The 461,373-nt window shown below is 58.5% G+C and carries 398 protein-coding genes, 5 tRNA genes, 4 rRNA genes and 12 pseudogenes (2 of these 419 cut by a window edge); 196 read left to right on the top strand and 223 right to left on the bottom strand.

Annotation, left to right across the window (positions count from 1 at the left end; translation table 11 throughout):
* The 7 genes from aroB to ABH909_RS01535 all read right to left on the bottom strand — a co-directional run.
* A protein-coding gene (gene aroB / locus ABH909_RS01505) for a 3-dehydroquinate synthase (RefSeq protein ID WP_429429967.1) crosses the window boundary here: on the bottom strand, positions 1–568 show its 5' portion. Its footprint begins 533 nt before the window's first position; 568 of the gene's 1,101 nt are visible here — the first part of the coding sequence; its start codon is at positions 566–568; its stop codon lies beyond the left edge, outside the window.
* A 150-nt stretch (positions 569–718) separates the two neighbouring features.
* Complete coding sequence (gene aroK / locus ABH909_RS01510; protein ID WP_032830073.1) at positions 719–1,237, bottom strand: shikimate kinase AroK; 519 nt, start codon at positions 1,235–1,237, stop codon at positions 719–721.
* A gap of 4 nt (positions 1,238–1,241) precedes the next feature.
* A complete protein-coding gene (gene pilQ / locus ABH909_RS01515) occupies positions 1,242–3,317 on the bottom strand; it encodes a type IV pilus secretin PilQ (RefSeq protein ID WP_429429969.1) in 2,076 nt (691 codons plus the stop codon).
* A 13-nt stretch (positions 3,318–3,330) separates the two neighbouring features.
* A complete protein-coding gene (locus tag ABH909_RS01520; protein WP_429429971.1) occupies positions 3,331–3,858 on the bottom strand; it encodes a pilus assembly protein PilP in 528 nt (175 codons plus the stop codon).
* Entirely contained in the window at positions 3,855–4,478 is a 624-nt protein-coding gene (gene pilO, locus ABH909_RS01525) for a type 4a pilus biogenesis protein PilO (RefSeq protein WP_429429973.1), read from the bottom strand. The genes ABH909_RS01520 and pilO overlap by 4 nt, the downstream gene beginning before the upstream one ends.
* Positions 4,475–5,041: a PilN domain-containing protein gene (locus ABH909_RS01530; protein ID WP_429429975.1), complete on the bottom strand. Its 567-nt coding sequence runs from the start codon at positions 5,039–5,041 to the stop codon at positions 4,475–4,477. The genes pilO and ABH909_RS01530 overlap by 4 nt, the downstream gene beginning before the upstream one ends.
* Positions 5,041–6,105 (bottom strand): pilus assembly protein PilM, encoded by a 1,065-nt coding sequence (locus tag ABH909_RS01535; protein WP_429429977.1) that lies wholly within the window; start codon positions 6,103–6,105, stop codon positions 5,041–5,043. The genes ABH909_RS01530 and ABH909_RS01535 overlap by 1 nt, the downstream gene beginning before the upstream one ends.
* A gap of 220 nt (positions 6,106–6,325) precedes the next feature.
* On the opposite strand from ABH909_RS01535, the gene ABH909_RS01540 reads away from it, so the two are divergent.
* Positions 6,326–8,770: a penicillin-binding protein 1A gene (locus ABH909_RS01540; RefSeq protein ID WP_429439715.1), complete on the top strand. Its 2,445-nt coding sequence runs from the start codon at positions 6,326–6,328 to the stop codon at positions 8,768–8,770.
* 147 nt (positions 8,771–8,917) lie between these two features.
* Here the strand turns inward: ABH909_RS01540 and ABH909_RS01545 are convergent, their stop codons facing one another.
* From ABH909_RS01545 to rpmE, 3 genes are all read right to left on the bottom strand, one after another.
* Entirely contained in the window at positions 8,918–10,186 is a 1,269-nt protein-coding gene (locus ABH909_RS01545) for a malic enzyme-like NAD(P)-binding protein (RefSeq protein ID WP_007899225.1), read from the bottom strand.
* A 183-nt stretch (positions 10,187–10,369) separates the two neighbouring features.
* The gene (locus ABH909_RS01550; protein WP_429439718.1) at positions 10,370–11,158 is read right to left on the bottom strand and encodes a thermonuclease family protein; all 789 of its coding nucleotides are present in this window, start codon (positions 11,156–11,158) and stop codon (positions 10,370–10,372) included.
* 25 nt (positions 11,159–11,183) lie between these two features.
* On the bottom strand, positions 11,184–11,414 hold the full coding sequence (rpmE, locus tag ABH909_RS01555; RefSeq protein ID WP_007899231.1) for a 50S ribosomal protein L31: 231 nt from the start codon (positions 11,412–11,414) through the stop codon (positions 11,184–11,186).
* A 302-nt stretch (positions 11,415–11,716) separates the two neighbouring features.
* Between rpmE and ABH909_RS01560 the strand changes: the two genes are divergently transcribed.
* The 10 genes from ABH909_RS01560 (at position 11,717) to ABH909_RS01605 (ending at position 24,770) form a co-directional block, all read left to right on the top strand.
* The gene (locus ABH909_RS01560) at positions 11,717–13,936 is read left to right on the top strand and encodes a primosomal protein N' (protein WP_429429979.1); all 2,220 of its coding nucleotides are present in this window, start codon (positions 11,717–11,719) and stop codon (positions 13,934–13,936) included.
* 222 nt (positions 13,937–14,158) lie between these two features.
* Positions 14,159–15,895, top strand: coding sequence for an arginine--tRNA ligase (gene argS, locus ABH909_RS01565; RefSeq protein ID WP_429429981.1), 1,737 nt, complete (start codon positions 14,159–14,161; stop codon positions 15,893–15,895).
* Position 15,896: 1 nt separating this feature from the next.
* The gene (locus ABH909_RS01570; protein ID WP_095633467.1) at positions 15,897–16,604 is read left to right on the top strand and encodes an SPOR domain-containing protein; all 708 of its coding nucleotides are present in this window, start codon (positions 15,897–15,899) and stop codon (positions 16,602–16,604) included.
* A 253-nt stretch (positions 16,605–16,857) separates the two neighbouring features.
* On the top strand, positions 16,858–17,388 hold the full coding sequence (gene hslV, locus ABH909_RS01575; RefSeq protein WP_007899242.1) for an ATP-dependent protease subunit HslV: 531 nt from the start codon (positions 16,858–16,860) through the stop codon (positions 17,386–17,388).
* 55 nt (positions 17,389–17,443) lie between these two features.
* Complete coding sequence (hslU, locus tag ABH909_RS01580; RefSeq protein ID WP_429429983.1) at positions 17,444–18,784, top strand: ATP-dependent protease ATPase subunit HslU; 1,341 nt, start codon at positions 17,444–17,446, stop codon at positions 18,782–18,784.
* Positions 18,785–18,989: 205 nt separating this feature from the next.
* Positions 18,990–19,370: a gamma-butyrobetaine hydroxylase-like domain-containing protein gene (locus ABH909_RS01585; protein WP_007899253.1), complete on the top strand. Its 381-nt coding sequence runs from the start codon at positions 18,990–18,992 to the stop codon at positions 19,368–19,370.
* Positions 19,371–19,612: 242 nt separating this feature from the next.
* Positions 19,613–21,292: a class II poly(R)-hydroxyalkanoic acid synthase gene (phaC, locus tag ABH909_RS01590; RefSeq protein WP_429429986.1), complete on the top strand. Its 1,680-nt coding sequence runs from the start codon at positions 19,613–19,615 to the stop codon at positions 21,290–21,292.
* Between the two features lie 134 nt (positions 21,293–21,426).
* Positions 21,427–22,281, top strand: a complete 855-nt coding sequence (gene phaZ, locus ABH909_RS01595; protein ID WP_429429988.1) for a poly(3-hydroxyalkanoate) depolymerase — start codon at positions 21,427–21,429, stop codon at positions 22,279–22,281.
* 129 nt (positions 22,282–22,410) lie between these two features.
* Entirely contained in the window at positions 22,411–24,093 is a 1,683-nt protein-coding gene (gene phaC / locus ABH909_RS01600) for a class II poly(R)-hydroxyalkanoic acid synthase (RefSeq protein WP_429429990.1), read from the top strand.
* 59 nt (positions 24,094–24,152) lie between these two features.
* Entirely contained in the window at positions 24,153–24,770 is a 618-nt protein-coding gene (locus ABH909_RS01605; protein ID WP_429429992.1) for a TetR/AcrR family transcriptional regulator, read from the top strand.
* Between the two features lie 160 nt (positions 24,771–24,930).
* On the opposite strand, the gene ABH909_RS01610 is transcribed toward ABH909_RS01605, so the two are convergent.
* From ABH909_RS01610 to ABH909_RS01620, 3 genes are all read right to left on the bottom strand, one after another.
* On the bottom strand, positions 24,931–25,707 hold the full coding sequence (locus tag ABH909_RS01610) for a phasin family protein (RefSeq protein ID WP_429429994.1): 777 nt from the start codon (positions 25,705–25,707) through the stop codon (positions 24,931–24,933).
* A gap of 10 nt (positions 25,708–25,717) precedes the next feature.
* On the bottom strand, positions 25,718–26,140 hold the full coding sequence (locus ABH909_RS01615) for a phasin family protein (protein ID WP_429429996.1): 423 nt from the start codon (positions 26,138–26,140) through the stop codon (positions 25,718–25,720).
* Positions 26,141–26,363: 223 nt separating this feature from the next.
* A complete protein-coding gene (locus ABH909_RS01620) occupies positions 26,364–26,639 on the bottom strand; it encodes a polyhydroxyalkanoic acid system family protein (protein WP_429429998.1) in 276 nt (91 codons plus the stop codon).
* A 155-nt stretch (positions 26,640–26,794) separates the two neighbouring features.
* Between ABH909_RS01620 and ubiE the strand changes: the two genes are divergently transcribed.
* The 11 genes from ubiE to ABH909_RS01675 all read left to right on the top strand — a co-directional run bounded on the left by ubiE (position 26,795) and on the right by ABH909_RS01675 (position 37,782).
* Positions 26,795–27,565, top strand: a complete 771-nt coding sequence (gene ubiE, locus ABH909_RS01625) for a bifunctional demethylmenaquinone methyltransferase/2-methoxy-6-polyprenyl-1,4-benzoquinol methylase UbiE (RefSeq protein ID WP_008005057.1) — start codon at positions 26,795–26,797, stop codon at positions 27,563–27,565.
* Positions 27,565–28,188: a ubiquinone biosynthesis accessory factor UbiJ gene (locus ABH909_RS01630; RefSeq protein WP_429430000.1), complete on the top strand. Its 624-nt coding sequence runs from the start codon at positions 27,565–27,567 to the stop codon at positions 28,186–28,188. Before ubiE ends, ABH909_RS01630 begins: the two co-directional genes overlap by 1 nt.
* Positions 28,185–29,789 carry a ubiquinone biosynthesis regulatory protein kinase UbiB gene (ubiB, locus tag ABH909_RS01635; RefSeq protein ID WP_429430002.1) on the top strand — a complete coding sequence of 535 codons (1,605 nt, stop codon included), beginning with the start codon at positions 28,185–28,187 and terminating at the stop codon, positions 29,787–29,789. The genes ABH909_RS01630 and ubiB overlap by 4 nt, the downstream gene beginning before the upstream one ends.
* Positions 29,790–29,879: 90 nt before the next feature.
* Positions 29,880–30,281, top strand: a complete 402-nt coding sequence (gene hisI / locus ABH909_RS01640) for a phosphoribosyl-AMP cyclohydrolase (protein WP_123470722.1) — start codon at positions 29,880–29,882, stop codon at positions 30,279–30,281.
* Positions 30,274–30,606 (top strand): phosphoribosyl-ATP diphosphatase, encoded by a 333-nt coding sequence (locus ABH909_RS01645; protein WP_007899279.1) that lies wholly within the window; start codon positions 30,274–30,276, stop codon positions 30,604–30,606. Before hisI ends, ABH909_RS01645 begins: the two co-directional genes overlap by 8 nt.
* A gap of 24 nt (positions 30,607–30,630) precedes the next feature.
* Positions 30,631–30,909, top strand: coding sequence for a twin-arginine translocase TatA/TatE family subunit (locus ABH909_RS01650; protein WP_429430005.1), 279 nt, complete (start codon positions 30,631–30,633; stop codon positions 30,907–30,909).
* Between the two features lie 10 nt (positions 30,910–30,919).
* On the top strand, positions 30,920–31,339 hold the full coding sequence (tatB, locus tag ABH909_RS01655) for a Sec-independent protein translocase protein TatB (RefSeq protein WP_429430007.1): 420 nt from the start codon (positions 30,920–30,922) through the stop codon (positions 31,337–31,339).
* Positions 31,336–32,130, top strand: a complete 795-nt coding sequence (gene tatC / locus ABH909_RS01660; RefSeq protein ID WP_429430008.1) for a twin-arginine translocase subunit TatC — start codon at positions 31,336–31,338, stop codon at positions 32,128–32,130. The genes tatB and tatC overlap by 4 nt, the downstream gene beginning before the upstream one ends.
* A complete protein-coding gene (locus ABH909_RS01665) occupies positions 32,127–32,834 on the top strand; it encodes a 16S rRNA (uracil(1498)-N(3))-methyltransferase (RefSeq protein WP_429430010.1) in 708 nt (235 codons plus the stop codon). The genes tatC and ABH909_RS01665 overlap by 4 nt, the downstream gene beginning before the upstream one ends.
* A gap of 219 nt (positions 32,835–33,053) precedes the next feature.
* Entirely contained in the window at positions 33,054–34,970 is a 1,917-nt protein-coding gene (locus tag ABH909_RS01670) for a methyl-accepting chemotaxis protein (RefSeq protein WP_429430012.1), read from the top strand.
* 223 nt (positions 34,971–35,193) lie between these two features.
* Complete coding sequence (locus ABH909_RS01675) at positions 35,194–37,782, top strand: fibronectin type III domain-containing protein (RefSeq protein ID WP_429430013.1); 2,589 nt, start codon at positions 35,194–35,196, stop codon at positions 37,780–37,782.
* A 61-nt stretch (positions 37,783–37,843) separates the two neighbouring features.
* On the opposite strand, the gene ABH909_RS01680 is transcribed toward ABH909_RS01675, so the two are convergent.
* The 3 genes and pseudogenes from ABH909_RS01680 to ABH909_RS01690 all read right to left on the bottom strand — a co-directional run.
* Complete coding sequence (locus tag ABH909_RS01680; RefSeq protein WP_429430014.1) at positions 37,844–38,569, bottom strand: amino acid ABC transporter ATP-binding protein; 726 nt, start codon at positions 38,567–38,569, stop codon at positions 37,844–37,846.
* Positions 38,562–38,967: pseudogene (locus ABH909_RS01685) on the bottom strand (amino acid ABC transporter permease); the annotation flags it as partial. The gene ABH909_RS01680 and the pseudogene ABH909_RS01685, both read right to left, overlap by 8 nt.
* Positions 38,968–39,030: 63 nt before the next feature.
* Positions 39,031–39,465, bottom strand: a pseudogene (locus ABH909_RS01690) (transporter substrate-binding domain-containing protein); the annotation flags it as partial.
* A gap of 2 nt (positions 39,466–39,467) precedes the next feature.
* Between ABH909_RS01690 and ABH909_RS01695 the strand changes: the two are divergent.
* The 5 genes and pseudogenes from ABH909_RS01695 to ABH909_RS01715 form a co-directional block, all read left to right on the top strand.
* Positions 39,468–39,706, top strand: a pseudogene (locus ABH909_RS01695) (RsmE family RNA methyltransferase); the annotation flags it as partial.
* Positions 39,707–39,897: 191 nt separating this feature from the next.
* A complete protein-coding gene (locus ABH909_RS01700) occupies positions 39,898–40,035 on the top strand; it encodes a hypothetical protein (RefSeq protein ID WP_429430016.1) in 138 nt (45 codons plus the stop codon).
* Positions 40,007–40,378, top strand: a pseudogene (locus ABH909_RS01705) (methyl-accepting chemotaxis protein); the annotation flags it as partial. The gene ABH909_RS01700 and the pseudogene ABH909_RS01705, both read left to right, overlap by 29 nt.
* Positions 40,379–40,451: 73 nt before the next feature.
* Positions 40,452–40,916 carry a HAMP domain-containing protein gene (locus ABH909_RS01710; protein ID WP_429430018.1) on the top strand — a complete coding sequence of 155 codons (465 nt, stop codon included), beginning with the start codon at positions 40,452–40,454 and terminating at the stop codon, positions 40,914–40,916.
* 77 nt (positions 40,917–40,993) lie between these two features.
* Positions 40,994–41,602: a methyl-accepting chemotaxis protein gene (locus ABH909_RS01715; RefSeq protein ID WP_429430020.1), complete on the top strand. Its 609-nt coding sequence runs from the start codon at positions 40,994–40,996 to the stop codon at positions 41,600–41,602.
* A gap of 221 nt (positions 41,603–41,823) precedes the next feature.
* Here ABH909_RS01715 and ABH909_RS01720 read toward each other — a convergent pair whose 3' ends face one another.
* The gene (locus ABH909_RS01720) at positions 41,824–42,261 is read right to left on the bottom strand and encodes a bleomycin resistance protein (protein ID WP_429430022.1); all 438 of its coding nucleotides are present in this window, start codon (positions 42,259–42,261) and stop codon (positions 41,824–41,826) included.
* A gap of 559 nt (positions 42,262–42,820) precedes the next feature.
* On the opposite strand from ABH909_RS01720, the gene ABH909_RS01725 reads away from it, so the two are divergent.
* The 5 genes from ABH909_RS01725 (at position 42,821) to ABH909_RS01745 (ending at position 48,354) form a co-directional block, all read left to right on the top strand.
* Entirely contained in the window at positions 42,821–44,233 is a 1,413-nt protein-coding gene (locus ABH909_RS01725) for a phenylacetate--CoA ligase family protein (RefSeq protein WP_429430023.1), read from the top strand.
* Positions 44,234–44,235: 2 nt separating this feature from the next.
* The gene (locus ABH909_RS01730; RefSeq protein ID WP_429430025.1) at positions 44,236–45,699 is read left to right on the top strand and encodes an ABC-F family ATP-binding cassette domain-containing protein; all 1,464 of its coding nucleotides are present in this window, start codon (positions 44,236–44,238) and stop codon (positions 45,697–45,699) included.
* An 80-nt stretch (positions 45,700–45,779) separates the two neighbouring features.
* Entirely contained in the window at positions 45,780–46,790 is a 1,011-nt protein-coding gene (locus ABH909_RS01735; RefSeq protein ID WP_429430027.1) for an ABC transporter ATP-binding protein, read from the top strand.
* 70 nt (positions 46,791–46,860) lie between these two features.
* A complete protein-coding gene (locus ABH909_RS01740; RefSeq protein ID WP_429430029.1) occupies positions 46,861–47,583 on the top strand; it encodes an ABC-2 family transporter protein in 723 nt (240 codons plus the stop codon).
* A complete protein-coding gene (locus tag ABH909_RS01745) occupies positions 47,584–48,354 on the top strand; it encodes an ABC-2 family transporter protein (protein WP_429430030.1) in 771 nt (256 codons plus the stop codon).
* A gap of 288 nt (positions 48,355–48,642) precedes the next feature.
* Here the strand turns inward: ABH909_RS01745 and ABH909_RS01750 are convergent, their stop codons facing one another.
* Complete coding sequence (locus ABH909_RS01750; RefSeq protein ID WP_429430032.1) at positions 48,643–49,587, bottom strand: NAD(P)-dependent oxidoreductase; 945 nt, start codon at positions 49,585–49,587, stop codon at positions 48,643–48,645.
* Positions 49,584–50,813 carry an aminotransferase class I/II-fold pyridoxal phosphate-dependent enzyme gene (locus tag ABH909_RS01755; RefSeq protein WP_429430034.1) on the bottom strand — a complete coding sequence of 410 codons (1,230 nt, stop codon included), beginning with the start codon at positions 50,811–50,813 and terminating at the stop codon, positions 49,584–49,586. Before ABH909_RS01755 ends, ABH909_RS01750 begins: the two co-directional genes overlap by 4 nt.
* A 472-nt stretch (positions 50,814–51,285) precedes the next feature.
* Here ABH909_RS01755 and ABH909_RS01760 point away from each other — a divergent pair, with 472 nt between their 5' ends.
* Positions 51,286–52,290: an RHS repeat-associated core domain-containing protein gene (locus ABH909_RS01760; protein ID WP_429430036.1), complete on the top strand. Its 1,005-nt coding sequence runs from the start codon at positions 51,286–51,288 to the stop codon at positions 52,288–52,290.
* Between the two features lie 50 nt (positions 52,291–52,340).
* Here ABH909_RS01760 and mdoH read toward each other — a convergent pair whose 3' ends face one another.
* From mdoH to hutC, 18 genes are all read right to left on the bottom strand, one after another.
* Positions 52,341–54,911 carry a glucans biosynthesis glucosyltransferase MdoH gene (mdoH, locus tag ABH909_RS01765; protein WP_429430038.1) on the bottom strand — a complete coding sequence of 857 codons (2,571 nt, stop codon included), beginning with the start codon at positions 54,909–54,911 and terminating at the stop codon, positions 52,341–52,343.
* The gene (locus ABH909_RS01770; RefSeq protein WP_429430039.1) at positions 54,904–56,709 is read right to left on the bottom strand and encodes a glucan biosynthesis protein G; all 1,806 of its coding nucleotides are present in this window, start codon (positions 56,707–56,709) and stop codon (positions 54,904–54,906) included. Before ABH909_RS01770 ends, mdoH begins: the two co-directional genes overlap by 8 nt.
* Positions 56,710–57,029: 320 nt before the next feature.
* On the bottom strand, positions 57,030–57,467 hold the full coding sequence (gene dtd / locus ABH909_RS01775; protein WP_429430041.1) for a D-aminoacyl-tRNA deacylase: 438 nt from the start codon (positions 57,465–57,467) through the stop codon (positions 57,030–57,032).
* Positions 57,464–58,435, bottom strand: coding sequence for a prolyl aminopeptidase (gene pip / locus ABH909_RS01780; RefSeq protein WP_429430043.1), 972 nt, complete (start codon positions 58,433–58,435; stop codon positions 57,464–57,466). The genes dtd and pip overlap by 4 nt, the downstream gene beginning before the upstream one ends.
* A 105-nt stretch (positions 58,436–58,540) precedes the next feature.
* Positions 58,541–59,470, bottom strand: coding sequence for an alpha/beta hydrolase (locus ABH909_RS01785; protein ID WP_429430045.1), 930 nt, complete (start codon positions 59,468–59,470; stop codon positions 58,541–58,543).
* 202 nt (positions 59,471–59,672) lie between these two features.
* Positions 59,673–60,620, bottom strand: coding sequence for a choline ABC transporter substrate-binding protein (locus ABH909_RS01790; RefSeq protein WP_429430047.1), 948 nt, complete (start codon positions 60,618–60,620; stop codon positions 59,673–59,675).
* Positions 60,621–60,933: 313 nt separating this feature from the next.
* A complete protein-coding gene (gene hutG, locus ABH909_RS01795) occupies positions 60,934–61,737 on the bottom strand; it encodes an N-formylglutamate deformylase (protein ID WP_429430049.1) in 804 nt (267 codons plus the stop codon).
* 10 nt (positions 61,738–61,747) lie between these two features.
* Positions 61,748–62,953, bottom strand: coding sequence for an imidazolonepropionase (gene hutI / locus ABH909_RS01800; protein WP_429430051.1), 1,206 nt, complete (start codon positions 62,951–62,953; stop codon positions 61,748–61,750).
* Positions 62,954–62,969: 16 nt separating this feature from the next.
* Positions 62,970–64,379 (bottom strand): amino acid permease, encoded by a 1,410-nt coding sequence (locus ABH909_RS01805; protein WP_429430052.1) that lies wholly within the window; start codon positions 64,377–64,379, stop codon positions 62,970–62,972.
* 137 nt (positions 64,380–64,516) lie between these two features.
* Positions 64,517–66,049, bottom strand: a complete 1,533-nt coding sequence (gene hutH, locus ABH909_RS01810) for a histidine ammonia-lyase (protein ID WP_429430054.1) — start codon at positions 66,047–66,049, stop codon at positions 64,517–64,519.
* Between the two features lie 117 nt (positions 66,050–66,166).
* The gene (gene hutH, locus ABH909_RS01815) at positions 66,167–67,690 is read right to left on the bottom strand and encodes a histidine ammonia-lyase (RefSeq protein ID WP_429430056.1); all 1,524 of its coding nucleotides are present in this window, start codon (positions 67,688–67,690) and stop codon (positions 66,167–66,169) included.
* 157 nt (positions 67,691–67,847) lie between these two features.
* Positions 67,848–68,678, bottom strand: coding sequence for a quaternary amine ABC transporter ATP-binding protein (locus ABH909_RS01820; protein WP_007907824.1), 831 nt, complete (start codon positions 68,676–68,678; stop codon positions 67,848–67,850).
* Positions 68,675–69,526: an ABC transporter permease gene (locus ABH909_RS01825; protein WP_030129253.1), complete on the bottom strand. Its 852-nt coding sequence runs from the start codon at positions 69,524–69,526 to the stop codon at positions 68,675–68,677. Before ABH909_RS01825 ends, ABH909_RS01820 begins: the two co-directional genes overlap by 4 nt.
* 190 nt (positions 69,527–69,716) lie before the next feature.
* Entirely contained in the window at positions 69,717–70,685 is a 969-nt protein-coding gene (locus ABH909_RS01830) for an ABC transporter substrate-binding protein (RefSeq protein WP_048396062.1), read from the bottom strand.
* Between the two features lie 68 nt (positions 70,686–70,753).
* Positions 70,754–72,226 (bottom strand): purine-cytosine permease family protein, encoded by a 1,473-nt coding sequence (locus ABH909_RS01835; protein ID WP_429430058.1) that lies wholly within the window; start codon positions 72,224–72,226, stop codon positions 70,754–70,756.
* Between the two features lie 169 nt (positions 72,227–72,395).
* Complete coding sequence (gene hutU / locus ABH909_RS01840; RefSeq protein WP_429430060.1) at positions 72,396–74,084, bottom strand: urocanate hydratase; 1,689 nt, start codon at positions 74,082–74,084, stop codon at positions 72,396–72,398.
* A gap of 472 nt (positions 74,085–74,556) precedes the next feature.
* Positions 74,557–75,126 (bottom strand): HutD/Ves family protein, encoded by a 570-nt coding sequence (locus tag ABH909_RS01845; protein WP_429430062.1) that lies wholly within the window; start codon positions 75,124–75,126, stop codon positions 74,557–74,559.
* 10 nt (positions 75,127–75,136) lie between these two features.
* Complete coding sequence (hutC, locus tag ABH909_RS01850) at positions 75,137–75,805, bottom strand: histidine utilization repressor (protein WP_232252242.1); 669 nt, start codon at positions 75,803–75,805, stop codon at positions 75,137–75,139.
* 200 nt (positions 75,806–76,005) lie between these two features.
* Between hutC and ABH909_RS01855 the strand changes: the two genes are divergently transcribed.
* Positions 76,006–77,370, top strand: coding sequence for a formimidoylglutamate deiminase (locus ABH909_RS01855; protein WP_429430064.1), 1,365 nt, complete (start codon positions 76,006–76,008; stop codon positions 77,368–77,370).
* 123 nt (positions 77,371–77,493) lie between these two features.
* On the opposite strand, the gene ABH909_RS01860 is transcribed toward ABH909_RS01855, so the two are convergent.
* Both ABH909_RS01860 and ABH909_RS01865 read right to left on the bottom strand, forming a co-directional pair.
* Positions 77,494–78,063, bottom strand: a complete 570-nt coding sequence (locus ABH909_RS01860; protein WP_429430066.1) for a lipocalin family protein — start codon at positions 78,061–78,063, stop codon at positions 77,494–77,496.
* A 34-nt stretch (positions 78,064–78,097) separates the two neighbouring features.
* Complete coding sequence (locus ABH909_RS01865; RefSeq protein WP_007907841.1) at positions 78,098–78,352, bottom strand: hypothetical protein; 255 nt, start codon at positions 78,350–78,352, stop codon at positions 78,098–78,100.
* Between the two features lie 293 nt (positions 78,353–78,645).
* On the opposite strand from ABH909_RS01865, the pseudogene ABH909_RS01870 reads away from it, so the two are divergent.
* Positions 78,646–79,668 (top strand): annotated as a pseudogene (locus ABH909_RS01870) (HAMP domain-containing protein); the annotation flags it as partial.
* Between the two features lie 93 nt (positions 79,669–79,761).
* Positions 79,762–80,526, top strand: coding sequence for a methyl-accepting chemotaxis protein (locus ABH909_RS01875; protein WP_429439721.1), 765 nt, complete (start codon positions 79,762–79,764; stop codon positions 80,524–80,526).
* A 133-nt stretch (positions 80,527–80,659) separates the two neighbouring features.
* Here the strand turns inward: ABH909_RS01875 and ABH909_RS01880 are convergent, their stop codons facing one another.
* The 5 genes from ABH909_RS01880 to ABH909_RS01900 form a co-directional block, all read right to left on the bottom strand.
* On the bottom strand, positions 80,660–81,262 hold the full coding sequence (locus ABH909_RS01880; protein ID WP_429430068.1) for a DUF924 family protein: 603 nt from the start codon (positions 81,260–81,262) through the stop codon (positions 80,660–80,662).
* Between the two features lie 3 nt (positions 81,263–81,265).
* On the bottom strand, positions 81,266–82,276 hold the full coding sequence (locus tag ABH909_RS01885) for a class 1 fructose-bisphosphatase (RefSeq protein WP_429430070.1): 1,011 nt from the start codon (positions 82,274–82,276) through the stop codon (positions 81,266–81,268).
* Positions 82,277–82,579: 303 nt separating this feature from the next.
* Entirely contained in the window at positions 82,580–83,947 is a 1,368-nt protein-coding gene (locus ABH909_RS01890; protein WP_429430072.1) for a DUF3999 domain-containing protein, read from the bottom strand.
* Positions 83,944–87,528 (bottom strand): DUF2339 domain-containing protein, encoded by a 3,585-nt coding sequence (locus ABH909_RS01895; RefSeq protein ID WP_429430074.1) that lies wholly within the window; start codon positions 87,526–87,528, stop codon positions 83,944–83,946. The genes ABH909_RS01890 and ABH909_RS01895 overlap by 4 nt, the downstream gene beginning before the upstream one ends.
* Before the next feature lie 171 nt (positions 87,529–87,699).
* Positions 87,700–90,150, bottom strand: a complete 2,451-nt coding sequence (locus tag ABH909_RS01900) for a glycogen/starch/alpha-glucan phosphorylase (RefSeq protein ID WP_429430076.1) — start codon at positions 90,148–90,150, stop codon at positions 87,700–87,702.
* Between the two features lie 256 nt (positions 90,151–90,406).
* Between ABH909_RS01900 and ABH909_RS01905 the strand changes: the two genes are divergently transcribed.
* Positions 90,407–90,844, top strand: coding sequence for a YkgJ family cysteine cluster protein (locus ABH909_RS01905; RefSeq protein ID WP_429430078.1), 438 nt, complete (start codon positions 90,407–90,409; stop codon positions 90,842–90,844).
* A gap of 220 nt (positions 90,845–91,064) precedes the next feature.
* On the opposite strand, the gene typA is transcribed toward ABH909_RS01905, so the two are convergent.
* A complete protein-coding gene (typA, locus tag ABH909_RS01910; RefSeq protein WP_007907857.1) occupies positions 91,065–92,885 on the bottom strand; it encodes a translational GTPase TypA in 1,821 nt (606 codons plus the stop codon).
* 139 nt (positions 92,886–93,024) lie between these two features.
* Positions 93,025–94,479, bottom strand: coding sequence for a tRNA uracil 4-sulfurtransferase ThiI (gene thiI, locus ABH909_RS01915; RefSeq protein ID WP_429430080.1), 1,455 nt, complete (start codon positions 94,477–94,479; stop codon positions 93,025–93,027).
* 330 nt (positions 94,480–94,809) lie between these two features.
* Between thiI and glnA the strand changes: the two genes are divergently transcribed.
* The 6 genes from glnA to ntrC all read left to right on the top strand — a co-directional run bounded on the left by glnA (position 94,810) and on the right by ntrC (position 100,888).
* A complete protein-coding gene (glnA, locus tag ABH909_RS01920) occupies positions 94,810–96,216 on the top strand; it encodes a glutamate--ammonia ligase (protein WP_007907861.1) in 1,407 nt (468 codons plus the stop codon).
* Positions 96,217–96,392: 176 nt separating this feature from the next.
* Positions 96,393–96,818 carry a cupin domain-containing protein gene (locus ABH909_RS01925; RefSeq protein WP_429430081.1) on the top strand — a complete coding sequence of 142 codons (426 nt, stop codon included), beginning with the start codon at positions 96,393–96,395 and terminating at the stop codon, positions 96,816–96,818.
* A gap of 25 nt (positions 96,819–96,843) precedes the next feature.
* Complete coding sequence (locus ABH909_RS01930) at positions 96,844–97,359, top strand: DUF4124 domain-containing protein (RefSeq protein ID WP_429430083.1); 516 nt, start codon at positions 96,844–96,846, stop codon at positions 97,357–97,359.
* The gene (locus ABH909_RS01935; protein ID WP_429430085.1) at positions 97,356–97,955 is read left to right on the top strand and encodes a DUF4124 domain-containing protein; all 600 of its coding nucleotides are present in this window, start codon (positions 97,356–97,358) and stop codon (positions 97,953–97,955) included. Before ABH909_RS01930 ends, ABH909_RS01935 begins: the two co-directional genes overlap by 4 nt.
* A gap of 414 nt (positions 97,956–98,369) precedes the next feature.
* Entirely contained in the window at positions 98,370–99,455 is a 1,086-nt protein-coding gene (gene glnL, locus ABH909_RS01940; RefSeq protein ID WP_429430087.1) for a nitrogen regulation protein NR(II), read from the top strand.
* Entirely contained in the window at positions 99,452–100,888 is a 1,437-nt protein-coding gene (gene ntrC / locus ABH909_RS01945; protein WP_429430088.1) for a nitrogen regulation protein NR(I), read from the top strand. Before glnL ends, ntrC begins: the two co-directional genes overlap by 4 nt.
* Before the next feature lie 690 nt (positions 100,889–101,578).
* Here the strand turns inward: ntrC and ABH909_RS01950 are convergent.
* Positions 101,579–102,019, bottom strand: a complete 441-nt coding sequence (locus ABH909_RS01950; protein ID WP_429430090.1) for a hypothetical protein — start codon at positions 102,017–102,019, stop codon at positions 101,579–101,581.
* Between ABH909_RS01950 and ABH909_RS01955 the strand changes: the two genes are divergently transcribed.
* Positions 102,018–102,473 (top strand): tRNA (cytidine(34)-2'-O)-methyltransferase, encoded by a 456-nt coding sequence (locus tag ABH909_RS01955; RefSeq protein ID WP_007949025.1) that lies wholly within the window; start codon positions 102,018–102,020, stop codon positions 102,471–102,473. The two genes, ABH909_RS01950 and ABH909_RS01955, sit on opposite strands and share 2 nt — an antisense overlap.
* A gap of 171 nt (positions 102,474–102,644) precedes the next feature.
* On the opposite strand, the gene secB is transcribed toward ABH909_RS01955, so the two are convergent.
* The 3 genes from secB to ABH909_RS01970 are packed head-to-tail and all read right to left on the bottom strand — an operon-like array spanning position 102,645 to position 103,855.
* Positions 102,645–103,130: a protein-export chaperone SecB gene (gene secB, locus ABH909_RS01960; protein ID WP_007897410.1), complete on the bottom strand. Its 486-nt coding sequence runs from the start codon at positions 103,128–103,130 to the stop codon at positions 102,645–102,647.
* A 55-nt stretch (positions 103,131–103,185) separates the two neighbouring features.
* Positions 103,186–103,440 (bottom strand): glutaredoxin 3, encoded by a 255-nt coding sequence (grxC, locus tag ABH909_RS01965; protein ID WP_007897411.1) that lies wholly within the window; start codon positions 103,438–103,440, stop codon positions 103,186–103,188.
* 1 nt (position 103,441) lies between these two features.
* Complete coding sequence (locus ABH909_RS01970) at positions 103,442–103,855, bottom strand: rhodanese-like domain-containing protein (RefSeq protein ID WP_095634209.1); 414 nt, start codon at positions 103,853–103,855, stop codon at positions 103,442–103,444.
* 153 nt (positions 103,856–104,008) lie between these two features.
* Between ABH909_RS01970 and gpmI the strand changes: the two genes are divergently transcribed.
* The 4 genes from gpmI to ABH909_RS01990 all read left to right on the top strand — a co-directional run bounded on the left by gpmI (position 104,009) and on the right by ABH909_RS01990 (position 109,200).
* The gene (gpmI, locus tag ABH909_RS01975; protein ID WP_429430093.1) at positions 104,009–105,538 is read left to right on the top strand and encodes a 2,3-bisphosphoglycerate-independent phosphoglycerate mutase; all 1,530 of its coding nucleotides are present in this window, start codon (positions 104,009–104,011) and stop codon (positions 105,536–105,538) included.
* Between the two features lie 231 nt (positions 105,539–105,769).
* Positions 105,770–107,062: a peptidoglycan DD-metalloendopeptidase family protein gene (locus tag ABH909_RS01980; protein ID WP_429430095.1), complete on the top strand. Its 1,293-nt coding sequence runs from the start codon at positions 105,770–105,772 to the stop codon at positions 107,060–107,062.
* Positions 107,063–107,096: 34 nt separating this feature from the next.
* Positions 107,097–108,416: a S41 family peptidase gene (locus ABH909_RS01985; RefSeq protein ID WP_123500034.1), complete on the top strand. Its 1,320-nt coding sequence runs from the start codon at positions 107,097–107,099 to the stop codon at positions 108,414–108,416.
* Position 108,417: 1 nt separating this feature from the next.
* Entirely contained in the window at positions 108,418–109,200 is a 783-nt protein-coding gene (locus ABH909_RS01990; RefSeq protein WP_429430097.1) for a divergent polysaccharide deacetylase family protein, read from the top strand.
* Between the two features lie 84 nt (positions 109,201–109,284).
* Here the strand turns inward: ABH909_RS01990 and ABH909_RS01995 are convergent, their stop codons facing one another.
* The 7 genes from ABH909_RS01995 to ABH909_RS02025 form a co-directional block, all read right to left on the bottom strand.
* Positions 109,285–110,040, bottom strand: coding sequence for a substrate-binding periplasmic protein (locus ABH909_RS01995; protein ID WP_429430099.1), 756 nt, complete (start codon positions 110,038–110,040; stop codon positions 109,285–109,287).
* 68 nt (positions 110,041–110,108) lie between these two features.
* Positions 110,109–110,879 (bottom strand): imidazole glycerol phosphate synthase subunit HisF, encoded by a 771-nt coding sequence (gene hisF / locus ABH909_RS02000; RefSeq protein WP_007897430.1) that lies wholly within the window; start codon positions 110,877–110,879, stop codon positions 110,109–110,111.
* Between the two features lie 92 nt (positions 110,880–110,971).
* A complete protein-coding gene (gene hisA, locus ABH909_RS02005; RefSeq protein WP_429430101.1) occupies positions 110,972–111,721 on the bottom strand; it encodes a 1-(5-phosphoribosyl)-5-[(5-phosphoribosylamino)methylideneamino]imidazole-4-carboxamide isomerase in 750 nt (249 codons plus the stop codon).
* Positions 111,722–111,820: 99 nt separating this feature from the next.
* Positions 111,821–112,081, bottom strand: coding sequence for a DUF2164 domain-containing protein (locus ABH909_RS02010; protein ID WP_429430103.1), 261 nt, complete (start codon positions 112,079–112,081; stop codon positions 111,821–111,823).
* Positions 112,082–112,720, bottom strand: a complete 639-nt coding sequence (gene hisH / locus ABH909_RS02015; RefSeq protein WP_123500044.1) for an imidazole glycerol phosphate synthase subunit HisH — start codon at positions 112,718–112,720, stop codon at positions 112,082–112,084.
* Positions 112,720–113,313: an imidazoleglycerol-phosphate dehydratase HisB gene (gene hisB, locus ABH909_RS02020; RefSeq protein WP_007939452.1), complete on the bottom strand. Its 594-nt coding sequence runs from the start codon at positions 113,311–113,313 to the stop codon at positions 112,720–112,722. The genes hisH and hisB overlap by 1 nt, the downstream gene beginning before the upstream one ends.
* 267 nt (positions 113,314–113,580) lie before the next feature.
* Entirely contained in the window at positions 113,581–115,245 is a 1,665-nt protein-coding gene (locus ABH909_RS02025; RefSeq protein WP_429430105.1) for an OFA family MFS transporter, read from the bottom strand.
* Positions 115,246–115,595: 350 nt separating this feature from the next.
* Between ABH909_RS02025 and ABH909_RS02030 the strand changes: the two genes are divergently transcribed.
* The 6 genes from ABH909_RS02030 to ABH909_RS02055 all read left to right on the top strand — a co-directional run bounded on the left by ABH909_RS02030 (position 115,596) and on the right by ABH909_RS02055 (position 120,460).
* Positions 115,596–116,000, top strand: coding sequence for an acetyl-CoA sensor PanZ family protein (locus ABH909_RS02030; RefSeq protein ID WP_429430107.1), 405 nt, complete (start codon positions 115,596–115,598; stop codon positions 115,998–116,000).
* A 77-nt stretch (positions 116,001–116,077) separates the two neighbouring features.
* A complete protein-coding gene (locus tag ABH909_RS02035) occupies positions 116,078–118,312 on the top strand; it encodes an AsmA family protein (protein WP_429430109.1) in 2,235 nt (744 codons plus the stop codon).
* Positions 118,309–119,376, top strand: a complete 1,068-nt coding sequence (mutY, locus tag ABH909_RS02040; RefSeq protein WP_429430111.1) for an A/G-specific adenine glycosylase — start codon at positions 118,309–118,311, stop codon at positions 119,374–119,376. The genes ABH909_RS02035 and mutY overlap by 4 nt, the downstream gene beginning before the upstream one ends.
* Positions 119,373–119,645, top strand: coding sequence for an oxidative damage protection protein (locus ABH909_RS02045; RefSeq protein WP_007897448.1), 273 nt, complete (start codon positions 119,373–119,375; stop codon positions 119,643–119,645). The genes mutY and ABH909_RS02045 overlap by 4 nt, the downstream gene beginning before the upstream one ends.
* Positions 119,646–119,748: 103 nt before the next feature.
* Positions 119,749–119,824 (top strand) — tRNA-Phe (locus ABH909_RS02050).
* Positions 119,825–119,995: 171 nt separating this feature from the next.
* A complete protein-coding gene (locus tag ABH909_RS02055) occupies positions 119,996–120,460 on the top strand; it encodes a hypothetical protein (protein ID WP_429430113.1) in 465 nt (154 codons plus the stop codon).
* A 288-nt stretch (positions 120,461–120,748) separates the two neighbouring features.
* Here ABH909_RS02055 and ABH909_RS02060 read toward each other — a convergent pair whose 3' ends face one another.
* On the bottom strand, positions 120,749–121,198 hold the full coding sequence (locus ABH909_RS02060) for a carboxypeptidase regulatory-like domain-containing protein (protein WP_429430115.1): 450 nt from the start codon (positions 121,196–121,198) through the stop codon (positions 120,749–120,751).
* A gap of 263 nt (positions 121,199–121,461) precedes the next feature.
* Here ABH909_RS02060 and ABH909_RS02065 point away from each other — a divergent pair, with 263 nt between their 5' ends.
* The 4 genes and pseudogenes from ABH909_RS02065 (at position 121,462) to ABH909_RS02080 (ending at position 123,728) form a co-directional block, all read left to right on the top strand.
* Positions 121,462–122,520 (top strand): PDDEXK nuclease domain-containing protein, encoded by a 1,059-nt coding sequence (locus ABH909_RS02065; RefSeq protein ID WP_429430117.1) that lies wholly within the window; start codon positions 121,462–121,464, stop codon positions 122,518–122,520.
* A 46-nt stretch (positions 122,521–122,566) separates the two neighbouring features.
* Positions 122,567–122,815, top strand: a pseudogene (locus tag ABH909_RS02070) (alpha/beta hydrolase); the annotation flags it as partial.
* A 37-nt stretch (positions 122,816–122,852) separates the two neighbouring features.
* Positions 122,853–123,269, top strand: coding sequence for a hypothetical protein (locus ABH909_RS02075; protein WP_429430119.1), 417 nt, complete (start codon positions 122,853–122,855; stop codon positions 123,267–123,269).
* A gap of 6 nt (positions 123,270–123,275) precedes the next feature.
* Positions 123,276–123,728, top strand: a complete 453-nt coding sequence (locus tag ABH909_RS02080) for a hypothetical protein (protein ID WP_429430121.1) — start codon at positions 123,276–123,278, stop codon at positions 123,726–123,728.
* Positions 123,729–123,841: 113 nt separating this feature from the next.
* Here the strand turns inward: ABH909_RS02080 and gabP are convergent, their stop codons facing one another.
* Positions 123,842–125,236 carry a GABA permease gene (gene gabP, locus ABH909_RS02085; RefSeq protein WP_429430122.1) on the bottom strand — a complete coding sequence of 465 codons (1,395 nt, stop codon included), beginning with the start codon at positions 125,234–125,236 and terminating at the stop codon, positions 123,842–123,844.
* Between the two features lie 543 nt (positions 125,237–125,779).
* On the opposite strand from gabP, the gene ABH909_RS02090 reads away from it, so the two are divergent.
* The 7 genes from ABH909_RS02090 (at position 125,780) to ABH909_RS02120 (ending at position 131,305) form a co-directional block, all read left to right on the top strand.
* A complete protein-coding gene (locus ABH909_RS02090) occupies positions 125,780–126,553 on the top strand; it encodes an ABC transporter ATP-binding protein (protein ID WP_007897462.1) in 774 nt (257 codons plus the stop codon).
* A 13-nt stretch (positions 126,554–126,566) separates the two neighbouring features.
* Positions 126,567–127,313: an ABC transporter substrate-binding protein gene (locus ABH909_RS02095; RefSeq protein WP_429430124.1), complete on the top strand. Its 747-nt coding sequence runs from the start codon at positions 126,567–126,569 to the stop codon at positions 127,311–127,313.
* Positions 127,314–127,391: 78 nt separating this feature from the next.
* Positions 127,392–128,087 (top strand): ABC transporter permease, encoded by a 696-nt coding sequence (locus tag ABH909_RS02100; RefSeq protein ID WP_008068748.1) that lies wholly within the window; start codon positions 127,392–127,394, stop codon positions 128,085–128,087.
* Positions 128,084–128,773 carry an ABC transporter permease gene (locus ABH909_RS02105; protein WP_123498398.1) on the top strand — a complete coding sequence of 230 codons (690 nt, stop codon included), beginning with the start codon at positions 128,084–128,086 and terminating at the stop codon, positions 128,771–128,773. Before ABH909_RS02100 ends, ABH909_RS02105 begins: the two co-directional genes overlap by 4 nt.
* A complete protein-coding gene (locus ABH909_RS02110; RefSeq protein WP_429430126.1) occupies positions 128,754–129,983 on the top strand; it encodes a methyltransferase in 1,230 nt (409 codons plus the stop codon). The genes ABH909_RS02105 and ABH909_RS02110 overlap by 20 nt, the downstream gene beginning before the upstream one ends.
* A 343-nt stretch (positions 129,984–130,326) precedes the next feature.
* Complete coding sequence (locus tag ABH909_RS02115) at positions 130,327–131,151, top strand: FkbM family methyltransferase (RefSeq protein WP_429430128.1); 825 nt, start codon at positions 130,327–130,329, stop codon at positions 131,149–131,151.
* A gap of 78 nt (positions 131,152–131,229) precedes the next feature.
* A tRNA-Thr gene (locus tag ABH909_RS02120) sits at positions 131,230–131,305 on the top strand.
* Positions 131,306–131,480: 175 nt separating this feature from the next.
* Here the strand turns inward: ABH909_RS02120 and ABH909_RS02125 are convergent.
* A complete protein-coding gene (locus tag ABH909_RS02125) occupies positions 131,481–132,122 on the bottom strand; it encodes a BRCT domain-containing protein (protein ID WP_429430129.1) in 642 nt (213 codons plus the stop codon).
* 181 nt (positions 132,123–132,303) lie between these two features.
* The gene (locus ABH909_RS02130) at positions 132,304–133,863 is read right to left on the bottom strand and encodes an MFS transporter (RefSeq protein WP_429430131.1); all 1,560 of its coding nucleotides are present in this window, start codon (positions 133,861–133,863) and stop codon (positions 132,304–132,306) included.
* 158 nt (positions 133,864–134,021) lie between these two features.
* Here ABH909_RS02130 and ABH909_RS02135 point away from each other — a divergent pair, with 158 nt between their 5' ends.
* Complete coding sequence (locus tag ABH909_RS02135) at positions 134,022–134,921, top strand: LysR family transcriptional regulator (protein WP_429430133.1); 900 nt, start codon at positions 134,022–134,024, stop codon at positions 134,919–134,921.
* A gap of 325 nt (positions 134,922–135,246) precedes the next feature.
* Here ABH909_RS02135 and ABH909_RS02140 read toward each other — a convergent pair whose 3' ends face one another.
* The gene (locus tag ABH909_RS02140; RefSeq protein WP_429430135.1) at positions 135,247–135,996 is read right to left on the bottom strand and encodes a hydroxypyruvate isomerase family protein; all 750 of its coding nucleotides are present in this window, start codon (positions 135,994–135,996) and stop codon (positions 135,247–135,249) included.
* A 296-nt stretch (positions 135,997–136,292) separates the two neighbouring features.
* Between ABH909_RS02140 and ABH909_RS02145 the strand changes: the two genes are divergently transcribed.
* Positions 136,293–136,616, top strand: a complete 324-nt coding sequence (locus ABH909_RS02145; protein ID WP_429430137.1) for a hypothetical protein — start codon at positions 136,293–136,295, stop codon at positions 136,614–136,616.
* Between the two features lie 66 nt (positions 136,617–136,682).
* On the opposite strand, the gene ABH909_RS02150 is transcribed toward ABH909_RS02145, so the two are convergent.
* Positions 136,683–137,393 carry an SDR family NAD(P)-dependent oxidoreductase gene (locus ABH909_RS02150; RefSeq protein WP_429430139.1) on the bottom strand — a complete coding sequence of 237 codons (711 nt, stop codon included), beginning with the start codon at positions 137,391–137,393 and terminating at the stop codon, positions 136,683–136,685.
* A 42-nt stretch (positions 137,394–137,435) separates the two neighbouring features.
* Complete coding sequence (locus ABH909_RS02155; RefSeq protein WP_007897514.1) at positions 137,436–137,657, bottom strand: tautomerase family protein; 222 nt, start codon at positions 137,655–137,657, stop codon at positions 137,436–137,438.
* A gap of 270 nt (positions 137,658–137,927) precedes the next feature.
* Here ABH909_RS02155 and ABH909_RS02160 point away from each other — a divergent pair, with 270 nt between their 5' ends.
* Entirely contained in the window at positions 137,928–139,085 is a 1,158-nt protein-coding gene (locus ABH909_RS02160) for an AAA family ATPase (protein ID WP_429430141.1), read from the top strand.
* Between the two features lie 580 nt (positions 139,086–139,665).
* Positions 139,666–140,592, top strand: coding sequence for a LysR family transcriptional regulator (locus ABH909_RS02165; protein WP_429430143.1), 927 nt, complete (start codon positions 139,666–139,668; stop codon positions 140,590–140,592).
* Here ABH909_RS02165 and ABH909_RS02170 read toward each other — a convergent pair.
* The 5 genes from ABH909_RS02170 to ABH909_RS02190 form a co-directional block, all read right to left on the bottom strand.
* Positions 140,509–140,826 carry an AzlD domain-containing protein gene (locus tag ABH909_RS02170; protein WP_008068739.1) on the bottom strand — a complete coding sequence of 106 codons (318 nt, stop codon included), beginning with the start codon at positions 140,824–140,826 and terminating at the stop codon, positions 140,509–140,511. The genes ABH909_RS02165 and ABH909_RS02170 overlap by 84 nt on opposite strands.
* Positions 140,805–141,521 carry an AzlC family ABC transporter permease gene (locus tag ABH909_RS02175; protein WP_429430145.1) on the bottom strand — a complete coding sequence of 239 codons (717 nt, stop codon included), beginning with the start codon at positions 141,519–141,521 and terminating at the stop codon, positions 140,805–140,807. Before ABH909_RS02175 ends, ABH909_RS02170 begins: the two co-directional genes overlap by 22 nt.
* Positions 141,518–141,931, bottom strand: coding sequence for a GNAT family N-acetyltransferase (locus ABH909_RS02180; RefSeq protein WP_429439723.1), 414 nt, complete (start codon positions 141,929–141,931; stop codon positions 141,518–141,520). The genes ABH909_RS02175 and ABH909_RS02180 overlap by 4 nt, the downstream gene beginning before the upstream one ends.
* A 46-nt stretch (positions 141,932–141,977) precedes the next feature.
* Positions 141,978–142,724: a 2OG-Fe dioxygenase family protein gene (locus tag ABH909_RS02185; protein WP_429430147.1), complete on the bottom strand. Its 747-nt coding sequence runs from the start codon at positions 142,722–142,724 to the stop codon at positions 141,978–141,980.
* Between the two features lie 113 nt (positions 142,725–142,837).
* A complete protein-coding gene (locus ABH909_RS02190; protein ID WP_429430149.1) occupies positions 142,838–143,533 on the bottom strand; it encodes a DsbA family protein in 696 nt (231 codons plus the stop codon).
* Between the two features lie 255 nt (positions 143,534–143,788).
* Between ABH909_RS02190 and ABH909_RS02195 the strand changes: the two genes are divergently transcribed.
* Positions 143,789–145,876, top strand: coding sequence for a TonB-dependent receptor (locus ABH909_RS02195; RefSeq protein WP_429430151.1), 2,088 nt, complete (start codon positions 143,789–143,791; stop codon positions 145,874–145,876).
* A gap of 227 nt (positions 145,877–146,103) precedes the next feature.
* Here the strand turns inward: ABH909_RS02195 and ABH909_RS02200 are convergent, their stop codons facing one another.
* From ABH909_RS02200 to ABH909_RS02215, 4 genes are all read right to left on the bottom strand, one after another.
* Positions 146,104–146,316, bottom strand: coding sequence for a hypothetical protein (locus tag ABH909_RS02200; RefSeq protein WP_008068732.1), 213 nt, complete (start codon positions 146,314–146,316; stop codon positions 146,104–146,106).
* Between the two features lie 245 nt (positions 146,317–146,561).
* Positions 146,562–147,668, bottom strand: coding sequence for an agmatine deiminase (gene aguA, locus ABH909_RS02205; protein WP_429430153.1), 1,107 nt, complete (start codon positions 147,666–147,668; stop codon positions 146,562–146,564).
* Positions 147,669–147,671: 3 nt separating this feature from the next.
* A complete protein-coding gene (aguB, locus tag ABH909_RS02210; protein ID WP_429430155.1) occupies positions 147,672–148,550 on the bottom strand; it encodes an N-carbamoylputrescine amidase in 879 nt (292 codons plus the stop codon).
* 311 nt (positions 148,551–148,861) lie between these two features.
* Entirely contained in the window at positions 148,862–151,774 is a 2,913-nt protein-coding gene (locus tag ABH909_RS02215) for an aminotransferase (protein ID WP_429430157.1), read from the bottom strand.
* Between the two features lie 220 nt (positions 151,775–151,994).
* On the opposite strand from ABH909_RS02215, the gene ABH909_RS02220 reads away from it, so the two are divergent.
* The 5 genes from ABH909_RS02220 to ABH909_RS02240 all read left to right on the top strand — a co-directional run bounded on the left by ABH909_RS02220 (position 151,995) and on the right by ABH909_RS02240 (position 156,990).
* Complete coding sequence (locus ABH909_RS02220; RefSeq protein ID WP_429430159.1) at positions 151,995–152,519, top strand: DUF3916 domain-containing protein; 525 nt, start codon at positions 151,995–151,997, stop codon at positions 152,517–152,519.
* 119 nt (positions 152,520–152,638) lie between these two features.
* The gene (rfbC, locus tag ABH909_RS02225; RefSeq protein WP_429430161.1) at positions 152,639–153,184 is read left to right on the top strand and encodes a dTDP-4-dehydrorhamnose 3,5-epimerase; all 546 of its coding nucleotides are present in this window, start codon (positions 152,639–152,641) and stop codon (positions 153,182–153,184) included.
* Positions 153,185–153,290: 106 nt separating this feature from the next.
* Positions 153,291–155,099, top strand: a complete 1,809-nt coding sequence (locus tag ABH909_RS02230; protein ID WP_429430163.1) for a sensor histidine kinase — start codon at positions 153,291–153,293, stop codon at positions 155,097–155,099.
* On the top strand, positions 155,096–156,490 hold the full coding sequence (locus ABH909_RS02235; protein WP_429430165.1) for a sigma-54-dependent transcriptional regulator: 1,395 nt from the start codon (positions 155,096–155,098) through the stop codon (positions 156,488–156,490). The genes ABH909_RS02230 and ABH909_RS02235 overlap by 4 nt, the downstream gene beginning before the upstream one ends.
* A 41-nt stretch (positions 156,491–156,531) precedes the next feature.
* Positions 156,532–156,990 (top strand): thioesterase domain-containing protein, encoded by a 459-nt coding sequence (locus tag ABH909_RS02240; protein WP_429430167.1) that lies wholly within the window; start codon positions 156,532–156,534, stop codon positions 156,988–156,990.
* 106 nt (positions 156,991–157,096) lie between these two features.
* Here the strand turns inward: ABH909_RS02240 and cysQ are convergent, their stop codons facing one another.
* Positions 157,097–157,930, bottom strand: coding sequence for a 3'(2'),5'-bisphosphate nucleotidase CysQ (gene cysQ, locus ABH909_RS02245; protein WP_429430169.1), 834 nt, complete (start codon positions 157,928–157,930; stop codon positions 157,097–157,099).
* The gene (gene nudE / locus ABH909_RS02250) at positions 157,927–158,493 is read right to left on the bottom strand and encodes an ADP compounds hydrolase NudE (RefSeq protein ID WP_429430171.1); all 567 of its coding nucleotides are present in this window, start codon (positions 158,491–158,493) and stop codon (positions 157,927–157,929) included. The genes cysQ and nudE overlap by 4 nt, the downstream gene beginning before the upstream one ends.
* A gap of 247 nt (positions 158,494–158,740) precedes the next feature.
* On the opposite strand from nudE, the gene yrfG reads away from it, so the two are divergent.
* Positions 158,741–159,403, top strand: coding sequence for a GMP/IMP nucleotidase (gene yrfG, locus ABH909_RS02255; protein WP_429430173.1), 663 nt, complete (start codon positions 158,741–158,743; stop codon positions 159,401–159,403).
* Between the two features lie 110 nt (positions 159,404–159,513).
* On the opposite strand, the gene lysM is transcribed toward yrfG, so the two are convergent.
* Positions 159,514–159,954 (bottom strand): peptidoglycan-binding protein LysM, encoded by a 441-nt coding sequence (gene lysM / locus ABH909_RS02260; RefSeq protein ID WP_429430175.1) that lies wholly within the window; start codon positions 159,952–159,954, stop codon positions 159,514–159,516.
* Positions 159,955–160,091: 137 nt separating this feature from the next.
* Between lysM and ABH909_RS02265 the strand changes: the two genes are divergently transcribed.
* The 4 genes from ABH909_RS02265 to ABH909_RS02280 all read left to right on the top strand — a co-directional run bounded on the left by ABH909_RS02265 (position 160,092) and on the right by ABH909_RS02280 (position 165,161).
* A complete protein-coding gene (locus ABH909_RS02265) occupies positions 160,092–160,979 on the top strand; it encodes a LysR family transcriptional regulator (RefSeq protein ID WP_429430177.1) in 888 nt (295 codons plus the stop codon).
* A 153-nt stretch (positions 160,980–161,132) separates the two neighbouring features.
* Positions 161,133–161,972 (top strand): formate dehydrogenase accessory sulfurtransferase FdhD, encoded by an 840-nt coding sequence (gene fdhD / locus ABH909_RS02270; RefSeq protein WP_429430179.1) that lies wholly within the window; start codon positions 161,133–161,135, stop codon positions 161,970–161,972.
* Entirely contained in the window at positions 161,969–164,317 is a 2,349-nt protein-coding gene (locus tag ABH909_RS02275) for an FdhF/YdeP family oxidoreductase (RefSeq protein ID WP_429430181.1), read from the top strand. The genes fdhD and ABH909_RS02275 overlap by 4 nt, the downstream gene beginning before the upstream one ends.
* Before the next feature lie 355 nt (positions 164,318–164,672).
* On the top strand, positions 164,673–165,161 hold the full coding sequence (locus ABH909_RS02280) for a glycine zipper domain-containing protein (RefSeq protein WP_429430183.1): 489 nt from the start codon (positions 164,673–164,675) through the stop codon (positions 165,159–165,161).
* A 69-nt stretch (positions 165,162–165,230) separates the two neighbouring features.
* Here ABH909_RS02280 and ABH909_RS02285 read toward each other — a convergent pair whose 3' ends face one another.
* The 3 genes from ABH909_RS02285 to ABH909_RS02295 form a co-directional block, all read right to left on the bottom strand.
* Positions 165,231–165,662 (bottom strand): acyl-CoA thioesterase, encoded by a 432-nt coding sequence (locus tag ABH909_RS02285; protein WP_429430185.1) that lies wholly within the window; start codon positions 165,660–165,662, stop codon positions 165,231–165,233.
* 175 nt (positions 165,663–165,837) lie between these two features.
* Positions 165,838–167,064 (bottom strand): 3-hydroxyacyl-CoA dehydrogenase NAD-binding domain-containing protein, encoded by a 1,227-nt coding sequence (locus ABH909_RS02290; RefSeq protein ID WP_429430187.1) that lies wholly within the window; start codon positions 167,062–167,064, stop codon positions 165,838–165,840.
* 243 nt (positions 167,065–167,307) lie between these two features.
* Positions 167,308–169,236, bottom strand: a complete 1,929-nt coding sequence (locus ABH909_RS02295; RefSeq protein WP_429430189.1) for a RecQ family ATP-dependent DNA helicase — start codon at positions 169,234–169,236, stop codon at positions 167,308–167,310.
* A 265-nt stretch (positions 169,237–169,501) separates the two neighbouring features.
* Here ABH909_RS02295 and ABH909_RS02300 point away from each other — a divergent pair, with 265 nt between their 5' ends.
* A complete protein-coding gene (locus tag ABH909_RS02300; protein ID WP_429430191.1) occupies positions 169,502–170,533 on the top strand; it encodes a S8 family peptidase in 1,032 nt (343 codons plus the stop codon).
* Positions 170,534–170,606: 73 nt separating this feature from the next.
* Here the strand turns inward: ABH909_RS02300 and ABH909_RS02305 are convergent, their stop codons facing one another.
* A complete protein-coding gene (locus ABH909_RS02305) occupies positions 170,607–171,101 on the bottom strand; it encodes a polysaccharide deacetylase (RefSeq protein ID WP_429430193.1) in 495 nt (164 codons plus the stop codon).
* 312 nt (positions 171,102–171,413) lie between these two features.
* Here ABH909_RS02305 and ABH909_RS02310 point away from each other — a divergent pair, with 312 nt between their 5' ends.
* The 6 genes from ABH909_RS02310 to ABH909_RS02335 all read left to right on the top strand — a co-directional run bounded on the left by ABH909_RS02310 (position 171,414) and on the right by ABH909_RS02335 (position 173,939).
* Complete coding sequence (locus ABH909_RS02310) at positions 171,414–171,689, top strand: hypothetical protein (RefSeq protein WP_429430195.1); 276 nt, start codon at positions 171,414–171,416, stop codon at positions 171,687–171,689.
* A 57-nt stretch (positions 171,690–171,746) separates the two neighbouring features.
* Positions 171,747–171,938 carry a hypothetical protein gene (locus ABH909_RS02315; RefSeq protein WP_429430197.1) on the top strand — a complete coding sequence of 64 codons (192 nt, stop codon included), beginning with the start codon at positions 171,747–171,749 and terminating at the stop codon, positions 171,936–171,938.
* A gap of 334 nt (positions 171,939–172,272) precedes the next feature.
* Positions 172,273–172,572: a hypothetical protein gene (locus ABH909_RS02320; protein ID WP_429430199.1), complete on the top strand. Its 300-nt coding sequence runs from the start codon at positions 172,273–172,275 to the stop codon at positions 172,570–172,572.
* A 92-nt stretch (positions 172,573–172,664) separates the two neighbouring features.
* Positions 172,665–173,168 carry a hypothetical protein gene (locus ABH909_RS02325; protein ID WP_429430201.1) on the top strand — a complete coding sequence of 168 codons (504 nt, stop codon included), beginning with the start codon at positions 172,665–172,667 and terminating at the stop codon, positions 173,166–173,168.
* A complete protein-coding gene (locus tag ABH909_RS02330) occupies positions 173,168–173,440 on the top strand; it encodes a type II toxin-antitoxin system RelE/ParE family toxin (RefSeq protein ID WP_429430203.1) in 273 nt (90 codons plus the stop codon). Before ABH909_RS02325 ends, ABH909_RS02330 begins: the two co-directional genes overlap by 1 nt.
* Before the next feature lie 133 nt (positions 173,441–173,573).
* Positions 173,574–173,939: a DUF1493 family protein gene (locus ABH909_RS02335; protein WP_429430205.1), complete on the top strand. Its 366-nt coding sequence runs from the start codon at positions 173,574–173,576 to the stop codon at positions 173,937–173,939.
* A 129-nt stretch (positions 173,940–174,068) separates the two neighbouring features.
* On the opposite strand, the gene ABH909_RS02340 is transcribed toward ABH909_RS02335, so the two are convergent.
* From ABH909_RS02340 to ABH909_RS02350, 3 genes are all read right to left on the bottom strand, one after another.
* A complete protein-coding gene (locus tag ABH909_RS02340) occupies positions 174,069–175,610 on the bottom strand; it encodes a phosphoenolpyruvate carboxykinase (RefSeq protein WP_429430207.1) in 1,542 nt (513 codons plus the stop codon).
* Positions 175,611–175,789: 179 nt separating this feature from the next.
* The gene (gene hslO / locus ABH909_RS02345) at positions 175,790–176,692 is read right to left on the bottom strand and encodes an Hsp33 family molecular chaperone HslO (protein ID WP_429430209.1); all 903 of its coding nucleotides are present in this window, start codon (positions 176,690–176,692) and stop codon (positions 175,790–175,792) included.
* A 225-nt stretch (positions 176,693–176,917) separates the two neighbouring features.
* Entirely contained in the window at positions 176,918–177,325 is a 408-nt protein-coding gene (locus tag ABH909_RS02350) for an RNA-binding S4 domain-containing protein (RefSeq protein WP_429430211.1), read from the bottom strand.
* A 232-nt stretch (positions 177,326–177,557) separates the two neighbouring features.
* Here ABH909_RS02350 and ABH909_RS02355 point away from each other — a divergent pair, with 232 nt between their 5' ends.
* Together ABH909_RS02355 and rimK are read left to right on the top strand one after the other, a co-directional pair.
* On the top strand, positions 177,558–178,019 hold the full coding sequence (locus ABH909_RS02355; protein WP_173667533.1) for an ATP-dependent zinc protease family protein: 462 nt from the start codon (positions 177,558–177,560) through the stop codon (positions 178,017–178,019).
* Entirely contained in the window at positions 178,016–178,921 is a 906-nt protein-coding gene (gene rimK, locus ABH909_RS02360) for a 30S ribosomal protein S6--L-glutamate ligase (protein WP_429430213.1), read from the top strand. Before ABH909_RS02355 ends, rimK begins: the two co-directional genes overlap by 4 nt.
* A gap of 168 nt (positions 178,922–179,089) precedes the next feature.
* On the opposite strand, the gene ABH909_RS02365 is transcribed toward rimK, so the two are convergent.
* Both ABH909_RS02365 and ompR read right to left on the bottom strand, forming a co-directional pair.
* Positions 179,090–180,403: an ATP-binding protein gene (locus tag ABH909_RS02365; RefSeq protein ID WP_095634148.1), complete on the bottom strand. Its 1,314-nt coding sequence runs from the start codon at positions 180,401–180,403 to the stop codon at positions 179,090–179,092.
* A 114-nt stretch (positions 180,404–180,517) separates the two neighbouring features.
* On the bottom strand, positions 180,518–181,258 hold the full coding sequence (gene ompR, locus ABH909_RS02370) for a two-component system response regulator OmpR (RefSeq protein ID WP_007903084.1): 741 nt from the start codon (positions 181,256–181,258) through the stop codon (positions 180,518–180,520).
* A gap of 360 nt (positions 181,259–181,618) precedes the next feature.
* Between ompR and ABH909_RS02375 the strand changes: the two genes are divergently transcribed.
* The 7 genes from ABH909_RS02375 to tauD all read left to right on the top strand — a co-directional run bounded on the left by ABH909_RS02375 (position 181,619) and on the right by tauD (position 190,168).
* Positions 181,619–183,943, top strand: a complete 2,325-nt coding sequence (locus tag ABH909_RS02375) for a Tex family protein (protein ID WP_429375744.1) — start codon at positions 181,619–181,621, stop codon at positions 183,941–183,943.
* Entirely contained in the window at positions 183,943–184,326 is a 384-nt protein-coding gene (locus ABH909_RS02380; RefSeq protein WP_429430215.1) for a PaaI family thioesterase, read from the top strand. Before ABH909_RS02375 ends, ABH909_RS02380 begins: the two co-directional genes overlap by 1 nt.
* A 318-nt stretch (positions 184,327–184,644) precedes the next feature.
* On the top strand, positions 184,645–186,228 hold the full coding sequence (gene gshA / locus ABH909_RS02385; RefSeq protein ID WP_429430217.1) for a glutamate--cysteine ligase: 1,584 nt from the start codon (positions 184,645–184,647) through the stop codon (positions 186,226–186,228).
* A 278-nt stretch (positions 186,229–186,506) separates the two neighbouring features.
* Positions 186,507–187,484, top strand: coding sequence for a taurine ABC transporter substrate-binding protein (gene tauA / locus ABH909_RS02390; protein ID WP_429430219.1), 978 nt, complete (start codon positions 186,507–186,509; stop codon positions 187,482–187,484).
* Positions 187,485–187,501: 17 nt separating this feature from the next.
* A complete protein-coding gene (gene tauB / locus ABH909_RS02395; protein ID WP_429430221.1) occupies positions 187,502–188,299 on the top strand; it encodes a taurine ABC transporter ATP-binding subunit in 798 nt (265 codons plus the stop codon).
* Positions 188,296–189,138, top strand: coding sequence for a taurine ABC transporter permease TauC (gene tauC, locus ABH909_RS02400; protein ID WP_429430223.1), 843 nt, complete (start codon positions 188,296–188,298; stop codon positions 189,136–189,138). Before tauB ends, tauC begins: the two co-directional genes overlap by 4 nt.
* A 193-nt stretch (positions 189,139–189,331) precedes the next feature.
* Entirely contained in the window at positions 189,332–190,168 is an 837-nt protein-coding gene (gene tauD / locus ABH909_RS02405) for a taurine dioxygenase (protein WP_429430225.1), read from the top strand.
* A 115-nt stretch (positions 190,169–190,283) separates the two neighbouring features.
* Here tauD and mgrA read toward each other — a convergent pair whose 3' ends face one another.
* The 4 genes from mgrA to ABH909_RS02425 form a co-directional block, all read right to left on the bottom strand.
* Complete coding sequence (gene mgrA / locus ABH909_RS02410) at positions 190,284–191,321, bottom strand: L-glyceraldehyde 3-phosphate reductase (RefSeq protein ID WP_429430227.1); 1,038 nt, start codon at positions 191,319–191,321, stop codon at positions 190,284–190,286.
* Between the two features lie 165 nt (positions 191,322–191,486).
* On the bottom strand, positions 191,487–191,951 hold the full coding sequence (locus tag ABH909_RS02415) for a type II toxin-antitoxin system HicB family antitoxin (protein WP_192346554.1): 465 nt from the start codon (positions 191,949–191,951) through the stop codon (positions 191,487–191,489).
* A complete protein-coding gene (locus ABH909_RS02420; RefSeq protein ID WP_008005171.1) occupies positions 191,948–192,130 on the bottom strand; it encodes a type II toxin-antitoxin system HicA family toxin in 183 nt (60 codons plus the stop codon). Before ABH909_RS02420 ends, ABH909_RS02415 begins: the two co-directional genes overlap by 4 nt.
* A 127-nt stretch (positions 192,131–192,257) precedes the next feature.
* The gene (locus ABH909_RS02425; RefSeq protein WP_429430230.1) at positions 192,258–193,148 is read right to left on the bottom strand and encodes a LysR family transcriptional regulator; all 891 of its coding nucleotides are present in this window, start codon (positions 193,146–193,148) and stop codon (positions 192,258–192,260) included.
* Positions 193,149–193,271: 123 nt separating this feature from the next.
* On the opposite strand from ABH909_RS02425, the gene ABH909_RS02430 reads away from it, so the two are divergent.
* Positions 193,272–194,012: an SDR family oxidoreductase gene (locus ABH909_RS02430; protein WP_429430232.1), complete on the top strand. Its 741-nt coding sequence runs from the start codon at positions 193,272–193,274 to the stop codon at positions 194,010–194,012.
* Between the two features lie 151 nt (positions 194,013–194,163).
* Positions 194,164–194,424: a hypothetical protein gene (locus ABH909_RS02435; RefSeq protein WP_427624218.1), complete on the top strand. Its 261-nt coding sequence runs from the start codon at positions 194,164–194,166 to the stop codon at positions 194,422–194,424.
* Between the two features lie 21 nt (positions 194,425–194,445).
* On the opposite strand, the gene betT is transcribed toward ABH909_RS02435, so the two are convergent.
* Complete coding sequence (betT, locus tag ABH909_RS02440; RefSeq protein ID WP_185022179.1) at positions 194,446–196,401, bottom strand: choline transporter BetT; 1,956 nt, start codon at positions 196,399–196,401, stop codon at positions 194,446–194,448.
* Between the two features lie 367 nt (positions 196,402–196,768).
* Entirely contained in the window at positions 196,769–197,695 is a 927-nt protein-coding gene (epsC, locus tag ABH909_RS02445) for a serine O-acetyltransferase EpsC (protein WP_429430234.1), read from the bottom strand.
* Between the two features lie 190 nt (positions 197,696–197,885).
* Between epsC and ABH909_RS02450 the strand changes: the two genes are divergently transcribed.
* The 13 genes and pseudogenes from ABH909_RS02450 (at position 197,886) to ABH909_RS02510 (ending at position 211,103) form a co-directional block, all read left to right on the top strand.
* Positions 197,886–198,878: a D-cysteine desulfhydrase gene (locus ABH909_RS02450; RefSeq protein ID WP_429430236.1), complete on the top strand. Its 993-nt coding sequence runs from the start codon at positions 197,886–197,888 to the stop codon at positions 198,876–198,878.
* Between the two features lie 313 nt (positions 198,879–199,191).
* Positions 199,192–199,986: a cystine ABC transporter substrate-binding protein gene (gene tcyJ, locus ABH909_RS02455; RefSeq protein ID WP_429430238.1), complete on the top strand. Its 795-nt coding sequence runs from the start codon at positions 199,192–199,194 to the stop codon at positions 199,984–199,986.
* The gene (gene tcyL / locus ABH909_RS02460) at positions 199,986–200,651 is read left to right on the top strand and encodes a cystine ABC transporter permease (RefSeq protein ID WP_007903115.1); all 666 of its coding nucleotides are present in this window, start codon (positions 199,986–199,988) and stop codon (positions 200,649–200,651) included. The genes tcyJ and tcyL overlap by 1 nt, the downstream gene beginning before the upstream one ends.
* A 4-nt stretch (positions 200,652–200,655) precedes the next feature.
* On the top strand, positions 200,656–201,405 hold the full coding sequence (gene tcyN, locus ABH909_RS02465) for an L-cystine ABC transporter ATP-binding protein TcyN (RefSeq protein WP_007903118.1): 750 nt from the start codon (positions 200,656–200,658) through the stop codon (positions 201,403–201,405).
* 506 nt (positions 201,406–201,911) lie between these two features.
* Positions 201,912–202,670 carry a hypothetical protein gene (locus ABH909_RS02470; protein ID WP_429430240.1) on the top strand — a complete coding sequence of 253 codons (759 nt, stop codon included), beginning with the start codon at positions 201,912–201,914 and terminating at the stop codon, positions 202,668–202,670.
* Positions 202,671–202,986: 316 nt separating this feature from the next.
* Positions 202,987–204,228: an SfnB family sulfur acquisition oxidoreductase gene (locus ABH909_RS02475; protein ID WP_429430242.1), complete on the top strand. Its 1,242-nt coding sequence runs from the start codon at positions 202,987–202,989 to the stop codon at positions 204,226–204,228.
* A 38-nt stretch (positions 204,229–204,266) separates the two neighbouring features.
* The gene (locus ABH909_RS02480; protein ID WP_429430244.1) at positions 204,267–205,460 is read left to right on the top strand and encodes an SfnB family sulfur acquisition oxidoreductase; all 1,194 of its coding nucleotides are present in this window, start codon (positions 204,267–204,269) and stop codon (positions 205,458–205,460) included.
* The gene (locus ABH909_RS02485) at positions 205,460–206,818 is read left to right on the top strand and encodes an LLM class flavin-dependent oxidoreductase (protein ID WP_429430245.1); all 1,359 of its coding nucleotides are present in this window, start codon (positions 205,460–205,462) and stop codon (positions 206,816–206,818) included. Before ABH909_RS02480 ends, ABH909_RS02485 begins: the two co-directional genes overlap by 1 nt.
* A gap of 145 nt (positions 206,819–206,963) precedes the next feature.
* The gene (locus tag ABH909_RS02490; protein WP_429430247.1) at positions 206,964–207,773 is read left to right on the top strand and encodes a MetQ/NlpA family ABC transporter substrate-binding protein; all 810 of its coding nucleotides are present in this window, start codon (positions 206,964–206,966) and stop codon (positions 207,771–207,773) included.
* A 2-nt stretch (positions 207,774–207,775) separates the two neighbouring features.
* Entirely contained in the window at positions 207,776–208,897 is a 1,122-nt protein-coding gene (locus ABH909_RS02495; RefSeq protein WP_429430249.1) for a methionine ABC transporter ATP-binding protein, read from the top strand.
* The gene (locus ABH909_RS02500; protein WP_429430251.1) at positions 208,887–209,531 is read left to right on the top strand and encodes a methionine ABC transporter permease; all 645 of its coding nucleotides are present in this window, start codon (positions 208,887–208,889) and stop codon (positions 209,529–209,531) included. The genes ABH909_RS02495 and ABH909_RS02500 overlap by 11 nt, the downstream gene beginning before the upstream one ends.
* Before the next feature lie 397 nt (positions 209,532–209,928).
* Positions 209,929–210,279 (top strand): annotated as a pseudogene (locus ABH909_RS02505) (DUF6124 family protein); the annotation flags it as partial.
* A 197-nt stretch (positions 210,280–210,476) separates the two neighbouring features.
* Entirely contained in the window at positions 210,477–211,103 is a 627-nt protein-coding gene (locus tag ABH909_RS02510; RefSeq protein ID WP_429430253.1) for a class I SAM-dependent methyltransferase, read from the top strand.
* A gap of 133 nt (positions 211,104–211,236) precedes the next feature.
* On the opposite strand, the gene ABH909_RS02515 is transcribed toward ABH909_RS02510, so the two are convergent.
* The 3 genes from ABH909_RS02515 to ABH909_RS02525 are packed head-to-tail and all read right to left on the bottom strand — an operon-like array spanning position 211,237 to position 216,451.
* Entirely contained in the window at positions 211,237–214,287 is a 3,051-nt protein-coding gene (locus ABH909_RS02515; protein ID WP_429430255.1) for an efflux RND transporter permease subunit, read from the bottom strand.
* On the bottom strand, positions 214,284–215,351 hold the full coding sequence (locus tag ABH909_RS02520; protein WP_429430257.1) for an efflux RND transporter periplasmic adaptor subunit: 1,068 nt from the start codon (positions 215,349–215,351) through the stop codon (positions 214,284–214,286). Before ABH909_RS02520 ends, ABH909_RS02515 begins: the two co-directional genes overlap by 4 nt.
* Positions 215,348–216,451, bottom strand: coding sequence for an efflux RND transporter periplasmic adaptor subunit (locus ABH909_RS02525; protein WP_429430259.1), 1,104 nt, complete (start codon positions 216,449–216,451; stop codon positions 215,348–215,350). The genes ABH909_RS02520 and ABH909_RS02525 overlap by 4 nt, the downstream gene beginning before the upstream one ends.
* 308 nt (positions 216,452–216,759) lie before the next feature.
* Between ABH909_RS02525 and ABH909_RS02530 the strand changes: the two genes are divergently transcribed.
* Positions 216,760–217,920 carry an AAA family ATPase gene (locus tag ABH909_RS02530; RefSeq protein ID WP_429430261.1) on the top strand — a complete coding sequence of 387 codons (1,161 nt, stop codon included), beginning with the start codon at positions 216,760–216,762 and terminating at the stop codon, positions 217,918–217,920.
* A gap of 425 nt (positions 217,921–218,345) precedes the next feature.
* On the opposite strand, the gene ABH909_RS02535 is transcribed toward ABH909_RS02530, so the two are convergent.
* The 4 genes from ABH909_RS02535 to ABH909_RS02550 all read right to left on the bottom strand — a co-directional run bounded on the left by ABH909_RS02535 (position 218,346) and on the right by ABH909_RS02550 (position 222,502).
* Positions 218,346–219,128 (bottom strand): MetQ/NlpA family ABC transporter substrate-binding protein, encoded by a 783-nt coding sequence (locus tag ABH909_RS02535; RefSeq protein WP_429430263.1) that lies wholly within the window; start codon positions 219,126–219,128, stop codon positions 218,346–218,348.
* 263 nt (positions 219,129–219,391) lie between these two features.
* Complete coding sequence (locus ABH909_RS02540) at positions 219,392–220,324, bottom strand: sigma 54-interacting transcriptional regulator (RefSeq protein ID WP_429430265.1); 933 nt, start codon at positions 220,322–220,324, stop codon at positions 219,392–219,394.
* Positions 220,325–220,383: 59 nt separating this feature from the next.
* The gene (locus ABH909_RS02545) at positions 220,384–220,965 is read right to left on the bottom strand and encodes an alpha/beta hydrolase (RefSeq protein WP_429430267.1); all 582 of its coding nucleotides are present in this window, start codon (positions 220,963–220,965) and stop codon (positions 220,384–220,386) included.
* 463 nt (positions 220,966–221,428) lie between these two features.
* Entirely contained in the window at positions 221,429–222,502 is a 1,074-nt protein-coding gene (locus tag ABH909_RS02550) for a fatty acid desaturase (RefSeq protein WP_429430269.1), read from the bottom strand.
* Positions 222,503–222,602: 100 nt separating this feature from the next.
* Here ABH909_RS02550 and ABH909_RS02555 point away from each other — a divergent pair, with 100 nt between their 5' ends.
* On the top strand, positions 222,603–223,607 hold the full coding sequence (locus ABH909_RS02555; protein ID WP_429430270.1) for an AraC family transcriptional regulator: 1,005 nt from the start codon (positions 222,603–222,605) through the stop codon (positions 223,605–223,607).
* 151 nt (positions 223,608–223,758) lie between these two features.
* On the opposite strand, the gene ABH909_RS02560 is transcribed toward ABH909_RS02555, so the two are convergent.
* On the bottom strand, positions 223,759–224,124 hold the full coding sequence (locus ABH909_RS02560; RefSeq protein WP_429430272.1) for a response regulator: 366 nt from the start codon (positions 224,122–224,124) through the stop codon (positions 223,759–223,761).
* A 75-nt stretch (positions 224,125–224,199) separates the two neighbouring features.
* A complete protein-coding gene (locus tag ABH909_RS02565; RefSeq protein ID WP_429430274.1) occupies positions 224,200–224,886 on the bottom strand; it encodes a Crp/Fnr family transcriptional regulator in 687 nt (228 codons plus the stop codon).
* A gap of 85 nt (positions 224,887–224,971) precedes the next feature.
* Between ABH909_RS02565 and ABH909_RS02570 the strand changes: the two genes are divergently transcribed.
* Positions 224,972–225,490, top strand: coding sequence for a DUF962 domain-containing protein (locus ABH909_RS02570; protein WP_429430276.1), 519 nt, complete (start codon positions 224,972–224,974; stop codon positions 225,488–225,490).
* A gap of 985 nt (positions 225,491–226,475) precedes the next feature.
* Here the strand turns inward: ABH909_RS02570 and ABH909_RS02575 are convergent.
* Positions 226,476–226,994, bottom strand: a complete 519-nt coding sequence (locus tag ABH909_RS02575) for a toxin-activating lysine-acyltransferase (RefSeq protein ID WP_429430278.1) — start codon at positions 226,992–226,994, stop codon at positions 226,476–226,478.
* Positions 226,995–227,127: 133 nt separating this feature from the next.
* Here ABH909_RS02575 and ABH909_RS02580 point away from each other — a divergent pair.
* Positions 227,128–227,322: pseudogene (locus ABH909_RS02580) on the top strand (hypothetical protein); the annotation flags it as partial.
* 90 nt (positions 227,323–227,412) lie between these two features.
* Here the strand turns inward: ABH909_RS02580 and ABH909_RS02585 are convergent.
* From ABH909_RS02585 to dibA, 6 genes are all read right to left on the bottom strand, one after another.
* Positions 227,413–228,402, bottom strand: a complete 990-nt coding sequence (locus ABH909_RS02585; RefSeq protein WP_007899637.1) for a sulfate/molybdate ABC transporter ATP-binding protein — start codon at positions 228,400–228,402, stop codon at positions 227,413–227,415.
* A 3-nt stretch (positions 228,403–228,405) separates the two neighbouring features.
* Positions 228,406–229,275 carry a sulfate ABC transporter permease subunit CysW gene (gene cysW / locus ABH909_RS02590; protein WP_007899636.1) on the bottom strand — a complete coding sequence of 290 codons (870 nt, stop codon included), beginning with the start codon at positions 229,273–229,275 and terminating at the stop codon, positions 228,406–228,408.
* A 12-nt stretch (positions 229,276–229,287) separates the two neighbouring features.
* Positions 229,288–230,106, bottom strand: a complete 819-nt coding sequence (gene cysT, locus ABH909_RS02595; protein ID WP_007899634.1) for a sulfate ABC transporter permease subunit CysT — start codon at positions 230,104–230,106, stop codon at positions 229,288–229,290.
* A gap of 204 nt (positions 230,107–230,310) precedes the next feature.
* A complete protein-coding gene (locus ABH909_RS02600) occupies positions 230,311–231,324 on the bottom strand; it encodes a sulfate ABC transporter substrate-binding protein (RefSeq protein ID WP_429430281.1) in 1,014 nt (337 codons plus the stop codon).
* A gap of 167 nt (positions 231,325–231,491) precedes the next feature.
* Positions 231,492–231,674, bottom strand: coding sequence for a sulfur starvation response protein OscA (gene oscA, locus ABH909_RS02605; RefSeq protein WP_007941032.1), 183 nt, complete (start codon positions 231,672–231,674; stop codon positions 231,492–231,494).
* Between the two features lie 277 nt (positions 231,675–231,951).
* Positions 231,952–233,871, bottom strand: coding sequence for a phosphodiesterase DibA (gene dibA, locus ABH909_RS02610; protein ID WP_429430284.1), 1,920 nt, complete (start codon positions 233,869–233,871; stop codon positions 231,952–231,954).
* Positions 233,872–234,018: 147 nt separating this feature from the next.
* Here dibA and desA point away from each other — a divergent pair, with 147 nt between their 5' ends.
* Positions 234,019–235,203 (top strand): delta-9 fatty acid desaturase DesA, encoded by a 1,185-nt coding sequence (gene desA / locus ABH909_RS02615; RefSeq protein WP_429430286.1) that lies wholly within the window; start codon positions 234,019–234,021, stop codon positions 235,201–235,203.
* A gap of 270 nt (positions 235,204–235,473) precedes the next feature.
* Positions 235,474–236,463 carry a GGDEF domain-containing protein gene (locus tag ABH909_RS02620; RefSeq protein WP_429430288.1) on the top strand — a complete coding sequence of 330 codons (990 nt, stop codon included), beginning with the start codon at positions 235,474–235,476 and terminating at the stop codon, positions 236,461–236,463.
* Positions 236,464–236,588: 125 nt separating this feature from the next.
* Here ABH909_RS02620 and ABH909_RS02625 read toward each other — a convergent pair whose 3' ends face one another.
* The 3 genes from ABH909_RS02625 to gabD form a co-directional block, all read right to left on the bottom strand.
* Positions 236,589–237,803, bottom strand: a complete 1,215-nt coding sequence (locus tag ABH909_RS02625) for an HDOD domain-containing protein (protein WP_429430290.1) — start codon at positions 237,801–237,803, stop codon at positions 236,589–236,591.
* Between the two features lie 135 nt (positions 237,804–237,938).
* On the bottom strand, positions 237,939–239,216 hold the full coding sequence (gene gabT, locus ABH909_RS02630; protein WP_429430292.1) for a 4-aminobutyrate--2-oxoglutarate transaminase: 1,278 nt from the start codon (positions 239,214–239,216) through the stop codon (positions 237,939–237,941).
* Between the two features lie 179 nt (positions 239,217–239,395).
* The gene (gene gabD / locus ABH909_RS02635) at positions 239,396–240,838 is read right to left on the bottom strand and encodes an NADP-dependent succinate-semialdehyde dehydrogenase (protein ID WP_192346491.1); all 1,443 of its coding nucleotides are present in this window, start codon (positions 240,836–240,838) and stop codon (positions 239,396–239,398) included.
* Positions 240,839–241,185: 347 nt separating this feature from the next.
* Here gabD and ABH909_RS02640 point away from each other — a divergent pair.
* Positions 241,186–241,262, top strand: a tRNA-Arg gene (locus ABH909_RS02640).
* Between the two features lie 84 nt (positions 241,263–241,346).
* Here the strand turns inward: ABH909_RS02640 and ABH909_RS02645 are convergent.
* Complete coding sequence (locus ABH909_RS02645; RefSeq protein WP_429430294.1) at positions 241,347–242,231, bottom strand: LysR substrate-binding domain-containing protein; 885 nt, start codon at positions 242,229–242,231, stop codon at positions 241,347–241,349.
* Between the two features lie 104 nt (positions 242,232–242,335).
* Between ABH909_RS02645 and ABH909_RS02650 the strand changes: the two genes are divergently transcribed.
* Positions 242,336–243,580: an MFS transporter gene (locus ABH909_RS02650; protein ID WP_429430295.1), complete on the top strand. Its 1,245-nt coding sequence runs from the start codon at positions 242,336–242,338 to the stop codon at positions 243,578–243,580.
* Positions 243,581–243,761: 181 nt separating this feature from the next.
* On the opposite strand, the gene ABH909_RS02655 is transcribed toward ABH909_RS02650, so the two are convergent.
* From ABH909_RS02655 to ABH909_RS02685, 7 genes are all read right to left on the bottom strand, one after another.
* A complete protein-coding gene (locus ABH909_RS02655) occupies positions 243,762–244,076 on the bottom strand; it encodes a type II toxin-antitoxin system RelE/ParE family toxin (protein ID WP_429430297.1) in 315 nt (104 codons plus the stop codon).
* Entirely contained in the window at positions 244,073–244,372 is a 300-nt protein-coding gene (locus ABH909_RS02660; RefSeq protein ID WP_429430299.1) for a type II toxin-antitoxin system Phd/YefM family antitoxin, read from the bottom strand. Before ABH909_RS02660 ends, ABH909_RS02655 begins: the two co-directional genes overlap by 4 nt.
* Positions 244,373–244,488: 116 nt before the next feature.
* A complete protein-coding gene (locus ABH909_RS02665) occupies positions 244,489–244,758 on the bottom strand; it encodes a hypothetical protein (RefSeq protein WP_429430301.1) in 270 nt (89 codons plus the stop codon).
* Positions 244,759–244,779: 21 nt separating this feature from the next.
* Positions 244,780–245,400, bottom strand: a complete 621-nt coding sequence (locus ABH909_RS02670; protein WP_429430303.1) for a hypothetical protein — start codon at positions 245,398–245,400, stop codon at positions 244,780–244,782.
* Entirely contained in the window at positions 245,397–245,978 is a 582-nt protein-coding gene (locus ABH909_RS02675; RefSeq protein ID WP_429430305.1) for an RNA polymerase sigma factor, read from the bottom strand. Before ABH909_RS02675 ends, ABH909_RS02670 begins: the two co-directional genes overlap by 4 nt.
* 17 nt (positions 245,979–245,995) lie before the next feature.
* The gene (locus ABH909_RS02680) at positions 245,996–247,729 is read right to left on the bottom strand and encodes a YfbK domain-containing protein (RefSeq protein ID WP_429430307.1); all 1,734 of its coding nucleotides are present in this window, start codon (positions 247,727–247,729) and stop codon (positions 245,996–245,998) included.
* Between the two features lie 86 nt (positions 247,730–247,815).
* A complete protein-coding gene (locus tag ABH909_RS02685) occupies positions 247,816–248,376 on the bottom strand; it encodes a YbhB/YbcL family Raf kinase inhibitor-like protein (protein ID WP_429430309.1) in 561 nt (186 codons plus the stop codon).
* Positions 248,377–248,514: 138 nt separating this feature from the next.
* On the opposite strand from ABH909_RS02685, the gene ABH909_RS02690 reads away from it, so the two are divergent.
* Positions 248,515–250,044 (top strand): FAD-dependent oxidoreductase, encoded by a 1,530-nt coding sequence (locus ABH909_RS02690; protein WP_429430310.1) that lies wholly within the window; start codon positions 248,515–248,517, stop codon positions 250,042–250,044.
* A gap of 163 nt (positions 250,045–250,207) precedes the next feature.
* Here ABH909_RS02690 and pgaD read toward each other — a convergent pair whose 3' ends face one another.
* The 10 genes from pgaD to ABH909_RS02740 all read right to left on the bottom strand — a co-directional run bounded on the left by pgaD (position 250,208) and on the right by ABH909_RS02740 (position 261,157).
* Positions 250,208–250,735: a poly-beta-1,6-N-acetyl-D-glucosamine biosynthesis protein PgaD gene (gene pgaD / locus ABH909_RS02695; protein WP_429430312.1), complete on the bottom strand. Its 528-nt coding sequence runs from the start codon at positions 250,733–250,735 to the stop codon at positions 250,208–250,210.
* Positions 250,732–252,087: a poly-beta-1,6-N-acetyl-D-glucosamine synthase gene (gene pgaC, locus ABH909_RS02700; protein ID WP_429430314.1), complete on the bottom strand. Its 1,356-nt coding sequence runs from the start codon at positions 252,085–252,087 to the stop codon at positions 250,732–250,734. The genes pgaD and pgaC overlap by 4 nt, the downstream gene beginning before the upstream one ends.
* 1 nt (position 252,088) lies before the next feature.
* A complete protein-coding gene (pgaB, locus tag ABH909_RS02705; RefSeq protein WP_429430316.1) occupies positions 252,089–254,086 on the bottom strand; it encodes a poly-beta-1,6-N-acetyl-D-glucosamine N-deacetylase PgaB in 1,998 nt (665 codons plus the stop codon).
* 12 nt (positions 254,087–254,098) lie between these two features.
* Entirely contained in the window at positions 254,099–256,579 is a 2,481-nt protein-coding gene (gene pgaA / locus ABH909_RS02710; protein ID WP_429430318.1) for a poly-beta-1,6 N-acetyl-D-glucosamine export porin PgaA, read from the bottom strand.
* A gap of 414 nt (positions 256,580–256,993) precedes the next feature.
* The gene (locus ABH909_RS02715) at positions 256,994–258,505 is read right to left on the bottom strand and encodes a YdgA family protein (RefSeq protein WP_429430320.1); all 1,512 of its coding nucleotides are present in this window, start codon (positions 258,503–258,505) and stop codon (positions 256,994–256,996) included.
* Between the two features lie 297 nt (positions 258,506–258,802).
* On the bottom strand, positions 258,803–259,438 hold the full coding sequence (locus ABH909_RS02720; protein WP_095633583.1) for an NADH:ubiquinone oxidoreductase subunit N: 636 nt from the start codon (positions 259,436–259,438) through the stop codon (positions 258,803–258,805).
* 252 nt (positions 259,439–259,690) lie between these two features.
* On the bottom strand, positions 259,691–259,972 hold the full coding sequence (locus tag ABH909_RS02725) for a type II toxin-antitoxin system RelE family toxin (protein WP_007899567.1): 282 nt from the start codon (positions 259,970–259,972) through the stop codon (positions 259,691–259,693).
* Positions 259,962–260,207 (bottom strand): type II toxin-antitoxin system Phd/YefM family antitoxin, encoded by a 246-nt coding sequence (locus ABH909_RS02730; protein ID WP_007899564.1) that lies wholly within the window; start codon positions 260,205–260,207, stop codon positions 259,962–259,964. The genes ABH909_RS02725 and ABH909_RS02730 overlap by 11 nt, the downstream gene beginning before the upstream one ends.
* A 100-nt stretch (positions 260,208–260,307) precedes the next feature.
* Positions 260,308–260,553: a DUF2789 domain-containing protein gene (locus tag ABH909_RS02735; protein WP_030128603.1), complete on the bottom strand. Its 246-nt coding sequence runs from the start codon at positions 260,551–260,553 to the stop codon at positions 260,308–260,310.
* A gap of 136 nt (positions 260,554–260,689) precedes the next feature.
* Complete coding sequence (locus ABH909_RS02740) at positions 260,690–261,157, bottom strand: aminoacyl-tRNA deacylase (protein ID WP_183683329.1); 468 nt, start codon at positions 261,155–261,157, stop codon at positions 260,690–260,692.
* 203 nt (positions 261,158–261,360) lie between these two features.
* Here ABH909_RS02740 and ABH909_RS02745 point away from each other — a divergent pair, with 203 nt between their 5' ends.
* On the top strand, positions 261,361–261,909 hold the full coding sequence (locus ABH909_RS02745) for an NfeD family protein (protein WP_429430322.1): 549 nt from the start codon (positions 261,361–261,363) through the stop codon (positions 261,907–261,909).
* Between the two features lie 2 nt (positions 261,910–261,911).
* On the top strand, positions 261,912–262,670 hold the full coding sequence (locus ABH909_RS02750) for a slipin family protein (protein ID WP_429430324.1): 759 nt from the start codon (positions 261,912–261,914) through the stop codon (positions 262,668–262,670).
* Between the two features lie 85 nt (positions 262,671–262,755).
* Here ABH909_RS02750 and cysC read toward each other — a convergent pair whose 3' ends face one another.
* From cysC to ABH909_RS02775, 5 genes and pseudogenes are all read right to left on the bottom strand, one after another.
* On the bottom strand, positions 262,756–263,361 hold the full coding sequence (gene cysC / locus ABH909_RS02755) for an adenylyl-sulfate kinase (RefSeq protein ID WP_429430326.1): 606 nt from the start codon (positions 263,359–263,361) through the stop codon (positions 262,756–262,758).
* A complete protein-coding gene (locus tag ABH909_RS02760) occupies positions 263,345–264,859 on the bottom strand; it encodes a TolC family protein (protein ID WP_429430328.1) in 1,515 nt (504 codons plus the stop codon). The genes cysC and ABH909_RS02760 overlap by 17 nt, the downstream gene beginning before the upstream one ends.
* Before the next feature lie 39 nt (positions 264,860–264,898).
* Positions 264,899–273,037: an Ig-like domain-containing protein gene (locus tag ABH909_RS02765; RefSeq protein ID WP_429439726.1), complete on the bottom strand. Its 8,139-nt coding sequence runs from the start codon at positions 273,035–273,037 to the stop codon at positions 264,899–264,901.
* Between the two features lie 110 nt (positions 273,038–273,147).
* Positions 273,148–273,984 (bottom strand): sulfotransferase family protein, encoded by an 837-nt coding sequence (locus tag ABH909_RS02770; RefSeq protein ID WP_183683322.1) that lies wholly within the window; start codon positions 273,982–273,984, stop codon positions 273,148–273,150.
* A gap of 187 nt (positions 273,985–274,171) precedes the next feature.
* Positions 274,172–275,437, bottom strand: a pseudogene (locus ABH909_RS02775) (glycosyltransferase family 39 protein); the annotation flags it as partial.
* 247 nt (positions 275,438–275,684) lie between these two features.
* Here ABH909_RS02775 and ABH909_RS02780 point away from each other — a divergent pair.
* Complete coding sequence (locus ABH909_RS02780) at positions 275,685–276,272, top strand: phage tail protein (RefSeq protein ID WP_429430331.1); 588 nt, start codon at positions 275,685–275,687, stop codon at positions 276,270–276,272.
* Between the two features lie 53 nt (positions 276,273–276,325).
* The gene (locus tag ABH909_RS02785; protein WP_429430333.1) at positions 276,326–276,637 is read left to right on the top strand and encodes a DUF6916 family protein; all 312 of its coding nucleotides are present in this window, start codon (positions 276,326–276,328) and stop codon (positions 276,635–276,637) included.
* Between the two features lie 117 nt (positions 276,638–276,754).
* Here ABH909_RS02785 and ABH909_RS02790 read toward each other — a convergent pair whose 3' ends face one another.
* From ABH909_RS02790 to ABH909_RS02840, 11 genes are all read right to left on the bottom strand, one after another.
* Positions 276,755–277,252 carry a GNAT family N-acetyltransferase gene (locus ABH909_RS02790; protein WP_429430335.1) on the bottom strand — a complete coding sequence of 166 codons (498 nt, stop codon included), beginning with the start codon at positions 277,250–277,252 and terminating at the stop codon, positions 276,755–276,757.
* A 12-nt stretch (positions 277,253–277,264) separates the two neighbouring features.
* Positions 277,265–279,361: a biotin/lipoyl-binding protein gene (locus ABH909_RS02795; protein WP_429430337.1), complete on the bottom strand. Its 2,097-nt coding sequence runs from the start codon at positions 279,359–279,361 to the stop codon at positions 277,265–277,267.
* Complete coding sequence (locus ABH909_RS02800) at positions 279,362–280,681, bottom strand: efflux RND transporter periplasmic adaptor subunit (protein ID WP_429430339.1); 1,320 nt, start codon at positions 280,679–280,681, stop codon at positions 279,362–279,364.
* Positions 280,678–281,460, bottom strand: a complete 783-nt coding sequence (locus ABH909_RS02805; protein WP_429430341.1) for an efflux RND transporter periplasmic adaptor subunit — start codon at positions 281,458–281,460, stop codon at positions 280,678–280,680. Before ABH909_RS02805 ends, ABH909_RS02800 begins: the two co-directional genes overlap by 4 nt.
* A gap of 158 nt (positions 281,461–281,618) precedes the next feature.
* The gene (locus tag ABH909_RS02810; RefSeq protein ID WP_429430343.1) at positions 281,619–282,485 is read right to left on the bottom strand and encodes an ABC transporter permease; all 867 of its coding nucleotides are present in this window, start codon (positions 282,483–282,485) and stop codon (positions 281,619–281,621) included.
* Between the two features lie 19 nt (positions 282,486–282,504).
* Positions 282,505–283,365 carry an ABC transporter ATP-binding protein gene (locus ABH909_RS02815; protein ID WP_429430345.1) on the bottom strand — a complete coding sequence of 287 codons (861 nt, stop codon included), beginning with the start codon at positions 283,363–283,365 and terminating at the stop codon, positions 282,505–282,507.
* 5 nt (positions 283,366–283,370) lie between these two features.
* On the bottom strand, positions 283,371–284,396 hold the full coding sequence (locus ABH909_RS02820; protein WP_429430347.1) for an ABC transporter substrate-binding protein: 1,026 nt from the start codon (positions 284,394–284,396) through the stop codon (positions 283,371–283,373).
* 15 nt (positions 284,397–284,411) lie between these two features.
* Complete coding sequence (locus ABH909_RS02825; protein WP_008074870.1) at positions 284,412–285,323, bottom strand: TauD/TfdA dioxygenase family protein; 912 nt, start codon at positions 285,321–285,323, stop codon at positions 284,412–284,414.
* A gap of 276 nt (positions 285,324–285,599) precedes the next feature.
* Positions 285,600–286,967, bottom strand: coding sequence for an HlyD family type I secretion periplasmic adaptor subunit (locus ABH909_RS02830; RefSeq protein WP_429430350.1), 1,368 nt, complete (start codon positions 286,965–286,967; stop codon positions 285,600–285,602).
* Positions 286,957–289,113 carry a type I secretion system permease/ATPase gene (locus ABH909_RS02835; protein WP_429430352.1) on the bottom strand — a complete coding sequence of 719 codons (2,157 nt, stop codon included), beginning with the start codon at positions 289,111–289,113 and terminating at the stop codon, positions 286,957–286,959. The genes ABH909_RS02830 and ABH909_RS02835 overlap by 11 nt, the downstream gene beginning before the upstream one ends.
* A 40-nt stretch (positions 289,114–289,153) precedes the next feature.
* Positions 289,154–290,506: a TolC family outer membrane protein gene (locus ABH909_RS02840; protein WP_429430354.1), complete on the bottom strand. Its 1,353-nt coding sequence runs from the start codon at positions 290,504–290,506 to the stop codon at positions 289,154–289,156.
* 358 nt (positions 290,507–290,864) lie between these two features.
* On the opposite strand from ABH909_RS02840, the gene ABH909_RS02845 reads away from it, so the two are divergent.
* Positions 290,865–302,300, top strand: a complete 11,436-nt coding sequence (locus ABH909_RS02845) for a retention module-containing protein (RefSeq protein ID WP_429430356.1) — start codon at positions 290,865–290,867, stop codon at positions 302,298–302,300.
* Positions 302,301–302,447: 147 nt separating this feature from the next.
* A complete protein-coding gene (locus tag ABH909_RS02850; protein ID WP_018930300.1) occupies positions 302,448–302,786 on the top strand; it encodes a hypothetical protein in 339 nt (112 codons plus the stop codon).
* A gap of 155 nt (positions 302,787–302,941) precedes the next feature.
* Here ABH909_RS02850 and ABH909_RS02855 read toward each other — a convergent pair whose 3' ends face one another.
* The 3 genes from ABH909_RS02855 to lapG form a co-directional block, all read right to left on the bottom strand.
* Positions 302,942–303,214 carry a DUF6124 family protein gene (locus ABH909_RS02855; protein ID WP_427624153.1) on the bottom strand — a complete coding sequence of 91 codons (273 nt, stop codon included), beginning with the start codon at positions 303,212–303,214 and terminating at the stop codon, positions 302,942–302,944.
* Between the two features lie 480 nt (positions 303,215–303,694).
* A complete protein-coding gene (lapD, locus tag ABH909_RS02860; RefSeq protein WP_429430358.1) occupies positions 303,695–305,641 on the bottom strand; it encodes a cyclic di-GMP receptor LapD in 1,947 nt (648 codons plus the stop codon).
* A 14-nt stretch (positions 305,642–305,655) separates the two neighbouring features.
* Complete coding sequence (gene lapG / locus ABH909_RS02865) at positions 305,656–306,348, bottom strand: cysteine protease LapG (protein WP_429430360.1); 693 nt, start codon at positions 306,346–306,348, stop codon at positions 305,656–305,658.
* Between the two features lie 199 nt (positions 306,349–306,547).
* On the opposite strand from lapG, the gene ABH909_RS02870 reads away from it, so the two are divergent.
* The 5 genes from ABH909_RS02870 (at position 306,548) to ABH909_RS02890 (ending at position 313,575) form a co-directional block, all read left to right on the top strand.
* Positions 306,548–307,237 carry a GntR family transcriptional regulator gene (locus ABH909_RS02870; RefSeq protein WP_429430362.1) on the top strand — a complete coding sequence of 230 codons (690 nt, stop codon included), beginning with the start codon at positions 306,548–306,550 and terminating at the stop codon, positions 307,235–307,237.
* 687 nt (positions 307,238–307,924) lie between these two features.
* Positions 307,925–308,701, top strand: a complete 777-nt coding sequence (locus ABH909_RS02875) for a DUF3050 domain-containing protein (protein WP_429430364.1) — start codon at positions 307,925–307,927, stop codon at positions 308,699–308,701.
* Positions 308,698–309,630, top strand: coding sequence for a diiron oxygenase (locus ABH909_RS02880; RefSeq protein ID WP_429430366.1), 933 nt, complete (start codon positions 308,698–308,700; stop codon positions 309,628–309,630). The genes ABH909_RS02875 and ABH909_RS02880 overlap by 4 nt, the downstream gene beginning before the upstream one ends.
* A gap of 10 nt (positions 309,631–309,640) precedes the next feature.
* Positions 309,641–313,075, top strand: coding sequence for a non-ribosomal peptide synthetase (locus ABH909_RS02885; protein ID WP_429430367.1), 3,435 nt, complete (start codon positions 309,641–309,643; stop codon positions 313,073–313,075).
* A gap of 29 nt (positions 313,076–313,104) precedes the next feature.
* Positions 313,105–313,575: an SRPBCC family protein gene (locus ABH909_RS02890; protein WP_429430369.1), complete on the top strand. Its 471-nt coding sequence runs from the start codon at positions 313,105–313,107 to the stop codon at positions 313,573–313,575.
* Between the two features lie 145 nt (positions 313,576–313,720).
* On the opposite strand, the gene ABH909_RS02895 is transcribed toward ABH909_RS02890, so the two are convergent.
* Positions 313,721–315,601 carry a methyl-accepting chemotaxis protein gene (locus ABH909_RS02895; RefSeq protein WP_429430371.1) on the bottom strand — a complete coding sequence of 627 codons (1,881 nt, stop codon included), beginning with the start codon at positions 315,599–315,601 and terminating at the stop codon, positions 313,721–313,723.
* A gap of 299 nt (positions 315,602–315,900) precedes the next feature.
* Between ABH909_RS02895 and ABH909_RS02900 the strand changes: the two genes are divergently transcribed.
* From ABH909_RS02900 to ABH909_RS02915, 4 genes are all read left to right on the top strand, one after another.
* Positions 315,901–316,401 (top strand): sigma-70 family RNA polymerase sigma factor, encoded by a 501-nt coding sequence (locus ABH909_RS02900; protein ID WP_429430373.1) that lies wholly within the window; start codon positions 315,901–315,903, stop codon positions 316,399–316,401.
* Positions 316,401–317,414: a FecR domain-containing protein gene (locus tag ABH909_RS02905; protein ID WP_429430375.1), complete on the top strand. Its 1,014-nt coding sequence runs from the start codon at positions 316,401–316,403 to the stop codon at positions 317,412–317,414. The genes ABH909_RS02900 and ABH909_RS02905 overlap by 1 nt, the downstream gene beginning before the upstream one ends.
* Before the next feature lie 88 nt (positions 317,415–317,502).
* Entirely contained in the window at positions 317,503–320,004 is a 2,502-nt protein-coding gene (locus ABH909_RS02910; RefSeq protein ID WP_429430377.1) for a TonB-dependent siderophore receptor, read from the top strand.
* 71 nt (positions 320,005–320,075) lie between these two features.
* On the top strand, positions 320,076–321,272 hold the full coding sequence (locus ABH909_RS02915; RefSeq protein ID WP_429430379.1) for a PepSY-associated TM helix domain-containing protein: 1,197 nt from the start codon (positions 320,076–320,078) through the stop codon (positions 321,270–321,272).
* A 65-nt stretch (positions 321,273–321,337) separates the two neighbouring features.
* On the opposite strand, the gene rrf (ABH909_RS02920) is transcribed toward ABH909_RS02915, so the two are convergent.
* The 8 genes from rrf (ABH909_RS02920) to ABH909_RS02955 all read right to left on the bottom strand — a co-directional run bounded on the left by rrf (ABH909_RS02920) (position 321,338) and on the right by ABH909_RS02955 (position 329,857).
* Positions 321,338–321,453, bottom strand: a 5S ribosomal RNA gene (gene rrf, locus ABH909_RS02920).
* Between the two features lie 107 nt (positions 321,454–321,560).
* Positions 321,561–321,676: ribosomal RNA gene (rrf, locus tag ABH909_RS02925) — 5S ribosomal RNA — on the bottom strand.
* 154 nt (positions 321,677–321,830) lie between these two features.
* A 23S ribosomal RNA gene (locus ABH909_RS02930) occupies positions 321,831–324,722 on the bottom strand.
* A gap of 243 nt (positions 324,723–324,965) precedes the next feature.
* A tRNA-Ala gene (locus ABH909_RS02935) sits at positions 324,966–325,041 on the bottom strand.
* Between the two features lie 10 nt (positions 325,042–325,051).
* Positions 325,052–325,128, bottom strand: a tRNA-Ile gene (locus ABH909_RS02940).
* A 123-nt stretch (positions 325,129–325,251) separates the two neighbouring features.
* Positions 325,252–326,788: ribosomal RNA gene (locus ABH909_RS02945) — 16S ribosomal RNA — on the bottom strand.
* The 16S, 23S and 5S rRNA genes sit together here with 2 tRNA genes alongside, the layout of an rRNA operon.
* Positions 326,789–327,441: 653 nt before the next feature.
* Positions 327,442–328,662, bottom strand: a complete 1,221-nt coding sequence (locus tag ABH909_RS02950) for a CaiB/BaiF CoA transferase family protein (RefSeq protein ID WP_429430381.1) — start codon at positions 328,660–328,662, stop codon at positions 327,442–327,444.
* 13 nt (positions 328,663–328,675) lie between these two features.
* Entirely contained in the window at positions 328,676–329,857 is a 1,182-nt protein-coding gene (locus ABH909_RS02955; protein WP_007897013.1) for an acyl-CoA dehydrogenase, read from the bottom strand.
* A gap of 158 nt (positions 329,858–330,015) precedes the next feature.
* Between ABH909_RS02955 and ABH909_RS02960 the strand changes: the two genes are divergently transcribed.
* From ABH909_RS02960 to ABH909_RS03005, 10 genes are all read left to right on the top strand, one after another.
* On the top strand, positions 330,016–330,915 hold the full coding sequence (locus tag ABH909_RS02960; RefSeq protein ID WP_429430383.1) for a LysR family transcriptional regulator: 900 nt from the start codon (positions 330,016–330,018) through the stop codon (positions 330,913–330,915).
* Positions 330,916–331,350: 435 nt separating this feature from the next.
* Positions 331,351–332,472, top strand: a complete 1,122-nt coding sequence (locus ABH909_RS02965) for a Re/Si-specific NAD(P)(+) transhydrogenase subunit alpha (RefSeq protein WP_123358427.1) — start codon at positions 331,351–331,353, stop codon at positions 332,470–332,472.
* Between the two features lie 15 nt (positions 332,473–332,487).
* Positions 332,488–332,811, top strand: a complete 324-nt coding sequence (locus tag ABH909_RS02970; protein ID WP_007902743.1) for an NAD(P) transhydrogenase subunit alpha — start codon at positions 332,488–332,490, stop codon at positions 332,809–332,811.
* Positions 332,811–334,259 carry an NAD(P)(+) transhydrogenase (Re/Si-specific) subunit beta gene (locus tag ABH909_RS02975; protein ID WP_429430385.1) on the top strand — a complete coding sequence of 483 codons (1,449 nt, stop codon included), beginning with the start codon at positions 332,811–332,813 and terminating at the stop codon, positions 334,257–334,259. The genes ABH909_RS02970 and ABH909_RS02975 overlap by 1 nt, the downstream gene beginning before the upstream one ends.
* Before the next feature lie 189 nt (positions 334,260–334,448).
* A complete protein-coding gene (locus ABH909_RS02980) occupies positions 334,449–335,942 on the top strand; it encodes an acetyl-CoA hydrolase/transferase family protein (RefSeq protein ID WP_429430387.1) in 1,494 nt (497 codons plus the stop codon).
* 319 nt (positions 335,943–336,261) lie between these two features.
* Complete coding sequence (locus ABH909_RS02985; protein WP_007902752.1) at positions 336,262–336,477, top strand: DUF1127 domain-containing protein; 216 nt, start codon at positions 336,262–336,264, stop codon at positions 336,475–336,477.
* 345 nt (positions 336,478–336,822) lie between these two features.
* A complete protein-coding gene (locus ABH909_RS02990; RefSeq protein WP_429430388.1) occupies positions 336,823–337,140 on the top strand; it encodes a DUF2388 domain-containing protein in 318 nt (105 codons plus the stop codon).
* Between the two features lie 107 nt (positions 337,141–337,247).
* Positions 337,248–337,565, top strand: a complete 318-nt coding sequence (locus ABH909_RS02995; protein WP_429430390.1) for a DUF2388 domain-containing protein — start codon at positions 337,248–337,250, stop codon at positions 337,563–337,565.
* 28 nt (positions 337,566–337,593) lie between these two features.
* Positions 337,594–337,914 (top strand): DUF2388 domain-containing protein, encoded by a 321-nt coding sequence (locus tag ABH909_RS03000; protein ID WP_429430392.1) that lies wholly within the window; start codon positions 337,594–337,596, stop codon positions 337,912–337,914.
* Complete coding sequence (locus ABH909_RS03005) at positions 337,911–339,872, top strand: DUF4105 domain-containing protein (RefSeq protein WP_429430394.1); 1,962 nt, start codon at positions 337,911–337,913, stop codon at positions 339,870–339,872. Before ABH909_RS03000 ends, ABH909_RS03005 begins: the two co-directional genes overlap by 4 nt.
* A gap of 181 nt (positions 339,873–340,053) precedes the next feature.
* Here ABH909_RS03005 and trpA read toward each other — a convergent pair whose 3' ends face one another.
* Together trpA and trpB are read right to left on the bottom strand one after the other, a co-directional pair.
* Positions 340,054–340,866: a tryptophan synthase subunit alpha gene (trpA, locus tag ABH909_RS03010; RefSeq protein ID WP_429430395.1), complete on the bottom strand. Its 813-nt coding sequence runs from the start codon at positions 340,864–340,866 to the stop codon at positions 340,054–340,056.
* Positions 340,866–342,101, bottom strand: a complete 1,236-nt coding sequence (gene trpB / locus ABH909_RS03015; protein WP_095632677.1) for a tryptophan synthase subunit beta — start codon at positions 342,099–342,101, stop codon at positions 340,866–340,868. The genes trpA and trpB overlap by 1 nt, the downstream gene beginning before the upstream one ends.
* Positions 342,102–342,213: 112 nt before the next feature.
* Here trpB and ABH909_RS03020 point away from each other — a divergent pair, with 112 nt between their 5' ends.
* Entirely contained in the window at positions 342,214–343,107 is an 894-nt protein-coding gene (locus tag ABH909_RS03020) for a LysR family transcriptional regulator (protein ID WP_429430398.1), read from the top strand.
* Here ABH909_RS03020 and ABH909_RS03025 read toward each other — a convergent pair.
* Positions 343,104–343,430 carry a DUF883 family protein gene (locus ABH909_RS03025; protein ID WP_007902771.1) on the bottom strand — a complete coding sequence of 109 codons (327 nt, stop codon included), beginning with the start codon at positions 343,428–343,430 and terminating at the stop codon, positions 343,104–343,106. The genes ABH909_RS03020 and ABH909_RS03025 overlap by 4 nt on opposite strands.
* Before the next feature lie 154 nt (positions 343,431–343,584).
* Between ABH909_RS03025 and ABH909_RS03030 the strand changes: the two genes are divergently transcribed.
* The gene (locus ABH909_RS03030; protein ID WP_007902773.1) at positions 343,585–343,800 is read left to right on the top strand and encodes a dodecin; all 216 of its coding nucleotides are present in this window, start codon (positions 343,585–343,587) and stop codon (positions 343,798–343,800) included.
* 129 nt (positions 343,801–343,929) lie between these two features.
* Entirely contained in the window at positions 343,930–344,154 is a 225-nt protein-coding gene (locus tag ABH909_RS03035) for a DUF1161 domain-containing protein (RefSeq protein WP_429430400.1), read from the top strand.
* A 67-nt stretch (positions 344,155–344,221) separates the two neighbouring features.
* Here the strand turns inward: ABH909_RS03035 and ABH909_RS03040 are convergent, their stop codons facing one another.
* Positions 344,222–345,223: an LLM class flavin-dependent oxidoreductase gene (locus ABH909_RS03040; RefSeq protein WP_429430402.1), complete on the bottom strand. Its 1,002-nt coding sequence runs from the start codon at positions 345,221–345,223 to the stop codon at positions 344,222–344,224.
* A gap of 234 nt (positions 345,224–345,457) precedes the next feature.
* Here ABH909_RS03040 and ABH909_RS03045 point away from each other — a divergent pair, with 234 nt between their 5' ends.
* Both ABH909_RS03045 and ABH909_RS03050 read left to right on the top strand, forming a co-directional pair.
* Positions 345,458–345,889 carry an OsmC family protein gene (locus ABH909_RS03045; protein WP_007902777.1) on the top strand — a complete coding sequence of 144 codons (432 nt, stop codon included), beginning with the start codon at positions 345,458–345,460 and terminating at the stop codon, positions 345,887–345,889.
* A 171-nt stretch (positions 345,890–346,060) separates the two neighbouring features.
* Complete coding sequence (locus ABH909_RS03050) at positions 346,061–346,294, top strand: DUF1161 domain-containing protein (RefSeq protein WP_048397315.1); 234 nt, start codon at positions 346,061–346,063, stop codon at positions 346,292–346,294.
* Between the two features lie 6 nt (positions 346,295–346,300).
* Here the strand turns inward: ABH909_RS03050 and ABH909_RS03055 are convergent, their stop codons facing one another.
* Together ABH909_RS03055 and ABH909_RS03060 are read right to left on the bottom strand one after the other, a co-directional pair.
* Complete coding sequence (locus ABH909_RS03055) at positions 346,301–346,720, bottom strand: hypothetical protein (protein WP_429430404.1); 420 nt, start codon at positions 346,718–346,720, stop codon at positions 346,301–346,303.
* Positions 346,721–346,760: 40 nt separating this feature from the next.
* Complete coding sequence (locus ABH909_RS03060) at positions 346,761–347,177, bottom strand: hypothetical protein (RefSeq protein WP_429430406.1); 417 nt, start codon at positions 347,175–347,177, stop codon at positions 346,761–346,763.
* Positions 347,178–347,235: 58 nt separating this feature from the next.
* On the opposite strand from ABH909_RS03060, the gene ABH909_RS03065 reads away from it, so the two are divergent.
* Positions 347,236–348,327 carry an aminopeptidase gene (locus tag ABH909_RS03065; RefSeq protein ID WP_429430408.1) on the top strand — a complete coding sequence of 364 codons (1,092 nt, stop codon included), beginning with the start codon at positions 347,236–347,238 and terminating at the stop codon, positions 348,325–348,327.
* Positions 348,328–348,633: 306 nt separating this feature from the next.
* Here ABH909_RS03065 and ABH909_RS03070 read toward each other — a convergent pair whose 3' ends face one another.
* The gene (locus ABH909_RS03070) at positions 348,634–349,284 is read right to left on the bottom strand and encodes an HAD family hydrolase (protein ID WP_429430409.1); all 651 of its coding nucleotides are present in this window, start codon (positions 349,282–349,284) and stop codon (positions 348,634–348,636) included.
* Between the two features lie 45 nt (positions 349,285–349,329).
* Entirely contained in the window at positions 349,330–349,875 is a 546-nt protein-coding gene (locus ABH909_RS03075) for a gamma carbonic anhydrase family protein (RefSeq protein ID WP_429430411.1), read from the bottom strand.
* A 62-nt stretch (positions 349,876–349,937) separates the two neighbouring features.
* On the opposite strand from ABH909_RS03075, the gene prlC reads away from it, so the two are divergent.
* Positions 349,938–352,028 (top strand): oligopeptidase A, encoded by a 2,091-nt coding sequence (gene prlC / locus ABH909_RS03080; RefSeq protein WP_429430413.1) that lies wholly within the window; start codon positions 349,938–349,940, stop codon positions 352,026–352,028.
* Entirely contained in the window at positions 352,025–352,312 is a 288-nt protein-coding gene (locus ABH909_RS03085) for a YheV family putative zinc ribbon protein (protein WP_429430415.1), read from the top strand. The genes prlC and ABH909_RS03085 overlap by 4 nt, the downstream gene beginning before the upstream one ends.
* 355 nt (positions 352,313–352,667) lie before the next feature.
* Here ABH909_RS03085 and ABH909_RS03090 read toward each other — a convergent pair whose 3' ends face one another.
* Positions 352,668–352,973: a hypothetical protein gene (locus tag ABH909_RS03090; protein ID WP_429430417.1), complete on the bottom strand. Its 306-nt coding sequence runs from the start codon at positions 352,971–352,973 to the stop codon at positions 352,668–352,670.
* 208 nt (positions 352,974–353,181) lie between these two features.
* Here ABH909_RS03090 and ABH909_RS03095 point away from each other — a divergent pair, with 208 nt between their 5' ends.
* The 3 genes from ABH909_RS03095 to ABH909_RS03105 all read left to right on the top strand — a co-directional run bounded on the left by ABH909_RS03095 (position 353,182) and on the right by ABH909_RS03105 (position 356,827).
* A complete protein-coding gene (locus ABH909_RS03095) occupies positions 353,182–354,240 on the top strand; it encodes a PA0069 family radical SAM protein (protein ID WP_429430419.1) in 1,059 nt (352 codons plus the stop codon).
* Between the two features lie 244 nt (positions 354,241–354,484).
* Positions 354,485–355,216 (top strand): carbonic anhydrase, encoded by a 732-nt coding sequence (locus ABH909_RS03100; protein ID WP_429430420.1) that lies wholly within the window; start codon positions 354,485–354,487, stop codon positions 355,214–355,216.
* A gap of 84 nt (positions 355,217–355,300) precedes the next feature.
* Positions 355,301–356,827, top strand: coding sequence for a SulP family inorganic anion transporter (locus ABH909_RS03105; RefSeq protein ID WP_429430422.1), 1,527 nt, complete (start codon positions 355,301–355,303; stop codon positions 356,825–356,827).
* Between the two features lie 155 nt (positions 356,828–356,982).
* On the opposite strand, the gene ABH909_RS03110 is transcribed toward ABH909_RS03105, so the two are convergent.
* Positions 356,983–357,633, bottom strand: coding sequence for a hypothetical protein (locus ABH909_RS03110; RefSeq protein ID WP_429430424.1), 651 nt, complete (start codon positions 357,631–357,633; stop codon positions 356,983–356,985).
* 370 nt (positions 357,634–358,003) lie between these two features.
* On the opposite strand from ABH909_RS03110, the gene coxB reads away from it, so the two are divergent.
* The 4 genes from coxB (at position 358,004) to ABH909_RS03130 (ending at position 362,450) form a co-directional block, all read left to right on the top strand.
* Positions 358,004–359,131, top strand: a complete 1,128-nt coding sequence (gene coxB, locus ABH909_RS03115) for a cytochrome c oxidase subunit II (RefSeq protein WP_429430426.1) — start codon at positions 358,004–358,006, stop codon at positions 359,129–359,131.
* An 82-nt stretch (positions 359,132–359,213) separates the two neighbouring features.
* Positions 359,214–360,806 (top strand): cytochrome c oxidase subunit I, encoded by a 1,593-nt coding sequence (gene ctaD / locus ABH909_RS03120; RefSeq protein ID WP_429430428.1) that lies wholly within the window; start codon positions 359,214–359,216, stop codon positions 360,804–360,806.
* Positions 360,807–360,971: 165 nt separating this feature from the next.
* Positions 360,972–361,529, top strand: a complete 558-nt coding sequence (locus ABH909_RS03125; protein WP_183680517.1) for a cytochrome c oxidase assembly protein — start codon at positions 360,972–360,974, stop codon at positions 361,527–361,529.
* Positions 361,530–361,562: 33 nt separating this feature from the next.
* Positions 361,563–362,450 (top strand): cytochrome c oxidase subunit 3, encoded by an 888-nt coding sequence (locus ABH909_RS03130; protein WP_429430430.1) that lies wholly within the window; start codon positions 361,563–361,565, stop codon positions 362,448–362,450.
* A 16-nt stretch (positions 362,451–362,466) separates the two neighbouring features.
* Here ABH909_RS03130 and ABH909_RS03135 read toward each other — a convergent pair whose 3' ends face one another.
* Positions 362,467–362,670: a twin transmembrane helix small protein gene (locus ABH909_RS03135; RefSeq protein ID WP_429430432.1), complete on the bottom strand. Its 204-nt coding sequence runs from the start codon at positions 362,668–362,670 to the stop codon at positions 362,467–362,469.
* Positions 362,671–362,740: 70 nt separating this feature from the next.
* Between ABH909_RS03135 and ABH909_RS03140 the strand changes: the two genes are divergently transcribed.
* From ABH909_RS03140 to ABH909_RS03160, 5 genes are read left to right on the top strand one after another with little or no spacing between them, the layout of a single operon-like run.
* Positions 362,741–363,481, top strand: coding sequence for an SURF1 family protein (locus ABH909_RS03140; protein ID WP_429430434.1), 741 nt, complete (start codon positions 362,741–362,743; stop codon positions 363,479–363,481).
* Positions 363,447–364,040 carry a hypothetical protein gene (locus ABH909_RS03145; protein WP_429430436.1) on the top strand — a complete coding sequence of 198 codons (594 nt, stop codon included), beginning with the start codon at positions 363,447–363,449 and terminating at the stop codon, positions 364,038–364,040. Before ABH909_RS03140 ends, ABH909_RS03145 begins: the two co-directional genes overlap by 35 nt.
* Before the next feature lie 10 nt (positions 364,041–364,050).
* A complete protein-coding gene (locus ABH909_RS03150; protein ID WP_429430438.1) occupies positions 364,051–365,130 on the top strand; it encodes a COX15/CtaA family protein in 1,080 nt (359 codons plus the stop codon).
* On the top strand, positions 365,118–366,017 hold the full coding sequence (cyoE, locus tag ABH909_RS03155; RefSeq protein WP_429430440.1) for a heme o synthase: 900 nt from the start codon (positions 365,118–365,120) through the stop codon (positions 366,015–366,017). Before ABH909_RS03150 ends, cyoE begins: the two co-directional genes overlap by 13 nt.
* Positions 366,014–366,649: an SCO family protein gene (locus ABH909_RS03160; RefSeq protein WP_429430442.1), complete on the top strand. Its 636-nt coding sequence runs from the start codon at positions 366,014–366,016 to the stop codon at positions 366,647–366,649. Before cyoE ends, ABH909_RS03160 begins: the two co-directional genes overlap by 4 nt.
* Positions 366,650–366,827: 178 nt before the next feature.
* On the opposite strand, the gene ABH909_RS03165 is transcribed toward ABH909_RS03160, so the two are convergent.
* From ABH909_RS03165 to ABH909_RS03175, 3 genes are all read right to left on the bottom strand, one after another.
* Positions 366,828–367,601, bottom strand: coding sequence for a MetQ/NlpA family ABC transporter substrate-binding protein (locus ABH909_RS03165; protein ID WP_429430444.1), 774 nt, complete (start codon positions 367,599–367,601; stop codon positions 366,828–366,830).
* Between the two features lie 75 nt (positions 367,602–367,676).
* Entirely contained in the window at positions 367,677–368,351 is a 675-nt protein-coding gene (locus ABH909_RS03170; protein ID WP_095632709.1) for a methionine ABC transporter permease, read from the bottom strand.
* Positions 368,351–369,358, bottom strand: a complete 1,008-nt coding sequence (locus ABH909_RS03175; RefSeq protein ID WP_429430446.1) for a methionine ABC transporter ATP-binding protein — start codon at positions 369,356–369,358, stop codon at positions 368,351–368,353. The genes ABH909_RS03170 and ABH909_RS03175 overlap by 1 nt, the downstream gene beginning before the upstream one ends.
* A gap of 265 nt (positions 369,359–369,623) precedes the next feature.
* Between ABH909_RS03175 and katE the strand changes: the two genes are divergently transcribed.
* Positions 369,624–371,762, top strand: a complete 2,139-nt coding sequence (katE, locus tag ABH909_RS03180) for a catalase HPII (RefSeq protein WP_429430448.1) — start codon at positions 369,624–369,626, stop codon at positions 371,760–371,762.
* Positions 371,763–371,850: 88 nt separating this feature from the next.
* Here katE and ABH909_RS03185 read toward each other — a convergent pair whose 3' ends face one another.
* The 4 genes from ABH909_RS03185 to zur are packed head-to-tail and all read right to left on the bottom strand — an operon-like array spanning position 371,851 to position 374,647.
* On the bottom strand, positions 371,851–372,567 hold the full coding sequence (locus ABH909_RS03185; protein ID WP_429430450.1) for a PA5502 family lipoprotein: 717 nt from the start codon (positions 372,565–372,567) through the stop codon (positions 371,851–371,853).
* Positions 372,568–372,604: 37 nt separating this feature from the next.
* The gene (znuB, locus tag ABH909_RS03190) at positions 372,605–373,393 is read right to left on the bottom strand and encodes a zinc ABC transporter permease subunit ZnuB (protein ID WP_429430452.1); all 789 of its coding nucleotides are present in this window, start codon (positions 373,391–373,393) and stop codon (positions 372,605–372,607) included.
* Positions 373,386–374,165: a zinc ABC transporter ATP-binding protein ZnuC gene (znuC, locus tag ABH909_RS03195; RefSeq protein WP_095632714.1), complete on the bottom strand. Its 780-nt coding sequence runs from the start codon at positions 374,163–374,165 to the stop codon at positions 373,386–373,388. The genes znuB and znuC overlap by 8 nt, the downstream gene beginning before the upstream one ends.
* Positions 374,165–374,647 carry a zinc uptake transcriptional repressor Zur gene (gene zur / locus ABH909_RS03200; protein ID WP_008076248.1) on the bottom strand — a complete coding sequence of 161 codons (483 nt, stop codon included), beginning with the start codon at positions 374,645–374,647 and terminating at the stop codon, positions 374,165–374,167. The genes znuC and zur overlap by 1 nt, the downstream gene beginning before the upstream one ends.
* A gap of 66 nt (positions 374,648–374,713) precedes the next feature.
* Between zur and ABH909_RS03205 the strand changes: the two genes are divergently transcribed.
* Positions 374,714–375,631, top strand: a complete 918-nt coding sequence (locus ABH909_RS03205; RefSeq protein WP_429430455.1) for a zinc ABC transporter substrate-binding protein — start codon at positions 374,714–374,716, stop codon at positions 375,629–375,631.
* An 85-nt stretch (positions 375,632–375,716) separates the two neighbouring features.
* Here ABH909_RS03205 and ABH909_RS03210 read toward each other — a convergent pair whose 3' ends face one another.
* Entirely contained in the window at positions 375,717–376,616 is a 900-nt protein-coding gene (locus tag ABH909_RS03210; protein ID WP_429439728.1) for a homocysteine S-methyltransferase family protein, read from the bottom strand.
* A 112-nt stretch (positions 376,617–376,728) separates the two neighbouring features.
* On the opposite strand from ABH909_RS03210, the gene ABH909_RS03215 reads away from it, so the two are divergent.
* From ABH909_RS03215 to ABH909_RS03225, 3 genes are all read left to right on the top strand, one after another.
* Entirely contained in the window at positions 376,729–377,550 is an 822-nt protein-coding gene (locus ABH909_RS03215; RefSeq protein WP_429430457.1) for an ABC transporter substrate-binding protein, read from the top strand.
* Positions 377,547–378,389: an amino acid ABC transporter permease gene (locus ABH909_RS03220; RefSeq protein ID WP_429430459.1), complete on the top strand. Its 843-nt coding sequence runs from the start codon at positions 377,547–377,549 to the stop codon at positions 378,387–378,389. Before ABH909_RS03215 ends, ABH909_RS03220 begins: the two co-directional genes overlap by 4 nt.
* 297 nt (positions 378,390–378,686) lie before the next feature.
* Positions 378,687–380,834, top strand: coding sequence for an autotransporter outer membrane beta-barrel domain-containing protein (locus ABH909_RS03225; protein WP_429430461.1), 2,148 nt, complete (start codon positions 378,687–378,689; stop codon positions 380,832–380,834).
* A 218-nt stretch (positions 380,835–381,052) separates the two neighbouring features.
* Here the strand turns inward: ABH909_RS03225 and oadA are convergent, their stop codons facing one another.
* Both oadA and ABH909_RS03235 read right to left on the bottom strand, forming a co-directional pair.
* The gene (gene oadA / locus ABH909_RS03230; protein WP_429430463.1) at positions 381,053–382,861 is read right to left on the bottom strand and encodes a sodium-extruding oxaloacetate decarboxylase subunit alpha; all 1,809 of its coding nucleotides are present in this window, start codon (positions 382,859–382,861) and stop codon (positions 381,053–381,055) included.
* 11 nt (positions 382,862–382,872) lie between these two features.
* Positions 382,873–384,288 (bottom strand): acetyl-CoA carboxylase biotin carboxylase subunit, encoded by a 1,416-nt coding sequence (locus ABH909_RS03235; RefSeq protein ID WP_007896523.1) that lies wholly within the window; start codon positions 384,286–384,288, stop codon positions 382,873–382,875.
* A 190-nt stretch (positions 384,289–384,478) separates the two neighbouring features.
* On the opposite strand from ABH909_RS03235, the gene ABH909_RS03240 reads away from it, so the two are divergent.
* Positions 384,479–385,441 carry a LysR family transcriptional regulator gene (locus ABH909_RS03240; RefSeq protein WP_192345136.1) on the top strand — a complete coding sequence of 321 codons (963 nt, stop codon included), beginning with the start codon at positions 384,479–384,481 and terminating at the stop codon, positions 385,439–385,441.
* Here ABH909_RS03240 and ABH909_RS03245 read toward each other — a convergent pair.
* From ABH909_RS03245 to ABH909_RS03255, 3 genes are all read right to left on the bottom strand, one after another.
* The gene (locus ABH909_RS03245; RefSeq protein WP_429430466.1) at positions 385,383–385,595 is read right to left on the bottom strand and encodes a PA3496 family putative envelope integrity protein; all 213 of its coding nucleotides are present in this window, start codon (positions 385,593–385,595) and stop codon (positions 385,383–385,385) included. The genes ABH909_RS03240 and ABH909_RS03245 overlap by 59 nt on opposite strands.
* Positions 385,596–385,857: 262 nt before the next feature.
* Entirely contained in the window at positions 385,858–386,724 is an 867-nt protein-coding gene (gene hexR / locus ABH909_RS03250; protein WP_007896526.1) for a transcriptional regulator HexR, read from the bottom strand.
* A gap of 169 nt (positions 386,725–386,893) precedes the next feature.
* Complete coding sequence (locus ABH909_RS03255; protein WP_429430468.1) at positions 386,894–389,767, bottom strand: EAL domain-containing protein; 2,874 nt, start codon at positions 389,765–389,767, stop codon at positions 386,894–386,896.
* Between the two features lie 257 nt (positions 389,768–390,024).
* On the opposite strand from ABH909_RS03255, the gene uvrD reads away from it, so the two are divergent.
* From uvrD to ABH909_RS03270, 3 genes are all read left to right on the top strand, one after another.
* A complete protein-coding gene (gene uvrD / locus ABH909_RS03260; protein ID WP_095632828.1) occupies positions 390,025–392,208 on the top strand; it encodes a DNA helicase II in 2,184 nt (727 codons plus the stop codon).
* 306 nt (positions 392,209–392,514) lie between these two features.
* On the top strand, positions 392,515–393,390 hold the full coding sequence (locus tag ABH909_RS03265; RefSeq protein WP_429430470.1) for a Tim44 domain-containing protein: 876 nt from the start codon (positions 392,515–392,517) through the stop codon (positions 393,388–393,390).
* A 137-nt stretch (positions 393,391–393,527) separates the two neighbouring features.
* Positions 393,528–393,935 carry an SMI1/KNR4 family protein gene (locus ABH909_RS03270; RefSeq protein WP_007896531.1) on the top strand — a complete coding sequence of 136 codons (408 nt, stop codon included), beginning with the start codon at positions 393,528–393,530 and terminating at the stop codon, positions 393,933–393,935.
* A 19-nt stretch (positions 393,936–393,954) separates the two neighbouring features.
* On the opposite strand, the gene ABH909_RS03275 is transcribed toward ABH909_RS03270, so the two are convergent.
* Complete coding sequence (locus ABH909_RS03275) at positions 393,955–395,718, bottom strand: cation:proton antiporter (protein ID WP_429430472.1); 1,764 nt, start codon at positions 395,716–395,718, stop codon at positions 393,955–393,957.
* A gap of 198 nt (positions 395,719–395,916) precedes the next feature.
* Here ABH909_RS03275 and ABH909_RS03280 point away from each other — a divergent pair, with 198 nt between their 5' ends.
* Positions 395,917–396,399 (top strand): acyl-CoA thioesterase, encoded by a 483-nt coding sequence (locus ABH909_RS03280; RefSeq protein ID WP_007896533.1) that lies wholly within the window; start codon positions 395,917–395,919, stop codon positions 396,397–396,399.
* Between the two features lie 147 nt (positions 396,400–396,546).
* Here the strand turns inward: ABH909_RS03280 and pdxY are convergent, their stop codons facing one another.
* The gene (gene pdxY, locus ABH909_RS03285) at positions 396,547–397,419 is read right to left on the bottom strand and encodes a pyridoxal kinase PdxY (protein WP_429430474.1); all 873 of its coding nucleotides are present in this window, start codon (positions 397,417–397,419) and stop codon (positions 396,547–396,549) included.
* Between the two features lie 120 nt (positions 397,420–397,539).
* Here pdxY and ABH909_RS03290 point away from each other — a divergent pair, with 120 nt between their 5' ends.
* A complete protein-coding gene (locus tag ABH909_RS03290; RefSeq protein WP_429430476.1) occupies positions 397,540–397,953 on the top strand; it encodes a DUF3301 domain-containing protein in 414 nt (137 codons plus the stop codon).
* A gap of 87 nt (positions 397,954–398,040) precedes the next feature.
* Here ABH909_RS03290 and ABH909_RS03295 read toward each other — a convergent pair whose 3' ends face one another.
* Complete coding sequence (locus tag ABH909_RS03295) at positions 398,041–399,006, bottom strand: CobW family GTP-binding protein (protein WP_429430478.1); 966 nt, start codon at positions 399,004–399,006, stop codon at positions 398,041–398,043.
* A 26-nt stretch (positions 399,007–399,032) separates the two neighbouring features.
* Between ABH909_RS03295 and ABH909_RS03300 the strand changes: the two genes are divergently transcribed.
* A complete protein-coding gene (locus ABH909_RS03300) occupies positions 399,033–399,389 on the top strand; it encodes an NADH:ubiquinone oxidoreductase (protein WP_429430479.1) in 357 nt (118 codons plus the stop codon).
* Positions 399,390–399,393: 4 nt separating this feature from the next.
* On the opposite strand, the gene ABH909_RS03305 is transcribed toward ABH909_RS03300, so the two are convergent.
* From ABH909_RS03305 to dksA, 3 genes are read right to left on the bottom strand one after another with little or no spacing between them, the layout of a single operon-like run.
* Positions 399,394–400,044, bottom strand: coding sequence for a DUF1826 domain-containing protein (locus tag ABH909_RS03305; protein WP_429430481.1), 651 nt, complete (start codon positions 400,042–400,044; stop codon positions 399,394–399,396).
* Positions 400,044–401,252, bottom strand: a complete 1,209-nt coding sequence (gene zigA / locus ABH909_RS03310; RefSeq protein ID WP_429430483.1) for a zinc metallochaperone GTPase ZigA — start codon at positions 401,250–401,252, stop codon at positions 400,044–400,046. The genes ABH909_RS03305 and zigA overlap by 1 nt, the downstream gene beginning before the upstream one ends.
* 13 nt (positions 401,253–401,265) lie before the next feature.
* The gene (gene dksA / locus ABH909_RS03315) at positions 401,266–401,685 is read right to left on the bottom strand and encodes an RNA polymerase-binding protein DksA (protein ID WP_429430485.1); all 420 of its coding nucleotides are present in this window, start codon (positions 401,683–401,685) and stop codon (positions 401,266–401,268) included.
* A gap of 127 nt (positions 401,686–401,812) precedes the next feature.
* On the opposite strand from dksA, the gene ABH909_RS03320 reads away from it, so the two are divergent.
* The 8 genes and pseudogenes from ABH909_RS03320 to ABH909_RS03355 all read left to right on the top strand — a co-directional run bounded on the left by ABH909_RS03320 (position 401,813) and on the right by ABH909_RS03355 (position 407,307).
* Positions 401,813–402,190 carry a glutamine synthetase gene (locus ABH909_RS03320; protein WP_429430487.1) on the top strand — a complete coding sequence of 126 codons (378 nt, stop codon included), beginning with the start codon at positions 401,813–401,815 and terminating at the stop codon, positions 402,188–402,190.
* A 149-nt stretch (positions 402,191–402,339) separates the two neighbouring features.
* A complete protein-coding gene (gene folE2 / locus ABH909_RS03325) occupies positions 402,340–403,236 on the top strand; it encodes a GTP cyclohydrolase FolE2 (RefSeq protein WP_429430489.1) in 897 nt (298 codons plus the stop codon).
* On the top strand, positions 403,233–403,901 hold the full coding sequence (locus tag ABH909_RS03330; RefSeq protein ID WP_429430491.1) for a metal ABC transporter ATP-binding protein: 669 nt from the start codon (positions 403,233–403,235) through the stop codon (positions 403,899–403,901). Before folE2 ends, ABH909_RS03330 begins: the two co-directional genes overlap by 4 nt.
* Positions 403,901–404,767 (top strand): metal ABC transporter permease, encoded by an 867-nt coding sequence (locus ABH909_RS03335; protein ID WP_429430493.1) that lies wholly within the window; start codon positions 403,901–403,903, stop codon positions 404,765–404,767. The genes ABH909_RS03330 and ABH909_RS03335 overlap by 1 nt, the downstream gene beginning before the upstream one ends.
* An 11-nt stretch (positions 404,768–404,778) precedes the next feature.
* Positions 404,779–405,654 (top strand): metal ABC transporter substrate-binding protein, encoded by an 876-nt coding sequence (locus ABH909_RS03340; protein ID WP_429430495.1) that lies wholly within the window; start codon positions 404,779–404,781, stop codon positions 405,652–405,654.
* Positions 405,651–406,211: a carbonate dehydratase gene (locus ABH909_RS03345; protein ID WP_429430497.1), complete on the top strand. Its 561-nt coding sequence runs from the start codon at positions 405,651–405,653 to the stop codon at positions 406,209–406,211. Before ABH909_RS03340 ends, ABH909_RS03345 begins: the two co-directional genes overlap by 4 nt.
* 2 nt (positions 406,212–406,213) lie before the next feature.
* Positions 406,214–406,348, top strand: a pseudogene (locus ABH909_RS03350) (dihydroorotase); the annotation flags it as partial.
* Positions 406,349–406,404: 56 nt separating this feature from the next.
* The gene (locus tag ABH909_RS03355; RefSeq protein WP_429430499.1) at positions 406,405–407,307 is read left to right on the top strand and encodes a His/Gly/Thr/Pro-type tRNA ligase C-terminal domain-containing protein; all 903 of its coding nucleotides are present in this window, start codon (positions 406,405–406,407) and stop codon (positions 407,305–407,307) included.
* A gap of 78 nt (positions 407,308–407,385) precedes the next feature.
* On the opposite strand, the gene ABH909_RS03360 is transcribed toward ABH909_RS03355, so the two are convergent.
* Positions 407,386–407,907 (bottom strand): DUF3617 domain-containing protein, encoded by a 522-nt coding sequence (locus ABH909_RS03360; protein ID WP_429430501.1) that lies wholly within the window; start codon positions 407,905–407,907, stop codon positions 407,386–407,388.
* Positions 407,908–408,038: 131 nt separating this feature from the next.
* On the opposite strand from ABH909_RS03360, the gene cls reads away from it, so the two are divergent.
* Entirely contained in the window at positions 408,039–409,478 is a 1,440-nt protein-coding gene (gene cls / locus ABH909_RS03365) for a cardiolipin synthase (RefSeq protein ID WP_429430503.1), read from the top strand.
* On the opposite strand, the gene cfaB is transcribed toward cls, so the two are convergent.
* From cfaB to hflK (ABH909_RS03390), 5 genes are all read right to left on the bottom strand, one after another.
* Positions 409,475–410,662 carry a C17 cyclopropane fatty acid synthase CfaB gene (cfaB, locus tag ABH909_RS03370; RefSeq protein WP_429430505.1) on the bottom strand — a complete coding sequence of 396 codons (1,188 nt, stop codon included), beginning with the start codon at positions 410,660–410,662 and terminating at the stop codon, positions 409,475–409,477. The two genes, cls and cfaB, sit on opposite strands and share 4 nt — an antisense overlap.
* Positions 410,663–410,861: 199 nt before the next feature.
* Positions 410,862–412,772 (bottom strand): heavy metal translocating P-type ATPase, encoded by a 1,911-nt coding sequence (locus ABH909_RS03375; protein ID WP_429430507.1) that lies wholly within the window; start codon positions 412,770–412,772, stop codon positions 410,862–410,864.
* Positions 412,769–413,830 (bottom strand): protease modulator HflK, encoded by a 1,062-nt coding sequence (gene hflK / locus ABH909_RS03380; protein WP_429430509.1) that lies wholly within the window; start codon positions 413,828–413,830, stop codon positions 412,769–412,771. Before hflK (ABH909_RS03380) ends, ABH909_RS03375 begins: the two co-directional genes overlap by 4 nt.
* The gene (hflC, locus tag ABH909_RS03385; RefSeq protein ID WP_429430511.1) at positions 413,827–414,876 is read right to left on the bottom strand and encodes a protease modulator HflC; all 1,050 of its coding nucleotides are present in this window, start codon (positions 414,874–414,876) and stop codon (positions 413,827–413,829) included. Before hflC ends, hflK (ABH909_RS03380) begins: the two co-directional genes overlap by 4 nt.
* Positions 414,873–416,837, bottom strand: coding sequence for a protease modulator HflK (gene hflK / locus ABH909_RS03390; RefSeq protein ID WP_429430513.1), 1,965 nt, complete (start codon positions 416,835–416,837; stop codon positions 414,873–414,875). The genes hflC and hflK (ABH909_RS03390) overlap by 4 nt, the downstream gene beginning before the upstream one ends.
* Positions 416,838–417,044: 207 nt before the next feature.
* Between hflK (ABH909_RS03390) and lpdA the strand changes: the two genes are divergently transcribed.
* Positions 417,045–418,445, top strand: a complete 1,401-nt coding sequence (gene lpdA, locus ABH909_RS03395) for a dihydrolipoyl dehydrogenase (protein WP_429430515.1) — start codon at positions 417,045–417,047, stop codon at positions 418,443–418,445.
* Positions 418,446–418,562: 117 nt separating this feature from the next.
* Here lpdA and ABH909_RS03400 read toward each other — a convergent pair whose 3' ends face one another.
* On the bottom strand, positions 418,563–419,036 hold the full coding sequence (locus ABH909_RS03400; RefSeq protein ID WP_090326856.1) for an Lrp/AsnC family transcriptional regulator: 474 nt from the start codon (positions 419,034–419,036) through the stop codon (positions 418,563–418,565).
* A gap of 145 nt (positions 419,037–419,181) precedes the next feature.
* Here ABH909_RS03400 and ABH909_RS03405 point away from each other — a divergent pair, with 145 nt between their 5' ends.
* A complete protein-coding gene (locus ABH909_RS03405) occupies positions 419,182–419,811 on the top strand; it encodes a LysE family translocator (RefSeq protein WP_429430518.1) in 630 nt (209 codons plus the stop codon).
* A 10-nt stretch (positions 419,812–419,821) separates the two neighbouring features.
* Here ABH909_RS03405 and ABH909_RS03410 read toward each other — a convergent pair whose 3' ends face one another.
* The 7 genes from ABH909_RS03410 to ABH909_RS03440 form a co-directional block, all read right to left on the bottom strand.
* Complete coding sequence (locus tag ABH909_RS03410; RefSeq protein ID WP_429430520.1) at positions 419,822–421,954, bottom strand: hypothetical protein; 2,133 nt, start codon at positions 421,952–421,954, stop codon at positions 419,822–419,824.
* Positions 421,941–423,137, bottom strand: coding sequence for a DUF3142 domain-containing protein (locus ABH909_RS03415; protein WP_429439731.1), 1,197 nt, complete (start codon positions 423,135–423,137; stop codon positions 421,941–421,943). Before ABH909_RS03415 ends, ABH909_RS03410 begins: the two co-directional genes overlap by 14 nt.
* 208 nt (positions 423,138–423,345) lie before the next feature.
* Complete coding sequence (locus ABH909_RS03420; protein WP_429430522.1) at positions 423,346–424,185, bottom strand: class I SAM-dependent methyltransferase; 840 nt, start codon at positions 424,183–424,185, stop codon at positions 423,346–423,348.
* Positions 424,179–425,333: an acyltransferase family protein gene (locus tag ABH909_RS03425; RefSeq protein ID WP_429430524.1), complete on the bottom strand. Its 1,155-nt coding sequence runs from the start codon at positions 425,331–425,333 to the stop codon at positions 424,179–424,181. The genes ABH909_RS03420 and ABH909_RS03425 overlap by 7 nt, the downstream gene beginning before the upstream one ends.
* Entirely contained in the window at positions 425,330–426,223 is an 894-nt protein-coding gene (locus ABH909_RS03430; RefSeq protein WP_429430525.1) for a class I SAM-dependent methyltransferase, read from the bottom strand. Before ABH909_RS03430 ends, ABH909_RS03425 begins: the two co-directional genes overlap by 4 nt.
* Positions 426,220–427,524 carry a glycosyltransferase gene (locus ABH909_RS03435; protein WP_429430527.1) on the bottom strand — a complete coding sequence of 435 codons (1,305 nt, stop codon included), beginning with the start codon at positions 427,522–427,524 and terminating at the stop codon, positions 426,220–426,222. Before ABH909_RS03435 ends, ABH909_RS03430 begins: the two co-directional genes overlap by 4 nt.
* The gene (locus ABH909_RS03440) at positions 427,518–429,083 is read right to left on the bottom strand and encodes a glycosyltransferase (RefSeq protein WP_429430529.1); all 1,566 of its coding nucleotides are present in this window, start codon (positions 429,081–429,083) and stop codon (positions 427,518–427,520) included. Before ABH909_RS03440 ends, ABH909_RS03435 begins: the two co-directional genes overlap by 7 nt.
* 425 nt (positions 429,084–429,508) lie before the next feature.
* Here ABH909_RS03440 and ABH909_RS03445 point away from each other — a divergent pair, with 425 nt between their 5' ends.
* The 8 genes from ABH909_RS03445 to ABH909_RS03480 are packed head-to-tail and all read left to right on the top strand — an operon-like array spanning position 429,509 to position 438,497.
* The gene (locus ABH909_RS03445; RefSeq protein WP_429430531.1) at positions 429,509–430,423 is read left to right on the top strand and encodes a GDP-mannose 4,6-dehydratase; all 915 of its coding nucleotides are present in this window, start codon (positions 429,509–429,511) and stop codon (positions 430,421–430,423) included.
* Complete coding sequence (gmd, locus tag ABH909_RS03450) at positions 430,420–431,391, top strand: GDP-mannose 4,6-dehydratase (RefSeq protein ID WP_429430533.1); 972 nt, start codon at positions 430,420–430,422, stop codon at positions 431,389–431,391. The genes ABH909_RS03445 and gmd overlap by 4 nt, the downstream gene beginning before the upstream one ends.
* Before the next feature lie 3 nt (positions 431,392–431,394).
* Positions 431,395–432,837: a mannose-1-phosphate guanylyltransferase/mannose-6-phosphate isomerase gene (locus ABH909_RS03455; protein ID WP_429430535.1), complete on the top strand. Its 1,443-nt coding sequence runs from the start codon at positions 431,395–431,397 to the stop codon at positions 432,835–432,837.
* The gene (locus ABH909_RS03460) at positions 432,838–433,635 is read left to right on the top strand and encodes an ABC transporter permease (protein WP_429430537.1); all 798 of its coding nucleotides are present in this window, start codon (positions 432,838–432,840) and stop codon (positions 433,633–433,635) included.
* Positions 433,635–434,888 carry an ABC transporter ATP-binding protein gene (locus ABH909_RS03465; RefSeq protein WP_429430538.1) on the top strand — a complete coding sequence of 418 codons (1,254 nt, stop codon included), beginning with the start codon at positions 433,635–433,637 and terminating at the stop codon, positions 434,886–434,888. The genes ABH909_RS03460 and ABH909_RS03465 overlap by 1 nt, the downstream gene beginning before the upstream one ends.
* Positions 434,885–436,252: a glycosyltransferase family 4 protein gene (locus ABH909_RS03470; RefSeq protein ID WP_429430540.1), complete on the top strand. Its 1,368-nt coding sequence runs from the start codon at positions 434,885–434,887 to the stop codon at positions 436,250–436,252. The genes ABH909_RS03465 and ABH909_RS03470 overlap by 4 nt, the downstream gene beginning before the upstream one ends.
* Entirely contained in the window at positions 436,236–437,366 is a 1,131-nt protein-coding gene (locus tag ABH909_RS03475; RefSeq protein WP_429430542.1) for a glycosyltransferase family 4 protein, read from the top strand. The genes ABH909_RS03470 and ABH909_RS03475 overlap by 17 nt, the downstream gene beginning before the upstream one ends.
* Positions 437,367–438,497, top strand: a complete 1,131-nt coding sequence (locus ABH909_RS03480; RefSeq protein ID WP_429430544.1) for a glycosyltransferase family 4 protein — start codon at positions 437,367–437,369, stop codon at positions 438,495–438,497.
* A 146-nt stretch (positions 438,498–438,643) separates the two neighbouring features.
* Here ABH909_RS03480 and ABH909_RS03485 read toward each other — a convergent pair.
* The 23 genes and pseudogenes from ABH909_RS03485 to yidC form a co-directional block, all read right to left on the bottom strand.
* Positions 438,644–438,784, bottom strand: a pseudogene (locus tag ABH909_RS03485) (DUF6124 family protein); the annotation flags it as partial.
* 484 nt (positions 438,785–439,268) lie between these two features.
* Positions 439,269–439,646 (bottom strand): DUF6124 family protein, encoded by a 378-nt coding sequence (locus ABH909_RS03490; protein WP_429430546.1) that lies wholly within the window; start codon positions 439,644–439,646, stop codon positions 439,269–439,271.
* 441 nt (positions 439,647–440,087) lie between these two features.
* Positions 440,088–441,038, bottom strand: a pseudogene (locus ABH909_RS03495) (pyridoxamine 5'-phosphate oxidase family protein); the annotation flags it as partial.
* A gap of 63 nt (positions 441,039–441,101) precedes the next feature.
* A complete protein-coding gene (locus tag ABH909_RS03500) occupies positions 441,102–441,728 on the bottom strand; it encodes a glutathione S-transferase family protein (RefSeq protein ID WP_429430548.1) in 627 nt (208 codons plus the stop codon).
* 130 nt (positions 441,729–441,858) lie between these two features.
* Entirely contained in the window at positions 441,859–442,761 is a 903-nt protein-coding gene (locus ABH909_RS03505; protein WP_429430550.1) for a LysR family transcriptional regulator, read from the bottom strand.
* A gap of 80 nt (positions 442,762–442,841) precedes the next feature.
* Positions 442,842–444,674, bottom strand: coding sequence for a glutamine--fructose-6-phosphate transaminase (isomerizing) (glmS, locus tag ABH909_RS03510; protein ID WP_429430551.1), 1,833 nt, complete (start codon positions 444,672–444,674; stop codon positions 442,842–442,844).
* Position 444,675: 1 nt separating this feature from the next.
* Positions 444,676–445,452: a DeoR/GlpR family DNA-binding transcription regulator gene (locus tag ABH909_RS03515; protein WP_429430553.1), complete on the bottom strand. Its 777-nt coding sequence runs from the start codon at positions 445,450–445,452 to the stop codon at positions 444,676–444,678.
* Between the two features lie 199 nt (positions 445,453–445,651).
* Positions 445,652–447,019, bottom strand: coding sequence for a bifunctional UDP-N-acetylglucosamine diphosphorylase/glucosamine-1-phosphate N-acetyltransferase GlmU (glmU, locus tag ABH909_RS03520; RefSeq protein ID WP_429430555.1), 1,368 nt, complete (start codon positions 447,017–447,019; stop codon positions 445,652–445,654).
* 116 nt (positions 447,020–447,135) lie between these two features.
* Positions 447,136–447,561, bottom strand: coding sequence for a F0F1 ATP synthase subunit epsilon (locus tag ABH909_RS03525; protein WP_429430557.1), 426 nt, complete (start codon positions 447,559–447,561; stop codon positions 447,136–447,138).
* Positions 447,562–447,606: 45 nt separating this feature from the next.
* Positions 447,607–448,986: a F0F1 ATP synthase subunit beta gene (gene atpD / locus ABH909_RS03530; protein ID WP_007903035.1), complete on the bottom strand. Its 1,380-nt coding sequence runs from the start codon at positions 448,984–448,986 to the stop codon at positions 447,607–447,609.
* A gap of 27 nt (positions 448,987–449,013) precedes the next feature.
* Positions 449,014–449,874 (bottom strand): F0F1 ATP synthase subunit gamma, encoded by an 861-nt coding sequence (gene atpG / locus ABH909_RS03535; protein ID WP_305503981.1) that lies wholly within the window; start codon positions 449,872–449,874, stop codon positions 449,014–449,016.
* Positions 449,875–449,924: 50 nt separating this feature from the next.
* The gene (gene atpA, locus ABH909_RS03540; protein WP_008007884.1) at positions 449,925–451,469 is read right to left on the bottom strand and encodes a F0F1 ATP synthase subunit alpha; all 1,545 of its coding nucleotides are present in this window, start codon (positions 451,467–451,469) and stop codon (positions 449,925–449,927) included.
* A 21-nt stretch (positions 451,470–451,490) separates the two neighbouring features.
* Entirely contained in the window at positions 451,491–452,027 is a 537-nt protein-coding gene (locus tag ABH909_RS03545; RefSeq protein ID WP_007903030.1) for a F0F1 ATP synthase subunit delta, read from the bottom strand.
* Between the two features lie 12 nt (positions 452,028–452,039).
* Positions 452,040–452,510 carry a F0F1 ATP synthase subunit B gene (locus tag ABH909_RS03550; RefSeq protein ID WP_007903028.1) on the bottom strand — a complete coding sequence of 157 codons (471 nt, stop codon included), beginning with the start codon at positions 452,508–452,510 and terminating at the stop codon, positions 452,040–452,042.
* 56 nt (positions 452,511–452,566) lie between these two features.
* Positions 452,567–452,824 carry a F0F1 ATP synthase subunit C gene (gene atpE, locus ABH909_RS03555; protein ID WP_002555987.1) on the bottom strand — a complete coding sequence of 86 codons (258 nt, stop codon included), beginning with the start codon at positions 452,822–452,824 and terminating at the stop codon, positions 452,567–452,569.
* A 133-nt stretch (positions 452,825–452,957) separates the two neighbouring features.
* The gene (gene atpB / locus ABH909_RS03560; RefSeq protein ID WP_007903023.1) at positions 452,958–453,827 is read right to left on the bottom strand and encodes a F0F1 ATP synthase subunit A; all 870 of its coding nucleotides are present in this window, start codon (positions 453,825–453,827) and stop codon (positions 452,958–452,960) included.
* A gap of 16 nt (positions 453,828–453,843) precedes the next feature.
* Positions 453,844–454,251, bottom strand: coding sequence for a F0F1 ATP synthase subunit I (locus ABH909_RS03565; protein WP_429430561.1), 408 nt, complete (start codon positions 454,249–454,251; stop codon positions 453,844–453,846).
* Positions 454,252–454,399: 148 nt separating this feature from the next.
* The gene (locus ABH909_RS03570) at positions 454,400–455,272 is read right to left on the bottom strand and encodes a ParB/RepB/Spo0J family partition protein (RefSeq protein ID WP_305424387.1); all 873 of its coding nucleotides are present in this window, start codon (positions 455,270–455,272) and stop codon (positions 454,400–454,402) included.
* A gap of 9 nt (positions 455,273–455,281) precedes the next feature.
* A complete protein-coding gene (locus ABH909_RS03575) occupies positions 455,282–456,079 on the bottom strand; it encodes a ParA family protein (RefSeq protein WP_052966014.1) in 798 nt (265 codons plus the stop codon).
* 18 nt (positions 456,080–456,097) lie between these two features.
* The gene (gene rsmG / locus ABH909_RS03580) at positions 456,098–456,742 is read right to left on the bottom strand and encodes a 16S rRNA (guanine(527)-N(7))-methyltransferase RsmG (RefSeq protein WP_429430564.1); all 645 of its coding nucleotides are present in this window, start codon (positions 456,740–456,742) and stop codon (positions 456,098–456,100) included.
* The gene (gene mnmG, locus ABH909_RS03585) at positions 456,739–458,637 is read right to left on the bottom strand and encodes a tRNA uridine-5-carboxymethylaminomethyl(34) synthesis enzyme MnmG (RefSeq protein WP_429430566.1); all 1,899 of its coding nucleotides are present in this window, start codon (positions 458,635–458,637) and stop codon (positions 456,739–456,741) included. The genes rsmG and mnmG overlap by 4 nt, the downstream gene beginning before the upstream one ends.
* Before the next feature lie 553 nt (positions 458,638–459,190).
* Positions 459,191–460,561 carry a tRNA uridine-5-carboxymethylaminomethyl(34) synthesis GTPase MnmE gene (mnmE, locus tag ABH909_RS03590; RefSeq protein WP_123495590.1) on the bottom strand — a complete coding sequence of 457 codons (1,371 nt, stop codon included), beginning with the start codon at positions 460,559–460,561 and terminating at the stop codon, positions 459,191–459,193.
* Between the two features lie 79 nt (positions 460,562–460,640).
* Positions 460,641–461,373 carry the 3' portion of a membrane protein insertase YidC gene (yidC, locus tag ABH909_RS03595; RefSeq protein WP_429430568.1) on the bottom strand. Its footprint extends 956 nt past the window's final position, so only the last 733 of its 1,689 coding nucleotides appear in the window; the start codon falls outside the window, past its right edge; the stop codon is at positions 460,641–460,643.

Consider the following 461,373-nt stretch of genomic DNA (forward strand, 5'->3'; position numbering starts at 1 on the left):
AGATCAACCCGTATTTGATGACTTCCGCCAATCCGGCAGACAGTTCGCGGGGCGGCAAAGTATTGAGCGTGGCGGTATCGATCAGCACCACGTTGGGCTGATAGAAGGCGCCGACCATGTTCTTGCCCAGCGGGTGATTGATCCCTGTCTTGCCGCCTACCGAAGAGTCGACTTGCGACAACAACGTAGTCGGTATCTGGATGAAATCGACGCCTCGCTGGTAGCAGGCGGCCGCGAAACCGGCCATGTCGCCGATCACGCCGCCCCCCAGGGCGATTACCGTGGTACGACGATCGTGCCGTGCGGTCAGTAGGCCGTCGAAGATCAGTTGCAGAGTTTCCCAGGTCTTGAAGGCTTCGCCGTCGGGCAGCACCACGGAAATCACCGAGAATTGCGCGAGGCTGCGGGTCAGACGCTCGAGGTAGAGCGGCGCCACGGTCTCGTTGGAGATGATCGCCACCTGCCGCCCGCGGATATGCGGGGCCAGCAGCTCAGGCTGATCCAACAAACCTTCGCCAATATGAATCGGGTAGCTGCGCTCGCCTAGATCGACCTTGAGTGTCTGCATGTGTCCCCACAGTGAAGATGGAATCAGGCATCCTGCCTTGAGTTTACGAATTCCATGGCGTCTGCCGGTGTGACGCCGCTCGGTAGCCAGCCGCCACAACCTTGAGCGGCTGCGACAGGACGTCGAGGATAGCGCATTTCGCGCCGCGCATTAACGGGGCGGTAGCTGCTGCAAGCGTTCGAGGATGTCGAGCACCACCATCCGCGGTGGCCGCTCATCGGTCTCAACCACCAGGTCGGCGATTTCCCGATACAGCGGATCACGGATCGCCAGCAAATCCCGCAGGGTTTTCGCCGGGTCGGCGGTGCGCAGCAATGGCCGATTGCGGTCGCGAGCCGTTCGGCCGACCTGCTGCTCGACCGATGCATGCAAATAGACCACCCGACCACCGGCATGCAACGCCCGGCGATTGGCTTCGCGCATCACTGCGCCGCCACCGGTCGCCAATACCACACCGTCGCACGCGCACAGCTCGGCGATCATCGCCTGCTCGCGGTCACGAAAGCCCGGTTCGCCTTCCTTATCGAAAATCCACGGGATATTGGCGCCCGTGCGCAATTCAATTTCCTTATCGGAATCTTTGAATGGCAGGCGCAGCTCTTTGGCCAGCAACCGGCCGATGGTGCTTTTTCCAGCCCCCATCGGTCCAACAAGAATCAAATTTCGCACAGAATCAATGACTCACAGCAATCGCCTGATTGTTCATGATACGCGGAGTGAGAAATACCAGCAGCTCGGATTTTTTCTCCGAAACCACGTCACGCCGGAAAAGGCGGCCAAGATACGGCACATCACCGAGAAATGGCACCTTATCTACAACCTTGCTCTGAGTATTTGAGAAAACCCCACCGATGACGATAGTCTCGCCGTCGTTAACCAACACCTTGGCGTTAACCTCGTTTTTCTTGATCGGCGGTACATCCTGCACTTTGTTCAGGTAATCCGGTTCGTCCTTGGTGACCTTGACCTCCATGATGATTCGGTTGTCCGGCGTGATCTGCGGGGTCACTTCCAAGGACAGCGAAGCCTCCTTGAATGACACCGAGGTGGCGCCGCTGGAACTGGCTTCCTGATAGGGAATCTCGGTGCCCTTGAGGATTTTCGCCGTTTCCTTGTCGGACGTGACCACCTTGGGCTGCGAGACGATTTCCCCATTGCCGGTTTTCTCCATGGCCGAAAGCTCAAGGTCCAGCAGCACATTGTCGGTAATGAAGGCGATGCCGATCCCCGAGGTATTTGCAGAGGCTCCCAGATCGACGAACGGCGAATTGGTACTGGTGCTGCCCGGCGTACCGATTGTGGTCGAAGAGCCATTGACCCCCGAAGTGTTCCAGTTACCTTTCTGCACCGAACCGCCCCAGCGCACGCCAAGGCTTTTGTCGTAATCGACATTGGCCTCGACGATACGCGCCTCGATCATCACCTGACGCACCGGAATATCCAGTTGCGCAACGATTCGACGCAGTTCGTCGAGTCGATCCTGGGTCTGGTAAGCAATGATGTTGTTGGTTCGCTCATCGACAGTGATTGACCCTCGCTCGTCGATTTTCGCCTCGGCGCTGGTCACCGACTGGAACAGCTTGGCGATATCGGCGGCTTTGGCGTAGTTGACCTGTAATAGCTCGCGACGTAGAGGCGCCAGTTCGGAGATCTGCTTCTGTGATTCCAGTTCCTGACGCTCTCGGGCAGCGATCTCATCAGCCGGCGCCACCAGCAGCACGTTACCAATCTTGCGCTTATCCAGACCTTTGGTTTTTAGCACCAGGTCCAGCGCCTGATCCCATGGCACGTTCTGCAGGCGCAACGTGATGCCGCCCTGCACCGTGTCGCTGGCCACCAGATTGAGGTTGGTGAAATCGGCGATCAGTTGCAGCACCGATCGCACATCGATGTCCTGAAAATTCAGCGAGAGTTTTTCGCCGGTGTAGGCAAAACGTTCTACGTTGCGCTTTTGCAGATCATCGACAGTCATCGGCCGGATGCTGACGGTCAGCTTATTATCGGTCTGGTAGGTCGAATAATCGAAAGCACCGCTGGGCTCGATACTGATGATGGCCCGATCACCCGTGGCGCTGGCGTTGACGAACTGCACCGGCGTGGCGAAATCCTTGACGTCGAGACGTACTCGCAACCGTTCAGGCAGTTGGGTCTTGGTGAAGGCGACGATGATTTTGCCATCGCGTTCCTGGATGTCCGGGGCGATGGATGGATCCGACAGATCGATGACCACGTTGCCCTCACCCTGGGTGCCGCGCTGGAAATCCACGCCCCGGATCGCTTTGCCCACGGGCGCATTGACCCTGGCGGGCGCCGGCGTTGCAGTGGCTGCGCGCGGTGCACTGGCGGTCGGTTTGGGCGCCTTGCCAGCGGCCCCTTGCCCGACGACCACGAACACATTGTTGCCTTCGACGCGAGTGTTGTATGGCGTCAATTGAGTCAGGCTGATGATCAGCCGCGTACGGTCCTTGGCCTCGACGACCGTGGCGCTGCGGGCATTGCCGCCGCCCAGATCCCGGTTCTTGTTCGCCAGCTGACTGGTGACCCCCGGCAGGTCCAGCGCAATCCGCGCAGGCTGCTCTGTCGTGTAACCATGGGGCTGCGGTGGCGGCCCATCGAACGACAACTTCAACTCGACACGGTCACCGGGCAGCGCGGCGACATCCAGCGCTTTGAGGTTGGCCGCCATTACCATCGGCGACAGAAACGCTATCCATAGCGAAATACCGAAGGTTGAGAAAATCCTGTTCATTATTCGAGTTCCACTATGAGTGCTCTTTCAAAGGGATGGTCCGCGGCCGTTCCAGCCAGGCACCTTCGCCGTCAGGAACGATTTCGACCACGTCGACTTGCGAACCGCTGATGGCGACAATCCGCCCATCGTTACGCCCCAGGTAATCGCCGACTTTCAGCCGATGCACGCCGCCTGCTCCGCGCAACAGCGCAAAGGAGCCGGTTGCATTGGAGAGGGTGCCGACCATTTCAAACTGTTCAATGTTGAAACCTTCGAGGTACTGCTTGACCCGGTCAGGGTCGGGTTTGACGTTACGCGAGCCGTGCTTCTGACCGGCCAGATCGACTCTGACCTGCCTGGAGAACGGGCTACGCAGGTTGGCAGCGTTGTAGGTGAATGTCGGGTAAGACCGGAATGTCGGCGTTGGTTCGATTTTGCCGGGGGCACGCAGGCGCACTTCATTCAGGTAGGCGTCCAGGTCGCTGAAATCATTGTCGCCGCCACAACCGGCCAGGATGACCAGGCACATAACCATCGACAGGCAACGAATCGGGCTCATTTCTGCAACCCCTTGTCGTTGTAGCGATAGGTCTTGGCCAGGATGCTCATGCGCAACTTCGGACCGCCATCGGGATTGGCCGGTGCCAGGTCGAAGTCATGCAGGGTGACGATCCGTGGCAGCCCGGCCACGCCACTGACAAAAGTGGCCAGGTCGTGATAAGCGCCGGTGACGGTGATCTGGATCGGGAGTTCGATGTAGAACTGCTGGGTGACCTCCGGGAGCAGCTTGATTTCTTCGAAGTCCAGGCCACTGCCCAGGCCGGTGCGGGTGATATCCTCCAGCAGGCCGGGCACTTCGGTGTCGCTGGGCAGTTGCCGCAAAAGCATGCCGAAGGAGTTTTCCATTTCCTTCATCTGCTGGGTATACAGCTCCAGATTCGCCGCCATATGAGCTTTGGTCGCAAATTGCTCCCTGAGCGTCGACTCTTCCTCGCGCCTGAGTTCCAGGTGATTTTGCAGGTCACTGATCAAGAAGCTGTAGCCCAGCGTCAGCACCAGGACCATCAGCAGGACACTCGCCAGGACCTTGATCGCCGGTGGCCAGGACCCCATGTTGTTGGTGTCCAGATCGTTGATGTCGATCTGGCGTAACCCTTCTAACCATTCGGATGGTTTCATTTGGCGCCCCCCACAATCGCGGGCTGGGTCTGACGGACGGTCAACTGAAAAACATTGGCCTGATCCAGCTGACCGGCGGTGGTCGCTTTGACTTCCGTGAGGTTGGGCGCGTCGAACCAATCGGAGGCATCGAGATTGCGCATCAGATCCGAAACCCGGTTGTTGGATTCCGCCGCGCCAGTGATGGACACGGTTTTGCCGACCATTTTCACTTCGGTGAAATAAACCCCGTCCGGCAAGGTACGCGCCAATTGATCGAAAATCCTCCCGCTGATCGGCCGGTTGCCTTGCAGGTCCTGAATAATGCGCATGCGCTCGACGAGTTGCTGTCGGCGGGCCTTCAGATCGCTGATCTGTTTGATCCGCTCGTCGACCACGGCAATCTGCTTGCCGATGTAATCGTTACGGGCGACTTGCCGGTTAATGGCGCTGTTGATGACCTGATCCGCAATCAGCAGCGCTGCCACCGAGCCCAACAGCACACTGACCAACGCCAGTAAAAAGCGTTTGCGACGCCCTTCGCGCAACTCTTCACGCCAGGGTAAAAGATTGATCCGCGCCATCAGTCGAAACTCCTGAGGGCCAACCCGCAAGCGATCATCAGTGCCGGAGCATCGCTCGCCAGGGCACCGGCGTTAACCTTGCTGCTCAGGGTCATGTTGGAGAAGGGGTTGGCGACCTGGGTCGGCGTGCTTAGTCGCTGCTCGATCAATCGCTCCAGCCCGGGGACCGAGGCGGTACCGCCAGCCAGGAGGATGTGATCGACCGAGTTGTACTGGCCAGAGGCAAAGAAAAACTGCAATGAACGCGACACCTGTTGCACCAACGCATCACGAAACGGCTGCAAGACCTCGCTGACGTAATCGTCCGGCAAACCGCCCTGCTTCTTTGCCAACCCCGCCTGTTCGACCGTCAGGCCATAACGGCGCTGGATCTCTTCTGTCAGTTGACGCCCGCCGAACAATTGCTCGCGGGTGTAGATGATCCGCCCGTTGTGCAACACGCTCAGGGTGGTCATGGTGGCCCCGATATCGACCACCGCCACGGTCAGGTGCTCCTGAGAGGCGGCCAACTGGGTTGCCAGCAGGCCGAACGATCGCTCCAGGGCATAGGCTTCGACGTCGACCACGCGCGCGGTCAGCCCGGCCAGAGCCAGGGCCGCTTCACGGACCTCGACGTTTTCCTTGCGACACGCCGCCAGCAGCACATTGACCCGCTCGGGGTTGCGCGCCGACACGCCTTGCACTTCGAAATCGATCGCCACTTCATCCAAAGGATAAGGGATGTACTGATCGGCCTCGATCTTCAGCTGGTTTTCCATCTCGTCGTCGGAAAGACCGGCGTCCATCTCGATGGTCTTGGTGATGACCGCTGAACCGGCCACAGCGACGGCCACGTTCCTGAGGCTGGTCTTGGCCTTGGATAGCACCCGCGCAAGCGCCTGCCCCACCCCTTCGAGCTCGGCGATATTTTTCTCGACCACGGCGCTGGCAGGCAGCGGCTCGACCGCATAGGCCTCGACCCGATACCGGTCGCCTTGACGACTGAGCTCCAGTAGCTTCACCGACGTAGAGCTGATGTCGATCCCCAGAAGCGTATTGGCTTTTTTATTGAAGAGTCCTAGCACTACCAATTCCCTATGACTATCCGTGAGTTACGGACTCTGTAATATCCATTGCGTTCAATACCCTCCGTCTTGACAGAAGCGCAAATGACGCTCCCCGACGGAAAAATGCTTATAATGCTGAGCGTTTTTTCCGCTTTCACTGCAAGCGCGGGTCATTCTGTGTATAGCCTGAACCCCTGATGCCTAATTCATTCTTTACCCTGGATATCCAAAAGCCTTGATTCGTCTGCTGAAATTTTTCGGTTGGTCCATCGTCGCCGTTTTCTGCGGACTGCTCCTGGGTCTGAGCGGCGCTTTTCTTTACCTTAGCCCTGGATTGCCATCCGTGGAGGCGCTGAGAAGCATTCAGTTGCAGATTCCTTTGCGGGTGTACAGCAGCGACAACAAGTTGATCGCAGAATTTGGCGAAATGCGCCGCACGCCAATCCGTTTCGCCGACATTCCCCCCAATTTCATTAATGCGTTACTAAGTGCTGAAGACGACAATTTCGCCAACCACTACGGCGTCGATCCCAGCAGCCTGATGCGTGCCGCCACCCAGTTGGTAAAGAGCGGACATATTCAGTCCGGCGGCAGCACCATCACCATGCAGGTAGCGAAGAACTTCTTCCTGACCAGCGAACGCAGCTTCTCGCGCAAAACCACCGAAATCCTCCTGGCCCTGCAGATCGAACGACAGTTGACCAAGGACGAGATCCTCGAGCTGTACGTCAACAAGATCTACCTGGGCAACCGCGCCTACGGCATCGAAGCCGCGGCGCAGGTTTATTACGGCAAGTCGATTCGTGACGTGAGCCTGGCGCAGATGGCGATGATCGCCGGCCTGCCAAAAGCTCCGTCGCGCTTCAACCCGTTGGCCAACCCAACCCGCAGCAAAGAACGTCGCGACTGGATCCTGGGGCGCATGTACAAGCTCGGCAAAATTACCGAAGCCGACTACACCACTGCGATCAATGAGCCGCTGAACGCCAGCTACCATGTGCCGACCCCGGAAGTGAACGCGCCATACGTCGCCGAAATGGCCCGGGCCGAAATGGTCGGCCGTTATGGCAGCGATGCGTATACCGAAGGTTTCCGTGTTACCACCACGGTGCCGAGCAATTTGCAGGAGATGGCCAATACCGCGGTTCACGAAGGCTTGATGACCTATGACCAGCGACACGGTTATCGCGGCCCCGAATCACGCCTGCCGGGTAAAACCCGAGAGGCCTGGGCTCAGGAGTTGACCAAACAGCGAATCATCAGCGGCCTGGAACCGGCAATCGTGACCCAGGTCGACAAGAACGGCGTGCAGGTGTTGACCCGCACGGGTACCGGCGAAGAGCACGTCGCCTGGGACACCATGAAGTGGGCTCGTCCGTTCCTGAACACCAACAGCATGGGCGCCAATCCGAAGCAACCGTCGGATGTCGCACAGGTCGGTGATCTGATTCGCGTGCAGCGTCAGCCAGACGGTTCGCTCAAATTCAGCCAGATTCCGCAGGCTCAAGGCGCGCTGGTTTCCCTCGACCCGCAGAACGGTGCCATTCGTTCGCTGGTCGGCGGTTTCGCCTTCGAGCAGAGCAATTACAACCGCGCCATGCAGGCCAAGCGTCAGCCGGGGTCGAGCTTCAAGCCGTTCGTCTACAGCGCCGCCCTGGACAACGGCTATACCGCCGCCAGCCTGGTGAACGACGCACCGATCGTGTTCGTCGACGAGTACCTGGACAAAGTCTGGCGGCCGAAGAACGACACCAACACCTTCCTCGGCCCGATCCGCATGCGTGAAGCGCTCTACAAGTCGCGCAACCTGGTATCGATCCGCCTGCTGCAAGCGCTGGGTGTCGACCGCACCATCGACTACATCAGCAAGTTCGGCTTCAACAAACAGGACCTGCCGCGCAACCTGTCCCTGGCTTTGGGTACCGCGACCCTGACGCCAATGGAAATCGCCACTGGTTGGGCCACCTTCGCCAATGGTGGCTACAAGATCACCCCGTACATCATCGAAAAGATCGAAAGCCGCAACGGCGACACGCTATTCGTTGCCAACCCGCCGAGCGTTCCGAAAGGCGTCGTAGCCAGCGATGGCATCGCCATGCCGGCCTCTGACACCTTCACGGTCAACGCTACACCAGGCGAAGCACCGAGCGCCCAGCCAATGCCACAAACGCCGGCCGTGGCCGAGCGCATCATCGACGGGCGCACTACTTACATCCTCAACAGCATGCTTGAGGATGTGATCAAACTCGGCACCGGCCGCCGTGCGCTGGCGTTGGGTCGCAGCGACATCGCGGGCAAGACCGGTACCACCAACGAATCCAAGGACGCCTGGTTCTCCGGCTACAACGCCGATTACGTGACCACCGTCTGGACCGGCTTCGACCAACCGGAAAGCCTGGGCAAACGCGAGTTCGGCGGCACCGTTGCCTTGCCGATCTGGATGAACTACATGGCCGCAGCCCTCAAAGACAAACCGCCCCACACCCAAGCGGAACCCGAAGGCATTCTCAGCCTGCGCGTCGATCCGATCAGCGGCCGCGCGGCCACGCCAAGTACGCCAGGCGCCTATTTCGAACTGTTCAAGGCCGAAGACACGCCACCGTCGGTTAACGAGCTGAGCAACGGCATTGTGCCGGGCAGCCCGCTGCCAGCCGATGAGGCAGCGCCGATCGATTTGTTCTAGAGAAGCAGCTGCGAGCTTCAAGCTGCAAGCCACAAGAAGAAGCAAAAGCAGAACACCCTTCGCTTTTAACTTGCAGCTTGTAGCTTGCCGCTTGAGCCCCATAAAAAAACCCAGCACTTGGCTGGGTTTTTTTATGGGCGGCTGCTTTTATCCGTTGAACACGTCATCCACGCTTTTCAGCGGGTAGTTCTTCGGATACGGCAGGGTCGCCACACCGGTCTCGATCGCGGCTTTGGCCACGGCATCGGAGATCAGGGTGATCAGACGGGCATCCATTGGTTTCGGAATGATGTACTCACGACCGAATTCCAGTTTGATGCCGCCGTAGGCGTCGCACACTTCCTGAGGCACTGGCAACTTGGCCAGTTCACGCAGGGCGTTGGCGGCAGCCACTTTCATTTCTTCGTTGATGCGCTTGGCGCGAACGTCCAGGGCACCACGGAAGATGAACGGGAAGCCCAGTACGTTGTTGACCTGGTTCGGGTAGTCCGAACGGCCGGTGGCCATGATCACGTCGTTACGGGTGGCGTGAGCCAGTTCCGGGGAGATTTCCGGATCCGGGTTCGAGCACGCGAACACGATCGGGTTGGCCGCCATGGATTTCAGGCCTTCAGCGCTCAGCAGGTTCGGGCCGGACAAGCCAACGAACACGTCAGCGCCTTCCAGCGCATCAGCCAGGGTGCGCTTTTCAGTCGCGTGAGCGAACACAGCCTTGTACTGGTTCAGGTCGTCACGGCCGGAGTGGATCACGCCGGTACGGTCAACCATGTAGATGTTTTCGATGTTGGCGCCCATGCTTACCAGCAATTTCATGCAGGAGATGGCGGCAGCACCGGCACCCAGGCAGACGATCTTGGCGTCAGCCAGGGTTTTGCCAGCGATTTCCAGGGCGTTGATCATGCCGGCCGCAGTCACGATTGCGGTGCCGTGCTGGTCATCGTGGAATACCGGAATGTCGCACTGCTCGATCAGAGCGCGTTCAATCTCAAAGCACTCAGGTGCCTTGATATCTTCCAGGTTGATGCCACCGAAGGTAATGGAGATGCGCTTGACGGTGTCGATGAAGGCTTGCGGGCTTTCGGAGTCGACTTCGATGTCGAACACGTCGATGCCGGCGAAGCGCTTGAACAGTACGCCTTTACCTTCCATAACAGGCTTGGAAGCCAATGGGCCAAGGTTACCCAGGCCGAGAATCGCGGTGCCATCGGAAATGACTGCAACCAGGTTGCCCTTGCCGGTGTATTTGTAGGCCAGTTCAGGATCGCGGGCGATTTCGCGTACTGGTTCGGCTACGCCGGGGCTGTAGGCCAGCGACAGATCGCGGGCGGTAGCGGTGGCCTTGGTGAGCTCGACACTCAGCTTCCCTGGACGGGGATGGGCGTGATATTCGAGAGCGGCAGTTTTCAGATCAGACATAAGGGCATTCCGCTTTTTACTGTTGGACAGACGGACCGCCGAGGATACTCGCCTCGCAAAGTCCTCACAAGACTGACCAGTCACCCCTGTCAAGCGCCCGGCCCTACGACTTTGGGCCAAGAGCCACGGAACACAAGGGATAGACTGTTCACAATCAACCTTTAAAATGTCTACAATTTTTTCTTAGGGTGCAGCCTGCAACATCGCCCGATCGGTCAGCGGCAGAAGCCAGCGCGCCTGCCCCGGTTGCAACCCACCACGGCGCGAACGATCCACCACCCAGCCACGAGCCTCGATTTGCTTGCCTTTGAGCTTTTCAAGCGATGCGACATCGAATTGGTCCAGTAGATTGGGTGCAACCCGCAATACAACCGAATCCTGCAACTCAATCCAAACCCCGCCGCGATTGCGCTGAACTTTGCTCACACGACCACTGAACATGGCGAAACCGGACGCGCTGATCTGCTCCGCTTTCAGTACAGGTGATTGTCGCCACAGCCCGAGACCGGCCCGACGAGCACTGCGTTCAGCCGCTTGCTGGCAGGCAACCAAATCGACGTTCGGTGCCACCGCTACCTGAAAACCGAGACCCTCGGCGAGCATCTGCGCTTCGAGGTTGGCCCCATCGACATTGTAGACATGAGCCAGGGTGCGGCCGTAATGGTCCTTGCTTTCCTTACCCGGCAACAAACCGACCCGCCCGTCGCTGGCGGCCACCAGAGCCTCAAGGCGTTTGCGCGCGGCCACGGCAAACGGTTCGTCGGAGCGACCCTGCTTGCCCAGTTCCGGCGTATTCAATCCGATCATGCGCACACTGCGGCCATCGCTCAGACGCAAGGTGTCGCCATCCACCACCCGTTGCACCGCGACCGGCGTCAGCCCGCTCGGCGCCGGGCAAAAGGCCTGGGCACCGGAAAGCCAAATCGCGGACACAAAAAAGGCGCCCGCGAGGGACGCCTTTTTCATCAGCAAGGAAAAGCCCACGGGGCTTTCGACCTTACTCTGCAGCAGCAGGAGCTTTCTTGCCGAAAGCGCCGAAACGGTCTGCGAAGCGCTGTACACGACCGCCAGTATCCAGAGTCTTCTGCTTACCGGTGTAGAACGGGTGGCACTCGTTGCATACGTCGATCGCCAGAGGCTTGGCCAGGTTCGAACGAGTTTCGAACTTGTTGCCACAGCTGCAGGTAACTGCGGTGATTTCGTATGTTGGATGGATATCGGCTTTCATGGTGTATTCCTCAGGCTAGCGTGCCGCCACTCAACACCATTGTTGAATACCGCACGTAATTAGGCCGCGGATTCTACCAGACCTTTGCAATCACGCAAGCTGTCCCTTACACCGACCGTCTGCTAGGCTCGCGCCCCAAATGCTGATCATCTGCACGCAAACCTGTGGGAGCGGGCTTGCCCGCGAAAGCGTCCTGACAGCCAATGAAGATGCCGACTGCATAGGCCTCTTCGCGGGCAAGCCCGCTCCCACAGGAATTGCGCTCAGCCTTTCTTACTGCCCGCCCAGAGAGATCCCCCCGCGTGCCCAACGCTATTCTGCGCCTCGCCCTGCCTTCTCCCCTGCGTCGCCTGTTCGACTACCGCGCGCCGGCCGGAGTCCTGCGCGCCCAGCTGCACCCGGGCATGCGCTTGCGGGTGCCGTTCGGTCGGCGCGAGATGATCGGGATTCTGGTGGAGGTCACCGACACCAGCGAAGTGCCGGCAGACAAACTCAAGCCGGCCCTGGCGCTGCTCGATACCATTCCGCCGCTGCCGCCCGCGCTGTTCAAGCTGTGCCTGTGGACTTCTCAGTATTACCAGCACAGCCTCGGCGACACATTGAGCTGGGCACTGCCAGTACTGTTGCGACAAGGCGAACTGGCCGAAGCACGCCAGGAACGCTTCTGGTCTGCCGCACCCGGCGCCAGCCTCGATGATCCGCGCATCGCCCGCGCGCCCCGCCAGCGTGAAGCCCTGGCAACCCTGGCCCAGCATCCCCATGGCGTCGCTCATCAGTTGCTGAGCAAACTGATGCTGAGCAAGGACAGCCTCGATCTGTTGCTGGCCAAGGATCTGGTGCAAGTCGAAATCCGCAAGCACGCCCCCGGCGCCCGCCACGAACACTGGCTGGCACAACCGGAATTGCCGCTCAACCCCGAGCAGCGCGCCGCATATGAAGCGATTCGCGCCGGGTTCGACAGCTATCACGCATTCCTGCTGGCCGGCGTCACCGGCAGCGGCAAGACCGAAGTCTATTTGCAACTGATCCGCGAAACCCTTGAGGCCGGCAAGCAAGCCCTGGTGCTGATCCCGGAGATCAACCTCGGCCCGCAAACCCTGGCGCGTTTCGAGCAGCGCTTCAATGCGCGCATTGCGCTGATCCACTCCGCAGTCAATGACCGCGAACGCCTGGAAGCCTGGCTGGCGGCGCGCGATGGCGAGGCCGACATTATTATCGGTACCCGTTCGGCGCTGTTCACGCCGATGAAGAACCCCGGCCTGATCATCATTGATGAAGAGCACGACGGCTCTTATAAACAGCAGGAAGGCCTGCGCTACCACGCCCGAGACCTGGCACTGGTCCGCGCCCGGCAGGAAAACATCCCGATTGTCCTCGGATCCGCTACACCCTCGCTGGAAAGCCTGCAAAACGCCTACACCGGTCGTTACGGCCTCCTACGCCTGAATGAGCGGGCCGGTGGCGCCAAGCAACCGCGCTTTCTGCGCCTGGACGTGAAAAGTCGTCCGCTGGACAGCGGCATTTCCGGGCCGATGCAGCAAGCCATCGGTCAAACCCTGGCCGCCGGCCAGCAGGTGCTGGTGTTCCTCAACCGCCGAGGGTTCGCCCCGACGCTGCTCTGCCACGACTGCGGCTGGATGTCTGAATGCCAGCGCTGCGACGCGCGAATGACCGTACACCAGCGTTCCGGCGAACTGCGTTGCCACCATTGTGGCTACGTCGAACGGGTGCCCCGTCATTGCCCGAAGTGCGGCAAGGTCGATTTGCGGCCTGTGGGTGCCGGTACCGAGCGCGCCGAAGAACGCCTGGGGATTCTGTTTCCCGACGTCCCGGTGCTGCGGGTCGACCGCGACAGCACTTCACGCAAAGACGCGATGAATCAACTGTTCGCCACCATCCAAAAAGGCCAGCCGTGCATTCTGGTCGGCACACAGATGCTTGCCAAAGGGCACCATTTTCCACGGGTGACCCTGGTGTCGATTCTGGACGCCGACGGCGGACTGTTCTCCGGCGATTTCCGCGCCAGCGAACGCATGGCGCAGTTGATCGTCCAGGTCGCCGGGCGCGCGGGGCGGGCCGAGGAGCCGGGCAAAGTGATCATTCAGACGCACCTGGCAGACCATCCACTGCTGGTGCAACTGACCGAACAGGGCTATTTCGCCTTTGCCGAACAGGCATTGAGCGAACGCCGCTGCGCAGGGCTTCCGCCGTTTGCGCATCTCGCGCTGCTGCGGGCCGAAGCACATAAACCGGGGCAGGCCGAAGGCTTCCTCGATGAGGCGTGCAGCGAGGCCGAGCGCTTGCTGGTCGAGCAGAATCTGACCGGGATCGAGTTGCTGGGGCCGGTGCCGGCGCCGATGGAGCGCCGGGCCGGGCGATACCGTGCACAGTTGTTGCTGCAAGCCACGGCCCGGGCGCCGCTGCATCGATTGCTGAGCAGTTGGTTGCTGGTGTTGGAGCAGATGCCGAGTGGGCGGGCGGTGCGCTGGTCCTTGGATGTCGATCCTGTGGATTTGTATTGATTTTAGAGATCGTCTTCGCGAGCAAGCCCGCTCCCACAGGGGATTTGCGGCGTACACAAATCAAATGTGGGAGCGGGCTTGCTCGCGAAGAGGCTCTAATAGCCACCACATATCCATAACCTGCCCGCTATAGTTGGCAAGCCCGTCTTCGCAACGGATAATGCCCAGTTTTTCCACCAGCGCATCGAAGCGCCGCCGCGCTAGCGGTCGAAAGAGAAGACCATGAAAGACACCATTCGCCAGCTGATCCAACAAGCCATCACCCAACTCGTCAACGAAGGTGTGTTGCCTGAAGGCCTGTCGCCGGCGATCCAGGTGGAAAACTCCCGCGACAAGAAAAATGGCGACTTCGCCAGTAACATCGCCATGATGCTGGCCAAGCCTGCGGGCATGAAGCCCCGTGACCTGGCCGAGAAAATCATCGCCGCGCTGCCGGCTGACGAGAACGTCTCCAAGACCGAAATCGCCGGCCCTGGCTTCCTGAACTTCTTCCAGAACACTCAAGCCCTGGCGACCCGCCTGGACGCGGCGCTCGCCGACGACCACATCGGCGTACGCAAGGCCGGCCCGGTGCAGCGCACTGTGGTCGACCTGTCGGCCCCAAACCTGGCCAAAGAGATGCACGTCGGCCACTTGCGCTCGACCATCATCGGCGACGGCGTGGCCCGGGTTCTGGAATTCCTCGGCGACGAAGTGATTCGCCAGAACCACGTTGGCGACTGGGGTACCCAGTTCGGCATGCTGATGGCGTACTTGCAAGAAAACCCGATCACCAGCGACGAGCTGTCGGACCTGGAAAATTTCTACCGCGCCGCCAAGCAACGCTTCGACGAATCCGAAGAATTCGCCGATCGCGCCCGCGGCCTGGTGGTCAAGCTGCAAGCCGGCGACCCGGACTGCCTGGCGCTGTGGACCAAATTCAAGGACATCTCGCTGTCGCATTGCCAGAAAATCTACGAACTGCTGAACGTCAAACTGACCATGGCCGACGTGATGGGCGAAAGCGCCTACAACGACGACCTGATCAACGTGGTCAACGACCTCAAGGCCGCTGGCCTGCTGGTCGAGAGCAACGGCGCTCAATGCGTGTTCCTCGACGAGTTCAAGAACGCCGACGGCGACCCGCTGCCGGTGATCATCGTCAAGGCTGACGGCGGTTACCTTTACGCCACAACCGACCTGGCGGCCGTACGTTATCGCAGCGGCGTGCTGAAGGCCGATCGCGCGCTGTACTTCGTCGACCAGCGCCAAGCCCTGCACTTCCAGCAAGTGTTCCAGGTCGCGCGTCTGGCCGGCTTCGTGACGCACCCGATGGAAATGGAGCACATGGGCTTCGGCACCATGAACGGCGCCGACGGCCGTCCGTTCAAGACCCGCGATGGCGGCACCGTGAAGCTGATCGACCTGCTGACCGAAGCCCAAGAACGCGCCTACACGCTGGTAAAAGAAAAGAATCCGACACTTGCCGAAGACGAGTTGCGCAATATCGCCAGGGTGGTGGGCATTGGCGCCGTGAAATACGCCGACCTGTCCAAACACCGCACCAGCGACTACAGCTTCAACTTCGACCTGATGCTGAACTTCGAAGGCAACACCGCACCCTACCTGCTCTACGCCTACACCCGGGTGTCCGGCGTGTTCCGCAAACTTGGCAAGGACTTCAGCGAAGTCGAAGGGCAGATCGTCCTTGAAGCGCCGCATGAACTTGAACTGGCCGCAAAACTGGCGCAGTTCGGCGAAATACTGAACAACGTGTCCGACAAAGGCACGCCGCACATTCTCTGCACCTACCTGTACGATGTCGCCGGCCTGTTCTCCAGCTTCTATGAGAACTGCCCGATCCTCGGCGCCGACACCCCGGCGCAAATGCAGAGCCGCCTGCGCCTCGCCGCACTGACTGGCCGCACTCTCAAGCAAGGCCTGGAACTCTTGGGTCTGGAAACTCTGGAGCGTATGTAAGTTGGCTGCCAAGAAAAAACCTGCACCCAAACGTGGCGCCAGCCGTTATCAAGCTCCTGCAAAGCAACCGGTCCCGGGCTGGCTGTGGATGGCCATCGGCCTGACGGTCGGCGCGTTCATTGTGTTCCTGATGAAGCTGGAGCCGGGCAAGGGCAGCGATACCGTCAAGCGCGAGAAGATCGAGCAGCAGAAAGCCAGCAAGATCGCCGAGGCCAACAAGACCCCGCCGAGCCCGACGCAACCGGTGAAGCCGAAGTACGACTTCTACACCTTGCTGCCGGAATCGGAAGTGATTGTGCCGCCGGACGCCGTACCGGAGAAAACCCTGCCGACGCCACAAGTGCCGGCCATTCCGACCACGCCGGTGACGCCAGAGCAAGCGGCGAAGATCGACACGGCCCGGGCCCAAGCGGCATTGGCCGGCATCACCCCGCCGCCAGCGCCGCCCGTGGCAAAAGCTGCGCCGGTGACCAAGTTTTTCCTGCAGGCCGGTTCGTTCCGCAAGGAAGCCGATGCCGACAAGGTTCGTGCGCAGATCATTCTGCTGGGTCAGGCCGTGGCGGTTGAATCCGGCACCGTGAAAGACGAGACCTGGTATCGGGTGCTGGTCGGCCCGTTCAGCAACCGCGAACAGTTGACTACCGCCCAGAAGCAACTGGCCGGCAGCGGCTTCAGCAACCTGTTGTTACAACAACGCCAAAGCCGCTAACCCTCTGCCACCGCAGCTCCCGCAGGAGACACGAATCCTGTAGGAGCTGCCGCAGGCTGCGATCTTTTCAAGGTTTGCAGGGTGTTCCGTCTTACCCATCATCAAGAACAAGATCAAAAGATCGCAGCCTTCGGCAGCTCCTACGCGCCTGGCACCGCTCGTCCCCCGCCGCGTCCTACAGTTGAAAAACGCTCCACCACCCCCATATGAGTTGGCATAAGGCATTTTCGCCCCGCTGCGTGGAGACTCTCCCTTGACCACCATCGTTTCAGTTCGCCGCCACGGCAAAGTCGTCATGGGCGGCGACGGCCAGGTTTCGCTCGGTAATACCGTGATGAAAGGCAACGCGAAGAAAGTTCGCCGCCTCTACCACGGCCAGGTTATCGCCGGTTTTGCCGGGGCCACCGCTGACGCCTTCACCCTCTTCGAGCGTTTCGAAGGCCAGCTGGAGAAACATCAGGGCCACCTGGTTCGCGCCGCCGTCGAACTCGCCAAAGAATGGCGCACCGACCGCTCCCTGAGCCGCCTCGAAGCCATGCTCGCGGTCGCCAACAAAGATGCCTCCCTGATCATCACCGGCAACGGTGACGTGGTTGAGCCCGAAGAAGGCCTGATCGCCATGGGTTCGGGCGGCGGTTACGCCCAGGCCGCCGCGAGCGCCCTGCTGAAGAAAACCGATTTGTCGGCCCGGGAAATCGTCGAAACCGCCTTGGGCATCGCCGGCGACATCTGCGTATTCACCAACCACACCTTCACCATCGAGGAGCAGGATCTCGCTGAGTAAGCCTGTGCAGGCCATTGCGCCACGGCTCACTTTTGCTTGAGGACCGCCAATTATTATGCCCATGACCCCCCGTGAAATCGTCCACGAACTCAATCGCCATATCATCGGCCAGGACGATGCCAAACGCGCCGTCGCCATCGCCTTGCGCAACCGCTGGCGCCGGATGCAGCTGCCCGAAGAGCTGCGCGTCGAAGTCACCCCCAAGAACATCCTGATGATCGGCCCCACCGGTGTCGGTAAAACCGAGATCGCCCGTCGCCTGGCCAAGCTCGCCAACGCGCCGTTCATCAAAGTCGAAGCGACCAAGTTCACCGAAGTGGGCTACGTTGGCCGCGACGTCGAATCGATCATTCGTGATCTGGCCGACGCTGCGATCAAGCTGCTGCGCGAACAGGAAATGACCAAGGTTCGCCACCGCGCCGAAGACGCCGCCGAAGAACGCATCCTCGACGCCCTGCTGCCACCGGCACGCATGGGTTTCGGCCACGAGGACGCCGCACCGGCGCAGGATTCCAACACCCGTCAGCTGTTCCGCAAGCGTCTGCGTGAAGGTCAGCTGGATGACAAGGAGATCGAAATCGAAGTGGCCGAAGTGTCCGGCATCGATATCTCCGCGCCACCGGGCATGGAAGAAATGACCAACCAGTTGCAGAGCCTGTTCGCCAACATGGGCAAGGGCAAGCGCAAAAACCGCAAGATCAAGGTCAAGGAAGCGCTGAAACTGGTGCGCGATGAAGAAGCCGGTCGCCTGGTCAACGAAGAAGAATTGAAGGCCAAGGCCCTGGAAGCCGTGGAGCAGCACGGCATCGTGTTTATCGACGAAATCGACAAGGTCGCCAAACGCGGCAATTCCGGTGGCGTCGACGTGTCCCGCGAGGGCGTACAGCGCGACTTGCTGCCACTGATCGAAGGCTGCACCGTCAACACCAAACTGGGCATGGTCAAGACTGACCACATCCTGTTCATCGCCTCCGGTGCGTTCCACCTGAGCAAGCCGAGCGATCTGGTGCCGGAGCTGCAAGGTCGCCTGCCGATTCGGGTTGAACTCAAAGCCCTGAGCCCGGAAGATTTCGAGCGCATCCTCAGCGAGCCGCATGCATCGCTCACCGAGCAATATTGTGCACTGCTGAAAACCGAAGGCCTGCTCATCGAATTCCTGCCGGACGGCATCAAGCGTCTCGCCGAGATCGCCTGGCAGGTCAACGAGAAAACCGAAAACATCGGTGCCCGTCGCCTGCACACCCTGCTCGAGCGCCTGCTCGAAGAGGTGTCGTTCAGCGCCGGCGATCTGGCCAGCACCCACGAGGACAAGCCGATCCTGATCGATGCCGATTACGTCAACAGCCACTTGGGCGAATTGGCGCAGAACGAAGATCTGTCTCGTTATATCCTGTAAGTCTCAATCTGTGTGAGCGGGCTTCTGTGGCGAGGGAGCTTGCTCCCGCTGGGTCGCGAAGCGGCCCCAAAATCGTCGGATGCGGTTCATCAGCAAGATCCCATTTGCCGGATTTACGACTGCTTCGCAGCCGAGCGGGAGCAAGCTCCCTCGCCACAGGTCACCCGTCGACACAGGGCCTCCATACAAACGGACGACCGGCCCCATGACGACCCAACTCCCCACCGACATCAAACTGCACAAAGCCTCGAAAACCCTGTCGCTCAAATACGCGTCCGGCGAGGAATATCACCTGCCTGCCGAGTTTCTTCGCGTGCATTCTCCTTCCGCCGAAGTCCAGGGCCATGGCAAACCTATCCTGCAATTTGGCAAGATCGGCGTAGGCCTGAGCAAGGTCGAGCCGGCCGGTCAGTACGCACTGAAATTGACCTTCGACGACGGCCACGACAGCGGCCTGTTCACTTGGGAATATCTGTACCAGCTGGCAGTGCGCCAAGAAGATCTCTGGAACGATTATCTTGCTGAACTCAAAGCAGCTGGAAAGACCCGTGACCCGAATGAGTCGGTCGTCAAGCTGATGCTCTAATACAGGCCTCTGGCTGTTTAGAGGGCATTTTCTAATTCCATCTGTTTGAATGCTCCGCTGCGGTGTCAACGATTGGCCCGCTTGCGAAAAAAATTAAACTCGGGTAACCAATGGAGCTGGCAAGTTCCGTGCATTTGTAGCTATTCGCAATTAACGGTCACCCGAGCAGTAGTACCTGGCGTTTGCTGTGTGACTACACAGCTGAGCTCAGGTACTCGTCTCAGGACAATGGAGCGTCGTAGATGAGTAACAAGCTTAACGATGACTTGAAATTTCAGGCTTCGGAAAATACCTTGGGGCTGAATCCTGTTGTTGGACTACGTAGAAAGGATCTCTTGGGCTCTGCCCGAATGGTGCTGACCCAGGCCATCAGACAACCCATTCACAGTGCCAGGCATGTCGCTCATTTCGGCATCGAACTGAAGAACGTACTGTTTGGAAAATCCGAGCTTCAACCGCAAAGTGATGACCGTCGCTTCCTTGATCCGGCCTGGAGTCAGAACCCGCTCTACAAACGTTATTTGCAAACTTACCTGGCGTGGCGCAAGGAGCTTCACGCGTGGATCGATGACAGCAATCTTTCCCCCAAGGACGTCGCTCGCGGGCATTTCGTAATCAACCTGATGACCGAGGCCATGGCCCCGACCAACACGGCGGCCAACCCGGCGGCGGTCAAACGCTTTTTCGAAACCGGCGGCAAAAGCCTGCTCGACGGCCTCTCCCATCTGGCCAAGGACCTGATACACAACGGCGGCATGCCGAGCCAGGTCAACATGGGCGCGTTCGAAGTCGGCAAGAGTCTGGGCGTGACCGAAGGCGCAGTGGTGTTTCGCAACGACGTGCTGGAGCTGATCCAGTACAAGCCAATCACCGAGCAGGTGCACGAACGCCCGCTGCTGGTGGTGCCGCCACAGATCAACAAGTTTTATGTTTTCGACCTGAGCCCGGACAAGAGTCTGGCGCGCTTCTGCCTGCGCAACAATGTGCAGACGTTCATCGTCAGCTGGCGTAATCCGACCAAGGAGCAGCGCGAGTGGGGTCTGTCGACCTACATCGAAGCGCTCAAGGAAGCGGTCGACGTGGTCACCGCAATCACCGGCAGCAAAGACGTGAACATGCTGGGCGCCTGCTCTGGCGGCATCACCTGCACCGCCCTGCTGGGCCACTACGCGGCGATCGGCGAGAAGAAGGTCAACGCCCTGACGCTGATGGTCAGCGTGCTGGACACCACCCTCGATAGCGATGTCGCGCTGTTCGTCGATGAGCAGACCCTTGAAGCCGCCAAGCGCCATTCTTACCAGGCCGGCGTGCTGGAAGGCCGTGACATGGCGAAAGTCTTCGCCTGGATGCGCCCCAACGATCTGATCTGGAATTACTGGGTCAACAACTACCTGCTGGGCAACGAGCCACCTGTTTTCGATATTCTGTTCTGGAACAACGACACCACTCGCTTGCCGGCCGCGTTCCACGGCGACCTGATCGAGATGTTCAAAAACAACCCATTGATCCGCTCCAACGCACTGGAAGTGTGCGGCACACCGATCGACCTGAAGCAGGTCACTGCCGACATCTTTTCCCTGGCCGGCACCAACGACCACATCACCCCGTGGAAGTCCTGCTACAAGTCGGCCCAGCTGTTCGGTGGCAAGGTCGAGTTCGTGCTGTCCAGCAGCGGGCATATCCAGAGCATTCTGAACCCGCCGGGCAATCCGAAAGCGCGCTATATGACCAGCACCGACATGCCGGTCAAAGCCGAGGAGTGGCTGGAAAACTCCACCAAGCACACCGACTCTTGGTGGTTGCATTGGCAGGCATGGCAGGCCGAGCGTTCGGGCAAGCTGAAAAAATCCCCCGCCAACCTTGGCAACAAGGCCTATCCAGCGGGTGAAGCGGCGCCAGGCACTTATGTACACGAGCGTTGAGTTTCAGGTAGCACGCAGTCCGCGGCACTGGGAGGTGCCGCGATCTCTATCAATCACTCTCGAGGCCAGCCTCGAACATTCTGCGACGGCCCGGGACGGCCCGATCAGCGTTTAGAACCTACAGGGCTTCGTGCATGCCGCAACCGTTCGTATTCCGTACCGTCAACCTGGATGGCCAGACCCTCCGCACAGCGGTACGCCCCGGCAAGCCTCACTTGACGCCCTTGCTGATTTTCAACGGCATCGGCGCCAACCTGGAGCTGATATTCCCGTTCGTCCAGGCTCTGGATCCGGACCTGGAAGTCATTGCCTTCGACGTGCCCGGTGTCGGCGGCTCATCGACTCCCAATGTACCCTATCGCTTCTCGGGCCTGGCAAAACTCACGGCGCGGATGCTCGACTATCTCGATTACGGGCAAGTCAACGTGATCGGCGTGTCGTGGGGGGGTGCGCTGGCACAGCAATTCGCCCATGACTATCCCGAGCGCTGCAAGAAATTGGTGCTGGCGGCCACGGCGGCTGGCACCGTGATGGTTCCGGGCAAGCCTAAAGTGCTGATGATGATGGCCAGCCCGCGACGCTACATTCAGCCTTCCCATGTGATCCGCATTGCACCGATGATCTACGGCGGCTCGTTCCGTCGCGATCCGACCCTGGCAGCCAGTCATGCCTCCAGGGTTCGCTCGGCAGGCAAGCTCGGTTACTACTGGCAGCTGTTCGCCGGTCTCGGCTGGACCAGCATTCACTGGCTGCACAAAATCCATCAACCGACACTGGTGCTGGCTGGCGACGACGACCCACTGATCCCGCTGATCAACATGCGCATGCTGGCTTGGCGAATTCCCAATGCCCAATTGCACATCATCGACGACGGCCATCTGTTCTTGATTACCCGGGCCGAAGCGGTGGCACCGATCATCATGAAGTTCCTTGAGGAGGAACGTCAGCGCGCAGTAATGCATCCGCACCCGGCGCCATCGGGCGGTTGACCGACTCCGGCTTTCATTCATGAAAAGGAGTCGGCAGGACGCCGTGCCGCGCAACAACCCGTAACAACGACTATGGTGTTTTGTTCGGGTGTGTTTGTTTTTGGCCTGATGACGAAGGAGTGTTAACTCATGCGCGACAAACCAGCGAAGGGCTCTTTGCCCACTCCCGCTGCATTCATCAATGCTCAGAGTGCGGTTACCGGTCTGCGCGGCCGGGACCTGCTTTCGACCTTGCGCAGCCTGGCCACCCACGGCCTGCGCAACCCGGTGTATACGGCCCGGCACGCGTTGAAGCTGGGCGGCCAGTTGGGCCGCGTATTATTGGGTGAAACCCTGCACCCGACCAACCCGCAGGACAGTCGCTTTGCCGACCCGACGTGGAGCCTCAATCCTTTTTATCGCCGCAGCTTGCAGGCCTATCTGAGCTGGCAGAAAGAAGTCAAAAGCTGGATTGACGAAAGCAACATGAGCCCGGACGATCGTGCCCGCGCCCATTTCGCCTTTGCCTTGATCAATGACGCCGTGGCGCCGTCCAACACCCTGCTCAATCCGCTGGCGATCAAAGAGTTTTTCAACTCCGGTGGCAGCAGTCTGGTGCGGGGTATCGGCCATCTGGTCGACGACGTCCTGCACAACAATGGCCTGCCAAGACAAGTCACCAAACAGGCATTCGAGGTGGGCAAAACGGTCGCCACCACTATCGGCTCGGTGGTGTTTCGCAATGAGCTGCTGGAGCTGATCCAGTACAAGCCGATGAGCGAAAAGCAATACTCCAAGCCATTGCTGATCGTGCCGCCGCAGATCAACAAGTATTACATTTTCGATTTGAGCCCCAACAACAGCTTCGTTCAGTTCGCCCTTAAAAACGGTTTGCAGACCTTCGTTATCAGCTGGGGCAATCCCGATGTGCGTCATCGCGAATGGGGGTTGTCGTCTTACGTCGAAGCCACTGAAGAAGCGATGAATGTGTGCCGGGCAATCACCGGCGCGCGCGAGGTCAACCTGATGGGGGCCTGTGCCGGAGGGCTGACCATTGCCGCATTGCAAGGGCATTTGCAGGCCAAGCGACAGCTACGACGGGTGTCCAGCGCGACCTATCTGGTCAGCATGCTCGATAGCCAGATAGACAGCCCCGCTACCCTCTTCGCCGATGAACAGACGCTGGAAGCGGCCAAGCGCCGCTCGTATCAGAAGGGCGTTCTGGAAGGCAGTGACATGGCCAGGGTGTTTGCCTGGATGCGTCCCAACGACCTGATCTGGAATTACTTCGTCAATAACTACCTGATGGGCAAGGAGCCGCCGGCGTTCGACATCCTCTATTGGAATAATGACAACACGCGTCTGCCCGCAGCGTTTCATGGCGACCTGCTGGATTTTTTCAAGCACAACCCGCTGAGCCATCCGGGCGGGCTCGAAGTATGCGGCACGCCGATCGATCTGCAGAAAGTGACCGTCGACAGCTTCAGCGTGGCAGGCATGAATGATCACATCACACCGTGGGATGCGGTGTATCGCTCGACATTGCTGCTAGGGGGTGAGCGGCGCTTCGTGCTGTCCAACAGCGGTCATGTACAGAGCATTCTCAACCCGCCGAACAATCCGAAAGCCAACTACATCGAAAATCCGAAACTGAGCAGCGACCCGCGGGCCTGGTATTACGACGCCAAGCGCGTCGACGGTAGTTGGTGGACGCCATGGCTGGACTGGATTCAGGAACGCTCCGGCGCACAGCATGAAACCCAAATGGCCCTCGGCAACCAGAACTATCCACCGATGGAAGCGGCACCCGGTACTTATGTGCGCGTGCGCTGACGTTTAACGAACCACGGCCGCCAATGGCCGTGGCATGACTCGACCATTAAGAAGACTGGATGAAAACCCGCGACCGGATTCTCGAATGTGCCCTGCAGTTGTTCAATCAGAAGGGCGAACCGAATGTGTCCACCATGGAAGTGGCCAACGAAATGGGCATCAGCCCGGGTAACCTCTACTACCATTTTCACGGCAAGGAACCGCTGATCCTCGGTCTGTTCGAGCGCTTCCAGGCCGAGCTGATGCCCTTGCTCGACCCACCGTCCGATGTGGAATTGGAGCCCGAGGATTACTGGCTGTTCCTGCACCTGATCATCGAACGCCTGGCCCATTACCGGTTTCTGTTCCAGGACCTGTCCAACCTTGCCGGCCGCCTGCCGAAACTGGCCAAGGGGATACGCAACCTGCTCAATGCGCTGAAGCGCACACTGGCTTCATTGCTCGCGCAATTGAAAGCTCAAGGTCGGTTGGTCAGTGATACCCAGGCGTTGGGGCAACTGGTGGAGCAAATCACCATGACGTTGCTGTTCTCGCTGGACTATCAGCGAATTCTCGACCGTGAAGGTGAAGTGCGACTGGTGGTGTATCAGATCATGATGCTGGTGGCGCCGCACTTGCTGCCGCCGATCAAGGTTGCGACCGAGCGATTGGCGTTGCAGTACCTCGAAGAGCATTAAGATCAAAAGATCGCAGCCTTCGGCAGCTCCTACAGGGAATTGCATACACCGGTAGGAGCTGCCGAAGGCTGCGATCTTTTTTCGACAGACGAGCCAAATCCTGAATCTTCAAAACAAAAACGCCCGACCTTCGCAGGCCGGGCGTTTTTTAGTCCTGAAATCAGGACTGACTGGTTGGCGTCGATGGAGCCGGCGCGGCAGTCTGGGTTACAGCAGGGGTCGGCGCAGCGGCGGAGTTCGCCGTGCTCACCGGAGTCGCCGGTTTGGCGACAGCAGCTGCTGGTTTCGGTGCAGCCGCTTTCGGGGCTGCCGGTTTTTTCACTGCGGGTTTCCTGACTGCTGGCTTCTTCGCTGCGGCGGGTTTGGCCGCTGCGGTTTTAGCTGCAGGTTTTGCGGCCGCTTTGACCGCAGGTTTCGCCGCGGCAGTTTTGGTTGCCGGTTTAGCGGTAGCCTTGGCCAATGGTTTGGCTACGCTTTTGGCTGCCGGTTTGGCCGCCGCGGTTTTCGCCGCAACAGGCGCAACCTTGGCACCGGTGAGTTTTTCGATTTGCTTGGTCAGGGTATCGACCTTGCTATGCAGTGCCTTGACCTCATTGCGGCTCGGGACACCCAGGCGCGAAATGGCGCTGTTCAGACGCTTGTCGAAAGCCCCTTCCAGCTCATCCCATTTGCCCAATGCGCGATCCTTCACACCGCTGATGCGCGATTTGGCCGACGAAGCAGAGTCCTTGGCGGCATCGACTTTCTTGCCGACAGCACTCTTGGTCAGCTTCTCGGCTTTCTCGCCGTCCTTAACCAGTGCATCGAAGAGCTTGCTGCCGTCAGTGTCGATCTTCGAGTACACGCCTAAACCAGCCAGCCAGATCTTGCGGGAGTAGTCTTCGACCTTCCCGATCCACGAGCTGCCTTCTTTTTCAGTATTCTTTTTACCAGCCATCCCGTTCTCCTTAAGATTTACGCGCGACACGTTCGAGCAATGCCGTCAGCTCATCGAGCTTAGCAGAGAGTGTCTCAACGTCATGTTTAGACGGAATGCCGATACGATTCAAGGCACTTGCGATACGCGTATCGAAAGCCCTTTCGACTTTGTCGAGTTGAAGTTCGACTTTGCCTTTGAAAGTGCTCACTTCACTCTTGGCTTCGTCGATCTCGGCATTGGCCGCTTCAAGCTTTTCAGTGACTACTTTTTTGCCTTTCTTTTCAACAGCTTGACCAGCCTTGATCAGCTCCTGAACGTACTCGCTGCCCTCTTGGCCGACCTTGGTGTAAGCCCCAAGACCGGCGAGCCAGATCTTGCGGGCATACGATTTGACGTCGCCCAGGGCGTTTGTCTCAACGTCGACTTTTTTCTTCGAAATAACTTTGGCCATGGTGCACCTCACGCGCAGAAGGGTCGAGGAACTGCCCGCAGAGAGTCGGGCTCAGGCACAAAGTAGTGAGAATAATTAGAAACGGCACCCTAACAACTGACATGAATCGGTGGTGTCTTTTGGAAAGGGTCGCAGCCTCGTTTCACTCGACAGCTCCCACGGAGGATGGCGGTGCTCACCTGTAGGAGCTGTCGAGTGAAACGAGGCTGCGATCTTTTGGGCATCACACCAAGGCTTTATCGAGGGCCCTTTCGATTTCCGATTTGATCGTGCCACTCATGGCGGACATCAACAGACCCAGTTCGACATCGACCTTGATCGAGTCCTCGCCCACATACACCGCCCCTTTGACACCCGTGCGCCTGAGATTCAGGGTGTCGCCGGACCACTGCGGCTCCAGGCCATATTGTTCGGACAGTTTCTGCGCCAACTTGTCGGCCTTCTCGCGGGCCGCTTCCTTACCCAGGCCGTGGGCACGTTCAACACTAATTCGGGCCATCGCATGACTCCTGCTTTATCGTGACTTGCTTAAGACATCTTGACCCTGCATGCGTCAAAACGTCCCGGTAGTTGCCTATCTTACCTTCAGCCTTGCCAAGACAAAGCAGGCCACCAGGATTAGAATGTCCCGCATTCTCTTTTGGTGACAGCGATATGACTGATCAGCGCAAAGGCAGCGATGCCGAACCCACCACTCACTTCGGCTTCAAAAACGTTCCGGAAAGCCAGAAAGCGGAAAAAGTCGCTGAGGTTTTCCACTCGGTAGCCGCCAAGTATGACCTGATGAACGACCTCCTGTCGGGCGGCATGCACCGCCTGTGGAAGCGCTTCGCGATCGAGCTGTCGGGCGTGCGCACCGGTAACCGCGTGCTGGACATCGCCGGTGGCACGGGCGACCTGACCCGCAAGTTCTCGCATCTTGTGGGACCGACCGGGCAAGTAGTGCTGGCCGACATCAACGAATCCATGCTCAAGGTCGGCCGTGATCGCCTGCTGGACCTGGGTGTATCGGGCAATGTCGAATTCGTCCAGGCCGACGCTGAAAAGCTGCCGTTCCCGGACAACCATTTCGATTGCGTGACCATCGCCTTCGGCCTGCGCAACGTGACGCATAAAGAAGACGCCCTGCGCTCGATGCTGCGCGTGCTGAAACCGGGTGGCCGTCTGTTGGTGCTGGAGTTCTCCAAACCGACCAACGCGCTGATGTCCAAAGCCTACGACGCCTATTCGTTCGCCTTCATGCCGTTGATGGGCAAGCTGATCACCAATGATTCGGAAAGCTATCGCTACCTGGCCGAATCGATCCGCATGCACCCCAATCAGGAAACCCTGAAGTCGATGATGGTCGAGGCCGGTTTCGACCGCGTGACCTATCACAACATGACCGCAGGCATCGTCGCCCTGCACCGCGGCATCAAGCCCTGATGCTGCTGGCCGGCCTGCTTGCCAGCGTTGAGCTCGGCCTGAACCGGGTGCTGCGTCTCGACAGCACGGCGCTGCCGCGGCTGGCGCATTTGAGTGGCAAGGTGATTGCCGTCGACTGCCGCAGCCCGGCGCTGCAACTGTTCATCCTGCCCAGCGATGAAGGCCTGATGCTCGCCTCCCAGTGGGAAACCGGTGCCGACTGCACCTTGCGCGCACCGGCCTCAAGCCTGCTGAAACTGGCGACGAGCAAGGACAAGACTTCGGTTCTCCATGCCCCTGAAGTCGAACTCGACGGCGACAGCGGCGTGCTGCTGGAACTGGCGGCGATCCTTCAGGACCTCGAGCTGGACTGGGAGTACGAGCTCTCGCGCTGGCTGGGACCTGTGGCCACGCAATTGGTCGGCGGTCATCTGCGCAGTCGCGCACGCTGGTATCAGCAAGGCTTCGCCAGCCTGAACCAGAACCTGGGCGAATACCTGGCCGAAGAATCGCGCGCCCTCGTCGGTCAGCGCGAAGCTGACGCCCGTTTTAATGAACTGGACCAGATCAAGCTCGATCTGGAACGTCTCGAGGCGCGTTTCCAGCGCCTTTCCCGATCCCTCGACCCAAGCGATAACGCATGAAGCTGCTTGCCGTCCGCCGTTTGTTGCGCATCCAGCGCGTTGTGATTCGCTACCGCCTCGATGACCTGCTGTTCGCCCTGCCACTGCCCTGGTTTTTGCTGGCGCTGCGTTATGCCTTGCCGTGGCGCTGGTTTCCGCGCAAGACCCTGGACCTGAGCCGTGGCGCGCGACTGCGTCTGGCGTTGCAGGACCTGGGGCCGATTTTCATCAAGTTCGGCCAGATTCTTTCGACGCGCCGTGACCTGCTGCCCGAAGACATCGCCGATGAACTGATGAAGCTGCAGGACCGTGTGCCACCGTTCGACTCGCAAGTGTCGATCCGGCTGATCGAAGAGCAGCTCGGCAAAAAAATCAGTGAAGTCTTCAGCCGTTTCGACGTTGAACCGCTGGCCTCGGCCTCGGTGGCGCAAGTGCACGCCGCGCAGCTGAAAACCGGTGAAGAAGTCGTCGTCAAAGTGATCCGCCCGGGGCTGAAACCGATCATTGCCCAAGACCTGGCATGGCTGTTCATCCTCGCCCGCGCCGCAGAAAAACTCTCCGCCGACGCTCGCCTGCTGCACCCGGTGGACGTGGTCAGCGACTACGAAAAAACCATCTACGACGAACTCGACCTGCTGCGCGAGGCGGCTAACGCCAGCCAGCTGAAGCGCAATTTCGAAGGCTCGCCACTGCTCTATGTGCCGCAAGTCTATTGGGACTGGTGCCGGCCGAAAGTGCTGGTGATGGAGCGCATCTACGGGATTCAGGTTACCGACCTCGCGACCCTGGCCGACCAGCGCACCGACATGAAAATGCTCGCCGAGCGTGGCGTGGAGATCTTCTTCACCCAAGTGTTCCGCGACAGCTTCTTTCACGCCGACATGCACCCCGGCAACATCTTCGTCAGCACCGTGCAACCGTGGAGCCCGCAGTACATTGCGATCGACTGCGGCATCGTCGGCAGCCTGACCCCGGAAGACCAGGACTATCTGGCGCGCAACCTGTTCGCGTTCTTCAAGCGTGATTACCGGCGTGTCGCGCAGTTGCACATCGATTCGGGCTGGGTGCCGGCGGAAACCAAGCTCAATGAGTTCGAAGCAGCGATCCGTACCGTGTGCGAGCCGATCTTCGAAAAACCGTTAAAAGATATTTCCTTCGGCCAGGTGCTGATGCGCCTGTTCCAGACCGCTCGACGTTTCAACATGGAAGTGCAGCCGCAGTTGGTCTTGCTGCAAAAAACCCTGTTGAACATCGAAGGCCTGGGCCGTCAGCTGTACCCGGACCTCGATCTGTGGAATACCGCCCAGCCGTTCCTCGAACGCTGGATGCGCGAGCGCGTCAGCCCCAAAGCCTTGTTAGGCAACGTGCAGAGCCAGTTCGAGCAGATCCCGCACCTGGCCAACATGGCCCGCGACCTGCTCGAGCGCATGTCCCAGCCCCATGCCAGCGACCCGCCGCCCCCTTGGCACAAGCGCAAGGACGACTGGTTCCTGCGGTTGCTCGGCACCGCTCATCTGGCGGGTGGCACGATACTCGCCGCCGGTGGCCCGTTGAACGAACTGGGGCACTGGCCCGCCGGAATCATGGTGGCGGTCGGCTTGTATCTGGTCGTTCGCCGATAGCCAGTTGGATGATCGGCTGGCACACTGTTTGAACGCTGAATTTGAACATTGGCCTCAACTATTGAAGTAGAGCCCGCGTCGGAGTCGAAGATGAAAAACTGGCTGGACGAGATCAAGTGGGACGCCGATGGCCTGGTGCCGGCGATTGCCCAGGATCACAAGACCGGACGCGTCCTGATGATGGCCTGGATGAACCGCGAAGCACTGGAATTGACCGCTGCCGAGAACCGTGCCATTTACTGGTCACGTTCCCGTGGCAAGCTGTGGCGCAAGGGCGAAGAGTCCGGCCACGTGCAAACCCTGCATGAGATGCGCCTGGACTGCGACGCTGACGTGATCATCCTGATGGTCGAGCAGATCGGCGACATCGCCTGCCACACAGGCCGTCAGAGCTGCTTCTATCGCGTCTTCGAAAACGGCGACTGGAAAACCGTCGATCCGGTGCTGAAAGACCCACACGCTATCTACTGCGCAGGACACAAACATGAGTGACACGTTGACCCGTCTGGCTCAAGTACTGGAAGAGCGCAAAGGCGCCGCCGCCGACAGCTCGTATGTTGCCAGCCTGTACCACAAGGGCTTGAACAAGATTCTGGAAAAAGTCGGCGAAGAATCGGTCGAAACCATCATTGCCGCCAAGGATGCCGCCATCAGCGGTGACTGCAGCGATGTGATCTACGAAACCGCCGATCTGTGGTTCCACAGCATGGTCATGCTCGCCCAGCTGGGGCAGCATCCACAGGCTGTGCTCGATGAACTGGACCGTCGCTTCGGTCTGTCCGGACACGCCGAGAAAGCCTCTCGCCCGTCCGCCTGAACAACTATTAGAGAGGAACGCAGCATGGGCATTTTTGACTGGAAACACTGGGTCGTCATCCTGGTTGTCGTGGTGCTGGTATTCGGCACCAAGAAGCTGAAAAACCTCGGCACTGACGTGGGCGAGTCGATCAAGGGCTTTCGTAAAGCCATGAACGACGACGAGAAACCGGCCGACCCGACAGCGACCCCGCAACAACCGGTTCCGCCTGTCCAGCCACAGACCACACAGTCCGTGAACCCGCCGCACACCATCGACGTGCAGGCGCAAAAAGTTGAAGAGCCGATCCGCAAAGACGTGTGAGCACTGACTAATGTTTGGTATCAGCTTCTCTGAACTGCTGCTCGTCGGCCTCGTCGCCCTGCTGGTGCTGGGTCCCGAGCGCCTGCCGGGCGCTGCGCGTACCGCCGGCCTGTGGGTCGGGCGGCTAAAGCGCAGCTTCAACGCGATCAAACAGGAAGTTGAACGTGAAATCGGTGCCGACGAGATTCGTCGGCAACTGCACAACGAGCACATTCTGTCGCTGGAGCAGGAGGCGCGGAAGATTTTCACGCCGACTCAACAAGAGCCGACGCCGGCGGAACCTGTAGCGACGCAGACGATTCATGCACCTGCGCCTGAGGCTACGCCGGTAGTTGCAGCCGCTGCACCTTCAGTAGAACCTGTTGCTCCTGCCCCCGCGCCGACAACACCGGCGCCTCACGACACCACTTTGCCGCCGCGAGCCCCATGAGCGATCTCCCCGAAAACGACCAGCATATGCCTCTGGTTTCGCACCTCACCGAGTTGCGCACTCGCCTGCTGCGTTGTGTCGTGGCGGTGTTCATCATTTTTGCCGGGCTGTTTGCCTTTACCCAGCAGATCTACACCTTCGTCTCCACGCCCTTGCGCCAGTACCTGCCGGCGGGCGCGACGATGATCGCCACTGACGTGTCGTCGCCGTTCCTGACACCGCTGAAACTGACCATGATGGTCTCGCTGTTCCTGGCGATCCCGGTGATCCTGCACCAGATCTGGGGCTTTATCGCGCCGGGCCTGTACAAGCATGAGAAGCGCATCGCGGTGCCGTTGCTGGTGTCCAGCATTCTGCTGTTCTACACCGGCATGGCCTTCGCCTATTTCCTGGTGTTCCCGTTGATCTTCAAGTTCTTCGCCGCCGCCACCCCGGCCGGCGTGGAAATGATGACCGACATTACCAGCTACCTCGATTTCGTCATGACGCTGTTCTTCGCCTTCGGCGTGGCGTTCGAGATTCCGGTGGCTGTGGTGCTGCTGGTGTGGATCGGCGTGGTCAACGTCGCCTACCTGAAGAAAATCCGCCCGTACGTGATCATCGGCTGCTTCGTGGTCGGCATGATTCTGACGCCACCGGACATCTTCTCGCAGACGCTGCTGGCTGTACCGATGTGGTTGCTGTTCGAGATCGGCATCCTGTTCGGCAGCTTGATCAGCAAGCGTGGCGATCATCCGGACGATCAACCGGCTGACGATCACAACGACCAGCCGCCAGCGACTCAAGCGTGAACCTGCTGCTCCTCGAAGAGGCCGATTTCATTGCGGCCGACCGGGTGATCCTGCGTGATCGCCGGCTGACGCACATGCAGGAAGTCCACCGCTGCGAAGCCGGTGACAGCATGCGCGTCGGGCGGATCGGCGGGCTGATGGGTTCGGCCGAAGTGCTGCGCCTGGACGCCGACGAAGCAGAATTGCGCGTCACCCTCGACCAGCCGCCACCGGCCAAGCTGCCGCTGACCCTGGTACTGGCCCTGCCGCGGCCCAAAATGCTGCGCAGGGTGTTTCAGACTGTGGCGGCCATGGGTGTGCCGCGCATCGTGCTGGTCAACAGCTATCGCGTCGAGAAGAGCTTCTGGCAAACCCCGTTCCTGGAACCCGAGGCGATTCGCGAGCAATTGATCCTGGGTCTTGAACAGGCCCGGGATAGCGTGCTGCCGGAAATCGTCATCGAGAAACGCTTCAAGCCCTTTGTCGAAGACCGTCTGCCGGCCATTACCGAAGGTACCCTCGGCTTGGTCGGTCATCCCGGTAACTACCCACCCTGCCCTCGCGGCCTGGACGAGCCGGTGACTTTGGCCATCGGCCCCGAAGGCGGCTGGATTCCTTACGAAATCGATTTGCTGGGCAAGGCCGGCCTGCAACCGGTGCAACTGGGCGACCGCATACTGCGGGTCGAAACTGCCGTCACCGCGCTGCTTTCGCGCCTGTTCTAACGTCAAACACCCTACTTGTGGCGAGGGAGCTTGCTCCCGCTCGGCTGCGAAGCAGTCGTAAAACCGGTGAATGCGGTCTTGCTGGTAAAAAGCGCTGGCCGCTTCGCGCCCAAGCGGGAGCAAGCTCCCTCGCCACAGGTGTTTACTCTCCTACAGATCCCTGCCAGCCGGCCGATACAGTCCCCATAAAACCAATTAATGGTCCGAGGGAGTAGCAGCATGTACCGATGGCTAGCCGAGCAACTGGGAAACGTAAGCGTCAATCGCAAACTGGGTGTCGGCTTCGGTCTGGTGCTGCTTCTGACCTGGTTGATCACCTTTACCGGCTGGACCGGTCTGAGCGGTGTGATCAGCCGTGGCGATACGCTTGGGTTTATTTCCAGCCTCAATGAGCTGACCAAAGACTTGCGCCTGGCCCGTCTGGATTACGACATGCGCCGTGGCGAACAAGGCCCGGGCGCCGTCAACGAGCTGATTGGTCAACTCGACACCGGCCTGAAAGCCGCCCGCACGCTGATCGAACAGCCTGCCGACGTGGCCATGATCGACCAGCAATTGGCCGCCATCAGCGAGTACAAACGCGCCTTCGCTGATATGACTCAGGCCACCGCCGCCCGCGAAGATGCTCGCAGCAAATTGGGCGCCACCGCCGACAACGCTGTCGCCCGGGTCGCTGAAGTCGAAAAATCCATGCTGCAAGGGGACAGTGTCGCCCAGTTCAACAGCGTGATCGACCTGAGCAAGCTGATCCAGCAAGCGCGTTTCCAGGTACGCGGCTACACCTACAGCGGCAAGCCCGAAGCCGAGCAGCCGGCGCTGGACGCCATCGGCAATGCTCTGAAAAACCTCGAAAGCCTGCCCTCTCAACTGCCAGAACAACACATCGCCAACCTGCAACAGGCGACCGACTCGCTCAAAGCCTATCGCGCGGCCGTCAGCCAATTCCGCGACTCCCAAGTCGCCAGCGCTGCCGCCCTCAAACGCATGAACGCGCAAGGCGACATTTTGTTCGACGTCAGCAAAAAGCTCACTGTCTCGCAAACCCTCGTGCGTGACACCGATGCGGCACATGCCAAAAACCTGCTGCTGTTGGCCACTGTCCTGGCGTCAGCCTTTGGTTTGTTCGCGGCCTGGGCCATCACTCGCCAGATCGTCATCCCCCTGAGCCAGACCCTCAAAGTGGCCGAGCGTGTCGCCGCCGGCGACCTGACTCACAACCTGACCTCCGAACGTCAGGACGAATTGGGTCAGCTGCAGCGCACCATGCAGAGCATGACCCTGGGCCTGCGGGAACTGATCGGTGGCATCAGCGACGGCGTGACCCAGATCGCCAGCGCCGCTGAAGAGCTGTCCGCCGTTACCGAACAAACCAGCGCCGGGGTCAACAGCCAGAAAGTCGAGACCGATCAAGTGGCCACCGCCATGCACGAAATGACCGCCACTGTGCAGGAAGTCGCGCGCAACGCCGAGGAAGCGTCCGAAGCTGCCGTCGCCGCCGACCAGCAGGCCCGCGAGGGTGACAAGGTGGTGGGCGAAGCCATCGCCCAGATCGAGCGCCTGGCCGTCGAAGTCGGCAACTCCACCGCCGCCATGGGCGATCTGAAACGCGAAAGCGACAAGATCGGCAGCGTGCTCGATGTGATCAAGTCCGTGGCCCAGCAAACCAACCTGCTGGCGCTCAATGCCGCCATCGAAGCCGCCCGCGCCGGTGAAGCGGGACGCGGTTTTGCGGTGGTCGCCGACGAGGTCCGTAGCCTGGCCCAGCGCACGCAGAAGTCCACCGAAGAGATCGAAGAACTGATCGTCGGTCTGCAAAACGGCACCCAGCAAGTGGCGACCATCATGGACAACAGCCGCAGCCTGACCGACAGCAGCGTCGAACTGACCCGCCGCGCCGGTGGTTCACTGGAAAGCATCACTCGCACCGTCTCGGCGATTCAAGCGATGAACCAGCAGATCGCCGCTGCCGCCGAGCAACAAAGCGCCGTGGCCGAAGAGATCAACCGCAGCGTGCTGAACGTGCGTGATGTGTCCGAGCAGACCTCGGCCGCCAGCGAAGAGACCGCGGCCTCCAGCGTTGAGTTGGCGCGGTTGGGGACGCATCTGCAGATGTTGGTGGGGCGGTTCAAGGTTTGAGATGTGGTGCGACCCCCTTGCAGATGGAACGAAATGGCCGGCGAGCCACGCGCCGGCAGCCTCCAGAGGTGTCTGGAACTGAACCCTTCAGCTCACCCAATTTAATGACCTAACCTTAAACAATTAGCAGAACAATCGGCCCGTTCAACTAACAGTTATGCTAGTTATGCCGTTTTCGAAAGCAGCGCATGCTGTAGCTCCTTATTTTTTCAGGAGCACAATCATGAATAACGATTCAGTAGACACTACTGACAACTTAGAGGGTGTTTCGGACGATACTGCATCCGACACCAATTACAGTCGCTGGATGACCGACATGGTCGGCATCGAGGAAATGAAGCTCTATCAACTGGCAATTCCTGGCGCACATAATTCCGGCGTTGACCAGCAAGGAACATGGGGACTTGAAGAGCGAATGGCAGCATGCCAACTCAATTCATTTATAGGCCAATTGATGGCCGGAACGCGATACCTTGACTTGCGCCTTGAAGATAAAAGCTATTGGAAGATGGTTGGAAATTTCGCCCCACAACGCGTACTTGTAGAGTCATTCGAGTTTACGCACGGAAACGATAGCTTCTGGTATTCAAATGTAAGCGCCGGGCGAACATTAGAAGATTTAATTTTTAGGACTCTAGCATTTTCAAGCATGAATCCGGGCGAAATCATTATTCTTAATATAAGAAAATTCAAGAAACCGATGATAGACAGTCTCGAGCGCGTCTTTCCATATCTAACACCCATAAAAAATCTGTTAATACCAAAGTCAGCTAGAAATTTGACAATTGGCGAAATTCGCCTGAATTATCCTGGACGTAACATCATTTTATCTTTTGATCATGGAAGTCCAAAAAACTGGAAATCGGAATGGGTACAAAAAGATGATCTTTGGCCAGCATTCAGTTATCTATGGAGCCCTGATGATAGCGAGAAAAATATCGAGAAACTTGTCATAGAAACGATGCTGTCACCGCCGCGGGACAATTATTGGGTATTGAGCGCAGCCTGCCGTAACACATTGGGTCCATTGCACTTACCGGTGGATCACCCTGTTCGAACAGAGGTATTCAAACCTGGCCACCAAAACGCCTGCATCGTTATGGTCGACTTTATTGAAAAACAAGAAACCATAACCAGTGTCGTAGACCCATGCATCGCACTCAGCAAACAGAGAATTAGCAATCTACCGCCGCCCAGCCCTCCAACAAATTTCACCGCCAAACAACTAAATGGAGAGAATCAGCAAAATACTGTGGAATTCAACTGGGAGCGCGGAACAGATGGTATTGGAGTGAGAACATATGAAATATATGAAGGCGACAACCTCCTGATTACTACCAACGACGTCCCCCACAGAGAAAAAAACCTTCCTCGAAAAAACTACACATTAAAAATCAGAGCAGTGAATGCAACAGGAAAATATTCAGAATTCTCACGGCCCTTTACATTGGTTCAGGATGTAACCCCACCCACTGCCCCTGAAAATTTCCGTTTTACCAAAGCAGGGCTCAGACTCGCAGAACTTGCATGGGACCCATGCTTCGATGAAGCGGGCATTGCACACTACGAAATCAGTGTTGACGGACGGGCACCAACAACTACCATCGAAACAGCCCATAAAGCCAGTGATCTAATAGCGAGTAGAACCCACACGTTTAGAGTTCGAGCCAAGGATATTAATGGATTTTATTCTGAATATACAGATTTGGTGCTTCACCCAAGACCAGAAAAACTCGAAAATCCAAAATTTGAAATAGAAAATATAATACCAGGGCTACCGGCTTACATTATCAGCATTAAATGGGATCTGGTCGAAAACGCTCAAGATCGTATGTCCTACCATACAACCGTCAACAGCATAGACTTTAAAGAGCAAGTACATGAAGACGGAGTTCTACCTAATCGCACTCTGTTGGCCATTCCAGGAATACCCACAAAAGTTGAAAGCAACATCCTGTTCGCTACCGCAGAGCGCACCGATAACAGTACCTTTCAGTTCATTTTTGAACCTGAACCACCCCTGCCAATCAGAAATCTAACTGTGCAATCGCGCACACCAGCGGCGACATTGATTTCTTGGACCTATTCATCCAGTCCCAACATACTAAACTACGCCATTTCTATAAACAAAGAGCCGCCGATACTAGTTTCTAAATCGACGAGCACCTATACATTCGAAGAAATGCCAGTAGACGAACAGTTCCTGATCGAAATATGGGCTATTAAAGATTTCGATATCTGCTCGACTGTTGAATCGCTGACAATTGAGCCTATCGATATAACCCCACCCAGCAAGCCCGGCATACCTGTCATTACAGACATCACAAGTACAACTGCAGCGGCTCAATGGACAACAGCTTCTGACAACATCGCTGTAGCTGGTTACAAAATCACTTTAAACAATAACGCCCCCTTCACCGTAACGGACAATAAACACGTTTTCGCACAATTAACAGAAGCCACCTTATACACGATAGAGATAAGAGCTATTGATACCGCTGGAAACTTGTCCGACCCCGCCACATCAAGTTTCAGAACAAAAGAACCACTCATGGCGAATCAACCTCGCGATTTACGAGTGACTAGCAACGCCAACAAAACTGTTGCGATTGCCTGGGATGCACCCCTTGAAGGCAATGGCCTCATTGGCTATACAGTCGACATCCTTGGAAAGACAACAAATGTCGGTGGCATGACGCACACGATGTTCAACTTACTTCCTTACCTCCCTTTGAGAATTGGTGTCTTGGCCAGATATGAGAACAACGTCAACTCAGATTTGGTTTACATAACAGTGGTACCCAACCCATAAATGCCACCATCGCGAGCCGCGCCCGCGATGGTGGCCCAATAGAAAGCTGAACCTATAGAACCTACCTTAAAAACGCCTGAGCCCGCGGATCCTTCGGTGCATCGAAGAATTCCGCCGGCGAGGCATCTTCCAGCAACTTGCCGTGATCAAAGAACAGCACCCGATCTGCTACTTCCCGTGCAAACCCCATTTCGTGGGTGACGCAAACCATCGTCATGCCTTCAACGGCCAGGTTTTTCATCACGTCCAGCACTTCGCCGACCATTTCCGGGTCGAGTGCCGAGGTCGGCTCATCGAACAGCATGACCTTCGGCTCCATCGCCAGCGCCCGGGCAATTGCCACGCGCTGCTGCTGGCCGCCGGACAGGCGCGACGGAAACTCGTGGGCTTTTTGCGCGATGCCGACTTTTTCCAGCAACGCCATGGCTTTGGCTTCGCGCTCTTTCTTGCCGCGTTTGCGCACGACTTTCTGCGCCAGGCAGAGGTTTTCCAGCACGGTCATGTGCGGGAACAGGTTGAAATGCTGGAACACCATGCCGACTTCGCGGCGATAGGCATTCACATCGGTTTTCGGGTCGGCCAGTTGCAGGCCGTCGATGCTCACCGAGCCGGAATCGAAGGTTTCCAGGCCATTGAGGCAGCGCAGAAAGGTCGACTTGCCGGAGCCGGACGGACCGATCACCACTAGCACTTCACCCTTGGCGACCGTTGTGCTGACGTTGTCCACCGCGCGCACCACCTGGCCACGGGTGTCGGAGACTTTTACCAGATCGCGGACTTCAATCACTTTGCGCGAGCCTCCGCTCAAGCCGGCCGGCGATTTTCGACAGCGGCAGGTTGATCAACAAATACAGCCCCGCAACGCAGAACAGGATTTCGAATGGTGAAAACGAGGTAGTGATGACTTCACGACCGCTTTTCAGCAGCTCGGTAATCGCAATCACCGACACCAGCGAGGTGTCCTTCACCAGGCTGATGAACTGCCCGGCCAGCGGTGGCAGCACGCGCTTGAAAGCTTGCGGCAGCACTACATGACGCATTGACTGACCGGCGCTCAAACCCAGGGACCGTGCGGCTTCGTTCTGGCCACGGTCGATGGACTGCGCCGGTGCGGATGATTTCCGCCACATAGGCGCCAGTGAACAGCGACAGCGCGGCAATCCCGGCAAATTCCCGGGACAGGTTCCTACGTGCCACGGCCATTGGGCTATTTTCTGTTTCATTGGGATTTGCAGGTTCCGGATTCTGTATTGCCTGGGAGGCCGTGTTCAGGTCTTTATAGGACTGGGGCGCCTTCCAACTCCTTGCAGATCAGCAGCGTCTGGCCGACCACGATGAACGGTTCGCTGAAGTTCAGGCGCAGGTTGCGTTCCTGGGTCAGGGTCATGCCGCTGCCAATCATGTCGAACTTGTCGGTCAGCAGGGCCGGGATGATGCCGTCGTAGCCGGTGGACACCAGCTCCAGCTTGACACCCATGGCCTTGGACATGGCTTTGAGAATGTCGACTTCGAAACCGATGATCTCGCCACGCTTGTTGGTCATTTCGAACGGCATGTAGGTCGGGTCCATGCCGACTTTCAACGTGCCCGCTTGACCGCGTCATCGATGGCACCGGCCTGCGCTGCGTTGACTGCAACCAGTGCCGTGACGCCGACCAGCAGCATCGACAGATACTTCTTCATCCGTCGAAGACCGCCTGCCTGCCATTCGCAAAGGCACCCTCGGCCTGGTTGGCCATCCGGGCAACTACCCGCCCCGCCCCCGCGCACTGAGCCGGTGACCCTGGCCATTGGCCCCGAGGGCGGCTGGATTCCCTACGAAATCGACCTGTTGGGCAAATCCGGCCTGCAACCGGTACAACTGGGCGAGCGCATCCTACGCGTCGAGACCGCGGTGACGGCCCTGCTGGCCCGCCTCTTCTAACGTCCAACACATTCCCCTGTGGGATTGTGCCTACCCGCATGTCGGATGCAGCCTACAGAACCCTGCTCCATTTCCGATATACCTCCCATAAAACCAACGTATGGTCCAAGGGAGCGGCGACAAGCTTGGGTTCATTTCCGAGATCAACGGACTGACCAAGGACCTGCGCATCGCCCGCCTGGAACTACGAAATGCGTCGCGGCGAAGAAGGCCCCGGTGCCGTCAATGACCTGCTTGGCAAGCTCGACTCCGCCCTGCAAGCCGCTCGCCAGATAATCGAACAACCCGCCGACGTCGCACATGATCGACCAGCAACTGGCCGCCGTTGATCTCTACAAGCAAGCCTTCGCCACCATGACCCAGGCAGGCACCAACCGCGAAGATGCCCGCAGCAAACTCGGCGCCACCGCCGACAACGCCGTGGCCAGGGTCGCTGAAGTCGAGAAATCCATGCTGCAGGGCGACAGCGTGGCGGCGTTCAACAGCGTGATCGACCTGAGCAAACTGATCCAGCAGGCGCGCTTCCAGGTACGCGGCTACACCTACAGCGGCAAAAGCGAGGCCGAACGACCTGCCCTCGACGCGATCGACAATGCCCTGAAGAACCTCGAAAGCCTGCCGGCCAAACTGCCTGAAGAACACCTTGCGAACCTGCAACAAGCTACAGACTCGCTCAAGGCTTACCGTGCGGCGGTCAGTCAGTACCGCGATTCCCAGGTCGCCAGCGTCGACGCGCTGAACCGCAATGGCGGCTCAAGGAGAGATCCTGCTGCAGGTGAGCAACAAACTGACCGTTTCGCAAACGCTGGTGCGCGATACCGACGTGGCGCATGCCAAGAACATGCTGTTGCTGGCCACGGTTCTGGCGCTGGCCTTCGGACTGTTTGCCGCCTGGGCCATCACCCGGCAAATCGTGATTCCACTGAACCAGACCCTGAAAGTGGCCGAGCGCATTGCCGCCGGTGACCTGACCCACAATTTGGTTTCCATCCGCCAGGACGAACTGGGCCAACTGCAGCGCGCCATCCAGAGCATGACCCAGGGCCTGCGGGAACTGATCGGAGGCATCAGCGATGGCGTCACGCAGATCGCCAGCGCCGCCGAAGAGCTGTCGGCAGTTACCGAGCAGACCAGCGCCGGGGTCAATAGCCAGAAGGTTGAAACCGACCAGGTGGCCACTGCCATGAACGAAATGACCGCTACGGTTTAGGAAGTCGCACGCAACGCCGAAGAAGCTCCGAGGCTGCCGTTGCCGCCGACCAGCAGGCCCGCGAAGGTGACAAAGTCGTGGGCGAAGCCATCGCCCAGATCGAGCGCCTGGCCACGGAAGTGGGCAACTCCACCGAAGCCATGGGCGAGCTCAAGCGCGAAAGCGACAAGATCGGCAGCGTGCTCGACGTGATCAAGTCTGTGGCCCAGCAAACCAACCTGTTGGCGCTCAACGCGGCCATCGAAGCCGCCCGCGCCGGTGAAGCCGGGCGCGGATTTGCCGTGGTCGCCGACGAAGTGCGCAGCCTGGCCCAGCGCACCCAGAAATCCACCGAAGAGATCGAAGAACTCATTGTCGGGCTGCAAAACGGCACTCAGCAGGTCGCGACCATTATGGACAGCAGCCGTCTTCTGACCGACAGCAGTGTCGAACTGACGCGTCGCGCCGGCGGTTCACTGGAAAGCATTACCCGCACGGTGTCGGCGATCCAGGCGATGAACCAACAGATTACCGCCGCGGCTGAACAGCAGAGCGCCGTGGCTGAGGAGAACAACCGTAGCGTGCTGAACGTACGGGATGTTTCGGACCAGACTTCAGCGGCGAGTGAAGAGACGGCTGCTTCCAGCGTTGAGCTGGCGCGGTTGGGAACGCATCTTCAGATGATGGTAGGTAAGTTCAGGATCTGAAGACCAACCCTCCATCAACCGATCCTCTGAAACCGCATAACTCTTGCCCACCGACCTCAGACGCAATCAACGTATGAGGCCGGTGAAAGCGGTTACGCAGCAACTGTGCAATTGAGCAGATGGTGATCACTGCGTTGCAGAAAACGGGGCTGAAGCTCTTGGCAAACGCAGAAATCGACCGATATTCCAGCCCTTTCTCGAAGCGATGCTCGCCCAGAATTTCAAAGCTCTATGCGATCCAAAGGCTTACATCCTAAATCCTGAGCAAAGCGAAGCAAGTAACCATCCGGATCCTGCACAAGGAAATTGCTCTCGCCTTGGAGCTGTTTATCTTCCCTGTACCAAAATTCCTCGATGGGCTTTCGCAGCGAATATCCAGACATCTGCAGATTTCTCGCCAAGGCGCTGACATCAGGGCATTCGATCGAAAGGTTCATCCCGCGACCATAAGGTTGCTCAAGCGGTTCGACGCGCCAGGTTGACGTCTCGAACCGGTCCTGTTCCAGCATCAATTGGCTACCGTGATAAGAGATGAATGCGAAGCCATCTTCCAGCCTTTCGTATTCAACCTGGAACCCAATCACCTTACAGTAAAATTTCAGGCTTGATTTGATATCAGAGACGATGATCTCTGGCAGGAGCGTATTGAACTGAACCATAAAAATTCCTTCTTCCTTGAAGATATACAATTAGTTTCACTTGAAACAAAATCAGTATTGGTCACCTTTAGAAAAAAAACAAATCCATTTTTTCGATGAAGATTATTTCAGATGCGCTAGATGTTACGTTTTGTGTAGTGGCAGAACCTTAATCATGTCAAAAAAAAAAAAAAAAAATAAATCATTTCAGAATCCATCAAGTTGTAACAACAAAAAACAGTCGATGACGCGCGGATGAAATCTAATTTAATAAAAAACCGGAAAGAAAATCGCTAACCTCAACTGAAACATCTCTTATATTTTTTAAACTTTACACTTCTATTCTGCTTTTGTAGATTCAGTGCGGTTGGGAGAGAGTCATCCCCGCCCAATAAAAACTCTTGAGTTGATTAGCTTTAGACAGTAGACCCGCGCTTATCGTCGGATAGCTTGCCGAAAGCTCCGCTGACGCACTGGTGCGCCCGATGCAATAGTTGATTCGAATCAATTAATGCTACCCATAAAGCTCAACTCACCAATTTGCCATACATCGCGTACTCCACACACAGGTAACCATGAAATGGGCCACGTTGAACTTGCAGAAAAAATTTATGACTCAAAGCGGGAAAACGGCAATTTAGCAGAAATCAGAAAATTGGCGGATGAGGCTTACGTACGAAAAACCGACACCCATAAGTTGCAAGGTCAAGCGTTGGAAATTTGGTTGAAGAACGCAAGGAAAATGGATGAATTCCTGCGTAAGCCGGCGGAAGAAATAAAGGAATATCAATTATCGAAAATAAGAGACCTGGTCGATAACGCTTTCAAATATGTGCCTTTTTATCGTGAACTCTATACATCATGTGGATATGAATTGGGAGGAATTGAGAGCTTCGCAGATTTCGAAAGACTACCTATTGTGAACAAACAAATTCTGAATGCATTCGACGCAAGTAAAATCGTCAACGACCCAGCATGTCTTGCGGCGGCGAATACCTCTCGCACATCGGGATCCAGCGGCACCCCTTTCACGGTTTATAGCGATGATGCCGATATCATTCTTGATCACTTGCAAGTACTTCGATTCTACAACTCTTGCTTGAAAACCCCGCTTCAGGAAAATGACTGGGTATATATGCTTCATCATGCAGGATTAGCGTTCTCGTCTCTTCAAGGAAAATTTAGAACTTTTCAATTACCCGACTTGTTGCCTGACACTCCGTTGGGCGAACACTTATTGTTCCTGCGACCCAGGCTACTTGTAACATTGCCAAGCTATCTACCACTTATACTTCGACACAAGGATAAACTAAGAGCCAGCGGTGTAGAAGCGATTTTGACAAATTCCGAATCGAGCACGCAGTTGGAACGTGACTATTATTCAAATACGTTGGGTCTACCTGTCTTCGACGAATACAGTTCTGAGGAAATAGGCATGATTGCAACACAGTGTACTCATGGAAATTATCACGTTATTGAAGATGGCGTGTATCTGGAAATCGTCAATACCGACACTGGTGGATTTGGCAATGTAGTTTGTACTGATCTCAATAATGAGATGATGCCATTGATCCGCTTCGATCATGGTGACGTTGCGAAGAGAAGTATATCGAACAGTCGCTGCGACTGCGGAAGCCCATACGCGTCGCTTGAGGAAATAAACGGCAGGCGAGACGACGCTTTCCGTACTCGAGCGTTTGAGGTGGTGCCGAGCGCCTCACTCTTGGCCGCGATCGATGATGTATTGATCACACCTGATAAAACCTTGAAAAACTTTCGTTTGGTTCAAAAAGGCTCAGAAACCATAGAGTTGATTACACAATATGGAGATAAGCCACACCAAGACATGGCAAATATATTGTTGCAGTTGCAAAATCGCATTTCTTCTTTGTTCGGTTACCCGATAACTCTATTACATCAAAACGTCGACATGATGCCGAAACAGAAATCCTATAAACGTAGAAGTATTGTTCGTGAGTGGGAAATGAGTTAAGCATGTCTCTAATAAAACTGGAAAATGTTTCTTTAACCCGAAACGAAACTACACTCTTTTCAGAGCTTAACCTGAATATAACCAGTGGCGACCGTTTAGGGATCGTAGGGGATAATGGCGCCGGAAAGAGTTCACTGCTGCGCAGTATCGCAAAACTGCTGGACGAGCATGAAGGCACCATAACCCACGCGAGGGGACTGCGATGTGTTTACGTTGAGCAAGGCTTCGCGGATCAATGGAACGACACAACCGCACTCGATATTCTAATAAAGTGTTTACCTGACCCTACGGCGGAAAGGTGGAAGGCCGACTACACACTTGAGCTATTTAATTTTCCAACAGATTATCGATCACTGTCGTATGCAGAATTAAGTGGCGGCTGGAAAAAAATACTGATGATTGCCAGAGCGATGCTCTCAGAACCTGACGTACTGCTATTGGACGAACCCACAAACCATCTGGATCAATCACATATAGAGAATCTCGCGCGTTTTCTCAATGAAGGCCATACCATATCTACGTTTGCGGTGGTCAGCCATAACCGTGATTTTCTGGACTCAACCACCAAGAGCACTCTGTTCCTTCATAACCGACGTGCATCCCACTTCAAAAGAAGTTTTACAGAAGCGAGAACCATGCTTCTGGAACAAGAACAGGCGCTTTCCGAATCGAGATCCATTGTTCTACATGAAGTTCAACGTTTGAAAAAAAGCGCACAGTTCCAACGACAATTGGGTGTAAACAATTACAGCGATAACGCACTTCAGAAGGCAAAGAAACTAGAGAAGCGAGTTGAGAACCTGCAAGCAACCATACCCAAACAACCGAGCGTACGTAAAAACAATATCACACTCGCCGTCGATGAGTTCAGCGCTAAAAAAATTCTTCTAATAGAGGATCTCAGATTAACTTCGTCCGACGGAAAAGAACTTTTATATATTCAGTCACTTACCATCAACAAAGGTGACCGCATCATCGTTACCGGCGCGAACGGCTGTGGAAAAAGCACTCTATTAAAAACAATTATCTCAAATACGGATCCTCACAGCAGGCTTGGGCCATCCGTTAAAATAGGTATCCTTGACCAAGAAATATCGGTATTGCCGAAAGAATCGACAGCATCGGATTTTTTTTCGAAAAATTTTGAAATGGAGCACCAGCAAGCCATCAACACCCTCGCCTCTGCCGGTTTTTCCTATCTAGATGCCCAGAAGAAATTTTCCCAGTTAAGTTATGGGGAGCGCAGTCGACTTGCAATATTGGCAATGCGTTTGATCAATCCAAATTTCTTGATCCTGGATGAACCTACCAATCATCTTGACATTACCTCCCAGGAAATGCTGGAGAACGAAATTCAACGCCTTAACCCAGCTGCAATAATCGTATCTCATGATACAAAGTTTATAAGAAATGTCGGCAATCGGTTTTTTGATATTTCCAATGGAATTTGCAAGGAACGCTATTAGAACATTGAGACAAAGTCACCACGATAGTCGCACTTGAAATATCCTACCTCACTCATAATCGTACAAGACCTATACTGACCATGGATAGCTTGATTAGCTTGAAATCCGTTTGCAAAAAATATTATCTGGCCAAAGAAACCGATGGAGTAATAGCGTGGTGTAAACAGTTGATAAAGCCAAAATACACTTCGTTTGATGCTTTAAACTCAATTGACTTCAATATTGAACAAGGCGCTGCCGTCGGATTTATTGGGCCTAATGGCGCGGGCAAATCCAGTCTGATAAAAATACTGTGTGGAATTCAAAAGCCTACCTCCGGAAACATTAGCGTGCTCGGGCATGACCCAAGTCTCCGTGAAAAAAAATTCCTGAACCAGATAGGTGTGGTCTTTGGCCATAAAACATCCCTATGGTGGGACTTGCCGGTAAAGACAAGCCTTGACACTTACAGAGAAATTTATGGCATAACGGATAATGACTACCATAGACGTTTGTCCGAACTTTCCGACGCTTTGAATTTGACTAATGTTTTACATAAGCCTGTACGAAACTTAAGTCTTGGAGAGCGCGTCAAGTGCGAGCTTACCCTGAACCTGCTGCATTCACCGAAGCTAATTTTTTTGGACGAGCCGACCGTTGGCCTGGATGTCACCTCGAAACACGAGATACGCAAATATCTTAATCATGAAAGAAAAAAAAATAATCTGTCTATTTTTCTCACCAGCCATGATTTAGGCGATATAGAGTCGTGTTGTGATGATGCAATTATCATTGATAAAGGCAGAATTCGTTTTGATGGCTCCATGAGCGAACTGAGCAAAAACTTTAAGGCAAACGTCAAACTCACTGTGGGCACACAGAATAGTACTGAACGTAGCGATGCTCTCTCCATATTCAAGACGGAAATTCTTAATTTACCGGATATTAGTATTCTCAATGATGGATCCACTCAAACGTCGTACATCGTGCCTAAATCGTCTATAGGCATAGTGTTCAGTTTGTTCGAGGCAGGCCTTTACGACCTGGAAGTGACATCACTGGATTTTGAAAATAACGTAGTCAATCTTTTCAAAACCTGGTCCGGTGAGTAACTTAATGAATTCTGCAGCTTATTTTAAACTTATTCAAACAGGACTGGCGTCAGTTTACAGGGACAGGTCCATGTTGATAGCGGACCTGATCATCGCCACAGGCGTACCGTTTTTCATACAGTTCGCAATATGGACTTTTGTCTATGAGGGAGCTAACGATGAGGCATTACCACAATACACATTGGAAGAAACCTACCTTTACTACGTTGCGGTGCTGGCTCTCAATCGCTTGAATAATACATACGATCTTATCTTCCGAGTTTCTACACATGTTCACGAGGGACAACTGGAGGGAATCTTCATAAAACCAATAAGCTATTTCCAATATAACTTCTTTATCTTTCTCGGCGAAAGCATTCTATATTATGTTCCCATAGTGATAATCGCTGTCTTTGTAGTCCTTTCGGGGTCTGGATGGGCAGGAGTCGCCGGGTTTGTAATGTTGAGCCTGGTGAATGTGTTCTTTTGTTTCTTACTGGGATACCTGATGTCATTATCGACGTTCTGGTTGACACGCCCTGACATGACTCTAAGTTTCCAGGCAATCCTCGCTAGTGTTATTGGCGGCACCTTATTACCTATCTCTTATTGGCCAGATTATCTACAACCACTCATGAGGTATAACCCATTCAGATTGATAATCAGCGGCCCGGCGGAATTTTTGTTGCGCCCGAGCAGCGCATTGCTAATAGAACTTTTGAGCCTATATATCGTATGGCTTTCAACCATGTTTGTTGCCTGCAGATATATTTTTAAATTCGCCAGCAATAGATACTCGGGAGCAGGAGGTTAAATGCACACTTTCAAGCTTATAAAAAATGCAGCAAAAGAAGAAACCAGATACAAAACCAACTTACTAGGAAGCATTCTTGCCCTCGTAACCCTTTATAGCCTGCAGTTCATTTTCTTTGATGTCATCAGCGCTTTCGTTGTTACCGACGCAATCAATACCAATTGGCTTTTGATATTCTTTATGTCCTATGCGTTAGGAGGCTTGATCGTGAACTTCATGAGTTCCGCAATTGCAGGTTTTTTCCGCCAACTCACCCAAGGCAGGATTGACCCCCTGTTGGTGCGGCCTGTTAACCTGCTCGTTTTGATTTTATTCCGTTGGTGCCAGGTACACTATCTGTGGAGTGCACTGGTGCTGATGATTATTTGCGGCACTTCGAACAAAATAGATTTCTCACCGTTTCTGGAGAATGTATTCAACGCAGGTTTATATATATTTGTAATGCTGATTGGAGTGATGGCAAGCATTACTTTCCTTTTGGCGCTAAACTCCTTTTCATTTATTACGCAACGTGATTTGCCCGTCGATTACATTCACTCAAGTATTTTCACATTCGCCTTATTGCCCTCAGCCTTCTACTCAAAAATATTGTTATATTTTCTAGTTGTTGCTTTGCCTATGCTGGTATTTGCCTCTGCCGCACTGGATGCGCTGTTCAATGGAATAACGATGTTCGTTGGAGTATTCGTTGCCGTGGTGATTTACACCTGCTTAATTACAGTCAGGAGAGTCTATAATCTTTTCAAGCGGTACGACAGCATCGGAGGATGAGATAACGAATAAAGAACTAGCATTCATACTCAAACCCGTAGTGCATTAGTCTACGGGTTTTCTCTTATCTGGCGCGGATATAACGCGGCTCGGGTCTTGAAATTTATTTCGGATCGAAGATAAAACCAAAAACTCAGGGCGCTAAATAAAACTAACACCCTGAAAACTGTTTTTTAGAGGTTTAGGAGGGAATGGACTTGATTATATATCCATTTTCATCGTACTAGTACATTGCGACAGACTTAATAATTACCTGCCAGGCAGAAAAACTACATGCTCAGCCAATTCTCATGCCTTCGCAGGAAAATCAAGAATACGCTCAACTGCCTTGGCAAAAATGTTATTAATAGCTCCTTGTTCTTGCGCTGCCAAATGGGACGTTACTACCAAGTTTTTCGACGGAAGGGACAGAAGGCCATATCGATCATCCGATTGTCCTTTATTGTCTACCCATTCATGGTAGTAGCCATCAATAATGCAACATGCCTCCGGATGACTTACTAGATGGTTTTTAAGTGCCACGGGGCAAATGATTCGTGGACTGGACATATTGAAAATCATTAAATTGGGATTCGCTTTCTCAAGTATCCTCTCATCGATCAGGGAATGGGTTTCAGCGCTACCCGCAAGATGAATGCTAAGCACATCAACTGTGCCTACGATCTCTATCAGCGATCCATAAATCAGGTTCAAGGATGATTCAAGTTGAGGCTTTCGGGTTCGAGACCAGTACTTGATGCTTGAACACCCTCTCAGATGGAGCTGATGTGCCATTTCGGTACCGATGGCTCCCATTCCTACGATTCCGATGCTCAAGCCTGAGATAGAAGGTCTGGGTGTCTGGATCCAGCGGCTACCTTCTTTTACGCCCTCAATACTTTCCAGCACTTTAGCCTGGCAGACGGTCATCATGGCCAGCGTAAATTCTGTCACGGCCTGGACATTCATGTGAGGTGTGTTGGAAATACGAATACCTTTTTTGGTCGCGTATTCAACGTCCATGAAACTTGCAGTTCCCGTACCCATGACCACTACGTTTTTCAGACCAGGGGCACAATCAATTATACGCGCAGACAAATATTCAGGACCACCTAAAATATAGTCATGTACATCAGACAAGGCGTCTATGATTTGCTCTTCATCAACCGGGCATCGAATGTGAATGATTTCGATGCCCGATGGAAATACGGCATTTTCGACATCAAAATCTCCTGTCACCAATACTCGTCTCATACCACAGCTTCCTTAACTTGATTAGCGTTGAAGACCTTGGTCGACTCAAGCTCCAGGAGAGCCTGTCTCAAGCATGATATCGAGAAACTGAACTGGTCATCCGGCTTCATGATGGCGATCCTGATGCGATCGTGCCCTGCAGCCTCATGGCTATTCCAAAAGAAATAACGTCCCGGTAGAACTGCTACATCGTAGGTAGCAAGATAATTTGTCAATTCCAAATCCGAAAGCCCGGTTCGCTCTATATTTAGCCATATAACCGCCATTCTCGATTCAAGATGTGGACACTCAACGTCAACCAGTGTCCCTGCGAGTTGAGACTTAGCGATCTGGACATTAGTTTCGATAATTGAGTGAACATACGGCAGCCCCCCTTTCTTCAGGGTCGCGCCAATAAACGCAATGATCACTCGTAACGAAAAATTTGAACAACACAGGTAAATTTCTTCGTAGATCGCCCTGATTTCCCGCGCCAGATTCTCGCTGTATGAAAGCAGACTGGCCTTGGTGTCCAAGGTTGGCCATTGCTTACCCGTGTCCTCCAATATGATAAAAGACGCCCCACTTGCGATGAGGAGTTCATATTCGTCGATATGGGTTTTGTGACAGAATCGAAACGAGGTATCAAGCATCAGAATAACGTTGAGTCTTTCGCAGAGACCGATGATGCCTTTCATCATGACTGCGTCAATAACAAAACCTGTGGGATTATTTGGATTAACCATGAAAACGGCGCCGAGGTCTTTTTCCTTAATCACCTCTTCCAGTAAGTCCAAGTTGGAAAATACGTTCTCAGGTAGCGCCTCGAGCATAACCTCCCTGCGCCTTAGCAGTTGGGCGAGGTTATCGAATGTCGGTTCGACCAGTCCGATTTTTATATTTCTGGATCGCGCCCAAGCGCCCACTATATCGATACTGTTAGACGCAGTGGGGCATACGGAGAAATGTTCGTGTTGCTTCAATCCGGGTAATGCAAAATAATCTGCAAATATATCTTTGAAAATCCTCTCCATCTGTGGAATAGGCGTTTCGACCGCGGAATCCCATAACTCCGGCAAGTTTCTCAATACGGGGCCGAAATGCTTCTTCGCAGAGATATAACTATGACCATCTGCAAGATTGTACTTAACAGACAAGCCGAAAACCTCATGCTCAGTCAAGCTTTGGTTTTGATAATCAGGAAATATTTTCATCAGGGCTGTTGATTCCGACCAGTTAATTAGCAATTACAAGTCACCATAGTTCTATGACTTGTTAATCGTATTAACTAGGGATCCACGTGTAAAGCTCACCGAACCCTACATAATCTATCCAAATATTTCTTCACTTCACTTCATTAAAACCAACAGCCGACAAACGAAACTTTTGTAACTTAGTTCATCCCAACAATCTTCAATCTTTATAAGATCAAGTCATTCATTGTCGCAACGTCTGTAAACAGACGATAATCTGGAGGAATTGAGTAACACCATGTAATCCGTTCTTTATTCTTGCACCGTCTGTTTTATTCGCATTTCAAAATATTTCATCGCAATAGTTTGAACACTTATATTGAGCTGATTATTCACCATCAAAAGTTACAACTTATCGCACCGCGACCGCTCAAGGAACCCAGGTCTACCTATCATTTCTGATAGGTAGACAGAATTTTGTTACCGGTAGAAGCTCTACGAACGCCTGACCACCGGGAAACGAGCGATGTCCACCCTGCCGAGCAGCCTGCTCATTCAGTACCAGTACGATGCCCTCGACTGTTTGGCGAGCTGTATGCCGAGAGAACAGCTGCGACAGGATCTTCATTATCAGAAAGGCCGGTTGGCTACGGAAATCCAGGGCCCGGCCCAGCGCCAAATCTTTCAAGGCGTCGACGTATTACTCACAGAAAAGTACACAGGAAATGCCCCGCATACGTCGCATCTGCTGACAGACAAACAACGCTCGGTTTTACAGAGCACCGACGGGCAGTCCGCCTATACCCCTTACGGTCATCGTACTGTCCAAGGGGGATTCACAAGCCTTTTGGGGTTCAATGGTGAGCGTCCCGATACGATCACCGGTCACTACATGCTGGGGAATGGACACAGGGCTTTCAATCCGGTTCTGATGCGTTTCAACAGCCCTGACAGCTTGAGTCCTTTTGGAGCGGGCGGCTTGAATTGTTATGCGTATTGCGGGGGGGACCCCATCAATCGAACGGATCCCACAGGAAGATGGTACGACTGGGCCTGGTTCGGAAATGCCGTTTTGGGTTTCGTCGGTGAGTATCTGGCTCCCCTCGTCCCCAAATCATTGGCAAGGCGCATCCCGGGATTGGCACATCCTACTATTGGCAGGGTCAGCAGGAGAGTAGCGGACGCAACTGGATTAACAGCCACCGGGTTATATCTGGTGTTGAATCGAACAGAGGCGGCTTTCCCTGATGCCGTACGATTCAACGACGCGCTTTTCGTGACTTATTTGACGGTTTCAGCAGTTCAAACGGTCAGCGCTGCTACTCGTGTCTTGCACAAAGCAGTCCGAGCGCTGCCTCCAGTACCCAAGTTAACTTCTGTGATGCCGCTTCAAGAGGTGCAAATTGTTCCGAGCAATATGCCTGGAGATTTATTGCCAAGGCCATCACAACCGCCCCTTAACAATGGTCGAGAGATCAATACCAATCGCGCCCCCAGCAGAGACGCCGCCTTTATCCGTCAAGCGATTTAGAATACGCCTTTTCAGAAACCCAAAAAAAACCCGCTTTCGCGGGTTTTTTTCTACGCCATCTGTGGTTGCACGCTCAACGGTTTAAGCGGCAATAAAGGTGCGTGAGGGTCGGCTTTCACCGACTTGCGCCACGCGCCCAACCATTCCGGATGGCCTTCGGCCCAGACCTGCTCATGCAGGCGAGCCAAAGCCACCGGATCGCTCAGCAGTTGCACACGCTCGTTGTTGGTCAGGCCCTCAGGGCCGACTTTCATCGCATGGCGTACCCGCTCGATACGCAGCCATTCAATCGGCTCGGCCTGACGGTGACGAGACGTCGCCAGCGCACACGCCAAAGCGTTTTGCTGAGGATCGACCACCGACCGGACGAAGCCGTCGTTCAGTGCATGCCAACGGTTTTCGTGGGTGTACTGATCGGTCGCCAGCAATTCCTGTGGCGGGGCATATTCCTCGGGAATCAGGAACAGGCTTTCGTCACGGGACTTCAGACCCAGGCCGACGCGACTGGAGATCACCGATACCGGGATCGACAACATCAGCGAACCGACGATCGGCACCAGCCACCACAGGAAGCTCGGGTTCAGCCAGATCACCAACAGTGCCCAGAAAAAGCCCAGCAAGGTTTGCGGTCCATGGCGCTTGACTGCTTCGCTCCACGGCGTGGAGTCGTCGTCACGTTGCGGCGAGTTCCAGGTCGCGGCCCAGCCGAGGAACGCGGCGAGTACGAAACGGGTGTGGAAGATCATCCGCACCGGCGCCAGCAGCATGGAGAACAACATCTCCAGCAGCATCGACAGCGTCACCTTGAACTTGCCACCGAACTCTTTCGCGCCTTTGGTCCAGATCAGAATGATGCTCAGCAACTTCGGCAGGAACAGCAGCACGATGGTCGTCGAGAACAGCGCAATTGCCTTGTCTGGCTGCCATTGTGGCCACAGTGGATAGAGCTGACGCGGTTCCAGGAAGTACTGCGGCTCCATCAAGGTGTTGACCGCCAGCAAGGCCGTCGACAACACCAGGAACAAGAACCACAACGGCGCAGACAGATACGACATCACGCCGGTCAGGAACACCGCGCGGTGCACCGGGTGCATGCCTTTTACCAGGAACAGGCGGAAGTTCATCAGGTTACCGTGGCACCAGCGACGGTCACGCTTGAGTTCGTCCAGCAGGTTCGGCGGCAGTTCTTCGTAGCTGCCCGGCAAGTCGTAGGCAATCCATACGCCCCAGCCGGCACGGCGCATCAGCGCAGCTTCGACGAAGTCGTGGGACAGAATCGCGCCGGCAAACGCGCCTTTACCGGGCAACGGCGCCAGGGCGCAGTGCTCGATGAATGGCTTCATGCGGATGATCGCGTTGTGGCCCCAATAGTGGGATTCGCCCAGCTGCCAGAAGTGCAGGCCGGCGGTGAACAGCGGACCGTACACACGCGTGGCGAACTGCTGCATACGCGCATAAAGGGTGTCCATGCCCGACGCACGCGGCGCGGTCTGGATGATCCCGGCGTCCGGCGTGGCTTCCATCAGGCGCACCAGACTGCTCAGGCATTCGCCACTCATCACGCTGTCGGCGTCGAGCACGACCATGTACTTATAGTCACCGCCCCAACGACGGCAGAAGTCGTCGAGGTTGCCGCTTTTGCGTTTTACGCGGCGACGGCGGCGGCGATAGAAAATCTTGCCGAAGCCCTTGGCTTCACGGCAGACGTCCAGCCAGGCCTGCTGCTCGGCAACGCAGATGTCGGCATCGTTACTGTCGCTGAGGACGAAAAAGTCGAAGCGATCCAGGTTACCCGAAGCCGCCACCGATTCGAAGGTCGCCCGCAAACCGGCGAACACCCGCGGCACGTCTTCGTTGCAGATCGGCATCACCAGTGCGGTGCGTGCATCCTTGGCGATCGGCTCGTTGCCGGCGCTGGCGCCGGAAATGCGGTACTTGTCACGGCCGGTGATCAACTCGAGGAAACCCATCAGCGCGGTCCAGAAACCGGCCGAGACCCAGCAGAACAGAATCCCGAACATGATCAGAATGCTGGTTTGCAAGGCATAGGGCAGCACTTGCGTGGCGGTTTGGCTCAGAGGTTGATGCAGGACTTCTTCAAGATCGACGAACGACCAGCCCTGGTACGGCATGATGCCTTTCATGTACCAGCCGGCGACGATCGTCTGACCGAGCATCAGCACCAGCAGGATGTAGCGTCGGATCGAACCGACGGTGCGCCAGCGAGCCGCCGGCAGCACGTTCTCATCCTTCGGCGGGGCCGGCGGATTGGTGCGACCGGTCAGCCGACGCCAGCCACGCACCAGGATGTTGGTGCGCCACGGCTCGGGCACGACTTTGGTCCGACGGATCGGTGGGGTTGCCTTCAGGCAAACCCGACCACTGGCGTCGAGCACCAGCATTTCCGCGTCCGCCAATTCTTCGGCGGAGTTCAGGGTCAGGCGCCGGCCAACCGAGGCTTGAGCAGCCTCGGTCGGCGCGTCGAACGTCGAGGACGACAGACGTTCGTGCAGTTCACTGAAAGACTTGCAGCCCGCGAGTTCCGCGCGTTGCTCGTCGCTCATCGGCAAATGCGCCAGGTACTCGGCAAGCGATTGTGGCTGTACGTGTGAATTACTCATCGGCGGGCAACTGATAGCTCCAGGTCTCGGTCAGGACTTGTTCAGTCGGTGCCGATTCCGTTGTGGCTGGGGCCGCTTGGGCAGCGACAGGCTGCTTGGCGTCTTTGTTGTCCTTATCCTTGGTGTCCTTGACTTGCAGGGCTTGTGCTTCAGCCTGCCTGGCTTCCTTGTCCTTCTTCTCTTGCTGGCGGGCGGCGATCTTGTCGGCCTTGGCAACGGAAGAACTGGACGCTGGCGCCGCGGTCTTGAGTGCCTCGGCCGGCGTGATGTTCTTGACCAGCGCAGCGCGCATTTCGGTGGCCTTGCTCGGATCCTTGATCTTCATCCGCAAAGTCAGGCGCCAGCCCTTGGTTTCAGGGTTGTAACGGACATTGTTCTCGACCAGTTCCGCGTTGTCGCCAACGCTCACCTGGCTGCGTACTTCAGCATCTTCCGGCAGCACTTGCAGGGACGGGCCTTGGAAATCCACCAGATAGGCCACGCTGCCGTCCGGCTGACGAATCAGGTTCGACTGCTTGACGTCACCCGTGGACCGCAGGGTCTGTTGAACCCAGGCGCTGTCCGGCGAATGCAGGGAGGCTTCGTCGAGGGTCCAGTGCATGCGGTAGGCAACGTCCAGGGACTGGCCAGGCTCAGGCAGTTTTTCCGGGCTCCAGAAAGCGACGATATTGTCGTTGGTTTCGTCGGCCGTAGGAATCTCTACCAGATCGACGGAGCCTTTGCCCCAATCGCCTTTCGGTTCGATCCAGGCACTTGGGCGCTTGTCGTAGCGGTCATCGAGGTCTTCGTAGTGACTGAAATCACGGCCACGTTGCAGCAAACCGAAACCGCGCGGGTTCTCGATCGAGAAGTTGCTCACCGCCAGGTGTTTCGGATTGTTCAGTGGGCGCCAGATCCATTCGCCGTTGCCGGCATGGATCGACAGGCCGCTGGAATCGTGCAGCTCGCGACGGTAGTTCAGCACTTTCGACGGCTGGTTGGCGCCGAACAGGAACATGCTGGTCAACGGTGCAACGCCCAGCTTGGTGACTTTGTCACGCAGGAACATTTTGGCTTTGACGTCGACGACCGTGTCGCTGCCTGGACGCACGGTCAGGCGGTAGGCACCAGTGGCACGCGGCGAATCCAGCAGGGCAAAGATCACCAGATGCTTGTCGCCCGGTTTGGGCTGTTGAATCCAGAACTCGGTGAAGCGCGGGAACTCTTCGCCGGATGGTAACGCGGTATCAATGGCCATGCCGCGAGCGGAGAGCCCGTAGGTTTGCCCCTTGCCGATGACGCGGAAATAACTCGCGCCAAGCATGGTCATGATTTCGTCTTGCTTGTCGGCCTTGTTGATCGGGTACAGCACACGGAAACCGGCATAGCCCAGCTGTTCGGTGGCTTTAGGATCGAACTTCACGTCGCCGAAATCGAAACGACTTGGGTCGTATTTGATCTCTTCGACGGTGTTGGCCGTGATTTCGTTGATTTTCACCGGCGTGTCGAAGTGCATGCCCTGGTGATAGAACGACAGCTTGAAGGGGGTTTTCTGGTTCGCCCATTCGGCTTTTTCCGTGAGGAACCGGATTTTTTGATAGTCCGCGAATTTCATCTCGCGAAATTCATTCGGCAGGTTACTGCGCGGGGCTTCGTACTTTTGCCCGGCCAGCTCTTTTGCCTTGACCGATACGTCATCCAGATTGAATGCCCAAAGTTGGCCGGCGCTGAACAGGCAGAGCAGTGCAGAGCCTGCTACCAGAGCGCTTCGAAACCGTTTGGCAGACAATTTTGGTGCATTACAGGGACTAACAATCACGAGCAACCCTCGCCGAAAACAGATCAAAAAACCAACGGCCAGTTAAAGTGCCAGCACGGTGTGCGGTGGAAAAAACCGACCCTGCGAACGACTCTTGCCAAGTTGGCGAGCATTGTTCCGACTCCTATGGGGCAAAATGATTCCCCAACAGGTACCGGACAAGTCTCTACCTAAGTCAAAACGGACCAACGAACGCTGATCCCCGTAGCGCGCGATTATCTAGCAGGCCGCGTTACAACGCATCAGGTGGAACCAAGTATTTATCGGGAAAAGACCCCGTTTTCAGTCGAAATGCCCTTAAAAGGATGTTTCAAGCGCTTTCACGTCTGTAACAGGAAGGTTACCGGGCCATCATTGACCAGGTGCACCTGCATATCCGCGCCGAATCTACCTGATGCCACAGTGCCATGCATCTGTTTCGCTTTGCCTGCCAGATAGTCGAACAGCTCCTCACCTAAAGCTGGAGGAGCCGCAGTCGAAAAACTTGGGCGCAACCCGTTTTTGGTGTCGGCGGCCAAGGTGAACTGCGAGACCAACAGCAACCCGCCGCCTACGTCCGCCAAGGACAGATTCATCTTGCCCTCGGCGTCACTGAATACTCGATAGTTAAGCAGTTTATGCAGAAGTTTGTCGGCGCTGGCCCGCGTATCGTCGGGCTCGACGGCAACCAGCACCAACAATCCTTGATCTATCGCGCCAACCACCTCTCCCGCAACCTCGACTCGCGCGCCACGCACACGCTGTAGCAGGCCCTTCATGCTTCGTCAGGCGACAAGTCGAGCATACGACGGGCCATCAGATCGGCGGCGCGTACCAGGGCATCCGTAATACCTGTTTCGGATGCCGCATGGCCGGCGTCGCGAATCACCTGCAATTCGCTGTTCGGCCAGGCCTGATGGAGTTCCCAGGCGTTGTCCAACGGACAGATCACATCGTAGCGACCATGGACAATAATGCCCGGCAGATGGGCGATCTTGGCCATGTCGCGAATCAGCTGGTTCGGCTCCAGGAACGCATTGTTGGTGAAGTAGTGGCACTCGATACGGGCGATGGACAACGCACGCTGAGGCTCGGAGAAGCGGTCGACCACCAGCGGATTCGGCCGCAGGGTCGCGGTGCGCCCTTCCCACATGGACCAGGCCTTGGCCGCGTGCATCTGGGCGATCTGATCATTGCCGACCAGACGCTTGTGGAACGCCGACAGTAAGTCATGGCGTTCGTCCTGCGGGATCGGCGCGATGTAGTCCTGCCAGTAATCGGGAAACAGGCGACTGGCGCCACACTGGTAGAACCACTCGATTTCCTGGGGACGGCAGAGAAAAATCCCGCGCAGAATCAAACCATGCACGCGCTCCGGGTAAGTTTGCGCGTAGGCCAGGGCCAGGGTCGAACCCCAGGAGCCGCCGAACAACACCCATTTGTCGATGCCCAGGTGTTTGCGAATCCGCTCCAGGTCGGCGACCAGATCCCAGGTGGTGTTGTTTTCCAGGCTGGCATGGGGCGTGGAGCGACCGCAACCGCGCTGGTCGAAGGTAACAATGCGATACAGGTTCGGATCAAAATACCGACGGCTCTGGGCATCACACCCGGCGCCGGGACCGCCGTGGATGAACACCACCGGCAAACCTTCCGGCGAACCGCTTTCGTCGACATACAGCGTGTGGGTTTTATCGACGGCCAGATCGTGCCGGGCGTGGGGTTTGATCTGCGGGTACAAAGTCTGCATTGCGCGCTCCGTAAGGGGTCGAGGTCATCCCTGGGGGGACTTCTATTATTCTGCCGTCCGGCATCATAAACCCGAATTACGTCAATGAGCATGCCCCTTGCAGCGTCAGAGTTTGTCAGCCGTCGTCTCAGCCAAATAGCCGAGCAGGGTTTCATAGAGCCGGTCGACCTCGGCGACCTGCCCCCGCGCCCGCAAACAGCCGTGAACCAGCCCTTCCCCGTAATAAAGCGTTGCGCCCACGCCTGCTGCGTTGAGTCGCTCGGCGTAAAGCACGCCGTCATCGCGCAGCGGGTCGAACTGTGCCACGGCGATCAACGCCGGTGGTAGACCGCTGAAATCGTCGGCGAGCAAGGGCATCGCATAGGCACCCGGTTGTCGGCTACCGCCCAAATACAACGCGTGATAACAATCCAGGTCGCTGCTGCCGAGCAAAGGCGCATCGGCGCATTCGCTGCGCGACAGCAATCGGTGATCGCCACCCAGCCCCGGGTAGATCAGAACGTGCGCGCACGGCATAGGCTCGTCGGCATCGCGTAAAGCGAGGCACAACGCAGCGGCAAGATTACCGCCAGCGCTGTCGCCTGCTACCAGGGTGCGCGCAGGATCGAGCCGAAACGGTCCTGTGCCCAGCGCGCGCCAGACACTCAGGCAGTCATCGAACGCCGCTGGAAACGGGTGTTCCGGCGCCAACCGATAATCGACGGCGATCACCAGCACACCGAGCACCGACGCCAGTTCGGCACAGATGAAGCCGTGGGAGTCCAGATCCCCCACCACCCAACCACCGCCGTGCAAGTACACAATGCACGGCCAACCGTTGGTCGGTGGCGGGACCGGTGGTTGCCAGGAGCGTAGGGTTACGCCTGCCAATTGAAAGTCAGCCACCTCAAGCCCTGCGGGACATGGCGGGGTAAATGCCCGACACATCTCGCTGTAGGCCTGACGCAAACCGGCGGGACTGCTGTCGGTGCTGTTGAAGCTGAGGGTTTTCTCGACGAAAGCCGCCATCTGTTCAGAGAGTGGATAAGGAGCCATGAGCCTGCTGCCAGTCAGGTTTGGGATTGGAGCCCAGTTCTGTGGCGAGGGAGCTTGCTCCCGCTGGGTTGCGAAGCAGCCCCCAAATCACTCAACCGGGTTGTATCAGATACACCCGATCAGCCGGGTTTACGACGGCTGCGCCGCCGAGCGGGAGCAAGCTCCCTCGCCACAGACAGCATACTTTCCGAAGTAATGGTGGTCAGTTTTTCAAACTAGCCTGAACGGTTGCCACACCGTCTTTGCCATCAAAACTGCTGACACCTGCCAGCCAGCGCTGAAGATCTTCAGGATGATCACGCAGCCATTGCCTGGCGACATCCTGCGGCGTCTTGCGCTCCATGATTGGCACCATCAACTGGCTTTCCTGAGCGGCGGTGAAAGTCAGGTTTGCCAGCAAGCGGTTCACGTTCGGGCACCGCTCGGCGTAGTCTGGCGCGGTCACGGTAGAAACCGTCGCCGCGCCCTCATTCGGACCGTAGACGTCTTCGCTGCCGGTCAAGTAGGTGACGTTCATGTTGATGTTCATCGGATGCGGGGTCCAGCCGACGAACACCACGAACTCCTTGCGATTGACCACCCGTTGTACGGCGGCGAGCATTCCGGCCTCACCGGACTCGATCAGTTTGAAGTCCTTCAAGCCAAAGTGATTGGTTTCGATCATGGTTTTGATCGTGGTGTTAGCACCACTACCCGGCTCGATGCCGTAGATCTTGCCGCCGAGCCGATCTTTGAATTTCGCGATATCACTGAAGGTTTTCAAGCCTGCCGCGGCAACGTAGTCGGGAACGGCAAGCGTCGCCTGGGCGTCGGCCAGACTCGGTTTGTCCATGATCTTCACTTGATTGGCAGCCACAAACGGCGCGATGTTTTTGTCCATCGCCGGTTTCCAGTAACCGAGGAAGATATCGAGGCGTTTGTCGCGGATGCCGGCGAAGATGATTTGCTGCACAGCGCTGGTTTGCTTATTTTCGTAGCCGAGGTCATTGAGCAATACATCGGCCATGCCGCTGGTGGCGATGACGTCGGTCCAGTTGACCACGCCCATGCGTACGGTCTTGCAGGACGGGTCGTCACTGGCCAGAACGCTGGTGCTCAGAAAAGCCGTGCCGCAGAGGATTGAGAGACAGCGGGTGAATAGTCGTTTCATCGGGGAGGTTCTCGGCGGCAGCGGATTATTGTCGGGCCGGTGTCTTTGTGCACCGTGCCCGGAACATTACGCAGCGTCGAGAGAGTAAAAGCGAACTGTAGCGACCGAGATTTGCACAGTGGCGACTGTCCTGATGCGTTATCAAGGCGAACACCAATCTGTGGCGAGGGAGCTTGCTCCCGCTGGGATGCGAAGCAGCCCCCAAACCATTCAACCGAGTTTTATCAGATACGCCCGACCAGCCGGGTTTACGACGGCTTCGCCGCCGAGCGGGAGCAAGCTCCCTCGCCACAAAAGCCCGCTCGCCACAGGGTTATGCGCTGTAGTGCTTTTCGCCCCAAGCCAGCAACCCTTGCAGCAACTCCCTGAGCACCACTTGCGTCGGCGCCGCCAAATCCGGGCGATAGCGGAATGGCTCGAACTCTTCCATGTACGTGCACTGACCCAACTCCAGTTGCACGGCATGGATGTTCTCGGCCGGGTTGCCATAGTGCCGAGTGATGTGCCCGCCCTTGAAGCGACCGTTCAGCACATGGCTGTAATCGCCGTGCCGTGCGCAGATGGCTTCCAGTTGGCTGGCCAATTGTGGATCGCAACTGGCGCCGTTGAAGGTGCCGAGGTTGAAGTCCGGCAGCTTGCCGTCGAACAGGTGCGGGATGATCGAGCGGATCGAGTGCGCATCGAATAGCAGCGCGTAGCCGAATTCGGCTTTCAGACGCGCCAGTTCTTCCTGCAAGGTGCGGTGGTACGGCGTCCAGATGTGCTCCAGATAAGTCGCCCGTTCTGCAGCCGATGGTTCCAGCCCTTCGCGGAACAATGGAATACCGTCGAACAATGTCGCCGGGTACAAACCAGTGGTGGCGCCGACATATAACGGCTTGTCATCGGACGGTCGGTTCAGGTCGATGACAAATCGCGAATACTCGGCGGCCAGCGTGCTGGCGCCCAGCTCGGCGGCAAATTCGTAAAGCCTGGGGATGTGCCAGTCGGTATCTGGCAGGCTTTTCGCGTCGGGGATCAACCCGGCTTCGACCGCTGGGGTCAGGCGCAAGCCGGCGTGAGGCATGCTGATCAGCAGCGGCACGCGGCCTTGTTTGAAGTTCAGAACCTTATCCACAACTGCTCTCCTAAACGCTCGTTTCGACGCCGTGACGCACGACGCGTTTTTCCAGGTCGCCGCCCAGCCAATACGACAGGTCGGCTGGTCGATCAATCTGCCAGGCGACGAAGTCTGCGACTTTGCCGGCTTCCAGCGAACCGTGAGTGTCGGCCATGCCCAGCGCGGCGGCGGCATGAATCGTTGCGCCAGCCAGCGCTTCTTCCGGGGTCATGCGCAAACAGGTGCAGGCCATGTTCAACATCAAGCGCAACGACAGCGCCGGCGAAGTGCCCGGATTGAGGTCGCTGGCGATGGCCATTTTTACGCCGTGTTTGCGCAGGGCTTCCATTGGCGGCAATTGGGTTTCCCGCAGGAAGTAAAACGCGCCGGGCAGCAATACCGCGACCGTGCCGGACTTGGCCATGGCGATGGCGTCGTCTTCAGTCATGAATTCCAGATGATCGGCGGACAATGCGTGGTAACGCGCCGCCAGGCTCGAACCGTGCAGCGACGACAATTGCTCGGCGTGCAGTTTCACCGGCAAGCCGAGGTTCTGTGCGGCGACGAAAACCCGTTCGACCTGTTCCGGCGAAAACCCCAGGTATTCACAGAAAGCGTCCACTGCATCCACTAGCCCTTCGGCAGCCAGGGCCGGGAGCATTTCAGTGCAGATGTGATCGATGTAGGCGTCGGCACGGTCAGCGTATTCCGGCGGCAGAGCGTGGGCGGCCAGGCAAGTGCTGCGCACGCTGACTGGCAGTTCGGCGCCGAGACGACGAACGACCCGAAGCATCTTGCGTTCGTTAGCCAGGTCCAGGCCATAACCGGACTTGATTTCGATGCTGGTGACGCCATCGCGCATCAGGCTTTTCAGACGCTTGGCGGCGCTGGCGAACAACTCGTCTTCGCTGGCGGCGCGGGTAGCGCGCACGGTGCTGGCGATACCGCCGCCGGCGGCGGCAATTTCCGCGTAGCTGACGCCTTGCAGACGCTGCTCGAACTCGCCGCTGCGGTTACCGCCGAACACCGTATGGGTGTGGCAGTCGATCAGGCCCGGTGTCACCCAAGCCCCGTTCAGGTCATTGACCGCCGGGTATTCGCCCGGCGGCAGTTCGCCGCGTGGACCAATCCACTCAATGTGCGCACCGGACGTCACGATGGCTGCATCCTCGATGATCGAGTAGACGCCTTGCGCCATGGTTGCGACGTGGCAGTGTTGCCAGAGCGTTTTCATCCTGGCCTCCGTTAGGTTATCGATGAGAAAAATCAGGGTCCCGCGCCACCAATGCGGCCTGGCCTGCCGCCGGTTTCACCCACGTCAGGTAGGCCAGCACCAGCAACACGATCCAGACCAAGCCGACGATCAACGCCGCCTGGGTGTTCGGGAAATAGCCCAGCACGCCGAAAATGAACAGCATGAAAGCAATCGCCGCCATTGGCGCGTAGGGCCAGAACGGCACCGGGAACTTCAATTGTGCGACCTGCTCGGCGCTCATGGAGCGACGCATCGCCACCTGGGTGAACAGAATCATCAGCCAGACCCACACCGTGGCAAAGGTCGCAACGGAGGCGATTAACAGAAAGACGTTTTCCGGAATCAGGTAGTTCAGCAATACGCCCAGCAGCAGCGCGCTGCTCATCACCACCACTGTCAGCCACGGCACACCATTGCGCGACAAGCGGGCAAAGCCTTTGGGGGCGTGCCCTTGCTGAGCCAGGCCATACATCATGCGACCCGCGCCGAAGATGTCACTGTTGATGGCCGACACCGCCGCCGAGATCACCACGATATTGAGGATGGTCGCCGCCGAGCTGATACCCAGTTTGTCGAAAATCTGCACGAACGGGCTGCCTTGGCTACCGATCTGCTGCCACGGAAAGATCGACATCAGCACCAGCATCGTCAGCACGTAGAACAACAAAATACGCAACGGTACGGCATTGATCGCCCGGGGGAGCACGCGCTGTGGGTCTTTGGCCTCACCAGCCGTTACGCCGATGATTTCAATGCCGCCGAACGCAAACATCACCACGGCGAACGAAGCGATCAGGCCGCCCACGCCGTTGGGCATGAAGCCGCCATGGCTCCAGAGGTTGCTGATATCGGTCGCCTGGGCACCGGGTGCGGTACTGATGCCGAACAGCATGATGCCGAAGCCCCCCAGGATCATCGCAACGATGGCCGCGACCTTGAGCAGCGACAGCCAGAACTCCATTTCACCGAAGACTTTGACGTTGCACAGGTTCAAGCCGCCGACCACCGAAACGATGCCCAGGACCCAGATCCAGCGATCGACTTCCGGAAACCAGAAGCCCATGTAAATGCCGAATGCGGTGACGTCGGCCATACCGACGATGACCATTTCAAATGCGTAGGTCCAACCGAGGATGAAGCCCGCCATCGGCCCTAGATAAGTGCTGGCGTACTGGCCGAATGAGCCGGCCACCGGGTTGTGCACCGCCATCTCACCGAGTGCGCGCATGACCATGAACACCGCCGCGCCACCAATCAGGTAAGCCAGCAACACCGCAGGCCCGGCCATTTGAATGGCCGAAGCAGAACCGTAGAACAGCCCGGTGCCGATCGCCGACCCCAGTGCCATGAAGCGAATATGTCGGGCAGAGAGCCCGCGTTTGAGTCCTTTTGTTTGCTGTTGCATTGCTCGTCCCTAATTATTTTTATTCGACGCCAAACCGAATCACCTCCTGTAGGAGCTGTCGAGTGCAACGAGGCTGCGATCTTTTAAAAAGCAAGATCAGAAGATCGCAGCCTGCGGCAGCTCCTACATTGGAACCATTACAGGCTAGGCAGCAACTTCGCCACGACCAGCTCGTTCAGGCAACGCGTGGCCAACAACTCGCTCGCCGCGTTAATGTCCGGAGCAAAGAAGCGATCCTTCTCATAGAACGGCACTTCTTTGCGCAGGATCGCCCGCACCTGTTCCAGTTTCAGCGAGGTCTTCAGGCCATTGCGCAGGTCCAGGCCCTGAACCGCCGCCAGCCATTCAACCGCCAGAACACCGCGAGTGTTCTCGGCCATTTCCCACAGGCGCTTGCCCGCCGCCGGGGCCATGGACACGTGGTCTTCCTGGTTTGCAGAAGTTGGCAGGCTGTCCACCGAGTGTGGATGAGACAGCGCCTTGTTCTCGCTGGCCAATGCCGCCGCAGTCACCTGGGCGATCATGAAGCCGGAGTTCACCCCGCCATTGGCCACCAGGAATGGCGGCAGTTGCGACATGTGCTTGTCCATCATCAGCGAGATGCGGCGTTCGCTCAGGGAACCGATTTCGGCGATGGCCAGGGCCATGTTGTCGGCGGCCATGGCCACCGGCTCGGCGTGGAAGTTACCGCCGGAAATCACGTCGCCTTCAGCGGCGAATACCAGCGGGTTGTCGGAAACGGCGTTGGCTTCGATGGCCAACACTTCGGCAGCCTGACGGAACTGGGTCAGGCAGGCACCCATGACTTGCGGCTGGCAGCGCAGGGAATACGGGTCCTGAACCTTTTCGCAGTTCTGGTGCGAGTCGGACACTTCGCTGCGCTCGCCCAGCAGATCGCGATAAGCGGCAGCGGCATCGATCTGGCCTTTCTGGCCACGAGCGGCATGAATGCGTGCGTCGAACGGCGAGCGCGAGCCCAGTACCGCTTCGACGGTCAGGGCACCCAGCGCCACGGCACCGGCGAACAGATCTTCGCCTTCAAACAAGCCACGCAGAGCGTAAGCGGTGGAAACCTGAGTACCGTTGAGCAACGCCAAACCTTCTTTCGCGGCCAGGGTCAGCGGTGTCAGACCGGCAACTTTCAGCGCTTCGGTGGCGGGCAGCCACTCGCCTTTGTAGCGCGCCTTGCCTTCACCCAGCAGCACCAGCGACATGTGCGCCAAGGGCGCCAAGTCACCGGACGCACCCACCGAACCTTTCAATGGAATGTGCGGATAAACCTCGGCGTTGATCAGGGCGATCAGTGCGTCGATCACCACGCGACGAATGCCGGAAAAACCACGGCTCAGGCTGTTGACCTTGAGCACCATGACCAAGCGAACCAGTGCGTCGCTGATCGGCTCGCCGACACCGGCGGCGTGGGACAAAACGAGCGAACGCTGGAGGTTTTCCAGGTCTTCGCTGGCGATGCGGGTCGAGGCCAACAAGCCGAAACCGGTGTTGATGCCATAAGCGGTGCGATTCTCGGCGAGGATCTGTTCCACGCAGGCAACGCTGGCTTCGATCTGGGCCGAGGCACTGTTGTCGAGGGAGATTTTGACCGGTTGCTGATAAACATCACGCAGTTGGGCAAGGCTCAGTTGGCCGGGAATCAAATTAAGCGCAGTCACATCATTCTCCTTTTGAGAGTTTTATTAACTAACCAGACGCTCCGGAAATTTCCGTTGTCCGTCGCTTCCCGACTTTTTGAGAGGGGCTGGCGCCTTGGCACGCTGGTGTTGTGGATTTCAGTTCAGGTTGGGTAACGCCTTGTGCAACAAAATCGGGTCTTTCAAAACACCGGCAGCGGCAGCAATGTCCGGTGCCAGCCAGCGGTCCTGGTCGTAAGCCGGAACCCGCTCACGCAGCAGGCGCCATGCGGTATCGGTGCCAGTACCAAAACGTTGCTCTTTCAAGAATTCAAAAGCCTGGGATGCCAGCAAATATTCAATGGCGAGGATCTGCGTGCAGTTTTCCAACGCGCGATGCAGCTTCAACGCCGCGTTGGTACCCATGCTCAAGTGGTCTTCCTGCAAGCCCGAGGTGACGTAGTTGTCGAGCACCGCCGGTTGCGCCAATTGACGGTTTTCCGCACACAGCGACGCGGCAACGTACTGAACGATCATCATCCCGGAATTCACCCCGGGATTGGCCACCAGAAACGCCGGCAGACCGCTGACGTGCGGGTTGATCAAGCGGTCCAGGCGACGCTCGGCGATGGAGCCGATTTCGGCCATGGCGATCGCCAGCAAATCCGCCGCCAATGCCACTGACTGACCGTGCGGGTTGGCTTGGGACATCACCCGGAAGTTGTCCGGCGTGCCCAGCAGCATCGGGTTGTCGGTGACAGAGTTGAGTTCGGTTTCGATCTGCTTTTTCGCGTGCTCAAGTTGATCGCGAGCGGCGCCGTGGACTTGCGGGATCGAGCGGATGCTCAGCGCATCTTGAGTACGAATGCCCTTGCTGCTGGCAATCACTTCACTGCCATCGAGCAGCGTCCGTAAATTGATGCCGACTTGCTGCATGCCCGGGTGAGGCTTGAGCGCGATGATCTCGGCGTCGAACGCGGCAATCTGGCCACGCTGAGCTTCGAAGCTCATGGCACCGATCACATCGGCCCACTGCACCAGACGCGTCGCATCGGCAATTGCCAGACAGCTGAGACCGGTCATGCATGGCGTGCCGTTGACCAGGCACAAACCATCTTTGGCGCCGAGCTGAACCGGTTGCAGACCTTCCTCGCTCAAGGCCTGCTGCGCGGAAACGATCTGCCCGCGATAGCTGACATTGCCGACACCCAGCAGCGTGATTCCGATGTGGGCCATGTGGGTCAGGTAGCCCACCGAACCTTGGGACGGTACTTGCGGGGTGATGCCGCGATTGAGCAGTGCCAACAGGGCTTCGACCACCCGGCGATGAATGCCGGATTTGCCATGGCTATAGTTGCGAACAGCGGCGCAGATGATTGCGCGGGTCTGCTCGTCGGCCAAAGGCGCGCCAACGCCACAGGCGTGACTGAGCAAGGTGTTGCGCGACAGTTGGCTGAGTTGTTCGCCTTTGAGCGAGACGTTGCACAAGGCGCCCAGGCCGGTGTTGACGCCGTAGGCACGCTCGCCGCTGGCGACGATGCGCTGGACGATCGCCTGAGCGTTCTCGATCCGCGCCCATACTTGGGGCGACAGCTCGAGCTGCGCGCCGTGACGGGCGACTGCGACCACATCCTGCCAACGCAACGGGGCGTCGGCGATAACGATTTTTTCAGCCTGGGACATCTGGAGCCTCATACAGAATTCATGAACGTATGACACCTGTGGCGAGGGAGCTTGCTCCCGCTGGGCTGCGAAGCAGCCCCAAAAATCTTGCGACCGCTTCGCGCTCGAGCGGGAGCAAGCTCCCTCGCCACAAAAACAATCTCGCCACCACTCAACTTCAAACCACCGCCGCCCGCCGCTGTACGAACCGGTCGACATACTCATCCGCCGGCGAATGCAGGATCTCTCTCGGCGTGCCGACCTGAATCAGGCGGCCATCCTTGAGGATCGCGATGCGGTTGCCGATGCGCACGGCCTCGTCGAGGTCGTGGGTGATGAAGACGATGGTCTTGTGCAGGGTCTTTTGCAGTTCCAGCAACTGATCCTGCATTTCGGCGCGGATCAGCGGGTCGAGGGCGCTGAAGGCTTCGTCCATCAAGATGATGTCGGTGTCCGCCGCCAGGGCGCGCGCCAGGCCCACACGCTGGCGCATACCGCCAGACAGCTGATGCGGGTATTTGTTTTCGTAGCCCTTCAGGCCCACGGTGTTGATCCAGTGCAGCGCGCGCTCGGCGCACATCTGCTTGCTCTCGCCACGCACTTTCAAGCCGTAGGCGACGTTATCCAGCACGGTCTTGTGCGGCAGCAGGCCGAAGCTCTGGAACACCATGCTGATCTTGTGCCGGCGAAATTCGCGCAGGGCTTCCATGTCGTATTGCAGGATGTCCACGCCGTCCACCAGGATCGCGCCGCTGGTGGGGTCGATCAGGCGATTGAAGTGGCGCACCAGGGTCGACTTGCCGGAACCCGACAGGCCCATGATCACGAAGATCTCGCCGGTACCGATGCTCAGCGACAGATCGTTCACGCCGACCACACAACCGGTTTCTGCCAAAACCTGGTCCTTGGTCTTTTTCTGGCGAATCATTTCCAGCGCGTCTTTGGAACGGTTGCCGAAAATCTTGAAGACGTTCTTGACTTCAATCTTGCTGATGGCTTCGTTGCTCATTTGCTCACCTCATGCCGTGGCCGACCATACGCCTGAGTAATGCGGTCGATGACCACTGCCAGAATCACGATCGCCAGACCGGCCTCAAGCCCACGTCCGACGTTGAGGGTCTGAATCCCCACCAACACATCTTCACCCAGGCCACGGGCACCGATCATCGAGGCAATTACCACCATCGACAGGGCCATCATGGTGGTCTGGTTGATCCCGGCCATGATGCTCGGCAGGGCCAGCGGCAGTTGCACGCCAAACAGTTGTTGCCAGCGATTGGCACCGAAGGCGTTGATCGCTTCCATCACTTCACCGTCGACCTGGCGAATACCCAGATCGGTCAGACGAATCAGCGGCGGCGCGGCGTAGATCACTGTGGCGAAAATCGCCGGGACCTTGCCCAGGCCGAACAGCATCAATACCGGGATCAGGTACACGAAACTTGGCATGGTCTGCATGATGTCCAGCAGCGGCATCAGCACCGAACGCAGGCGATTGCTGCGCGCCGAGAGGATGCCCAGCGGAATGCCGATCAGCACCGAGATGACCGTCGCCACCATCATCAATGCCAAGGTCTGCATCAGCTTGTCCCAGAGGCCTACCGCACCCACCAGGAACAGCAGACCGACGATGACCGACGTGGTCACGACTTTGCGGGTCGCGTGCCAGGCAACGCCCGCCACGATCGCCAGCATCAGCCACCAGGGCGCCGCACGCAGCAGCCCTTCAAGATTGACGATGGCCCACAACAGGGTGTCGGAGATGCTGCGGAACACATCGCCGTAGTTGGTGACCAGCGAATCGACCCAACTGTTGACCCAGTCGGCGATGGAAAAGGTAAAGCTTTCGGGAAACATAAGAGACTCTCAATCAAGGGCTTTTCAGCACCGCTGCGGTGCTGAAAAGCTTGCCCTTATAAACAAGCTGTTTGAAAACGTAGCGAGCGAAGGCAAGACAAGGCGAAAGCAGGCGAGAAAGCGGAGTTGACTTTAGTCAATGAGCATTTCGAGTCTGCTTTCAACGCAGTATTGCCGAGCGCAGTAGTTTTCAAAGCGCAGCGTCGATCTTTTTGGCTGCGTCTTCGCTCACCCACGCGTGCCAGACTTCAGGATGTTCCTTCAAGAAGATCTTGGCCAGTTTTGGCGATTCGATCCGCTCTTTGGCCATGCGCCCGAGGTTCTGATTCAGCAGGTCGATCGGCAGATTGACCTTTTCCAGCACGGCCACCAGTTCCGGGGCCTGCTCGTGGAAAGTCTTGGACAGGCCGACCTTGATGGTCACGCTCTTGTCCACGCCTGGCTTTTCTTCGAGCTTGACCAGGTCCACCTGGCCCATCAGCGGGGTTGGCGACCAGTAGTAAAACAGGATCGGCTCGCCACGCTTGTAGCTCGACAGCACCGCGGCATCCAGCGCCGGGCCAGTGCCTGGGCGGAAGTTGGTGTAGGTGCTTTCCAGGCCGTAGCTTTTGAGCATTTCGCTGTTGTCCAGCTCACAGGTCCAGCCGGCCGGGCAGTTGTAGAAACGGCCCTTGGATGGCTCTTCCTGATCCTTGAACACGGCAGCGTATTTGCCCAGATCGGCGATCGCTTTCAGGTCCGGGGCTTTTGGCTCCAGCTTGCGCTTGGCATCGCCTTCGATCACGTAACGCGGCACGTACCAGCCTTCGATCGCGCCGACTACCGGAGCGCCGACACCGACAACCTTGCCGGCCTTCTCGGCCTTGTTCCAGACTTCGCTACGACCGACCCACTCTTCGGCAAACACTTGGATGTCGTTGCTGCTCAGGGCGTTTTCCATGGTGATGGAGTTGCCTGGCAGGCTGTCGGTCTTGCAGTCGTAGCCTTTCTCCAGAACGATTTGCATCACGTCGGTCAGCAGCATGCCGCTTTCCCAGTTCAGGCCGGCGAATTTCACCGGTTTGCCCGATTCGCACCAGCCCGCCGCCTGAGTGGCGCCGGCACTGGCCAGCAGGCCCATGGATAGCAATGTGGTCAGCAGGGTCTTGTTCGATTTCATTGTTTGACGCTCCTAATCATGAGTTGGCTTACGGCAGTCAAGAGGCATCCAGCCCTGTCCACGTCCAGTCAGGCCTGCGCCGCAGCGCGACCGGCCCTGCTTGTTTCAGGTTGTACATCGCTGTCCTGCTCGACCGGCAGAATCAGGTGATCGGGTACTGCGCTGTGCCATTTTTTCGCGCACACGTAATACAGGCCTGCGGGAAGCACCAGACCGATGATCCAGGAAATATCCACACCGCCCAGAGCGTCCACCAGCGGACCGGTATAGAACTTGGTAGCGATGAACGGCAGCTGCACCAGCACGCCGAAGACATAGACACTGATACCGAGCGGGTTCCAACGGCCGTAGCGACCGTTCGGATCACCCAGCGCCGGCACGTCATAGCGCTCGCGAGTGATGCAGTAGTAGTCCACCAGGTTGATCGCGCTCCAGGGCGTGAAAAAAGCCAGCAAAAACAGAATGAAGGACTTGAACGCACCAAGGAACGAATGCTGACCGAGCAACGCGATCAGGGTCGCAGTGCCGACGATGAGCAGCACGAAGACCAGACGCTGCAAGCGCGTTACCCGCAAGTCACCCCGGAAACCGCTGATGATGGTCGCAATGCACATGAAGCTGCCGTAGGAGTTCAGCGTAGAGATGGTGACCTTGCCGAACGCGATGCTGAAGTACAGCAGCGCGGCGGTGGCACCGCTGCCGCTCAAGCCAACGATGTAAGCCACTTCGTGGCCGGCGAATTGCCCGTTGGCCATGGCGGCGGCAAACACGCCGAGGATCATCGCCACCTGTGCACCGATAACCGAACCGGCGCCGGCGGCGAAAAAGGTTTTCACCGAAGACGTGCTGCTCGGCAGGTAGCGTGAGTAGTCAGCCACATAGGGGCCGAAGGCAATCTGCCAGGACGCCGCGAGCGACACCGCGAGCAGGAAGCTGCTCCAGCTGAAGTGGCGGATTTGCAGGAGTGCGCCAACGTCAGTCTGGCTCATCAGGCGACTGAACAGGTAAACGAAGGCAATCACGCCAATGACGCTGGCGACACGGCCGATGAAATGGATCACCCGATAACCGAGCACCGTGACCAGCACGATGACACTGGCGAAGATGAGGATCCCGACGCTGTCGCTGACGCCAAACAACTGGCCCAGCGCTTGGCCGGAAAGCACGGTACCCGTTGCGGTGAAGCCCAAATACATCAGGCACACCAGCACGATCGGGATGGCCGCGCCATACACGCCGAACTGTACCCGGCTGGAGATCATCTGCGGCAGGCCAAGCTTGGGCCCTTGCGCCGCGTGCAGCGCCATTACGCCACCGCCGAGCAGTTGACCGATCAACAGACCGATCAACGACCAGAACACATCACCGCCCAGCACCACGGCCAGGGCCCCGGTAACAATCGCGGTGATTTGCAGGTTGGCCCCCATCCACAGGGTGAACTGGCTCAACAGACGACCGTGTCTCTCCGCTTCCGGGATGTAGTCGATCGAACGTTTCTCGATCAACGGTTTACTGCCTGCACGATCGTCATTAACAGCCATGATTCAACCTCTGTGGATTGTTATTCGGTGTTGTATCTGCATAGAAACTGGTAGGAGCTGTGTAGGAGCTGTCGAGTGAAACGAGGCTGCGATCTTTTGATCTTGATCTTCGGCGCCAATAACGACGCCAAAAGATCGCAGCCTGCGGCAGCTCCTACAGGGTTCCGCGTTATTTACCGGTAATCATCGGCAGGTTCAGACCCTGCTCCTTGGCGCAGTCGATTGCGATCTGGTAACCCGCATCAGCGTGACGCATGACACCGGTCGCCGGGTCGTTGTGCAGCACGCGAGCGATACGCTCGGCCGCTTCGTCCGTACCGTCGCAGACAATCACCATGCCCGAGTGCTGGGAAAAGCCCATGCCGACGCCGCCGCCGTGATGCAGGGAAACCCAGGTCGCGCCGCTCGCGGTGTTGAGCAGAGCGTTAAGCAATGGCCAGTCGGACACGGCGTCGGACCCGTCCTGCATCGATTCGGTTTCGCGGTTAGGGCTGGCAACAGAGCCGGAGTCCAAGTGATCCCGACCGATCACGATTGGCGCCGACAACTCACCGCTACGAACCATTTCGTTGAACGCCAGACCCAGCTTGGCGCGCAGACCCAGGCCAACCCAGCAGATACGTGCCGGCAGACCCTGGAAGCTGATGCGCTCGCGGGCCATGTCCAGCCAGTTGTGCAGGTGCGCGTCGTCCGGGATCAGTTCTTTGACCTTGGCGTCGGTTTTGTAGATGTCTTGCGGATCGCCCGACAGCGCGGCCCAACGGAATGGACCGATGCCACGGCAGAACAGCGGACGGATGTAAGCCGGTACGAAACCCGGGAAGTCGAACGCGTTTTCAACGCCTTCTTCTTGTGCCATCTGACGGATGTTGTTGCCGTAGTCGAAGGTCGGAATACCCATTTTCTGGAAGTCGAGCATCGCTTTAACATGCACGGCCATGGACTGCTTGGCGGCTTTGACCACGACAGCCGGCTCGGTCTTGGCGCGGGCGCGGTATTCTTCCCAGGTCCAGCCGGCTGGCAGGTAACCGTTGAGTGGGTCGTGGGCGCTGGTCTGGTCGGTGACCATGTCTGGGCGCACGCCGCGCTTGACCAGTTCCGGCAGGATTTCAGCCGCGTTGCCCAGCAGAGCGATGGAAATCGCCTTGCCTTCCTTGGTGTATTTGGCGATGCGGGCCAGCGCGTCGTCGAGGTCGGTGGCTTGCTCATCGACATAACGGCTGTTCAGACGAAAATCAATGCTGACCTGCTGGCATTCGATGTTAAGCGAGCAAGCGCCGGCCAGTGTTGCAGCCAGAGGCTGAGCGCCGCCCATGCCGCCGAGGCCTGCGGTCAGGACCCAACGACCTTTCAGGTCATCGTTGTAATGTTGGCGACCGGCTTCGACGAAGGTTTCGTAGGTGCCCTGAACGATGCCCTGGCTGCCGATGTAGATCCAGCTGCCGGCGGTCATCTGGCCGTACATGGCCAGGCCTTTGGCGTCGAGTTCGTTGAAGTGTTCCCAGCTCGCCCAGTGTGGCACCAGGTTGGAGTTGGCGATCAGCACGCGCGGGGCGTTGCTGTGGGTCTTGAACACGCCGACCGGCTTGCCGGATTGCACCAGCAGGGTCTCGTCGTCGTTCAGGTTGGTCAGGCTTTCGACGATCTTGTCGTAGCATTCCCAATTACGTGCCGCACGACCGATGCCACCGTAAACCACCAGTTCTTTAGGGTTCTCGGCGACTTCCGGGTCGAGGTTGTTCATCAGCATGCGCAGCGGCGCTTCAGTCAGCCAGCTTTTGGCGGTCAGCTTGTTACCGCGTGCGGCACGGATTTCTACATTGCGGTATTTAGTAGGTTTCTGGGTATTGTCAGTCACGAAAAAGACTCCTCAGCGATCAATCCAAACCAACCCTGGCGGTGGGCAAGCCAGCCTGTGCGCGTCAACGCGACACAAGCGAATCAGTGGACGTTGCGAGGAGTCTCGAATCGACTCATACGCATACGTCTTTACTTGTACATACAAGCATATGCAATCAAGCGGCCAACTTGCTGGATGAGTGCTCAAGAAAAGTTTTTAAAATGGCTGGAGAGCGCCTGAATCAAGGGTTCTGGCGAAGATGAAATTTTTCTGGGGGATTTTACGAAGGGCAAGATAGCTGTTACTTGAGCGTGGTTTTGCGCCACGCTGGGGCGTTCGGTAACAAGTTGGTGCGCGATGGGAAACGCTGAAAAGCAAAAGATCGCAGCCTTCGGCAGCTCCTACAGTGATCGCGCTCACCACAAATATTGCGGGTGAACATCGAACTCGTAGGAGCTGCCGAAGGCTGCGATCTTTTGAGGGTTTTGAATCAGCGTGCAGTCAGCTCGATCACGCTGCATGGGCCATTGCTGGAGATATCCAGCAGGCTGGTGTTACCGTCGAGTTGCAGGCAATCATGGCGACCGAGCTGTGAAGTGCTGTTACCGACCTTCACTTCAAGCTCGTCGGTGACGCTGAACACGAGCACGGTACCTGCCGAGCTGAAAAATCGCTGCTCGCCGTCCAGCCACTGCAACCGCGCGCTATAACGCTGCGGTGCATAAATCAGGTTGAAGTCGCGAATCGGCCCGCCGAGTAATGTGCAGGACACATGACTCTCGCCACTGAAAGCAAACGGGTCCAGCGGTAACAATGGCCGCGTGTCCTGACCATCGACGCGCAAGGTCATGCCCTCGCCTTGCAGTACGCTGATCACCCGCTCATAGCCGGCAAAGATGGAAAACCCGCCCGACTCACCGATGTCGGCAATCGACAGGCGCCAGCCGAACCCATCAAGACCCATGCCGCTATCACGGGTGATTTCTTCAGTGCTGCCGCCGCCGTTTTTCCACGGCATGCGCGGGTAATCTGCTGCGCGTAAAACTTTCAACTGGCTCATTCAGTGCTCTTTATTTATGGAACCGTCCTTCCAGACGATGACGGGAACCTGGGTGGATCAAACGGGCGGCGGTCACTGGCTGACGGCCGGACCAGGTGCGGCGACGAATCAGCAGGCACGGCTCGCCCTTTTCAATCTGCAGCAATTTGCATTCAGACGGCTCGGCAAGAATCGCTTCGACCACGTGCTCGCCTTCGGTCAGCGGCGCAACCTGATTCAGATAGGCGTAAGGCGTTTGCAGGGTGAAGTCTTGCTTGAGGTACTCCGGCGCCACCAGCGCGTTGACGAAACGGTCTTCGATTTGCACCGGAATATCGTTTTCGAAATGCACGATCAGCGAGTGGAACACTTTCTGCCCTTCGCGCATGTCCAGCGCCAGGGCGCGCTCGGAACCGGCGGCCTCTTCTTCGAGGGTGATCACCTTGCACGTATGGCGATGGCCACGGGAGGCAATTTCGTCGGCGATGTTGTGCACTTCAAACAGGGCGGACTGGCTTTTCGGTTCGGCGACGAACGTTCCGACACCTTGCATGCGCACCAACAGGCCATCGGCAGTCATCTCGCGCAGCGCGCGGTTGATGGTCATGCGGCTGAAACCCAACTGGCTGACCAACTCGCTTTCCGACGGAACGCGGTAGTGCGGCGGCCAGTTTCCACTGTCGATCTGCTGGGTGATCATCTGTTTGACGCGGGCATACAAGGGCGCCGGACTGTCGCCCAGATTGGCGCTCAGATGGGCATTCGGCGGCAATGTGGCAGAGGGAGTCGGCACGATTGATCCTTGTTCATTTGTTAGAGATTGCTAGCTTGCCGGAGTTTACCGAGCAGGCAAACGTCTGTATATGTATATACAAATAACACACGATGGGGTGCTGAACCATGTCCGCCTTCTTTGCCGAACGCGCGCTGCTGCCTAGTGGATGGGCCAACAATGTACGTCTTGAGGTCAGCGCCGATGGCGTGCTGACCCATATCCAGGCCGATTCTTACGCAGATGACGCCGAACGGTTGAGCGGTCCGCTACTGCCGGGAATGCCGAATTTGCACTCCCACGCCTTCCAGCGGGCCATGGCCGGGCTGGCGGAAGTGGCGGGCAATCCGAATGACAGTTTCTGGACCTGGCGCGATTTGATGTATCGCCTCGTCGGAAAAATCAGCCCGGACCAACTCGGCGTCATCGCCCGTCAGCTGTACATCGAAATGCTCAAGGCCGGTTACACCTCGGTCGCGGAATTTCATTATGTACACCACGATACGAGCGGCCAACCATACACAGACCCGGCCGAACTGGCGTTGCGCATCAGCCAGGCCGCCAGCTCCGCCGGTATCGGGCTGACCTTGCTGCCAGTGCTCTACAGCCACTCCGGTTTTGGTGGCCAGGCCCCGAACGAAGGTCAGCGCCGCTTTATCAACAGCACCGAAAACTACCTCAAACTTCAGTCGCGCTTGCAGCCGATCCTGGCACAGCAACCGACGCAGTCGCTGGGTTTGTGTTTTCACTCGTTGCGCGCGGTAACACCGCAGCAGATCAGCGAAGTATTGGCGGCCAGCGACAAGCAGTGCCCGGTGCACATTCACATTGCCGAACAGCAGAAGGAAGTCGATGACTGCCTGAGCTGGAGCGGCCGCCGTCCGCTGCAATGGCTGTACGAAAATACCGAAGTCGATCAGCGCTGGTGCCTGGTCCACGCGACCCACGCCAACCCGGAAGAAGTCACGCTCATGGCCCAGAGCCGCGCCATCGCGGGTCTATGCCTGACCACCGAAGCCAACCTGGGCGACGGGATTTTTCCGGCGGTGGATTTCCTTGCGCAGGGTGGGCGCATGGGCATCGGTTCCGACAGCCATGTGTCGTTGAGCGTGGTGGAAGAATTGCGCTGGCTGGAGTACGGACAGCGTCTGCGCGATCAGCGGCGAAATCGGTTGTATGGCGCGGATCAGCCGATGGTCGGCCGCACACTCTACGATGCCGCGCTGGATGGAGGTGCCCAGGCGCTGGGGCAACCGATTGGCGCGCTGGAAGTGGGCAAGCGTGCGGATTGGCTGGTGCTGGACGGTAACGATCCGTACTTGGCGACGGCCAGTGGCGACGGGATTCTCAATCGTTGGCTGTTTGCCGGTGGTGACCGTCAGGTGCGGGATGTGCTGGTCAACGGCCAGTGGGTTGTGCGTGACGGGCGGCATGCCGGGGAAGAAGAAAGCAATCGGGCGTTTACCCAGGTTCTGCGCGAACTGCTCGGTTAACCGAAAAACAAAAGATCGCAGCCTTCGGCAGCTCCTACATTGATCCGGCTGGTCGCAATAATGCGGATCAACACGGACTCTGTAGGAGCTGCCGCAGGCTGCGATCTTTTTTCGGTCGCGCCGCTAGTTGGAAGTCTTGGCCATCTGCGAATCCGACGCACGCCAGATCAGTCGCGTCGTGTCATAACCCTGCTGACGCGCCTTGCTCAGCAGTTCTTCTCGCACGACACCATTGACCGTCGGGGTGCGTGACAACAGCCAGAGGTGACGGCGGCTCGGGTCGCCGACAATCGCGGTCTTGTAATCATCGCTGACATACAACACCCAGTACTCCCCCTTCGCCACCCCCGGGATCAGTCGCGAGAACCAGGTATCGAACTCGACCCACAGTTTGTCGGCCTTGCCGGGTACCTGTGGATAAGCCGTGCCTTTGGCCTCTTCCCATTGCCAGTCCGACGTCAGGCAGCGGTTCAACACCGCCATGTCACCATCAGGCTTGAGGGTGTAATGGGCCTCGGACTGCGCGCAGTTGCGCTGGAAATACATCGGCAGCCGCGCCAGCTCGTACCAGGTTCCCTGGTAACGCTTGAGGTTGACCGTGTTGACGGTCTTGGGCGCCAATGGATCTACGCCAGAAGTGGCGCAGCCGGCCAATACCAGGCCGGCAAAAAGAACGATCAGTAACCGCTTCATTATTTTTTTCTCCCGGTGGGCGAATAGCCCCGGTTTACTTCAGGCCTTGGCCAGAAAACATCAGCACTTTGTCACCGGCATACTGCACGCTGATAAAGCTGTTTTTGTCACCCCAGGTGCAACTGGACATGCCGAGTGCGCCCGAGCAATCAGTCGGTTTGCCCAGCAAGGTCTCAACCTCGGCCTTGGGCATGCCGGTCGACAGCTTCGAATAATTTTCCTGATTGATCTTGCCGCACGCTGCCAACAACACGCAGAACGAGAGCAAGGCGATAGATCGCAGCGACATGGTGTAACTCCTGGGGCGTAGGGAATGGCATGGCTGCCAAGCTGAAGCTTAGAAGAGAAAACCCCTCTCTGGTTCCCTGACCCTGCGGCTATTTGTTTGGCCATCCGTCAGCCTTTTGACGATAAATCAGCCACTTTTTTCCGCCACTGAGTATTTCGTCGGTTTTCGCAGAAGCCGCCTAATCTTTGGCGCTGGCCAGTCGACATAGAAGCAATGCAAAGCCTTCCACTATGGCCAAATTGACACTCCTTGTTGACCAGCCCTTCGCGGTAGCTCACTTAATGACCAGAAACATGAAATTCAGCCACAAAATCCTGCTGGCGGCCGCCCTTGTGGTGGCCGTTGCATTCGCCTGTTTCATCCTGTTCAACGATTACCGCCAGCGGCAGACCCTGCGCAGCAGTATCGAGTCCTCGATGCAGGAACTCGGCAGCCTGACTACCAGCAACATTCAGACCTGGCTGGAAAGCCGCATTCAATTGCTGCAATCGCTGGCCCAGCAAATCGCCGTGGACGGCGCCGCCCAGGCCAATCTCAAGCGCGCCATCGACCTGCCGGCCTACACCGGCAACTTCCAGCTGAGCTACTTCGGCGGCACCGATGGCGTGATGTTCTCGGTCCCGGCCGGCAATCGCGCCGCGGACTACGACCCGCGTGCTCGTGGCTGGTACAAGGCGGCCAACAATGCGCAACAGACCATCGTCACCGAACCCTACATTGCGGCATCGTCGGGCAAACTGGTGATGACCGTTGCCACGCCGGTGAAGCACCAGAATCAAATGATTGGCGTCGCCGGTGCGGACATTGATCTGTCCAGCGTCAGCGCGATCATCAACTCGCTGAACTTCGACGGTCATGGCCATGCGTTTATCGTCAGCGCCGACGGTAAAATCCTGATCCACCCGGACAGCAAACTGGTGCTCAAGAACCTGGCCGACGCTTACCCCAACGGCGCGCCAAAAATCAGCCCGGGCCTGAAGGAAGTCGAACTGGACGGCAAAACCCGGTTCATTTCTTTCACTCACGTCAACGGGGTGCCGTCGGCAGACTGGTACGTGGCGCTGGTGCTGGATAAAGACACCGCGTTCTCGATGCTCAGCGAATTCCGCACCTCGGCGATCATCGCCATGATCATCGCCGTGGTGATCATCATCGCGCTGCTGAGCATGTTGATCCGTGTGCTGATGCAACCGCTGCTGACCATGGGCCGCGCCATGCATGACATCGCCGAGGGCGAAGGTGACCTGACCAAGCGCCTGACCATTCACGGGCAGGATGAATTCGGTGCGTTGGGCATTTCGTTCAACCGCTTTGTGGAACGTATTCATACCTCGATCCGCGAAGTGTCCTCGGCCACTGGCCAGGTCAACGAAGTCGCCTTGCGGGTGGTCGCGGCCTCCAACTCATCGATGTTCAACTCCGATCAGCAAGCCTCACGTACCAGCAGCGTGGCGGCAGCGATCAACGAATTGGGCGCCGCCGCGCAGGAAATCGCCCAGAACGCCGCCCTCGCCTCGCAACATTCGAGCGACGCCCGTGCCTTGGCCGAAGACGGTCAACAAGTGGTGGATAAAACCATCGCCGCCATGCAGCAGCTATCGGCAAAAATCAGCGATTCGTGCGGCAACATCGAAACCCTGAACAGCAACACAGTGAACATCGGCCAGATTCTGGAAGTGATCACCAGCATCTCGCAGCAAACCAACCTGCTGGCGCTCAATGCAGCCATCGAAGCGGCCCGTGCCGGTGAAGCCGGTCGAGGTTTTGCCGTGGTTGCCGATGAGGTGCGCAACCTCGCCCACCGCACTCAGGATTCGGCGCAGCAAGTGCAGAAGATGATCGAAGAACTGCAGGTCGGCGCCCGGGAAGCGGTCAGCACCATGACCGACAGCCAGCGCCAGAGCGAAAACAGCGTCGGCATCGCCAATCAGGCTGGCGAGCGCCTGGGCAGCGTGACACAGCGCATCGGTGAGATCGACGGGATGAACCAGTCCGTGGCCACCGCGACCGAGGAGCAGACCGCTGTGGTGGAGTCAATCAACGTCGACATCACCGAGATCAACACACTGAACCAGGAAGGTGTAGAGAACTTGCAGTCGACCTTGCGTGCATGTGCTGATCTGGAGCAGCAGGCGGCGCGGTTGAAGCAGTTGGTGGGTAGTTTCAGGATCTAGTGCTTTTGCGGGCCTCTTCGCGAGCAAGCCCGCTCCCACATTGCATTTCGGTCGAACACAAAATCTGTGTTCGCTGAAAATTCAATGTGGGAGCGGGCTTGCTCGCGAAGGCGGCATCATCTGCAACGAAAATCTAAAATCGAGACCCAGGCTTCGAAAGAAACTCAACTTCCTCAGCCGTAGATTCACGCCCCAACACCGCATTGCGATGGGGAAACCGTCCAAACCGCGCAATGATCTTCTGATGCCGCTCGGCATAATCCAGGTTGTCGGCAAACACCGCCCGATCCGCCTCGGGTTGCTGTTCAACCAGATCAAGAAATCGCGAAACCGCTTCGTTCTGCACCGCCAGATTTTCGCAGTGCTCAAACACCAGATAGATAAACACCCGCTGGATCGGCCGCAGTTGCCGATCGAAATCCGCAGCAATGCCTTGCGCTACCAGTGCCTGAGCCCTGAGATCGCCTGAAAAGGATTTGGGGGTATCGCGAAAGATCATTCGCGGAAGTTGATCGAGCAGCAGCACCAGGGCCAGCCAACCTTCGGGGTGTTGCACCCATTCGGTCAATCCGCCGGCCAGTGCCTGCTCGACCAGGTTCCCGAAACGCGTCCGCGCTTCGAGGTCCTGGCTGTCGCGCTTGCCGAACCATAACTTGCCCTTGTCAGCCGCTATTTCGTTGGGTGATTCGAAAGATCCAAACCACCATTCGAGTAACGGCTGCCAGGGCGCAGTCATGGTTTATTCCTTGTGGTAAGCCGTGACGCGGGCAACTTCTTCTTTCGAGCCGAGGAACACCGCAACACGCTGGTGCAGGCCTTCCGGCTTGATGTCGAGGATGCGCTGGTGGCCGTCAGTGGATGCGCCACCCGCTTGTTCCACCAGGAACGACATCGGGTTGGCTTCGTACATCAGACGCAGTTTGCCCGGCTTCGACGGCTCGCGGCTGTCGCGTGGGTACATAAACAAACCACCACGGGTCAGGATGCGGTGTACGTCGGCGACCATCGCGGCGACCCAACGCATGTTGTAGTTCTTTTTCAACGGGCCTTCTTCGCCAGCCAGCAATTCGCTGACGTAGCGTTGTACCGGAGCTTCCCAGTGACGCTGGTTGGACGCGTTGATCGCGAATTCCTGAGTGGACTCCGGGATCTTGATGTCTTCATGGGTCAGGACGAAGCTGCCCATTTCGCGGTCCAGAGTGAAGCCCTTCACGCCGTCGCCCAAGGTCAATACCAGCATGGTCTGCGGGCCGTAGATGGCATAACCGGCGGCTACCTGCTCGGTGCCTGGCTGCAGGAAAGCCTTCTCGTTCAGAGGTTCGTTCTGGCTCAGGTATTCGTTCGGGCAACGCAGCACCGAGAAGATAGTACCGACCGGTGCGTTGATATCGATGTTCGACGAACCGTCCAGTGGGTCGAATACCAGCAGGTACGCGCCTTTCGGGTATTTGCCCGGGATCTGGTAGGCATTGTCCATTTCTTCGGACGCCATGCCGGCCAGGTGACCGCCCCACTCGTTGGCTTCGAGAAGGATTTCGTTGGAGATCACGTCGAGCTTCTTCTGCACTTCGCCCTGGACGTTTTCAGTGCCCATGCTGCCCAGAACACCACCCAGGGCGCCTTTAGAGACGGCGTGGCTGATTTCCTTGCAAGCACGCGCCACCACTTCGATCAGGAAGCGCAGATCGGCAGGAGTGTTGTTGCTGCGGGTCTGCTCAATCAAATAGCGACTCAAGGTAACGCGGGACATGGACGGCTCCGGTGGAATGGGGGGCTAAAAACCCGCGCAGTTTAACGCGAGTCGGGGCGCATTTCCTCCTATCAGACGTGATACACCCAATAGAGTTCATGTGCGGGGTTGAGCGTAGTTCGAAATGGGGCCGATGTGGCCTGCGGATCAGTGGCAGATTGAGGTTTTTTTGTGGCTGATAGACCGCTTTCGCGAGCAAGCCCGCTCCCACAGTAGATCTTCAGCGTGCACAACATTTGTGTGCGACCGAGATCCAGTGTGGGAGCGGGCTTGCTCGCGAATGGCGCATAGCGCCAGCCATCCTCAGGACTTAGCAGCAGGCTTGCGCAGCAAGCTGAACGCCATGGCCCCCAGAAACAGCACACTGAGCAACAGCACCGCCCACAACCCGAATTTCTTCCAGTTCGTGTCCGCCACCGCAGGCACGGTCGCCGCCGGAGTCACCGCGACCCCATCCTCCACGGTCGCCTTGCCCAACGCCGCCTGCTTCGCCGCGCTGTAATCGGGAATCAGCGTCAACAACGGCAAGCTCGCCGCCTTCACCGTCGCACTCCCCAGCGCCAGCGTATAAGGCCCGGCGCCGCGCGCCAGGAACACCAGTTGCGTGGAGCGCACGGCAAATCGGACGGTCGGTGCTTCGGCGCCCAGGCCACCGCCGCGCTCATCCACCGTCAGCTTCAATTGCTGCACGGTCTGGCCCGGCAGCTGCAATTCGTTCTGCACCACGTCCTGGCCATTCTGGGTCAGGCGGTAGAGCAAACCGCTGGTCAGCGTTTGCCACGGCAGGCTGGTTTCCCGACGACCCGACAACGTCACCGGTGCCAGGCTGTTGGGCTGATTCAGCTCGATCTGCAAGCGCTGGACGTTCAACCCCATCGGCAATTGCCAGATGTACTCACCGTCCTTCACGCGGGTGCCAGCCAACGGTTGCGACCAGACCAACGGCAGCGGCAAGGTGCGAGGGTTGGTGCTTTCCAGTTGCGCCGAAGTCAGCGCTGGCGCCGATTGCGGTGAACTCCACAGCAAGCGCAGGTAGCGCGCCGATTGCCCCGGCAGGCCGACCTCATGTTGCTCGACCCGTTCGTCGGCAAACGTCAGACGCGCCACTTGCCCTTCGCCCCACGACTGCCAATGCTGCAAATCGTCGCTGGCTTCGATGCTGAAACGCTGGAAGCCGTCGCGATCGCTGGTCCAGTCAAGGATCAATTGCTGTAACGGCGCCTTGATTCGACTGGCATCGAGTAACCAGCCGCGCAGCTCTTCTTCGCCTGCCTCCAACTGGCTGGACGGCTGCACCTCGATCAACGTGCCGTTGCTGTTCGATTGCACGCGCACACTCGGCGCGCGTTCGGTGGCTTCCGCCGAGTTGTACAACGGGAACCATTTCACGTCGTGAAGTGTGCGGTTTTCGCGGGTCTGCGCGGGTTCTCGGGCCAGCGCATAAGCCTGAGGTTCACCGGCGGCGTTGAACACGCGTAGATCGCTGAGATCGGTTTGCCGCGCTTTCAGTTGTACGCCCAAGGGTAATTCCAGGCGATACCACGGCCCCTCGCCACTCACCGACAGCGGCACCTGCGTGGCAAAGTCCGCCGGTTTTTCCTGCGCGCCGGCCGACAGTGTCACGCCCAATACAACAGCACCCCACCAGCCCAGGTTCAGCTTCTGACTCAAGACGACACTCCTTCGGTTTCAGGGGCCGGTTTTTCAACATCCGGCACAGCTTCGGCACGCTTGGGTGGCAATGGAGCGAAATAGCCCACCACCAACAGCAACACGCCAACGCCGATAAACGACACGATCCGCGCCAGCCCGCCGCGGTTACTCAACTCAACGAAGAACAGCTTGGCGACCACCAGCGCGATCAGCGCCGCGCCGATCAGCCAGACTTCCCGGCGATGACGCAGATGCCCACCGATCATCAGACTCAGGGCCATCAGGGTCCAGACAATAGACAGGCCCGCCTGCACCAGCATCGATTGAAGCAACAAATCCAGCGCGTACGGCACGCCACCCCAATGATGAGCCGCGCGCATCACCAGCGCGGTGAAGAAGACGAACAGCGAAACCCCAGCGATGACTTGCGTGGCGTTATCGGCGTACTCCCTGCGAATTGCCAGTTGCGTCACAGCGGTCCGAGACCAGACGTAAACGCCGAACAAGGCAAACAACAGGCCCAGCTCCAGCGGGTTGATCAGTGGCACATACGGCAATGGCTCGGCGGTGCCGTCACTGGCGATGTTCGCCAACCAGAACCAGCCGAGCATCAACAGTACCAACGGCGCAGCGGCATAGAGCCGGTACTCGCGGGGATAAGCCGACACCGGCCATGGCCATGCACGCGGTGCAGCCATCAGCACCAGATACAGGCTCGGCAGAATCGCCCAGCCCAACCAGCGCCAGGCGTTGTACTGTTCCGACAACAGCAACAGACCGTAACGCAGTTCCAGGGCCAACACGCCGATCAACAGCCAGCAACCGAGTACATGGGCGGTGCTCAGGGCGCTTGCGGGCAATGTCGGCGCCAGACGCCGCAGGGAGATGAAATGCACGACGAACACTGCGATCCAGACCAGCCAGCCGAAGTCGGCGGCCGGGTGATAACGCGAATGCCAGGCCGCGAGCAGCACCAGACCGGCAGCGGGAATCAGCAAGGTGCAGAGCAAGCCCAGCGACGACCACTTCAGACGCAGCGCCAATACCGTCCACAACGCGACACTCACGGCGGCGACGGTCAGCAACAAAGTGGCTTGCAGATTCAACGGCGCAAAGCGCAGCACTTCGCTGACCCATGCCAGTGCCCACCAACCCGCACCCCACACCAGCAACACTTCGGACAAGCGCTGCAAGCTCAACCCATCGAAGGCCGAAGCATGATTGCCAAGCTGCAAACGCCAGGCCCCGACGAAGGCGGCCAGCCCCAGTACCAGCGGCGTCCAGAAACCGCTGTGCGCCAACGGTCGCAACCCTTCGCTGAGCAGCGGGCCGAGCAGGTCCGGCCCGGCGAACAGGAACGCCGCGCCACCGATCACCTGCAACAGCAGACCAAAGACAAAACTCACCCGCTGCTTCAGGTACAGGCTCAACCAGATGATGAACAAACCACTGGCGGCCCACACCGCGCTCGCGGTTTGCCACGGCAACACAAACAACACAGCAAGGTTGATCAGCACCAGGCCGGCCAGCAACACCACTGACAAGCCGCGCAGCAAACGCAGGTCGCTGCGCACCATTTCGTCGCGGGCCGCCAGCAACATCCCGGCGATCAATGCCAGCCCGATCAGGGACGCGCTGAGCAAACCGCTCCAACCGGCGCTGAACACCGCGGCAGACTCACCGCCCGCCCCTTGCAGCCGCAACAGGAACAACGCACCGCCAAGCAGTTGCACGACGAACGCGGTGAACAGGAAGGTTCTCGATTGCAGGCGCAGGCCGACGAACAGCGTCGCCAACCCGGCCAGCGCCCAACTGATCGCCGTGCCGTGGGTGAAGAAGAACAGCGGCGCCAGCAGATAGAGGAACGTCAGCCCCAGACAGGCCAGTACCGGCAGCCCTTGACGCTCCCACTGCGACGCCTGTTCGGGCAACGCTTTGCGCAACTGGTAGAAACTGAACAGCAGCGCCACGCCGAGCATCAACGCACCCAGCGGTGCGCCCTCGAGCAGGCTGTTTTCGCCGATCCGCAGCTCACTGATAAAGGCCAGTGCCGAGCCCAGTTGCAGCAGCAAGGCAAAGGCCCGCGCCAGCGGTCGCTGTTGGCGCAGGCCGAGCCAGAAAATACCCGCGCCTTCCACCGCCCAGGCGGCTGCGGTCCAACGCGCATCGAGCCCCAGCGGAATTGCCAGGCTGGCGAAGATCACGCCAAGTGCCAGACAGGTTTCCGCCAACAACAACGCTCGACCGCCCATCAGCAACCTGGCCAGGCCCATGTAAATCATGCCCAGCGCCAAGGCGCTGAAGGCGGCGGCAAATTCCAGATGTTCCACCAGCGCGAACTGCAAACCGAAACCCACTAGCGGTGGCGCGAACAGCATCGTGCCGTCGACGTAATCGCCCTTGCGCGCCGACCAGTGCAGCAGTGCCTCGCGGCTGTCGTCCTCGGGCGCATCGCTCATTTCCAGCAGTTTGCGCCGGGCGAACAACAAGCCGATGGCCAGGTACATCAGGAAAAACAGAATCAGGAACGGCTCGGTACTCCACAGCAATTCCGGCGTATAGGAACGCAGGCCCCAGGCCAAACCGATGCCGAAGGTGCCGACAAAACCGATCAGATTAAGCAGCCGCCAGGCCTTGAACCACGCAATGGCGAGGATGCCGGCATTGAGCAAGGCGAAGTAGCTGAACAGCGCGACATGGTTGCCGGCGCCGGTGGAGGTCAGGATCGGCGCGGCGAAACCGCCCAGTGCAGCAGCAGCGGCCAAGCCTAATGCGTTCTGGGTAATGGCGAGAATCGCCGAGAACACCGTCACCACCACCAGCAAGCCCAGTGCAGCAGTGGGGTCGAGCAACGGATGCAAACGCATCGCGGCAAATACGGTCAGGTACAACACCGCGATCCCGGTGCCTTGCAGCATCAGCGCGTAATTGCTGTTACGCAGGCGCAGCCACCAACCCAGCGCGAGCAAACCCAAGGCCGCCGCCGCGACACCGGCGTAACGCAACTCGACCGGCACCACCATGCCTTCGGTGGCGTAGCGCAACAGGAAGGCCAGGCCGAGGAACAACAGCACCACGCCGACCCGCAGCACGGTATTGCCGCCGAACAACCAGTTGCGCGCGCCGCTGATGGCGCGCTCGATGAAGTTCGGGCCACGAGGCGCCGCCGGTTGTTGTGGTTCGCGGGCAATCGGTTCGGGTTTCCAGGCATCTGTCTGCGGACGACTGGCTTCGGTCGCGGCCGCCGTGATGGGTTCGAATTCGGGCGGCAGTTCCCAGATCAGCTCCGGGGATGCGACAGGGGCTTGCTCAAGAATGATTTCAGGGGATGGAACCGGTTCGCTGGCCGCAGGCTCACTGGCTTCAGGTGTTTTGACACCCGACACTTCCAGCAACGCCAATCGCTGCTCGACCGCATTCAGCACAACCTGCGCCTGATCGAGCAAGCGTCGCTGCTCGGCGCTTTGAGTACTCAAGCGGCCGATGCGGATAGCCTGGCCAATACCCAGCCCGAGCAAAGCGCCCAACAACGCATCGCTGAACGACTCGTCGAGTAGCCAGCCCAGCAGCAGCCCAATCAGCATGAACATCCATTGCATGGTCGATATCCCTAAGCGCATTGGCCAATCCGGAAAGATTAGCGTAGCCAGTTCCAAAAAGATCGCAGCCTTCGGCAGCTCCTACAAGGGCGTGGTAGCACGCGATTGTGTAGGAGCTGCCGCAGGCTGCGATCTTTTCCGGCGCGCCAGTATATCGAGCCGATCGAAGACTTACTCCAACGCTTTCCAGATATCCGTGGCGTACTCGCGAATGGTTCGATCGGACGAGAACCAGCCCATCCGTGCGCTGCTCAATACCGCCGAGCGCCACCACTCTTTGGAGTCGTGCCAATGAGCCTCGACCCGCATCTGAGCGTGCCAGTAAGAATCGAAATCGGCGCAGACCAGGAAGCGGTCATAGTCCACCAGCGAATCGATCAGTGTGGTGTAGCGGGATGGATCGTCCGGTGAGAACACCCCACCGCGAATCGCTTGCAACACATCGTTGAGTCGGTGGGAGGCGGCAATGTCCGGTGCCGCGTTGAACTCATGGTTGAGCTTGCGCGCTTCCACTTGCTCGGCGCTGAGACCGAAGATGAACATGTGTTCGACACCAATGCGCTCGCTCATTTCCACATTGGCACCGTCCAGGGTGCCGATGGTCAGCGCGCCGTTGAGGCCGAACTTCATGTTGCTGGTGCCTGAGGCTTCAAAACCGGCGGTGGATATCTGCTCCGACAAATCCGCCGCCGGAATGATGCTTTCGGCCAGGCTGACGTTGTAGTTGGGCAAGAACACCACTTTGAGCAAACCGCGTACGGTCGGGTCGTTGTTGACCACCCGGGCGATGTCGTTGGTCAGTTTTATGATCAATTTGGCCTGGTGATAACTGGCCGCTGCCTTGCCGGCGAAGATTTTCACCCGCGGCACCCAGTCGATTTCCGGTTCGGCACGAATCGCCTGATACAGCGCAACGGTGTGCAGCAGATTGAGCAACTGACGTTTGTATTCGTGGATCCGCTTGACCTGCACGTCGAACATCGCCGCCGGGTTGACCGCGATCCCCAGCCGTTCATGAATCAGGTACGCCAGGGCTTTTTTGCTGTGCATCCGCTGCTCGGCGAACTGTTTTCGGAATGCAGGTTTCTCGGCGAAGGGTTCCAGCCCTATCAGGCTTTCTTCGGGGTTATCCAGCATATCCGGGCCGAGGGCGTCGACCATCATCGCGGTCAGCTCGGGGTTGGCCTGGTAGAGCCAGCGGCGGAAGGTAATGCCGTTGGTCTTGTTGTTGATCCGCTCCGGATAGAGTTTATGCAACTCGGAAAACACGGTGCTGCGCATCAGTTGCGTGTGCAGGCCGGATACGCCGTTGACGCTGTGAGAACCGAGGAATGCCAGGTTGCCCATGCGCACGCGGCGACCGTTGTCTTCCTCAATCAACGAGACCGCACGCAACACGTCGAAATCGTGAATGCCCTTGGCCCGCAATGAATCGATGTGCTGGGCGTTGATCAAATAAATGATCTGCATGTGCCGCGGCAGCATCCGCTCCATCAAACCGACCGGCCAGGTTTCCAGCGCTTCCGGCAACAACGTGTGGTTGGTGTACGACAGCGTATCGACGGTGACCTGCCACGCCGCATCCCACGCCACGTCATAGACGTCGACCAGCTGACGCATCAGCTCGGCCACGGCAATCGAGGGGTGCGTGTCGTTGAGTTGAATGGCCGCGTGATCGCCCAGGGTCAGCACCGAGGTGTGCATGTTGCGATGGCGGCGCAACAAATCCTGCAGGGACGCGGCAACGAAGAAGTATTCCTGACGCAGACGCAGTTCCTGGCCGGCATCGGTGCTGTCCGCCGGGTAGAGCACGCGGGAGATACTTTCGGCCCGGGCCACTTCTGCAACCGCGCCCAGGTGGTCGCCAGCGTTGAAGCGCTCCAGGTGCAAATCTTCCATGGCCCGGGCACGCCACAGTCGCAGCGTGTTGACACTCGCGCCGCGCCAACCGACCACCGGGGTGTCATAGGCAATGGCCCGCACGGTTTCCGCCGGGGACCAGACTTGCCTGGATTTGCCGTTTTCATCGGTCACGGTTTCGACACTGCCGCCGAAGCCGATCGGGTAGGCGACCTCCGGCCGTTCAAACTCCCACGGGTTACCGAAATCCAGCCAGTGTTCGGTCTGCTCCTGCTGCCAGCCGTCGACGACGGCCTGACGGAACAAACCGTGTTCGTAACGAATGCCATAACCATGGCCGGCGATGCCCAGGGTCGACATGCTTTCCATGAAGCACGCCGCCAGACGCCCGAGGCCTCCATTGCCTAGTGCCGCATCGGGCTCCAGCAGGCGGATGCGCTCGATGTCGACGCCCAGTTCGGTCATGGCTTCGCGGGCAACATCGAGCAGGCCGAGGTTGCTCAGGCTATCGTAGAGCAAGCGGCCGATCAGGAATTCAAGGGAGAGGTAATAGACCCGCTTCTGGCCTTTGCGGTAGATCTGCCGGGTGTGGTCCATCCAGTGCTCGACCATGTGATCGCGCGCCGCCAGGGCGATGGCCTCGAACCAGTCGTGGTCGAAGGCGTGATCAGGGTCTTTGCCCACCGCGTAGGTAAGCTTGGTCAAGACGGCGTCGCGGAATGCGGCCACCTCTGCTTCGCGAACAAGTGGTTCTTGAGTCATCGATAAGACCTCGAGCGAGCGTGAAGTTGTCTGAGCCTAGACGGTCTGACAGACCATTGAAGCTCTGGTTCGGCAGTTTTTCCTGTTAGTGCGAGATCGGTCGACATTAATGTTGTCGGTGCCAGAAACGATGCAGGGGCCGTGCCGGACACAGGAGTTATTTTGCGCCAAACGAAAAAATCTGGCGAAAGGTTGTTCAAAAATCCACCAGTCCCGGTATGATCGCGCGCCCTGATGCACACGCTGGTAACAACCGATGATGAAGTCCAACCTGATCGCCGCCGCAGAGATCGATCGCCTCGATACCTGGGCCAAGTACTCTGCCCCAATGTGCGGTTCCTGCGTGTCCAGCTGCTGCACCTTGCCGGTCGAGGTCAAAATCAGGGATCTGATCCGTATCGGCATCGTCGACGAATTCGAGCGTGGCGATCCGCCGAAGAACATCGCCAAGCGTTTGCAGAAGGAAGGGATCGTCGAACGCTATAACCAGAAGTCCGAGATCTTCACCCTTCAGCGCATGAGCAACAACGATTGCCTGTACCTGGATCGCAAGAGCCGTCTGTGCACCATTTATGACAAGCGCCCGGACACCTGCCGCAACCACCCGAAGATCGGACCGCGGCCGGGGTATTGCGCGTACAAGCCTAAAGAAGTGGTGCGCGAGAACAATCCGCGGACGCTGGGCAAGTTTTAAACAATCGTTGAGTTCTTCAGCGATAGACAGACCGCTTTCGCGAGCAAGCCCGCTCCCACAGGGATCGGCGTTGAATACAGATCATCTGTAAAGAACAAATCCCCTGTGGGAGCGGGCTTGCTCGGAGGCCCTCACAAACACCGCAAAAGACCCAGACAAACAAAAACGCCCCCGACCTTGCGGTCGGGGGCGTTTTTTTAAGCGCTAACTAAGTCGAAACTCAGTTACCAGCTTTCTTGGCAGCGCGGGTACGCTCGCTTTCGCCCAGGATCTTCTTACGAAGACGGATGGACTTAGGAGTGACTTCGCACAATTCGTCTTCTTGAACGAATTCCAGAGCCTGCTCCAGGGTGAAGCGGATAGGCGGAACCAGAGCGATGGTTTCGTCTTTACCCGAAGCACGCATGTTGTCGAGCTTCTTGCCTTTGGTTGGGTTGACGCCCAGGTCGTTGTCGCGGCTGTTGATGCCGACGATTTGACCTTCGTACACGTCTTCACCGTGACCCAGGAACAGTTTGCCGCGAGCTTGCAGGGTTTCCAGCGAGTAAGTCAGTGCCTTACCGGTAGCCACCGAAACCAGCACGCCATTCTGACGGCCGGACATGTCGCCGGACTTCATCACGTCGTAACGGTCGAAGATCGAGGTCAGGATGCCTGCACCGGAGGTCAGGGTCAGGAACTCGTTACGGAAACCGATCAAGCCACGAGCCGGGATGTTGTACTCAAGGCGCACACGGCCCTTGCCATCCGGAACCATGTTGGTCAGGTCGCCCTTACGGATACCGATCTGTTCCATGATCGAACCTTGCGATTCTTCCGGCAGGTCGATGGTCACGTTTTCGTACGGTTCGTGCTTGACGCCGTCAACCATGCGGATGATCACTTCTGGACGACCAACACCCATTTCGAAGCCTTCGCGACGCATGGTTTCGATCAGTACCGAGAGGTGCAGCTCACCACGGCCGGAGACTTTGAACTTGTCGGCGGTATCGCCTTCTTCAACGCGCAGGGCAACGTTGTAGAGCAGTTCTTTGTCCAGACGTTCCTTGATGTTACGGCTGGTGACGAACTTGCCTTCTTTACCGCAGAAAGGCGAGTCGTTTACCTGGAAGGTCATGGAAACGGTTGGCTCGTCAACGGTCAGCGGCTTCATCGCTTCGACGTTCAGTGGGTCGCACAGAGTGTCGGAGATGAACAGCTGGTCGAAGCCGCTGATGCAGACGATGTCGCCGGCAGCTGCTTCTTCAACGTCGATGCGGTGCAGGCCGTGGTGCCCCATCAGCTTCAGGATACGACCGTTACGCTTCTTGCCGTCGGCGTCGATAGCGACAACCGGAGTGTTCGGCTTGATGCGACCACGAGCGATACGGCCAACGCCGATAACACCCAGGAAGCTGTTGTAGTCCAGAGCGGAGATTTGCATCTGGAACGGACCGTCACGGTCGACTTTCGGCGCAGGTACGTTGTCGACGATCGACTGGTACAGCGGGGTCATGTCTTCAGCCATGTCGGTGTGTTCCAGACCGGCAATGCCGTTCAGGGCCGAGGCGTAGACGACTTTGAAGTCCAGCTGTTCTTCGGTGGCACCGAGGTTGTCGAACAGGTCGAAGATCTGGTCCAGAACCCAGTCCGGACGCGCGCCTGGACGGTCAACCTTGTTGATCACCACGATTGGACGCAGGCCGGCTTCGAACGCCTTCTTGGTCACGAAACGGGTTTGCGGCATAGGGCCGTCTTGAGCGTCAACCAGCAGCAGAACGGAGTCAACCATCGACATTACGCGTTCAACTTCGCCGCCGAAGTCGGCGTGGCCCGGGGTGTCCACGATGTTGATGTGGTAGCCGTTCCAGTTGATGGCGGTGTTTTTCGCCAGAATGGTAATACCGCGCTCTTTCTCCTGGTCGTTGGAGTCCATCACGCGCTCGTCGTTGAGCTCGTTGCGCTCCAGGGTGCCGGATTGACGCAAGAGTTTGTCTACCAGGGTGGTTTTACCATGGTCAACGTGAGCAATGATGGCGATGTTGCGTAGATTTTCGATCACTTGTGTATCTCGATCAGAGGATTCGGTGTGCTGACAAGTCTTGGCAGCGATTTACAGTAGAGTCCGGCAAAGCCGTTACAGCTTGACGGCGGCGTCGGGGGGCCGGTGACGCAGGCCACAGGCAAACAGCCCCGGGCACTTAGCTCGGTCGATAAACGCGCACATTGGCATGCCCCTCACTGAGCAAATGGTGGGCATGCAGGCGACTCATCACGCCTTTGTCGCAATACAGCAGGTACTGGCGAGTAGGGTCCAGTTCCTTGAAACGAGCGTTCAATGCATAAAACGGCATCGTCTGCACCTCAATGCCAGTGAGTTCCAGCGGCTCGTCTTCAGCGGCATCCGGGTGACGGATGTCGATGATGATCTGGCCCGCCAGAGCTTCGCTGACTTCTTCGATCTGCAAATCCTGGCCCAATTCGTCGATTACGCGATCGATCGGCACCAGTTTGGCGTTTTCGAGCGCACGCTCGAGTACCGCCATGTCGAATTCTTTCTCTTCATGCTCCACGCGCGGACGCTTGGCGTGGGTCTTTGGGTTCACCGAGATGACCCCGCAGTATTCCGGCATGTGCTTGGCGAAATCGGCAGTACCGATTTCGTTGGCCAGGTCGATGATGTCCTGCTTGTGACTGGCGATCAGTGGACGCAAGACCAGCTTGTCGGTCACGCAGTCGATAACGGACAAGTTCGGCAACGTCTGGCTCGATACTTGGGAAATCGCTTCGCCGGTGACCAGCGCTTCGATCTCCAGCCGATCGGCAATACGGGAAGCAGCGCGCAACATCATACGCTTCAAAACTACACCCATATGACTGTTATCGACTTTCCCGAGAATTTCTCCCAGTACTTCCTCGAACGGCACACTGACAAATAACACGCGTTGGGAGCTGCCGTACTTCTTCCAGATGAAGTGCGCGACTTCCATGACGCCCAGTTCGTGGGCACGTCCGCCCAGATTGAAGAAACAGAAATGGCTCATCAGCCCGCGGCGCATGATCTGGTAAGCGGCGACGGTGGAATCGAAGCCACCGGACATCAGTACAAGCGTCTGTTCCAAGGCACCCAGCGGGTAACCGCCGATGCTGTTGTGCTGGCTGTGGATCACGAACAACCGTTTGTCGCGAATTTCGATGCGAACTTCGATTTCCGGCGCTTTGAGCGAGATTCCGGCGGCGCCGCACTGACGACGCAGTTGGCTGCCGACGTATTTCTCGACGTCCATGGAGCTGAATTCGTGCTTGCCGGCACGCTTGCAGCGCACCGAAAAGATCTTCCCGGCCAGGGCGTCACCGAAATGCTGCTTGCACTTGGCGACGATGTCGTCGAAGTCGCCCAACGGGTATTCATCGACCTGCAGGAAATGCGCGATGCCCGGCATGCAGCTCAGGCGCTCGGTCATCTCCTTCAGGGCTTTCGGCTCGCTGACGCGGGTTTCCAGCTCGAGGTTGTCCCACACACCGTTCACCACCACAGCCGGGTCCAGATCGCGGAGCACGGTACGGATGTTTTTGGCCAACTGGCGGATGAAACGCATCCGTACCGGGCGGCTCTTGATGGTGATCTCGGGAAAGACTTTTACGATTAGTTTCATGAAAACAGCGCGCGCTGGGCCAGCCGAAAAAGGGGGGCGCGGATTATAGCGGAAATTGCTCAAGGTTTAACCAGTTAATGTGCAGAAGGTTTTGCGCGCACCAAAACAGGTCATTTATGGAATTCGACGCTACATTACAGGGCGAGGTTTGGCGCTTTTCGAGGCTTTGCACCTTTATAAGCGTGATATTGGGGCAAAAAACCCATGGTGGGGCACTGGCATGCAATTTGCTCCCTTGTGAGGCAGGTTGCCTTGGCAGAGTATTCGCGCCGGCATCACCCACATTCTAAGGGCATCCACTACTAAGCCCGAAGCCACCCGGAGGACACTATGTCGAAGTCGGTTCAACTCATCAAAGATCATGACGTCAAGTGGATTGATCTGCGCTTCACGGACACCAAAGGCACTCAGCACCACGTGACCATGCCGGCTCGCGATGGGCTGGATGAAGCTTTCTTCGAAGAAGGCAAAATGTTCGACGGTTCCTCCATCGCTGGCTGGAAAGGCATCGAAGCTTCCGACATGATCCTGATGCCGGACGACTCCACTGCCGTTCTCGACCCGTTCACCGAAGAGCCGACCCTGATCCTGGTTTGCGACGTGATCGAGCCTTCGACCATGCAAGGCTACGACCGTGACCCACGTGCGATCGCCAAGCGTGCCGAGGAATACCTGAAGTCGACCGGTATCGGCGACACCGTATTCGTGGGTCCAGAGCCTGAGTTCTTCATCTTCGACGAAGTGAAGTTCAAGTCCGACATCTCCGGCTCGATGTTCAAAATCTTCTCCGAACAAGGTTCGTGGATGTCCGACCAAGACGTGGAAGGCGGCAACAAAGGCCACCGCCCAGGCGTCAAAGGCGGCTACTTCCCTGTTCCGCCATTCGACCACGACCACGAAATCCGTACCTCCATGTGCAACGCCATGGAAGAAATGGGCCTGGTCATCGAAGTTCACCACCACGAAGTGGCGACTGCCGGCCAGAACGAAATCGGCGTGAAGTTCAACACCCTGGTGGCCAAGGCTGACGAAGTTCAGACCCTGAAGTACTGCGTACACAACGTTGCTGACGCATACGGCCGCACCGCGACCTTCATGCCTAAGCCTCTGTACGGCGACAACGGTTCGGGTATGCACGTTCACCTGTCCATCGCCAAAGATGGCAAGAACACCTTCGCTGGCGAAGGCTATGCCGGCCTGTCCGATACCGCTCTGTACTTCATTGGCGGCATCATCAAGCACGGTAAGGCTCTGAACGGCTTCACCAACCCGTCGACCAACTCCTACAAGCGTCTGGTCCCAGGTTTCGAAGCGCCAGTGATGCTGGCTTACTCGGCTCGTAACCGTTCGGCTTCGATCCGTATTCCTTACGTGTCCAGCCCTCGCGCTCGCCGTATCGAAGCTCGCTTCCCGGATCCGGCAGCTAACCCATACCTGGGCTTCGCTGCACTGTTGATGGCTGGCCTGGACGGCATCCAGAACAAGATCCACCCTGGCGACGCCGCTGACAAAAACCTGTACGACCTGCCGCCTGAAGAGGCGAAAGAGATCCCACAAGTTTGCGGCAGCCTGAAAGAAGCCCTGGAAGAGCTGGACAAAGGTCGTGCGTTCCTGACCAAAGGCGGCGTTTTCAGCGACGACTTCATCGACGCTTACATCGCCCTGAAAAGCGAAGAAGAAATCAAGGTTCGTACCTTCGTACACCCACTGGAATATGAGCTGTACTACAGCTGCTGATCCGGTAGCGCCGCGCTACGCGGCGTGACAAAAGAGAGGCCTCCTTCGGGAGGTCTTTTTTATGGGCGACTTCCGACAATGAAATTGGACATTTCCTCGGACACACACAGCATCGTCCGGCATCAACCCGTTTGAATGGCTCGTAGCCTGTCCACTACCTGCAATCAACGGATGGAATGATGACAACTTTCACGCTCAAGACGCTACTGACCGCTCTCGGTGCCCTCGCCCTTTCAGGCTGCACCACAACTCCCCCATCGACAGACATCGAACGGGAAATCCTGCTTCAAAGCAGCCAGTCGTGGGATAGCACACCTTACATTCGCTACCCGGATGCCGCGCCTGAGCTGACAGTGCTCAAACTCACGATCCCTGCCAATAGCAAACTTCCCTGGCACACCCACCCGATTCCCAACGCGGCTTATATCCTCTCGGGCGAGCTAACAGTCGAAGACCGGAACAGCGGCCAGACCCGGCGTATCAAACAGGGCGAAGCGCTGGCTGAAATGGTCAATATCACTCATCGTGGAGTGACCGGCGATACACCGGTAAAACTTATTGTGTTCTATGCTGGGAGCGAGGGTATTCCATTGGCGGAGTAGTCTTTGCTCAACACGGGGAATCCGAATGCGGCCACTGTTATTACTTCTACTGCTGCCCTGCATTTCTCCCGTGATGGCCCAAATCTACAAATACATCGATGCCAACGGCAACACCGCCTACAGCAATCAACCGCCCGATGGAGTAAAGGCTGAGCCTGTGGCGTTGCCGCCGCTCAACAGCGTCGAGCTTCAACCACCGAGCGTGCCAGTAACGCCTGCGCAATCCAGTAGCCGCGAACAGCCGGGCAGCGCCTATCAGGTGCTGGAGCTGACCGGCCTGCCCACCGAAGAAGCCCTGCGCGCCAACAACGGCACCTTCACTGTCGGCGTATTGATCCAGCCGCGCCTGCAAGACCCTCATCGATTGAGGCTGTTACTGGACGAGCAACCCTACGGCCAACCGAGCAACGTCCCGATTCTGCAACTGGTGAATATCGACCGTGGCGAACACCGCCTTGCGGTTCAGGTGATCGATGGACAAAAAGTCGTGCAGCAGAGCCCCACCGTGACCTTTACCGTACAACGGGTGCACAAGCCTTGAGGGGCTGGCTGTTGGTCGCCTGTCTGATCAGCCTTTCGGCAATGGCCGAGGTTTTCACCTACATCGACGCTCAGGGCAATCGGGTCTTCACCGATCAGCCGGGCAACCGTAATGCCAAGCGCGTACCACTGGCAACCAGCAATCGGATGTCGGCCAACCCGAGCGGTGCCGCGCCAGTGATGGCCACGGAAGCCAAACCACTGTTTCATTACGACATGCTTCGTGTGCTGGTGCCGGACCCGGATGCCACGATCCGTAGCACTGCCGGTGAATTGATCGTCAGCGTTACCAGCGAACCCGGCCTGCAACAGGGCCATCGCTATCGTCTGCTATTGGATGGCCAGCCCACCGCCGAGCCTGGCCCGAGCCCGGTGTTCGCCCTGAGCAACATCGACCGCGGCAGCCACAACCTGTCGGTGGAAATCCTCGACGAACAGGGCCGTACCGTCGAACGCACGGCCAATCAACCCTTTCACATGCAGCGCATTTCCCTCGCGCAGAAACGTCAGGTCAAACCCTGCGTCCTTACCGACTACGGCCAACGGCCGGAATGCCCCCTCAAAGACAAACCCGAAGAAGAAAAAAGCTTCTTTTAGCGCTAACGCCGGTCCGTTAAGACGTAGAACCTGTGGGAGCGTGGCTTGCCCGCGAAGAACGATGACGCGTAATACCTGAAAAACCGCGGTGCATTCTTCGCGGGCAAGCCACGCTCCCACAGGATTTTCGTCGTTCAAAGTTGTTCACCACAGTTCTGCATTTGACCCGGGCTCTGCTTTTTTACTTTGCCCAGGCTTGCGCACTATATTGGTGCAGTAGAGTGCACAGTACTCACACCGCAACCCATTTTGGTTCGAAAATACCCGCAAAAGCTGGCAGAACGCCACGCAAACGAGCGTCAAACGCCTGTTTCAGGCTCTAAACGCTTCTTTTCGGAGCCTTGGTTTGGTTTTTGCATTTTCCCCGTATCGGCGCTTGTTTCTTGCGCGCGCTCCGCTCCAAAAGAGGTCCTGATGACCATTAGCGACGCACTACACCGCTTGCTACTCGACAACCTGACCACCGCAACCATTCTGCTCGACGCCGACCTGCGCCTCGAGTACATGAACCCGGCGGCGGAGATGCTGCTGGCCATCAGCGGCCAACGTAGCCATGGGCAGTTCATCAGTGAGTTGTTCACCGAATCCACCGAGGCGCTGAACTCCCTGCGCCAGGCAGTCCAGCAGGCGCACCCGTTCACCAAGCGCGAAGCGATGCTCACCGCCCTCACCGGCCAGACCCTGACCGTCGACTACGCCGTGACCCCGATCCTGAGCAATGGCAATACGCTGCTGTTGCTGGAGGTTCACCCGCGTGACCGCTTGTTGCGGATCACCAAGGAAGAGGCGCAACTGTCGAAGCAGGAGACCAGCAAGATGCTGGTACGCGGCCTCGCCCATGAAATCAAAAACCCGCTCGGCGGGATTCGCGGCGCGGCTCAATTGCTCGCCCGTGAATTGCCGGAAGAAAGCCTGCGCGATTACACCAACGTCATCATTGAAGAGGCCGATCGCCTGCGCAATCTGGTGGACCGTATGCTCGGCTCCAACAAACTGCCGTCACTGGCCATGTGTAATGTCCATGAGGTGCTGGAGCGCGTGGGTCAGCTGGTAGAGGCCGAAAGTCAGGGCTGCATCACTTTGGTGCGTGACTATGACCCAAGCATTCCGGATGTGTTGATCGATCGCGAACAGATGATTCAGGCCGTGCTGAACATCGTGCGTAACGCGATGCAGGCCATCAGCAGCCAGAACGAGCTGCGCCTTGGCCGCATCAGCTTGCGGACTCGCGCCATGCGCCAGTTCACCATCGGTCACGTGCGCCATCGCCTGGTGACCAAGATCGAAATCATCGACAACGGCCCGGGAATCCCCGCCGAGCTGCAGGAAACCATCTTCTTTCCCATGGTCAGCGGCCGCCCGGACGGTACCGGGCTGGGCCTGGCCATTACCCAGAACATCATCAGCCAGCACCAGGGCCTGATCGAATGTGAAAGCCATCCAGGCCACACCACGTTCTCGATCTTTCTGCCACTGGAACAAGGAGCCACATCGACATGAGCCGTAGTGAAACCGTGTGGATCGTCGATGACGACCGTTCTATCCGTTGGGTTCTGGAAAAAGCCTTGCAACAGGAAGGCATGACCACGCAAAGCTTCGACAGCGCCGACGGCGTGATGAGCCGCCTGGCGCGCCAGCAGCCGGACGTGATCATCTCCGACATCCGCATGCCGGGCGCCAGCGGCCTGGACCTTCTGGCACGGATTCGCGAACAGCACCCACGACTGCCAGTCATCATCATGACCGCGCACTCCGACCTGGACAGCGCTGTCGCGTCCTATCAGGGTGGCGCTTTCGAGTATCTGCCCAAGCCATTCGATGTCGACGAAGCGGTTTCACTGGTCAAGCGCGCCAACCAGCACGCTCAGGAACAGCAAGGCCTGGAAGTCCCGGTCGCCTTGACCCGTACGCCAGAAATCATCGGCGAAGCACCGGCGATGCAGGAAGTGTTTCGTGCCATCGGGCGCTTGAGCCACTCCAACATCACCGTGCTGATCAATGGCGAATCGGGCACCGGTAAAGAACTGGTGGCCCACGCCCTGCACCGTCACAGCCCACGGGCGGCCTCGCCGTTCATTGCGCTGAACATGGCGGCGATCCCCAAGGATCTGATGGAGTCCGAGCTGTTCGGCCATGAAAAAGGCGCCTTTACCGGCGCGGCCAACTTGCGTCGCGGGCGTTTTGAGCAGGCTGACGGCGGCACACTGTTCCTCGATGAAATCGGCGACATGCCAGCGGACACTCAGACGCGCTTACTGCGGGTGTTGGCGGACGGCGAGTTCTACCGCGTCGGCGGCCATGTGCCGGTGAAGGTCGATGTGCGAATCATCGCCGCGACTCACCAGAATCTGGAAACCCTGGTGCATGCCGGAAAATTCCGTGAGGACTTGTTCCATCGCCTCAACGTGATCCGCATCCACATTCCACGACTGTCGGACCGTCGCGAAGATATCCCGACCCTGGCCAAGCACTTCCTCAGCCGCGCCGCGCAAGAACTGGCGGTGGAACCGAAGTTGCTCAAAAGCGAAACCGAGGAATACTTGAAGAACCTGCCGTGGCCAGGCAACGTGCGTCAGCTGGAAAACACTTGCCGCTGGATCACGGTGATGGCTTCGGGTCGTGAAGTGCACATCAGCGATCTGCCGCCAGAGCTGTTGAGCCTGCCGCAGGACTCGGCGCCGGTGACCAATTGGGAGCAAGCGCTGCGTCAATGGGCCGATCAGGCGCTGGCTCGCGGCCAGTCGAGCCTGCTGGACAGTGCCGTGCCGGCCTTCGAACGGATCATGATCGAAACCGCCCTCAAACACACCGCCGGCCGCCGCCGCGATGCTGCCGTGTTGCTGGGTTGGGGCCGCAATACCTTGACACGCAAGATCAAGGAATTGGGGATGAAGGTGGATGGTGGGGAGGAGGATGAGGGGGATGAGGGCTAGCCAGGCTTTCGTCGTTCTCTGGATCCATTCGCGGGCAAGCCTCGCTCCTACGGGTTTTGTGCCAAGCCGTCTTTTGTGGCTGACATCAAACCCATGTGGGAGCGGGCTTGCTCGCGAAGAGGCCATCACATTCAACATTGATGTTGAATGACACACCGCTTTCGCGAGCAAGCCCGCTCCCACATTTAGAACTCAATGCACCGCGGCAATGCACCGTGAACCGCAATCGAGCACGACAACCGATCCAAAACCCCGCCTCCATCTGCAAGAAAAACCATATCGCAGAAACGCAAAAGCCCCGAATCACGGGGCTTTCAGCGCTGTTCAGCGGCTTTCTGTTGCAACTTGTTAAAAACTGGCACGCCCCCTGCAATAGTCCAATCAGTGATTCGACTCACTACCCGGTTTCGGGGACCTTGGTACAGGCAGGCCGGGGATTCCCCTCTTTACACCGGGCTCATACCGCAATTGCGACGAGCCCATCCCGTTTTGGGGTCCTTGGTACAGGCAGGCCGGGGATTCCCTCTTTACACCGGGCTCATAACGCAACCGCGACGAGCCCTCCCGTTTTGGGGAACCTTGGTACAGGCAGGCCGGGGATTCCCTCTTTACATCGGGCTCATAACGCAACCGCGACGAGCCCTCCCGTTTTGGGGAACCTTGGTACAGGCAGGCCGGGGATTCCCTCTTTTATTGCTCCCGGAGATGGATCTCCAGCCGCCAGCGGTCATCGACCTCGCTACCGGTCCACTCGCCCTGCAGCGGGCGAGCCGCCACCACCGTCAGCAACAATCCCCCATCACTCAACCGCGTTCGCCAGTTCACGTCCTTGCCGTTGAGCTTGAGCTGACCTTTCTGTGCACGGCCTTGCGCCTCGAACAACAGCGCCACGCTGCCGTCGACTATCTCGCCGTGGGTTTTGGGTTCGTTGTTGAACCACACCACCAGTCCATCGTTCGTCACCTCGACTTGCTCTAATACACTGGGGTCGGGTGCGGTCAGGCGACCGATCATCAGGCCCACCATCACCCCGACAATCGCCAGCGAACCCATCACCCTTGGGAATAGTTTCGAACGAGGGTCCTTTGGCGGCGTAGAATGCCCGTCATCTTTACCTTCGGAGCCGTGCATGTTTCACGTCATCCTTTTCCAACCAGAAATTCCGCCGAATACCGGCAACGTTATCAGGCTGTGCGCCAACAGTGGCTGCCACCTGCATTTGATCGAACCGCTGGGCTTCGAGATGGACGACAAGCGTCTGCGCCGGGCCGGCCTCGATTACCATGAGTATGCCACCCTGCAACGCCACGCAGACCTCGCCAGCTGTCTGGAAAGCCTCGGTCATCCACGGCTGTTTGCCTTTACCACCAAGGGCTCGCGGCCATTTCACGACGCCAGCTTCGCCGAGGGCGATGCCTTTCTGTTCGGCCCGGAAAGCCGTGGCTTGCCGGCTGAAGTGCTCGATGCCCTGCCCGGCGAACAACGCCTGCGCTTGCCCATGCGCGAAGGCTGTCGCAGCCTGAACCTGTCCAACACCGTGGCCGTCGCCGTTTATGAAGGCTGGCGCCAGCTCGGGTTCAAGTAAGCCCACGGCGATACGACAATCCAAATGTAGGAGCTGCCGAAGGCTGCGATCTTTTGATTTTGATTTTCAAGATCAAAAGATCGCAGCCTTCGGCAGCTCCTACCTGAAGGTTTCGTTTCCCCATGAAAAAAGCGCCTTCAAAGGCGCTTTTTTCATGGGGAAACGAAGCTTTTATTGTACGGTTGGAGTCTCGCCAGCCGCCTGCATGCGTTGCAGTTCTTGTGCGTACAGCGCGTCGAAGTTCACCGGGGCCAGCATCAGGGCCGGGAACGAACCGCGGGTCACCAGGCTGTCCAGGGTCTCGCGAGCGTACGGGAACAGGATGTTCGGGCAGAACGCGCCGAGGGTGTGGCTCATCGAAGCATCGTCCAGGTTCTTGATCAGGAAGATCCCGGCCTGTTGAACTTCAGCGATGAACGCCACTTCTTCACCGTTTTTCACGGTGACCGACAGGGTCAGCACGACTTCGTGAAAGTCACCTTCCAGAGCCTTCTGGCGAGTGTTCAGATCCAGACCGACGCTCGGCTCCCACTGCTGGCGAAAGATCGCTGGGCTTTTGGGGGCTTCGAAGGACAAGTCGCGTACGTAGATGCGCTGCAAGGAGAATTGCGGTGCGGTTTCTTCTTCGCTAGCTGCAGTGTTCTGTTGGTCAGTCATCTCAGATCCTTTCTGATCTCGGGTCTTGTAGGGTTGGCTATTTCAAGTAAGGCAGTCAGGCCTTGAGCAGGGCGTCGAGCTTGCCGGCGCGCTCCAGGGCAAACAAATCATCACAGCCGCCAACGTGGGTGTTGCCGATCCAGATCTGTGGCACGGACGTTCGTCCGGCTTTCTGAGCCATCGCGGCACGCACCTGCGGCTTGCCATCGACCTTGATCTCTTCGAAGGCTACGCCTTTGTTCTCGAGCAGGTACTTGGCTCGCGAACAATAAGGGCAGTAATCGCTGGAATAGACGACGACGTTGTTCATATCACTTCACCAGCGGCAGATTGTCGGCTTTCCAGCTGGAAATACCGCCGGACAGCTTGGCGGCGGTGAAGCCGGCTTTCATCAGTTCGCGGGCATGAGTGCCGGCAGTCTGGCCCATGGCGTCGACCAGGATAATGGTCTTGGCCTTGTGCTTTTCCAGTTCGCCGACGCGAGCGGTCAGTTTGTCGTGAGGAATGTTCAACGCGCCAACAATGTGACCAGCGGTGAAATCCTTGGTCGAACGAATGTCGATCACAACGCCCGCATCCTTGTTGACCAGCCCGGTCAGTTCACCGGTGCTCAGGCTGCGGCCGCCGCCTTGCATCTGATAAGCGATCAGCAACGCCAGCAGTACAACGAAAAGACCGACGAGCAGATAGTGGTTAGTGGCGAATTGAATCAGGTTAGCAACCATCGAAGGAGGTTCCAGGGCGTTAAAATGTCGGCCAGTATACACAGCCACTATGGTGGGCCAAACCCCGTCCGGCGGTGACGGCGTCGGAACTTCGCTTTAAACTCCTACTCCCTTTTCCATCGCCCTCTTTTAATTCAGCCACGAGTGGAATCCATGACTACCACGCCTAAACCTTTGGTCCTGATTATTCTCGACGGCTTCGGTCACAGTGAGAGCCCTGAATCCAACGCCATCTATGCGGCGAAGAAGCCCGTACTGGACCGCCTGTGGGCTACCGTACCGAACGGCCTGATCTCGGGCAGCGGCATGGACGTCGGCTTGCCGGACGGCCAGATGGGCAACTCCGAAGTCGGTCACATGAACCTCGGCGCCGGCCGCGTGGTGTACCAGGACTTCACCCGCGTGACCAAAGCGATCCGCGACGGCGAGTTCTTCGAGAACCCGACCATCTGCGCCGCGGTGGATAAAGCCGTTGCTGCCGGCAAAGCCGTGCACTTCATGGGCCTGCTGTCCGATGGCGGCGTTCACAGCCACCAGGATCACCTGGTCGCCATGGCTGAACTGGCCTACAAGCGCGGCGCCGAGAAAATCTACCTGCACGCCTTCCTCGACGGCCGCGACACACCACCGAAAAGCGCCCAGTCATCGATCGAGTTGCTGGACGCGACCTTCGAAGCCCTCGGCAAAGGCCGGATCGCCAGCATCATTGGCCGTTATTACGCCATGGACCGCGACAACCGTTGGGATCGCGTGTCCCAGGCCTACAACCTGATTGTCGATGGCGCCAGCGAATTCAACGCCGCCACCGCACAGGAAGGCCTGCAAGCCGCTTACGAGCGTGGCGAAAGCGACGAATTCGTCAAAGCCACCAGCATCGGTGAGCCGGTGAAAGTCGAAGACGGCGACGCCGTAGTCTTCATGAACTTCCGCGCCGACCGTGCCCGCGAACTGACCCGCGTGTTCGTTGAAGACGATTTCAAGGAATTCGAACGCGCTCGCCAGCCCAAACTGGCCGGTTTCGTCATGCTGACCCAATACGCCGCCAGCATCCCCGCGCCATCGGCCTTCGCCGCGAGCAGCCTGGACAACGTGCTGGGCGATTACCTGGCGAAAAACGGCAAGACGCAGCTGCGCATCGCCGAAACCGAGAAGTACGCCCACGTGACCTTCTTCTTCTCTGGCGGTCGCGAAGAACCATTCCCCGGCGAAGAACGCATCCTGATCCCGTCGCCGAAAGTCGCCACCTATGACTTGCAGCCCGAGATGAGTGCCCCGGAAGTCACCGACCGCATCGTCGACGCCATTGAAAATCAGCGTTACGACGTGATCGTGGTCAACTACGCCAACGGCGACATGGTCGGCCATAGCGGTGTGTTCGAAGCAGCAGTCAAAGCGGTCGAGTGCCTGGACCTGTGCGTCGGCCGTATCGTCGATGCGCTGGAAAAAGTCGGCGGCGAAGCCCTGATTACCGCTGACCATGGCAACGTCGAGCAAATGTCCGACGAAACCACCGGCCAGGCGCACACCGCCCATACCACCGAGCCGGTGCCGTTCATTTATGTCGGCAAGCGGGACTTCAAGGTCCGCGACGGCGGCGTGCTGGCGGATGTCGCGCCGACCATGCTGATGTTGCTGGGGCTTGAGAAGCCTGTGGAAATGACCGGGACTTCGATTCTGGTGTAATCCGCCCTATCAAACACCGCCAAAACCCTGTGGGAGCGGGCTTGCTCGCGAATGCGGTGTATCAGTCGACATCAACGTTGCCTGACACACCGCATTCGCGAGCAAGCCCGCTCCCACATTGGTTTTGCGGTGTTTTTTTGTCCAGTTATCACACAGCCCCAATTGGGCATTTTTTTTGCTGCGCTTGGCGGGCATACTAGGCCGTCCCTTTCCCTGGTGTCGCCCGCCTCTATGCTTCGCGTCCTGATAGCCCTTGCCCTGACTTGCCTGCTTCAACCGGCCTTCGCCGACGAGCGCACGCAAACCCAACAACAGTTGGACGCCACGCGTCAGGACATTGCCGAGCTGAAAAAAATGCTGGGTAAACTCCAGGAAGAAAAATCCGGAGTGCAGAAAGACCTCAAGAGCACCGAAACCGAGATGGGCAAGCTCGAGAAGCAGGTCGAAGCCCTGCAAAAAGAGCTGCAGAAAAGCGAATCCGAGCTGCAGCGACTCGATGCCGAGAAAAAAAAACTCCAGAGCGCGCGCATTGAACAGCAGCGACTGATCGCCATCCAGGCCCGCGCGGCCTATCAGAATGGGCGTCAGGAATACCTCAAGCTGCTGCTCAACCAACAGAACCCGGAAAAATTCGCCCGTACCCTCACCTATTACGACTACCTGAGCCAGGCCCGCCTGGAGCAGCTGAAGAATTTCAACGAAACCCTGCGCCAACTGGCCAATGTCGAAAAAGACATCGCCATGCAGCAGGCGCAATTGTTGGTGCACAAAAGCAGCCTCGACAGCCAGCGCGACGAACTCGACAAGGTCCGCAAGGAGCGCCAGCAAGTCCTGGCCAAACTCAGCGACGAGGTGAAGGCCCGCGATCAGAAACTGGCGGCGCGCGAGCAGGATCAGGCAGACCTGTCTAAAGTCCTTAAAACCATTGAAGAAACCCTGGCCCGTCAGGCCCGAGAGGCAGAAGAGGCGCGGCAAAAAGCGCTGATCGCCCAGCAGGAAGCCGAAAAAAAGCGTTTACGTGAGGCTCAGGCTGAAGCAGAGGCCACTGACGCCCCACGCAAAACCGTTAAATCGACACCCGGCGCACTGGTTTCAAGTTCTGGCGAAACCTTTGGCGGCCCCTTTGCTTCCACCCGCGGCAAACTGCCATGGCCGGTTAATGGTCGACTGCTGGCGCGCTTCGGTGAAAGCCGTGGCGACGATACCCGTACCAAATGGGACGGCGTAATGATCAGCGCCTCCGCCGGCAGCCAAGTGCATGCCGTTCACGGCGGCCGCGTGGTGTTTGCCGACTGGTTGCGAGGCGCCGGGTTGCTGGTGATCCTCGACCACGGCAACGGTTTTTTGAGTCTTTACGGTCACAACCAGACGCTGCTCAAGTCTGCGGGTGACGTGGTAAAAGCCGGTGAGTCCATCTCCACTGTCGGTAACAGTGGCGGCCAGGACACTCCTGCACTGTATTTCGCTATTCGTCAGCAGGGTCACCCGAGTGATCCGGCGCAATGGTGTCGCGCGCAAGGATAGGCGTTGAGTCACCTACATTAGGAGTTCGTTCGACATGCTGTATTTGTCCCGCCTTACCTCGCTGGCCCTGACGATTGCCCTGGTGATCGGCGCACCGTTGGCGTTTGCCGCCGAGCCTGCCCCAGTGATCGCACCTGCGGGCACTGCTGCGACCACCAAGGCGCCATTGCCGCTGGATGAGTTGCGCACCTTTGCCGAAGTCATGGACCGGATCAAGGCCGCCTATGTGGAACCGGTGGACGACAAGACCCTGCTGGAAAACGCCATCAAAGGCATGCTCAGCAACCTCGACCCGCACTCCGCGTACCTCGGCCCGGAAGACTTCGCTGAATTGCAGGAAAGCACCAGCGGCGAATTCGGCGGCCTGGGCATCGAAGTCGGTGCCGAAGACGGTTTCATCAAAGTGGTTTCGCCCATCGATGACACCCCGGCCTCCAAGGCGGGCATTCAGGCCGGCGACTTCATCGTCAAGATCAACGGCCAGCCGACTCGCGGCCAGAGCATGACCGAAGCTATCGACAAGATGCGCGGCAAGATCGGCCAGAAAATCACCCTGACCCTGGTACGCGACGGCGGTGCGCCGTTCGACGTGACCCTGGTCCGCGCCATCATTCAAGTGAAGAGCGTGAAGAGCCAGCTGCTGGAGTCCGGCTACGGCTACATCCGTATCACCCAGTTCCAGGTCAAGACCGGCGAAGAGGTCTCCAAGGCCCTGGCCAAGCTGCGCAAAGACAACGGCAAGAAGCTCAGCGGCATCGTCCTCGACCTGCGTAACAACCCCGGCGGCGTGCTGCAATCGGCGGTGGAAGTGGTCGATCACTTCATCACCAAGGGCCTGATCGTCTACACCAAGGGCCGCATCGCCAATTCCGAATTGCGCTTCTCCGCCACCGGCAAGGACGAAAGCGAAGCCGTGCCAATGGTCGTGCTGATCAACGGCGGCAGCGCCTCGGCCTCGGAAATTGTTGCCGGCGCCCTGCAGGATCAGAAACGCGCAGTAGTCATGGGCACCACCAGTTTTGGCAAAGGTTCGGTGCAGACGGTGTTGCCGCTGAACAACGAGCGCGCACTGAAAATCACCACGGCGCTTTACTACACGCCGAACGGCCGCTCGATTCAGGCTCAGGGCATTGTCCCGGACATCGAAGTGCGCAGGGCCAAGATCACCAACGAGCAGGACGGCGAATACTTCAAGGAAGCCGATCTGCAAGGTCACCTGGGCAATGGCAACGGCGGCGCCGATAAACCAACCGGTTCCGGTGGCAAAGCCAAGGCCATGCCGCAGGATGACGATTACCAGTTGGCCCAGGCCTTGAGCCTGCTCAAAGGGCTGAGCATCACTTCCGGCCGCTGAGATGCGCCTGCGGTTGCTCCTCGGCCTGCTGTGCTGTCTGGTAGGTGTCGCTCACGCGGCGCCTGCCACGACGGCGGCCACACCGGCGAAGGCTTATCTGAGCCTGATCATCGATGACCTGGGGCAGAACCTGCCTCAGGATCGCCGCGTGCTGGCGCTGCCCGGCCCGGTCACTGCGGCAATCATGCCCGATACCCCTCACGCCACCGAGTTCGCCCGCGAAGCCCATCGCGCCGGCAAGACCGTCATCCTGCACATGCCCATGGCCCCGGCCACCGGGCCATTCGCCTGGCATCCCGAGTTGCCCATCGAAGAGCTCGAGACGCGCTTGAACGCGGCGTTCAAGGCTGTGCCATATACCGCGGGCATCAACAACCATATGGGCAGCCGCATGACCGCCCAGCAACCGGCCATGGCCTGGCTGATGGCCGACTTGCAGCGTCGACACAAGTTTTTCGTCGACAGCCGCACCAGTGCACAAACCGTGGCCGCCGCCGAGGCGCAGAAGATCGGTTTGGCGAGCGTTTCACGGGATGTGTTCCTCGATGACGAGCCCACTGAAGCCGCGATTTTCACTCAGCTACAAACGGCTATCAGCCTGGCGCGCAAGCAGGGTTCTGCGGTGATGATCGGGCATCCGTATCCGCAGACATTGGCGGTGCTTGAACGTGAATTGCCCAAACTCAAGGCTCAGGGCATTGACTGGATCGATATCCAACAAATGATCAGCGTGCGCGGCAATCGTGCGACGGCTGCACATGGCAAGGATGGGGTTTACCGCTAATTTGCTACACCTCAGACAAATGTGGGAGTGAGCAAGCCCGCGCCCACATTTGATGGTGCATGGCACAAGGTTCGGTGTTGAAGTTTAGAGATACCGCGACATGATTTCGTCCACCATGCCTTCCTGGCGCAATTGATCCAGCGCGGCTTGTAGCTTGGCGACAGTTTCGTCCGGTACGTCTTTGTTCAGCGCCAGGTAGAGCTCGGTGCTGTTGAAGCGCAGCACGGTCTTGAGCCCGTTCACGCCTTCCTGGCGCGCCAGGTAGCGGCCTGCCGGGTCACCGGTGGCCCACAGATCGATCTGACCGTTGACGAGTTTTTTCGCGTTGTCTTGATCCCGCAGCACAACAATCGGTTTCAATCCTTGCTTGGCCAGTGTCTCGGCAATCGCATCGCCCTTGTAGGCGCCGATCTTGTATTTGCGCGCCTGCTCCAGCGACTCGAGGGTGATCTTGCTATCGGCCTTGGCCAGCATGATCCAGTCGTCCGGGCCAATAGGGCCGACCCACTTGAAGAGATTCTCGCGATCCGGCAACCGCGCCATCACAAACACGCCATAACCGGGTTTTTCCAGGGCGAGTTTGTAGATTCGTTCCCAAGGGAAACGCAGCGTCAGGCTGTAGGTGATGTTGGCGCGCTTGAACATCTCACGGACGATGTCCACGGCGATGCCATTGATGTTCTCGTCCTGAGCGAAGTTCTTGCCATTCTTCGCCATGTTGTACGGCGGGAAGTTTTCCGTCAGCAACACCAGATCGGTGCCGGGATTTTCTGCGGCGTGAACGCCGTTGGTGAACAACAGAGAAGCGCTGGCGAGGACAAGAAGAAGACGTTTAAACATGTCGGGCTACCGGAATCCATGGCGTGCCCAAGAGTGCCTTGAGCCCGCCATGCTGTCCACCGGCCTGTTTAACGCATCACAATGCCGCGATGAGCCATGTAGGCCTTGGCTTCCTGCACGGTGTATTCGCCGAAGTGGAAAATACTCGCCGCCAATACCGCGCTGGCGTGGCCTTCGAGGATGCCGTCGGCCAAGTGCTGCAAGTTGCCGACACCGCCGGACGCGATCACCGGAATCCCCAGCGCATCGCTGATGGCGCGGGTAACGCCCAGGTCGAAGCCGTTTTTCATACCGTCCTGGTCCATGCTGGTCAGCAGGATTTCACCGGCACCGAGGCCTTCCATCTTCTTCGCCCACTCAACGGCGTCGAGGCCGGTTGGCTTGCGACCACCGTGGGTGAAGATTTCCCAGCGCGGGGTTTCGCCCGGACCGGACACTTTCTTCGCGTCGATGGCGACGACGATGCACTGCGAGCCGAAATGCTGAGCCGCTTCGCCGACGAATTCCGGGTTGAACACTGCTGCGGTGTTGATCGAAACCTTGTCCGCACCGGCATTGAGCAAGTTACGGATGTCTTGCACGGTACGCACGCCGCCGCCGACGGTCAGCGGGATGAACACCTGGCTGGCCATGCGCTCGACGGTATGCAGCGTGGTGTCGCGACCGTCGACGCTGGCGGTGATGTCGAGAAAGGTAATCTCGTCAGCACCTTGCTCATCGTAACGACGGGCAATTTCCACCGGGTCGCCGGCGTCGCGAATATTCTCGAACTTGACGCCCTTGACCACCCGGCCGTTATCCACGTCCAGGCAAGGGATGATGCGTTTGGCCAGAGCCATGGGCTTAATCTCCGATTAAGAGTTGCAAGCTTCAAGCTACAAGCTGCAAGTAAAGCGGATCGCGGTCGCGCTTTTAACTTGCGGCTTGCAGCTTACAGCTTGGAGCTGGCCGCGTAGTTATCACAGAAAGCCTGAGCTTCTGCCACATCAAGCGTGCCCTCATAAATCGCGCGGCCCGTGATGGCGCCGATGATGCCTGGCGCCTTGGCGTCGAGCAGCGACTTGATGTCACCCAGATTGTGGATACCGCCGGAAGCGATCACCGGGATCCTCGTCGCCGCGGCCAAAGCGGCGGTATACGAAACGTTGCAGCCTTGCATCATGCCGTCTTTGGCGATGTCGGTATAAACGATCGCGGACACGCCGTCGGCCTCGAATTGCCTGGCCAGGTCGATCACCTGAATGGTGCTGATTTCAGCCCAGCCGTCAGTGGCGACAAAACCGTCTTTGGCATCCAGACCTACGATCACTTTGCCCGGAAACGCGCGGCAAGCTTCAGCAACGAAAGCCGGATCTTTCACGGCTTTGGTGCCGATGATCACGTAGCTCACGCCCGCTTTGACGTAGTGTTCAATGGTTTCCAGCGAGCGGATACCGCCGCCGATCTGAATCGGCAGGTTCGGGTAGCGCTTGGCGATGGCGGTGACCACCTCACCGTTGACCGGCTGGCCTTCGAAAGCACCGTTCAGGTCGACCAGATGCAGACGGCGGCAACCGCCTTCCACCCACTTGGCAGCCATGCTCACCGGATCATCGGAGAACACCGTGGAATCTTCCATGCGGCCCTGGCGCAGACGAACACAGGCACCGTCTTTAAGATCGATAGCGGGAATAATTAGCATGCTTTTCCTTCGTCAAAGAGCGGCAAGCTGCAAGCTACAAGCTGCAAGCGAGCGGTGTACCAATTCTTGCAGCTTGAAGCTTGCGGCTTGAAGCTGCTCCTATGCTTTCTCGAGCGCCCACAGGTCGCTTTCGATGCTTTCGAACCTCTCTTTGAGGTGCGTCTGCACATCGAAAATCGCTCTGTTGTAATAGTGCGGAGCAATTTCGCGGGTAAACAGCTCAAGGATTTCAGCCGCTTCGAACGAACCCAGGTCCAGCTCGAAGCGGTCTTCCATGAAGCGTTTGATCTTGTGATTGGCCTCGTTCTCCTGTTCGGGAGTGAGGCTCAGGATCGGCGGCTTGCCCTTCTTGACGGCCATTTACCAGCGACCATCCCACGCAGCGAAGTTTTGCAGCAATTGCAGGCCATGGGTATGGCTCTTCTCCGGGTGGAACTGCACGGCGAAACGCGAGCCATCTGCCAGCGCTGCGGCGAAATCGACCCCGTAGTGACCGCTACCCACCACCTGCCGCGCATTGCCGGCAGCGATGTAGTAGCTGTGCACGAAGTAGAAACGCGCCAGGTCCGGAATGTTGTGCCACAGCGGGTGTTCTACCGTCTGCTTCACTTCGTTCCAGCCCATGTGCGGCACTTTCAAGTGTTCGCCGTCTTCGTGCAAATCCTTGCCGAAGAACTTCACCTGACCCGGGAACAGGCCGATGCAGTCCACGCCATCGTTCTCTTCGCTGCTGTCGAGCAAGGCTTGCATGCCCACGCAGATCCCGAGGAACGGACGGTCCTGGCTGACTTCACGCACCAGCGAGTCGAAGCCCAGGCGACGGATCTCCGCCATGCAATCGCGAATCGCGCCGACACCAGGGAATACCACCCGGTCGGCTTCGCGAATCACATCGGCATCGCTGGTGATCAGTACCTTGCCGGCACCAACGTGCTCGAGGGCCTTGGCCACCGAGTGCAGGTTGCCCATGCCGTAATCGATAACCGCGACCGTCTGCATTACAGAACGCCTTTGGTCGACGGCATCTGACCGGCCATGCGGTCATCCAGCTCCACGGCCATGCGCAAGGCGCGGCCGAAAGCCTTGAACACGGTTTCGATCTGGTGGTGGGTGTTGTGCCCACGCAAATTGTCGATGTGCAGAGTGACGTTGGCGTGGTTGACGAAGCCCTGGAAAAATTCCTGGAACAGATCAACGTCGAAACCACCGACGGTCGCGCGAGTATAAGGAACATGCATCTGCAGGCCAGGACGGCCGGAGAAGTCGATCACCACACGCGACAGCGCTTCATCGAGCGGCACGTAGGCGTGGCCGTAGCGACGGATGCCTTTCTTGTCGCCGATGGCTTTGGTGAAGGCCTGACCCAGGGTGATACCGACGTCTTCCACCGTGTGGTGGTCGTCGATATGCAGGTCGCCCTTGCTGACAATATCCAGGTCGATCAGCCCGTGACGGGCGATCTGGTCCAGCATGTGCTCAAGAAAAGGTACACCGATATCGAATCGGGCCTTTCCGGTGCCATCCAGGTTGATCGAGGCTTTGATCTGGGTTTCCAGAGTGTCGCGCTCGACAGACGCCATACGTTCGGCCATCACCAGCTCCGCAAAAATCATTGGGGCGAAAAAGGCAGCCATTATAGGGTCGCGGGCGCTAAACAGAAACACGAGAGGTGATATCACTGACGGAGTGAGTCCCCTGCTGTCGGGGATAGACATGTCAGTACAAGCCGGCAAACACAAAATCTATGTCCACGCAGAGCAAATGTGGGGGCTTGCTCGCGAAAGCGGCGTGCCAGGCAACATTGATGTCGACTGACACTCCCTCTTCGCGAGCAAGCCCGCTCCCACAGGGGTTTTGCGTTAGTGGAAGAGAACTGCAGTCTTCTGCAGCGTCACCCAAACACCCCATGCCAACGGAATGCCCACCACCAGCCACGCCGCTACCGCCAATGGCTTGGTGCCCGCATCCGCTTTCCATTCCAGTACGGTGCTGGCGTCAGCACCTTTGTCGTGGCCCAGCGCCTGTTCGGCCGCCAGTTCAGCGTCGGTCATGAAGTACTTGTCGGCCACCGGGCGAACCATCAGGTTGCACAGGAAACCCAGCACCAACAGGCCCGCGAGGATGTATAGGGTGATGTCGTAAGCCGCAGCGCGTTCAACGCCGATGCTCAGCTGATATTCACGCAGGTAGTTCACCAACACCGGCCCCAACACACCCGCCGCCGCCCACGCCGTCAGCAGACGACCGTGAATCGCGCCGACCATTTGCGTACCGAACAAGTCCGCCAGGTACGCTGGCACCGTCGCAAAACCACCGCCGTACATCGACAGGATGATGCAGAACGCCGCCACGAACAGCGCGACACTGCCCAGATGACCGAGGTTCGGGATCAACGCGTACAGCGCGAAACCGAGGGCGAAGAACACGAAGTAAGTATTTTTGCGCCCCAGGTAATCCGAGAACGAAGCCCAGAAGAACCGGCCACCAATGTTGAACAGGCTCAGCAAACCGGTGAAGCCGGCCGCAATCGCTGCGATCGAAGCCAGTTGCCCGGCATCCAGCTGACCAAACGTCTGGTCGGTGCCGAGCAGTTTACCGGCGAAGACTTCCTGCAACAGCGGCGAAGCCATGCCGAGGATGCCGATACCCGCCGAAACGTTCAGGCACAACACCAGCCATACCAGACGAAATTGCGGGGTTTTCCACGCCACATTCACGTGCACGTGACGGTGAGTGATCATCGAGTTCGAGGCTTTTTTCACCGGAGCAGTCCAGCCTTCAGGCTTCCAGCCGGTTGGCGGAACGCGGTAGGACAGCGCGCCACCGATCATGAACACGAAGTAGATCGCAGCCATCACCAGAAAGCTCTGCCATACGCCCACGCTGGTTGGCGAAGCGAAGTGCCCCATCAGCGCTGCAGCCAGTGGAGCGCCGACCATCGCGCCACCACCGAAGCCCATGATCGCCATGCCGGTCGCCATGCCACGCTTGTCCGGGAACCACTTGATCAGGGTCGAGACCGGCGAGATATAACCCAGGCCCAGGCCAATACCGCCAATGACCCCGGAGCCGATCCACATCAGCCAGATCTGGTGGGTATAGACCCCCAGCGCCGAAATCAGCAGACCGCCACACCAGCACAGTGCCGACACAACACCGGCCTTGCGAGGACCTGCGTGTTCCAGCCAGCCGCCCCAGATCGCGGCCGAGCAGCCGAGGAAGATGAAGAACAGGGTGTAGATCCAGCCGAGCATCGAGATCGGCCAGTCGCATTGAGACGAAAAGACCTGAGCGATGAAGCTCATGTCTGGCGCGCAAGTCACGGCCTTGGTGACGCCCAGGGCTTTGGACAACGGCAACCAAAACACCGAAAAGCCGTAGGCCATGCCGATGCACAGGTGGATGGCCAGAGCGGCCGGTGGTACCAGCCAACGGTTGAAACCGGGCCTGGCGATGATGCGCTCCTTGGACAGGAACGCGGGCTGGTCGGCTTTGATGCCGTCCGCCGTGATGCTCGTAGTCATGGTGTTTCCCCCAATTATTAGTATTGTTCGCCAGCCGTTCTTCACCCCCAGCCTTAATGCACGCAGGCATGACTTTTTTTAGGTGAAGCTCCATTTTGGTGCGACATCACGTCACAGAAGGGACGGACGAACGGGCAGAGGTTACCATTTGCAAGTGACAGAAAAACCAAACTGATATCACCTTTTTGTACGTCGTCTGATCTCGTACCACTGGACGAACATGTGTTCACCCGGCATTGAGCTGCCGAAGGCTGCGATCTTTTGACTTTCTCTTCAGGTTACAAAAGATCAAAAGATCGCAGCCTTCGGCAGCTCCTACGGGTCCGGATTAACTTTTCAAAGGAAGCGCCATGCCGATCATTGTCGAGCTGCTGAACCAAGCCACTTATCAGGATCAGCAAGATCTGCAGAAAATCTATCGCGACGCCCCGGACTGGCTGTTTGCGCCATTCACAGGCGATATGCAGTTGATCGAAGACTGCCTGCAGGAGGGTTCGTTGATCGCCGGACGATTCAACGATCGGCTGTTGGGTGCGGCACGCTTGCAACGGCACCAGGACGTCTGGCATCTGTCCCATTTATGCGTACGAAAAATCACCCGTCGCCGTGGCGTTGCCGAGCGTCTGGTGAACGAAGCGCAGAAAATGGCGTCGCAATCGGGCGCGACATTGCGGTTGTTGGCGCCTGCCGGGCACCTCGAAGCTCAAGCACTGGCGGCTAAGCTGAAGGTACCGCTGGATGAGCTGCCGACGTGATCGCTGACCGGTCAGCCACTTCGGAGCGCTATACTCCCCGGCTAAATTTCGAATTCGACTAATACAAGGACTCGCCCATGAAAGCGTTCGGCAAAATCCTGGGTCTGGTACTTCTCGGGCTGTTGCTGATCATTGTGGCGCTGGGCTTTGCCCTGACCCACCTCTTCGATCCCAACGACTATAAAGACGAGATTCGCCAGATTGCCCGCGACAAGGCCCACATCGAGCTGACGCTCAATGGCGATATCGGCTGGAGCCTGTTTCCCTGGCTGGGCCTGGAATTGCACGAAGCCAGCGTTGCGACCCTGGCCAAGCCTGCGGAACCATTCGCCGACTTGCAGATGCTCGGCCTGTCGGTCCGCGTGATTCCGTTGCTGCGCCGCGAAGTGCAGATGAGCGATGTGCGTGTCGAAGGCCTGAACCTGCGTCTCAATCGCGACAAGAATGGCCACGGCAATTGGGAAGACATCGGCAAGGCTCCGGCACCTGCCACACCGAGTACTTCCGCCACGCCGCCCGCCGCTGCCGGCGAACCGGCGCCAGCGACTACCGCTCAGGCAGAAAAACCGGCCCAGCCGATCCGCCTGGACATCGACAGCCTGACCGTCAACAACGCCCGCGTCGAATACAGAGACGAAAGAACCGGCAAGCAATTCAGCGCCGAAAGCATCCAGCTGAGCACTGGCCCGGTTCATGACTCGACCAACATCCCGGTCAAACTCACCGCGTTTCTCGGTACCAACCAACCGGTTCTGCGGGTACGGACCGAACTGGCCGGCGAGTTGCGTTTCGAGCGTGCGCTGCAGCGCTACAAATTCGAAGACATGAAACTCTCCGGCGAAGTCGCTGGCGATCCATTGCAAGGCAAGACCATGACCTTCGCCGCTCAAGGTCAATTGCTGTTGGACAGGGCCGCTAACGTCGCCGAATGGACCGGCATCAAGATCTCCGCCAACCAGCTGCGCGCCTTGGGTGAACTGAAGGCCAATGACCTGGACAAGACTCCGCAAATCAGCGGCGGCTTGTCGATTGCTCAATTCGATCTGGCGAAATTCATCGACAGCATCGGCCAGAAACTCCCGGCGATGGCCGAAGGCAGCCTGAGCAAAGTCGAGCTGGTGAGCCAGGTTGCCGGCACGCCGACCCGTTTGTCCCTCGACAACCTCAACCTGAAACTCGACGACAGCACTTTCAGCGGCCGCATTGCTGTCGAGGACTTCGCCAAGCAATCGCTGCGACTGAACCTGAAGGCTGACACCTTCAACGTCGATCGTTACTTGCCGCCAAAATCCGCCGAAGCCAACAGCGCGAAGCAGGTGCGTCAGGCCGAAGTGGCCAGCACCGAGAACGAGGCCATGGCTGGCGCGGGCAGTTCACCGCTGCCACCCTCACCGACCAAAGGCCCGTGGAGCACCGAGCGTCTGTTGCCGGTGGAACGTCTGAGCAAACTCGACGTGGACGCCGACCTGACCTTCGGCCAGCTGACCCTCGACAAACTGCCGATTCAGAATGCTGCCCTCAAGGCCACAGGCCTTGGCGGCCAGCTGACGCTGGAGAACCTGCGCGGTGACCTGTACGACGGCAACTTCGAAGCCAAAGGTACCCTGGACGTGCGCCAGCAAGTGCCGGCGCTGAATATGCAGACGCGCATCAGCAAAGTGCCTGTAGAAAAAATCCTCGAAAGCCAGGGGAAAAATCCCCCGGTTCAAGGCCTGGTTACGCTCGATAGCGCGCTGACCAGCAGCGGCAACAGCCAGAGCGTGCTGATCGATAACCTCAATGGCAACGCCAGTTTCGTCATCAATAACGGCGTGCTGCTCAATGCCAATCTTGAACAGCAACTGTGCAAAGGCATCGCCACCCTGAATCGCAAAACCCTCACCGGCGAACCACGGGGCAAGGACACACCGTTCGAAGAGCTCAAGGGCAACCTGACCTTCCACAACGGCGTGGCCAGTAACCCTGATCTGAAAGTGCGCATCCCCGGCATGACCGTCAACGGTAACGGCGACATCGACCTGCGAGTGCTGGGCATGGATTACCGTGTCGGCGTGATCGTCGAAGGCGACAAGAGCGACATGCCGGACCCGGCCTGCCAAGTCAGCGAGCGCTTCGTCGGCATCGAGTGGCCACTGCGCTGCCGTGGCCCGTTGGAACTGGGTGCCAAGGCTTGCCGTCTCGACAACGAACGCATGGGGCAAGTCGCAAGCAAACTGGCTGGCGAGCGGATCAGCGAAAAAATCGACGAGAAGCTTGGCGATAAAGTCAGCCCGGAGTTGAAAGACGCGCTCAAGGGGCTGTTCAAGCGATGAGAGCCGAGCAGTTTTCAACGGCGGTGCTGGATTGGTACGACCGCCACGGCCGCCACGATTTGCCTTGGCAGCAGGGCATCACCCCTTACCGGGTATGGGTCTCGGAAATCATGTTGCAGCAGACCCAGGTCAGCACTGTGCTGAACTACTTCGACCGTTTCATGGCGTCGTTGCCGACGGTCGAAGCCCTGGCCGCCGCGCCGGAAGACGAAGTACTGCACCTGTGGACCGGTCTCGGTTATTACACCCGCGCACGCAACTTGCAGAAGACCGCGAAGATTATCGTTGCCGAATATGGCGGCGAGTTTCCCCGTGACGTGGAAAAGCTCACTGATCTGCCGGGTATCGGCCTCTCCACCGCTGGCGCGATTGCCAGCCTGAGCATGGGCCTGCGGGCGCCGATCCTCGATGGCAACGTCAAACGGGTGCTGGCGCGCTTTACCGCGCAAGAGGGTTATCCGGGCGAGCCCAAGGTTGCCAAACAACTGTGGGCCAATGCTGAGCGCTTTACGCCACATGATCGGGTCAACGCCTACACCCAGGCGATGATGGATCTGGGCGCTACGCTCTGTACCCGCAGCAAACCGAGTTGCCTGCTCTGCCCGCTGGAAAAGGGCTGCGAGGCGCACATGCTGGGCCTGGAAACCCGCTACCCGATCCCCAAGCCACGCAAAGCCGTGCCACAGAAGCGCACGCTGATGCCGATGCTCGCCAATGGCGAAGGGGCGATTCTGCTTTACCGTCGCCCCTCCACGGGCCTTTGGGGCGGCCTCTGGAGCCTGCCGGAACTCGACGACCTCGACGACCTGCAACATCTGGCTTCGCAGCACTCGCTGGAACTGGGCAGCCAACAGGCACTGCCGAGCCTGGTGCACACCTTCAGCCACTTTCAGTTATCCATCGAACCCTGGCTGGTTCAAGTCCAGGAAGCCGGCCATCACGTGGCCGAGGCCGACTGGCTCTGGTATAACCTCGCCACCCCGCCGCGCCTGGGCCTTGCCGCCCCGGTCAAAACCTTGCTCGAACGCGCGGCTGCCGTATTGAACGCAGGAGAGTCGTCATGACCCGCACCATCATGTGCCGCAAGTACAAAGAAGAACTGCCCGCCCTGGAACGCGCTCCATTTCCGGGCGCCAAGGGCCAGGATATTTTTGACCACGTCTCGGCCAAGGCCTGGGCCGACTGGCAGAAACACCAGACCCTGCTCATCAACGAAAAACGCCTGAACATGATGAACGCCGAAGACCGCAAATATCTTCAAGGCGAGATGGACAAGTTCTTTTCCGGCGAGGAATACGCCAAGGCCGAAGGCTACGTTCCGCCGGCTGAATAATCCCGCTTTCCCGGGGGTCGGATCGTAAGCGACGGTAATAATTAAATATTTTTTGAAAACTTGCTTGACGACCCCCTGAAAAACCCGTTTAATGCGCCCCGTTGCCCAGATAGCTCAGTCGGTAGAGCAGGGGATTGAAAATCCCCGTGTCGGCGGTTCGATTCCGTCTCTGGGCACCAAATACCGAAAACCCTGAATCGCAAGATTCAGGGTTTTTTTATGTCTGCGATTTGATCAGGCGCGATTTCAGGCTGTCATCTACGACTTGCTCCTACAATCGGAAGACTTAAAACCGCGGCACGTTTGCGCTTTAATGCCTAGTATTTCTCTTCTGAAAAGGACAGAAGCCCATGGCATCCGTGACCAAGCAACAAAAGCGAGCCAAACGCGCCAAGGTAAAAGCCAAGCAACAGCGCGTAGCCCGAAGCATTCACCACCCTGCCCTGTTCGACGATTTGTCTGATGAACCAGATACCTATCCGGCTGAGTTCTTCGAAACTCTGTTTACCCAATTTCATGAAGCGGAAAACCAAAGCCGCAAAGCGCTGTTTGTCGCGCTATTCATCGCTCTGGCCGATGTCATATCGGCAGCCCCCGACCTTCAACAGGAACTGGTCGAGACGGGCGATGCTTCCGAATCGATGGCGATGCTCAGTCAATCCTTTTTGATTGATTATCGGGAGTGGGCTTATGGCGCCACAGAGGCCGAAACCCTGGAATGGCTTACCAGGCCTGATGTACTTGATGATTTCAATCTGGCCGCGGAAGAAGCGGTTGCCGAGTTGGCAGCAAATCTATCCAAAGACGACGAATAGTCCCGCTCGTTACGGACAAACCGAACAGGTGATGCCTCGCACTCATACTCGAAGCTCTGCACAACTGTATTGCCCACAAGGAAGAAATCAGGCGATTTACACAAAGGCCGATGGATTCCAAAGCCCGAACCAAGCATCTTTATCTAGACAAACTTTAGTCAAACTAAAGACAAACTCCGCCGCCGAGCCGAGTACCGTCTCCGGGACACCAAAACCCTGAATCGCAAGATTCAGGGTTTTTTTATGTCTGCGATTTGATCAGGCATCGCGCAAGTCGTTTCTCTTCGGCTAGTTTTCACTGCCCCAATGGAAGACCAGATTACGCGCATCACCACTTCCTACCTCCGCCGTATCACGCCGCTCCTCACCATTGCGTGTCGCGACGACCGTGTACTTGCCAGGTGGCAGCTGTACGTAAACCAGCGGTCCGGCCTCACTCAGGGTCAGCACGGGCTGCCCCGGGTCTTTCTGAATGACCAGATTCACATCCGGAACATATTTGTTCTCCACACCGGTAGAGAAGGTCATGTGCAGGTTGTAGCCCTTTGTTTGCTGGATAGCTTTAGCCTCATCCTCTCCGATACCGCCAGACAGGTAGGTAATCCCGTTTTGCTGTTGCTGCTGGACTTGCACGCCTGAGGGATCGATCGGTTCAAGACTGGCGGCATTAAGCACGATTGGAAACAGTAATACGCCGACAGCAGCGATGGGCAGCATGAATGAATGGACGTACTTCATGATGGCGACTCCCGGGTTGCATAGAACCCAATCGTTACTCTTTTTTAGATTTGTTGCTGAATGTTCAAGTTTTAGATCGATTAGCGCTTGGGCTAACTGCGAATCGGACTACGTGATGTGCTCCTCATGCATGGGCTGTCGTCGGCCCGGTCCTGCAAAACAAATTCTCCTTTCCTTCCGATTTACCAGCCGCGCCCGGCATCGCGGCCCCTCACTCTCTTGCCATCCTCTTCCGCCTGTTTCCTTCAGCCGCGGAAAATCTCATGAATCCTCTCAAACCCGGTAACACTCAAGATCCACAAATCACTTCGCTGCTCGGCAATCTTGGCGAATTGATCCGCGAAGCGCGTCAGAAGGTGCTGCGAGCGGTCGATACCGTTCAGGTGCAAACCTGTTGGCAGATCGGACGGCATATTGTGGAGTTCGAGCAGGAAGGCGCTCGGCGGGCGGTGTATGGCAAGCAGTTGCTGTCGACGCTGGCGAAAGTACTGACGGAGCAATTTGGGAAAGGTTTCGACGCTTCCAACCTTCGCTACATGCGCCTGTTCTACCAAGCATTCCCAATTCGTGACGCACTGCGTCACGAATTGAGCTGGACCCATTACCGCAGGCTGCTGCGAGTCGACAACGACAACGCTCGCCACTGGTACATGAACGAATCCGCTCTGCAGAACTGGTCAAGTCGCGCCCTCGAGCGCCAAATCAATACCCTCTATTACGAACGCCTGCTGGCGAGCCGCGACCGGGCTGGCGTCAAACAGGAAGCCGACACCAACATCCAGCAAATGAACGCCAGCCCTCGGGAATTCATCCGTGACCCCGTGCTACTGGAGTTTCTCGGCCTGCCCAATGCGGGCTTGGTCCAGGAAAGCGAACTTGAACAAGCCTTGATCGATCAACTCCAGGGCTTCCTGCTCGAACTGGGCAAAGGCTTCGCCTTCATCGCTCGCCAGCAACGCATCAGTACCGAGAGCAAAGACTTCTACATCGATCTGGTGTTCTACAACTACCTGCTCAAGTGCTTCGTCATCTTCGACCTCAAGCGCGGCGTACTGACCCACCAGGATGTCGGCCAGATGGACATGTACGTGCGCATGTACGACGACCTCAAGCGCGGACCGGAGGATAGTCCCACCGTCGGCCTCATTCTCTGCGCACAGAAAGATGAATCGGTGGTGCGCTATTCAGTGCTGCAAGGCAATGAACAACTATTTGCCAGTACCTACCGGCTGGTGCTGCCGAGCGAGGAGGAACTTCGCACAGAACTGGATCGGGAATGGGCGGTGCTTGAGGAGCGGTTGCTCAAGCAGAGGCTCCGATAAGCGCGGGTGGATTGTTCATGCACTGCGCGAAGACTATCGTTGGCAGCTACCCGCAAGCATCAGCGACGATCCTTACGGTACGATTCCAGCCATCGAACGGTTGCTGGGTTACTTCACCAACAGCACGAACAGCCACCTGCGAATCGCCCCCGCAGACATCGATGAACAAGAAGTCGGACATTTCGCCTTTTTTCGTAGCGCATACCAAGCCACACTATGGCCTATTGCTCTGTCCTGGCTGCGAACCGGCGAGCTGGCCCCCGACACAGCCGGGCGGCGAGTGCCACGCAGTTGATGGACGCGCCCTTTCAACGAATTACGGAACGACGCCCATGGCCTCCGCCAACAAGCAGAACAAACGCGCCACACGCGCCAAAGCCAAGGCCAAGCAGAACCGCACCCAACGGGCCGCCGCGCCGGTCGAGCTGGACCCGAACGACGACCGCATCGACTTCGAATCGGTGGATCTGACTGACCTGTTCAAAGAAATGATCGACGCGCAAAAGATCAGCCAGCAAGCCATGTGCAGGGCCTTCCTTGAACACCCGCTGCTCGCGTTGGTGCTGGAGCAGGAAGGCGAAGAAACAGCGACAGACTTTATCGTCGCCGCGCTGATCGAGTATCGCCAATGGTCCACCGAAGTGGACGAAGCCGGCGCACTGGCGTGGATCGAATCCCCAGCCTTCCAGGCTGACTACGTGGCGGCGTCCGACGCCATCGCAGCCCAAAACCAACAGAAATCGAACTGAGTTCCCATGGCCTCTCTGAACAAGCAACACAAACGCGCCAAACGCGCCAAGACCAAAGCCAAACAAATCAACATCCACGGCAGAAAACCCGCCGCACTCGATGATGACCTGGGCGAAATCGGCGAGCCGATCCCGGAATACACCCTGGCGATGTTCACCAAAATGCGTGATGCAGAAGCCACCAGCCGCAACGACATGCTGCTGACCCTGCTGTCGAACCTCGCCGAAATCATCAGCGATCATCCAGAACTGCTGGACATGGAAAACGCCGACAACGAAGCCATGGCCGCCACACATTTGGCCGCCGACATGCTGATCGACTACCGCATGTGGGCTGATGGCATGGACCGCGACGCCGCCCAGGCCTGGCTGACCGATCCGCAGTTCATCACCGATTTTGGCGATGCGCTGGACAGTTATCGTCAGTCGCTGGATGCCCAGGAAGAAAAGACCGAATAAACGCCGGTGTTAAGCCGTAACACGATCTGTAGTTTTGCGCTGTTGCTTGATTAGAAACAAAAACGGCCGCTTGTCATCACTGACAGCGGCCGTTTTGCGTTACGCGGTACGAATCAACTCAACACCACCGCGCCCACTTTCTGCAGCTTGCGACGGCGAGCCACAAACAACCCGGCAGCCACTACCAACAGGCTCAGCAAACCGGTCGCGAGAATCTCCGCTCGATGGGCTTCCTGGAACAGCATGATGGTCAAGGCCGCGACAATAAATACGATCACTGCGTAGGTCAGGCCCGGGAACAGCCACATGCTGAAGGCGATTTTTTCACCGCGAGCCATACGCTGTTTGCGCATACGCAGTTGCGAAATCGCGATCACCAGATACACCAGCAACGCGATGGCGCCCGAACTGGCCAGCAAGAATTCGAACACAGCGGCCGGGGCCACGTAGTTGGCGAATACTGCAAGAAACGCGGCAGCGGTCGACAGCATCACGGCCCAGTAAGGTGTGCCGCTGCTGTTGGTGCGCTGGGAAACGGCCGGCGCATCGCCGCGTTTGCCCAACGAGAACATCATGCGCGAAGCAGTGTAGAGCGCCGAGTTCAGGCAGCTGGTTACAGCAACCAGAACCACGATATCGACGATCAGCTTGGCATTCGGGATACCCATGCGCTCCAGCACGGTCTGGTAGGAACCAACGCTGGCCAGAACCGGATCATTCCATGGCACCAGAGCCACGACGATGAAGATCGATACGAGATAGAACAAGCCGATCCGCCAGATCACCGAGTTGGTGGCCTTGGAAATTTGCTTGCCTGGATTCTTCGACTCCGCAGCCGCGATGGTCACGATCTCGGTGCCCATGAAGGAAAACATAGTGGTCAGAATGGCACCCAGCACAGCGCCCATGCCGTTTGGCAAGAAGCCTTGCGTGTCAAACAAATGCGACACGCCGCTGACCTGGCTGGTCGGCAGGAAGCCGAAAATCGCCAGAATGCCAAGACCGATAAAGCCGATGATCGCTATGACTTTGACCAGGGCGAACCAGAACTCGAACTCACCATAGTTCTTTACACTGAACAGGTTGGTTACGGTCAGCAGCAAGGTGATAACCAAGGTGAAGGCCCAGATCGCCACATCCGGGAACCAGGCATGCAGAATGGACGCGGCAGCGATAGCCTCCAGCGGGATGACCAAAACCCAGAACCACCAGTAGAGCCAGCCGATAGTGAAACCGGCCCAGTGACCGATCGCGCGATCGGCGTACGTCGAGAAGGAACCTGTATCTGGCGATGCAACGGCCATCTCGCCGAGCATTCGCATGACCAGCACCACGAGGGCACCGGCGGTCGCGTAAGCCAGCAGCACGGCCGGGCCGGCAGCGGCAATGGCGTGTCCGGAGCCGACGAACAGGCCGGCGCCGATAACCCCGGCGATTGACAGCATGGTTACATGACGCGGTTTTAGCCCTTGTTCAAGGCCATTGGAGGAGCTTTGGCTACTGCTCATTAAAACTACCTTTGCAAGGAAAGCGATTACATCGCCCCACCTGACTCGTAAAAAGAATCCAACAGGGCGTTTCTTATTCTGCACGCAATAATTACGCCAAAATGTTTCACGCGCCCGGCACCCGGGGCCTGCACGCTGATTGGGCAGTTATCGCAAGTCATTGAGATCAATGGCATTTCGCCAGAACGTTACTCTGCCACCCACTTCAGTAACGAATCTGCGCACCAAAAACACATCAAGAAATACAGGTCCGCACAATAAAAGTGCAGATCAGGAACGTTTGTCCGGTTAACGCTTCCAACACCCCGACAAAGCTGGCAACATCGCGCCTTTTTTTACGCGACAGCCACGTCCAAACGTGTTCAAACGGCTGTTCGGTTGTTGATGGGGCGACAGTCTGCTGTGCCGATGCGACAACCTGCCACATGCCACCCGTTTACCGTCCATAGCGCTGTTGGCTGCCATTCGAACGCTATGCTAGCTTGGCCGCCTCGCCAGGAAGGCCGCCAATAGCAGGAGCGCAAAACACTATGAGGAACGCACATGGCTGAGGCCACGCCCGCGCTTGAAATCCGCAACTTGCACAAACGCTACGGACAGCTTGAGGTGCTCAAAGGCATCTCGCTGACCGCCCGCGACGGCGATGTGATCTCGATCCTGGGTTCCTCCGGTTCCGGCAAGTCCACGTTCCTGCGTTGCATCAACCTGCTGGAAAACCCGCATCAGGGCCAGATCCTGGTCGCCGGCGAAGAACTCAAGCTCAAAGCCGCCAAGAACGGCGAACTGGTCGCTGCCGACGGCAAGCAGATCAATCGCCTGCGCAGCGAGATCGGTTTTGTATTTCAAAACTTTAATCTCTGGCCGCACATGAGCGTGCTCGACAACATCATCGAAGCCCCGCGCCGCGTACTCGGACAAAGTAAGGCCGAAGCCATTGAAGTCGCCGAAGCCTTGCTGGCCAAGGTCGGCATCGCTGACAAGCGCCATGCTTACCCGGCACAACTCTCCGGCGGCCAGCAGCAACGCGCGGCCATCGCCCGCACCCTGGCGATGCAGCCCAAGGTCATTCTGTTCGACGAACCCACCTCCGCCCTTGACCCGGAAATGGTCCAGGAAGTACTTAATGTCATCCGCGCATTGGCCGAAGAAGGCCGCACCATGCTGCTCGTGACCCATGAAATGGGCTTTGCCCGTCAGGTTTCCAGCGAAGTGGTGTTCCTTCACCAAGGCCTGGTCGAAGAACAAGGATCGCCGCAGCAGGTGTTCGAAAACCCGCTTTCGGCACGCTGCAAACAATTCATGTCCAGCAACCGCTAACGGAGCTACCCGCATGCAGAACTACAAAAAAATCTTCCTGGCCGCTGCTGTCACCCTGGCTTTCAGCGCCGGTGCCGCCGCCGAGACCTTGAAGATGGGCATCGAAGCGGCCTACCCGCCGTTCAACAACAAAGATGCCAGTGGCAATGTCGTCGGCTTCGACAGAGAAATCGGTGATGCCCTGTGCGCCAAGATGAAAGTCGAGTGCACCGTGGTCACGTCCGACTGGGACGGCATCATCCCGGCCCTGAACGCCAAGAAGTTCGACTTCCTGATCTCCTCGATGTCGATCACTGATGAGCGCAAGCAAGCAGTGGACTTCACCGCACCGTACTACTCCAACAAGTTGCAGTTCATCGCACCGAAAAACGTCGACTTCAAAACCGACAAGGAGTCATTGCAGGGCAAAGTGATCGGCGCCCAACGCGCGACCCTGGCCGGCACCTGGCTGGAAGACAACATGGAAGGCGTCGAAATCAAACTCTACGACACCCAGGAAAACGCCTATCTGGACCTGACTTCGGGACGTCTGGACGCCATCCTCGCCGACAAATACGTCAACTACGAATGGCTGAAAAGCGACGCCGGCCGGGCTTACGAATTCAAGGGCGACCCGGTGGAAGAAAGCGACAAGATCGGTATCGCTGTGCGCAAGGACGACCCGATTCGCGAGAAGCTGGACGCTGCGCTGAAAGAAATCGTCGCTGACGGCACCTACAAAAAGATCAACGACAAGTACTTCCCGTTCAGCATCTATTGATTCTGAGCTGCCTGACCGGCGCCGTTTTCTGACGGTGTCGGTCCTTCGCCTTGCCTGCCGCGATTTGAAAAGAAATCCATGATTATCGACCTCTACGGATTCGGCCCGGCGCTCGCCGCTGGTGCGCTGATGACTGTGAAACTGGCACTCTCGGCCTTGTGCCTGGGGCTGGTGCTCGGTCTGCTCGGCGCCTTGGCCAAGACTTCCCCGTACAAGCCGCTGCAATGGCTTGGCGGCACTTATTCCACGCTGGTTCGCGGCATCCCGGAATTGCTCTGGGTGCTGTTGATCTACTTCGGCACAGTCAACCTGATGCGTGCCTTGGGCGAGTTTTTCGGCAACCCCGACCTCGAACTCAACGCCTTCGCCGCCGGCGTGATTGCGCTGGGACTATGCTTCGGCGCCTACGCCACGGAAGTGTTTCGCGGTGCGATTCTGGCGATCCCAAAGGGTCACCGTGAAGCCGGCGTGGCCCTGGGTCTGTCGAAATTTCGCATCTTCACCCGGCTGATCATGCCGCAGATGTGGCGCATCGCCCTGCCGGGCCTGGGCAACCTGTTCATGATTCTGATGAAAGACACCGCGTTGGTCTCTGTCATCGGCCTGGAAGAAATCATGCGTCACACACAAATCGGCGTGACCATCTCCAAGCAACCGTTCACCTTCTACATGGTGGCCGCCTTCATGTATCTGGGCCTGACCATTCTGGCCATGACCGGCATGCACTTTATGGAACGACGCGCCGCTCGCGGCTTCGCGAGGAGCACCCAATGAACTGGGAAGTCATCATCAAGTGGCTGCCAAAACTGGCTCAGGGCGCGACGCTGACTCTGGAACTGGTGGCTATCGCCGTGATCGCCGGATTGCTGCTGGCGATTCCGCTGGGCATCGCTCGTTCGTCGCGACTCTGGTATGTGCGGGCATTCCCCTACGGCTACATCTTCTTTTTCCGTGGTACACCGTTGCTGGTTCAGCTGTTTCTGGTCTATTACGGCCTGGCACAGTTCGACGCGGTGCGTAACAGCTCGATGTGGCCGTACCTGCGCAGTCCGTTCTGGTGCGCCACGGCGACCATGACCCTGCACACCGCGGCCTACATCGCCGAGATCCTGCGCGGCGCGATCCAGGCCATTCCACCGGGCGAGATTGAAGCGGCGCGAGCGCTGGGTATGTCCCGGGCCAAAGCGCTGTTTTACATCATGCTGCCGCGTGCGGCGCGCATCGGCCTGCCGGCCTACAGCAATGAAGTGATCCTGATGCTCAAGGCCAGTGCCCTGGCCAGCACCGTGACCTTGCTGGAATTGACCGGCATGGCTCGCACCATCATCGCTCGCACCTACTTGCCGGTGGAGATCTTCTTCGCCGCGGGCATGTTCTATCTGCTGATGGCTTACGTGCTGGTTCGTGGCTTCAAGCTGCTGGAGCGCTGGCTGCGCGTCGATGCCTGCCAAGGGCGTTGATGCCTGCGTGCTGACGGGCGAGGCCCTGCTCGCCCGTTTCACCGCGTTGGATGCTTTTCTGATCGAGCATCAAGCGCTGTGGAAGCCTCGACCGTTTACCCATCTGCAATTGCCTTGGGAAACGTCCTACCCAGAGTTGGCGTTTTGGCTACGCGGCCGATCGCTGGAGGATGCGGAAAGCAGTCATAACCAACCTTGTTTGCTCGATGCACCGGAGCCGTTTGCTTCATTGGCGGCGATGTCTGCTGAACTGAGCGCGGTGGATGAATTACCGGCTCGCGAACTTGAAGCGGCAAGTCCTCGCTTGAATGTGGATGTGCCGGGACGTAAATGGCAGCAGATTGAAGCGTTCGCCGGTCGCCTGCAATTTGCTCATGCACCGACACATTGGCTGGATTGGTGTTCGGGCAAGGGCCATTTGGGGCGGCGCCTGTTGCAAACCGGGCAACAACTGACCTGCCTGGAGTTCGACCCGATGCTGGTCGCCAGCGGCCAGGCACTCAGCCAGCGTCATCAATTGCATGCGCTGCATGTCGAGCAGGATGTGCTCGCCCCTGACGCAGCCTCTTGGTTGAATGCCGATCAAACGCCCGTAGCGCTGCACGCCTGCGGTGATCTGCATGTGCGACTGATCCAGCTCGCCAGCGCCGCCGGTTGCAAACAACTGGCCATCGCACCGTGCTGCTATAACCGGATCAATCTGGACACCTATCAGTCGCTTTCCTGCGCGGCTGAGCGCTCCGATCTCCATCTCTCCCTTGATGATCTTGCGCTACCAATGAGCGAAACCGTCACCGCCGGCGCTCGCGTCCGACGCCAGCGCGACACCTCCATGGCCCGGCGCCTGGCGTTCGACTTGCTGCAACGGCAACTGCGCGGCGTCGACGAATACCTGCCAACCCCTTCCCTGCCCAGCGCCTGGCTGGACAAGTCTTTCGCCGATTACTGCCGCGATCTGGCAGCACTCAAAGACTTATCCACAGTCGGCGCGCCAGATTGGACTACACTCGAAACCGCCGGTTGGCAGCGATTGGCTGAAGTGCGCAATCTGGAGCTGCTGCGAGGTCTTTTCCGACGGCCGCTGGAGCTGTGGCTGGTACTTGATCGGGCACTTTTCCTCATTGAACAGGGTTACGTCGTTCGCCTCGGCACCTTCTGTGAAACCCCACTCACACCGCGCAATTTCCTACTCCTTGCAGAACGTCCTTAAATAGCCACAGCCTGTGGATAACTCTGTTGATGGAATTATCATGGATCCAATATCCACGCTGTTTTACGCCTTAAACACTACTGATCATTTTTTGTTCACACCAATAAAAAAGCCAAAAAACAGGCATTTGCGGACAAATGAGAACGAGTTCACAAAATCGTAATGAGCAGGCCATCGCCCTTGCCCGATTGTGCATAAGCATTTAATCAAAACGACATAACCGCCGAACACCGGACATCCATAGCGGAAAATTGCGCCTTGCAACGTCCCTTGCTATACACGCATACAAGGACGCTGACAGTGCGGCCATGAACAAGAAAAATCTGACCGACAGGATGCGACCGTGACGTTCATTTCTTACGCCCAGAATTTCGAAGACATCCGCCTGTGGCGCGCCCTCAAATACGTCGAAAATGGCTTTTATATCGATATCGGGGCCAACCACCCCACCCAAGACTCCGTCACCAAGGCCTTCTATGACCGCGGCTGGACCGGCATCAACGTCGAACCCATGCCAAATTATTACGACGCCCTGTGCGAACAACGCCCCAACGACATCAACCTGCAATGCGTGGCCGGCGAAAGCGCCGACGACCTGACCTTCTACGGCATCGCCGGCACCGGCCTGTCGACCCTCGACCCGGCCTTGGCCCAGCAACACAAAGACGCCGGCATGGACGTGCGCAGTCAAACCGTCAAATCCCGCACCCTGGCCTCCATCTGCGAACAACACGCCGGGAACCGTCCGATTCACTTCTTGAAAATTGACGTCGAAGGCCACGAAGAAACCGTCCTGCGCGGCATGGACTTCACCCGATGGCGACCATGGATCATCCTCATCGAAACCCCATGGGAACGCGACCAGACCTGGGAAACCCTCGTCACCGGCGCCGGCTACCAGCCCATCCTGTTCGACGGCATCAACACTTACTACCTCGCCGAAGAACACCTGGCCCTCAAACCCGCCTTCGACATTCCGCCCTGCAACCTGGACGAATTCCAGTTCTGCCGCGGCCACAACTTCAGCCACCCCATCACCGACGCTGAAAACCACCTCGCCGCCGCCCTGCAACGCGCCGAACACGCCGAAGCGCAGTTGCGGGCAATGCAAAACAGCCGAGCCTGGCGTGCCCTGCAGAAACTCAAGAAAGTACTGATTCGCGCCTGACCAAACGTCTGCGTAAAAATAGTCTGAATTCAGGGGTTTACAGAACCGATCCAGTCGCTATAATCGTCGCCCTAACATGCCGGTATAGCTCAGTTGGTAGAGCAACTGACTTGTAATCAGTAGGTCCCGGGTTCGACTCCTGGTGCCGGCACCATACAAAACAAAGCCTTCGCAGAAATGCGAGGGCTTTGTTGTTTCTGGCACTTCCACTTTTTGTCCACACACTGGAATCTGTGGGAGCCTGCTCGCGATGAGTCCGTCAAACCCAACGACGATCTGCTGACCAAGACAAAGGGCTGCCTTTCCAAGGCACCAAAAACGAAGCAACCTCAACCAAACAGCATCTTTTGCCAATGATCCTCACCCACAATAGCAATCGAAGCTCCTGCCTCCCGCAACTCCACTGCCTTCATGATCTTCGTTCCATAAGTACTGTGGCGCCACTGCTCATTACCCACGCTACCGACCACCAGGTAATGCACCTTCTTACTCACACCGCCCCCAATCAAACCACCTCGTTCTTCGACCAGCGCCTGACAATCCTTACGTGGCCCAAAGGCCATGACACCCGTAAATACAAACATCCGGCCATTCCACACCAAATCAGGAGTCGGTGAATCGAAAGGAAGGTCCGTAGGAGCAACGGCAACAGCACCGCCGACTTTAGCTCCCTCAATACCCACTCCAGAAAAACCACGCAGGATGTTAAGCAGCTCCAGGGACTCATCCTTGTCTAGAGCATCGTCCGGAAGCATGCACGCCAAACGCGAATACAGCAGATTGATCACCGGATCGTTCAGATGCGCGAGATTGTTTTCCAACCATTGCTTTAGAAAAACCGCTTCTGTGATGTTCACAGTACCGTCCGCCGTAATCCCAGCGGCCAAACCCACCAAAGCATCGGCGGCGCGTCGATCGATACGGGCGCGGTGGAAGAATTTGCTGTTCTCGAATTCGTGATGTAGATCCATTACGGGTTTTCCTTGGGTTGGGTACTGGATTGATACCGAAGCATTAGCGGGTAAATGCTGTGTTCAAAGCTAGCATCGCTGCGCGCAGACACCCCATTTTTATACGGAAAATAGATTCCTCTCCTTTCCCTTCACTTGCTGGATTACGCCAGCAACTTGAACAAGGTGAGCTCGCCATCGATCACTCGCGGTCACCCACGATCACGGGACGGACCGCCTCTTCTGGTTGATGGTCATGCACGCTCACCCGACCGAGCGTTGCGAATACAGCAACTGCCGTGAGCACGCTGCCAGCGCCCAAGATGAAAAGCAGATGACGGAACGCGTTCGCGTACTCATGGCGCAAAAGCTCTGACTGCCCTGGCAGCTGATTGCCGGCATTCTGCAGATCGCCGAGCGCAGCCCGGCCGGATGCTTCCATAATCTGATGCGGTGCAAAATTCGTGGCGGCATCGAATAGCCCCCATTGAATGAACGTCGCCAACAACGCCCCGGCGACGGCGATGGCTATACCGTCGGCGGAAACGCGAACTGCGTTAAAAATCCCTGTGGCCATTCCCGCGCGTTCTTTTTCAACCACGCTAACGGCCATGCCATCCATCAAACCCCAAGGCAGGCCAATGCCGATGCCGATCAACGCCATAGGCATTACCGCATTACTTACTCCGCTATCTAGCACGACGCCTAGCCAAAACAGCCCGACAGACACCAGCATCAGCCCGACCGCCGAGAGCATCCCTGAGGTGTAGTACCGCGCGAGCTGAGCAGCCAGAAACGGCACAAGCAGCAAAGGTGCGGCCAGCGCGATCATCATTTGTCCTGTCTGCAAAGCACTCAGCCCATCGACTCCGATGAATCGCGCCGGGAGCATGATGATGAGGACGACAAAAAAGAATGCAGGGCTTGCTGCAAGAATTTGCACACCAACAAACCTGGATTGCTTGAACAACGACAGGTCAAGCATAGGATTACTGGTTCGGCGCTCTATCAGCACGAAGATCACGGACAGGAGGATCGCGCCGGCCACACTTCCCAAAACGATTGGACTGGCCCAACCGTCCTCAGGCGCGAGGAGAATGCCATAGGTGAACAAGGTTAGTGCGGCCGTGAAGCTGAGAGCACCGGGCCAGTCCATACCATTGTTGGCCGGGTCTCTAGAATCAGTCGCGCTCACGCAGACAAGTACGAAGCCCGCTACGCCTATCAATGCCGTAGCGTGGAACGTCCATTTCCAGCCTGCGGAGTCGACCAGTAGCCCCGCTGCCAATGGGCCCAAAGCTAATCCAATGCCGAAAGTCGTCCCAAGGAGACTGAAAACCTTGGTGCGCTCAGCACCGTGAAATACCTGGGCTAGAGACGACATGGCGCCAGCGAAAGCTGCTGCTCCACCCAACCCCTGTACAAGCCTTAGGATATCGATTTGCAAGACAGTGGAAGAGAAGGGAATAGCGATGGTAGACAACACAAAGATTACTAGACCAATCAGCCACACCCGCTTGCGTCCATAGATATCCGTCAGACTCCCTGCCGCCATCATGGCGCTGCCATAAGTCAGGATATAGGCGTTGACGACCCAACTGAGTTCGACAGCAGATCCGCCCATGGCTGCGCTGATGGAAGAGAGGACAACTGCAGGCCCGGTGAAGCAAAGCGGGATGAGTACGCCTGTCAGGCAAGCTGCAAATAGCTGTATCCACTTCAATAACGGGGGAGCCGCCTGAACGCTACGTGTCGAATTCATCTGAATGTTTCCCTGATTGGTGTGCGGAGGTGTTGGTCCTCAGCGCACGGTTGTCCGCAGTGATCGACCCACCAAGAGGTTAGGGCTTGCCTCCGCAAACAAAAACAGGCCTACAATCCGAACATATCGGACGCTGGTGTCCGCAATGAGGGCAGCCCTTGGAATCGCTTGGCAGCATTTCACTATTCGTATTGGTGGCTGAGACTCGAAGCTTTACAGAAGCAGGGAAACGACTAGGTATTTCCTCCTCTGGCGTCGGTAAAAGTATTGGTCGGCTGGAGGAGAAGCTCGGTGTACGCCTATTCCAGCGCAACACCCGCAGTATTGCCCTGACGTTAGAAGGGTCACTGTTTCTTGAGCGGTGCCGACGGATACTGTCGGAGCTTGAAGCCGCAGAAATGGAGCTAAGCAATGCCCGTGAACAACCGAGAGGCAAATTGCGAATTAGCTTGCCTCTAGTCAGCGGTCTAGTGATGCCAGCAATCATTCAATTCATGCGCACATACTCCGAAATAGAACTCGACATCGATTTTTCTGATCGAATGGTCGACGTTATTGAGGAGGGCTTTGATGCTGTGTTGCGAACAGGCGAGCCTAGTGACTCTCGGTTGATTTCTAGAAGGCTGGGGGGCTTTCAGCTCCAGATTGTGGCGTCTCCGGACTATCTCGCACAGTATGGTGTACCCGGACGGCCAGCGGATCTCGCTACGCACTCATGTTTGTTGCACAAGTTTCCTTCGACAGGGAAGGTTGAACCTTGGCCGCTACGCATTGAGACCGGAGAGCCGGATTTCGAGCTACCCCAGACCATGGTATGCAACACGACGGAAGTGATTGTCGATGTGGCTCGTTCAGGTTTAGGAATTGCTTGCCTACCTGACTTCATGACCTCTAAGTCCATCAAAAACGGCGAACTGATTCAGGTGTTAGCAGACTATACGGTTCACACTGGGGTGTTCAGGCTTCTATGGCCATCGAGCAAACATCTTTCTCTAAGACTACGGGTATTCATAGATTTTATGCACAGGCAGCTATTTACTAGTGACCTGCATGGATAGTTCGTTTGTCTTTTCGTCGACGCAACTTACCTCGCAGCAATGACCCTAAGTCTAGAATGTCACAATCATACCACTTGACAGTCCTGCCCCTTTGCCAAGCTCATCAGCTAGGCTAAGAGCGAGAGGATTTTCCTTATCTAGAAGTAAAGGGTAGTTTTAGAGGTAGAAAAGAATATTTACCTTCAGAAAAATCATTAATGGCAAATAGTTAAATATCCATTCGACTCTTGGTGCCACCATACAAAACAAAGCCCTCACAAAAATGCGAGGGCTTTGTTGTTTCTGGCGTACGTGAAATCCGAATCCCGTTCGCGCGTCGCAAGCACTACCGACCTAGCTGCTTCATCCAGTCAAGACTCGCAACGGTAGAACCTGTAGGACGGTATTCACAGCCGATCCATCCTGGATAGCCACGCTGCTCCAGCGCCGCGAACAAGGCAGCAAAGTCGATGCTCCCCGTTCCCGGTTCGTGACGACCCGGGCAGTCGGCAATTTGCACATGGACGGTTCTGTCATAAAACCGGGCCAGAACATCTGCTGCGTCTCCGGTCAGAGTCTGAGCATGGTAAAGATCGAGAATCAGCCCAACAGTCGGGAAGGTCTCCAGCACCTGTTGCGCCTTGCTGAAGTCAGACATGTAATAGCCCGGCATCTCTTGCGTACAAATTACTTCGATAAGCGGCCGCAATCCCTGATCCTCGAAGTACTTGACTGCATACTCCAGGTTGCTCCCGAAGATAAGCGCCGCCTCATCCTGGGTCGTAACTCCAGACATGATGTGGACATCCGAACACGCCAGCGCCTTTGCATAGCGGGCGGCCTGGAGCAACCCGTTGCGAAACTCTTCTTCCTTACCCTGCACGGCAGCAATGCCTTTGGTAACGCCAGCCGGTGCGGCGAACTGAATCAACGGCAGACTGTATTGCGCCAGGTGGTCTGCCAGGAGGCTCGCGTCGAATTCATAGGGCGACGGGAACTCTACTGCCCGAAAACCCGCTGCGGCGGCGGCTTCGATGCGTTGCAGAAAAGGCAATTCATTGAATTGAAAACCGAGATGAGCGTTGAACTTGAGCATTAGGTAAATATCCATCCTTGGGAAGAAATGAAACCATCAGCCTGGAGCATCCTTCGCTGCTCCAGCACTGCATCAAAACAAAGCACCCGCAGAAATGCGAGGGCTTTGTTGTTTCTGGGGTTCGTGGGGCTAACAGCATTGGCCCGAACAGTCAGCACAAGAAATCTCTCAGCCACTAATGAGCAGATCTCCCTCTGCTACGCTTCACAAGCCACTGCTTTCCTCAGTTGTGATTTCCGGTAAGTACGTGGCACCAAACGACCGAAAAGAAACACAAACGAGTAAGGAACACTCCCATGACTCTTCACAAAATAACCCTGGCGGGTGCGCTGTTGTTCACTCTGGCGGGCTGCAACTCCATCGCCAGCAGTACCAACACGCTAACCGATGAGCAGATCAAATCTCAGAGCGCCGGCGCGTTGGGCTATTCACCTTCTGACTTGAGTATTGTCAGCCGTCGTACTGAAGGCACGAATACTTATGTCGCGCTGAAAACCAATGATAACCAGCAGTTCAACTGCATCATTAACGGCGGTAACCTGCTGACACTGGGTATGACGAATCCGCCGTCATGCGCGAAAAAGGGTGATCCGATCAAGGTAGCGCCGTTCGGAGGTTAATGACTCAAGGATGAGAGCGCTGGTCGTCGTCCTTGCTGTGAACAGCGCCCTACTCCTGAACCGCTCTCAGTGCCCCGCACTCTGCCCCCCATCAACATGCAGGATCTCGCCGGTGACAAAGTTGGCGCTGTCCAGATACACCACAGCCTGAGCAATATCGCTGATCTCTCCCATGTGCCCAATCGGGTGCAAACTTCCCAGTGCTTCGTGGGTTTCCTCACCATGCATCGGCGTCTTGATGATGCCTGGGGAAACCGCATTCACCCGAATGCCACGCTTGGCGTACTCAATGGCCAAGGATTTGGTCGCCGCGTTCAATCCACCTTTGGTCAATGAGGCCAATACCGACGGCACACCGTCAATCGCGTGGTCCACCAGGCTGGTGGTGATGTTGACGACGTGACCGCTGCCTTGTTTTTCCATCTCGGTGATGGCGAGTTGGGTGATGTAGAAGAAACCATTCAGGTTCACCGATAAGACTGCGGTGTAGTCTTCGTGGGTGTAGGCAGTAAACGGCTTCGCGACGAAGATCCCGGCGTTATTGACCAGGGTGTCGATACGGCCAAAACGTTCGATCGCATCACGGATGACGCGCTGGGCGATCGCCGGGTCGCCGATGTCGCCGGCAACGGTGAGGATGTCCGGGTCGGTGGATGGCTGGATCGAACGCGAAGTGGCGACAATCCGGTAATCGAGATCACGGAAGGCCTTGACCATGCCTGCGCCGAGACCTTGAGAGGCGCCAGTAATAACGATGACTTTTTTCGAATTGCTCATGATGAACCCTCTACTACTGAATGATGGTTTTGACGGACGCGGTCATGACTGCCCTTGCGCCTCAGCCAGTTGCTTGCGGTATTGGGTAGTGGTGATTCCGGCATAGCCCCAGTTATCGGTGTCGACTTCTTCGATCACGATATGGGTCAGGTCCGGGCGTTTGTTGAGGACGCGTTCCAGGGTTTCAGTGATTTCGGCGATCACCTGAGCTTTCTGCTCTGAGGTAACGCCATCGCGCGTAATGCGAACGCTGACAAAAGGCATGATGAGTTCTCCTGTGACCTTCTCATCGGAATGATGGGGAGGCGTTGGAGAGGACTGTATGAGGTTGGGTCAGGGGGATAAAGGTGGGGACGGGAACATCATTAGTGACGTGGTGTAATGAGTTTATTGGATTACATGCCCTGAACCTTTTCTTTCGCTACGAAAGTTCAGAAAGATGCTGATCTGAACGCTCCCAGCCCACACTCAAACCTTTATGCCAAATTATGGCTGGCAAATAATTATGGCGTATCCATAAAAAGAGGTAATCGCATGGGCAGCATTTTTCAGCGCCCTGACCTGGCTGAACAGATAGCAAATCAGCTTCTCAATCCGGGAGTTCTCGATGAGGGTCTGCGCTCAGGTCTGGTTCTGTCCGGCCTGCGCAGGACCGGTAAAACGACTTTCCTCAGGAACGATCTCATCCCGGCCCTGGAAGAAGCAGGTGCTCTGGTCATTTACGTCGATTTGTGGAGCGACACACTGGCCAATCCCGCAACGCTCGTGCATGGCGCTATCCGTCAACGCCTGGAAGAACTCCAAACGCCCGGCTCCAGTCTGCTCGAAATGCTCAAGCGTGTTAGCGGTGTCGATGTCGGTGCAGCCGGATTCAAGTTTGGTTTCAAGCTCGACAGCATTGGCAATGCAGGTGGGCCATCGTTGGCACAGGCGCTGACTGAGGTGGTCGATCAAGCGAAAACAGACTTGGTGTTGATCATCGACGAAGTGCAGCATGCCATTTCCTCTGACGACGGCAATCAGTTGCTCCTGGCACTCAAAGCGGCTCGTGATGCAATCAATCCACGCCCGAATACACCGGGCTACTTTCTGTTCATCGGAACAGGATCGCATCGGGCGCAAGTCAGTGAACTGACCGCAAAGCGGAACCAGGCGTTTGCCGGCGCAACGTCGGCGGCTTATCCGGTGTTGAAAGGTGATTATGTTGAATACCTGCTCAACCGCCTCGCAATGACGGTGAAGAAGGAAAAGTTACCGTCTCTCGAGGTTGCCATCGAAGCATTCAACACCTTGGGGAATCGACCTGAAGAAATGCTCAAGGCGCTACGGCAGTTGATGCAGCAAGAAGGTGATCCCGATCTTTTTCTGCCAGTAATTGCCAGTACTTTGCGCTCGGCAGCGGCCAGTATTGAGCTTGAGAAAGTGGAGCAGTTAGGCAGCCTGGCTCAGGCTATTTTCAACAAAATCGCATCCACAGAAGGCGATGCACGGGGGATTTTCTCAATTGATGCAGCGGCGGAGTATTCGAAGACTGTCGGTCGAGAGGTGCGTGTTGAAGAGATTCAGCCGGTGGTAATTGCGCTGGTAGCCGAGAACATCATCATGCGCAGAGGGCATGGGATTTATGCGATTACAGACCAGTTTGTTCAGGAGATCTGGTTGGAGGAACGAGCGTTGATGGATGCTAGTTAGCGCTGGAGAGGAATGAGCAGACCTCCGCTGCGAGGTGCAACATCCCCCGCCAACGAATTAGCCGACCCCATCTGTTTCCTGGCGAAAAGAGATTTTCGCAGCCCGGAAAGACGCCGACATACGGTCAAACACACCCGTTGACAGCCGCCTCATGCGGACAGAAAATTTAATCGAGAGCGCGAAACCGACTGCCTTCAGGTGGCAATAGTCGACGTTAGGAACCCCGTTGATGACCTGAAAATCAGCGTTCGGGTAAACCTCTCCTCCCCTGCTTGAGGGAGCACAATATCAAGCACCTATTCATGAAAGCAGCCTGATCAGGCTGCTTTTTTTTGCCTTGGCAAAAGATTTCCCGTTACTTGGAGAAAACCCACGAGCCATTTTTTCGCTTCCGATCATCTATACCCCATCAAAAACCTTAATCCTGTGTAAGCCTCAAACCATCGGACGCAGAATCATTTCGCTACTAAACTCGGGACAAGCATGCTCAGGTGCAGGATCATAGCCAGCACGCGACCGACGCCCACCCGGCGGCCAGGTACACAACAATAGCCAGCCCACTTCAGAGGGCATTACCCAAATGGATAGTAGAACCTTACGTAACCTCATGCGCATTGTGCAGACCGGCTCATTGTCGGCGGCGGCAGAGCATTCCTGTTTGACCGTGCAGGCATTGGCCGCACAGTTGAACAAGGTTGAAGAGCAGTTCGGTTTTCGGTTGTTTCGTCGCTCCAACAAGGGGCTGACTCTGACAACGCAGGGCACGGAGCTCACGCCCTACATGGACAAAGTGTTGGTCGCCACGCGGCAACTGGAAGAGAAAGTCGCCGCGCTGAAGGTGCCTGGGCAACGTACGCTCAAGGTTGCGCTTAACACCACGCTCTCGGCCGACTTCAACCGGCGAATGATCGGACGCCTCATTGAGGTGTTTCCTGATTATCAACTGGAATTCAGCTACGCCGAGTCGATGGAAAACCTCAGCAAGTTGAAGAATGAGGATTTCGACCTGGCCGTGCTGATCGGCCCGCAACAACCGGGATTACCCAGCATTGCCCTGCCCCATGTACAGGTGCAGGTGGTCGGTGCTCATTGCGGTCAGGAAAACGATCCGCTGATGCTGATCGGCAATAAGTTTCAGGTTCGTCCTGCCGATGATTGTCCGTATTCCCACAGCTTCTTGCGTTTTCTCGACGCCGGCCTTGGTAATTACGAGTCAGGCAAGCGGATGATCTATTCCTGCAGCGAGACCCTGACCCTGTCATTGATCACGCAAATGGACGGCCTCGGCATGGTTTCCCGTGAGGCGGCCCTGCGTAATGGCTTGACCATTTTCCCGGGTTTCGAGGATTCCCTCGAAGTGCGATTGGCGGTCAATAATCCCGAGTTGTCGGGCCAGGCCTTGAACGACGTGGTCGCTCTGTCTCTACATGAACGACCCGAGCGCAATGTACGCAGCCGTCCCAACCGCCACACTGAGAAAGAGGTTTTTGCTGAAATACGCACATAACAACGTCGGAATCGCTGCATAGAATTCCGGGCGATCGAGCTGCACCTGCTGATCCTTGATCAACAGCGGCGTAAGGCTGATTGCAGCGACGATCGCCACCGGCAGGTATTCCAGCGCCCTGGCGACGAACGGCGGCCAATGGTCGGTGTTCACTTGCAGCGGCAACGCACGCGGCAGGAACGTCACGGCCATCATTAGCACAACGACCAAAATCAGGAACGTTTGGTCAGGCATACACCCACCCCGCAGCCCACAAATGTGGCGATGAACACGTTGAAGGGTGAGCTGCCGATCAGGCTCAGGACCCCCATGCAGGCGACCGCGGCCAGTGCGGCGATCAATTTATTGCGGGTGTTGCACAGCGATACCAGCACATAGAGCATCATCGCGGTCAGTGCATAGTCGAGCTGATATTTGATCAGGTGCGCCGCGTACTGCGCGCAGACTGCTCCCAGCAAACCACCCAATACCCACGACGTGTGGCAATACAGATTGAAGCCAATCAGATAACGCACATTGACCGGCGCGCCCTTGCCCAGTTTGACGCTGTGGAAGGCAAACGATTCATCGGTGAGCCCACCGGCATAACACCAGCGCTCGAGACGACTGAGCCCCATCGCCTGCAAAGCCTTGGCCATGTAGACCGACATCAGCATGTGCCGTGCATTGATCAGAAACGTGGTGAGGATGATGGTGGTCAGCGATGCGCCGCTGGAGATCAGCGCCAGGGCGGCGAATTGCGAGGCACCCGCATAGACGAACAGGCACATCGCGACCGGCAGCCATACGGGCAATCCGGCATTGACGGCCATCAAACCGAACACAAACGACACCGTGAAGTAGCCCGCAACAACCGGGCTGGCTTCAGCGAACGTGCGCGAGGGCTGGGGCTCGACCATCAGCGGCTGGCTGCTGGACGTCTCATTCATAAGTCCCTCTCAAAAGTCGTTTCGCCACGCGGCTCGCAAAAGCCCTGGGCACTCCAAAAACGTTTGCCGGCAAGATTAGCATCGTCGACGAACAGGAACATCCGCAGCACACCGACCCGTTTCATGTCTGCCGATGCCGCTTCCACTAGGCGCTGACCGACGCCCTGGCTGCGATACATCGGGCTTACCGCCAAGTGATTGATGGTGCCACGGCTGCCGAGCATGCCGCCCAACACCGCGCCGATCACTTCGCCACGGATATCGAGTGCGAGGAACGCAGCGGTGGTTTTTTGCACCAACACACCGCGCAGGCATTTGGCGTCCTGCCATTCACAGAACGACACTTCTTCGAATTGCCGAAAGAAGCGTTCCAGACGCTGGGCATCCTTGGCCGTTGCGCGCTGCAGCATCACCGGTGCAGGGCACTCGGCGATGTGCAGCATGGGGTCTAGCTGTTCAGCGAACAATGTCAAAAGCGGTCCCGGGCCGCGAGAAGGAAATCGCCAGAATCTGCCGATAGGCCATTTCGTGAGCATGGGTGTTGCGTGCCGGTGTCACGTAGTGACGCATGTCACGATCGAGGAAGTAAGTGGTGTCGAGGATTTCCAGATAGGTCGTCGCCGCCAACTGTTCCTCTTGGACCGAATACAAACGGCTCTCCGCCCCATCCACGTTGTTGCGGCCCCAGAAATGCACACCGCTGAACGGATAACCGTCGCAATGAATGCCTTCAGGGGTGATTTCCAGCTGCTTGCCTGGCTTGATCTCAATGCGGATCTGATGGATCTGGCATTGCCAGATCTCGTCGTGCAACTCCGGCGGCAATACGTGTTTGTACACCTCGAAATCCGTATCGATAAGGCTGCGCATCACCGGCGAATTGATGACTTCATTGGAGAAGTCCTGGAAGTGCCGCTCGAGTCCGCCAACATAGCTGTTGTTGGCCTTCGATTGCACGTAGGCGCGGTGTTCTAGCTGCGTCAAGTCACGGGTGACGGGGTTGTATTCGAAATCGCTGTAACGACGGAAACGCATGCCCGCATCGGCCTGGCCGTAATAACTGTCCGGCTCCATGTTTTCCCAACTTTTGGTCAATCTGACGAAGTCGGAAAAATGACCGAACAGATTGAAGTCAGCGCCCTGGACGTTGACATATTTGTCGCGCCGTAGCGATTCGCCAACTTCTCTGTTTAAAACGATCATTACTAGGTCTCCGCTGCATTTAGCGGCCTAATCTAGTAGTTGCAGGTTTTGCAGCCCATGAGAAAGAATTTCAGGCATATCAAGCGTTGATTGAAACGCAGTATGAAGTTGCTTTAATTCGACTTTTTGCGATCGAAAACAGTCGTTTTTTGTATTTTCCTACGGTCATGAGGCGAAAAAAAACCCTCTTTTGCCGTAACTGACTGGCTCAACCATTGGGCGAAGGCTTGCGGCTTGCCGAGCCAGGGGCCGATGTCGACCAGGGTGAACTGGCCATCCTGTTCCAGCGCAAAAGTCGGAAAACCCTGTCCACCGACCTTGGCCAGGAGTGCGCGGCTGTCCTTGATATGGCGCTCGGTGTCAGCTTCATTAAATGCCTGTTGGAACGCCTCGGGTTCAAGGCCGGTCTGTGTGGCGAGTTCCAGCAGCACGGCGTTATCAGCGATGCATCGACCTTCCACGTAATGAGCCGTCTGCAAATGCCCCAGCAATGCTAGCCCGCGGCCAGCGATCTGCTCGGCTGCCAGCACAGCAGCAATCGGCGGCGCGGAATCGAACACTGCCGTCTCATCGCGCAGCAAACCTTCGAAATACGCCTCGCCAAACGGCTGGCCGGTGAATTCAGCGATGCGTCGATCGTGAGGCATCACGTAGTTACGCAGTTGTGGCGAAACGGTCTGGCGGTTGGCGCCGGTCATCATGCCGCCACCGTGCGCGATCACCGGCATCACGCTTTGGGCAGCCTGCACCAGTGGTTTCGCGCCGTAACACCAGCCACACAAAGGGTCGTAAATGTAATGAAGGATCATGGGAAGACTCCGGCAACAAAGTAGGAAAACTCAATGCCGGCAGGTTAATCCCCAGACAGTTTCGGAAAAACGCTGGAATGGCTTTCAGTCTGTTTCATGAATCGGTCGAATGCGACCTCCAATATTTTTGCATCAATCTCGACACAACTTGAAACAATCAAACAAAGAATACCTTCAAGAATAATTAACGAAAGCAAATAACAAGCATTACCATTCGCGCCCTCGAATTTCTCTACCCTTCCGGATGCGCTTCAGATGCCTGCCCCCTCCCACCTTTCACCCATCACCCTTGGGCTTTCCGCTTTTCTGTCTGCCGGTTTTGCCTGCGCCACCACGACCGTTTTACCCGAGACCTCGATCAGCGCCGACGCGCAAGTTGACGATCCGCGCGTAAAGGAAACCAGCACCGCGACTCGCACGGCGACACCGGTACGTTACGTGCCGCAGGCCATCGATTCGGTAAAAACGGCAAACGTGATGGATTACGGCACCAACGATCTGGGGACGGCGCTCAGTGGCATCCCCAATGTCAGCAGTGGCGCCGACACCCGCTTCGACAGCCTGCGCATCCGTGGATTCGACGCCAGCAACGACTTCTACCTTGACGGCATCCGTGACGACAGCCAGTACGTGCGCGATTTGCACAACATCGAACGCATCGAAGTCCTCAAAGGCCCGGCGGCGGTTTTGTATGGCCGTGGCAGCCAGGGCGGGATCGTCAACCGGGTCAGCAAACTGCCGGAGTTCGGTCGCCGCTCGACTCTTGAAGCCCAGGGTGGCAGCGACGATCTGCGCAGCCTGTATGCCGACCTCAGCACCGACCCGAGCGAGAACATCAGCCTGCGCCTGAACATGGGCAATATGGATCAGAACAGCTTTCGCGATGGCGTCAGCGGCAATCGCCAACTGTTCGCGCCGTCCATGAGTTGGCAACTGACGCCCGACCTCAATTGGTTGGTGCAGTACGAATACAGCCGCTACAACCGTACGCCGGATCGCGGCATCCCCGGGGTCAACGGGCGCCCGGCGGACGTCGGGCCGGAGACGACCTACGGCAGCGAGCACGATTTCATCGACGACAAGGCGCAATCCCTGCGCTCGAAACTCAGCTACGAACTCAGCGACAACTGGCAGCTGCGTCATACATTGGGCGTATTCAAGCTCAACAGCGATTTCGACAACACTTACCTGACCGGTTATACCCCCGCGACCAACAAGGTCACGCGCCAACACTGGCAGCAGGACCTGACCACCCGCAACGTCTATAACAACGTCGAACTGGAAGGCGGCTTCGATACATTCGGCCTGGAGCATCGCCTGCTGACCGGTATCGAGATCGGCAGCCAACGGCGCGATCCGACGTTGTATAACGCAGCAACTTCGGGGCGCGGCAGTTCGCCGGTTCCGGCGCTGGACCTGTATAACCCCAATCGCGACTTGCGCCATACCGGACGCATGCAGGTGTCTAGCAGCACGCACACCGAAGTCGAAAGCCGTGCGGTGTACGTGCAGGACCAACTGCGCCTGAACGATCAATGGCAACTGCTCGCCGGTTTGCGTTACGACACCTTCGATATCGAATCGACCAACAAGCTACGGGACATTTCCGAAGATCGTGACAGCCACAGCACCAGCCCACGTGTAGGCGTGGTCTGGACACCGCTGCACAATCACTCCTTCTACGCCTCCTGGACCAAGACCTTTTCCCCGGTCGGTGGCGGCTTGATCGGCATCACCCCAGGCGCGGCCAGCAACGACCTGAGCCCTGAGCTGACCAAACAGAAGGAAATTGGCGTGAAGAGCGACTGGCTCGACGATCGCCTGAGCACAACGCTGGCGATCTACGAACTGGAACTTTACAACCGTCGCACCAGCGACCCGAACGATCCGACCGTGACCTTGCTCACCGGCCTGCAACGCTCCCGCGGAATCGAATTGACCGGCACCGGCAAGATCGCTGGCAACTGGTACGTGCGCGGTGGCGTTGGCGTGCAGGATGCAAAAGTCGAGAAAGACAACAATGGCTTTGAAGGCAAACGCATCAGCAACGTGGCCAAGCGCAATGGCAGCCTGTTCCTGACCTGGAAACCGGAAATGGGCTGGTACGCCGAAACCGGTTTGACCCTGGTCGGTCAGCGTTACGCCGACAACCTAAACACCACTGTGCTGCCAGGCTATGGCCGTTGGGATGCATTGGCCGGGTTCCGGCAGAAAGATTGGGATTTGCGGGCGGCACTGAACAACATCACCGATCGCGAGTATTACTCGTCGGCCACCAGCGCGGCACAGATTCAACCGGGCGCACCACGGAGCCTGGTCGTGACCGGTACTTACAGTTTCTAACCACTGCTGATCCGGTTTGGGCCACAAATATTGTGTTCATACCGATCACCTGTGGGAGCGGGCTTGCTCGCGAAGGGGCCATCATGTTCAACATCTTCATTGACCGTCATACCGCTTTCGCGAGCAAGCCCGCTCCCACATTTGATCTCCACTGATCATAAAAACCTTCGCCCATAAAAAAGCGCCGCCTTCCCGGCAGCGCTTTTATCAATCCTTTGTTTTTCTTCTTATCCTTCCATCACATCCCACAGTGCTTCCAGTTCCGCCTCGCTGAATAAACCAGCGGGATAGCGCTCGATCATCATCCGGCGCGGATCAGGTTCCCTGATCTGACGCGTTCCATTGGACTTCAACCATTGCGCCAAGACCTGGAGCGATTCGCTGTTAACTGCCAGGGGATGCATTGCCCGCTCGCTCACGACGTTCATTTCGGCGTTCATCTCAGCGCTCTCTCCTGGTTTGTGAGCGGCTAACTTATCCAAGGTTTATGACAGAACATCGAAGTTCTCTCCCTCCCCATGTTGCGCCATCAAAGATACAAGAGCTGTGCCAATATTCTCGAAGTGTCGATATGTGGATACAAAAAAGCCCGCAGTCCTGATGGGCTGCGGGCTTTCTGTGAAACGACAAGATTAAATCGCTGCTCAATCGATTCTTCAATCAACTCAAGCTGTTACGACCTCACTCACTCCTTGTGCGGCGCGGGCTGTTGTTGGGTAAGGCAATGGATATTACCGCCCCCCAGTAACAGTTCGCGACCCGGCACCATGACCACTTCATGCTGCGGGAATAAAGTCTGCAAAATCTCTTTGGCCGGACCGTCCAATGGGTCGTCGAAGCTCGGCGCGATAATGCCGCCGTTGACGATCAGGAAGTTCACGTAAGAGCCGGCCAGACGAACGGTCGGATTGCGCTCCTGTGTGCCGTCCACCGGATCGACACCAGCGCACTCTTCGTCGGTAGCGTACAACGGCCCCGGAATCGGCATCTTGTGCACTGTGAACGGGCGCCCCTTGGCATCGGTGCTGTTTTGCAGCACATTCATTGCCGCCTGACAGCGCGGGTAGTTCGGGTCTTGTGGGTCATCGGTCCAGGCCAGCAGTACTTCGCCCGGACGCACGTAGCAGCAGAAGTTATCCACATGACCGTCGGTTTCATCGTTGAACAGACCGTCGGGCAGCCAAATGATCTTATCCACAGCCAGATTGGCGCTGAGCACCGCTTCGATTTGTGCACGGTCCATGTGCGGGTTGCGATTGCGATTGAGCAGGCATTCTTCGGTGGTGATCAGGGTGCCTTCGCCATCGACATGGATCGAGCCGCCTTCGAGCACAAAACCTTCGGTGCGATAGCGCGGGCTGCGCTCGATTTCGAGGATCTTGCCCGCCACCTGCGAGTCACGGTTCCACGGCGAATACAGACCACCGTCGAAACCGCCCCAGGCATTGAAATCCCAATCCACACCACGGACTTCGCCGCGGTTATTGATGACGAACGTCGGGCCAGTATCCCGAACCCAGGCGTCATCGCTGGACATCTCTACCAAACGAATATTCGGCACGTTGAGACGGGCCCGAGCATTTTCGTACTGGCCAGCGGAGACTGCCACGGTCACCGGTTCGAAACGCGCGATGGCCTTGGCCACCGCCACATGCGCGGCTTGTGCCGGTTTGCCGCCCAGGCGCCAGTTGTCCGGGCGCTCGGGCCAAACCATCCAGGTCTGAGTCTGTGGTGCCCATTCGGCGGGCATGTAAAAGCCGTCGGTGCGAGGGGTGCTGTTCAAAGTGGTCATGGTTCAGGACTCCAGGGAACCGTCGAGGGTTTTGATCGCGCCGTACAGGTTCGGGCGACGGTCACGGAATGAGCCCCATGCGCTGCGGATGTGCTCCAGCTCATCGAGGTCGAAACTGTGAACCAGAATGCCTTCTTCTGTTTCATTCAGCTCCTGGACTTTCTCGCCAAACTGGTTGGCGATGAACGACGAGCCGTAGAAGGTAATGTCGTAGCCGTCCTGCTCTTCATTGCCGATGCGGTTGCTGGCAATCAGCGGCATCAGGTTGGCGCCGGCATGGCCTTGCTGGACGCGCTGCCAATGGTCGCGGGACGAAATGGTCTTGTCGTGTGGCTCGCTGCCGATGGCGGTCGGGTAGAACAGGATTTGCGCGCCTTGCAGTGCCATGCTGCGGGCGCACTCAGGGAACCACTGATCCCAGCAGATGCCCACGCCGATTTTCGCGTAACGGGTGTTCCAGACTTTGAAGCCGGTGTCGCCCGGGTTGAAGTAGTACTTTTCGTGGTAGCCAGGGCCATCCGGGATATGGCTTTTACGATAAATCCCGAGGTTGCTGCCGTCGGCATCGATGATCGCGATGCTGTTGAAACGTGCACGGCCGGCCAGCTCGTAGAAGCTGATTGGCAGAACGACCTGCAGCTCTTTGGCAATTTTCTGGAAATGCTTGATCGCAACGTTGTCTTCGACCGTCGTGGCCAGTTGCAGGTAATCAGGGTTCGGTTTCTGGCAGAAGTACGGCGCCTCGAACAGCTCCTGAATCAGGATGATTTGCGCGCCTTTCGCCGCAGCCTCACGGACCAGCTTCTCAGCGGTCTCGATGTTGGCTTCAAGGTCCCAGGAACAGGCCATCTGGGTAGCAGCGACGGTAACGATACGGCTCATGAATCATCTCCTGGGCAAGTGCTGAGGGTCGAGGGTGACATCGACCGATGACAGAAAGAGGCTGCACCGGGCGTGAGTCATCCACACCGTGGGCAATGGCGACTTTATAGCCGATAAAAATCGGCTTTTAAAGCGATAAATATTCTTTCTGTCGAAAACAACTCACTCAAAGCCGATAACAATCGGTATTTCGCGATTCCAAGGTAGGAGCTGCCGAAGGCTGCGATCTTTTGATCTTTAGCGATATCACCAATGCCAAAAATCAAAAGATCGCAGCCTTCGGCAGCTCCTACAGGGGGCCGCAGCGCTGCTTATAGGCCCTCATCCAAGGCTTTGGACAGCATGTCGACAAAGAAATCCACGCTCTGACGCGACGTAACCATCGGCGGCTTGATCTTGAGAATGTTCAGGTAATCGCCCGTCGGCTGCATGAAGATCCCCAGCTCACGAAGGCGATCGCACAACGCCGTGGTTTCTTCGGTCGCGGGCTCCAGGGTTTCTCGATTGCGGACCAACTCCACGCCCAGATAGAAGCCGGAACCATGCACCGCTCCCACCAACGGATGCTGGTCAATCAACGCTTCAAGGCGTTCTTTGAAATACCCGCCCACAACCTGGGCGTTCTCCCAGAGTTTCTCTTCTTCCATCACATCCAGCACCGCCATCCCGATCTGGCAACTGACCGGGCTGCCACCGGCCGATGAGAAGAAGTAACCCTCGGCCTCCAGCGCTTCGGCAATTTCCCGTCGGGTAATGACAGCGCCCAACGGTTGGCCGTTACCCATGCCTTTGGCCATGGTGATGATGTCCGGCACCACGCCCTGTTCTTCGAAGCCCCAGAAGAATTTGCCCATGCGGCCATAGCCGACCTGCACTTCGTCGGCGATGCACACCCCGCCCTGAGCGCGGACCAGCGCATAGACCTGCTTCAAATAGCCCGGCGGCAGCGAGATACCGCCGGCATTGCCGTACACCGGCTCGCAGATGAAACCGGCCAGTTGACGTTTCTGCTCGGCAATTTTCGCCAGGTTATGTTCGACGCTGCGCACGTAGTCCGGTGCGCTGTCGATGCCACGAAATTCACCTCGATAGGTGTTCGGCGCGGTCACTGGATGCACCCAGTCCGGACGGCTGCTCAAGGCCTTGGGGTTGTCGGCAATCGAGGTCGAAACCGCGTCCGCCGCGACTGACCAACCGTGATACGCCTCCAGCACGCTGAGCATGTCGCGACCGCCGCTGTAGGCCCAGGCCAGACGGATCGCCAGGTCATTGGCCTCGGTGCCGCTGTTGACCAGAAATACGCGATCCATGTTGTCCGGTGCCAGTTTCAGCAAGCGCTCGGAAAACTCGGCAATCGCCGCGTAGTGGAAACGCGAGTTGGTGTTGAGCAACGACCACTGCCGGCTGGCGACGGCAGCCATGCGCGGATGGCCATGCCCCAGGACCGCGACGTTGTTGAGCATGTCGAGGTAAGAGCGACCCTGCATGTCGATCAGGTGATTGCGCCAGCCGCGCTCGATGCGCGGCGGGTCGACGTAATAGTGTTTCTGGGAGCGAGCGAAACTCGCGTCACGGCGGGCCAGCAATGTCTGCGAGTCGAGCTCTTCTTGCGCATCACAGGCCAGGCCCAGCAACACGGCAGGTGAAGGACATAATGCCTGCCACGCTGCCGAGCGCGAAGGCGTGCAAAACAACGGCGCGTCGAGCTGAGCACTTCGGCACAACTGCACGATCAACGGCCCGCTGACCGAACCCAGCACCTGGCCTTTGACCAGCGCCGCGCTACTGCGCACCGAGGGGGTCACACCCCACAATCGGACGCTGAGCTCTGGGCCGTCCAATTGCAGCAAGTTCTCCCCTTCGATATGGATAACGCCGGCAAACGGCGCTTCGACCGCCGTGCCATCGGGCACTCGCAACGCAACGTGTAGCGGGAAAGTATCCGGTTCGCTGGCACACTCCGGCCGAGTGCGGGACAAACGATACTGGCCATATCGACTGGCCGCCAGACCGTGAGCCGCTGCAGCCTCAGTCAGCAGACGCTGGTCGATCCCCTCTTGCTCCCAGTTACCCGCCTCGAAATGCGGACTGAGCACGCCCAGATCGATCAACGCAAATTCACGCCCCACCAGACTCGGCAACAATGGCGCGAAGTCTTCACTGCCGATGCTCGGCAGGCTTTGACCGACTGCGGTAAGAATCGCCGCCTCCATCAACGCCAACGGCACCGATGTGGCAACACGGAAAATTTCCCACTCATGGGTCAGGTTGTCGCGACTGTACTCATTGCCCGGATCAATGCTGACCTGCTGCTCGCCACTCAGCACCAGCACTGCCGAGCGGGCGACGATCAGCGGCCAGAGCGCCAGCAACTCTTCATGCTGCAACGGATTGACCGCGTGATAAGCCCGAACCGCCGGCAAAATGCAGAACGGATCGCCATCGGCATGGTGCAGCAGCGCGGCGCAGGTCACCGACAGATCGGTGATCCGCCAGGTTCGGACCAGGTCGCCGAAATCGATCACGCCCTGCAACTGCCATTGGCGCTGCGAATCCCGCTGCCAGACTACGTTGTCGTCGGTGATGTCCATGTGAATCGCCTGCACCGGCAGCTTGTCCACCAAGGGCTGCAAATGGCGCTCGGCCTGTTCGGCGGCTTCGGCGATCAGCTTTCGTTGCGGGCCATCCTGGATCACCGGCAGCAAATGCGCGATTAACGCATTGGCATGACGAGCGTCCCATTGCAGGGTGCGCTCAAGGCCTGGGTGATTGAAACCGGCCAGCGCCAGGTCCATTTCGCCGCAGAGCCGACCAAAACCGGCGACCACTGAACGGCTCAGGTGATCGAGGTGCGTCAGGGACTGGCCGTCGATGTAATCAAGCAGGCGCACGTGCACCGCTTGGCCGCCGACCTCAAGCGAGAGCAAGTCTGCCCCATTTTTGGCCGCGATCACTTCAGGCACCGGCACGCCTGAATGTTCAGCCAGATGCTTGAGCCCTGCGTGTTGGGCTTGCAGCTCCAGCGCCGAATAGTCACCACGGCAGATTTTCAGGACAAAACGCCCCTGCTCGCTGTCGACGCGGAAATTGAGATCCTGCTGGCTCCCAAGAGCCTGCAACCGCCCGCTCAGCCCGTAATGCTCTTTCAGCAGCTCTAGCGCTTGCGTCGCAGACACTTGCGGGCTGGGCAGACTGGCGCGGTGAATCAAAGTAGCGAGCGGCATACAACGACCCCTGAAATTTTATTAGGCGCTTATATCGCCATTGCTTGGGGCGATACGCAACCCTCTTATACCCGTCTAAGGGTCGGCATTGGGGATGGTTTCCGATCAGCGACTACTCAGATGAACTTTCCTACAGCAATCTCGGATTGCCTTTCACTGTTCCTGATTCCAACCTATAGCCACAAAGGACTCTTCAACCGCCCAGGATAAAGTCGCCACCATGACGATGCGCCGCCTTGCACTCTCAAACAAAAAAATCCGAAACATCCCACGTCGATTGAAAGGCCTCGCAGCCTGGGCCTCTCGCTTCGAGGGTTATTTTCCGGACGATCTGACTCTCGAACAGAAATACTGCAACTGGAAAACTCCGGTTATCACGACACTGGTAGAGGGTAAACAAGCCACCACTGCCATACGCAAAGAATGCGCTCAACAAATGATCAATGCCGCGCATCACATACGCCAGGCCAGGCCGGAAAATGCCATCGACTGTCGAGTAATCACGGTTATCTGCCTGCCAGACATGTTCACCAGCGAAATCTGCATTTACACCAATCTGGACTACCACCGAAGTCACATCCCGCTAATCGATAGTGAATACTGCCCAGCGGATAAAAGCCTCGCAGCGCAATGGGGTCTCGTCCTTCCAGACGGGATGGAAGAAAGAGGTTTGCGCTTTACCGCTGAAGATTGTGACGGACAACCCTATGAGGCAGAGCAGTGGTATTTCGGTGAGGTCGATTAACAGGTGACAGATCACGCAGCGACCTCACGAATTTTATCCCCTGAACCACCGCCCCACTCGCACCCGCCGTCACTTTGCGTAAGAATGTCGACCATCACGCCTATTGCCGGAGAAACACCATGAATGTAGTCACCACCGACCTGCCCGGTGTTCTGATCATCGAACCCAAGGTATTTGGTGACGAGCGCGGCTTCTTCTACGAGAGCTTCAACGCCAAGGCTTTTCAGGAAGCGACTGGCCTGGACACCCAATTCGTTCAGGACAACCATTCCCGCTCGCAAAAAGGTGTACTGCGCGGTTTGCATTACCAGTTGGAAAACACTCAGGGCAAACTGGTGCGGGTCACCGCCGGTGAGGTGCTGGACGTGGCGGTGGATATTCGTCGCAGCTCGCCGCATTTCGGCAAATGGGTGGCGGTACGTCTGTCTGCTGATAACCATCGCCAACTTTGGGTACCTGAAGGTTTTGCCCATGGTTTCGTGGTACTGAGCGATTTCGCCGAGTTCCTCTACAAAACCACCGACTACTACACCCCGTCGGCCGAGCGCAGCATTCGCTGGGACGATCCGGACCTGGGCATCGACTGGCAGCTGGACGAAGCACCGAAACTGTCAGCCAAAGATCAGTCCGCCGCGTTCTTCAAGGACGCTGAAGTCTTTTCCTGAAATTCCTGTGTGAATGTTCACCGTCAATGCGCACTTGATCCTGGTGCGCAGACTGCGCCCGCAAGCCTAGGCATAATGCGTCCATACCCATAGGCGCTTGATGCTCATGACACCTACTCTCCCCCGCAGACCCCGTTGGCGCAGCCTGGCGCTACTCGCGTTATGCCTGGCGCCCTTGCTGTGGCCGCTGGAGCATCTGGCCGAGCGTTACTACCGCAGCGAACTGGCCGGGCAGAACCGTCAGACCCTCGATCTTTACGTCGCCAACCTGCTGGGCACTCTGCATCGGTATGAAGTGTTACCGCAGATTCTCGGCGAGCTGCCCGCCCTGCGCGCGACGTTGGCCGCACCGGACGAGGGCGTGATTCAGGGCAATGCCAATCGCCTGCTGAAAAACATCAGTGCCCAGACCGGCGCCGAGGTCATGTACCTGATGGACACCACCGGCAAGACGCTGGCGGCCTCCAATTGGGACAAACACGACAGTTTCGTTGGCCGCAATTTCGCTTTTCGTCCTTATTTCAGTGAAGCCATGGCCGGGCGTCTGGGGCGCTTCTTCGGCCTGGGCACCACCTCGGCCAAGCGTGGTTACTTCTTTGCGGCAGCGATACGTGATCGCGAAAAAATCATCGGCGTGCTGGTGGTCAAGGTCGACCTCGACCATACCGAAAGCCTCTGGGGCAAAACCCCGGAACAACTGTTGGTGACCGACCACAATGGTGTGGTCATCCTCACGTCACGGCCCGAATGGCGATTCCGCTCGACCCGCCCTTTGAGCGAAGCAGAGCGCGAGGCCATCACCGCGATTCAACCCTACCCGACCCGCGATCCCAAGCCGTTGAATCTCGACGCCAACGCCTGGCTGACGCAAACCCGGCAGATAGAAGAAACCGGCTGGAGCGTCAGCATCCTTGCACCGCGTACCCTGATCGATCGCCCGGTACGCACCGTTGTGGCCATCGGCGGTGCAACGTTGCTGGTACTGATGCTGCTGCTGGGCCTGATGATGCAACGTCGACGCCATTACCTGGAGCGGATCGCCTTCGAAGGCAAGGCCCGCCAGGAACTGGAAGGCCGGGTCGCCGAACGGACCAGCGACCTCGAAGGCCTCAACCGTCGACTCAAGCAGGAAGTACTGGAGCGCGAACACGCCCAGCAGGAACTGGTGCGCGCGCAGGATGACCTGGTGCAGGCCGGCAAGCTCTCGGCGCTGGGGACGATGTCGGCGAGCATCAGCCACGAGCTCAACCAACCGCTGGCGGCGATCCGCAGCTATGCGGAAAACGCCGAAGTGCTGCTCGATCATCAGCGCACCGAGGATGCTCGCGGCAACCTCAAGCTGATCAGCGAATTGACCGGGCGCATGGCCTCGATCATTGCTCATCTGCGCGCCTTCGCCCGGCGTGATCGTCACGCCCCGGAAAGCGTGGCCCTGCAACCGGCACTGGACGACGCACTGGCGTTACTGGCCAAGCGTCGGCGCAGCATGGAAGTCGAGCTGATCCGTGACTTGCCCGCCGCCACCCTATGGGTCGAGGCCGGGGAAACGCGTCTGCGTCAGGTACTCGGCAATCTGCTGGCTAATGCCCTCGACGCCCTGACGGAAAAAGGCCCGCCGCGTAAACTCTGGTTGAGTGCCGAGTCCACCGCCGACGGCGTCAACCTGTACATTCGCGACAACGGCCCCGGGTTTTGCCTGGAAGCGCTGGGTCGTGCCGGCGAGCCCTTCTACACCACCAAGACCCGCACTCAGGGGCTTGGCTTGGGGCTGGCAATTTGCGACACCTTGATGCGCGCCTTTGGTGGTGAACTGTCGTTCTCCAACCACAAGGAAGGTGGCGCCCTGATTACCCTGAAGTTGCGCGCAGGCGCACCGGGCGTGAGCCTGCAACCGTCCGAGGACCGAAGTGCATGACCATCGACAACCGCATCCAGGTCGTGTTGATCGACGACGATCCCCACCTGCGTCAGGCCCTGAGCCAGACCCTGGACCTGGCCGGCCTGAAGATCCTGCCGCTGGCTGAAGCCAAAGGCCTGGCCGGGCAACTGGAGCGTGACTGGCCGGGCGTGGTGGTCAGTGACATCCGCATGCCAGGCATGGACGGCCTCGAACTGCTGACCGAACTCCATGCCCAGGACCCGGAGCTACCCGTGTTGCTGATCACTGGCCACGGCGATGTGCCGCTGGCTGTTCAAGCCATGCGTGCCGGGGCCTATGATTTTCTGGAAAAACCTTTCGCCAGCGACTCCCTGCTCGACAGCGTACGTCGTGCCCTGGACCTGCGCCGGCTGGTGCTGGACAACCGCAGCCTGCGTCTGGCCCTGAGCGATCGCAACGAACTGAGCGCGCGGCTCGTCGGGCAATCAGCGCCGATGCTGCGCCTGCGTGAGCAGATTGGTGCACTGGCGGCGACCAAAGCCGACGTGCTGATTCTCGGCGAAACCGGTGCGGGCAAGGAAGTGGTGGCGCGTGCGCTGCACGACCTGTCGAGTCGGCGTAACGGTCCATTCGTGGCGATCAACGCCGGAGCCCTGGCTGAGTCGGTGGTGGAAAGCGAGCTGTTCGGTCATGAGCCCGGTGCGTTTACCGGCGCGCAGAAACGTCGCATCGGCAAGTTCGAATTTGCCAATGGCGGCACGTTGTTCCTCGATGAAATCGAAAGCATGAGCCTGGATGTGCAGGTGAAATTGCTGCGCTTGCTGCAAGAGCGGGTCGTCGAGCGTTTGGGCGGCAACCAGCTGATCCCGCTGGATATCCGCATCATTGCCGCGACCAAGGAAGACCTGCGTCAATCCGCTGATCAGGGCCGCTTCCGTGCCGACTTGTATTACCGCCTGAACGTCGCACCGCTGCGCATTCCGCCATTGCGTGAGCGGGGCGAAGATGCGCTGATGCTGTTCCAGCATTTCGCCGATGAAGCCAGCGCCCGCCACGGTTTGCCACCCCACGAATTGCAGCCGGGACACCGGGCGCTGCTATTGCGCCACACCTGGCCAGGCAACGTGCGAGAACTGCAGAACGCCGCCGAACGCTTTGCCCTGGGCCTGGAACTGGCGCTGGATAATAGTGCGCCGGATGGCGGCGTCGGCAGCACGATTGAAGTGGTCAGCGGCGGTCTGAGCGAGCAAGTGGAGAATTTCGAGAAGAGTTTGATTGCCGCCGAACTGGCGCGCTCTCACAGCTCCGTGCGTAGCCTCGCCGAAGCCCTCGGCATTCCGCGCAAAACCTTGCACGACAAACTGCGCAAGCATGGTCTGAACTTCGCCGACAGCGGCGCCAGCAGCCCCACCGATGACCTTGATTGAGCTACCGTAAAATCATCCCCTTCAAACAAAAGGCCCCCTGAATGAACCGCGACAGTCGTCATCTGGAATCGATCCTCCATTCTGACATCCCCCTCACGCGGGACATGGGCCTCAAAGTGCTCGACTGGCACGACCAACAACTGCGCCTGCACCTGCCGCTTGCGGCCAACGTCAATCACAAGAGCACCATGTTCGGTGGCAGTCTGTATTGCGGCGCAGTGCTGGCCGGCTGGGGCTGGCTGCATTTGCGTTTGCGTGAAGAAGGCATCATCGAAGACGGTCACATCGTGATTCAAGAAGGGCAGATCAGCTACCCCCTGCCGGTCATCATGGACGCGACGGCGATTTGCCAGGCACCGAGTGCGGCAGTCTGGAAGAAGTTTCTGGCAATGTATGAGCGCTATGGGCGGGCGCGGTTGACGCTGCATTCGCGGATCGTCAATACCGGGAGTGAAGAGGATGCGGTGCGGTTTACCGGGCAGTATGTTCTTCACCGGTAAAGCAAAAGATCGCAGCCTCGTTTCACTCGACAGCTCCTACGGGGGACACGTTTTTCTGTAGGAGCTGTCGAGTGAAACGAGGCTGCGATCTTTTGATCGTTGATCTTCAACCCCGAGCCAAAGCCAACAACTTCTCCCGCCAAGCCGCTTTAGCCGGCAGCGCCAGGAAAAACTCGTTCAGCAACGACTCCCGCGCCGGATAGCAGAACGGCTCACCGCTCAAATCCAGCACTTCACCGCCCGCACCTTCCAGCACGCCTTGCGCAGCCGCCGTGTCCCACTGCGAAGTCGGCGCCAGCCGCGGATAACAATCCGCCGCCCCTTCCGCCAGCAGGCAAAATTTCAACGAACTGCCGATATTCGCCAGTTGCAGCTCACCCAAACTGTCGCTCAACCCCGCGAGTAACCGCTCCTGCTCAGGGCTCGAATGCCGACGACTGGCGACCACCGTGAAAAGCTCACCCGCAGCCGGAACCTCGCGAACCTGAATCGGCAACGGCTCGGCGCCTTTATCACCACGCCAGGCACCCAACCCTGCACCGCCCACATAAAAACGCCCGTTGGTCGGCATCGACACCACACCAAACACCACCCGCCCCTGCTCGATCAGCGCAATGTTGACGGTGAACTCTTCGCTGCCGGAGATGAACTCCTTGGTCCCGTCCAATGGGTCGACCAGCCACCAGCGCTGCCAGCCGGCGCGCACGCTCCGAGGGATATCGGCGTCCTCTTCGGACAGCACCGGAATACTTGGATCCAGCGCCGTCAGCCCGGCCAGAATCACGTGATGAGCGGCCATGTCGGCGGCTGTAACCGGGGAATCATCGGACTTTGCAGTGACAGCAACGTTGACGCGCCAGAACGGCAGGATCGCCTCGCCAGCCTTCAAAGCCAGTTCAACGACTGGCGCCATCAACGGATGGGGAAAATTCAAGTTCACGGCAAAAACACCCCACGTTGAGTCAGCAGATCTCGGGCCAGATACAGCGCCGCCAAGGCACGGCCCTCGGTGAATCGCGGATTCTGCGACAAAGACGACAATTCACGCAGGTTGATCTTTTCCACTCCCATCGGCTCGGGCTCGTCACCCTCCAGGCGTTCTTCGTACAGGTCGGTGGCCAGTACCACCTGGATCCTCTGGCTCATGTAGCCCGGTGACAATGACAACTCGGTCAAATGCTCAAGCTGTCGCGCGCCATACCCGGCCTCTTCCATGAGCTCGCGCTCAGCCGCCGCCAACACGTCTTCGCCCGGCTCGATCAAACCTTTGGGCAGGGACAATTCATAAGCATCGGTGCCGCCGCAGTATTCCTCCACCAATACCGCGTGCTCCGCGTCGAGCATCGCCACGATCATCACCGCGCCATGCCCGGTACCTTTGCTGACCAGACGCTCGTAAGTACGTTCCACGCCATTGGAAAAGCGCAATTTCAACTCTTCGACGCAGAACAAACGGCTGGTGGCGACAATGTCGCGGGCGAGTACGGTGGGTTTCTGGCGCATAGATGGCTCCTTGGCGTAAGCGGGTTACTATACAGGCTGTTTGAAAGCTGCTGCGCTCGAGATTGCTGCGTCAAAAACAGGCTCGGACGGGTCATTTACAACTCGTAAAGTCGAACGCGACCCCGGCCCGTCCTCGCCTGTTTTTTCCTTGCACTCCCTTCGCTCGCGACGCTTTCCACCCAGCCTGTACCCGGCCTATCCTGATTGTTTATCCCGGATATCTTTTTTACCGCTGGAGAAGTTTTTTATGTCCCTGCTGCCCTGGCATGGCATCGATACCGTTTTGCTGGATATGGACGGCACGCTGCTGGACCTGCACTACGACAACCATTTCTGGATGGAACACCTGCCGCAACGTTATGCCGAGCTGCACGGGGTGAGCCGGGCCATGGCAGAGCTGGAATTGCATCCGCTCTTCGAACGCAATGCCGGCCAGTTGCAGTGGTACTGCCTGGATTTCTGGAGCGCCGAGCTGAAGCTGTCGGTACGCGAACTGAAACTGGAAACCGCGCACCTGATCGCCCTGCGTCCGGATGCGGACACTTTTCTGGCGGCGATCAAACGGGCCGGCAAACGCGTGGTACTGATCACCAACGCCCACCGCGACTCGCTGTCATTGAAGCTGGAACGAATTGAACTGGCGCCGTATTTCGAGCGCTTGATCAGCTCTCACGATTACGGTTTCCCCAAGGAAAACCCACAGTTCTGGGATGCCTTGCAAGCCGACATCGGCTTCGATCCGGCGCGCAGTCTGTTTATCGACGATACGTTGCCGATTCTGCGCAGCGCACGCAATTTTGGCGTGGCGCATCTGCTGGCCGTGAGCGAACCGGACAGCCGCAAAGGACCCAAGGACACGGCCGAGTTTGCGGCGGTGGGGGATTATCGGGAGCTCATCGCAGGGCTCTGATTCCCTGTAGGAGCTGCCGCAGGCTGCGATCTTTTGATCTTGGCGGTATTAAAACTGCCGAAGATCAAGATCAAAAGATCGCAGCCTTCGGCAGCTCCTACGGCCTCACATTATTCGGGAATCCGCAATACCTGCCCCGGATAGATTTTGTCCGGGTGCGACAGCATTGGTTTGTTGGCCTCGAAAATCTTGTTGTACTTGTTCGCGTCGCCGTATTCGGCCTTGGAAATCGCGCTTAGGGTGTCGCCCTTTTTCACCGTAACGAAACGAGCAGCCTTCGCCACCGGCCCGGTCACAGTAATCTGGTCATCAACGCTGCCGACACCGGCGATATTGCCCAAGGCCAGCAGAATCTTTTCCTTCTCTTCCTGGCTCGCCACTTCACCGGTGACGATGACTTTGTCGCCTTCAATTGTCGCCTGAACATTCGGATTGCCCAGGCCGACCTTGCTGAGGTGTTCCTTCAACTGCTCGCTGGCATTGGCATTGCCAGGTGTCAGCAGATCGATAAGTTTTTCGCCTGCTTCTTTCACAAAGCTAAAAATACTCATGGTGCACTCTCCTTGGGGTTTGGGTTCCAGACGCCAAAGACTAGACCAGCCCTGCAAAGCCCGGTTCCCAGCCGACCAATGACCCAACCCCGCGCAGGCGGTAGAATCGCAAACCTTGCCCGCGCCCTGGAGCGAAGATGGACATCAAGCAACTCAAATTCCTCATCGCTCTCGACGAAACCCGGCACTTTGGCCAGGCCGCCGCGCGTTGTCACATCACTCAGCCGACCTTGTCCATGCGCCTGCGCAGCCTTGAAGAAGAGCTCGACCTGCCGCTGGTCAACCGCGGCCAGCGCTTCGAAGGTTTCACCGCGCCGGGCGAGCGCGTGCTGGCGTGGGCACGTACGGTGCTGGCGGCCTATGACGGCTTGCAGGCCGAAGCGGCTGCCTGTCGCGGCAACCTCGTGGGTACGTTGCGCCTGGGGGTGGTGCCGCTGTCGAGTTTCGACCCGGTACCACTGATGCAGCGCCTGCACGCCGAGCACCCGAACCTGCGTTTCGAACTTTCGGCCCTGAGTTCCGAGCAGATCCTCGAACAACTGGCGAACAACCGTCTCGACCTCGGCGTGTCGTACCTGGAGCGTCTGGACGGTGAGCGTTTCGATTCCCTGGCCTTCAGCGAAACCCGCATGGGCTTGCTCTACGATCAGCGTTTCTTCAGTTTCGGCGACGCGCCCTTGAGCTGGAAATCGTTGATTGAACTGCCGTTGGGCATGCTCACCAGCGGCATGCATTTTCGCCAGTCCATCGACCATAACTTCCACAGTCGTGGCTTGGCCCCCCAACCGTTGCTGCAAACCGATGCGGTCCACCAGTTGTTACAGGCGGTACACGGCGGCTTGTGCTGCGCCGTGATGCCATTGGAAGGTGGTCTGGAAAATCTCACCGATCACTTGCGCCTGCAACCCATAGAAAACGCCCAGACCCTCGCACGACTGGGGCTGATCATGCGTCGCAGCGCTCCGCGTTCGGCGCTTGCAGAAGCCTGTTTCGCGATCTATCAGCAATCAATGGCCAACTCTTGATCGACGTCATCTATCGGCAGATCAGTAATAGCAATTAGACGCGACAGATTGACGCGCCTAGGCTTAGGGGGCGTTCTCAATGAGTTTCCCCGGCGCGGCGGAGAAACCAATTGAGAACGCCCCCTAAGCTGATCAAACCGTTGGTGATGCCTTATGAACGCCAAGCGCACTTCCCGCGCGGCGCCTGCTGTTGAAACGCCTGCGACCGTCGCCAGTCAGACTTATAGTTACTGCAACCTTGAATACACCGAATCGTCCAGCACCGCGCTGGCCGAGGAAGTCGCGTTGGCGATTGCCTATAACGGCATCAGCCAGGCCGTCATGTTGGTCACGCCAACGGATCTTGAAGACTTCATTGTCGGCTTCAGCCTTGGCAGCGGAATCATCGAAGACGCCTGCGATATCTACGACTTGCAACTCAGCGGCACGGGTTCGGCGCAATACGCGCAAGTGACCATCGCCAATCGCGCCTTCTGGAACCTCAAGCAGCAGCGTCGGCAACTGGCTGGCACCAGCGGTTGCGGTCTCTGCGGCGTGGAAGCGGTCGAGCAAGCGCTGCCCGATCTCAAAGTCTTGCCCGGCGCACCGTTGCCCCCGGCCGAATGGCTGGACGGCCTGCGTCAGCGCATCGGTGCATTTCAGCCACTGGGCCAACATTGCGGCGCGGTGCATGCGGCGGTGTACATGAACGGCAATGGCGAATTGCTGCTGGGCCGTGAAGACATTGGCCGGCACAACGCCCTCGACAAGCTGATCGGCGGGTTGATCCGCCAGAAGATCCCGACCACCGATGGCCTGGCGATTGTCACCAGCCGCTGCAGCCTCGAATTGATCCAGAAAGTTTTACGCGCCGGCATTCAGACCCTGGTCAGTTTGTCGTCGCCCACCGGCCTTGCCGTGCAGTGGGCCCGTCGACATAACCTCAACCTCATCCACCTGCCGCAGAAAAGTGCACCACGGGTTTACAGCCCAGCGTTGGAGAATCAAGCGTGAGTCAACATCGTCAAGCCGATCAGAAACCCGTCCCCCGCTACAAGCCCTACAAAGGACCAGCTGGTGGCTGGGGCGCGCTGATCAGCGTCGCCCAGGCCTGGTTGACCAGCGATAACGCGCTGAAAAACCTGCGCATAATGCTCAAGACCAACCAGAACGGCGGCTTCGACTGCCCCGGTTGCGCCTGGGGTGATTCTCCCGAAAAGGGCATGGTGATGTTCTGTGAGAACGGCGCTAAAGCGGTGAACTGGGAAGCGACCAAACGCCGTGTCGACGCTGCATTCTTTGCCAAACATAGCGTCACCTCGCTGCTGGAACAGAGCGACTACTGGCTTGAATATCAGGGCCGCCTGACCGAGCCGATGAGCTACAACGCCGAAACCGATCGCTACCAACCCATCAGCTGGGATGATGCCTTCACCCTGATCGCCAAACATCTGCGCGGTTTGTCGAACCCGAATCAGGCCGAGTTCTACACCTCGGGCCGCGCCAGCAACGAAGCGGCGTTCCTCTATCAATTGTTCGTGCGCGCCTATGGCACCAACAATTTCCCCGACTGCTCAAACATGTGCCACGAAGCCAGTGGTGTTGCGTTGGCGCAGAGCGTTGGCGTCGGCAAAGGCACCGTGACCTTCGATGATTTCGAACACGCCGATGCGATTTTCGTCTGGGGCCAGAACCCCGGCACCAACCACCCGCGGATGCTTGAACCCCTGCGCGAAGCGGTGAAACGCGGCGCTCAGGTGGTATGCATCAACCCGCTGAAAGAGCGCGGCCTGGAACGTTTTCAGCATCCACAGCACCCACTGGAAATGCTCACCAACGGCGACAAGCCGACCAACACCGCGTACTTCCGCCCTGCACTGGGCGGCGACATGGCGATCATGCGCGGCATGGCCAAGTTCCTGCTGCAATGGGAGCGCGATGCGCAGAAGGCTGGTGAGCCTGCGGTGTTCGACCACGACTTCCTCAATGAACACAGCGTCAACGTTCTGGAATACCTGGGCATCGTCGACGACACCCCGTGGGAGCAGATCGTCGAGCAGTCCGGCCTGACCCTGGTGGAAATCGAGCAAGCGGCGCGTATGTACGTCAAAGGCGAGAACGTGATCATGTGCTGGGCGATGGGCATCACCCAGCATCGTCATTCGGTGGCGACCATCCAGGAAATCGCCAACCTGATGCTGTTGCGCGGCAACATCGGCCGGCCGGGTGCCGGCCTGTGCCCGGTGCGCGGCCACAGTAATGTGCAAGGCGACCGGACAATGGGCATCAACGAACGTCCGCCGGTGGCGTTCCTTGACGCTCTGGAGCGGCGCTTCCAGTTCAAGGTTCCCCGTGAAAACGGCCACAACGTGGTCGAGGCGATTCACGCCATGGCCAACGGCCGCTCGAAAGTCTTCATCGGCCTGGGCGGCAATTTCGCCCAAGCCACCCCGGACAGCATGCGGACCTTCCAGGCTCTGGCCAACTGCGACCTGACCGTGCAGATCAGCACCAAGCTCAACCGTAGCCATTTGGCCCACGGTAAAGACGCGCTGATCCTGCCGTGCATGGGCCGTACCGACATCGATATCCAGGCCGAAGGGGCCCAAGCGGTGACCGTGGAAGACTCGTTCAGCATGGTCCACGCCTCCAACGGTCAGCTGCAGCCACTGTCGAACCAGATGCGCTCGGAGCCTGCAATCATCGCCGGCATCGCCGCCGCAACCCTGGGCAGCAAACCGGTGGACTGGAACTGGCTGGTGGCCGATTACAGCCGCATCCGCGACTTGATCGCCGACACCATTCCGGGCTTCCGGGACTTCAACGAGAAAATTCAGAACCCGGGTGGTTTCTACCTGGGTAACAGCGCCAGCGCACGTCGCTGGAATACCCCATCGGGTCGGGCCAACTTCCGTGCGAACAGGTTGCCCAAACACTTGGTGCACGAGCGCACCCGCTCCACCGGCGTGCTGCCGGACCTGATCATGCAGTCGATGCGCTCCCACGATCAGTACAACACCACAATTTATGGTCTTGATGACCGTTATCGCGGGGTGAAAGGTCAGCGCGATGTGCTGTTCGTCAATGAAGCCGACATCATTCGTCTCGGGTTCAAACCCGGGCAGAAGGCTGACATTGTTTCGATTTGGGATGATGGCCGTGAGCGTCGGGTGAAGGGTTTCACGCTGCTGGCGTTTGATATTCCTGCCGGGCAAGCGGCCGCTTACTATCCGGAAGTGAACCCGCTGGTGCCGCTGGAAAGCACCGGGGATGGCAGCCACACGCCGACATCGAAATTTGTGGCGATTCGCCTGGAAGCGGCGAGTGAGACTGGGTTGATCATGGCCAAGTCGGCTTGACGTATCGCCTGAACCGGCCTCTTCCCGAGCAAGCCCGCTCCCACATTAGACCTCAGTCGTGCGCAGAATCTGTGTTCGCTGGAGATCGAATTGTGGGAGCGGGCTTGCTCGCGAAAGCGGTGGCTCATTCAAACAATTTTCGGATCCAGCACTTTCCAATCGCCCACAAAAAAGGCCGTTTCTGTATAGAAACGGCCTTTGCGAAGTAGTTAAAGACCGGTGAAAAACACTTAAGTTCCGCCCAAAAAACAGTAACTTATAGAATTGTGCTCAAGTCGTGTTACTCGTCGGATTTCGATTGTCACAACCATGACACAGCCTCAGGATCGCGCCGTCATCCCCTTGAGGTTCCTCTATGAAGTTCTCCTCGATTCTCTTGTTGTCCCTTGGCCTGGTCAGTGGCTTCGCTTCTGCAGGCGGCACCACCGAAGCAGGTGTGGGCGGCGCATTGGGCGGGGTTCTTGGCTCGGTCGTCGGTCAATCGTTAGGCGGCAATACAGGTTCAACCATTGGCGCGGCCCTGGGCGGCGCGGGTGGTAGCGCCGTCGGCGCAGACAAACGCAGCCGTGGCGAAGCAGCCATTGGTGGTGCGTTGGGCGCAGCAGGCGGTAACGTGGTCGGCCGTAGCGTGGGCGGCACCACTGGCAGCCTGATCGGCTCCGCAGCAGGCGGCGGTGCCGGTGGCGCACTGGGTAACTACATGGGCAACAAGAGCGATGACGACGATGATCGTCGCTATCGTCGTGGTTATGATGATGACGATCGTGGTTACTACCGTCGCGGCCATCCAGGTCGTGGCCATGCCTATGGCCATCGCAAGCATAAACATCGCCATCACGACTGAGGCTGAATCGCCTCGTTTGCAGGTGGATCAAAAAATCGCAGCCCGAGGGGCTGCGATTTTTTTTGCCTCTCAGATCGCCAGTCGCTCCAACGCACCGCGCAGTCGGGCAGGAATTGCCACCGGTTGATTCGTGGTCCGATCCACGAACACATGCACGAAGCGCCCCGCCGCACAGGCATCATCTTCACCGGCCTTGAACACCGCCAATTCGTACTGCACCGAGCTGTTGCCCAACTTGCCGACCCGCAGGCCAATCTCGATCCGGTCCGGGAATGCGATCGAGGCAAAGTAGTCGCAGGCCGAACTCACCACAAACCCCACCACCTCGCCGTCATGGATATCCAGGCCGCCGACTTCGATCAGGTAGGTGTTTACCGCCGTATCGAAAAAACTGTAGTAGGTGACATTGTTGACGTGACCATAGGCGTCATTGTCGTGCCAGCGAGTAGTGATGGGCTGGAAGTGCGGGTAGTCAGTGCGTTGGGGCATCGGGTTGGACATCGGTGTCGATTCCTGGCGTTGAATAGCGAGTCTAAAGCGAAAACCGCGTTATCGTTCTTCGCGAGCAAGCCCGCTCCCACATTCAATCTTTATTGGACACAGGTTTTGTGTACGCCTGAGATCCAGTGTGGGAGCGGGCTTGCTCACGAAGGGTCCTTCACAGACGCCACATAAATCACATGCCGCCAAACCCCTTACCCTGCGCCGCCAGCTCACCAATCAATCGCGCCGGCGCCCAGTGCTCGCCCTGACGGGTCTCCAATTCCAGCAAGCGCAGATGAATATCTTCCAACCCTTGCTGATCCGCCCAGGCCATCGGCCCGCCCTTGTCCGCCGGGAAGCCATAACCGTTGAGATAAACCAGATCGATGTCATGCGCCGATGCCGCGATACCCTCCTGAAGAATCTTCGCGCCTTCATTGACCAGCGCCAGCAAACAACGCTCCAGAATCTCCTCGGGGCTGATCTCGCGACGCTGGAACCCTAACCCTTCGCTGACTTCCAGTACCAGCGCATCGACTCCCAGATCGTGCTCAGCCTGGCGACTGCCCGGTTCGTAGTGGTAATACCCATCGCCACTCTTCTGACCGAAACGCCCCAGCTCGCACAAGCGGTTGTCCACTTGAACCTCCGGCGCATCCTGGCCTGTGCCTGCCAGTTCCCGCGCGCGCCACTCCAGGTCGATGCCGACCACGTCGTACATGCGAAACGGCCCCATGGCGAAACCAAAACCTTGCAGCGCCGCATCCACCTGATAAGGCAAGGCGCCCTCCAGCAGCATTTTGCGCGCTTCGAGCACGTACGGATGCAGCATGCGGTTGCCAATGAAACCATGGCAGTTGCCCGACACCACGCTGACCTTGCCCATGCGCTGGCCCAGGGCCAAGGCTGCATCGAGTACCGCCGGCTCCGTCTGGGCGCCGCGCACGATCTCCAGCAGCTTCATGATGTGCGCCGGGCTGAAGAAATGCAGGCCCAGGACCTGTTGCGGACGGCGAGTGACAGCAGCCATGGCGTCGATGTCCAGTGCCGAAGTATTGCTGGCCAGAATTGCTTCCGGTTTCATCAAGCCGTCGAGTTCGCGGAAAATTTTCTGCTTCAACTCGAGGTTTTCGTAGACCGCTTCGATCACCAGATCGACATCGCGGATCGTTGCGTAATCGGCAGCCGCCGTCACCCGTGCAATGCGCGCATCCGCCTCGGCCTGATCGATCCGCCCCTGACGCACGTTGTGGGCGTAAGTCTCAGCCACGCTGGTCAGCGCTTGCTCAAGCATCTGTGGATTGTTATCGACCCATTGCACCGGCACCCCGGCGTTGGCCAGGCACATAACAATGCCACGGCCCATGGTGCCCGCGCCGATCACGGCGGCGCGCTGAATATCGAACGGTGTCTGGCTCATGATTGTTCTCTTGTTAGCAATCCAAAGACAGTCCTCACCATAGTCAGGCGCCGGGCTTTTTTGAAATTTATTCCTGTGATGAGCGACATTCAGCGGATGGATGCACGTCGAAAATATTGAGTCCCCCTGTAGGAGCTGCCGAAGGCTGCGATCTTTTGATCTTGATCTTCGGTAATTTCAGCACCGCCAAAGATCAAAAGATCAAAAGATCAAAAGATCGCAGCCTTCGGCAGCTCCTACACGTTAGAGGTTCGCCTCAGCCCATACTCGAACCTCGGCATATGGATAGTCCTCCAATGCCGCAAACCCAGGAATCGACCGCGCCTTGAGTTTGGTAAGCAGCGGCACGCTGATCCCGCATAGAAATCTTGTTACGCGCTCACCCGAAGGAGGGTTGCCCGTGTGCTGCTCGTGCCTGTGGATAAAATCATCACACAGCGCCTCGAAGTTTTTATCCACAAGCGCCGGCAATTCCGGTGGTGCCGGCAATCGCGCCACCTGACCGTGACATACGGAACAATGTCCGCATAGCTTCGGTGCGTTTTCGTCGCCGAAGTATTCCGCCAAGCGGTAACCGAGGCAGTAGTCGGTAGCGAACAGATCCAGCATGGCGTGAATCCGTGCAATCTCGGTGCGTTCATGTTGGGTGAAGCAGGCGTGCAATTCGGTGCTCAGTGCCTGGGGATCGAAATTGGCTTGCAGCAGGCTGTAAACCTCGGTCATCTGCTTGCTTTCGACCTCGACCCAGCCCTTCTCCTGGAAGTAATCCAGCGCCTTGACCACCCGACTGCGCTCGGCGGAATACTGCTCATACAGCGCATCGAAATTCACCGTGGCCCAGGTCCGTGCGCGGCTGGATGTCTGGATGATTGCCGAGACGAAGTCCTTGCGCTCACCTTCAAATCGGGCAAGCAATGCTTCGGGCTCCTGTAAATACTTGAAACGGTATTCGGCGTAATAGGCATAACGCGGGGCGATCATTCCACGCAGTTCCAGCTGCACCAGCAAAGTCTTGAGCGGCAACTGGCGAATGTTGCTCTGATCGGCCAAAGGTCCCAGCAGAAATTCCCATTGCCCCTCGGACGCGGCGGCTTGCAATTCGTCGAGCACGTAACGAATGCCGTCCCGTTCCGGCGTGTCGCCGTAGACGAAGTTCTCCAGCACGTTGAGGCTGTCGCGGTTGGCCAGCACCAGGCAATCGGATGGCTGCCCGTCACGCCCGGCGCGACCGATTTCCTGGCTGTAGTTTTCAATGGATTTAGGCAGGTCGAAATGCACCACGTTGCGGATATCGCTTTTATCGATGCCCATGCCGAAGGCAATGGTGGCGACGATGCAATTGGATTGCCCGCCCATGAAGCGCTTTTGTATCCCTTCCCGTTGCTCATGGGGCAAACCGGCGTGGTAGGCCTCGGCCTGAATGCCATTGCGCCCCAGGTGGTCGGCAATGTGCTCGGCGGTTTTCTGCAGGGTCACGTAGACGATACTCGGCTGGCCGGGACGCTGGCTCATCCATTCGACAAGGCGTCGTCGCTTGTCCTGGCCGCGTACCGGTTCCACCAAAAGATTGAGGTTAGGCCGGTAGAAACCGGTGGTCACCACATCCTCGGGGGCGATGGCGAATTTGGCCTGCATGTCGGCGATCACCTTGGGTGTCGCGGTGGCAGTCAGCAGCAGCGCCTGAGGGATATTGAACTGGCGCTGGTAGTCCGGCAACTTGAGGTAGTCGGGGCGGAAGTTATGGCCCCATTCAGAGATGCAGTGGGCCTCGTCCACCACCAGCAGCGAAATCGGTACCTGCTGCAAAAAATGGCGGAAGCGCTCGTTCTTCAGACGCTCCACGGAAATCATCAGAATCTTCAATTCACCGGATTTTGCCCGCGCCATCACCTCGCTGGCGTCATCGCGGCTCTGGGCCGAATCGATACTGCCCGCCGCAATGCCGTGGCGCTGCAAGAACGCTAACTGATCCTGCATCAGCGCCAACAGGGGCGACACAACCAATGTCAGGTGCGGCAGCAGCAAGGCCGGCAGTTGATAACACAGGGACTTGCCCGAACCGGTCGGGAAAATCGCCGCCGCCGAGCGCCCGGCCAACACAGCACTGACCGCCGCCTCCTGGCCGGGTCGAAACTGTGGATAACCGAAAACCTGTTCCAGGGTGTTGTGCATTAGCTGTCACTCCGTTGACCGCTGCGAAGCCCAAAGCCTAGCCGGCGAACGCAGCAAGTCGAGAAAAGGTTGGGGCAAAAACGATACGGAATGATACAGCGTCTAATCATCACTTCCTCGCCACGGTTTGAAACAAACGGAGCAATTCGCCACCTGACGTAAATACCTTGCCTGCCAGTAAGATCCTTCTCCGACAAACCATTTTCCGCGAAGTATTCATCACAGCAGGAAGCCTGATGTACGCGGATTTTACGAAGGAACGATCATGCATCGCATACCCATTATGTCTATCATCATTGCATCCACTCTGCTGAGCGGATGCGTTAATCCTCCTGAAGAACCGCCACTGCTTGCCGCGTTTGAAACCCAGGAATATCAGGCCCAGAAGGGCTTGGCGGTCATCCATGCCTCAAGTCTTTATGCTCGCGGCGGCACCGGACAGGGCGTAGCCGTGGCTCTGATTGACTCAGGTTTGAACAGCCATCTGCCGGAGTTTCAAGGAAGGCTCCTTGACCCCGGCTTCGACTACATCGAAAAACAAGCTGGCACCTCCGACCGAATCGGTCACGGCACACAAATGGCTGGCATTCTCGCGGCTAACAAGGACGACCAGGGCATGCATGGCGTGGCCTATAACGCACAGTTGATCCCCTATCGCTTCGGCGACGACAACGAACCCTTTTTCTTCGATAGTGAAATCGCCCAATCCTGGCAAGCAGGCTTCGACAGGGGCGCACGCATCCTTAATAACTCGTGGGCCAATGCCATTCCGGCGACCGAGATCAATGAAGCACGTTATAACCAAGTGATGCCGGAATCGCTGGTGACAGCTCGAAAACTGGTTCGGGACGGCGCGGTGTTTGTGTTCCCGACCGGCAATGAGCTGAAACGAGAACCGCTGGCCGAGCCAGGTTTACCCGTTGCCCTGCCCGAACTGGAGAAAGGCTGGATCGCTGTGGTAGCAGTAAAGAACGACGGCAGCAGCATCAACGCAAAATCCAATTACTGTGGTGTCGCCGCAGCCTGGTGTATCGCTGTGCCGGGTGGTGACTCTGGCGCCGAGCAAGGCCTGCTGACCACAAGCAAGGATGGCAAATACGTACAGACCGCCGGCACTTCGCCTGCCGCTGCGCTGGTCAGTGGTGCACTGGCCGCCCTGCAAAGCCGATACCCCGAGCTGAGCGCACAGCAAATACGCGAACGACTGCTGGCAACGGCAAATCGCACCGGTATTTATGCCAACAGTGAAGCGTACGGCAGAGGATTGATGGACCTTGAGGCTGCGTCGCGCCTGTGATCAGCCTCACTTTCTGACGGAGGGCTGGCGGCACTCATCTCGCCGCGTTGTTGACGAAGTTTAAACCGGCAGCCTAGGGTACAAATACTGCCACTCGTAGCTGCTCATTTAACGCCTGCTCATGAAATGCCCGGCTCTTGCTCGCCCATACCGCATAAGCCGGGCTGATTTCGCCCGTGAACGCCGCCGCCAACTGACGCAAATCAGCGACGCTACGCACACGCGGGCAGAAGGGTTCGCCGTCACAGTTCTGGCTGGCGTCGCTGTAGGTGACCAGCAACCGATCCCACAACCCGTCCTGCACTTGCCTGACCGATTTGAGCTGCACAGCCTGCACACCCAGTCGTTGTTTCAGACTCTGTTCGTCCAGGGCTTCGCTGGCCAGCAGCGCCTTGCCTACCATCAACACCTCGGCGCGGGATGCGGTGTCGATGTCTGCCTGAGTGGTCAGGGCATCGGGCCAACCGATGTGTTCGAGCGCCAGCGAATGACCCGCATCAGTAGCACCCGCCATCCGCCAAACACCGGCCCACAACAACAATACCGAGGCCATACGTAGCCATTGCATACCTAATTCCCTTTAAGAGTCGACTCAGACGATTCGAAACGTCCTACAAAATCTGGCGCGCACCCTACGCAGATTCAGTGCGCCACGCCTGACAATCCCGTAGGAATATCGACCTCTCGGGGGAAAAGCTTAAAAAATAGTCAGAACGTGCGTAGGCAAAGGTCGACAGCACCGGTAAACCCCCTACAAAACCCGTCCATTGACGTCTTATTGCGATGCCTCGCCGCCGCCCTCTATAGTTTCCGACGCGGCTGAAAACACTGTGTCGGCCCGCCGGCGAGCCTGCCCGACTTCCCCACAGGACTGACCTCGATGAACGACCGCTATCGCCCACTCAAAACCAATTACAGCGAAACCCCCGTGCTGGTCATCGACACCCAAGCCAATCCTCACGAGATTCTCGACGCCGCCCAGCAACGCATCCGCGCCGCCAGCGATCTGCTCGAGACGCTCTATTGCCTGTGCTTCAAACAGGCCGATGTGAAAGATATTCCAAACATCGTCAGTGCGCTGTACCTGCTGACCCAGGACGGCAACGAATTGCTTGAAGTCGCTCGGCAGCGACTGATGAGAATCACCACCAATTGATGCCAGAAAAAATCCAGACCCACATGAAGATCCCTGTGGGAGCCGGGCTTGCCCGCGATGAACGATAACGCGGTATGCCTGATGAAAAACAAAACATCCGATGCTCAACTGCAACTCGATAAAGCGGTCTGCGGCACATGGTTCAGAGCACAAGTACAAGCCAGCCTCGACGACCCTCGTCCCTGCATTCCCAATGAAGAAGTCAAACGCGTAATGGCAATTAAACGAGAGAAATTGCGGAAGGGATAAGTCCGTCAGCAACGGCCTATCAAAGCTTCATCCCGTTCCTACAACCGAAGACACCTTGTCGCCTATCGCTGCCCAGTGGCTCGCACCTATAGTCGTGACCGTCGCTGCCAAATCAGCGACTCGGGCTTGGTCACCCGAATGGCTCATATCTACGCGTCCGTTGTATGCTGCCGGCACTTCAAGTGCCTGCACGCTATATGGTGGCTGTGTTTGGGACGCCCTCGGGCGTGCCGGGATGTGAGCCTCATCGGTTGACCAACCCGAACACAGTCCGCCTCCCATCGCTTGGTCACGGTGGTGGCGGTTCTTCCTGATGCATTTGAGGCTAAAACCAATGAAAACATGGACTCTGTCTACAAACGATCGTTACCTTCCGCTGCAAACCAACCTCACCGATTCCCCGCCCCTGATCATCGATACAGAGGCAAACCCCCAGGACATTCTCGAAGCCGCCCTCCAGCGCATCCGAGCCTCCAGCGACCTGCTCCAAACCCTGCATTGCCAATGCTTCAAACACGGTGACGTCGAAGACATTCCGCACATCACCCACGCGATCTACTTACTGACACAGGACGGCTGCGACCTGCTTAAAGTCGCCCAGCAACGCATGATGGGCTGGAAAGCACCATCCTAAGACACCGTGGTCATGGGGCATGCCAGCTTCACTCTGCGCTGGCTGCCCACAAAAAGGATACAAATACCTACATCCTTAATGGAGGCAGAAGATTGCAAACTATTATTGATTGCGTAGCATGTGAGCCACTGATCAGCCATGGGCTCCTTCTTATGACAACCGAAACGATCGATCACACCGCGCTCGTCAAACTGGTTGAAAGCGGCGCTGTTAACGCCACTCACATTTTTGCCAAGCAAGGTGGGTGGGCGGTTCAAGTTCAACATGGATCACAAACACATTCCCTGGCGGCGCAACGCAGCCAGCAAATTCGCCTATTTAAGCGACTCGAAACCCTGGTGATCTATTTGCAAGGAATAGGCATCAGTCATTTCGATGTCGATACATCGGGCTATGACCCTCTACAAGTAAAAACCTATTCTCGCCCTGACCGTTCCGAGGCAATGAAGCACGCTCACGAAGCCGCTGCTTACGAGGAGTGGTTCAAGAAGCAGGTTCAGGCCAGCATTGATGATCCCAGGCCAAGCGTAAGCGACGAAGAGGTACGCCGAATCTTTGCTGCCAAACGTGACGCCATACGTCAACGAGCCCGCTGATGCAGGTAGTTTGGCGTCCCTCGGCGATGACTGACCGGGACAACATCATGAATTATATTTGCCAGGACAACCCTGATGCGGCCATTGTTTTAGACGAAGTCTTTGAGCTCAAAGCAGAGCAAGCGGGCCAGCAACCAAAGCTTTATAGAAAGGGCATAGTTCTTGGCACTCATGAAATAGTCGCCACACCAAATTACGTTATGGTCTATGTGGTCTTGGCTGAAACGGTAGAAATAATGCGGATACTGCATGCGAGACAACAATGGCCATGACTAGGTCAACCGCCGGATCACCCTAAATTTTGAAGGCTACAAGAACTCTCCGACAGGTCGACTCAACCGCTCGTTACTTGTAAGGGGGCGCTGAGCGCATCAGCGCCAGCTTTTTCTCCAACTGGACGCCATCATGAACCTCGGCCCCAACTTCCCCGACGACCACGCCATGCACCTGCTCATGCAGCTGCTGCACGAAGAACTCGGTCTGCCCGAACGCAAAACCATCAGCCTCACCACCTCGATCAATTTTGACCTGGGTTGCGACGGCGCCGATGCGCGACATCTGATGGAAGCATTGGAGGAACAGTTCGCCATCGACTTCGTCGACTACGACGCCTATCGCTACTTTCAGCCGGAAGGGTTTGATGTGTTTCTCAAGCGTCGGGCGAAGGGGCGCGGTGACAAGGTGCCCTTGACTATTGGCATGCTCTATCGAGCGATCAAGGTCCAACGGTGGGATACGCAGGAGTTGGAAGGCATCTGCTCGAACGCGTAAGTGGCATTATTCTGGCTGTTTAGCGCTTTTTCAGCTGGAATAATGGCAGTTGTATTTCTGATGGTCCGAATCGCGCCCACAAAAAAGCCGCCCTCAAAGGGCGGCGTTTTCATTCGCTAAATCCAGGCCTTACAACTTCGGCCCAGCAGCCTTGATCGCGTCGCTCACATCGAACTTCTTGAAGTTCTCAACAAACAACCCAGCCAACGCTTTAGCAGCTTCATCATAAGCAGCCTTGTCAGCCCAAGTGTTACGTGGGTTCAACAGGCCAGTCTCAACGCCCGGTACGGCCAGTGGCACGTCGAGGTTGATGGTGTCCAGGTGCTCGGTCTCGGCACCGATCAGAGCGCCGCTCTGGATCGCTGCGATCACGCCACGAGTGGTCGGGATGTTGAAGCGTTTACCGACGCCGTAGCCACCGCCGGTCCAGCCGGTGTTGACCAGGTAGACCTTGGAGCCGAAGCCGCGGATGCGCTTGATCAGCAGTTCTGCGTATACGCCGGCCGGGCGCGGGAAGAACGGTGCGCCGAAGCAGGTGGAGAAGGTCGATTTGATGCCGCTGCCGGAACCCATTTCGGTCGAACCCACCAGAGCGGTGTAGCCGGACAGGAAGTGGTAGGCCGCTTGTTCTTCGCTGAGGATCGAGACGGGCGGCAGAACGCCGGTCAGGTCGCAAGTCAGGAAGATCACAGCGTTTGGCTCGCCACCGAGGTTTTTCTCGGAACGCTTTTCGACGTGCTCCAGCGGGTAGGCGGCGCGGCTGTTCTGGGTCAGGCTGCTGTCGGCGTAGTCAGCCTTCTTGGCGTCGTCCAGTACCACGTTTTCCAGGACTGCGCCGTGCTTGATGGCTTTCCAGATGACGGGTTCGTTCTTCTCGGACAGGTCGATGCACTTGGCATAGCAACCGCCTTCGATGTTGAACACCACGCCTTCGCCCCAACCGTGCTCGTCGTCACCGATCAGGTAACGGCTTTCGTCGGCGGACAAGGTGGTCTTGCCGGTACCGGACAAACCGAAGAACAGGGTCACGTCGCCCGCTTCGCCGATGTTGGCAGCGCAGTGCATTGGCAGTACATCGGCGGCCGGCAGCAGGAAGTTCTGCACCGAGAACATGGCTTTCTTCATTTCGCCGGCGTAACGCATGCCTGCCAGCAGCACTTTCTTCTGGGCAAAGTTGATGATCACGCAGCCATCGGAATTGGTGCCGTCACGCTCTGGCACGCACTCGAAGTTGGCGACGTTGAGAACTTGCCACTCTTCACGGCCAGCCGGGTTGTACTGGGCCGGGTTGATGAACAGGCAACGACCGAACAGGTTCTGCCAGGCAGTCTGGGTGGTCATCTTCACGGCCAGGTAGTGCTCTTCGGCAGCACCTACGTGCACGTGGGAAACGAAATGCTCTTGCGCGTTGTTGAAGGCCTCGACGCGAGCCCACAGGGCATCGAACTTGTCGGCCGGGAACTTGCGGTTGATCGGGCCCCAGGCGATGGCGTCCTGGGTGGTCGGCTCTTCAACGATGAAACGATCGACTGGCGAACGGCCGGTACGGTGACCGGTGCGAACAACCAGCGCGCCGGTATCGGCAAGCTCGCCTTCACCGCGATTCAGGGCTTCTTTAACCAGATCATCAACACTCAGATCGGTGTACACGGCGTTATTGGCTTGCGTCATGAGGTTCCCCGTCGGCCAGTGGCCGAGTGCTCCAAACGTTTTGTAGTAGAAAGTCGTGCACTACTACCGCGAAAAAAGTGGGCCGGATTATGCCAGAAAAGCCCAAAAAGTGTAGGGCCCTCCCGTCAGAACGGCGTTATTCCGGCGTTACGCAGTGAATTTACCTGCGCTGAAGCGTTTTAGTGACGGGTATCTGACGGCGTATCGACCCCTGCACCGGCGAACAATTGGGTAATATCGGCCGCATCAAATAGATAACGTTCGTTGCAAAACTGACAGTCGATCTCGATGCGACCGCCATGTTCGACGACCAGTTTCTGAGAATCTTCCAGACCCAGACTGACCAGCGCATTGCCCGAGCGTTCCCGAGAGCAGCTGCAACGGAAACGCAGTTTCTGCACATCGAACAGGCGTACCTGTTCTTCATGATAGAGGCGATGGAGCACGGTTTCGTTGTCCAGGCTCAGCAATTCATCAGCCGTCAGCGTGCTGGCCAGGGCGGTGATGTGTTGCCAGCTGGCGGCGCGTTCTTCTTCGTCTTTCAGACGGTCGGCAGGCAGTTGCTGCAGCAACAGGCCACGGGCACGACGGCCATCGGCGTAGAGCCAGAAGCGGGTATTGGTTTGTTGGGACATGACGAAGTAGTTGGTGAAGCAATCGGCCAGGGTTTCACCGTCGAGATCGACGATGCCCTGATAGCGCTGGCCCTGAGTCGGGTCGACAGTCAGTGCCAATACGCCATTGGGCATCAGGTCGGCGAGGGTCGCGTCGGGGGCAATCCGGTCGGCTTCGTAACGAGCCAGGCCACGAATTTCGCGCTCACTGGAGCACTCGATCATCAGCAACGGCACCGGGCCTTCGGAACGGGCCTGCAGAATCAGCAAGCCATCGAACTTCAAGGTGCCAACCAGCAACGCAGCCGCCGCCATCAACTCGCCCAGCAATTGCGCGACCGGCTCCGGATAGGCGTGTTTGGCGAGGACTTCGGCATAGCTACGCTCCAACCCAACCAGCTCGCCGCGGGTGTCGCTGTCATCGAAGATGAAGCGTTGGGTGTAGTCGTTATCCGATAGATGGGTCATAGGTCTGGGTATCTGAAAGGGTGACAAAAAAAGAAAATCGCGTCATTTCCGCTTTTTTGAGCGGGCAAAGTTCAGCCATAAAGGCATTTTATGAACAATCCGGGGTTGTTCCAAGCAAGGTCAAACCTCGGTTTTCGACGAACGGCATTTTCATTTGGCCGCTGTCGAGTACACCCATATGGCTGCACAGGTGCGCGATTGCAAGTCTGCCCCCGACGACGGTCCTTATTCGTCGTTGCTGTTCCCGCGAAACTTGAACAGGTCTCGGCGTTGCTTCTTGCTCGGCTTACCGTCGGTGCTCACGCCCAACGCCCCGGCTTTGCGCATGACTGCCGCCGCTTCGCGCTTGGCGATGCTGGCTTCGGTTTCGGCATACAGCGCCTGAGCCTCCGGCGCGCCACGGCGCACGATCGACAGTGCCTTGACCACCACGGTGCGTTCCTCGAAGCCGGTGCGAATCTGATACTCATCGCCGACCCTCGGCTCCTTGCCTGGCTTGCAGCGTTCGCCCCGGCAATGCACCTTGCCACTCTCAATCGCGGCCTTGGCCAAGGCCCGTGTTTTATAAAAACGCGCGGCCCACAACCATTTATCGAGACGGACCTTGTCGTCCTCTTCGCTTTTTTGTGCCATTGGATGACCTCATTCTGAAATATCGATGAACTGTACTACCGTTTCTGTCGTGCCATGAATCGTCGTGCTGTGGATTAGAATGCAGGCATTCCCCCACACAGTGAGGGATGGAAATCCGGGCAGTAGATATCTGTCGCCTTTTACCCATTATTCTGCGTGAATACCGCGAATTCGGCCGCACGCGGTCTGAGCGGTTTTTGCCGGTTGAGCACTTTTGAAGACATTTGACCATTTGACCGTTATCGGTCTGCGCGAGTGGGTGGCGCTCCCGGATTTGGGAGTCGCGGGCCTTCGGGCAAAAATCGACACTGGCGCCAGCACCTCCAGCCTGCATGCCACCGACATCGAGCCATTTGAGCGCGACGGCGAACAATGGGTGCGCTTCACTGCGCACCTGGGCACGGTGGTGCAACTGCGGCATCGGCGCTGCGAAGCCCCGCTGGTAACGAGAAAAACCATTAAGAGCTCCAATGGCCATGCGCAGATGCGCTATGTGGTCAGCACCACCTTGGCCCTCGGTGATCGGGTCTGGCGGGTCGAGTTCACCCTCGCCTGCCGCAAGTCCATGCGTTATCGCCTGTTACTCGGTTCCAAAGCCCTGATCGACGGCCAGTTGGTGGTCAATCCGGGCATTAAATATGTACAAGACAAGCCGGTGTTCCCGGTATCTACCTTCTCCACAGGTGTTGCATGAAGATCGCTGTGCTGTCGCGGAACCCGCGTCTGTATTCCACCCGTCGTCTGGTCGAAGCCGGTATGGAGCGTGGCCATGAAATGGTGGTGATCGACACCTTGCGCGCCTACATGAACATTGCCAGCCACAAGCCTCAGATCCACTACCGCGGCAAACCGCTGGAGGGTTTCGATGCAGTGATCCCGCGGATCGGTGCATCGGTGACGTTTTACGGCTGCGCAGTGCTGCGCCAGTTCGAAATGATGGGAGTGTTTCCGCTTAATGAATCGGTAGCCATCGCCCGTTCGCGAGACAAACTGCGGTCGCTGCAATTGCTGTCGCGCCGGGGGATCGGTTTGCCGGTCACCGGTTTTGCCCACTCCCCGGATGACATTCCCGACTTGATCGAGATGGTCAACGGCGCGCCGCTGGTGATCAAGGTGCTGGAAGGCACTCAGGGCATCGGTGTGGTGCTGTGTGAAACGGCCACGGCGGCGGAATCGGTGATCGAGGCCTTCATGGGCCTGAAGCAAAACATCATGGTTCAGGAATACATCAAGGAAGCCGGCGGCGCGGACATTCGTTGTTTCGTGGTCGGCGACAAGGTGATCGCGGCAATGAAGCGCCAGGCCAAGCCGGGGGAGTTTCGCTCCAACCTGCATCGCGGTGGCAGTGCGAGCCTGATCAAGATCACACCGGAAGAACGCATGACCGCGTTGCGTGCAGCGAAGGTCATGGGGTTGGCGGTGGCGGGGGTGGACATCCTGCGCTCCAACCATGGGCCGCTGGTGATGGAAGTGAACTCGTCGCCGGGGCTTGAAGGGATTGAAACCACCACCAGCAAGAACGTGGCGGGGATCATCATCGAGCATCTGGAGAAGAATGGCGGGCCGAACATGACTCGGACCAAAGGGAAGGGGTAAGGCTTACTCAGTCCTCCTGTGGCGAGGGAGCTTGCTCCCGCTCGGCTGCTCAGCAGCCGCAAAACCAGGCAACCGTGTTTTGGCGACAAGCATGCGGTTGTCGGGATCGGGAGTCCTTCGGCCTCCAGCGGGAGCAAGCTCCCTCGCCACAGAGCTCGGATGCGGTCGTTAGACCGCATCCCGCGGCAACATCAACCCAAGCGGCAACCGCACCCGCGCTTCCAGCCCGCCACCAGAACGGTTACGCAGCTCGACATTCCCGCCATGCATCGAAGCGATCCGCTTCACGATCGCCAACCCCAACCCGGTCCCCTTACCGCCTCGGGCCCGATCGCCACGGGTGAACGGGTTGAAGATCGCCTCCAACTCCGACGGGTCGATTCCCGCGCCACGGTCCATGACGCTCAGTACCACATACGGCGCGCTGGAATCTCCGGACACATAAGCCGCCACTTCAACGCCGCTGCCGGCGTGGTGCAAGGCATTGCCGATGAGGTTATTCAGCAACCGTTTCATCGACACCCGCCGCAACGGGAACGGCTGGATCGGTTCCAGGCGCAAGCGCACTTTCTCTTCATTCTGGTTATACGGCGCGGCAACTTCGCGAACCAGCTCGCTCAGGTCCACTTCTTCCACCGATTCATCACGTCCGTCACGAATGAACGCCAGGAACTGGTCCAGAATCGCGTCCATGTCTTCGATGTCGCGGATCATGTCGTCTGTCAGGTCACTGTGGGCGCCCATCAGTTCCAGGGACAACCGCAAACGGGTCAGGGGCGTGCGCAGGTCGTGAGACACCCCGGCCAGCATCAGTTCTCGCTCGCGGCCGGCCTGTTCGACATCTTCAGCCATTTGGTTGAAGGCGCGATAAACCTCGGTCATTTCGCTCGGTGTATCGCTGATCGGCAGGCGCACGCTGCGGCCCTGACCCAGTTGCCTCGCGGCATAGACCAGGCGTTTCAACGGTTGATTGAGCTGGCTGACGAAAATCCACGCCGAGGCGGTGGACAGCAGACCGATGGCGAGGAACCAGCCGAGCACATTCCAGATTTTCTGGCCGCGCAATGGGTGCGGGTACAACGGCACCTTCAGCCAGCCATCGCCCAGGCTGGGCGCCCGAACCCACAGCGCTGGCGGTGAGTGCATGCGCAATCGCACCTCGGTGTCGGCGCCCAGTTCGTCCTGCATCTGACGCTGGTAGATCTCGCTGTAAGGCCAGTGTTGTTCGCCTTCCGGCACACCGGCACCCACCACCCGGATCAGGGTGGCGGCATCGGCGATTTTGGTGCGATTTTCTTCGTCGGCGGCCCAATAGGCACGCAGCGTCAGGGCGACGCCGTGGCTGTATTGGCGATCCACCAGCACATCTTCGTTCATCAACAGATAAACCAGGGTCAGCGCCTTGGAGAACAGGACGACGATCAGCACCAGCCACAGGGTGCGGGAGAAGAAGCTCTGGGGGAACCAAACAGGGGTTTTCATGAGTAACCGCTACACACTTGCAGGAGCGAGCATGCTCGCATATTGCGGATCACGGGTCTGCGGGAAAGGTCATTTGACCCCTTGCCCGCAAGACCCGCTCCTACAAATCACCAATCACTTCGTGGCGGCGCCATCTGGAACGAACACATAACCCACGCCCCAGACAGTCTGGATGTAGCGTGGCTTGGATGGATCGGGCTCGATCATCCGGCGCAGACGAGAGATCTGCACATCGATGGAACGCTCAAGGGCATCCCACTCGCGGCCACGGGCCAGGTTCATCAGCTTGTCGCGGGTCAGTGGCTGACGCGCGTTCATGACCAGCGCCTTGAGCACCGCAAACTCACCGGTGGTGAGCATGTGCACTTCGTCGCCGCGCTTGAGTTCGCGGGTGGCCAGGGACAATTCGTAGTCACCGAAGGTCACGCTTTCGTCTTCGCTGCCCGGGGCGCCCGGTACCGGTGCCGCCTGACGACGCAGAACCGCTTTGACCCGAGCCATCAGCTCGTCCGGGTTGAACGGCTTGGCCAGATAATCGTCAGCGCCCAGTTCCAGGCCCTTGATGCGGCTAAGCTCATCGCCCTTGGCGGTCAGCATGATGATCGGAATCTGGTTGTTCGCCGTGCGCAGGCGGCGGCAAGCGGTCAGGCCGTCTTCGCCGGGCAGCATCAGGTCGAGGACCACCAGGTTGAACACTTCACGCGCCAGCAGGCGGTCCATTTGTTCCGTGTTCGGGACGGCGCGGGCACGGTAGCCCTTGCTGACGAAAAAACGCTCCAGCAGGCTGCTCAGCCCGGGATCGTCGTCAACAATAAGAATTTTTTCGCCTTCAGCAATGTTTGCAGTGCTGCTCATTGGATGCTCCTTTGATCTCGGCGCGCATTATGGCGTAGCTGCCGTTATACGCACCGAGTGCATTGTTAGCAGATTTTTCCTTCATCGCCAGAAATCCGGGCATTGTGCCTACAACCCGCGATGCCCCCGAATGGGCAGAACGCTGGTTATAATGCGCGGCCTTTTGTGTCAGGCAACGTCTGATCGTTACTGTAAGCAGCCGCTTTTTTTTCATGGCGCTGGCAGTAATTGTTCGATTTCACGGGTCAACGGGAAGCCTGTTGGCTCAGGTAGCGGCGCACGCCAGGCCGCTCAACCAGACTCGCCGAGCCCTTATCTCTGCGCCTGCGAGCCTGCTTTCACAATTTGTCAGGTGGTTTTATGGACAGCATCAACAGCCGCATCGCCGAGGAACTCGGTGTACGCCCACAACAGGTCGAAGCGGCCGTCGCGCTACTCGATGAAGGCTCTACCGTTCCGTTCATCGCCCGCTACCGGAAAGAAGTGACCGGCAGCCTCGATGACATCCAGTTGCGCCATCTGGAAGAGCGTCTGCGCTACCTGCGAGAACTCGACGAACGGCGGATCAGCATCCTCGCCAGCATTCAAGAGCAGGGCAAACTGACCCCGCAACTCGAACGTGACATCAAACTCGCCGACACCAAGACCCGTCTCGAAGACTTGTACCTGCCGTACAAGCAGAAGCGCCGCACCAAGGGCCAGATCGCCCTGGAAGCCGGCCTCGGCGAACTGGCCGACGGTTTGTTCAACGACCCGACCCTGAACCCTGAAACCGAAGCCGCGCGTTTCATCGACGCCGAAAAAGGCGTGGCCGATGTGAAAGCCGCCCTTGAAGGCGCCAAGTACATCCTCATGGAGCGCTTCGCCGAAGACGCCGGCCTGTTGGACAAATTGCGCAACTATCTCAAGCAGGAAGCCACCCTCAGTGCCCGCGTGATTGCCGGCAAGGAAGAGGAAGGCGCCAAGTTCCGCGACTATTTCGAACACGACGAACCGCTGAAAAGCATGCCATCGCACCGCGCGCTGGCGATTTTCCGTGGCCGCAACGAAGGCATTCTGAGTTCCGCGCTGAAAGTCGGCGATGAACTGCCGGGCACCATGCACCCGTGCGAAGGCATGATCGGCCAGCAATTCGGCATCCAGAACCAGAACCGTGCCGCCGACAAATGGCTGGGCGAAGTGGTGCGCTGGACCTGGAAGGTCAAGCTCTACACCCACCTGGAAACCGACCTGCTGGGCGAGTTGCGCGACGGCGCGGAAACCGAAGCGATCAACGTGTTCGCGCACAACCTGCACGACTTGCTGCTGTCGGCCCCGGCCGGCCCGCGCGCCACCCTGGGCCTCGACCCGGGCCTGCGCACCGGTTGCAAGGTCGCCGTGGTCGATGCCACCGGCAAGCTGCTGGATCACGCCACAGTTTACCCGCACGTGCCGCACAACAAGTGGGACCAGACCCTCGCCGTGCTCGCCGCCCTGTGCGCCAAGCATTCGGTGGACCTGATCGCCATCGGCAACGGCACCGCCAGCCGCGAAACCGACAAGCTCGCCGCTGAGCTGATCAAAAAATATCCAGCCATGAAGATGACCAAAGTCATGGTCTCCGAGGCCGGCGCATCGGTTTACTCGGCGTCGGAACTGGCTTCCAAGGAATTCCCGGACCTCGACGTGTCGATCCGTGGCGCGGTGTCGATTGCCCGTCGCCTGCAGGATCCACTGGCTGAGCTGGTGAAGATCGATCCGAAATCCATCGGCGTCGGCCAGTACCAGCACGACGTGTCGCAGCTGAAACTGGCGCGCGGCCTGGACGCGGTGGTCGAGGACTGTGTGAATGCTGTGGGCGTCGACGTCAACACTGCCTCCGTGGCGCTGCTGGCCCGTATCTCCGGCCTCAACGCGACCCTGGCGCAGAACATCGTCAGCCACCGCGACGAGCACGGCGCGTTCAAAACCCGTGCGGCGTTGAAGAAAGTCGCGCGTCTGGGTGAAAAAACCTTTGAACAGGCTGCGGGCTTCCTGCGTGTAATGAACGGCGACAACCCGCTGGATTCGTCCGCGGTTCACCCGGAAGCCTATCCGCTGGTGCAGCGCATTGCCGCTGAAACCGACCGCGACATTCGTTCGCTGATCGGCGACGCGAGCTTCCTCAAACGTCTCGATCCGAAGAAGTACACCGACGAAACGTTCGGTTTGCCAACGGTCACCGACATCCTGCAAGAGCTGGAAAAACCCGGTCGCGACCCGCGTCCCGAGTTCAAGACCGCCGAATTCCAGGAAGGTGTCGAAGACCTCAAGGACTTGCAACTGGGGATGATCCTCGAAGGCGTGGTCACCAACGTGACCAACTTCGGCGCCTTCGTCGACATCGGTGTGCATCAGGACGGTTTGGTACACATCTCCGCACTGTCGGAGAAGTTCATCAAGGATCCGCGCGAAGCGGTGAAGGCCGGTGATGTGGTCAAGGTGAAGGTCATGGAAGTCGACATCCCGCGCAAACGCGTTGGCCTGTCGATGCGCATGAGCGACACCCCGGGCGAGAAAATCGACGGTGCTCGTGGCGCGCGTCCGGGTTCGGCACCACGCCAATCCCAGAACACCGCACCGCGCAAGGAAACCACGGCCGCAGCCCCGGCCAACAACGCCATGGCCTCGCTGTTCGCTAATGCCAAACAGTTGAAAAAGCGCTGATGGAGATCCCGGCCGGCTTGAGCGAAAGCGCATTTTTCAAGCTGCTGGGGTGTCGCTTGCACAGCCTGGAAGCCGGGGTGGCGCAAGTCGCCTTGGGGCTTGCGCCGGAACTGCGCAATCGCGGCGGCAAACTGCATGGCGGCGCTTTGTTCAGCCTGGTCGACATTGCCATGGGGCTGGCCTGTTCCAGCACCCACGGTTTTGACCAGCAGAGCGCAACCATCGAATGCAAGATCAACTACATCCGCGCTGTCGCCGACGGCGAGGTGATGTGCACGGCGCGGGTGATTCATCCGGGCCGGCGCACGCTGGTGGTCGAAGCCGACGTGATGCAAGGCGACAAACTCGTCGCAAAAGCACAAGGCACGTTCGCTGTCCTGTAGCCCCCAATCATCAATTTGAGTTAATTTCGGCGCAATGCAACCTGTGGAACCCTGTGGCGAGGGGGCTTGCCCCCGTTTGAGTGCGTAGCACTCACAAGATTTTGGAAACTCAGAGATTTTGGGGCCGCTTCGCAGCCCAACGGGGGCAAGCCCCCTCGCCACAGGTCACTCCCACAGGGATTGTGCAATTCCTGACTGACCGGCATTAGGCCTGTGCGGCTCGAAAAAACCAGGCGAAAACGCCAGTTTTAACTTCACCCTTGTAGACCGTCTTGCCCACCCCCATATTGGGGCGACTGACGCGTGAAGGAATCCAACTTGAGCGAACTTCTCAACCGCCGCCTGGCTCTGCTCGGCGAGCGCGCTAACCTCTCTCTGCTCGAACAGTGCCTTCACGGCATCGAACGTGAATGCCTGCGCGTGACAGGCGAAGGGCGCCTGGCGCAAACGCCGCACCCGGAAGCATTGGGTTCCGCGCTGACCAACGAACAGATCACCACCGACTATTCCGAGTCGCTGCTGGAGTTCATCACGCCTGCCCTGCCAGACCCGGCGCAGATGCTGGCGAGCCTGGACAGGATTCACCGTTTTGCCTACAGCAAGCTCGGCAACGAGTACCTGTGGAGTCCATCGATGCCGTGCCCGTTGCCGGCCGAGGAAGACATCCCGATTGCTTATTACGGCACCTCCAACATCGGTCAGCTCAAGTACGTCTATCGCAAGGGCCTGGCGTTGCGTTACGGCAAGACCATGCAGTGCATCGCCGGGATCCATTACAACTTTTCCCTGCCGGAAAAGCTCTGGCCCCTGCTCAAAGAGGCCGAAGGCTTTGACGGCACCGACCGCGATTATCAATCGTCGGCCTACATCGCGCTGATCCGTAACTTCCGTCGCTACAGCTGGCTGCTGATGTACCTGTTTGGTGCTTCGCCTGCGCTGGACGCCGGTTTCCTGCGCGGTCGCTCGCATCAGCTGGAACAACTGGACCCGGACACGTTGTACCTGCCCTACGCCACCAGCCTGCGCATGAGCGATCTGGGTTACCAGAGCAACGCCCAGGCCGGTCTGACACCGTGCTACAACGATCTGACCAGCTACACCGACAGCCTGCGCAAAGCCGTGGCCACGCCGTATCCGCCGTACGTCGAGATCGGAACACACCAGAACGGTGAATGGGTTCAGCTCAACACCAACATCCTGCAGATCGAAAACGAGTACTACTCCAACATCCGTCCGAAACGCGTGACCTACACCGGTGAGCGGCCGATCCAGGCGCTGGTGGCCCGTGGCATTCAGTACGTTGAAGTGCGTTGCCTGGACATCAACCCGTTCCTGCCGATGGGCATCGACCTCACCGAGTCGCGTTTCCTCGACGCGTTCCTGCTGTACTGCGCGCTGAACGACAGCCCGCTGCTGACCAGCACCAGTTGCGGGAACGCGACCTCGAACTTCCTCAGCGTGGTCAAGGAAGGGCGTCGTCCGGGCCTGCAATTGCAACGGGACGGGCACCCGGTAGACCTGAAGGAATGGGCCGGCGAATTGCTGGAAAAGATTGCGCCATTAGCGGCATTGCTGGATCAGAGCCATGGCGGCGATGCCCATAGCAAGGCACTGAACGCGCAACTGGCCAAGGTCGAGGACGCGTCCCTGACGCCATCGGCGCAGGTGCTGGCGGCGATGGCCGAGCACAAGGAAAGCTTTGCCCGGTTCTCCTTGCGTCAGAGCCAGGCGCACGCGGAGTTTTTCCGCAGCGAGCCGCTTTCAGGCGAAGAACAGGCTAGATTTGAAGAGTTGGCACGTTCGTCGCTGGCTCAACAAGTGGAGCTGGAACAGAACGAAGTCGGCGATTTCGATGTGTTTGTCGGGTCGTATCAGGCGAGTATTCTGGCGATCAGTAATTAGATCGCAAACCTCTGTGGCGAGGGAGCTTGCTCCCGCTCGGCTGCGCAGCAGCCGTAAAATCTGCGACAGTGGTCAATCAGACACACCTTCGCTGTTTTTGGGAGTCCTTCGGCCTCCAGCGGGAGCAAGCTCCCTCGCCACAAAAGCGATAAACAACCATGCGCCCTTAGAATTTTCCGCTCATAAGATAATTCGAAAAAGTTATTTATTTTTGGATTCTTATATCATTTAGTCTCCTTTTCACGCCGACTCTCGGTCGCCTGACAAGGAGCTTCCCGATGAAACTGACTTCCCCTCTTCGCCTTCTGGCTGCCGCAGTTCTGGCTTCGGCGAGTTTCCTGGCTCAGGCGGCAGATGTGACCGTCGCCTACCAGACCACCGTTGACCCGGCCAAAGTCGCCCAAGCCGACGGCGTCTACGAAAAAGCCACCAAAGCCACCATCGACTGGCGCAAATTCGACAGCGGCGCCGACATCATCGCCGCCATCGCCTCCGGCGATGTGCAAATCGGTTACCTCGGCTCTAGCCCCCTGACGGCGGCAATCACCCGCAAAGTCCCGGTAGAAACTTTCCTCATCGCCACCCAGATCGGCGCCGCCGAAGCGCTGGTTGCGCGGGACGGTTCCGGGATCAAGACCCCGCAAGACCTGATTGGCAAGAAAATCGCCGTACCCTTCGTTTCCACCGGCCATTACAGCCTGCTGGCCGCACTGAAACACTGGAACATCGATCCGTCGAAAGTCACCGTGCTCAACCTCGCACCACCAGCGATCATCGCTGCGTGGAAACGCGGTGATATCGACGCCACCTACGTCTGGGACCCGGCGCTCGGCGTGGCCAAGGAAAACGGCAAAGTGCTGATCACCTCAGGCGAGTTGGCCAAGTTCGGTGCGCCGACTTTCGATGCCTGGATCGTGCGTAAGGATTTCGCCGAGAAGCACCCGGAAATCGTCACCGCGTTCGCCAAAGTGACCCTCGATGCCTACGCCGACTACCGCAAAGACCCGAAAGCCTGGCTCGCCAACCAAAGCAACGTCGACAAACTGGTGAAGCTCTCCGGTGCCAAGGCCAGCGACATTCCATTGCTGTTGCAAGGCAACGTTTTCCCGCTCGCGGCTGATCAAGTGATCACCCTCGGCGCGCCGACCACCAAGGCCATCACCGACACCGCCGTGTTCCTCAAGGAACAGGGCAAGGTCGAGGCCGTGCTGCCGGACTACGCGCCGTACGTCAGCGCCAAATACATCACCCATTGATCGGGGAGTTGACCGCGATGGCTTTGCTACAGCTGGAGCGCGTCTGCGCACAGTACCCGGGCGCAGCGGAACCGGTGCTGGCAGATATTTCCCTGACCCTTGGGCCCCGGCAGTTGCTGGTCGCCCTCGGCCCGTCTGGCAGTGGCAAGACCTCGCTGTTGAACCTGATTGCCGGTTTCGTCGAGCCCAGCGCCGGGCGCATCACCCTTGATGGCGTGCCAGTCAAAGGCCCGAGCGCCGAGCGCGGCGTGGTGTTCCAGGACGACGCCCTGTTGCCTTGGCAGGACGTGCTGGCCAACGTCGGCTTCGGTCTGGAACTGGCTGGTGTCGTCCGGGATAAGCGCGAAATCCGCGCCCGGGAAATGCTCGCCCTGGTGGACCTTTGCGGTTTCGAAAACCGCCGAATCTGGCAGCTCTCAGGCGGGCAGAAGCAACGTGTCGGCCTCGCTCGCGCTCTTGCAGCAGACCCTCGGATTTTGCTCATGGATGAGCCCTTCGGTGCCCTCGACGCTTTCACCCGCGAACAGATGCAGGAACTGTTGCTGCAAGTCTGGCAGCGCACCGCCAAACCGGTGTTCCTGATTACCCACGACATTGAAGAAGCGGTGTTCCTCGCCACGGATCTGATTCTGCTGGCACCCAACCCCGGGCAAATCGTCGAGCGTTTGAGCCTGGATTTCGGTCAGCGCTATGCCGCCGGTGAGTCGGCTCGCTCGATCAAGTCGGATCCGCGCTTTATCGAAACCCGCGAACACGTGCTCGCCAAAGTGTTCTCCCAACGCAGTGGCGTCCAGCAGCAGCAGGAGCGCGCATGAGCACTTATGAAATTCCCGCCGCGACAGTGAAGTCGGGCTCGACGGTCATTGCGCCGCGTCGCAGTTTGAATACGCGCTGGATCAGCGTACTAACGCTGGTCGCTCTCGTTGCCATTTGGTGGGCCGTCACGGCCACAGGCTTGATCGAACCGCTGTTCCTGCCGCCGCCGTCCGCCGTACTGCAAAAAGGCTGGCTGCTGGTGACCACTGGCTACATGGATTCGACCTTGTGGCAGCATTTGGGCGCGAGCCTCAGTCGTATTGGCCTGGGACTGGGTTTTGCGGTGCTGACCGCCGTGCCGGTGGGCATCGCCATCGGCCACAACCGCATTGCTCGCGGCATTCTTGATCCGCTGATCGAGTTCTATCGCCCGATTCCGCCGCTGGCTTATCTGCCGCTGATCGTGATCTGGTGCGGCATCGGTGAGCTGTCGAAAGTGTTGCTGATCTACCTGGCGATCTTCGCCCCGATCGCGATCGCCACCGCCACTGGCGTACGCACCGTCGACCCGGCGAAATTGCGCGCCGCACAGTCGTTGGGTGCGACTCGGGCGCAATTGATTCGGCATGTGATTCTGCCCAGTGCCTTGCCGGACATTTTGACCGGCGTGCGGATTGGCCTGGGTGTGGGTTGGTCGACATTGGTGGCCGCCGAGTTGATCGCCGCCACCAGTGGTTTGGGCTTCATGGTGCAATCGGCCGCGCAATTCCTGGTCACCGATGTGGTGGTGTTGGGAATTCTGGTGATCGCATTGATCGCTTTCGCCATGGAAATGGGCCTGCGTGCCCTGCAACGCAAACTCGTGCCATGGCATGGCCAGGCTCACGGAAGCATTTGAACGTGGGAGCAACTTGCCTTGGTACCCCCTTTTTTTGGATCAACCCTGTAGGAGCTGTCGAGTGAAACGAGGCTGCGATCTTTTGATCTTGCTCTCTAAAAACAACATCAAAAGATCGCAGCCTTCGGCAGCTCCTACAGGTGCGGTGTCGTTCACAAAATTCATGTATGGCCCCCGAATTGAAGAGAACACCATGAGCAGCCTGAGCATCACCCCGTTAAGCTGCGCCCTCGGCGCGCAAATCAGCGGCATCGACATCAGCCAGCCACTGAACGTCGAGCAACGCGATGCCATCGAGCAGGCGCTGCTCAAGCATCAAGTGTTGTTCTTCCGCAACCAGCCGATCGAGCCGCAACAGCAAGCGCGATTCGCCGCCTACTTCGGCGACCTGCATATTCATCCGATCTACCCGAACGTACCTGAGCAGCCAGAAGTGCTGATCCTCGACACCGCCGTCACCGACGTGCGGGACAACGCGATCTGGCACACCGACGTAACCTTCCTGCCGACCCCGGCCATGGGCGCGGTGCTCAGCGCCAAACTGCTGCCCGAATTTGGCGGCGACACGCTGTGGGCCAGTGGTATTGCGGCGTATGAAGCACTGTCCGCGCCGATGAAAACCTTGCTGGAAGGGCTGACCGCTACCCACGATTTCACCCGTTCGTTCCCGCTGGAACGTTATGGCAATACACCCGAAGCCTTGGCCCAGTGGGAAGAAGCCCGGCGCAAGAACCCGCCGCTATCGCATCCGGTGATTCGCACGCACCCGGTGAGCGGGCGCCGGTCGCTATTCGTCAATGAAGGATTCACGTCGAAGATCAATGAGCTGTCGGAAACGGAAAGCGAGGTGATTCTGAAGTTCTTGTTCGCCCACACCACACGGCCGGAATTCACCATCCGCTGGCGCTGGCAGAAAGACGATATCGCATTCTGGGACAACCGAGTGACCCAGCATCACGCGGTGGATGATTACCGCCCGGCACGGCGGGTGATGCAGCGGGCGACGGTGTTGGGGGATGTGCCGTTTTAAGATCAAAAGATCGCAGCCTTCGGCAGCTCCTACATTGACTGCGCGCCATAAATATTGCGGTTGAACATCGATCCTGTAGGAGCTGCCGAAGGCTGCGATCTTTTGCTTTTCAGGGTTATTCCGCCATCGAAGGCTTCTCCCACAAATTGATCCCACCCTCGTGGGCAAACCGATCAATCTCCGCCAGCTCTTCCACGCTGAAACTCAGGTTTTTCAACGCCCCGACGTTCTCGATAATCTGCTCCGGCCGGCTCGCGCCGATCAGCGCCGAGGTCACCCGTGGATCGCGCAGAGTCCAGGCCAGCGCCAACTGCGCCAGGCTCTGACCGCGGCGCTTGGCGATTTCATTGAGCGCCCGCACATGGGCGAGGTTGGCGTCAGACAGGTGAGACGCCTGCAACGAACCACCGCCCGGACGATTGACTCGCGCATCCGCTGGCACGCCATTGAGGTACTTGTCGGTCAACAGCCCCTGAGCCAACGGCGTGAAGGCGATCACGCCGGTGCCGAGTTCTTCGGTGGTGTCCAACAGGTCCTTTTCCACCCAGCGATTGAGCAGGTTGTAGGCCGGTTGATGGATCAGCAACGGTACTTTCCACTCTTTCAGCAGCCCGGCGATTTCACGGGTTTTCACCCCGGAATAGGACGAGATGCCGATGTACAGCGCCTTGCCCTGCTGCACGGCAGTGGCCAGTGCGCTGGCGGTTTCTTCGAGCGGCGTGTCCGGGTCAAAGCGGTGGGAATAGAAGATGTCTACGTAATCGAGGCCCAGACGTTGCAGGCTCTGGTCGAGGCTGGCCAAGATGTATTTGCGCGAACCACCGCCTTGACCGTAAGGGCCGGCCCACATATCCCAACCGGCCTTGCTGGAGATGATCAACTCGTCGCGGTACTGCTTGAAGTCTTCACGCAGCAAACGGCCGAAGTTGATCTCGGCGCTGCCATACGGCGGGCCGTAGTTGTTGGCCAGGTCGAAGTGGTTGATGCCCAGATCGAATGCCGTACGCAGCAACGAGCGCTGGGTATCGATTGGCGTGCTGTCGCCGAAGTTGTGCCACAAGCCCAGAGACAGTGCCGGCAGCACCAGCCCGCTGCGCCCCACGCGGCGGTAAGGGATGCAATCGTAGCGGTTTTCGGCAGCGGTGTAGGTCATCGAATCCTCTCTTGTCGGTCTTGAATGGGGTATCGACTGCTTTGCAAGTTGCCCAGCATACGCTTGGACAAACGCCGATAAACCTCGGACTCGAGAAAATGCTGAAACGTTTCACAAATTATTAAATCTGACCCACCGCATAGCGCCGATATCCACTCCCAACGTTTACGCCGACAACTCACGCAACGCGGCAGCCGCCAAAAAACCAGATCTTGAGCTGTATCGCTGATCTCGTCTGACCGTCTGGTCGATACGCTCAAGCAATTGCTCAGGGAGCGTGGCATTGAAGCGCACCGACTTGCCGAAGTAAGGCGTGATATCGAAGTCGACAACCCCCCACACACCGCCAGCGTAATCAGGGTTATCAAGATGATCGTCAATCTCACGCACCTGCGGCAGTGGATCACCATCGGCGACCAAGCCTTCATAGTGCAAAGCCAACGCTTCTTTCACGTTTTCAAATGCCTGCGCCACAGTAGCGCCCGCGGAGAAGCAACCCGGCACGTCCGGGATAATCACTCCGTATTCTGAGTCGGCATCCTTGTGCAGAACGACCGGAAATTTCATTTCGATGAGTCCTTCCTGTGATGTGGCCCCTTCGAGGCTCTCGTTTCCGATGTCGGGCCTCATTTCAGACCCGCCTGTTTCAATATGCTGTTGATCGTTCCTTTTGGAAGATCCGAATCAGGGTGTTTTATCGTCACCCTGCCTGACTTGCACGAATGCTTGTACTGATGATGGCTACCTTTCACGGCCACCAGATACCAGCCATCCTCCTCGATCATCCTGATCATTTCCCGACTTCGCATCACCTTCGTCCTTGTGGGCAGCATCTGCTGAGCACATTACGCGATGATCACATCTCAATACACACGATACACACTCTGATAAATATTAGCCGAACTCAAGCAAGCCAGATTGCCCGCGGACCATCGGTTATCGGGCCTGCGCAAACACCTCCCCCAACCAATCCACAAACACCCGAACCCGTGGCGACATGTGTTTGTTATGCGGATACAGCACCGAAACCGGCATCGGTGGCGGTGATGTGTCGACCAGAATTTCCTGCACCAGACCTTGGGAAATCAGGGTTTCCATTCGGTAATGCGGGCACTGGATCAGGCCCAATCCGGCAATCGCCGAGGCCGCGTAGATTTCCGCACCGAACACTGACAGCGCACCATCGATGGCCACTTCCTTGAGTTCGCCATCCACCATAAATTCAAATGGAAACAACTTGGCGGTGGTCCGCGAAACGTAGTTCACCGCGCGGTGTTTTTTCAGGTCCTCGAGGTTCTTCGGTTCGCCATATTTGCGCAGGTAGGTGGGGCTGGCGCAGGTAATCTGCCGCAAGTTGGCGACACGTTTACCGATCAGTGCCGAGTCGCCCAAGGAGCCGGCGCGCAACACGCAATCAACGCCTTCGGCGATCAGGTCGACGAAGCGGTCGGCTTCGCTGATGGATAACTCGATGTCCGGGTAGCGCGCCATGAATTGCGGCAACGCCGGGATCACGAAGTGCTTGGCCAAGGTGCCGTGCAGATCCACTCGCAACCGCCCTTTCGGCGCTACGCTGCGAAATGCCAGTTCGGCCTCTTCCAGTTCCGCCAGCAACTGCACGCAACGCAAGTAATACGCCTCTCCATCCAGCGTCGGACGGACCTTGCGGGTGCTGCGCTCCAGTAAACGAGTGCCGAGCCAGGCTTCGAACTGATTCAGCGTGTGGGTCAGCGTCGCCCGCGGCAAGTTCAGGTCATCGGCCGCCAGGGTGAAGCTGCTGCGCTCGTAGATCCGCACGAACACCTTCATCGCTTTGACTTGGTCCACGGGTCACTCCTGGCGCTCGATTGTTGGCGATTATTGAACAGTCAAGGCAACTCTCATGCATTTATCGGCCTGAGTAAACATGTGAGTCTGGCTCCACTCCAAACCACTCCAAGGATCAACGCCATGACTGCTCAAACTTCGAAAGTTGCCATCGTGACCGGCGCCTCCCGCGGCATCGGCGCTGTGATCGCCAGGCAACTGGCCAGCGAAGGTTTCGCCGTCGCCATCAACTACGCCAGCAGCGCCACTGAAGCCTCAAAACTGGTGGTGGAGTTGCGTCAGGCCGGGCATCAAGCCATAGCGGTCAAGGCTGACGTGGCCAATGCCGACGACGTGCGCCGGTTGTTCGACGAAACCGAAACGCACCTGGGCAAGGTCGATGCGCTGATCAACAACGCCGGCATCCTCAAAGTGATGCCGCTGGCGCAGCACACCGACGAACTGTTCGACCAGACTTTCAACATCCACGCTCGCGGCACCTTCAACACCTTGCGTGAAGCGGCGACGCGTCTGAACAGCGGTGGCCGGATCATCAACTTCTCCAGCAGCACCGTTGGCCTTAACTTGCCGGGCTACGCGGTGTACATCGCCAGCAAAGCGGCTGTGGAATCCCTGACCCAGGTGTTCGCCAAGGAAATGCGCGGGCGCAACATCACCGTCAACGCGGTGGCGCCAGGCCCGGTGGCGACTGAGCTGTTTTTGCACGGCAAGAGCGAAGAGCAAATCCAGACTTTCGCCAAGATGCCTCCACTGGAGCGTTTGGGTCAGCCGGAGGATATTGCTCGCGTTGTGTCGTTTCTGGTGGGGCCGGATTCGGCTTGGGTCAATGGGCAGATTTTGCGGGTGAATGGTGGGTTGGTTTAACTATGCTCGATGTATTGGGTGAATCAGCAAGCCCGCTCCCACAGGGATCGGCAGTGAACACAACGCCTGTGAACACCCGCGACCATTGTGGGAGCGGGCTTGCCCGCGAAGGCGGCCTCAAGGGCAGCACATCTGAAGGGAGAAACTCACCATGCACACAGCAATCATCATCTTCTTCGGCCTGGTCCTGCTGGCGCTGATGCTGTTCATCGGCGAGAAAATCGGTTTCCCCCGCCAGACCCTGGCCTACAGCTTTGTCGTGCTGTGGCTGGCGTTGACCTTGATCAACGGCGCGGTCGGCATGGTCAACGCCGGCCAGCCGTTGAGTACGGAACTGGTGGTGGGTAGCGCGGTGTTCGGCGTGCCGGTGGCGGCGCTGGTGTTGTTCATGACGATGAGCACTGACGCCTGAAGACGTCAGCGCCCCCCTCAATCAACGCACCAGATGCAGAAACTGCATGTGCCGCTCGTACTGGTCGAGGATGTCGTTGATGACCTGCTCCTTGGTGTAGCCCACCAGATCGTAATCCTGGCTTCCCTCGCGCAAATGCACTTCGGCGCGGTGGTAACGACGGTTGTTGAGTTGCTTGGAACCCATGCCGCCACGGGCGAAGGACGGCGTGAAGTAACCGCGCATCTGCACCTGATAGATGAACGGATGCAGTTCGCCGTGACCGATTTCCAGGCTGACGTTGTCATTGGCCGGATCGGGTTGAGTGACCACGTGCAGGCCCTTCTCTACGAACACCGCCGTCACCTCTTCAATCGCCGGGCGCACCGTCGTATCGAGGAAGCGATAGACCTCATCGCGCGACGGGAAATGCACCGCCTGACTCAGGCGCTGACGCCAACCGCCGCGTCGCGAGCCGGACACCGGCGCGAGGGAATGCAGCTGCGCGATCTGCTTCTGCGATTCCAGATAAAACGCCTTGTGCAGCCCCCACATCATCAGCAGCAAAATCAACGAGAACGGCAACGACGTCAGCACCACCGCTGACTTCAAGGCGTCGATGCTGCCGGAGAACAACAGCGCACTGGTCACCAGCGCCGTCATCGCGCCCCAGAACACTCGCAGCCATTTCGGCCCGTCTTCATCCGGGTTACCGCCCTTGGCGGACAACGTCGACAACACCACAGTACCGGAGTCGGCGGAGGTCACGAAGAACACGAAGCTGATGAACACCGTGACCGCAATCACGGTTTTGCTCCACGGGTAGGTTTCCAGCAGCAGGTACAGGGTCATCGACGGGTTGTCGATGGCCGACATCCCGAGCGCGCTCATGCCGTGGTTGAGGACCTGATCGATGGCGCTGTTGCCGAAGATCGACATCCACGCCAGGGTGAAACCAAGCGGAATCAACAGCACGCCGAAGACGAATTCACGGATGGTCCGACCCCGGGAAATCCGTGCGATGAACAGGCCCACGAACGGCGACCATGCAATCCACCAGGCCCAATAGAACACCGTCCAGCCGCCCAGCCAGTCGCTGGGTTTGTCGTAGGCGTAGAGGTCGAAACTCTTCATCGGCAAGGCGCCGAGGTAGTCGCCGATGTTCTGGATCAATGTGTTGAGCAAGTGCTGGGTAGGGCCGGCGAACAACACGAACAGCAGCAGCGCACAGGCCAGAAGCATGTTGATGTCGGACATCACCCGCACGCCTTTATCGACGCCAGACACGGCGACGATGATCGCCGCGCCCATCATCAGCGTGATCAGGCCGACCTGAATCCACTGGGTGTGGGCGATGCCGAACAGGTAGTCGAGCCCTGAGTTGAGGTGCAAGACGCCAAAGCCCATATCCGCGCCGAGGCCGAACACCGTGGCGATGATGCCGAAGCCATCCACGGCATAACCGATGGGGCCGTTGATGCGCTTGCCGATCAGTGGGTATAGCGCCGAACGCAGAGCCAGCGGCAGGTTATGTCGATAGGCGAAATAAGCCAGCGCCATGCCGACGAAGGCGAACACGCCCCAACCGTGCAGGCCCCAGTGCAGAAACAGAATCTGCATTGCCTGCCGCGCCGCATCCGCCGTGCCGGCCTCGCCTTGCGGCGGTTGCGCCAGGTGCGTCAGCGGTTCGGACACGCAAAAGAAAAACAGCGTGATGCTGATCCCGGCGGCGAACAGCATGCCGGCCCAGGACAGGTAACTGAACTCGGGCTCGTCGTGGTCGGCACCGAGCTTGATCTTGCCGTAGCCAGACAAGGCGGTGACCACCACGAAGACCAGATACAGCGTCATCGCGAGCATGTAGTACCAGCCGACCGTATTGGCCGCCCAGTTTTGCGCTTCCAGAAGCCAGGCACCGGCCTGTTCGGGTATCGCCATGACCACAACGGCGAACAACAGAATGAAGGTCGCCGCGAAGTAAAACACCGGCGGATTCATGCGGACCTGGCCGCTTGCGGGGGTGGACGGTGCACTCATGAAAAGTGCACCTCAAGGGGGTGAAACAGGGCAATCAATAACGGACTCGGCAAAGGCAAGCCTCCTGTTGTGAGCGGGCAGCAAACCGGCGGTTTAACTTGAATGAGCGTTCAAGTTAAACATGGATAGGGGGCTAAGGACTAATCGCAGGGCTCGGCGGTACTTTTCGTACGCTAGCTCAAGGGTGGGTATTACGCGGGGTTTGGGGGATTTTGTAGGAGCCGTAGGAGCTGTCGAGTGAAACGAGGCTGCGATCTTTTCAAGGTCAAAAGATCGCAGCCTCGTTTCACTCGACAGCTCCTACATCCAGTGAGGACTGTTTATCTGTCTACTTCTGCGTCCCATCATCATGCTGCAAATTCGCCTGGCTGAGGTTGCACCCCGCCGGCACGCTGCGGGTCAGCCAGACGTTGCCGCCGATGGTCGAGCCTTTGCCGATGGTGATCCGCCCCAGAATCGTCGCGCCGGCATAGATCACCACATCGTCCTCGACGATCGGATGCCGCGGGTGGCCCTTCTGCAACTGGCCATCTTCGTCGGCCGGAAAGCGTTTGGCGCCCAGGGTCACCGCCTGATAAATCCGCACGCGCTCGCCAATGATCGCGGTCTCGCCGATCACCACGCCGGTCCCGTGATCGATGAAGAAACTGCGACCGATCTGCGCCCCCGGATGGATGTCGATGCCGGTGGCCGAGTGGGCGATTTCCGCGCTAATCCGCGCCAGCAGCGGCAAGCCGGCGCAATACAGATGATGAGCCAGACGATGGTGAATCACCGCCAGAATCCCCGGATAGCAGAGCAACACTTCATCGACACTGCGAGCCGCCGGGTCGCCGTGATAGGCCGCCAGTACGTCGGTGTCCAGCAGAGTGCGCAAGCCCGGCAAAGCGAGGGCGAAATCCTGAATGATCTGGATGGTTTTGGCTTCGACTTCAGTGTCGGCCTGGGCACTGTGGCGCGCGGCGTAACGCAGTTCGAGCCGCGCCTGAGCCAGCAATGCGTTCAATGCCACGTCCAGCGTGTGGCCAACGTAGAAATCTTCACTTTCCTCGCGCAAATCCACCGGGCCCAGACGCATCGGGAACAGCGCACCGCACAAGGCTTCGAGAATGTCCGCCATGGCCGCTCGGGACGGCAACTCACGACCGCCCTGCTCGCCGCTGGCACGGCCATTTTGTGCGCGCCACTGCTCGCGCGCCGTACGCAGTTGGCTGACGATGCTCTGCAATTGCCAATGGCTGGAACGCTCGCTCACGGTAAAAACTCCTCACGGGCGGCCGGACTGTCTGGCCGCGATAACCGCGATTACTTTACGGCAACGGCTTGCAGCCGAATTAAGAACCAATAGTGCTGTGCTCAATACTTTTGGCTATAAGCGATTGGCAGTTGCTCCACCAAATACCCGTGCCTATAGTCCTGACATCTTCCTCCGCCAGTACGGACCCATGATCAAACAACAGCTTGCCCGCTTTAACCGCCTCGACCTGCTCGGTCACCCTACGCCCCTGGAAAAACTCGAACGCCTGTCGAACTGGCTGGGCCGCGATGTGTACGTCAAACGCGATGACCTGACGCCATTGGCACTGGGCGGCAACAAGCTGCGCAAACTCGAATACCTGGCCGCCGATGCCCTGGCCCAAGGCGCTGATACGTTGATCACTGCGGGCGCGATCCAGTCCAACCACGTGCGCCAGACCGCTGCCATTGCGGCCAAGCTTGGCCTGGGCTGCGTGGCGCTGCTGGAAAATCCGCTCGGCACCGACGACAGCAACTATGTCGGCAACGGCAATCGGCTGTTGCTGGACCTGTTCGATGCCAAGGTCGAATTGGTGGAAAACCTCGACAACGCCGATGAGCAATTGGAAGCGCTGGCCGCGCGTCTGCGTAGTAACGGTAAAAAGCCGTATCTGGTGCCGATTGGTGGCTCGAATGCATTGGGCGCTTTGGGTTATGTGCGTGCGGGCCTGGAATTGGCTGAACAGATCAAGGACACCGGGCTGAATTTCGCCGCCGTGGTGCTGGCGTCCGGCAGTGCCGGTACCCACAGCGGCCTGGCGCTGGCCTTGAGCGAAGCACTGCCGGAGTTGCCAGTGATCGGCGTGACTGTTTCCCGTAGCGATGAAGATCAACGACCGAAAGTCCAGGGCCTCGCCGAGCGCACGGCCGATCTGCTGGGTGTGAGCCTGCCGACGAATTTCAAAATCGATTTGTGGGACGAATATTTCGGCCCGCGTTATGGCGAGCCGAATGCCGGGACATTGTCGGCGCTGAAGCTGGTGGCGAGCCAGGAAGGGTTGTTGCTGGATCCGGTGTACACCGGCAAGGCCATGGCCGGTTTGCTCGACGGCATCGGGCGCCAGCGCTTCAATGACGGCCCGATCATCTTCCTGCACACCGGTGGGGCGCCGGCGTTGTTTGCCTATACCTCGGTGTTTTAAGAAAAAGATCAAAAGATCGCAGCCTTCGGCAGCTCCTACGGATAGGGGTTAACCCGGAATTTGCGGCGTGCATGATCCATGTAGGAGTTGCCGAAGGCTGCGATCTTTTCGAAAACATCTGATATCTCCAAAAAGAATAACAAATTTAATATTTAGTATTTTCCAATCTAAATACAACATCATATAGTCACGCCGCAGGCGAATTTGCTGCAAGACGCATAAGCTGCTTTAGGGCAGGATATCGCAGTCGTTCAAATCCCGAATTTGCCAACTTTCCTTAAGCGTCTTCCATAAGAAAACACAGGGGCTTGTCATGAATTTTTCCGCATTACGTCGAAATCTGCTGGTGGGTTCGCTGGGCCTGGCGCTGAGCGCCGGCCTGCTCGGGCAGGCAGTGGCTGGTGAGCAGCTGCAAAAAATCAAGGACGCAGGCGTGATCAATGTCGGTCTGGAAGGCACTTATCCACCGTTCAGCTACGTCGACGAGGCCGGCAAACTGAGCGGCTTCGAAGTCGAGTTCTCCGAAGCCTTGGCCAAAGAACTGGGCGTGAAGGTCAAACTGCAGCCGACCAAATGGGAAGGCATCCTCGCCGCCCTGGAGTCCAAGCGTCTGGACGCGGTGATCAACCAGGTGACCATCACCGAAGAGCGCAAGAAGAAGTACGACTTCTCCACGCCTTACACCGTTTCCGGGATTCAGGCGCTGACCCTGACCAAAAACAAAGACACCATCAAGACCGCCGCCGATCTGGCCGGCAAGAAAGTCGGTGTCGGTCTGGGCACCAACTACGAGCAGTGGGTGAAAGAGAATGTGCCTAAGGCTGACATCCGCACCTACGAAGATGATCCGACCAAGTTCCAGGATCTGCGCGTCGGCCGCATCGACGCCATTCTGATCGACCGTCTGGCCGCGCTGGAATATGCCAGGAAGGCCAAGGACACTGCCGCCGCCGGCGAAGCGTTCTCCCGCCAGGAAGCCGGTATTGCCCTGCGCAAAGGCGAGCCTGAGCTGCTGGCCGCGGTGAACAAAGCCATCGACAAGCTGCGTGCCGACGGCACGCTGAAAAAGCTGTCGGAAAAATACTTCAGCGCTGACGTCACTCAATAATGGGAGAAGCTTTCCAACTTGCGCTGGACTCCGCGCCCTTTCTGCTCAAGGGCGCGTACTACACGGTCATCCTGAGCCTGGGCGGAATGTTCTTCGGCCTGCTGATGGGCTTCGGCCTGGCGTTGATGCGGCTGTCGCGCTTCAAACTGGTGAGCTGGATCGCCCGCATCTACGTGTCGTTCTTTCGCGGCACGCCGTTGCTGGTGCAACTGTTCGTGATCTATTACGGCTTGCCGCAACTGGGTATCGAACTTGATCCGCTGCCAGCGGCCCTGATCGGCTTCTCGCTGAACATGGCTGCCTACGCCTGCGAAATCCTGCGGGCCGCGATCAGCTCCATCGAGCGCGGCCAGTGGGAAGCCGCCGCCAGTATCGGCATGACCCGCGCGCAAACCCTGCGCCGGGCCATCCTGCCGCAAGCGGCGCGCACGGCCTTGCCACCGTTGGGCAACAGCTTTATTTCGCTGGTCAAGGACACGGCGCTGGCCGCCACCATTCAGGTGCCGGAGCTGTTCCGCCAGGCACAGTTGATTACCGCTCGCACCTTCGAAATTTTCACCATGTATCTTGCCGCTGCGCTGATCTACTGGGTTCTGGCGACTGTCCTGTCGCACCTGCAGAACCAGTTGGAAGCGCGGGTCAATCGGCACGACCAGGAGTCCTGACCCAATGATTGTCGTGGAAAAACTGACAAAGCAGTTCAAGGGTCAGGTGGTGCTCAACGGCATCGATCTGCAGGTGAAGGAAGGCGAGGTGGTGGCGATCATCGGTCCCAGCGGCTCGGGCAAGACCACCTTCCTGCGTTGCCTGAATTTTCTGGAAGAGCCCACCAGCGGCCGGATCAAGGTCGGCGACATCGAGATCGATGGCAGCCGCCCCCTGAACCAGCAGCAGAGCCTGGTACGGCGCTTGCGCCAGCACGTGGGTTTTGTGTTCCAGAACTTCAACCTGTTCCCCCATCGCACCGCCCTGGAAAACGTGATCGAAGGCCCGTTGGTGGTGAAAAAGATCCCGCGCGCCGAAGCCGTTGCCCTGGGTAAAAAGCTGTTGGCCAAGGTCGGCCTGGCGGGCAAGGAAGACGCTTACCCGCGACGCCTTTCCGGCGGTCAGCAACAGCGTGTGGCGATTGCCCGGGCGTTGGCGATGGAACCGGAAGTGATCCTGTTCGATGAACCGACCTCGGCGCTGGACCCGGAACTGGTGGGTGAAGTGCTGGCGACCATCCGCGGCCTGGCCGAGGAGAAACGCACCATGGTGATCGTGACCCACGAAATGGGCTTTGCCCGGGACGTCGCCAACCGTGTGGTGTTTTTCGACAAGGGTGTGATCGTCGAACAAGGCGAAGCCAAGGCACTGTTCGCCAACCCGAAAGAGGAACGGACGAAGCAGTTTCTCAGCAAGTTTCTTAATAACGCTTAGTGCTGTCCCACTCGAAAATTGTCAACTTCCATGGAAGGAAGTGACATTAACTCTGTCTTATAAAAGCCTATCGCATCTTTCCACGGCCCGCGTAATTTGCCCCACCTTAAATAACTTCCCGGCATCCCATGCGGTACATATATATGTCCTGCAACAGATTAATATCGCCTAAAATTTATAAAATTCCGTGGTACTCCACGCTCAGAGGGTTACTGCCTCAGAGGCTTAAAACCCACCAAATACCACACTTTATTCGACAGAGTGATGCGGTTTATTAACCATACTGCGTAGGAGTTTTCTGAATCACGCAAGAACTAACCTTTAACCAACCGACGCTATTGACACCTATTCAAACGCACTCTTATCTAGTTCCCAACAGGCAACAGCCATCACCACTCATTATTATTTAATCGCGCCAATAGCGAATCGTTTTGTTGCTTGGTAATTCACGCCTTTCGATCTTTCAGAAATGGACTTCGCGGCAAAGCCTCAAGGAGAGAACGCCCATGACCAGCACTTCCAACAAACCTGAACTTGCAGCCCCGACCCTGGCGCAAAGCCACAAGGCCGGGATCAACCTCACTTCGGCCGCGCACCTTATGATCGACGTGCCACCCTACGCCGGCATGGATGAAGGCGATCTGATCGAGCTGTTCTGGAACAACTGCTACGTGGCCTCCTGTGTCTTGGGCCCTGACCATGGCGGCACAGCCGTGAGCCTGCGGGTGCCGGAAAGCTTCATTACCAATGGATCGGCCCGCGTTCATTACAAAGTCATGCAGGTGGGGCAAGGGCCGGCGGTATCACCGGCGGCGCGCGTCCAGAGCAAACTTGATTGCCCGGGCGGCCTGCTTCTTTGCGATGAGGAGAACCAGAGCCTGGCGCCCGTCTCCATCCCCGAGACCATTCGCCGCCAGGGGGTCAATCCGAATCAGGTCAAGCGCGGTGTCCCGTTGACCATCGAACCTTACCTGAACATGGCCGCCGACGACGAAATCACCCTGCGCTGGGGCGATGTACGCATGGACTTGCCCAAACTCAAGGCTTGCGATGTGGGTCAGCCAATTCAGGTGTGGGTGCCCCCGGCAATTATTGTCGAAGCCGGCGAAGACCTTCGACTGGAAGTGACCTATTGCATCCTCGATCGCGTAGGTAACAACTCGCGCTGGGCACCGGCCCGCACACTGAAGATCGGCTGTGCCAACCCCTACCTGAAATTGCCGCCGAAAGAAGCGCTCAAAGCCGCGGAGTCTCAAAAGCGGTGAGTCCCCTGTAAAACATCTAAAGATCGCAGCCTTCGGCAGCTCCTACATTGGATTGGCGTACACCCTGTAGGAGCTGCCGAAGGCTGCGATCTTGGCGGTTTTAAGGACGATGACCTTCTATGCATATTCCTAAAAGTTAGTTCATAAATTATTTATACACGCTTAGGGTATATACACCGGACCACCGGACATTCGTGTTTTTCGTTCGCCGCAACCCATGCGGCGCTTTCATGAGATGTGAGGTAGGTATGGTCCGGAACACAATCACCCCAGTGCAAATCGCCAGGGCATTGCGTGCAGCCAAGGAGCGGCACTGATGTCCAGTCTGGCAGACGCAATAATCCAGAGTGATCTGGACATCGCCCCATTGTTGTTGCCCGCGCAGGTCTTGCGCAACGACGCACAAGCCATCAAGGCGGCCCATGAGCTGGCGCAAGTCGCCCGCCTGCAAGCAGCCAAACGTGACCAGCAACGCAAGTTGCCGTGGTCGGAAATCGAGCAGTTCACCCGCAGCGGTCTGGGCAGTATTTCCATCCCGCGAGAATACGGTGGCCCGCAGGTTTCATTCGTCACCCTGGCCTCGGTGTTCGCGATCATTTCCGCAGCCGATCCAGCGTTGGGGCAGATCCCGCAGAACCAGTTCGGGATTCTCAACCTGATCCTCGGCAGCGCCACCGAATCGCAGAAAAAGCAGCTGTTCAAAAGCGTGCTCGAAGGCTGGCGGATAGGTAATGCAGGACCGGAGCGCGGGACCAAAAACACCCTGGAGCTCAAGGCGCGGATCACCGCCGATGGCGATGGCTTCGTCATCAACGGGCAGAAGTTCTATTCCACCGGCGCGTTGTTCGCCCACTGGGTGGCCGTCAAGGCGCTGAATGACGACGGCAAGCAAGTGCTGGCCTTCGTCCGTCGCGGCACACCCGGGCTGCGCATCGTTGATGACTGGTCGGGGTTCGGCCAGCGCACCACTGCCAGCGGCACCCTTTTGCTCAGCAACGTGCGGGTCGACGCCGAGCTGGTGGTGGATAACTGGAAGATCAACGACAGCCCGAATACTCAGGGCGCCGTGTCGCAACTGATTCAAGCAGCCATCGACGCCGGCATTGCCCGGGGCGCCATCGATGACGCCATCGAATTCGTGCAAAAACGCGCACGACCCTGGATCGACGCCAAGGTCGACCGGGCCAGCGACGATCTCTATGTGATCGCTGACATCGGCAAGCTGAAAATCGAACTGCACGCCGCCGAAGCGTTGTTGCGCAAGGCCGGGCAAGTACTCGATCAGGTCAACGCCGCGCCGCTCACCGCCGAGTCCGCTGCGCGCGCCTCGATTGCCGTGGCTGAAGCCAAAGTGCTGACCACCGAGATCTCGCTGCTGGCCAGCGAAAAGCTCTTCGAACTGGCCGGCAGCCGCGCCACCCTCGCCGAATTCAACCTCGACCGCCACTGGCGCAATGCCCGGGTGCACACGCTGCACGACCCGGTGCGCTGGAAGTATCACGCGGTTGGCGCTTACCACCTCAATGGAACCTTGCCTGCACGGCATTCCTGGATCTGACGACCAGAACCTTTTTGACCAGATCCCTGGAGAAACACATGACTCTTTCTCACCACGTCGCGGTCATCACCAGCGATGAGCAAGCCCTGATTGTCGCCGGTGACCTGGCCGACGATTTCAAACGCGACAGCGCCCTGCGCGACCGCGAGCGTCGTTTGCCGTACCCGGAGCTGGAAGTATTCTCCCGTTCGGGTCTTTGGGGCATCAGCGTGCCAAAGGAATACGGTGGCGCCGAGGTTTCCAACGTCACTTTGGCCAAGGTCATCGCGTTGATCGCCCAGGCCGACGGCTCCCTCGGACAAATCCCGCAGAACCATTTCTATGCCCTTGAAGTGCTGCGCGTGAACGGCACCGATGAACAGAAAAAACGCTTGTATGCCGAAGTGTTGGCCGGCCAGCGCTTCGGCAATGCACTCGCGGAACTGGGCACCAAAACCGCCCATGATCGCGTCACCAGCCTGACTCGCGATGGCAACGGCTACCGCATCAACGGCCGCAAGTTCTACGCCACCGGTGCGATTTACGCCCAGCGCATCCCCACGTCAGTAGTGGACGAAAACGGCGTGCAGCAATTGGCCTTCGTCCCGAGCAATAGCAAAGGCCTGACGGTGATCGACGACTGGAGTGGCTTCGGCCAGCGCACCACCGGCAGCGGTTCGGTGGTGTTCGAAGACGTCTATGTCGCCGCCGAGGACGTGATCCCGTTTCAAAGTGCGTTCGAGCGCCCGACCACCGTCGGCCCGTTGGCACAGATTCTCCATGCCGCCATCGACACTGGCATCGCCCGCGCCGCTTACGAAGATGCACTGCATTTTGTGCGCACCAAGACCCGGCCGTGGATCGACGCCACTCATGAAAAAGCCACCGATGACCCGCTGACCATCAAGAGCTTCGGCCACTTGAGTATCCGTCTGCACGCCACAGAAGCCCTGCTGGAACGCTCCGGCGAATTCCTCGACCAGGCCCAGGCCGACACCAATGCCGAGACCGTCGCCGCCGCGTCGATTGCGGTTGCCGAAGCCCGGGCCATCAGCACCGAAATCTCCCTTGCCGCCGGCAGTACACTGTTCGAACTGGCGGGCAGCCAGGCGACCCTGGCCGAACACGGTCTGGATCGCCACTGGCGCAACGCCCGGGTACATACCCTGCACGACCCGGTGCGCTGGAAATATCACGCCATCGGCAATTACTACCTCAACGATGAAAACCCTCCATTGCGAGGGACCATCTGATGGCTGGTGCCAAAAAGAAAATCCTGCTCAACGCGTTCAACATGAACTGCATCGGGCATATCAACCATGGCCTGTGGACGCATCCACGGGACAATTCCACCCAATACAAAACCATCGAATACTGGACTGAACTGGCTCAGTTGCTGGAACGCGGACTGTTCGACGGTTTGTTCATCGCCGACATCGTCGGCGTGTACGACGTCTACCAGAACTCGGTGGACGTGCCGCTCAAAGAGTCGATCCAGTTGCCGGTCAACGACCCGCTGCTGCTGGTCTCAGCCATGGCCGCGGTCACCAGAAACCTCGGCTTCGGCCTCACCGCCAACCTCGCCTACGAACCGCCGTACCTGTTCGCCCGACGTCTGTCGACGCTTGATCATCTGAGCCGTGGACGGGTCGGCTGGAACATTGTCACCGGCTATCTGGACAGCGCCGCCAAGGCCATGGGCCTGAGCGAACAGGTGGAACACGACCGCCGCTACGACCAGGCCGATGAGTACCTGCAAGTGCTCTACAAGCTCTGGGAAGGCAGCTGGGAAAACGGTGCGGTGCTCAACGACCGCGAGCAACGGATCTACGCCCAGCCGGACAAAGTGCACAAGGTCGAGCACAAGGGCGAGTTCTATCAGGTCGAGGGCTATCACCTCTGCGAACCATCGCCGCAACGCACGCCGGTGCTGTTCCAGGCCGGTAGTTCCGATCGCGGTTTGCTGTTCGCCGGTCGGCATGCCGAGTGCGTGTTCATCAGCGGTCAGAACAAATCGTCGACCCGGGTTCAGGTGGACAAGGTTCGCGCCAGCGCCGTCGAAGCCGGGCGCTATCCCTGGGACATCAAGGTGTTCATGGGTCTGAATGTGATTGTCGGTGCCACCGAAGAGCTGGCCTGGGCCAAGCACGCCGAGTACCTGAGCTACGCCAGCGCCGAGGCCGGCGTGGCGCATTTTTCGGCATCCACCGGGATCGATTTTTCCGAGTACGAACTCGACGAACCAATCCAGTACGTGAAAAGCAACGCCATCCAGTCCGCCACCAAGAACCTGCAAAACAACGACTGGACGCGCCGCAAACTGCTGGAACAACACGCCCTCGGTGGCCGCTACATCACCGTGGTCGGCTCGCCGCAGCAGGTGGCGGATGAGCTGGAATCGTGGATCGCCGAAACCGGCCTGGACGGCTTCAACCTGACGCGAATTGTCACGCCGGAAAGCTATGTGGATTTCATTGAACTGGTGATCCCGGAGTTACAGCGCCGAGGGTCGTACAAGACCGCTTACGACAACGGCAGCCTGCGGGAAAAGCTGTTTCACGAAGGGGCGCATTTGCCTGAACAACATACGGGCGCCGGTTACCGGCGCTAAAAGCTTCGCGAGCAAGCCCGCTCCCACATTAGATCTGTGGTGAACACAAAATTTGTGCCCGACTCCATCCACTGTGGGAGCGGGCTTGCTCGCGAAGAGGCCCGACCCAACACCACACATTCAATGCCCTGACTGGAAAACCATCATGACCAAAAAACTCTTAACCCACCCAGTCAAAGCACTGGCCCTGGCCCTCGGCCTCTTCAGCTCCGTCACCTTCGCCGCCGACCCGCCGCTGAAAGTCGGCACCACCGCCGCCTTCGCCATTCCCCTGGAAGCCGCCGTAGAAGAAGCCAACAAACAAGGCCTGAACGTCGAACTGGTGGAGTTCAGCGACTGGATCGCCCCCAACGTCAGCCTCGCCTCGGGAGACATCGACGTGAATTATTTCCAGCACATCCCGTTCCTGGAAAACGCCAAGGCCGCCGCCGGTTTTGACCTAGTCCCGTTCGCCCCGGGGATCATCAACAACGTCGGCCTTTACTCGAAAAAATACAAAAGCTTCGACGCGTTGCCCGAAGGCGCCAGCGTGGCCATCGCCAACGACCCGATCAACAGCGGTCGCGGCCTGCAACTGCTGGCCAAGGCCGGGCTGATCACCCTCAAACCGGGCGTTGGCTACAAGGCCACCGAAGAAGACATCATCGCCAACCCGAAGAAAATCAAAATCCTTCAGGTCGAGGCCGTGCAACTGGTGCGCGCCTACGACGACGCCGATCTGGTTCAGGGTTACCCGGCCTACATTCGCCTGTCGAAGACCTTCGATGCCAGTTCCGCCCTGCTGTTCGATGGCCTCGATCACAAGGAATACGTGATCCAGTTCGTGATCCAGCCGAAAAGTAAAACCGACCCACGGCTGATCAAATTCGTCGACATCTACCAGCATTCGCCCGCCGTTCGTGCAGCGCTGGATAAAGCCCACGGCAAGCTCTATCAAGCCGGCTGGGAAAGCTGAGCATGACGGCCGCGATCCAACGGCGACTGGAACTTCCGGAGCCACACAACGCCACACAAACCGAACTGCACCCAGAGCTCAATCGCGCCCACGTGCGCTTCATCGGCCTGGGCAAAACCTACAACGGCCAGCAAGGTCCGGTGGCTGCCCTGCATGGCATCGACCTGGCGATCCAGCGTGGTGAAGTGTTCGGCATCATCGGTCGCAGCGGCGCCGGCAAGTCGTCGCTGATCCGCACCATCAACCGCCTCGAACAACCGAGCAGCGGGCGGGTGCTGATCGATCAGGTGGACATCGGCGAGTTCGACGAAGACCGCCTGGTGGCGCTGCGGCGGCGGATCGGCATGATCTTCCAGCACTTCAACCTGATGTCGGCCAAGACGGTTTGGCAGAACGTCGAATTGCCGCTGAAAGTCGCCGGTGTGCCCAAGGAGCAGCGCGAGCGCAAAGTCCGTGAATTGCTGGAACTGGTGGGCCTGCAAGGCAAATACAACGCCTACCCGGCGCAGCTGTCCGGCGGGCAGAAACAACGTATCGGCATCGCCCGCGCGCTGGTGCATGACCCGCAGATTCTGCTGTGTGACGAAGCGACTTCGGCCCTCGATCCGGAGACCACGCAATCGATCCTCGGCCTGCTGCGCGAGATCAATCAACGGCTGGGTTTGACCATCGTGCTGATCACCCACGAGATGGCGGTGATCCGCGATATCTGTGATCGGGTCGTGGTGCTGGAGCACGGGCGAATCGTCGAGCAAGGGCCGGTCTGGGAAGTCTTTGGCAACCCGCAACATGAGGTCAGCAAGACCTTGCTCGCGCCATTGCAACACGCTCTGCCGGAAGAACTGCAAAGCCGTTTGCGGGCGCAACCGCCGTCTTCGGACGCCGCTGTGGTGCTGCGTTTGCAATTCACCGGCAGCGCCAGCGAGGAGCCAGACCTGGCGGCGCTGTTCTGCGCCCTCGGTGGCCGCGTGCGCTTGCTGCAAGGGGGCGTGGAACGGATTCAGGGGCATGCGCTCGGGCAATTGCTGCTGGCGGTGACCCGCTCGTCCCTCGGCGCCGAGGAATTGCGTCAGCGCGCTGGCCACTGGGCGCAACAGGTGGAGGTGCTGGGTTATGTGGTTTGATCGGTTGCTTCAGGGTTTTATCGACACGTTTTTGATGGTGGGTGTGTCGTCACTGATCGCGTTGTTGGCGGGGATTCCGCTGGCGGTGATTCTGGTCACCAGTTCCAAGGGCGGGATTTACGAAGCACCGGCGCTGAATCGTGCGTTGGGCGCGTTCGTGAACCTGTTTCGCTCGATTCCGTTTTTGATTTTGATGGTGGCGCTGATTCCGTTTACCCGGTTGATCGTCGGCACCACGTATGGCGTTTGGGCTGCCGTGGTGCCACTCACCATCGCCGCCACGCCGTTCTTTGCACGCATCGCCGAGGTCAGCTTACGGGAAGTCGACTATGGGTTGATCGAAGCGGCGCAGGCGATGGGCTGCCGACGCTGGCATATCGTCTGGCATGTGTTGTTGCCTGAAGCGCTGCCGGGGATTGTCGGGGGGTTCACGATTACCTTGGTGACCATGATCAACTCCTCGGCCATGGCCGGAGCGATTGGGGCCGGTGGGTTGGGGGACATCGCTTATCGGTATGGGTATCAGCGCTTTGATAGCCAGATCATGTTGACGGTGATTGTGTTGCTGGTGGTGTTGGTGGCGGTGATTCAGTTGGGTGGGGACAGATTGGCTCAAGGCCTGAACAAACGCTGAGAATGATCCCTGCCCCCATACTGCGGACAAGAGCTTTTGTGGCGAGGGAGCTTGCTCCCGCTCGATTGCGCAGCAATCGCAAAACCTGCCTACCCGGTTTATCTGACACACCTCATTGAATGGTTTTGGGTCTGCTGCGCAGCCCAGCGGGAGCAAGCTCCCTCGCCACAGAAAAGCTCACTCGCCAGAGGTATTGTCTCTAGCCTCTGGGGAACATTTCGCACAAGAAAATCAGAGTGCCAGCAGGCCCGATCCCTTTCATTTGCAGGACGTTTCCTAGATCATTCCGCTCGCTTGCGCCGACAGAATCTGGTGGCTAGTCTCGGTTCGTCACTGCAAATCAGTGATCGGGTTTAGTCGCCCGAATTTCGCCAGGTAACCCGCAAGGAATTTACCTATGAATAGTTCTATCCCAGATCCATCCCCAGACACATCCTCCAACAAAGCCTTCACCGACGACCTGCTCAAGGACCGTTCCGCGCTCTACCGTGCGATCGATTTCCACCTCACCGGCAAGCAACCCACAGCACCCGATGAATTACGCTTCTACAACGTCAGCAAAGACGTGAGCTTCGAAGACGCCCAGCTTTATGTGGCGGATCTGTTGCGCTGCGCCTCGGTCACGGCGTATCAGTGCGGCGATCAACTCAAGGGGGCCGATCGGGCATTGGTGTTCTCCGTCTGGCATTTGCTGGAGATTGCCAAGGCGATGGTTGATCGGTCCATTGAATGTCTGGGGATGAAACAGAGTTGCGTCTGGCTGAAGACATTGATCGCCAGTGATACCGCTTTCGCGAGCAAGCCCGCTCCCACATTTGATCTTCGGTGAACATGGAATTTGTATTCGACGCGATCCAGTGTGGGGCTTGCTCGCGAATGGCTGCGCAGCAGCCCTCGGCGTCATGGCGTATATTCGACGAATCCCAATTACCTGCGCAGCCAACCATGAAACAGACTCCCGACGACCTGGAGCAGATCACCTCCACCACCCTGGGCCATTACAACGCAGTGGCCGAGGACTTCCGTGAGGGCACTCGTGATCACGATGTCAGCCAGAACATCGATGCCCTGTTGCGGCATATCCAGGGTGAAGCGCCGTTCAGCATTCTCGACTTCGGCTGTGGCCCTGGCCGCGATCTGAAAACCTTCACCCGCCTGGGCCACACCGCTGTCGGCCTCGACGGTTCGGAAAAGTTTGCGCAGATGGCCCGGGAGGACAGTGGTTGCGAAGTCTGGCAGCAAGACTTTCTGAAACTCGACCTGCCGGCCGGGCGGTTTGACGGGATTTTTGCCAATGCGGTGCTGTTTCACATTCCGAGCCAGGAGTTGCCTCGGGTGCTGAAGCAACTGCGGGGGGCGTTGAAACCGGGCGGTGTGTTGTTCAGTTCCAACCCGCGTGGCGAGAATCAGGAAGGCTGGAACGGGCCGCGTTATGGGGCTTATTACGATCTTCAGGTGTGGCAGCAAATGCTGACCGAGGCGGGGTTTGTGGAGCTTGAGCATTACTACCGGCCAACGGGGCTGCCGCGGGAGCAGCAGCCTTGGTTGGCGAGTGTTTGGCGTAAGGTGTAAGCAGCAAGTCTGAGGTATCGGTACTGACGCTTTCGCGAGCAAGCCCGCTCCCACATTCGACCGAGTTGTCCAGACGGACGCGATCCAATGTGGGAGCGGGCTTGCTCGCGAATAGAGCGCGCAGCGCTCGCCTCTATGCCTCTTTCTTCGGCTCGCGAACCTTGTACCAGGCCACGTACAGCGCCGGCAAAAACAGCAGTGTCAGCAACGTGGCGATGATGATCCCGCCAATCATCGCGTAGGCCATCGGCCCCCAGAACACTTCCCGGGCGATCGGGATCATCCCCAAACTCGCCGCTGCCGCCGTCAGCAAAATCGGCCGGCGGCGGTGTTCCGTGGCTTGCACCACCGCGTCCCACGGTGTGTAGCCGCTCTTCTCGAAAGAGTCGATCTGGGTCACCAGAATCACCGAGTTGCGGATGATGATGCCGATCAACGCCAGAATCCCCAGGATCGCCACGAAGCCCATCGGCGTGCCGGTCGGAATCAGCGCCAGCACCACGCCGATCAACCCGAGCGGCGCGACGCTGGCCACCAGGAACAGCTTCTGCACACTGTGCAGCTGGATCATCAGGAAGGTCGCCATCAAAAACAGCATCAACGGCACCACTTTGGCAATCGGCCCTTGAGCCTTGCCGCTTTCCTCCACCGTACCGCCGGTGGCGACTTTGTAGCCCACCGGCAAACTGGCGGCGAACTTGTCGATCTCCGGCTTTAGCTGTTGCACCAGGTCGGTCGGCTGAATCTCGTCGCGCACCGCGGCCTTGATGGTGATGGTCGGTTTGCGATCACGACGCCACACCAGCGGCTGCTCGAGTTCATACCGCACCGTGGCAAACGCCAGCAGGGGAATCGACGTGCCGCTCGGGGTGACGATCTGCAAGTTCTCCAGGGTTTTCGGACTGCCGCGTTCGGCATCCTCGGCACGGCCCACCACGTTGATCAGGTAGATATCATCATCGACTTGCGTGACCGGCAAGCCGACGACGATGCTGTTCATCAGGTTCGCCACATCCTCCGATGACAGCCCCAGTTGCCGTGCCCGGTCTTGGGCGATGTCGATGCGCAGGACTTTGCCCGGCTCGTTCCAGTCGTAAATGATTTCGCCGATGTGCGAGTTCTTATCCAGCTCGGTCGCCAGGGCAATCGCATGTCTGCGCACCTGATCGATGTCTTTACCGCTGACCCGATACTGAATCGGCCGCCCCACCGGCGGGCCCATTTCCAGCGCCTGGACGTAACTGCCGACACCGACGAATTCTTCGCGCAGGCGCTTTTGCAAACGCTCGGTCAGGGCCGTGCGCGATTCCAGGCCTTTGCTGACGATCACCAGTTGCGCGTAGTACGGGTTCTGCAATTGCTGGTCGAGGGGCAGGTAGAAACGGATCGCCCCCTCGCCGATGTAAGTGCTCCAGCGCACGATGTCCGGGTCATCCTTGAGCGTCGCTTCAAGCTTGTCCACCACCTTGCGGGTTTCGGCGATCGAGGCGTTTTGCGGCAGGTTAAGGTCGACGAGGATTTCCGGGCGGTCGGAGGACGGGAAGAACTGGTTCTGCACGAACTGCATGGAAAACACCGAGAGCACAAACAGCGCCACGGTAATGCCGATGGCCCACCAGCGATTGCGCATGGCCCAGAGCAGGCCGCCATTGAATGCCCGACCGATGCGCCCAGGCTCTGCGTCGTGAGGTTTCACATTGGCGCTCAGAATATGCACACCGAGTACCGGGGCGAACAGCACGGCGACGATCCATGACACCAGCATCGCCACTGCGATCACCGCGAACAGCGTGAAGGTGTACTCACCGGCCGAGCTTGCGTTCAAGCCGATCGGCACGAAACCGGCGACGGTGACCAAAGTGCCGGTGAGCATCGGGAATGCAGTCGAGGTGTAGGCGAAGGTCGCTGCCTGCTCTTTTGTTTCGCCCATTTCCAGGCGCGTGACCATCATTTCCACGGTGATCATCGCGTCGTCCACCAGCAGGCCGAGGGCAATGATCAGCGCACCGAGGGAAATCCGCTGCATGGTGATGCCGCTGTATTCCATGAAGAGGAAGACCATCGCCAGCACTAATGGAATCGAACACGCCACTACCAGCCCGGCGCGCACGCCAAGGCTGACGAAGCTGACGATCAGCACGATCACCACGGCTTCGAACAGCGCACTGGTGAAACCGCCGACGGCTTCTTCCACTACGTCGGCCTGGTCGGACACGTTATGCACGCCGACGCCCACCGGCAGGTCCGCCGTCAGCTCATCCATGCGCAGGTGCAGCGCCTTGCCGAAGTCCTGAATGTTGCCGCCCTTCTTCATGGCGATCGCCAGGCCAATGGCCGGCTGGCCGTTGAAGCGAAACTCCGGGGTGGCCGGGTCGACGTAGCCACGGCTGATGTTGGCAATATCGGCCAGTCGATAGAAGCGATCGTTGAGCTTCAGGTTGACGTTGGCCAGGTCTTTTTCAGAGGCAAACTGGCCCGAGGTCCGCACCGAAATCCGCTCCGGGCCGGCCTCGATCACGCCGGCCGGGGTCACGGCGTTCTGTGATTGCAGGCTCTGCACCACCTGACGCTGATCGATGCCGAGGGCGGCGAGTTTGCGAGTGGAGAAGTTCAGGTAAAGGACTTCATCCTGCTCGCCGACCATCTCGACCTTGCCCAACCCCGGGACTTCACGGATCTCAGCACGCACCTGTTCCACGTAATCGCGCAACTGGCGCATCGACAGGCCGTCGGCGGTAAAGGCGTACACCGAACCGAACACGTCGCCGAACTCATCGTTGAACCCTGGCCCTTGCAGGCCCTTCGGGAAGTCACCGCGAATATCGTTGATCTTCTTGCGCACCTGGTACCAGATTTGCGGGATGTCCTTGGCACTGGTGGTGTCGAGCAGGTTAACGAAGACCGTTGATTCGCCGGGGCGGGTGTAGCTTTTCACGTAGTCGAGCGAGTCGAGTTCTTCGAGTTTTTTCTCGATCCGGTCGGTGACCTGCTTGAGGGTCTGTTCCTGGGTCGCGCCGGGCCAGCGAGTCTGGATCACCATGGTTTTGATGGTGAACGAGGGGTCTTCTTCGCGCCCCAGGTTCAGGTACGAGAACACGCCCATCAGCAGCGCGACGAACATCAAATACCAGACAAACGACTGATGTTTGAGGGCCCACTCGGATAAGTTGAAACTCCCTTTCATTGCGGGCTGCCCTCGTCGATTTTCACTTTCTGCCCCGGTTTGAGGCTGTTCACACCCGCGCTGACCACCCGCTCGCCGGTTTTCACGCCGTTGGCCAGGACCACCGTGGCATCGGTCCGGCTGATCAGGCTGACCTCCCGTGGCGAAACGGTTTGCGTCTGTGGATCAACGACCCAGATTCGCAGTTTTCCATCGACCTCCTGCAGCGCGCTCACCGGCAGTTCGAGGCGCGGCTTGATCGCGGAGCTGAGGGTCACACTGATCGCCGTGCCGAGGCGAAAGCCCGGTGGCGTATCGGCCAGGCTCAGGCGGGCGCGACGGGTGCGTGTCGCGCTTTGCGCCTGGGGTTCGATTTCGCGCACGATGGCGGTGCTGGTGATGCTCGGGTCCAGTTGTGAGGCGACCTGGAACACCACGTCGGCTGGCAACTGATCGACCAGGGTATCGGGCAGGTCGATCACCGCTTCCTTGATGTCCGGCTGCGCCAGGGTCACTACTTGCTGGCCGGCCGTGACTACTTGCCCGGCTTCGGCGTTCCACGCGGTGACGATGGCTTTGTGATCAGTGCGCAGCTCAACGTAGTTGAGTTGGTCCTTCGCCTGATCGACGGCGGCCCTGGCTTGATCGAGGGACGCCTGGGTGGTTTTCAGGTCGGTCTGGGCGATGTCCAGCTGCGCCTGCGCGCCAACCCCGCGATTGAACAGTTCCTGCTGACGCCGGGCATTGGCCTGAGCGTTGATGAGCTGCGCCTGAACCCGCGCCAGATCACCCTGGGCGGAGCGCAACTGGTTCTGCTGATCGGTGGGGTCGAGGGTCGCGAGCAACGCGCCTTTCTGCACTTCGGCGCCGACATCGACGCTACGGCTGGCGATACGCCCCGGCACCCGGAAACCGACGTTGCTTTCGTAACGGGCCTGGATACTGCCGGCAAACCGGCCGAGGTTTTCTTGATTGAGCGCCTTCACTTCCACAGACAACACCGGCCGAACCGGTTCTGGCGGCGCTTCCTCCTTGGAGCAAGCAACCAGTAGTGCAGCGGCGGACAACAGCAACAGACGCTTCATGGCTGAGCTCCTGTCGCTGAGGGCTGGTAGGTGTTTTCGACAATCTCCACGCGCACACCCGGATGCAGTAACTGGCCGCCTGCGGTGACGACTTTTTCGCCCCCTTTAAGGCCAGCGCTGACAATGACTTTGCCGGTCAGGTAACGGCCAACGGTGACGGTGTGCAATTGCGCCTTGCCCTCGGCGTCCACCAGCCACACGGCCGGATCGCTGACATTTTTGGTCAGGGCCGACCACGGCAGTTCAACCGCGGTTTTACCGACGGGCTTGGCGGTGGCGCTCACCACCGAGCCCAGTTGCATGCCCTCGGGAAGACTGTCCAGGCTGACTTTGACTTGCACCGTGCCGGTCTGCGCGGACACGGCTGGCGTGACTTCCCGAACGGTGCCCGTGGTCTTGATTTTCGGGTTGTCGAGCAGGCTGACCACAATCGATCTGTCCGACGGCGGCTCACTCAGCAGTGATTCGTACACGTTGAACACCGCGTCACGCTCGCCGTCCCGGGCCAGACTGAAAATCGGCACCGTGGCTTGTACCACTTGGCCGACCTCAGCCTGGCGCGCGGTAATCACCCCCGGCGCATCGGCAATCAACGCGGTGTAGCTCAGTTGATCACGGGCGTTGGCCAATTGCGCTTGAGCGGCGGTCAATGCACTCTGACTGCTGCGCAAGGCGGCTTGGGCGGAATCGTATTCGCTCTGGCTGGTATAGCCCTTGGGCAGGAGTTTTTGTTGGCGAACGAAGGCGGCGGCGGCTTGTTTGACCCTCGCCTGTTCGGCAACGACCTGGGCCTGGGCAGAATCGACGCTGGTTTGCAGGTCCTTGGGGTCGAGCTTGGCCAGCACTTGTTTGGCCGAAACCCGGTCACCGACATCGACCATACGCTGGATGATCTTGCCGCCGACGCGAAACGACAACTCGGTTTGCACGCGCGCCTGGACATCGCCGGTGAGTGTCACTGCGGCGGCGTAATCGGTTGGCTTGACCTCTTGCACGAAGACTCGTGGGCGGTCCTTCTCGACAGGCTGTTTATCGCCACAGGCGGTCAGCAAGGCGATGAGGCTCAGGCCAACCATGAATTTCAATCCGGGACCCGCCATGCAAACTCCTTTGCGCTGTACGAACGTGCAAGTGACGATACGACTGTGAGCTTAGAACAGTGTTCCACGAGTGCACGGGGTTGCTGCACACCTTGTGGTTTGGGGCTTACCTGTGGCGAGGGAGCTTGCTCCCGCTCGGCTGCGCAGCAGACGCAAAATCTGCTATCTCGTTCTACCTGACACACCTCATTGAATGGCTTTGGGGCCGCTTCGCATCCCAGCGCGAGCAAGCTCGCTCGCTCGCCACAAGGATCATTGTGTTGCCGACAATAAGGCAGAATGACGAACCATGCAGCAGGAAGCTACCCATGCTCAAAACCCTCGCGGTGGCCAATTACCGCTCGATCAATAAATTGGTGATTCCGCTTGGCCGTTTGAACCTGATCACCGGCCCCAACGGCAGCGGCAAATCCAATCTCTACCGCGCCTTGCGCCTGCTGGCGGAAACCGCTCAGGGCGGGGTGGTCAATGCGTTGGCACGCGAGGGCGGGCTGGATTCGACGTTCTGGGCAGGTCCGGAAAACATCACTCGACGCATGCGCAATGGTGAAGTCCCGATCCAGGCGACCGTGCGACACGGCGCCAAACGCCTGCGCCTGGGGTTTGCCAGTGAAGATTTCAGCTACTCGATCGCGCTGGGCCTGCCAGAGCCAAGTCACTCCGAGTTTTCTCTGGACCCGGAAATCAAAAAGGAATGCATCTGGTCCGGGCCGTTTTATCGCCCGGCCAGCCTGCTGGTGGATCGCGATGGCCCGCTGATCCGCGCTCGGGTCGGTCGCGGCTGGGAAGTACTGGCCCAGCACACGCCGAACTTCGACAGCCTGTTCGATCAGGTCGGTAACTTACGCACCTCGCCGGAAGTCTTGCAGCTGCGTGAGTTCATCCGCCGCTGGCGCTTCTACGACTACTTTCGCAGCGATGCCGACGCGCCAGTGCGCCAACCGCAACTGGGCACCCGCACGCCAGTGTTGCACCACGACGGTCGCGACCTCGCTGCAGCGTTACAGACCATCCGCGAAATCGGCGATCCCGAAGCTTTGCAAGCCGCGATCAGCGATGCATTCCCCGGCGCGACATTGAATATCGCACCGCTGCAGGGTGGACGGTTTGCAATCGAGTTTTATCAGGAAGGCTTGTTGCGGCCGTTGTCCGCCGCCGAGTTGTCGGACGGGACGTTGCGCTATTTGTTGCTGGTTGCGGCATTGCTGACGCCTCGGCCGCCGACGTTGATGGTGTTGAACGAGCCGGAAACCAGTCTGCATCCAGACCTGCTGCCGGCGTTGGCGCGGTTGATCATTCGAGCGTCCGAACAGTGTCAGGTGTGGGTGGTGTCTCATGCGCGGCGGTTGATCTCGGCGCTGCAGCAAGACCCGGAATGCAATTGCATTGTGCTGGAGAAGGATTTCGGCCAAACCGGGATGGTCGGGCAGCGGATGCTGGATGAGCCTGCGTGGTATTGGCCGGATTGAGCGGCGTCTTATCTGGAGGTTTTGCTGCGGCAGTGGAAGACGGCTATTTTCCTTTGCGCTGTAGGAAGGATCTTTTTTTCAAGATAGCCCTCCAAGGATGCACGGCTTTTGGCCAGACTCAGGGCCGAACCATCACAAGGAAGAGAAAATGGCTGACGTACAAGTGCCACAGCGGCTGGATCCGCAAGACATCGTGAAATTGCTGGTGGCGTTGCGCAAAGCGCTGAAGGCGCGGGCGGCCTGAAATTTTAAAGCAAAAGATCGCAGCCTCGTTTCACTCGACAGCTCCTACAGGAATAGGCATTTCAATGTAGGAGCTGTCGAGTGAAACGAGGCTGCGATCTTTTGATTCTGGCCTAACAAAACGCCGACGCTGTATCAGCCGTCGGCGTTGAAACCTTGAAGAGGTTTGATACGGCGGTCAATCAGAACGCCGGCAGTACCGCGCCGCTGTATTTCTTGGCGATGAATGCTTTTACTTCAGGGTTGGTCAATGCCTTGGCCAGTTTCTGGATGGCGACGCTGTCCTTGTTGTCCGGGCGCGCCACCAGGTAATTCACGTAAGGCGAATCGGCGCCTTCGATCACCAGTGCATCTTTAGCCGGGTTCAGGCCTGCGTCCAACGCGTAGTTGGTGTTGATCATGGCCAGGTCGACCTGATCCAGAACACGCGGCAGCATGGCCGATTCCAGTTCCTTGAACTTGAAGTTGTGCGGGTTCCTGGCGATGTCTTTCGGGGTGGCCACGGCGTTTTTCGGGTCTTTCAACTCGATCAGGCCGGCCTTCTGCAACAGGATCAGGGCCCGGCCGCTGTTGCTGCCTTCGTTGGGGATGGCGATGGTTGCGCCATCTTTCAGTTCAGCCAGGCTTTTGACTTTTTTCGAGTAGCCGCCAAATGGTTCGACGTGTACACCGATCACGGTCACCAGATTAGTGCCTTTGCCTTCGTTGAAGTTTTTCAGGTACGGGAGGGTCTGGAAGTAGTTGGCGTCCAGACGCTTCTGGTCGACCTGCACGTTCGGCTGAACGTAGTCGGTGAAGACTTTGATCTCCAGGTCCACGCCTTCTTTGGCGAGGGTCGGCTTGATCAGTTCAAGAATCTCGGCATGTGGAATCGGGGTCGCCGCCACCACCAGTTTCTCGCCAGCCTGGGCCAGGCCCGCGGTCAGGGCAGCCGCCAATGCGGTAAACAACAGAACCTTTTTCATGCAGTGTCCTTATCGAAATTCGCGGCCATCATCGACGACGGCTGATTAGTACGAGTGCCAGTGAAGTGCTATCGCTGGCGTGACGCGGACAATACCGGGATTTTTTATTCCAGAACAATATCTTTTATTTACTTTCTTATTCCATTTTGTTCATTCAACCGCCACGCCCGATGCAGGAGCTGCCGAAGGCTGCGATCTTTTGATTTTGGCGATTTCAAAGGCATCGAAAATCAAGATCAAAAGATCGCAGGCTTCGTTAGCTCCTACAAAAGCCCGGTGGTTTTGAGTAGTTGTTTCAAGGCTTCTTTCTCGGCGGCGGAACCGTTGCCAAGGATTTTTTTGAATTGCTGTTCGATCTGAAGCAGCGATACCGATGCCTCGGGCAAATTCAAATGCTCCGGCAAAATCTCCTCACCGGTACTCACCAACAGCGCAAAGTGAATGACGTTTTCCAGTTCCCGGGTATTGCCCGGCCAGCTGTGCTGTTCGAGCAGATGCTGCGCAGCGTCGCTGATCAATGGCACCGGCAGATCGAGGCGTTGGCTGTAGATGCCGAGGAAGTATTCGGCCAGCGACAAAATATCGCCTACCCGTTCGCGCAAGGCCGGCAGTTCGAGCTGGCCTTCACTGAGGTAGTGATAAAGCCGCTCATGGAATTTTCCGGCAGCCACCGCTTGGGCCAGATCGATACTGGTGGCGGCCACCAGACGTACGTCCACCGGGCTTGGCTGCTGAGCACCAACGCGGGTGACTTCGTGGTTTTCCAGGGCTGCCAGTAATTTGCTCTGGATGGGTAGCGGCAAGTCGCCGATCTCGTCCAGATAGAGCGTGCCGCCATTGGCCGAACCGAACCAGCCAGCGCGACTGCTGGCCGAACCGCTGTAACTGCCGGCGGCATAGCCGAACAGCTCAGCGTCAGCGTAGGTCGGGCTGATCGCCCCGCAATTGACGGATACGAACAATCCACCCCGGTCACTGGCGCGGTGGATATGCCGCGCCAGCAGTTCTTTACCGCTGCCGGTTTCACCGCGAATCAACACCGAGATCGAACGTGGCGCCAGTTGTTCCAGCTCCTGACGCAACTGCCGGGAACGCGGATCGACGAACACCAACGCCTTGGCGCGAATGCTCAGCGGGCTTTTTTCCGCGTCAGGAAAGGTCAGCAGCGGCTGGCCGAAGGTTTCATGCAGGCTCATGGCAGACTCCCGCCCCAAAACCGCTGGAGGCCGGGGCGTTTTTTAGAAAAATAAAGGGTTCAAGCGCGACGCAGGGCGTGCTGTTCCATGCGGTTTTGCAAACGATAGAGGTACGCAAAACCCTGCTCCCAACGCTGATGACCAGACTTCACATTGATGTGCCCAGCCCCCGATAAAATCCCCGCCTCAGCCCCCCAATTACGGGCCAGCTCCATCGCACGGGGCGCACTCACGGCGCTGTCGTTATCGGAGCTGACAACCTGGCTCGGGAATGGCAGCAACGTTGTCGGAATCGGCGCAAAGTTACGCAAGGCCGGTGCACAAGCCGGGCGCTCGACGTCCGCTGGCGCGACCAGCAAAGCACCACGCACCTGGCGCAGAAAATTCAGTGGCGCCGTGGCCGCCCAATGGGCGACGGTGATGCAGCCCAGGCTGTGGGCGATCAAAATCACTGGCGTACTGTCGGCGGCAATCGCCTCGGCCAGTGCCGCGACCCAGTCCTCACGACGCGGCGTCAGCCAGTCGGCTTGCTCCACCCGCGCACTGTTCGGCAAGCTGTTCTGCCAGTGGGTTTGCCAATGATCTTCTGGCGATCCTTGCCAGCCCGGCACAATCAGGTAGCGAATTGATTCGTTGCGCATGGGGGAGCTCTCCTGCTGCGTGTCTGTTCGTGACCGAGTATAGGGAGGAGAGTTATATTCGTTAAGGAATAAGAAGCTATTTATTAAGACTAATATCGAATATATAACACGATCAAATGTGGGAGCGGGCTTGCTCGCGAAGGCGGTCTGTCAGTTGATATTGATGTTGACTGACGAGACGCCTTCGCGAGCAAGCCCGCTCCCACAGGGTTCACTGACTGGCACTTTATCCGGGATAAAAAAGGGGCCGCACCCTGCCAAGGAGACGGCCCCGGAAACTCGAAATCTGTTAGCGCTGATCAACATCGCTGTGAGGCGATAATTGGCTGAAACGGTTATCCGATAAAGGAATATTTAATCACTTTAATAGACCTGAATCGCATATGCGAATCACTGCTTGCGTCACACCGTATCGTCCCTTTGGGTCAAATTGATGACCAGCATTGAGTTTCCGGTTACATCATCAAACCTGAGCGGCACGCACCTCTTGCATCTCGGCGGTATCCTTGCGCACAAACCGGTTCGCCCGCCCGAACGTCCCGAAATCATTGAACCGCACGCCCATCTCGCGCATCACCTTGTGCGCCACCGGGACGGTCATCTGCCGGATGTAAAACGGCTCCTTCACCACAAAATGATGGATCCCGTGGCTGCTGCCGAAGTTGAAGCAGAATGCTTGCAACGGCCACATCCACCAAGGGTTCAGCACCTGAGTCTGCTGAATCACATTCCCCGGCTCCACGTCACCGTAGTAGTGCATGTTCGAGCTGACAAAATGCAGGCAGAACGTGCGCAGTACGTTGGGGCCAATGATCACCACGGCAGCGATGTCGATCACCTGCATCACCGCCAAAGTAGTCGCTGACCACTCGATGGGCGCCCCCAGCAGATGCGCAATGCCGTTGGTGGCGTGAAAACCGAGAAACACGTACCACGCTCCCCAATGCACCAGCGCCAGCGGTGCGTAGACCTTCAGAAAACGTTTGATGATGCTGAATTTGTGCGCCCGGGTCTTGCCCCGCAGCATACGGATGAACGCCGACATCACGTTGTCGCCGACCATCAATAGCCGCGCGATTCCCCACGGCTCACCGTTGGTGATCGCCCGTTCTTCCATGTCGGCTTCGGTGCCGGATACCTTATGGTGATTGAGGTGCAAATGACGACGGATCCAGGGATTGATGGTGCTCGGTCGCGCCAGCCACACCAGGCCCATCATCAGGTTGTGCGGCACGCGCTGTTTGCGAAAGTACATGCTGTGGATCAGGTCATGCTCCAGCTCGTGGGTCAGCGAGGCGAAAAATGCGTTGAGTAACAGGCATACCCACCAGGCCATGAACCCGGTGATGTACAGCGCTGCGGAACCGATCATCCCGGCCAACGCGAAGGCCAGAATGCCCGCGCCCAGGGCGTCCTGATGGTTGAGAATCGGGTAGCGCTGACGCAGTTCGACGCCTTTGGCCAATACCACCTGGCGAATATGCGCTGATCGCTGTGCTGCATTCAGTCGCTGGGGACTTGCACAAGTACCGTCCATGCTTCCATCCTCTGGTTATTGATGTTCGCATCCTGCCTTGCGATGCTGTACGGAGCGGTAGCCGTGAACGCCAACCTGTTGACCGGACGCGCCATTCAACATGACTGAACCGACCTCCCTCGCCAGCTGGACCCGTGCCCTGCGCAAGCAGCTCGAAGCGCTGGGGCTCGACAGCACAACCCTGTGCCAGCAAGCGGGGCTTGACCCACACTTGATGGACGACCCGAACGCCCGTTACCCGTTGTCCGGCACCACGCGCCTGTGGCACATCGCGGTGCAGGTCAGCGGTGACCCGGCGATTGGTTTGCGCGTATCGCGTTTCGTCAGCCCCACCACCTTTCATGCGCTGGGTTATGCGTTGGTAGCCAGCGGCAGCCTGCGGGAAGTCTTCGAGCGCATCGTGCGTTATCACCAGGTGGTCAGCGACGCGCTGGATCTGGAACTGATCCGCGCCGAGGATCGCTACTACTTCCGCCTGAAAATCCCCCCAGGCAACCCCGCGCCAGCCTTCGAGGCCATCGACGCCTTCGCGGCGATTTACGTGCGCACCTGCCGCAATCGCCTGGGCCGTGACTATGCCCCGCTGGCGGTTTATCTGCGCCGTCCGGAACCGGCCGACCCGCACCAATGGCACAAAGTGTTCCGCTCGCCGGTGTATTTCAACGCCGATGAAGACCGACTGGAATTCGCCCTGGTGGATTTCGACAGTCACCTGGACGATGCCAACCCGGAACTGGCCGAACACAACGAAACCGTGCTCAAACGCACCCTGGCGCAACTCAAACCCCTGACCTGGGAACGCAAGGTTCGCGACGCCATTGAAGAGCAATTACCCGAAGGCGAACCGTCGGCCGATCGCATCGCCCAGGCGCTGCACTTGAGTCTGCGCAGCCTGCAACGGCACTTGGCGGATGAGGGTTGTCGGTTCGATACGCTGCTCAATGAAAGCCGGGAGAACCTGGCGCTGCTGCATCTGCGCGACCCATTGTGCTCGTTGGGCGAAATCAGTTATCTGCTGGGATTCGCCGACACCAGCAGCTTCAGCCGTGCATTCAAACGCTGGACCGGAATGACGCCGGGGCAGTTTCGGGATGGGTTGCAGTGACAGATCCGAGAGGTGTTTTGAGTTTCCCGGCCTCTTCGCGGGCAAGCCCGCTCCTACAGGGTTTTCAGTTGTTTACAACATTGTGATTCACGCAGGTCCACTGTGGGAGCGGGCTTGCTCGCGAAGGCGGTAGTCCATACGCCGCAAACCTTCAACGCCCGCGATCCCTGCGCAACAGCTTGCGCACCCGCTTCACCAGCTCACTGACGGCAAACGGCTTGAGCAGGTAATCATCTTCATGCAATTCCAGCCCGCGCAGCCGGTCTTCGATGCCGTCCTTGGTGGTGAGGAGCAGCACCGGCGTGTCGCCGAGCTTGCGGATCTGTTGCAGCAATTGCCAGCCGTTGAGTCCTGGCAGCATCACGTCGAGGATGATCAGTTCGTATTCACCGGACTCGATAAAGCGCCGACCGTCCATGCCATTGAGCGCCACATCTACCCTGTAACTCGCTTCGCTCAAGCCTTTGGCCAGGAGGCTGGCGGTCTCGGGTTCGTCTTCCACTAGCAACACACGCATGGCACACCTCGATTGTCGTCGTCACAGGCTAGGCGCGTTCGCGGATAAAGCCCATCAATAACATGGCGATCTTTTTTAAATCACCACCAACGCCCGCAACCGCTCGGCATCCAGAATCTCGATTTCGCCATACTTGAGATTCAGAATCCCTTGCCCCTGCAAATCCTTGAGAAGCTGGTTCGTGGTCTGGCGCGACAACGACAACATCGACGCCAGTTGCTCCTGAGGCAATTGCAGAACACGGCGCGGCGGATTTATTTCGCCGTAACCCTCGGCGATCATCAGCAAGCGATGCGCCAGGCGCGCCGGGGCTGGCATCAGGCTGAGCTGTTCGAGGCTGATGAAGGTCAGGCGCAGTTTTTGGCTCATCAGCAACGCCAGTTGCCGCCAGTAAACCGGTTGTTGGTCGAGTACCTTCAGCAGCGTCGCTTGCGGGATGTGCAACAGGCTGCACTGGCCAACGGCGTAGGCATCGTGGGTTCGCGGCTGGCCATCGAACAGGCAGATTTCGCCGAACCAGTGCGGCGCTTCCACCAGGCTCAGCAGCGCTTCCTTGCCCTGCTCGCTCACCGCGCCAATGCGCACCGAACCTTCGAGCACTGCATACAGCCCGCATGGCGGATCACCGCGTTTGAATAGCAGTTGCCCCGACGGCAGGCGCCGAACCCGTGCCGCAGCCAGCAGACTATCCTGTAAAGGAACAGGTAAATGACTGAACCACTGCCCCGTCTCCAGGCGCGAACGCCAAACCTGCATGTCCATGAAAACTCCTGGAAATTGTCGCCTGGCTGACAGAGCGAGAAATGAAACCCGGGGCATCATCCATCACCCTACAGGAGGAATAACAATGAAAAGCCTCGTTGACCATCTCAGTCAATACGCCGCCTACCACCGTGACCCGCGCAATATTGCCAGCCACTTTATCGGTATTCCGCTGATAGTAGTGGCGGTCGCGGTGTTGCTGTCACGGCCGCAATGGGGCGCAGGCTGGATCTCGCCGGCGGTGCTGGTCGCGATGGCATCGGCGTGGTTTTACCTGCGCCTGGAGATTCGTCTCGGGCTGTTGATGACCCTGTTGCTCGGTCTGTGCATTTGGGCAGGTCAGGTTCTTGCGCAGCACAACACACTGGTCTGGCTCGCCAGCGGCATCGGGATGTTTGTGCTGGGGTGGGCGATTCAGTTTGTCGGGCATTATTACGAGGGACGCAAACCGGCGTTTGTCGATGACGTGACGGGGTTGATTGTCGGGCCGTTGTTTGTGGTGGTTGAGTTGGCGTTTTTGCTCGGGTTGCGGCATGAGCTGAAAGAGCAGATCGAGGCGCGAGTGGGTGGTGTGCGTTTGCGGCAGAAAAACGCTGCGGTATAGATCGCTTTTTCGAGTAGCCCCCCGTTCCCACAGAGAATTTTTTGATCGAACGCACGCTCTGTGGGAATACGGCCCGTGACACAGAACAAGTTTATGCAGCGCAACAGTAACGAAACTGCTCCCGTCAAGACTCCAATATAAAAAAAGTATGAGCCAATGCGAATGTCACTAAGAAAACCAAAGAGACCACACCAAGTAATCGCTCATACAACTTGAAATCCAAAATAAAACCCAAAGCAAAATCATTTTCTGATGAAGCAGAGCCCATTACTCCATCAACTGAAAAACAACATACCGTAACAGCGACAATTATTGATTCGACAATAAAACTACACGCACAAGCAAACAATACGCAGACCGAAAAAAAAGAAATTGAATTACCCTCGAAATGCAGACTACTCAGAATAAAAAAATAGAACAGAAACACAAGAATAAATGGAATAAAAGGAAGAAAAAACCTTAACGATAAAAATATCTTCGGATGGAGGCTAACCGTCGAAGATACAGAGTAATTACTTATCACGCCAACAATCATTTATACGCCTATTTTAGTGAAAGCGCTTGGTGACGCTAAAAAATCTTTAAGCGCTTGCGTAATATTAAACCAGGAATCGCAGTTCGCTCCTCCTGGCCAATTCATGATGTAATATTCGCGATTATAGTTTCTATTACCTTCACGCCGGCCGGGCCTCCAACATAGAAGCTCCAGCTGCCGCACCTGTTAAAATAACAGTTGTAAGACCTGCCGCGACCGCTGCCGGAGTTGTGATTGGACTGGGCACAATCGCAAGGCTGGCAGCAGTAGCTCCCGTTAAAGCAGCCCCCACTGCCAGTATATGAGACACTTGGATTCCATCCCCACTAGCTGCACCTGAAATGAATTGAATTTCTACATCCGATAGAGCTCGCATAACTTACCTCCATATAAATATCAACCACGTAATTACATCTATGACTTGTCAACACTAAGCACAAGGCATTCAAATTAAAGACAACAGCTGGCGATTTTGCGAACCGTATAGTCTTCATTGCGACGAACCCAGTAGACCTTTTCGATGCTTTCTCGCCTAAAAACCTCTTTAATCTCTTTAAACGCATCGATGGCGCAACCGCGAGGGAAATTAAAATCTATAATCCAGGTCTCTCCTCCTTCGTTCCATTCAGAGGGGTGAAGCAAAAAATTTGGATCTTTAATCAGCCGCTCTTCGCTATCATGCGCCAAATGAGCCCACGTCATATAGCCAATTGGTGTCGATTTTTTGTCAAAGAAAAACGCAATTTGTTTATGGTCGATTGCAGGGCTAATCCAAAACTTCAACGTGGCAATTTGAAATAACGAATAGCGTCGACACATGGACATGATTAAACAAGCAAAACCAAGAAGCTGCGCTTTGTCCTTCACACCGGAAGCTATACATTGAGTGGAAATTTCACAACTTTTTATCAAAAAATACTCTCCTGATATCGTTATAGAAAGAAAATTTAATATCCGGACACTTTTCACTCACACGCTTGTTAACCTTCCGTTCCATAGCCAAATACCTAATGATTACAATCTAACGCTTTCACGCCTCTTGAAAAAACCCTACACATGTAGGGGTACCGGATGGATTAAGCGCAAGGTTGCACGAGCGTTGGTGATTCAATTTGTCGGTCACCATTACGAAGGGCGCAAACCGGCGTTTGTCGATGATGTGACGGGGCTGATTGTCGGGCCGTTGTTCGTGGTGGTTGAGTTGGCGTTTTTGCTCGGGATGCGGCGTGAGCTGAAAGAGCAGATCGAGGCGCGAGTGGGTGGGGTGCGTTTGCGTCAGAAAGATGCTGCGGCGTAGGACGCCATCGCGGGCAAGCCCGCTCCCACAGTGATCTGTGTCGTTCACAAATCCACTGTGGGAGCGAGCTTGCTCGCGATGCTTTTGCCCTTAAATATTGGCGACTTTCTGCCAGACCTTGGGTTTGAAGAACAACGTCTCACCCTTGGCCAATCCAACCAGGCTGTCGTGGTCTTTCACCACTTCAGCCTCGATCAGCTCGCTTTGACCTTCGACCTTCAGCGTCACCCGCGTGGTAGCGCCCAACGGACGAATATCCCGCACTTCAGCGGCGTGGTGATCTTCCAGTTCATGCCGCGACAGCGACACTTCGTGGGGACGGAACAGCACGTGTCGGTCTTCGCCCAAATGCAGACGGTTCGAGTCGCCGAGGAAGTGATAGACGAAATCGCTGGCCGGGTTTTCGTAGACGTCGCCCGGTGAGCCGATCTGCTCGATCACGCCCTTGTTCATCACCACGATCCGGTCGGCGACTTCCATCGCTTCTTCCTGATCGTGGGTCACGAACACCGAGGTCAGGTTGATGTCTTCGTGCAGCCGTGCGAGCCAGCGACGCAGCTCTTTACGGACCTTGGCATCCAGCGCGCCGAAGGGTTCGTCGAGCAACAGGACTTTCGGTTCCACCGCCAAGGCACGGGCCAATGCGATGCGCTGACGCTGGCCGCCGGAGAGTTGTTCCGGGTAGCGATCGGCCAACCAATCCAGTTGCACCATGTTCAGCAGTTCGTGGACTTTTACCGCGATCTGGCTTTCATTCGGGCGCTGGTTTTTCGGCTTCATGCGCAGGCCGAACGCGACGTTGTCGAACACCGTCATGTGGCGGAACAGAGCGTAGTGCTGGAACACGAAACCGACATTGCGATCACGCACGTCGTGGCCGGAGACGTCTTCACCATGGAACACGATGTTGCCCTGATCCGGGGTTTCCAGGCCGGCGATGATTCGCAACAACGTGGTCTTGCCGCAACCGGACGGGCCGAGCAGCGCCACCAGCTCGCCGCTTTGAATGTCCAGGCTGATGTTGTCCAGCGCCTTGAACGCGTGGAAGTTTTTGCTGACGTTACGCACTTCGATCGACATGACTTATTCCTCCGCGGCGCTGGCGCGCAGGCGGTTAATACGGTTTTCGCTCCACTGCTTGAGCAGCAGGATGAAGAGCGCCAGGATCAGCAACAGGCTCGCCACGGCGAACGCGGCCACGTGGTTGTATTCGTTGTAGAGGATCTCGACGTGCAGCGGCAAGGTGTTGGTCACCCCGCGAATGTGCCCGGAAACCACCGACACCGCACCGAACTCACCCATGGCCCGGGCCGTACACAACACCACGCCATAGATCAGGCCCCATTTGATATTGGGCACGGTGACGTGCCAGAACATCTGCCAGCCATTGGCGCCGAGCAGGCGCGCGGCCTCTTCCTCCTGAGTGCCTTGTTCCTGCATCAGCGGAATCAGCTCACGGGCCACGAACGGCACAGTGACGAAAATCGTCGCCAGCACGATGCCCGGCAAGGCGAAGACGATCTGGATGTCGTGGTCCTGCAACCATGGGCCGAACAGGCCTTGGGCGCCGAACATCAGCACGTAGACAAGACCGGCGATGACCGGCGACACCGAGAACGGCAGGTCGATCAGCGTGACCAGCATACTTTTGCCACGGAACGAGTATTTGCTCACGCACCATGCCGCGCTGACACCGAACACCAGGTTCAGCGGCACCGAAATCAACACGGCGATCACCGTAAGTTTCAGGGCCGACAACGCGTCGGGCTCGAAGATCGCGGTGAAGAACGCACCGATTCCGAGCTTCAGGCCCTGAGACACCACGATCACCAGCGGCAGCAACAGGAACAGGGCGAACACCAACCAGCCGAGGCCGATCAGGATTCGCCGCGATGAAGCACTGCCACGGCGGGCGGCGTTCGAGGAAGCAGCAGCAATAGACGATTGGGACATTTCTGCGTCTCCTTATGGGGTTTCGATGCGCCGCTGCAGCAAGTTGATCAGCAGCAACAGGACGAAAGAAACCACTAGCATCAGTACACCAATGGACGTGGCACCGGTGTAATCGTACTGGTCGAGTTTGACCATGATCAGCAGCGGCAGGATCTCGGTTTTCATCGGCATGTTGCCGGCAATGAAAATCACCGAACCGTACTCGCCGACCCCGCGGGCAAAGGCCAGCGCGAAACCGGTCAGCCAGGCTGGCAACAGTGCAGGCACCAGAATATGGCGGAAAACCTGTAGTGGTTTTGCACCCAGGCACGCCGCCGCTTCTTCCACTTCACGAGGGATATCGGCCAATACTGGCTGTACGGTACGTACTACGAATGGAAGTGTCACAAAAGTCAGGGCAAGGGTGATGCCGAGGGGGGTATACGCGATCTTGAAACCCAGGTCCGCTGCAAACTGACCCACCCAACCATTGGGCGCGTAGAGCGCAGTCAGCGCGATACCGGCCACGGCGGTGGGCAATGCGAAGGGTAAGTCGATCATCGCATCGATGACTTTGCGCCCAGGGAAGGTATAGCGCACCAGCACCCAGGCCAGCAGCGTGCCGATGATGCCGTTGATGATCGCGGCATAGAGCGCGGTGCCGAAGCTGAGCTTCAACGCCGCCAGCACCCTTGGCGCCGAGATAATTGCCCAGAACTGGTCCCAGGTGAGTTGAGCGGCATGCACGAACATCGCCGCCAGTGGAATGAGCACAATCAGACTGAGGTACACCAAGGTGTAACCCAGCGTCAGCCCGAAGCCGGGTATGACGGGGGAGATACGACGCGACATAAAAGTCCTTGGTTGATAACGCGCTAAGCCCCGACGGTGAAATCGGGGCCTGTTGGCTAATGCCCGCCACTTAAGTGCTAATCCTGTGGGAGCGGGCTTGCTCGCGAAGGCGGTGTGTCAAGCGACATCAATGTTGACTGTGCCGCTGTCTTCGCGAGCAAGCCCGCTCCCACATGGATTTCGCATTGGCAGATCCATTTCAGGTTACTGCGCCTGATAAATCTGGTCGAACACGCCTCCGTCATTGAAGAATTTCGGTTGCGCGGTTTTCCAGCCGCCGAAGTCCTTGTCGATGGTCACCAGTTCCAGTGTCGGGAACTGTTTGGCGTACTTGGCGGCCACCTCTTTGTCACGTGGACGATAGAAGTTTTTCGCCGCGATTTCCTGGCCGGCCGGGCTGTACAGGTGTTTGAGGTACGCTTCGGCGATCTGGGCGTTACCCTTTTTCTCGGCATTCTTGTCGACCACGGCCACCGGTGGTTCGGCCAGGATCGACAGCGAAGGCACGACGATGTCGAATTTGTCAGCGCCGCCATCTTCTTTCAAGGCCAGGAAGGCTTCGTTTTCCCAAGCCAGCAACACGTCGCCCTGACCGTTGTTGACGAAGGTGATGGTCGAGCCACGAGCGCCGGTGTCCAGCACAGGCACGTGTTTGAACAGCGTCTGCACGTACTCTTTGGCCTTGGCTTCGTTACCGCCGTTGGCTTTCAAACCGTAGGCCCAGGCTGCAAGGAAGTTCCAGCGTGCGCCGCCGGAGGTTTTTGGGTTCGGGGTGATGACTTCCACGCCATTTTTGGTCAGATCGCCCCAGTCCTTGATGCCTTTCGGGTTGCCCTTGCGCACCAGGAACACGATGGTCGAGGTGTAAGGCGTGCTCGCTTCCGGAAGGCGCTTCTGCCAGTCGGCCGGCAGGCTCTTGCCGAGCTTGGCGATTTCGTCGATGTCACCGGCCAGGGCCAGAGTCACCACGTCGGCCCGCAAACCGTCGATCACCGCCCGGCCCTGCTTGCCCGAACCACCATGGGACTGCTGGATCTTCACGTTGTCGCCCGCGTGGTCTTTTTTCCAGAAGTTGATGAACTCGGCGTTGTACTCCTGGTACAGCTCACGGGTCGGGTCATATGACACGTTGAGCAACTCGTAATCCTTGGCAACCGCGGAACCCGCAAAAAGGGCACTGGCCAGCGCGGCCAAAGCAAAATGACGAATCGACGACATGGTGAAAGCTCCTGGAATTCTTGGTGTGTTGGCTTTTCTTATGGATTTCTGGAATCGGGTTGTCTGTTCAAAGATCGCAGCCTTCGGCAGCGCCCACAGGCGCGTAGGAGCTGCCGAAGGCTGCGATCTTTTGATCTTCCAATCTTCCAATCTTCCAATCTTTCGCTTCAGCTCGGCTTGTTGCCCGGATTCTGCAAACGGAATTTCTCCTTGCGCTCAATCTGAACCACCTGGGCGTTATGCACGGTGATTTCCACCGCGCCAAAGCGCAGATCGCGCAACGCGCTCTGAATCTCACGCAAAATGGTGGCTTCGTCCTGCCCGTCAACACTACGTAGGGATGCGCTCATGGTGCTGCTCCTTGATGAGATGTGCCTGGCAGTGGGCGAGCACTGCTTACGGCGTGGGAGCAATAGTAGATAGGCGCAGATATTCTTAAAAAGACTATTTAAGAATTTTTATATAACCAAAATTAATTATTGGTGATGCAGGATTGCGGGGACGACGCACAAAACCCTGTGGCGAGGGGCTTGCCCCCGTTCGGCTGCGTAGCAGACGCAAAAATTTGGGGCCGCTACGCGACCCAACGGGGGCAAGCCCCCTCGCCACAAAAAGCAGAACAAGCGCTTATCCAATCGTTGGCGCCCGGGCCCAATCCAATGATGCCGCCGGCACTGGCCGCCCAAACCAATACCCTTGCCCCAGATCGCAGTCGTGTTCGAGCAGGAAACTCGCCTGCTCGACCTGCTCGATCCCCTCGGCATGCACTTGCAGCCCCATGCTCTGCGCCAGCGCAATAATCACCCGTACAATCGCCACGTCATCCTCATCCCCCGGCAACCCTGCGACAAATCCCTGATCGATCTTGAGCTTTTGCACCGGCAATCGCTTGAGCCGCAGCAACGAGGAATAGCCCGTACCGAAGTCATCAATGGCCAGCCGCACACCCAGTTCACGCAAGCGATGCATCTGCTCCAGCGCCACTTCCGGGTCTTCCATCACTGCGCTTTCGGTGACTTCCAGCTCCAGATACGCCGGATCCAGCCCCGTGTCGTGCAACACCTGAGCCACTTGCTGATACAACTCGCGGCGGGCGAACAGGCGAGAAGAAACGTTCACCGCGACAAACGACAACACCACGCCCGCCGCTTGCCACTGGCACATCTGCTGGCAGGCCTGGCGCATGATCCAGGCATCGATCTCGGCAATCAGCCCGGTGCGTTCGGCAATGGGGATGAATTCAGCGGGCGATATCAGCCCACGTTGCGGATGTTCCCAGCGCACCAGCGCCTCGACACCGATCAGGCGACGGGTTTTGAGGTCATGCACGGGCTGGTAATAAACCCGCAATTGCTGATATTCCAGCGCTTGGCGCAATTGAAACGCGATCTCGACGCGCTGCTGGGCATGCGCCGTCAATTCTTCGGTGTAGAGGGCATAGCCATCGCGGCCGGCGCTCTTGGTCTTGAACAGCGCCGAATCGGCGTTGCGTAATAGCTGCTCGGCGCTCAAGGCATCACTGGGGAACAGACTGATGCCAATACTGGCGTTGATGAACAGCGAATGCCCGTCGATCTGGAACGGTTCTTTAAGACCATCGATGACCCGCTGGGCCAGTGCCGCAGCATGCCCCGGTTGCGGGCAGTCTTCAGCCAATACTGCAAATTCGTCACCGCTGAGCCGCGCCAGCGTGATGCCTGGTTCGAACAAGGCGTTCAGGCGCGCCGCTATGGCCTTGAGCAGCTGGTCACCGACACTGTGACCGAGACTGTCATTGATCAACTTGAAATGATCGAGATCGATCATCAGCAACGCACAACCGCGCTTATGGACCTGCGCCGAAGCCACGGCCTGCCCGGCACGGTCGGTGAGCAGCAGACGATTGGGCAGATCGGTCAACGGATCGTGATGGGCCAGGTGCGTCAACTCATGTTCGGAGTTCTTGATCGCGCTGATGTCGGAAAACACCGCAACGTACTGGCTGAGCTGCCCCTGCTCGTCGCGAATGAGGCGGATTGTCTGCCATTGTGGGTAGATCTCGCCGCTTTTACGACGATTCCAGATTTCCCCGCTCCACTCGCCGGCGCCGTTGAGCGTCGCGAACATCGTCTGGTAAAAATCTGCCGGGTGATGGCCGGACTTGAACATGTTCGGGCGCTGCCCCAGGACTTCTTCACGCTGATAGCCGGTGATTTCCATGAACGCCCGGTTCACATGGACGATCAATCCTTGGCTATCAGTGACCAGCACCCCTTCGCGGGTGCAATCGAACACCGCTGCCGCCTGCCGCAAACGTTCCCGATCGGCATTGCGCTCGCGCAATTTGGCGCCGACGCCCAGGCAACGAAACAATCGGGCTCGCGCAATAAAGATCAGCCCGGCACTGAACGCCACCCAGGCATAACCGTTGATCAGCTGCCAGCGCAGCAGGTCGGTGGAATTATCGAAGAACCTGTTTAATAAATGACCACTCAACTGGAGCCAGGCGGCGGAAAGCACCAGGTAGAGCAGCGCTGCACGCAAAGCATCGCGATAAGTGGCTGACATTAGAGCGTCCATGTCCCTGTAAAAAGGCTGGAATTATAGATTAAAGACACATCCAGCCACTCTTATCTGAAAGGGCGACTGGTTTTATCTGTGGGCTAAGTGATAATGCAACGGCTGTTTTTTTCTTTATCGAGGGTCCTATAGGCTATGTGGTACGAAGGTTTTCTTGGCTTATCGCCCTGGTCACTGGTGGCAGTCACCCTACTGATGACCCACGTGACGATCGTCGGCGTCACGGTTTATCTGCATCGCTATTCAGCCCATCGCTCGCTTGAGCTCAATGCCGGCCTGAAACATTTCTTCCGCTTCTGGCTGTGGTTGACCACGGCGCAGAACACCCGCGAGTGGACAGCTATCCACCGTAAACACCACGCCAAGTGCGAAACCGTCGACGACCCGCACAGCCCGGTCATCAAGGGGCTGTCCACCGTTCTGCGCAAAGGCGCCGAGCTGTACCGCGCCGAAGCGGAAAACCCCGAGACCCTACGCATCTACGGCAAGAACTGCCCCGAAGACTGGATCGAACGCAACCTTTACAGCCGCTTCCCGCTGTTGGGCGTGGCGATCATGGGCGTCATCGACCTGCTGCTGTTCGGCACCATCGGCATCACCATCTGGGCCATCCAGATGATGTGGATCCCGGTGTGGGCCGCAGGCGTGGTCAATGGCCTGGGCCATGCCATCGGCTACCGCAACTTCGAATGCCGCGATGCGGCGACCAATCTGGTGCCTTGGGGCATCCTGATCGGCGGCGAAGAACTGCATAACAACCATCACACCTACCCCAACTCCGCCAAACTGTCGGTGAAGAAATGGGAATTCGACCTCGGCTGGGCCTGGATCCAGGTCTTCAGCTTCCTGCGTCTGGCCAAGGTCCAGCGGGTCGCGCCGATCGCCCACCGCGTTGAAGGCAAAGGCAACCTGGACATGGACACCGCCATGGCGATCCTCAACAACCGCTTCCAGATCATGGCCCAGTACCGCAAGCTCGTGATCGCGCCACTGGTCAAGCAAGAGCTGGAAAAGGTCGATCACTCGGTCCGCCACCAGTTCCACCGGGCCAAGCGCTTGCTCTCGCGGGAAACCAGCCTGCTGGACGACAAACACCATATGCGCATCCAGACCATGCTCGAGCACAGTCAGGCGCTGAAGGTAATTTACGAGAAACGCCTGTCCTTGCAGCAGATCTGGGTCAAGACCAGCTCAAATGGTCACGACATGCTGGCCGCCATCAAGGATTGGGTACACGAGGCCGAGGCCAGCGGGATTCAATCCCTGCGCGAGTTCGCCGACCAATTGAAAACCTACTCCCTACGCCCTGCCAACGCCTGACCCTCTGATGACGGCTTGCCTCTGCTGAAGAGGCTTGCCTGTGGCGAGGGAGCTTGCTCCCGCTCGGCTGCGCAGCAGACGTAAAACCTGACGACGCGTTTTAGTTGAAAAAACGCGTCGCCAGTACCGCCCAGCGGCCCCCTGCCCCCATCCCCACAAAAAGTGGGAACTTCACTCCAAATCCCCTATCTCAAAGACACTTCGCCATCCAGGCGGGCTCTGTTTTTGGCCGCTATCGACATAGCGGCACGCCCTTTGAGATTTGTGCCGATGGTCCATAAAAACCTACAAGACACATCCCTTCCCCAGTGGCCCGAGGCCGCGCAAACCCTGATGGCGCTGATGCATGCCCAAGGCGAAGTGGCGCGCCTGAGCGAACGCGAACAACTGTTCAGCTCGCTGCTGGTCAGCGTCAATGCCGTGCTTTGGGCATACAACTGGGAAACCCGTCAGGTGCTATACGTCAGCCCGGCCTATGAACGGATTTTCGGTCGCCCCGCCGGTCTGTTGCTGTCCGACTCCAATCACTGGCGCGACAGCGTCTATCCCGACGATCTGGACTATGCCGAGCGCAGCCTGGCGCAAGTGCTGGTCAAAGGCGCCGTTGAAGACCGCGAGTACCGCATCATCGCTGCCGACGGCCAAGTGCGCTGGCTCAGCGACAAGTGTTTCATCAACCGTCAGGCCGAGCCGGGTCAACCGCTGATCATCGTCGGCATTGCCGAAGACATCACCGAAAAAAAACAGATGGAAGCCGAGCTGCAACGCCTGGCCAGCACCGATGTGCTGACCCAAAGCAGCAATCGTCGACACTTTTTCGAATGCGCCCATCAGGAATTCGAGCAGGCGCGATTGAACGGTGCGCCGCTGGCGTTCCTGCTGTTGGACATCGATGACTTCAAAGTGGTCAATGACACCTATGGCCATCAGGAGGGCGATAAGGTGCTGCAACGCATCGCCGAGAGCGGTCGCGCGGCCCTGCGGCGTGGTGATCTGTTCGGACGGATCGGCGGTGAGGAATTCGCGGCGGTGTTTCCCGGCTGTGCACCGGACATGGCCATGCAAGTGGCCGAGCGCCTGCAACGGGAAATTCAGCGGTTAAGCTTCAGCCATGACGACCGGACCTTCGGCATCACCGTCAGCCAGGGACTGAGCAGCCTCACATACGAGGATGAAAGTATCGACAGCCTGTTCGCCCGCGCCGATGCGGCGATGTACCAGGCCAAGCGCCAAGGCAAGAACCGAATTATTTCTGGCTGAAAGACCTGACACGGACCTAATGTGGGAGCGGGCTTGCTCGCGAAGAGGGGGTGTCAGTCAACATCAATGTGGCTGACACCCCCTCTTCGCGAGCAAGCCCGCTCCCACAAGGGTCTGGGTTGAGCTTATTTTTTGCGCAAACGCATCAGTTCCGGCAACCCGATCTTCAGCAATCGCGCTGTGCGGCTCTTGGCCAGGGCCTCGATCCCCTCATGCTCGGTCAGGCGCGCCAGTTGCGCGGCCATGTTCATCACCAGTGCTTCGCGGGAGTAAACCCCGCCACCGAACTGGTAAACCGCCGCAATCAGCTCCCGCAGCTCCAAGGGCAGCCGCCAGCGGGTCCGTAGCGCCGAACCATAGGCCGCGCCGAACTCGGCCAATGCATCGCCGACTTCCTGCCATTCGTCCAGCTCACCGCCAGCCTCCTTCCACTCCTGCAAACAACGCAGCAACGCCAGGTCGCCGAGGCAATGCAGCATGCCTGCGCAATAACAGCGCGCCTGATCCAGATCCAGCAAACGCGCCAGTGTCCGGGCGTATTCGGCGGTGTGCAGCGACAACTCCCAATAACGTTCGGCATAGTCCGCCAGCTGCGGATCACTGAGCCGGGCACTGCGTTTGAGAGTGAGCCCCAGAATCAGGTTCATGCTTTGCCCGGTCCCCAAGCGTTGCAGCGCCTGGGCCAGGGTTTGCACAGCGACGCCATGATGCTGGGCTGCGCTGTTGACGGCGGCGATCAGGACAGCGGTAATTTGCGGGTCAGTGCGGATTTCGTCTTCTAGCCGCGTCAGATCGAGGCCATCGGGATTGAGGCTACGTTTGATCGCCACCTGCACATCGGTCATCAACGGCGCACCGTCCGCCAATTCACGACGTCGCTCCAGGTACACCGACAAGGTCATGCCTGGCGCCAATGACGGCGCCTCGCAGGAAACCTCTTCGCCGGCGTTCAGCAGCAAATCCTGCAGGCGCTGGGTCAGGTTTTCGATGTTCAAGGGTTTGGTCAGGTACGCCGTGGGCGCCAGGGGCAAGACTTCGCGCACGCTGGCGCTGTCGTTGCGGCTGCTCATCAGAATGAAGGGCAGCGGCGGATTACGCTTGCGCTGCCGGACACTGCGCAAGACGTTCAGGCCATCGACGCCAGGCAACTCCCAGTCGACGATCACCAGGTCATAAGGATTTTCCGCCAACAGCTGCAGGGTCTCCTGGCCATCGACACACAGGTCCAGCCGCGCGTCGCAACGCACATTCAACAACACCTGCTTGAGCAAGTCGCGGGACCAGGGATCGGCCTCGGCAATCAGCACACGCGGCACAGCGGGTAACACCACAGCAGTCATCGCACACTCCAACGGCAATGCTTGCACCTTAGTCAATGATGGCCATTCGATACAGCTCAATGGCCGCCGATCTTTTCAAGCGGGTACAAAAAAACCCGCCGAAGCGGGTTTTTTGTCGATCACGTCACAAATCAATCAGAGCTCGGCGAAGCACTCTTCGATGATCGCCAGACCTTTGTCCAGTTGCTCGTCCGGCGAGGTCAGCGGTACCAGTACGCGCAGAACGTTGCCGTAGGTGCCACACGACAGCAGGATCAGGCCCTTGTCACGCGCCTTGGCCACAACGGCTGCTACAGCAGTCGGGTTCGGCTTGTGCGTGTCGCCGTTTTCGAACAGCTCGACGGCGATCATCGCGCCCAGGGCACGCACTTCACCGATGACCGGGTATTTGGCCTGAATAGCTTTGAGGCCAGTCACCAGACGCTCGCCAACCGCTTTGCAACGGTCCAGCAGGTGCTCTTCTTCGAACACTTCCATCACGGCCAGGGCCGCGGCGCAAGCGATCGGGCTACCGGCGTAAGTACCACCCAGGCCGCCTGGAGCGATGGCGTCCATGTATTCGGCCTTGCCGCACACACCGGCCAGCGGGAAGCCACCGGCGATGGATTTGGCGAAGGTGGTCAGGTCGGCGGCAACGCCCATCTGCTCCATGGCGAAGAAGGTACCGGTACGGCCAGCGCCCGTTTGCACTTCGTCAGCGATCAACAGGATGCCGTGCTGGTCGCACAACGCGCGCAGACGCTTCATGAACTCTTTAGGCGCAACGTAGAAACCGCCTTCGCCCTGAACCGGCTCGATGATGATGGCAGCGATGTCACGCGGCTCGGCATCGTTCTTGAAGATGCGCTCAATGCTCGCGATCGAATCGTCGATGCTCACACCGTGCAGCTCATTCGGGTACAGCGCGCGGAAGATGCCGCCTGGCATCAGGCCCATGCCGGCCGAGTAAGGCACGACTTTACCGGTCAGGCCCAGGGTCATCATGGTGCGACCGTGGTAAGCGCCGGTGAACGCAATCACGCCGGCACGGCCAGTGGCGGCGCGGGCGATCTTGATGGAGTTTTCCACAGCTTCGGAGCCGGTGGTCACCAGCAGGGTTTTCTTGGCGAAATCACCTGGCACCTTGGCGTTGATTTTTTCGCACACTTCCACGTACGGCTCGTAGGCCAGTACCTGGAAGCAGGTGTGGGTCAGCTTGTTCAGCTGTTCGGTCACGGCGGCGATGATTTTCGGGTGCACGTGACCGGTGTTCAGCACGGCGATACCGCCAGCGAAGTCGATGAACTCGCGACCTTCAACGTCGGTCACGGTGGCGTTCTTCGCATGGTCGGCGAAGATCGGGTGAATCTGGCCAACACCGCGCGGTACAGCGGCTTCGCGGCGTTTCATCAGGGATGCGTTAGTCTTGCTCATAGTGTCCTCATTCACCGCTCATCGGGCGGCGTGGTTCAAGGAAAATGCGGCGGGGAGGCAACTACGGCAGCATGCGATGATCGACTGCCACAGCTTTCCCGGCCACAGAGAAAATTCCGTTTGAAGCGCGCAAAGGGACAGCGCTCTCGTGCCCTTTGCGCTTGAAGCATTGCCTTGCCTTAGATGCCCAGGCAGAGGTATTTGATTTCCAGGTAATCTTCGATGCCGTACTTGGAGCCCTCACGGCCCAGGCCCGACGCCTTGATGCCGCCGAACGGCGCGACTTCGTTGGAGATCAACCCGGTGTTGACGCCGACCATGCCGTATTCCAGGGCTTCAGCCACACGGAACACACGGCCCAAGTCGCGAGCATAGAAGTACGAGGCCAGACCGAACTCGGTGTCGTTGGACATCGCGATCACGTCAGCTTCATCTTTGAAGCGGAACAGTGGCGCCAATGGACCGAAGGTTTCTTCCTTGGCCACGGCAGCGTTATTCGGCACGTTGGTCAGAATGGTCGGCTCGAAGAAGTTGCCTTGCATGCTCTTGCCGCCCGCCAGAACGGTGGCGCCTTTACCGACGGCGTCAGCAATGTGCTCTTGAACCTTGGCCACGGCTTTCTCATCGATCAGCGGGCCAGTGGTAGTGCCGTCGTCCAGACCGTTACCGATCTTGAGCTTGGCCACGGCCACTTTCAGTTTTTCGGCGAACGCGTCGTACACCGAATCCTGAATGTACAGACGGTTGGCGCAGACGCAAGTCTGGCCGTTGTTGCGGTACTTGGAAATGATCGCGCCTTCGACGGCCTTATCCAGGTCCGCGTCGTCGAACACGATGAACGGAGCGTTGCCGCCCAGTTCCAGAGAGACTTTCTTGATGTCTTTAGCGCACTCGGTCATCAACTGACGGCCAATTTCGGTCGAGCCGGTGAAGGACAGTTTGCGCACGATCGGGTTGCCGGTCAGCTCGCTGCCGATATCGCCAGCACTGCCGGTCACCACACTGAACACACCGTTCGGAATACCGGCACGTTGAGCAAGTTCGGCCAGCGCGAATGCCGAGAACGGAGTTTGCGAAGCCGGCTTGAGCACCATGGTGCAACCGGCGGCCAGGGCCGGGCCGGCCTTACGGGTGATCATCGCGGCCGGGAAGTTCCACGGAGTAATCGCGGCGGTCACGCCGATCGGCTGCTTGATCACGATCAGGCGCTTGTCTGGCTGGTGGCCCGGAATCACGTCACCGTAGACGCGCTTGGCTTCTTCGGCGAACCACTCGATAAAGGAAGCGGCGTAAACGATCTCGCCCTTGGCTTCAGCCAATGGCTTGCCCTGCTCCAGAGTCATCAGGCGAGCCAGGTCGTCCTGGTTCTCGATGATCAATTCGAACCAGCGACGCAGCTTGTTCGCGCGCTCCTTGGCGGTCAGGCCACGCCAGGCCGGCAGCGCTTTATCAGCGGCTTCGATCGCACGGCGGGTTTCGGCAGCGCCCATTTTCGGCACAGTGCCCAGAATTTCGCCCGTTGCCGGGTTATTGACCTTGATCGTCTGACCGTTGTCCGCATCGACCCAAGCGCCATCGATAAAGGCTTGCTGGCGGAACAACTGGGTGTCTTTAAGCTGCATGTCGGCTTTCCTTAACAGCACCGCGCGAGGCGGAGCGAATTATGATTGTAGAAAGGCGCCTTATAGGCTGCCGTCAGGGAAATCATTCACCGGGCTGAAGCACATAAATAGCGCACAAATCGAACTCGTGCGGTTCAGCACCCAGACAAGAGCGTTTGAAATCTCAAACGAATCCTAGGATCAAAGGGGGTAAAGGACAATAGGCTGTTCGAAAAAAAGAACGAAAACGCCGCATTTGCCTATTTTTTCAGATCAGCGTAGCAAACGCAGGTTACGCTTTAGAAAAACGCAGGCGATTCAGCGGCATGGACGCCCGCAACGCATATGAGTATCATGGCGCCCGCATCGCACCAGTAGCTCAGCTGGATAGAGTACTGCCCTCCGAAGGCAGGGGTCGTGGGTTCGAATCCCGCCTGGTGCACCATATGTAGAAGTGAGAAAGCCTCAGATCTTAGGGTCTGGGGCTTTTTTGTGTCCTGTGTCCGGCAAAATCAAAGAGAACTGTCACTCAATAGAAAATTTCACTTCGAATAGCCTGTATGACAATACTCGACAATCGCTCAGTCAACGGATCAGGATCAGCCTCTCGCCTATGCAGGGTCAGGGCTATGGAAGGTAACGGTGGCAACCCTCGTTCGTCGGCGATCAATAGCTCGGTGCCTGGCTGCAAACCCAAGGCCGTTCTGATCGTGTAACCCAGGCCCGCCTCGGTCGCCGCCGACAAGCCGTTTAGGCAGGAGCTGGTGAACGACAGTAACCAGGGAATCCCTTCGCGGGTCAGCGCTTCAGTGGCCATCGAATGGAACGGACAGGGCGCGTCGAACGCGATGATGGGCAACGGCGTTCCTGATTCGATACGCCAGTCAAGGTACTGGTGAGAAGAGCCGATCCACTGCATGGGCAGTTCCGCCACCCTCTCCTGATACCCGGCTCTATTGACGTCCCCCCATACCACCGCGAGGTCGAGCGAGCCATTTTCGATCCGGCTCAGCAGATCAGCATTGCGCGCAATCCGGGCCTCGACTCGAACATCGGGATGGGCCCTGGCGAACCGGCCGAGCACGGTTGGCAAGAAGCTGCTCAGGTCCTCTTGAAGCCCAAGACGTACCCACCCCTTGAGCTTGAGCTCGGAAACAGCCGTGATCGTCTCATCGTTCAGACTTAAAAGCCGTCGTGAATAATTGAGCAGCACTTCTCCGGTGTCCGTCAGGGCCAGCTTGCGACCTGCTTTTTTGAACAACGGCGAGCCCGCCTGGGCTTCCAGCTTCTTCAATTGGGCGCTGATGGCTGACGTCGAACGAGCGAGCTTTTGCGCCGCCTTGGCAAAGCTGCCCAATTCGACCCCAGTGACGAAACTGCGCATGACATCTAAATCGAAATTTACCGGCCTCATGACAATCCTGTTTTTCGGGACGAACATGCAAAATAATTTGATATTCGAGACGATACTCTCATGCGAGTCTTTTAACCCACAACGATTGAACTGGTGGGATTCTTATGCCTGTAGATAACGGTCACCGCTGGAAAGTGCTTGGCGTCGGCGTTGCGGCCAATGCAAGCTTTTCCAGTGTGGTGGGGGGACTACCCGCGACAGCTGTCTATATGAGAGCAACGTATCAACTTGATAACTCCGAGTTGGGGCTTGTTTTGGGGGTTCTAGGTTTGGGCATCGCCGTCAGCGAGATCCCATGGGGGCTACTGACCGATCGCTGGGGGGATCGTCCTGTGTTGTTGACGGGGCTTCTCACCTCCGGGATCGCCTTGCTGGTACTGGCGATGCTTGCCTTCTCCGCACCCACGGTGGTCTTTCTGGCGGTAGGCCTGTTCGTGGTGGGCTTGCTCGGAAGCAGTGTCAACGGCGCCAGTGGTCGAGCGATCATGGCCTGGTTCAGAGAGGGCGAGCGAGGGTTGGCCATGAGTATTCGGCAAACGGCTGTGCCGGGGGGTTATGCCTTGGGCGCGGTGGTGCTGCCCTATCTCGCTCACTCGTACGGATTTGTCGAAGTCTTCACCGCCTCAGCCCTGTTCTGCCTCATCGCAGGCCTGTTTGCGTGGTTCTGGCTGTATGAGCCTGATTTCTCCAGCAATGCTGCGAAAAAGCAGAACCTGGAGGCTAGCAATAGTCCTTTGAAAGACTCGAGGGTCTGGCGAATCGTATTGGCCATCGGTCTGCTCTGCGCCCCGCAATTTGCCATTCTCACTTATGCAGCCGTGTTTTTTCATGACTTTGGCAACATCAATATCACGCTGGTTTCCGCTACGTTGGTGGTCATACAAATGGGTGCGATCGTCAGCAGAATCTGGAGCGGGCGCTGGACCGATAAAAACAAAAACCGGCGCAGTTACCTTAAAGCCTGTGCCTGGTTGAGTGCTGTGACCTTTCTGGTGCTGGGCGTTACGGTTTCGGCAGCCAGCTTCTACGGCATGAGCGAAACCCCGCTGGCCAGCGCCCTGATCATTGGTGTGATGGTCATTGCCGGGATCAGCGTGTCCGCCTGGCACGGCGTTGCCTACACAGAACTTGCCACACTGGCAGGGGCCAATCGGGCTGGCACAGCCTTGGCCATGGGCAATACCTGCGTCTTTGTCGTGTTGTTCGCGACTCCCATCGCTGCGTCCGCCCTCATGACTCATTTCTCCTGGGGCGTGGTGTGGCTGGCAGCTGCCTTTTGTGCATTGTTGACGGTGCCGCTCTTTCCTCGCGTTGAAAAAAACTATGTATTGGAACTGGGCTCGGCTTGAAATTGTTTACTAAAGCAAAACAACTACACCGCGTGCTGCACAGTTTTTAGTAGCACGCGTCGAGCGTTGGCTCACACACGTTAACTGCCTGCACTTTCGTTTAACTGGACTGAATTCTTTCCATTGGAGGAAACCCATGATCCCGCTATTTACCTTTGAAGCCGGTGAGAAGGCGCAATTGCTAAGTCTTCTTGTCCGTGCTGGCTGATTCAAACAAGCGCCCAATATCTCTAGCGGCATGCAGGACACGCTCAATCTGAACATCGCCCTCGAAAAGACTGTAAAAGATCAAATAGCGGCCGTGGGAAATCATTCGCAGCCCTCTGGCACAGTCATCGCGGGAAACACCTTGATTAGGCTGGTCCAGCAGCCGAGCGCAGCACACTCGTAATTCACCAACAAAAGCCCGAGCTCGACTCGGATTGTCACGGGCAATGTAGCGAGCGATTTGCTGCAGATCCTCTCGTGCCAGTGCGCAGAAAAGCAGTTGTCTCATGGGCGCTTTTGCTCTGCTTCGACCTCATCAATGAGCGCATCAAGCTCAGCAAACACTGTATCGGCGGCAATGGCCGGACGTGGGTCATTGCGGCTGGCTGCAATAGCTTCACGTATTTCTGCGGCTTGTAATCGATCAAGTAGCTGTTGATAAGTGGCGTGCGGTAAAAGGTAGGCCGCAGGACGGTTGTGGTTAAGAATGGCAACAGGCTCCAAACCTGCCCTTTCAATTACAGTGCTCGGGCTACGCTTGAGTTCGGTGATACTGACCGAGCGACTCGCGAGTAACTGCTCCATGGCGGCTCCAAAGGTACATAAAAAAGTACCTAATAGTGCTCGACTGCCAACACCGCGGTCAACGCACATCCGACCGGAGCCGCACGAAGCACAAAAAAACCGCCAAAGCGGTTTTTTCATTCTGTCGTCCAGTCAAACTCGTCGTAGTCATCATCGTCTTCTTCATCCTCGATCAACTCATCATCAAGGACATCTTCCTCAAGCGCTTCCTCTTCCTGCTTCGCCAGAAGAAACTCCTTACGACTCTCAGTCACTGCTCGCCGTAATTCCTCACCCTTCACCGGGCAGTTGAGCATTTGGGCGATGCGGTCGATTTTTTGGGCCACGGCATCCTCCAACGCATCGGCTATGGGCCGATAGTGCGCGCTTTCGGGTGTCGATGCCAAATTTGCCGACCGCTGTTCACCTCATTTCTTCTGCAAATCCTTGAGTCGGGCCGTGAGGTTTTCCTTGGGGAAGCGCTTTTGCAATGTCGTCAGCAGCGCCTCGGCGGCTTGTGTCTGACCGGTCTCTTGCAGGCGTATCACTTCATGTAATTGATCATCCAATGACGTGGCCGGCGCCCCTAAGCGTTTGCTGATTTTTGCTTCGTCAGCCATTTCGCTGTTGATCGACTCGCGCTGCAACGGTGCAGAAAACTCAGCCATGGGCGCAGCAGGTGCCGGGGCGGATAAAGCGCCGGTCGGTGCAGCCTGGGAGCGAGCAGCGGCTTCCGGTTTGGCAACCGGTGCAGACGCTTTTGGCGCAGGGGCAAAGTCATAACTCGGCAGTTGCTCCGGCGTGCGCTGCACCAACGCCAGCATCAGTGCCACGCCAACGAGGCTGGCGAATGCCACTTGCCAACGGGGTTGTTGGCAAGCGCGGAGCCAGCGTTGCCACAGGTTCGGCTTCGGCGCGGGGGCTTCGCGTTGGGCCGTGGCGAGGATGAAGGCGTCGAGATGCGCCGGTGGCTCGCCACTGCTGTGATCGCGAAAATGCTTGAGCACTTCATCGTCGGGCGATGGTGGTGTTTGTCGGGCGTCAGTCATGTCAGTACCTCCTCGGCCAGCAGCCGACGCAGTTTTTGCTGGGCGTAGCGCAAGCGGCTTTTCACGGTTTCCAGCGGGGTTTCGGTGAGGGTGGCGATCTGCGGCAGGTCGAGGTCGCCGTGGGCGCGTAGCAGGAACACTTCGCGCTGGTCGGCGGGCAGGGTTTGCAGGGCGGCTTCGAGGCGTTGACCGTCGCGGCTCAGGCTTAGCAGTTGTTCGGGGTCGGCCGCGTCATCGATCAGTGCATGGGTTTGCTCGTCATAGCTGTCGTGCAAGGGGTTGTGGATTCCGTGCTTGCGCCAGTGATCGATCAGTCGGTTGCGGGCAATCTGGTAGAGCCAGGTACGAAAATTCGCCCGGCCTTGTGGCTGACTGGTGCTGCGGATCAGGCTCAGCCAGGTTTCCTGGTACACCTCTTCGGCCAGTTCGGATTTGCCGCTGAGGCTGAGGAGGAATCGATAAAGGCCCTGACGGTGGCGGGCGTACAAAACTTCGAACGCCGGCCCATCGCCCGAGCGATAACGCGCCAGCAGCGATTCATCGCTGCCGGCGGCTGAGCTGATTACAGGATCGGACATGTCAGTGCTGGCCTCTTTCACTCTATCCGGTTGTCGTTGGGCTGTTGATTCGAGGCGGTCGGGGTTCGCAGGCTCTGCGCCAACTCCACCAATTGCACGAATTCACTGCGCAGGCCGAATTGATCATCGCCTCGTGCGCCACGGGCCAGGGCTTCGGTGTCTTTCAGGCTGAAACTACCGGTGTAACGCCCGTCCTTGAGCTGCTGGGAAAAGGCCGCGACGGCGGCAGCAAAGCGCAGATCGTCGCTGGCTGCCGAGAGTTTGCCGGCCTCATCCTTCAGGATTGGCCGCTCGATCAAGCGGCTGTTCCCACCTTCCGGCAACTGATAACGCACTCGCAGCATCGCCATTTCCCCTTTTTTTGCGGAAACATCGGCCCCAGGATTGCCATAACGTAACGGCTCCAGCCAGCCCTTCTCGCCCTTGGGAACAATTTCATACAACGCGGTCACCGTATGTCCTGCGCCGATTTCTCCGGCGTCGACTTTGTCGTTGCTGAAATCCTCACGCTTCAAGGCGCGATTCTCATAACCTAGCAGCCGATATTCGCTGACCTGGGCGGGATTGAACTCCACCTGTAGCTTCACGTTTTTCGCCACCACCGCCAGGGTCGAGCCGAGCTGATCCACCAGCACTTTGCGCGCCTCGCGCAGGTTGTCGATGTAGGCGTAGTTGCCGTCACCTGCGTCGGCCAGTTGTTCCATCAGGTGTTCATTGTAGTTATCCACACCGAAACCCAAGGTGGTCAGGGACACGCCAGTCTTGCGTTTATCCACAGCCATTTGCTTGAGGCTGTCGAAGTCGCTGATGCCGACGTTGAAGTCACCGTCGGTGGCCAGCAGGATGCGGTTGATGCCTTTGGGGATAAACGCTTGTTGGGCCATTTGATAAGCCAGTTCGATACCCGACGCGCCAGCGGTCGAGCCGCCCGCAGTCAATTGCTCGATGGCAGTACGAATTTTCGCTTTTTCCCGGCCGGAAGTCGGCTCCAGCACCACGCGAGATTCTCCGGCATACACCACCAGCGAAACCCGATCCTGCTCGCGCAGTTGATCGACCAGCAATTTCAGCGTGCTTTTGACCAGCGGCAAACCTTCGCGACGGTCCATGGAGCCGGACACATCCACCAGAAACACCAGGTTCGCCGGGGCCAGTTCCGCCACTGCGCGATCGGATGCCTTGATGCCGATGCGCAGTAAGCGGGTATGCGGGCTCCACGGCGACGGCGCCAGCTCGGTAGTCACGCCGAACGGCGAGCCATCGGTGGGCAAGGCGTAGTCGTAGGGGAAGTAATTGACCATTTCTTCCAGCCGCACCGCCCCTTCGGGAGGCAAGCGCCCCTGATTGAGCAAGCGCCGCACGTTGGCGTAAGCGCCGGTATCGACATCGGCACTGAAGGTCGAGACCGGTGCTTCGGTCACGCTGTGAATCGGGTTATCGGCCAGCGCCTGATAGCGCTCCCGTTGCTCATCCCGATAGCCCTGTGGATAAGCTTCGCCGGCCGGCATGGGCGCGAACGCGACCGACGGTGCCGGTCGTGCGCTGCGCTTGGCCTGGGCGGTGTCCGCCATGACCTCGCTACGCACCAACGCTTCGGTTTTCGGCGTACCTTGAACCGGGGGCGCGGCCGTTGCCGGGCTGTCCGTCTCAGCGTCTGGCGTGGATGAAGCGCCGCAACCGGCAACGGCCAGCAGCAACCCGGCGGCGAAACCCTGGGCGGCCGGGCGGAGGTAATGCAGAGGGAGGGACATGGGGGCTGACCTCAGGAGGAAATTGACTCATTCATCCTCTGAGACGGACAGCCCGGCAGGTTCGGGTTAATCGCCGGAAAAAATCTTCAGCGGTGATAACGCCGCACCACACTGCTGTTCTTCAGCACATGGCCGTTGATCTGTTCCAGCAGCTGCGCGCGGGTCAGGCCGGCAGGCAAGGCGTCTGGCGCCAGGTCCAGGGCGTAGAGCTGAATGAGGTAGTGATGGGAGCTGTCGCCGACGGGCGGGCAAGGGCCGATGTAACCGGTGGTGCCTTTGCTGTTGCTGCCGCTTACGCCTTCAAAGGCGGATTTGGCGCCGACGCCGGCCGGAATCTGATGTGTGGTGGCCTTGATGCCGTAATGAATCCAGTGATCGACGCCCAGACCTTTCTGGCCGTCCGGGTCGTGCATGACGATGGCGTAGCTGAGGGTTCCCGGGGGGCCGGCATTCCAGCTCAGGGCCGGGGACTGGTTTTTGCCGCCACAACCGTTGGCATCACTGGCCGCCACCGACGTGAACAGACGATTGTCCGAAACACCGGGAATGCTGAGGGTGAAACGTTCCTGAGCCTGCGCCGGAAATTGCACGCAAAGGGCGACTGCAACGGCCGCCAGCCACGGGTTCAAAGAGGTCAATCGGGTCATACCGGAGCACCTTGTGCGGGTGAGGCCGTCGTCGGCTGGCAAACTATAGCCGGACCGTTCGTGCGCTGGCAGCAGAATTGGCTGAACCTGGGAATAAGCGCCAAACTCCTAAGTGAAACACTTGCCAGGAGATCGATCATGGCCCTGCATCGCGTTGCCCGTTTCGCCGATGTGCCCCAAGACCGTGGCCTTGAAGTCCGGATCGAGGACACGAAAATCGTCTTGCTGCGGGCCGGCGATCAATTGCGCGCCTATCAAGGCGAATGTCCCCACGCCGGGGCACCGCTGGCTGAGGGTGCGCTGTGTCACGGGCGGCTGATCTGCCCATGGCACAAGGCAGCCTATCGGCTCGAAGACGGCGCGTTGTGCGAGCCACCGTCTCTGGACAGTCTGAGGCGCTACCCGCTTGAAATCCGCGACGATGAGGTCTGGGTCGACGACCAGCCGATGCCCACCGCCAGCACCCCACCGGCGGACGATAAGCGGACGTTTGTGATCATCGGTGCCGGCGCTGCAGGTACAGCCTGTGCGGCGGCACTGCGGGAGAAAGGTTTCGGCGGCCGGGTGGTGTTGATCGACCGCGAGGCCGAAGCCGGTTACGACCGCACGGTATTGAGCAAATTCGTGATTGCCGGAGAGATGCCGCCAGACGAAGTGCCACCGCTGCGCGATGAAAATTTTTATCGCGAACAACGCATTGAACAGATAAACAGCGATGTGATGGGACTGGATGCAGCGAACCGGACTCTGCGCTTGGCCGATGGTCAATCGTTGAGCTATGACGCCGCCGTGATTGCCACCGGTGGCATACCCAAAACCCTGTCGCTGCCTGGCGCCGATCTGCCGCAGGTATTCGTGCTGCGCTCGAAAGCACAGGCACAGCGGATTCTTTCAGTCGCCAAACCGGGTCAGCGGGCAGTGATCGTGGGTGACAGTTTCATTGCTCTGGAATCTGCCTCATCCCTGCGTGGATACGGTCTGGACGTCACCGTCCTGGCCCGCCACGCCATCCCTTTCGAGGCGCACTTCGGCGATGCCGTCGGCAAAGCGATTCGTGCCCGGCACGAGGCCAATGGCGTGCGGTTCCATACCGATGGCGAGGCTGCGCAGATCGAAGGCACCGGCAAAGTCGAAGCGGTGCTGCTGAACAACGGACAGCGCTTGCCCGCGGACCTGGTGTTGGTCGGCATTGGCGTCACTCCGGCAACGGCCCCGTTTGCCGATCTGCCAAAAGAAAAAGACCAGTCATTGAAGGTCGATGGTGGAATGCGTGTGACCGACGGGCTCTGGGCGGTCGGCGACATTGCGACCTTCCCGCTCAACGGCCAGCCCCAACGGATCGAGCACTGGCGCCTGGCCCAGCAACAGGCGCGGATTGCGGCGGCGAATATGCTCGGCGGCGATGAGCGCTACCTCGATGTACCGTATTTCTGGACCTGGCACTTCGGCAAAAACTACGACTACCTCGGACATGCCGAGGCTTGGGACGAGGTCGAGTTCAAGGGCGACCCTGACCATCCGCCGTTTATCGGCCTGTTCGGCAAGAACGGCGTGGTGGCGGCGGCTGTTGCCTGCGACCAGGAGAGGGCGATGGCAATGCTTGCCGAACGGATGAAACAACCGCTGTCGGTGGATGAGGCGTGGCGCCTGATCAGGGATGTTGGCTGAACGACATCTTCCACATCCCCCCGTAGGAGCTGCCGCAGGCTGCGATCTTTTGATCGTTGGCATTTTCAAAACCGCTGAGAATCAAAAGATCGCAGCCTTCGGCAGCTCCTACATAGAGCCGGCCATGCAATGTAGTGAATGACACAACAGGAACATAGCAGGCTCAGACGTGGCTCAGCGGCTCGCGGTTGTCGTCATCTTCGGCTGGCAGACGGATCACCAGCGGATGCTCCAGCGGCGCCAAGGGCAGTGGCAGCCGGGCCGGGTCGACCGGGATGAAGTGCGTAACGACGTGGCTGACATCGCCATCCTGATCGTTATGAATGGTCATCGAGCCTGGCGTACGCAGTTTCGCCAATCGGTCGCCGGTCAGCTTGAAGCTTTTGCTGAGCCCCTGATCATCCACCACCGGCGCCGGCAAACGGCGCTGGGCGAAGCTCTTGCTTTTGCGCTGCTGATAACGCGCCCAGGTGATCAGGATCACCGCGTTCAACAACGCCACCCACAGGTAAATCTGCAACGTGCCGAGGGCGTCGAAAAACGACGCATCGATGCGCGGGCCGGCATGGGTATCGATCAACGGCCACAAACCCCGCATCAGTAAATACAACAATCCAACCCAGGCGAGCACGGTGAGAAAAACATCGATCACGACCAGAAAGGGCCGCTGCCGGGTTCTGATGATTTTCATTGGATGACTTCCTCTTCATCGTCATTCAGCGGCTTGATGCCCCGATCCGGACTGACCCAACGCGCGCGCTTCTGATGTTGACCGAACAGCACTTTCGGGAAGCTGACCAGGGTGGTCAGCAGGCTGATGAACCAGAACACCAGCGGATACCAGACCACCCAGAACATGGTCTTGCCGAGGCCCTTTTCGTAACGGCGATCGATCAGGATGCTGACCGCGAATTGCACCAGGCAGACCACTGCCAGCAGCAGCCCGGTAAACGCCGGTGGCATCAGGTGATCGACGGCAATGGCGGGCGGCATCTCGATGAATTTACCGACGCCCCAGAAAATCACCGACAGCAGGAACGTGAACGCCCAACCGGTGGACAGGCAGTATTCGAACAGCAGCGGCCAGAGGTAACGATGGCGGTATTGCCAGATGCCACGGATGTTTTTGAACAGCACCTCGGCGCCGCCCTGGGCCCAACGCAGACGCTGTTTCCACAGGCCGCCGAGGGTTTCCGGCATGAGGATCCAGCACAAGGCGCGGGGCTCGTAGAAAATGCTCCAGTGATCCAGTTGCAGCTTCCAGCTGATGTCGATGTCTTCGGTGATCATGTCCGGGCTCCAGTAGCCGACCCGGTTCAGCGCCGTGCGACGGAAGGCGACAATCACTCCGGAGACGGTAAAGATCCGCCCGAACACCCGTTGGGTGCGCTTGATCAGGCCGATGATCGACGAGAACTCGCCGACCTGCACGCGGCCGATCAAGGTCGAACGGGTGCGGATTCGCGGGTTGCCGGTCACGGCGCCGAGGCGCGCATTATCGAGCATCGGCGCCACCAGGTAAGCCGCAGTGTTCGGCGCCAGCAGCGCATCACCGTCGATGCACACCAGATACTCGCTGCGCGCCGCAATGGCGCCCATGCGCAGGGCCACGGCCTTGCCCTGGTTCTCCGCCAGGTGCAGCACCCGCAGACGCGGATCCTGCAACGCCAGTGCATCGAGCACCGCGGCGGTGTTGTCCTTGGAGCCGTCGTTGATCGCGATCACTTCGATGTTCGGGTAATGCTGGGCCAGCGCCGCGTGAATGGTATCGGCCGCATTGTCGCCTTCGTTGTAGCAAGGGATCAGGATCGAGATCAGCGGTTCGCCGGCCAGCGCTGGCGGCAACGTATTGTCCTGCCACGGCCAGTGCCGCTCCCAGTGCAGCCAGAAATACAGGCCGCCGGCGATCCACAATCCCGACATGAACAGTGGATAGAAGAACACGAAGTCCATCAGGAATTGCCCGGTGAGCAGAAAGATCAGCCCGAGGGGAACCCCAAGGACGATCGCCAGAACCAGCAGGGCTAGAAGTCTGTCCAGCATGTTATGGATTCCACTTGTTGGAGAGCGCGGGCCGCACGGTTTTCAGGTCCGGCTGGTTCTCGAGGAAGTTGTCCGGGTAGTAGCCAAAACTGGTGGCGCCCTGACGCTTGAGGCGGCCCATCCACTCAGCCAACTGTTCGCCGTCGATGTCGGCGTCGGTTTTTTTTGTCCAGTCACGGGCCTGCAATTCGAACACCGTGCGCTTGAGTGCGCCGGGGCGCGATTTGACCGTCGCCACCAGCGCTTCGAGCCAAGGGCCCGATTGCTGGCGGCTTTGTTTTTCCATGAACGGCATGGCCATCGGCGCCGTCCAGTCGTAGGCGCTCAGGAAGTCGTCGAGGTTCTGCGCGAACCAAGCTTCACTCTCGGGGTTGAGCATCGGCTCGGCGAAAATATTGCGCGCCGTTTTCACTTGCGGGCCGCGAATGGCGCGGACTTTGGCGGTCAGTTCGTGAGTGAAATCGATCAGGTAGCGGCTCTTGAATCGCGTCCAGCGTTGCAGGCTGGCCGGGTCGTCACGCAGGGCGGCAATCGAACCCGGCAGACCGTTGGCGGCATAGACCTTCAGGGCTTCGGGGCTGGCGTCTTCGAAATCCGACAGCACCGCGTCATCGTGATAGAGGACGCCGTCGACCGACGTCATGCGCGCCATGTCTTCGTAGATTTCACCGATGATGCGCCGCACGTTCGGATCGAAGGGCGACAAGCGCTTGTACTGGTCCGGATCGATCGAAGTGACGCCGGTTATCGGGTCCCAGCGGGTGACTCGTGGCAGCTTCGAATCGAGGGCAAAACTCAACACCGGCATCCACGCAAAGACTTTGACATTAGCCCGAGTACGCAACTGCCAGGCCACGCGGTCGAAGATATCGGCGCGCATCGGCAGGTGCCGGTTGGGGAAATACAGCGAATGCACCAGGCCATCGCCGACAGGGTCGGCGAAGGCTTGCAGGAACACCGTGTTGGCGCCCATGTCGGCCATGCGCTGGATCAGTTTGCCGAGGTTGATTTCCTGTTGGGCCGGGTCCGAGTCGTAGACGTTGTCCAGGTCCACATGCACCACGCGCATCGGCGATTCGGCCTGCACCGAAACGATGCTGTTGGCGAAGTGCTCACCATCTGGATCCGATGCCACCAAAAAGCGCGGACTGCTCATCAGGTTGTCGAGGGCATCGAGGCCGTCTTCCAAAGTCAGGGCCATCTGATAGCCCTGTTCGTTGATCACTTGCAGCGAGGTGCCGTCCGCCGCGCCGTACGGCCAGACCCAGACACGGGGCTTGTAACCGGTGACCTTGCGAATCTTCTCCGAGATGGCCGCCACGTCGGCGCGCATCCGGGCCTGGAATTGGGCTTCGGTTTCATAGCGACCGGTAGCCGCGTCATAGCGCCGGGTTGCGGCCGCCGGTTGCAGGTTGCCTTGCGGGTTGGCCAACACGCCTTTGTGGCTGGCGTCGGTGTGGGCGGCGATTTCCACCAGGCCGGATCGGGAAATCTCGCGGATCTGCTCCCAGGTCAGGAAGTCCGAACGCTTGCGCGGTGTGCCGGCGAAATCCACTGGCTGGTTCAGCGGCGTATCGATCCACACCCCCACCGGCGCCAGCAAGGCGGGCCAGTTATAGGCGCGCAACACCGGCAACACGCGGGTGTAGAAGCTCGAATAGCCATCGTCGAAACTCAACACGATCGCCCGTGGCGGCAGCTCGGGGCCGCCGTTGCGTGCGGCCATGATCTGGTCGATGGTGACCGGCTTGTAGTTGTTCTCCCGCAGCCACGCCAGTTGCTCGATCAGCCGTTCGGTGCGCACGGCCACCACCGCCTGATCGGGGTCGCGGTCCTCGACGTCGTGGTAAGAAATCCCCAGTACGTGGTTTTTTGGCCAAGGCTTTTCATTGGCCGGCATCGGGCGTTCGGACGGTGGTGCGAAGGCCGGAGCTTGCTGGGCGCAGGCGCTGATCAACAGCGCTCCCAGCAAAAGGATGAAACGCGAAATAAAAGGCATCTTCAAACTCTTCTAGAAGCGGTAAGTGAGGTCGACGAGCAGACGCAGGTCGGTTTCGCGGTCGCCGTCATAAGGCCGGTTGATCACGCTCAGCAGGCCGCCCACCTCGAATACGTCGTTCCAGCTGTAGCGCTGGCCGTAACCCAACAGGCCGACGCCGCCGGTGCCGTGATCGCGCTGGCTATAAGTGCCCGCACCGGCCTGAAACTGCTGGCTCCAGGAGGTTTCGTAACGGTGGTAGAGCACGTGATTGACGTTCACCGTCGGCAGCACACTGAAGTCGGATTTGGGGTTGAAATACGGCACGTCGTCGGACTTGGAGTTACGGCTGGTGCCGACCTCCAGGCCGAGGTCGACCTGCAACCCCGGCGCGCGATAAACCCCTTCGCGACCGGTGAGCAAGGCTTCGACACGGTTGTTGCCGTCGCTGAAGTGCGAAGGGCTGACCACCAGTCTCCACTCACGGCTCTCATTGGCGCGCCAACGGATGAAACCGCTGCCGCCGTTGGCGGTGATGTCGCTGTTCAAGGCCCGCAACGGCGTTTGCGCCGACAGGTATTCGAGGCTGCCGCCGTACTGCCAGTGATCGTCGATGTCTCGGGCAATCGCCAGGCGCGCGCCCTGTTTGTCACCGAAGCCATAGGAATGGTTGGAAACCTCTGCTTCCAGGGTCATGTCACGGGTCCGGCGTTCGAGCCCGACGCGCTGAAAGCGATGATGACCAGTGCCTTCCTGGAAGTCGCCGGTGGCGTAACCGGCACCGACGAACACGCGCCAGTCTTCATCGATGGGCGGGCTGTACAGCGTGGTTTCGATGCCGAAATCGCGACTGCCGTTGACCGCCCCGGCGTCGTCGTTGCCCCCGCCATAGCTCCTGCCGCCGTAGGCCTCCACCCGCAGCTCGGCCATGTCATGGACCGCACGTTGGCGCTGCAAGCGCTGGACCTGACGGTTGTCCGGAAAACGCGCGACCACATCGTCGGTCAGCGCATCCATCTGCCGCCATTCCTGCAAGTCCATGGCGGTGTGACCTTGCGCAACTTCCAGCCCGATGTCCCGCGGTGCCATGCTCTCGGTTTCCTTGAGCTGATTTTCGGCGCGCCGTGGCCAGTCCCGGGCCAGGTACAAATCGGCCTGGGCCAGACGCAGGCCGAGGTTGCCCGGGGCCTGATTCACCAGCGTCTGCAAACGCTGCTCGCCCGACGGTAGATCAGCGCCGTAGGTACCGGCCTGGGCAGCGAGTTGCTGCGCGTCCATCCATTCATCATTGGGATTGCCCACCGGCAAGCCCTTGAGCTCGACCCGTGGCTTCTGGGTCTTGGCCAAGTCCTCGGCGACCTGACGTGCTTCATCGGCCTTGTCGCTTTCGAGCAAGGCGTAATAGAGCGCGGTGCTGTCTTCCAGACGGTCGCCGACATCGGCATCCGGCGCGACCAGCACCTGACGATACAAATCGGTGGCGATTTCTGGTTGACGCTGGTCCAGATAAGACGACGCCACCCAACGCAGGGCATAGGTCGGAATCCTCACGCCTTCGGTGAGCAATTTCTGGTATTCGGCGATCACATCAGCGGTGCGCGCGCGGGCCTTGAGGGCGCCCATGCGATCGATTCGCCAGCGAATGACGTCATCGTGGGCCTGAGGATCCGGCGTCCAGCTCGCTAGCAACTGGTCGTAATCGGCCAGAGCCCGATCAGCGATCAGATAACGTTCATTTTCGCTGCGAGTGGCCAGCTCGGCCAAACGCACGCGTTCTGCAGCCAAGTCACCTTCAAGGCGGCGCAACGTGACCGGATCCAGCAGCCCCGGCCGCTGACGCGCCAGGCGCAAGGCCGGTTCCGGCAGGCGGGCGCGTTGCAGGGCAATCACGTATTCCCGAGCGACGTCGGGCTTGCTGCCGGCGCGGACGAAGGCCTGATCGTATTCAAACAGCGCGTCATAGGTGGCACCGGCGCGGGTCAAGGCGTAGGCCAGGGCCAAGCGGCGGGAAGGATCATCCGGTTTTGCCGTCACCATTGCCCTGGCGCGGGCAACCGCTTCGTCAGGCTTGCCGGCATCGGCTTGGGTCATCGCCAGCCCCAGCTGCAGGTCGGCGTTTTTCGGATCAAGGGCCAGGGCCTTGTTGTACACCCGGGTCGCCGAGTCCCAGCGCTTGAGGTTGCGATAGGCACGCGCGGTGGCGGTCAGGGCCTGAACCGGCAACGCCCGATTGTGCCCCTGGGCTTCATAGACCTGGACCACTTCAGCGTCCAGACCGGCCCAACTGGCGATTTGCACGTGATCGCTGATCTGGCCGGTGGTGGCCTGGTTGACCGGCACCTGGCGCAACACCGTCAGCGCAGGCGTGTGGTTGCCGGCTCGCGCATCGCGAACCATTTGGTCATAAGGCGTATTGGCGAATGCCAGCACCGGCCACAGCAATTGGCCGCACAGCGCAACGCGAAACAAGGGGCGCAAACCACGATGAATAAAGGGACCAGCAATACACGGCATTCGTCAGCATCCTTACATGGCCAGCCGGGTCGCGATGTCCCCTTCCCCTTCTTGGCGGAAAGCCGGATCGAAAGACCCGGCCAGGCTTTATTGACGCAGTTTTGCATGCAAGCGAAGTCAACTATTCAGCGCACAATAATTGTTCAGATTCGCGATGTTCAGGCCTTCTCCAATGCCCAGTCAGCCAAGGTACGGAACCTGTGGGAGCGGGCTTGCTCGCGAAGGCGGTCTGTCAGTAGACATTGATATTGACTGACACGACGCCTTCGCGAGCAAGCCCGCTCCCACAGGGGCCTGCGCTCGAGACTGGCATTGGAACCTCCTCCCCCTCGCCCCGTTTCCAAACCCCAGACAGCAAAACGCCCGGCGTCTGCGTGTTGCAGAGGCCGGGCGTTGCGTTGAAGCCTGAAATTTTTACTGGAGGGTGACGTTGCCGGTGCCGCCGAGCTTGCTCATCACGAAGCCGACAAACTCCTCGAGGGTCATTTTCTGGCCGTTGAAGTCCACCTGATTGTTGGCGTAGTGCAGCTTGGTGACGACGTTGTTACCGTCCAGTTTCGCCAATTGCGTGCCCACCGCCATGCTGCTGAACATGTCGGCGGTTGCGCTCGCCTGATCGGCAATCAGCTTGGCATCAGTCTGGCCATCGATTTGCGACTGCACGGTAAGCACGTCAACCAGCATTGGCTTGGACACCAAGAGGTTGAAGTCCAGCAGCGCGATCAACTGCTTGACCAACTGGTCTGGCGGCAAGTCCATGGACTGCGGTTTGGTCAGGTCCAGCACCAGGTTGGCGCGGCTTTCGCCGTTGGTGGTGTTGAACGAGAGGTTTTCCAGAGCCACCTGGGGACCTGCGGCCAGCAGTTTCTCCAGGCTGCTCTTGACCAGCGCCTCTTCGGCCGGGGTCAGGTTCAGTTCCGGCGCCGGTAGGCCGGCGGCAGCGGCTTCAGTGGCGGCCTTTTCGTACGGTTGCAGTTTGGTCTGGTAGATCTGCATCAGCGACATCGTTGACGGGATGTCGAGGTTTTTCAGGCTCATGGCCATTTTCGCAGAGCCGATAACCTTGCCGTTCAAGGACATTTCACCGACCTTGTAATCGGCACGCCCCGAGGCGTTGGTGCCCGATTCCTCGGTCTTGTTCTTCATTTCAAAGTTCTTGACGCCGAGTACCGACTGCTTGGCCCCGAAGGTGGTCTTGCTGTGGGTCAGCTCGACGGTGTTTTCGCCGGTGTAATAGCCGTACGTGCTTTTGTTCAGGTTACTGGCCACGGTCAAGCCATTGAGCTCGACCTGCACCGGGGTCTGATCTTCGGCCACGGTGGTCAGCTTAAGGCTGTCCATGTAACCGTCAGCCTTGACCTTTTGCGCCTGGGCACTGGCGTCTACGTCGAGTTTCATACCGGAAAAGGTCAGATTGGATTTGTCATCCAGTGCGGTTTCCAGCGGCAGAAACTCGAGGGTGCCCTTGGTTGAGTTGTCGTAGCCGATGTTAACCACGCCTTTGACTGGGGACTTGTCCTTGGCGGCCGCGAACCACTTTTCGGTCAGTGGGGTCTTTTCCAGCTCATAGTGACTGGTCGCCAGGACCGGCAACCACTTCAGCGACACCAGGCGCGAGAACGGCAGCGGACCGTGTTCGATGCGATCGACGAACAGCAACTCGACCGGCGCTTCACCAAACATCTCGCCTTCGCCCTTGAGGCGGTAATGCGCGGTACTGCTGAACACATGACGGTCCAGCGACACCAGTTCCAGCGACGCCGTGCCGTTGGAACCCGCCAGCGCGGCTTGCAGCTCTTTGTTGGCGTCGGTGATCGAGGTATTCAGCACCCCATCGAGTTTGCTGCCGGTGTACCACGCACCGCCGGCACTGATTGCACCGATGGCCACGACAATTCCTAGAAGCACGCCTGCTGATTTATTCATGAAGTACCCGTCAATGTCCGTTGTTGAAAGTGTGGTCGTCTTCCCTGAACCCATGGGGGTTGCGGTCACGACTGCGCTGAAAGTGGGATGGAGATTAGCATTTGCGCCGCAAAGCGGCCCAATGATTAAAGGTGAAAGAGTATCCAGGGGATGTGGCTGCCTGTGGACAACTGGCAAGGGTCGAGAGTTTCGGTGACTATCCGATCGCCTTCGCGAGCAAGCCCGCTCCCACAGTGGAACACATTCCAATGTGGGAGCGGGCTTGCTCGCGAAGGCAACAGTCCAGCCAACCTCAATTCACGAATACTGAACCTCAATCTCATCCAATTGATGATCAAAGCTCTTGAGCCGCGCCGTCCACGTATACACCAGCACTTCAAAATCCCGATTGATCACCGCCCCGCCGGTCACTTCCGCGCGCGGGTCGCAGAAGTCCAGCTGATAGCGTTCACGGGCCATGGCGTTGGCAACATCGGACAGCTCGCGCGCATTGTTGAGCCAGTGCCACCCTTCATCGGCCACTTGCTTGTCCAGCGCCAGGCACTGTTTTTTCAAGGTTTCGAGGCTTTTTTCCAGCGGCGTGCCGGTGAGTTCGCCCATGACTTCCTGGAACGTGCGCCCCGGTTGCCAGTAACTGCCCCAGAAATACCGGTCGAACACCGTTTCGACTCGACGCAAAGCCACCTTGGTGTCCCAGATCAGCACCAGGGTCTTGCCTTGTTCGAGTTGTCGTTTCTTGATGCGCTGGTTCTGTAATGAAGCCCAGGCGACCACCACGATAGCCATCACGGCGATCAACGCCGCCGCGCTGTCGAGGAATATCAGCGCCGTGTCGAGCTCGTGGGCCAGCATGACGCCGTAGAAATAGGTGGCCGACAGCAAAACCAATGCCGCAATGGCGCACCAGAAGCCGGGAGCGTAAGGGTTTTTCATTATTAGATCCCCATGATCAACGCAAGCCTTGATCGACGGGTTCGCCGCGCGCCCCCATCAAGTCAAAGCATAGCAATGGCCTCAGGGTTTGCCGGGCTGTGACCTTTGCGTTCGTCCGCTTTCCCGGCCGCCACCCAAAGCAAGGAACAAATCGTTCTGGCTCATGGCGACTTGGGTGTGGCCGAGGCCAGTTGCGCCGTACGTCGGGTCGACGCTTGAGCAGCAGCAAAAATAGGAGAGGGCTGAGAACTATCAGCGTTTCTTGGCTCGGTCGTACACATCGCTGCGTTCGCGCTTACCAACCGCCACTACAGAAACGACTACACGCTCATCAAAAACTTGATACACAAGCCTGTATCCCGATGACTTCAATTTGATTTTGTAGCAATCAGGCATCCCATGCAGTGAGTCGGAAGGGATTCGAGGCAATTCAAGTCGTTCCGCCAATTTCTTTTTGAACTGCTCACGCAATGTATGCCCCAGCTTGTCCCACTCCTTGCGCGCGGATGGCAGGAATTCAAGCTTATAGGTCATCCAGGCTTACCGGGACCGGGGTTTCATTTCTACGCGAGCGAACAATTTCCGCCAACTCGAAGTCATCGAGGCGCTCCATCATTTGCTCGAAAACATCGGCCGGAACCATGTATCCCATCACTCGATTATGGTTAAGCACTGCCACAGGCCCACCGTGAGCACCGCTCAGAACTGCAGATGGGTTTTTCTTCAACTCAGACACGCTAACTGCCATGTCGGCCAGAACACTTTGCATAATTAAGACCTCAATTGAGGTCTTTATTCTGGTCTATTGCCTGTTGCTGAGCAACCCTGGAAAAAGCTGACTCAGGATTTCTTACCACTCATCACTTTTATTACACCCCCCGCCCCTTCCTCAGCAGCACATCCAGCTGATCCACCACCTCCGCCCAATCCGCATCATCCAGAATTTCCTCACGCAGCAGCTCTGCCTGGCTCTCATTCCAGAAGAACGCGTCAGCAAGGTGCAGTTCGGGTTTGAGCGGTGAATGGGTAGCGATGAATTTATCGATGCTTTCGGCGTCATCCGGCAAGCCGAGTTGTTTGAACAGGGATGGGAGGCTGTGGGTTGGGGATTCCATGTCGGGCTCCTTCGTGATCGCGTATTTGGATGGGGGACCGCGGTGCGGCTATTCGCGGGCAAGCCCGCTCCCACAGGGTTTTCGCAAGTCCTGTAGGAGCGAGGCTGGCCCGCGATGACGTCAGTCGGGTCGACTGTTATGCCGACAGGCTCAACTCGCGCACTTCGGCATGCGGCACTATTTTCAGAAATTCCGGCACGCTCATGTGGACCAGATTGCTGTGGTTGCCGGCTTCCAGGTAGATGTCTTTCTGCCGGGTCAGCAGAGGGTCGATGACCATGTCCATGCCATAAGATTCGCCCAGTGCAGGCACGGCGCCGCGTTCGCAATCGTCGAACAGGTGCGGCAGGTTGCTTTCACGGGTGACTTGCCATTCGCCGCTGCCGCGCACTTTGCTCAGGTCCAAGTGACAGCTGGCAGGCAGTACGGCCATCAAGTAGTGGCCGTGGTTGTCATCGAGAATCACCGATTTGGCGACCCGTTCGGCAGGAATGCCCGCGAGCCGAGCCGTTTCAAGGCTGCTGGCCGAGTGCGGGTGAGAAACGATGTCATATTCGCAGTGGGCCTTGTCCAGGCAGTTCTGCACGGTTTTTGCCATACGCATGATGCACCTCGGTGTCCGCAGCAACGAATCACGGACGATGGTTAACTTTTTTGTCTCCATTAAAAGTCTAGGCCCACCGAGGGGTTCCGATGGGAAATCCGCCCGTCGGACGCTTTCGACACGGGTCAAGATTCATACCAAGGCAGGGTCAACTAGACTTGTATAAAACGACTCGTGGACGAATGACTCTCCCGGAGGGTCAAGTGAACAAGCGTTGCTGTGCAATGACGCCGCTGCTGGCCCTGAGCGGGCCGGTTTTCGCGGCGGACACGCTCATTGTGCTGGTTCCCGATCCTCTCGGGCTCTGGCTGATTACGTTCGGCATTGCGTTTCTGATCGCCGAGGCGGCCTTGCCCAATTACGGGGTGGTCGGCTTGGGCGGCCTTGTGATGTTCGTGATCGGCGCGGTGATTCTGACTAACGCCGAAGTCCCTGTTCCGTTGATTCTCGGTTTGGGACTGATCAGCGCACTGCTACTGATTTTCCTGGTGATCCGCGCCTTGAAAACCCGACCGCGCCGCAACGTCAGCGGTGACGCCGAAATACTGGGCGCCGTGACGCCGATAACGTCGTTGCAGGCCGGTAACGCTTATATCGGCTGGGTGCATCTGCAAGGCGAGCAATGGCAAGTCATGAGCGCAACACCGCTTCAACCAGGTCAACAAGTTCGGGTAGTGGCACGCAAGGGTTTACTGCTGGAAGTGGCCGCGGCTGACGCGGCGCCCGCAATGAACAATGATGGCGGAGAATAGTCATGGGTCTGCAATTGGGTTTTGCCGCGCTGCTGTTATTGCTGATTGCACTGGCGGGGTCGACTTTCCGCATCCTGCGCGAATATGAACGTGGCGTGGTGTTCCAGCTCGGACGCTTCTGGCAGGTCAAGGGCCCTGGCCTGATCCTGCTGATTCCAGTGGTCCAGCAAATGGTTCGTGTCGATCTGCGTACCGTGGTGCTCGATGTGCCGGCCCAAGATGTGATCACTCGGGACAACGTTTCGGTCAAGGTCAATGCGGTGCTGTATTTCCGCGTGCTCGATCCGCAAAGGGCGATCATTCAGGTCGAAGACTTTCTCATGGCCACCAGTCAACTGGCCCAGACCACATTGCGGGCGGTGCTCGGTAAACATGAACTCGATGAATTGTTGGCCGAACGGGAACGGCTGAACGTCGACATCCAGCAAGTGCTCGATGCACAGACCGATGCCTGGGGCATCAAGGTGGCCAACGTCGAGATCAAGCACGTAGACCTCAATGAATCGATGATTCGCGCCATCGCCAAACAGGCCGAAGCCGAACGGGAACGTCGGGCCAAGGTGATCCACGCCGAAGGTGAATTACAGGCCTCGGAAAAACTCATGCAGGCGGCTGAAATGCTCGGCCGTCAGCCGGGGGCCATGCAATTGCGTTACATGCAGACGCTGAGTTCGATTGCCGGAGACAAAAGTTCGACCATCGTCTTCCCGCTGCCGATCGAGTTGCTTAAGGGGATGGCGGATTTGTCGTCCAAGCCTTGAGAAATAATCTTTCGCCTCCAAAAGATCGCAGCCTTCGGCAGCTCCTACAGGTGTACGCCGGGCCATTGTAGATACCGCGCCCGATTCATCGTTTCGGCAACACCGCGCATTCACCGAGCCAGGTCAGCAAACGGTCGAGACAGGCCTCGACCGATTGCGCACCGGTGTCGAGCACCAGCGATGCGCATGGCGGTGGTTCGTAGGGCGCGGAGATACCGGTGAACCCCGCCAACTCACCCCGTCGAGCCCGGGCGTAATGGCCTTTGGGGTCACGCTGTTCACACACCGCCAACGAGGCGCTGCACCAGACTTCACGGTAATCCTCACCCAACCGTCGGGCGAACACTTCACGCAACTCCACCAAGGGCGCGATCATCGCCAAGATGACGATCTGCCCGTTTTCGACCAACAGTGCCGCGAGTTCACTGGCACGGCGAATGTTTTCCAGGCGATCACTGTCGGTAAACCCCAAATCGCGATTGAGCCCGACCCGCAGTCCGTCGCCATCGAGCACCACACTCTGCACGCCGTGCTCGAACAACTCGGCGTGCAGTGCCTGGGCCAATGTTGACTTGCCCGCGGCCGGCAAACCGGTCAGCAGAATTGCCGTGCCGCGATGGCCGTTGCGGGTCTCCCGTTGGGCGCGGCTGATGCTCGCCGTCGGCGCCAGCAGATTATTGGACCGGGGCATGGGCCACCGGCACTGAGATGTTGCCCGCCGCCCACGCCTCTTCACGATTGGCCAGGGCCGTGGCGATGGATTGGACTTCGGTCGATTGCACTTCGTCCGGCAGCGGATCGAGACCGGCGCTGGCGAAGATCTGCCCGTAAGCATTGCGCAGGTCGGCGTAAGACAAGTCGCGTCGCAGATCGGCCTGCAAGGTGTTCAGCTCGCCCTGGATCAGGTCCAGTTCGCCCAGCCCGGCCGCCTGATGACGATTGCGCAATTGGCCGACGATTTGCCCATCGATGTCTGACAGTTGCTGATTGGTCTTGAACTGCCGCATCGCCTCACGATAGTTGGCGTTGGCCACGTAAAGCTGCGCCAGTATGGCAATCGACATCGCCTGCCTGCGCGCCGCGGCGACTTCTTCACCGGCCTTGGCAACGTCAATCGCGGCGGGCGCGGAAATCACATTGAACAGGTTCCAGGTGACTTTCACCCCATAATCCGCCCAGCCCTGCTCCACCAAAAACGAGTTGCTGTCGTAATGCCCGCCAGCGGCAAACTCCAGCCCCGGCAGCAGACGCAGCATGGCTTTGCGGGTTTCGGCGGCGCTGATCCGGGTCTGGTAATCCTGCTCGCGCAACTCCGGCCGACTGGTCAGGGCTTCCTGTTCCAGGCTGGCGAGATCGACCTTGAGTTCCGGGATGACGTAATCGTCCTGGGTCGCCAGCGTCAGCTCGGTGCTCAGCGGCAGGTTGATCAGGGTCGCCAATTCGGTTTTCGCCAACGACAGTGCGCGGCGTTGTTCTTCCAGTTGGCGGGTGGCTTCGATCAGCGAGCGTTGATAGCCCAATGCCTGAATCGGATCGCCGATGCGCTGCTCGCTCATGCTCTGGCTATTGGTGCGAGCGGTTTCGACCCGGACCATGAGGCTGTCGATCTGTTTGAGCAAACGTTCGGCGGCCATGGCTCGCCAATAGGCCGAGCGCACGTCCTGCACGATGGTGTTGATGACCTTGCGCCGACGCTCCTGGACGATCAGTCGCTGGTCGCCCTGTTGCTTGGCGCTGATGTAGCTGACACCAAAATCGAGCACGTTCCAGACCATGGTCAGGTCTGCCACTTCACGGTCGCGGTCCTGGGAGGTCGACGGTTCCAGGGACTGGGCACCGGTCTCGACGCTCTGGCTGCTGGAGGCGCTGACGTTGTTACGCCCCACGTAACCGGCGTCCAGCGCCATGCGCGGCAGCATGTCGAAACTGGCGAGGTCGAGTTGGCGCTTGGCCAGGGCCTCTTCCATGATCTTGAGCCGGCCTTCGAGGTTGTATTTCACCGCCCGGGCCATGGCCTGGTGCAGGGTCAGTGGACCATTGAGGGGCTCCTGTCCCTTGTACATGTTTTGCAGATCGCTTTTGGCGCGCTGTTGGCTGACGCTGCGTTCGATCGGTTCACTGGTCACTGCACAACCGCTGATTGCCAGCGCCAGCAGGCTGGCGCTGAATAACTTCTGACTTCTCTTCATCCTTGGAGCCCCCAGGTGCCGCCCTGCTTTATGGTTTTTTCACGCCTGCATTTCACTGATGCCGACCTGTTGCAAAGCCGCGGCCAGGCTTTCGACCTGCCGCTGCTCGGTGTCTTTGAGTTGTTGCAATTGCTGGCCAAGACTCGGTGCGCCAAACACGCCGCGCAGCCCTTGGGAAACATCTCCCATCCTGATTGAGTGATTGCCGAAGGCGTTCAGCGAGTCCCCCTCGCTGACCGTGTCCTGATTGAACAGATTCGACAGCGTGCTGCTGCCAAAGACCCCGCCATCGCCGCCGCCAAAACCGAGGAAGCCGTGACCTGAGCCATCGCCTCCGTTTTCACTGCTGCTGAATACCTGCGCGATAAAGCTGGGCGTCAGCGCTCCATGGCTCATGAAAATGTCGCCCAAAGGCCGAATGCCGTTGCCGATTACTCGCTGTTCGAACAGCGGGGTAAAGGTCAGCGGCGAGCCGAGATCGCCAGTGGGTGGAGTGAAGATGATCGGTTGTAATGGCAGGTTGGGCAGATCGGGCACGCTGACAGGAACCGTGACCCGGAACTCGGGTTCCGGCGGTACCACGACAACGGGCGATGATGGTGCAACGACCGTATTGATCGAATAGCTGTTCGACAGGCTCACACCACTGCCCGTGTTGCCTGCTGCATCGCTGACGCCAGCGACGCTCAGGCTGATCGCATTGTTGCCACTGCTGACGTTGGCGTTCGGCGTCAGGGTCGCGGTCCAGGTTCTACCGCCATCGCTGCTGCTCAAACCGGACAAGCTGCCGTTCGCCACGCTGATGTCGGACAGGTCAAAGCCACTCACTGCTTCGTTGAAAGTGAAGGTCACCAATGAGGTCTGGCCCACGCCCAGGTTGGGGTTGGCAACCACCACCATGGCCGTCGGCCGTTCGCCATCGATGGCGTAGTTGTTGGATACCGCGACGCTGGCGCCGATGTTGCCCGCCAGGTCCGTCACGTTGCTGGTGTCCAGCGCAATGAAATTGCTTGGGTCAGTGATGCTCGCGGTGGGTGTGAACGTTCCGGTCCAGGTCTTGCCGCCGTCGCTGCTGGCCAGATTGGTCAGCTCGCCGTTAGTGACGCTCAAGTCCGACAAATCGAAGTCGCTGACCGCCTCGCTGAACGTGAAGGTCACCAGCGTCGTCTGGCCGATGCCCAGGTTCGGGTTGGCAACCACGATGGTGACGGTCGGGCGAGTCGCATCAAGTGCGTAGTTGTTGGAAATGGCGATGATGGCGCCGGCATTACCCGCCGCGTCGAACACATTGCCGGTGTCGAGCAGGATCAGGTTGGTCGCATCGTTAAGGCTCGCGGTCGGTGTGAGTGTGGCGGTCCAGGTCACACCGCCGTCGCTACTGGCCAGGTTGGACAACACGCCATTGGCCACGCTGAGGTCTGACAGGTCGAAACCGGACACCGCTTCACTGAAGGTAATGGTCACCGTGGTGGTTTCACCAATGCCCAGCTTATTGTCCGCCACCACAATGGTCGCGTCAGGGCGAACGGTATCAATCGCGAAATTGTTGGAGTCGGTCACGCCGACGCCGCTGTTGCCCGAGACGTTGGTCACACCGTTGTTGTTCAGGCTGATCAGGTTAGTGGTGTCCGTCACGCTGACCGCAGGTGTGAAGGTCGCGGTCCAGGTCACGCCACCATCGATGGACGAAACGTTGCTGAGGGTGCCGTTGGCTATCGTCAGGTCGGCGTTGTCAAAACCACTGACCGCCGAGCTGAACGTGATAGTGACCAACGAGGTTTCACCGACCTTCAGCGCATTGTCGGCAACCACGATGGTGGCGGTCGGCACCTCGGTTTCCACCACATAGTTGGCCGAGTTGGTGGTGCCAGACCCGGCATTGCCGGCCAGGTCCGAGATGCCGCCGTTGCTCAACGTGATGAGGTTGCTGGTATCGGTAATTCCGGCGGTGGGGGTGAAGGTCCCGGTCCAGGTGATGCCGCCGTCGCTGCTGCTCACCGCGCTCAACGTGCCGTTGGCGATACTCAAGTCAGCGTTGTCGAAACCCGTTACCGCCTCGCTGAAGGTGATGGTCACCAGCGCGGTTTCGCCCGGTTTCAGGGTCGTGTCGCTCAGCACGATGGTGGCGGTCGGGCGTTGGCTGTCGATGGCGTAGTTATTCGAATCGGTGGTCCCGGTCCCCGTGTTGCCTGCCCCGTCGATCACTCCAGTGTTGTCCAGGGTGATCAGGTTGGTCGTGTCGGTGATGCTCGCCGTCGGCGTCAGGGTGGCGGTATAGGTGATGTTATCGCTGGTGCTCAGATTGCTCAGGGTACCGTTGCTCACGGTCAGGTCAGCCGTGGTAAATCCGGTCACCGCCTCGGAAAACGTGATGGTCACCACCGAGGTTTGCCCCACCGCCAGCGCCGCGTCCGCGACCACGATGGTGGCCGTCGGGCGCACGGTGTCGATGGCGTAGTTGTTGGAATCGGTGGTGCCGCTGCCGGCATTGCCCGAAGCGTTTTGCACACCGCTGTTATCCAGGGTGATCAGGTTGGTGGTGTCGGTGATGGCAGTGGTCGGCGTAAAGGTTGCGGTCCAGGTGATGCCGCCATCGCTGCTGCTCACCGTGCTCAAGGTGCCATTGGCGATGGTCAGGTCGGCGTTGGTGAAACCGCTGACTGCTTCATTGAAGGTGATGGTCACCAGCGAGGTTTCACCGATGTTCAACGCATTGTCGGCGACCACGATGGTGGCCGTCGGCAGCACCGTATCGAGGGTGTAGTTGCCGGAGTTGGTGGTGCCGCTGCCGGTGTTGCCGGCGATGTCGGCCACACCGGTATTGGCCAGGGTGATGACGTTGCTCGCATCATTCACGCCGACGGTTGGCGTGAAGGTCGCGGTCCAGGTAATGCCGCCGTCACTGCTGCTCACCGCAGTCAGGGTGCCGTTGGCGATGGTCAGGTCGGCGTTGGTGAAACCGCTGACCGCTTCGCTGAAGGTGATGGTCACCAGCGAGGTTTCGCCCGCCGTCAGTGTGGGATCGGCCAGCACAATCGTCGCGGTCGGACGTACGGTGTCGATGGCGTAGTTGTTGGAATCGGTGGTGCCGCTGCCGGTGTTGCCCGCCAGATCCGCCACGCCGGTGTTGTCCAAGGTGATCAGGTTGGTGGTGTCGTTGATGCTCGCGCTCGGCGTGAAGGTCGCGGTCCAGGTGATGCCGCCGTCGCTGCTGCTGACTGCGCTCAAGGTGCCATTGGTAATGGTCAGATCCGCATTGGTGAAGCCGCTGACCGCTTCGCTGAAAGTAATGGTCACCAGCGAGGTTTCGCCGATTCTCAGCGCCGTGTCCGTCACCACGATGGTTGCCGTTGGCCGCACGGTGTCGATGGCGTAGTTGTTGGAATCGGTGGTGCCGCTGCCGGCATTGCCCGAAGCGTTTTGCACACCGCTGTTATCCAGGGTGATCAGGTTGGTGGTATCGGTGATGGCGTTGGTCGGTGTGAAGGTCGCCGTCCAGGTGATACCGCCATCGCTGCTGGTCACCGCGCTCAAGGTGCCATTGGCGATGGTCAGGTCGGCGTTGGTGAAACCGCTGACCGCTTCGCTGAAAGTAATGGTCACCAGCGACGTTTCACCGATGTTCAACGCATTGTCGGCGACCACGATGGTGGCCGTCGGCAGCACCGTATCGAGGGTGTAGTTGCCGGAGTTGGTGGTGCCGCTGCCTGTGTTGCCGGCGATGTCGGCCACACCGGTATTGGCCAGGGTGATGACGTTGCTCGGGTCATTCACGCCGACGGTTGGCGTGAAGGTCGCGGTCCAGGTAATGCCGCCGTCGCTGCTGCTGACGGCGGTCAAGGTGCCGTTGGCGATGGTCAGGTCGGCGTTGGTGAAACCGCTGACCGCTTCGCTGAAGGTGATGGTCACCAGCGACGTTTCGCCCGCCGTCAGTGTGGGATCGGCCAGCACAATCGTCGCGGTCGGACGCACGGTGTCGATGGCGTAGTTGTTGGAATCGGTAGTGCCGCTGCCGGTGTTGCCCGCCAGATCCGCCACGCCGGTGTTGTCCAAGGTGATCAGGTTGGTGGTGTCGTTGATGCTCGCGCTCGGCGTGAAGGTCGCGGTCCAGGTGATGCCGCCGTCGCTGCTGCTGACTGCGCTCAAGGTGCCATTGGTAATGGTCAGATCCGCATTGGTGAAGCCGCTGACCGCTTCGCTGAAAGTAATGGTCACCAGCGAGGTTTCGCCGATTCTCAGCGCGGTGTCCGCAACCACAATGGTTGCCGTTGGCCGCACGGTGTCGATGGCGTAGTTGTTGGAATCGGTGGTGCCGCTGCCGGCATTGCCCGAAGCGTTTTGCACACCGCTGTTATCCAGGGTGATCAGGTTGGTGGTATCGGTGATGGCGTTGGTCGGTGTGAAGGTCGCCGTCCAGGTGATACCGCCATCGCTGCTGGTCACCGCGCTCAAGGTGCCATTGGCGATGGTCAGGTCGGCGTTGGTGAAACCGCTGACCGCTTCGCTGAAAGTAATGGTCACCAGCGACGTTTCACCGATGTTCAACGCATTGTCGGCGACCACGATAGTGGCCGTCGGCAGCACCGTATCGAGGGTGTAGTTGCCGGAGTTGGTGGTGCCGCTGCCTGTGTTGCCGGCCAGATCGGCCACACCGGTATTGGCCAGGGTGATGACGTTGCTCGCATCATTCACGCCGACGGTTGGCGTGAAGGTCGCGGTCCAGGTAATGCCGCCATCACTGCTGCTCACCGCACTCAGCGTACCATTGGCGATGGTCAGGTCGGCGTTGGTGAAGCCGCTGACCGCTTCGCTGAAGGTGATGGTCACAAGCGAGGTTTCGCCCGCCGTCAGTGTGGGATCGGCCAGCACAATCGTCGCGGTCGGGCGCTGCGTGTCGATGGCGTAGTTATTCGAATCGGTGGTGCCGCTGCCGGTGTTGCCCGCCAGATCCGCCACGCCGGTGTTGTTCAAGGTGATCAGATTGGTGGTGTCGTTGATGCTCGCGCTCGGCGTGAAGGTCGCGGTCCAGGTGATGCCGCCGTCGCTGCTGCTGACTGCGGTCAAGGTGCCGTTGGTAATGGTCAGATCCGCATTGGTGAAGCCGCTGACCGCTTCGCTGAAAGTAATGGTCACCAGCGAGGTTTCGCCGATTCTCAGCGCAGTGTCCGTCACCACGATGGTTGCTGTTGGCCGCACCGTATCGACCGCATAGTTATTGGAGTCGGTGGTGCCGCTGCCGGCGTTGCCCACCAGATCCGCCACGCCGGTGTTGTCCAGGGTGATCAGGTTGGTCGTGTCGGTGATGCTGGCGGTCGGGGTAAACGTCGCGGTCCAGGTGATGCCGCCATCGCTGCTGCTCACCGCGCTTAAGGTGCCGTTGGCGATGGTCAGGTCAGCGTTGGTGAAACCGCTGACTGCTTCATTGAAGGTGATGGTCACCAGCGAGGTTTCGCCGATTCTCAGCGCATTGTCTGTCACCACGATGGTTGCGGTTGGACGAAGCGTATCGATCGCATAATTGTTCGAGTCGGTGGTGCCGCTGCCGGTGTTGCCCGCCAGATCCGCCACGCCGGTGTTGTTCAGGGTGATCAGGTTGGTCGTGTCATTCACGCTCGCGTTCGGGGTGAACGTGGCGGTCCAGGTGATGCCGCCGTCGCTGCTGCTCACCGCGCTCAAGGTGCCGTTGGTAATGGTCAGATCCGCGTTGGTGAAACCGCTGACCGCTTCGCTGAAGGTGATGGTCACCAGCGAGGTTTCACCGATTCTCAGCGCATTGTCTGTCACCACGATGGTTGCCGTTGGCCGTAGGGTATCGATCGCATAATTGTTCGAATCGGTGGTGCCGCTGCCGGCGTTGCCCGCCAGGTCGCTGACTCCGGTGTTGTCCAGGGTGATCAGGTTGCTCGTGTCGGTAATACTCGCGCTCGGCGTGAAAGTCCCCGTCCAGGTGATGCCGCCGTCGCCGCTGCTCACTGCGGTCAAGGTGCCGTTGGCAATGGTCAGGTCCGCATTGGTGAGACCGGTGACCGCTTCGTCGAAGGTGATAGTCACCAGGGAGGTTTCGCCGACCTTGAGGGCCGTGTCGGTAAATACGATGCTGGCGGTGGGGCGTACGGTGTCGACCGTGTAGTTATTGGAGTTGGTGGTGCCGACGCCGGCGGTGCCCAGACCGTTTATCACACCGGTGTTGTCCAGGGTGATGACGTTGCTTGTATCGGAAATGCTGGCGGACGGCGTGAACGTTGCGGTCCAGGTAAGGCCGCCATCGCCACTGCTTACCGCCGTCAACGTGCCATTGGCGATGGTCAGGTCGGCATTGGTGAAACCGGTCACCACCTCGGAGAAAGTAATGGTCACCAGGGACGTTTCACCGATGCTCAGTGTGGTGTCAGCGATCACAATGGTCGCGGTCGGCGGTGGCGAATACGCGGTGTTGAGTACACCACCGTCGTTGTAGATGGTCGCGACAGAGGTCGGCGAGGTGCCGGTTGAACCTCCGCCCTGCGCGGTACCGCCTGCGCCACTGGCCGCGGCATTACCGGCCAGGGCGGCGAAGTTGGCGGCTGTGATCAGCAGCGTGCCTTTGTTCCAGATCGCACCGACGCCACGGCCACCAATGCCGCCATTGCTGGCATTGCTGCCTTGGCCACCACCACCGCCGCCACCGCCGCCGGCACCAATGTTGTTGCTGATGGTCGAGGTGCCGACGATGGTGATGGTGCCGCTGCTGGCGTTGTAGATCCCCCCCACCGCGTTGCCGCCGGCGCCACCCACCTTGTCCCAACCGGCCCCGCCGCCACCGCCGCCAATGGAAAGCGTGCCATTGGTGGCCGATGCACCGTTACCGCCGTTGCTGTAATAGGAAACGCCTACGCCGCCAGCCCCGCCGGTGGTGGTACCGCCGCGACCGCCCATGTGGGTGGCGTCATAACCGCCGCCGTAACCACCGACACCGCCGCCGCCCGCCTGGCCGCCCAATGTGCCGGTGCCCGGCCCTGCCGAACCGCCATGCCCACCGCCCTGGCCGCCCAAACCACCGCCCCCACCACCGCCACCGCCGTAAAAAGCGCCCGTCACACCGCCGCCGCCACCACCACCGGAAGCGGCGTTGGAGGTCACGGTAACGTTGTTCAAGGTCAGAATCCCTGCGTTGAAAATCCCCCCGGCCATCGAGCCCGTGGCACCGTAGCCACCGTTGCCGCCCGTGCCCGACACCAGGCCACGGGTAATCACCAGGCCATCGAGGGCCACGATACTGCCAGACGTCACTTCCATCACTCGGGTCCGGTATTGACCGTCGAGAATCACGTCAGCCGCGCCGTCGTTGTTCAAGTCGCCATCAACGGTGATGTTCTTGTTGATCAGCAGCTCGGACGTCAGCTGCACCGTCATGCTGCTGCTGAAGGTGACGATATCGCCGTTCTGCGCCGAGGCGATGGCCGCGCGCAGCGAACCGACGCCCGTGTTGGCGTTGTTAGTGGCGGTCCAAGTAGCCAGACCCCACTGATAGTCGGTCATGGCCGTGGTCGAGAGGACATTGGCGCTTTCGATATTGCCGGTGGCAATTTCCAGATCCCAGTCGCCACCGAGCCCGGTGCGATCGCTGGAGGCGGCCACATCGCGGCCGGTCAATTGAGCCAACGAGTCGATAAAACTCAAGCCGCGCTCGCCGTCGGCGGTGTAGCAGCCGTAAATCAGGATGTCGCCGCCAACGTTCATGTCCTTGCCGATTTCCGCCAGCACCGCGCTGCGGGCCGCGACGTTGTCGGCAGACAAGTAGCTGTTGCCCAGCCACAAATCGCCCGCATTGCCGTGAGCAATGATCTGCACCGAGCTGATGCCCTGATGACCGTCCAGATAATCGGCGATTTGCTGCAGGCCATCTTTGCTGGCATCCAGCTGAACCACCTGAGTGCCGGGCGCGACGCCTTGAAGCAGGCTGTCGACATCCTTGACCCGCGAATCGACAAACACCACGCTCTGCCCCGCCACTGCAACGGGTGCTGGCGCCGGTGTAGCATCGGCCTGGCCGGGGGTGTCTTTGCTGGCGACCGGTTGATCGGCCGTCGGCGCTTTGACCGCCTCGGCGGTGGCATGGCTGTCAGCCTGGGCAGTGTCGGCAACGGTGGCGGCCACCGCGCCGTCGAACAGCATGCGTGGCTCCAGGGACATGATCATTGGCGAGGTCAGCGCTCGTGCGCCTTCGGTAACCCGCGACTTGCCTTTGCTCCACCACATGTTGCTCACCCGGACTCGAACTTTCTGAGGCATCAATGAAAACGCCGCGATCAACTGATCGCGGCGTCGGCTTTCATACGAATGACATTGGCGGCGCTGGCTGAGCCATCGAGCCAAAAGGACAACTCGGCGTACTGCTTGAACAGGTCCGGCGGCAGGATCGTTCGCCTGGATTGCAGCTGGACCTTGGCCTTCACCTTATGCAGCCCCGAGAGACCGAGGGCCTGGTCGAATTCCGGTGCGTCGTAGGCCAAATGGTCGAAATCATGTTCGAACCAGGGTTCGCCAATGAAATCGTAGACCAGCCGCATCACCCGCTCCGGCGCCTGGCTCAGCAGGTCGTAATCAATGATCAGCAACGAGTCGGCGTGTTCGCCGTAATAGGCTTCCTTGAGGGCGGCCCAAGAAAACCCCACCAGCCGATTGCGCTGGGCCAGGGTTTCGCAGCGGCTATAGACCGTGTTGCGTTCGACCGCATCGCCAAACAGCTTGGTGTTTTCGAAGGGGTTGGCGCGGTACAGGCGTTCGATGCTGTCCATGACCCAAGCGACATTGCGTACGCAGGCAATGATTTTGGCTTGAGGGAACAGATCGCTGATCGCCGGCAGGCGCGAACTCCACAGGCGGTTGGTGTCGAACACCACCGGTTTGTCGGCCTTGTCGGCGTAGTAAGAGTCGAACAGGCCACGCAACAGACGGCGACGCAGGTCGGTGTCGATCACCGCACCGAATTCGCTGCCGGCGCTGCACTGTTCCAGAACACCGGAAAAGAGCGCACCCACGGGGCTGGTCATACCGGCATGAAAACGCGGATTCTGCAAAAGAATGGCAGAAAGCAGGGTCGAGCCGGAACGCGGCAAGCCGGAAATAAAGTGAAAGCGCTGCATCCATTCACCCGCCAGAAGTCCATTTGTATGACGAGCGTAGACCATGAATGGCCGTGCGACTAGTGGTGTTTTGATATCAAATCGGAGCTAAATCCACTGAAACAGATGATTCATATAGCCCACTGGAAGATGAATCGATTAAGCCATTGAATACGGCCTACTTCTGCCAACCCTGGGGCAAAGGCGCGACGACTCGGTCGCCGGGAGCGAAGTGCTGGTTCACATAGCTGACCATGACGCTGATCTGATCGTCGGTATCCACCGTGGCATTGTTCTTCAGCCCCACCAGTTCGATGCCGACAAACAGCATCAGCACGGCCAGCGCCACTACCTTGAAGTCCGCGTACAAACGATCGATGGCCAGCGCCACCAGCATCGGCACGCCCAGGGCATAAGCGCTCAGGTAGCGCTCGATGAACACCGGGGCTATGAACGACACCGCAAATACCAGCAACAATGGGAGAACGGTGTAGATCAGCGCCAGCGCACTGCCACGGAAAACACTGCGATCGCGTGTCAGCGCCACACCCGCCAAGGCCAGCACCGCCAATGGCAACGCGATAAAAATCAGCGTGGGCAGGTTCTCGCCATCGTCCTGGATCAGGAACGACCAGATCATCGAAGGCAATGAGCCGAGCGTGCCGAACGCCTCCCACCCCGCATCGCCATTGGCTTTGAGCTGATCCATGTGCTGCATCAGATCGAACAGATTGGGCAGCCATGGCAGGTACAACGCCACAATCGCCATATTGGCCAGCCACCAGCCTGGGCGCTGAATGTGCCGCAATCGATACCCTGGTTGCACGCGGATCAGTCCCAGGTATAGCCAGTGACATAGCACGCAAAACGCCGTGAAGTAATGGGTGTAGAACGCCGCGCTCATCAGCAGGGTATAAATCACCAGGTAGCGCGTGTGTTGCGGCCGCTTGATCCAATACATCAAGGCAATCGTGGCAGCGATCAGCCACAGCCCCAGCCACGAATACATACGCACTTGCTGGCTGTAATGCACCGCCGTGGGCAGCAGCGCCAGCAGGACCCCGGCCAGCAACGCGGCACGGCGGGTGGCGAGCAAGTCCACCAACCAGACGCTGAGCCCCACCGTGACAATCCCCGGCAGCGCACTCAGGCTGCGAATCGAAAAAATGCCATCTCCGAACAGGTCGACCCAGCCATGCAGCAGCATGAAATACAGGGGTGGATGCACACCATGGGCCGCGTGCTCCCAGATCCCGGCCAGGGAATACTGGCTCAGCAACAGGCTGGACCCTTCGTCGCCCCGAATCGCTGCCGCCGTCAGGTGGTAAAAACGCACCAGTGCGGCCAGCGTCAGAATCGACAGTAGCCAATGCTCCCGTGCCCATCGCAGCAAGCGACGGGCAGCCGCCCACGACCCCGGCATCGCATGCGGGTCCTGGGTATCGCCCAGCGGTGTTTCTCTGCGCGCCTCCATTGCCTTCCCTCTGCAACGGCCAAGTGAAAACCGAAGCTTCTCCAGCACTGTAGGACAGGCACGAGCCCGACGTCGATGCTGGCCGTGCGACGGACGACGTCCGGCAATCATTCCGATCAGCGTCTACGCTTTGGCGTGGCGTGAACCAGCCATGGAGATGAAAGGAGTCGGCTGATAGCGCGAACTTCCCGGGTTAACCGGGCCTGCAACGTGACGCATCAGACACTAACCTGAGGGATGAGGAACCATGGAAGTATTCATCGGCACTATCCAGTCTTTCGCCTTTAACTTCGCTCCCAACGGCTGGGCCCTGTGCAACGGCCAGACGCTGAGCATCTCGCAATACAACACGGTTTTCGCACTGCTGGGAACCTACTACGGCGGCAATGGCACCACCAATTTCATGCTGCCCAACCTGCAAGGTCGCATGCCAGTCGCCATGGGCAACGGCTTGGGCCTGACCCCGCGGGTCATCGGCGAAGTCTCTGGCACCGAGAACGTCACCGCGACCATCAATAACCTGCCCAACCACACCCACGCCCTGGCCGGGCTCACAGCCACCACCACCCTGCAACTGGCCAGCCCGGCGAGCAACCCGGTCACCAACCCGACCGCAACCAACTCGTACATCGGCGCCTCGAGCGGCGGGCCGGGCTCGGCGAGTATTTACTCCGATCAGCAAGGTGCCGCGGCCGTGCCGCTCAAGGGCGTAGCCACCACGGTGACGGGGGAAATCTCGTCCGCCGGCAACGGCTTGCCCATGGCGGTGATGAACCCGTTCCTGGTGCTCAACTTCAGCATCGCCCTGAGCGGGCTGTTCCCTTCGCGTAACTGAGGGTCTGGCCGGGGGTTCAAATCCCCCGGTCACTTTGCTTATGGAGTGATGCCATGCTGCAACAGGTTCAAAGCCAGCACTTTCAGGCACTGCTGGGCAAGACAGGGACGCTGCGGCTACCAGATGGCAGTGAATTGCCGATCCATATCGACACCCTTAAAGAAACACCGCATTCACAGATGCCCAAAAGCGAGCGCATGCCGTTCAGTGTCGAGCTCAACAGCCTGCAACCCACCGACTTTGTCGATGGCTTGTGTGCGCTGAAGTTGCCGGAGTTGGGTCAGGTAGAAGATATTTTTGTGTCGCGAGTGCCGGCCATGGGGCGTGATCCGCAACTGGGGTATTTCTATATCGCGTTCAACTGAAGAGCGACGCCGATCGCCTTATGTAGGAGCTGCCGCAGGCTGCGATCTTTTGATCTTGAAAGAGCAAGATCAAAAGATCGCAGCCTGCGGCAGCTCCTACACGAGATTGTGGTGGGTTCAAACCTTCGGGTACCACACCAACCGCTCCGCCGCCGGGTTGCGCTCTTCAACCTGAAACCCCAGCGCCAGGTAATGCTGGCGCGCATGGGGGTTATTGGCCCAGACCACCGTCGCCACCGGGCAGCGGATTTGTTGTGCGGCTTTTTGCACACCTTGCAGCACCATCCGACCGTATCCCTGGCCTCGGGCCTGTGGAATGAACGCCAGGTACAGCACGCGAATTTCGTTGGGGCCGAAGTCGGTGGTCAGTGCGCCGATGGCTGTGTCGAGTTTCTCGATCACGTAATGCATGGCGTTGGGAAAGTTCTCCCCCAGCCCTTGTTCCTGCACCCTGAATTGCTGGGCAACCACCTGCTCAACCACTTCCTGCTCACCGTCGATCCATTGCAGATCCGGTCGCGCCGCCTGATAAAGGCTGTGCAGAAAAGGTCCATCACTGGTCCGCGAAGGCCTGACTACCAAGCCGTCCGCTGCCACTGAATCGATATTCGCCATCGCTGTTCCTCCTTAGAAACCGCTTTCCCTGACCCCCAGCGCCGCCATGCGCCGCCAGACGACTCCCAATAACGACTCGCCACGGCCCTGCAACACCACAATGCCGCGCAACGGCTGCACCGGCGTCGGGGTATTTTCAAGGAGGCTCAACCGCGCGCCGTACTGCGCCTGCACCGGCTCGGCGCGCTGATGCTGATCGCGGCGCACGGCGATCGGCCCGTGGTGATCGGAGGTCAGTGCTTCCTGATCGACATAAGCCACGCCGTTAGTATCGATTTCGCTCAATTGCACGGCGATCGCCGGGTGCATCGGGTCATCGGCGATGAACCGTCCGCTGGCACCCGGAGCGACACGCCAGAGTTCGGCTTCGGCCAGATAACCGCGCAACCGCGCGCCGTCCTCGACCACTCGCGCCAAAGGATCTTTGGTCGAAAGCCAACGGCCGACCGTTAACTGTGGCAACAGATCGCGCACCTTGCCACCGTGGGGCGCGCGCAGCAGCAGGCGTTCGCGCTGAGCGGCCAGGCCCCGATATTCGGCCACGGCTTCGGCTAGACGCTGCTCGACGATTCCGGCGTCGGCGGCGGTTTCGCTACGGCCGGCCTGACGACGCATCTGTAATTGCTGAATCTGGATTTCGCGACGGACGATGGCCTGGCGTGAATCCAGATCCGGTGATTCCAGTTCGATCAGCACCTCACCTTGAGCGACGATCTGACCATCATGCACATTCACCGTTTTGACCCGCGCCGCCACCGGCGCGTGCAGAGCGCTCGCGCGTCCGGCCTCAAGCATCGTCGGCAACTCCACCGCGCTGCGCCATGGCAACGCCAGCAGCAACAACAGCCCAAGCAACGCCAGACCACTGACCAGTACCCGAGGCGCATGCGCCTGTTCGCGACGGCTCCACCATTGCCGCCACTCGCTCAGAATCGGCAGGAAGATGAACCACACCAGTTCCACCAGCATCAGGAAAATTCCCAATACCTTGAAGAACAGGTGATAGACCGCCAGCGCAATCCCGAAAAACAGCACCGCGCGCCACAGCCACGCGCCATACCCCCAGATCAACAAACGTCGCTGCATCTTCGGCGACCACGGCTCCGGCGCCGGGGCCGCGTAGCCGAACAAAAACTCGCGCAGCCGCCAGCGGCACAAGGCAAAGGCCCGCCCTTGAAGGTTCTCCACTTCCCAGAAATCACTGAGCAAGAAGTAGCCATCAAAACGCATGAACGGATTGAGGTTGATCACCAATGTGGCGATCCAGGTCGCACTGGCGAGCATGAACGCCGCCGTGCGCCCGGGGCCGTCAGGCAGCAGTGACCAGGCGAGCAGCGCGATACACGCCAACACCAGTTCCGCCAACACCCCGCCGGCACCGATCAGCAACCGCGCCCGACGATCATTGACCCGCCAGGCGTCGCTGACGTCCGTGTAAAACATCGGCAGCAGCACCATAAACGCCACGCCCATGCTCTGCACCCGACAACCGGCGCGCTTGGCCATGAAGGCGTGGCCGAATTCGTGGCACAGCTTGGCGAAAAACAGCGCCACAGCAAACGCCAGGGCACCGCCGAGGCTGAACAGGTGCGGAAAGGTGGCGATAAACCGCTGCCAGTCTCGCGAGACCAGAAACACCCCGAGCCCCAGCGTCACGGGCAATCCGTAGCGCAATGCACGCGGGCCGAAACGCTCCAGCCACGGCCAGGCGCGATTGAGAAAGGCGTCCGGGCGCCACAGCGGAATCCGGAAAAACAAGTATTGATGCAGCAGGATTTGCCACAGGCTTTGGCGCTGGGCTGCGGCCTTCAGGCTATAACTGGCGCGCTGCGACGGGTCGAGGGCGCTGATCAGGTCGTGGCCGCGCAAAAACTCCAGCAATTGCTCAAGCGCCGCACCATCCAGCGGCAGCCCCGGTTCGCGGTTGGCGGCACGCAGCACGTGCTCGGGATCGCCCAACGACCAATGGCGCAGCAGGCGCATCGCCGCCGCACCGAGTTTGAAATAGCGCCCGCGCACCGGGTCGGCCAGGGTCCAGCACGGCGACCCGTCAAGGGCGGGGGCCGCCGCCGACAATTGCAGGTCCGCCCGCAGGCTCGGCAAGTTCATCTACAGGCCCACGCTCTGACGCAACGCGGCCAACGGTCGACGCAACAGGTACAACGCCAATGGCGCACGGTCGCCGAAGACTTTCGCGGTGCCACGCAAGCCGATGCGCGGTGGGGCAGCGTCAAATGTTGCATCCAGTCGATAAGCCAGTTGCCCGGCAGCGGTGGGCTGCGCTTCGTACGCCGAGCGCTCGAGTTTGGCCAAGTGCCGCCGCAGCGGATCGCTGTCGAGAAACAGCGCAACCTGCGCCCCCGGTTCCAGGGCGATCGCGTCGCCCACGGCCAACTCGATGCGCAACTCGGCCTGGTTCGGGTCGGCGATTTCCATCAGCCGCTCGCCGGTTTGCACGGGTTTGCCGGTCCAGCGTTCGGCGTCGGCGAACACAGCGATGCCATCCCGCTCGGCGCGTACTTCGCTGCGTTTGAGCAGTTCACGGGCGTAATCCCGTTCGGCGCGCTTCTGCTCCACTCGCGCCGCCAGCAGATCGATTTTCGAACTGGATTCGGCATCGGCGAAGGAGCGTTGGGAATTGGCCTTGAGTTCCGCTTCGGCAACGCCCAGGGCACGCCCGGCCACATCGGCCTGAGCCTTGAGCGTGGTGCTTTCGAAGCGCAGCAGCAGGTCGCCGGTTTTCACTGTCTGGTTGGGTTTGACCAGAAACTCGGCGATCACTCCGTCCAGCGGTGCCGCGACCACCCGACCGCCCAACGGGACGACTTCGGCCGGGGCCAACACTGATTGGCGCACCGGGATCAGCAACCCGAGCAACAACACGGCAAGCAACGCCACCTGACGCTTGCGCGTCCAGCGCAGTCGCCAGGGTTGGCGCGGTTGCTGCGCCAGCCAGGCATGGCTGTAGGTGTCGCCGAGTTGCGACAACAGCACTTGTTCGGAAGGGTTCCACGGCACATCCCGCGCCAGCCACAGACCGCCGAACACCTCGCCCTGATGATCGATCAGCGGCAGCCAGAACACCTGAGCGGCTGACAGACTTTGCCAGTCGGCCAGAATCGGTTCACTGAGAAGATCGGGCGCAATTACCCGCGCCTGTTTCAGCACATCAAGCTTGAACAGCTGCGCGACGGCTTGCTCGACAAACGCCACGAACGGCGCGTTCGGGTCCACGGCACTGACGCCCGTCACCGCCTGCACTTTTCCGGCAATCAACAGCGCGGCATGGCGGAAACCGAATAGCGCCTGACCGTCATTCACCAGGCTGTAAGCCAGTTGCGAAGGCGTGCGCGCGGCGCGGGTCTGGCGTTCGAGGTCGAGAAACCTGGCGAATACCTGCTCGGCGCCGCCGGTCACCGGGGCGTTCATTTGAGCTCCGCGAAATGCGCCGTTCCGCTCATGCCGGCCAACAGACCGTTAACCTTGGGCAATGCCGCCACCAGCAGCAAAGTCTGGCTGCCTTCATCGATTCGCGCACCGAGGCGTTTGACCGTCGCATCCAGCGGCTGACCGGTTTCATCGGGGACAAAACTGAAGGTCTGGCCGGGCTTGAGCTTGCCCATCCAGCGCGACGGCACCAACAGGTGAATTTCCAGGGTGCGGTTATCGACCACGTCCAGCAGCGGCGCGCCGGCGGCAACGCTTTCGTAGCGTTTGACCTTGCGCTCGACGACCTGACCATCAAACGGCGCCACCACGCTGCAGCGTTTGACCTGAACCTGATAGACCTGAGACTGCGCCTGAATCTCGCTGACCTTGGCCTCGGCCCGCGCCACTTCAAAGCGCCCGACTGAATTCAACGCCGCCAGTTGTTTGTTGTGGGCCAACTCTTCACCGGCGCCACGGCTGGCGGCCTGAGCCGCATTGAGCTGGGCCTGATAAGCCGAACAGTCAAACCGCGCCAGGGTGTCACCCTTTTTGAACGACTCGCCCTCACTGAACGGCAACTCGACAATCCGCCCCGACAACTCGCTGGCCAGCACAGCCTGATCCCGGGCCCGCAGCACACCACGGGCTTCACTGCTGGCCGACGCATTCCCGTCAACCGCGCTGTTCTCCAGCAGCGGATCGTCTGGCGCAGGCGTTTGCGCCTGTACTACGCACGTTAAAAAGGTTAATCCCGCAACCCAAACACGAAATCGCCGCATAACCGTAACTCCCTGACGGATGAGCGGAGTCTACGACAGCGGGGGTGAGCGTCAAGCTCGCCCACAGTGATCTTCAATGGAAGCGGACTATGTGTTCGACACAGAACCCTGTGGGAGCGGGCTTGCTCGCGATGGCGCCAGATCAGTCACCGCAAAACTCAGCGCTGCATCCCCCACCGCTTCACCGTCACCCGCTCCAACGAATCAAACACCAGATTCTCCACCAGCAACCCAATCAGAATCACCACCGCCAGGCCGGCAAACACCTTGTCGGTGTACAGCTCATTGCGATTCTGAAAGATGTACCAGCCCAACCCGCCTTTGCCGCTGGTTGCGCCAAACACCAACTCGGCAGCGATCAACGTCCGCCAGGCAAAAGCCCAGCCGATCTTCAGGCCGGCAAGGATCGACGGCAGCGCCGCCGGGATCAGGATGAACAGCACAAAACGCATGCCCTTGAGGCCATAGTTGCGCCCGGCCATGCGCAGTGTTTCCGAAACGCCAAGAAACCCGGCGTAGGTGTTCAGCGCCAAGGCCCAAAGCACCGAATGCACCAGCACGAAAATCAGGCTGTTCTGCCCCAGGCCAAACCACAGCAGCGCCAAGGGCAACAGCGCAATCGCGGGCAATGGGTTGAACATCGAGGTCAGCGTACTCAGCAGATCGCGACCGAACCGGGTCGACACCGCCAGCGTCGTCAGGACAAACGCCAGAACGATGCCGATCAGGTAACCCTTGAGCAAAACAACCAACGAAATCCACACCTTGCCCAGCAGTTCGCCACTGAGCAGGCCGTCCTGCAGCGCGCTGGCGGTTTGCAAAAAGCTCGGCAGCAGCAGGTCGTTATTCTGGTAACGGGCGACGGCCTCCCAAAGCACCGCGAGCAAAATCAGGATCAGGCTTTTGCGCAGCCAGCCTTGCTGCCAGAGACGCTGGCCGAGCGGCAATTCACGCTCCAGCGGTACGCTGGTCAGCGGCTGCAAAACAGTTTCGTACTCTTTACGCACAGATGATGAATGGCTCATCGGGCAATCCTCCAATGGCTCAATAAGCGATGCGAATGTCGGCGAAATCCAGCGCACGCTCGGTTTCCGGCGACTGACCTTCATCGAACAACAGTCGATGAATCCGCCGCGCCGATGCCTGGAACGCCACGCCACCTAAGCTGTGCAAGTCGTATTGATGACTGTGGACTTCCGCCCGCACCCGACCCGGATGGGGCGACAGCAGCAAGATCCGATTGCCCACCACCAACGCCTCTTCGATGGAGTGAGTAACGAACAGCAGCGTGAAACGCACCTCTTCCCAGAGCAGCAACAACTCTTCCTGCATCTTGCGTCGGGTCAGCGCATCAAGGGCGGCGAAGGGCTCATCCATCAACAGGATCTTCGGCTGCATCGCCAGCGCCCGAGCGATGGCGACCCTAGCCTTCATCCCGCCTGACAAGGTGTGCGGATAAGCATCGGCAAACGCCGCCAAGCCGACCTTTTCCAGATAGTGCAGCGCTCGCTCTTCGGCCTCCCTGCGCTTGAGGGTTTTCGAGGCCAGAAGCGGAAACATCACGTTCTGCTTCACGGTCTTCCACGGCGGCAGCTGATCGAACTCCTGGAACACCACGATCCGGTCCGGCCCTGGCGCATCGACCCGCTGGCCTTGCAGACGGATCTCGCCTTCCACTGGCTGGATGAAGCCAGCGGCGGCCTTGAGCAACGTCGACTTGCCACAACCGGACGGGCCGAGCAAGACAAAGCGGTCCGCCGGATCGATCTCGAAACTGACCTGGTGGGTCGCCCGCACCACCCGCTGCGGCGTGCGGTACTCGAGGCTGACGTTATCGACCGACAGCAGCGCTTGAGCTGCCGCGATCGGTTTGCTGACCGTGTGGCCTTGCAAAGGGGCGTTCATGTCGGTCAGCTCCCTTGCAGCGGCTGGGCATCCTGGAAGAAGTAATCCTTCCACGAATCCGGTTTGTTTTTGATCGCACCGACTCGGTAGAGGAACTCGGCCAACGGGTAGGTATTTTTCGGCGTGATGCTGAACTCGAACTGCGGGTTGTCGATGATTTTCAGCAACGCCGCACGATCGATTTTGGCCTTGGTGACGCGGATATAAGTGTCGGCCGCCGCACCTTTATCGTTCTGCGCAAACTCGGCCGCTTCGGTCAGCGCGGCGATGAAGGCTTTGTAGGTTTTCGGGTTCTCGTCGCGGAATTTCTCGGTGGCGAACAGCACCGTCGGCGAGTTCGGACCAAGCAAGTCATAGGTGTTCAGCACCACATGCACGTTAGGATTTTCCAGCGCCTGATCCTGGAACGGCGGGTTGGAGAAGTGCGCGCTCAACTCGGTACCGCCAGCGATCAGTGCCGCGGTAGCATCCGGATGCGGAACGGCGATGGTGTACTTGTCGAGGCGATTGAATTCCTCGTCGCCCCATTGCTTGGCCGCCGCGTATTGCAGGAAGCGCGACTGCACCGAGACCCCAACCGCCGGCACCGCAATGCGGTCCTTTTCGGTGAAGTCGGCGATGGTTTTGACCTTGGGATTATTGCTCACCAGGTAGTAAGGGAAGTTGCCCAGGGAGGCCACGGCTTTGACGTTTTGCTTGCCGTGAGTGCGGTCCCAAATGGTCAGCAGCGGGCCGACGCCGGCTCCGGCAATGTCGATGGAACCGGAAAGCAACGCATCATTGACCGCCGAGCCGCCGGAGAGCTGGGTCCAGTCGACCTTGATGTCGATGCCTTCCTGCTTGCCGTACTTCTCGATCAGGTTCTGATCGCGCACCACGTTGAGCAGCAGATACACGATGCCGAACTGTTCGGCGATACGAATTTCACCTTCGGCGTGGGCCACGGTCGGCGCTACCAGGCTGCCGGCGAGCAGGCTGAAACCCAGGCCAATGGCCGCAGCCAAGGGTGCAAATGGAAGACGTTTGGACATGGGAATTCTCCGAAATCAGAAAGGCGCGTCGCCCTGAATGGTGGTGCGATACAACTTGCGGCGCAGATGACTGGGGCATCCGGCGGCGAGGTGAATCAGCGAACGGTTGTCCCAGAACACCAGGTCGTGGGCCTGCCATTGATGGCGGTAAATGTTTTGCGCCAGCACGCTGTGGGCGTAGAGCTCGTCGAGCAATTGTTTGCTCTCGTCTTCCGGCAAACCGACGATGCGGGTGGTGAAGCCCTCGCTGACGAACAATGCCTTGCGTCCGTTTTCCGGGTGGGTGCGGACGATGGGGTGAACCACTTCGGCGACCTGAGCGAGTTGCTCCGGCGTCAGGGTCGGGCGCCAGTTGCCCTCGAATTTGCTCTCGCTGTAGCGCGCCGTGTAGGAGTGCGCGGCCGAGCGCCCTTCGACGGCTTTGCGCAGCGCCTCGGGCAGGTTGTCCCAGGCTTTGTGCATGTCGGCGAACAGCGTGTCGCCACCTTCGGACGGCAGCTCCTGGGCATGCAGCATCGAGCCCAGGCTTGGTAGCTCTTTATAGGAAAGGTCCGAGTGCCAGAACTTGCCGGCATCCCCGAGGCCGATGGATTGGCCGTTCTCGATGATGTTGGAAACGATGAGAATTTCCGGATGCCCGGCCAGCAGAAATTGCTTGAGCACATGGATCTGCAACACACCGAAACGGCGGCTGAAGGCAATCTGCTGATCGGGAGTAATGCGCTGGTCGCGGAACACCACCACGTGATGATCCAGGTGCGCACGATGGACACGGGCGAAGTCCCGGTCGTTGATCGGGCGGGACAGGTCCAGGCCGATGATTTCAGCACCGACGGCGCCGCTGAACGGGCGGATTTCGAAGGATTGCGACGCAATGGCGGCGACGCTCGTTGACACAGGCTTTGGAGAAAAAGAGACGGCTGACATAAAAATCACTCCCACGCACAGCGCGCTCAAGGGCGCGCATCGATCAGAAACTCACGGAGGTCCCGTGTTGGTTCGTGTCGTGCGGCGCGCCGATTGGTCGGCAGGTACGCAGGGGATTGACTTTATAGATATAAGAATTGAAATTTAAATACCGTTAGTGAATAACGATATGGCCGTAAAATCAAAAGATCGCAGCCTTCGGCAGCTCCTACAGATGTACGCGAAACCCTGTAGGAGCTGCCGAAGGCTGCGATCTTTTCAGACTCCCCCGCAAAACTACCGCTCGTGCAACGCTTCGGCGCGAGCCCGAATAATCGGCTTGAGCAAATAACTGAGCACAGTCTTCTTGCCGGTAATGATATCCACCGACGCCACCATCCCCGGAATGATCAGCAACGGCTTTTCATCCGTCCCGAGGTGGCTGCGCTCGGTGCGCAGCTTGATGATGTAGTACGTGGTCTTCTTGTCTTCGTCGGTGATGGTGTCGGCACCGATCTGCTCCAGCTTGGCTTTCAGGCCGCCGTAGATGGTGTAGTCGTAGGCCGTGAACTTCACCGTGGCGTCCTGCCCCGGGTGCAGGAACGCGATGTCTTGCGGACGAATCCTGGCTTCTACCAGCAAGGTGTCATCCAGTGGCACGATCTCCACCAGATCGCTGCCCGGCTGGATCACGCCGCCGATGGTGTTGACCAGCAACTTGTTGACGATGCCGCGCACCGGCGATGTCACCAGCGTCCGGCTGACCCGGTCTTCCAAGGCCTTGCCAGTGGCTTGGGCCTTGTTCAGGTCGGTACGTGCTTCGTTGAGTTGGGTCAGGGCTTCACTGCGGAATTTGCCGCGAGTCTCGTCGATCTTGCGCTGCACTTCCTTGATCGCCGATTCGGCGCGTGGAATCGCCAGGGTGGTGGCATCCAGTTGGCCGCGGGTTTCGACCTCGGCACGCTTGAGTCGCAAAACTTCAACCGGCGAGACTGCGCCCTGAGCCACCAACGGCTCGGACATGTTGATTTCCTGACGTTGCAGCGACAACGCGTTGCGATACTGAGACTGTTTGGAGGTGAACTCGCGCAGCTCTTGTTGACGCTGGATCAACTGCTCCTTCAAGCCACCGATTTCATCGTACAGTTGCTGACGACGACTGATGTACAGCGACTCTTCACTGGCGGCCTGAACGGGAACAGCCTTGAGCACATCGGCGGGGAAGTTCAGCGCACGGTCATCGACCTCGGCGCTCAAGCGCTCCACACGCAGCAACATCGACAGCCGATCGGCTTCGGTTTCACCGACGTTGGAGGCAAACCGTGTGTCGTCCAGACGAATCAGCGGCGCGCCGGCTTCGACGATCTGCCCTTCGGTGACGAACAGTTCGGAGACGATGCCGCCCTCGAGGTTCTGGATTTTCTGAATCTTCGACGACGGAATCGCCTTGCCGTCGCCCTTGGTGACTTCATCGACCACCGCGAAGTTGGCCCAAAGCATCAGGAACACGAAGAAGCCGATGATCGCCCAGATCGTCAACCGCACCACGCGCGGGGCGTCTTCGATCAGCGCTTTGTTGACCTCGGGGAGGGGCTGGCCTTGCAGCGATGCGGAGCCTTTGAAGTAACGGCGGATGGAATCCTTGACCCCGGACTTAAGCAACACTGATCTGCCCCTTCTTCAACGCTTCCATCACGGCGGCTTTCGGGCCATCGGCGAGTATCTGCCCACGGTCGATCACCAACAGGCGATCCACCAACGACAACAGCGAAGCCCGGTGCGTCACCAGCACCACGGTCTTGTTCTCAACCACCGCCGCGAGGCGTTGCTTGAGGCGTTCTTCGCCGGTGTTGTCCATGGCGCTGGTGGGTTCGTCCAGCAACAGGATCGGCGGATTGAGCAGCAGCGCTCGGGCCAGGGCGACGTTCTGACGCTGACCACCGGACAGGTTCTGCCCACGCTCACCGACTTGCAGCTCATAACCTTGCGGATGCAGGCGAGCGAACTCGTGGACGCCGGCCAGTTCCGCGGCTTGCAGCACCAATTCGTCTTCGACATAGCGTGCGCCCGACACCAGATTGTCGCGCAAGGTACCGGCGAGCAATTGGATGTCCTGGGGTACGTAGCCGATGTTGTGGCGCAATTCGCTGACGTCGATCTGACGGATATCCACACCATCCACCAGTAGCGCGCCGTCGTCCGGCTGATAGAGGCCCACCAGCAGTTTGGCCAGAGAGCTTTTGCCCGAGCCGCTGCGACCAATGATGCCGATCTTCTCGCCGGGCTTGATGATCAGGTTGATGTTCTTTAGCGCGGGGTTCTGCTGATCCGGGTAAGTGAAGCTCAGCTGACGGCATTCAATGGCGCCTTGCAGGACCTTGCGGCTCAGCGGGCGCTCATCGAAATTGCGCTCCTGGGGCAATTCCATCATCTGATCGACCGAGGTCATGGTCACCCGGGCCTGCTGGTAGCGGGTCAGCAGACCGGACAACGAGGCCAATGGGCTGAGGGCACGACCGCTGAGCATGTAGCAAGCAATCAAGCCGCCCATGCTCAGGTGGCCGTCGATGATCTGGTACACGCCGAAGACGATCATGATCACCCCGGCCAGTTGCTGGATCAGCAAGGTGATGTTCATCGCCAGACCGGACAGCATTTTCACTCGCAGCTCGAGGCGGCTGAGAGTGCCGATGGTCTGCTCCCACTGATACTGGCGTTCGCTTTCGGCGTTATTGACCTTCACCGCATCGAGACCGGCGAGGGTTTCGATCAGGCTCGACTGGCGCTCCGCGCCCAGGGCCATGGTTCGTTCCATGGTCGCCACCAGCGGCTTCTGCAAGGCATAACCGATCAGCAAGGCAATCGGGAACGCCAGCACCGGAATCCACACCAGATGCCCGCCCAGAATCGCGATGACCATGAAGATCAGCAGCGTAAACGGCAGGTCGATGAGGCTGGTGAGGGTCAGCGACGCGAGAAAGTCCCGCAGGCTCTGAAACTCATGGATGTTCTGGGCGAAGCTGCCGACCCGGGCCGGGCGGTATTTCATGGCCATGCCGACGATGCGCTCGAACAGCGTCGCGGAGATGATCAGGTCGGTTTTCTTGCCGGCCAGGTCCAGGCACAGACTGCGCAGGCTCTTGAGGATCAGGTCGAACAGATAAGCGCCCGTGATGCCGATGGCCAGGACCCACAGGGTCGACTCGGCCTGGTTCGGCACCACACGGTCGTAGACATTCATCACGAACAGCGGCGCGGCCATGGCAATGATGTTGATCAGAAAACTGGCGGCGATGGCGTCGGCGTACAGCCAGCGCGAACGCTTGAGGGTGTCCCGAAACCACGAACGCGCGCGCGGGATCAGCGTGCCGTGATTAACGTCGAACTTATGTTGGGGTTGGGCGAAGAAGACTTTGCCGCTGTAATCGTCGGCCAGCAGTTCACGGCTGACGCAGACTTCGCCACCATCGCTTTCGCTCAGCAGCAGGCGGGCCTGGTCTTCACCGTGCCAGCCGAGCAACACCGCGCTGCGACCTTCCTTGAGCAGCAACAGCGCCGGCATGGCAATCGCCGGAATTTGCTCCAGCTTGCGTTGCAGTACCCGCCCTTGCAGCCCGGCGCGAGCGGCCGCGCGGGGCAGCAGTTCGACGCTCAGGCGTTGTTTGGGTAACGGCAGACCGGTGGTCAGCATCGCGGCGCTGGCCGGTTTCTGATGCAAAGTGCAAAGGGCTAGCAGGCCGTCCAGTAACGGATCGTCATGCAGCGCGCGCGGATCATGAATGAGTTGAACTCCACTGACTTCTGATTCCACGCTCGACACTCTTGGCTAACGATTGAAATGGGGGCAGGACTCAATTCATCCCGGGCAGCTGAACCTTGGGCTTCACATCGTTTTGCACAACGGATGCCAACGGTGCGACCACGCCCTGACTTTTGAGCAATTCGCCCATGGTCGCCTTGATTCGGTACTGAGTAAATAACTGAATGTTTTTGATCTCGGCCAACCGACGGGAAGCGCTGAACAGCTCGTTTTCACTGTCGAGCAGGTCGAGCAACGTGCGTTCTCCGAGGCTGAACTGCTTCTGGTACGCGCTACGCACACTGGTGCTGCGATCGACATATTGCTGGGCGATCGGCACTTGGGCGTTAGCGTTGTTCAAGGCATTCCAGGCCAGACCCAGTTCTTCGTTCAACACACGCAGGGCATTGTTGCGAATATCCAGCGCCTGGTTCGACAGGTAGGACTTGGATTCCAGATCAGCCTTGTTGCTGCCACCGGCGAACAAATTGAAGCGCATGCGCAGCATGGCCTGCCATTCGTTGCTGTGACCGTTCTGACCATCAATATCGTTGTCGGCGCTGCGACCCAGTTCGGCATCGAAGCGCGGGTAGAAACTCGATTTGGCGGCTTCGTACTGCTTCTCGGCGGCGGCGATATCGGACTCGGCTGAACGCAGGATCGGGCTGTTTTCCAGCATCTGCGCCCGCGCTTCATTCAGGTTGGCCGGCAACAGCGCCATGAAATCGGCGGGCCGCTCCAGTTGATCGGGCATCTGGCCGACGGCGCTGAGGAAGTTGGTTTCGGCATCAGCCAGGTTGGTCTGTTCAGTGATCAGGTTGTTGCGGGCCTGGGCCATACGCGCGTCAGCCTGATCAAGGTCGGCGCCGCTGCCCACGCCGCGCTGGGTGCGCAACTTGATCTGGTCAAGAATCCGTTCGTGGCTTTTCAGATTGTCTTCGGCCAGACGCACGAATTCGCGACGGGTCAGTACATCGAGATAGACCTGAGCGACGGTCAGCCCGGTACGTTCCGAGGTGCCCAGCAAGGAATAAGCGCGGGAATTAACGGTGGCTTGTTGACGCCCCACTTCACTGGACGTCGCAAAACCGTCAAATACCATCTGTGACAGACGTAAACTTGACTCGCTACGGTTCAACGTTTCCCAGTGGTTGCTGTTGCCGGCGGCGCGGGTGGTGACGCTGTCAGTGCCTTCGCGACCGTAACCACCCAGCAGATCGACCCTTGGCAGGTATCCACCTTTGGCAGCCTTTAACTGATAATCCGCGGCCAATCGGCTGTTAACCCCTGCCTGAATTTCCGGATGGACATCCAGCGCCTGCTGCATGGCCTGGGGGAGGCTTTGCGCCTGAACAAAGCTGGCGGCAAGGGCGAAGGGTAGAACCTTGAACAGGTGCAAACGCATAGTTGGAATTTCCCGGGACTTCTTGTCTTGAATCACTGCAGAACATGGCGCTGCATCGGATGATGGCAACCGGAATGACCGTATGTCGGAAAGTTCAAAATCGGAACTGGATCACACGTTGCAGGACAGGCCGCCGCTTAAATATCAATGTGACATTACTGGGACGATTGTTTAGGATGACACCCGCAAGGTCAATAGTTTGGCATAAAGTTAATTCCGAAAAAATATAGCCAAATTATTGACGATTTACGCGTCAAACTTATGTAGCGAATACCTTGAAAGTACGTCCAGCCCCGATTGGCGATCACGCCGAGCGGTTCATGGAAGTCAACTGAACGTGACACCCGGAGAGTCTTCAATGAGCAGTGTTGTTGCCATCGTCAAAAGCATTGTTGGTCAGGTTTTCGCGGTGTCGCCAGAAGGCATCCGCCGCGTGCTCGTTGAAGGCGACCGGTTGTTGGTCGGCGATCAGGTAGACACCGGTGCCGCCGGCGCCATTACCCTCGAACTGGCTGATGGCCGCACCCTGGACCTGGGCCGCGACACTCAGTGGAGCGGCAGCGATCCGGACTCCAGCACCGACCTTGCGCAAGCCACTGCACAAGCCGCGCCATCGGTTGATCAATTGCAACAAGCCATCGCCGCCGGCGTCGACCCGACCACTGCTCTTGAAGCCACCGCGGCCGGCCCTGCGGCTGCGAGCTCCGGCGGCGCTGCCGGTGGCGGCCACAGCTTCGTGGCCTTGGAGGCAACCGCTGCCCGGGTCGACCCGACTATCGGCTTTCCGACTGAAGGCCTCACCACGGCCGCGTTGGCAACACAAGACACCACCGGCGGCCAGACTGCCGACACCAGCGCCAATGCCCTGCGCGAATCGACCCTGAGCCTGAGCGCCACGCCGACCATCACAGAGGCCGGTGGCGTGTTGGTTTACACCGCGACCCTGACCCAGGCGCCACTGACCGACCTGACCATTACCCTGTCCAACGGCTCGGTGATCGTGATTGCAGCCGGCCAGACCACCGGCACCGTCAACGTTCCGTTGGCACCGAACGACACGGTTTATAACGATCCGACCCAGATCAACGTGACCGTCACCGGCACCACGGGCGGCAGCGGTATCGTGGTCACCCCGCCGACCGTTCCGGCCGTGACCCAGGTCACCGACACCGTCGACACCACCACCGTCACCCTTTCAGCGGGTTCGACCGTCACTGAAGGCGGGCAGATCACCTACACCGCGACGTTGACCAATCCGGCGCAAACGCCGGTCACCGTCACCTTGTCCAACGGTTCGACCATCACCATCGCCCCCGGCAACACCACCGGCAGCGTCAATGTTCCGACGCCGGCCAACGACGTTTTTAACAATGGCAGCAGCGTCAGCACTACGATTACCGGCGTAACGGGCGGCAACTTCGAGAGCCTGGTGCCGAATTCGGCTCCAGCCGTAACGACGATCACCGATTCGATCGACACCACCACCGTCACGCTGACGGCGGGTTCGACCGTCACCGAAGGCGGTCAAATCACTTACACCGCGACCCTGACCAACCCGGCGCAGACGCCAGTCATCGTCACCCTGTCCAACGGTTCGACCATCACCATCGATGCCGGCCAGACCAGCGGCAGCGTGAACGTTCCGACACCGGCCAATGACGTCTACAACAATGGCAGCACCGTCAGCACCACGATCACCGGGACTACCGGTGGCAACTTCGAGAATCTGGTGCCGAACCCGACTCCGGCGGTCACCACCATTACCGACTCGGTCGACGACACTGGCCTGACCCTGTCCGCCACCGGCAGCGTCACTGAAGGCGGCCAGATCACCTACACGGCAACCCTGACCAATGCGGCCGGTACACCAGTGACCGTCACCCTGAGCAACGGTGCCGTCATCACCATCGAAGCGGGTAAAACCACCGGCTCCGTGACCGTCGATGCGCCAAAAGACGACGTCTACAAGGACACCGGTACCGTCGAAGCGACGATCACAGGTACGACCGGCGGCAACTTCGAGAACCTGGTCGCCAGCGATGCACCGGCGGTGACCACGGTCAACGACACCCTCGACACCAGTACCGTTTCACTGACGGCCACATCGAGCGTCGCTGAAGGCGGGACCGTCGTTTATACCGCGTCCGTGACTTCGCCAGTCACCGGCTCGCCAGTGGTTGTCACCCTGTCCAACGGACAGACCATCACCATTGCGGTTGGATCGAGCAGCGGTTCTGTCGACTTCGTTGCGCCAAACGACGCTCTGGCCGGTGGCAGCTCGCTGAGCGTCAAGATCGACGGTGCAACGGGTGGCAACTACGAAAAACTGGAAATCGACGGCAAGTCGGCGGACACCTCGGTGACCGATACTCCAGAAACCACCACCCTCAGTTTGAGTGCAACGGACTCGGTCGCCGAAGGCGGTTCCATCGTTTACACCGCCACCCTGACCAATGCCGCTGGCACTCCGGTCACCGTCACATTGAGCAACGGCGCAATCATCACCATCGCCGCCGGTGCGACTACCGGCAGCGTGACCGTCGATGCGCCAAAGGACGACGTCTACAAAGACGCTGGCACCGTCGAAGCGACCATCAAGGACGCGACCGGCGGCAACTTCGAGAACCTGGTCGCCAGCAATACACCGGCGGTGACCACCGTTAACGACACCCTCGACACGTCGACCGTCAATCTGACGGCGACCTCAAGTGTGGCTGAAGGCGGGACCGTGGTTTACACCGCATCCCTCAGCGCACCGGTCACCGGTTCGCCAGTGGTCATCAGCCTGTCCAACGGCCAGACCATCACCATCCCGGTCGGCTCGAGCAGCGCCAGCGTCAACTTCACCGCGCCGAACGATGCGTTGGCTGGCGGCGGTTCCCTGAGCGTCAAGATTGACGGCGCAACGGGCGGCAATTACGAGAAACTGGACATCGACAGCAAGTCGGTGGACACCTCGGTGACCGACACCGCGGACACCACTAACCTGTCGCTGACCGCGACCGGCGCCGTGGATGAAGGCGGTCAGATCACCTACACGGCAACCCTGACCAATGCAGCCGGCACGCCAGTAACCGTGACCCTGTCGAACGGTGCCGTGATCACCATCGAAGCGGGTAAAACTACCGGCTCCGTGACCGTCGATGCACCAAAAGACGACGTCTACAAAGACGCCGGCACCGTCGAAGCGACCATCAAAGGCGCGACTGGTGGCAACTTCGAGAACCTGGTCGCCAGCGACACCCCAGCGGTGACCACGGTCAACGACACCATCGACACCAGCACCGTTTCGCTGAGTGCCACTTCGACCGTCACTGAAGGCGGCACCGTGGTTTACACGGCGTCTGTAACCTCACCGGTCACCGGCTCGCCAGTGGTCGTCACCCTGTCCAACGGCCAGACCATTACCATTCCGGTTGGATTGAGCAGCGGTTCTGTCGACTTCGTTGCGCCAAATGATGCGCTGGCCGGTGGCGGCTCCTTGAGCGTCAAGATTGACGGCGCAACGGGCGGCAACTACGAGAAGCTGGACGTCGACGGCAAGTCCGCGGACACCTCGGTTACCGATACTGCGGACACCACCAACCTGTCGCTGACTGCGACCGGTGCCGTGGATGAGGGTGGCCAGATCACCTACACGGCAACCCTGACCAATGCGGCCGGTACACCAGTGACCGTCACCCTGAGCAACGGTGCCGTGATCACCATCGAAGCGGGTAAAACCACCGGCTCCGTGACTGTCGATGCACCGAAGGACGATGTCTACAAAGACACCGGCACCCTCGAAGCGACCATCAAAGACGCGACTGGTGGCAATTTCGAGAACCTGGTCGCCAGCGACACCCCGGCGGTGACCACCGTCAATGACACCATCGATGCCAGCATCGTTTCGCTGACTGCCACTTCGAGTATCACTGAAGGCGGGACCGTGGTTTACACCGCGTCCGTGACTTCGCCAGTCACCGGCTCGCCGGTGGTTGTCACCCTGTCCAACGGCCAGATCATCACCATACCGGTCGGCTCGAGCAGCGGCTCTGTCAACTTCGCTGCGCCAAACGATGCCCTCGCTGGCGGAGGCTCTCTGAGCGTCAAGATTGACGGCGCAACGGGCGGTAATTACGAGAAGCTGGACGTCGATGGCAAGTCCGCGGACACCTCGGTTACCGATACTGCGGACACCACCAACCTGTCGCTGACTGCGACCGGTGCCGTGGATGAGGGTGGCCAGATCACCTACACCGCGACCTTGACCAACGCCGCTGGCACGCCAGTGACCGTCACCCTGAGCAACGGTGCCGTGATCACCATCGCCGCCGGCGCCACCAGCGGCTCCGTAACCGTCGATGCGCCGAAAGACGATGTCTACAAAGACGCCGGCACCGTCGAAGTCACCATCAAGGACGCCGCAGGCGGCAACTTTGAAAACCTGACCATCAGCCCAGCGGCTGCAGTTACCGACGTCACCGATACCCTCGACTCTACGACGGTCAACCTGACCGCGACGTCCACCGTTGCCGAAGGCGGCACAGTGGTTTACACCGCGTCCGTCTCCGCCCCGGTCACCGGTTCGCCGGTGGTTGTCACTCTGTCCAACGGCCAGACCATCACCATCCCGGTCGGCTCGAGCAGCGCCAGCGTCAACTTCACCGCACCGAACGATGCTTTGGCCAGCGGTGGTTCGCTGAGCGTCAAGATTGACGATGCCAAGGGCGGTAACTACGAGAAGCTGGAAGTCGATGGCAAGTCGGCGGACACCTCGATCACTGACACGTCGGACACCACAACCCTCAGCCTGAGCGCTACTGACTCGGTCGCTGAAGGCGGCTCCATCGTTTACACCGCGACCTTGACCAATGCCGCTGGCACACCAGTGACCGTCACCCTGAGCAACGGTGCCGTGATCACCATCGCTGCCGGCGCCACCAGCGGTTCCGTGACCGTCGATGCGCCGAAAGATGATGTCTACAAAGACGCCGGCCAAGTTGAAGTCACCATCAAGGACGCCGCAGGCGGCAACTTCGAAAACCTGGCGACCAACCCGGCGGCTGCGGTTACCGAGGTGACCGACACCCTCGACACCTCGACCGTAAGCCTCACTGCGACCAGCACTGTGGCTGAAGGCGGCATCGTGGTTTACACCGCGTCCGTCAGCGCACCGGTCACCGGTTCGCCAGTGGTTGTCACCCTGTCCAACGGCCAGACCATCACCATTCCGGTCGGCTCGAGCAGCGGTTCTGTCCACTTCGTTGCGCCAAACGATGCCCTGACCGGTGGCACCTCCCTGAGCGTCAAGATCGACGAGGCCAAGGGCGGCAACTACGAGAAACTGGACGTCGACGGCAAATCAGCCGATACCTCAGTGACCGATACTGCGGACACCACCAACCTGTCGCTGACCGCGACCGGCACCGTGGATGAGGGTGGCCAGATCACCTACACGGCAACCCTGACCAATGCAGCCGGCACACCAGTAACCGTGACGCTGAGCAACGGCGCCGTGATTACCATCGAAGCGGGTAAAACCACCGGCTCCGTGACCGTCGATGCGCCGAAGGACGACGTCTACAAGGACGCCGGCACCGTCGAAGCGACCATCACAGGTACGACCGGCGGCAACTTCGAGAAGCTGGTTACCAGCGATACGCCGGCGGTGACCACCGTCAATGACACCATCGACACCAGCACCGTTTCGCTGAGTGCCACTTCGAGCGTCGCCGAAGGCGGCACCGTGGTTTACACCGCGTCGGTCTCTGCTCCGGTGACCGGTTCACCGGTGGTTGTCACCCTGTCCAACGGTCAGATCATCACCATCCCGGTCGGCTCGAGCAGCGCCAGCGTGAATTTCACTGCGCCGAACGATGCTTTGGCCGGCGGTGGTTCACTGAGCATCAAGATTGACGATGCGAAGGGTGGTAACTACGAGAAGCTGGACGTCGACGGCAAGTCGGCAGACACCTCGATCACTGACACGTCGGACACCACAACCCTCAGCCTGAGCGCTACTGACTCGGTCGCTGAAGGCGGCTCCATCGTTTACACCGCGACCTTGACCAATGCCGCTGGCACACCAGTGACCGTCACCCTGAGCAACGGTGCCGTGATCACCATCGCTGCCGGCGCCACCAGCGGTTCCGTGACCGTCGATGCGCCGAAAGATGATGTCTACAAAGACGCCGGCCAAGTTGAAGTCACCATCAAGGATGCCGCGGGCGGAAACTTCGAAAACCTGGCGACCAATCCGGCAGCGGCGGTTACCGAGGTGACTGACACCATCGATACTTCGACCGTGAACCTCACTGCAACCAGCACTGTGGCTGAAGGCGGCACCGTGGTTTACACCGCGTCGGTCTCTGCTCCGGTGACCGGTTCGCCGGTGGTTGTCACCCTGTCCAACGGCCAGACCATCACCATCCCGGTCGGGTCGAGCAGCGCCAGCGTCAACTTCACCGCGCCGAACGATGCCTTGGCCGGTGGTGGTTCGCTGAGCGTCAAGATTGACGATGCGAAGGGCGGTAACTACGAGAAGCTGGAAGTCGATGGCAAGTCGGCGGATACCTTGGTGACCGATACCGCGGATACCACCACCCTCAGCTTGAGCGCGACGGACTCCGTGGCTGAAGGCGGTTCGATCGTTTATACCGCGACCTTGACCAATGCCGCCGGCGCTCCGGTCACCGTCACATTGAGCAACGGCGCGATCATCACCATCGCCGCCGGTGCGACTACCGGCAGCGTGACCGTCGATGCGCCGAAGGACGACGTCTACAAAGACGCCGGCCAAGTCGAAGTGACCATCAAAGATGCCGCAGGCGGCAACTTCGAAAATCTGGCGACCAACCCGGCGGCTGCGGTTACCGAGGTGACCGACACCCTCGACACCTCGACCATAAACCTCACTGCAACCAGCACTGTGGCTGAAGGCGGTACCGTGGTTTACACCGCGTCCGTAACTTCGCCTGTCACCGGTTCGCCAGTGGTCGTCACTCTGTCCAACGGCCAGACCATCACCATTCCTGTCGGGTGGAGCAGCGGCTCTGTCCACTTCGTTGCGCCAAACGATGCGCTGGCTGGCGGCACCTCCCTGAGCGTCAAGATCGACAACGCCAAAGGCGGCAACTACGAGAAACTGGAAGTCGACGGCAAGTCGGCGGACACCTCGGTGACTGATACCCAGGACACCACCAACCTGTCGCTGACCGCGACTGGGACCGTGGATGAGGGCGGCCAGATCACCTACACCGCGACCCTGACCAACGCCGCCGGGACTCCGGTCACCGTCACGCTCAGCAACGGCGCCGTGATCACCATCGAAGCAGGTAAAACCACCGGCTCCGTGACCGTCGATGCACCAAAAGACGACGTCTACAAAGATGCCAGCACCGTCGAAGCAACCATCAAAGACGCGACCGGTGGCAACTTCGAGAACCTGGTGCCAAGCACTGCCCCAGCCGTAACCAGCATCACCGACACCCTCGACACCTCGACCGTTACCCTGAACGCCACCGCTTCGGCAACTGAAGGCGGCACCGTCACTTACACCGCGACTGTCGGTGCACCCGTGACGGGCAGCCCGGTCACCGTGTCCCTGGCCAACGGTCAGACGATCACCATCGACGTCGGTAAAACCACCGGTACCGTGTCCACCGCCGTACCGAACGACGCATTGGCCGGCCATGCTCCGCTGACCAACTCGATCACCAGCGTCAGCGGCGGCAACTACGAGAACCTGATAGCGGATAAAACGCCGGTCAGCACCACCGTGACCGACATCGTCGACACCACCAACCTCAGCCTGAGCGCGACCAACTCGGTCGCCGAAGGTAGCCAGATCACTTACACCGCGACCCTGAGCAACGCCGCCGGCACTCCGGTGACCGTGACGTTGAGCAATGGCGCCGTGATCACCATCGACGCCGGCAAAACCACTGGCACCGTGACTGTCGATGCGCCGAAGGATGACGTCTACAACGACGCCGGCACCGTCGAAGCAACCATCACTGGCGCCACCGGCGGCAACTTCGAAAACCTGGTTACCAGCAACACCGCTGCGGTCACGACTGTCACCGACACGATCGACAAAACTGAAGTCAGCATCAGTGGCAGCACCTCGGTGACCGAAGGCCAGAGCGCCAGCTACACCGTCAGCCTGACGCACCCGGCGCAGACCGAAGTGACCCTGAAAATCGTCTACAGCGGCACCGCCGCCGATGGTTCGGACTTCACCGGCGTGTACACCGTGAAAATCCCGGCGGGCGCCAGCAGCGCGAGCTTCAACGTCGCGACGCTGGACGACAAGCTCACCGAAGGCACCGAAAACTTCGTAGTCAAGATCGACTCGGCCACCGGGGGCAACTTCGAAAATCTCGCGGTCAGCACCACCAACGGCAGTGTCAGCACTTCGATCATCGACAACGATGCCGCGCCGGTCCTCGACCTGGATACCAACAACTCCAGCGGCGCCACCGGGGCCAACTACAACGTGACCTTCACCGAAGGCACCACCGGCCAGGGCGTGTCGATCGGCGATACCGACCTGAGCATCACCGACCCGGACAGCACGATGCTGACCGGCGCGACCATCGTGCTGACCAACCGTCAGCCGGGCGATGCGCTGAACCTGGGCAACAGCGTCAATGGCATCAGCATCAACGCCAACAGCCAGGACGGCACGGTCACCCTGACCCTGTCGGGCAACGCGACGCTGGCCGATTACATGCAGCAGATCAAAAACATCAGCTTCACCAACAGCAGTGAAGATCCGAGCACCGTGCCACGGATCATCACCGTGACGGTGACCGATGGCAGCAACTACTCCAACACCGCGACCACCACCGTCAACGTGGTGGCCGTGAACGACGCGCCGACCGCTGCACCGGTTAACGTCACCGGCACCGAAGACACCCCGCTGATCCTCGGCTGGTCGACCTTCGGCGTCAGCGATGTCGACAGCGCAACCGCCAACCTGGGGGTGAAAATCACTCAGCTGCCGGGCGACGGCAAGTTGCAGTACCTGGACGGTGCGACCTGGAAAGACGTCGCGACCAACCAGACCTTCAGCAAGGCCGATATCGACGCCGGCAAGTTGCGCTTCACGCCAGATGCCAACGAATCGGGTATCGATGTTTACGGTGGCAGCGGCGTGGGCAACAAACAGGCGGACTACGCGCAGATCAAGTTCCAGCCAACCGACGGTCAACTGCTGGGCAGCACCGGCACGGTGAAAATCGACATCACGCCGGTTGCCGACGCGCCGTCCCTGAGCGTCGCGGACAACAGCGTAAAATCTACCGGGCTGATCAAGGAAGTCTGGACCGGCCTGTCGGGCCTGGGCACCGATGGTAGCGGCGCGTCTTCCAGCACGCTGAAATCAGTGATCGACGGCGCGGGTACACCGAACTCCAGCGGCACCGTGACCAATGTGCAGTCCAACGGCAGCGTCACGGCGGGCACCGCCTCGAAAACCTCTGGCCTGATTTACCTCGAAGCCGGCAAGACCTACACCTTCAGCGGTACCGGTGACGACAGCCTGTTGGTGACCATCGGCGGTAAAAACGTGGCCGCAATCACTTGGGGCGCGGGCGGTAACCTGAACGGTTCGTTCATCCCGACCACCAGCGGTTATTACACCCTGGACATCTACCACCACAACCAGAGCGGCCCGGGCAGCTATGACGTCAACCTGTCGGTCAACGGCGGTGCGGCGGTCGACTTGAGCAGTGCCGGCGTGCCGCTGTACACCGGCGTGGCGGATCTGGCCGCTTCTGGCGTGACGGTTTCCGACCTGCACGGCACCAATGGCGAGGGCTACTACGACGGCTACAAACTCAACGAAGGCGCCGAAGGCACCAGCGTTCATCTGTCCGCGATCAAAACGGCACTGACCGATACCGACGGCTCTGAAAGCCTGAGCGTGAAGATCAGCGGCATCCCGGCGGGCTCGGTGCTCACCGATGGCGCGGGCCATACCTTCACTGCCAGCGCCACCTCCGGTGAAGCCGACGTCACTGGCTGGAACCTCGGCACGCTGACCGTTACTCCGCCGCCGTACTACAACGGCCAGTTCACCCTGACCGTGACATCGACCTCCACCGAAGCCCATGGCGGTTCGGCACCGAGTACCGCGCAAATCCCGGTCACGGTGTACCCGTCGGTCTATAACGCGGTGACTGCCACTGCCGCCGACGACACCATTACCGGTACCGACGGCAACGACATCATGGTCGCCGACATCGGCGGGCTGACGGTGGTGCCGGGCACCAACTACAACATCGCCTTCATGGTCGACAGCTCGGGCAGCATGAGCCCTTCTTCGATCAGCGCCGCCAAGGATTCGTTGACTGCGGTATTCAACACCCTCAAGCAAAGCATGGGCGGCAACTCCGGGACGGTGAACATCTTCCTGGCGGACTTCGATAATCAGGTCAACAAATCGGTGTCGGTGAACCTGAATGATCCGAACGCCCTGACCTTGCTCAAATCCGTGCTGGACTCGATGTCGTCCGGCGGCGGCACCAACTACGAGGACGTGTTCAAAACCACGGCTAACTGGTTCAAGAGTGCCGATGCGATGGCCAACACCGGTGCGAAAAACCTCACCTACTTCATCACTGATGGCAAGCCGACTTACTACCAGAGTGGCGAACAAATCAACCCGACCTTGTTCGGCAATGTGAGGCTCGATGACGTCATCACTACCACCAATTACAAATTGGGGCAGACTTATTCCATTGACCTGGACAGCACTCACTCCCTGACCATCGACAGCGCTGGCAACGTCACGCTGCTGACTCAGAATAAAAAGGGCAACTGGCACAGTTCTGACCTGGGCACCCTCCATGCCGAGGGTAACGGCACGTACGAACTGTCCTATCGCGATGGCACCGGCAGCTACACCGATTCAACCGCCATCGACAATTCCACCAGCAGTTTCACATTGCTGAGTAACGTGTCGACGGTGGAGGCCATCGGCCTGAACAAGGACGTCACCCTCGGCGATCTCAAGCCGTACGATTCGGATCAAACGCCACAAACCAACATCGACCCGAAAGACCTGGCCAACTCGATCATTGGCCATACCGAATCGACAATGCCGGGCGCCGATACGGTCAACGGCGGTGACGGCAACGACCTTCTGTTCGGCGATCTGGTGAGCTTCAACGGCATTGCCGGCGAGGGTTATCAGGCCATGCAGGCGTTCGTGGCCCAGCAAACCGGCGTCGACGCCAGCCAAGTCACCACCAGCAACGTGCACCAGTACATCACCGAGCATTACACCGAGTTCGACGTCTCTGGCACTCATGATGGTAACGACACGCTGCTGGGTGGCGCGGGCAATGACATTCTCTTCGGCCAGGGTGGCAATGACCTCCTCGACGGCGGCAAGGGCAATGACATTCTGCTGGGTGGCAGCGGTAATGACTCGTTGGTCGGTGGTCAAGGCAACGACATTCTGATTGGCGGTTCGGGTGCCGACACCTTCATCTGGAAGGCCGGAGACACCGGCAGCGACGTGATCAAGGACTTCAAGGCCAGCGAAGGCGACCGCATCGACCTGCGTGATCTGTTGCAGGGCGAAACCGGCAGCACCATTGATAACTTTCTGAAAATCACCACGGTGGATGGTGTGTCGTCCCTGCAAATCAGTTCTGGCGGCAAGTTCAACGGCGCCGATGCCGCAGCGGCCGCCCCGGACGTAACGATCAAACTGGAAGGCAACAATTGGTCCAGCGCCAGCATCAACTCGTTGATCGCCGGCAGTGACCCGACCATCAAGGTCGATCACAACAACAGCTGATCCACAAGCTGACGGCCGCCCAGACCGGGCGGCCGTCACGTTTGCGTCCATCTCACGGGTGACGATTTCGTCGTCGCACCGCATACTCGCCTGCGTTGGCCTATGCTGCTGACAGCACGACGCTGGTCCATTTCCGAGGGATGCTCAATGTTTTACGTGCAACGCGATGCGCAAGGTCAGTTAGTGCGCGTGGAAGCCACGGCCTACGCCGAGGCCACGGAAACGCTGCCGGCCGATCACCATGAAATCCAGGCCTGGTTTGCCCACGAAGTGGTTGAAACCAGCCTCAAGCAGCTCAAGCAGAGCGACCTGGAAATGATCCGGGTACTCGACGACTTGATTCAGGTGCTGACCCAAAAAGGTGTGATCCGCGTTACTGACCTGCCCCCGGCCGCGCAGGCCAAGCTGATGGACCGGACCCAGGCCCGTGAAGCGTTGGGCGGGTTGAGCCAGTTGATCGATGATGATGAGACGGGGTTGATCTAACGCCCCTTCATCGGCGCCTGCACTGGCGCCTTCGCGAGCAAGCCCGCTCCCACATGAGTTCTGTGTTGATCGCATGATTGCGGTTCGACATAAATCCAGTGTGGGAGCGGGCTTGCTCGCGAAGGCGGTCTTCAACTCACCACCATTCCAACCTGCTAAACCTCGGCCCGAGCCTGCAGCTGCGGCGATTCAAGATGATCCAGCGCCCGTTCCACCAACAATTGCACGCCATCGGCCAAACGGCTGAGCGCCAAGGCGACTGAACGCCGTGAGCCTTCCACATCATCCGCCAGGTCGGCGGCGATAGCGCTGATGGACAGTAAGTCTTCGGAGGCGTTGGCCAGAAGGGCTTCGGTGTCGATGTCGGGGGAGACGGTGAAGAGGCGGCCTTTGCGGGGCTCAGGCGGATTGGGAGTTACTTTGAACATAAGAAATACCCTAAACAGTAAGTTGGGGCCGTCACCGTTCGCTTGCACGCGAATAGGGTGGCGGCCGTGCGCAGGTGTGCAAGACCGGGACTGTTTAGGACACCCAGCAGATCCGAGGATCTCCTGCGCGCAGCCGCCATAAAGCAGTGAACATCAAAATGCTCATTGAGAGGAATGGCAGCACGCTACCTAAACAGTTTGGTCGGACTTGCACGTCCGTGTCACCGATTATTCAGTGACAAAGCCAGACTAGTCTTGGACTTTGGCCAAAACAAGTTCATCAAAGCCTCTACAACTTGAAGGAAATCTCCTAGGAATTTGCTATCAGATCTTTACCGGTGTTTGTGCTGACGCCTTCGCGAGCAAGCCCGCTCCCACAGTGGATCGGGGCTGACCGCAGGATTGTGGCATGACACAAGTCCAATGTGGGAGCGGGCTTGCTCGCGAAGACGGACTGACTAACACCTCTGCACCAAAACCCTACTGCCAAGGCTTCGGCTCACCAAACAACTGCCCCTGAACCCCATACAACCCCATCTCACGAATCACCGCCAACTCCCCTTCGGTCTCGACCCGCTCGGCAATCAGCGGCAAATCAATGCTGTGCGCTGCCCGCTGAATCGCCTCGATGAACAGACGCTTGTCACTCTCCTGATCAATCGCCCGGATGTAACTGCCGTCGATCTTCAGATACGCCAACCCCAGCCGCGCCAGATTGCCGATCATGCTGAAACGTCCACCAAAACGCTGCAGGCTCAACGAGAACCCAAGTTCGCGCAGACGCCGCGTCAGCTGTTCCAGCACTGCTTGCTCGGGCAATTGTTCTTCGCCGATTTCCAGGGTCAGTCGTTCCCCGAGATTCGAATGCTGACGCAGGATCTCGAACACTTTGTTCAGCGCCTGCGGATCCGCCAGTGTCGCCGAAGACAGGTTCAGCGCCAGTGACTCTTCATGCTCGGCCATTTGCTCAAGCACCAGTTCCAGCATCAAACGGTCGAGCCGTGCGGTCCAGCCGAAACGCTCGAGCCACGGCAGGAAACGCCCGGCGGGAATGGTCTGGCCTTGCTCGTCGAGCAGACGAGAGAGCACTTTGTAATGCAGCACCACCTGCGTGTCGTGGCTGGCCACCACCGGCTGGAAGTACAGCTCGAAACGCTGCTGATCCAACGCCTGATCGAGCAAGGTGTGCCAGCCATGATGATCGTCGCCGCCCCGGGCCGATTCACTGTGATCGAGGCAAGCCCAGCTCGGTTCGCCCTGACTTTCCGCCTGAGCCAATGCCTGATCGGCCAACCCGATCACCGCTTGCGGCGAGTCGCCATGGGCAAACGGCGCCAGCCCGATCGAGGCTACCGACGCCACGTCCGTGGCGCCCGTCGCATGCAGGCTCGCCAGAGCACTCTCGAGGTTACTCGCCAGTTGCAGCGCTTCTTCGCGCACCAACCCCGGCGCCAGCACGGCGAATTCACCGCCACGAATGCGCGTGACGAGGTTCTGGGTTTCCGGGTACCTGGCGCACTCACGGGACAACTGCTCGCCCACCGCTTTCAACAATTCATCGGTGCGCTGACCGCCCAGCCGCTGGTTCAAACCAGCCAGGTCCTTGACCCGCAACAGCAGCAAATAGCCGGAACTGGCCTGCTCCGGATTACTCACTCGCGCATTCAATTGCATTTCGAAATAGCGCCGGTTGGCCAAGCCGGTCAGGTTGTCCTGATAGGATTCGGCCCGCAGTTTTTCACTGCGTTCGGCCTGCTCCTGGAACAGCGCCTTGAGCTTCTCGACCATCTGGTTCATGGCTTGCACCACCCGCCGCAGTTCCGGGGTGCGCGGCAGTTCCGGCAGGCTGAGGAATTCGCGGCGAGCAATAGCGTGGGATTGCTTGACCATGTAATCGAGCGGCTTCAGTTGCCGGCGCAGCAACAGCGCGCCCAACACCGCGCTCACCGCGCCACAGATCAGCAGCCAGCCAAGGCTGCCCAACGCGCTCTGCCACAACTTGGCCAACGCGAACATCGGATGGCTGACCACCTCGACCCGCGCGGCCTGCTCCCAGCCACGGCTGACCAGCGCGTCGCCACCGGCCGGCTCCAGGCCAATCAGCTTGACGAACCAGTCCGGCACGTTGGTGACCGCCGGGATGCCGCTGCGCTCGACAATTGTCTTGTCATTGGTCAGATCGACCACACGGATGTTCGCGTAATAACCGCTGTCGAAGATCGAACTGACCAGCAGCTCGACCATCGCCGGGTCATCGATGTTTGGCGTCAGGGACAGCGCCAACGCCGTGGCTGCGTCCTGGGCATGGGAGCGCAACTGATTGACGTACTGGGTACGCGAGCTTTCCAGACTGACCATGAAGCTGCCAGTGAAGGCGAGCACCAGGAACAGACAGATAGCGATCAACAGCTGTTTGAACAAAGACATCTGAGCGCGTGCTCCTAGTTAATCGTCTCGACCGGAAAACCTTCGGCCTGCATTTTCTTCAACACATCCTGCCAACGGGACAGGCGTTTGGTGTCTCCGACCTTTTTGTTGCCCTTGGCACCCGGCAACCACAACCCTTGGGCATTGAAAGAGTAGACCGGCAGCAAATCGGTTCGCTGGCTGGCGGGCTTGATCGCGTCGATCAGGCTGTCGAGCACCAAAGGCATGGCCTCCGGGCTCGAATAGTAGGTCAGGACCATGTGCGCGCGGTTCAGTCGCAAAGCCTTGACGTAGGTGATGCGCAGCTTGTCACTGGAGACACCGAGATGGCGCAGGCTGAAATACTTGGCGATAGCGTAGTCTTCGCAGTCGCCGGCGCCTTTCCATAAGCCTTCGATCGGCGTTTCCCAGTAATCGACCTCGTGCCACAGGTCGATGTCTTCTTCGTAGCGCATTTGCCTGTTGAAGAACCGGTTGACCACGTTGAGCTGTTCCAGCTCGCCAATCTGCTTCTGCGTGGCCAGCAATTGCTGCCAGGCATCGATGCGCTGCTGCCCTTCACCCAAAGGCCCGTACACTGCCTGCGCGCGGCGGCTGATCAGCGAAAAATCCCAGTCGGCATGCAGCCCGCCCAGCATGACGCCGGCCAGCAACAGCGCGCAGCCTGGCCAGCGCAAAGTCCGAGGGATCGCGAAACGTACCGCCAATGCGAGGCATCCAGGGTAGACAGGTGGAAGTCGGTTGATGGTGCAGGTTAGCCCGGTAAAAGACAATGGCACGGTGAGATCACTGTCGGCACGCTAGACTTTAAGGTAATGCGATCTTTTGCCCGTTTGACAACCTGCCAGCCAGTCACTAGGGTCCATTTGGATCCAGAATTTATCAGCCAAACAGGGTGCGTTTGTTGTGACACAGAAGCCTAGCCTTCTCAGCAGTATCAAGGTCAACGGGCCGATTCCCGCTCATCTGGCACGCTCGGTGATCGAGGAAACCCTGCGCGCAGCCATCCTGGACGGACGCTTGCCTCGGGGCACTGCCCTGCGCCAGCAGGAACTGGCGGACCTGTTCGGCGTAAGCCGTATGCCGGTGCGCGAGGCATTGCGCCAGCTGGAGGCGCAGTCACTGCTTAATGTGATCCCGCACAAAGGCGCCGTGGTGGCCCCGCTGATCGACGACGATGCGGTCGAGACCTACGCCTTGCGCTCGGTGCTGGAGTCATTCGCTTTGCGCCTGTCCATTCCGCTGCTCGATGACAGCGACCTGGCGCGGTCAGCCCAATATATCGAGCAACTGGAAGCGCAAACCGATTACGCCGAGATCGGCAAGCTCAATCGGCTGTTTCACATGTCGCTTTACCACAAGGCACCTAACCGCAAGCTTCTGGGCCTGATCGAACGCGAGCTCAATGAAGAAGAGCGCTTCCTGCGCTTTCATCTGTCGTCCATGGGGCTGGGTAAACTTACCCAAGACGACCATCGCGCACTGCTCGAGGCCGCGAGGGCCAAAGACATCGATAAAGCGGTTGCGTTGCTGGAGCAGCATCTGGAAAAAGCCTCCGCCACCATGCGGCGGTATCTGGAACAGACGAAACGTTGACCGCTCGCCGGCGACCTGGCCGGCGTATCACTTCCTTACACATCCCTCCTCTCCATCTCCGCTCTTGCCTGGCGCGGCGAAGCCGTGTGCGCGACCGGTCGCCGCCATCAGTTCAATGGCACTGTCCTTGATTTAGGCTCACTCTTGCGTCTATCGATTCAAACAGACCAAAGAAGTCAGCGCCTGACAGAAAAACCAGGCGAATCGAAGCCAATACGCAAGGAGCGGCGCCAACAGGCGGGATAATCGGCAGTCCGACCGATGTCCCGCCCATAAAACATCACATCTTGATTTCCCTGTTCTCTGAAGTGCTCTGAGTGAGGCATTCACTCAATCTATTCAATTCTGATGAATACAAATCGGAAGGAGCCACTTCGCCCAAATAAAACTTACATGAAAAGTTTTACAAGGCCACTTCACGCCCAATAAAAGTCCAACTTTAAATAATTAAAATATTGCTTGCCGCCTACTTGTTTCATGTATTAATTTTTTCTTCGTCGAGCCGTCATCGACCGCTTCTGCTTTTCGGAAAAGGCCCAGCAGGCAAGACCTTCAGGCCGACACCGGCCTTCAGAGCGAACATTTAAACAACTTTTGTATTTCATGGATTTCGGTTCAAGCGCCTGCTCGTCTTTTATAAAAAAACGGGTGACTTTGCCGACAAACAACATTGATGAGGACGTTCATATGCAGCCCACCAAAGAACAACTTTTTCTGAAAAAACACGAACTTGGTCAACACCCTGTTTTTTCCGAAATAACATCAATCAACTTATTGCGCCGCTTTATGGAAAGCCATGTTTTCGCGGTGTGGGATTTCATGTCGCTGACCAAACGGCTGCAACGTGAACTCACGTGTGTCCATCTGCCCTGGCTGCCGCCGGCGGACCCACAGGCTGCACGCCTGATCAACGAAATCGTGCTGGGCGAAGAATCGGATGACCGTCCCGGGGCGGGGTATTGCAGCCATTTCGAACTGTATCTGGACGCCATGCGAGAGGTCGGCGCGGACACCCGGGCCATTGAGCGATTCATCGCGTTGCAACAGGAGGGCGTTAGCCCCGAGACCGCGCTGGACAGTGTCGAGGTTGAACCGGCGGCGGCCCGGTTCGTTCGCCAGACCCTGCACACCGCCCTGCACGCCCCGGCCCACAGTGTGGCTGCCGCGTTCGTGCATGGTCGCGAGAGCGTCATTCCGCAGATGTTCCAGCGCATGCTGGATGCCTGGGGCATTGGCCTGGATCAGGCCCCGACGTTTCGTTACTACCTGCAACGGCACATCGAAGTCGATTCCGAAGACCACGGCCCGGCGGCGGAAAAACTGCTGGCACGGCTGATCGATGGCGACCCGCAGCGCGAAACCGAAGTTCTGGCCGCCGCGCTCGCCGCTGTCCAAAGCCGCGCCGCCCTGTGGGACGGCCTGCGCCAGAGCATGACCCAACCGGTTGCGCAGGTGACGCCATGAACGCCGTCCACTACCAATCCTTCGCTGACGCCTGGGAAAGCCGCGCCACGATCCGCACCCGGCCACGGCGCCGGCTCGAAGACGACGACAAACTGATCTTCCCCATGAGCCGCCAACCCCTGGTCCATAGCCAGACCTTTCTCAGCCACTGCCCGCAGCTGCGCGACTTTGTGCTGGTGCAGAGCCTCTACAAGTTCATCAACGACGTGGTGATTTTCGAGACCGAGCTGGTGGACAACACCGCCCGCCGCATCGCCAAGAACAGTTTCGGCATCGAGTTCCCGTTCGCCTGCCGCTACGACGCGATGACGGTCGTGGTGGACGAGGATTACCACGCCCTGGTGGCGATGGATTTCATGCAGCAGACCATCGACATGACCGGCATCGCACCGATCCCGTTGCCCATGCAGATCGAACTCAGCCGCGCGATACCGGCGACGCTGGCCCAGGCACCGGAGCACCTGCTCAGCGCCGTAGAGCTGATCTGCATCGCCATTGCCGAAAACACCGTGACCAACGAAGTGGCGGCCTTCGCCCGGGACGATTCGGTCAAGGTTTCGATCAAAGGATTGATGGCCGACCACCTTATGGACGAGGGGCGTCACGCCGGTTTCTGGACGCGGCTGGTGCAGATTTACTGGAGCACCGCCTCCGAAGAAGACCGCCATGCGATAGCGCAATTGATGCCGGGTTTCATCGCCCGGTATCTGGCGAGCGATCTGCAGCAGGCGTTCGATTTCGAGCTGATCGCTCACCTGCCCATCGACGAATCGGTGCGCCAGTCGCTGCGTGAAGACGCCAGTGCGCTGGTCTACCCCATCAACCGATTTCATCCGCTGGTGGGCAACATCACGCGCTTCTTTCGCAGCAGTTCGATGCTCGCCTCCTCCTGCGTGCGCGATGCCCTGGCCGATTACCTGACCCCTTGAGGATCCGTCCATGAGACGCCTTGAAATTGCAGTGTCTGGCAGCAGCCAGGCAATGGCTGATCTGACCCTTGAACTTGAACTGCACGGCCATGGTGTCGTGCGTATTGAATCGCCGGCCAGTCACGCCCCGGTGGATTTGTTGATCGACGACGGAACGGTACCGTGCGACGGTCTCCAGGCCCAGTCTCGCCTGGAGGTACGCGTGGCACTCGATGCCCTGGCGGACGAGACGTTGCCGCAGCCAGTGGTGGTTTTTCGCGACGGTGCGCAACGGTTGTTGTGGCGCCAGTCTATCGCTCTTGAAAGCGACGGCAACGGCCAGTCCCTGCGCCTGCGCACACTGGCAGCGGTAGTCGAAAGCGGCGCACGGCTGGTCAGCCAGTTTTCCCGGGATGAGGCCTGTTTCGATCATTGGCCCACGGCGGAGGTCGACACTGCCGAGTCACTGTTGCATGGGCTTGATGCACTGGAGATGCTGGCCTTCGAACACCGCCTCAATGCGCCTGCTGTGCCGTGGCTGCTGGCCGCCGCCCAAGTACCGGTGATGCACAGCATTGAGCAGCGCATGCTCGATGACGCAACGCGACCGGCCCTGTGGGTCGATGGTTTGCTCGTCGATTACAAGTCCTTACGCAGCCTGGCGCTGAGCTTGCAACAACCGATGCTGGACATGCTGCGCCATCACGGCGTAACCGACCGCCCGGTGATGATCGGCGTGTGCCTGCCCAAGTCGCCGCAGCTGTACGCGGCGATTCTGGCGGTGCTGGGTTGCGGGGCGGTGTACCTGCCGCTGGACCCGCAGCATCCGGCACAACGTCGGCGCTTCATTCTGGAAAACGCCAACGCAGCTTTGCTGTTGCACGACGGCGCCAGCGAGTTGGGCGACGTCTCGCTGCCGATGCTGGACATTCGCCATCTGCCTTCGCCCAAACCCGGTCTCCCGGCCTCGCTGATCCGCCGCACGGTGAACATCGACGAACCGGCCGTGGCGATCTACACCTCGGGCACCACCGGCCAGCCCAAAGGTGTATTGCTCAGCCATCGCAACCTCAGCCATTTCTGTGCCTGGTACGCCGACCACGTGGGGTTGCAGCGCAGCAGTCGGGCGTTGCAGTTTTCCACCATTAATTTCGACGCGTCGCTGTTGGATATCTTGCCGACCTTTATCCAGGGTGCGCTGCTGGTGGTGCCCAGCGACGACCAGCGCCGCGATCCACAGCAATTGGTCGAGTTGATTGTCGGGCAGCAAGTGACCCACGCCTTCCTGCCACCGGCGCTGCTGAGCGTCATGCCGCTGGAAACACCGCTGGGCCTTGAGCACTTGATTACCGGCGGCGATGTCTGCGAGCCGTTCGTGATCGCTCAGCTCGCGCCGCAATGTCGATTCCACAATATTTACGGCCCGACCGAAACCACGGTGTTGGCCACCACGCGGCAATTTTGCATCGGCGATAGCAATCGCAACCTCGGCATTCCCATCGCCAATGGCCGGGTTTTGATTCTGGACGAGCAATTGCAACCAGTGCCTCAAGGCATACCCGGCGAGCTGTACATCGCCGGGCCGGGTGTCGGCCTGGGTTATCTGAATGATCCAGCGCTGACGGCGGCGCGCTACCTCAACCTGACGCTGCCCAACGGGCAGGCGTTGCGGGTTTATCGCACCGGCGATATCGGCCAGTGGACCGATGAGGGGATCGAGCTGAGTGGCCGTCGTGATAACCAGGTGAAGATCCGGGGCTTTCGGGTCGAGCCCGAGGAAATCGAGCATTGCCTGCGCGAAAGCCAGCTGTTTCGTCAGGTGGCCGTGGTGGTCGATGAACGGCGGCGGATTCTCGCGTACCTGGTTCACCCCAGGGAAGAGCAGCCCGGCACCGCTCTGCCAGCCTTGCGCGAGCATGTGCAAAACGCGCTGCCCGGTTACATGCACCCCGGCGCCTACATTGAACTGCCACGCCTGCCTTACACCAGTAATGGCAAGGTCGATCGACGGGCTCTGCTCGCAACCTCGGGACAGGTCCAGGTCGCCAGTCAGCGGCGCCAGCCGCAGACCCCGTTGCAGATGCAATTGCGCCAGCTGTGGGCCGAATTGCTTGAGCTGCCAGTCGAGGAGATTGCCACGGATGAAAGCTTCTTCAACCTGGGCGGGCATTCTATTCTGCTGTCGCAGCTGCTGCTGAGCATCCGCCAGGTGTTCGGTCGCAGTTTGTCGATCAATCGCTTCATCGAAGGGCCCACATTGCTGACCCTCGCCAAGCTGCTCGATGGCCCTGAGCAAAGCGCAGCTTCGACGCTCAGCCCCCAGGCCTTCATCGATGCCGCAGCCGAACTCAACCTCGATCCGCTACCGATCAGCCAGTGCGGTGATGTGCATAAAGTGCTGGTGACCGGTGCCAACAGCTTTCTCGGGGTGCACATCGTCGAGGCTTTGCTGGCCTGGGGCGCCACCGAGGTTGCGTGCCTGGTGCGCGAATCCGGCGGACAAACCGCGGCCGAACGTTTCGCCCAGGCCCTGCGGGATAACCGTCTCACCCATCTGGACCTGAGCCGGGTCAGCGTTTACGCCGCCGACATCACCCAACCGCAATTGGGTTTACCGGACGACGTTTACGCACGCATCGACCGCACCTTCGGCGCGCTGGTGCACAACGCCGCCAACGTCAATCACGTCCTCGATTACGAGTCGTTGGCGCGGGATAACGTCGAGCCGATTTTCGAGTGCCTGCGCCTGTGTGAAGGGCGCAGCAAGAAGATCTTCAACTTCGTCTCGACGCTCTCGGCGTCCAGCACGATTTCCGACGATGGCCGGGTGCTGGAGTTGCCCGCCGCGCAGACACCGCCGATCTACATCAAGAATGGCTACAACCTGTCCAAATGGGTCGGCGAGAGGATCCTCGAACGGGCGCGGGAGCGTGGGGTGCGGGTCAATCTTTATCGCCCCGGCAACATCAGCTTCAACAGCCTCACCGGCGTCTGCCAGCCCCACAAGAATCGCTTGATGCTGATGCTCAAGGGCTCGATCCAGCTCGGCCAGGTGCCGGAACTGGCACTGAATTTCGACCTGATGCCGGTGGATTTCCTCGCCCGTTTCATCGCCTTCCACGCCAGCCGTTACCAGGCCGAAAAAGCCGTGTTCAACCTGCACAATCCGGAGCCCTTGGGCTGGGATAACTACGTGGCGTCATTTCGCGAGGCCGGTCGGGAATTCTCCATGGTCAGCGTCGCCGACTGGCAGCGGCAATTGGGCCGGGTCGACAGCGACAACGCGCTGTTCGGCGTGCTGGGTTTCTACCTCAACGGCTTCGAGGAAGACATCGGCGACATCTCGATGATCGGCCACGACAACGCCCAGGCCGGCGTGCGGCAGATGGGCACGCATTACCCGGAAAAATCCCCGGCGCTGCTGCGACGCGGCTGCGACTACCTCAAAGAAATCAACTTCATCTGATTCAACCTGACCCTGAACGGAGCAAAACCATGAATACTCTGCAACCCGATACCCTGATCAAAAATCCTCACGGCTGCCACGTCGAGTCTTCGGTGGAAGTACCGGTTGATGCAGCGCAAGTCTGGGCGGTGGTCGGTAACTTTGCCGGCTTCGACAAATTCATTCCGGCGCTGTCACACATCGAGATGACGGGCGAAGGTGTGTCGTCGCTGCGCAAGAAATTCTTCAAGGATGGCAACCACCTGGTGGTCGAGCAGCTCAACTCTCGGGACGACCATGCAATGAACATGACCTGGACCCTCATCTACAACACCTTGGGCATCGGCAATTTGTGGGCGGCGATGAGAGTGGAATCCATCGGCGCAGGCAAGTCGCGGGCAATCTGGACCATCATTGCCGAACCGGCTCAGGGCGGTGCCGAAGCCCTGCCGGGATTCAAGAATTTCCTTCAGGGGTTTGCCGATGATGCGATGGGGAATGTGTTGAAGCTGTTTGTGTAGGATCTTGATGGGGTGGTGATTGAACCACCGCTTTCGCGAGCAAGCCCGCTCCCACATTCGACTGCGTTCCGCCTGGAAGAACTCGGTCAAAATGTGGGAGCGGGCTTGCTCGCGAAGAACGATAACGCAGTAGAGCTGACCTCAATCAGATCTTGAAACTATCAACCAACTGCTTCAATCGATTGGCCTGCTGAGACAACGCATCGCAATCCTTCAATGTTTCATTGAGGTTGGCCACGCTCTGCTGGTTCAGCAGGTTGATCTGGTTGACGTCGACGTTGAGGGTTTCCACCACGGCGGTCTGCTCTTCGGTCGCTGCCGCCACCGACTGGTTCATGCCGTCGATTTCGCCAATGCGCTGGGTCACGCTGACCAGTCGCAGGCCGGCCTGGTTCGCCACTTCGACACTCTGCTCGCTGGAGACCTGACTGGCGTTCATGGTGGTCACCGCTTCGCGAGATCCGATTTGCAGCGAGCTGATCATCTTGTGGATCTCTTCCGCCGACTCCTGGGTGCGATGAGCAAGGTTACGCACCTCGTCCGCCACCACCGCAAAACCACGACCGGCCTCACCGGCACGGGCCGCTTCGATGGCCGCGTTGAGCGCCAGCAAATTGGTCTGCTGGGAAATGCCTTTGATCACATCGAGAATGTGGCCGATGTTGTCGGTGCTCGCGTTCAGGGTTTCGATCTGTGTGCAGGACAGGCTGATTTTCTGCGACAGCTCGGTCATGGCCAAAATAGTTTTTTCCACCACCTGACGACCGTCATCGGCCTGCTCGCTCGCGCCGCTGGCGTGTTGCGAAGCATCGGCGGCGTTGCGGGCGATTTCCTGGGTGGCGGCGCCCAATTGGTTGATCGCCGCGGCCACACTGTTGGTGCGGGCGCTTTGTTCGTCGGAGCCGATGATCGAAGCATTGGACGATGCCATCACCCGTTGCGACAGGTCATGCACTTGACGGGTCGCCGAAGACACTTCGCAAATCGACGCGTGAATCCGCTCCACAAACTGATTGAAAGAGCCGCCCAACTCGCCGAACTCGTCTTTGCTTTCTACCACCAGACGACGGGTCAGATCGCCCTCGCCCTGAGCGATGTCCTGCATCGCACGACCCATAGTAGTCAGCGGACGCATCAGCACGCTGATCAGCAGACTCAGCAGCACGGCAATGGCGGTCACGGCAATGAACATCGCGATCAGCGCCGAGGTGCGGAACTGGCTCAGTGGTGCGTAGGCCTTGGCCTTGTCGATCGACAGACCGATGTACCACTCGGCATTCGGCAACCCACTCACCGGCGTGAACGAGAGGATGCGGTCCTGCTTATTCAGTTCTACTTCCTGATTGCCTTTGCCGATACGGACACTGGAGCCCGGATAGATGTCTTTCAGGTTCTTCATCACCTGATCCTTGTCCGGGCTGACGATCACCTGACCGTCGGCGCTGACGAGGAACGCGTGACCGATGCCACCGAAGTCCACCGAGTTGATGATCTTCACCAGGGTTTCCAGACTCAGGTCGCCGCCGACCACGCCCAGCAGTTCGCCTTGCTTTTTCACCGGCATGGCGATGGTCACCACTAACCCGCCGACCGCGGCCATGTAAGGCGGGGTCAGCATGGTCTTGTCGGCAACCACGGCTTGTTTGTACCAAGGGCGCTGACGCGGATCGTAGCCGTCCGGCATCTTCGCGTCGGGGCGCTGGGTGAACACACCATTGGCCTGGCCGACGTAAGTGAATTGGAAGTTCGAGGTGAGGGCGGGTTGATCGACCAACCCCGGAAAATCAGCATTGGCCCCTTGATGAGCGATGTTCTGGGCGAGATTTTCCAGGACCAATACACGGCCGCTCATCCAGTTCTGCACGCTGCTGGCGGTCAGCTCGCCGGCTTGCTCGACGGAAGACTCGAGGTTTTGGCGGATGGTGTTTCGCTGCAGATAGTCGTTGTACAAAGTGAACAACGCAAAAGCCAGCACCACGACGCCTGAAGCGGCCAGCAGGATTTTATGGCTGAACTTGAGATTCATTTCATGGGCTTCTTATGCAAAAAATGGGGATGCGTTCCGGTTTCAACATTCCATGTAACCGCGCAGACGGCATTCTGGGGCCGCTCTACTTTGGTGCACGCATGTCTCACCAGTCTGTCGGCACGAGTGGAAGAAATCTTAGGGATTTGTACGAAACCCGTCAGATACCCGCCGAACGGCGTGCTAAAGCGCCCTAATAGCTGTGTTTGATGGTGGTTGTTTGAACGGCAGTTGCAAATTCTGCGACCCTTGATGACAATGCGACTAATTATCATTTGTGACGTCGAGCTGTCGCGTTCATGTCTTCACCTGAATTTGCAGTACAGGCGCTTTACAGCAGCCATCACGGGTGGCTCAACATGTGGCTACGTGCGCGATTGGGCAATGCAGCCGATGCGGCGGATCTGGCTCAGGACACGTTCGTCCGGTTGCTGCAAAGAACCGAACGCCTGGAGCTCAAGGCCCCCCGCGCTTTTCTACGAACCATTGCTCGCGGCTTGGTGATCGACTATTGGCGTCGAGAGGAAATCGAGCGTGCGTACCTGGAAACCATCGCCCATTTGCCCGAGGCCGAAACCCCGAGCGCCGAGGCGCGGGCATTGGTGCTCGAATTGCTGGAAAGCATCGCCCGCATGCTTGAAGGCCTGAAGCCGAAAGTGCGTCAGGCATTTCTGCTGGCCCAGTGCGAAGGACTTACCCACAAGCAGATCGCCGAACACATGGGATTATCCCTACGCTCGGTGGAGCGTTATGTGGCCGACGCGCTGTATCACTGCTACGTGCTGCGGTACGAAACGTGATGCCTGTGGATAACTCAACGCTGAACCGTCGCGGCGAACCTCATCAGCAGGTGGTGAAACAAGCCATCCATTGGTTGCTGCGCCTGCGTAACAACGCGACCAATCCCAGACTGCTCCAACAATGCGACGTCTGGCGGGCAGAACACCATGAACACGAACTGGCCTGGCAACGGGTGCAGTCCCTGCAAGCCGAGTTGAGCAGCAATCTGCGCGCGGTGCCTGGGGCTCAAGTTGCTTTCAACACTTTGGAAAACAGCGCACAAGGACTCGGGCGACGCCAGGCATTGAAGCTGCTGTCGGGGGCATTGCTGATAGGTTCAGCGGCATGGCTGGGCAAAGATGTGGTCGGCTGGCAACAATGGACCGCCGACTTCGCCACCGCCACAGGCGAACGACGCGGTTTCCAGTTACCGGATGGCACGCGCCTGGAGCTCAACACCGCCAGCGCGGTGGATCTGGACTACACCGCGCAGCAGCGCCTGATCAAACTGACTCGCGGCGAGATCGTCGTGACGTGCGGTGGGGCAAGTGAAGGGGTTTCGTTTGATCGACCGTTGCGGGTGCAAAGCCGTCACGGTGTGTTCGAAAGTGTGGCGGCGCGCTTCATCGTTCGTCAGGACGCCGACTGCACGCGGCTCAGCGTCACCAGCGGCGTGGTCGCAATCCATTCGCCACGGGCCGCCGATGGCCTGCCGATTCAAGTGCAGGCCGGGCAGAGTTATCTGATCGATCGGAGTCGCGCACAGTTGGCACTGCCGCAGGACATGGATGCCGGCGCCTGGGTCGACGGCCTGATCGTCACCCGCAACATGCGCCTCGGGGACTTCATTAATGAAGTCGGGCGTTACCGTCCCGGCTATCTGACCTGCGCGGCGGATATTGCCCATTTGCGGCTGTCCGGGGTTTTCCGTCTCGAAGACACCGACAAACTGCTGGCCATCCTGCCGCAAACCCTGGCGGTGCGACTGCGCTATCGCACTCGTTATTGGGTGACGCTGGAGCGGCAGGCCTGAATTATTTTTGGCGGGTTTTCCGAACAAGTCCGGCTTAGTCAGTAAGCACTTCAACTCTGCCTTCAGCGACTTCCTACGGAAACCTACAATGACTGTGCGCGCCACCTGTAAGAACCCTCTCCATTTCGCCGCGGAATCGGGCGTATTGCGCCACGCCATCCGCGCGGCGCTGTTCTCGACCGCACTGGGTATCGGCCTGTCGCCGTCACTTGGCGTTGCAGCACAGAGCAGCGAAGCCAGTAGCCACCGCTACAACATCGCCGCCGGCCCTTTGAGCGATGTACTCAACCAATTCGCGCGTCAGGCGGGCATCACGCTGTCGACGACTCCGGCTCAAACTCAGGGCCTTCAATCGCCGGGATTACAGGGCGACTATTCGGCGGATCAGGCGTTGAGTCATTTGCTCAACGGCACAGGGCTTGTGGCCGTCAGTCAGGATGGCAGCAGCTATGTGCTGCGGCCCGTCGCTGAAACCGAAGCCCTGGCACTGCCTGCCACCGACATCAAAGGCTTCGCCCTGGGTAACGCGCTGGGCAGCATGGATGGCTACAACGCAACGCACAGCCAGATCGCCACCAAGACCAGTACCGCGCTGCTGGAAACCTCGCAAAGCGTGTCCGTGGTGACCCGCGATCAAATGGACGACCAAGGCTCACAAACCGTGTCCCAGGCGATGCGCTACACACCGGGCGTGCTGACCAATCCTTACGGCGCGACCCACCGTTATGACTACGTGGCGATGCGCGGTTTCAACGACGGCTCGGTGGATAACATCTATCTCGATGGCCTCAAATCCATGGGCGACAGCGGCACCTACAGCACCATGCAGGTGGACCCATATTTCCTCGAACGAGTCGATATTCTCAAAGGGCCGTCGTCAGTACTCTACGGTCGCAGCTCGCCAGGCGGGCTGGTGGCGTTGACCAGCAAGAAACCGTTGTATGAGCCCTATCATCAGGTGCAGGCCACGGTGGGCACCCAAGGCCAGCGCGGCATGGGTTTCGACTTCAGCGGGCCGGTGGATGATGACAAGCGTATCGCCTATCGCCTGACAGGGTTGGCGGATCAGTCCGACACACAGTTCGACCACAATAAGGAAAAGCGCTTCGCCCTGGCGCCGACGGTGAGCATCGATTTCACCGAAGATACCTCGCTGACGCTGCAAGCCTATCTGCAACACGATCCCGACGGCGGCTATCACGGCGGCGTTCCGGCCGATGGCACGATCCATCAGCGCAACGGCAATCGAATCTCCCCCAACTTCTTCGAAGGTGAGCCGAGTGTTAATGGTTTCCAGCGTGATCAACAGTCCTTCGGTTATCAGTTCGAACACCGCTTCAACGACGTCTTCACCGCTCGGCAGAACCTTCGGTATCTCGATTCCAAAGTGAAGATCGATCAGGTGTACGCCTATGGCTGGACCACACCGACCAGTAACGAGTTGAACCGCTATTTCACTGGGGGCGATGAAAAGCTCCACGCCTTTATCGTCGATAACATGCTGCAAGCCGAACTCTTCACAGGCGCAACCAAACACACCGTGCTGATGGGCGCGGACTATCAGCGACGCAAAACGGTGGTTGACTGGGCCAGTGGCGGTCTTGCGCCGATCGATGCGTTCAATCCGGTGTACGGCAATTCGACCATCGACTTCTACAGCCCGACCAGCTATCTGCGCCGCTTGGAACAGACCGGTGTCTACCTGCAAGACCTGATCGAGATGGATAAATGGCGCTTCTCTTTGGGGCTGCGTCAGGACTGGGTTGAAACCTCCGATGAAAATCGGCTGGCCGAAGCGGGACGCCCTGTGGGCACGGAAATCAGTGACGAACGCACCAAGCTGACGGGCCGGGCCGGGGCGCTGTACCTGTTCGATAACGGCATCGCGCCGTATATCAGCTACTCCGAGTCGTTCAATCCGAATTCCTACGCGGACAGCGACGGTAATCCTCTGGCACCGACCGATGGCACCCAGTGGGAAGTGGGCCTGAAATACCAGCCGCCGGGCACTGACAACTTGTTCACGGCGTCGCTGTTCCGCATCGATCAGGAAAACCTGGCGACCAAACTGCCGCAGGAAAACTTCTATCGCGCTGTAGGCGCCGTCCGCTCCCAGGGTCTGGAACTGGAAGCGCACATGCAGCTGACCGACAACCTGAAAGTCCTCGGCAGCTACACCTTCACCGACATCGAATATTCAAAGTCGATGATCAGTACGTTGAGCACCGACACCGACGTGATCGAGAACAAGGGCAACTCGCCGACTCAGGCGCCCCGTCATATGGCCTCGGTATGGGCGGACTACACGTTCGACAGCGCAGCGCTTGATGGCCTGCGCTTGGGCGGCGGCGTGCGTTACGTCGGCTACAGCTGGGCCGATGCGGAAAACACCCTGAAGGTGCCATCCTACACGCTGTTCGATGCGTCTGTCGGCTATGACCTGGGTAAGGTGGGTTTGAAGGGCGTGGACGTACGCCTGAATGCGAACAACCTGACCAACGAGTCCTACGTGGCCTCCTGTGCCAGCCTGAACTTCTGCTACCAGGGCGAAGAGCGCAATGTCGCCGCGACCGTGAGCTATCAGTTCTAACCACTTGTTATCCAAAAAAAGCCAGCCCCTGAATCCAGGGGCTGGCTTTGTCGTCTCTGCAGGAAAATTCCATGCGTGCATTTCTGGTTTTACTTCATCGCTACATTGGTTTGGCGACTGCGTTGTTTCTGCTGATGGCGGGGCTTACGGGCAGCATCCTGGCGTTCAATCATGAGTTGGATGAATGGCTCAATCCGGGGTTTTACTCCGCGTCTGCCGAAGGTCAGCGTTTACCGCCCGGCACTTTAGTCGACAAGCTGCAAACGGAGCATCCGAGGCTGCAAGTCTGGTACCTGGAGTACCCGTCAGAAGCGGGTCATACCGCATTGCTGGCTGCGGTACCGCGCAATGACCCTTCGACCGGAAAACCTTTTGCCGAACCCAATCAGGTGTTCTATCTGGACCCAGTCAATGGCGAGCAGAAAGGGCAGCGGTTCTGGGGGGAATGCTGCTTTCAGCGGGAGAATTTCATCCCGTTCATTCTGGAGTTCCACTACAACCTGGTTCTACCGAATAACTGGGGATTGTTGTTAATGGGACTGGTCGCGATCGCTTGGGTTGTCGATTGTTTCATTGCGCTTTGGCTGACGCTTCCACGTGGGAAACCGTTCTGGAAGAAATGGTCGACGGCCTGGAAGATCAAGGGTGGGCATGCCTACCGGCTGAATTTTGACCTGCATCGGGCGGGAGGGTTGTGGCTTTGGTTGTTGCTGTTACCAATTGCGATCAGCAGTGTCGCCATGAACCTGCCGAGTCAGGTCTTCAAGCCTGCGGTCTCGCTGTTTTCGCCTATTGAGCCGAGTGTTTACGAGGCCCGCGGACGCATGCCTGCCGAGGAGTTGGGAGTTACGCGGCTGAGTTATCAACAGGCTTATGAACGTGCGTTACAGGAAGGGCAAAAGTTGGGGCTGACCGCTGCAATCGGGGAGTTGTATTACAGTTTTGAGTACAACTTTTATGGGGCAGGGTTTGGGCAACATGATACCGAAGCCCATGGAAAGTCCTGGCTGTTCTTCCATGGCACGGACGGGCGTTTACTGGGGCAGGAAATCGCAGGGCAAGGCACCCTGGGGGAGCGTTTTTATCGGCTGCAATTGCCGATACACGGAGGTCGGATCATTGGGCTCACCGGGCAAGTGATGATCGCGGTGCTAGGTGTTTTGATTGCAGTATTGTCGGTGACGGGAATCTATATCTGGTGGCGCAAGTTGCTGGCTCGAAGGAGTAGTGAGGCACGTAAGAGCAGGATGTGCCCCATTCCAGATTGAGGTTTCTATAACCCAGAAAGACAAAACCCCTGTCTGCATAAGCAGACAGGGGTTTCGGAATTCAATCTTGACGATGACCTACTCTCACATGGGGAAACCCCACACTACCATCGGCGATGCATCGTTTCACTGCTGAGTTCGGGATGGGATCAGGTGGTTCCAATGCTCTATGGTCGTCAAGAAATTCTGTGACCAGCCCGTTATAGCGGTAACGTGCCAGCAAAATCGGTGACTTCTACTAAAACAAAACCCCTACCTGCATACGCAGATAGGGGTTTCGGAATTTGATCTTGACGATGACCTACTCTCACATGGGGAAACCCCACACTACCATCGGCGATGCATCGTTTCACTGCTGAGTTCGGGATGGGATCAGGTGGTTCCAATGCTCTATGGTCGTCAAGAAATTCGGGTACCGAGTCGTGGCCTGGTGGCCGCGCTTCAGCAAATTGGGTAAGTGATAGCCTGGTGTTTTGTGAGTATCGAACTTTCGGTTCTTGCGTCTTCACACACCGCAATCTGGTGCCTCTTCAGGTCAGCAAATTGCTTGGGTGTTATATGGTCAAGCCTCACGGGCAATTAGTATTGGTTAGCTCAACGCCTCACAGCGCTTACACACCCAACCTATCAACGTCGTAGTCTTCGACGGCCCTTCAGGGGACTCAAGGTCCCAGTGAGATCTCATCTTGAGGCTAGTTTCCCGCTTAGATGCTTTCAGCGGTTATCTATTCCGAACATAGCTACCCGGCAATGCCACTGGCGTGACAACCGGAACACCAGAGGTTCGTCCACTCCGGTCCTCTCGTACTAGGAGCAGCCCCTCTCAAATCTCAAACGTCCACGGCAGATAGGGACCGAACTGTCTCACGACGTTCTAAACCCAGCTCGCGTACCACTTTAAATGGCGAACAGCCATACCCTTGGGACCGGCTTCAGCCCCAGGATGTGATGAGCCGACATCGAGGTGCCAAACACCGCCGTCGATATGAACTCTTGGGCGGTATCAGCCTGTTATCCCCGGAGTACCTTTTATCCGTTGAGCGATGGCCCTTCCATACAGAACCACCGGATCACTAAGACCTACTTTCGTACCTGCTCGACGTGTCTGTCTCGCAGTCAAGCGCGCTTTTGCCTTTATACTCTACGACCGATTTCCGACCGGTCTGAGCGCACCTTCGTACTCCTCCGTTACTCTTTAGGAGGAGACCGCCCCAGTCAAACTACCCACCATACACTGTCCTCGATCCGGATAACGGACCTGAGTTAGAACCTCAAAGTTGCCAGGGTGGTATTTCAAGGTTGGCTCCACGCGAACTGGCGTCCACGCTTCAAAGCCTCCCACCTATCCTACACAAGCAAATTCAAAGTCCAGTGCAAAGCTATAGTAAAGGTTCACGGGGTCTTTCCGTCTAGCCGCGGATACACTGCATCTTCACAGCGATTTCAATTTCACTGAGTCTCGGGTGGAGACAGCGCCGCCATCGTTACGCCATTCGTGCAGGTCGGAACTTACCCGACAAGGAATTTCGCTACCTTAGGACCGTTATAGTTACGGCCGCCGTTTACCGGGGCTTCGATCAAGAGCTTCGCGTTAGCTAACCCCATCAATTAACCTTCCGGCACCGGGCAGGCGTCACACCCTATACGTCCACTTTCGTGTTTGCAGAGTGCTGTGTTTTTAATAAACAGTCGCAGCGGCCTGGTATCTTCGACCGGCGTGGGCTTACGCAGTAAATGCTTCACCCTCACCGGCGCACCTTCTCCCGAAGTTACGGTGCCATTTTGCCTAGTTCCTTCACCCGAGTTCTCTCAAGCGCCTTGGTATTCTCTACCCAACCACCTGTGTCGGTTTGGGGTACGGTTCCTGGTTACCTGAAGCTTAGAAGCTTTTCTTGGAAGCATGGCATCAACCACTTCGTGTTCTAAAAGAACACTCGTCATCAGCTCTCGGCCTTGGAATCCCGGATTTACCTAAGATTCCAGCCTACCACCTTAAACTTGGACAACCAACGCCAAGCTGGCCTAGCCTTCTCCGTCCCTCCATCGCAATAACCAGAAGTACAGGAATATTAACCTGTTTTCCATCGACTACGCTTTTCAGCCTCGCCTTAGGGACCGACTAACCCTGCGTCGATTAACGTTGCGCAGGAAACCTTGGTCTTTCGGCGTGGGTGTTTTTCACACCCATTGTCGTTACTCATGTCAGCATTCGCACTTCTGATACCTCCAGCAAGCTTCTCAACTCACCTTCACAGGCTTACAGAACGCTCCTCTACCGCATCACCTAAGTGATACCCGTAGCTTCGGTGTATGGTTTGAGCCCCGTTACATCTTCCGCGCAGGCCGACTCGACTAGTGAGCTATTACGCTTTCTTTAAAGGGTGGCTGCTTCTAAGCCAACCTCCTAGCTGTCTAAGCCTTCCCACATCGTTTCCCACTTAACCATAACTTTGGGACCTTAGCTGACGGTCTGGGTTGTTTCCCTTTTCACGACGGACGTTAGCACCCGCCGTGTGTCTCCCATGCTCGGCACTTGTAGGTATTCGGAGTTTGCATCGGTTTGGTAAGTCGGGATGACCCCCTAGCCGAAACAGTGCTCTACCCCCTACAGTGATACATGAGGCGCTACCTAAATAGCTTTCGAGGAGAACCAGCTATCTCCGAGCTTGATTAGCCTTTCACTCCGATCCACAGGTCATCCGCTAACTTTTCAACGGTAGTCGGTTCGGTCCTCCAGTTAGTGTTACCCAACCTTCAACCTGCCCATGGATAGATCGCCCGGTTTCGGGTCTATTCCCAGCGACTAGACGCCCTATTAAGACTCGCTTTCGCTACGCCTCCCCTATTCGGTTAAGCTCGCCACTGAAAATAAGTCGCTGACCCATTATACAAAAGGTACGCAGTCACCCAACAAAGTGGGCTCCCACTGCTTGTACGCATACGGTTTCAGGATCTATTTCACTCCCCTCTCCGGGGTTCTTTTCGCCTTTCCCTCACGGTACTAGTTCACTATCGGTCAGTCAGTAGTATTTAGCCTTGGAGGATGGTCCCCCCATATTCAGACAAAGTTTCTCGTGCTCCGTCCTACTCGATTTCATGGCCAAGAGATTTTCGCGTACAGGGCTATCACCCACTATGGCCGCACTTTCCAGAGCGTTCCGCTAATCTCAAAGCCACTTAAGGGCTAGTCCCCGTTCGCTCGCCACTACTAAGGGAATCTCGGTTGATTTCTTTTCCTCAGGGTACTTAGATGTTTCAGTTCCCCTGGTTCGCTTCTTAAGCCTATGTATTCAGCTTAAGATACCTAACTTATGTTAGGTGGGTTCCCCCATTCAGACATCTCCGGATCAAAGTCTGTTTGCCGACTCCCCGAAGCTTTTCGCAGGCTACCACGTCTTTCATCGCCTCTGACTGCCAAGGCATCCACCGTATGCGCTTCTTCACTTGACCATATAACCCCAAGCAATCTGGTTATACTGTGAAGACGACATTCGCCGAAAATTCGATGCTTGCTCATAAAGAGCAACTCACAAATTTTACCTTAGCCTGATCCACTACCAGTGAAAGTAGTGTTCAGTCTATCTTTCTATCACATACCCAAATTTTTAAAGAACGATCTAATCAAAAGACTAGAAATCAATATTCACTACCGAATATTCATTTCTAAACTCTCAAACGTGTCGAAGCAGTTTATGGTGGAGCCAAGCGGGATCGAACCGCTGACCTCCTGCGTGCAAGGCAGGCGCTCTCCCAGCTGAGCTATGGCCCCATAACAAAATTGGTGGGTCTGGGCAGATTCGAACTGCCGACCTCACCCTTATCAGGGGTGCGCTCTAACCAACTGAGCTACAGACCCAATTTCGAGCTTGTAACTGTTAGCGTTGAGCTATCAGCTTGGAGCTTAAAGCTGCTTCTATCGTCTTCTTCAATGAATCAAGCAATTCGTGTGGGAACTTATGGAGCAGCTGATGTCGTCGATTAAGGAGGTGATCCAGCCGCAGGTTCCCCTACGGCTACCTTGTTACGACTTCACCCCAGTCATGAATCACACCGTGGTAACCGTCCTCCCGAAGGTTAGACTAGCTACTTCTGGTGCAACCCACTCCCATGGTGTGACGGGCGGTGTGTACAAGGCCCGGGAACGTATTCACCGCGACATTCTGATTCGCGATTACTAGCGATTCCGACTTCACGCAGTCGAGTTGCAGACTGCGATCCGGACTACGATCGGTTTTCTGGGATTAGCTCCACCTCGCGGCTTGGCAACCCTCTGTACCGACCATTGTAGCACGTGTGTAGCCCAGGCCGTAAGGGCCATGATGACTTGACGTCATCCCCACCTTCCTCCGGTTTGTCACCGGCAGTCTCCTTAGAGTGCCCACCATGACGTGCTGGTAACTAAGGACAAGGGTTGCGCTCGTTACGGGACTTAACCCAACATCTCACGACACGAGCTGACGACAGCCATGCAGCACCTGTCTCAATGTTCCCGAAGGCACCCATCCATCTCTGGAAAGTTCATTGGATGTCAAGGCCTGGTAAGGTTCTTCGCGTTGCTTCGAATTAAACCACATGCTCCACCGCTTGTGCGGGCCCCCGTCAATTCATTTGAGTTTTAACCTTGCGGCCGTACTCCCCAGGCGGTCAACTTAATGCGTTAGCTGCGCCACTAAGAGCTCAAGGCTCCCAACGGCTAGTTGACATCGTTTACGGCGTGGACTACCAGGGTATCTAATCCTGTTTGCTCCCCACGCTTTCGCACCTCAGTGTCAGTATCAGTCCAGGTGGTCGCCTTCGCCACTGGTGTTCCTTCCTATATCTACGCATTTCACCGCTACACAGGAAATTCCACCACCCTCTACCATACTCTAGCTCGTCAGTTTTGAATGCAGTTCCCAGGTTGAGCCCGGGGCTTTCACATCCAACTTAACGAACCACCTACGCGCGCTTTACGCCCAGTAATTCCGATTAACGCTTGCACCCTCTGTATTACCGCGGCTGCTGGCACAGAGTTAGCCGGTGCTTATTCTGTCGGTAACGTCAAAACAATTACGTATTAGGTAACTGCCCTTCCTCCCAACTTAAAGTGCTTTACAATCCGAAGACCTTCTTCACACACGCGGCATGGCTGGATCAGGCTTTCGCCCATTGTCCAATATTCCCCACTGCTGCCTCCCGTAGGAGTCTGGACCGTGTCTCAGTTCCAGTGTGACTGATCATCCTCTCAGACCAGTTACGGATCGTCGCCTTGGTGAGCCATTACCTCACCAACTAGCTAATCCGACCTAGGCTCATCTGATAGCGCAAGGCCCGAAGGTCCCCTGCTTTCTCCCGTAGGACGTATGCGGTATTAGCGTCCGTTTCCGAGCGTTATCCCCCACTACCAGGCAGATTCCTAGGCATTACTCACCCGTCCGCCGCTCTCAAGAGGTGCAAGCACCTCTCTACCGCTCGACTTGCATGTGTTAGGCCTGCCGCCAGCGTTCAATCTGAGCCATGATCAAACTCTTCAGTTCAAACATCTTTGGGTTTTTAAGAAACCCTAAACTTGGCTCAGCAATCGTTGGTTACATCTTTGATTTCTCGCGGAGTAACTTGTGATGCTGATAATCTTGTTGACTATCAGTCTGACTCCACAAGCACCCACACGAATTGCTTGATTCAGTTGTTAAAGAGCGGTTGGTTAAGATCTTTCGTCTCAACCGAGGCGCGCATTCTACAGCAGCCTCTGTTACTGTCAAGCGGTTATTTCAGAAGTTTTCAAAGTTTCGCTTGGGAATCTTCAACAACTTCAACCACTTGCGCTTCCGATCTCTCGTTAGCGGGAGGCGAATTCTACAGCGTTACTCGCTGCTGTCAACACCTCTTTTTCTCCGCTTTCGACCGAGAAGATCGAACCATCAAAAGAGCCAAACAACACTGCTCTTTCAACTCCTTCTGGCTTCGATGAACTGAAGCGCAACCGCTGCCGAAAACCGCATAACTCATTGTTTACCAAGGAGTTTTCCGTTTCGACTGCGCCGGAAGTGGGGCGAATTATAGACGTCCAGAATCTGCCGTCAACCCCCGATTATGCTTTTCTATCAATAACTTGCAAAAAGCCTGAAAACTGCATATTTCCTTCTATATAGGGAGAGCAAAACCAGCGCTGCTATATAGAAGGAAATGCTCAGAGCACTCCAGATGCCTTGAACCCAGCAACGACACCGGCATCCAGACCCAACACCCGCTGTAAAATCTCCAGTGTGTGCTCACCCAACAAAGGGGGTGCACTGCGGTACTCCACCGGAGTCTCGGACAGACGTATCGGACTCGCAACCTGCGGCACCATCCCGGCCAAAGCATGAGGCAGCTCAATGGCCAACCCCCGCGCCTGAACCTGAGGATCAGCAAACATCTGAGCCAGATCATTGATCGGTCCGCATGGCACGCCTGCCTGCTCCAGTTGCACCACCCATTCGGCAGTAGTCTTGAACACGGTCGCCTGGCGAATCAGCGGAATCAATACCGCTCGGTTAGCCACCCGCAATTTGTTGGTCGCAAAACGCGGATCATCCGCCCACTGCGGCTGACCGGCCACCTGCGCAAACTTGCGGAACTGCCCATCATTACCCACGGTGAGGATGAAATCGCCATCGGCCGTAGGAAAGTCCTGATAAGGCACGATATTCGGATGAGCATTGCCCAGGCGTTTAGGCGCAACGCCGGTAGTCAGGTAGTTCATCGCCTGATTGGCCAAACAAGCCACCTGAACATCCAGCAATGCCATGTCTATATGCTGACCGCCACCGCCTTGATCCCGATGAGCCAAGGCCGCCAGTATCGCCACCGTTGAATAGAGACCGGTCAGGATATCTGTCAGCGCTACACCGACTTTCACCGGGCCCGCGCCTTCATCTCCTTCGGGACGACCGGTCAAACTCATCAGACCGCCCAAGCCCTGGATCATGAAATCGTAACCCGCACGCTTGGCATACGGACCTGTCTGACCGAATCCAGTGATCGAGCAATAGATCAGCTTCGGATTAATCGCCTTGAGCGACTCATAGTCCAGCCCATAAGCCGCCAGACCATCGACCTTGAAGTTTTCAATGAGGATGTCCGACTTCGCCGCCAACTCACGCACCAACTGTTGACCCTCTGGCCGCGTGAAGTCGATGGTCACTGATTGCTTGTTGCGGTTGGCGGACAGGTAATAGGCCGCCTCGCTGGTGTTCTCGCCATAGGCGTCTTTAAGGAACGGAGGCCCCCAGGCGCGCGTGTCATCGCCATTGCCCGGGCGCTCGACCTTGATGACTTCGGCGCCAAGGTCCGCCAGGATCTGCCCGGCCCAAGGCCCGGCAAGCACCCGCGATAAATCCAGTACCCGTAGATGCGAAAGCGCGCCCATGACCGTTCTCCTATTAATAGAACGCCTGGATGCCGGTCTGCGCGCGACCGAGGATCAGCGCGTGGACGTCATGCGTACCTTCATAGGTATTCACCACTTCCAGATTGACCAGGTGCCGAGCGACACCGAACTCATCGGAGATGCCGTTGCCACCCAGCATGTCACGCGCCATGCGAGCGATATCCAGGGACTTGCCACAGGAGTTGCGCTTCATCATCGACGTAATCTCGACGGCAGCAGTGCCTTCATCCTTCATACGACCCAGACGCAGGCAGCCTTGCAGCGCCATGGTGATTTCGGTCTGCATGTCAGCCAGCTTCTTCTGGATCAACTGTGTGGCCGCCAATGGACGACCAAACTGCTTACGGTCCAGGGTGTACTGGCGCGCGGTGTGCCAGCAGAACTCGGCAGCACCCAGTGCACCCCATGAGATGCCATAGCGTGCGGAGTTGAGGCAGGTGAACGGACCTTTAAGACCACGGACATCCGGGAAGATGTTCTCTTCAGGGACAAACACGTTGTCCATGACGATCTCGCCAGTGATGGATGCACGCAGGCCAACCTTGCCGTGAATCGCTGGAGCGCTCAGACCTTTCCAGCCCTTCTCCAGAACAAAACCACGAATGTCGCCCGCGTCATCCTTGCCCCAAACCACGAACACATCGGCGATCGGGCTGTTGGTGATCCACATTTTGCTGCCGGTGAGGCTGTAGCCGCCTTCGACTTTACGTGCACGAGTAATCATCGCGCCCGGGTCGGAACCGTGGTCAGGCTCGGTCAGACCGAAGCAACCGATCCATTCACCCGAGGCCAGCTTCGGCAGGTATTTCTGCTTCTGTGCTTCGGTACCGAATTCGTTGATAGGCACCATGACCAGCGACGACTGCACGCTCATCATCGAGCGATAGCCGGAGTCGACACGCTCGACCTCACGGGCAATCAGACCGTAGCTGACGTAGTTAAGGCCGCTGCCACCGTATTGCTCAGGAATGGTCGCACCCAACAGACCCACTTCACCCATCTCGCGGAAGATCGCCGGGTCGGTCTTCTCATGACGGAAAGCTTCGAGAACACGCGGCGCGAGCTTCTGCTGAGCGAATTGCTGAGCGGTGTCGCGAATCATGCGTTCTTCTTCAGTGAGCTGTTGATCCAGCAGCAGGGGATCGATCCAGTTGAAGCTAGCTTTACCGCCCATGAGTGAGTCCTCTCGAATCGGGTCAAATAACGTGGAGTGATCCTAGGCCCGGTTCGGTTTCACGGCAAACGAGGATTTTGCATACTGTTGTGCTAATTTCTCACTCCGTAACGTCGCAAAAATAGCCTATATGCGATGTATTAGTGAGGTTGACGTACATGCGCAGAAAGATTCCCAGTACAACCGCCCTGATCAGTTTTGAAGCTGCAGCGCGCCACGAGAGCTTTACCAAGGCCGCCCAGGAACTTTCCCTCACACAGGGAGCGATTTGCCGACAGATCGCCAGCCTTGAGGAGTTTCTCAGCGTCGAACTGTTCCGACGCTCCCGGCGCGGAGTGAAACTGACGGAGGCCGGGCTTTCCTACAGTCGCCGAGTGGCTACCCAACTCGATGCGGTTGAACGAGACACCTTGTCAGTGATGGGCCAGCAAGGCGCCAACGTAATCGAGCTGGCGGTGGTACCCACCTTCGGCACTCAGTGGCTGCTGCCGCGACTCAAGGATTTTCAGCACAAACATCCGGAAGTGACGGTCAACCTCACTAACCGCACCCGCCCCTTCCTGTTTGCCGATACCGATTTCGATGCCGCGATCTATTTCGGCGACGCCGACTGGTCGGGTACCGAATCCCACAGGCTAATGGGCGAAAATCCTATGCCGGTGTGCAGCCCCACGTTATTGGGCAAAGAAACCAATCTGACTCCCAGTGAAATCGCCGAACTGCCCCTGCTTCAGCAGACCACCCGCCCATATGCCTGGCGCCAGTGGTTCAACTCTCAAAACCTGAATATCCCGCGAGACATGACAGGGCCGCGTTACGAGCTATTCTCCATGCTTGCTCAAGCCGCAATGCACGATATGGGGATCGCGCTAATCCCACCGTTTCTGATTCAACGGGAATTGGCAGAGAAGCGCCTGGTGATTGCCAATGCTCAGGCCCTATCAAGCATCAAGGCCTATTACCTGATGATTCCGGAGCGAAAGGTCGAATCAGCCTCTTTAAAGGCATTTCGCGATTGGCTGGTGAATCAGGCACAAAGCTACAGCCTAGAAGGATAAAGGCTTACACCGATTAGTTGATCACGTAGTCAGAAATTCAAAAGCACTACAGATATAAGTATTTGTCGCATTTCGGCAGACTGTACTGAGGATGAGTACAAACGTCCCACAAGGGCCAGAATACGTGGCCTTGAGCCTCCACTCACAAGCAATGCCTCCTCATTCACCGTGCCGATGTTCAAATTCTTAAAAATTTAATGAAATCCTTACAAGGCACGGCCTGCAAGGGATTGAACCGGTAGGTTGCGACATTCGGTCACGGGGTGACTTGTAGTTAATTTTCCGTCACCCGTCATAATCCCTTGAAGGGCACAAAGTTCGCCTGCAAAATGCCGCGCCCCGCCCTGATTTGGCGGGATCGTGCTGATCGGCCGCCCCAGCCGCACCATCCGAAGTGCCTGGGTTTACTCAATAAGATCACGCAGGAGATTTGACGTGCACATTGGTGTTCCTCTCGAAACCCAGACGGGTGAAACACGGGTTGCTGCAACCCCGGAAACCATCAAAAAGCTGATCGGCCAGGGTCATAAAGTCACTGTGCAAAGCGGCGCCGGTATTAACGCCAGTGTTGTCGACAGTGCTTATGAAGCGGCAGGCGCGACCATTGGCAGTGCCAATGATGCATTTGGCGCAGAGCTGATTCTCAAGGTGGTCGCCCCCAGCGACAGCGAACTGACGCTGATAAAAAGCGGCACCGTTGTGGTGGGCATGCTCAATCCGTTCAGCAATGAAACCATTGCCAAGCTGGCTGAGTGCGGCATTACCGCTTTCGCACTGGAGGCCGCGCCGCGCACCTCCCGCGCTCAGAGCCTGGATGTGTTGTCCTCCCAGGCGAACATCGCCGGCTATAAAGCCGTGTTGCTGGCTGCTCACTACTACCCACGCTTCATGCCAATGCTGATGACCGCTGCGGGCACCGTGAAAGCGGCGCGTGTGCTGATTCTCGGTGCTGGCGTGGCCGGTTTGCAGGCGATTGCCACGGCGAAACGTCTGGGTGCTGTGATCGAAGCGTCTGACGTGCGTCCTGCCGTGAAGGAACAGATCGAATCTCTGGGTGCGAAATTCGTCGATGTGCCGTACGAAACCGATGAAGAGCGCGAATGCGCCGTCGGTGTCGGCGGTTACGCACGCCCCATGCCGGCCAGCTGGATGCAGCGCCAAGCCTTGGCCGTGCACGAGCGCGCCAAGCAGGCTGACATCGTCATTACTACTGCACTGATCCCGGGCCGCAAGGCGCCGACGCTATTGAGCGCGGAAACCGTGGCACAGATGAAGCCAGGCTCCGTGGTCATCGACCTCGCGGCAGCCCAGGGCGGTAACTGCCCGCTGACAGTGGCTGATCAGGTGGTCGTCGAGAATGGCGTGACCATTTGCGGCCCGACCAATCTGGCCGGCGCCGTCGCGGCAGATGCTTCGGCACTGTACGCGCGCAACCTGCTGGACTTCCTGAAGCTGGTCTTCAACAAAGAAGGCCAGTTTGAAGTGAACCTCGAAGACGACATCGTCGCCGCGTGCCTCATGTGCCGCGACGGCCAAGTCATCCGCAAAAACGCCTAAGCAGGGATTCAGACGATGGAAGAGCTTATCTCCCCCGGTATCTACAACCTGATCATCTTCGTGCTGGCGATTTATGTCGGTTATCACGTGGTCTGGAACGTTACACCCGCATTGCACACGCCGTTAATGGCGGTGACCAATGCCATTTCCGCGATTGTGATCGTCGGCGCCATGTTGGCCGCCGCTTTGACCGTGACGCCACTGGGCAAGACCATGGGCACCCTGGCGGTGGCTTTGGCGGCAGTGAACGTGTTCGGCGGCTTCCTCGTAACGCGCAGAATGCTTGAGATGTTCAAGAAAAAAGCCCCGAAAGCCGTAAAAGAAGAGGCGCCCCAGTAATGAGCATGAATCTGGTAACGACGCTCTACCTGATCGCGTCGATCTGTTTCATCCAGGCCCTCAAAGGCCTGTCGCACCCAACCACATCGCGGCGCGGCAATGTCTACGGCATGCTCGGCATGGCGTTGGCAATCGTCACCACGGTCGGCCTTATTTATAAGCTGGGCGCGCTCTCTTTTGAGCAAGGCAGTGCTACTGCCGGCATCGGTTACGTCATCGTTGGCCTGCTGGTCGGCGGCACCGCCGGCTCGATCATGGCCAAGCGCGTTGAAATGACCAAGATGCCGGAACTGGTCGCCTTCATGCACAGCATGATCGGTATGGCCGCAGTATTCATCGCCATCGCTGCTGTTGTTGAGCCGCAATCGCTGGGCATCGTCAAGGAACTGGGGGATTCGATTCCTGCCGGTAACCGCCTGGAGCTGTTTCTCGGCGCTGCTATCGGTGCAATCACCTTCTCTGGTTCGGTGATCGCGTTTGGCAAGCTGTCGGGCAAGTACAAGTTCCGCCTGTTCCAGGGGGCACCGGTACAGTTCAGCGGCCAGCACAAGCTGAACCTGCTGCTGGGTCTGGCCACGCTGGCACTGGGCATCACCTTCATGCTAACCGGCAATCTAAGCGCTTTCGCACTGATGCTGGCCCTGGCCTTCGTGATGGGTGTGTTGATCATCATCCCGATCGGTGGCGCAGACATGCCCGTCGTGGTGTCGATGCTCAACAGCTACTCCGGCTGGGCAGCAGCGGGTATCGGCTTCTCGCTGAACAACTCGATGCTGATCATTGCCGGTTCGCTGGTGGGCTCAAGCGGTGCGATCCTCTCGTACATCATGTGCAAAGCGATGAACCGTTCGTTCTTCAACGTGCTGCTCGGCGGTTTCGGCAATACCGCTGACGCAGGTCCGGCAGGCGCCCAGGAAGCCCGCCCGGTGAAATCCGGTTCGGCTGACGATGCCACTTTCCTGCTGACCAACGCCGACACCGTGATCATCGTTCCAGGCTATGGCCTGGCGGTGGCTCGCGCGCAGCACGCTTTGAAAGAGCTGACCGAAAAGCTGACCCACCGCGGCGTGACCGTGAAGTATGCGATTCACCCGGTTGCCGGTCGTATGCCTGGCCACATGAACGTATTGCTGGCCGAGGCCGAAGTGCCTTACGACCAGGTGTTTGAGATGGAAGACATCAATTCCGAGTTCGGTCAGGCCGACGTGGTGCTGGTGCTGGGTGCCAACGACGTGGTCAACCCGGCCGCCAAGAACGATCCGAAATCGCCGATTGCCGGTATGCCGATTCTCGAAGCGTTCAAAGCCAAGACCATCATCGTCAACAAGCGCTCGATGGCCAGCGGCTACGCCGGTCTGGATAACGAACTGTTCTACCTGGACAAGACCATGATGGTTTTCGGCGACGCCAAAAAAGTCATCGAAGACATGGTCAAAGCCGTCGAGTAATACCATTCGGCAACCTGAACGCCCCGACTTGTCGGGGCGTTTTTGTTTGTGGCTGTTACCGATCCTGTAACGGTGTTTTGTCTGAAAGGCGCAGAATAGACGCCTCGAATGCGACCTTGGTAGCGGGACGGGCACTGATCAAATTCACTAGACTGCGCACCTTGCTTCCGTTGCCTCGAGAAAACAATTATGTACCGTGACCGTATTCGCTTGCCTTCATTGTTGGACAAGGTGATGAGCGCCGCCGACGCTGCCGCTCTGATTCAGGACGGCATGACCGTCGGCATGAGCGGCTTTACCCGAGCCGGCGAAGCCAAGGCCGTGCCTCATGCCCTGGCCGAGCGTGCCAAGGTCGCACCGCTGAAAATCACCTTGATGACCGGTGCCAGTCTGGGCAACGACCTCGACAAACAACTGACTGAAGCCGGCGTACTGTCGCGACGCATGCCGTTCCAGGTGGACAGCACTCTGCGCAAGGCGATCAATGCCGGCGAAGTCATGTTCATCGACCAGCACCTGTCGGAAACCGTAGAGCAACTGCGTAACCAACAACTCAAGCTACCGGACATCGCGGTGATCGAAGCCGTGGCAATCACCGAGCAGGGCCATATTGTGCCGACCACCTCGGTAGGCAATTCGGCCAGCTTCGCGATTTTCGCCAAGCACGTGATCGTCGAGATCAACCTGGCTCACAACCCGAATCTCGAAGGCCTGCACGACATCTATATCCCGACCTACCGGCCGACCCGCACCCCGATTCCGTTGGTGAAGGTCGACGACCGCATCGGCAGCACCGCCATCCCGATACCACCGGAAAAAATTGTCGCGATCGTGATTACGAACCAGTCCGACTCGCCGTCCACTGTCCTGCCGCCGGACAGCGACACTCAGGCCATCGCTGACCATCTGATCGATTTCTTCAAACAAGAAGTGGCTGCCGGACGCATGACCAACAAGCTCGGCCCGCTGCAAGCCGGTATCGGCACAATCGCCAATTCGGTGATGTGCGGCTTGATCGACTCGCCGTTCGAAGACCTGACCATGTACTCCGAAGTGCTGCAGGACTCGACTTTCGATCTGATCGACGCTGGCAAGTTGAGCTTTGCTTCGGGCAGTTCGATCACCCTGTCGAGTCGGCGCAATGCCGATGTGTTCGGGAATCTGGAGCGCTATAAAGACAAACTGGTGCTACGCCCCCAGGAAATCTCGAACCATCCCGAAGTGGTACGACGTCTGGGCATCATTGGCATCAACACGGCGCTGGAGTTCGACCTGTACGGCAACGTCAATTCCACCCACGTCTGCGGCACGCGGATGATGAATGGGATTGGCGGCTCCGGCGATTTCGCGCGCAATGCGCACCTGGCGATCTTTGTCACCAAGTCGATTGCCAAGGGCGGCGCGATTTCCAGCGTGGTTCCCATGGTCAGCCACGTCGACCACACAGAACATGACGTCGACATTCTCGTGACCGAGATAGGCCTGGCCGACCTCCGTGGCCTGGCACCGCGTGAACGCGCCCGGGTCATCATCGACAACTGCGTTCACCCGGACTATCGCCCAGCCTTGAATGACTACTTCACTGCCGCCTGCGCAGTCGGCGGGCATACTCCGCACATCCTGCGTGATGCCCTGAGTTGGCACATCAACCTGGAAGAAACCGGGCGCATGCTGGCGGTGTAGTTGATACAGATTGCCGCTGACGCAAACACAGTTTCGTCAGTTCGCGGCGATAACACTAAACACCGTCAAAAACTGTACTGCTGTACCGGTCTTTTCCTACGGTATTTGCCTACCTTTTACATAGAAAGGATCAAAAATGCATCGATTTGGTGCAGACAAGTACAGTTGCCTCAATTTCGACCGGTACACTGCCGTTTAACAGTTAACTGGTCTCTCACAATACAGGTGAACTGTATCTACAGAGACTGGCCAAACGAGAGGATCATTGGCATCAGTTAAACCACTACCTAATCCCGCCATAAGCGGAAGGATGTCAACCATGGAACGTACACTCAGTTCCGAACTGTTCTTCGAAGATACTGCTGCAAAAACCCAGGCTTCCATGCCTCTGCGCGTTATCGCCAACCTGATGCTGTGGCAGCGCCGCATCTCCAGCCGCCATCAACTGGCTCGCCTGGATTCGCGTCTGCTGGCTGACGCAGGGATTAGCGAAGCACAACGCTACGAAGAGCTGAGCAAGCCGTTCTGGCGCTAAGTTAGCGTCGCTGGCTCTGATCCTCCGGATCCACCGCCAGCACCCGAATTGAACAAACAAAACCCGTCGTGGGAAACCACGACGGGTTTTGTCGTTTTGAAGCTTTGATATTGGGCCGCACAGGAGAAAAATTGCGAACAGTACAGTTTCCATATTTATCTAATTGAACCAGTACAATTTCAATAGCATATGTCTGTAACGGCGCTAATATACTGACTTGGCAGACAAGGGCTGTTCTAACCGATCTGCACAGGCCTAATATCCCGATAGAACGTGGCGAGCGCTTTACGACAGGCGTCTGATCCTGAGCCACTTCTAAATCGGTCTATCCAAAGGAGCTACCCCATGTCCCGTCTTCGTCTGCTCAGCGCTGCCGCCCTGCTTGCCGTTGCTGCCAATTCCCACGCCACCAGCTTTATCGTGACCACCGATTCCATTGTCGGTGGATTGAAGGCGTCCTCTGACGCAACGTCGGATGTCTCGTCTTCCTTTCGCGACGACAAAATCGTCCGCGCAGCCCGTGACGATGCCTCTAGCTTCGTCGCCAGTGAAGGCGCCATTCGTGGTGTGAAACTGGAAAGTGCTCTCGACCATATCCGCCAACAGGCGCCACAACTGAATGCGACCGACGCACAGCTGGCACAGGCCATCCTGACGATCTAAGCGACAGCTCTGAAGCGGGGCACGCCCGTCGTGTCCCCATGTTTCGGCGCTGGCTCTAGCCTGGGCATTGCGCTAGCCTTGGGACTCGCTTTCAGCTATCGAGTCTCATGCGTTTTCTTTCAAGCCTTTCGATCACCGCAGTCTTTCTTGCTGCTTGCTGGTCGGGTTCGGCCCATGCCTTCGATGCTTTCAACTTGTCGACCCAAGGCACCGTGGCCAGTGGTTATGCCACCAGCATGGTGACCTCCGCGCCCTTCGACCATAAACTGCTGATCGCCGCCCGGGATGACGCTGCCGCGTTCATTGCCAGCGACGGTCAACTGCGAGGATCACAACTGGAGGCTGCGTTGATTTACCTGCGCCGGACCCAGCCAAAACTTCACGCCAGCGACCTTGAACTGGCGCAAGCAATTCTCGTCCAATAGTTATCCCTTGTTCCTCCGGAGTCGTTCCATGCGTATCCCGCTGATTGCTGCCACCCTTGGCCTGCTGTTGTTGGCCAATGTGGCCCAGGCGCAAACCCTGGTAGCCACCAGTAACATCATCATTCGTGCTTCCGAACGCACGCTTGATTTCACTTCCGACACCACCACGTCCATTCGCGATTCGAAGATCGTCCGTGAGGCCCACGATGATGCGGCCAGTTTCGTCGCCAGCGAGGGTGAAATCCGTGGTGCGCACCTGGAAGCGGCCTTCGACACCTTGCGCACCCGCGTACCGGAAGCCCGAGACGCCAGTGATCAGGTTCTCGCCGAAGCCATCCTCGCACTGTGAAGTCGCTAGGCGCCTGGCTGCTGGCCGGGGTTGTGTTGCTGCTTGGCAACACAGCTCAGGCCGGCCTGCAACTACGGCTCAAGACCGACGGTCTGAGCCCCGCGCAACAGCAGGCGAGTCAGGCGCTGCTCGATGAAGCCATGCAGGCGTTACCGCCGCGCTTCATCGCGCAACTGGACCGGCGCATTGACGTTGGCTGGACCGACGACATGCCGAGTGATGCTTACGGCCAGGCGTCACTGGTGTCCGAGCTCGACCTGAATCGCAATCTACTCGCCAGCCTCACTAACGGCAGCGCCGCGACCCAAAAAACGTATCGTCCCCACGGTACCGTGCGCCGGGAAATGCTCGCCACGGTATTGCACGAACTCACCCATATTTATGACCGTGCGCGTCTGTGGCCAGACGCCGAGCGCACGCTGATCCAGCGCTGCAAGCAACGTAACAACAGCTCCGGGCTGATCGGCATCCCCGACCAATGCCGTGGGCAGACGGAGCGACGCTGGACCCTCAGCGATGACCCTCGCCTGCTGGATTTGGCCGGCTGGCCGCAATACGTCGGTCGACGCGGCGAGCGCGAACAGCACAACCGGCAGATTGCGCGCAGCCCGGACATCTACGAGACGAGCAGCCCGAAAGAGTTCGTCGCGGTCAACATGGAGTACTTCCTTCTCGACCCAAGCTATGCCTGCCGTCGCCCTGCGCTGTATCGCTACTACAAAGAACATTTCGATTGGGCGCCCGCCGCAAAAGATACGTGCGCCCCATCATTCGCCTTCCTCAATGCGGGTAACGACTTCGCCAAGCAGCCCTTGGGCCAAGTCGATCCAGAGCGGGTTTACGCTGTCGACTATCTTCTGGCCGAAGCTAACCAGAACTGGGTCAGCCGCTGGGGCCACAGCATGCTGCGACTGGTGATCTGTGCACCGGGTCGGCCTCGTGGGCCGGATTGTCGACTGGATCTGGATCAGCATCTGGTGTTGTCCTACCGCGCCTTCGTCGGGGACGTACAGCTGTCGAGCTGGGATGGGCTGGTGGGCAAATACCCCTCGCGCCTGTTTGTCTTGCCGCTGGCCCAGGTGATCGACGAATACACCAAGACCGAACTGCGCAGCCTCGCATCCGTGCCGCTGAACCTGTCGCCCAGTGAGGTCGAAGACGTGGTGGAACACGCCGCGGAAATGCACTGGAGTTACGACGGCAACTATTTTTTCCTGTCCAACAACTGCGCGGTAGAGGGCCTGAAATTGCTGCGCAGCAGCACCAATAATGCGCAATTGGTCGGCCTCGACAGCATCATGCCCAACGGTTTGCTGGAAGTACTCAAGGGCCGCGGACTGGCGGATACCAGCGTGCTGGGCGATCCCCGCGAGGCGTTACGTCTGGGCTATCGTTTCGACTCCTTCCGCGATCGCTATCAAGCGATGTTCGATGTGCTGAAAAAACATCTGCCGATCAAGCAGGAAAAGGTCGAAGACTGGCTGTCCTTGAAAGCTGAAGAACGCCGCAAATGGATTGATCAGGCTGACTTACGCACCAGCGCGGCATTGCTGCTGCTGGAGCAGGCCAGTTTCCGTCAGCAGATGGTGCTGGCTCAGGACGAAGTGAAGCAACGTTATCTGGGCGCTCAGGAGTTGAAGAATGGCAGCATGGATAAGGCCAATGCGACCTTGCAGCAGATTCTCGCCAGCAGCGGTTTCCTTAGCCGTCCGGCCGAACTGCTCGGCAGCGGTGGCTATGGTTTGCCGCAACCGAACGAGTGGACGCGCCTTGAGTCGGAAAGCAGCCTGCGCCAGAAGCAGCTACAAGCGCTGACCGGGGATCTGGACAAAGAAGTCAGAGCACTGCTCGATCCGGATCGTGCCGCCGAAATGGCCGCCAACGAAGCCAATCTGAAGCAGGTTGGCGAACATTTACGCAAGCTGCACAAGGCTGCAGGTGGGTTGGAGTTGCCCTGAAAGCAAAAGATCGCAGCCTTCGGCAGCTCCTACAGAGGAATGCGATACCTCTGTAGGAGCTGCCGAAGGCTGCGATCTTTTTGTATCAAAAAGGGCTTCAGAACGTAGTCCTGAAGCCCTCGGTCTTGCTGTTCAGTCTGTGCTGCGAGGCTCTAATTCCTTTGCATCAGGAACTTTACCTTCAGCTGACCCGCGCTTTACGCACGCCGTCGGACAAGGCTGCGCACAAGCTGAGTACGCCCTCCACAGCCTGATCCGGTGTCGAGGCATTGGCGATGTGATCGATCAGCGCCGACCCCACTACCACACCGTCGGCCAGACGCGCGATGGACGCCGCTTGCTCCGGTGTGCGGATACCAAAACCGATGCTGATCGGCAGATCGGTATGGCGACGCAGACGGGTGACGGCTTCTTCGACATGTTCCAGAGTCGCCGCGCCCGCACCGGTCACACCCGCCACCGACACGTAGTAAACAAAGCCGGAGCTGCCGTTCAATACAGTCGGCAGGCGCACGTCATCAGTCGTCGGAGTGGTCAGGCGAATGAAGTCCAGGCCCGCTGCCTGGGCCGGGTCGCACAGCTCGGCGTTATGCTCGGGCGGCAAGTCGACCACGATCAGGCCATCGACACCCGCCTCTTTGGCTTCAGCGATGAAACGCGGCACGCCGTACATGTGAATCGGGTTGAAGTACCCCATCAGCACCAGCGGCGTGTCGCTATTGCCTTCGCGGAACTCGCGAACCATTTGCAGGGTTTTCGCCAGGTTCTGTTTGGCGCCCAAGGCACGAATGTTGGCCAGTTGAATCGCCGGGCCATCGGCCATCGGATCGGTGAAAGGCATGCCCAACTCGATCACGTCGGCACCCGCTCCCGGCAAGCCTTTGAGAATCGCCAGAGACGTGTCGTAGCTCGGGTCTCCGGCAGTCACGAAGGTCACCAGGGCGGCGCGGTTCTGTTCCTTGAGTTCGGCAAAACGCGTTTGCAGGCGGCTCATCAGTGTTTCTCCTGCTTGGATTGCTCTTGTTGAGACTGTTCCATGTGATGCATCACGGTCTGCATGTCTTTGTCGCCACGCCCGGACAGGTTGACCACCATCAGGTGATCTTTCGGCAGTGTCGGTGCGCGTTTGAACACTTCGGCCAGGGCATGGGCGCTTTCCAGTGCAGGAATAATCCCTTCCAGGCGACAGCATTTGTGGAACGCATCGAGGGCTTCGTCGTCGGTCACCGAGGTGTACTGGACGCGGCCGATGTCATGCAACCAGGCGTGTTCCGGGCCAATGCCTGGATAGTCGAGGCCGGCAGAGATCGAGTGAGCGTCGATAATCTGGCCGTCGTCGTCCTGCAACAGGAAAGTACGGTTGCCGTGCAGTACACCTGGTACGCCTCCGTTCAGGCTGGCCGCGTGCTTGCCGGTTTCGATACCGTAACCGGCGGCTTCGACGCCGATGATCTCGACGCTCTTGTCGTCGAGAAACGGATGGAACAGGCCCATGGCGTTGGAACCACCGCCGATGCATGCAACCAGACTGTCCGGCAGACGGCCTTCCTGGGCTTGCAACTGTTCGCGGGTTTCCTTGCCGATCACAGCCTGGAAGTCACGAACCATGGCGGGATACGGATGCGGGCCGGCCACGGTGCCGATCAGGTAGAAGGTGCTGTCGACGTTGGTCACCCAGTCACGCAAGGCTTCGTTCATCGCATCTTTGAGGGTGCCGGTGCCGGCCACCACCGGGATCACTTCAGCGCCCAGCAGCTTCATTCGAAACACGTTGGCTTGCTGACGCTCGATGTCGGTGGTGCCCATGTAGATCACGCAATCGAGGCCGAAACGCGCGGCCACGGTGGCGGTCGCCACGCCGTGCATGCCAGCGCCGGTTTCGGCGATGATGCGCTTCTTGCCCATGCGCCGCGCCAGCAGGATCTGGCCGATGCAGTTGTTGATCTTGTGCGCGCCGGTGTGGTTCAGCTCTTCGCGCTTGAGGTAAATCTTCGCGCCGCCGCAGAACTCTGTCAGACGCTCGGCGAAATACAGTGGGCTTGGACGTCCGACGTAATCACGCTGGAAGTAGGCCAATTCTTCCTTGAATGCCGGATCTTCCTTGGCCGCTTCGTATTCGCGGGCCAGATCGAGGATCAACGGCATCAGGGTTTCGGCGACGTAACGGCCACCGAACGCGCCGAACAGGCCGTTGGCGTCGGGGCCGTTGCGCAGATTTGTCTGGGTCATGGGTCGCTCCAGTGGTATTCGAGAGGTGACGATGGGCTTCACTCTACCCCTGACATCGCGCACTGAAAACCGATAAGATCGCCACAACCTGTCAGGAAAACTCACAGATATCATGAGCCACGACCTTCCTCCGCTGAACGCCCTTCGCGCCTTCGAAGCCACTGCCCGCCTGAACAGCGTCAGTCAGGCCGCCGAACAGTTGCACGTCACTCATGGTGCGGTCAGCCGACAACTCAAGGCGCTGGAAGAACACCTGGGCGTGAGCCTGTTCATCAAGGATGGACGCGGCCTGAAACTCACAGATGCGGGGGTTCGTTTGCGCGATGTCAGCGGCGAAGCTTTCGAGCGCTTGCGCAGCGTTTGCGCCGAATTGACCCAAAGCACCGCCGATGCGCCGTTCGTGCTCGGCTGCTCGGGCAGCCTGCTGGCGCGCTGGTTCATTCCGCGTTTGGGGCGACTCAATGCGGATCTGCCGGATCTGCGTTTGCACCTGTCGGCTGGCGAAGGCGATCTCGACCCTCGGCGGCCCGGCCTGGATGCTTTGCTGGTGTTTGCCGAGCCACCATGGCCGGCGGACATGCAAGTTTATGAACTGGCCAGCGAACGCATCGGTCCGGTCATGAGCCCACGATTCGTCGGTTACGAAAGATTGCAGAGCGCACCGGCAAGCGCCCTGCTGACCGAACCCTTGCTGCACACCACCTCACGTCCGCAAGCCTGGCCGAGTTGGGCGCAGCAAAGCGGCCTCGACGCCAAGGCGCTGAGGTATGGACAAGGCTTTGAGCATTTGTATTATTTGCTGGAGGCCGCAGTGGCCGGGCTGGGTGTGGCCATCGCGCCCGAGCCGCTAGTGGCCGAGGATTTGAAAGCCGGTCGCCTGGTTGCGCCATGGGGCTTCTGTGAAACCCCGGCGCAACTGGCGTTGTGGCTACCCAAGCGCGCCGCGGACGGGCGCGCTCGGCAATTGGCGCAGTGGCTTAAAAACGAACTGCGCCAGGCATCTTAATTACCGCGCTTGCACAGCAGATAGGCCGCCAAAAGACCCAGCGCACCGACGGCGACACCGGCTGTAGTCCAAGGGTGTTCCTGGGCGTAGTCACGTGTCGCGATCCCGGTTTCACGGGTTTTGACCTTGACCTCTTCATAGGCATCAGAGAGCAGATGACGCGAATGCTTCAGCGCGTTTTCAGCGTTGATTTTCAGTGTTTTAAGGGTTTTACGCGATTCGTCCGAGGCGTCGTCCTTCAGGCTTTCCAACGATTTCAGCAGACTCTCGATCTCGGCTTCCATGCTTTGCAATGAGGCTTTACGTAACGAGGTGTTGGCCATGGTGAATCTCCTGCATTGTTTGAGTTGCGTGTGTTGGTTGGGACTTCAGTGGGTCGAGAAAGTGCAGTAAATCTGCATTTCCCCTCGGATTGGTCGACAGAAGAAATAAGAAAAATCACTGCTAGGCTGTATTTCACACCCTTAGGAGAACGCCATGACTGACCATCACACCTACAAGAAAGTCGAACTGGTTGGCTCATCCACCACCAGCATTGAAGACGCCATCAACAATGCTCTGGCCGAAGCCAACAAAAGCCTCAAGTACATGGAATGGTTCGAAGTGACCGAAACCCGCGGGCACATTAAGGATGGCAAAGCGGCTCATTTCCAGGTGACGCTCAAGGTCGGTTTCCGGATTGCCAGTAGCTGAGCTTAAGCTAGCCTTCTGAACTTGCGCGCCGGCCGAATGCCATAGGGAATGGCAAAGCGCTAAGTGGAGAGTGCCTCCGGCCGATAGCTGGATGCGCTCCCCTATTGATCCGACCAGGGAGTGCAACCCATGAAGAAGTTTATTTTGGCGATAGGTTTGTTGAGCCTTGCGGGAACAGCCTTTGCCCAAGGCAAATCGTGCGATGAGCTGAAAGCCGAAATCTCAGCGAAGCTGGATGCCAAAGGTGTTTCCAATTACACACTGGAGATCGTCGATAAAGGCGCTGCTGCTGACGGAAAAGTCGTTGGCACCTGTGAAAAAGGCACCAGGCAAATCGTCTACAAGCAGGGCTGACAGCCTTCGAAAATAAAAAAACCGACGCAATGGCGTCGGTTTTTTTTTGTGGACGCTGTTCGTGGCTTCAGCCCTTCATGACCTGCGCCAGCAACTCATAGGAATGCAGGCGATCGGCATGTTCGTACAAGTCACAGGTAAAAATCAGCTCATCGGCCTGAGTCTGTTCGATCAGCACTTCCAGCTTGGCGCGAATTTTCTGCGGGCTGCCGACCATGGCAAGGCCAAGGAAATCACCGACCGCTTCTTTCTCATGGGGCAGCCACAGACCGTCCATGGTCTTCACTGGCGGGCGTTGCACCAGGCTTTGGCCACGCATCAACGCCAGAATCCGCTGGTAGACCGAAGTGGCCAGGTAATCGGCTTGCTCATCGGTGTCCGCGGCCACCAATGGCACGCCGAGCATCACGTAAGGCTTATCCAATACCGCTGAAGGCTTGAAGTGGTTGCGGTAGACGCGAATCGCTTCATGCATGAAGCGCGGTGCGAAATGTGAGGCGAAGGCGTAGGGCAAACCGCGCTCACCCGCCAACTGCGCACTGAACAGGCTCGAACCCAACAACCAGATCGGGACATTGGTGCCGGTACCCGGCATGGCGATTATTCGCTGGTCTGGCGTACGTGGGCCGAGGTAGCTCATCAGTTCGGTCACATCTTGCGGGAAGTCGTCGGCGCTGCCGGAGCGCTCACGGCGCAAGGCGCGGGCGGTCATTTGATCGGAGCCAGGCGCGCGTCCCAGGCCCAGATCGATCCGCCCCGGATACAGGCTTTCAAGGGTGCCGAACTGCTCGGCGATCACCAGTGGCGCGTGGTTGGGCAGCATCACGCCACCCGAACCGACTCGAATAGTCGACGTGCCGCCAGCCAGATAGCCGAGCAGAACAGAGGTCGCCGAACTGGCGATCCCGTCCATGTTGTGGTGCTCGGCAACCCAAAAGCGGTTGTAGCCGAATTTTTCCACGTGCTGCGCCAGGTCCAGGGAATTGTGCAGGGATTGGGCCGCACTGCCGTTTTCCCGCACGGGCACCAGATCGAGGGCCGAGAATTTGATATCGGATAGTCGTTTCATGAACCTGCTCCAATGGGGTAAGCAGGTTCTGTCACGAACGAAAACCTGCCGATCTATAAGCGTGTTCTATGCAATGAGGGCATATACCCGAGTTTCAATAGGAGGGACAAAATTCCTACGCAATAAGAAGACTGATCAGATGAGGTGAACTTTGCCTGACGGTCTATCCTCAGAACCCTGGTAACCGAAAACCACGAAGGCGCGACATTCGCGCCGGATCTTGAGGAGGCAGACATGGCTATCACGAAGAAAGCATCGGCTCATTGGGAAGGTGATCTGAAAACCGGTATCGGCTCGATTTCCACGGAAACCGGCGTTCTCAGAGACGCGCCCTACGGCTTCAAGGCCCGTTTCGAAGGCGGTAAAGGCACCAATCCGGAAGAGCTGATCGGCGCGGCTCACGCGGGCTGTTTCTCCATGGCGTTTTCAATGATTCTCGGCGAGGCCAACCTTAAGGCCGATAGCATCGACACCAATGCCGAAGTGACCCTGGACCAGGTAGATGGTGGTTTTGCAATCACAGCGGTAAAACTGATTCTCAAGGCGAAAATCCCCGGCGCGACCCAGGCGCAATTCGAGGAACTGAGCAACAAGGCCAAAGAAGGCTGCCCGGTGTCCAAAGTGTTGAATGCGAAAATCAGTCTGGATGCGACATTGGTCAGCTGATCATGGGTTGATACGTTAGCGGGTAAAAGATCGCAGCCTTCGCGGGCTCCCTTGCACAGGTTGCGGTCTTTTTTTGCCCTGAAACATAACCTGACAGACAAAATTGTGGTCGAATAAATGACAGCAGCTTCAGCGCATCACCATGCGCGCTGCCTTAAGGGAGCTTCAACCATGAAACGTTTTGCCTTGGCGGTTATCTGTTGCACGCTGGCCACATCGGCCCTCGCGGCACCGAAATCCTGTGAGGAACTCAAGGCCGAGATCGAAGCGAAGATCCAGGCCAATAACGTCTCGTCCTACACCCTGGAAATCGTCACAAACGACGAAGTCCACGATCAGAACATGGTCGTCGGCTCATGCGAAGGCGGCACCAAGAAAATCATCTATCAAAAAAATGATCGCTGATTAGTCTCACATGACGCAGTTGGCCAGCCGATCTTTGGCGACAATTTCCCGCTTGGCATTGTAGAGCCGGGCGCTGGGGGTGAACGCTATAGAACGCGCTTCCAACAAGTAACGTTGGCCGGCCTCGAAATGGTCGTAGTTGATGGTCAGGTAGCACAGCCGCTCCAGCGGAGCATTCATCAGGCCCGAGCCACCACCAAACACTTCAAAATCGAAACGCACTCTCAGCTCATGGCTACCCGGGGATACCTGGAAGTAACGCCCATCGCTCAGCCGCTGATTGTCCAGCCGGTCGGCCATCAGCAGTTTCCCGCCAGGGCTCGGCGTAGCGAAGTCGACCCAGGCCATCTGCGGATTGACCGCCGGTAACGGACTCGTGCAACCGACGAAGAAACCTGCCGCGAGCAACAGCAACAACCTGCGCATGATGAATATCCCAAGGACTGATTATTCAGCATAGCGTCGATCAGGTACGTTGGCAGCCTGCCGGTATGCCCTGCCCAATCACTTTTCGCTGTTGATCGTAGAGCTTCGCCCACGGCCGAAAGCCGATATTCCCTGCTTGCAGCTGATACCGCTGACCGGCATTGAAATCCTTGAATTTCACATTCAACTGGCAGTCGCGCCACAGTGGCTCGGCGTCAGGCCCAATGTTGGTTGGCTGGACTGCAAACAAGTAACGAACCGTCAGTTTATGGTTACCGGGCTGTACCTCGAAGTAGCGTTTGTCGATGGAAGCCTTGTCATCGACTTCTATCGCTTGCAGCGCGGTGTCTTCCTGCCGTGTATCCAGATCGATCCATGCCTGTGAAGGATCAGGAGTAGGCAATCCAGCACAACCGGCCAGCATCAGCAGGCCTCCCGTCAGCATCAACTTGCGCATAGCGGAGCTCCAATAGGCGGGATAGTCTTGCGGGCAGACTTTCCAGGGATGATTCATTTTGATCAGGCCGCGTCCAAGCCTTGGGTTACTTGATCGCGTTTTACGCATTTTGTTTCCGGGGTTATGTCTTTTGTTATTTAACGGCTGCGCCAGCATCAGCTATTACGGCCAACTGGCCAGTGGTCAATTGCAATTGCTGCGAGCCCGAGAGCCAGTTTCCAGTGTGATCGCCGATCCAGGCCGCGATCAGCAATTGCGCGCGCATCTGGCCGAATCACAAAAGGCCCGGACATTCGCCAGCCAGCACCTGCACTTGCCGGACAATCAGAGCTACCGCCTGTACGCCGACATTGGCCGACCGTTTGTAGTCTGGAACGTCTTTGCCACGCCGGAATTTTCGCTGAAGCCGCAGAACCATTGCTTCCCCATCGCTGGCTGCGTCGCCTATCGCGGTTATTACAGCCAGAGTGCTGCCCGCGGTGAGGCCGCGTTGCAACGTCTGCAAGGTATGGACGTGTCGATTGGCGGCGTCGAGGCCTATTCGACGCTCGGTTGGTTCAACGACCCGATTATGAGTTCGATGATGGGTTGGGGCGACGAACGGTTAGCCACGCTGATATTTCACGAACTCGCCCATCAACGTTTTTATGTGAAAGACGACACCGAGTTCAACGAGTCCTTCGCGACCTTCGTCGAGCAGGAGGGCACTCGCCAATGGCGCGCATTCCGGGGCCTGCCACCGGATAACCGAGCGTTGGTGAAGCAACGCGACCAGTTCATCCAATTGGTTTTGAACGCCCGCAAGCGACTGGAACAACTTTACGCCTTGCCGCTTCCTGCCCAGCAAATGCGCGAGCGAAAAGCAGCAGAGTTCGAACAATTGCGCCGTGATTACCGGACGCTACGTGACAGCCAATGGGCGGGGAACAAACGCTACGATGCCTGGATTAACACCCCGATGAACAATGCCCGGCTGTTGCCGTTTGGTTTGTACGACCAATGGGTGCCGGCATTTGCCGCCTTGTTCAAACAGGTCGATGGAGATTGGCTGAGGTTTTATGCGGCGGTGGAGAAATTGGGTGCGTTACCGCTTGGGGAGCGTAAAGCGGCGTTAAAAGTGTTGGCGGGATCAGCGAGTCCCGGTGGCTGAGCGGGCCTCTTCGCGGGCAAGCCTCGCTCCTACATTAGATCGGTAGATGCCAAAGCCCTTTTGGGCCAAATACAAATCCCCTGTGGGAGCGTAATGCTTTGGATCGTGCATACCTTTGTGGCGAGCGAGCTTGCTCGCGCTGGGCTGCGTAGCGGCCCCAAAAATCTGACAATCATTGCCGATTTTTGTGAGTGCTACGCACTCAAGCGGGAGCAAGCTCCCTCGCCACAGGTTTCTCTGATTCAAGATTCTCTTAAGTGAACGGTATTACCTGTACAAGCGGGCTTGCCCGCGAAGGCAATTCAACTAACGCTGCAAAAACGCCTGATGCATTTCCTCTAGCGTTTCGAAGTGATACGCCGGTGCTTCTGCGCTCAATTCATCCCGACTGCCAAAACCATAACCCACCGCCGCTGCGTCCAGTCCATTGCTGCGAGCGCCGATCAGATCGTGTTTACGGTCGCCAATCATCAAGGTATCGGCCGGGTCCAGGCCTTCTTCGCTCATCAAATGCGCAATCAGCTCGACCTTGTTGGTTCGCGTGCCATCCAGCTCGCTGCCGTAAATCACTTTGAAATGCCTGGCGAAGTCGAAATGCCGGGCGATTTCCCGGGCGAAAACCCATGGCTTGGACGTTGCGATGTACAGCTGCCGCCCTTGCCCAGCCAGGGTTTCCAGCAGTGGCGTGACGCCATCGAATACACGGTTTTCATACAGACCGGTGACTTTGAAACGCTCACGATAGAAGCTCACCGCTTCCCAGGCCTTGGGCTCGTCGAAGTCGTAGAACTGCATGAACGCCTGCAACAATGGCGGACCTATGAAATGTTCAAGCCTGGTCAGATCCGGTTCATCGATCCCCAGTTTGCTCAGGGCGAACTGGATGGAACGGGTGATGCCTTCACGTGGGTCGGTCAGCGTGCCATCGAGGTCGAACAGTACGGTTTGGTAATGCATGAAAATTCCTGGGCAATAGGGAGGCACTTTCCTTTATCGAGCGGCTTAGAGTTGGTCGTAACCTTCGGCCAGATGCAGATCCTTGAGCTTCACGTAGTTCGCCGCGCTGTAGGTGAAAAAGGCTTTTTCCTTGTCAGTCAGCGGCCGGATCTGTTTCACCGGGCTGCCAACGTAGAGGAAACCGCTTTCCAGGCGCTTGCCCGGCGGCACCAGGCTGCCAGCGCCGATGATCACATCGTTCTCGACCACCGCACCGTCCATGACGATGCTGCCCATGCCGATCAGAATCCGGTTGCCCACGGCGCAACCATGAAGCATGACTTTATGCGCGATGGTCACATCGTCACCGATCAGCAGCGGGAAGCCATCGGGGTTGAATGGCCCGGCATGGGTAATGTGCAAGACGCAACCGTCCTGCACGCTGGTGCGCGCACCGATCCGGATGCGATGCATGTCGCCGCGGATCACCGTCAGCGGCCAGACGGAGCTGTCTTCGCCGATTTCGACGTCGCCGATCACCACCGCCGAGCCGTCGACAAAGGCGCCTTTGCCCAGTAGTGGGGTGTGGTTCTGATACTTGCGAAGGGTCACGATAGGCTCTCTCTCTTTTGCTGATAGCTGCGGTGAGCGTCGATTGTAATTAAGATGGGGCCATGTTTCTTCCCGCATGTTTTCCAGCCAAGGTGCCAACCGTGAGCGTGAACAACCCTCTTCTGCAGTCCTACGACCTGCCGCCGTTTTCGGCGATCCGTGCCGAACACGTGCAACCGGCCATTGAAAAGATCCTGGCTGACAACCGCGCCGCCATCGTCGACATCCTCAAGACTCAGGGTAATCAACCGACCTGGGCCGGCCTGGTGCTGGCGATGGATGAGCTCAACGATCGTCTGGGCGCCGCCTGGAGCCCGGTCAGCCACCTCAATGCCGTGTGTAACAGCGCCGAGTTGCGCGAAGCCTATGAGTCTTGCCTGCCGGCCCTGAGCGCCTACGCCACCGAGCTGGGCCAGAACCGTGAACTGTTTCAAGCCTATGAAGCGCTGGCCAACAGCCCTGAAGCCGCCAGTTTCGATGTGGCGCAGAAAACCATCCTGGAACACGCTTTGCGCGACTTCCGCCTGTCGGGTATCGACCTGCCTGAAGCCGAACAAAAGCGTTATGCCGACGTGCAGAGCAAACTGTCGGAGCTGGGCAGCCGCTTCTCCAACCAGTTGCTCGACGCTACCCAGGCCTGGACCAAGCACGTCACCGACGAAGCCGCCCTTGCCGGTCTGACCGAGTCGGCCAAGGCGCAAATGGCCGCCGCCGCGCAAGCCAAGGACCTGGACGGCTGGCTGATCACCCTGGAATTCCCGAGTTACTACGCGGTAATGACCTACGCTCAGGACCGCGCCCTGCGTGAAGAAGTCTACGCCGCCTACTGCACCCGTGCGTCGGACCAAGGCCCGAACGCCGGTCAGAATGACAACGGCCCGGTCATGGAAGAAATTCTCGACCTGCGTCAGGAACTGGCAAAACTGTTGGGCTTCGCCAGCTTCTCAGAACTGAGCCTGGCCACCAAAATGGCCGAGTCCAACGATCAGGTGCTGAGTTTTCTGCGCGACCTGGCCAAACGCAGTAAGCCGTTCGCCGTCCGGGACCTGGAGCAGCTCAAGGCCTACGCCACCGAACAAGGTTGCCCGGACCTGCAAAGCTGGGACAGCGGTTTCTACGGTGAAAAACTTCGCGAACAGCGCTATAGCGTCGCCCAGGAAACCCTTCGCGCGTATTTCCCGATCGACAAGGTACTGGGTGGTTTGTTCAGCATCGTCCAGCGCCTGTACGGCATCGAGATCGCCGAGCTGAAAGGCTTCGACACTTGGCACCCGGACGTCCGCCTGTTCGAAATCAAGGAAAACGGCCAGCATGTCGGCCGATTCTTCTTTGACCTGTATGCCCGCGCCAACAAGCGCGGCGGGGCCTGGATGGACGGCGCCCGCGATCATCGCCGCACAATCAACGGCGTGCTGCAAAGCCCGGTGGCGAACCTGGTGTGCAATTTCACCCCGGCCGACAGCGGCAAACCGGCCCTGCTGACTCACGATGAAGTGACGACGCTGTTCCACGAATTCGGTCATGGTCTGCATCACCTGCTGACCCGCGTCGAGCATGCAGGCGTGTCTGGCATCAACGGCGTGGCCTGGGATGCGGTCGAACTGCCAAGCCAGTTCATGGAAAACTGGTGCTGGGAGCCGGAAGGTCTGGCGCTGATTTCCGGTCATTACGAAACCGGCGAGCCGTTGCCTCAGGATCTGCTGGAGAAAATGCTCGCGGCGAAGAACTTCCAGTCCGGCCTGATGATGGTCCGCCAGCTGGAGTTCTCGCTGTTCGACTTCGAACTGCACGCCACCCACGGCGACGGCCGCAGCGTTCTGCAAGTGCTCGAAAGCGTGCGCAACGAAGTCTCGGTCATGCGCCCGCCGGCCTACAACCGCTTCCCCAACAGCTTCGCCCACATCTTTGCCGGTGGTTACGCGGCGGGGTACTACAGCTATAAGTGGGCTGAAGTATTGTCGGCCGATGCTTTCTCGAAATTCGAAGAAGAGGGTGTGCTCAATGCCGAGACCGGTCGCGCCTTCCGTGAAGCGATCCTGGCGCGAGGCGGCTCTCAGGAACCAATGGTGCTGTTCGTCGACTTCCGTGGCCGTGCGCCATCGATTGACGCACTCTTGCGCCATAGCGGCCTGAGTGAGGACGCGGCAGCATGAGTGAGGAATCTGTGATCACCAAAAAACGCTTTATCGCCGGCGCGGTCTGCCCGGCCTGTAGCGAGCCGGACAAGTTGATGATGTGGAGCGAAGACACAGTTCCGCATCGCGAGTGTGTAGCTTGCGGTTATTCCGACACGCTGAATGAACAAGGGCTGTCAGTGCCCAAGGAGTTGGGCACGCGGGTTAATACTTCGGCATTGAAAGTGCCAGATGCAAAGGTTCAGGCTGTGCAGTTCTTCCCGAACCCGAAGTTGAAGAAAAAGCCTGACGAGCAGCATTAAACAGCAAAAAACCTTCCATTGCGCTCTGCAGTGGAAGGCTTTGCTAATGTAGATGCGCTGACTGAAGCCAGTCCGTCATCGAACATGCCTGACCATGGATCATACTCGAGTCTGTATTTGTCGACGACATCGACACTTATATACAAAATCATAGAAATCATATTGTCATCAAGATCGTCAGTAGCGCCCTCTCAACAGCTTTATAATGAATTAATTATTTACAGTGTTTCTGCTCGCTGCAGGAATACCCGATACGCGCCCTTGTGTCCACATAACAACGTCCCTTTATCAGCCTGCTGCGTTTGGGGCCCCAAGCGCAGCAGACGCTTCACATTTTAGTACCGAGGCTCAGCAATTATGGATTGACGATATTCGCATAAGCTTTGGCTAGTGCCAGCAACTTTTCCTTATCGTCGGCATCGATATCACCGTCACCATCAACATCTTTATTGACACTTTGAATATTAAAGGACTGACCACCATCATACGAGGATGCAATGATTATTGTGGAATCCAGCAATGCATGGGTGAGCTTGGAGTTTTCAGCATCCCAACCTTCTTCTTTCAATGCGAACTGCATAGAGACAAGTACTTCATCCGGATCAACGATAGTAGGACCAAGTTTCTGTAGAAAGATACCGCGACTATTAAAAAACGACACAATTAATTCCTTTTAGTAAATATCCTGGGTTTATGTTTGCAGCGGATAAATACTACCGATACTTCCCATGTAACAACCACAACTTATATGTGTCTCCCGGTTTCGTGGAATAAAGTTAAAATTCCAGCCAATAAAAAATGCCGAACGGCACTGGTCGACCGAGCGCTGACGCGATACTGTACATGCATACAGTTAACGGGATTCACTCATGCACACGCCATTGCCCCCTCGCGGCCGCGGCACCGCGACCAATCCGCACAACCGTTTCGCCCCGAACCGCTCTGTGGCCGAGGATGACGGCTGGTATCAGGAAGCGCCGATCACCCAAGGCACTGAAGTGCGTATCGAGAAGGCGAAAACCATCATCACCCGCAACAACTCGCCCGACTTGCCCTTCGACCGCTCGATCAACCCCTACCGTGGCTGCGAGCATGGCTGCATTTATTGCTACGCCCGGCCCAGCCACGCTTATTGGGACATGTCGCCGGGTCTGGATTTCGAAACCAGACTGATCGCCAAGACCAACGCCGCCGATGTGTTGGAAGAACAACTGTCCAAACGTGGCTATCAATGCGCGCCGATCAACCTTGGCTCCAATACCGACCCTTATCAGCCGATCGAGCGCGAACACAAAATCACCCGTAAAACCCTGGAAGTGCTGCTGCGTTACCGCCACCCGGTGACCATCATCACTAAAGGCTCGCTGATTCTTCGTGATCTGGACCTGCTGGCTGAACTCGCCGAACAAAGGCTGGTGGCGGTAATGATCAGCCTGACCACGCTGGATGATGAACTCAAACGTATCCTCGAACCCCGCGCCGCGGCACCCAAGGCACGGCTGCGGGCGATCAGGGTGATGCGCGAAGCGGGAATTCCGGTGGGAGTCTTGTGCTCCCCCATGATTCCGATGATCAACGACAGCGAACTCGAAAGCCTGTTGACCGAAGCTCAGGCGGCCGGCGCGCAAAGCGCGGCCTACATGATGTTGCGCTTGCCGCTGGAAGTGGCGCCGCTGTTCGAAGAGTGGCTGGCCGCCCACTATCCTCAACGTGCAGCTCATGTGTTGAGCCTGATCCGGCAAAGCCGTGGCGGTGAGCTCTACGACAGCCGGTTCGGTGCCAGAATGCGCGGCGAAGGTCCGTTTGCCGACCTGCTGGCACAACGCTTTGCCAAAACCATCAAACGCCTGGGGCTCAATCGTCGGGAAGGTTTCAATCTGGATTGCGAATCCTTTTGTCCGCCAGGCCGCCAAATGTCATTGATTTAAGGACAATTGGCCCTATGGTTGAGTAGTGAACACGACATCGCGTTTCGCACCGGTCACGTTTTTTGTGACCTGGAACACTCGTTCTAGAGCGTTTTATTCAGTTTGAGTTAAGTTTCAACGGCTACCTTGTTCATCGAGTGACTGACGGGTCTGGCTCTTCGACCTGGATGTTTTTTAAACAGCCACTGGCTTGACACCGGACAAAACGGGAAAATTCCCCTGACTCCGCCAAAGAGGATGAATCATGAGTGACAAGGATAAACAGCCGTTGGCTGTGTCGGCTTCAGCCCAACCCGAGGCGGAAACCGCCGATGCAGCGCTGCAGCATATCGTTGACGGCTTTTTGCACTTTCATCACGAGATCTTTCCGCAGCAGGAAGAACTCTTCAAAAAACTCGCCACGGCCCAACGGCCTCGGGCGATGTTCATCGCTTGCGCCGACTCGCGCATCGTTCCAGAACTGATTACCCAAAGCGCCCCCGGCGACCTGTTCGTGACCCGCAACGTCGGCAATGTCGTGCCACCATACGGGCAAATGAACGGCGGTGTTTCCACGGCCATCGAATACGCGGTGCTGGCACTCGGCGTTCAGCACATCATCATCTGTGGGCACTCCGACTGTGGTGCCATGCGCGCCGTGCTCAACCCGCAAAGCCTGGAAAAGATGCCGACGGTCAAAGCCTGGCTGCGTCATGCCGAAGTGGCGAAAACCATGGTCCAGGACAACTGCCATTGCACGGATGAAAACGAGAGCATGCACATCCTCACCGAAGAGAATGTGATTGCTCAGTTGCAACATTTGCGCACGCACCCCTCAGTGGCCTCGCGCATGGCCAACGGTCAGCTGTTTATCCATGGTTGGGTCTACAACATCGAGACCAGCGAAATCCAGGCTTACGATGCGGATCAGGGTTGTTTCCTGCCGCTCGATGGCAGCCATCCCATTCCGGTGGCGACGCCCAAAGCGCGCTTCTAAATCCTCCTAAGTATGGTTTAGCCGAGGCTGCCGATCTGGCGGCACGGCTTTGCCACGCCTGAAAAAAACTCCGGGAGAGCCACAATGCGTGCCGCTCAATTAAAAGCTGTTCTACCACGGGAGCTGCTGGCTTCGGTGGTTGTATTTCTGGTCGCCCTGCCCTTGTGCATGGGCATCGCCATCGCCTCGGGGCTGCCGCCGGCCAAAGGCCTGATCACTGGCATCATCGGTGGGCTGGTAGTGGGCTGGCTGGCCGGTTCGCCGCTGCAAGTCAGCGGCCCGGCAGCGGGTCTGGCGGTGTTGGTGTTCGAGCTGGTGCGCCAACATGGCATTGCCATGCTCGGCCCGATCCTGCTGTTGGCGGGGTTTCTGCAACTGGTGGCCGGGCGTTTGAAACTGGGTTGCTGGTTTCGGGTCACCGCTCCAGCGGTGGTGTACGGCATGCTCGCCGGGATTGGGGTGCTGATCGTGCTGTCACAGGTGCATGTAATGCTTGATGCCGTGCCCAAGCCTTCGGGGCTGGATAATCTGGCGGCCTTCCCCGCTGCGGTGATTCAGGCTTTGCCGTCGTTTGGCTGGCAAGCAGGTTTGCTCGGGTTGTCGACCATTGCCGTGATGTGGCTGTGGGAAAAATTCCGCCCGCACTCTCTGCGTTTCGTTCCAGGAGCATTACTGGGGGTCGGTCTGGCAACGATTGCCAGCCTGATCCTCGCATTGCAGGTCAAACGCGTGGAAGTCCCCGCCAACCTGGCGGAAGCCATCGACTGGCTACGCCCGGCAGACTTGCTCAATCTCGCAGACCCGACCTTGCTGATCGCGGCCTTCGCCGTGGCCTTTATCGCCAGCGCCGAAACCCTGCTCTCGGCCGCTGCCGTGGACCGTATGCACAATGGCCAACGCTCGGACTTCGACCGCGAATTGTCGGCGCAAGGTGTGGGCAACATGCTCTGTGGGTTGCTCGGTGCGCTGCCGATGACCGGGGTGATCGTGCGCAGCTCGGCCAACGTTCAGGCCGGCGCCACCACCCGACTGTCGACGGTGTTTCATGGCCTGTGGTTGCTGGCGTTCGTGCTGCTGCTGTCGAGCGTGCTGCAAAGCATTCCGGTGGCAAGCCTGGCAGGCGTGCTGGTTTACACCGGCTTCAAACTGGTGGACCTCAAGGCTTTTCGCGGGCTGGGCCGTTATGGCCGGATGCCGATGTTCACCTATGCGGCGACCGCACTGGCAATCATCTTCACCGACCTGCTGACCGGCGTGCTGATTGGCTTCGGCCTGACACTGGCCAAACTGGCCTGGAAGGCTTCGCGCCTGAAAATCAGCCTGATCGATCTGCCAGCAGACGGCGAGATGGAGCTGCGACTGGTGGGGGCGGCGACCTTCCTCAAGGTACCGGCGCTGACCCAAGTGCTGGGGACCATTCCCGCAGGCGCAACGGTGCATGTGCCGCTCAATAACCTGAGCTACATCGATCACTCGTGTCTGGAGTTGCTTGAGGAGTGGGGCCGGGCCAATGCGGCGAAGGGTTCGAAGCTGTTAATCGAAGCGCGGGGGTTGAAGCGCAGGCTTGAAGGACGGTTGCGAACGACAACCGGAGTAGGCTCAGCCGGCTGAATAACCTTGAGGGGGCGGGCTTCTGTGGCGAGGGGGCTTGCCCCCGTTGGGTCGCGAAGCGGCCCCAAAAGCTTTGCGACTGCTTCGCAGCCGAACGGGGGCAAGCCCCCTCGCCACAGAAGCCCGCCCCACAGGTGTTGGTTTTTCCCGTTGATTTAGACCGCTGGCTGATCCAGCTCAAGGCCCACGCCCAATTGGCGCGACAGGCACGGCCAACGCTTCCACGCAGCGCCGGTGTCCGGGCTGTTGAGTTTCTCACGGTAGGCTTCTACCGACTCCAGCGCAAAACTTTCATCGTCAAGCATCTCGTCCACAGCGTGATGCACCGCCTCATCCAGTTGATTGGCAAATTCCTCACCGATCAATTGGTGGGCAATCAGGTTGGCAACTGTCATGTCCAAGGGGATCAATGGCTGGCCAAAATGCTTGATGTACAGATCGTTGACCTCTTCGACCAACCGATGCGCCAGATAGGCTTCGTCCAGCAGGCTGTCCAGGCCCACGTGACCGGCCATGATCGCCGGTGGCTGGAGGAAGAACTGCTCGGCAATTTTCAGCACCGGTTTGATCTGCGGTTCGATGCCCGCTTCCCTGGCGACTTCATTGGCTGCGTCCAGCAGGTCCGGCACTTGTTCTATATACGCGGCCACAAAACGCGTCATCACGCCCTTGGCGTCGATATCCGGCAATTGGATGGCGGAGTGAAGGTGCGGCAGTTGGGTTTCCAGTTGTCGAGTTAACAGGCCGGTCTCGGCCTCGTGTTGTTGGGCTTTTTGGATCTGCTCGCGCAATGCGGCGGTGTTCATGAAAACTCCAGGGAACAAGGCAATGAAATAGGGAAGACATAACTTAGCTGGCTTATGAAAAAGCCTAAGACGCATTTGTCATAATTATTTCATCCTTGAGACGTCTACGTTATATCGATTTGCCACCACTCGTCTGCATCCTTCTCCATTCGTGACATGGAACGCAAGTCCAACCTGTTTCAGTCGATTTACGTCATCGCATTGCGAGGTGGCAGTCGCTGTCTATACTCGGATCTGAATGGAGTTAGCTGATGACGCCCGACTGCATATGCAGCAAGGCTCGGCGATTCAAGTTCGTAGTCTGAAAATGCCGCTCCCTTGCCGCAGGTGAAAGCCGGCGGGATAAAAAGAACTATAAGGGGAACCCGCAATGATGCGACATCCACATGTCTGGATGGGCCTCCTGTTGTGGTCGATTTTCAGTCCGGCGCAAGCAGCCTGGACTGTGAATATGGCGCCTGGAGCGACTGAAATCAGTCACGCAGTATTCGACCTGCACATGATCATTTTCTGGATCTGTGTGGTGATCGGCATCATCGTCTTCGGCGTCATGTTCTGGTCGATGATGGTTCACCGTCGCTCGACCGGGCAGGTGGCGGCCAAATTTCATGAAAACACTACCGTCGAAGTTCTATGGACCATCGTGCCCCTGCTCATTCTGGTGGCCATGGCGGTTCCCGCAACCGCCACGCTGATCCAGATGTACGACAACACCGAGCCGGATATCGATATCCAGGTCACCGGTTATCAGTGGAAGTGGCACTACAAATACCTGGGTCAGGACGTCGAATTCTTCAGCAACCTGACCACCCCCGCCGATCAGATCTACAACAAGGAAACCAAGGGCGAGCATTACCTGCTGGAGGTCGACAAGCCATTGGTGCTGCCGATCGGTGCCAAGGTGCGCTTTTTGGTGACTTCCGCCGACGTCATCCACTCCTGGTGGGTGCCGGCCTTCGCGGTCAAGCGCGATGCGATCCCGGGCTTCGTCAATGAATCCTGGACCCGTGTCGAAAAGCCCGGCATCTACCGTGGCCAATGCGCCGAACTGTGCGGCAAGGATCACGGTTTCATGCCGATCGTGGTCGAGGTCAAGGAAAAGGCCGATTACGAAACCTGGCTGGGCGAGCGCAAGGCGGAAGCTGCGCAACTCAAAGAGCTGACCAGCAAGGAATGGACCCTCGAGGAGCTCAAGGAGCGCGGCGAGAAGGTTTATCAAACCACCTGTGTGGCCTGTCACCAGGCTGAAGGCCAGGGCCTGCCGCCGATGTTCCCGGCACTCAAGGGCTCGAAAATCGCCACCGGGCCGATCAAGGATCACCTGAACATCGTTTTCCACGGCAAGCCCGGCACCTCCATGGCGGCGTTCGGCAAACAGCTGTCGGAAGTCGATATCGCAGCGGTCGTGACCTACGAACGTAACGCCTGGGGCAACAACAAAGGCGACATGGTCACCCCTAAAGAAGTGCTGGAGCTGAAACAGGCGGAAAGCAAATGACCCGGTCTATTGCGTGCGTAAGGAACCGCTCGGGGCATGACGCCCCGACCCGCCCAGCCCATCCGTTTGCAGGAGTCAGGACATGACAGTTGTAGTCGATGACCATGTTCATACCGGCACCGCCCACGCCCACGGCCCCGCCAAAGGCCTGATGCGCTGGGTGCTGACCACCAACCACAAGGATATCGGCACGCTGTACCTGTGGTTTGCGTTCTCCATGTTCCTGCTGGGGGGCTCGTTCGCCATGGTAATCCGTGCCGAACTGTTCCAGCCGGGACTGCAAATCGTCCAGCCGGAATTCTTCAACCAGATGACCACCATGCACGGTCTGGTGATGGTATTCGGTGCGGTGATGCCGGCATTCGTCGGCCTTGCCAACTGGATGATCCCGTTGATGATCGGCGCGCCGGACATGGCCCTGCCGCGGATGAACAACTTCAGTTTCTGGCTGTTGCCGGCGGCGTTCCTGCTGCTGGTATCGACCCTCTTCACCCCTGGCGGCGGGCCGAACTTCGGCTGGACTTTCTATGCGCCGCTGTCGACGACTTACGCGCCGGAAAGCGTGACGTTCTTCATCTTCGCCATCCACTTGATGGGGATCAGTTCGATCATGGGGGCGATCAACGTGATCGCGACCATCCTCAACCTGCGCGCCCCCGGCATGACGCTGATGAAAATGCCGTTGTTCGTCTGGACCTGGCTGATCACCGCGTTCCTGCTGATTGCAGTGATGCCCGTGCTGGCCGGCTGCGTGACCATGATGCTGATGGACATCCATTTCGGCACCAGTTTCTTCAGTGCCGCCGGTGGCGGAGACCCGGTGTTGTTCCAGCATGTGTTCTGGTTCTTCGGTCACCCTGAGGTGTACATCATGATCCTGCCGGCCTTCGGTGCCGTCAGCTCGATCATTCCGGCCTTTTCGCGCAAGCCATTGTTCGGCTACACCTCGATGGTCTACGCCACGGCGAGTATTGCGTTCCTGTCGTTCATCGTCTGGGCACACCACATGTTCGTGGTCGGCATTCCGCTGGTGGGCGAGTTGTTCTTCATGTACGCCACGCTGCTGATCGCGGTGCCCACCGGGGTCAAGGTGTTCAACTGGGCCAGTACCATGTGGCAAGGCTCGCTGACCTTCGAGACGCCGATGCTGTTCGCCGTGGCGTTCGTCATTCTGTTCTCCATTGGCGGGTTCTCCGGGTTGATGCTGGCCATCGCCCCGGCGGACTTCCAGTACCAGGACACCTACTTCGTGGTCGCGCATTTCCACTACGTGCTGGTGCCAGGGGCGATCTTCGGGATCTTCGCTTCGGCCTACTACTGGATGCCGAAATGGACCGGCCACATGTATGACGAAACCCTCGGCAAGCTGCACTTCTGGCTGTCATTCATCGGCATGAACCTGGCGTTCTTCCCGATGCACTTCGTGGGCCTGGCAGGCATGCCGCGACGGATTCCGGACTACAACCTGCAATTCGCCGATTTCAACATGGTGTCGTCGATCGGTGCGTTCATGTTCGGCGCCACGCAAATCTTCTTCCTGTTCATCGTGATCAAGACCATTCGTGGCGGCGAGCCGGCACCGGCCAAACCGTGGGATGGGGCCGAAGGCCTGGAATGGAACATTCCATCGCCGGCGCCGTATCACACCTTCACCACACCGCCGGAAGTGAAATGAAACGCCTTGCCTTTGAGGGAGCGAGCTTGTGTGGCGAGGGAGCTTGCTCCCGCTCGGCTGCGAAGCAGACGCAAAGCTTTTGGGGCCGCTTCGCAACCCAGCGGGAGCAAGCTCCCTCGCCACAAAGGCCCGCTACAACCGGGTTATTGGTAGAGGTTGGAAGCCATGGCTGATTCGATTTCGACGAAGAAACTGGTGACTCGCCTGTTGCTAGTGGTAGTGGCGATGTTTGTCTTCGGCTTTGCCCTGGTGCCGATTTACGACGTGATGTGCCAAGCGTTCGGCATCAACGGCAAAACTTCCGGGCAGTATGAAGGCGAGCAAACGGTCGACGTTTCGCGACAGGTTCGCGTGCAGTTTCTGTCAACCAACGCCGCCGACATGGCCTGGGATTTCTATCCCAAGGGCGATGAACTGGTCGCGCACCCCGGGGCGGTGAACGAGATGATTTTTATCGCCCATAACCCGACTGATCGCCCGATGAGCGCTCAGGCGGTGCCAAGCATCGCGCCCAGTAACGCAGCCGCGTACTTCCACAAGACCGAATGTTTCTGCTTTACCCAGCAAGTGCTGCAGCCCGGTCAGCGAATCGAGATGCCGGTACGGTTCATTGTTGACCGCGACATGCCCAAGGAAGTGAAGCACCTGACGCTGTCCTACACGCTGTTCGATATCACCGCACGTCATCCGCCCGAGGCTGTTGCAGCAAGTACTGGCGGCTAGACGTTAAAGCGTGCCCGATAAGGAGAACAATAAATGGCAACTCATGAACATTATTACGTTCCGGCTCAGAGCAAATGGCCGATTATCGCCACGATTGGCATGTTCGTCACAGTGTTCGGCCTGGGCACCTGGTTCAACGACCTGAGGGCTGAGCGGCCGGAATCCCACGGCCCGCTGATCTTTTTCGTTGGCAGCCTGCTGCTGGCCTACATGCTGTTCGGCTGGTTCGGTACGGTAATCAAGGAAAGTCGCGCAGGGTTGTACAGCGCACAGATGGACCGCTCGTTCCGCTGGGGCATGAGCTGGTTCATTTTCTCGGAGGTGATGTTCTTCATCGCTTTTTTCGGTGCGCTGTTTTATGTGCGCAACATCACAGGCCCGGCACTGGGCGGTGAAGGCACTAAAGGCCTCGCTCACATGTTGTGGCCGACATTTGAATTCACCTGGCCGCTGCTGAACAACCCGGACCCGAAACTCTTTCCTCCCCCCAAGGAAGTCATCAGCCCCTGGGGCCTGCCGCTGCTCAATACCGTGCTGCTGGTGAGTTCCAGCGTTACCGTCACCATTGCTCACCATGCCTTGAAGAAAGGCCATCGCGGCGCACTGAAAATCTGGCTCGCGCTGACCGTGTTGCTCGGTTGCGCGTTCCTCGGTTTCCAGGCCGAAGAATACCTGCACGCCTACCATGAGCTGGGCCTGACTCTGGGCTCTGGCATCTACGGCGCGACCTTCTTCATGCTTACCGGTTTCCACGGCGCCCACGTGACCATTGGCACCATCATTCTGTTCGTGATGCTGATGCGGATCATGCGCGGGCACTTCGATGCCGACCATCAATTCGCCTTCGAGGCGGCGAGCTGGTACTGGCACTTCGTCGACGTGGTGTGGATCGGTCTGTTCGTTTTCGTCTATGTGCTCTGAGCCTTGGCTTTCATGACTACCAAGGCACGTGGGATACCAACTGGCCGCTGAAAAAACCCCAGGCGATCAAGCCAATAGTGGTGGCGGCCAGCGCAACACGAACACTCAAGGCGATGACCAGGCGATTCGAGTGACTGTCGTCCTTGACCAGAAAAAACAGGCCGCTGAACAGGCTGACAACCGTGGCAATCAGCATCAGGACGATGGCTGCTTTGAGCATGGGGACACTCCGGGGGACAGGCGATGCATTTGAGTATAGCTATCGCGATGACCGACTTTCTGGCGACGCCATGAAACGCTTCCGGCCGGGCCTCGTGCCGACCCTGGTGGTCGCGATGCTGCTGCCTTTGCTGGTGTCACTCGGGTTCTGGCAATTGAGCCGGGGCGCGGAGAAAAGTGCGTTGCTGCAAAGCTACGCCGAGCGCCGGGCGGCCGAACCGATGGCCAGCACTGAGCTGCAACACACCGAAGATCCGGCCTTCCGCCGGGTTCGCCTGCATGGCCAGTTCGATGCCGAACACAGCCTGTTGCTGGACAACCGTCAGCGCGACGGCAAGGTCGGCGTCGAGCTGCTGCAACCGTTTCAAGACCGCGCAACCGGGCTCTGGCTGCTGGTCAATCGCGGCTGGCTGCCGTGGCCGGATCGGCGCATACCGCCGCAATTTACGACACCGACTCAGGCATTGAGCCTCGACGCCTGGGTCTACGTCTCCCCCGGCGCAACGTTCCAGTTGCACGCCGATCCAGACGCCAAAACCTGGCCACAACTGGTCACCGCCATTGAACCGGCCAGGCTCTGGGCGGCGCTTGACCGTGACGGCTATGCCTACGAATTACGCGCGCAAAGCGGCCCCGCGACCTACCAGGCCAATTGGCCGGTGGTGGGCATGGGGCCGGAAAAACACTTGGCTTACGCCGTGCAGTGGTTCGCTCTGTCGATAGTCCTGCTCGGCCTTTACCTTTATCTCGGTTGGCACAACGCAAAGGAGAACAATAATGGGAGCGGCCATGAATCCACCCGGCATGTCTGAGGCGAAAACACCGGTAAATCGACGGCGCGGGCGCTTGCAGTTGTTACTGATCCTATTGGGCGTGGTGGGTCCGATGATCCTCGCCACCGGCATGTACAAATTGCAGTTCTGGGTGCCGGAGGGCCGCAGTTATCACGGCGAACTGATCGGCAACGGCCAGACCCGCGCCGACATCGGCGTACCGGCGCAAGAAAACCGCTGGCAATTACTGGTGACAGCGCCCAAAGACTGTTCGGTGGACTGCCAACAGCTGGTGTATCTGGCGCGCCAGATCCAGATCGGCCTCGGTCGCGATGCCTCCCGCGCCAGCCATGCGCTGGCCATCGCACAGCCGCTGAACAGCGATTACGAGACTAAACTTCAACGAGAGTACCCGCAGCTGCAACGTTATTCCCTGGACTCGCCGACCTACATCAAAGGCGCTCGCAGCAATGACATACCGCACCTGTGGATCATCGACCCTCACGGCAACCTGGTGCTGCGCTACGACCCGACGGTGAAGGGCAAGGACCTGCTCAACGACCTGCGCCATTTGCTGAAACTGTCGAACATCGGATAAGGGCATCGTCATGGCCAAACCTGGATTTCGCCTCGCGCTGTTTGCCACCTTACTGGCACTGATTGTGGTGCTACTCGGCGCCTACACCCGCCTGACCCATGCGGGTCTTGGTTGTCCGGACTGGCCCGGCTGCTACAGCTTTATCAGCGTGCCGAACAGCGAAGCCCAATTGGCCCATGCCGAACTGCATTTTCCCGACGCACCGGTGGAAGCCGACAAAGGCTGGAACGAGATGCTTCATCGCTACTTCGCCGGCACATTGGGGCTGCTGATCGCGGTGCTGGCGGGCCGCGCCTGGACCCATCGTCATCACCCGGGGCAGCCGGTGAAACTGCCGTTGTTTGTGCTGGCGGTGGTGCTCGCCCAAGCGGCGTTCGGCATGTGGACGGTGACGCTCAAGCTCTGGCCGCAAGTGGTCACCGGACATTTGCTCGGCGGCTTTGCGACCTTGAGCCTGTTGTTTCTGCTGACCTTGCGGCTGTCCGGCGTGTTGCCGGCGCTGACCGTGCCTCGACGTTTGCAGCACTGGGCGACCGCGGGCTTGTTGCTGGTGATCCTGCAAATTGCCTTGGGTGGCTGGGTCAGCTCCAATTACGCGGCGGTGGCCTGCATCGACTTTCCAACCTGCCACGGGCAATGGCTGCCACCGACTGATTTCGCCAACGGCTTTCACCTGACCCAACACATCGGCCCCAATTACCTGGGCGGGCAACTGGACAGCGATGCCCGCACCGCGATTCACCTGACTCACCGCATCGGCGCCTTGCTGGTCACCTTCGTGCTGCTTGGCCTGGCCTGGCAATTGAAGGTCGTCGGCATGACGCGCCTGGCCACCATGGTGCTAATCGCCCTGGCCGCACAAATCACCCTGGGCATCAGCAATGTGGTGTTCCACCTGCCGCTGCCGGTGGCCGTCGCCCACAACGCCGGCGGTGCAGCGCTGTTGCTGACGATGGTGCTGGTCAATTATCACGCGCGAACCAGCCTGGTTCGGGTCAAGCATCAGCCCCCAGTACGCTGGCGTCTCAGCCTGCGTAAACACTCGGCCGGGCCCATAACAATAAAAGGAGAGATGCCATGGCGACTCTGATCGGCGAACGTCACCGTCAGGCAATCTGGCGCGATTACCTGGAGCTGACCAAGCCGAAAGTGGTGGTGCTGATGCTCATCACCTCGCTGGTCGGCATGTTTCTCGCGACCCGTGCCGGGGTGCCGTGGACGGTGCTGGTGTTCGGCAATCTGGGGATCGCTTTGTGTGCCGGCGGTGCGGCGGCGGTCAACCATGTAGTGGACCGGCGCATTGACGCCGTCATGGCCCGGACCCACAAGCGGCCCCTGGCCGAAGGCCGGGTTTCGCCAACCGCTGCGCTGACTTTCGCGCTGGTGCTGGCAGTGCTCGGCCAAGCTCTGCTGCTGGCCTTCACCAACCCGTTGACGGCATGGCTGACACTTGCCTCCTTGCTCGGTTATGCCGTGGTTTACACCGGTTTCCTGAAACGCGCGACACCGCAGAACATCGTCATCGGCGGCCTCGCCGGTGCGGCCCCGCCGCTGCTCGGCTGGACCGCCGCCACCGGTCATGTCACTGCCGAACCGTTGCTGCTGGTGCTGATCATCTTCGCCTGGACCCCGCCGCACTTCTGGGCGCTGGCGATTCACCGCAAGGAGGAATACGCCAAGGCTGACATTCCGATGCTGCCGGTGACCCATGGCGAGCACTACACCAAAGTCCACATCCTGCTTTATACCTTTGCGCTGCTGGCCGTCAGCCTGATGCCCTATGTGATCCACATGAGCGGCGTGCTCTACCTGATTTGTGCCCTCGTACTGGGCGCAAGGTTTCTGCAATGGGCCGTGGTGCTGTACCGTGGCACTCGGCCGCACGCGGCGATCAATACGTTCAAGTACTCTATTTACTACTTGTTCCTGCTGTTTATCGCGCTGCTCGTAGACCACTACTTACTGTTGAACCTATGACTCGAACCCAGAAAACCGTCTTCATTCTCGTCGCCTTGATCGCGCTGATCCTGGGCCTGACCATCAATAAAGTACTGACTGGAAAAAACCAGGGCGACCCGACGGCACTGATCGATGCAGGGATCATCCTGTTGCCTCAAAGCCGTAACCTGCCGGACGTGAAGATGACCGATCAGGACGGTAAGCCGGTGGCGATCAACGAGCTGAAAGGCAAATGGAGTGTGTTGTTCTTCGGCTACACCTTCTGCCCGGACATCTGCCCGACCACCCTCGCCCAGCTGCGGCAGATCAAGAGCGAGTTGCCGCCCGAGGCTGTGGATAAATTGCAGATCGTGCTGGTCAGCGTCGACCCGAATCGCGATACGCCCAAGCAACTCAAGCAATACCTGGGTTACTTCGATCCGCAGTTCATCGGGCTGACCGCATCCTCGGTCGAAGACCTTCAGAAGCTGGCCAATGCGGTGAGTATTCCGTTCATTCCGGCGGACACCAGTAAGCCGAACTACACCGTCGACCACAGCGGCAACCTGGCGGTGATCGGGCCGGACGGGACGCAGCGTGGGTTTATTCGGGCGCCGTTGAACAACGTGAAGCTGGTGGCGCAGTTGCCGGTGATGCTCAAGCGCGAATAACCAATACCCTGTGGGCTTGCTCGCGAAGAGGCCATAACATCCAACATCAATGTTGACTGTTACACCGCTTTCGCGAGCAAGTCGGATCGCCGCACCGCCGCTCCCACAGGTACGGTGTTTCAGGCATAAAAAAACGGGGACGCAATCAATGCGTCCCCGTTTTCTTTATTGCCTCAGATCAGAACGCCGGCAACACCGCGCCTTTGTACTTCTCAAGAATGAACGCTTTCACTTCCGGGCTGTGCAATGCAGCAACCAGCTTCTTCATCGCGTCACTGTCCTTGTCGTCCGGACGGGCAACGAGGATGTTCACGTAGGGCGAATCGCTGCCTTCGATGACCAGCGCGTCCTTGGACGGATCGAGCTTGGCTTCCAGGGCGTAGTTGGTGTTGATCAGCGCCAGGTCGACCTGAGTCAGCACGCGCGGGATGGTCGCGGCTTCCAGTTCGCGGAATTTCAGGTCCTTGGTGTTCTCGGTGATGTCCTTCACGGTCGACAGGATATTGTTCGAGTCCTTCAACTTGATCAGGCCAGCCTTCGCCAGCAGCAACAGCGCACGACCGCCGTTGGTGGCGTCGTTCGGGATCACCACGTTGGCGCCGCCCGGTAGCTCGGTCAGCGCTTTGTATTTGCTGGAGTAAGCGCCCAGCGGTTCCAGGTGCACACCGGCAACGCTGACAAGGTTAGTGCCCTTGGCCTTATTGAACTCATCCAGGTACGGCTGGTGCTGGAAGAAGTTGGCATCCAGACGCTTCTCGGCCACCTGCACGTTCGGCTGGATGTAGTCGGTGAAGACTTTGACCTTCAAGTCCACGCCTTCTTTGGCCAGGGCCGGTTTAACGAACTCGAGGATTTCCGCGTGCGGTACCGGGGTGGCCGCGACGGTCAGAGTGTCGGCAGCGTGTGCGGAAAAGGCTGCAACGGCAGCGAACGCGACGAGTAGTTTTTTCATTCAGCTAACTCCTTGTGAGGCGCCCGTTTGGCGCCTGCCAGCGAATGGCCGGCTCATGCTTTTATTTAGAAAAGCTTATTTACGAGAAAAGTGGACAACCAATTTGTCGCCAACGGTTTGCAACACTTGAACCAGCATCAGCAGCAACACCACCGTCACAACCATCACATCGGTCTGGAAACGCTGGTAACCGAAACGGATCGCCAGGTCGCCCAGGCCGCCAGCGCCGACCACACCGGCCATTGCCGTGTAGGACACGAGTGTAATCGCTGTCACCGTAATCGCCGCGAAGATGCCCGGGCGGGCTTCCGGCAGCAAAGCATTGATGATGATCTGACGTGTCGTCGCGCCCATGGCCTGGGTCGCCTCGATAATGCCGCGATCTACTTCACGCAAGGCGGTTTCCACCAATCGCGCGAAGAATGGCGTGGCACCCACCACCAGCGGTGGAATCGCACCGGCGACACCCAAAGAAGTGCCCGTGATCAACACAGTGAACGGAATCATTACGATCAACAGAATGATGAAGGGCAGCGAACGCAAAATGTTCACCAGCAGCGACAACATCGCGTAGACGCCTTTGGCTTCCAGCAACTGGCGCGGGCTGCACAAGAACAACAGCACGCCCAGCGGCAAGCCCAACAGCACGGTGAATAGCAGCGAACCGCCGAGCATCAGCAGGGTGTCGCAGGTAGCCAGCCAGATTTCGTACCAGTCGATATTGGAAAAGAAACTCATCAGGACGTCCATCAGCGCAGCACCTCCATGTGGACATCAGCCGCGGTGAAACGGGCAAACGCCGCTTCCATGTCGCCACCCGTGACGGCCAGGGTCAATTGCCCGTAAGGGACGTCCTTGATGCGATCGATACGACCGGCCAAGATGCTGTAGTCCACGCCTGTTTCCCTGGCGACGGTCCCCAGCAACGGCGCGTAGGTTGCTTCGCCCTGGAAGGTCAGACGCACGATGCGCCCTGGTACGTGAGCGAAGTCATCGCGCTGTTCGCTTTCATCAATCTGCTCGTCTTCCTGCACGAAGCGCTTGGTGGTCGGGTGCTTGGGATGCAGGAACACTTCGGCCACCGAGCCCTGTTCGACGATCTTGCCGGCATCCATCACCGCCACCTGATCGCAGACTCGACGGATCACATCCATTTCGTGGGTGATCAGGACGATGGTCAGTTTCAGCTCGCGGTTGATCTCGGCCAGCAGTTGCAGGACCGACGCCGTGGTTTGCGGGTCCAGGGCACTGGTGGCTTCATCGCACAGCAGGATTTTCGGTTTGGTCGCCAGGGCGCGGGCGATGCCGACACGCTGCTTCTGACCACCGGACAATTGCGCCGGGTACTTTTTCGCATGGTCAGCCAGGCCGACCCGCGCCAGCAACTCCGCCACACGCCGATCGATTTCGCTACGGGACAGTTCACCGGCAAGGGTCAGCGGCAGCGCGACATTGTCGGCCACGGTTTTGGAGGCCAGCAGGTTGAAGTGCTGAAAAATCATCCCGACCTGCTGACGGAAACGCCGCAGGCTATTGGCATCCAGCGCAGTGACTTCTTCGCCATCGACGATGATCTTGCCGCCACTGGAGTTTTCCAGGCGATTGATCAAACGCAGCAGGGTACTTTTTCCCGCGCCGGAATGGCCGATCAGACCAAAGACCTGACCATTCTCAATCGTCAGACTGGTCGGATGCAGGGCGGGAATATCCTTACCGGCGACGCGGTAAGTTTTGTGGACGTTTTGAAACTCGATCACGTAGCGAACCTTGTGGGGCGCGTTAGAAAAGGATCAGCGGTTAGCCGGGCGCGCATTTTAGCCTGTCTGTATAGAGGTTCTTAGCATTTATTTCGCATTCAACCAGCGATTTGGCAATAACGCGATCAAAGGTCAGAAAAAAGGAACGGCGCCAACGCGCCATCGGTCACTGATTAAGCAACTCGAGAATGCCTGGATGCCGTGTATGGGCAATGGCTCATAAGCCTTGGCCACGACGGGAATCGCAACGAGGAGTTTACGTCTGATGAGTACTAAAAAGTCTGCCGCCCCCAAAAGCGCATTGGCCGGGACCGCCACCCTGGACCGCAGCAACACCAATGCCAAGCTCGACAGCCTGGAAAAATTTCGCTCCGATGCCACCGAACAGGCCTTGCGCACCAACCAGGGTGTGAAGGTCGCAGACAATCAGAACACGTTAAAGGCCGGCGCTCGCGGGCCTTCATTGCTGGAAGACTTCATCATGCGTGAAAAGATCACGCACTTTGACCATGAACGCATTCCCGAGCGCATCGTCCATGCCCGTGGCACCGGTGCCCATGGTTACTTCCAGCCATACGAAACCCATTCCTCACTGACCAAGGCCGGTTTCCTACAAGACCCCAACCAGAAAACGCCGGTGTTTGTGCGATTTTCCACGGTGCAGGGTCCGCGTGGGTCAGGCGATACCGTGCGGGACGTACGAGGTTTCGCGGTGAAGTTTTTTACCGACGAGGGCAACTTCGATCTGGTGGGCAACAATATGCCGGTGTTCTTCATTCAGGATGCGATCAAGTTTCCTGACTTCGTACACGCAGTAAAACCCGAACCCCACAACGAGATTCCTACCGGCGGTTCGGCCCACGATACGTTCTGGGACTTTGTTTCTCTGGTGCCGGAATCCGCGCACATGGTGATGTGGACCATGTCCGACCGGGCGATCCCCAAAAGCCTGCGCACGATGCAGGGCTTCGGCGTGCACACGTTTCGCATGATCAACGCCGAAGGCAAGGCACGCTTCGTCAAATTCCACTGGCGCCCCGCTGCCGGCACCTGCTCCCTGGTGTGGGACGAGGCGCAGAAGCTCGCCGGTAAAGACACCGACTTCCACCGTCGCGATCTCTGGGAGTCCATCGAGATCGGGGATTACCCGGAATGGGAATTGGGCGTACAGGTCGTCGAGGAAGAAAGCGAACATGCCTTTGATTTCGACCTGCTTGATCCGACCAAAATCATTCCCGAAGAAGTCGTGCCGATCACTCCGCTGGGCAAGATGGTGCTCAACCGTAACCCGGACAACTTCTTCGCCGAGACCGAGCAGGTCGCCTTCTGCCCCGGGCATATCGTGCCGGGGATCGATTTTTCCAATGACCCGTTGCTGCAAGGCCGCTTGTTTTCCTACACCGATACGCAGATCAGCCGACTGGGTGGGCCGAATTTTCATGAGATCCCGATCAACCGCCCGGTGGCACCGTTCCATAACGGTCAACGGGATGCCCAACATCGCACCACCATCGACAAGGGACGCGCTTCCTACGAGCCAAACTCCATCGACAGCGGCTGGCCCAAAGAAACCCCACCGGCTGCGCAGGACGGCGGCTTCGAGACTTATCCGGAGCGCATCGACGCTGCGAAAATCCGTCAGCGCAGCGAGTCGTTCGCTGACCACTTCTCTCAGGCGCGACTGTTCTTTCACAGCATGAGCAAGCATGAGCAGGAACATATCATTGCGGCCTACAGCTTCGAACTGGGCAAGGTCGAACGCGAATTTATTCGTGTGCGGCAGGTGAACGAGATCCTGGCCAATATCGATCTGGAACTGGCCAAACGCGTAGCGCAGAACCTGGGCTTGCCGGTACCGAACGCCGGAACGGTCGAGGTGCGTAAAACGTCACTCGACCACTCACCGGCCCTGAGCCAGGCCAACCTGCTGTCAGGGGATATCAAAACCCGAAAAGTGGCCATTCTGGCGGCCAACGGGGTGGATGGCGCGGCGATTGATGCGATGAAGAGGGCTCTGATGGCCAAAGGCGCGCACGCCAAACTGCTCGGCCCGACCTCGGCTCCCCTGACAACCGCCAATGGCAAAGCACTGCCGGTGGATGCCTCGATGGAAGGGCTGCCTTCTGTAGCGTTCGATGCCGTGTTCGTGCCGGGTGGCACGGCATCGGTCAAGGCACTGAGCACTGATGGCGTAGCGCTGCATTATCTGCTGGAAGCCTATAAGCACTTGAAAGCGATTGCGCTGCATAGTGAGGCCAGGCAGTTGTTGGATGTGTTAAAGCTGGAAGTGGATGCCGGGGTAATCGTGGGTAACGATGCCAAGCTGTTCGAGGCGTTTTTTGCCGCGATCGGGCAGCATCGGATTTGGGAGAGGGAGCCTAAGGCCAAGGCGGTTCCGGCTTAAGAATTTTTATCGAACAGGTTCGCGGGCAAGCCTCACTCCCACAGGTACAGCATAAACTCTGTGGGAGCGAGGCTTGCTCGCGAAGCTTTTAGGGCTTGCGCGGACTCAACACCATCTGCGCCGGAATGTTGCGCAAAATCTGTTTCTGCAACTTCAGATCAAACTCCGAATCCAGTTTCTTTACCCGTTTGGTCAGCAACGTGGCCAGCCATGGGTAATCCTGAGTGCGCGGCGCCTGAATGCTCACGTCGCACTGATAATTCACCACATCGGCGGCGATGGCATCCAATTGACGACGAAGCTTGCTCATATCCGTGAGATTCAACGCCACCGTAGTGCTTTCAGCCGTCGGGTCGATGACTTTGGCCTGGGGTTTGGCTTCGGCAGCCTTGAGAGCTGCTTCGGCTTTATCCAGTTCAGCCTTGCGTGCATGAACAATGGCGCTGTTGAAGCCACCTGTCAGCGCCGGGGCCTTGGGCATCAAAACCCGGGCACGGCTCAGCGCCGTGGCTGCTGCATTGACATCACCTTTTTGCAGCACGATCTGGCTACGCAGCAAATAAGCTTCGGCCAATTGCCGCTGGTATTGCTCGAGGGATTGATCGTTGGGCGACTCGGCCTGCAAAGCCGCCAATTGTCCTTCGGCGGTGGCCAGTTCGCTGCTGGCCAGGCTTTGTTCCAGCTGTGCGATTGCCGTGGCCCGTGCATCGGGGACCTCGGTGGCCGCCGGTGGCGTGCTTTGGCAAGCACCCAGTAGCAGCGAAAACGCGACAAGGAGCAGATAACGGGAGGCGAACGGCTTCATTCCTGCGACTCTCTATTTGCGCAAAAAACGAGCAAGTCTACACCCCTCGACGGGGCAGGACAAAACTCAGCAGAAACAGCGCGGCGGCCGTCACCACAATCGACGGGCCGGCCGGGGTGTCCTTGAACCAGGACAACGCCAGCCCACCACACACCGCGAGCATGCCCAGCAGGCTCGCGCCCAATGCCATCTGCTCCGGCGAGCGGGCGTGACGCTGTGCCGCAGCCGCCGGAATAATCAGTAACGAAGTAATCAGCAACACGCCGACGATTTTCATCGCCACCGCGATCACCACCGCGATCAGCAACATCAGGGCCAGGCGCAACGTCGCCACTGGCAAACCTTCCACTTTAGCCAGTTCTTCATGCACCGTAATCGCCAGCAAAGGTCGCCACAGCGTGACCAGCAAGGCCAGCACGGCTGCGCTACCGCCGAGGATCCACGCCAGATCGGTCGGACTGATCGCCAACAAGTCGCCGAACAGATAGGCCATCAGGTCGATCCGCACTTCATGCATGAAGCTTAGTACTACCAAGCCAAGAGAGAGCGTACTCGGTGCGAGAATTCCCAACAGCGTGTCGGACGCCAGGGGTTGCCGCTGTTGCAGCGTCACCAGCAATACCGCCAGCAACAAGCAGCCTACCGTGACGGCAACGGTCGGGCTGACATCCAGCAGAAAACCCAGTGCCACGCCGAGCAATGCGGCATGGGACAGCGTGTCGCCGAAATAGGCCATGCGCCGCCAGACCACGAACGAACCCAACGGCCCCGCGACCAGCGCCAGAGCCAGACCTGCAAGCAGGGCAAAGAGCAGAAAATCAGCCATGCTTGCAGCTATCTCCATGAACGTGAGTGGACGGGACCGCGCTGACCACCGAGCCATGCAGGTCGTGGGCGTGGTCGTGATGGTGGTGATAAATCGCCAGGCTTTGTGCGTTTTTTCCGAACAGCTCGACGAATGCCGGATCACCGCTGACCTGCTCGGGATGTCCGGAGCAGCAGACATGGCGATTCAGGCACACCACCTGATCGGTAGTGCTCATCACCAGATGCAGATCGTGGGAGACCATCAAAACGCCGCAACCATGACGATCACGCAAGCGTGTAATCAGGCTGTAGAGCTCGGCTTGACCGGCCACATCGACCCCTTGCACCGGCTCATCGAGCACCAGCAGTTCTGGCTCGCGCAGCAATGCCCGCGCCAGCAGCACCCGCTGCATTTCGCCACCGGAAACACTTTGCACCGGGCTGTCGATGACCTGTTCGGCACCGACTTCCTTGAGGGCGGCCAACGCCCGAGCCCGGTCCACGCCCGGCACCAGACGCAAGAAGCGCAGTACCGACAGCGGCAGGGTCGAGTCGACATGGAGTTTTTGCGGCATGTAGCCGACGCGCAGCTTGGGCTTGCGCCAGACGCTGCCGCTGTCCGGCTTCAACAGGCCGAGCACCGCACGCACCAGTGTGGTTTTGCCGGCACCATTGGGGCCGATCAAGGTCACAATCTGCCCCGGCTCGACACTCAGCTCGATGTTGTCCAGCACGTTTTGCCCGGCAAAGGTGACCGCTACCTGCTCGAGCCGAATCAGCGCGTTGCTCATCAAGCCCCCTGGCAACCTGAGCAGAGACCGATCACTTCAACGGTCTGGGCCTCGACGATAAATCCGACATCTTTGGCGCTATCGATAATCGCATCGCTGATGGATTTCTGTTCGAGTTCGATGGCGGCGTGGCATTCCCGGCAAATCAGGAACTGGCCCTGGTGGGCGTGTTCCGGGTGATTACAGCCGACGAAGGCGTTCAACGAAGAGATGCGATGGACCAAGCCGTTTTCCAGCAGGAAATCCAGCGCGCGGTACACGGTAGGAGGCGCGGCGCGGCGGCCGTCCTGCTCGCTGAGCACCGCCAGAATGTCATAGGCACCCAACGGTTTGTGGCTTTGCCATACCAGTTCCAGCACTCGCCGACGCAAAGCAGTCAGACGCAGCCCCTGGCGTGCGCACAAGACATCGGCCTCAGACAATGCGCTATGCACGCAATGAGAGTGGTCGTGGGGACGGCTGGCAATCGGTGTTTTAGGCATGAGCGGCGACGAGTTTTGTGAGAGACGTTATTATGTTACCCGTTCTCGCCTCTTCGAGTGGTCATCGTGTCCCGACTTTTTTCTATCTTTGTCGCATTTGTCGCCAGTTTTCTGCTGATCGCCTCAGCTCAAGCCGACGTCAAAGTCCTCACCAGCGTCAAGCCTCTGCAGCTGATAGCCGCGGCAGTGCAGGACGGCGTCGCGGTTCCGGAAGTCTTGCTGCCGCCCGGCGCCTCGCCCCATAACTACGCCTTGCGCCCTTCCGACGTACGGAAAGTGCAATCGGTGGACCTGCTGTACTGGATCGGCCCGGACATGGAAGGTTTCCTGCCCCGTGTGCTGAAAGGTCGTACGCGGCCCAGCGTCGCGGTGCAGGACTTGCCTGGCTTGAAACTGCGACATTTCGCGGAAAATAACTCCCACGCCGAAGAAGCCGACGAGCATGATCACGATCACCGTCCTGGCAATCTGGATGCGCATTTGTGGTTATCACCGATCAATGCCCGCGTGATCGCCACCAAAATGGCCGCCGATCTGAGTGCCGCCGATCCGGCCAACGCCGCGCGCTACCAGAGCAATCTCAAGGCGTTCGATGAGCGACTGGATGCTTTGGACCTGCGCCTGAAGGCTCGTCTGGCGGGTATCGCGGGCAAGCCTTACTTCGTGTTTCACGAAGCCTTCGATTACTTCGAAGACGCTTACGGCCTCAAGCATACCGGCGTATTCAGTGTCGCAGCCGAAGTACAACCCGGTGCCCAGCACGTCGCGGCGATGCGCACGCGGTTGCAGGAAGTCGGCAAGACCTGCGTGTTCAGCGAACCACCACTACGCCCGCGCCTGGCGGAAACTCTGGTGGCCGGGCTGCCGGTGAAACTGGCGGAACTGGATGCGCTCGGCGGGTACACGCCAGCAACCGCTCAAGGGTATGAGCAGTTGCTGGAAAAGCTGGGGAATGATTTGGCGGTGTGTCTGGAATCGTTGTAAGTCTCTCAAAAGATCGTAGCTTCCAGCTCCTATAGCGGTAATTTCCGTAGGAGCTGCGAAGGCTGCGATCTTTTGATCTTTCTTTTCAAACCAGCTTTTGCGCCAATACCGCAATATGCTCCGGCCCGATTCCGCAGCAACCGCCCAAATGGCTGGCCCCGCGCTTCTGCCAATCGGCCGCCCATTGCAGATAACCCGGCGGGTCGAGATCATCGCGCAACGGGTCCAGACCGTCGTTGGCCGTGGCCTCTTTCGGCTGCGGCGGGAAGGCATTGGCATACGCGCCAATGTGAATCTTCACCCCCAAGCGTTCGAAGGTTTCCCGTGCCGCATCAATCGCAGCGCCGATCACTTCTGGCTGGCTGCAATTGAACAGCAAGGTCTCGACACCCAACTCAGCCGCCACCGCAGCGGCCTCGGCCACCGGCTCACCGGAGCGCAGACGCGGCACTTCGTCGGTGTCTTCATCCTTCAAGGTAAACGACAGCCAGAACGGCTTGCCGTCCTTTGGCAAACCGGCATGGATCGCTCGCGCCTCGACGATCGAGCTCTGGGTTTCAGCCAGCCACAAGTCGACATGCGGCGCCAGGCCATTGACCAGAGGGCTCAGCAGTTCAGTCACCCGCGCGGCATCGAACAAGTCCGGGCGATAGGAGCCGAACAATGGCGGCAATGACCCGGCCACGCACACGGGCTTGCCCGCCGCATCGACCGCACGACGGGCCAGCTCACCGGCCAATGCCGCGAGCGCCTGACCCTCAGCGGCAAAACGCTCTTCACCAATATGGAACGGCACCACCGCGTAACTGTTGCTGGTAATCACGTTGGCACCGCTTTCAATATAAGCCGCGTGCACCGCCTCCACCGCTTGCGGTGCTTCGCTCAAAGCCAGCGCCGACCACTCGGGCTGCCTGAACGGCGCCCCTCGGCGTTGCAGCTCACGACCCATGCCGCCATCCAGAATTACCGTGCTGCCTGCGCCCATATGCTTTTCACTCATAAGCTTATGAAAATAACTCACTATCAGAGTCGTTCTTATAACTATTTAATACGCACCGTACGGTTAATAACAACCTCTTTTTTTTCAGGGATCAACTGTGAAATTTCAACCACTGCTGGCCCTGGGCCTGACGATTCTGGCTGCCTCCAACCAAGCCTTTGCGGGCGCCACACTGGACCGCATCGAGCAAAAGAAAGAATTGGTGGGCGTGTTGATGGAAAGCTATCCGCCCTTCTCATTCCTCAACGATCAAAACCAGCTCGACGGTTTCGACGTCGACGTGGCGAAGGCCGTGGCCAACAAACTGGGCGTCAAGCTGCGCCTCGAAACGCCGTCTTGGGACGTGATCGCCGCCGGCCGCTGGAGCGGGCGTTACGACATCTGCATCTGCTCCATGACCCCGAGCAAGGCCCGCGCCGAAGTCTTCGATTTCCCGGTGGAGTACTACGCCTCCCCCGCCGTGATCGTGGTCAACGCCAAGGACGATAGCATTCACAGCGCCAAGGACCTGAGCGGCAAGAAGGTCGGCCTCACCAGCGCCTCCAGCTATGAAAGTTATCTGAACAAAAACCTGGTGATCGAAGGCGCTGAAGACATCCAGTTGCAGTACCCGTTCGAAAATGTGCAAATCGCCCCGTATGACACCGACAACGTCGCGTTCCAGGATTTGGGCCTGGGCGCTGGCGTGCGTCTGGACGCGATTCTCACCAACCTGGTGACCGCGCAACCGCGCCTGAACGAAGACAAGCGTTTCAAGCTCGCCGGCGAGCCGCTGTACTCGGAGCCGAACTCGGTGGCCATCGAAAAAGGCGACGCCCAGTGGGACGCCAAAGTACGTGATGTGTTTGCTCAGTTGAAACAGGACGGCACCTTGAGCAAGCTGTCGCAAAAATGGATTGGCGCCGACATCAGCAAATGACTTCTTTCCCCAAACCACCTCAGCCGCCGCAACCGGTGGCTGAGTCGTTGCTGCAACGGATTTTCGGTTTCCGCACACGGCTGTACCTGACCTGGGCAGCGATGTTCGGCTTGTTCGCGAGTTTCTTCCTGAGCTTCGACCTGAAGTTCTCGATCATCCTCGACAAACTGCCGAACCTGGTCGGCCTGCACCTGGCACCCAACGGCTTTCTGCAAGGCGCAGCGCTGACGTTGTTTTTGTGCCTGTGCTCGATTGTGGCGTCATCGCTGCTGGGCTTCATCACGGCTTTGGCTCGGCTGTCGAAAAGCGCGGTGGCGTTTGGCATCGCGAGCTTCTATGCCTCGTTCTTTCGCGGTACACCGCTGCTGATTCAAATTCTGCTGATCTATCTCGGCTTGCCGCAGTTGGGCATCGTGCCGGGCGCCATCGCCGCGGGCATCATCGCCCTGTCGCTGAACTACGGCGCGTACCTGAGCGAAATCTTCCGCGCCGGCATCCTCGGCGTTCCCCATGGCCAACGCGAAGCATCGCTGGCGTTAGGCATGCGCGAAACCGTGATCTTCTGGCGCGTCACCCTGCCCCAAGCCATGCGCACCATCATCCCGCCCACCACCAACCAGTTCATCTCCATGCTCAAAGACTCGTCACTGATCTCGGTGATGGGGGTTTGGGAAGTGATGTTCCTGGCCCAATCGTACGGGCGCTCGAGCTATCGCTATATCGAAATGCTCACCACGGCGGCGATTATTTATTGGCTGATGTCGATTGGACTGGAGCTGATTCAGGCGCGGATGGAGCGGCATTACGGGAAGGCGTATTTGAGCCGTAGTCAGGTTTAAAGCAAAAAGCTCGCAGCCTTCGGCAGCACCGGCATCGGACCGACTCGCACCTGTAGGAGCTGCCGAAGGCTGCGATCTTTTGATCTTTAATATGCGGCGATGCGATAGCCCTCTTGTCTTGATTCATTGTCAGAAAAAGCATCAGCGCAAACAGATAAAATCAGCCGACATGAAACGGCTGGCCATTTTTCTACACAACCATCTGACACGCCCCGCGAGCCCGTCGGAAGCAGCTGACATCGGCACCTATAGCCCCCCTCTTAGAGTTTGGCCTCCTGTCAGAAGAGGCTGTACTCGATGCCCGTTCAATACAAATTCCGACCACAACACCTCGCTTTAGCGGTAGCTCTAGCTGTGGGCTACACCAACGCTGCACTGGCCCAGACAGCAACCGAGCCGGATCTTCTCGTTACACAGGCACCCGCTGAATTGATGGGGATACTCGATGCATTCATCAGTGACCCCGCTACCATCAGGATCAACGTCATCAAGGAAACCAAAGCAAAGAAAAACGGTGTTGCCGTCCAAGGGAAAAATGCCAATGAGCTGATCATCTTGCTTCCTGGGGGGAGTATCAGCGGGATTGTTGACGGCGGCGGCGGTAAGAACGTACTGCAACTCGACTCCGCGGACGGTGGCCAGATAGGCGAAAGTCGAAAATTGATGGGCCTCGAAGTCAAACAGGGCGCCTGGACGCTTGCCGGGGCCGGGGCCGGGGCCGGGGCCGGGGATTTCAGTGTGGGTGCGTTGGTTCGCCCCGATGCAACGCTAACCAATGACGATCGCATTCATGGCGGTGCATTGGCCCACGGTACGCTGATCAACCAGGGTGGAATCGGAACCGGGGTAATCGTGTTCTCCGGTGGCGTCCTGAAAAATTCGGGAATCATCGAGGGTGACGTTGTAGTTCTTCAGGAGGGTATCTTTTCTGGCAAGGGCACTGTCGGCGCCCTGAACGTGCAGGGGCATTTATTTGTCACTCAAGGGGCGCCAACGATCAGGAGGAATATGGAACTCTCCAAAACGGCCGTACTGGCCTATGAGGTCAACCCCGATGGCCATGGCGAAACGATCAAAGTCACTGGTACCGCCAGCCTCGGCGGTGCGACCCTGAAAATCGTCGCGGCGCCGGGTGACTATCCGGCCACCAGCAAATATCGCGTCATCGAAGCCGGCAAGGTGCAAGGCGAGTTCGGTGAGGTGCTCAATGACCGGACCTTCATGACCCCTACACTGCATTACGAGGATGGAAAAAATGTCGACCTGACCTACGCCCGCAACGATGTACCCATCGAGAAACTCGCAATCACCGAAAACGGTCGGAAGCTTGCTCAAAGCATCGAAGAACCAACGCATTTCCCGCAAGCACAGGCTCCCTCCGTTACCGCTGCGCAACCTTCTACCCAATTGAACGTCGCCGTCACCGCCCTGCTGGGTTCAAGCAAAGCCACCGCCACTTACGCCATCGAACAACTGGCCGGCGGCAGCAATGCCAATCTGGCCAATGCGACCCTGAGCAGTGTCAATCCGGTGGGCGGCAGCATGCTGTCAGCCATGCGCCAACTGGACAGCAGCGATCTTGACGAACAGAACGGAGCCCCACGTCTGGCAACGGGCGATGCCACTGGCAGGGTCTGGTTACAAGCATTGGGTCACGGCGGCACACTGGATCGCAGTCATGGCAGCAGCGCCCTGCAACACTCCACCAAGGGTCTGGTACTGGGCGCGGATTGGGCGCTCGATGAACAGTGGCGTATAGGCGTGATTGGCGGACAATCGCAGACGCGCCTGGACGGTAGCCAACTGGACGGCGACCTCGACAGCTGGCACCTGGGCGTCTACGCCCTGCGCCAAAGTGGTCCGTTGGCTTTGCGCCTGGGGGCAACCTACGGCAACCATGATGGCAGCACCAAGCGTCGGGTAGCTTTCAACGGTTTCAGCGATCGTCCAAAAGGCAGTTACGACGCCAGCACTCAGCAAGCCTTTACAGAGGTCGGTTACAACCTAGGCAGCGGCAACTTCAGCGCCGAGCCCTTTGCCAATCTTGGCTACCAGCGGTATCAGCGCGACAGCTATACAGAAAAAGGCGGTGCGGCGGCACTGCAGGTTCATGGGCAAACGCAGGACAACTTCAGCAGCACCTTCGGTCTGCGCCTGGCACAGCTCAATACACTCGATAACGGCATGCAACTGACGCCGCGATTCAGCGCTGGCTGGAAACACACCTACGGTGATGTCGATAGCAAAGCTCAGCAGCGACTGGTTACCGGTGGCAAGAATTACACCGTTGAAGGCGCCGCCCTGGATCGCGACAGCCTGACGCTTGATGCAGGGTTGGAGCTGGCGGTATCGACTCGGCATACGTTGGGTGTCGGTTACAACGGCGAACTCGGCAATGACAGCCGTAGTCATGGCGTAATGGGGCAGTGGCGGATGGCATTCTGATAAAACCACCCCACTCTCGCTGGCTCAGCACAGTACTTTGTGGGAGCGGGCTTGCTCGCGAAGGCGGTGTGCCAGGCAACATTGATGTCGACTGACACTCCCTCTTCGCGAGTAAGCCCGCTCCCACACAAGGATTGTGGCGCTCCCAAATACCGGGCGAAAAAAAAGGGGAGCACATGCCCCCCCGAGGTTTAAAGCGATTTATCGAGGCTGTTAACTCAGCCTTCGATCTCGATCAGAATTTCGCCCGGGTTGACCCGGTCGCCTTTGGCCACATGAATGGCAGTGACTTTGCCGGCGATGGCCGATTGGACTTCGGTTTCCATCTTCATCGCTTCGGTGATCAGCACGGCCTGGCCGGCTTTCACGGTGTCGCCTTCCTTGACCAGCACATCGACGATGTTGCCCGGCATGGTGGTGCTGACGTGGCCCGGTGCCGTGGCTTGCTTGCGCTTGCTGCTACCGCCGCTGACAAATTCGTTGAGCGGTTCGAACACCACTTCTTCCGGCATGCCGTCGATGGACAGATAGAAGTGGCGCTTGCCTTCCGCCTTGACGCCGACACCGGTGATGTCGACGCGGTAAGTTTCGCCATGAACGTCGATGACGAACTCGGTCGGCACGCCTTCGCCGCCAACCGACGCCACGCCGCCCGCTTCCGGAATGGGCAACAGCACCTCTGGTACGAGGAGGCCGGCTGCACGTTCTTCGAGGAATTTGCGGCCGATGTCCGGGAACATCGCGTAGGTCAGAACGTCTTCTTCGGACTTGGCCACAGCGCCGATTTCGGCACGCAGTTTGGTCATTTCCGGCTTGAGCAGATCGGCCGGACGCACGTCGATCACTTCTTCGCTGCCGATCGCCTGACGACGCAGTTTTTCGTTCACAGTGCCCGGCGCTTTGCCGTAGCCGCCTTGCAGGTAGAGCTTCACTTCATTGGTGATGGTCTTGTAGCGCTCGCCGGCCAGCACGTTGAAAAACGCCTGGGTGCCAACGATCTGCGAGGTCGGCGTTACCAGCGGCGGGAAGCCGAGGTCTTCGCGAACACGAGGGATCTCCGCCAGCACTTCGCTCATGCGGTTCAGCGCGCCCTGCTCTTTCAACTGGTTGGCGAGGTTGGAAATCATCCCGCCCGGAACCTGATTCACTTGAACGCGAGTGTCTACGGCGGTGAATTCGCTTTCGAACTGGTGGTACTTCTTGCGCACGGCGTAGAAGTACAGGCCGATTTCCTGCAGCAGTTCCAGGTTCAGGCCGGTGTCGTACTCGCTGCCTTTAAGAGCAGCGACCATCGATTCGGTGCCTGGATGGCTGGTACCGGAAGCGAAGCTGGAGATCGCGGTGTCAATGTGATCGGCGCCGTTTTCGATGGCCTTGAGTTGGCACATGGTGGCCATGCCAGCGGTGTCGTGCGAGTGAATGAACACAGGCAGCGATTGCTCGGATTTCAATGCCTTGACCAATTCGCCTGTGGCGTACGGGGTCAACAGACCAGCCATGTCCTTGATCGCCACCGAGTCGCAACCCATGGCTTCCATTTGCTTGGCTTGCGCTACGAAGGCTTCGATGGTGTGCACTGGGCTGGTGGTGTAGGCGATGGTGCCCTGAGCGTGTTTTCCGGCGGCTTTCACCGCTTCGATGGCGACTCGCAGGTTACGCACGTCGTTCATCGCATCGAAAATGCGGAACACGTCGATGCCGTTGACTGCCGCCTTGGCGACGAAGGCTTTGACCACGTCGTCGCTGTAGTGGCGGTAGCCCAGCAGGTTCTGGCCACGCAGGAGCATTTGCAGACGCGTGTTAGGCAAGGCCGCGCGCAGTTGGCGCAGACGCTCCCACGGATCTTCTTTGAGGAAGCGGACGCAGGCGTCGAAGGTCGCGCCGCCCCAGCATTCCAGCGACCAGTAGCCGACTTTGTCGAGCTTGTCGCAGATCGGCAGCATGTCTTCGGTGCGCATGCGGGTGGCGAGCAGCGATTGGTGGGCGTCGCGCAGGATTGTGTCGGTAACGTGGATTTTCTTAGTCATTGGAATATTCCTCACAGGCCTGCGTGGGCGGCGATGGCGGCGGCGATGGCCAGGGCCAGCTCTTCGGGTTTGCGCTTGATCGAGTAGTTGGTCAGTTCAGGGTGGCTTTCAACGAAGCTGGTGTTGAACTGGCCGCTGCGGAATTCCGGGTTACGCAGGATTTCCTGGTAATACGCGGCGGTGGTCTTGACCCCTTGCAGACGCATGTCGTCCAGAGCTCGCAAGCCACGGTCCATCGCTTCTTCCCAGGTCAGCGCCCAGACCACCAGTTTCAGACACATGGAATCGTAGAACGGCGGAATGGTGTAGCCGGTATAGATCGCTGTGTCGGTGCGCACGCCAGGACCGCCGGGCGCGTAGTAACGGGTGATCTTGCCGAAGCTGGGCAGGAAGTTGTTTTTCGGGTCTTCGGCGTTGATCCGGAACTGCAACGCGAAACCACGGTGCTGGATGTCTTCCTGCTTCACCGAAAGCGGCAGGCCGGAGGCGATGCGGATCTGCTCGCGAACGATGTCGATGCCGGTGATTTCTTCGGTGATGGTGTGTTCCACCTGCACCCGGGTGTTCATCTCCATGAAGTACACCTCGCCCTCGGCGAGCAGGAACTCCACGGTGCCGGCGTTCTCATAACCCACGGCTTTGGCCGCACGCACCGACAGGTCGCCAATGTAGGCGCGCTGTTCCGGAGTCAGTTGCGGGCTCGGAGCGATCTCGATCAGCTTCTGGTTGCGCCGCTGGATCGAGCAATCACGCTCGAACAGGTGCACCACGTTGCCAAAGCTGTCACCGAGGATCTGCGCTTCGATGTGTTTCGGGTTTACGATGCATTTTTCCAGGAACACTTCCGCCGAACCGAACGCCTTGGTGGCTTCGGAAATCACTCGCGGAAAGGCTTGTTCGAGTTCTTCGCGACTGTTGCAGCGACGAATGCCGCGGCCGCCACCACCGGAGGTGGCCTTGAGCATCACCGGGTAACCGATGCGATCGCCTTCGGTCAGGGCTTCTTCGATGCCCGACACGTTGCCTTCGGTGCCCGGGGTGACCGGTACGCCAGCCTTGATCATGCTGCGGCGCGCTTCGGTCTTGTCGCCCATGCGGCGAATCACTTCAGCCGATGGACCAATGAATTTGATACCGCGTTCAGCGCAGATGTCTGCCAGCTCGGCATTTTCCGAAAGAAAGCCGTAACCGGGGTGCAACGCATCGCAACCGGTTTCCACCGCCAGGTTCACCAGCTTGCGCGGGTTCAGGTAGCCGGCCAATGGCTCGGCACCAATGCTGTGGGCCTCGTCCGCACGCTTCACATGCAAGGCATGGCGGTCGGCGTCGGAATAGATCGCGACGGAGCGAATGCCCATCTCGGCGCAGGCACGCACGATTCGTACGGCAATCTCACCACGGTTGGCGATCAGGATCTTTTTTATCACTTGGAGGTTCCCTTGAGCCGGTGGTACCCACGACCTGTCACACCAGGTCGACGCGTGACCAAATGTTTCAATTCAGTCGCAGCTCCACACTAGCCTTCGCAAGGGATTAACAAAAATGAATAATAATTGGGTTACACATAAGCAAAGACTTATAGTTGAAGCATCAGCCTCCGCTCAGGGTCTCTAGAAAATGCGTAAGTCATTGATGCGTATGACGTTGCGTCAATTGCAGATCTTCAATGAGGTGTGCGACTTAAGGTCCTACAGCCGTGCAGCCGACGAAATGTCTCTCACACAACCTGCCGTGAGCCTACAGATTCGTCAACTCGAAGAGCTGATCGGCCAACCGTTATTCGATTATGTCGGCAAAAAACTCTACATGACCGAGGCGGCCGAAGCACTACAGCGCGCCAGCCGGGACATTTTCGGGCGCCTGGAAAACCTCGATATGCAGCTGTCGGACATGCAAGGCTCATTGCAGGGTCAGCTGAAACTGGCAGTGGAATCCAGCGCCAAGTATTTCGTGCCGCACCTGTTTGCCGCGTTCAAGCGCCAGCACCCGGAGGTGAACCTGCAACTGACGGTGGTCAACCGTGGCCAGGTCATCCGGCGCCTGTCGGATAACCGTGATGATCTGGTGATCATGTCGATGGTTCCACAGGACATGGGGCTGGAGTTTCTACCGTTTCTCAACAACCCGATTGTCGCCGTGGCGCCGCCGGATCATCCACTGTGTCACATGGGCCCGCTGCGCTTGCAGGATCTTGAGCCCTACACGTTGCTGTTGCGCGAACACGGTTCCGGCACGCGACTGGCTTGCGAAGAGTATTTCAAAGAGAAACGTGTGCACTTCACCCAAACCCAGGAGGTGGCCTCGGCCGAAGCGCAGCGTGAATGTGTATTGGCGGGTCTGGGCGTGGCACTGCTGACGCGCCACGCCCTGAACCTTGAATTGGCAACCGGCGGATTGATCGAGTTGCCAGTCGAAGAGCTACCGCTGTACCGCAGTTGGTGCCTGGTGCAGGCCAAGGCCAAACGGCTGTCACCGGTGGCCCATGCATTCCTTGCGTTTATCCGCAGTGAGCGGGCGCAGATCAGCGCGCTGGTTGAGCGTTTCGACGGGAAGCTGCGGGAGCCGCCTGCCAGTAATTGAGTTCCAGATCGTCAGGAAATTCGCCAATTTCGGCCAGTAGCTGGCGGCGCTCGCTGCGATCTTCGATAGCGCGGCGAAATTCCATGCGGCGCTGATCTTCTTGCTGACGACGGGTTTTGACGGCGCTGTTGCGTTCTTCGTAGGGCTGAGCCATTTCGAGTCTCCCAAGGCGAGTACGGGAGTTTCAAGATAGGCGCTAGGGATGACGGTTTGGCGGCGGGAGGGTTACAGACTGATGAAATCAACTGGCTTAGCGCTTATCTGTGGCGAGGGAGCTTGCTCCCGCTCGACTGCGCAGCAGTCGTAAATCGTTTGATGCGGCTTATCAGAAATACTGCAGCAAGATGGTTGTGGGGCCGCTTCGCAGCCCAGCGGGAGCAAGCTCCCTCGCCACAAATCCAGCATTCCCCGATGAATCAATCGTCCAGCGCTTTCACCGATTTTGGCGACAGCCGCAAACTGCGAAGGCTGCGCTTGACGCTTTTCAGGTGATTGACCAGGCTCGGACCGCGAGCCATGGCCACGCCCATCGCCAGCACATCGATGACTACCAGATGCGCAATGCGCGACGTCAGCGGCGTATAGATTTCGGTGTCTTCATGCACATCGATCGCCAGGTTGACGGTCGACAACTCAGCCAATGGTGTCTGGCTCGGGCACAACGTGATCAACGAAGCGCCGCTCTCGCGCACCAGATTGGCCGTGATCAACAGATCCTTGGAACGCCCCGACTGGGAAATGCAAATCGCCACGTCGCTGGGCTTCAGGGTGACCGCCGACATCGCCTGCATATGCGGGTCGGAATACGCCGCTGCCGTCAGCAGCAGACGGAAGAACTTGTGCTGGGCATCCGCCGCCACCGCGCCCGAGGCACCGAAGCCATAAAACTCGACCCGCTGAGCCTGAGACATCAGCGACACCGCCCTCTGCAACTCCACCGGATCGAGCTTCTCGCGAACCTCCATCAGCGTATGCAGGGTAGTGTCGAAGATTTTCAGGCTGTAATCGGCGACTGAATCGTCTTCATGGATCGCGAACTGCCCGAAGCTCGCGCCAGCCGCCAGGCTCTGTGCCAGTTTCAGCTTCAAATCCTGAAACCCGGAGCAACCGATGGCGCGGCAAAACCGCACGATGGTCGGCTCGCTGATGCCCACGCTGTGGGCCAGGTCGGCCATGGAGCTGTGCATCACCGCCGCAGGGTCAAGCAGCACGTGGTCGGCGACTTTGAGCTCCGACTTGCGTAACAGGTGGCGGGACTGGGCGATGTGTTGCAGCAGATTCAAGGGGCTGGACTCTTTGTTATTGGCAGGTGCCGGGGATGTAGCACGCTTGTAGTTATACTACATGAATCGGCTTTTTGCCTGCTCAATGCGTAACTCGATGTCCCCGTTTCATGCGACATGCACTCCATGTAGCCCTCTCAGTCCTTGTAGTAGCTGGCGAAGCCAGCGGCTACAAAGGATTGGCGTCGCGGCGTAAAAGTTCGGCCAGATTGGCAGCTTCGACCGGACGACTGATCAAATACCCCTGCACTTCATCGCAGCGCTCGACTTTCAGAAACCCCAGCTGATCCGGCCGCTCTACCCCTTCAGCCACCACCTTCAACGACAAGCCATGGGCCATGGCAATAATCGCCCGAGTAATCGCCGCATCCTCACTGCTCTCCCCCAGACCGCGGATAAACGCCTGATCAATCTTCACGTAATCCACCGGAATGCGCTTGAGGTAACTCAAGGACGAATAGCCAGTACCAAAATCGTCGATCGCCAGTTTCACCCCAAGGTCGCGCAACTGCTGGAAGGTCGCAATGATGTGCTCGACGCTGTCCAGCAACTGGCTTTCGGTGAGCTCCAGTTCCAGGTGGTGCGGCGCCAGACCGGTTTCCTCCAGCACTTGGCGCACCAGGCTCACCAGTTTTCCCTGACGCAGCTGATGCACCGACAGGTTAACCGACACCCGAATCGGCTCCAGGCCCTGACGCTGCCACTCGCAGGCTTGCCAACAGGCCTGGCGTAAAACGAACTCGCCAATAGCGCCGATCAACCCGGTTTCCTCGGCCAAGCCGATGAAATCCCCCGGCGGCACTTGGCCCAGGGTCGGGTGATGCCAGCGTACCAATGCCTCGGCGGCATTCAGCCGGCCGGTGACGAGGCAGAGTTTCGGTTGATAAAACACTTTCAACTGCTTTTCTTCGATGGCTTTGCGCAACTGGTTCTCGAGCTGCAAACGCTCGAGCGTGCTGGCTTGCAGGCTGTCGGTATAAAACTGGAAGTTGTTGCCGCCCAGGTGCTTGGCGTGCTGCATGGCCATGTTCGACTGGCTGACCAGCGCAGAAATCTCCCGCGCGGTGTCCGGCAACAGGCTGATGCCCATGGACGCGCTCATTACCAGCTCATGCCCGTCGACGGTGATCGGCAAACATAGCTTGGTCGACAAACGGGTTGCCATGCGCGCCAGGCTCGACAGGCTGCCGTAGGCATTGAACAGCACTGCAAATTCATCGCCGGACAACCGGGCGATGGTGTCTGCTTCTGGCAGCGCATTGACCAGGCGCCGGGCCATTTTCTGCAACAGCTGATCAGCGATTTCATGGCCAAGGCTGTCGTTGAGCAGCTTGAATCGATCCAGATTGATGTGCAGCAACGCCAGGCTGCGCCGACCGCCCTGACGCACCCGCTGATGAGCCTCGTGCAGCCGTTCGCGGAACAACGATCGGTTGGCCAATCCCGTGAGTTCGTCGTAATGAGCGAGGTAACGCATGCGCTCTTCAGACTCACGCCGAGCAGACAGATCGGCGAAGAAGCCGACAATATGACTCACTTTCCCCCTTGAATCGCGCACCGCATTCAGTTGCAGCCATTGCGGGTACAACTCGCCATTCTTGCGCGTTTCGACCAACTCGCCTTGCCAGCTACCTTGCTGCTCCAGCGCCTGACGAATCGCCGCGTAATGCCGGCGCGCGTCGCGACTGCAGGGTAACTCGACCACATTGCGTCCGAGCATGTCGTCGATGTCATAGCCCGTAACCCGACTGAAGGCTTGATTGGCGGCGATCAGCGCATAACCAGGATCAAGAATGACGATGCCCTCGCTGGCGGCCTCGAACACCGTCGCCGCCAGTTGACGCTGCTCTTCCTGTCCCTTGCTGGCACTGATATCGCGTCGGGTGCCGACCATGCGGATCACCCGGCCGTTTTCGCTGCGCTCAACCGCTCGACCACGGTCCTCGATCCAGACCCAATGGCCATCGCCATGCCGTACCCGATATTCGATCTGATAATCCTCGCTGCGACCCTTCAAATGCTCGACCAGGGCGCGCCGAAGCGATGGCAAGTCTTCGGGGTGCAGGCGTGGCTTGAGGTGGCTGAGCATCGCCGTGACGTATTCCGGCTCCAGGCCGAACAACTCTTGCAGTTGGGTGTGATGGACTTCATCTGTCAGCAGGTTCCAGTCCCACAACCCGAGTTCGCTCGCCTTCAACGCCAGCGCCAACCGCGCTTCGCTCTTGCTCAGGGCCTGGTTGGCGGCGTCCAGCTCCAGACTGCGTTGGGCAACGCGGTTTTCGAGGTCGACCTGGGTTTCGCGCAATTCGTCTTCAGCTCGGCGGCGCTGGTCGATTTCCTTGGCCAGTTCGTGGTTGAGCTGTTCGCTGCGACGTTGCGCCTGCTGCAAATGCTCGATCAGGGCCTGGTTTTGAAAGCGCCGCAACAACCCCTGGTTGATCAACCGATTGACCTGCCAGGCGACCACGCTCAACGAGCCCAGCAAAATCAGCCCGAACCAGCCCCAACCCTGTGCCTGTTCATCGCCGCCCCAGAACAGATAGCCGATGGCCGGCAACAGACAGGGCAAGGTAAAGGACAGAAAAGCCGACAGGCTGACGGCATAAGCGACACTGGCCGAGAGCGCCGCGGCGCCGATCAGGCCGAACACCCAGGCTTGCTGCATGAAATTGTCCGCGGGTACCAACGCGATGCCGGCACCGGCCAGGGTCAGGCCAGTCATGGCAGAGCCGAGCATGAACATACGACGCCAGACCGGATGGGCCTGACGGTTGGGAATCGCCGAATCGAAGGCTGCGACCTGAATCACCCGCAATGCCACCAGCGACAATAACCAGATCAGCCAGACGCTCACCACGAAGTAACGCTGCGGGCTCCAGAGCAGGCCGGCGCACACCAGACCGTTGATCAGCATGAACAGCGTAGGCAAAAGCGAGCCCTGGTACAGCAGGCGCGTGCGTTCGACTGCCATTTCCATGGCGTACTGCTTGCGGATAACCCGGGGCTCCACAGAGGGGCCCGATAGGTCGGAGCTGAGGGTCATAGGCAATGTTCTTGTTCTTATAGTGAGCATGCGAGCCCGAATTGTGCACGGAGCATACACAAGCAAATGCCCGGACCAAACAGCCCAAGGTCACAAAATAGACGAAAGTTCGAGCCGCCCACCTTGGTAAAAAAGCCGCCAGACGAGCTCCGCCAATGCTTGCAGCCGGTGACTGACCGGTCGTCATCGATGCTTCTTTCATCGGCTAATGCAAAGCTCGGTTTGCCCGGTGTGACGGCGCACCCTAGAATGCCCCGATGCGCGATGATCTCTCCCTTCTGCTGAACTCCCTCAACGATGCCCAACGTCAGGCCGTAGCTGCCCCCGTGGGTCGTCAGTTGGTCCTGGCCGGTGCTGGCTCCGGTAAAACCCGAGTGCTGGTGCACCGTATCGCCTGGTTGATCCAGGTCGAAAACGCCTCGCCCCACTCCATTCTGTCGGTGACCTTCACCAACAAGGCCGCTGCCGAGATGCGTCACCGCATCGAGCAGCTGATGGGTATCAACCCGGCCGGCATGTGGGTCGGCACCTTCCACGGCCTGGCGCACCGCTTGCTGCGGGCGCACTGGCAGGAAGCCGGCCTGAGCCAGACTTTCCAGATTCTCGACAGCGACGACCAGCAACGGCTGGTCAAGCGGGTGATCCGCGAGCTGGGTCTGGACGAGCAACGCTGGCCGGTCCGACAGGCCCAGTGGTTCATCAACGGGCAGAAAGACGAAGGTCTGCGTCCACAACATATTCAAGCCAGCGGCGACCTGTTCCTGGCGACCATGCGCAGCATTTATGAAGCCTATGAGGCTGCTTGCCTGCGAGCCGGCGTCATCGATTTCTCTGAACTGCTGCTGCGCGCCCTCGATCTGTGGCGCGATCATCCGGGCCTGCTCGCCCATTATCAGAAGCGCTTCCGGCACATTCTGGTGGACGAATTCCAGGACACCAACGCCGTGCAGTACGCCTGGTTGCGTCTGCTGGCCAAGGGTGGCGACAGCCTGATGGTGGTCGGCGACGACGATCAGTCGATCTATGGCTGGCGCGGCGCGAAAATCGAGAACATTTATCAGTATTCCGACGACTTCCCCGATGCCCAGATCATTCGTCTGGAGCAAAACTACCGCTCTACCGCCGGGATTCTCAAGGCCGCCAACGCCCTGATTGCCAACAATACCGGGCGCATGGGCAAAGAGTTGTGGACCGATGGCGGCGAAGGCGAAGCGATCAATCTGTACGCGGCGTTCAACGAACACGATGAAGCACGCTACGTGGTTGAAACTATCGAAAGCGCGCTGAAAACCGGCTTGGCTCGCAGCGATATCGCGATTTTGTACCGCTCCAACGCCCAATCGCGCGTTTTGGAAGAAGCCTTGCTCCGTGAGCGCATTCCGTATCGCATTTATGGCGGTCAGCGCTTCTTCGAACGGGCAGAAATCAAGAACGCCATGGCGTACCTGCGTTTGCTGGAAGGCCGTGGCAACGATGCGGCCCTGGAGCGTGTGATCAACGTTCCGGCCCGTGGCATTGGCGAAAAAACCGTCGAAGCGATCCGCGATCATGCACGCCACAGCCATGTATCAATGTGGGAAGCCATGCGTCAGCTGGTGGCCAACAAAGGTCTGACCGGTCGTGCTGCTGGTGCCATAGGGGCATTTATGGAGCTGATCGAGGACCTCGCCGCCAAGTGCCTGGAGATGCCGCTGCACTTGATGACCCAAACCGTGATCGAGCAGTCAGGGCTGATTGCTTACCATCAGGCCGAGAAAGGTGAGAAAGGCCAGGCCCGGGTAGAAAACCTTGAGGAACTGGTCAGCGCCGCGCGTAACTTCGAAAACCCGGAAGAGGATGAAGAACAGTCGCCACTGTCAGCGTTCCTCGGTCACGCCTCGCTGGAGGCCGGAGACACCCAGGCCGACGAACACGAAGACAGCATTCAGTTGATGACCCTGCACAGCGCCAAGGGCCTGGAATTCCCTTACGTGTTCCTGGTGGGCATGGAAGAAGGCCTGTTTCCGCACAAGATGAGCCTGGAAGAACCCGGCCGTCTTGAAGAGGAACGCCGCCTGGCCTACGTCGGTATTACCCGGGCGATGCAGAATCTGGTGCTGACCTATGCTGAAACCCGACGTTTATATGGCAGCGAGACTTACAACAAAGTGTCGCGTTTCGTACGTGAAGTGCCGAAAGGCCTGATCCAGGAAGTGCGGCTGTCCAACAGCGTCAGCCGTCCGTTCGGCGGTGGCCAGCAGCAGAGCTCCAGCAGCCTGTTCGGCGGCAGCGAGATCCCGGACACCGGGTTCAGCCTTGGTCAGACCGTGCGGCATTCGGTGTTCGGCGATGGTGTGATCCTGAATTTCGAAGGCGCCGGCGCTCAGGCGCGGGTGCAGGTGAACTTCAGTGAAGGCAGCAAGTGGTTGATGCTGGGTTACGCCAAGCTGGAAGCGGTATAAAGCCCGCCGCAGGGCTTTTCTGTGGGAGCGGGCTTGCTCGCGAAGGCAGCGCCTCGGTGTATCAGAAACACCGTGTCATCGTTCTTCGCGAGCAAGCCCGCTCCCACAGGTTGATCTGATGAAATTACCAAACCTCCTACAGAACCCATCCACTCGTCCTACAGACCAAAGTTAACAGGCCTTATTGCGCTGACTGAAGCTGAACACAACCTGTCAAGCAAAAGCCCGAAACACTCTGCCGCTAGCCAGCAACACTTCAGCTGTGCAACATGGCGCGCGTGCCTTCCACAAATGGGAATTCCCTTTATGAAACGTTTTCTTAGCATCGCCATGGCGTTGTGCATTGGCCTGACGATGAGCCTCGACGCCAATGCCGCCAAGCGCTTTGGTGGCGGCAAGAGCTCCGGCGCTGCGCCGACTCACCAGACCAGCCAGATGGCTCCTTCTTCTCCTGCCGGCGGCGCTGCTGCCACTGCGGGCGCGGCCGGTGCTGCTGGCGCCGCCACCAAGGCCAGCGGTGCTTCGCGCTGGCTCGGCCCTCTGGCCGGTATCGCTGCCGGTGGCCTGTTGGCCTCCATGTTCATGGGCGACGGTTTCCAGGGCATGCAGATCTTCGACATCCTGATCATGGCGGTCATCGCCTTCCTGGTCTTCCGTTTCATCGCCGCCCGTCGTCGCAAGCAGCAGGAGCACATGGCTCCAGCGGGCGCGCCGATGCAGCGTGAAGTGTTCGAACAGAAACCAGCAGCCATGGGTTCGATCTTCGGCGGCTCAGCAGCACCGGTTGCCGCTCGTCCGGTGATCAACGCGCCAGCCTGGTTCAATGAACACAACTTCATTGAAGCGGCCCGCAACCACTTCCAGTCCCTGCAGCAGCATTGGGACGCCAACGAAATGGACAAGATCGCCGAGTTCGTGACTCCGCAACTGCTGGAGTTCCTCAAGCGCGAACGTGCCGATCTGGGCGACGGCTTCCAGTCGACCTACATCGATAACCTTCAGGTACAACTGGACGGCGTTGATGACCGTGCGGACAAGACTATCGCCACCCTGACCTTCAGCGGTGTGTCGAAGTCCTCGCGCTTTGATCAGGGCGAAGTGTTCAGCGAAAGCTGGAACATGGAACGTGCACAGGGCGAAAACCAGCCTTGGCTGGTGGCCGGTATCCGCCAGAACGGCTGATCACTTTCCGCGTTTCATTTGTTGTAATAAAAACCCCGGCCTCGGCCGGGGTTTTCTATTTCGCGGTTGCATCTATAGCGAGCTACTGTATAAACCGCCCCAACTAAACCGCGCCATCAAGCAAGAGGATCCCGGACGTGGAAGAAATCATCGAACAACTGCGTGAAGCCAACGAACCGGTACCGGTCCCCTTGGAATTGCCTGACGAAGATCAGATTGTGGAAATCGAAGAGCAACTGTTCATCGACATCCCATTCGTCTTCAGAGAATTTTTGCTGACCGTCAGCGACGTGGTCTACGGCAGCCTGGAGCCGGTGACCGTCACCGATCCGCAGTCCCACACCTACCTGCCGGACGTTGCCGCCAACGCCTGGGACGCTGGCGTCGATCGCAGCCTGATTCCGATCTGCCAGGATGGCGACAACTACTACTGCGTAGAAGAAGACGGCACAGTGGTGTTGTGGCTGGCTGAAGAAGAGTTGCTCGCCGAAGAAACCTGGGAATCGGTATGGCACTGGGCGCGGGACGTCTGGCTGGAAAGCTGAGCCGTCTGCCCGGCTGTAATCAATGCCCGGCCGAATCGTTGTGATTGTCCAGCGTTTCCAGCAAGGCCACCTGCATTCGCGTATGCACACGGATGAGCCAGCGCCAGAGCAGCGCCGCCACCGCGGCCACTACTATGACAATCAGCACCAGCAACTTGTTGGTCGGCAGAATACTGGCCGACAAGGCTGCCAGCAGCAGGAAAATCACTAACAGCGAGAGGATCGGGATTACTTCGGCGATCACCCGACGCACTCGCTGTGTGTGGCGGCCGGCCATTTCCGGCTTTACACCCATCTCTGCCAGCAGCATCGACAGCGCTTTGAGCTTGCGATAGGCAGCGATCAGGAACGGCAGTGACAACAGCAACGCCCCACCCCAGATCAACGCTTTCTGCCAGCTCGGGTCGCTGATCCAGCCTTGCAGGTAAACGGACATGCGCTCGGCGAAGAACGCGCCCGAGAAAAAGATCGCAATCACCAACGCCAGATTGACCCCTACCTGCAACAGAATCCGCCGGATCATCGACGCCAACAGTGCGCCCTCGCCCTGAGGCTGAATGCTGCGCAGCCATTCGCCATACATCCCGAGCACACGGCCCAAACGCTGCGGCATCACTGCAGCAAGCTTGATCGAGAGCGGATCGGCCGCGCGGATCAGATACGGCGTCAACAGCGTGGTGATGACCGAAACGGCCACCGCCACCGGGTAGAGAAAGTGGCTGGTTACCTGCAGCGTCATGCCCAACGCCGCAATGATGAAAGAGAATTCGCCAATCTGTGAAAGCCCCATCCCCACGCGCAGTGAGGTGCGTCCATCATTACCAGCGATAAAAGCACCGAGGCCGCAGGACAACATCTTGCCCAGCACCACTGCCACGGTGATCACCGCGATCGGCCAGGCATATTGCAGCAGGATCATCGGGTCGAGCATCAGGCCGATGGCGACGAAGAAAATCGCACTGAACAGGTCGCGAACCGGCTCGATCAACTGCTCGATCTTCAGCAGTTGTCGCGATTCGGCCATGATCGCGCCGATCAGGAACGCGCCGAGGACCATGCTGTATTCAAGTTTGACCACCAACAGGCAGAAGCCGAAACACAGACCCAGCACAGTAATCAGCAGCATCTCGTTGCTGTCGAATTTGGCCACGTATGCCAGCAGTCGCGGCACCAGCAGAATGCCAATAACCAGTGCGACAATCATGAACAGTGACAGCTTGCCGACCGTGGAAAACACTTCGCCGGAACTGACGGTGCCGCTGACCGCGATACTCGATAGCAACGCGATGATGCCAATACCGAGGATGTCTTCGACGATCAGCACGCCGAAGATCAATTGGGCAAAACGTTCGTTCTTCATCTTCAGGTCGTTGAGTGCCTTGACGATGATGGTGGTCGAGGAAATCGCCAGGATCGCGCCGAGGAACAGCGAGTCCATGGTATTCCAGTCGAACCAGCGGCCGATTTCGTAGCCGATCCAGATCATCAGGACGATTTCCAGAAACGCTGCAATGAATGCCGTGGCGCCGACCTTGAACAGCTTGCGCAAGCTGAACTCCAGGCCCAGGCAGAACATCAGGAAAATCACCCCTAGCTCCGCGAGGGTCTTGATGGTGGCTTCATCGTGGATCAGGCTGAACGGCGGCGTGTGCGGGCCGATGATGAACCCGGCGACGATGTAGCCGAGCACCACCGGTTGTTTGAGGCGGTGAAAAAGCACGGTCACCACACCTGCGATCAACATGATCACTGCCAGATCCTGAATGAAACTGATGGCGTGCATGGCATGTGGCTCCTTGGGGTGGGCTTTTGAAGGGTAACATCGCGATCTCCGGCGGGAAGAAAGTGCAATATATGGAAACAGATCGATTTGGGCGTGACGGCGCGCCCCCGCCCGGCGTCCCGATAACTGTTAGATTGAAAAACCAAGCGCCCACAGAGGTGCAACTCAGAAATCCTGCCTTGAACCCGTGAGTACGTTATGGAACCCGGAAACGCCCAGCTGTCGATGACGGTATTGATGACCCCCGACATGGCCAACTTCTCTGGCAATGTCCACGGTGGCACCCTGCTCAAATACCTCGATGAAGTGGCGTACGCGTGCGCCAGCCGCTATGCAGGCCGCTATGTGGTGACCCTGTCAGTGGATCAGGTGATTTTCCGCGAACCGATTCACGTCGGTGAACTGGTGACCTTTCTGGCCTCGGTCAACTACACCGGCAACACCTCGATGGAGGTGGGCATCAAGGTCGTGACCGAGAACATCCGCGAGCGCTCGGTACGCCACACCAACAGCTGCTTCTTCACCATGGTCGCAGTAGATGATCAGCGCAAACCGGCCGCAGTCCCACCGCTGCAACCGCAGAACAGTGAAGACAAGCGTCGGTACATGCAGGCCCAGCAACGTCGACAGATTCGTCAGGAACTGGAAAAACGTTATCAGGACATCAAGGGCGACGCCTGAGGTGTTCAGTCAGTTTGACGGTGCTCACTAGATCGTCTTCGCGAGCAAGCCCGCTCCCACAATAGATCTTCAGTGCACACAGATTTCGTGTACGACAGAGAACCAGTGTGGGAGCGGGCTTGCTCGCGAATGGGGGCGACGCGAAGCTCAGAGGCTGATCGCTGTCGCCTCGAACCGCACCCGCGGATGGGCAATTCGGTCCTGCGCCCGCACCAGTTCCAGCTCATAGCTGGCGCAAGCCTGGGTTTCCAGCAGCACTTCATGCACCGCCGCCGCGGTGAATTCGAAGGCACTCAGCAGATTGTCACCCTGCAGCACGCGTGCCAGGAACAACCCGGCAGTCAGGTCGCCAACGCCCACCGGCTGACGCGGAAACGCCAGCAGCGGCCGACGCAGGTGCCAACTGCCTTCAGCGGTCACCAGCAACATCTCGAAGCCCTCCGCCAATTTGCCGGGATAGTCCAGATGCTTGACCAGCACCGCCTTCGGACCGCGCGCCAGCAGCGCTCGCGCCATGGCCAGGCAATCGAACAATGACTGCGCCTTGCGCCCCGAGAAGCTGTTCAGCTCCAACTGATTCGGGCACATGAAGTCGGCCACCGCTGCCGCCTCTTCCAACAGAAAATCGCTGACCTCGGCTGGAACGGTGCAGCCCTTCTCCGGATGGCCCATCACCGGGTCGCAGAGGTATACCGCTTTGGGATTGATCGATTTGATTCGTTCCACGCCCGCGAGAATCGCCCGGCCCTGGGCCGCGCTACCAAGGTAGCCAGACAACACGGCATCGCAATTGCCCAGCTCGCCAATCGCGGCGATCCCTTCCACCAATTCCGGAATCTGATGCGGAGCCAGCACTTCCCCGGCCCACTGGCCATATTGCGTATGGTTGGAGAACTGCACGGTATTGAGCGGCCACACGTTCACCCCGACCCGCTGCATCGGGAAAACCGCGGCGCTGTTGCCAGCGTGGCCGAACACCACGTGGGACTGGATGGCGAGCACATGGGGCGTACGTTTCATGCGGTGAGTTTTCCGTCAAACGATTGAAATTCGAGCCGCGCAGTATGCGACTAAACGCAGCCTGTACGACAGACCGACGACGCAGTTAAGCTGACGCTATCTTGTTGGAGCACCCTGTTGATGCTGACCCTCGGAAATATCCTCGTGTTGATGCTGCTCGCCACCGGTGGCGCGTGGTTGTGGCACAACCACGGCTTGCGCGAACGTGCGCTGGAGCGGGTCATGCAGCATTGCGCCAAGCTTCGGATCGAGCTGCTGGACGGCAACGTAGCCTTGAAGAAGATCGCTTTCATTAAAGACGCCAATGGCCGTCGGCGCCTGGCCCGTGTGTATAATTTCGAGTTCACCGTGACCGGCGAAACCCGCCACACCGGCACCATCACCCAGTTCGGCGCCCATAGCGCACAAATCGAGCTGGCGCCCTACCCGATGCCGTTCGACGACACACCGCCCGTGGCCGATATCGCGAAGCCCAGAGCCGAGGTGATTGAACTGAGTCAGTGGCGGCAAGAACACACGAAGTGGCGTCCATAAATCAAAAGATCGCAGCCTGCGGCAGCTCCTACATTGAGTTTTGCGTACACCCTGTAGGAGCTGCCGCAGGCTGCGATCTTTTGATCTTCAACCCGACAGACAGTCGGTCAGATCCCTTTGCAGCTCTTCAACAGCCTGCTGCTCACTGAAAATCAACTCAATACGCGAATCCCGACGCCATTCGCTGGGTTGCCAATCCAATAACGAGTTATCCAGCGCATTGGCCGACACCCACCCCTCGGCGCTGTGGATAACCAGCTTCGCCCGCCGCCATTCAAGGCGCTCAAGCCATTTTCCGATCAATACGGCATCGAATACCTGACGCGGATGCCATCGCCATCCAACACTCCAGCCACCCTCTTGCGCCTGACTCAAGCAAATCGGCAGGGCGGGGTCAGTCCAGATGGCTGGCATCTGCGCCAATCCCTTGGGCGCGACAACGTTATCCACACCCCCGACAGCCTGAGCCCCGAGCCCCGGCAACTCACTCAATGGCAAAACTGCTTGCTGCGTCCAGTACAAGGGAAGCATCGGCAACTGTGCGGCGATTCGTTGGCGATCGCTGTCGTTGAGGTTTTCTGTCTTGTTCAGCAATAGCAACCCGGCACTGTCCAAGGCTTGCTGTTGCGCCGCCGGTAACGGTTTTCCGGCCGCGAGCGCCTGAGCATCCAGCACCAGCACGCACGGCTGCACCGCCAGGACACCTTGCCACGGCGCCTCACTCAATTGCCTGAGCAACTGCGCCGGATGTCCCAGCCCGGAGGGTTCGATAAACAGTCGATCCGGTCGTGCCTTGCGCAGCAACCGCCCCAGGCCAATCTGAAACGGCGCACCATTGACGCAACACAAACAACCCCCGGCCACTTCCCCCAGTGCGATACCATCGGCATCCTGGGTCAACAGCGCGGCATCCAGACCGATCTGGCCGAACTCGTTGATCAAGACCGCCCAGCGCTCACCCGCGGGCCGTTGCGCCAGCAGGTGCTTGATCAGGCTGGTCTTGCCGGCACCTAGCGGGCCGGCAATGACGTGAGTGGGTATGTTCTGCAACATGGTCGAGATTTCTGAGGAGGTAAAGAATGCGGTTGATGGGATGGTCGTTGCTGCTGGCGCTCACGTCGGACGAAGCGCTGGCTCAGGCCTGCGTGGTACACAGCACGGCTGAGCGGCTCGACGTGAAGGTCTGCCAGCAAAACCGCAACATCCCGGAAAAACTGTTCGCCGACGGATTCTGCCAGCCGAATTTACCCGGGCAGAAAGTCGAGGTGCAATACGTCGACCAATGCCCCACCGGCGCGTTCGGGGTGTGCAGCAACGCTCAAGTCGCCAATATGCCTTACCGGCAGGATATTCACTATTACGGCGTGGCTACCGATGCGGCATATTTGAAGCCGTTTTGCGAAACCCAGAGCCAGGGAACCTGGCTCAAACCTTGAGCGGCTAGCTCAGCCAGTCAAGGGTCAGGATCAAACGACGCTCGCCTGGCGCCGGTTGCGGCGAGCGGTGGATCAAACCGAAGCCTTCGTTGCCGTGCCACTTCTCCCCTTTAAGCAACGCCACTTCGCCACTGGTGATTTGCTGGATCAGCGAATTGTCCTGCGGTTCGGCCTCAGGTTTGCCCAATTGCCGGCGATCCATCGCCCCTTCTTTGAGCCATTGGCTGCCGATACCTGCGTAGGTGGTGATCAACCGCACCGGCACATGATCGACGTGGAAACGCGGGCACATGGCTGTGTCCAGAACCCGCAGGCGCAGGCCGATACGCTGGGCGCCCAACAGGCAGGCGAAGGCACTGACCAGCCAGGAAACATCGGCGATAAAGCCTTCGTAGCCTTCCAGATCGCTGAAGCCTGAGGCTAAACCGTGGAGATTGGGATCGGCGTCCTCGCCGGGCATTTCCAGGGACAATGACTCGGCCAGCGGCTCGTTCAGAGACAACAACAAGCGACCGAAATCGGCAATGTGCGCCGGGAGTTGGCGTTGCCAGAGGGCCAGGTTTACGCCGTCGTCCAGAATTCCGGTCAGTGCTTTTGGCGTATCACCTTGAACCTGACGAATGACCGGGCGCAGCTTAAGACTGGGCGCCAACATCAGGCGGCCGCCTCTTCGTGCCAAGGACCGAACGGATCGGGCAGTAACTGCCAACCCTCGATGCCCAAGGCCATTTCATCGTCCGTCAGCAGGCAGTTATCGAGTTCGGCGGCGAGTTGCGCAAAGTCAATGTTCTGGCCGATAAACACCAGTTCCTGACGGCAATCACCGGTGGCGGTCGTCCAGTTTTCCATGATCCCGGCGGTGCTTTCTTCGTCTTGCGGCCACTGGTTTTTCGGCACGAACCGCCACCAGCGCCCGGCAAAACCGTGGCGCATCAAGCCGCCGGCCTGGGACCAACTACCTGCATCCATGTGTTTGCTGGCCAGCCAGAAAAAGCCTTTGGAACGCAGTAATTTGCCGTTCACCCACGGACGGTCGATGAAGCTGAAGAAGCGTTGTGGATGAAACGGTCGCCGCGCCCGGTAGGCCGTTGAGGCGATACCGTATGCCTCGGTTTCCGGCACGTGTTCTCCGCGCAGTTCCTGTAACCATCCCGGCGCCTGAGCAGCCTTTTCGAAGTCGAAGCGCCCGGTGTTGAGGATTTTCTTGAGCGGCACTTCGCCCATGACCATCGGAATGATTTCGGCCTGGGAATTGAGCCGTTCAAGGATCGCGATCAACTCTTGGCGCTCACTGCTGCCGATCAAATCGATCTTGCTGATCAGAATCACGTCGGCGAATTCGATCTGCTCGATCAACAGGTCGGTGATCGAGCGTTCGTCCTCCTCGCCCAGGGTTTCGCCACGGGAAGCGAGGCTTTCGGCAGCCTGATAGTCGAGCAGGAAGTTCATGCCGTCGACCACGGTGACCATGGTGTCGAGCCGCGCGATGTCCGCCAGGCTCTGCCCTTCCTCATCGCGAAACGTGAAGGTTTCTGCCACGGGCAGAGGCTCGGAAATGCCCGTGGACTCGATCAACAGGTAGTCGAAACGACCGTCCTTGGCGAGTTTGCTGACTTCTTCGAGCAAGTCTTCCCGCAAGGTGCAGCAGATGCAGCCGTTACTCATTTCCACGAGTTTTTCTTCGGCACGGTTCAGGCTGACATCGCGCTGAACTTCGCTGCCATCAATGTTGATCTCACTCATGTCATTGACGATCACCGCGACCCGCAAATTCTCGCGATTACGTAATACGTAATTAAGAAGTGTACTTTTTCCGGCGCCGAGAAAGCCCGACAGGACGGTCACGGGGAGACGATTGGGCATCAGGTATTCCTCATCAGGATGTGGCCGGCCAAATCGCCCTTTGATGGCGTTCGCGCAGCTCTTCATGTTCTTTGGCTTCGATACACAGAGTGGCGGTGGGTCGCAGCAGCAGGCGCTTGAGACCGATCGCTTCACCGGTTTCGCGACACCAGCCGTACTCATCGCGAGCCAGGTGTTCGAGGGCTTCGTCAATCTTGTCCAGGAGCTTCTTTTCCCGCTCCAGCAGGCGCAGCTGCCACTGGCGTTGTTCTTCGGCGCTGCCGATATCGGCGGGATCGCTATGGGGTTCCTGCTCGCGTAACGCGTCAAACTCGCCGGCAATGCGCTCCTGCAGCTCGCTGCGCTGCGCCAGCAACAGCTCGCGAAAGAAGCCTTGCTGGGCGTCGCTCATGTAATCGGCGGCGGGTTGAGCGAGGAGTTCTTGTTCAGTCATGGCGATGGATCATCAGAGCGGGTGTATTTTTATGTTATAGTATAACAACACAAATAAGCCACTCCCCTCTTGTTACTCACGACAAAGGGCACGATGCTTTAAACCGTCCGCCCCTTTGAGAAATGCCATGGGAAACACCCTGAGATTCTCGCTATTGGGCCTTTCGTTGCTGATCGCGGTCGATGCCTGGGGACAAGTCCCGAACCTGGCCAACTGCACGCGCAGCGCCAATCTGCTGGCCTGCGTGGATGCCGATGGCAATGCCTACAGCGTTAACACCGTCGGTAGCACGATCTATTTGCGCGGCTTCGAGGTGGCCGACAGACGCTATTGGGCGCAAACCAATAGCCGTTACGGGCAATTGACGTTCTTCACTGGCATCGCGTCCGATGGCGAAGCCTGGGTCGGCTACAACCGCCGGGTTGGCTGGACAACCATCAATCGGTTTTCCAGTTCCGGCGGCAGCAGCGGCAAGTTCACGTGTAGCCGGATGACCGGCTGCTAGGCCTCGGGGCCGTCCGAGTGAGACGCGGCACCGCGTCTGCATGAGCAACTGACGTCTGTGCAGGGTGAAAGCCCGTTCACGAAAAAGGCATCGTCGATTTTATTGTTATAATATAACATGCCAAATCAACTCCCACGATGGACCTGCTCATGAATGCGCTGACTCTGCCGGATATCGCCGCGCAGGCTTCACGCCAAGCCCTGCCACTCGATTGGGTGGGCATGTGCGGCATTGCTCTTCCTGTTTTATTCGACGGCCAGCGACTGAGCGCAAAGGTCGATGCCGGCGTTAGCCTTGACGATGGAGAGGCGCGCGGCATCCATATGTCGCGTCTGTATCTGGCGTTGGAAATGCTTGAGCAGGAAAACCTTTCACCGACGTTGTTGCGACGAGTCTTGCAGAATTTTCTCGAAACCCATGAAGGACTTTCCCACAACGCCTACCTAAAAATTCACACCGAACTATTGCTCAAAAGACCCGCGCTCATCAGTCCGCTAGCCGGTTGGAAAACTTATCCGGTGAGCATCGAAGTCAGTTTGAAAAACACGATGTTCCACGTGGAACTAAAAATCGACGTTGCTTATTCCTCAACCTGCCCGTGCTCAGCGGCACTTTCGCGGCAGTTGATTCAACAACAATTCGTGGATGACTTTGCCAATAAGTCGCTGCAACACGCCGACGTTCTGGCTTGGCTCGGTTCCACGAAAGGCATCGTCGCCACGCCGCATAGCCAACGCAGCAATGCGCAATTGCAGTTGCGTCTGGACGATCATTTGGATGATCTGCCGCTGATCGCCGCGATCAACGATGCGGAAGCGGCCCTCGGCACCGCAGTGCAAACCGCCGTAAAACGCGCTGATGAACAAGCCTTCGCCCTCGCCAATGGACAGAACCTGATGTTCTGCGAAGACGCCGCTCGACGCTTGAATCTGGCCCTGAAACGCTCCCTGGGCATCAACGCCTTTCATGTGCGAGTCGTTCACGCGGAAAGTCTTCATGCCCACGATGCTGTCGCTGAAAGTCGCTGGAATTGGGAGGCAGCATGATCCAATGCCAAGCCTTGCGCTGGGGCGCTCCCGGTCACCCGCTCACTCCGTCGGTGGATTTCCAGTTACCTAAAGGAAGTCTGACCGCTGTCATCGGTGCCAACGGTTCGGGTAAAAGTAGCCTGCTGAAAGTCATCGCCGGTCTGCAAAAGCCACTGGCTGGAAAAGTCATCATTGATGTTCCACGCAAAGGCGGCCTTTCGTTCCTCCCTCAGCAGCAACATCTGGACCGGCAATTCCCCATCAGCCTGCAAGAGTTGGTGGCCGCAGGTTTCTGGGGCACCAAACAAGCTCCGGAAATTCGCAGCCAGCAACTCAAGTCTGCGCTGGAAGACTGGTGCCTGACCGGCCTGGAACATCGCCCATTGATGGCCCTCTCCGGAGGCGAACTGCAACGTGCGCTGCTCGCCCGGTTGAGTCTCGCCGAAGCCCCTTTGCTGCTGCTCGACGAGCCCCACGCCGCACTCGATGAACTCGGCCAGGTGCTGCTCTGGAAACACATCCACGCCTGGCATGCCGAAGGCCGAACGCTGGTGGTGGTGTGTCATGACCTGGCCGCCGTGCGCCAACACATCCCACAAGCCCTATTGATCAAAAGCAGTGGCTGCGTGCTCGGCCTCAGTACCGATCTGATTCACCAACAACCCCAGACGCAGGTGGCTTGATGATCGCTGCCGCTCAGCTCTGGCAACCGTTCCACGAATTCGTATTCATGCGCCGGGCGTTGCTCGGTGGTCTGGTTCTGGCGTGCAGCACCGCTCCGCTTGGGGTGTTTCTGATCCTGCGGCGCATGAGCCTGATCGGCGATGCAGTGGCTCACGGCATCTTGCCGGGCGCCGCATTGGGCTTCTGGTTTGCCGGGTTGAGTCTGCCCGCACTGACCATTGGTGGCCTCGGCGCTGGTCTGAGCATGGCCGGACTGGCTGCCTGGATCACCCGCCGCACAGGCCTGCGGGAAGACGCGAGCCTGGCCGCGATCTATCCAATATCGCTGGCCAGCGGCGTGCTGATCCTCGGCATCGCTGGCAAGCGACTGGACTTGCTGCACCTGTTATTTGGTTCGGCGCTCGCGGTCGACGGGCCGACGTTGGCCGGCATGATCTGGATCTCGAGCTTAAGCCTGATCGCCATGGCTCTCATCTACAAACCCCTGTTGCTGGACACCCTCGACCCGCTCTTTCTGCAAACCGTCAGTCGCCTCGGACCACTGGCTCACGGGGTATTTCTGATGCTGGTGGTGCTGAACCTGGTGATCGGGTTCCAGGCTATCGGCGCTCTGATGGTGGTCGGTTTGATGATGTTGCCGGCCGCTGCTTCTCGCTTCTGGAGTCGTCGCTTGCCGGTACTGATCGCCATCGCCGCGCTGTTCGGTTGCCTCTCGGTCTGGCTCGGATTGTTGCTGTCGTTTTACTACTCACTGCCCAGTGGCCCGGCGATCGTGTTGGTGGCTGGCGGTTTGTATTTGCTGTCCGTGGTGTTCGGTCCGGTGCACGGTTTGCTGCGCCACCCGCCTTTGCTCACATCCCAATGAGGTGTTGCCCGATGCGCGCTTTACTCGTGCTGTTTAGTCTGACGCTGTCGATGTCGCTATCTGCCGCAGAAAAACTCCAAGTCGTCACCAGCTTCAGCATCCTCGCCGACATGACCCATCAGGTCGGCGGCGATCATATCCAGATCACCAATGTGGTCGGGCCGGACGCCGATGCCCATACCTACGAGCCGACCCCGGACGATGCCAAAGCATTGCTCAAAGCCAAATTGATCATCAAGAACGGGCTAGGTTTCGAGCCATGGCTGGACCGTCTGGTGACCAGCACCGAGACCAAAGCTGCGGTCATCAGCGCCAGTCACGGTGTCATTCCACGCTCGCTGGATGAAGATGGCGAAACCATTCCCGATCCACACGCCTGGCACAACCTGGCAAACAGCGAGCTGTACATCAGCAACATCACCAAAGCGCTGATCGCCGCCGACCCTGCCAACAGAACCGACTACGAACACAACAGCCAGGCCTACCTGAAAAAGATCTACACCTTGCTCGCCGAGGCCAAAGCCAAGCTCGGTGCGCTGCCGCCGGGTAATCGCAAAATCGTGACCTCCCATGACGCCTTCGGCTATCTCGGTCAGGCTTACGGCATCGACTTCATGGCGCCACAAGGCCTGTCCACCGAACGTGAACCGTCGGCCGCGGAAGTCGCTGCGCTGATCACCCAGATCCGTCAGGCCAAGGTCAAAGCGGTGTTCATGGAAAACATCAAGGACGCACGCCTGCTCAAGCAAATCGCCGATGAAAGCGGCGCGCATATCGGCGGCACGCTGTACTCCGACGCTCTCGCGGCAACAGGCCCGGCGAGCACGTTCGCCGGGTTGTTCGAATACAACCTCAACACGTTGTATGAGGCGTTGAACAAGCCATGATCCGCAAAAATCCTTCCGGCGATCTGCCGCTGATTGCGGAGTCTGCGTACGTGGATAAAACCGCCATCATCTGCGGCAAAGTGATAATCGGCGAGAACGTGTTCGTCGGTCCCTACGCGGTGATTCGCGCCGATGAAGTGGATGACTCGGGCAAGATGGAGGCGATCACCATCGGCGCCAATTCGAACATCCAGGACGGCGTGGTGATTCACTCCAAGTCGGGGGCGGCGGTGACCATTGGCGAGTTCAGCTCCATCGCCCACCGCTCCATCGTGCATGGCCCCTGCACCGTTGGTAATCGCGTGTTCATCGGGTTCAACAGCGTGCTGTTCAACTGCGCGGTGGGCGACGGTTGCGTGGTGCGGCACAACTCGGTGGTCGATGGTCGTGACTTGCCTGAAGACTTCTACGTGCCCTCCACCACGCGCATCGGGCCCAACACTGACCTGTCGCAGTTCCCGCCGGTGAGCGTCAGTGCCTCGGAGTTTTCCGAGGACGTGGCGCGCACCAACGTTGATTTGGTGCGGGGCTACAAAGCCCTGCAAAACGAGTTCTGACCATGAGCAGTGTGCTGATTCGCAATGCTCGGCTGGAAAGTCACGGTCGCATCGTCAAGATCGCCTGCGGTATCGAAGGTGAAACGGCCGCCGTAGAAATCAGGTTGAACTTTTTGCATTTGACCACTGGCAGGGTTTAGCCCTACGGTTTATGCGCTAGCACGCGTTATCGAAAACATTCGAGAACACGATCATGATCCACATCACCCTGTCCGATGGTTCATTGCGTGAATACGATCAGCCGCTGTCTGTGTATGAAGTCGCTGCGAGTATCAGTCTCGGGTTGGCCAACGCGGCGGTGGCTGGTCGGGTCGACGGCGTGTTGGTGGACTGTGGATTCCTGATCGAGGGCGATGCCCGAGTCAATATCGTCACGCCTCAGGAGCCCGATGGGCTGGAGATCCTTCGCCGTTCCTGCGCGCTGATGCTGGCCATGGCCGTCAAACAGCTCCATCCGAATACGCAGTTGCGAGCCGGATCGTCGCTGGGTGATGGTTTCTTTTATGAGTTTGCTTTCCGGCCCCCTTTAACGTTGACCGAGCTGCCCCTGATTGAAGCGCGCATGCGGGCATTGGCGGCGACCAACCATTCGATCCGCCGGGAAACAGCTTCCCGGGCGACGCCAACTGAACGGTTATCGCTGTATCGCTTGGGGGATTTTGAAAGTTTTGCTGCAGGTCCGCATGTTCCCACCACCAAAGTGTTGCAGGCCTTCGCGCTGGATCATATTGGCGGCACCTCTGAGCAACGGATCTACGGCACGTGCTGGTCCAGTCAACAGGAACTGGACACCTGGCGAGCGCCGTCGCAGGTGATGGTCGTGAACATCGATGAACGGCAGAGCGCTTATGCGCACTCGGTGACCGAGACACTGCGCCGTCGCGGATTGCGCGCCAACTCGGACCTGCGTAACGAGAAAATCAGCCACAAGATTCGCCAGCACAGCCAGAAAGTGCCGTATCTGTTGGTAGTGGGAGAAAAGGAAAAGGAAGGTGGGTTTGTCAGTATGCGCAGCGGCAGCGGAGAGGACTTCGGGGAGAAAGGGATTGAGGCGGTGTGTGAATTGTTGAATCCGCCCAGGATTCAAGGTGACTAAACGGACGTCATCGCGGGCAAGCCCGCTCCCACAGGGATCGCGTATGACCTTGTGGGAGCGGGCTTGCCCGCGATGCTTTTAGGCTCTTGGCTTCACTGTGCCGCAATCCTGGCCCAACCACACAGCGCGAGTATCGAGGCTACCCTTCTGCTGAATGCCGGTGGCGTTGAAGGTGCCGTTGACCTTGGTAGTGAACTCACGATCGCTGAGGAATGTGGCGACACCCGCACCTTGCGCTTTCGGACAGCTGAAACGGAATTTCCACTGGTTGCCGGTACGCTCGGTGATTTCCTGCTTGCAGCCCGATTGGGGGTCCGTCAGCGGAATGTTGTTGGTCTTCACCTGTTCCGGTGTCAGGCACGCCCGAATCCCCTTACCGCCCATGGTGATGCCCTGCTTTTCCAGCTGCGCACGCTGTTCAGGAGTCATCTGACTCTGTATCTGGCCCAGGATCAGTTGCAGATCGGGCAGGTTCTGGTCATCGACCTTCATGTTGCTTGAAGTCATTTCCCACAAGCCTGGTTGCAACATCTGCGCCTGAGCAGCCACAGGCAGTGTCAAACCAAACGCGATGGCCAAACCCAGCAGACGAACGTTCATCGAGTAACTCCTGATCATTAGTGGCCGTTAGACGTCAGCCACGGGCTTCGGTTCATGGGCCAATTAAATAGCGACATTCTGCCCGGAACATGGTCTGTTAAGCATTGAATCTTCAGGAGCAAGGCTGCCCCATGGATTACTTTGGACCGCATGTTTTCGGTTACCTCATCGCTCTGCTGCACGCGCTGGGCTCGATCGCCGCCATCCATGCCGTATTGACCGTTCGGACCGCCCAAGGCTCGATCGCCTGGGCTCTGTCACTGGTGTTCATCCCCTACCTCACGCTTATCCCTTATCTGGTCTTTGGCCGCAGCACCTTCGATGGCTACATCAAGGCTCGACGGCAAGCCAACGAGGAAATGCGCAAGGCAATCTCCGAGCTGAACTGGCGCCCATGGGTAGAAGAGGCGCTGGCTGCTCGTGCCTCCAGCGCCTATGCGTCGTTGAGGGCCATGCCGAAACTTGGGCGCATGCCGTGTCTGGCGAATAATGAAGTACACCTATTGATTGATGGCCAAGCCACCTTCGATGCGATTTTCGACGCCATCAGTAACGCCCGGCAAGCGGTGTTGATCCAGTTCTTCATCATCCACGACGATCGCCTCGGCCAACGCCTGCACACCTTGCTGACCAAGAAAGCAGCCGAAGGGGTGGCGATTTACTTGCTCTACGACCGCATCGGCAGCCACTCCCTGCCTCATGGTTATGTACAACCGTTGCGCGATGCCGGTATCGAGGTCAAAGCCTTCGCCACCCGCAGCGGCTGGCTCAACCGCTTTCAGGTCAATTTCCGCAACCACCGCAAAATCGTCGTGGTCGACGGGATTGTCGGTTTTGTCGGCGGGCTCAACGTCGGCGACGAATACATGGGCGAAAAACCGCCCCTGGCGCCATGGCGTGACACCCACGTGCAAGTACGTGGGCCCGTGGTGGCCTGCATGCAGGAGTCCTTCGCCGAAGACTGGTTCTGGGCGGCCCGTTCGCTTCCACCCTTGATCCTGCCGGAGGTTTATCCAGATGACGGCGTGCTCTGCCAATTGCTGGCCACGGGCCCTGCGGATTCCTACGAAACCTGTTCACTATTCTTCGTCGAAGCCATCCATGCGGCGACGGAACGTGTGTGGATCACCACCCCTTACTTCATCCCCGACGAAGCGGTATTCGCCGCGTTACGACTGGCAGTATTGCGTGGTGTGGATGTACGGATTCTGTTGCCGTCACGAGCGGATCACCGGATCGTCTACGCCGCATCCAGCCTTTATGCCTTCGAAGCAGTACGTGCGGGCGTGCGTTTGTACCGTTACCAGCCGGGGTTCATGCATCAGAAAGTGGTGCTGATCGACAGCGAAATCAGCGCCATTGGCAGCGCGAACATGGACAACCGTTCGTTTCGGCTGAATTTCGAAGTGATGCTGCTGACGGTCGACAGTGCGTTTGCTGGCGAAGTGGAACAAATGCTCAACGATGATTTCGCCCAGGCTCACGAAATCGCCAAAGAAGAAAGCCGGGAGACCCACCGTCTGCAACAGATCGGCATGCGGATCGCCCGGCTTATTTCACCGATTCTTTAAGGGTTGTAAATGTCGTCGCGGGTCCAGGGCAGTTCATGGCTGCCATCGGGATGGGTTTTCACCGCGAGAATTTGATGCAGGTTGATCCAGCCTCTGGCAAAGGCATAGGCGCACCCTGCCAGGTACAACCGCCAGATCCGTAAAGCCTGTTCTGGCACCAGCTTGCTGGCGGCTTCCAGATTGTCTTCCAGGCGTTCGCTCCAATGATCCAGGGTTCGCGCGTAATGCAGGCGCAGGCTCTCGACATCGACGATTTCCAGCCCCGCTTCGCTGATCTCGGCGGAGATCATCGCCAAGTGCGGCAGCTCGCCGTTGGGGAATACGTACTTCTCAATGAACTCACCGGCGCCGCGTCCAACCGGCCGGCCGTCGGTGTGCTTGGCGGTGATCCCGTGATTCATTACCAGGCCGCCCTCTTTCACCGCTCCGAACAGGATTTTGCAGTACTCGGCCAGATTGGCGTGGCCGACGTGTTCGAACATACCAACGCTGACCACCTTGTCGAAGCGACCGTCCTGCGGCAGATCGCGGTAGTCGAGCAGTTGTAATTCGATCTGATCCTCCAGACCTTCGGCGTTCACCCGTTCGCGAGCCAGTGCCAATTGCTCTTTACTCAGCGTGATTCCGAACACCTTCGCGCCGAACTCCCGAGCCGCATACCGCGCCAACCCGCCCCAGCCGCAACCGACATCCAGCAGATATTCGCCTGGCTGCAAGCGCAACTTGCGGCACAGGTGGCGAAACTTGGCTTGTTGGGCTTGCTCGAGGGTTTCACTGCCGGTCTCGAAGTAGGCGCAGGAATACGCCATGTCACTGTCGAGCCACAATTGATAAAACGCGTTGGAAAGGTCGTAGTGGTAGGAGATGGCCTGGGCGTCGGTCTCCTTGTCATGGACGGTGCGCACAGGCTGATTGCCTTCCTCACCGTTCAACAACGCCTGGCTCCATTCATCGCAAACACGAATCACGTCGCTGATGGAGCCTTCCAGCTCCAGCTTCCCCTCGACGAACGCCGCCCCCAACGCGTCGAGGCTGGGATGGGTGAATTGGGTAACCATGTGGGGGTCCTTGACCACAATGGTGACGCTGGGCGTCGGCCCCAGATTGAATTCATGACCGTCCCAGAGTCGCAAGCGAAGCGGTAATTGCAGATTCTGTAAGGCCGGTGGAAGTTGCGCGAGCATGAAAAGTCCCCCTTGTTTCAGACGTCAAATCTGAGGGTAGACCATCCTTGAAAAATAGCAGGCTATCGAATTAATAGCCCTTTTCTATTCCCGGTATTGCCTGCAACACTGAAACCATCCAACGGGCGATCGTTGATAATGACCGCCTTACCCTAGATGACTACAAATCCGGCACACAGTTCTGAAAAGTTGTAGACGCTCACACCTCATCCTTAAGCTTGAGTAGGGGTTCCTGAAAGCGTAGCAAACGCCCGGCATTCCCGAGCACTAATAACGTGCTCAAGTTGTGTAACAGCGCGGCAATCATCGCACCTGCCGCGCCGAGCCAGCCGAATGCGGCGAACGCGACGATGGCCAGGGTCCAACCCAAACCGATGATCACGTTGACCTGCAAGGTCTGGCGGCATTGGCGACTCAAGCGTACGCAGGTTCCGAGCCGGCGCAGGTCGCTGCCGATCAGCACGATGTCGGCCGAGGCCAGCGCGATGTCCGCGCCGCCTGCGCCCATGGCCACGCCGACCACACCGGCCTTGAGCGCCAGGGAATCGTTGATACCGTCTCCCACCACCATTGGCCGGAATCCGCTGCCGATTTCTTTCAGCACACGATTGAGTTTGTCCTCGGGCAAGGCCTGGGCTTCGACATCATTAATGCCCACATCCCGGGCCAGCGTGTGCGCAACGCTCTGCCGATCCCCGGTGAGCAACAGCTGACGACCCAAACCCAATTCACGCAACTCACTCAGGGCAAACCGTGCCTCGAGTTTGATACTGTCAGCGAGCAACAGCCAGGCGAGAAATTCACCGTGGAGTGCCAGCCCGGCAATCGGGCCGTCGTGTTCGGGCACCGCGGATGTGGCGATGCCCAATTGCGCGAACAGCTCCGGACGACCGAGGGCCGCTTCCCCCTGTTCGGTCATCGCCACGACACCCAGCCCCTGACGCTCATGAATGTCCGAGAGCAGCAGAAAGTGTTCCTGGGTGACTAACCCGGCCAATGCACGGCTGACCGGGTGACTGCTGGCGGAACCGAGGCTGGCGGCGAGTTTCACTACGTAACTGCGATCCTCCAGCGGACTGTCGATGGATTGCAGACGCAAAGTGCCGAATGTCAGGGTTCCGGTCTTGTCGACTACCAACGAGGTCAGGTCAGCCAATTCTTCGAGGAACGCCGAGCTGCGAATCAGAATCCCGTGCCGAGCCGCCACCGCTACTCCGGCAATCGCCGTGGCCGGCGCCGACAACACCAACGCGCAAGGGCAAGCTGCGACCAACACCGCGAGCATCGCTTGCGCATCATTGGTCATAAACCAGGTCACAGCGGCCAGCAGCAACACCAGCACCATGTAGCTGCCGGCGTAGCGTTCGAGCAAACGGGTGATCGGCGGCTTGGAACGTTCGGCGCTTTGCATCAGCGCGATGACTTTACCCAGGGTCGATTCGTTACCGGTGCGGGTCACTTCAATGCGCAGCAGGCCATCAAGATTGATCGCCCCGCCGAACACCGACATGCCCACATCGGCCTCCATTGGCACCGACTCACCGGTGATCGAAGCGGTGTCGAGGCTTGCCTGACCGGACAATACCCGACCATCCGCCGGCACGCGATCACCCGCACGCACCTCCACGAGATCGCCGGCCTTGAGGGTGCCGTTATCGACTTCAACGACGGAACCGTCAGCCTGAATCTTGCGTGCATGGCTGCGGGTCAGTTTGCCCAGAGCATGAATCGCTTCCTGGGAACCGATCACGCTGCGCTCTTCCAGCACGTGGCCGAAGATCATGATGATCGGCAATAGCGCAGCGGTCAGCAGATCGCCCGTGGCCCAGGCGCCGAGCATGGCCAGGGCGATCAGTTGATCGGTGATCCCGTGCAGGCTCGGATAACGCAGGCTGTACCACGCCGAGCGCATGACCGGCACGGCCACCAGCAAGGAAGCGAAACCCAGTAGCAATTGGCTGACTCCGATCTGTTCCGGCGACAACCAGCGCCAGATCAGGCCCAACGCAAGCAACCCAAGCGCAAGCATGGCCAGGGTTAACTGGCGCGCGGCGCTATGTTGTTCAGCCGAGGACAACATGCTCGGCGCGGCGGCGGTTTGGACGGTCATTGCGCAGCTCCCTGAATGATCAGGCGGGAATCATCTTTTGGATCGACCGTGGTCACCGAGCCGGCCTGGCCGAGAATCTTCGGCATCCGCTCACGGTAAATCCGCAGCAGCATTTGCGGGTCGGTGCCTTGCTGTTGCGCCTTGGCCAAACTCAGCACCGTAGCGGTATCGGCAGAGGCTTTGGCCAGGCGTTCGCTGGCTTGTGCATGAGCCACTTGCAGCGTGCGGTCGGCTTGTTCGTTGGCGGACTGAGTCAACTTCTCGGCTTCGGTGCGCGCGTTGGCCACGGCTTTGTCGGCCTGCTGGCTGGCGGTTAACACCGCGTTGAACGCGTTCACCGCCGGGCCGGGCAGACTCGATTGCACATCGACCCGCGTCACTTCAATGCCCATCCCCTGCCCGGTCGCCGTCAGTTCGGCCAAGCGTTGATTGATGCCCCGCACCAGATCGCCCCGTAAACGTTCGCGACGCTCAGCGGCCTGATTGTCGGCGCCGATCAGTTCCGGTCGAGCCACCAGAATGGTGTCCAGGTCGCGCGCGGCGGTGAGCGCCACGGCACTGCGCGTCACCAGCCGATCCAGCGCCGGCAGCACATGTTCACCTTGGAGAACAAAGGCATAGGGCTCGATGACTTTATAGAACACCCGCACATCCAGTTGCACCACGCCCGCATCACCGGTCAGCAGATAACCGGAACCGGCGAGCGCATCGCTGATGGGCGTGGCGAAACTCGCGACTCGATCGGCCTGCAATGCGGCATCCGTGCGCAGCAGACTTTCCACCCGACGTTCGATCACCCGATCCGCCGCCGGCAACAAGATCACCTGCTCGAACGGGCGCGGCCATGCCAACAGCAAACCGGCATTTTGAATGCGATCCAGTGCGCCCAAGTGCAGCACCACGGCACGATTTTGCGGGTCGATCTGCCGTACATTGGAAAATGCCCACGCCAACGCAGCCAGCACGGTCACGGCATACAGCGCCAAAAAAGCCAAGCGTCCGGCCTGAATCCACGGGCTGCTCAACTCATGTGTTCCACGTGGAACTTTTAAATTCATGGCTGCAATCCGGACTTGTTATCGAGTGTTGGCGGCCCGTCAACCAACACGCGGAACGGCGCCGCATCGGTACGCAAAATCAGTTTGGTGCCTGGCGTGACGATAGTGCCCAAGGTGTCGAGAGAGCGCAGCAAGTTGTAGAGTTGCGGCGAACCGGCGTAGGCACGGCCGTAAATCTGCGCGGCTTCGACGCGGGATTGGGCTTCGATGTCCGCAGCTTTCACTGTCGCATCGGCTTGTACGATTCGCGCATCACGCTCGGCCGCGGAGCGAATTTGCGCCGCTTCACGCTTGCCGATGGCCGTGCGTTCAGTGGCGATGGTTTCGCGCTCGGCACGCATGCGATCGACAGTCGCGGTGAGTGTCACCGACGGCAAGGTCAAACGCTCGATGCCGACTTGCAGCACGCGCACGCCATAGGTCGTGAGTAACTGCTGATCGATCTGCTGACGCAGCTGCGCTTCAAAATCGGCGATGCGCACTTGGTTGGCATCGGTGTTCACCAGATTGGCCAGATCAAAACTGCTGGCAGTGGTTTCCAGCGCGGAGCCGACAAAAGTGCGAATCTGCCGCGCCGCTTCGTCCGGCTGGTTCTGCACGGCGCGCATAAAGCGTTGCACATTGTCCGGGTCACCCTGCACCTGCCAGGCCACGTAGGCTTGCACGATGATGCGCAGACCATCGCGCGTGCCCACATCCTGCAAACCGCTGGAGGTGGTGCGCAGCCGCAGATCCACCGGAATCGCCGCCTCGAACGGTGCCGGCCAGCGCCAGCCGAGACCTGGCTCCAGCAACACCCGCGATGGATTGCCGAAGCGAGTGATAACCGTGGCCTCTCCCGAACGCACCTGCACCAGGCTCGCCGCCGCAATGGCAAACGCCACCAGCAGCGCCGCCCAACCCATCCGCCGCCACGGGAAAGGGCCCGCTTCGTGTGCATCGCCGTGGTGATGATGGTGATGGCCGTGGTGATGCCCGCCATGGCCATGATCGTGGCCAGCGTGGTCATCGTGACCGCGATTGTGTGTAGGCGTCGGCTGGTTCAATGGGCGGCTCCTGGCTGAGCGGAATTACGCGGCGGCGCAGGCTCAGCCGGCAGCGTGAAGGTACGTAGGTCGATGGTCGGCGCATTACCGCTGCCGCCCAGGCGATGATCGAGAACCAGCAGCCTGGCGTTGGCCAAACCTTGGGTCAGTTGACTGAGGTATTGCTCCAGCACAAAGGCCTGGCCGGCGCTGGAATAAGCCTTTCGCTCGGCGGCAAATTTCAGGTCGGCGGTCTGCGCGGTCGCGTTGATTTCATGAGCGCTGGCCGTGGCTTGATCGTGAGCGATGCTGGCCTGCAATTGCGCCTGGTTGGTCGCTTCGGCCGCAGCCCCGCGCTCACGAGAAATCAATGCCTGAGCTGCAATCTGCGCCGCCTGCACGCCGTGATAAGCGTTGGCCGCCCCCGCTGGCGGATGAATGGCTTCGACCACCGTGGCAAGAATTTCCACGCCGCTGTCGAGCTTTTGCAGGTCAGCCTGCACGGCGCGTCCGATCTCTTCGGCCAGCCCTACCCTGTCCTCGCCGAGCAAACCATCGAGGGTTCGCGAGGCGAAATCGTGTACCAGAATCCGGCTGGCGGTGCTGCGGATCAACGTTGGCACATCGGCGCTGTTGTAGGTCGCGGCAAGTGCCGCCTGATCGCTCAGGCCGATGCGATAGATGAAGCGCACGTCCATGTTGACGATCTGGAAGCTCTGTTTGTCGGCGCGGCTACTGGCGATGACCTGGGATTTGTCATTCACATGGCTGGCGTCCCACAAGCGATTGGCAATCGCCGGTGCCGGGCCTTCAGCAGGTTCGGCCGCGACCGGTGCCGACGCTTCGCCCACGCTGGTGGCCAACTCGTGGACTACACCGTTTTCGACGCTCAGCACGCGGCCCAACGGCCACGGCAAACCGGCGTGCAAACCGGGACCGAACACCTGAACCGGTTTGCCGAAACGCTCGTAGATACCGCGCCCTTGCAGGGGAATTTCGTGAATGCCGGTGAGCGACCAACCGACGATAGCCACCACTGCCAGCACCGGCAAAAACGCCCGGCGCATGTAGGTAAGGGCCCAGATTTGCCGCAGGTCGATACCGAAGCGGTTGTGCAACTCATGCTGCAATGCGAGCAAAGGCTGCGGTGGCCAGCGCAGCATGTCGGCGACAAAGCTTCGCGCCAGCAACGCCGGCTCCAGCTGTTCACGACGAGGGCTGAACAGCGACAACACGGACCGCAACAGCAACTCGACGGCGACCAACCCCGGCAGCAGGCCGATCAGCACCGCCAGGCGCACCGGCCACACCGACGTTTCATTGCCGAACAACAAACACAGGGCGCTGAGCACCAGGCAGAAAATCGCCACCCGCGTCAGCTGCGCCAATGGTCCTGCTTCGGGCCACTGAGCGACATTCTCCTGCGTCAGTTGCCGCTCCAGCACCAGCAAACCGAAAGCCAGCAGCAACGACAGCGTGGCGCCGATACTGGCCGACAACCCCAATGCGGCGGGCGACAAGGTCAGATTCCAGACTTGCCCGATGCTGTATAACGTCAATAACGCCCAGCCAGCTAACCATAGCGTCGGCGCACCGATCTGCCCCAGCAAGCGCAACCAACGTTGGCTGATGCGGTCCAGCAACCGCTCGTACCAGCCTTCAGCGCCAACAACCTCCTCAACGACAACCACCGGCACCGACAATGCCGGGTTCATCGCCCCTGCGCGCCACTGCGTTACCCACCAGGCTGATTGCAGGCCGGCGACCAGCACCAGCAAACCGGCGCTCTGATTGACCAGCAACGCCGGCCAGAGCGACTGCGGCGCAAACAGTCCGACAAAAAACGCCAGCACCAACCCGATCGCCGCCAAGGCTCCCAAACCCATTGCGAATTGCCGCAATCGACGTCCTTGAACGACCGCCTGCTGAAAGCGCGGCAGTGCTGCTATTTGTGCCTTATCGTCATCGAGATCGACTTGCATACCACCCCAGCCATCGCTTGCATCACAATTCGTTACGATATAACGAAAGTGGTGAAATATTCGTCGTAAATCGCTCTATCAAAAAGCGGCGGACCTGTCGCCAAGCTGAAGCCTTGACCGAAATAGCTCGAAACGCACATATTACGTACGTAATTTTTATCCAAGACTACGTTTATCGATCCTGCCCCTTTCATCAGGAGTACCACCATGAGCACCTATGACGTCGTGATTCTGGGCGCAGGCCCCGGCGGTTATAACGCAGCGATCCGCGCCGGCCAGCTGGGTCTGAAAGCAGCCTGCGTGGAAGGCCGCGCCACCCTGGGCGGGACCTGCCTGAATGTCGGTTGCATGCCGTCCAAGGCGCTGCTGCATGCCTCCGAACTCTACGACGCGGCCATGGGGGCGGAATTCGCCAACCTGGGGATTGAGGTCAAACCTGTCCTCAACCTTGCTCAAATGATGAAACAGAAAGATGAAAGCGTTACCGGACTGACCAAAGGCATCGAGTTTCTGTTTCGCAAAAACAAAGTCGACTGGATCAAGGGCTGGGGCCACATCGACGGGCCGGGCAAAGTCACGGTGACCGACAGCCAGGGCACCAAGACCGAGCTGAGCGCCAAGGACATCATTATTGCCACCGGTTCCGAACCCACTCCCCTGCCCGGCGTGGACATCGATAACAAACGCATTCTCGACTCCACGGGCGCGCTGTCATTGGGCGAAGTGCCAAAGCACCTAGTGGTGATCGGCGCCGGGGTGATCGGCCTGGAGCTGGGCTCGGTATGGCGGCGCCTGGGTGCTCAGGTGACGGTGGTCGAATTTCTCGACCGGATCTGCCCCGGTGTGGATGGCGAAGCGGGCAAGACCCTTCAGCGCTCATTGAGCAAGCAAGGCATCAGCTTCAAATTGAGTTCGAAAGTCACCAGCGCCACCACCTCGGCGAGCGGTGTTCAGCTCAGCGTCGAACCGGCCACGGGTGGCACCGCCGAGTTGCTTGAAGCCGATTACGTGTTGGTGGCCATTGGTCGGCGCCCTTATACCCAAGGCCTGGGGCTGGAAAACGTCGGTCTCGTCACGGACAAACGCGGCATGCTCGCCAATAAGGGCCACCGCACCGAGGCCGCTGGCGTCTGGGTGATCGGTGATGTCACGTCTGGGCCGATGCTCGCCCACAAGGCCGAAGACGAAGCCATGGCCTGCATCGAGCAAATCGTCGGCAAGGCCGGTGAAGTCAACTACGACCTGATCCCCAGCGTGATCTACACCAAACCGGAGCTGGCCAGCGTCGGCAAGACCGAAGAACAGCTGAAGGCCGAAGGTCGCGCCTATAAGGTCGGCAAGTTTCCCTTCACCGCCAACAGCCGGGCGAAGATCAATCACGAAACCGAAGGCTTCGCCAAAGTATTGGCCGATGAGCGCACCGACGAAGTCCTCGGCGTGCACCTTGTGGGCCCCAGCGTCAGTGAGATGATTGGCGAATATTGCGTGGCGATGGAGTTCAGCGCCTCGGCCGAAGACATCGCCCTGACCTGTCACCCACACCCGACCCGCTCCGAAGCTTTGCGCCAGGCGGCAATGGATGTGGAGGGGATGGCGACGCAGATGTAGGGCCGATGACGCTGACTGAACTGGCGCTTTCGCGAGCAAGCCCGCTCCCACACTGGTTCTGTGAACACCACAGATCAAATGTGGGAGCGGGCTTGCTCGCGAATGGGGCGACTCGGTCTAAAGCGGCAAATGCCCCAACGGCAATGCCCCCGGGGTCTTTACCGTGTGAATCGCAAAGTTGCTGCGGATGTCGCTCACACCCGGCAATTTCAGCAGGCATCCGGTGAGAAAGCGGTCATAGGCGCGCAAATCCGGTACCACCACCTGCAACAAAAAATCGGATTCCCCCGACACCAGGAACGCCGAAATCACCTCAGGCAATGCCGTCACGGCCAAGCGAAAGGCTTCGGCCTGTTCATCGTTGTGGCGTTCAACTTTGACCCCGACAAACACTGTCAGCCCAAGGCCCACTTCATCTCGATCCAGATTGGCCTGATAGCCGCGAATCACGCCCGCCTCTTCCAGCATCCGTACCCGACGCAAACAAGGCGAGGCAGACAAACCGATTTCGTCAGCCAATTGCACGTTGCTCAGGCGACCGTCCCGTTGCAGCGCCGCCAGTATCTTGCGGTCATAGGCGTCCAGTTTCATGGTTTGGCAGATTCCGATGGTTCAATCATCACAAACTGGCAGGTTATGCCAAATATCGAGTCTTTAGAAGCTGACTACGCAATCACCTGCCCTGCTCTTCAGCCATAGACTGACCTCACCAAATCGACAACGAATGGGGTGCAACATGGCAGGACTCTGGCTGTTTTTCACGGCGCTGGCGGTGGTGTACCTGTTGCCGGGCCCGGACATGATTCTGCTATTGCAGACCGGCGCGCGTCAGGGCAAAGGCGCGGCGCTGGCCACGGCGTTGGGGCTCGGTGTGGCACGTGGTTGTCATGTGGCCCTGGCGGCGCTGGGTTTGGCGGCGCTGTTCAAGACGGCGCCCTGGACCTTCGACATGGTGCGCCTGGTCGGGGCCGCGTACCTGCTGTGGATCGGCATTCAGTGCCTGCGCACCACGATGCTGCCGAACTTGAACAGTGCAGGGTCCACGACTGAAAAATCGCATTGGCGCGAAGCGGTCCAGCGCGGTTTGCTGACCAACCTGCTCAACCCCAAGGCGCTGTTGTTCTGCTCGGTGCTGTTGCCGCAGTTCATTGAGCCGCACGCCGGGCCAGTGCTCGCGCAATTTGCAACGCTGGGTGTGATGCTGGTCGGTGTCGGGTTGTTGTTCGACAGTGCCTACGCACTGGTCGGCGCCGCACTCGGCCGCTGGCTGCAACGCAGTCCATCGGCCCAGCGGGTGCAGCAGTGGTTGTTCGGCAGCCTGCTGATCGGCTTCGCGGTGCGGCTGACCTTTGTGCAGCAGGGTTGAGGGTTGAGGCTTATCGCGCTCTACGACGACGGCGACTGATCAGCAGCAACGCCGCCGCCGTGATCGCCACAACAGCGCCCACTTGCACTGGCTTCTTGTAAGGCCGCAGCATCGAACGCGTAGCATCGGTCGCCTGGGTGACATAACGTTTGCTGGCGTTTTCAAAGTCGGGATAAGGGCATTGGTGACCGAAGTTTTCCGCCCAATCCACATAGGGACCTTCTTTCACATACCGTTGGTAGAAGGCACTTTCTTCTTCAAGGCTGGTGTTCCACCCCGCCGCCGCACACAACACCGCCGCAAAAGCCTGGCTGGTATGAGGCAGATTATCGGCAGCACGACTGGCCAAAGCCGTTGCGACATAACGATAGTGATAGCGCTCATCGGGTTGAGCGGCGCTGGCTTGCTGACGCAGGACCTCACCTTCAGCCACTAACGGGCCGACCTTTAGCTCACGGCTCTCAAGGCTGTAATTACCACCGAACGTGGCGTAATCCGGTGCCATTTCGTAGCCGAGAAGCTCCATGCCCCATTGGCGTGCCGTCCACGCGGCATTGAACAATGCCGCTGCACGTTTGGTCGGCCACCAGGCAGCGTCCGCTTCCTGTCGCAATTGCCCATACGCCTTGGCCTTGTTCTGCAGATCGACGTTGTCGAAGTAAGCCGGCGCTTCGTCATAACGCCCTTCACGCAACAGGCGCCGCCCGAGCAAATTGCGCAGGTTCGCGGCTATCGGCAACGGCACATAATTATCGCGATTCTGCTGGCTGAGCGGCGGCGGTGCGGGCACCTGAGTGTCGACGTACTGCTTGAGTTCATCGAGAGTCAGCACCCGCTCGGCAACGGTGGCTGCGTCGTACCAGTAAATGTTTTGGCTGCGATAAAGCTGATCAAAGGCTTGCAGATAATCCCCGCGTTGCAGGGCCAGGATCGCGCTTTCGCCATCGACCCGGCACTTGGGCTGCACTGTTTCGTAATCCCAGTCCGGGGTCCGTCGCTCACCCCAGGACTCGTTCTGCGGGAAGGCCTGAGCGGCCTTGGCATAGGCCGCCGCTGCAGTGTTTTTATCGCCATCGCGCAACGCCAGTTTCGCCCGCAGCCACCACGCGAGACCGCCGTCACCGGCCTGTTCGAGGAAGGCTTTGGCACTGGCGTAATCGCCCTGTTGATAATTCATCGCCGCCAGGCGATCCGCGTTATCCAGGCTGCCGCGAGTGCTGTTTTGCAGCAGCTTGATCAGTTTTTGTTCGTTCGGCGGTTGATCACCGAATGACCAGCCCAGTCGACTGATCAATGACGCCGTCACCAGTTGCTGCACCGTTTTGCCCTTGAGCAACACGGCCAGTTGATCGTCGGGCATTACCATCAGATCGGCCATCAACAACTTCAACGAGCTGTAGCCCACCGCCGAACCGTGGAGGTTCTGCGTCGCATAAAGTTTGATGGCGCTATCCCAATCGCCAGCGGTGCGGGCCACTCGCGCTTCTTCGCCAAGGCTGGCAACACCCAGTTCCAGCGGGTCGCTGAAGCCGTCGATGCTCAGTTGACGAGTCTGCTCGAAGGCCTTTCGGGATTGAGCCAACAGATCGGAACCTGCGCCCGCCTCTGAACTCATGGCAAACAGTGCCCGCCCCAACGAGTAAGCCGCCCAGGTACTGCGCAACGCACGTTGATCCGCCGGCAGCGCCAGCACTTTCTGAAAATATTCAGCGGCCAAACCAGGGTCACCCGCGTTGAACGCCACCGCGCCCGCCAGGTACAACCTGTGCTCGGCCGGCAGGCTCGCGCCTTGCTCTTCAACCTGACGGGCATCGGTCAGGCTGCGCAGCTGTTGCACCAGTGCTTGCTGCTCAGGCGTCAAACCAGCCTGTTCGGCGGTGTTGCGCTGACCCGCGTAATCCGGCCCATCGCCGTAACCGTCCCCCGGAATGTTGGTGGCTGCGGTGACATTTTTCAGTCCCGCAATGGCATGCCCGAGGCGACTGATCTCAAAGTTGAAGTTGCCTTCCGGCAGTTCCGCCAGCGACTGGCCACGGTTGTCCAGCAGGCGCATGGGGAAGTCCGGCCCGCAGGCCAACGCCGAGCCCAACGGCAAGCTGAGGCTCAGGCAAAGCACATGGCGGGGCCAGTTACGGATGAACATTCGAACCTCCTTGATCAATAGTTGCGCAGCGGGCCCAACCGATGGCGCGCTGCCCGCCGGCCGGTATTCGACCCTCGCGCAGGCGGGTGAAGGTAAGCAGATCCGGGCGCTGTTGCAATGCATAACCGGCCAGTGCATCGGCGCCATCGCAGCCTTGCACCGCCAGTGTCAGCCGTTCGGGCCAGGCGCTGTCGAGGTTGCCGTGGTTGCTGACGCTGATGTCGTAGAGGCCGTCCTGCGCCGAGAGCTTCAATTTCACGCGGCTGTCGAGCGTATCGCCGCGCGCCACCGCGATGAGCGTCGTCAGGCTCCAGGCCCTGCGATCATTGGCCAGCGGCAGGCGAAACCATATCAGCCCGGCCAGATGAGCCGGTGGATCGGCGCGCAACTCGGCGCCGAGTTTGCTCAGTTGCAGCGGATCCGCCAGTAACTCCCGGCGTTCGCCGCCCCGCTCGATGGGCACTTCACTTTCCACGAGCGGCGCGCCACCGTCCCCCGGCAACAACGCCACGCCATAAGCCGGCAATGCCAGATAAAACGGTTTCGACGTGATACGGCTCCAGCCCCTGGCCCATTGCCGTGCCTGATTCGAGTCGAACAAACCACGCCGTGGATCGCTCACCGCGTGCACCTGCAAAACGCTGCTGTCGACGGTCGCCAGCAGCGCCGGCAATTCGGGGCTGTCGAGCCAGGCCGGCAATGCCGTGATGCTCAACGGCAAGGAAGCGGGCAGAACGGCGCGTAAATGCGTGAGGAATTCGCGATAGGCCGGTAGCCGGGCGTTGCCCGCATCGTGGTCGATTTCCACGCCGGAGAGGATCAGCCCCTGCCCTTGCCAATCGCTGAGCACTTGCTGGATTTGTGCGGTGACCTGCTCTTGATCCAGGCCCGGGAGCTGGCCATCCAGACGAATCACCGCAATCAGCGGTCGGCCATCACGCTTGAGCAGCACCGGATCGATCCGTGCCCGGCTCCAGCCGGCCTGCGCAAAGGCCTGCAAGGCCAGCACGCGCAAGGTCGAGAAATCGGCGCGGCTGTCGCGCAGCGCGGCGTCATGGGCCGGCGTCCATTGGCGTTGCCAGACGTAGAGTTGCTGATCGAGCGGCGGCGCGTCCGGTCGCTCGCAACCGCTAAGCAACAGCAATGCGGCCAGCAAGGCTGACAGACGAATGAAAAACACAATGAGCCCTCATCCTCTGTGGCGAGGGAGCTTGCTCCCGCTCGGCTGCTGTAGGAGCTGCCGAGTGCAACGAGGCTGCGATCTTTCCCTGGTCAATTGAGTCGGTGTGGAAGATCAAGATCAAAAAATCGCAGCCTTCGGCAGCTCCTACAGCAACCCAACGGGAGCAAGCTCCCTCGCCACAATTGATCGAATACGAATTCCCGGCAGCCTACTCAGCCATTGGCTTGCGGGCAATGATCACCTGACTTTTCGCTACTACCGCATCCAGCGCCTGTTTAATCTGCGCCCCCCGTGGCGAGGACAGCACGGCTTGCCAGGTGTCGGCCCAATGGTTGAGCAATGGATGGTCGGCGTTGCTGAAATCGACCTTGGCCTCCCAGAACAACAGCATCCACATCGACCAATAAAACCCGTACTGGCTGTGGCTGATGACGTCCAGGCCGGCGTCGCTGACCATCGCTTTGAACTGCTCTTCGCTGATGATGCGAATGTGGTTGGGCTTCTGGAAATACTCCGGCGCCGCGATGTCTTTTTGCAGGTCTTCGGAACTGGGGTGCGGAACACTGAGCAAATACAGCGCCCCGGGCTTGCCGACCCGCACCAGTTCGGCGAGGAACTGCGCCGGATCGTCGACATGCTCGATAACCTCGGTGGACACCACCCGGGTCGCGGTCGCGTCGGCAATCGGCAGCGGGTTGCAGTCCGTGACATGGTACTCGACGCCCCGCGCCGGCGTGTCGCTCAGGCGCTGACGAGTCGCTTCGACCTTGGCGGCGTCGATGTCGGCAATGATGATCTTCGCCCCGCGCATGCCGCAGAAATGCACGTTGCCTCCGTCACCGCAGCCCACGTCCAGCAGCGTGTCCTCGGGGCTGACCGGGAAGCCGGTGAACAGCTCACCGGTTTGCTGGTTGAACCAGCCGCTGAGCATCGCGTCATGCAGGCCGAGCATGTACGGGTCGACCTTGTCGGCAACCGAGGGTGCCGGCGTCAGCGGCTGCGCGGCAGCAGACGTGCCCGCCGTGAGTTTCTTCAAAAGGCTCAGCATGAGGTGGCTCCAGAGGATGGAAGGGCTGATCGGGACACGCGCAAGTGATGCACCAGGCGGACACCCCGGTTGCGCATGGGTAGCTCGATGAATCGATAGTTGAGTTCACTCAGCAGCACGATCAGGGTCATGGCACAAAACAGCGCCAGTGCCGGCTGCATCGCCATGTCCTGCCAACCGGCGGGCGCGAAACGAAACCAGCCTTCGCGTACGACAAAGAACGCCGGAATGTGAATCAGGTAAATGCCATAGGAACGGGCGCCCAACCAGACCAGTACTTGCTTGAGCTTGCCCTTGGGCAACAGGTAATCGCGATTGTAGGAAGCGATCCAGACCAGCAGCGCGCACAACAAGGCAATCGCGGCGACCCGATAGCTCGCCAGGTTGAAAGGTGTGCTCGCCAGCACGCTCAGTGCAGCGCCCAGGCCGATCAGCGTCAACAGGCCTGACCAACGACGGCGCAACCATCGTGGCTCCCAGGTCAGATAGCTCGGCCTCGAGCTCCACATCGCCAGCAACACACCCAATGCCAGGGCATCGGTCCTGATACTCATCAACAGCGCTGAACGCCAAGTGAACAGTTGCACGGCAACCAAGGCCAGCAACACCCACACCAACCGCTTGCGGCAGACGAGGATCAGTAAGGGCAGCAGCAGGTAGAACTGCTCTTCAAGGGACAGGCTCCAGTAAACGAAACTGGCACCGTATTCGAAGCGCATGAAGCTTTCAGCGAAGCGCAAATTGGCCAATTGCAGAAAGCCCGCCAGCGTCGCCTGCAGATTGGCCTGCACCGTGCCAAAGGCGCCCGAATGATTGAAAAACAGTGCGCCCGCTAACATCAGCAACAGCCACAACCAGGCGGATGGCAACAGACGAAAGGCCCGGCGAATCCAGAAACCGCGGGTTTCCAGCCAGAAGGCCTGGGGTGTCTGGCAACCACGCAGCAGCGGAATCAAGCCTCGGGCGATGACAAACCCGGAGATGACAAAAAACAGGTCCACGCCCCACCAGAATTGCCCGTGGGCCGTGCCCGATTCGAAACCCGGCAGCCCACCCGGAAATGGCATGGTTTGCAGGTGATGCACCAGCACACCAAGCACTGCGATCCCGCGCAACAATTCGATGTCGAGAATCCGTCGACTGCTCATCGCGCAGCCCCAGCCTTTGAGTCGGTCGCCATCGGTTTACGTGCAATGATCACCTGACTCTTGGGCATGAACTGATCGAGCATCTGCTTGATCGCCAGTCCATTGGGTTGCGCCAGCAGGTCTTGCCAGGTTCTCGCCCAACTCTCCATCAGCGGCGGATAGGGCGCTTGAATCCGGTCACGTACCGCGCCGCCCAAGTCGCGCCCGGCCGCGCGCTCGCTGGCCCAGAAGAAGATCATGCCCATCACCCAGAAAAACCCGGTGGCCTGACGATGCTCGATCACCAGGCCGGCGTCCTCCACCAGGGCGGCGAAACGTTCCGGGGTAAAAATCTGCACGTGATTGGGCGACTGAAAATAACTGGCAGGGGCGATGCCCTGCTGCAAATGTTCGCCCACCGGCGCCGGTACGCTGAGCAAATACTGCGCACCCGGACGGCCCATGCGCACCAGCTCGGCCATGAAGGGTTCGGGTTGATCGATGTGCTCAAGCACTTCCATGCACACGATTTTGCTCGCGCAGCCATCGGCCAGCGGCAACGGCAGGCTATTGCTGACCAGCCCCAGGTTGGGCTTATCCGTCTGCGCGTCCACTTGCCGGGCCAGATCACGGACCTTGTCGTGCTCACTGTCGGTGAAAATCACTGAGGCGCCTTGACGCACCGCAAACAACGTCGCAACGCCTTCACCGCAACCGACGTCCAGCAAGGTGTCGTGCGCCGTGATTGCAAAACCCTTGAGCAATTCGCCGCTGTCGTTCAAAAACCAGCCATCGAGGATGGCGTCGTGCAAGCCGACATCGCGCGGTGACACGCTGTCTTGCGCAACCGGTGCAGGTACAGCTTTGGCTTCCGTCACCGGACGCAGCCGCCGAATCAATGCGCGGATCATGCCTGGGGGGTTTCCATGGCAGCCGCAGCGCGGGTTTCGAACAGCCGGCCCAGGAATTCTTTCAGACGCTGTTCAGCGGTTGCCTGGCTGCAAAAGTTCTGCAGGCTGGTCACCGCGTGGGCGGACATTCTTGCATAGCGTTGCGGGTCGTCACTAGCCACCGCATAGCTGGCCTGATAGGCCGTGCACAGCGAGGCCCAGTTGGTGATGTAACGCAGGGTGCGAAACGCCTTTCGCGGGTCGTGGGGCCAGGCCGTCAGCTCATCCGTGGAGTCGATGAGGAAAGCATTGTCCGCGTCCAGATAATCGATCATCGCCGTGGTGCGCGGCGCCACCGCCGGCTTGCCGCAGGACATGAACTCCATCAGCGGCAGGCACTGGCCTTCGCCATAGGATGTGTTCACCACGTAACTCGTGGCCTGCACCAGGCGCTCGTAGTCCGCATCTGCGAGGTAGCCGTAAATCAACACGATACGGCAGCGGTAGGGCTGGTTTTTGTACAAGTGATGAAGGATATCGGTCAGCGCTTCTTCGGCATCGTGGTGCGTCAACTTGAGCACCAGCGTGGCGTCTTCTACCTCGCGGAAGGTCACGCAAAAAGCACTCAGCATGTCTTCCCAATTCTTGCGCCCGTCGCCGGGGTTGAACACCGAGGTGTAGATCACACCGTCGAGTAGCAACTCTTGTTCACGAGCGGGCGCCTGAAAGTCGATGCCCTTGCCGGCACGCAAATGCGCAGGGCCAAAGGCTCGCAGATCAAGTTGACGACTGTCCGCCAGCAAGCCTTTGATCTTCAATCGCACCTGGCAAGCCTTTGGCTGACGCTGCAATTGCGCACCGCGTGCAGCAAAGCGATCCCACACCGGTGCCGGCACCGCGACGATCGGATAGTCGGCGCCCATGGCTTCGCGCACGGCATTGACGGTGTAGCTGGAATGGGTGATCGCTGCACCGCTCGCGCGCAATACCGTGCGCCAGTCATTACGTGGTTCACCGGCGAACGGCTCATTGGGAATGGTGCTGAATTCCCACGCAAACACCGCCAGTGTCGGACAGGCGAAATGCACAGGCGTGCGATGGGGCGGCGAGAACGAAAGGAACACGCAGTCTTCGCCACGGGACAGACAGTCAAGGTACAAAGCGTCGACTTCAGTCTGCGGGTCGCTGACTTCCACTACCCGCCCCAGGCGCTCCAGCACCGGTCGATATTCTTTGAGCACGAAGTAGTAACTGTATTCCGAACGGCCCAGGTTCTGGGCAATGGTGCGCTGGTTGGTTTCCGAATGAATGATGATCAACATGAGGCGTCATCCGTTACGGCTGTTGCCGGCACACCCTGTGGCGCCAGCCCGAAAAAGTCCGCCAAGCGCTGCTGCACTGGAGTGAAGGCGCAGTAATCGTGCATGCGCTCGATCGCGGCATGAGCCATTTGCTGGTATTCCAGCGGCTGTTCCTTGGCGATCCGGTAGCTGTTTTCGTAGGCCGTTTTCAACGATCCCCAGTCCGGTCGATAACGCAGGGTCCGATAGATGATGCGGGTGTCCTGAGGCCAGATGGTCAGCTCTTCGCTGGACTTGACCACAAACGCCACGCGCTCATCGATGTAATCCTCCATGGCCGTGTGATCCGGCGCGATCACCGGTTTGCCGCTGGCCATAAACTCCATCAGCGGCAGACACAAGCCTTCGCAGCGCGAGGCGTTGACGTAGTAACTCGCCGCCTCATAGAGCCGGGCATATTGCGGATCGTCCAGGTAACCGTGCATCACCACCACTCGGCAGGCGAATGGGGACAGTTGCGCCAGCAAGGTCATCAACTCGGTGTAATAGGACGACAGATCGCTCTGGGTAATCTTCAGCACCAGTGTGGCATCCGCGGTGTCACGGAACGCCCAGCAGAATGCGCTGATCAGTTGATGCCAGTTTTTTCGCCCGTCCTTGGGGTTGAACACGGTGACGTAGACCACGCCGTCGACATGGGTCTGAACCTGCTCCGTAGTGTCCGGAAGGTCCACGGCTGCGGGTACGTGGACCGGCACCGACTGTGGACCGGCAATGCGCGGGAAGTATTTTGCGAGCCTGGAATGAGCCGGGTCAGACAACAGATCGCGAATCCCTTCCCTGTACCACAGGCTCAAAAAGTGAGTGCGATGGACCGGCACCGGTTGCGCCTTGCCCAGGTCCAGCGCCCACAGGCGCAAGTAGTGCCTGGCGATGACGAAGCGGCGCTTCAGGGTCAGCGGCGGCGGACGCAAGGCCTCGAGTTCCGCCTGTTGCTCAGCGGTCAGCGGCGGCGGAATCAGCGAGTCGGCGCACAGCCCCAGCGTACGGGTATCAAGGATGCAGCCCTTGATGTCGAGTGTCGAACCGGCATTGACCGGCATACTGGAATGACGGCTACGGATGACCGCGAAGTTTTCCCACAACGGCGTCGGCAAGACCAACACCGGAAAGTCTTCGCCCAAGGCCCGACGGATCGCCCGGGCCGTATGACTGGAGAGCGTAATCACCCGGCCCTGGCGCGCCAGCATGCGGGTCCAGTCCTGGCGTGGATCGTTGTCCCACTGCTCATCGGGAATCGAATCGAACTCCCAGGCCACCACGCACATGGTCGGGCACTCAAGGTCGTTCGGGGTTTTCTGCGGCGGGGTGAAAGACAGGAACAAGCTGTCTTCGCCGGCGGCACGCAGCTGCCTGTAGAGAGGATCGACTTCGGCGGTGGAGGACACCACATGCACCCGCCCAAGGCTTTCGAGCACTGGGCGATAAGCCTTGAGCACGAAGTAATAACTGTATTCGGGACGACCGAGGCTCTGGCTGATGGAACTGTCGTTGACGTCCGAGTAAAGAATAAAATTCATGGCATCCCACGATGAAGCCGCCATCCCGGCGACCTCACTCTATGACGGCAAAGCCACGGATCGAGTCGGTGTGTCGTCCTCGTCTATAGTCTTCATGCCCGTCTACGTTCTTGTTTTAGTGGTCAGTTTCGCGGCGTTGCAGAACAACCCTGCCGAACCCTGGGCGATCGTGACGAGGGGCATTCTAAACACATCCATTAAGGGTTCGTGAACCGCTCGGCGAGAATAAACAGGCCTGCAAAAACGAGAACTGATCAGTCACGGTGGGACTTATTGAAATTGCTGCGCAATTGGCACAGATTGGCTACCAAACAATTACAACAACGACTTCGCCTGTCTTCCTACGAAGGTTTTTCTTCGGTCTGACAGACTTTTCCTAAAGCCTGTGGGAAATGGCAGAAGTTCAGCATTGAGGGGACCGCTGCTTGAAAAAGCGTCTGTTCGTAACGGGTCTGAGTGGATTCGTAGGACAACATATTCAATCTCGTCTGAAGGCTGATGCCTCGGAATGGGAACTGCTGCCCGCCCCTTCCCGTTACGATCTTGCACAGCCAGAAAGCCTTGAAGGCCTATGGCCGGAAATGCCCGATGCGGTCATTCATCTGGCTGGCCAGACTTTCGTCCCCGAAGCCTTTCGTGATCCGGCACGCACGCTGAACATCAACCTGCTGGGCACCCTCAACCTGCTTCAAGCCCTCAAGGCCCGTGGCTTTATCGGCACCTTTTTGTACGTCAGCTCCGGTGATGTCTATGGCCAGGTCAACGAAGCCGATCTGCCCATCACCGAAGTCCATCCACCCTGCCCGCGCAACCCTTACGCCGTGAGCAAACTCTCGGCCGAATTCCTGAGCCTGCAATGGGGCCTGAGCGAGGGCTGGCCCGTATTGGTCGCGCGCCCGTTCAACCACATCGGCACCGGGCAGAAGGACAGCTTCGTCATCGCCAGCGCGGCGCGGCAGATCAGCCGAATCAAGCAAGGCCTGCAAACACCGCAACTGGAAGTCGGTGACATCGACGTCACTCGCGATTTCCTCGATGTGGGCGACGTGGTGTCGGCCTACTTCGCCTTGCTGGAAAAAGGCACCTCGGGGCAGGTCTACAACATTTGCTCGGGGCGCGAGCAGAGCATTCGCAGCTTGATCGAACAGCTGGGGGATCTCGCCCAGGTCGATGTGCAACTGGTTCAGGATCCGGCGCGTCTTCGCCGCGCGGATCAACGTCGCGTTTGTGGCAGCCATGCCAAGCTTGCCCAGACCACAGCCTGGACGCCTGAAATCACAACACAACAATCCTTGCGGGCGATCCTGTCCGACTGGGAGAAGCGAGTACGACAAGAATGACAAAAAGTGCATTGATCACAGGGATCACCGGTCAGGACGGCGCCTATCTGGCCAAACTGCTGCTCGACAAGGGTTACACCGTTCATGGCCTGGTGGCACGGCGCAGCAGCGATTCACGTTGGCGACTGCGCGAGACCGGGATCGAGGGCGATATCGTCTATCTGGATGGCGACATGGCCGATGCCTGCTCGGTGCAGCGAGCGGTGATCAAGTCAGCGCCGGACGAGGTCTATAACCTGGCCGCGCAAAGCTTTGTCGCCGCCTCTTGGGATCAACCGGTAACCACTGGCATCGTCGACGGCCTGGGCGTGACTCACCTGCTCGAAGCGATCCGTCAGTTCAGTCCGCACACCCGTTTCTATCAAGCGTCCACCAGCGAAATGTTTGGCTTGATTCAGGCCGAGCAGCAGGACGAAAACACGCCGTTTTATCCGCGCAGCCCTTACGGCGTGGCCAAACTCTATGGCCACTGGATCACGGTGAACTATCGCGAAAGCTTCAACCTGCACGCCAGCAGCGGGATCCTGTTCAACCACGAATCACCGCTGCGCGGCATCGAGTTCGTGACCCGTAAAGTCACCGACGCCGCCGCTCGCATCAAACAAGGCAAACAGCAGGAGCTGCGCCTGGGCAACATCGACGCCAAACGCGATTGGGGCTTCGCTGGCGATTATGTCGAAGCCATGTGGCTGATGCTGCAACAAGACACGCCTGACGATTATGTGGTCGCCACCGGCGTGACCACCACCGTGCGCGAAATGTGCCGCATTGCCTTTGATCACATTGGCCTCAACTACCGCGACTACGTGAAGATCGACCCGGCGTTTTTCCGCCCGGCCGAGGTAGAAGTGCTGCTGGGTAACCCGGCCAAGGCCCGGCGTGTACTGGGCTGGAAGCCAAAAACCGATCTGAACACCTTGATCCGCATGATGATGGATGCGGACATGAAACGCGTAGCCAAGGAGTAGGCCATGCTGATTCCCGTGATTCTCTCCGGCGGTGCCGGCACCCGGTTGTGGCCGGTGTCCCGCGAAGGCCATCCCAAGCCGTTCATGACCCTGCCCGACGGTCAGTCGCTGCTGAGTAAAACTTATCGGCGTGCGGCCGGTTTGCTCGATGGCTGGGGCGATATCGTCACGGTGACCAACCGCGACTATTACTTCCAGAGCAAGGATCACTATCAGGACGCGCGCCTGGAACGCCATCGCGGGCATTTCCTGCTCGAGCCGACGGGCCGCAATACGGCCCCGGCCATCACGGCGGCAGCCCTTTCGCTACAAGCCTTGCACGGCGACGAAGCGATCATGGTGGTGATGCCCGCCGACCATCTGATTCTCAACGAAGACGCCTTGAAAAGCGCGGTCGAGCACGCCGTCACGCTGGCCAAGGCTGGTCATCTGGTGACCTTCGGCGTGGTGCCGACAGCCCCGGAAACCGGCTTCGGCTACATCGAAACCGGTGCCCCGCTGGACGACAAAGGCGCCGCCAAGGTGCAACGCTTCGTCGAAAAACCCGACCTGCAAACCGCCACGCATTATCTGGAGAGCGGCAACTTCCTGTGGAATTCGGGGATGTTCTGCTTCTCGATCGCCACGCTGCTGGCCGAGTTGCACCTTCACGCCCCCGCATTGCTGGAACAGGCTCGGGCCTGCATGGCGGCCAGTGCGCCGGTGGAAACCGGCGGTTGCCTGCAACAGGAACTGTCGCCAACGCACTTCGCCAAAATCACCGACATCTCCATCGACTACGCCTTGATGGAGCGCTCCGACAAGGTGGTCGTGGTTCCGGCCTCTTTCGACTGGAGCGACATTGGTTCTTGGGGCGCCGTGGCGGCATTGGTGCCGGCCGATGCGCAGAACAATCGCGCCAGCGGCGACGCGATCTTCATCGACAGCCACAACAACTTCGTCCAGAGCGAAGACCGGTTGGTCGCCGCCGTGGGTGTGGATAACCTGATCATCATCGACACCGCCGACGCGGTGCTGGTCGCCCATGCCGACCGCGCCCAGGATGTGCGCCGGGTGGCCCGGCAGCTCAAGGATGAAAAGCACGAAGCCTATCGCCTGCACCGCACAGTCAACCGACCGTGGGGCACTTACACCGTGCTCGAGGAAGGTCCTCGCTTCAAGATCAAACGTATCGTGGTCAAACCCGGCGCCAAGTTGTCACTGCAAATGCACCATCACCGCAATGAACACTGGGTCGTGGTCGAAGGCATGGCCAAGGTCACCAACAACGGTTCCGGTTCGCACCTGGTGGCCAAGAACGAATCGACATTCATTGCCGCCGGGCACAGGCACCGTCTGGAAAACCCCGGCGTGATCGACCTGGTGATCATCGAAGTGCAAAGCGGTGAATACCTGGGGGAGGACGATATCGTTCGCTTCGAAGACCAATACGGCAGGACGGTTTGAATGTTGCTTTCCCTGTATCGCTCGCTGTGGGGCTATCGAGGTTTCATCCTCGGTAGCGTCAAGCGAGAGTTTCAAGCGCGTTATCGTAATTCGCTGTTCGGTGCCCTGTGGACCGTGCTCAACCCGCTGTCGATGATCGTCGTCTACACGGTGATTTTTTCCCACATCATGCGCGCACGCTTGCCCGGTGTGGATGACGGTATGGCCTACAGCATCTACCTCTGCGCCGGGTTGCTGACCTGGGGCCTGTTCTCGGAAATCACCCTGCGCAGCCAGAACATGTTTCTGGAAAACGCCAACCTGCTGAAGAAAATCAGCTTCCCGAGAATCTGCCTGCCGCTAATCGTGCTGTTCAACGCCGGCATCAACTTCGCGATCATCATCGGGCTGTTCCTGGGCTTTCTGCTGATCACCGGGCGCTTGCCGGGCATGGCCCTGCTGGCGTTGCTGCCGCTGATCGCGCTGCAGGTCATGTTCTGCGCCGGTCTCGGGATGATCCTCGGCGTGTTGAATGTGTTCTTTCGCGATGTCGGGCAATTCTTCGGCATCTGCCTGCAATTCTGGTTCTGGCTGACCCCGATCGTGTACCCGCTGAGCATCCTGCCCGAGTGGGTGCAACGGTTGTTGCAGCTCAACCCGCTGACAAACCTGATGGGCAGTTACCAGAACCTGTTTCTCTACGGCCAATGGCCGGTCTGGAGTTCGCTGCTGCCGATTTTCGTGATCGGTGTGTTGTTCTGCGTGATCGGGCTGCGACTGTTTCGTCAGCGGGTCGGCGAAATGGTGGATGAACTCTGATGGGGCACATACGCGTAACCGGCCTGGGCAAGGCCTACAAGCAATACCCCACACGCTGGAGCCGACTGGCTGAGTGGCTGATTCCGTTTTCGCCGATCCGCCATCGCCAGCACTGGGTGCTGCAAGACGTAGCGTTCGAGATTGCGCCCGGTGAAGCGGTGGGCATTGTCGGGGTCAACGGTGCCGGCAAAAGTACCTTGCTGAAGATGATCACCGGCACCACCCAACCCACCTGTGGGCAGATCCAGCTCGAAGGCCGCGTCGCCGCACTGCTGGAACTGGGCATGGGCTTTCACCCGGATTTTACCGGCCGGCAAAACGCGATCATGGCCGGGCAACTGCTGGGCATGCAGGTCGAAGAAATCGAAGCCCTGATGCCACAGATCGAACATTTCGCGGAAATTGGCGAAGCCATCGACCACCCGGTGCGCACCTACTCCAGCGGCATGCAGATGCGCCTGGCGTTCAGCGTGGCCACCGCGCGGCGCCCGGACATCCTGATCGTCGACGAAGCGCTGTCGGTGGGCGACGCCTACTTCCAGCACAAAAGCTTCGACCGCATCCGCAGCTTTCGCAGGGCCGGCACCACATTGCTGATCGTGTCCCACGACCGCTCGGCGATTCAGTCGATTTGCGATTCGGCGATTCTCCTGGAGAACGGTCGTATGGCCATGCACGGCAAGCCCGAAGCCGTCATGGACTACTACAACGCCCTGCTCGCCGAGCGCGAAGGCCAGACGGTGCGTCAGGAAATGCTCGCGGACGGCCAGGTGCAAACCGTTTCCGGCACCGGTGAAGCCGGGATCCTCAGCGTGCGCCTGCTCGATGAGCGCGAACGTGCCATCGATGCCGCTGAAGTCGGCCAGTCGGTGGTGCTTGAGGTGCAAGTCGAAGTGCGCCAGGACATCGAACGCCTGGTGCTGGGTTTCATGATCAAGGATCGCCTGGGCCAGGCCATGTACGGCATCAATACCCATCGTCAGGACCTCGCCCTCACCGATCTGCAGGCCGGTGAGCGGCTGACCTACCGCTTTGCCTTCGTCATGGGCCTGGGCAAGGGCAACTATTCCGTGGCCCTGAGCCTGTCGCGACTGGACTCGCACCTGGACCGCAATTTCGAGTGGCGCGACTACGGCCTGGTGTTCCATGTGATCAACAACCGACACGAAGACTTTGTCGGCTGTTCGTGGCTGGGGGCGAAAACCACCATCACTCGCGCCGCCGAATCGATTGTTTCGGAGCACACGCCATGACCCGTCTACTGGTGGAATGCACGTACGTGTTCCAGCACCCCAAGGTCAATTCGGGCATTCAGCGGGTGGTGCGCAACGTCATCAATCAGTTGCCTGAACGCGTCGATGGCGTTGAATGCATCCCGGTGGTGATGCTCAAGGGCAAGCTCTACCGGGTTCTGAAACTGAGCCCTTCGGGCATCCCTTTTTTCAACGGGCTGATGGAGTTCGGTGGGCGCCTGGAGCGATTGGCCCATCGTTTCTGGCAACTGCACCAGCGCCTCGACAAACGCTGCACCTCGCGATGGACCCGGCGCGCGCTGTACGCGGCTTATCGCCTCACGGCGTTGGCAGGTTTCAGCGTACCGCTACGCCTGATTGACCGGATCAATCACTATCAACTGCCTAAACGTTGCTCGCCGCTGCAGCATCAACCGGGCGATCAACTCGTGTTGCTGGACTCATCCTGGCACGCCGATTTCTTCCCGTTGGCCGAGCAACTCAAACGCGAAGGCGTGGGCATTGTCTCGGTGATCTACGACCTGATTCCCCTGACCCACCCGCAGTTCTACGACACGCGACTGGTGCAGATTTTCAGCGAGTGGTTCGACTGGATCGCCAAAACCGCCGACGGCTACGTGGCGATTTCCGCCACGGTGCGCGATCAGGTGCGCGAAGAATTGCATCGTCGCGTCGGCCCTGCCAAAGCCGACTCCTTGTGGTTCGACTACTTTCACCTGGGCTCGGAGCTGGACTTGCGCGAAGAAACCGCCTCTGTCGAAACACGCCTGACCCGGCTGTTCGATACCCCGGAACCGGTGTTCCTGATGGTCAGCACCATCGAGCCGCGCAAGAACCACGACTACTTGCTGGACGCCTTCGAACTCGCCTGGGCCGCAGGCTCCACTGCCCGTCTGTGCATCGCCGGGCGCATTGGCTGGAAATGCGATGCCCTGCTCGCCCGGGTACGCAATCACCCGCAGCTGAACAGGCGGTTGTTCATGTTTAACGACCTGAGCGACACCAGCCTCGAACATGCCTATTCCCACGCCAGTGCGCTGGTGTTTCCGTCCTACGTCGAAGGCTTCGGCCTGCCACTGGTGGAAGCCATGCAGCGCGGTTTGCCGGCCATGGGCAGTGACATTCCAGTCTTCCGCGAAATAGGCGGCGAGTTCATGGCGTACTTCGACCTGGCCGAACCACAAAACCTGGCGGATCTGGTTACCCGATTCGAGAGCAGCAAACAATTCCCGGCCGCCCGCGATGTGGCGGACTGGCGCTGGATTGGCTGGCGTGAAGCCAGTGCGCAACTGGCCGAGCGAACCCTGCGCAACCTGGTGGAAACACCCGCAGAGCAAGAGAGGCAACATGCGAATTGCCCTTAACGCCCGAATTCTCCAGGCCCCGCGCACCGGTATCGGCCATTACGTCGCCGAACTGGTGAATGCCCTGGCCGGTGAGCCCGATGTCGAGTTGTCGCTGTTCCATGGCTGGGGCTGGAGTTCTTCGCTACCCGATGCTGCCATGCCGGGCTACTCGCGACTGACGCCGTTGCTGCGGCAGATACCGGGGGCGTATCAGGCTCGACGCTGGCTGGCGCAGAAACGCTTTGATCAAGGCCGCGCGCAGGCGATCGACCTTTATCACGAACCCAGTCTGTGGCCGTTGTCGTTCGACGGCCCGACGGTCATCACCCTGCATGACCTGACACACCTGCACTATCCCGAGACGCAACCACCGGCGCGCCTGCGAGAAATCAAGCGGCGACTGGCCGATGGCGTGCAACAGGCGCAGCTGATTCTCACCGACTCGCAGTACATTGCCGACGAGGCTCAAGCCTGGTTCGCACTGCCGGCCGAGCGTTTTGTAGTTGCCCCGCTGGGCGTGGCGGCACGTTTCCACCCACGCGAGCCCGAGGCCATCGATGCGATGCTCAAGGCCCACGGGGTCGAGATGCGGGATTATTTTCTCTGCGTCGGCACCCTGGAACCACGCAAAAACCTGACCCTGGCCCTGCGCGCTCACGCCCAACTTCCGGAAGCATTGCGTCAGCGCTTTCCGTTATTGATCGTGGGCATGGCCGGCTGGCAGCGTGAACAATTCAACGATGAGCTGCGCCAGGCATTGGCCAATGGTCATGTGTGTTTGCTCGGTTACCTGCCCGACGAGCAGGTCGCGCAGCTGTTGGCCGGCGCCCGGGCGCTGATTTTTCCGTCGCGCTATGAAGGCTTCGGTCTACCCGTGCTGGAGGCCATGGCCAGCGGCACGCCGGTCATCCTGACCCGACGTTCGGCCATGCCTGAAGTCGCAGGCATTGCGGGCAACTATATTGAACCCGACGATCCAGACGGCTTGCGCGATGCCATGCGCCGTCTGATCGACGATCAAACACATTGGCAGGCATGCCGAAAAGCCGGATTGCAGCAGGCAAGGCTATTTTCCTGGGAGCGCTGCGCGAAGATCACCGCCCGCGCCTACCGCCAGGCCATGGGAGGTTGAATGCGAGTTCTTCATTTTTTCAAGACGTACCTGCCTGACTCCGTCGGCGGGATCGAGCAAGTGATCTTCCAGTTGTGTGAAAGCGGCGCCCAGCATGGCATTGAAAGCCAGGTGCTGACTCTAAGTGCCGATCCGAGACCGCCGGTGGTGCAACTCGGGCAGCACGAAGTCCATCGGGCCAAACTCGACATTCAGTTCGCTTCAACAGGCTTTTCTTACAGCGTCTTCAAGCGATTTCGCGAAATGGCCGCTGAGGCGGACGTGGTCAATTACCACTTCCCGTGGCCGTTCATGGACCTGGTGCATTTCTTCAGCGCCATGAACAAACCCAGCGTAGTCACCTATCACTCGGACATCATTCGCCAGAAACACCTGCTCAAACTTTATCGGCCACTGATGAACCGCTTCCTCGCCAGCGCTGACCGAATCGTCGCCGCGTCCCCCAACTACCTGCACACCAGTGATGTGTTGCAGCAGTTTCAGGACAAGACCCGCGTCATTCCCTATGGCCTGAACAAGGCCGGTTATCCACAGGCCGATAACGAACGCATGGACCATTGGCGGCAAAAGCTTGGGGATAAGTTTTTCCTGTTTGTGGGCGTGATGCGCTATTACAAAGGCCTGCACATTCTGCTCGACGCCTTGAAAGACGTGGATTACCCGGTGGTAATCGTCGGCGCCGGGCCGCTGGAAGCCGAACTGCACGCCCAGGCCGCAGCGTTGGGTTTGCGCAATATTCACTTTCTGGGGCGTCTTGGCGACGAAGACAAAGTCGCGCTGCTGCAACTGAGTTACGCCATCGTATTCCCCTCGCACCTGCGCTCCGAAGCGTTCGGCATCTCGCTGCTCGAAGGCGCGATGTACGGCAAACCGATGATCTCCAGCGAAATCGGCACCGGCACCAGCTACATCAACATCCACAACGAAACCGGGCTGGTGGTGCCGCCGAGTCATCCACAAGCGTTCCGTGAAGCCATGCGCACCCTTTGGGAAAACCCGACGATTGCGGCCGAAATGGGCGTGAAGGCAGAGGCGCGTTATCGGCAGCTATTCACGGCGGAAGAAATGGGCCGCAAGTGGACGACGTTGTACGAAGAACTGCTGGAAGAAAAATCCCTGTCCTACGCCTGAACCGGGCCCGGGCTTTTGTGGCGAGCGAGCTTGCTCGCGTTGGGCTGCGTAGCGGCCCCAAAATCTCTGATACACCAAAGATCTTGTGAGTGCTGCGCACTCAAGCGGGAGCAAGCTCCCTCGCCACAAATCGCTTCTACAGGGGATCAGCTGTGTGGCGCAGGTTTGGGTATGGCAACGTTATCCAGCATCCGGTTCACCGCCAGTTCTGCCAGCATGACGATCTGTTGAATCGCCATCGCCGTGTGCCGGTGCGGTCCTTCCAGATACCCCGCAAAATCACTCGAAGGGTGGCGAACCGTACGCGGGTTGGTCGACCAGGGAATGGAAACCCGGCAGGGCCTAAGCCCTCCCACGCACAGCTCGCCATGAAGCAAGCATAAAAGTGCGCCATTCTAAACCTGGGCGACCAAACCCGATCACTGAATTTGCAGCGATCCCCAAAGCCTATCCACCCCATTTCCGACCGACAACCGTCAAAACTTGTCGGAAACATTCCCCAAAATCATCGTTTGTAGGACTGCCTGAAGATCAAAAGATCGCAGCCTTCGGCAGCTCCTACGCAGGATTTGTTTACACCCTGTAGGAACTGCCGAAGGCTGCGATCTGTGGATAACTCACCGACCGGGTCCCAGGCTTTTGTGGCGAGCGAGCTTGCTCGCGCTTGGCTGCGTAGCGGCCCCAAAATCTCTGATATACCAAAGATCTTGTGAGTGCTGCGCACTCAAGCGGGAGCAAGCTCCCTCGCCACAAAAGCCATTCCCACAGGGGTCAGCTGTGTGGCGCAGGTTTGGTTATGGCAACGTTATCCAGCATCCGGTTCACCGCCAGTTCTGCCAGCATGACGATCTGTTGAATCGCCATCGCCGTGTGCCGGTGCGGTCCTTCCAGATACCCCGCAAAATCACCCGCCATGACACTGGCCTGGGCCAACGATTCACAGGTGTGGGCCAACAGGTCTTCGTCTTTGATATCCGGCGCAACGATAAACATCGTGCTCGGTTTGCGGGCCATGGGGGATTTGAGGGCGGAGGGGTTGAGGTAGTGATCGAGCGCGCGGTTAGCGGCTTCGTTGAGTTTTTTGGAATCGAGGGATTCGTAGGGGGAAACGTCGTCGGTTTCTGGGGGATTTGGGGTTGCTTTGAACATGGTGACACTCCGAATGAAAGGTTTTACCGCCACCGATCGCTGCGACGCGATTTGAAGGAGGCAGCTGTACGCGGGGTCGCAGACCGAGCCATTCGGAACTCGGCATACCCGAAGGTATCCCGCGCACAGCCACCATTAAGCAAACGACTAGCACCGAAGTGCTGTGGTTTGGGCCGGCGATTATGCACCAAATGAACTGAACGGACTGCGACACCCGATCGCTGATGTGCAGCGACCCCCAAAGCCTATCCACTCCACTTCCCACCCGACAACCGTCAAAACTTGTCGGAAACATTCCCCAAAATCATCGTTTGTAGGACTGCCTGAAGATCAAAAGATCGCAGCCTTCGGCAGCTCCTACGCAGGATTTGTTTACACCCTGTAGGAGCTGCCGAAGGCTGCGATCTTTTTCTAAAGGTCGAGCACCGAAGGCTCTGAACCCTGGGCTTGCAGGCGTGCATTCGCCTGCGCCCAGGTCCCGGTCAGTAAACTGGTGGGTGACACGCCGTCAAAGCGCCAGCGCAAGGCCAGCGCCGCGGGCCGTCGCACCATGCGCTGCACCTCGAATGTCCACAACCGCTCGGCCCCTTGAAAGGCTTCGACCTGGGGGCCTTCGAGGATGATTTGCGTGCTACCGGTGAGGTGCAGCAAGTCACCGGAATCGAAATCGATGAACAGCAATCCTGCCCGAGGATTGACCAGCAGATTGCCCAACGTATTGAAGAACAGATTGCCGGCGAAGTCCGGGATGGTCAGGCGATTGCCCTCTACCTGGACGAAACCGGCCTGGCCACCTCGGTGAGAAACGTCCACCGAGCGTTGGCCATCGACGTCCACATAACTGGCGACAAAGAAGGTATCGGCGCCGACAATCATGGCTTTGGCCGCGTCATCCAGCCCGTTGTGGTGCTGCGCGACACGGGTCGCCGGATCCGCCAAGGGCACCGAGCGAAACTGGCGCAATTGAATGTATTTCGGGCAATTGCCAAAAGATTGCTGCACCGTCACCTCGAAGCCGCCCGCTGTCACAGCGCCAACTCGGCCATTGAGACGGTTGCGACGTCGCGTGTGCAGCTCAATACCGAGCAGACCGATCGCCATTCCGTCTTGCAATGGCGCAGGGTCGTCGTGACCAGGCAGGCTGGCGAACTGCAACAGCGCAGGCTCTGGTGAATGGGCAAAGCCCGGCGCCCCTTCCAGAATACTGGCCCAAGGGTTGCCGTCAGCATCCACCGCGCCGTACAGCATGAACGGCAGTTGCTGATAAAAGGTGCGGTGCTGATCCGGCATCTCGCTGCGAATCACCCTACGACCTAATTCGTCCATTCGCTCGGCGACACCCACACGAGCCTGCAACTGTTTCTCGCCTGCGTGCCAAGGTGAACGTTCCATAACGGCTTCTCCCCTGCGCTCATCGCGCATCAAGAACAGCCCGACTGAATCGGGCCGTGAACATCAGGCAGTTGTTTGCAAACCGGCAACGGTGCGTGGCATGCCGACAAACCCTGGCAAGGCTTCAACCCGTGTCAGCCAGGCGCGGATGTTGGGGTAGTCATCCAGCGACACATTGCCTTCCGGGGCATGGGCGATGTAGCTGTACGCGGCGATGTCGGCGATGGTCGGCTCACCACCGGCCAGATAGGGCGTTGCGCCCAGTTCCTGATCGATCACTTTGAGCCAGCTGTGGGCGTAAGCGATCACCTCTTGCGCGTTGTAAGGCGCACCAAATACGGTGATCAGCCTTGCCCTGCCCGGGCCGAAGGCAATCGGCCCGGCGGCGACCGACAACCAGCGCTGAACCTTGGCCGCACCGATCGGGTCGGTTGGCAGCCAGCGACCGTTGCCGTATTTCAGCGCAAGGTAGACCAGGATCGCGTTGGAATCGGCCAGCACCACGCCTTGATCATCAATCACCGGCACCTGCCCAAACGGGTTGAGCGCCAGAAAATCCGCTTGCTTGTGGGCGCCCTTGGCCAAATCGACAAAGATCAGCTCGGTCGGCAGTTGCAACAAAGACAGCATCAGCTCCACACGGTGAGCGTGGCCAGAGCGGGGGAAGTTGTAGAGTTTGATCGCTTGCATGGTCGACTCCGCTGGGTGGTGGCGCCGTCCAGGAAGATCAGCGCCGATAGGGGGCCATCTTCCATCCGCAACCAAAACAACAGAATAACCAGCAAACGCAATCCATTATTTCAGCCCGTGCAATAACCCTTCAGCCAAGTAGGGCCGGGTGTTCGCGCAGTACGTTCACCGTGAAGTCCACAAAACTACGGACCCGCGCCGGGGCTTTGCGCCCACCCTGGTAGACCACATGAATGGGCAATGGCGGCAGTTCAAAGTCAGCCAGAACGATTTCCAACTCACCGGCCGCGACTTTGCTCGCCACTTGATACGACAGCACTCGGGTCAGTCCCAGTCCCATGGCGGCGGCCGTGATAGCTGCCTGATTGGCGGTGACCACAAGGCGCGGTTCCAGACGAATGCTGATCGGCTCTCCCGCGTCAATGAACGGCCAGCTTCTGTGCTGACCGATGGACGAGGTCGCGATGATCGGACCTGCGCTCAAATCTGCAGGATGCCGAGGCCGACCATGGTCAGTCAGGAATCCAGGGGACGCGCAGATCACCCGCCGCACTTCGCCCACGCGAATTGCATGTTGATTGCTGTCAGGCAACTCACCGATGCGCACAGCCACATCGATACCCTCCTCGACCATGCTCACCACCCGATCGACCAGTAGAGCGTTGATGCTGACTTCAGGAAATTGAGACAAGTAACCGACCATGACTGGCGTGACGAACAAATCACCGAACAACACCGGCGCCGTGATCGTCAGTTGCCCACGGGGTTGGGCGTGGCTCCCGGCCGCCGAATCCTCCGCTTCCTGCACCTCGGTGAGAATTCTCCGACAATCCTCCAGATAACGCTGACCCGCCTCGCTCAAATGCACGCTGCGGGTAGTACGTGTCAGCAATTGAGTGCCAATGCGTTTCTCCAGCGCCGCCACGGCGCGGGTGACACTGGCCGCCGACATTCCCAAACGCCGCGCCGCCGTCGAGAAGCCTTGTTCCTGGGCGACGGTGGCGAAGACTTGCATTTCCTGGAAGCGGTCCATCGGGCATGTCCTTTATTCAGATAAAAAAAATCGCAACCGTAGGCTGCGATTCTTTTTTGTTTCGATCACCTGTGGATAACTTATTCCACCGTCACCGACTTCGCCAGGTTACGTGGCTGGTCCACGTCAGTACCCTTCAAAACCGCTACATAGTACGAAAGCAGCTGCAGCGGAATGGTGTAGAGGATCGGCGACAGGATGTTGTGGATGTGCGGCATCTGGACGACATGAGTGCCTTCGCCATTGGTCATGCCAGCCTGTTCGTCGGCGAAGACGATCAGTTCACCGCCACGGGCGCGGACTTCCTGAAGGTTGGATTTCAACTTCTCCAGCAGTTCGTTGTTCGGCGCCACAGTGACTACGGGCATGTCGTTATCCACAAGCGCCAACGGGCCATGTTTCAGTTCGCCCGCCGGATAGGCTTCCGCGTGGATGTAGGAGATTTCCTTGAGCTTGAGGGCCCCTTCCATCGCCACCGGGAATTGCGCACCACGACCGAGGAACAGGGTGTGGTTCTTTTCGGCGAACAGCTCGGCAATTTTTTCCACGGTGCTGTCCATCGCCAGGGCTTCGCCCAAACGGGTCGGCAAGCGACGCAGTTCTTCGACCAGTGTGGCTTCGACGCCTTCGGCCAATGTACCGCGAACCTGACCCAGAGACAGAGTCAGCAACAGCAGACCAACCAGTTGAGTGGTGAAGGCTTTGGTCGACGCCACGCCGATTTCGCGACCGGCCTGGGTCAACAGCGTCAGGTCCGATTCACGTACCAGAGAACTGATGCCGACGTTGCAGATTGCCAGGCTGGCGAGGAAACCGAGCTCCTTGGCATTGCGCAGCGCGGCCAGGGTGTCGGCGGTTTCACCTGACTGGGAGATACTCACGAACAGCGTGTTCGGCTGCACCACTACCTTGCGATAGCGGAATTCGCTGGCGACTTCGACCTGACATGGGATGCCAGCCAGTTCTTCGAGCCAGTAACGGGCAACCATGCCGGCGTGATAGCTGGTGCCGCAGGCGACGATCTGTACATTACGTACCTTGGCAAACAGTTCGGCAGCTTCGGGGCCAAATGCTTCGACCAGCACCTTGTTCTGGCTCAGGCGACCTTCGAGGGTGCGCTGTACCACGACTGGTTGCTCATGAATTTCCTTGAGCATGTAATGGCGGAATTCGCCCTTGTCAGCCGCTTCGGCACCATCGCGGTACTGCACGCTTTCACGCTGGACGAGCGCGCCATCGATGTCCCAGATCTGCACGCTGTCGCGGCGAATTTCGGCGATATCGCCTTCTTCCAGGTACATGAAACGGTCGGTGACCTGACGTAGCGCCAATTGGTCGGAAGCCAGGAAATTCTCCCCCATACCCAGACCGATCACCAATGGGCTGCCACTGCGAGCCGCCACCAGGCGATCCGGTTGCAGGGCGCTGATCACCGCCAAACCGTAAGCACCGTGCAGCTCTTGCACGGTCGCTTTCAGGGCGACTGTCAGGTCGGGTTGCAGCTTGAGTTTTTCGTGCAGCAGATGCGCGATGACTTCAGTGTCAGTGTCCGACGAGAACACGTGGCCCAACGCCTGGAGTTGCTGGCGCAGGGCGTCATGGTTCTCGATGATGCCGTTGTGCACCACCGCCAGATCGCCGGAAAAATGCGGGTGAGCATTGCGTTCACACGGCGCGCCGTGAGTCGCCCAGCGAGTATGGGCAATGCCCAGACGGCCGACCAGAGGCTCTTCGATCAGCGCCTGTTCCAGCTCGCTGACCTTGCCCGGACGACGCGTGCGCAGGAGTTTTTCATCATTGGTGTACACCGCCACACCAGCGCTGTCATACCCACGGTATTCCAGACGCTTGAGGCCTTCGAGCAGGATGGCGGTAACGTTACGTTCTGCGACTGCACCGACAATTCCACACATGCTAGTTCTCCTGACTGACGGCGGCGCAAATCAAATTAATGCCGCGGGCCTGAATCTGATCGCGTGCCGCAAGTGGCAGACGATCATCGGTAATGAGGGTATGGACGCTGCTCCATGGCAGCTCCAGATTGGGAATTTTGCGGCCGATCTTGTCGGCCTCGACCATCACGATCACTTCGCGGGCAACCTCGGCCATGACACGGCTCAAGCCCAGCAATTCATTGAAGGTGGTGGTCCCGCGTACCAGATCGATGCCATCGGCACCGATAAATAGCTGATCAAAGTCATATGAGCGTAGTACTTGCTCGGCCACCTGACCCTGGAAGGACTCGGAATGCGGGTCCCAGGTACCGCCGGTCATCAACAGCACCGGCTCGTGCTCGAGTTCGCTCAAAGCGTTGGCGACATACAGGGAGTTGGTCATCACCACCAGACCCGGTTGTTGGCCGAGTTCCGGGATCATCGCGGCGGTGGTGCTGCCGCTGTCGATGATGATTCGCGCATGCTCGCGGATCCGCGTGACGGCGGCGCGGGCAATGGCCTGCTTGTATTTGGAAACCGGTTGGCCGATATCGGCAACCAGCTCCTGAGGTATGGTGACCGCCCCGCCATAGCGACGCAGCAACAGACCGTTGCTTTCAAGCGCAGCCAAGTCTTTGCGAATCGTAACTTCCGAGGTTTCGAAGCGCTTGGCCAACTCATCCACACTGACTTCCCCCTGCTCATTGAGCAAAGCAAGGATGTTATGGCGGCGTTGGGGCGTGTTGCGCTTTGACATGGCTTGGTAAGTTTCGATTCGAAAGATAACGTAAGCAATCAAAACCCATTAGCGAAACTTCGTCAAGTCAGCGTCATAAAAAAGTTGTGTGGATAACCCATAAAAAAGATCGCAGCCTTCGGCAGCTCCTACAGGATGAATACGTATTCCTTGTAGGAGCTGCCGAAGGCTGCGATCTTTTGATCTTGCTGTGGATAACTCAGCTCTTCTTGATCTTCTCCGGCCGTTTCCAGCCATCGATGTTCTTCTGCCGAGCCCGACCCACGGCCAACTGAGCCTTATCCACATTCTGGGTAATGGTCGAACCCGCCGCCGTGGTCGCACCCGCTGAGATATCCACAGGCGCTACCAACGAATTGTTAGAGCCGATGAATACATCTTCGCCCAACACGGTTTTCCACTTGTTAGCCCCATCGTAGTTACAGGTGATGGTGCCTGCGCCGATGTTGGTGCGCGCACCGATCTCGGCGTCGCCCAGATACGTCAAGTGACCAGCCTTGGCGCCTTCGCCCATGTGGGCGTTCTTCAGTTCAACGAAGTTACCCACATGCGCACGAGCTTCCAGCACCGTGCCGGGACGCAAACGAGCGAACGGGCCGGCATCGCTGCCTTCACCGAGTATTGCGCCCTCGATATGGCTGTTGGCCTTGATCACTACGCCTTTGCGCAGGGTGCTGTCTTTGATCACGCAGTTCGGGCCAATCACCACGTCGTCTTCGATGACGACTTTGCCTTCGAGGATCACATTGATGTCGATCAGCACATCGCGACCAACGGTAACCTCGCCACGCACATCGAAACGCGCCGGGTCGCGTAGGGTCACGCCTTGAGCCATCAAATGACGCGCCATGCGCAACTGATAATGACGCTCAAGCTCGGCCAGTTGCTTGCGATCATTGGCGCCCTGCACTTCCATGGTGTCGTGGGGGTGTTCGGTGGCCACCACCAGACCATCGCTGACTGCCATGGCAATCACGTCGGTCAGGTAGTACTCACCTTGGGCATTGTTATTGGAGAGACGACTGACCCAATCACCCAAACGTTCGAAAGGCAGCGCCAGAATGCCGGTATTGCCTTCGGTGATCGCACGTTCGAGCTCGGTGGTGTCTTTATGCTCGACGATGGCGGTCACCTTGCCGGCGGCATCGCGGACGATGCGACCGTAACCCGTCGGGTCATCCAGCTCGACGGTCAACAGGCCCAGTTGCTGCGGTTCAGCCAGCTTGAGCAGACGTTGCAGGGTTTCAACTTCAATCAACGGTACGTCCCCGTACAGAATCAACACGGTGTCGGACTTGATGAACGGGACAGCCTGGGCCACCGCATGTCCAGTACCCAGCTGTTGATCCTGCAGGACGAAATTCAGGTCATCGGCGCCCAGGCGCTCGCGCACCACTTCGGCGCCATGGCCGATCACCACATGAATGCGTTGTGGATCAAGTTGCCGGGCGGTGTGGATAACATGGCCAAGCATTGAGTTACCGGCAACAGGGTGCAGAACTTTTGGCAAGGCCGAACGCATGCGCGTGCCTTGGCCGGCAGCGAGGATAACGATTTCAAGAGACATGACAGGCTACTAATCCTGGGGGTCAGCGGCTGCGACCGGGTGATTAAAGTCGGAAAAGAAAAAAGGGTAGCCGAGGCTACCCTTTTTAATCAATCGCGCAATAAGTCGATGGCCGATTAGTGGCCGAACTTCTTGCGGATCTGCTGGACGGTGCGCAGCTGAGCTGCAGCCTCGGCCAGACGTGCGGCAGCAGCTCCGTAATCGAACTCTGCGCCTTTGTCATGCAATGCCTTCTCGGCAGCCTGAACTGCTTCCCGAGCGGAGGCTTCATCCAGGTCGGCAGCACGTTGCACGGTGTCGGCAAGAACCTTGACCATGTTCGGCTGAACCTCGAGGAAACCACCAGAGATGTAATACACCTCCTCTTCCCCGCCCTGCTTGACCAGGCGGATCGGGCCCGGCTTGAGATTAGTGATCAACGGCGCGTGACCCAGAGCGATACCAAGATCACCCAGTGCACCGTGCGCAATCACCATCTCGACCAGACCGGAAAAGATTTCCCCTTCCGCGCTGACGATATCGCAATGGACTGTCATAGCCATCTGATTGCCTCAACCTAAATTAGCGCCCGTTGCCGGGCGCCGGGATTACAGTTTCTTGGCTTTCTCGATCGCTTCTTCGATGCCGCCGACCATGTAGAACGCTTGTTCTGGCAGGTGGTCGTAGTCACCGTTGAGGATGCCTTTGAAGCCAGCAATGGTGTCTTTCAGGGAAACGTATTTACCCGATGCACCGGTGAAGACTTCAGCCACGAAGAACGGCTGCGACAAGAAACGCTGGATCTTACGAGCACGGTTTACCAACTGCTTGTCGGCTTCCGACAGCTCGTCCATACCCAGGATCGCAATGATGTCCTTCAGTTCTTTGTAACGCTGCAGAACATACTGTACGCCGCGAGCGGTGTCGTAGTGGTCCTGGCCGATTACGTTCGGGTCCAGCTGGCGCGAAGTCGAGTCGAGTGGATCGACCGCCGGGTAGATACCCAGGGAGGCGATGTCACGGGACAGAACGACGGTGGCGTCCAAGTGGGCGAAGGTGGTCGCTGGCGACGGGTCAGTCAAGTCATCCGCCGGTACGTATACCGCCTGGATCGAGGTGATCGAACCGTTTTTGGTCGAAGTGATACGCTCTTGCAGAGTACCCATCTCTTCGGCCAGGGTCGGCTGGTAACCTACTGCCGAAGGCATACGGCCCAGCAGTGCGGATACTTCAGTACCGGCCAGGGTGTAACGATAGATGTTGTCGACGAACAGCAGAACGTCGTTACCTTCGTCACGGAACTTCTCGGCCATGGTCAGGCCGGTCAGTGCTACGCGCAGACGGTTACCCGGCGGCTCGTTCATCTGACCGTAAACCAGTGCCACTTTGTCCAGAACGTTGGAATCCTTCATCTCGTGGTAGAAGTCGTTACCCTCACGAGTACGCTCACCCACACCGGCGAACACGGAATAACCGCTGTGCTCGATGGCGATGTTACGGATCAGTTCCATCATGTTTACGGTTTTGCCTACACCGGCACCACCGAACAGACCGACTTTACCACCCTTGGCGAACGGGCAAACCAGGTCGATAACCTTGATGCCGGTTTCCAGCAGGTCGTTGCCGCCCGCTTGTTCAGCGAAGGTTGGCGCAGGACGGTGAATGCCCCAGCGCTCTTCGGTGTCGATCGGGCCAGCTTCGTCGATCGGGTTACCCAGAACGTCCATGATCCGGCCCAGGGTCGCTTTACCGACCGGTACGGAGATGGCTGTGCCAGAGTCAGTGACTTCCAGACCGCGCTTCAAGCCCTCGGTGGAACCCATCGCAATGGTACGAACCACGCCGTCGCCCAGCTGCTGCTGAACTTCCAGGGTGGTTTCGGCCGCGCTCACTACTTTCAGCGCGTTGTAGATGCTCGGTACGCTGTCGCGTGGAAATTCCACGTCGATAACGGCGCCGATGATTTGAACGATACGTCCGCTACTCATAGCTGGATCCTCTGAATATTTGAACCGTTAAACCGCGGCAGCGCCGCCGACGATTTCCGAGATCTCTTGGGTGATCGCAGCCTGACGCGCCTTGTTGTAGACCAGCTGCAAATCGCTGATCAAATCACCGGCGTTGTCGGTAGCGTTCTTCATCGCGATCATCCGCGCAGCTTGTTCAGCCGCGTTGTTCTCGACCACCGCCTGGTAGACCTGCGACTCCACGTAGCGGACCATCAAGCCGTCAAGCAGCTCTTTGGCGTCCGGTTCGTACAGATAATCCCAGTGGTGCTTGAGTTCTTGATCCGGGGTTGCCACCAATGGAATCAACTGCTCCACGGTAGGCAATTGCGTCATGGTGTTGACGAACTTGTTGGACACCACGGACAGGCGGTCAATACGGCCGTCCAGGTAGGCATCCAGCATCACCTTGACGCTGCCGATCAAGTCATTGATCGACGGCTCTTCACCCAGGTGGCTGATAGCTGCAACGACGTTACCGCCGAAGTTGCGGAAGAAAGCCGCACCCTTGCTACCGACTACACACAGATCAATCTCGACGCCGTTTTCGCGGTTTACCGCCATGTCCTTGACCAGGGCCTTGAACAGGTTGGTGTTCAAGCCACCACACAGACCACGGTCACTGCTCACCACGACGTAACCGACGCGCTTTACTTCACGGTCGATCATGAACGGGTGGCGATACTCCGGGTTGGCGTTGGCCAGATGGCCAATAACCTGGCGGATGCGCTCCGCATAAGGACGGCTAGCAGCCATGCGCATTTGTGCCTTGCGCATTTTGCTGACCGCCACTTTTTCCATGGCGCTGGTAATCTTTTGCGTGCTTTTGATGCTCGCAATCTTACTGCGAATCTCTTTTGCGCCTGCCATGTAACACCTATCAGGTTAGCAAGCGGGAGCCTTGCGGCTCCCGCTGCGGCTTACCAGGTTTGGGTGGCCTTGAACTTCTCGATACCGGCTTTCATGCCAGCGTCGATTTCGTCATTGAAGTCACCCTTCACGTTGATCTTCGCCATCAAATCGGCGTGATCGCGGTTGAAGAAAGCAATCAGCGCTTGTTCAAAGCTGCCGATCTTGGCGATTTCGACGTCAGTCAGGAACCCACGCTCAGCGGCATACAGCGACAGCGCCATGTCAGCGATCGACATTGGTGCGTATTGCTTCTGCTTCATCAGCTCGGTAACGCGCTGACCATGCTCAAGTTGCTTACGGGTCGCTTCGTCCAGGTCAGAAGCGAACTGGGCGAATGCCGCCAGTTCACGGTACTGAGCCAGAGCGGTACGGATACCACCGGAGAGCTTCTTGATGATCTTGGTCTGAGCGGCACCACCCACACGGGATACCGAAACACCGGCGTTCACAGCAGGACGGATCCCGGAGTTGAACATGGCCGATTCCAGGAAGATCTGACCGTCGGTGATGGAAATCACGTTGGTCGGAACGAACGCGGAAACGTCGCCAGCCTGGGTTTCGATGATCGGCAGTGCGGTCAGGGAACCGGTTTTGCCGGTCACTGCGCCGTTGGTGAACTTCTCTACGTACTCTTCCGAAACGCGGGATGCGCGCTCCAGCAGACGGGAGTGGAGATAGAACACGTCGCCTGGGTAAGCTTCACGGCCTGGTGGACGGCGCAGCAGCAGGGAAATCTGGCGGTAAGCCACTGCTTGCTTGGACAGATCGTCATAAACGATCAGCGCGTCTTCACCGCGGTCGCGGAAGAATTCACCCATGGTGCAACCGGAGTACGGAGCCAGGAACTGCAGTGCTGCAGATTCCGAAGCGCTCGCCGCCACGACGATGGTGTTAGCCAGTGCGCCGTTTTCTTCCAGCTTGCGAACCACGTTGGCGATGGTCGATTGCTTCTGACCGATGGCTACGTAGACGCAGAAAATGCCGCTGTCTTTCTGGTTGATGATCGCGTCGATCGCCAGAGCGGTTTTACCGATCTGACGGTCACCGATGATCAGCTCACGCTGGCCACGGCCGACAGGGATCATGGCATCGACAGCCTTGTAGCCAGTCTGTACAGGCTGGTCTACCGACTTACGCCAGATCACGCCTGGAGCAACTTTCTCGACCGCATCGGTCTCGGTGTTGTTCAGCGGACCTTTGCCGTCAACTGGGTTACCCAGTGCGTCGACTACGCGACCCAGCAGTTCCTTACCAACCGGAACTTCGAGGATGCGGCCGGTGCACTTGGCGCTCATGCCTTCAGCCAGAGACTGGTAGGAGCCCAATACAACGGCACCTACAGAGTCTTGCTCAAGGTTGAGAGCCATACCGAAGACGCCGCCCGGAAACTCGATCATCTCGCCGTACATGACGTCGGCCAGACCGTGAATCCGCACGATACCGTCAGATACGCTGACGACAGTGCCTTCGTTACGGGCTTGAGAGGTCACATCGAGCTTGTCGATGCGGCCCTTGATAATTTCACTTATTTCGGAAGGATTGAGTTGCTGCATTGCTCTGCTGCCCCTTCAAACTCAAGATTTCAATGCTTCGGCAAGGTTCGCGAGTTTGCCGCGAACCGAGCCATCGATAACCAGGTCGCCGGCGCGGATGACAATGCCCCCAATCAGGGATTTGTCTTCCTCGACTTGCAGGCGCACTTCCCGGTTGAGTCGTGCACTGAGAACCTTGGCGAGTTTGTCTTGCTGTTCTTGGTTCAATGCAAAAGCACTGGTCACTTCAACGTCTACCGACTTCTCTTGTTCAGCCTTGTACAGGTCGAACAGAGCGGATATCTCCGGCAAAAGCGGGAGACGGTCGTTTTCGGCAACGACGTTAATGAAGTTCTGTGCCTTGGCATCAAACTTGTCGCCGCACACGTCGATAAACGTGGCGGCCTTGTTTGCGCTCGTCAGTCGCGGGGCCTTGAGCACGCGCTGCATGGTGTCATCTTGCGACACTGCTGCAGCCAGGCCGAGCATGGCTGACCAAGAGGCCAGTTGCTGGTGGGCCTGGGCGTGCTCGAAGGCTGCCTTAGCGTAAGGTCGGGCCAACGTGGTCAATTCTGCCATGATCGCCCTCGCTTAAATTTCAGCAGCCAGTTTGTTTACCAGCTCCGCGTGCGCGTTTTGATCGATTGTGGCACCCAGGATCTTCTCGGCGCCGCCGACAGCCAGTGCACCCAATTGGGCACGCAGCGCGTCTTTGACACTGTTCAGTTCCTGCTCGATCTCGGCCTGAGCCTGAACCTTCACACGGTCAGCGTCGATACGGGCTTTTTCAACAGCCTCTTCAACGATCTGGTTACCGCGTTTCTTGGCTTGCTCAATGATTTCGGCTGCCTGAGCTTTCGCTTCGCGCAGTTGTTGACCCGCTTTATCTTGGGCCAACTCCAGGTCGCGAGCTGCTCGGGCGGCAGCGTCCAGTCCATCCGCGATCTTCTTCTGACGTTCGTGCAAAGCCGCGATGACCGGAGGCCATACGAACTTCATGCAAAAAAGTACAAAAATTAAGAACGCAACGGACTGGCCAATCAGGGTTGCATTAATGTTCACGCCAACACCTCGCTCGTTCGTTGCACAACACACTAATCACTCGACGATTCGAGTGATTAGCCAGCGAGTTGACCAACGAATGGGTTCGCGAAGGTGAAGAACAGAGCGATACCAACACCGATCATGGTTACGGCGTCGAGCAGACCGGCAACGATGAACATTTTAACTTGCAGCATTGGAACCATTTCTGGCTGACGCGCGGCGCCTTCCAGGAACTTGCCGCCCAACAGGCCGAAACCAATTGCGGTACCCAGTGCGCCCAGGCCGATCAACAGTGCAACAGCGATAGCGGTTAGACCAACTACAGTTTCCATCTTTCCTCCCGACTTTTACGTCGTATGGTTTAGGTTTTTTAGATTTTAAAGCGGTAAAACAAATCGTTTCATAGCCCTGTTCGGGCACCCACCCGTGTTACCGGGTGGGACATCAGACTAGTCGAGACTGGTCTTAATGGTTCTCTTCGTGCGCCATCGACAGGTAAACGATGGTCAACATCATGAAGATAAACGCCTGCAGGGTGATGATCAGGATGTGGAACACAGCCCACGCCCACTGCAGAACTACGCCCAGGCCGCTAAGCCAGAGCAGACCGCTGCCGAACATCACAGCAATCAGAATGAAGACCAGTTCGCCGGCATACATGTTGCCGAACAGACGCAGTGCCAACGAGATCGGCTTGGCAATCAGTGTCACGAACTCAAGCAGGAAGTTCACCGGAATCAGCAGGGCTTGAACGAAGATGTTCTTGCTGCCGAACGGGTGCAGGGTCAGTTCGCCGATGAAACCGCCGATGCCCTTGACCTTGATGCTGTAGAAAATGATCAACGCGAATACCGACAGGGCCATGCCCAGGGTAGCGTTCGGGTCAGTGGTCGATACGGCGCGGAACGGAATGTGCGGATCGCCGGAGATCAACATGGCCACTTGAGGAATCCAGTCAACCGGAATCAGGTCGACGGCGTTCATCAGGAAGACCCAGACGAAGATGGTCAGCGCCAACGGTGCAATCACCGGGCTACGGCCATGGAAGCTGTCTTTCACGCTGCCATCGACGAATTCGACCAATACTTCAACGAAGTTCTGCAAAGCACCAGGCTGACCGGAAGTCGCCTTCTTTGCCGCCATGCGGAAAAGAAGAACGAAAATCAGACCCAACGCGACCGACCAGCCGAGCGTATCGACGTGGAAAGCCCAGAAGCCCATTTCTTTGGCTTCTGCTGCGGTGTGGGCAAAACCCCACCCGCCAGTTGGGTGCTGACCGAAGGTCAGGTTTTGCAAGTGGTGCTGGATATAGCCCGAAGCGGTTGTCTCTGCCATGGTTGCCTCAAACGCCCTAAGGTCTCGAAAGTCTTGTTCTCATTAGCAGGGGAGCGAACCAGCTAACCAGTTGGGTCAGCACGAAGACGCCGAATACTGCTAACGGCGCCAATGGCTTCACACCTGCGAACGTCAATGCAAACAGCACTGCCGTCAAAATCAGTTTGCCCGCCTCACCGGCATAAAAAGACCGGACGATGGCTTGAGCTGCTCGGGCGCCGGAAAACCGAAATGCCCTGTGAGCGAAATAAATATTGGGAAGCAAGGCTATCAGGCCTCCGCAGAGTCCTGAGTACCCGGCAACGACCCCACGCCATTGCCAGAGCGCCAAAGCGGCAATCAGCAAAACGACAAATTGAGCCATTAACACCGGAAAAACTGCCAGGCGATGGAACGGCAAGCGGTCTGGCGTGCGGTTTTCCATCTCTTTTGCTCCCCAATGGTCGGCTGCCAGAATTCAATAACTTGGCATAATTTGTGCCGACAAAATGCGCGCAGAGTATAGGGGCGGTTCTGCCCCTATTCAACTGTCAGGTAGTGATTTCCGACTTCACGCTACATGAGGAATTGTTTCAGCGGATGTGTGCGAGCACACCTTGAAGCTCATCAAGCGAGTTGTAGCCGATCACCAGCTGCCCCTTACCCTTCTTTCCGTGGCGGATCTGCACCGCAGAGCCTAGGCGCTCGGCCAGACGCTGCTCGAGCCGGGCGATGTCCGGGTCTGGTTTTGCCGGTTCCACAGGCTCCGGTTTGCCACTCAACCACTGGCGAACCAGTGCTTCAGTCTGGCGTACGGTCAGGCCTCGTGCGACAACGTGTCGCGCCCCTTCAACTTGTTGATTTTCCGGCAAACCGAGCAAGGCACGGGCATGACCCATTTCCAGGTCGCCGTGAGACAGCATGGTCTTGATGACTTCCGGCAGCGCAATCAGACGCAACAGATTGGCCACGGTGACGCGGGATTTACCCACAGCCTCGGCCACTTGTTGCTGAGTCAGCTGGAATTCCTGCTGCAAACGCTGCAAGGCCACCGCTTCTTCGATCGGATTGAGGTCTTCACGCTGGATGTTCTCGATCAGCGCCATGGCGATGGCGGTTTCATCCGGCACATCGCGAACCATCGCCGGGATGGTTTCCTGGCCAGCCTGCTGGCTGGCACGCCAGCGGCGTTCGCCGGCGATGATTTCGAATCGCCCGCTACCGATCGGGCGAACCACGATCGGCTGCATCACGCCCTGGGCCCTGATTGACTGCGCCAGCTCTTCCAGCGCTTGAGGATCCATGTCTCGACGCGGCTGGTACTTGCCACGCTGGATCAGGTCCAGGGGCAGATGCTGCAGCTCACGCTGGTCGGCTTGTACCGCTTGCTCTTCCAGCGAGCTGACAGTCGGACCACTCAGCAGTGCATCCAGTCCACGTCCGAGACCTCGTTTCTTGACGGCCATGGGGATTCCTTAAGTTGCCTGAGCAGCGGCGGTGCGTGAGTTTTTGCGCTGACGGCGAACCATCTCGCCCGCCAATGCCAGATAAGCAATCGCGCCCCGCGATGATTTGTCGTACGCCAGCGCCGGCATGCCATAGCTTGGCGCTTCGGCCAGGCGGATGTTGCGTGGAATGACGGTGTCGTAGAGCTGATCGCCAAAGTGTTCCTTGAGCTGCGCCGATACGTCGTTCATCAGGCTCAGGCGCGGGTCGTACATGGTCCGCAACAGGCCTTCGACTTTCAGGTTGGGGTTCAGCAATTCGGCAATGCGCTTGATGTTATCCACAAGGTCGCTCAACCCTTCGAGCGCGAAGTACTCGCACTGCATGGGGATAATCACCCCGTCGGCGGCAACCAGCGCATTGAGCGTCAACATCGACAACGATGGCGGGCAGTCGATCAAAATGTAATCGTAGTTTTCCCGGATCGGCGCCAACGCACTGCGCAGACGGCTTTCCTTCATCTGCATTTCCAGCAGAACCACTTCGGCCGCGGTCAGGTCGCGGTTGGCCGGCAGTAACTGGTAACCACCGTGTTCGGAATAGTGCATGGCCTGGGCCAGATCGCATTCTCCGATCAGCAGGTCGTAGACCGAATTTTCCAGGCTGTGTTTATCCACACCGCTACCCATGGTGGCGTTGCCCTGTGGATCAAGATCGATCAACAGCACCCGACGCTTGGTAGCGACCAGGGAAGCTGCGAGGTTGATACAGGTGGTGGTCTTGCCCACACCACCCTTCTGGTTCGCTATCGCGAATACCTTAGCCATTCTTGCTTGTGTTCCCAATCATGCCGTGCGGCGCAGTATCAGCAGATGGCGTTGGCCTTGGCAACCGGGTACGGCCAGGGCGTGTTCGCTATCGAGGTGGAAGTCTGCCGGCAATGCTACCAGCTCATCAGCAGGATGAACGCCCTTCATTGCCAGCCAACGTGTTTCGGTATCGCCCAAATGGCGCGTCCAGTTGCTGAAGTTCTCCATGCTGCTGAACGCACGGGAAATGATCCCGTTGAATGGCCGTTCAGGCTGAAAGGCTTCGACGCGACTGTGGATAACTTGCAGGTTATCCAGTTTGAGTTCGAGTTTGACCTGGGTCAGGAATCGGGTTTTCTTGCCGTTGCTGTCCAGGCAGGTCACTTGCGAGTCGGGAAACAGGATCGCCAAGGGAATCCCTGGCATGCCGCCGCCACTGCCCACATCCAGCCAGCGGCCGTTTTCGATGAAGGACATCACGCTCAGGCTATCGAGCAAATGCCGCGAAACCATTTCGTCCGGATCACGCACGGCCGTGAGGTTGTAGGCCTTGTTCCACTTTATCAACAGGGCCAGATAACCCAGCAGCTGTGCATGCTGGGCGTCCGTCAGGTTGACACCGAGCTGGCGCGCACCTGTGGATAACTCTTCGGCGTGTTGCGAGGTGACCAACGAACTCAAGCGCTTTGCTCCAACTGACGGCCCGCGCCGCGTTTTTTCAAATGAATCATCAACAGCGAAATCGCTGCCGGGGTCACCCCCGGGATACGCGACGCCTGGCCCAGGGTCTCTGGACGGGTCGCGCCGAGCTTGCTCTGGATCTCTTTCGAGAGACCGGAGATGTTCGTGTAATCGATATCCACAGGCAGTTTGGTGTCTTCGCTGGCCCGCAGACGCGCGATTTCATCCTGTTGACGATCGATGTAACCGGCATATTTGGTCTTGATTTCGACCTGTTCGGCGACCTGTGGATCTTCCGCGCCCCCACCGGTCACGGCGATCAGACCAGCGTAGTCGATTTCCGGACGGCTCAGCAGGTTGAGCAAATTGTATTCGTGGGTCAGTGGCGTACCGAATTTCTCGGAAATCGCATCGCCCTGCTCGGTGCCCGGGCGCACCCAGGTACTTTTCAGGCGTTGCTCTTCCAGATCGATGCTTTCGCGTTTCTTGCAGAACGCAGCCCAACGCATGTCATCCACCAGACCCAATTCGCGACCTTTTTCGGTCAAGCGCAGGTCGGCGTTGTCTTCGCGCAGGATCAAACGGTATTCGGCGCGGGACGTGAACATCCGGTACGGTTCCTGGGTTCCCAGGGTAATCAGGTCATCGACCAGAACGCCGATGTACGCTTCGTCGCGACGCGGGCACCAGGCGTCTTTGCCCTGCGCACGCAGCGCGGCGTTGGCTCCGGCCAGCAAACCCTGGGCGCCGGCTTCTTCGTAACCGGTGGTGCCATTGATTTGCCCGGCGAAGAACAGACCGCCGATCACTTTGGTTTCCAGGCTGTACTTCAGGTCACGCGGGTCGAAGTAGTCGTACTCGATGGCGTAGCCAGGGCGAACGATGTGCGCGTTTTCCATGCCGCGGATCGATTGCACGATCTGCAGTTGCACGTCGAACGGCAAGGATGTGGATATCCCGTTCGGGTACAGCTCATGGGTGGTCAAACCTTCCGGCTCGATGAAGACCTGGTGACTTTCCTTGTCGGCAAAGCGGTGGATCTTGTCTTCGATCGATGGGCAATAACGCGGACCGATGCCTTCGATCAACCCCGCATCGGAATACATCGGCGAACGATCAAGGTTCGCAGCAATGATTTCGTGGGTACGGGCGTTGGTGTGGGTAATCCAGCAGCTGACCTGTTGCGGATGCTGCTCTTTGGAACCCATGAACGACATCACCGGAATCGGCGTATCCCCCGCTTGCTCGGTCATCACCGAGAAATCCACGGTGCGACCGTCGATACGGGGGGGCGTACCGGTTTTCAGGCGACCGACCCGCAATGGCAGTTCACGCAGACGATGAGCCAGCGCAATCGACGGCGGATCACCGGCGCGACCGCCGGAATAATTCTGCATACCGATGTGGATAAGTCCACCGAGGAAGGTGCCAGTGGTCAACACCACGGAATCGGCGAAGAAACGCAGGCCCATTTGGGTGACAACACCGCGCACTTGTTCCTGCTCGACGATCAGGTCGTCAGCAGCTTGTTGAAATATCCACAGGTTCGGCTGGTTTTCCAAAGCTTCGCGGACAGCGGCCTTGTACAGAACCCGATCGGCCTGAGCGCGGGTTGCACGCACGGCGGGGCCTTTGCGGCTGTTCAATACGCGAAACTGAATACCACCTTTATCGGTAGCCATGGCCATCGCGCCGCCGAGGGCATCGATTTCTTTAACCAGATGGCTTTTGCCGATCCCGCCAATGGCGGGGTTGCAACTCATGGCACCGAGGGTTTCCACGTTATGCGTCAGCAACAGGGTTTTTGCCCCCATACGTGCTGATGCAAGTGCTGCCTCGGTACCGGCATGACCGCCGCCGATGACGATCACTTCAAAACGGGAAGGGAAATCCACCACGCACCTCGTGCCTGCTTCAGTCAGGTAATCCGGAAATAGTTTGATCTCAGGTTTTTGGACCTGGTCGGCAAGTATAGGGACTTCGCCCTTCCTAAAGAACCCTTTGCACAAAATTTAACCAGCTGTGGAGAAGTCGGGGTTATAGAAATTAAAAAGAGAGAAATTTATTAAATCTTTGTTTTTATGTTTATTTCTACTGAGCCACCTTTCTGTGGATAGATTAATGCAGCCCTTTATTTTCAATATGTACAGAGATTCAAAACCCTGTGGTCATGTGCCGATGAGGCCCTTGGATAACCGGTGTAAGCCTGTGGATGAAAGGGGTTGTTATCCACAGAGGCGGTTATCTTCAGTTTTGAGGCTCTGTTATCAACTGCCCTTAGCGGCACTTATTCACAGGGCTTAATCCACAGAAAAGCTGCCGAATGAGCAAATTCCGGGCAAGGGAAATCCGCTCAAGCGAAGAATCTGCTCGGCACTGGGGGAAAAATTTCAGAAAAGGAGAGGAACAGACAGGCGCGAATGGCCTGTCTGTGAACTGCTGAAGGGACTATTTACCGATACAGAAGCTGGAAAAGATTCTTCCCAGCAGATCATCAGAGCTGAAGGCGCCGGTGATTTCGCCCAAAGATTGCTGCGCCTGCCGCAAATCTTCAGCAAGCAATTCACCAGCACCCGCTAACGTCAGCTGCGCACGGCCATGCTCAAGGGACGCACTCGCATGACGCAGTGCCTCCAGGTGACGCCTGCGAGCACTGAAGCTGCTTTCGGAGGTCTGCTCGTAACCCATGCAGGCCTTGAGGTGTTCGCGTAACAGTTCCAGTCCCATGCCAGCGGATTTGGCACTGAGACTGATGGTGACATGGCCATCGCCACTGACTTCCAGGGCAATCGCTTCCCCCGTCAGGTCAGCCTTGTTGCGAATAAGGGTAACTTTCGCCGGGTCCGGGCGGGTCTCGAGGAATTCAGGCCATAAGGCAAAGGGATCAAGAGCCTCGGGAGCCGTGGCATCGACCACCAGCAAGACCCGATCTGCTTCACCGATGGCTTTCAATGCCCGTTCAACACCAATTTTTTCTACCTGATCATCGGTATCGCGCAAGCCGGCAGTGTCGACCACATGCAACGGCATGCCATCGATGTGGATATGTTCGCGAAGAATATCCCGGGTCGTGCCGGCAATTTCGGTCACGATCGCAGCTTCTCGTCCGGCCAAGGCATTGAGCAGGCTGGACTTGCCGGCATTCGGCCGGCCGGCGATCACCACGGTCATGCCGTCACGCAACAAGGCGCCCTGCCCGGCTTCACGCAGCACTGTGGATAATTCGTCGCGCACTTTGTCGAGCATGCTCAGGACATGGCCATCGGCGAGGAAGTCGATTTCTTCTTCGGGGAAGTCGATGGCTGCTTCGACATAAATGCGCAAACCGATGAGTTGTTCAGTCAGGTTATGCACTCGCTGGGAAAACGCCCCTTGCAATGAACGCAGGGCATTTCGCGCGGCCTGTGCAGAACTCGCCTCGATCAAGTCGGCAATGGCTTCGGCCTGAGCCAGGTCGAGCTTGTCGTTGAGGAAGGCGCGCTCGCTGAATTCCCCCGGCCGGGCCAGACGGCAGCCCAGTTCCAGACAACGTTTGAGCAGCATATCCAGAACGATCGGCCCGCCGTGGCCTTGCAACTCAAGCACATCTTCACCGGTGAACGAGTTCGGCCCCGGGAAATAAAGCGCGATGCCTTCGTCCAGCACCTCTTCGTTTGCACTGAGGAACGGGCCGTAATGGGCAAACCGCGGTTTCAGTTCGCGACCGCTGATGGCTTTGGCCGCCAGACTCGCCAGCGGCCCGGAAATACGGACGATGCCCACACCGCCGCGACCTTGAGCGGTGGCGACGGCTGCGATGGTTTCACGAGGAACGCTCATAAACCGGTATCCAGACAAAAGTGACAGATAGCAAAACGCCCCACTAGGGGGCGTTTTGAGTGGTTATCTACAGAGTAAGTTACGCCTCGGCTTTTTTGGTAGCCGCTTCGACCTTACGCGTGATGTACCACTGTTGGGCGATCGACAATACGTTGTTCACTACCCAGTACAGCACCAGACCTGCCGGGAACCACAGGAAGAAGAAGGTGAAGATGATTGGCATCATTTTCATGACCTTCGCCTGCATCGGATCCGGAGGAGTCGGGTTCAACTGCTGCTGGATGAACATGGTTGCGCCCATGATGATCGGCAGAATGAAGAACGGATCCTTGATCGACAGGTCAGTAATCCACAGCATGAACGGCGCCTGGCGCATTTCCACGCTTTCCAGCAGAACCCAGTACAGCGAAAGGAAAACCGGCATCTGCACCAGGATTGGCAAGCAGCCACCCAGCGGATTGATCTTCTCTTTCTTGTACAGCTCCATCATGGCTTGGGACATTTTCTGCCGATCGTCGCCATGTTGCTCTTTCAGCGCAGCCAGTTTCGGTGCCACTGCACGCATACGTGCCATGGATTTGTAGCTGGCAGCCGACAGTGGGAAGAAAATCCCCTTGATCAGCATGGTCAGGAAGATGATCGACCAGCCCCAGTTACCGACCAGCGCGTGGATATGTTGCAGCAACCAGAAGATTGGCTGGGCAATGAACCACAGAATGCCGTAGTCGACGGTCAGTTCCAGACCTGGGGACAACTCTTTCAGGACAGCCTGGCTTTTCGGACCTGCGTACAGAACTGCGCTGGTTTCGGCT

Origin of the sequence: Pseudomonas sp. BS3782 TE3695, from assembly GCF_050435305.1 — a bacterium.
In the GTDB taxonomy this organism is placed as follows: Bacteria; Pseudomonadota; Gammaproteobacteria; order Pseudomonadales; family Pseudomonadaceae; genus Aquipseudomonas.

Excerpts from the sequence above, each read along its gene's own strand:
- pilQ (WP_429429969.1), bottom strand. The coding sequence starts at position 3,317 with ATGAACAGGATTTTCTCAACCTTCGGTATTTCGCTATGGATAGCGTTT.
- ABH909_RS01520 (WP_429429971.1), bottom strand. The coding sequence starts at position 3,858 with ATGAGCCCGATTCGTTGCCTGTCGATGGTTATGTGCCTGGTCATCCTG.
- pilO (WP_429429973.1), bottom strand. The coding sequence starts at position 4,478 with ATGAAACCATCCGAATGGTTAGAAGGGTTACGCCAGATCGACATCAAC.
- ABH909_RS01530 (WP_429429975.1), bottom strand. The coding sequence starts at position 5,041 with ATGGCGCGGATCAATCTTTTACCCTGGCGTGAAGAGTTGCGCGAAGGG.
- ABH909_RS01545 (WP_007899225.1), bottom strand. The coding sequence starts at position 10,186 with ATGTCTGATCTGAAAACTGCCGCTCTCGAATATCACGCCCATCCCCGT.
- rpmE (WP_007899231.1), bottom strand. The coding sequence starts at position 11,414 with ATGAAAGCCGATATCCATCCAACATACGAAATCACCGCAGTTACCTGC.
- argS (WP_429429981.1), top strand. The coding sequence starts at position 14,159 with ATGAAAGACACCATTCGCCAGCTGATCCAACAAGCCATCACCCAACTC.
- hslU (WP_429429983.1), top strand. The coding sequence starts at position 17,444 with ATGCCCATGACCCCCCGTGAAATCGTCCACGAACTCAATCGCCATATC.
- ABH909_RS01585 (WP_007899253.1), top strand. The coding sequence starts at position 18,990 with ATGACGACCCAACTCCCCACCGACATCAAACTGCACAAAGCCTCGAAA.
- phaC (WP_429429986.1), top strand. The coding sequence starts at position 19,613 with ATGAGTAACAAGCTTAACGATGACTTGAAATTTCAGGCTTCGGAAAAT.
- phaZ (WP_429429988.1), top strand. The coding sequence starts at position 21,427 with ATGCCGCAACCGTTCGTATTCCGTACCGTCAACCTGGATGGCCAGACC.
- phaC (WP_429429990.1), top strand. The coding sequence starts at position 22,411 with ATGCGCGACAAACCAGCGAAGGGCTCTTTGCCCACTCCCGCTGCATTC.
- ABH909_RS01605 (WP_429429992.1), top strand. The coding sequence starts at position 24,153 with ATGAAAACCCGCGACCGGATTCTCGAATGTGCCCTGCAGTTGTTCAAT.
- ABH909_RS01610 (WP_429429994.1), bottom strand. The coding sequence starts at position 25,707 with ATGGCTGGTAAAAAGAATACTGAAAAAGAAGGCAGCTCGTGGATCGGG.
- ABH909_RS01615 (WP_429429996.1), bottom strand. The coding sequence starts at position 26,140 with ATGGCCAAAGTTATTTCGAAGAAAAAAGTCGACGTTGAGACAAACGCC.
- ABH909_RS01620 (WP_429429998.1), bottom strand. The coding sequence starts at position 26,639 with ATGGCCCGAATTAGTGTTGAACGTGCCCACGGCCTGGGTAAGGAAGCG.
- ubiE (WP_008005057.1), top strand. The coding sequence starts at position 26,795 with ATGACTGATCAGCGCAAAGGCAGCGATGCCGAACCCACCACTCACTTC.
- ABH909_RS01630 (WP_429430000.1), top strand. The coding sequence starts at position 27,565 with ATGCTGCTGGCCGGCCTGCTTGCCAGCGTTGAGCTCGGCCTGAACCGG.
- ubiB (WP_429430002.1), top strand. The coding sequence starts at position 28,185 with ATGAAGCTGCTTGCCGTCCGCCGTTTGTTGCGCATCCAGCGCGTTGTG.
- hisI (WP_123470722.1), top strand. The coding sequence starts at position 29,880 with ATGAAAAACTGGCTGGACGAGATCAAGTGGGACGCCGATGGCCTGGTG.
- ABH909_RS01645 (WP_007899279.1), top strand. The coding sequence starts at position 30,274 with ATGAGTGACACGTTGACCCGTCTGGCTCAAGTACTGGAAGAGCGCAAA.
- ABH909_RS01650 (WP_429430005.1), top strand. The coding sequence starts at position 30,631 with ATGGGCATTTTTGACTGGAAACACTGGGTCGTCATCCTGGTTGTCGTG.
- tatB (WP_429430007.1), top strand. The coding sequence starts at position 30,920 with ATGTTTGGTATCAGCTTCTCTGAACTGCTGCTCGTCGGCCTCGTCGCC.
- tatC (WP_429430008.1), top strand. The coding sequence starts at position 31,336 with ATGAGCGATCTCCCCGAAAACGACCAGCATATGCCTCTGGTTTCGCAC.
- ABH909_RS01670 (WP_429430012.1), top strand. The coding sequence starts at position 33,054 with ATGTACCGATGGCTAGCCGAGCAACTGGGAAACGTAAGCGTCAATCGC.
- ABH909_RS01675 (WP_429430013.1), top strand. The coding sequence starts at position 35,194 with ATGAATAACGATTCAGTAGACACTACTGACAACTTAGAGGGTGTTTCG.
- ABH909_RS01700 (WP_429430016.1), top strand. The coding sequence starts at position 39,898 with ATGCGTCGCGGCGAAGAAGGCCCCGGTGCCGTCAATGACCTGCTTGGC.
- ABH909_RS01710 (WP_429430018.1), top strand. The coding sequence starts at position 40,452 with ATGGCGGCTCAAGGAGAGATCCTGCTGCAGGTGAGCAACAAACTGACC.
- ABH909_RS01720 (WP_429430022.1), bottom strand. The coding sequence starts at position 42,261 with ATGGTTCAGTTCAATACGCTCCTGCCAGAGATCATCGTCTCTGATATC.
- ABH909_RS01725 (WP_429430023.1), top strand. The coding sequence starts at position 42,821 with ATGGGCCACGTTGAACTTGCAGAAAAAATTTATGACTCAAAGCGGGAA.
- ABH909_RS01730 (WP_429430025.1), top strand. The coding sequence starts at position 44,236 with ATGTCTCTAATAAAACTGGAAAATGTTTCTTTAACCCGAAACGAAACT.
- ABH909_RS01735 (WP_429430027.1), top strand. The coding sequence starts at position 45,780 with ATGGATAGCTTGATTAGCTTGAAATCCGTTTGCAAAAAATATTATCTG.
- ABH909_RS01740 (WP_429430029.1), top strand. The coding sequence starts at position 46,861 with ATGTTGATAGCGGACCTGATCATCGCCACAGGCGTACCGTTTTTCATA.
- ABH909_RS01745 (WP_429430030.1), top strand. The coding sequence starts at position 47,584 with ATGCACACTTTCAAGCTTATAAAAAATGCAGCAAAAGAAGAAACCAGA.
- ABH909_RS01750 (WP_429430032.1), bottom strand. The coding sequence starts at position 49,587 with ATGAGACGAGTATTGGTGACAGGAGATTTTGATGTCGAAAATGCCGTA.
- ABH909_RS01760 (WP_429430036.1), top strand. The coding sequence starts at position 51,286 with ATGTCCACCCTGCCGAGCAGCCTGCTCATTCAGTACCAGTACGATGCC.
- mdoH (WP_429430038.1), bottom strand. The coding sequence starts at position 54,911 with ATGAGTAATTCACACGTACAGCCACAATCGCTTGCCGAGTACCTGGCG.
- dtd (WP_429430041.1), bottom strand. The coding sequence starts at position 57,467 with ATGAAGGGCCTGCTACAGCGTGTGCGTGGCGCGCGAGTCGAGGTTGCG.
- pip (WP_429430043.1), bottom strand. The coding sequence starts at position 58,435 with ATGCAGACTTTGTACCCGCAGATCAAACCCCACGCCCGGCACGATCTG.
- ABH909_RS01785 (WP_429430045.1), bottom strand. The coding sequence starts at position 59,470 with ATGGCTCCTTATCCACTCTCTGAACAGATGGCGGCTTTCGTCGAGAAA.
- ABH909_RS01790 (WP_429430047.1), bottom strand. The coding sequence starts at position 60,620 with ATGAAACGACTATTCACCCGCTGTCTCTCAATCCTCTGCGGCACGGCT.
- hutI (WP_429430051.1), bottom strand. The coding sequence starts at position 62,953 with ATGAAAACGCTCTGGCAACACTGCCACGTCGCAACCATGGCGCAAGGC.
- ABH909_RS01805 (WP_429430052.1), bottom strand. The coding sequence starts at position 64,379 with ATGCAACAGCAAACAAAAGGACTCAAACGCGGGCTCTCTGCCCGACAT.
- hutH (WP_429430056.1), bottom strand. The coding sequence starts at position 67,690 with ATGTCCCAGGCTGAAAAAATCGTTATCGCCGACGCCCCGTTGCGTTGG.
- ABH909_RS01820 (WP_007907824.1), bottom strand. The coding sequence starts at position 68,678 with ATGAGCAACGAAGCCATCAGCAAGATTGAAGTCAAGAACGTCTTCAAG.
- ABH909_RS01825 (WP_030129253.1), bottom strand. The coding sequence starts at position 69,526 with ATGTTTCCCGAAAGCTTTACCTTTTCCATCGCCGACTGGGTCAACAGT.
- ABH909_RS01830 (WP_048396062.1), bottom strand. The coding sequence starts at position 70,685 with ATGAAATCGAACAAGACCCTGCTGACCACATTGCTATCCATGGGCCTG.
- ABH909_RS01835 (WP_429430058.1), bottom strand. The coding sequence starts at position 72,226 with ATGGCTGTTAATGACGATCGTGCAGGCAGTAAACCGTTGATCGAGAAA.
- ABH909_RS01845 (WP_429430062.1), bottom strand. The coding sequence starts at position 75,126 with ATGAGCCAGTTGAAAGTTTTACGCGCAGCAGATTACCCGCGCATGCCG.
- hutC (WP_232252242.1), bottom strand. The coding sequence starts at position 75,805 with ATGATCACCCAGCAGATCGACAGTGGAAACTGGCCGCCGCACTACCGC.
- ABH909_RS01855 (WP_429430064.1), top strand. The coding sequence starts at position 76,006 with ATGTCCGCCTTCTTTGCCGAACGCGCGCTGCTGCCTAGTGGATGGGCC.
- ABH909_RS01860 (WP_429430066.1), bottom strand. The coding sequence starts at position 78,063 with ATGAAGCGGTTACTGATCGTTCTTTTTGCCGGCCTGGTATTGGCCGGC.
- ABH909_RS01865 (WP_007907841.1), bottom strand. The coding sequence starts at position 78,352 with ATGTCGCTGCGATCTATCGCCTTGCTCTCGTTCTGCGTGTTGTTGGCA.
- ABH909_RS01875 (WP_429439721.1), top strand. The coding sequence starts at position 79,762 with ATGTTCAACTCCGATCAGCAAGCCTCACGTACCAGCAGCGTGGCGGCA.
- ABH909_RS01880 (WP_429430068.1), bottom strand. The coding sequence starts at position 81,262 with ATGACTGCGCCCTGGCAGCCGTTACTCGAATGGTGGTTTGGATCTTTC.
- ABH909_RS01885 (WP_429430070.1), bottom strand. The coding sequence starts at position 82,276 with ATGTCCCGCGTTACCTTGAGTCGCTATTTGATTGAGCAGACCCGCAGC.
- ABH909_RS01895 (WP_429430074.1), bottom strand. The coding sequence starts at position 87,528 with ATGCAATGGATGTTCATGCTGATTGGGCTGCTGCTGGGCTGGCTACTC.
- ABH909_RS01900 (WP_429430076.1), bottom strand. The coding sequence starts at position 90,150 with ATGACTCAAGAACCACTTGTTCGCGAAGCAGAGGTGGCCGCATTCCGC.
- ABH909_RS01905 (WP_429430078.1), top strand. The coding sequence starts at position 90,407 with ATGATGAAGTCCAACCTGATCGCCGCCGCAGAGATCGATCGCCTCGAT.
- thiI (WP_429430080.1), bottom strand. The coding sequence starts at position 94,479 with ATGAAACTAATCGTAAAAGTCTTTCCCGAGATCACCATCAAGAGCCGC.
- glnA (WP_007907861.1), top strand. The coding sequence starts at position 94,810 with ATGTCGAAGTCGGTTCAACTCATCAAAGATCATGACGTCAAGTGGATT.
- ABH909_RS01925 (WP_429430081.1), top strand. The coding sequence starts at position 96,393 with ATGATGACAACTTTCACGCTCAAGACGCTACTGACCGCTCTCGGTGCC.
- ABH909_RS01930 (WP_429430083.1), top strand. The coding sequence starts at position 96,844 with ATGCGGCCACTGTTATTACTTCTACTGCTGCCCTGCATTTCTCCCGTG.
- glnL (WP_429430087.1), top strand. The coding sequence starts at position 98,370 with ATGACCATTAGCGACGCACTACACCGCTTGCTACTCGACAACCTGACC.
- ntrC (WP_429430088.1), top strand. The coding sequence starts at position 99,452 with ATGAGCCGTAGTGAAACCGTGTGGATCGTCGATGACGACCGTTCTATC.
- ABH909_RS01955 (WP_007949025.1), top strand. The coding sequence starts at position 102,018 with ATGTTTCACGTCATCCTTTTCCAACCAGAAATTCCGCCGAATACCGGC.
- ABH909_RS01950 (WP_429430090.1), bottom strand. The coding sequence starts at position 102,019 with ATGCACGGCTCCGAAGGTAAAGATGACGGGCATTCTACGCCGCCAAAG.
- secB (WP_007897410.1), bottom strand. The coding sequence starts at position 103,130 with ATGACTGACCAACAGAACACTGCAGCTAGCGAAGAAGAAACCGCACCG.
- grxC (WP_007897411.1), bottom strand. The coding sequence starts at position 103,440 with ATGAACAACGTCGTCGTCTATTCCAGCGATTACTGCCCTTATTGTTCG.
- ABH909_RS01970 (WP_095634209.1), bottom strand. The coding sequence starts at position 103,855 with ATGGTTGCTAACCTGATTCAATTCGCCACTAACCACTATCTGCTCGTC.
- gpmI (WP_429430093.1), top strand. The coding sequence starts at position 104,009 with ATGACTACCACGCCTAAACCTTTGGTCCTGATTATTCTCGACGGCTTC.
- ABH909_RS01980 (WP_429430095.1), top strand. The coding sequence starts at position 105,770 with ATGCTTCGCGTCCTGATAGCCCTTGCCCTGACTTGCCTGCTTCAACCG.
- ABH909_RS01985 (WP_123500034.1), top strand. The coding sequence starts at position 107,097 with ATGCTGTATTTGTCCCGCCTTACCTCGCTGGCCCTGACGATTGCCCTG.
- ABH909_RS01990 (WP_429430097.1), top strand. The coding sequence starts at position 108,418 with ATGCGCCTGCGGTTGCTCCTCGGCCTGCTGTGCTGTCTGGTAGGTGTC.
- ABH909_RS01995 (WP_429430099.1), bottom strand. The coding sequence starts at position 110,040 with ATGTTTAAACGTCTTCTTCTTGTCCTCGCCAGCGCTTCTCTGTTGTTC.
- hisF (WP_007897430.1), bottom strand. The coding sequence starts at position 110,879 with ATGGCTCTGGCCAAACGCATCATCCCTTGCCTGGACGTGGATAACGGC.
- hisA (WP_429430101.1), bottom strand. The coding sequence starts at position 111,721 with ATGCTAATTATTCCCGCTATCGATCTTAAAGACGGTGCCTGTGTTCGT.
- ABH909_RS02010 (WP_429430103.1), bottom strand. The coding sequence starts at position 112,081 with ATGGCCGTCAAGAAGGGCAAGCCGCCGATCCTGAGCCTCACTCCCGAA.
- hisH (WP_123500044.1), bottom strand. The coding sequence starts at position 112,720 with ATGCAGACGGTCGCGGTTATCGATTACGGCATGGGCAACCTGCACTCG.
- hisB (WP_007939452.1), bottom strand. The coding sequence starts at position 113,313 with ATGGCCGAACGTATGGCGTCTGTCGAGCGCGACACTCTGGAAACCCAG.
- ABH909_RS02025 (WP_429430105.1), bottom strand. The coding sequence starts at position 115,245 with ATGACTACGAGCATCACGGCGGACGGCATCAAAGCCGACCAGCCCGCG.
- ABH909_RS02030 (WP_429430107.1), top strand. The coding sequence starts at position 115,596 with ATGCCGATCATTGTCGAGCTGCTGAACCAAGCCACTTATCAGGATCAG.
- ABH909_RS02035 (WP_429430109.1), top strand. The coding sequence starts at position 116,078 with ATGAAAGCGTTCGGCAAAATCCTGGGTCTGGTACTTCTCGGGCTGTTG.
- mutY (WP_429430111.1), top strand. The coding sequence starts at position 118,309 with ATGAGAGCCGAGCAGTTTTCAACGGCGGTGCTGGATTGGTACGACCGC.
- ABH909_RS02045 (WP_007897448.1), top strand. The coding sequence starts at position 119,373 with ATGACCCGCACCATCATGTGCCGCAAGTACAAAGAAGAACTGCCCGCC.
- ABH909_RS02055 (WP_429430113.1), top strand. The coding sequence starts at position 119,996 with ATGGCATCCGTGACCAAGCAACAAAAGCGAGCCAAACGCGCCAAGGTA.
- ABH909_RS02060 (WP_429430115.1), bottom strand. The coding sequence starts at position 121,198 with ATGAAGTACGTCCATTCATTCATGCTGCCCATCGCTGCTGTCGGCGTA.
- ABH909_RS02065 (WP_429430117.1), top strand. The coding sequence starts at position 121,462 with ATGAATCCTCTCAAACCCGGTAACACTCAAGATCCACAAATCACTTCG.
- ABH909_RS02075 (WP_429430119.1), top strand. The coding sequence starts at position 122,853 with ATGGCCTCCGCCAACAAGCAGAACAAACGCGCCACACGCGCCAAAGCC.
- ABH909_RS02080 (WP_429430121.1), top strand. The coding sequence starts at position 123,276 with ATGGCCTCTCTGAACAAGCAACACAAACGCGCCAAACGCGCCAAGACC.
- gabP (WP_429430122.1), bottom strand. The coding sequence starts at position 125,236 with ATGAGCAGTAGCCAAAGCTCCTCCAATGGCCTTGAACAAGGGCTAAAA.
- ABH909_RS02090 (WP_007897462.1), top strand. The coding sequence starts at position 125,780 with ATGGCTGAGGCCACGCCCGCGCTTGAAATCCGCAACTTGCACAAACGC.
- ABH909_RS02095 (WP_429430124.1), top strand. The coding sequence starts at position 126,567 with ATGCAGAACTACAAAAAAATCTTCCTGGCCGCTGCTGTCACCCTGGCT.
- ABH909_RS02100 (WP_008068748.1), top strand. The coding sequence starts at position 127,392 with ATGATTATCGACCTCTACGGATTCGGCCCGGCGCTCGCCGCTGGTGCG.
- ABH909_RS02105 (WP_123498398.1), top strand. The coding sequence starts at position 128,084 with ATGAACTGGGAAGTCATCATCAAGTGGCTGCCAAAACTGGCTCAGGGC.
- ABH909_RS02110 (WP_429430126.1), top strand. The coding sequence starts at position 128,754 with ATGCCTGCCAAGGGCGTTGATGCCTGCGTGCTGACGGGCGAGGCCCTG.
- ABH909_RS02125 (WP_429430129.1), bottom strand. The coding sequence starts at position 132,122 with ATGGATCTACATCACGAATTCGAGAACAGCAAATTCTTCCACCGCGCC.
- ABH909_RS02130 (WP_429430131.1), bottom strand. The coding sequence starts at position 133,863 with ATGAATTCGACACGTAGCGTTCAGGCGGCTCCCCCGTTATTGAAGTGG.
- ABH909_RS02140 (WP_429430135.1), bottom strand. The coding sequence starts at position 135,996 with ATGCTCAAGTTCAACGCTCATCTCGGTTTTCAATTCAATGAATTGCCT.
- ABH909_RS02145 (WP_429430137.1), top strand. The coding sequence starts at position 136,293 with ATGACTCTTCACAAAATAACCCTGGCGGGTGCGCTGTTGTTCACTCTG.
- ABH909_RS02150 (WP_429430139.1), bottom strand. The coding sequence starts at position 137,393 with ATGAGCAATTCGAAAAAAGTCATCGTTATTACTGGCGCCTCTCAAGGT.
- ABH909_RS02155 (WP_007897514.1), bottom strand. The coding sequence starts at position 137,657 with ATGCCTTTTGTCAGCGTTCGCATTACGCGCGATGGCGTTACCTCAGAG.
- ABH909_RS02160 (WP_429430141.1), top strand. The coding sequence starts at position 137,928 with ATGGGCAGCATTTTTCAGCGCCCTGACCTGGCTGAACAGATAGCAAAT.
- ABH909_RS02165 (WP_429430143.1), top strand. The coding sequence starts at position 139,666 with ATGGATAGTAGAACCTTACGTAACCTCATGCGCATTGTGCAGACCGGC.
- ABH909_RS02170 (WP_008068739.1), bottom strand. The coding sequence starts at position 140,826 with ATGCCTGACCAAACGTTCCTGATTTTGGTCGTTGTGCTAATGATGGCC.
- ABH909_RS02175 (WP_429430145.1), bottom strand. The coding sequence starts at position 141,521 with ATGAATGAGACGTCCAGCAGCCAGCCGCTGATGGTCGAGCCCCAGCCC.
- ABH909_RS02180 (WP_429439723.1), bottom strand. The coding sequence starts at position 141,931 with ATGCTGCAGCGCGCAACGGCCAAGGATGCCCAGCGTCTGGAACGCTTC.
- ABH909_RS02185 (WP_429430147.1), bottom strand. The coding sequence starts at position 142,724 with ATGATCGTTTTAAACAGAGAAGTTGGCGAATCGCTACGGCGCGACAAA.
- ABH909_RS02190 (WP_429430149.1), bottom strand. The coding sequence starts at position 143,533 with ATGATCCTTCATTACATTTACGACCCTTTGTGTGGCTGGTGTTACGGC.
- ABH909_RS02195 (WP_429430151.1), top strand. The coding sequence starts at position 143,789 with ATGCCTGCCCCCTCCCACCTTTCACCCATCACCCTTGGGCTTTCCGCT.
- ABH909_RS02200 (WP_008068732.1), bottom strand. The coding sequence starts at position 146,316 with ATGAACGCCGAAATGAACGTCGTGAGCGAGCGGGCAATGCATCCCCTG.
- aguA (WP_429430153.1), bottom strand. The coding sequence starts at position 147,668 with ATGACCACTTTGAACAGCACCCCTCGCACCGACGGCTTTTACATGCCC.
- aguB (WP_429430155.1), bottom strand. The coding sequence starts at position 148,550 with ATGAGCCGTATCGTTACCGTCGCTGCTACCCAGATGGCCTGTTCCTGG.
- ABH909_RS02215 (WP_429430157.1), bottom strand. The coding sequence starts at position 151,774 with ATGCCGCTCGCTACTTTGATTCACCGCGCCAGTCTGCCCAGCCCGCAA.
- ABH909_RS02220 (WP_429430159.1), top strand. The coding sequence starts at position 151,995 with ATGACGATGCGCCGCCTTGCACTCTCAAACAAAAAAATCCGAAACATC.
- rfbC (WP_429430161.1), top strand. The coding sequence starts at position 152,639 with ATGAATGTAGTCACCACCGACCTGCCCGGTGTTCTGATCATCGAACCC.
- ABH909_RS02230 (WP_429430163.1), top strand. The coding sequence starts at position 153,291 with ATGACACCTACTCTCCCCCGCAGACCCCGTTGGCGCAGCCTGGCGCTA.
- ABH909_RS02235 (WP_429430165.1), top strand. The coding sequence starts at position 155,096 with ATGACCATCGACAACCGCATCCAGGTCGTGTTGATCGACGACGATCCC.
- ABH909_RS02240 (WP_429430167.1), top strand. The coding sequence starts at position 156,532 with ATGAACCGCGACAGTCGTCATCTGGAATCGATCCTCCATTCTGACATC.
- nudE (WP_429430171.1), bottom strand. The coding sequence starts at position 158,493 with ATGCGCCAGAAACCCACCGTACTCGCCCGCGACATTGTCGCCACCAGC.
- yrfG (WP_429430173.1), top strand. The coding sequence starts at position 158,741 with ATGTCCCTGCTGCCCTGGCATGGCATCGATACCGTTTTGCTGGATATG.
- lysM (WP_429430175.1), bottom strand. The coding sequence starts at position 159,954 with ATGAGTATTTTTAGCTTTGTGAAAGAAGCAGGCGAAAAACTTATCGAT.
- ABH909_RS02265 (WP_429430177.1), top strand. The coding sequence starts at position 160,092 with ATGGACATCAAGCAACTCAAATTCCTCATCGCTCTCGACGAAACCCGG.
- fdhD (WP_429430179.1), top strand. The coding sequence starts at position 161,133 with ATGAACGCCAAGCGCACTTCCCGCGCGGCGCCTGCTGTTGAAACGCCT.
- ABH909_RS02280 (WP_429430183.1), top strand. The coding sequence starts at position 164,673 with ATGAAGTTCTCCTCGATTCTCTTGTTGTCCCTTGGCCTGGTCAGTGGC.
- ABH909_RS02285 (WP_429430185.1), bottom strand. The coding sequence starts at position 165,662 with ATGTCCAACCCGATGCCCCAACGCACTGACTACCCGCACTTCCAGCCC.
- ABH909_RS02290 (WP_429430187.1), bottom strand. The coding sequence starts at position 167,064 with ATGAGCCAGACACCGTTCGATATTCAGCGCGCCGCCGTGATCGGCGCG.
- ABH909_RS02295 (WP_429430189.1), bottom strand. The coding sequence starts at position 169,236 with ATGCACAACACCCTGGAACAGGTTTTCGGTTATCCACAGTTTCGACCC.
- ABH909_RS02300 (WP_429430191.1), top strand. The coding sequence starts at position 169,502 with ATGCATCGCATACCCATTATGTCTATCATCATTGCATCCACTCTGCTG.
- ABH909_RS02305 (WP_429430193.1), bottom strand. The coding sequence starts at position 171,101 with ATGCAATGGCTACGTATGGCCTCGGTATTGTTGTTGTGGGCCGGTGTT.
- ABH909_RS02310 (WP_429430195.1), top strand. The coding sequence starts at position 171,414 with ATGAACGACCGCTATCGCCCACTCAAAACCAATTACAGCGAAACCCCC.
- ABH909_RS02315 (WP_429430197.1), top strand. The coding sequence starts at position 171,747 with ATGAACGATAACGCGGTATGCCTGATGAAAAACAAAACATCCGATGCT.
- ABH909_RS02320 (WP_429430199.1), top strand. The coding sequence starts at position 172,273 with ATGAAAACATGGACTCTGTCTACAAACGATCGTTACCTTCCGCTGCAA.
- ABH909_RS02330 (WP_429430203.1), top strand. The coding sequence starts at position 173,168 with ATGCAGGTAGTTTGGCGTCCCTCGGCGATGACTGACCGGGACAACATC.
- ABH909_RS02335 (WP_429430205.1), top strand. The coding sequence starts at position 173,574 with ATGAACCTCGGCCCCAACTTCCCCGACGACCACGCCATGCACCTGCTC.
- ABH909_RS02340 (WP_429430207.1), bottom strand. The coding sequence starts at position 175,610 with ATGACGCAAGCCAATAACGCCGTGTACACCGATCTGAGTGTTGATGAT.
- hslO (WP_429430209.1), bottom strand. The coding sequence starts at position 176,692 with ATGACCCATCTATCGGATAACGACTACACCCAACGCTTCATCTTCGAT.
- ABH909_RS02350 (WP_429430211.1), bottom strand. The coding sequence starts at position 177,325 with ATGGCACAAAAAAGCGAAGAGGACGACAAGGTCCGTCTCGATAAATGG.
- rimK (WP_429430213.1), top strand. The coding sequence starts at position 178,016 with ATGAAGATCGCTGTGCTGTCGCGGAACCCGCGTCTGTATTCCACCCGT.
- ABH909_RS02365 (WP_095634148.1), bottom strand. The coding sequence starts at position 180,403 with ATGAAAACCCCTGTTTGGTTCCCCCAGAGCTTCTTCTCCCGCACCCTG.
- ompR (WP_007903084.1), bottom strand. The coding sequence starts at position 181,258 with ATGAGCAGCACTGCAAACATTGCTGAAGGCGAAAAAATTCTTATTGTT.
- ABH909_RS02375 (WP_429375744.1), top strand. The coding sequence starts at position 181,619 with ATGGACAGCATCAACAGCCGCATCGCCGAGGAACTCGGTGTACGCCCA.
- ABH909_RS02380 (WP_429430215.1), top strand. The coding sequence starts at position 183,943 with ATGGAGATCCCGGCCGGCTTGAGCGAAAGCGCATTTTTCAAGCTGCTG.
- tauA (WP_429430219.1), top strand. The coding sequence starts at position 186,507 with ATGAAACTGACTTCCCCTCTTCGCCTTCTGGCTGCCGCAGTTCTGGCT.
- tauB (WP_429430221.1), top strand. The coding sequence starts at position 187,502 with ATGGCTTTGCTACAGCTGGAGCGCGTCTGCGCACAGTACCCGGGCGCA.
- tauC (WP_429430223.1), top strand. The coding sequence starts at position 188,296 with ATGAGCACTTATGAAATTCCCGCCGCGACAGTGAAGTCGGGCTCGACG.
- tauD (WP_429430225.1), top strand. The coding sequence starts at position 189,332 with ATGAGCAGCCTGAGCATCACCCCGTTAAGCTGCGCCCTCGGCGCGCAA.
- mgrA (WP_429430227.1), bottom strand. The coding sequence starts at position 191,321 with ATGACCTACACCGCTGCCGAAAACCGCTACGATTGCATCCCTTACCGC.
- ABH909_RS02415 (WP_192346554.1), bottom strand. The coding sequence starts at position 191,951 with ATGAGGCCCGACATCGGAAACGAGAGCCTCGAAGGGGCCACATCACAG.
- ABH909_RS02420 (WP_008005171.1), bottom strand. The coding sequence starts at position 192,130 with ATGCGAAGTCGGGAAATGATCAGGATGATCGAGGAGGATGGCTGGTAT.
- ABH909_RS02430 (WP_429430232.1), top strand. The coding sequence starts at position 193,272 with ATGACTGCTCAAACTTCGAAAGTTGCCATCGTGACCGGCGCCTCCCGC.
- ABH909_RS02435 (WP_427624218.1), top strand. The coding sequence starts at position 194,164 with ATGCACACAGCAATCATCATCTTCTTCGGCCTGGTCCTGCTGGCGCTG.
- betT (WP_185022179.1), bottom strand. The coding sequence starts at position 196,401 with ATGAATCCGCCGGTGTTTTACTTCGCGGCGACCTTCATTCTGTTGTTC.
- ABH909_RS02450 (WP_429430236.1), top strand. The coding sequence starts at position 197,886 with ATGATCAAACAACAGCTTGCCCGCTTTAACCGCCTCGACCTGCTCGGT.
- tcyJ (WP_429430238.1), top strand. The coding sequence starts at position 199,192 with ATGAATTTTTCCGCATTACGTCGAAATCTGCTGGTGGGTTCGCTGGGC.
- tcyL (WP_007903115.1), top strand. The coding sequence starts at position 199,986 with ATGGGAGAAGCTTTCCAACTTGCGCTGGACTCCGCGCCCTTTCTGCTC.
- tcyN (WP_007903118.1), top strand. The coding sequence starts at position 200,656 with ATGATTGTCGTGGAAAAACTGACAAAGCAGTTCAAGGGTCAGGTGGTG.
- ABH909_RS02470 (WP_429430240.1), top strand. The coding sequence starts at position 201,912 with ATGACCAGCACTTCCAACAAACCTGAACTTGCAGCCCCGACCCTGGCG.
- ABH909_RS02475 (WP_429430242.1), top strand. The coding sequence starts at position 202,987 with ATGTCCAGTCTGGCAGACGCAATAATCCAGAGTGATCTGGACATCGCC.
- ABH909_RS02480 (WP_429430244.1), top strand. The coding sequence starts at position 204,267 with ATGACTCTTTCTCACCACGTCGCGGTCATCACCAGCGATGAGCAAGCC.
- ABH909_RS02485 (WP_429430245.1), top strand. The coding sequence starts at position 205,460 with ATGGCTGGTGCCAAAAAGAAAATCCTGCTCAACGCGTTCAACATGAAC.
- ABH909_RS02490 (WP_429430247.1), top strand. The coding sequence starts at position 206,964 with ATGACCAAAAAACTCTTAACCCACCCAGTCAAAGCACTGGCCCTGGCC.
- ABH909_RS02495 (WP_429430249.1), top strand. The coding sequence starts at position 207,776 with ATGACGGCCGCGATCCAACGGCGACTGGAACTTCCGGAGCCACACAAC.
- ABH909_RS02500 (WP_429430251.1), top strand. The coding sequence starts at position 208,887 with ATGTGGTTTGATCGGTTGCTTCAGGGTTTTATCGACACGTTTTTGATG.
- ABH909_RS02510 (WP_429430253.1), top strand. The coding sequence starts at position 210,477 with ATGAAACAGACTCCCGACGACCTGGAGCAGATCACCTCCACCACCCTG.
- ABH909_RS02515 (WP_429430255.1), bottom strand. The coding sequence starts at position 214,287 with ATGAAAGGGAGTTTCAACTTATCCGAGTGGGCCCTCAAACATCAGTCG.
- ABH909_RS02520 (WP_429430257.1), bottom strand. The coding sequence starts at position 215,351 with ATGAAGCGTCTGTTGCTGTTGTCCGCCGCTGCACTACTGGTTGCTTGC.
- ABH909_RS02525 (WP_429430259.1), bottom strand. The coding sequence starts at position 216,451 with ATGGCGGGTCCCGGATTGAAATTCATGGTTGGCCTGAGCCTCATCGCC.
- ABH909_RS02530 (WP_429430261.1), top strand. The coding sequence starts at position 216,760 with ATGCTCAAAACCCTCGCGGTGGCCAATTACCGCTCGATCAATAAATTG.
- ABH909_RS02535 (WP_429430263.1), bottom strand. The coding sequence starts at position 219,128 with ATGAAAAAGGTTCTGTTGTTTACCGCATTGGCGGCTGCCCTGACCGCG.
- ABH909_RS02540 (WP_429430265.1), bottom strand. The coding sequence starts at position 220,324 with ATGAGCCTGCATGAAACCTTCGGCCAGCCGCTGCTGACCTTTCCTGAC.
- ABH909_RS02545 (WP_429430267.1), bottom strand. The coding sequence starts at position 220,965 with ATGCGCAACGAATCAATTCGCTACCTGATTGTGCCGGGCTGGCAAGGA.
- ABH909_RS02550 (WP_429430269.1), bottom strand. The coding sequence starts at position 222,502 with ATGGACGGTACTTGTGCAAGTCCCCAGCGACTGAATGCAGCACAGCGA.
- ABH909_RS02555 (WP_429430270.1), top strand. The coding sequence starts at position 222,603 with ATGACTGAACCGACCTCCCTCGCCAGCTGGACCCGTGCCCTGCGCAAG.
- ABH909_RS02560 (WP_429430272.1), bottom strand. The coding sequence starts at position 224,124 with ATGCGTGTGTTGCTAGTGGAAGACGAACCCGAGACCGCCAGCCTCCTG.
- ABH909_RS02565 (WP_429430274.1), bottom strand. The coding sequence starts at position 224,886 with ATGGACATGCAGGTTTGGCGTTCGCGCCTGGAGACGGGGCAGTGGTTC.
- ABH909_RS02570 (WP_429430276.1), top strand. The coding sequence starts at position 224,972 with ATGAAAAGCCTCGTTGACCATCTCAGTCAATACGCCGCCTACCACCGT.
- ABH909_RS02585 (WP_007899637.1), bottom strand. The coding sequence starts at position 228,402 with ATGTCGATCGAAGTGCGTAACGTCAGCAAAAACTTCCACGCGTTCAAG.
- cysW (WP_007899636.1), bottom strand. The coding sequence starts at position 229,275 with ATGTCCCAATCGTCTATTGCTGCTGCTTCCTCGAACGCCGCCCGCCGT.
- cysT (WP_007899634.1), bottom strand. The coding sequence starts at position 230,106 with ATGTCGCGTCGTATCTCCCCCGTCATACCCGGCTTCGGGCTGACGCTG.
- ABH909_RS02600 (WP_429430281.1), bottom strand. The coding sequence starts at position 231,324 with ATGTCGTCGATTCGTCATTTTGCTTTGGCCGCGCTGGCCAGTGCCCTT.
- oscA (WP_007941032.1), bottom strand. The coding sequence starts at position 231,674 with ATGAGCGCATCCCTACGTAGTGTTGACGGGCAGGACGAAGCCACCATT.
- dibA (WP_429430284.1), bottom strand. The coding sequence starts at position 233,871 with ATGTCAGCCACTTATCGCGATGCTTTGCGTGCAGCGCTGCTCTACCTG.
- desA (WP_429430286.1), top strand. The coding sequence starts at position 234,019 with ATGTGGTACGAAGGTTTTCTTGGCTTATCGCCCTGGTCACTGGTGGCA.
- ABH909_RS02620 (WP_429430288.1), top strand. The coding sequence starts at position 235,474 with ATGGTCCATAAAAACCTACAAGACACATCCCTTCCCCAGTGGCCCGAG.
- ABH909_RS02625 (WP_429430290.1), bottom strand. The coding sequence starts at position 237,803 with ATGACTGCTGTGGTGTTACCCGCTGTGCCGCGTGTGCTGATTGCCGAG.
- gabT (WP_429430292.1), bottom strand. The coding sequence starts at position 239,216 with ATGAGCAAGACTAACGCATCCCTGATGAAACGCCGCGAAGCCGCTGTA.
- gabD (WP_192346491.1), bottom strand. The coding sequence starts at position 240,838 with ATGCAGCTTAAAGACACCCAGTTGTTCCGCCAGCAAGCCTTTATCGAT.
- ABH909_RS02645 (WP_429430294.1), bottom strand. The coding sequence starts at position 242,231 with ATGAGGCCGGTAAATTTCGATTTAGATGTCATGCGCAGTTTCGTCACT.
- ABH909_RS02650 (WP_429430295.1), top strand. The coding sequence starts at position 242,336 with ATGCCTGTAGATAACGGTCACCGCTGGAAAGTGCTTGGCGTCGGCGTT.
- ABH909_RS02655 (WP_429430297.1), bottom strand. The coding sequence starts at position 244,076 with ATGAGACAACTGCTTTTCTGCGCACTGGCACGAGAGGATCTGCAGCAA.
- ABH909_RS02660 (WP_429430299.1), bottom strand. The coding sequence starts at position 244,372 with ATGGAGCAGTTACTCGCGAGTCGCTCGGTCAGTATCACCGAACTCAAG.
- ABH909_RS02670 (WP_429430303.1), bottom strand. The coding sequence starts at position 245,400 with ATGACTGACGCCCGACAAACACCACCATCGCCCGACGATGAAGTGCTC.
- ABH909_RS02675 (WP_429430305.1), bottom strand. The coding sequence starts at position 245,978 with ATGTCCGATCCTGTAATCAGCTCAGCCGCCGGCAGCGATGAATCGCTG.
- ABH909_RS02680 (WP_429430307.1), bottom strand. The coding sequence starts at position 247,729 with ATGTCCCTCCCTCTGCATTACCTCCGCCCGGCCGCCCAGGGTTTCGCC.
- ABH909_RS02685 (WP_429430309.1), bottom strand. The coding sequence starts at position 248,376 with ATGACCCGATTGACCTCTTTGAACCCGTGGCTGGCGGCCGTTGCAGTC.
- ABH909_RS02690 (WP_429430310.1), top strand. The coding sequence starts at position 248,515 with ATGGCCCTGCATCGCGTTGCCCGTTTCGCCGATGTGCCCCAAGACCGT.
- pgaD (WP_429430312.1), bottom strand. The coding sequence starts at position 250,735 with ATGAAAATCATCAGAACCCGGCAGCGGCCCTTTCTGGTCGTGATCGAT.
- pgaC (WP_429430314.1), bottom strand. The coding sequence starts at position 252,087 with ATGCTGGACAGACTTCTAGCCCTGCTGGTTCTGGCGATCGTCCTTGGG.
- pgaB (WP_429430316.1), bottom strand. The coding sequence starts at position 254,086 with ATGCCTTTTATTTCGCGTTTCATCCTTTTGCTGGGAGCGCTGTTGATC.
- pgaA (WP_429430318.1), bottom strand. The coding sequence starts at position 256,579 with ATGCCGTGTATTGCTGGTCCCTTTATTCATCGTGGTTTGCGCCCCTTG.
- ABH909_RS02715 (WP_429430320.1), bottom strand. The coding sequence starts at position 258,505 with ATGAATAAATCAGCAGGCGTGCTTCTAGGAATTGTCGTGGCCATCGGT.
- ABH909_RS02720 (WP_095633583.1), bottom strand. The coding sequence starts at position 259,438 with ATGAAAAACCCTTACGCTCCCGGCTTCTGGTGCGCCATTGCGGCATTG.
- ABH909_RS02725 (WP_007899567.1), bottom strand. The coding sequence starts at position 259,972 with ATGACCTATAAGCTTGAATTCCTGCCATCCGCGCGCAAGGAGTGGGAC.
- ABH909_RS02730 (WP_007899564.1), bottom strand. The coding sequence starts at position 260,207 with ATGCAAAGTGTTCTGGCCGACATGGCAGTTAGCGTGTCTGAGTTGAAG.
- ABH909_RS02735 (WP_030128603.1), bottom strand. The coding sequence starts at position 260,553 with ATGGAATCCCCAACCCACAGCCTCCCATCCCTGTTCAAACAACTCGGC.
- ABH909_RS02740 (WP_183683329.1), bottom strand. The coding sequence starts at position 261,157 with ATGCGTATGGCAAAAACCGTGCAGAACTGCCTGGACAAGGCCCACTGC.
- ABH909_RS02750 (WP_429430324.1), top strand. The coding sequence starts at position 261,912 with ATGGGTCTGCAATTGGGTTTTGCCGCGCTGCTGTTATTGCTGATTGCA.
- cysC (WP_429430326.1), bottom strand. The coding sequence starts at position 263,361 with ATGCCCCGGTCCAATAATCTGCTGGCGCCGACGGCGAGCATCAGCCGC.
- ABH909_RS02760 (WP_429430328.1), bottom strand. The coding sequence starts at position 264,859 with ATGAAGAGAAGTCAGAAGTTATTCAGCGCCAGCCTGCTGGCGCTGGCA.
- ABH909_RS02765 (WP_429439726.1), bottom strand. The coding sequence starts at position 273,037 with ATGATCATGTCCCTGGAGCCACGCATGCTGTTCGACGGCGCGGTGGCC.
- ABH909_RS02770 (WP_183683322.1), bottom strand. The coding sequence starts at position 273,984 with ATGCAGCGCTTTCACTTTATTTCCGGCTTGCCGCGTTCCGGCTCGACC.
- ABH909_RS02780 (WP_429430331.1), top strand. The coding sequence starts at position 275,685 with ATGGAAGTATTCATCGGCACTATCCAGTCTTTCGCCTTTAACTTCGCT.
- ABH909_RS02785 (WP_429430333.1), top strand. The coding sequence starts at position 276,326 with ATGCTGCAACAGGTTCAAAGCCAGCACTTTCAGGCACTGCTGGGCAAG.
- ABH909_RS02790 (WP_429430335.1), bottom strand. The coding sequence starts at position 277,252 with ATGGCGAATATCGATTCAGTGGCAGCGGACGGCTTGGTAGTCAGGCCT.
- ABH909_RS02795 (WP_429430337.1), bottom strand. The coding sequence starts at position 279,361 with ATGAACTTGCCGAGCCTGCGGGCGGACCTGCAATTGTCGGCGGCGGCC.
- ABH909_RS02800 (WP_429430339.1), bottom strand. The coding sequence starts at position 280,681 with ATGAACGCCCCGGTGACCGGCGGCGCCGAGCAGGTATTCGCCAGGTTT.
- ABH909_RS02805 (WP_429430341.1), bottom strand. The coding sequence starts at position 281,460 with ATGCGGCGATTTCGTGTTTGGGTTGCGGGATTAACCTTTTTAACGTGC.
- ABH909_RS02810 (WP_429430343.1), bottom strand. The coding sequence starts at position 282,485 with ATGAGCCATTCATCATCTGTGCGTAAAGAGTACGAAACTGTTTTGCAG.
- ABH909_RS02815 (WP_429430345.1), bottom strand. The coding sequence starts at position 283,365 with ATGAACGCCCCTTTGCAAGGCCACACGGTCAGCAAACCGATCGCGGCA.
- ABH909_RS02820 (WP_429430347.1), bottom strand. The coding sequence starts at position 284,396 with ATGTCCAAACGTCTTCCATTTGCACCCTTGGCTGCGGCCATTGGCCTG.
- ABH909_RS02825 (WP_008074870.1), bottom strand. The coding sequence starts at position 285,323 with ATGTCAGCCGTCTCTTTTTCTCCAAAGCCTGTGTCAACGAGCGTCGCC.
- ABH909_RS02840 (WP_429430354.1), bottom strand. The coding sequence starts at position 290,506 with ATGCGTTTGCACCTGTTCAAGGTTCTACCCTTCGCCCTTGCCGCCAGC.
- ABH909_RS02845 (WP_429430356.1), top strand. The coding sequence starts at position 290,865 with ATGAGCAGTGTTGTTGCCATCGTCAAAAGCATTGTTGGTCAGGTTTTC.
- ABH909_RS02850 (WP_018930300.1), top strand. The coding sequence starts at position 302,448 with ATGTTTTACGTGCAACGCGATGCGCAAGGTCAGTTAGTGCGCGTGGAA.
- ABH909_RS02855 (WP_427624153.1), bottom strand. The coding sequence starts at position 303,214 with ATGTTCAAAGTAACTCCCAATCCGCCTGAGCCCCGCAAAGGCCGCCTC.
- lapD (WP_429430358.1), bottom strand. The coding sequence starts at position 305,641 with ATGTCTTTGTTCAAACAGCTGTTGATCGCTATCTGTCTGTTCCTGGTG.
- ABH909_RS02875 (WP_429430364.1), top strand. The coding sequence starts at position 307,925 with ATGCAGCCCACCAAAGAACAACTTTTTCTGAAAAAACACGAACTTGGT.
- ABH909_RS02880 (WP_429430366.1), top strand. The coding sequence starts at position 308,698 with ATGAACGCCGTCCACTACCAATCCTTCGCTGACGCCTGGGAAAGCCGC.
- ABH909_RS02885 (WP_429430367.1), top strand. The coding sequence starts at position 309,641 with ATGAGACGCCTTGAAATTGCAGTGTCTGGCAGCAGCCAGGCAATGGCT.
- ABH909_RS02890 (WP_429430369.1), top strand. The coding sequence starts at position 313,105 with ATGAATACTCTGCAACCCGATACCCTGATCAAAAATCCTCACGGCTGC.
- ABH909_RS02895 (WP_429430371.1), bottom strand. The coding sequence starts at position 315,601 with ATGAATCTCAAGTTCAGCCATAAAATCCTGCTGGCCGCTTCAGGCGTC.
- ABH909_RS02900 (WP_429430373.1), top strand. The coding sequence starts at position 315,901 with ATGTCTTCACCTGAATTTGCAGTACAGGCGCTTTACAGCAGCCATCAC.
- ABH909_RS02905 (WP_429430375.1), top strand. The coding sequence starts at position 316,401 with ATGCCTGTGGATAACTCAACGCTGAACCGTCGCGGCGAACCTCATCAG.
- ABH909_RS02910 (WP_429430377.1), top strand. The coding sequence starts at position 317,503 with ATGACTGTGCGCGCCACCTGTAAGAACCCTCTCCATTTCGCCGCGGAA.
- ABH909_RS02915 (WP_429430379.1), top strand. The coding sequence starts at position 320,076 with ATGCGTGCATTTCTGGTTTTACTTCATCGCTACATTGGTTTGGCGACT.
- ABH909_RS02950 (WP_429430381.1), bottom strand. The coding sequence starts at position 328,662 with ATGGGCGCGCTTTCGCATCTACGGGTACTGGATTTATCGCGGGTGCTT.
- ABH909_RS02955 (WP_007897013.1), bottom strand. The coding sequence starts at position 329,857 with ATGGGCGGTAAAGCTAGCTTCAACTGGATCGATCCCCTGCTGCTGGAT.
- ABH909_RS02960 (WP_429430383.1), top strand. The coding sequence starts at position 330,016 with ATGCGCAGAAAGATTCCCAGTACAACCGCCCTGATCAGTTTTGAAGCT.
- ABH909_RS02970 (WP_007902743.1), top strand. The coding sequence starts at position 332,488 with ATGGAAGAGCTTATCTCCCCCGGTATCTACAACCTGATCATCTTCGTG.
- ABH909_RS02975 (WP_429430385.1), top strand. The coding sequence starts at position 332,811 with ATGAGCATGAATCTGGTAACGACGCTCTACCTGATCGCGTCGATCTGT.
- ABH909_RS02980 (WP_429430387.1), top strand. The coding sequence starts at position 334,449 with ATGTACCGTGACCGTATTCGCTTGCCTTCATTGTTGGACAAGGTGATG.
- ABH909_RS02985 (WP_007902752.1), top strand. The coding sequence starts at position 336,262 with ATGGAACGTACACTCAGTTCCGAACTGTTCTTCGAAGATACTGCTGCA.
- ABH909_RS02990 (WP_429430388.1), top strand. The coding sequence starts at position 336,823 with ATGTCCCGTCTTCGTCTGCTCAGCGCTGCCGCCCTGCTTGCCGTTGCT.
- ABH909_RS02995 (WP_429430390.1), top strand. The coding sequence starts at position 337,248 with ATGCGTTTTCTTTCAAGCCTTTCGATCACCGCAGTCTTTCTTGCTGCT.
- ABH909_RS03000 (WP_429430392.1), top strand. The coding sequence starts at position 337,594 with ATGCGTATCCCGCTGATTGCTGCCACCCTTGGCCTGCTGTTGTTGGCC.
- trpA (WP_429430395.1), bottom strand. The coding sequence starts at position 340,866 with ATGAGCCGCCTGCAAACGCGTTTTGCCGAACTCAAGGAACAGAACCGC.
- trpB (WP_095632677.1), bottom strand. The coding sequence starts at position 342,101 with ATGACCCAGACAAATCTGCGCAACGGCCCCGACGCCAACGGCCTGTTC.
- ABH909_RS03020 (WP_429430398.1), top strand. The coding sequence starts at position 342,214 with ATGAGCCACGACCTTCCTCCGCTGAACGCCCTTCGCGCCTTCGAAGCC.
- ABH909_RS03025 (WP_007902771.1), bottom strand. The coding sequence starts at position 343,430 with ATGGCCAACACCTCGTTACGTAAAGCCTCATTGCAAAGCATGGAAGCC.
- ABH909_RS03030 (WP_007902773.1), top strand. The coding sequence starts at position 343,585 with ATGACTGACCATCACACCTACAAGAAAGTCGAACTGGTTGGCTCATCC.
- ABH909_RS03035 (WP_429430400.1), top strand. The coding sequence starts at position 343,930 with ATGAAGAAGTTTATTTTGGCGATAGGTTTGTTGAGCCTTGCGGGAACA.
- ABH909_RS03040 (WP_429430402.1), bottom strand. The coding sequence starts at position 345,223 with ATGAAACGACTATCCGATATCAAATTCTCGGCCCTCGATCTGGTGCCC.
- ABH909_RS03045 (WP_007902777.1), top strand. The coding sequence starts at position 345,458 with ATGGCTATCACGAAGAAAGCATCGGCTCATTGGGAAGGTGATCTGAAA.
- ABH909_RS03050 (WP_048397315.1), top strand. The coding sequence starts at position 346,061 with ATGAAACGTTTTGCCTTGGCGGTTATCTGTTGCACGCTGGCCACATCG.
- ABH909_RS03055 (WP_429430404.1), bottom strand. The coding sequence starts at position 346,720 with ATGCGCAGGTTGTTGCTGTTGCTCGCGGCAGGTTTCTTCGTCGGTTGC.
- ABH909_RS03060 (WP_429430406.1), bottom strand. The coding sequence starts at position 347,177 with ATGCGCAAGTTGATGCTGACGGGAGGCCTGCTGATGCTGGCCGGTTGT.
- ABH909_RS03070 (WP_429430409.1), bottom strand. The coding sequence starts at position 349,284 with ATGCATTACCAAACCGTACTGTTCGACCTCGATGGCACGCTGACCGAC.
- prlC (WP_429430413.1), top strand. The coding sequence starts at position 349,938 with ATGTTTCTTCCCGCATGTTTTCCAGCCAAGGTGCCAACCGTGAGCGTG.
- ABH909_RS03085 (WP_429430415.1), top strand. The coding sequence starts at position 352,025 with ATGAGTGAGGAATCTGTGATCACCAAAAAACGCTTTATCGCCGGCGCG.
- ABH909_RS03095 (WP_429430419.1), top strand. The coding sequence starts at position 353,182 with ATGCACACGCCATTGCCCCCTCGCGGCCGCGGCACCGCGACCAATCCG.
- ABH909_RS03100 (WP_429430420.1), top strand. The coding sequence starts at position 354,485 with ATGAGTGACAAGGATAAACAGCCGTTGGCTGTGTCGGCTTCAGCCCAA.
- ABH909_RS03105 (WP_429430422.1), top strand. The coding sequence starts at position 355,301 with ATGCGTGCCGCTCAATTAAAAGCTGTTCTACCACGGGAGCTGCTGGCT.
- ABH909_RS03110 (WP_429430424.1), bottom strand. The coding sequence starts at position 357,633 with ATGAACACCGCCGCATTGCGCGAGCAGATCCAAAAAGCCCAACAACAC.
- coxB (WP_429430426.1), top strand. The coding sequence starts at position 358,004 with ATGATGCGACATCCACATGTCTGGATGGGCCTCCTGTTGTGGTCGATT.
- ctaD (WP_429430428.1), top strand. The coding sequence starts at position 359,214 with ATGACAGTTGTAGTCGATGACCATGTTCATACCGGCACCGCCCACGCC.
- ABH909_RS03125 (WP_183680517.1), top strand. The coding sequence starts at position 360,972 with ATGGCTGATTCGATTTCGACGAAGAAACTGGTGACTCGCCTGTTGCTA.
- ABH909_RS03130 (WP_429430430.1), top strand. The coding sequence starts at position 361,563 with ATGGCAACTCATGAACATTATTACGTTCCGGCTCAGAGCAAATGGCCG.
- ABH909_RS03135 (WP_429430432.1), bottom strand. The coding sequence starts at position 362,670 with ATGCTCAAAGCAGCCATCGTCCTGATGCTGATTGCCACGGTTGTCAGC.
- ABH909_RS03140 (WP_429430434.1), top strand. The coding sequence starts at position 362,741 with ATGAAACGCTTCCGGCCGGGCCTCGTGCCGACCCTGGTGGTCGCGATG.
- ABH909_RS03145 (WP_429430436.1), top strand. The coding sequence starts at position 363,447 with ATGGGAGCGGCCATGAATCCACCCGGCATGTCTGAGGCGAAAACACCG.
- ABH909_RS03150 (WP_429430438.1), top strand. The coding sequence starts at position 364,051 with ATGGCCAAACCTGGATTTCGCCTCGCGCTGTTTGCCACCTTACTGGCA.
- cyoE (WP_429430440.1), top strand. The coding sequence starts at position 365,118 with ATGGCGACTCTGATCGGCGAACGTCACCGTCAGGCAATCTGGCGCGAT.
- ABH909_RS03160 (WP_429430442.1), top strand. The coding sequence starts at position 366,014 with ATGACTCGAACCCAGAAAACCGTCTTCATTCTCGTCGCCTTGATCGCG.
- ABH909_RS03165 (WP_429430444.1), bottom strand. The coding sequence starts at position 367,601 with ATGAAAAAACTACTCGTCGCGTTCGCTGCCGTTGCAGCCTTTTCCGCA.
- ABH909_RS03170 (WP_095632709.1), bottom strand. The coding sequence starts at position 368,351 with ATGGACGTCCTGATGAGTTTCTTTTCCAATATCGACTGGTACGAAATC.
- katE (WP_429430448.1), top strand. The coding sequence starts at position 369,624 with ATGAGTACTAAAAAGTCTGCCGCCCCCAAAAGCGCATTGGCCGGGACC.
- ABH909_RS03185 (WP_429430450.1), bottom strand. The coding sequence starts at position 372,567 with ATGAAGCCGTTCGCCTCCCGTTATCTGCTCCTTGTCGCGTTTTCGCTG.
- znuB (WP_429430452.1), bottom strand. The coding sequence starts at position 373,393 with ATGGCTGATTTTCTGCTCTTTGCCCTGCTTGCAGGTCTGGCTCTGGCG.
- znuC (WP_095632714.1), bottom strand. The coding sequence starts at position 374,165 with ATGAGCAACGCGCTGATTCGGCTCGAGCAGGTAGCGGTCACCTTTGCC.
- zur (WP_008076248.1), bottom strand. The coding sequence starts at position 374,647 with ATGCCTAAAACACCGATTGCCAGCCGTCCCCACGACCACTCTCATTGC.
- ABH909_RS03210 (WP_429439728.1), bottom strand. The coding sequence starts at position 376,616 with ATGGGCGCAGGCAGCACGGTAATTCTGGATGGCGGCATGGGTCGTGAG.
- ABH909_RS03220 (WP_429430459.1), top strand. The coding sequence starts at position 377,547 with ATGACTTCTTTCCCCAAACCACCTCAGCCGCCGCAACCGGTGGCTGAG.
- ABH909_RS03225 (WP_429430461.1), top strand. The coding sequence starts at position 378,687 with ATGCCCGTTCAATACAAATTCCGACCACAACACCTCGCTTTAGCGGTA.
- oadA (WP_429430463.1), bottom strand. The coding sequence starts at position 382,861 with ATGACTAAGAAAATCCACGTTACCGACACAATCCTGCGCGACGCCCAC.
- ABH909_RS03240 (WP_192345136.1), top strand. The coding sequence starts at position 384,479 with ATGCGTAAGTCATTGATGCGTATGACGTTGCGTCAATTGCAGATCTTC.
- ABH909_RS03245 (WP_429430466.1), bottom strand. The coding sequence starts at position 385,595 with ATGGCTCAGCCCTACGAAGAACGCAACAGCGCCGTCAAAACCCGTCGT.
- ABH909_RS03255 (WP_429430468.1), bottom strand. The coding sequence starts at position 389,767 with ATGACCCTCAGCTCCGACCTATCGGGCCCCTCTGTGGAGCCCCGGGTT.
- uvrD (WP_095632828.1), top strand. The coding sequence starts at position 390,025 with ATGCGCGATGATCTCTCCCTTCTGCTGAACTCCCTCAACGATGCCCAA.
- ABH909_RS03265 (WP_429430470.1), top strand. The coding sequence starts at position 392,515 with ATGAAACGTTTTCTTAGCATCGCCATGGCGTTGTGCATTGGCCTGACG.
- ABH909_RS03275 (WP_429430472.1), bottom strand. The coding sequence starts at position 395,718 with ATGCACGCCATCAGTTTCATTCAGGATCTGGCAGTGATCATGTTGATC.
- ABH909_RS03280 (WP_007896533.1), top strand. The coding sequence starts at position 395,917 with ATGGAACCCGGAAACGCCCAGCTGTCGATGACGGTATTGATGACCCCC.
- pdxY (WP_429430474.1), bottom strand. The coding sequence starts at position 397,419 with ATGAAACGTACGCCCCATGTGCTCGCCATCCAGTCCCACGTGGTGTTC.
- ABH909_RS03290 (WP_429430476.1), top strand. The coding sequence starts at position 397,540 with ATGCTGACCCTCGGAAATATCCTCGTGTTGATGCTGCTCGCCACCGGT.
- ABH909_RS03295 (WP_429430478.1), bottom strand. The coding sequence starts at position 399,006 with ATGTTGCAGAACATACCCACTCACGTCATTGCCGGCCCGCTAGGTGCC.
- ABH909_RS03300 (WP_429430479.1), top strand. The coding sequence starts at position 399,033 with ATGCGGTTGATGGGATGGTCGTTGCTGCTGGCGCTCACGTCGGACGAA.
- ABH909_RS03305 (WP_429430481.1), bottom strand. The coding sequence starts at position 400,044 with ATGTTGGCGCCCAGTCTTAAGCTGCGCCCGGTCATTCGTCAGGTTCAA.
- zigA (WP_429430483.1), bottom strand. The coding sequence starts at position 401,252 with ATGCCCAATCGTCTCCCCGTGACCGTCCTGTCGGGCTTTCTCGGCGCC.
- dksA (WP_429430485.1), bottom strand. The coding sequence starts at position 401,685 with ATGACTGAACAAGAACTCCTCGCTCAACCCGCCGCCGATTACATGAGC.
- ABH909_RS03320 (WP_429430487.1), top strand. The coding sequence starts at position 401,813 with ATGGGAAACACCCTGAGATTCTCGCTATTGGGCCTTTCGTTGCTGATC.
- folE2 (WP_429430489.1), top strand. The coding sequence starts at position 402,340 with ATGAATGCGCTGACTCTGCCGGATATCGCCGCGCAGGCTTCACGCCAA.
- ABH909_RS03330 (WP_429430491.1), top strand. The coding sequence starts at position 403,233 with ATGATCCAATGCCAAGCCTTGCGCTGGGGCGCTCCCGGTCACCCGCTC.
- ABH909_RS03335 (WP_429430493.1), top strand. The coding sequence starts at position 403,901 with ATGATCGCTGCCGCTCAGCTCTGGCAACCGTTCCACGAATTCGTATTC.
- ABH909_RS03340 (WP_429430495.1), top strand. The coding sequence starts at position 404,779 with ATGCGCGCTTTACTCGTGCTGTTTAGTCTGACGCTGTCGATGTCGCTA.
- ABH909_RS03345 (WP_429430497.1), top strand. The coding sequence starts at position 405,651 with ATGATCCGCAAAAATCCTTCCGGCGATCTGCCGCTGATTGCGGAGTCT.
- ABH909_RS03355 (WP_429430499.1), top strand. The coding sequence starts at position 406,405 with ATGATCCACATCACCCTGTCCGATGGTTCATTGCGTGAATACGATCAG.
- ABH909_RS03360 (WP_429430501.1), bottom strand. The coding sequence starts at position 407,907 with ATGAACGTTCGTCTGCTGGGTTTGGCCATCGCGTTTGGTTTGACACTG.
- cls (WP_429430503.1), top strand. The coding sequence starts at position 408,039 with ATGGATTACTTTGGACCGCATGTTTTCGGTTACCTCATCGCTCTGCTG.
- cfaB (WP_429430505.1), bottom strand. The coding sequence starts at position 410,662 with ATGCTCGCGCAACTTCCACCGGCCTTACAGAATCTGCAATTACCGCTT.
- ABH909_RS03375 (WP_429430507.1), bottom strand. The coding sequence starts at position 412,772 with ATGACCGTCCAAACCGCCGCCGCGCCGAGCATGTTGTCCTCGGCTGAA.
- hflK (WP_429430509.1), bottom strand. The coding sequence starts at position 413,830 with ATGAATTTAAAAGTTCCACGTGGAACACATGAGTTGAGCAGCCCGTGG.
- hflK (WP_429430513.1), bottom strand. The coding sequence starts at position 416,837 with ATGCAAGTCGATCTCGATGACGATAAGGCACAAATAGCAGCACTGCCG.
- lpdA (WP_429430515.1), top strand. The coding sequence starts at position 417,045 with ATGAGCACCTATGACGTCGTGATTCTGGGCGCAGGCCCCGGCGGTTAT.
- ABH909_RS03400 (WP_090326856.1), bottom strand. The coding sequence starts at position 419,036 with ATGAAACTGGACGCCTATGACCGCAAGATACTGGCGGCGCTGCAACGG.
- ABH909_RS03405 (WP_429430518.1), top strand. The coding sequence starts at position 419,182 with ATGGCAGGACTCTGGCTGTTTTTCACGGCGCTGGCGGTGGTGTACCTG.
- ABH909_RS03410 (WP_429430520.1), bottom strand. The coding sequence starts at position 421,954 with ATGTTCATCCGTAACTGGCCCCGCCATGTGCTTTGCCTGAGCCTCAGC.
- ABH909_RS03420 (WP_429430522.1), bottom strand. The coding sequence starts at position 424,185 with ATGCTGAGCCTTTTGAAGAAACTCACGGCGGGCACGTCTGCTGCCGCG.
- ABH909_RS03425 (WP_429430524.1), bottom strand. The coding sequence starts at position 425,333 with ATGAGCAGTCGACGGATTCTCGACATCGAATTGTTGCGCGGGATCGCA.
- ABH909_RS03430 (WP_429430525.1), bottom strand. The coding sequence starts at position 426,223 with ATGATCCGCGCATTGATTCGGCGGCTGCGTCCGGTGACGGAAGCCAAA.
- ABH909_RS03435 (WP_429430527.1), bottom strand. The coding sequence starts at position 427,524 with ATGTTGATCATCATTCATTCGGAAACCAACCAGCGCACCATTGCCCAG.
- ABH909_RS03440 (WP_429430529.1), bottom strand. The coding sequence starts at position 429,083 with ATGAATTTTATTCTTTACTCGGACGTCAACGACAGTTCCATCAGCCAG.
- gmd (WP_429430533.1), top strand. The coding sequence starts at position 430,420 with ATGACAAAAAGTGCATTGATCACAGGGATCACCGGTCAGGACGGCGCC.
- ABH909_RS03455 (WP_429430535.1), top strand. The coding sequence starts at position 431,395 with ATGCTGATTCCCGTGATTCTCTCCGGCGGTGCCGGCACCCGGTTGTGG.
- ABH909_RS03460 (WP_429430537.1), top strand. The coding sequence starts at position 432,838 with ATGTTGCTTTCCCTGTATCGCTCGCTGTGGGGCTATCGAGGTTTCATC.
- ABH909_RS03465 (WP_429430538.1), top strand. The coding sequence starts at position 433,635 with ATGGGGCACATACGCGTAACCGGCCTGGGCAAGGCCTACAAGCAATAC.
- ABH909_RS03470 (WP_429430540.1), top strand. The coding sequence starts at position 434,885 with ATGACCCGTCTACTGGTGGAATGCACGTACGTGTTCCAGCACCCCAAG.
- ABH909_RS03475 (WP_429430542.1), top strand. The coding sequence starts at position 436,236 with ATGCGAATTGCCCTTAACGCCCGAATTCTCCAGGCCCCGCGCACCGGT.
- ABH909_RS03480 (WP_429430544.1), top strand. The coding sequence starts at position 437,367 with ATGCGAGTTCTTCATTTTTTCAAGACGTACCTGCCTGACTCCGTCGGC.
- ABH909_RS03490 (WP_429430546.1), bottom strand. The coding sequence starts at position 439,646 with ATGTTCAAAGCAACCCCAAATCCCCCAGAAACCGACGACGTTTCCCCC.
- ABH909_RS03500 (WP_429430548.1), bottom strand. The coding sequence starts at position 441,728 with ATGCAAGCGATCAAACTCTACAACTTCCCCCGCTCTGGCCACGCTCAC.
- ABH909_RS03505 (WP_429430550.1), bottom strand. The coding sequence starts at position 442,761 with ATGGACCGCTTCCAGGAAATGCAAGTCTTCGCCACCGTCGCCCAGGAA.
- glmS (WP_429430551.1), bottom strand. The coding sequence starts at position 444,674 with ATGTGTGGAATTGTCGGTGCAGTCGCAGAACGTAACGTTACCGCCATC.
- ABH909_RS03515 (WP_429430553.1), bottom strand. The coding sequence starts at position 445,452 with ATGTCAAAGCGCAACACGCCCCAACGCCGCCATAACATCCTTGCTTTG.
- glmU (WP_429430555.1), bottom strand. The coding sequence starts at position 447,019 with ATGTCTCTTGAAATCGTTATCCTCGCTGCCGGCCAAGGCACGCGCATG.
- ABH909_RS03525 (WP_429430557.1), bottom strand. The coding sequence starts at position 447,561 with ATGGCTATGACAGTCCATTGCGATATCGTCAGCGCGGAAGGGGAAATC.
- atpD (WP_007903035.1), bottom strand. The coding sequence starts at position 448,986 with ATGAGTAGCGGACGTATCGTTCAAATCATCGGCGCCGTTATCGACGTG.
- atpG (WP_305503981.1), bottom strand. The coding sequence starts at position 449,874 with ATGGCAGGCGCAAAAGAGATTCGCAGTAAGATTGCGAGCATCAAAAGC.
- atpA (WP_008007884.1), bottom strand. The coding sequence starts at position 451,469 with ATGCAGCAACTCAATCCTTCCGAAATAAGTGAAATTATCAAGGGCCGC.
- ABH909_RS03545 (WP_007903030.1), bottom strand. The coding sequence starts at position 452,027 with ATGGCAGAATTGACCACGTTGGCCCGACCTTACGCTAAGGCAGCCTTC.
- atpE (WP_002555987.1), bottom strand. The coding sequence starts at position 452,824 with ATGGAAACTGTAGTTGGTCTAACCGCTATCGCTGTTGCACTGTTGATC.
- atpB (WP_007903023.1), bottom strand. The coding sequence starts at position 453,827 with ATGGCAGAGACAACCGCTTCGGGCTATATCCAGCACCACTTGCAAAAC.
- ABH909_RS03565 (WP_429430561.1), bottom strand. The coding sequence starts at position 454,251 with ATGGAAAACCGCACGCCAGACCGCTTGCCGTTCCATCGCCTGGCAGTT.
- ABH909_RS03570 (WP_305424387.1), bottom strand. The coding sequence starts at position 455,272 with ATGGCCGTCAAGAAACGAGGTCTCGGACGTGGACTGGATGCACTGCTG.
- ABH909_RS03575 (WP_052966014.1), bottom strand. The coding sequence starts at position 456,079 with ATGGCTAAGGTATTCGCGATAGCGAACCAGAAGGGTGGTGTGGGCAAG.
- mnmE (WP_123495590.1), bottom strand. The coding sequence starts at position 460,561 with ATGAGCGTTCCTCGTGAAACCATCGCAGCCGTCGCCACCGCTCAAGGT.